265 protein-coding genes and 1 tRNA gene are annotated in these 325,419 nt (G+C 50.9%); 140 read left to right on the top strand and 126 right to left on the bottom strand.

Translation table 11 applies throughout. From position 1 onward, the window contains the following. Nucleotides 1-108 precede the first annotated feature (108 nt). The 6 genes from EFB08_RS19520 to rbfA all read right to left on the bottom strand — a co-directional run bounded on the left by EFB08_RS19520 (nucleotide 109) and on the right by rbfA (nucleotide 7,474). The gene (locus EFB08_RS19520) at nucleotides 109-840 is read right to left on the bottom strand and encodes a hypothetical protein (protein WP_123128638.1); all 732 of its coding nucleotides are present in this window, start codon (nucleotides 838-840) and stop codon (nucleotides 109-111) included. Nucleotides 841-963: 123 nt separating this feature from the next. Next, nucleotides 964-3,903, bottom strand: a complete 2,940-nt coding sequence (locus EFB08_RS19515) for a DEAD/DEAH box helicase (protein WP_123128669.1) — start codon at nucleotides 3,901-3,903, stop codon at nucleotides 964-966. Nucleotides 3,904-4,119: 216 nt separating this feature from the next. Next, nucleotides 4,120-5,343 (bottom strand): ABC transporter permease, encoded by a 1,224-nt coding sequence (locus EFB08_RS19510; protein ID WP_123128637.1) that lies wholly within the window; start codon nucleotides 5,341-5,343, stop codon nucleotides 4,120-4,122. A gap of 174 nt (nucleotides 5,344-5,517) precedes the next feature. Continuing rightward, the gene (locus EFB08_RS19505) at nucleotides 5,518-5,991 is read right to left on the bottom strand and encodes a GNAT family N-acetyltransferase (protein WP_123128636.1); all 474 of its coding nucleotides are present in this window, start codon (nucleotides 5,989-5,991) and stop codon (nucleotides 5,518-5,520) included. Between the two features lie 167 nt (nucleotides 5,992-6,158). Then, nucleotides 6,159-6,968 (bottom strand): class I SAM-dependent methyltransferase, encoded by an 810-nt coding sequence (locus EFB08_RS19500; RefSeq protein ID WP_123128635.1) that lies wholly within the window; start codon nucleotides 6,966-6,968, stop codon nucleotides 6,159-6,161. Between the two features lie 53 nt (nucleotides 6,969-7,021). After that, complete coding sequence (gene rbfA, locus EFB08_RS19495) at nucleotides 7,022-7,474, bottom strand: 30S ribosome-binding factor RbfA (RefSeq protein ID WP_123128634.1); 453 nt, start codon at nucleotides 7,472-7,474, stop codon at nucleotides 7,022-7,024. 95 nt (nucleotides 7,475-7,569) lie between these two features. Here rbfA and EFB08_RS19490 point away from each other — a divergent pair, with 95 nt between their 5' ends. Next, nucleotides 7,570-8,979: a hypothetical protein gene (locus EFB08_RS19490; protein WP_125077811.1), complete on the top strand. Its 1,410-nt coding sequence runs from the start codon at nucleotides 7,570-7,572 to the stop codon at nucleotides 8,977-8,979. Nucleotides 8,980-9,064: 85 nt separating this feature from the next. Here the strand turns inward: EFB08_RS19490 and EFB08_RS19485 are convergent, their stop codons facing one another. The 3 genes from EFB08_RS19485 to EFB08_RS19475 form a co-directional block, all read right to left on the bottom strand. Further along, a complete protein-coding gene (locus EFB08_RS19485) occupies nucleotides 9,065-9,853 on the bottom strand; it encodes a TPM domain-containing protein (RefSeq protein WP_123128632.1) in 789 nt (262 codons plus the stop codon). Further along, nucleotides 9,850-10,314, bottom strand: a complete 465-nt coding sequence (locus EFB08_RS19480) for a TPM domain-containing protein (RefSeq protein ID WP_123128631.1) — start codon at nucleotides 10,312-10,314, stop codon at nucleotides 9,850-9,852. Before EFB08_RS19480 ends, EFB08_RS19485 begins: the two co-directional genes overlap by 4 nt. Nucleotides 10,315-10,425: 111 nt before the next feature. Beyond that, complete coding sequence (locus EFB08_RS19475; protein ID WP_123128630.1) at nucleotides 10,426-11,004, bottom strand: LemA family protein; 579 nt, start codon at nucleotides 11,002-11,004, stop codon at nucleotides 10,426-10,428. A 319-nt stretch (nucleotides 11,005-11,323) separates the two neighbouring features. On the opposite strand from EFB08_RS19475, the gene EFB08_RS19470 reads away from it, so the two are divergent. From EFB08_RS19470 to trxA, 9 genes are all read left to right on the top strand, one after another. Beyond that, entirely contained in the window at nucleotides 11,324-12,322 is a 999-nt protein-coding gene (locus EFB08_RS19470; protein WP_123128629.1) for a sugar phosphate nucleotidyltransferase, read from the top strand. A gap of 95 nt (nucleotides 12,323-12,417) precedes the next feature. After that, a complete protein-coding gene (locus EFB08_RS19465; protein ID WP_123128628.1) occupies nucleotides 12,418-13,362 on the top strand; it encodes an NAD(P)H-dependent flavin oxidoreductase in 945 nt (314 codons plus the stop codon). Between the two features lie 206 nt (nucleotides 13,363-13,568). Next, a complete protein-coding gene (locus EFB08_RS19460; protein ID WP_123128627.1) occupies nucleotides 13,569-13,811 on the top strand; it encodes a DUF433 domain-containing protein in 243 nt (80 codons plus the stop codon). Next, on the top strand, nucleotides 13,795-14,118 hold the full coding sequence (locus tag EFB08_RS19455) for a hypothetical protein (RefSeq protein WP_123128626.1): 324 nt from the start codon (nucleotides 13,795-13,797) through the stop codon (nucleotides 14,116-14,118). Before EFB08_RS19460 ends, EFB08_RS19455 begins: the two co-directional genes overlap by 17 nt. A 2-nt stretch (nucleotides 14,119-14,120) precedes the next feature. Continuing rightward, nucleotides 14,121-14,711 (top strand): Crp/Fnr family transcriptional regulator, encoded by a 591-nt coding sequence (locus EFB08_RS19450; RefSeq protein WP_165864970.1) that lies wholly within the window; start codon nucleotides 14,121-14,123, stop codon nucleotides 14,709-14,711. Between the two features lie 177 nt (nucleotides 14,712-14,888). Beyond that, entirely contained in the window at nucleotides 14,889-15,719 is an 831-nt protein-coding gene (gene ygiD / locus EFB08_RS19440; protein WP_123128623.1) for a 4,5-DOPA-extradiol-dioxygenase, read from the top strand. 246 nt (nucleotides 15,720-15,965) lie between these two features. Further along, nucleotides 15,966-16,733, top strand: coding sequence for a DoxX family protein (locus EFB08_RS19435; RefSeq protein WP_123128622.1), 768 nt, complete (start codon nucleotides 15,966-15,968; stop codon nucleotides 16,731-16,733). 84 nt (nucleotides 16,734-16,817) lie between these two features. After that, nucleotides 16,818-17,630, top strand: coding sequence for an AraC family transcriptional regulator (locus EFB08_RS19430; RefSeq protein ID WP_123128621.1), 813 nt, complete (start codon nucleotides 16,818-16,820; stop codon nucleotides 17,628-17,630). Between the two features lie 78 nt (nucleotides 17,631-17,708). Then, nucleotides 17,709-18,029, top strand: coding sequence for a thioredoxin (gene trxA, locus EFB08_RS19425; RefSeq protein WP_123128620.1), 321 nt, complete (start codon nucleotides 17,709-17,711; stop codon nucleotides 18,027-18,029). A 438-nt stretch (nucleotides 18,030-18,467) separates the two neighbouring features. Here the strand turns inward: trxA and EFB08_RS19420 are convergent, their stop codons facing one another. Both EFB08_RS19420 and htpG read right to left on the bottom strand, forming a co-directional pair. Continuing rightward, nucleotides 18,468-19,733, bottom strand: a complete 1,266-nt coding sequence (locus EFB08_RS19420) for an exo-beta-N-acetylmuramidase NamZ family protein (RefSeq protein ID WP_123128619.1) — start codon at nucleotides 19,731-19,733, stop codon at nucleotides 18,468-18,470. A gap of 215 nt (nucleotides 19,734-19,948) precedes the next feature. Further along, the gene (htpG, locus tag EFB08_RS19415; RefSeq protein WP_123128618.1) at nucleotides 19,949-21,775 is read right to left on the bottom strand and encodes a molecular chaperone HtpG; all 1,827 of its coding nucleotides are present in this window, start codon (nucleotides 21,773-21,775) and stop codon (nucleotides 19,949-19,951) included. A gap of 446 nt (nucleotides 21,776-22,221) precedes the next feature. On the opposite strand from htpG, the gene EFB08_RS19410 reads away from it, so the two are divergent. From EFB08_RS19410 to EFB08_RS19400, 3 genes are all read left to right on the top strand, one after another. Beyond that, nucleotides 22,222-22,554 (top strand): hypothetical protein, encoded by a 333-nt coding sequence (locus tag EFB08_RS19410; protein WP_125077810.1) that lies wholly within the window; start codon nucleotides 22,222-22,224, stop codon nucleotides 22,552-22,554. 154 nt (nucleotides 22,555-22,708) lie between these two features. Further along, nucleotides 22,709-25,099 (top strand): TonB-dependent receptor, encoded by a 2,391-nt coding sequence (locus EFB08_RS19405; RefSeq protein ID WP_165864969.1) that lies wholly within the window; start codon nucleotides 22,709-22,711, stop codon nucleotides 25,097-25,099. Nucleotides 25,100-25,135: 36 nt separating this feature from the next. Then, entirely contained in the window at nucleotides 25,136-25,690 is a 555-nt protein-coding gene (locus EFB08_RS19400; protein ID WP_123128615.1) for a hypothetical protein, read from the top strand. Between the two features lie 158 nt (nucleotides 25,691-25,848). Here the strand turns inward: EFB08_RS19400 and EFB08_RS19395 are convergent, their stop codons facing one another. Next, nucleotides 25,849-26,730 (bottom strand): TraB/GumN family protein, encoded by an 882-nt coding sequence (locus EFB08_RS19395; protein ID WP_123128614.1) that lies wholly within the window; start codon nucleotides 26,728-26,730, stop codon nucleotides 25,849-25,851. Between the two features lie 205 nt (nucleotides 26,731-26,935). Between EFB08_RS19395 and EFB08_RS19390 the strand changes: the two genes are divergently transcribed. After that, nucleotides 26,936-28,171 carry an MFS transporter gene (locus EFB08_RS19390; protein ID WP_123128613.1) on the top strand — a complete coding sequence of 412 codons (1,236 nt, stop codon included), beginning with the start codon at nucleotides 26,936-26,938 and terminating at the stop codon, nucleotides 28,169-28,171. 97 nt (nucleotides 28,172-28,268) lie between these two features. Then, nucleotides 28,269-28,574 (top strand): DUF4286 family protein, encoded by a 306-nt coding sequence (locus EFB08_RS19385; RefSeq protein ID WP_123128612.1) that lies wholly within the window; start codon nucleotides 28,269-28,271, stop codon nucleotides 28,572-28,574. A 275-nt stretch (nucleotides 28,575-28,849) separates the two neighbouring features. On the opposite strand, the gene EFB08_RS19380 is transcribed toward EFB08_RS19385, so the two are convergent. The 4 genes from EFB08_RS19380 to EFB08_RS19365 all read right to left on the bottom strand — a co-directional run bounded on the left by EFB08_RS19380 (nucleotide 28,850) and on the right by EFB08_RS19365 (nucleotide 33,324). After that, on the bottom strand, nucleotides 28,850-29,326 hold the full coding sequence (locus EFB08_RS19380) for a GNAT family N-acetyltransferase (protein WP_123128611.1): 477 nt from the start codon (nucleotides 29,324-29,326) through the stop codon (nucleotides 28,850-28,852). A 132-nt stretch (nucleotides 29,327-29,458) separates the two neighbouring features. Further along, nucleotides 29,459-31,651, bottom strand: coding sequence for a prolyl oligopeptidase family serine peptidase (locus EFB08_RS19375; RefSeq protein ID WP_123128610.1), 2,193 nt, complete (start codon nucleotides 31,649-31,651; stop codon nucleotides 29,459-29,461). An 82-nt stretch (nucleotides 31,652-31,733) separates the two neighbouring features. Further along, nucleotides 31,734-32,861, bottom strand: a complete 1,128-nt coding sequence (locus EFB08_RS19370) for a hypothetical protein (RefSeq protein ID WP_123128609.1) — start codon at nucleotides 32,859-32,861, stop codon at nucleotides 31,734-31,736. Nucleotides 32,862-32,865: 4 nt separating this feature from the next. Further along, nucleotides 32,866-33,324, bottom strand: a complete 459-nt coding sequence (locus tag EFB08_RS19365; protein WP_125077809.1) for a hypothetical protein — start codon at nucleotides 33,322-33,324, stop codon at nucleotides 32,866-32,868. A 200-nt stretch (nucleotides 33,325-33,524) separates the two neighbouring features. Between EFB08_RS19365 and EFB08_RS19360 the strand changes: the two genes are divergently transcribed. The 3 genes from EFB08_RS19360 to EFB08_RS19350 all read left to right on the top strand — a co-directional run bounded on the left by EFB08_RS19360 (nucleotide 33,525) and on the right by EFB08_RS19350 (nucleotide 38,316). After that, nucleotides 33,525-33,995 (top strand): YciI family protein, encoded by a 471-nt coding sequence (locus EFB08_RS19360; RefSeq protein WP_123128607.1) that lies wholly within the window; start codon nucleotides 33,525-33,527, stop codon nucleotides 33,993-33,995. A 615-nt stretch (nucleotides 33,996-34,610) separates the two neighbouring features. Next, on the top strand, nucleotides 34,611-36,773 hold the full coding sequence (locus EFB08_RS19355; RefSeq protein WP_123128606.1) for an IPT/TIG domain-containing protein: 2,163 nt from the start codon (nucleotides 34,611-34,613) through the stop codon (nucleotides 36,771-36,773). Between the two features lie 175 nt (nucleotides 36,774-36,948). Further along, nucleotides 36,949-38,316: a deoxyguanosinetriphosphate triphosphohydrolase gene (locus tag EFB08_RS19350; RefSeq protein WP_123128605.1), complete on the top strand. Its 1,368-nt coding sequence runs from the start codon at nucleotides 36,949-36,951 to the stop codon at nucleotides 38,314-38,316. Nucleotides 38,317-38,376: 60 nt separating this feature from the next. Here the strand turns inward: EFB08_RS19350 and EFB08_RS19345 are convergent, their stop codons facing one another. The 11 genes from EFB08_RS19345 to EFB08_RS19295 all read right to left on the bottom strand — a co-directional run bounded on the left by EFB08_RS19345 (nucleotide 38,377) and on the right by EFB08_RS19295 (nucleotide 47,710). Continuing rightward, on the bottom strand, nucleotides 38,377-39,135 hold the full coding sequence (locus tag EFB08_RS19345) for a hypothetical protein (RefSeq protein WP_125077808.1): 759 nt from the start codon (nucleotides 39,133-39,135) through the stop codon (nucleotides 38,377-38,379). A gap of 45 nt (nucleotides 39,136-39,180) precedes the next feature. Next, entirely contained in the window at nucleotides 39,181-41,091 is a 1,911-nt protein-coding gene (locus EFB08_RS19340; RefSeq protein ID WP_123128603.1) for a redoxin domain-containing protein, read from the bottom strand. A gap of 393 nt (nucleotides 41,092-41,484) precedes the next feature. Then, complete coding sequence (gene purU / locus EFB08_RS19335; RefSeq protein ID WP_193553984.1) at nucleotides 41,485-42,315, bottom strand: formyltetrahydrofolate deformylase; 831 nt, start codon at nucleotides 42,313-42,315, stop codon at nucleotides 41,485-41,487. 100 nt (nucleotides 42,316-42,415) lie between these two features. Continuing rightward, nucleotides 42,416-43,090: a DUF2939 domain-containing protein gene (locus EFB08_RS19330; RefSeq protein WP_123128602.1), complete on the bottom strand. Its 675-nt coding sequence runs from the start codon at nucleotides 43,088-43,090 to the stop codon at nucleotides 42,416-42,418. Nucleotides 43,091-43,316: 226 nt separating this feature from the next. Beyond that, on the bottom strand, nucleotides 43,317-44,105 hold the full coding sequence (locus EFB08_RS19325) for a ZIP family metal transporter (RefSeq protein WP_123128601.1): 789 nt from the start codon (nucleotides 44,103-44,105) through the stop codon (nucleotides 43,317-43,319). A 4-nt stretch (nucleotides 44,106-44,109) separates the two neighbouring features. After that, a complete protein-coding gene (locus EFB08_RS19320) occupies nucleotides 44,110-44,844 on the bottom strand; it encodes an SAM-dependent methyltransferase (protein ID WP_123128600.1) in 735 nt (244 codons plus the stop codon). A 66-nt stretch (nucleotides 44,845-44,910) separates the two neighbouring features. Continuing rightward, nucleotides 44,911-45,192: a heavy metal-binding domain-containing protein gene (locus EFB08_RS19315; protein ID WP_123128599.1), complete on the bottom strand. Its 282-nt coding sequence runs from the start codon at nucleotides 45,190-45,192 to the stop codon at nucleotides 44,911-44,913. An 82-nt stretch (nucleotides 45,193-45,274) separates the two neighbouring features. Next, complete coding sequence (locus EFB08_RS19310) at nucleotides 45,275-45,589, bottom strand: hypothetical protein (RefSeq protein WP_123128598.1); 315 nt, start codon at nucleotides 45,587-45,589, stop codon at nucleotides 45,275-45,277. Nucleotides 45,590-45,634: 45 nt separating this feature from the next. Next, nucleotides 45,635-46,234 carry a hypothetical protein gene (locus EFB08_RS19305; RefSeq protein ID WP_123128597.1) on the bottom strand — a complete coding sequence of 200 codons (600 nt, stop codon included), beginning with the start codon at nucleotides 46,232-46,234 and terminating at the stop codon, nucleotides 45,635-45,637. Between the two features lie 136 nt (nucleotides 46,235-46,370). Continuing rightward, entirely contained in the window at nucleotides 46,371-47,231 is an 861-nt protein-coding gene (nadC, locus tag EFB08_RS19300) for a carboxylating nicotinate-nucleotide diphosphorylase (RefSeq protein WP_123128667.1), read from the bottom strand. A gap of 77 nt (nucleotides 47,232-47,308) precedes the next feature. After that, nucleotides 47,309-47,710 (bottom strand): DUF4783 domain-containing protein, encoded by a 402-nt coding sequence (locus EFB08_RS19295; protein WP_123128596.1) that lies wholly within the window; start codon nucleotides 47,708-47,710, stop codon nucleotides 47,309-47,311. A 141-nt stretch (nucleotides 47,711-47,851) separates the two neighbouring features. On the opposite strand from EFB08_RS19295, the gene gpmI reads away from it, so the two are divergent. Both gpmI and EFB08_RS19285 read left to right on the top strand, forming a co-directional pair. Further along, the gene (gene gpmI, locus EFB08_RS19290; protein ID WP_123128595.1) at nucleotides 47,852-49,387 is read left to right on the top strand and encodes a 2,3-bisphosphoglycerate-independent phosphoglycerate mutase; all 1,536 of its coding nucleotides are present in this window, start codon (nucleotides 47,852-47,854) and stop codon (nucleotides 49,385-49,387) included. 114 nt (nucleotides 49,388-49,501) lie between these two features. Further along, nucleotides 49,502-50,125 (top strand): hypothetical protein, encoded by a 624-nt coding sequence (locus EFB08_RS19285; RefSeq protein ID WP_123128594.1) that lies wholly within the window; start codon nucleotides 49,502-49,504, stop codon nucleotides 50,123-50,125. A gap of 8 nt (nucleotides 50,126-50,133) precedes the next feature. On the opposite strand, the gene EFB08_RS19280 is transcribed toward EFB08_RS19285, so the two are convergent. Continuing rightward, on the bottom strand, nucleotides 50,134-50,433 hold the full coding sequence (locus EFB08_RS19280; protein WP_123128593.1) for an antibiotic biosynthesis monooxygenase family protein: 300 nt from the start codon (nucleotides 50,431-50,433) through the stop codon (nucleotides 50,134-50,136). 591 nt (nucleotides 50,434-51,024) lie between these two features. Here EFB08_RS19280 and EFB08_RS19275 point away from each other — a divergent pair. Together EFB08_RS19275 and EFB08_RS19270 are read left to right on the top strand one after the other, a co-directional pair. Then, entirely contained in the window at nucleotides 51,025-51,753 is a 729-nt protein-coding gene (locus EFB08_RS19275) for a hypothetical protein (protein ID WP_123128592.1), read from the top strand. Next, the gene (locus tag EFB08_RS19270) at nucleotides 51,750-52,628 is read left to right on the top strand and encodes a hypothetical protein (protein WP_123128591.1); all 879 of its coding nucleotides are present in this window, start codon (nucleotides 51,750-51,752) and stop codon (nucleotides 52,626-52,628) included. Before EFB08_RS19275 ends, EFB08_RS19270 begins: the two co-directional genes overlap by 4 nt. A 100-nt stretch (nucleotides 52,629-52,728) precedes the next feature. On the opposite strand, the gene EFB08_RS19265 is transcribed toward EFB08_RS19270, so the two are convergent. The 5 genes from EFB08_RS19265 to EFB08_RS19245 all read right to left on the bottom strand — a co-directional run bounded on the left by EFB08_RS19265 (nucleotide 52,729) and on the right by EFB08_RS19245 (nucleotide 59,850). Continuing rightward, complete coding sequence (locus tag EFB08_RS19265; protein ID WP_123128590.1) at nucleotides 52,729-53,151, bottom strand: secondary thiamine-phosphate synthase enzyme YjbQ; 423 nt, start codon at nucleotides 53,149-53,151, stop codon at nucleotides 52,729-52,731. Between the two features lie 10 nt (nucleotides 53,152-53,161). After that, nucleotides 53,162-54,583: a hypothetical protein gene (locus tag EFB08_RS19260; protein ID WP_123128589.1), complete on the bottom strand. Its 1,422-nt coding sequence runs from the start codon at nucleotides 54,581-54,583 to the stop codon at nucleotides 53,162-53,164. A 150-nt stretch (nucleotides 54,584-54,733) separates the two neighbouring features. Continuing rightward, on the bottom strand, nucleotides 54,734-55,807 hold the full coding sequence (gene prfA, locus EFB08_RS19255) for a peptide chain release factor 1 (RefSeq protein ID WP_123128588.1): 1,074 nt from the start codon (nucleotides 55,805-55,807) through the stop codon (nucleotides 54,734-54,736). A gap of 105 nt (nucleotides 55,808-55,912) precedes the next feature. After that, entirely contained in the window at nucleotides 55,913-58,600 is a 2,688-nt protein-coding gene (locus EFB08_RS19250) for a TonB-dependent receptor plug domain-containing protein (RefSeq protein ID WP_165864968.1), read from the bottom strand. A 254-nt stretch (nucleotides 58,601-58,854) separates the two neighbouring features. Next, nucleotides 58,855-59,850 (bottom strand): dipeptidase, encoded by a 996-nt coding sequence (locus tag EFB08_RS19245; protein WP_123128586.1) that lies wholly within the window; start codon nucleotides 59,848-59,850, stop codon nucleotides 58,855-58,857. A 168-nt stretch (nucleotides 59,851-60,018) separates the two neighbouring features. Between EFB08_RS19245 and EFB08_RS19240 the strand changes: the two genes are divergently transcribed. After that, a complete protein-coding gene (locus EFB08_RS19240; protein ID WP_123128585.1) occupies nucleotides 60,019-61,206 on the top strand; it encodes a class I SAM-dependent rRNA methyltransferase in 1,188 nt (395 codons plus the stop codon). 111 nt (nucleotides 61,207-61,317) lie between these two features. On the opposite strand, the gene EFB08_RS19235 is transcribed toward EFB08_RS19240, so the two are convergent. The 3 genes from EFB08_RS19235 to EFB08_RS19225 all read right to left on the bottom strand — a co-directional run bounded on the left by EFB08_RS19235 (nucleotide 61,318) and on the right by EFB08_RS19225 (nucleotide 64,537). Beyond that, complete coding sequence (locus tag EFB08_RS19235; RefSeq protein ID WP_123128584.1) at nucleotides 61,318-62,733, bottom strand: methyltransferase RsmF C-terminal domain-like protein; 1,416 nt, start codon at nucleotides 62,731-62,733, stop codon at nucleotides 61,318-61,320. Nucleotides 62,734-62,822: 89 nt separating this feature from the next. Continuing rightward, entirely contained in the window at nucleotides 62,823-63,896 is a 1,074-nt protein-coding gene (locus EFB08_RS19230; protein WP_123128583.1) for a hypothetical protein, read from the bottom strand. A 188-nt stretch (nucleotides 63,897-64,084) separates the two neighbouring features. Further along, the gene (locus EFB08_RS19225) at nucleotides 64,085-64,537 is read right to left on the bottom strand and encodes a hypothetical protein (protein ID WP_123128582.1); all 453 of its coding nucleotides are present in this window, start codon (nucleotides 64,535-64,537) and stop codon (nucleotides 64,085-64,087) included. Between the two features lie 209 nt (nucleotides 64,538-64,746). On the opposite strand from EFB08_RS19225, the gene radA reads away from it, so the two are divergent. The 4 genes from radA to EFB08_RS19205 all read left to right on the top strand — a co-directional run bounded on the left by radA (nucleotide 64,747) and on the right by EFB08_RS19205 (nucleotide 69,881). Continuing rightward, nucleotides 64,747-66,126, top strand: coding sequence for a DNA repair protein RadA (gene radA, locus EFB08_RS19220; RefSeq protein WP_123128666.1), 1,380 nt, complete (start codon nucleotides 64,747-64,749; stop codon nucleotides 66,124-66,126). Between the two features lie 89 nt (nucleotides 66,127-66,215). Then, the gene (locus EFB08_RS19215) at nucleotides 66,216-67,658 is read left to right on the top strand and encodes a peroxiredoxin family protein (RefSeq protein ID WP_123128581.1); all 1,443 of its coding nucleotides are present in this window, start codon (nucleotides 66,216-66,218) and stop codon (nucleotides 67,656-67,658) included. 91 nt (nucleotides 67,659-67,749) lie between these two features. Continuing rightward, a complete protein-coding gene (locus EFB08_RS19210; RefSeq protein ID WP_123128580.1) occupies nucleotides 67,750-68,775 on the top strand; it encodes a radical SAM/SPASM domain-containing protein in 1,026 nt (341 codons plus the stop codon). Nucleotides 68,776-68,885: 110 nt separating this feature from the next. Beyond that, a complete protein-coding gene (locus EFB08_RS19205; protein ID WP_123128579.1) occupies nucleotides 68,886-69,881 on the top strand; it encodes a mechanosensitive ion channel family protein in 996 nt (331 codons plus the stop codon). 33 nt (nucleotides 69,882-69,914) lie between these two features. Here the strand turns inward: EFB08_RS19205 and EFB08_RS19200 are convergent, their stop codons facing one another. The 6 genes from EFB08_RS19200 to EFB08_RS19175 form a co-directional block, all read right to left on the bottom strand. Next, nucleotides 69,915-70,253: a hypothetical protein gene (locus EFB08_RS19200; protein WP_123128578.1), complete on the bottom strand. Its 339-nt coding sequence runs from the start codon at nucleotides 70,251-70,253 to the stop codon at nucleotides 69,915-69,917. Nucleotides 70,254-70,515: 262 nt separating this feature from the next. Beyond that, nucleotides 70,516-70,698 (bottom strand): FeoB-associated Cys-rich membrane protein, encoded by a 183-nt coding sequence (locus EFB08_RS19195; protein WP_123128577.1) that lies wholly within the window; start codon nucleotides 70,696-70,698, stop codon nucleotides 70,516-70,518. Between the two features lie 131 nt (nucleotides 70,699-70,829). After that, the gene (locus EFB08_RS19190) at nucleotides 70,830-71,630 is read right to left on the bottom strand and encodes an inositol monophosphatase family protein (RefSeq protein ID WP_123128576.1); all 801 of its coding nucleotides are present in this window, start codon (nucleotides 71,628-71,630) and stop codon (nucleotides 70,830-70,832) included. A gap of 263 nt (nucleotides 71,631-71,893) precedes the next feature. After that, complete coding sequence (lnt, locus tag EFB08_RS19185) at nucleotides 71,894-73,534, bottom strand: apolipoprotein N-acyltransferase (RefSeq protein WP_123128575.1); 1,641 nt, start codon at nucleotides 73,532-73,534, stop codon at nucleotides 71,894-71,896. Continuing rightward, nucleotides 73,515-74,204 carry a 16S rRNA (cytidine(1402)-2'-O)-methyltransferase gene (gene rsmI / locus EFB08_RS19180; RefSeq protein ID WP_123128574.1) on the bottom strand — a complete coding sequence of 230 codons (690 nt, stop codon included), beginning with the start codon at nucleotides 74,202-74,204 and terminating at the stop codon, nucleotides 73,515-73,517. Before rsmI ends, lnt begins: the two co-directional genes overlap by 20 nt. A gap of 105 nt (nucleotides 74,205-74,309) precedes the next feature. Next, entirely contained in the window at nucleotides 74,310-74,555 is a 246-nt protein-coding gene (locus tag EFB08_RS19175; protein WP_123128573.1) for a 4a-hydroxytetrahydrobiopterin dehydratase, read from the bottom strand. 197 nt (nucleotides 74,556-74,752) lie between these two features. Between EFB08_RS19175 and EFB08_RS19170 the strand changes: the two genes are divergently transcribed. The 9 genes from EFB08_RS19170 to rpiB all read left to right on the top strand — a co-directional run bounded on the left by EFB08_RS19170 (nucleotide 74,753) and on the right by rpiB (nucleotide 86,273). Further along, on the top strand, nucleotides 74,753-75,610 hold the full coding sequence (locus EFB08_RS19170) for an SDR family oxidoreductase (RefSeq protein ID WP_123128572.1): 858 nt from the start codon (nucleotides 74,753-74,755) through the stop codon (nucleotides 75,608-75,610). Nucleotides 75,611-75,676: 66 nt separating this feature from the next. Further along, nucleotides 75,677-75,964, top strand: a complete 288-nt coding sequence (locus tag EFB08_RS19165; protein WP_123128571.1) for a hypothetical protein — start codon at nucleotides 75,677-75,679, stop codon at nucleotides 75,962-75,964. Between the two features lie 55 nt (nucleotides 75,965-76,019). Then, a complete protein-coding gene (locus EFB08_RS19160; protein ID WP_123128570.1) occupies nucleotides 76,020-76,262 on the top strand; it encodes a hypothetical protein in 243 nt (80 codons plus the stop codon). A 203-nt stretch (nucleotides 76,263-76,465) separates the two neighbouring features. Continuing rightward, on the top strand, nucleotides 76,466-77,161 hold the full coding sequence (locus EFB08_RS19155; protein ID WP_123128569.1) for a metallophosphoesterase family protein: 696 nt from the start codon (nucleotides 76,466-76,468) through the stop codon (nucleotides 77,159-77,161). A gap of 400 nt (nucleotides 77,162-77,561) precedes the next feature. Continuing rightward, nucleotides 77,562-80,582, top strand: a complete 3,021-nt coding sequence (locus tag EFB08_RS19150) for an IPT/TIG domain-containing protein (RefSeq protein WP_123128568.1) — start codon at nucleotides 77,562-77,564, stop codon at nucleotides 80,580-80,582. A gap of 526 nt (nucleotides 80,583-81,108) precedes the next feature. Next, the gene (locus EFB08_RS19145) at nucleotides 81,109-83,511 is read left to right on the top strand and encodes a T9SS type A sorting domain-containing protein (RefSeq protein WP_123128567.1); all 2,403 of its coding nucleotides are present in this window, start codon (nucleotides 81,109-81,111) and stop codon (nucleotides 83,509-83,511) included. 175 nt (nucleotides 83,512-83,686) lie between these two features. Next, nucleotides 83,687-84,961: a serine hydroxymethyltransferase gene (locus tag EFB08_RS19140; protein ID WP_123128566.1), complete on the top strand. Its 1,275-nt coding sequence runs from the start codon at nucleotides 83,687-83,689 to the stop codon at nucleotides 84,959-84,961. A gap of 15 nt (nucleotides 84,962-84,976) precedes the next feature. After that, on the top strand, nucleotides 84,977-85,831 hold the full coding sequence (gene tatC / locus EFB08_RS19135) for a twin-arginine translocase subunit TatC (RefSeq protein ID WP_227006414.1): 855 nt from the start codon (nucleotides 84,977-84,979) through the stop codon (nucleotides 85,829-85,831). Nucleotides 85,832-85,841: 10 nt separating this feature from the next. Beyond that, nucleotides 85,842-86,273, top strand: coding sequence for a ribose 5-phosphate isomerase B (rpiB, locus tag EFB08_RS19130; RefSeq protein ID WP_123128565.1), 432 nt, complete (start codon nucleotides 85,842-85,844; stop codon nucleotides 86,271-86,273). Nucleotides 86,274-86,793: 520 nt separating this feature from the next. Here the strand turns inward: rpiB and fbaA are convergent. Continuing rightward, nucleotides 86,794-87,864 (bottom strand): class II fructose-bisphosphate aldolase, encoded by a 1,071-nt coding sequence (fbaA, locus tag EFB08_RS19120; RefSeq protein WP_123128563.1) that lies wholly within the window; start codon nucleotides 87,862-87,864, stop codon nucleotides 86,794-86,796. Nucleotides 87,865-88,223: 359 nt separating this feature from the next. Between fbaA and polA the strand changes: the two genes are divergently transcribed. Beyond that, nucleotides 88,224-91,094, top strand: coding sequence for a DNA polymerase I (gene polA, locus EFB08_RS19110; RefSeq protein ID WP_123128561.1), 2,871 nt, complete (start codon nucleotides 88,224-88,226; stop codon nucleotides 91,092-91,094). A 103-nt stretch (nucleotides 91,095-91,197) separates the two neighbouring features. Here the strand turns inward: polA and EFB08_RS19105 are convergent, their stop codons facing one another. From EFB08_RS19105 to EFB08_RS19085, 5 genes are all read right to left on the bottom strand, one after another. Beyond that, complete coding sequence (locus EFB08_RS19105) at nucleotides 91,198-91,668, bottom strand: DUF5640 domain-containing protein (RefSeq protein ID WP_123128560.1); 471 nt, start codon at nucleotides 91,666-91,668, stop codon at nucleotides 91,198-91,200. 100 nt (nucleotides 91,669-91,768) lie between these two features. Continuing rightward, nucleotides 91,769-92,239, bottom strand: coding sequence for a hypothetical protein (locus tag EFB08_RS19100; RefSeq protein WP_123128559.1), 471 nt, complete (start codon nucleotides 92,237-92,239; stop codon nucleotides 91,769-91,771). A 643-nt stretch (nucleotides 92,240-92,882) separates the two neighbouring features. Next, the gene (locus tag EFB08_RS19095; RefSeq protein WP_123128558.1) at nucleotides 92,883-93,347 is read right to left on the bottom strand and encodes a lipocalin-like domain-containing protein; all 465 of its coding nucleotides are present in this window, start codon (nucleotides 93,345-93,347) and stop codon (nucleotides 92,883-92,885) included. Nucleotides 93,348-93,506: 159 nt separating this feature from the next. Next, nucleotides 93,507-94,958, bottom strand: coding sequence for an SGNH/GDSL hydrolase family protein (locus EFB08_RS19090; RefSeq protein ID WP_123128557.1), 1,452 nt, complete (start codon nucleotides 94,956-94,958; stop codon nucleotides 93,507-93,509). Between the two features lie 12 nt (nucleotides 94,959-94,970). Next, a complete protein-coding gene (locus EFB08_RS19085; protein WP_123128556.1) occupies nucleotides 94,971-96,212 on the bottom strand; it encodes an OmpP1/FadL family transporter in 1,242 nt (413 codons plus the stop codon). 416 nt (nucleotides 96,213-96,628) lie between these two features. On the opposite strand from EFB08_RS19085, the gene EFB08_RS19080 reads away from it, so the two are divergent. The 3 genes from EFB08_RS19080 to EFB08_RS19070 all read left to right on the top strand — a co-directional run bounded on the left by EFB08_RS19080 (nucleotide 96,629) and on the right by EFB08_RS19070 (nucleotide 100,565). Further along, nucleotides 96,629-97,522: an NAD(P)/FAD-dependent oxidoreductase gene (locus EFB08_RS19080; RefSeq protein ID WP_227006413.1), complete on the top strand. Its 894-nt coding sequence runs from the start codon at nucleotides 96,629-96,631 to the stop codon at nucleotides 97,520-97,522. A gap of 717 nt (nucleotides 97,523-98,239) precedes the next feature. Next, a complete protein-coding gene (locus EFB08_RS23605) occupies nucleotides 98,240-98,995 on the top strand; it encodes a T9SS type A sorting domain-containing protein (RefSeq protein WP_165864967.1) in 756 nt (251 codons plus the stop codon). Nucleotides 98,996-99,374: 379 nt separating this feature from the next. Further along, nucleotides 99,375-100,565, top strand: a complete 1,191-nt coding sequence (locus EFB08_RS19070) for a T9SS type A sorting domain-containing protein (RefSeq protein WP_123128553.1) — start codon at nucleotides 99,375-99,377, stop codon at nucleotides 100,563-100,565. An 84-nt stretch (nucleotides 100,566-100,649) separates the two neighbouring features. Here the strand turns inward: EFB08_RS19070 and EFB08_RS19065 are convergent, their stop codons facing one another. Continuing rightward, nucleotides 100,650-101,477: a cyanophycinase gene (locus tag EFB08_RS19065; RefSeq protein ID WP_123128552.1), complete on the bottom strand. Its 828-nt coding sequence runs from the start codon at nucleotides 101,475-101,477 to the stop codon at nucleotides 100,650-100,652. A 206-nt stretch (nucleotides 101,478-101,683) separates the two neighbouring features. Here EFB08_RS19065 and EFB08_RS19060 point away from each other — a divergent pair, with 206 nt between their 5' ends. Next, nucleotides 101,684-103,027, top strand: coding sequence for an MBL fold metallo-hydrolase (locus EFB08_RS19060; protein WP_123128551.1), 1,344 nt, complete (start codon nucleotides 101,684-101,686; stop codon nucleotides 103,025-103,027). 342 nt (nucleotides 103,028-103,369) lie between these two features. After that, nucleotides 103,370-104,176, top strand: coding sequence for a DUF481 domain-containing protein (locus EFB08_RS19055; protein ID WP_123128550.1), 807 nt, complete (start codon nucleotides 103,370-103,372; stop codon nucleotides 104,174-104,176). 633 nt (nucleotides 104,177-104,809) lie between these two features. Here EFB08_RS19055 and arfB read toward each other — a convergent pair. Then, on the bottom strand, nucleotides 104,810-105,214 hold the full coding sequence (arfB, locus tag EFB08_RS19050; protein WP_123128549.1) for an alternative ribosome rescue aminoacyl-tRNA hydrolase ArfB: 405 nt from the start codon (nucleotides 105,212-105,214) through the stop codon (nucleotides 104,810-104,812). Between the two features lie 526 nt (nucleotides 105,215-105,740). Here arfB and EFB08_RS19045 point away from each other — a divergent pair. Further along, nucleotides 105,741-105,953, top strand: coding sequence for a hypothetical protein (locus EFB08_RS19045; protein WP_123128548.1), 213 nt, complete (start codon nucleotides 105,741-105,743; stop codon nucleotides 105,951-105,953). A gap of 76 nt (nucleotides 105,954-106,029) precedes the next feature. On the opposite strand, the gene EFB08_RS19040 is transcribed toward EFB08_RS19045, so the two are convergent. Continuing rightward, nucleotides 106,030-106,569: a hypothetical protein gene (locus EFB08_RS19040; RefSeq protein ID WP_125077807.1), complete on the bottom strand. Its 540-nt coding sequence runs from the start codon at nucleotides 106,567-106,569 to the stop codon at nucleotides 106,030-106,032. A gap of 281 nt (nucleotides 106,570-106,850) precedes the next feature. Between EFB08_RS19040 and EFB08_RS19035 the strand changes: the two genes are divergently transcribed. Beyond that, entirely contained in the window at nucleotides 106,851-107,249 is a 399-nt protein-coding gene (locus tag EFB08_RS19035) for a BlaI/MecI/CopY family transcriptional regulator (RefSeq protein ID WP_123128546.1), read from the top strand. Continuing rightward, entirely contained in the window at nucleotides 107,227-109,299 is a 2,073-nt protein-coding gene (locus tag EFB08_RS19030; protein ID WP_123128545.1) for a M56 family metallopeptidase, read from the top strand. Before EFB08_RS19035 ends, EFB08_RS19030 begins: the two co-directional genes overlap by 23 nt. 201 nt (nucleotides 109,300-109,500) lie before the next feature. Here EFB08_RS19030 and EFB08_RS19025 read toward each other — a convergent pair whose 3' ends face one another. From EFB08_RS19025 to EFB08_RS19005, 5 genes are all read right to left on the bottom strand, one after another. Further along, nucleotides 109,501-110,136, bottom strand: coding sequence for a class I SAM-dependent methyltransferase (locus EFB08_RS19025; protein ID WP_123128544.1), 636 nt, complete (start codon nucleotides 110,134-110,136; stop codon nucleotides 109,501-109,503). Nucleotides 110,137-110,182: 46 nt separating this feature from the next. Next, nucleotides 110,183-110,638 carry a GNAT family N-acetyltransferase gene (locus tag EFB08_RS19020; RefSeq protein ID WP_123128543.1) on the bottom strand — a complete coding sequence of 152 codons (456 nt, stop codon included), beginning with the start codon at nucleotides 110,636-110,638 and terminating at the stop codon, nucleotides 110,183-110,185. Nucleotides 110,639-110,735: 97 nt separating this feature from the next. Continuing rightward, a complete protein-coding gene (gene map, locus EFB08_RS19015; protein ID WP_123128542.1) occupies nucleotides 110,736-111,500 on the bottom strand; it encodes a type I methionyl aminopeptidase in 765 nt (254 codons plus the stop codon). A gap of 91 nt (nucleotides 111,501-111,591) precedes the next feature. Continuing rightward, a complete protein-coding gene (locus tag EFB08_RS19010) occupies nucleotides 111,592-112,185 on the bottom strand; it encodes a hypothetical protein (RefSeq protein ID WP_123128541.1) in 594 nt (197 codons plus the stop codon). Between the two features lie 100 nt (nucleotides 112,186-112,285). Continuing rightward, entirely contained in the window at nucleotides 112,286-112,843 is a 558-nt protein-coding gene (locus tag EFB08_RS19005; RefSeq protein ID WP_123128540.1) for an STM3941 family protein, read from the bottom strand. A gap of 200 nt (nucleotides 112,844-113,043) precedes the next feature. Here EFB08_RS19005 and EFB08_RS19000 point away from each other — a divergent pair, with 200 nt between their 5' ends. From EFB08_RS19000 to EFB08_RS18965, 8 genes are all read left to right on the top strand, one after another. Next, nucleotides 113,044-113,562, top strand: a complete 519-nt coding sequence (locus EFB08_RS19000; RefSeq protein WP_123128539.1) for a hypothetical protein — start codon at nucleotides 113,044-113,046, stop codon at nucleotides 113,560-113,562. 216 nt (nucleotides 113,563-113,778) lie between these two features. Beyond that, complete coding sequence (locus EFB08_RS18995) at nucleotides 113,779-114,816, top strand: DUF3667 domain-containing protein (RefSeq protein WP_123128538.1); 1,038 nt, start codon at nucleotides 113,779-113,781, stop codon at nucleotides 114,814-114,816. Nucleotides 114,817-114,905: 89 nt separating this feature from the next. Continuing rightward, the gene (locus EFB08_RS18990) at nucleotides 114,906-115,613 is read left to right on the top strand and encodes a head GIN domain-containing protein (protein WP_123128537.1); all 708 of its coding nucleotides are present in this window, start codon (nucleotides 114,906-114,908) and stop codon (nucleotides 115,611-115,613) included. Nucleotides 115,614-115,901: 288 nt separating this feature from the next. Beyond that, entirely contained in the window at nucleotides 115,902-117,545 is a 1,644-nt protein-coding gene (locus tag EFB08_RS18985; protein WP_123128536.1) for a TldD/PmbA family protein, read from the top strand. Between the two features lie 76 nt (nucleotides 117,546-117,621). Then, on the top strand, nucleotides 117,622-118,938 hold the full coding sequence (locus EFB08_RS18980; RefSeq protein WP_123128535.1) for a TldD/PmbA family protein: 1,317 nt from the start codon (nucleotides 117,622-117,624) through the stop codon (nucleotides 118,936-118,938). Nucleotides 118,939-119,182: 244 nt separating this feature from the next. Continuing rightward, on the top strand, nucleotides 119,183-119,803 hold the full coding sequence (locus EFB08_RS18975) for a DUF4159 domain-containing protein (protein WP_123128534.1): 621 nt from the start codon (nucleotides 119,183-119,185) through the stop codon (nucleotides 119,801-119,803). 274 nt (nucleotides 119,804-120,077) lie between these two features. After that, nucleotides 120,078-121,073 carry an AAA family ATPase gene (locus tag EFB08_RS18970; RefSeq protein WP_123128533.1) on the top strand — a complete coding sequence of 332 codons (996 nt, stop codon included), beginning with the start codon at nucleotides 120,078-120,080 and terminating at the stop codon, nucleotides 121,071-121,073. 159 nt (nucleotides 121,074-121,232) lie between these two features. After that, a complete protein-coding gene (locus EFB08_RS18965; protein ID WP_123128532.1) occupies nucleotides 121,233-122,117 on the top strand; it encodes a DUF58 domain-containing protein in 885 nt (294 codons plus the stop codon). Nucleotides 122,118-122,309: 192 nt separating this feature from the next. Here the strand turns inward: EFB08_RS18965 and EFB08_RS18960 are convergent, their stop codons facing one another. Next, nucleotides 122,310-124,382, bottom strand: coding sequence for an insulinase family protein (locus EFB08_RS18960; protein ID WP_123128531.1), 2,073 nt, complete (start codon nucleotides 124,380-124,382; stop codon nucleotides 122,310-122,312). 33 nt (nucleotides 124,383-124,415) lie between these two features. Next, nucleotides 124,416-125,741: a M16 family metallopeptidase gene (locus tag EFB08_RS18955; RefSeq protein WP_123128530.1), complete on the bottom strand. Its 1,326-nt coding sequence runs from the start codon at nucleotides 125,739-125,741 to the stop codon at nucleotides 124,416-124,418. Nucleotides 125,742-125,955: 214 nt separating this feature from the next. Between EFB08_RS18955 and EFB08_RS18950 the strand changes: the two genes are divergently transcribed. The 10 genes from EFB08_RS18950 (at nucleotide 125,956) to nagA (ending at nucleotide 138,080) form a co-directional block, all read left to right on the top strand. Then, nucleotides 125,956-126,393 carry a hypothetical protein gene (locus EFB08_RS18950; RefSeq protein ID WP_123128529.1) on the top strand — a complete coding sequence of 146 codons (438 nt, stop codon included), beginning with the start codon at nucleotides 125,956-125,958 and terminating at the stop codon, nucleotides 126,391-126,393. Nucleotides 126,394-126,799: 406 nt separating this feature from the next. Next, the gene (locus EFB08_RS18940) at nucleotides 126,800-129,208 is read left to right on the top strand and encodes a penicillin acylase family protein (protein ID WP_123128527.1); all 2,409 of its coding nucleotides are present in this window, start codon (nucleotides 126,800-126,802) and stop codon (nucleotides 129,206-129,208) included. Nucleotide 129,209: 1 nt separating this feature from the next. Continuing rightward, complete coding sequence (locus EFB08_RS18935; RefSeq protein ID WP_123128526.1) at nucleotides 129,210-129,551, top strand: hypothetical protein; 342 nt, start codon at nucleotides 129,210-129,212, stop codon at nucleotides 129,549-129,551. 193 nt (nucleotides 129,552-129,744) lie between these two features. Beyond that, nucleotides 129,745-130,611 carry a DMT family transporter gene (locus EFB08_RS18930; RefSeq protein WP_227006412.1) on the top strand — a complete coding sequence of 289 codons (867 nt, stop codon included), beginning with the start codon at nucleotides 129,745-129,747 and terminating at the stop codon, nucleotides 130,609-130,611. Between the two features lie 227 nt (nucleotides 130,612-130,838). Further along, the gene (locus EFB08_RS18925; protein WP_123128525.1) at nucleotides 130,839-131,348 is read left to right on the top strand and encodes an RNA polymerase sigma factor; all 510 of its coding nucleotides are present in this window, start codon (nucleotides 130,839-130,841) and stop codon (nucleotides 131,346-131,348) included. After that, entirely contained in the window at nucleotides 131,338-132,270 is a 933-nt protein-coding gene (locus EFB08_RS18920) for a HEAT repeat domain-containing protein (protein WP_123128524.1), read from the top strand. Before EFB08_RS18925 ends, EFB08_RS18920 begins: the two co-directional genes overlap by 11 nt. 22 nt (nucleotides 132,271-132,292) lie before the next feature. Next, nucleotides 132,293-133,150, top strand: a complete 858-nt coding sequence (locus EFB08_RS18915) for a DUF4097 family beta strand repeat-containing protein (RefSeq protein ID WP_227006411.1) — start codon at nucleotides 132,293-132,295, stop codon at nucleotides 133,148-133,150. A gap of 29 nt (nucleotides 133,151-133,179) precedes the next feature. Further along, nucleotides 133,180-133,890: a DUF4097 family beta strand repeat-containing protein gene (locus tag EFB08_RS18910; RefSeq protein ID WP_123128523.1), complete on the top strand. Its 711-nt coding sequence runs from the start codon at nucleotides 133,180-133,182 to the stop codon at nucleotides 133,888-133,890. 493 nt (nucleotides 133,891-134,383) lie between these two features. Beyond that, nucleotides 134,384-136,816, top strand: a complete 2,433-nt coding sequence (locus tag EFB08_RS18905; RefSeq protein WP_123128522.1) for an outer membrane beta-barrel family protein — start codon at nucleotides 134,384-134,386, stop codon at nucleotides 136,814-136,816. Nucleotides 136,817-136,928: 112 nt separating this feature from the next. Further along, nucleotides 136,929-138,080 carry an N-acetylglucosamine-6-phosphate deacetylase gene (gene nagA / locus EFB08_RS18900; RefSeq protein ID WP_165864966.1) on the top strand — a complete coding sequence of 384 codons (1,152 nt, stop codon included), beginning with the start codon at nucleotides 136,929-136,931 and terminating at the stop codon, nucleotides 138,078-138,080. A 71-nt stretch (nucleotides 138,081-138,151) separates the two neighbouring features. Here the strand turns inward: nagA and EFB08_RS18895 are convergent, their stop codons facing one another. Both EFB08_RS18895 and EFB08_RS18890 read right to left on the bottom strand, forming a co-directional pair. Further along, nucleotides 138,152-139,531 (bottom strand): T9SS type A sorting domain-containing protein, encoded by a 1,380-nt coding sequence (locus EFB08_RS18895; RefSeq protein ID WP_123128520.1) that lies wholly within the window; start codon nucleotides 139,529-139,531, stop codon nucleotides 138,152-138,154. Between the two features lie 11 nt (nucleotides 139,532-139,542). Further along, nucleotides 139,543-140,139: an RNA polymerase sigma factor gene (locus tag EFB08_RS18890; protein ID WP_123128519.1), complete on the bottom strand. Its 597-nt coding sequence runs from the start codon at nucleotides 140,137-140,139 to the stop codon at nucleotides 139,543-139,545. Nucleotides 140,140-140,369: 230 nt separating this feature from the next. Here EFB08_RS18890 and EFB08_RS18885 point away from each other — a divergent pair, with 230 nt between their 5' ends. Continuing rightward, nucleotides 140,370-141,302, top strand: a complete 933-nt coding sequence (locus tag EFB08_RS18885) for a 1-phosphofructokinase family hexose kinase (protein ID WP_123128518.1) — start codon at nucleotides 140,370-140,372, stop codon at nucleotides 141,300-141,302. Nucleotides 141,303-141,824: 522 nt separating this feature from the next. Here EFB08_RS18885 and EFB08_RS18880 read toward each other — a convergent pair. The 3 genes from EFB08_RS18880 to EFB08_RS18870 form a co-directional block, all read right to left on the bottom strand. After that, the gene (locus tag EFB08_RS18880; protein WP_123128517.1) at nucleotides 141,825-142,235 is read right to left on the bottom strand and encodes a septal ring lytic transglycosylase RlpA family protein; all 411 of its coding nucleotides are present in this window, start codon (nucleotides 142,233-142,235) and stop codon (nucleotides 141,825-141,827) included. Continuing rightward, a complete protein-coding gene (locus tag EFB08_RS18875; RefSeq protein WP_123128516.1) occupies nucleotides 142,228-142,920 on the bottom strand; it encodes an alpha/beta fold hydrolase in 693 nt (230 codons plus the stop codon). The genes EFB08_RS18880 and EFB08_RS18875 overlap by 8 nt, the downstream gene beginning before the upstream one ends. A gap of 146 nt (nucleotides 142,921-143,066) precedes the next feature. After that, on the bottom strand, nucleotides 143,067-143,456 hold the full coding sequence (locus EFB08_RS18870) for a GNAT family N-acetyltransferase (protein WP_165864965.1): 390 nt from the start codon (nucleotides 143,454-143,456) through the stop codon (nucleotides 143,067-143,069). A 796-nt stretch (nucleotides 143,457-144,252) separates the two neighbouring features. On the opposite strand from EFB08_RS18870, the gene EFB08_RS18865 reads away from it, so the two are divergent. Then, complete coding sequence (locus tag EFB08_RS18865) at nucleotides 144,253-144,567, top strand: SH3 domain-containing protein (protein WP_123128514.1); 315 nt, start codon at nucleotides 144,253-144,255, stop codon at nucleotides 144,565-144,567. Between the two features lie 104 nt (nucleotides 144,568-144,671). Here EFB08_RS18865 and EFB08_RS23695 read toward each other — a convergent pair whose 3' ends face one another. After that, nucleotides 144,672-145,445 carry a hypothetical protein gene (locus EFB08_RS23695; protein ID WP_193553982.1) on the bottom strand — a complete coding sequence of 258 codons (774 nt, stop codon included), beginning with the start codon at nucleotides 145,443-145,445 and terminating at the stop codon, nucleotides 144,672-144,674. 158 nt (nucleotides 145,446-145,603) lie between these two features. Here EFB08_RS23695 and EFB08_RS18855 point away from each other — a divergent pair, with 158 nt between their 5' ends. Further along, nucleotides 145,604-145,837 carry a hypothetical protein gene (locus EFB08_RS18855; RefSeq protein WP_125077806.1) on the top strand — a complete coding sequence of 78 codons (234 nt, stop codon included), beginning with the start codon at nucleotides 145,604-145,606 and terminating at the stop codon, nucleotides 145,835-145,837. 97 nt (nucleotides 145,838-145,934) lie between these two features. Here the strand turns inward: EFB08_RS18855 and EFB08_RS18850 are convergent, their stop codons facing one another. Together EFB08_RS18850 and EFB08_RS18845 are read right to left on the bottom strand one after the other, a co-directional pair. Beyond that, nucleotides 145,935-146,486, bottom strand: a complete 552-nt coding sequence (locus EFB08_RS18850; RefSeq protein ID WP_123128662.1) for an Hsp20/alpha crystallin family protein — start codon at nucleotides 146,484-146,486, stop codon at nucleotides 145,935-145,937. Nucleotides 146,487-146,646: 160 nt separating this feature from the next. Further along, nucleotides 146,647-147,027 carry an Hsp20/alpha crystallin family protein gene (locus tag EFB08_RS18845; RefSeq protein ID WP_123128512.1) on the bottom strand — a complete coding sequence of 127 codons (381 nt, stop codon included), beginning with the start codon at nucleotides 147,025-147,027 and terminating at the stop codon, nucleotides 146,647-146,649. A gap of 568 nt (nucleotides 147,028-147,595) precedes the next feature. Between EFB08_RS18845 and EFB08_RS18840 the strand changes: the two genes are divergently transcribed. The 3 genes from EFB08_RS18840 (at nucleotide 147,596) to EFB08_RS18830 (ending at nucleotide 149,486) form a co-directional block, all read left to right on the top strand. Then, nucleotides 147,596-148,036 carry a hypothetical protein gene (locus EFB08_RS18840; RefSeq protein ID WP_125077805.1) on the top strand — a complete coding sequence of 147 codons (441 nt, stop codon included), beginning with the start codon at nucleotides 147,596-147,598 and terminating at the stop codon, nucleotides 148,034-148,036. A gap of 297 nt (nucleotides 148,037-148,333) precedes the next feature. Next, nucleotides 148,334-148,750, top strand: a complete 417-nt coding sequence (locus EFB08_RS18835) for a hypothetical protein (RefSeq protein ID WP_123128510.1) — start codon at nucleotides 148,334-148,336, stop codon at nucleotides 148,748-148,750. Between the two features lie 229 nt (nucleotides 148,751-148,979). Continuing rightward, a complete protein-coding gene (locus EFB08_RS18830) occupies nucleotides 148,980-149,486 on the top strand; it encodes a DUF421 domain-containing protein (RefSeq protein ID WP_227006410.1) in 507 nt (168 codons plus the stop codon). Nucleotides 149,487-149,586: 100 nt separating this feature from the next. Here the strand turns inward: EFB08_RS18830 and EFB08_RS18825 are convergent, their stop codons facing one another. Beyond that, nucleotides 149,587-150,060 carry a hypothetical protein gene (locus tag EFB08_RS18825; protein ID WP_125077804.1) on the bottom strand — a complete coding sequence of 158 codons (474 nt, stop codon included), beginning with the start codon at nucleotides 150,058-150,060 and terminating at the stop codon, nucleotides 149,587-149,589. A 374-nt stretch (nucleotides 150,061-150,434) separates the two neighbouring features. On the opposite strand from EFB08_RS18825, the gene EFB08_RS18820 reads away from it, so the two are divergent. The 5 genes from EFB08_RS18820 (at nucleotide 150,435) to EFB08_RS18800 (ending at nucleotide 154,633) form a co-directional block, all read left to right on the top strand. Further along, complete coding sequence (locus EFB08_RS18820; RefSeq protein WP_123128508.1) at nucleotides 150,435-151,700, top strand: PAS domain-containing protein; 1,266 nt, start codon at nucleotides 150,435-150,437, stop codon at nucleotides 151,698-151,700. A gap of 36 nt (nucleotides 151,701-151,736) precedes the next feature. After that, complete coding sequence (locus EFB08_RS18815) at nucleotides 151,737-152,084, top strand: CZB domain-containing protein (protein WP_123128507.1); 348 nt, start codon at nucleotides 151,737-151,739, stop codon at nucleotides 152,082-152,084. A gap of 99 nt (nucleotides 152,085-152,183) precedes the next feature. Continuing rightward, nucleotides 152,184-152,594, top strand: a complete 411-nt coding sequence (locus EFB08_RS18810; RefSeq protein WP_123128506.1) for an STAS/SEC14 domain-containing protein — start codon at nucleotides 152,184-152,186, stop codon at nucleotides 152,592-152,594. Nucleotides 152,595-152,877: 283 nt separating this feature from the next. Further along, nucleotides 152,878-153,678, top strand: a complete 801-nt coding sequence (locus EFB08_RS18805) for a hypothetical protein (RefSeq protein WP_123128505.1) — start codon at nucleotides 152,878-152,880, stop codon at nucleotides 153,676-153,678. Nucleotides 153,679-153,943: 265 nt separating this feature from the next. Further along, a complete protein-coding gene (locus EFB08_RS18800; RefSeq protein WP_125077803.1) occupies nucleotides 153,944-154,633 on the top strand; it encodes a hypothetical protein in 690 nt (229 codons plus the stop codon). A 156-nt stretch (nucleotides 154,634-154,789) separates the two neighbouring features. Here the strand turns inward: EFB08_RS18800 and EFB08_RS23600 are convergent, their stop codons facing one another. The 4 genes from EFB08_RS23600 to EFB08_RS18785 all read right to left on the bottom strand — a co-directional run bounded on the left by EFB08_RS23600 (nucleotide 154,790) and on the right by EFB08_RS18785 (nucleotide 160,357). After that, nucleotides 154,790-154,933: a hypothetical protein gene (locus EFB08_RS23600; RefSeq protein ID WP_165864964.1), complete on the bottom strand. Its 144-nt coding sequence runs from the start codon at nucleotides 154,931-154,933 to the stop codon at nucleotides 154,790-154,792. 137 nt (nucleotides 154,934-155,070) lie between these two features. Then, nucleotides 155,071-156,732 (bottom strand): ATP-dependent nuclease, encoded by a 1,662-nt coding sequence (locus tag EFB08_RS18795; protein ID WP_123128503.1) that lies wholly within the window; start codon nucleotides 156,730-156,732, stop codon nucleotides 155,071-155,073. Between the two features lie 95 nt (nucleotides 156,733-156,827). Further along, nucleotides 156,828-159,209, bottom strand: coding sequence for a ribonucleoside-diphosphate reductase subunit alpha (locus EFB08_RS18790; RefSeq protein WP_123128502.1), 2,382 nt, complete (start codon nucleotides 159,207-159,209; stop codon nucleotides 156,828-156,830). A gap of 188 nt (nucleotides 159,210-159,397) precedes the next feature. Beyond that, nucleotides 159,398-160,357 (bottom strand): ribonucleoside-diphosphate reductase small subunit, encoded by a 960-nt coding sequence (locus tag EFB08_RS18785; protein WP_123128501.1) that lies wholly within the window; start codon nucleotides 160,355-160,357, stop codon nucleotides 159,398-159,400. A gap of 991 nt (nucleotides 160,358-161,348) precedes the next feature. Here EFB08_RS18785 and rplU point away from each other — a divergent pair. Together rplU and rpmA are read left to right on the top strand one after the other, a co-directional pair. Then, on the top strand, nucleotides 161,349-161,657 hold the full coding sequence (rplU, locus tag EFB08_RS18780) for a 50S ribosomal protein L21 (RefSeq protein WP_123128500.1): 309 nt from the start codon (nucleotides 161,349-161,351) through the stop codon (nucleotides 161,655-161,657). A 71-nt stretch (nucleotides 161,658-161,728) separates the two neighbouring features. After that, entirely contained in the window at nucleotides 161,729-162,025 is a 297-nt protein-coding gene (rpmA, locus tag EFB08_RS18775; RefSeq protein WP_123128499.1) for a 50S ribosomal protein L27, read from the top strand. Nucleotides 162,026-162,501: 476 nt separating this feature from the next. On the opposite strand, the gene EFB08_RS18770 is transcribed toward rpmA, so the two are convergent. The 10 genes from EFB08_RS18770 to hemW all read right to left on the bottom strand — a co-directional run bounded on the left by EFB08_RS18770 (nucleotide 162,502) and on the right by hemW (nucleotide 172,260). Continuing rightward, the gene (locus tag EFB08_RS18770) at nucleotides 162,502-163,314 is read right to left on the bottom strand and encodes a cyclase family protein (protein ID WP_123128498.1); all 813 of its coding nucleotides are present in this window, start codon (nucleotides 163,312-163,314) and stop codon (nucleotides 162,502-162,504) included. 52 nt (nucleotides 163,315-163,366) lie between these two features. Continuing rightward, nucleotides 163,367-164,050 (bottom strand): 2'-5' RNA ligase family protein, encoded by a 684-nt coding sequence (locus EFB08_RS18765; RefSeq protein ID WP_123128497.1) that lies wholly within the window; start codon nucleotides 164,048-164,050, stop codon nucleotides 163,367-163,369. Between the two features lie 122 nt (nucleotides 164,051-164,172). Further along, entirely contained in the window at nucleotides 164,173-165,501 is a 1,329-nt protein-coding gene (locus EFB08_RS18760) for a TraB/GumN family protein (RefSeq protein ID WP_123128496.1), read from the bottom strand. A 131-nt stretch (nucleotides 165,502-165,632) separates the two neighbouring features. Next, entirely contained in the window at nucleotides 165,633-166,493 is an 861-nt protein-coding gene (locus EFB08_RS18755) for a LytR/AlgR family response regulator transcription factor (RefSeq protein WP_123128495.1), read from the bottom strand. Between the two features lie 94 nt (nucleotides 166,494-166,587). Then, complete coding sequence (locus tag EFB08_RS18750; RefSeq protein WP_123128494.1) at nucleotides 166,588-167,160, bottom strand: pentapeptide repeat-containing protein; 573 nt, start codon at nucleotides 167,158-167,160, stop codon at nucleotides 166,588-166,590. A gap of 26 nt (nucleotides 167,161-167,186) precedes the next feature. Next, nucleotides 167,187-168,284, bottom strand: a complete 1,098-nt coding sequence (locus EFB08_RS18745; RefSeq protein WP_123128493.1) for an SGNH/GDSL hydrolase family protein — start codon at nucleotides 168,282-168,284, stop codon at nucleotides 167,187-167,189. Nucleotides 168,285-168,443: 159 nt separating this feature from the next. Next, nucleotides 168,444-168,761: a hypothetical protein gene (locus EFB08_RS18740; protein WP_123128492.1), complete on the bottom strand. Its 318-nt coding sequence runs from the start codon at nucleotides 168,759-168,761 to the stop codon at nucleotides 168,444-168,446. Between the two features lie 141 nt (nucleotides 168,762-168,902). Then, nucleotides 168,903-170,027, bottom strand: coding sequence for an MBL fold metallo-hydrolase (locus EFB08_RS18735; protein ID WP_227006409.1), 1,125 nt, complete (start codon nucleotides 170,025-170,027; stop codon nucleotides 168,903-168,905). A 190-nt stretch (nucleotides 170,028-170,217) separates the two neighbouring features. Continuing rightward, nucleotides 170,218-170,892 (bottom strand): hypothetical protein, encoded by a 675-nt coding sequence (locus EFB08_RS18730; protein WP_125077802.1) that lies wholly within the window; start codon nucleotides 170,890-170,892, stop codon nucleotides 170,218-170,220. A gap of 228 nt (nucleotides 170,893-171,120) precedes the next feature. After that, nucleotides 171,121-172,260, bottom strand: a complete 1,140-nt coding sequence (gene hemW, locus EFB08_RS18725) for a radical SAM family heme chaperone HemW (protein ID WP_123128489.1) — start codon at nucleotides 172,258-172,260, stop codon at nucleotides 171,121-171,123. A gap of 85 nt (nucleotides 172,261-172,345) precedes the next feature. Between hemW and EFB08_RS18720 the strand changes: the two genes are divergently transcribed. The 5 genes from EFB08_RS18720 to EFB08_RS18700 all read left to right on the top strand — a co-directional run bounded on the left by EFB08_RS18720 (nucleotide 172,346) and on the right by EFB08_RS18700 (nucleotide 176,750). Then, on the top strand, nucleotides 172,346-174,142 hold the full coding sequence (locus EFB08_RS18720) for a BamA/OMP85 family outer membrane protein (RefSeq protein ID WP_125077801.1): 1,797 nt from the start codon (nucleotides 172,346-172,348) through the stop codon (nucleotides 174,140-174,142). A gap of 62 nt (nucleotides 174,143-174,204) precedes the next feature. Further along, nucleotides 174,205-174,281 (top strand) — tRNA-Met (locus EFB08_RS18715). Between the two features lie 209 nt (nucleotides 174,282-174,490). Beyond that, nucleotides 174,491-175,459, top strand: a complete 969-nt coding sequence (locus EFB08_RS18710) for a hypothetical protein (protein WP_123128487.1) — start codon at nucleotides 174,491-174,493, stop codon at nucleotides 175,457-175,459. A gap of 107 nt (nucleotides 175,460-175,566) precedes the next feature. Then, a complete protein-coding gene (locus EFB08_RS18705; protein WP_123128486.1) occupies nucleotides 175,567-176,268 on the top strand; it encodes a recombinase family protein in 702 nt (233 codons plus the stop codon). A 14-nt stretch (nucleotides 176,269-176,282) separates the two neighbouring features. Further along, nucleotides 176,283-176,750 (top strand): hypothetical protein, encoded by a 468-nt coding sequence (locus tag EFB08_RS18700; RefSeq protein WP_125077800.1) that lies wholly within the window; start codon nucleotides 176,283-176,285, stop codon nucleotides 176,748-176,750. A gap of 350 nt (nucleotides 176,751-177,100) precedes the next feature. Here the strand turns inward: EFB08_RS18700 and EFB08_RS18695 are convergent, their stop codons facing one another. Beyond that, nucleotides 177,101-178,771: a hypothetical protein gene (locus EFB08_RS18695; protein WP_125077799.1), complete on the bottom strand. Its 1,671-nt coding sequence runs from the start codon at nucleotides 178,769-178,771 to the stop codon at nucleotides 177,101-177,103. 723 nt (nucleotides 178,772-179,494) lie between these two features. On the opposite strand from EFB08_RS18695, the gene EFB08_RS18690 reads away from it, so the two are divergent. After that, the gene (locus tag EFB08_RS18690) at nucleotides 179,495-180,097 is read left to right on the top strand and encodes a CHC2 zinc finger domain-containing protein (RefSeq protein WP_123128483.1); all 603 of its coding nucleotides are present in this window, start codon (nucleotides 179,495-179,497) and stop codon (nucleotides 180,095-180,097) included. Between the two features lie 156 nt (nucleotides 180,098-180,253). Here the strand turns inward: EFB08_RS18690 and EFB08_RS18685 are convergent, their stop codons facing one another. The 14 genes from EFB08_RS18685 to EFB08_RS18620 form a co-directional block, all read right to left on the bottom strand. Then, complete coding sequence (locus tag EFB08_RS18685) at nucleotides 180,254-180,544, bottom strand: helix-turn-helix domain-containing protein (RefSeq protein ID WP_123128482.1); 291 nt, start codon at nucleotides 180,542-180,544, stop codon at nucleotides 180,254-180,256. Nucleotides 180,545-180,722: 178 nt separating this feature from the next. After that, entirely contained in the window at nucleotides 180,723-181,985 is a 1,263-nt protein-coding gene (locus EFB08_RS18680) for a tyrosine-type recombinase/integrase (protein ID WP_123128481.1), read from the bottom strand. A gap of 522 nt (nucleotides 181,986-182,507) precedes the next feature. Continuing rightward, on the bottom strand, nucleotides 182,508-186,167 hold the full coding sequence (locus EFB08_RS18675) for an ABC transporter permease/M1 family aminopeptidase (RefSeq protein WP_123128480.1): 3,660 nt from the start codon (nucleotides 186,165-186,167) through the stop codon (nucleotides 182,508-182,510). Beyond that, nucleotides 186,164-189,769, bottom strand: a complete 3,606-nt coding sequence (locus EFB08_RS18670; protein ID WP_123128479.1) for an ABC transporter permease/M1 family aminopeptidase — start codon at nucleotides 189,767-189,769, stop codon at nucleotides 186,164-186,166. Before EFB08_RS18670 ends, EFB08_RS18675 begins: the two co-directional genes overlap by 4 nt. Further along, nucleotides 189,766-190,668: an ABC transporter ATP-binding protein gene (locus EFB08_RS18665; protein WP_123128478.1), complete on the bottom strand. Its 903-nt coding sequence runs from the start codon at nucleotides 190,666-190,668 to the stop codon at nucleotides 189,766-189,768. Before EFB08_RS18665 ends, EFB08_RS18670 begins: the two co-directional genes overlap by 4 nt. A 218-nt stretch (nucleotides 190,669-190,886) precedes the next feature. Beyond that, nucleotides 190,887-192,608, bottom strand: coding sequence for a serine hydrolase domain-containing protein (locus tag EFB08_RS18660; protein ID WP_123128477.1), 1,722 nt, complete (start codon nucleotides 192,606-192,608; stop codon nucleotides 190,887-190,889). A 237-nt stretch (nucleotides 192,609-192,845) separates the two neighbouring features. Continuing rightward, nucleotides 192,846-193,118: a hypothetical protein gene (locus tag EFB08_RS18655; RefSeq protein WP_123128476.1), complete on the bottom strand. Its 273-nt coding sequence runs from the start codon at nucleotides 193,116-193,118 to the stop codon at nucleotides 192,846-192,848. A gap of 272 nt (nucleotides 193,119-193,390) precedes the next feature. Further along, nucleotides 193,391-194,635 (bottom strand): DUF4153 domain-containing protein, encoded by a 1,245-nt coding sequence (locus tag EFB08_RS18650; protein ID WP_123128475.1) that lies wholly within the window; start codon nucleotides 194,633-194,635, stop codon nucleotides 193,391-193,393. Between the two features lie 167 nt (nucleotides 194,636-194,802). Then, nucleotides 194,803-195,138: a potassium transporter KefB gene (locus tag EFB08_RS18645; RefSeq protein ID WP_123128474.1), complete on the bottom strand. Its 336-nt coding sequence runs from the start codon at nucleotides 195,136-195,138 to the stop codon at nucleotides 194,803-194,805. 127 nt (nucleotides 195,139-195,265) lie between these two features. After that, on the bottom strand, nucleotides 195,266-195,568 hold the full coding sequence (locus tag EFB08_RS18640) for a winged helix-turn-helix domain-containing protein (RefSeq protein WP_123128473.1): 303 nt from the start codon (nucleotides 195,566-195,568) through the stop codon (nucleotides 195,266-195,268). Further along, a complete protein-coding gene (locus EFB08_RS18635) occupies nucleotides 195,565-196,191 on the bottom strand; it encodes a hypothetical protein (RefSeq protein WP_123128472.1) in 627 nt (208 codons plus the stop codon). The genes EFB08_RS18640 and EFB08_RS18635 overlap by 4 nt, the downstream gene beginning before the upstream one ends. Before the next feature lie 368 nt (nucleotides 196,192-196,559). Continuing rightward, nucleotides 196,560-199,352 (bottom strand): M14 family metallopeptidase, encoded by a 2,793-nt coding sequence (locus tag EFB08_RS18630; protein WP_123128471.1) that lies wholly within the window; start codon nucleotides 199,350-199,352, stop codon nucleotides 196,560-196,562. Nucleotides 199,353-199,608: 256 nt separating this feature from the next. Further along, on the bottom strand, nucleotides 199,609-200,952 hold the full coding sequence (locus EFB08_RS18625; RefSeq protein ID WP_123128470.1) for a M20/M25/M40 family metallo-hydrolase: 1,344 nt from the start codon (nucleotides 200,950-200,952) through the stop codon (nucleotides 199,609-199,611). Nucleotides 200,953-200,996: 44 nt separating this feature from the next. After that, on the bottom strand, nucleotides 200,997-203,207 hold the full coding sequence (locus EFB08_RS18620) for an acylase (protein WP_123128469.1): 2,211 nt from the start codon (nucleotides 203,205-203,207) through the stop codon (nucleotides 200,997-200,999). Nucleotides 203,208-203,500: 293 nt separating this feature from the next. On the opposite strand from EFB08_RS18620, the gene EFB08_RS18615 reads away from it, so the two are divergent. The 8 genes from EFB08_RS18615 (at nucleotide 203,501) to EFB08_RS18580 (ending at nucleotide 226,928) form a co-directional block, all read left to right on the top strand. Beyond that, the gene (locus EFB08_RS18615; RefSeq protein ID WP_123128468.1) at nucleotides 203,501-205,213 is read left to right on the top strand and encodes a potassium channel family protein; all 1,713 of its coding nucleotides are present in this window, start codon (nucleotides 203,501-203,503) and stop codon (nucleotides 205,211-205,213) included. Between the two features lie 298 nt (nucleotides 205,214-205,511). Further along, nucleotides 205,512-206,648: a threonine aldolase family protein gene (locus tag EFB08_RS18610; RefSeq protein WP_165864963.1), complete on the top strand. Its 1,137-nt coding sequence runs from the start codon at nucleotides 205,512-205,514 to the stop codon at nucleotides 206,646-206,648. Between the two features lie 130 nt (nucleotides 206,649-206,778). Continuing rightward, the gene (locus EFB08_RS18605) at nucleotides 206,779-208,665 is read left to right on the top strand and encodes a gamma-glutamyltransferase family protein (RefSeq protein ID WP_123128466.1); all 1,887 of its coding nucleotides are present in this window, start codon (nucleotides 206,779-206,781) and stop codon (nucleotides 208,663-208,665) included. A 727-nt stretch (nucleotides 208,666-209,392) separates the two neighbouring features. Further along, complete coding sequence (locus tag EFB08_RS18600) at nucleotides 209,393-216,034, top strand: gliding motility-associated C-terminal domain-containing protein (RefSeq protein WP_123128465.1); 6,642 nt, start codon at nucleotides 209,393-209,395, stop codon at nucleotides 216,032-216,034. Between the two features lie 9 nt (nucleotides 216,035-216,043). After that, nucleotides 216,044-217,075, top strand: coding sequence for a PorP/SprF family type IX secretion system membrane protein (locus EFB08_RS18595; protein ID WP_123128464.1), 1,032 nt, complete (start codon nucleotides 216,044-216,046; stop codon nucleotides 217,073-217,075). 851 nt (nucleotides 217,076-217,926) lie between these two features. Next, on the top strand, nucleotides 217,927-223,866 hold the full coding sequence (locus tag EFB08_RS18590; protein WP_165864962.1) for an ice-binding family protein: 5,940 nt from the start codon (nucleotides 217,927-217,929) through the stop codon (nucleotides 223,864-223,866). Between the two features lie 19 nt (nucleotides 223,867-223,885). After that, nucleotides 223,886-224,839, top strand: coding sequence for a PorP/SprF family type IX secretion system membrane protein (locus EFB08_RS18585; RefSeq protein ID WP_123128462.1), 954 nt, complete (start codon nucleotides 223,886-223,888; stop codon nucleotides 224,837-224,839). Between the two features lie 103 nt (nucleotides 224,840-224,942). Continuing rightward, on the top strand, nucleotides 224,943-226,928 hold the full coding sequence (locus EFB08_RS18580; protein ID WP_123128461.1) for an OmpA family protein: 1,986 nt from the start codon (nucleotides 224,943-224,945) through the stop codon (nucleotides 226,926-226,928). Between the two features lie 332 nt (nucleotides 226,929-227,260). Here the strand turns inward: EFB08_RS18580 and EFB08_RS18575 are convergent, their stop codons facing one another. From EFB08_RS18575 to EFB08_RS18555, 5 genes are all read right to left on the bottom strand, one after another. Continuing rightward, a complete protein-coding gene (locus EFB08_RS18575; protein ID WP_165864961.1) occupies nucleotides 227,261-229,426 on the bottom strand; it encodes a T9SS type A sorting domain-containing protein in 2,166 nt (721 codons plus the stop codon). A 558-nt stretch (nucleotides 229,427-229,984) separates the two neighbouring features. After that, nucleotides 229,985-231,772 (bottom strand): hypothetical protein, encoded by a 1,788-nt coding sequence (locus EFB08_RS18570; RefSeq protein ID WP_123128459.1) that lies wholly within the window; start codon nucleotides 231,770-231,772, stop codon nucleotides 229,985-229,987. Nucleotides 231,773-231,774: 2 nt separating this feature from the next. After that, on the bottom strand, nucleotides 231,775-233,994 hold the full coding sequence (locus EFB08_RS18565; protein ID WP_165864960.1) for a DUF4175 family protein: 2,220 nt from the start codon (nucleotides 233,992-233,994) through the stop codon (nucleotides 231,775-231,777). Nucleotides 233,995-234,026: 32 nt separating this feature from the next. Beyond that, on the bottom strand, nucleotides 234,027-235,574 hold the full coding sequence (locus EFB08_RS18560) for a BatA domain-containing protein (protein ID WP_123128457.1): 1,548 nt from the start codon (nucleotides 235,572-235,574) through the stop codon (nucleotides 234,027-234,029). 127 nt (nucleotides 235,575-235,701) lie between these two features. Continuing rightward, nucleotides 235,702-236,187 (bottom strand): RNA methyltransferase, encoded by a 486-nt coding sequence (locus EFB08_RS18555; RefSeq protein ID WP_123128660.1) that lies wholly within the window; start codon nucleotides 236,185-236,187, stop codon nucleotides 235,702-235,704. 270 nt (nucleotides 236,188-236,457) lie between these two features. On the opposite strand from EFB08_RS18555, the gene EFB08_RS18550 reads away from it, so the two are divergent. The 7 genes from EFB08_RS18550 (at nucleotide 236,458) to EFB08_RS18520 (ending at nucleotide 245,335) form a co-directional block, all read left to right on the top strand. After that, nucleotides 236,458-237,708 (top strand): efflux RND transporter periplasmic adaptor subunit, encoded by a 1,251-nt coding sequence (locus EFB08_RS18550; protein WP_123128456.1) that lies wholly within the window; start codon nucleotides 236,458-236,460, stop codon nucleotides 237,706-237,708. 12 nt (nucleotides 237,709-237,720) lie between these two features. After that, complete coding sequence (locus EFB08_RS18545; protein WP_227006408.1) at nucleotides 237,721-239,202, top strand: TolC family protein; 1,482 nt, start codon at nucleotides 237,721-237,723, stop codon at nucleotides 239,200-239,202. Nucleotides 239,203-239,314: 112 nt separating this feature from the next. Then, nucleotides 239,315-240,007 (top strand): ABC transporter ATP-binding protein, encoded by a 693-nt coding sequence (locus EFB08_RS18540; protein ID WP_123128455.1) that lies wholly within the window; start codon nucleotides 239,315-239,317, stop codon nucleotides 240,005-240,007. A 10-nt stretch (nucleotides 240,008-240,017) separates the two neighbouring features. Continuing rightward, the gene (locus tag EFB08_RS18535) at nucleotides 240,018-241,262 is read left to right on the top strand and encodes an ABC transporter permease (protein WP_123128454.1); all 1,245 of its coding nucleotides are present in this window, start codon (nucleotides 240,018-240,020) and stop codon (nucleotides 241,260-241,262) included. Further along, nucleotides 241,259-242,440: an ABC transporter permease gene (locus EFB08_RS18530; RefSeq protein WP_123128453.1), complete on the top strand. Its 1,182-nt coding sequence runs from the start codon at nucleotides 241,259-241,261 to the stop codon at nucleotides 242,438-242,440. Before EFB08_RS18535 ends, EFB08_RS18530 begins: the two co-directional genes overlap by 4 nt. A 197-nt stretch (nucleotides 242,441-242,637) precedes the next feature. Continuing rightward, entirely contained in the window at nucleotides 242,638-244,020 is a 1,383-nt protein-coding gene (locus tag EFB08_RS18525; protein ID WP_123128658.1) for a sigma-54-dependent transcriptional regulator, read from the top strand. Beyond that, the gene (locus tag EFB08_RS18520; protein ID WP_123128452.1) at nucleotides 244,004-245,335 is read left to right on the top strand and encodes a sensor histidine kinase; all 1,332 of its coding nucleotides are present in this window, start codon (nucleotides 244,004-244,006) and stop codon (nucleotides 245,333-245,335) included. The genes EFB08_RS18525 and EFB08_RS18520 overlap by 17 nt, the downstream gene beginning before the upstream one ends. A 321-nt stretch (nucleotides 245,336-245,656) precedes the next feature. Here EFB08_RS18520 and EFB08_RS18515 read toward each other — a convergent pair whose 3' ends face one another. Both EFB08_RS18515 and EFB08_RS18510 read right to left on the bottom strand, forming a co-directional pair. Then, the gene (locus EFB08_RS18515; RefSeq protein ID WP_123128451.1) at nucleotides 245,657-247,198 is read right to left on the bottom strand and encodes a gliding motility protein GldB-related protein; all 1,542 of its coding nucleotides are present in this window, start codon (nucleotides 247,196-247,198) and stop codon (nucleotides 245,657-245,659) included. A gap of 119 nt (nucleotides 247,199-247,317) precedes the next feature. Then, a complete protein-coding gene (locus EFB08_RS18510) occupies nucleotides 247,318-248,226 on the bottom strand; it encodes a DUF72 domain-containing protein (RefSeq protein ID WP_123128450.1) in 909 nt (302 codons plus the stop codon). A gap of 422 nt (nucleotides 248,227-248,648) precedes the next feature. Here EFB08_RS18510 and EFB08_RS18505 point away from each other — a divergent pair, with 422 nt between their 5' ends. Continuing rightward, nucleotides 248,649-249,545 carry a septal ring lytic transglycosylase RlpA family protein gene (locus EFB08_RS18505; RefSeq protein WP_123128449.1) on the top strand — a complete coding sequence of 299 codons (897 nt, stop codon included), beginning with the start codon at nucleotides 248,649-248,651 and terminating at the stop codon, nucleotides 249,543-249,545. 242 nt (nucleotides 249,546-249,787) lie between these two features. Continuing rightward, nucleotides 249,788-250,705: a toxin-antitoxin system YwqK family antitoxin gene (locus tag EFB08_RS18500; protein WP_123128448.1), complete on the top strand. Its 918-nt coding sequence runs from the start codon at nucleotides 249,788-249,790 to the stop codon at nucleotides 250,703-250,705. Between the two features lie 114 nt (nucleotides 250,706-250,819). On the opposite strand, the gene EFB08_RS18495 is transcribed toward EFB08_RS18500, so the two are convergent. Continuing rightward, entirely contained in the window at nucleotides 250,820-251,173 is a 354-nt protein-coding gene (locus EFB08_RS18495) for a YraN family protein (RefSeq protein ID WP_123128447.1), read from the bottom strand. A gap of 155 nt (nucleotides 251,174-251,328) precedes the next feature. Between EFB08_RS18495 and lipB the strand changes: the two genes are divergently transcribed. From lipB to porN, 10 genes are all read left to right on the top strand, one after another. Beyond that, on the top strand, nucleotides 251,329-252,063 hold the full coding sequence (lipB, locus tag EFB08_RS18490) for a lipoyl(octanoyl) transferase LipB (RefSeq protein ID WP_123128446.1): 735 nt from the start codon (nucleotides 251,329-251,331) through the stop codon (nucleotides 252,061-252,063). Then, nucleotides 252,047-252,451, top strand: a complete 405-nt coding sequence (locus EFB08_RS18485) for a hypothetical protein (RefSeq protein ID WP_123128445.1) — start codon at nucleotides 252,047-252,049, stop codon at nucleotides 252,449-252,451. Before lipB ends, EFB08_RS18485 begins: the two co-directional genes overlap by 17 nt. A 77-nt stretch (nucleotides 252,452-252,528) precedes the next feature. Continuing rightward, a complete protein-coding gene (locus EFB08_RS18480) occupies nucleotides 252,529-253,566 on the top strand; it encodes an MraY family glycosyltransferase (protein WP_227006407.1) in 1,038 nt (345 codons plus the stop codon). A 3-nt stretch (nucleotides 253,567-253,569) separates the two neighbouring features. Then, on the top strand, nucleotides 253,570-254,697 hold the full coding sequence (locus EFB08_RS18475; protein WP_123128444.1) for a DUF4271 domain-containing protein: 1,128 nt from the start codon (nucleotides 253,570-253,572) through the stop codon (nucleotides 254,695-254,697). A gap of 65 nt (nucleotides 254,698-254,762) precedes the next feature. Next, complete coding sequence (locus EFB08_RS18470) at nucleotides 254,763-255,554, top strand: uroporphyrinogen-III synthase (RefSeq protein ID WP_123128443.1); 792 nt, start codon at nucleotides 254,763-254,765, stop codon at nucleotides 255,552-255,554. Nucleotides 255,555-255,695: 141 nt separating this feature from the next. Beyond that, on the top strand, nucleotides 255,696-256,664 hold the full coding sequence (locus tag EFB08_RS18465; protein WP_123128442.1) for a PorP/SprF family type IX secretion system membrane protein: 969 nt from the start codon (nucleotides 255,696-255,698) through the stop codon (nucleotides 256,662-256,664). A 199-nt stretch (nucleotides 256,665-256,863) separates the two neighbouring features. Then, nucleotides 256,864-257,886, top strand: a complete 1,023-nt coding sequence (porK, locus tag EFB08_RS18460) for a T9SS ring complex lipoprotein PorK/GldK (protein WP_123128441.1) — start codon at nucleotides 256,864-256,866, stop codon at nucleotides 257,884-257,886. A gap of 75 nt (nucleotides 257,887-257,961) precedes the next feature. Beyond that, the gene (gene porL / locus EFB08_RS18455; protein WP_123128440.1) at nucleotides 257,962-258,759 is read left to right on the top strand and encodes a type IX secretion system motor protein PorL/GldL; all 798 of its coding nucleotides are present in this window, start codon (nucleotides 257,962-257,964) and stop codon (nucleotides 258,757-258,759) included. A gap of 59 nt (nucleotides 258,760-258,818) precedes the next feature. After that, nucleotides 258,819-260,408 carry a type IX secretion system motor protein PorM/GldM gene (gene porM, locus EFB08_RS18450; protein WP_123128439.1) on the top strand — a complete coding sequence of 530 codons (1,590 nt, stop codon included), beginning with the start codon at nucleotides 258,819-258,821 and terminating at the stop codon, nucleotides 260,406-260,408. Between the two features lie 17 nt (nucleotides 260,409-260,425). Further along, entirely contained in the window at nucleotides 260,426-261,466 is a 1,041-nt protein-coding gene (gene porN, locus EFB08_RS18445; protein WP_227006406.1) for a type IX secretion system ring subunit PorN/GldN, read from the top strand. Between the two features lie 313 nt (nucleotides 261,467-261,779). On the opposite strand, the gene uvrC is transcribed toward porN, so the two are convergent. From uvrC to porW, 3 genes are read right to left on the bottom strand one after another with little or no spacing between them, the layout of a single operon-like run. Beyond that, on the bottom strand, nucleotides 261,780-263,582 hold the full coding sequence (gene uvrC / locus EFB08_RS18440; protein WP_123128437.1) for an excinuclease ABC subunit UvrC: 1,803 nt from the start codon (nucleotides 263,580-263,582) through the stop codon (nucleotides 261,780-261,782). A gap of 20 nt (nucleotides 263,583-263,602) precedes the next feature. Beyond that, nucleotides 263,603-265,903 (bottom strand): penicillin-binding protein 1A, encoded by a 2,301-nt coding sequence (locus tag EFB08_RS18435; RefSeq protein WP_123128436.1) that lies wholly within the window; start codon nucleotides 265,901-265,903, stop codon nucleotides 263,603-263,605. A gap of 1 nt (nucleotide 265,904) precedes the next feature. Then, a complete protein-coding gene (gene porW, locus EFB08_RS18430) occupies nucleotides 265,905-268,493 on the bottom strand; it encodes a type IX secretion system periplasmic lipoprotein PorW/SprE (protein ID WP_449418355.1) in 2,589 nt (862 codons plus the stop codon). Between the two features lie 323 nt (nucleotides 268,494-268,816). Here porW and EFB08_RS18425 point away from each other — a divergent pair, with 323 nt between their 5' ends. From EFB08_RS18425 to EFB08_RS18375, 11 genes are all read left to right on the top strand, one after another. Then, entirely contained in the window at nucleotides 268,817-269,053 is a 237-nt protein-coding gene (locus EFB08_RS18425) for an AtpZ/AtpI family protein (RefSeq protein ID WP_123128434.1), read from the top strand. 24 nt (nucleotides 269,054-269,077) lie between these two features. Then, the gene (locus tag EFB08_RS18420; protein ID WP_227006405.1) at nucleotides 269,078-269,443 is read left to right on the top strand and encodes a hypothetical protein; all 366 of its coding nucleotides are present in this window, start codon (nucleotides 269,078-269,080) and stop codon (nucleotides 269,441-269,443) included. Between the two features lie 44 nt (nucleotides 269,444-269,487). After that, nucleotides 269,488-270,564, top strand: a complete 1,077-nt coding sequence (gene atpB / locus EFB08_RS18415; protein WP_123128432.1) for a F0F1 ATP synthase subunit A — start codon at nucleotides 269,488-269,490, stop codon at nucleotides 270,562-270,564. A gap of 38 nt (nucleotides 270,565-270,602) precedes the next feature. Continuing rightward, nucleotides 270,603-270,857 (top strand): ATP synthase F0 subunit C, encoded by a 255-nt coding sequence (gene atpE / locus EFB08_RS18410; RefSeq protein WP_123128431.1) that lies wholly within the window; start codon nucleotides 270,603-270,605, stop codon nucleotides 270,855-270,857. Nucleotides 270,858-270,971: 114 nt separating this feature from the next. Further along, entirely contained in the window at nucleotides 270,972-271,469 is a 498-nt protein-coding gene (locus EFB08_RS18405) for a F0F1 ATP synthase subunit B (protein ID WP_123128430.1), read from the top strand. A gap of 70 nt (nucleotides 271,470-271,539) precedes the next feature. Then, the gene (atpH, locus tag EFB08_RS18400) at nucleotides 271,540-272,097 is read left to right on the top strand and encodes an ATP synthase F1 subunit delta (RefSeq protein ID WP_123128429.1); all 558 of its coding nucleotides are present in this window, start codon (nucleotides 271,540-271,542) and stop codon (nucleotides 272,095-272,097) included. A gap of 2 nt (nucleotides 272,098-272,099) precedes the next feature. Continuing rightward, complete coding sequence (gene atpA / locus EFB08_RS18395; protein ID WP_123128428.1) at nucleotides 272,100-273,680, top strand: F0F1 ATP synthase subunit alpha; 1,581 nt, start codon at nucleotides 272,100-272,102, stop codon at nucleotides 273,678-273,680. Nucleotides 273,681-273,753: 73 nt separating this feature from the next. Continuing rightward, complete coding sequence (gene atpG / locus EFB08_RS18390) at nucleotides 273,754-274,644, top strand: ATP synthase F1 subunit gamma (RefSeq protein ID WP_123128427.1); 891 nt, start codon at nucleotides 273,754-273,756, stop codon at nucleotides 274,642-274,644. A gap of 192 nt (nucleotides 274,645-274,836) precedes the next feature. Next, nucleotides 274,837-276,504: an alkaline phosphatase PafA gene (gene pafA / locus EFB08_RS18385; RefSeq protein WP_227006404.1), complete on the top strand. Its 1,668-nt coding sequence runs from the start codon at nucleotides 274,837-274,839 to the stop codon at nucleotides 276,502-276,504. Nucleotides 276,505-276,544: 40 nt separating this feature from the next. Further along, a complete protein-coding gene (locus EFB08_RS18380) occupies nucleotides 276,545-277,105 on the top strand; it encodes an inorganic diphosphatase (protein WP_123128425.1) in 561 nt (186 codons plus the stop codon). Nucleotides 277,106-277,210: 105 nt separating this feature from the next. Further along, on the top strand, nucleotides 277,211-278,134 hold the full coding sequence (locus EFB08_RS18375) for a UbiA prenyltransferase family protein (RefSeq protein WP_125077798.1): 924 nt from the start codon (nucleotides 277,211-277,213) through the stop codon (nucleotides 278,132-278,134). Nucleotides 278,135-278,218: 84 nt separating this feature from the next. Here EFB08_RS18375 and EFB08_RS18370 read toward each other — a convergent pair whose 3' ends face one another. The 3 genes from EFB08_RS18370 to EFB08_RS18360 all read right to left on the bottom strand — a co-directional run bounded on the left by EFB08_RS18370 (nucleotide 278,219) and on the right by EFB08_RS18360 (nucleotide 281,305). Next, the gene (locus EFB08_RS18370; protein WP_123128423.1) at nucleotides 278,219-279,727 is read right to left on the bottom strand and encodes an NAD(P)H-hydrate dehydratase; all 1,509 of its coding nucleotides are present in this window, start codon (nucleotides 279,725-279,727) and stop codon (nucleotides 278,219-278,221) included. 125 nt (nucleotides 279,728-279,852) lie between these two features. Next, a complete protein-coding gene (locus EFB08_RS18365; protein WP_123128422.1) occupies nucleotides 279,853-280,641 on the bottom strand; it encodes a phosphatase PAP2 family protein in 789 nt (262 codons plus the stop codon). 199 nt (nucleotides 280,642-280,840) lie between these two features. Continuing rightward, a complete protein-coding gene (locus EFB08_RS18360; protein ID WP_123128421.1) occupies nucleotides 280,841-281,305 on the bottom strand; it encodes a hypothetical protein in 465 nt (154 codons plus the stop codon). 1,378 nt (nucleotides 281,306-282,683) lie between these two features. Here EFB08_RS18360 and EFB08_RS18355 point away from each other — a divergent pair. Then, nucleotides 282,684-284,114, top strand: a complete 1,431-nt coding sequence (locus tag EFB08_RS18355) for a thioredoxin-like domain-containing protein (RefSeq protein ID WP_123128420.1) — start codon at nucleotides 282,684-282,686, stop codon at nucleotides 284,112-284,114. Nucleotides 284,115-284,148: 34 nt separating this feature from the next. On the opposite strand, the gene EFB08_RS18350 is transcribed toward EFB08_RS18355, so the two are convergent. Further along, on the bottom strand, nucleotides 284,149-284,718 hold the full coding sequence (locus EFB08_RS18350; RefSeq protein WP_123128419.1) for a DinB family protein: 570 nt from the start codon (nucleotides 284,716-284,718) through the stop codon (nucleotides 284,149-284,151). Nucleotides 284,719-284,785: 67 nt separating this feature from the next. Further along, nucleotides 284,786-285,337 (bottom strand): Crp/Fnr family transcriptional regulator, encoded by a 552-nt coding sequence (locus EFB08_RS18345; RefSeq protein WP_123128418.1) that lies wholly within the window; start codon nucleotides 285,335-285,337, stop codon nucleotides 284,786-284,788. A 224-nt stretch (nucleotides 285,338-285,561) separates the two neighbouring features. Here EFB08_RS18345 and sdaAA point away from each other — a divergent pair, with 224 nt between their 5' ends. Beyond that, nucleotides 285,562-286,467: an L-serine ammonia-lyase, iron-sulfur-dependent, subunit alpha gene (gene sdaAA, locus EFB08_RS18340; protein WP_123128417.1), complete on the top strand. Its 906-nt coding sequence runs from the start codon at nucleotides 285,562-285,564 to the stop codon at nucleotides 286,465-286,467. Between the two features lie 194 nt (nucleotides 286,468-286,661). Here sdaAA and EFB08_RS18335 read toward each other — a convergent pair whose 3' ends face one another. Then, on the bottom strand, nucleotides 286,662-287,207 hold the full coding sequence (locus tag EFB08_RS18335) for a hypothetical protein (protein ID WP_125077797.1): 546 nt from the start codon (nucleotides 287,205-287,207) through the stop codon (nucleotides 286,662-286,664). Between the two features lie 280 nt (nucleotides 287,208-287,487). Between EFB08_RS18335 and EFB08_RS18330 the strand changes: the two genes are divergently transcribed. Both EFB08_RS18330 and EFB08_RS18325 read left to right on the top strand, forming a co-directional pair. Continuing rightward, complete coding sequence (locus EFB08_RS18330) at nucleotides 287,488-288,225, top strand: hypothetical protein (protein WP_123128415.1); 738 nt, start codon at nucleotides 287,488-287,490, stop codon at nucleotides 288,223-288,225. A 183-nt stretch (nucleotides 288,226-288,408) separates the two neighbouring features. After that, nucleotides 288,409-289,551: a DUF4407 domain-containing protein gene (locus EFB08_RS18325; RefSeq protein WP_123128414.1), complete on the top strand. Its 1,143-nt coding sequence runs from the start codon at nucleotides 288,409-288,411 to the stop codon at nucleotides 289,549-289,551. A gap of 152 nt (nucleotides 289,552-289,703) precedes the next feature. Here EFB08_RS18325 and EFB08_RS18320 read toward each other — a convergent pair whose 3' ends face one another. Together EFB08_RS18320 and EFB08_RS18315 are read right to left on the bottom strand one after the other, a co-directional pair. Continuing rightward, nucleotides 289,704-290,585: a glycerophosphodiester phosphodiesterase gene (locus tag EFB08_RS18320; protein WP_123128413.1), complete on the bottom strand. Its 882-nt coding sequence runs from the start codon at nucleotides 290,583-290,585 to the stop codon at nucleotides 289,704-289,706. Nucleotides 290,586-290,675: 90 nt separating this feature from the next. Further along, nucleotides 290,676-291,140, bottom strand: a complete 465-nt coding sequence (locus EFB08_RS18315) for an Lrp/AsnC ligand binding domain-containing protein (protein ID WP_123128412.1) — start codon at nucleotides 291,138-291,140, stop codon at nucleotides 290,676-290,678. Between the two features lie 162 nt (nucleotides 291,141-291,302). Between EFB08_RS18315 and EFB08_RS18310 the strand changes: the two genes are divergently transcribed. The 3 genes from EFB08_RS18310 to EFB08_RS18300 all read left to right on the top strand — a co-directional run bounded on the left by EFB08_RS18310 (nucleotide 291,303) and on the right by EFB08_RS18300 (nucleotide 295,545). Continuing rightward, a complete protein-coding gene (locus EFB08_RS18310; protein WP_123128411.1) occupies nucleotides 291,303-292,259 on the top strand; it encodes an asparagine synthetase A in 957 nt (318 codons plus the stop codon). A gap of 186 nt (nucleotides 292,260-292,445) precedes the next feature. Beyond that, nucleotides 292,446-294,338: a phosphoglycerate dehydrogenase gene (gene serA / locus EFB08_RS18305; protein WP_123128410.1), complete on the top strand. Its 1,893-nt coding sequence runs from the start codon at nucleotides 292,446-292,448 to the stop codon at nucleotides 294,336-294,338. Between the two features lie 130 nt (nucleotides 294,339-294,468). Then, nucleotides 294,469-295,545, top strand: a complete 1,077-nt coding sequence (locus tag EFB08_RS18300; RefSeq protein ID WP_123128409.1) for an aminotransferase class V-fold PLP-dependent enzyme — start codon at nucleotides 294,469-294,471, stop codon at nucleotides 295,543-295,545. Nucleotides 295,546-295,993: 448 nt separating this feature from the next. Here EFB08_RS18300 and EFB08_RS18290 read toward each other — a convergent pair whose 3' ends face one another. The 4 genes from EFB08_RS18290 to EFB08_RS18275 form a co-directional block, all read right to left on the bottom strand. Continuing rightward, a complete protein-coding gene (locus EFB08_RS18290; protein WP_227006403.1) occupies nucleotides 295,994-297,376 on the bottom strand; it encodes a LutB/LldF family L-lactate oxidation iron-sulfur protein in 1,383 nt (460 codons plus the stop codon). Between the two features lie 295 nt (nucleotides 297,377-297,671). Beyond that, nucleotides 297,672-299,327: a M28 family peptidase gene (locus EFB08_RS18285; RefSeq protein WP_123128407.1), complete on the bottom strand. Its 1,656-nt coding sequence runs from the start codon at nucleotides 299,325-299,327 to the stop codon at nucleotides 297,672-297,674. A gap of 131 nt (nucleotides 299,328-299,458) precedes the next feature. Continuing rightward, nucleotides 299,459-299,941 carry a 2-C-methyl-D-erythritol 2,4-cyclodiphosphate synthase gene (gene ispF, locus EFB08_RS18280; RefSeq protein WP_123128406.1) on the bottom strand — a complete coding sequence of 161 codons (483 nt, stop codon included), beginning with the start codon at nucleotides 299,939-299,941 and terminating at the stop codon, nucleotides 299,459-299,461. 275 nt (nucleotides 299,942-300,216) lie between these two features. Further along, on the bottom strand, nucleotides 300,217-301,500 hold the full coding sequence (locus EFB08_RS18275) for a M16 family metallopeptidase (protein ID WP_123128405.1): 1,284 nt from the start codon (nucleotides 301,498-301,500) through the stop codon (nucleotides 300,217-300,219). Between the two features lie 246 nt (nucleotides 301,501-301,746). On the opposite strand from EFB08_RS18275, the gene EFB08_RS18270 reads away from it, so the two are divergent. The 10 genes from EFB08_RS18270 to EFB08_RS18225 all read left to right on the top strand — a co-directional run bounded on the left by EFB08_RS18270 (nucleotide 301,747) and on the right by EFB08_RS18225 (nucleotide 313,481). Beyond that, nucleotides 301,747-302,211: a nuclear transport factor 2 family protein gene (locus EFB08_RS18270; RefSeq protein ID WP_123128404.1), complete on the top strand. Its 465-nt coding sequence runs from the start codon at nucleotides 301,747-301,749 to the stop codon at nucleotides 302,209-302,211. A gap of 394 nt (nucleotides 302,212-302,605) precedes the next feature. Continuing rightward, nucleotides 302,606-304,585 (top strand): alpha-ketoacid dehydrogenase subunit alpha/beta, encoded by a 1,980-nt coding sequence (locus EFB08_RS18265; RefSeq protein ID WP_123128403.1) that lies wholly within the window; start codon nucleotides 302,606-302,608, stop codon nucleotides 304,583-304,585. 100 nt (nucleotides 304,586-304,685) lie between these two features. After that, a complete protein-coding gene (locus EFB08_RS18260) occupies nucleotides 304,686-304,970 on the top strand; it encodes a hypothetical protein (RefSeq protein WP_125077796.1) in 285 nt (94 codons plus the stop codon). Beyond that, nucleotides 304,967-305,302: a hypothetical protein gene (locus EFB08_RS18255; RefSeq protein WP_123128401.1), complete on the top strand. Its 336-nt coding sequence runs from the start codon at nucleotides 304,967-304,969 to the stop codon at nucleotides 305,300-305,302. The genes EFB08_RS18260 and EFB08_RS18255 overlap by 4 nt, the downstream gene beginning before the upstream one ends. A gap of 36 nt (nucleotides 305,303-305,338) precedes the next feature. Next, entirely contained in the window at nucleotides 305,339-305,677 is a 339-nt protein-coding gene (gene ytxJ, locus EFB08_RS18250; RefSeq protein ID WP_123128400.1) for a bacillithiol system redox-active protein YtxJ, read from the top strand. 397 nt (nucleotides 305,678-306,074) lie between these two features. Continuing rightward, on the top strand, nucleotides 306,075-306,848 hold the full coding sequence (locus EFB08_RS18245) for a hypothetical protein (protein ID WP_227006402.1): 774 nt from the start codon (nucleotides 306,075-306,077) through the stop codon (nucleotides 306,846-306,848). 69 nt (nucleotides 306,849-306,917) lie between these two features. Continuing rightward, the gene (lipA, locus tag EFB08_RS18240) at nucleotides 306,918-307,802 is read left to right on the top strand and encodes a lipoyl synthase (RefSeq protein ID WP_123128654.1); all 885 of its coding nucleotides are present in this window, start codon (nucleotides 306,918-306,920) and stop codon (nucleotides 307,800-307,802) included. Nucleotides 307,803-308,266: 464 nt separating this feature from the next. After that, nucleotides 308,267-310,489 (top strand): ice-binding family protein, encoded by a 2,223-nt coding sequence (locus EFB08_RS18235; protein WP_123128399.1) that lies wholly within the window; start codon nucleotides 308,267-308,269, stop codon nucleotides 310,487-310,489. Nucleotides 310,490-310,524: 35 nt separating this feature from the next. Further along, complete coding sequence (locus EFB08_RS18230) at nucleotides 310,525-311,478, top strand: PorP/SprF family type IX secretion system membrane protein (protein WP_123128398.1); 954 nt, start codon at nucleotides 310,525-310,527, stop codon at nucleotides 311,476-311,478. A gap of 17 nt (nucleotides 311,479-311,495) precedes the next feature. Then, complete coding sequence (locus EFB08_RS18225; RefSeq protein WP_123128397.1) at nucleotides 311,496-313,481, top strand: OmpA family protein; 1,986 nt, start codon at nucleotides 311,496-311,498, stop codon at nucleotides 313,479-313,481. 98 nt (nucleotides 313,482-313,579) lie between these two features. Here EFB08_RS18225 and EFB08_RS18220 read toward each other — a convergent pair whose 3' ends face one another. Together EFB08_RS18220 and gcvP are read right to left on the bottom strand one after the other, a co-directional pair. Next, nucleotides 313,580-314,203 carry a DUF4136 domain-containing protein gene (locus tag EFB08_RS18220; RefSeq protein ID WP_165864959.1) on the bottom strand — a complete coding sequence of 208 codons (624 nt, stop codon included), beginning with the start codon at nucleotides 314,201-314,203 and terminating at the stop codon, nucleotides 313,580-313,582. 294 nt (nucleotides 314,204-314,497) lie between these two features. Further along, nucleotides 314,498-317,413, bottom strand: coding sequence for an aminomethyl-transferring glycine dehydrogenase (gcvP, locus tag EFB08_RS18215; protein ID WP_123128395.1), 2,916 nt, complete (start codon nucleotides 317,411-317,413; stop codon nucleotides 314,498-314,500). Nucleotides 317,414-317,618: 205 nt separating this feature from the next. Between gcvP and EFB08_RS18210 the strand changes: the two genes are divergently transcribed. Continuing rightward, nucleotides 317,619-318,851 (top strand): NAD(P)-dependent oxidoreductase, encoded by a 1,233-nt coding sequence (locus EFB08_RS18210; protein WP_123128394.1) that lies wholly within the window; start codon nucleotides 317,619-317,621, stop codon nucleotides 318,849-318,851. A gap of 25 nt (nucleotides 318,852-318,876) precedes the next feature. On the opposite strand, the gene EFB08_RS18205 is transcribed toward EFB08_RS18210, so the two are convergent. Then, nucleotides 318,877-319,212 carry a hypothetical protein gene (locus EFB08_RS18205; protein ID WP_125077795.1) on the bottom strand — a complete coding sequence of 112 codons (336 nt, stop codon included), beginning with the start codon at nucleotides 319,210-319,212 and terminating at the stop codon, nucleotides 318,877-318,879. A gap of 311 nt (nucleotides 319,213-319,523) precedes the next feature. Then, a complete protein-coding gene (locus tag EFB08_RS18200; protein WP_125077794.1) occupies nucleotides 319,524-319,745 on the bottom strand; it encodes a hypothetical protein in 222 nt (73 codons plus the stop codon). Nucleotides 319,746-320,251: 506 nt separating this feature from the next. Here EFB08_RS18200 and EFB08_RS18195 point away from each other — a divergent pair. Then, nucleotides 320,252-321,127, top strand: coding sequence for a manganese catalase family protein (locus EFB08_RS18195; RefSeq protein WP_123128391.1), 876 nt, complete (start codon nucleotides 320,252-320,254; stop codon nucleotides 321,125-321,127). Between the two features lie 53 nt (nucleotides 321,128-321,180). On the opposite strand, the gene EFB08_RS18190 is transcribed toward EFB08_RS18195, so the two are convergent. From EFB08_RS18190 to EFB08_RS18180, 3 genes are all read right to left on the bottom strand, one after another. Further along, nucleotides 321,181-321,567, bottom strand: coding sequence for a DUF6960 family protein (locus EFB08_RS18190; protein WP_123128390.1), 387 nt, complete (start codon nucleotides 321,565-321,567; stop codon nucleotides 321,181-321,183). Between the two features lie 38 nt (nucleotides 321,568-321,605). Continuing rightward, entirely contained in the window at nucleotides 321,606-322,754 is a 1,149-nt protein-coding gene (locus EFB08_RS18185; RefSeq protein ID WP_123128389.1) for a ribonuclease D, read from the bottom strand. A gap of 247 nt (nucleotides 322,755-323,001) precedes the next feature. Next, nucleotides 323,002-323,709 (bottom strand): SIMPL domain-containing protein, encoded by a 708-nt coding sequence (locus EFB08_RS18180; protein WP_123128388.1) that lies wholly within the window; start codon nucleotides 323,707-323,709, stop codon nucleotides 323,002-323,004. Between the two features lie 153 nt (nucleotides 323,710-323,862). On the opposite strand from EFB08_RS18180, the gene EFB08_RS18175 reads away from it, so the two are divergent. Next, complete coding sequence (locus tag EFB08_RS18175) at nucleotides 323,863-324,867, top strand: hypothetical protein (RefSeq protein WP_123128387.1); 1,005 nt, start codon at nucleotides 323,863-323,865, stop codon at nucleotides 324,865-324,867. The last annotated feature ends 552 nt before the right edge of the window (nucleotides 324,868-325,419 follow it).

Here is a 325,419-nt window from a genome sequence, read left to right as displayed (position 1 = left end):
CGCTATTATTCATTCGGGTGTTGCCTACCAACCGGATTTTAAAAGATTTTCCGCCTGATTTTATTGACTTTTAACAGAGTTCATGTTATGTGGCGTTATTTTTTTCATTTAACAACCACGGGCATAATACCATACATTTGGCTCCCCGTTGTCATTTACTATTTTAACCCAACCCTCCAGTTCATAATCAACTATTTCTTTCTTGCCCAAGTCGCTTGTACATGGGTGCTCCTTGTATTTCTTCACTTTGACCTTAACCCATAATCCCTTACTTTGTGTAGTAGGGGTAATCTCAAACAGGTCGCCTTTTAGTTTTTTCAGGACTTTCCCATTGACAGAAGGCGCGTCCCTCAGGTTAAGTCCAGGGTCATTGGCGTAAAAACCTAATACCTTCCCAGCATTGGCCGATATAAACTTCTGCCACTCTGTTACCCTGAATTTATTAGCGGCAATCTCCTTTTCACTAATCCAGTAATTGTCCGATTTATCTAAAACCCTTACGAATCCGTCTTTTCTCTCAAAATACTTAATTGCCCAAACCTCTGAATCAATTTGCTCAAATAAAGAAAGGTTTAGCTTTTTTGCGGCTTTATCAGAGTTGGGGAGAAGGTAAATCCTGTAAGGTGCCTGGTCTCCCGTGTTTTCCTTTACTTTCCTTGTCAGCTTTCCTGCTTTGTCGCCATTCGGTCTGCTATAAACCGTAATTCCGTTTTTTGGTGCATAGATGCAGCATATTTCTGGACTGGCTGATGACAGAGGTAATATCAGTCCGTTCTGTTTTGTTTGTCCAAAACAAAAAGTAGTTAGTAAGAAAAGAATTAAAATCGGATACAGTCTCAACTTTATTATTTTAATGCCACATAACTACTGCATATAAGGCACACTTCCGCTTATTGGCACTTTGTACGGAAATGCTTACGATCCTATTTACCGCCTCTTTTACTAAAACAAGCCCAGAAACGCTTAGCTCAGTAGGTTCTCAATGTCTTCTTTGGTGAGGCGCTTGATGACGGCTTCGTCGGTGGAAATGAGGTCTGAGACCATCTGGAGTTTTTTGTCCTGAAGGGCTAGTATCTTTTCTTCTACGCTGTTCTTGGTGATGAACTTGTAGGTAAAGACGGTGTTCTGCTGCCCGATGCGATGCGCACGGTCAATGGCTTGGGCCTCTACAGCGGGGTTCCACCAAGGGTCCAGAATGAACACGTAGTCGGCGGCGGTGAGGTTGAGACCTACACCCCCGGCTTTCAGGGAGATGAGGAAGACGGGTAATTTAGGGTCGTTCTGGAAATTGGAGACCTGGGCCTGACGGTCTTTGGTAGAACCGTCCAGGTACGCGTATTTGATTTTGCGTTCGTCTAGGGCTGCCCGCACAAGGTCCAGGTGCTTCACGAACTGACTGAAGATAAGTACTTTGTGGCCTTCGTTGACCACGGTTTTAGTGAGGCGCAGAACCTCGCCCAGTTTGCCCGACTCCGCCTCCGATGTCGGGTCAGCCATGCGGGGGTGATTCGCAATCTGGCGCAGCTTCATAAGGCCCTGTAAGAGCATGAACTGTGACTTGGCGGCCCCCTGCTCCTCAATGTTCTTCAGGATCTTGTTGCGGTAGTAGGACTTGGTTTCCTCGTAGGCGTGCTCCTGCTCCTCGGTCATCTTGCAGTACGTCACGTGCTCAATCTTCTCGGGCAGTTCTTTGGCTACCTGGCTTTTGTGCCGGCGCAAAATGAACGGCTTAATGAGCGCATGCAAACGGCGGGTTTTCTGCTCGTCTTTCAGCTTTTCAATGGGCCGCAGGAATTCCTTTTTAAAGAAGTTCTGGGTGCCCAACAAACCCGGGTTGATGAACGACATCTGGCTCCACAAATCAAGGGTGCTGTTCTCCACAGGCGTACCCGTCAAAATCAACCGGTGCTTGGACTTCAGCTCCCGCATGCTGATGGACGTGTTGGAGTTAGGGTTCTTGATAGCCTGACTTTCGTCCAGAATCACGTAGTCAAAGAGGTACTTCTTCAGGATCTCGTGGTCAAGGCGCACAATGCCGTAAGACGTGAGAATAAGGTCATAGTGTTTGAACTGCGCCACGCTCTTGTTCCGGTAGGTACCGGTATAGGTGAGAATGCGCAGTTGGGGCGTGAACTTCTGGGCCTCGGCGAGCCAGTTGTAGATGAGCGACGTGGGCATCACCAGCAAAGAGGCCGTTTGTGCGCCGTTTTCCTTCCGATGCTGCAAAAGCGCCAGTGTCTGCACGGTTTTCCCCAGACCCATGTCATCGGCCAGGCATCCCCCAAAATGGTATTGCTGCACAAAATGCAGCCAGTTATAGCCGGCTTTTTGGTAAGGGCGCAGTTCTCCTTTGAAACCAACCGGTAACGGCATGTCTTCTACGGCTTCGAACTCGCGGAGTTTCTCCAGTTTGCGGCTCATGGTTACGTGGGCCAGGTTGCCGTTCTGCAGATCGCTCACAAGCGAAAGGTGGTGCTTGCGCAGTTTCAGCTCGTCGTCGCCTTCAGAGAACGCGAACAGCTCTAAGTATTGGGTAAACCATTCCTCGGGGATGATCGCAATCTGGCCGTTGGGCAGCTTGTACTCGCGGCGTTTGGTAAGAATGTGGTTCCGGAGCTTGATGAACGGAATCTCGTAGGGCCCAAACCGCACGGTGCCGTAGATATCGAACCAATCATTGGTTTCGTTGATGCCCACGTTCACCGATGTCTCGCCAATGAAGTAGTTTTTGTCTGACTGACTCTGTTTAAGCGTGAAACCCAGTTCCTCCAAGGTCTTGGCATAGTTGTTCAACCACCCAAAGGCCTGGGGCTTGTCCATCACCGCTTTGCCGTTCCTGATCTCCAGGCCGCGGCTGGAAAGCTCACGCAGAAAGGAGGTCTCGCGCTCCACATCGCGGTGCAGCCGGTGGAAAATATACGAATCTGGGGTTTTCTCTACGCTTACACTGATGTTCCTGGACTCTTGGGTGCCTACGGTATAGGTGCCGTACTTGAAGCTGAGCTGGAAAACGATCTTATCTGCCTCAGACGGATTTCTGATTTCCTCTTCCTCCTCGTCTTCCCCAGTGGTGGCAAACAAAGCTGGCGAAGGCTCGGTCACGGCCAATTCAGAGAACTGCAACTGCGGCTGCGGCACGTATCGTTCAGACTTGATGTCAAAGCCTTTGGCGTAGACGTCAAACTGCTCTACCAGCGGAGCCACAAACTTGCGGTAATAGCTTTCCTCCACGTTGCGGGGCACCACAATGAATTTCTTGTTCAGAAAAGGCTGCAGCTTTTTGCCGTCTACCTGCTTCTCAAAACTGTAGAGCACATCGTTGAGCAGCAGCCAGGCCGGTTCTTTGCACACCAGCACCGCGTTCTGGTACTGGAACTCCAGCCGTTCGCCTTTGTACTTGATGGTGGGGAAGTAATGCGTGTTGTCATCGTTCCGCCGGAAATGGAACAGCACAGTGGCTTTTTCGGTGGCCATGTTCAGGCGCTTCCAAGTAGGTTCGCCGTCCTTGCCCATCACAAACACCATCTTGTCTTGCAGCAACTCCAGAATGCGGGCCATGCGGCTCTGGATGTAATGGTCTATGCTCTCCTGCAGCAGCTTGTCGCCTTTGGCAGGATCGTAGGTCTTGAAAAAGAAATCAGAAAGGGTGGTTTTCTTGATCGCGAATCTCTTGAATACCGCGTCCTGCTGAATCTGGTCAGTGAGTTCAATGAGCTCAAAATCAATCTCGTTCAGGCGGGCGGCAAATTCATCGGCGTTCTTGCTGGAGATGTTCTGGTGCTGCAGCGTGAGTTGCCGTTTAGAGTTGACCTGCACCACGAAAGACTCAAACAAGTAGCCCAGGTATTCATGCTCAAAGAGAGAATAAATAACTTGAAAAGGCTGTGTTGTGTATACTTTCATGGCAGAGTCTTGCTTTCCCAATATTGAAAGTACAACAAAATCTTTTTTTTACCGCAGGAAAACGTAGAAATTTTAGCTATTCTCTACTTTTTTGGCAGCACCAATCCTATTTTCCTGCTATTTTTCATAAAACAACCCTAAAGCAGGGGCTCTAAGAGGGCCCAAGCCTCAGGAAGCGTTTAAAGCCCCTTTTCCCGGAAAAGGCCAAAAAACAGGTTAAAGGTTCTCCCGGATGGAAAGCGCCGCCGCCCGACGAGCGGGCCGGATAGAAACCAGAAAGGTGATGAGAATGATGGCGGCGGCGGTGAGCAGGAAGTCTGTGGGGCGCATGAGTACCGGGTACGCCTCTACTACCGAGGTGCTCATACCCATAGAAACCCAGCCAAACGTCTGCTGCAGCCAGCAAATGGTGCCGCCCACTACCAAGCCTACAAAAGCTCCGGTAAACGCCACAATGGCTCCTTCCAGTAAAAACACCTTCCGGATGGTGCCCGGGTCAGCACCCAGTGAAGCCAGAATAGCAATGTCTTTCTGCTTGTCCAGCACCAGCATGGAAAGCGAGAAAAAGATGTTGATGGAGGCAATGAGCAAAACAAACGTGAAGGTGACAAACACAAACAGCTTCTCCACTTTCACGGCCCTGAGCAGACTCACATGCTGTTCTTCGCTGTCCTGTACGTTGAATTCTTTGCCCAACAACTCCTGCAAGGCTTCCTGCACGTTTTCAATGTCTTCTATGTTCTCGGTCTTGATCTCCAGAGAGGTGCGCTTGTTTCCATAGCTTAAAAGCTCTTCGGCGAAGGTCAAAGGCACAAACACGTATTGGTCGTCATACTGGCGCTCAATGGCGAACACGCCGCCCGCCTGGATGCCCAACTGCCGGAACGCATTCTCCGGGTTGATGATGGTTTTCTTTCCGGCTTTAGGGTACAGAAACTGCAAAGGTGAAAACGGGTTTTCCGGACGGATGGAAAGCTGATACTGCACGCCCCGGCCAATGAGAGCGAATTGCTTATCGTCACGCTTGAGGCGGTAATCTCCGTCTACAATGGCCGAGTCAATCTGGTTCTGCTGGAAAAAGTTGTCGCTCACGCCTTTGATCTTCACCACCATCTGGCGGTCGTTGTAGCGGAGCAATGCGTTGTCTTCAATCACCTCGGTGAGCAACGCCACACCGGGCGTTTTCCTGATTCTTTCCAGAAACTGCGCGTTGGTTTCAAAGGATTTCCCCTCTACGGTGGTGATCTTGATCTCAGGATCAAACTTGCCGTACAGCGACCGAATCAGGTCTTCCAGGCCGTTGAACACTGAGAGTACCACAATGAGCGCCATGGTGCCCACGCCCACGCCAATCATGGCTATGATGGAAATGATGTTGATGATGTTGCGCTTCTTCTTGGAGAAAAAGTACCGCCGGGCGATAAAAAGGGCAACGTTCATCTTTAGGTAAATGCGTGGATTAATGAATGAGTGATTGAGTGAAGGAGTGATGGAAAGAATGGTTAAAACTCATCTATCACTCAGGTCACCTTTACTGTTCTGGGGCGAAAGGGTTATGTTTTCTTCAGGCCAGATGCCCGTTTCAGGAGTGTTTTTGTAAAAGAAGGGCCTAAACTATAGCTCCTTTACGGTCTGCCTACCGATGGCTTTCTTCATGCAAACGCTGCTTTCAATGTTCTCGTATTGCCCGAAGTTGGGAATTACCTGAAAGCCGCTTTTGGTGTACAGTCTGATGGCCTCAGGCTGCGCTTTCCCCGTTTCCAGAATCAGGGACTGGAAGCCCAGTTCATCGGCCCATTGCTCTAGTTCCGTCAGGACTTTGCCGGCAATGCCCTGCCCCCTGAACTCGGGTAGCACAAACATCCTTTTTACTTCTACTGTGTCTCCTGCAAACGCTTTTATAGCCCCGCAACCCACCGGCAGCAGGTCGTAGTACGCTACCACTACGTGCTTTATGGCGCTAATCTTGTTGAATTGTGCAAAAAACGAGTGGTCGTCTCCGTCACGCACATGAAGATCGGCATCCAGAAGGGAAACAAGTTCTGCGAAGTCCTGATTACCTGAATCTGTCCTGACTAACTCTATCATCTTGGTGGTAAAAAGCGTGACGGGGGTCTTTGCCGGTGAAGTTAGCGGTTCTTGTCAGATTGTCAAAGTCCAAATACTGAGGAAGTTCTAGTGCCATTTTCAAGAAAATAGGGCAAAAACCAGAAGTCATCCTCCAGTGGATGTTCAGGATCAGGTGTTGAAATCTTCTATTTCCAGGCCTTCACGATTAAGCCAGTGCCCGTAGCGTGCTTTCCGTTGGTGTCTAGCCAGTTAAGGACCAGGCAGAACGGATACACCAGCAAATAGTAAAAAGGCAAGATAATGAAGAACAACTTGCTGGCCCCCAGCATCAAAATAGGGTACTTCATACTCAGGCGCCAGGAAATCTTGCCCGGATCCCCGTAGGAATAATGCGCTTCGGTGCGGCTGAAGCCCGCACTCTTTAGTTTCTGCTGTATTTCCTGAATGTTGTAGCCGTCGCGTACGTGTTCCTCAATAAAGGAGCTCTCGTCATCGCCGTGCACGTCTGATCCGCCCTGGTCAGATGGCGTGGAGATGAGCACCATGCCGCCGGGCCGCAGAGACGCATGGAAGTTCTTGAACACCTCCACGTCTTCCAGGATGTGCTCCATCACGTCTACGCTCAGCACCAGGTCAAACGCCTGAGGCTCTTGGTACGTCACCAGGTCTTCCTTGCGGAACATCACGTTGTGGCGGCCAATCTTCTGGAAGAAGTTAGCGCAGTCAGCGATCTGTTCGTCTTTCACGTCTACGGCCAGAATGCGCCACTTAGCGCCCATGCCTGAGAGGTAATAGCTGTACTGCCCGAAGCCCGAGCCGGCATCCAGAATCTGCACAGGCTGCTGGCGTTTAGTCTTGGCCCAGGCCCGCAATTCCTTGTGGATGTGCCACGTGCGCAGCAGCAGCAGGTCTAAGAGGTTGTAGAAAAGCTTGCGCAGGAAAGACGTTTTGTTGAACGCCTCGCCCAGAACGCGTTTAATTGGATCGTACTGCATGGGTGGGTTTAGTAGCTGGCTTAGTAACGGGAATAAAGGGAGCGCTTGGGAGACTACCGTCCGTCGGCGTCTTCTTCGTCATCTTCGCCGTCTTCGTCAGATAAGTAATAGTCTTCCTCGTTCCGGAACGGGTTGGTAGGGTCTTCCTTTGACTCAGAGGGGATGTCCAGTTCAGAGATGATTTTGTCCATTTTGGCAGCGTACTCGGCGGTGTCATCCAGGTAGAAGATCAGCTCTGGGATCACGCGTACCTGGTTTTTGATGCGCTTGGCCAGTTCGTGCCGAATGGTTTTGGTGTTGACTTTGATTTCGTTGAGCAAATCGCGCCCTTTGGGGTTGAGCAGTAGGCTCAAATGCACTTTGGCTACGCCCAGATCCGGAGACACGGCTACCCCGCTTACTGATATATAGGTGCTCTGAAACAAATGGGAAACATCGCGCTGGAAGATCTCAGCAAGCTCCTTTTGAATCAGTCTGGCGAATTTTTGTTGGCGTTTACTTTCCATGGTTCCGCAAATATCGTATTAATTTCACATTTTTACCCCACAAACCGCCGTCCTCTTTGCCGCAAGGCCAGAGCGATGGCTAAGCCGCGCATAGCTTGATACGATTCTTCCGCAGTTTGTTTCCGTCCAGGTGGGTGGTGTTGGTGCTGCTGTTTCTCCTCATCCGGCTTCCGTTGCTCATTTTCGGGCTTCCTACTACGCTTTCTGAGCTGCATTACGTGCTGCTAGGCGAGCGCCTGCACCAGGGTTTTACGCTCTACCAGGACCTATATGACACCACTGGTCCTCTTTCTGCCGCCGTGTACTGGCTGCTGGATGCCGTAGCGCCCCGCTCATACCTGGCACACCGTCTGCTGGCCACGTTCCTGCTGGGCTACCAGGCCTTTCTGCTGAACTTTGTCTTCAACAGAAACCAGGTTCACCCTTACAAGTCATACGTGCCGGCGCTGCTGTACATGCTGTTTGGCAGTATCTTCTTTGAGTTGGATGTGCTCTCACCGCTGCTGCTGGGGCATACGTTTGTGGTGCTGGCCGTGTACAGCCTTACCGCCATCTCCAAGGAAGCTTCTAACGCCGGGCGTCTGTTCAAGGCGGGATTCATGCTGGGGTTGGCCGCGCTGTGTTACCTGCCCATGGTGTGGTTTCTGGTGCTGGGTTTCTTCGCGATCATCTACTTCGCCTCGGGGGCGTTCAGAAGTACCCTCTTGATGCTGACGGGCTTTGTGTTCCCGTTTACTGTGGTCCTGACGTACTTCCTGTACCAGAATGCCTTGGTACCGTTCCTGGAGCAGGGATTGACGTGGTCCTGGCAGTTGACGTTTGCTTTTGGGCTGCCCATTCTCCAGGTACTCACCATTGCCGCGTTGCCACTGGGCTTTCTGGTTCTATCCTTCCTGAGTTTGCCTCTGGTCACTTTAGGGGCTAATTACCAGGCACGCTTTCTGCAGTTCATGCTTATCTGGACCATTGTGGCGGTGCTCGTGCTCATCAGCGGTCACGACGGCTCGGCCAAAGGACTGGTGTTGCTCCTCCCCTTGCTGGCGTATTTCGGGATATTCCTGTTCAGTTGGTGGGGGAACCGCCTCTGGATCGCGGAGCTCCTTTTCCTGGTGATTGTTGCCGGGGTGATTGCCATGCGCTATAATCCACTGGGATTGGTCTACCCAGCCCTACACCTTCAGCCGGAGTTGGTGCAAGTGCAGGACGCTCCCAAATACCGCCAAATAGAAGGACAAAGTTTGCTGGTGTTAGGCCCAGACCTGAATTACTACCAAAACAATAGCCTGGGCTCCCCCTATCTTCGCTGGGACTTGGCCAAACCTTACTTCGGGCGTTTACACTACTACGAATCCCTATTCACCATCCTGCAAGACCTCCGGAAAAATCCACCCGCTTACATCGTTGACCAGCAGAACCTCATGCCCGAACTCCAGTACAAACTGCCCCTGGTGTTCCAACGCTACGAGAAAGTAGAGAACGGCCCCTTCTACCGCCGGGTACGGTAATAAAAAGGCGCTTCGGGCCTGTTTTACCTAAAACAGGCCCGAAGCGCTTTAAGATAAAGTAAATTTAAGCTTATCTCTCCTTCTTTTACCAATCAGAACCGGCACCGCCGCCTCCAAAGCTACCACCTCCGAAGCCGCCGAAACCGCCGCCTCCACCTCCTCCGAAGCCACCGCCGCCTCCCCCGAAGATACCGCGTCCGCCGGAGAAGTCACCGAAGATCACAGGTGGGAAGAAAGGTCCGCCCAGGGTGCGCATGCCGCCACGACCACCTCGGCCACCGCCGCCGCGCCGACTGATGATGAAGATGAGAATCAGGATACCGATGATGATCCAGAGGAAAGGAAAGCCGCCTTCGTCTTGGCCCTGACGTTGCTTGGGATCGGCTTTGTATTCGCCGCTGGCTACGTCAATGATGAAACTAGTACCTTTGTCCAGACCGGCGTAATAGCGGCCTTGCTGGTACTCGGGTTTGATGGTGTACTCGGTAATGCGTTTAGCAATGGCGTCTGGCACCACGCCTTCCATGCCGTAGCCGGTGGCAATGAACACGCGGCGCTCATTGACAGCCGTTAGAATGAGAATACCGTTGTTTTTGCCCTGCTGGCCTATGCCCCATTGCTCGGCTAATTTGAAGGCGTAATCTGATATGTCATAGCCGCCGATGGAGGTGGTGTTGACTACGGCAATCTGCGTGGAGGTACTGTCACTGTAGTTGACCAGCTTTTGCTCCAGGGCTTGTTCTTCTTCCGGCGAAAGGATGTTGGCCAAGTCATTGACCAGGCGCGGCGGTGAAGGCCGAGGCGGAAAATCCTGCGCCAGCCCCAGTCCTGCCCAAAGCCACAATACCCCCAGAAGCCAGATTGATTTTCTCATTTAGTTGGGGTTTCGTCCAGGTTTTTGCCGAAGGAGATATCGTCAGACAGTTCGTTGATGTCTTTGTGGTCTCCGGCGTAAGGGAAATAATTTTTGAGTTGCTCCCCTGCCATGGTGATGCCTTTGCGGAGCCCCTCGGCGTATTTTTTCTCTTTGAAATCGGCGATCACGGTTTTGTTTATCTCCACCCAGAAATCTTTGGGCACCACGGCGTTGATACCGGCATCGCCCAGCACAGCGAACTTGTGGCTTTTCATGGCCACGTAGAACAACACGCCGTTACGGAGCTTGGTCTGGTGCATGTGCAGGTAGGCAAACACCTGGGTAGCGCGGTCCAGTACCTCGCCTTCGCAGGTGTCCTCAATGTGTACCCGCACCTCGCCGGAGGTGTTGCGTTCAGCTTCCTGAATGGCCTGCACAATGATGGCCTCATCTTCGTCGGTGATGGTATCGCGGGACATGGTTTGAAGTTCTGAGTCTTGAGTTCTGAGTCAATGGGAATTTCTGTTTAGGGGCTGATTTCTTTAAAACAGCCCCTAAACAGAAGATAAAGTCTTGCTACCTGATACAGTTTAGAACTGTACCGTTGGGGCTTTCTGGGCACCAGCCTCGGCCTCAAAGTAGCCTTTCTTCTCAAACCCGAACCAGCCGGCGAAGAAGTTCCGCGGGAACGCCCTAATGTATGTGTTGTAGTCCTGCACAGACCCGTTGAATTTCTGCCGCTCCACGGAGATGCGGTTCTCGGTGCCTTCTAACTGCGCCTGTAACTCCAGGAAGTTCTGGTTGGCTTTCAGGTCTGGGTAGGCCTCAGCAGTTGCCATCAGGCGCGAGAGCGAACCACTCAGCTGGCTTTGGGCCGCCTGAAATTTCTCCAGGTTCTCAGGGGTCAGGTCGTCGGCGTTGAGCTGGATGCTGGTGGCTTTGGCACGGGCCTCAATGACATCGGTCAGGGTGGTCTTCTCAAAGTTGGCGGCACCTTTTACGGTATTCACCAAGTTGGGCACTAAGTCGGCACGACGTTGGTAAGAATTCTGCACCTGCGCCCACTGGCTGGAAACAGCTTCGTCTTTCTGCACCATATCATTGTATCCGCAGGAACTCTGCGAGGCCAGAATTACGAAACCCACAAGGTAAAGCAATAGTTTTTTCATAGTTGAGGAAGTTTATTCAGAATGGTAGTATGTGACTTAGGTTATTTATGAGCCTTAGGCACCCTCTATACGTAGTTATGACGAAAATGTGCGTTTTAGCCGCAATTTCCTGAAAACGGGCGTTAAACGGGTATTCAGCACTTTTGCTCCGCAGTTGCCGGGTGCCTTCCGAAAGATAAGAAGGTTGCGGATAAATATTCAAAAAGAGCTATAAAGATTTCGTAGGCGGAACAACATCGGCGGCCTTCCTGCGGAGCGGCTTTGCACGAAAACCACCAGAATTGCGTAGCTTGTGGAGAAAAGCCTTCTTGAAAGTTGTATGAAAGCAGTAATTCCGGTGGCTGGAATGGGAGCCCGCTTACGGCCCCACACCCACACCCAACCCAAAGCCTTGGTTCCTATTGCCGGCAAAGCCATTCTGGGTCATATCATTGAACGGTTGCAGGCCGCGGGCATCACGCAGTTTGTGTTGGTAGTGGGGTATCTGGGCGAGAAGATCATGCACTACGTGCAGAAAAAGTACCCGCACATTCAAGCCGAGTTTGTGGTACAACAGCCCCGCGAAGGATTAGGGCATGCCTTATGGGCTGCCCGGGAGACGTTCCGGAACGAAGAATCGGTGCTTATTCAATTGGGCGATACCATCGTGGATGCCGACATGGCGCAGTTCTTCGCCTCTGAGCACACCATGCTGGCCGTGAAACCGGTGAAAACGCCTACCATGTTTGGCATTGCCGAGATGGACAGTGAAGGCTTTATTACCAAAGTGATTGAAAAACCTAAGATCCCAAAATCCAACTTCGCGTTGGTGGGGCTTTACAAAATAGCGCACCCCGCTAAACTAGCCGAGGCCCTGGAGCACATTGTCACCAACGACATCCGGACGCAGAGCGAACACCACCTCACCGATGCCCTCATGCACATGATTCAGCACGGCGAGAAAATGGTTTCCTTCACCGTAGACCATTGGTTTGACTGCGGCCGCAAAGACACCCTGCTCCAGGCCAATGCCACGCTCCTGAACCGCCCGGAGTTCAAACGCGCCGAGTACCCCGATTTCCCCAACACCATCATCATTCCGCCGGTAAGCATTGGCAAAGGCGTGCAGATTTCCAATTCCATTGTGGGTCCCAACGTGGCTATTGGCGAGAGCGCCATCCTCAACTACACCATCGTGCGCAACTCCATCATCGGCGGCTACGCCGAACTGGGCTACGCCGTACTGGAAGATTCTTTGGTAGGCTCAGATTCCGCACTGAAAGGCCTCAGCCAGCGCCTGAACATTGGGGACAGCACTGAGATTGATTTCAGCCATTGACATAGATCTTAGTAGTTAGATGTTAGGCGCTAGATTCCCTAAGGAGTACCGGAGAAAGTCTAACATTCAATGTCTGATATCTAGCATCTTAAAACATGAACAGAATCACCCAACTCTTTAACATACAATACCCCGTAATTCAGGCGGGCATGATTTGGTGCAGCGGCTGGAAACTGGCTTCGGCGGTGAGTAACGCCGGTGGTCTGGGCCTTATTGGCGCAGGCTCCATGTACCCAGATACCCTGCGGGAGCACATCCAGAAATGCAAAGCCGCTACAGACAAGCCTTTTGGGGTGAATGTGCCTTTGCTTTACCCAGACCTAGAAGAGCATTTTAAGATTATCATGGAAGAGAAAGTGCCTGTGGTCGTCACCTCTGCCGGGAACCCGAAGACCTGGACGAAGAAGCTACAGGATAATGGCTCCAAAGTAGTGCACGTGGTAAGCAACGTCAAGTTCGCCCGCAAGTGCGAGGAAGCCGGGGTAGACGCCATCGTGGCCGAAGGGTTTGAAGCGGGTGGGCATAACGGCCGCGAGGAAACCACCACGTTCTGCCTTATTCCGCTGGTTAGGCAGGCCGTGAGTTTGCCGCTGATTGCCGCCGGGGGCATTGCCAACGGAGCGGGTATCTTTGGCGCCTTGGCCTTGGGAGCCGAAGGAGTGCAGGTTGGTAGTCGGTTTGTGGCCAGCATAGAATCCAGCGCGCACCAGAGCTTCAAAGACCGCGTGGTAGCTGCGCAGGAAGGAGACACCGAGCTTTCTCTGAAACAACTCACGCCCGTACGCCTGCTCAAAAACAAATTCTACCAAGACGTGAAAGCCGCCGAATTACGCGGAGCTTCCAACTTAGAGTTAGTAGAATTGCTGGGTTCCCGCAGGGCCAAGCGCGGCATGTACGAAGGTGACATGGAGGAAGGCGAACTGGAAATAGGCCAGGCCGCTGCTATGGTGAAAGACATTAAACCCGCCGGCGATATTCTGTATGAGATGTGGCAGGAGTTTGAAGCTGCCAAGGCTAAGTTTTGTGGGGAGTGGCGGTAAGTGGCACTGAATTTCCAGAGATGAACCTCATAGTGAACCTGCTTTTCCCCACTTTGTCATCCTGAAAGGACCTTGTGAGCGCACTAGACAAGCGCTGTAGTAAACGTTATTATAGTTCGCCTGCAAGCTCCTTCTAAGATGACAGAAAGAGAAGAAAGAATTTAACAGGTGTTTTCAACCCTCCCTGTAATTCCGTATACTTCATAATGACAAACATTAAAGAGTACATAACCATTGATGAAGAGGTGCTAGGGGGCCAAGCCGTTTTCAAGGGGACGAGGGTGACCATTGAAACCTTATTTGCCCACCTAGAAAAAGGAATCTCTTTGGATGATTTCCTGGAAGATTTCCCCAGCGTAGCACGTGAGCAAGCGGTAGCAGTCCTGAGCATTGCAGAAAAGCTGGTAACCTCCAAGAACATTGAGCAGCTTTATGAAACTGCTGCTTGATGAGAATCTGCCTAAACGCCTGAAGCTGGACTTCCCTGATTATCAAATCTTCACCGTGAGTGATAAAGGCTGGAACGGAAAGAAAAACGGAGAACTGATGCAGTTGCTTCTGCAGGAAAGCTTTGACGCGCTTCTAACTTTTGACAAGAACCTGCAGCACCAGCAGAACTTTCAGAAATATGCTCTTCCGGTTTTAGTTTTGAATGCTCCAGATAACACGTACCTAACCTTGCAGACGCTGGTTCCTGCTATCAGGCAGGTCCTTGCCACTCCGCTCACTCCTGGCAGTACCACCATAACGCTTTGATTTTGCCTCTAAACCTCCTCATTGCTGCGCTCTCTCAACACGTCTCGCTCACGCCAGAGGAGGTTGAGGCATTCCTGGCTATCTGCATTCCGCAGGAGGCACAGAAGAAAGCGCATCTGCTACGCACCGGTGAACAGAACCATGCCCTATATTTCGTTTTGAGTGGGTGTCTGCGGTCGTTTATTGTGGACCAGGCAGGCAAAGAAGTGAACTTGGAGTTTGCCGTGGAAGGCTATTGGATTAGCGATGTAGCGTTCAACAAACCGGCGCTCCTCTCTATACAGGCGCTGGAGAAAACGCAGTACCTTCAAATCAGCATCAATGCTTTTGAGCAACTCACACAGGAACATCCTGTTTTCAACCTGTTTTTTCGGAAACTGCTCCAGAACGGGTACTTCGCGTTCAAGAAACGAATGCTAAGCGGTATGACGCAAACCGCGGCTGAGAACTACCGTGATTTCCTGATCAAATTCCCCAACCTGAGTCAACGCATTCCGCAGTACCACATTGCCTCGTACCTGGGCATCACGCCCGAGTTCTTCAGCACCATCAAATCCGAGGGGTTAGACTTGTACCAACAGGCCATTTCTTAAACTACCTTATTCTTTTTGGCTGCTTGCCTCCCGACCTTTGTAGAGTGAACCTGAGATGGCAGCCCTGTTGTTTTAGGCATGCCCTCCTTAATTTGGTTCACACCCTTTTTCACGCTAAAAAGCAAATCCGTGGAAAGAAGAACCTTTATCAAATTAGTTACAGGAGGAGCAATAACCATGACAACTTTAAGTGCTTTCAGAAAATTCACTGAGGAGTTAACCCCTCAGGACTATACCATGCCGGTGCTCTTCATTGGGCACGGCTCACCGATGAACGGCATCGAGGACAACGAGTTCAGCCAGCGCTGGAAGAAGATGGCGCAGGAAATTCCGGTGCCTAAGGCGGTGCTGGTGGTATCGGCGCACTGGTTTACCAAGGGCACCAAAATTACGGCTATGGACTTCCCGCAAACCATCCATGATTTTGGGGGTTTTCCGAAGGAGCTGTTTGCGGTGCAATATCCATCGCCCGGTGATGCGGCTTTGGCCAAAGAAACTGCTTCTTTGATTACTACTACGCAGGTAGAACTAGACCACGATTGGGGACTGGACCACGGCACCTGGACCATCATCCGGCACATGTACCCCGAGGCTAACATTCCGGTGCTACAGCTCAGCATTGACTACACCAAAGGTCCGCAGTATCATTATGACCTGGCCAAGGAACTGACCGCTTTGCGCAAGAAAGGCGTGCTCATTGTGGGCAGCGGTAACATGGTGCATAACCTGCGCATGATGAACTGGAGCATGATTAATGGAGGTGGCTACGACTGGACCCACACCATGAATGAGAAGTTCAAGGACCTCATCCTGAACCGCGACCACCAGCCGCTCATCCACTACCAGACGCTGGGCAAGGAAGCCTTGATGGCCATCCCGACGGTGGAACATTACCTGCCGCTTTTGTACACATTGGGCTTACAAGGCAAAGACGAAGAAACTTCGTTTTTCAATGATAAAATGGTAGGCGGATCTTTGACCATGACATCGGTGAAAATAGGCGCATAAGCGTTGACCCATAATTTTAGAAAAGAGGCCGAAGCGATTTCGGCCTCTTTTTGTTTAAACGCCTTCTAAACGTCAATAGACAAAAACATTTTGTGGATGTTCAGGCAGGAACCCGGAGTTTGTCTAGATGTTGAGGCGGTTGGTCTAAAAGATTTTAGGGTGAGAAAGAAGCTGCTTTACTTGTAGGCATCAAAGGAGCGGCTTTGGGTGAAGTGGCTCTGTTCAGGTTCTAATAGTTGAAAGGCCATGCTCAAAAACAAAGACTTTCTCGTGCTCCTCATCCGGCTATTTTTAGGCTACGTCTTTTTCTCGGCGGGTATCTGCAAACTCACGCATGGGAACTTCGGGCAGCTGATTGGTCCGCCTTGGCTGGAGGAAGTCCTCGCGAAGCACGGCTTGGGGTTGTTCGCGCAGGTGGTGGCGGTGTGCCAGGTAATCTGCGGGGCCTTGCTGTTCACGCAGCGGTTCAGTCTACTGGGCGCCGTGATGCTGGTGCCGATGAACGTTTCCATTCTGGCGGTAACCGTGTCGCAGAACTGGACCGGTACCCCGTATGTGAACGCGGTGTTCCTGCTGTTGAACCTGAGTCTGCTGCTGTATGAGTACAAACGGTTCCAGTTCTTGTTTTTCCCCGATGGGATGGTTGCGGCCGAGGCCACTCCGCTAGAACTGTTCCGGAGCGGGAAGTTGCCTTGGGCTATTCTTGCCGCAGCGCTGGGGACCATGGTTTCCGCCCGATTCAGCTATGACGTGACCAACGGTTTCGGGCTGCTTACCTTTGGGTTGGCCGGAGCGTGTGTGTTATTGCCTGCCGCCCTTAGCAAGTTGGAGAAAGTGATAGTGACCCAGGCCATTGCCAATATGTTTCTGATGACGTTGGGTAAGATCTCTGGAGCTTTACCGGTGCTGGCTGTAAACTCTGGTGTTCTGCTGGTGCTGCTGGTGGTGAATCTCTGGCTGAAATCCAGAAGCGCTTCGGCAATCTCTACAAAGGATTCTGTTTCGGTGGTATAATCGCAAAAACACCCAGAAAATGCTACCTTGCTGTGGCTTCACTTGTTGAGAGAATTCTCGTTGAACGGCTAACCGAGCAGCGCCATGGCAGTACCTACCACGTTTTACCAGCAGCTTCCGCCTCCGCCGCATCTGGCCGAGTTCGTGCGGTATTTCTGGATTGCTGAGGGGCAGGAGATTACGGCGCCGTACCACTTCAGTTCCGTGGCCAATGGCTGCGCCCAACTCACGTTCCACTACAAAGGTTCTTTTCTTTCGCCCGGCACAGACCAGGTAGTACCCGAGTTTTACCTGCACGGTCCTTCCAATAAACCCACCGAGATTACGACTCAGGAAAACTTTGGCATCATAGGCGTAGCCTTGTACCCGTACACGGCCAGCCTGCTCTTTCACACCTCGGGACAGGAAGTGAGCAACAAGGTGACGGTAGTGCAGGAGGTGTTTGGCACCGGCTTGAGGCTGCTGGAGGAACAGATTGCCACCTCGGCCTCGCACCAGGAGCGCATGGCCTTGCTCACCCAATTCCTGGCCGAGCACCTGCTGCAAAACAAACGTAGTTACACCCCCTTGATAAAACTGATAAAGGCCGAAATAGATGCCGGGCAACTCCCTGACGCTGACAAGCTCTACGAGCAGCTCTATCTTTCCCGCCGGCAATTTGAGCGACGGTTCAAAGACCTGTTGGGCTTCAACCCGAGGGAATACACCAAAATTCAGCGCTTCCGGTACTCCTTGCAGCGCTACCAACAAGACCCAGACCAGAGCTTCACGCAGTTGGCGCTTTCCAGCGGTTACTATGACCAGGCGCACTTCAACCGAGATTTCAAGGAGTACTCCGGCGTAACGCCTACCTCTTATTTCTCTGAAGACACCCAAGCACAAGGACTGCAGCTTTAGCCTGAAAAATGTCGTTCTGGTACAATCCTGAGCCTGTAAGCGGCGCTACTTTTGCCTTGTACTTTAAAATTTAAGGACATGGTAAAAGCAATTCATCTCACCGATGCTTCCTTTGAGGAGGCCATCCAATCTGACAAACCTGTGCTGGTAGACTTCTGGGCGGAGTGGTGTGGCCCCTGCCGCATGATTGGCCCTGTTGTAGAAGAACTGGCTAAAGAATACGAAGGCAAAGCCATCGTGGGCAAACTGGACGTAGATAACAACCCCATTGTTTCCTCTAAATACGGCATCAGGAGCATGCCTACGCTTTTGGTCTTCAAGAACGGACAGGTGGTGGACAAGCAAGTGGGCGCAGTGCCCAAGTATGTGCTGGAGAAGAAACTGGCAGCGTACGTGTAATCACTCCAGACTACCTGAAAGGGAAAAGAGGCTGGATTATTTTCGGCCTCTTTTCTGTAAAACAGGGCCAAAACAGGAGACGCTTGTTAGGCTCAATCCTTACCCTCCAAAGCCAAGGATTCCGCACCAAGTGGAAAATCCAAGAAGATGGAGAAGGGCAGAATAAAGGGTAGGTCGCTTTCCAACTATTCTTCGGAGTGAGTTGACAAAAAGCAAGATTAGGCTTACAGGACCTACTAAGAAGAAGGAAAGTAAATCAAGACCAGGGGTGCAAGGCCCGGACTTGAACTGTGAAGCAGTGTTGAGTATAATGACTAGGATGCCTGCAATGAAGTAGAACGTCAAGGTATAAGTAGCATTTTCCAGTTCGGGTTTTTCTAATGATTTCATTAGGCAGAGTTCTTACACGTATATTCCAGTTTAGGCTAAAATACCTTCTCACGGGTACAACAAATACTTCCTGCGCATCTCCTTATACGTTTTCAGGCCGGGTTCCCAGGTTTCCCTGATTTTAGCTTCAGACCAGCCTTCTTCTATCTGTTTCCGGAAATCGGCTACGCCGGCTAGTCGTTCAATCACGCCCATCTGCTTGCTGTATGATGAGTCAAAGAACCGTGCTTTCTCTGGGTAAGCTTTGTACAGTTCTATCATCCAACTCAGGTTGATCTGGCGCTTTTTCCGGAGTTGTTCTACATCATAGTTGCGTAAGTCCAACCCGTAGCAAGCCTCGTTCATGTGCAACGGGGTTTCGCTCATGCCTTTGATGCTGACCGGGGTGAAGGTAAATTCATATTTACCTTTCAGGGCTGGTGCACCCAGTACCGTAAACGGCATGTGCGTACCGCGTCCCTGGCTGATGATGGTTCCCTCAAAAAGGCACAGGCTGGGGTACAGCATCACACTTTGGGCCGTATTCAGATTAGGCGATGGGTTCACGGGCAGCACATACGGCATGTCATGGTTATAATTGGCCAGTTTGATGATGTTGAGCTTGTTCAGCTTCAGGCCCTTCTCCATCCAGCCTTCGCCGTTCACCATCTGGGCAAATTCCCCCACCGTTAGTCCGTGCGCAATAGGAATAGGAAACTGCCCGATGCCCGATTTATACTTCATGTCCAGGATGGGGCCATCAATCATGTAGGCGTGCGGGTTGGGCCGGTCCAGCACCATCAGTTCCACGTTGTGCTCGGCGCAGGATTCCATGACATCGCGCAGGGTATTGATGTTGGTGTAGAACCGAACGCCTACGTCCTGGATGTCATAGATGAGCACGTCCACGCCTGCCAGGTCTTCTTTGCTGGGCTTTCGCTTCTTGCCGTAGAGCGAGATAATAGGAATACCGGTTTTGGCGTCTACCTCATCGTCTACCTTCGCGCCGTTGCTGGCATTTCCCCTGAACCCATGCTCAGGCCCGAACACCTTTACAATCTGAATCCCCGAAGCCAACAAGCTATCCACGCTGGACTTCCCACCGATGGTAGAAGAAGGGTTCACCACCATGGCTACTTTCTTGCCTTTCAGGTAGGGTACATATTTCTCGGTCTGGTCGGCACCGGTCATCAAGGCTTTGCCGGGCTTGGCGGTGGTGGAGCTGTTTTGCGCGGAAGTAGGGGCGGTTGGCGAAGAAGATTTGGTACAGGAACCATTCGCTAGTATCACCGTGAGCAGGCCAAGTGAGAAGAAAGACAACAGGGATTTTGGCATAGGGGGTAAAGTTTTACGCAAGTTGGAGGTTTACCGGTAAAGTAGCAACCAAATCAATTTTCAGGCTTAAGAAAGTGAGGTCTTTGGAAGGAGATCTAGTCTATTTCACAAAAGTGGCGGCGAATTTTGCTTGTTTTTAAAGAAACAGGCCTAAAACAAAAAGAGGCCGGAGCATTTCCGGCCTCTTTTTGTAAAAACTGCTTTAAAACAGCAGACTATTCTTTGTCAATCAACTCCACGCTGCGCTTCACGAAGGCTGTCAAGGCAGCACCCGAAAGCATGTTCTGAGACAGCAACGCCAGGTCATAGGCCTGCTTGGCGATCTTCTCACCGCGCTCGTCGTTGTGCTTCAAGATGCGGTGGTTGATAGGATGGTTGGCGTTGATGGTCACGTTGTACATGTCTGGCAGGTTGCCCATCATCATCATGCCACCGCCGCCCATGCGGTTCATGTCTTTCATGCGGCGCATGAATTCTGGCAGGGTGATGATAACCGGTTGATCATCGGTGCTCAAGGCTTCCACGCCTACGGTCATGTTCTGATTCGCAATGGCTTTCTCAAACAGCTCCTTCAGACGCTTGGTCTCGTCTTCTGACAATACGCTAGCCGGTTTAGCATCGGTCTGGATGAGCTTATCAATGGTATCAGCGTCAACGCGTTTCAAGGTCGTTTTCTCTAACTTCTGCTCTAACTGACCGATGAAGTGCGGGTCAATCATGGAATCCAGCTTCACCACGTCATAGTTGCGGGTTTGGGCGGTCTCAATGAAGGCGTGCTGCTTCTCAGCATCAGTGGTGTACAAGATCACCAGGTTGCCGTCTTTATCGGTTTGGTTGGCCTGTACAAAGTTGCGGTACTCTTCCAGGGTATGGAATTTCTCGTCGGTGCTTTGCAGCAGGGTGAAGTCTTTGGCTTTCTCATAGAACTTGTCATCTGAGAGCATACCGTACTTCACGAACACCGCGATGTCGTTCCACTTCTCCTCGTAGGCGGTGCGGTCTTTCTTGTAGATCTCGTTCAGTTTATCGGCCACCTTACGGGTGATATAGGTGTTGATTTTCTTCACGTTGGCATCGGCCTGCAGGAAAGAGCGGCTTACGTTCAGCGGAATGTCCGGGGAGTCAATCACTCCGTGCAGCAGCATCAGGAACTCAGGAACCACGTCTTTCACCTCATCGGTGATGAATACCTGGCGGCTGTAAAGCTGGATTTTGTTTTTCTGGAAATCGAACTCATTCTTCACTTTAGGAAAGTAAAGAATACCGGTGAGGTTAAACGGATAGTCCACGTTCAGGTGAATCCAAAACAGCGGGTCTTCTGAGAACGGATATAGTTCTTTGTAGAAGTTCTTGTAGTCCTCATCGGTCAGGTCAGAAGGAGACTTGGTCCAGATGGGGTTCGGGTTGTTGATGGTTTCCCCGTTGAACTCCACCGGAATGGGTAAGAACTTGCAGTATTTGTTCAGGATGGTTTGCAGGCGGGCTTCCTCCAGGAACTCCTCAGAATCTTCGGCAATGTTCAAAATCACGTCGGTACCGCGCTCGGTGCGGGTTCCATTGGTGATGGAGAACTCCGTGGAACCGTCGCAGATCCAGTGAGCGGCCTCGGCGCCATCTTGGTGCGACAAAGTGTCAATTTCCACGGTGCCGGCCACCATAAACGCCGAGTAGAAGCCCAGACCGAACTGCCCGATGATCTGGCTCTTGTCAGCGTTGGAGTCTTTGTAGCGCTCCACAAACTCAGTGGCGCCGGAGAACGCAATCTGGTTGATGTATTTCTTGATCTCCTCGGCAGTCATCCCTATCCCGTTGTCCGAGATGATGATCTGCTTTTTCTCTTTGTCTACCTTCACGGTCACCTTCAGCTCGCCCAGGTCACCTTTCAGCTCGCCAATGCTGGAGAGACTTTTGGCTTTTTGGCTCGCATCCACGGCGTTGGACACCAACTCACGCAAGAAAATCTCGTGGTCTGAGTACAAGAACTTCTTGATGATGGGGAAAATGTTCTCGGTGTGAATCGAAATCGTGCCTTTTTCTTCCATTTCCTTATCTATGTAAATAATGATGTGTGTTGCTAATGGTGAATGAGCCTTGGCAAAAGCTGTTCCAGCAACCGCAAAAGTGACAGGATGGCAGAATTTATGGCGAAACTGGTTCTTGAAAGCCTTTTTGAGCGGAACACTTCTTTGAAAATGTAGGGATAATCCCTAGTGGTTGCCCTTTCTTGTTCTCCGGGCCTTGAATGGTAGATTTCCCGCTGGATTGTCCCATTTTATGGCTTGTTTCCAAAAAAACACCTGTATTACTCGGACTACCGTTTAGGGCAACCAAAGGGGATTGCCCCTACTTTCTAAAAATCAGGCGCAAAACGGAGAACCTCAAACAGAACTTTGCAGCAGAAGAAGCAGTAAGCGTTTGTACAAGAGCCACAAACGTTTTCTTACTGAAATATGAATGCTGGTGTTATATTTGCGGATAACCAAAAACTGTGCGGAATCTTCGGAGCCTAAGTGCCTACCTCTTGCTCCTGCTGTTTATGCGGGTGATGGTACCTGAAAAGGTACTGGTGGCATTGCACGCCCACGCCCACTCAGAAGACAAACCGCACGACGAGAACCGGCCGCACATTGACAACAAGCACACGCACTGTCCTACGGCCGAGTTATTCAACACTCCTTTTCAGCCTTCAGAGACGATAGTAGAGTTTACTGCCCCAATTCCGTTGATAGATAGTTACCAGGAGGGCTTCGCCTTCATCTGGAAATTCAGCTATCCGCATACCGCCTCTCCGCGCGGGCCACCTGTGGCTCTGCTCAGTTAATTCTATTTCCTTCAAGACAGCCCAGGCTCTCCCTTGCCGCGTAGTTTACAGCCTTTTCTGTAAAAACGGGCAAGAAACGTCCTGCCTTTGAAGGCGGTTTGGAGGACGCTCCTCCTTTTCCCATTTCTTTTTTCTTACTGAGTTGCGCAAATACTTGAAATATTTGGTGCTGCTTCTGCTGTGTATTGACCTGGCCTCTGCCCGTGTCTTTGCACAGAATGGTCCGATTCTTACCGGGAAAGATGCGCCTGCCGAGGCAGACTGCGGCATCACGCTTTCCGGCAAAGTCACCGACCATGAAGACCGCAGCCCTCTGATTGGTGCCACCGTGGTACTGGAAGGCACCCCCCACACCAGCATCACCGATACCGACGGTCACTACCATTTCCATGGCCTTTGCCCCGGCACGTACCGCATAGTGGTGTCTTATATTGGCTATAACCCAGAACGGCTGGAGAAGTCAGTACGGGCACCAGAGGTGATCAATTTCCGGTTGCACCCAGACGCGCTTCAGCTACACTCGGTGGAGGTCCGGATTGCCAAACAGCGCGAGCAGATTCCCCAAGCTACAAGTCATCTAAGCGGACAGGAATTGAGGCAGACGCATGGCCAGTCGCTGGCCCAGTCACTGGAGCGGATGACGGGCGTGACTAGCATCCAGACCGGACCCAGCATCGCTAAACCTGTCATCCATGGTATGCACAGCAACCGCGTGCTGGTCATGAACAACGGCGTGCGCCACGAGGCCCAGCAATGGGGTTCTGAGCACGCGCCCGAGATTGACCCGTTTGTAGCCTCTGAGCTGACCGTGGTGAAAGGAGCCGCTGGCGTACGCTACGGCGCCGATGCCATTGGCGGCGTGATTCTGGTAGAGCCTAAACCGTTGCGAGATTCGGCCGGAACAAGTGCCGAGTTGAACCTGGTAGGGGTGAGCCACAATCGCCAGGGCGTTCTGTCTGGTATGGTGGAAAGCAATCCGGCGGGCATCCCGTCGCTGAGCTTGCGCCTGCAGGGCACGCTCAAAAAGGCCGGAAACAGCAAGACTCCAGATTACTACCTGGCCAACACCGGCTACCAGGAGCAGAACTTCTCGGCCGCCGCCGGTTGGACCCGCCAGAAGTTTGGGGTAGATGCCTTTTTCAGCCGATTTGACACCAGGCTGGGCGTGTTCTCGGCCTCGCACGTGGGCAACCTCACCGATATCCGAACCGCGCTGCAACGGGAACGCCCGGAACCGGAGGCTGATTTCACCTATGACATCGGGGTGCCGTACCAGAACGTGACGCATGATATGATGCGCCTGCATGGGTTCTACCGTACCGGTCCGGCCAGCCGTTTGCTCTTCACCTATGCCCGGCAATACAACCAACGCGAGGAGTATGATGCCCACGGTGATTCCAGCAGGCCTGGCCTTCGGTTTGAGATTACTACGCACAGCAGCGAAGTCGTTTGGGAACACCCGCTCATCAAGAACCTAAAAGGCAGCATTGGGGCCACGTACCAGTACCAGTTCAACCGGTATGAGGGACGTTTCTTTGTGCCGTTTTTCCAGAGCCACACCGGCGGACTGTTCTGGATTGAGAACTGGGAGAAAGGTAAGTGGCACGTGGAGGCAGGGCTTCGGTACGATTACCGCTACCTGCAGGCCAAAATGTTCCGCAAAGACACCCCGGAGAAAACCGGCCAGTCTGAGTTGGACAATGAGCTACTCACGCCTACCCATCGGTTCCAGAACCTGTCTGGTACGCTGGGAGCCATCTACCACTTCGGGCCGCACTTAGATCTGAACCTGAATGCCTCCACGGCGTGGCGTTCGCCTACCACCAGTGAGTTGTACAGCAACGGCATTCACCACGGTACGGGCACCTACGAGTACGGCAACGCAAATCTGGGAGTGGAGCGGGCGTACAACTTTATGGCTACGCTGGCTTACGTGCAGAACAAGCGCCTGAACGGCGAGATCAGTGTGTACCACAACTTCATAGACAACTACATCTACCAGGAGCCAGATACGGTGCCTACGCTGACCATCAGGGGCGCTTTCCTGACGGCCCGTCAGAAACAAACCAATGCCACCTTCTCCGGGGTAGATGTAAGTGCGTCTTACCAGTTAACGGATCACCTGCTTTTCGCCACCAAGGCCTCACTGGTGCGGGCGTACAACCGCACCGCCGATGAGTACCTGATCTGGATTCCCTCTGACCGCTACGAGAACAGCCTGCGCTATTCCGTAGAACGATTAGGAGCCCAGGGAGTATTTGTGCAAAACTTTATTTCCATCAGCGGACTAGCGGTGCCCCGGCAGCGCCATATCCCAGGCAATTACCTGGCCCGTGATTACGCCATGCCACCAGCTGGTTATTTCCTGCTGAACGCCGAGGCGGGCACTACCCTGCAGCTAGGCAAGCAGCAGATTGAGGTTGGTTTGATCGGTCGTAATCTCCTGAACACCGCCTACCGCGATTACCTGAACCGTTTCCGGTACTACGCCGATGAAATAGGCAGATCCATTACCCTGCGGGTGAGCATCCCGCTTAATTTCTAAACCTGATTTTTCACCAGAATAAAAATTCAATTCCCCATGAAATCATTTTTGAAACCTTCCCTCGCCCTTTTGTTCACTGCTTCTGTGTTCATGACTTCTTGTAGCAATGACGAAGATCCGGTGCCAACCAACGAGGAAGAACTGATCACCACCTTGCAGCTTGACTTCATGCCAACAGCTGGAGGTACCACCGTAACAGCCACCTACCGTGATCTGGATGGCCCTGGCGGGCAGGCTCCTACCATCACTCCGGTACAATTGGCCGCAAACAAGAGTTACGCGCTGGCTGTAACTGTTCTGGATGAATCTAAGACTCCTGCGGAAGACATCACCGAAGAAGTACAGGAAGAAGGCCATGAGCACCAGTTTTTCTATGTTCCTTCTACAGGCTTAAACCTTACGATGACTTACAATGATGCTGACAAGAACAACTTGCCGATGGGCATCAACAACAGAGCTGCTACAGGAGCCGCATCAACTGGTACCTTGCAAGTAGTCCTGAAGCATCAGCCTGGTTCAAAAAGTGCTACCAGCACCATCAACACCGGTGAGACAGATGTGGAAGTAAGTTTCCCTGTTACCATCCAATAAGGAGAAACCCCGATAAACAGAAAGCCCCGGCACATGCCGGGGCTTTCTGTTTTAAGCCCGTTTTTCATGAAATGTGCCCGAAACGCATAAACAGCAAGGCCCGCCTCAAATGAATGAGGAGGGCCTTGCTGCGGGTTTAGATAGATCTGTTTTGGGTATTAATTCAGGACGGGCTCCACTTTGTAGCCTTGGGCACGGAGCAACTGGATTAGTCCTTCCTCGCCGGCCAGATGGGCGGCCCCCACGGCAACAAACGAGGTGTTTTTCTTCATCATGTCTACCATGGGAGCAAGCCATTTGTGGTTCCGCTCATCCAATAGTAAGTCATTTGATTTTGAATCTTCCTGTGAGGTAATCAGGTTATACAAGCCGCTGAGGTCTTCCTGCTGGTAAAGCGTGAGCATGTTCTTCATGAGCTTGCGCTGTTTGTCAAACTGCTTCACGTTGTTCAGCAATTGGGATGTCTGCGCTTCCAACGTGGACTGATCAAACAAAGCTACCTGCTCCTCTGGGGTTTCCAGCACGTAGATAGACTTGTGCCACTTTTTAGCCATGTCTAACAGCGCCAGGTCATAAGATTCAGGGCTGTAACCCAATAACTTAGGGTAAAGCAGCAACTGACCCAGGAAACCAGGTTTAATATAACGGAACTGCTGCATGTTGCGCTCCAGTGAATCTTGCACGAAGTTGGTCAAGAGATTGTAGTCCTGGGCGGTCATCAATGACTCTAGAGGTTGGTTCATGCGCATGGTTTTGGAAAGAAGCCGCGTCAGTTTCGGACTGTCCAAGTCAACTTCAAAGACCACGGTCTGTGATTTTAACAGTTTTTGTTTTACCTTACTAGGCAGAACAAACTGGTTTTTAGGCACCAGGTGGAACGTGCCATAGAGGTAAGAGGTCTTGATTCCTTTGCCGCTTACTTTCCAGAGAAGAGAGTTTGTAGGGGCCTCTGGAGAAGCACAAACGCCCGTCTTAGGGAAAGAGATGCCCAAGACCAAGCTAAAGAAGAACCAAAAAAAAGCGGCTTTATACGTGCCCATAAATAGAAGGTTGCAGAACTTTAACAAAAGTATCACTTTTTTTTAGAGATCAATGTGATCTTAGGCATTAATGCGACGAAACGGTAAAAATCCTCGATGAAACCTAAATAACTGTGATTAAATCGCTTACCCTTATCACCTGTTAAGTCTAGATTTATATCTAAAATCCTAAATATTTCTGTTGCCAGATCTATCCCATCTCTGCATGCAAACCACTACTTCACCGGCTTCTACAAGTAAACTCTTAAACACAGCGGTTATTGTGGCCGCTCTGGGCTACTTTGTAGACATCTATGACCTTGTTCTCTTCAGTATTGTAAGGATCAACAGCCTGCGCGACCTGGGAGTCAGTAGCCCTGCGGCCTTATTGGAGGAGGGGGTGCATCTGATAAATATGCAAATGACCGGCATGTTGCTGGGCGGAATCTTCTGGGGCATTCTAGGCGATAAACGGGGCCGTATCTCCGTGTTATTTGGATCTATTTTCTTGTACTCTGCCGCGAATATCGCCAATGGGTTTGTCACTGATCTGGGCTGGTATGCCTGGTTGCGGTTTATTGCCGGGGTAGGCTTGGCCGGAGAGCTGGGAGCCGGAATCACCCTGGTGAGTGAAGTGCTACCCAAGGAAAAGCGGGGTTACGGCACCACCATTGTGGCATCGGTGGGCATCTCGGGGGCTATTCTGGCCGGAGTGATTGGCGAGTATTACCACTGGCGCACTGCTTATTTTGTAGGGGGCGGACTTGGTTTACTCCTATTGTTGCTTCGGATTGGAGTATTTGAATCGGGGATGTTTGAGCGCACCCAACAGCAAGAGGTAGCACGGGGTAACTTCCTGAGTCTGTTCAACAACGGTGCCCGCTTCTTTAAGTACCTGAAATGCATCCTGATAGGCGTGCCCATCTGGTTTGTGATTGGGGTGCTCATTACCTTCTCCCCCGAGATCAGTCAGGCTCTGGGAATTACTGCAACTATTTCAGCAGCCAAAGGCATCGGCTTCTCTTACCTGGGCCTTACTCTGGGAGATTTGGCCAGTGGGCTCGTGAGCCAGAAATTGCGGAGCCGCAAAAAAGTGGTGGTACTCTTCCTGCTGCTGCTTTCAGCGATAGTGGCTTTGTTCCTGCTGGCGCAGGGAGCGAGCGAGACATACTTCTATGGCCTTTGCGTAGCCTTGGGCTTTGCCAGCGGCTACTGGGCCGTGTTTGTGACCATTGCGGCTGAGCAGTTCGGGACCAACATCAGAGCCACGGTGACCACTACGGTGCCTAACTTCGTGCGAGGAGCCGTGGTGATTCTCACACTTTCCTTTAAAGGGTTACAGGATGATCTAGGGCTATTGACCACGGCAGCACTCTTGGGGGCTGTCACTATTGTGATTGCCTTGATCTCCATCAGCACCCTGCCGGAGAGTTTCAGCAAGGATCTGGACTATACAGAGTAGTCATGTTTTAGGGCTGTTTTGGCCAGAACAGCCCTAAAATAGGTGGGCACTTTCTTTCGGTGCACTCTGTTTTGGCTTTATTAGTTTATTTTCGCACATGATTCTTTTCAACGAAACCGTTAGCATAGACAACGCCGTGGCCGCTGAATGGCTCCAGTGGATGCAGGAAACGCATATCCCCGAGGTGATGGCCACTACATTTTTCGTAAAGTTCCAGATTGCCAGGGTGGTGGAAGAGGAAGACACCGGAGGCACCACCTACGCCGTGCAGTATTTTGCCCGCCACATGGATGACCTGCTGGAATACCACCGTGACCACGACCAAAACATGCAAGCCAAAATGCAGGCCCGGTATGCCGGTCAGTATGCCGCCTTTAGAACCGTTTTGGAAGTGGTAGGTTAAGTAGTTGCCAGTTGTTGGTTTTAGTCATTAGAGAATCGAACGCTTACCGGTTCAAGCACTTTAACTAGCCAGCGCCTGTTTCCAGCCCATATTCATGAAAAGGCCCTGAAGACGACAATCGTTTTCAGGGCCTTTTGGTTTAGCCAACCTAATGGCCTGTAAATGCTTTCAGCATCCAGCTCTTTCATTCAAGCCAGTTTGGGGCCGATTTCGCAAAAAGGTCTTCAAAACGCTGTAAGGCAGTTTGAAGGCGTTTTCACTATTGAACCAAGAACTTAGAATCGCTGCAGTTCCTCCTGGCTTAGATTGCAGTTGATCCACTCGCCGTCCAGGTTGGCGCCTATGCTGCGGTAGAAACTGATGGCAGGCTCGTTCCAGTCCAACACCTGCCACTTCATGCGCTTGTAGTTTTCCTCCTTGGCGGTCTGCACCACGGCATTGAACAGCATCCGCCCTAGGCCTTGGCGCCGCAGTCGCTCCGTGACCACAATATCCTCCAAGAACAGCATTTTGCCTTTCCAGGTAGAATAGGCGGTATAATACAGCGCGATGCCCACAATGCCCTCCTCGGCAGACTCGGCTACGAAGAACTCAAAGATAGGCTGGTCTCCGAACCCGTCACGGCGCATGTCTTCAATGGTATTGGTGACTTCATCTGGGGCTTTCTCAAACACGGCCAGTTCTACAATCAGGGCGTGCACGCCGGGCAGATCGGCCTCGGTACCTTTCCTCACTTTTATGGTTTCACTCATGATTTCAGCTTTAAACCAACCTCCTGTTGGCTGGTAGGCCGCAAGATACAGGGTCTGCCGCGCATTAAAAAAGCCATTGCCTCCAAGGAGCTGATCCGGGAAGCAATGGCTTAAAAGGATGGCTGACAGAGGTTACTGCGCCGCGTACGGGTTTACGCCCATGTTGTAGTATACAAACGACCAGACATCGGCGGCTTCCGCGATTTGGGCCGTGGTGGATTTCCCGGCGCCGTGCCCGGCTTTCACGTCTACCCTGATCAAATATGGGTTTGAGCCGGCGCCTTTTTCCTGCAACGTGGCGATGTACTTGAACGAGTGCGCCGGCACCACGCGATCATCATGGTCGGCGGTGGTGACCAGCGTAGCCGGGTAGTTCACGCCTTCCTTGATGTTGTGGATGGGCGAGAACTTCATGAGGTTCTGGAACTGCGCGGCATCATCTGATGACCCATACTCGGGCACCCAGGCCCACCCAATGGTGAACTTATGGAACCGCAGCATGTCCATTACGCCCACGGCGGGTAAGGCTACTTTAAACAGATCGGGGCGTTGGTTTACAACGGCGCCAATCAGCAGACCTCCATTGGAGCCACCGGCAATGGCCAGTCTCTGCGAGGAGGTGTATTTCTGCTTGATCAGGTACTCGGCTGCGCCGATGAAATCATCGAAAACGTTCTGCTTGTTGGGCGTCATGCCCGCTTTGTGCCAGGCCTCGCCGTACTCACCGCCACCCCTGATGTTGGCCACGGCAAACACGCCGCCGTTCTCCAGCCACACCATGCGGGCAATGCTGAAACCCGGCGTCATAGAGGCGTTGAATCCGCCGTAGGCATAGAGGTACGTAGGGTTGTTTCCGTCCAGCACCAGGCCTTTCTTGTGGGTGATGAACATGGGAACCTTGGTGCCGTCCTTGCTGGTGTAGAAGACCTGCTTGGTTTCGTAGCCTTCCATGTTCACGTCTACCTCAGATTTGCGGAACAGGGTGGACTTGTTCGTGGCCACGTCATACTGGTAAATGGTGGTGGGGTACGTGTAGGAGGTGAAGGAGTAGAAAACGGTTTTGTCTTCCTTTTTCCCCGTGAAACCATCGGCGGTGCCCAGGGTTGGGAGGGCCACATCATGCAGAAACTTACCGCTGGTATCGTGCACTCGCACCAGGGTAGCGGCATCTTTCATGTAGTTGAGGATTAGTCGGCCGCCTATCAGCGAGGCGTAGTTCAGTACGTTATCGGTCTCGGGCACCAAAGTCTTCCAGTTGGCCTGTTGCGGTTTCTTGAGATCGATCTCAATGAGCTTGTACTTGGGCGCATTCTGGTTGGTGAGCACAATGAGCTTGTCGCCGATGTTCTCCACCACGCCAAATTCCTTGTCAAAGGTCTCCACCAGCGGCACGATGGGGCTGTTAGCTTTGGAGAGGTCTTTCACATACAAGGAGTTGTTGCTGGTTCCTTCTGAGGCAGTGAGCACCAGGTATTTCTCGTCTTCAGTGGTGCTGCCGAACAACAGACGAAGCGGATGTGCTTTGGCTTCCCAGATGAGTTTGTCCTGGCTTTGGGGCGTGCCTACTTTGTGGTAGTAGACTTTGTGGTATTCGTTCTTGTTGGCCATTTTGGAACCCTGGGTGGGCTCGGCGTAGCGGCTGTAGAAGAAGCCGTCTTTGTGCCAGCTGGTACCCGAAAACTTGATCCAGTGCAGTTCATCGGAGAGTTTCTTGCCGGTAGCCACGTCCAGCACATAGGCATCACGCCAGTCAGAGCCGCCAGTTGAGGTGGTGTAGACCGCGTATCTGGCGTCTTTGCTAAACTCCAGGCTGCCCAAAGACGTGGTGCCGTCTTCCGATAGTTTGTTCGGGTCCAGGAACAGTTCAGGCGTACCGTTCAGGCCTTTCTGGCGGTAAAGCACGCTTTGGTTCTGCAGGCCGTCGTTTTTGTAGAAGTAGTAATAGTCGCCCTCGCGGAGCGGGGCCCCGTATTTAGGGTAGTTCCAGAGCTGCGTCAGGCGTTTCTGGATTTGCTCGCGGAACGGTATTTTGGCCAGATAATCAAAGGTAAGGTCGTTCTGTTGCTTTACCCAGGAAGCCACGTTCTGGGCGGTATCGGCTTCCAGCCAACGGTAAGGGTCGGGCACCTGGGTGCCGTGGTAGGTATCGGTATGGTCTGTTTTCTCGGTTTTCGGGTACATAAACGTAGAAGGTTTGGCGGCCACGGCGGGCGTTTCGGTCGCAGGAGTAGCCGCAGCCGACGGTGAAGTAGAAGGCGTGCTGGTTTTACAGCCGGTCACCGCCGCAAGGGCAGCAACCCAGATAAACGTAAAGGATTTGTTCATGTTCTTTTGCGTTAGTTTCACCAATAGAGGTTAAAAGCAGGAAGCAACCCCAGCACGGGGCAGAGTCTCTCTTCCAAAGATACTAAATTGAAGCTTTTTCCCGGCCGCTCCTGTGCGTCAGTCTCCAGGTAAGCTCGGTCAAGATTTTGATTCCCGGAAAGTACAGAAATCCGGCCTGATAGTAGTTCCAATCCAGCAGCTTCTGCCGGTACGCCTCAAACCCGAAGAAAGCGTCTTCCTGCCCGTCTTCATACTGCCGGAAATAAGCAGCTTCCTGTTTTCGGCCCGAAAACAGGAAAACAGCCGGAAAGCGGTACTGGGTTCTAGATTGCCTGAATACGGCGCCGTACGGGAAAAACAGACACAGAAGGGTGAGGCAAGCCACCACAAAGAAAATCAGGAAGGCGAATTGGTTGATGAGGTGAAAGCAGATCAGTAAGCCGCCCACCCAGGGCCGAAGCGGCGGGTGCCAGGCAGCAGCTACCGCCGAAGTCAGGAAATAGACCGTCGCCACAAACCCAAGCTGCCACACCCCCGGAAAGTCTACGAACAGCTGCGCGAGCCGGAAAGGCTGATCATAGTCCCGGAAACTCACCAGCGCGTTGTACAACGCCGCCTCGGGCCGGAGCCAATGGACCGCCGCAGAGGAAGAGAGCAGTTTTTTGGCCAGCGCCGCAATTTTCCAGAGCCCCGAGAGCGTGTAAACAAACAGCAGCCCGAAGTAAAACCAGTTGATGGTGGCGTACTGAATCTGGTCTGGCCTGTTCTTGCCGGGGCGTTCCACCGCCACGAAGATCAGGAACAGATGGGCCAGCAGAAACAAGTGGTTCACGTGCGGAAGGTACCCGTAGCTCCACAGCACCAGGTTGATCCACAAGAGCGAAGCGGCCAAAAGCACCTGGGGGATTAGGGCCCGTTTTCTGAAAAGCTTGCTGAAATTGGCCAGGGCCGCAAGGGCAACCACCGTCCAGAAAATTTCTTTCGCGGGCAGAACCGGGGCAGCCAACCTTCCCAGCAAGGTAAGCGGCTCATATAACTCAGGAGGACGATCAAGGTACAGATGGAACTTAGTCAGCGCCCAATACAGCCACACGAAAGTGAGCAGCCGCAAAAACAGCTCGGCATAGTAGAAATCAACGACGGCGCGCAGGTGTTGGTTGAAGCGCCCGTGTTCGCTCGTTTTCTGTTGCCGCGACACCGTCTTCTCCATTAGGTCAGAAACGAACAACGGTATCGGCTTTAAATCTGGCTGGATGATGCAGCAAATCTTCTACATTTGCACGCTCCTTGACAATGCGGTATTCCTGGGCCTGCGGATGGAGGTATCTGACAAGCGCGTGCAACCGCTCGCGGCTTTTAGTGGTGCCAGCCGTGTCTTGCAGGGTGCGGTTTACCCAATAATCGAGCGTGTACACGTAATCATCCTGGTCAAAGCTACGGGTAGGCCGAACGGCTTGGCGCTGGAAAGTAGCCTCCCCGGGTTGCCGGGTGTAGATGCGGTAGGTGCTGTAAAGGCCATCGCTGCCGCGGGGTTGGGTAAACAGTTTCCAGTTGGCGAAGGGGTAGAGCTCTCCCCATCCTCTGATGAGGGTGAACGAAGAGCACAGAGAGCCCAGGATACTCACCGCCACGAGTACCCGCAGGCCAAGCAAGCGTCGGGAAGAGGAAAGCATACGCAGGAACTCTGGTTTACCCATCTATATTAGAGAAAACATTCTTATATTCATAATAAAGAATATAGGCGTGCGGCGGCTCTCAGGAGAAGTGAAAAAAGAGGCCTTGGGAGCAGAAACGGGTTTGCCATCCGCCCGAGATCCTAATCCCTGTATAAGGCAGCAGCATGATTTCACCAGCATCAAACGTACTTCTTACCATGAAACCCACCTACTTAGTACTGGCAGCCGGACTCCTCCTGGGGGCTACCAGCGTGAATGCCCAAACGAAACCCTTGACCAAGGGCCCTACAAAGCCAGCGAAAGAGCTAGCCAAACCCGCTGCCCAGGACCCCATGAAGCCCGAGGTGAAAGAACCCGCCGAGGGCGAGATGAAGCTCTACTACATGGCCCTTCTGAAGAAAGGCCCCAACCGCTCCCATGATTCCTTGACTTCCATGAAGATTCAGGATGCGCACATGGCCCACATAAACAAAATGGCCGCCGAAGGCAAACTCACCCTGGCCGGACCGTTCATGGATGACGGCGAACTGCGGGGTATTTTCATCTTCAACGTAAAGACCATGGAAGAAGCAAAGGCCCTTACCGAAGCAGACCCAGCCGTAAAAGCCGGTCGCCTGATCATGGAACTGCATCCCTGGTTTGCCCAAAAAGGCTCTAAACTGAAGTGATTCCCGTTTTTTGGCAGTTTTTGGAAAAATAAGCTCTAAACAGAAAATAAATTTTTGGGGCTACACAATAAACGTATTCCTTCATCCGTTTTTGAGGGGAAATAGTTGTTGTGTAACGTACAAAAGGATCTGGCTGACCTAGCTGGATTCTTTTGTGTTTATGGCGGGCCTGTTTTCTTCCGCTTCCTCCCGCTGGAGCAATGACCAACCTCCCTCCTTTTTCTTTCAAGATTGGCCTTTGCAGAGACCAAGTTTCTGCCTTACTTCTCTGCGATTCATGGTTCTCTGGCGTAAACTTTCATGGCTGCTTACTCCCTTGGCTTTTTTGGCCTGTTTTTCAGAAAAGTGCTCTGAATCACCCACATATCTGCTTGAAGGCACAATATCCAGAAAGGCATGCCGTTTTACTCCTGAAGTAGTTTCTGTTTAGCTTTTTGAGGCATTTATCTGTTACAGGTAAGTGCCTCAACTTTTTAGCGGTAAGCGCTGCGACCCAACCGTACACGGCATTTTTTTCGTACTTATATTGCACCAGTGCCGCCAGACCAGTATCTTCCTAGGCCCTCGGTGCTAGGAGTGTATTTACTTCTCAGCAGTTTCTTTTCACCGCCTTCTATGATGCAAAGCTTTACTCGCCTTTTCTCTTCTGCTTACAAGAACCTTCTTCCCATTTTCCTGCTGGCGGCTGGTTTCTTTCTGTCTAATCTGGTCCAGGCTCAGGACAACTGTCAGCTTATTCCCCTGTCTCTGGAAGAGCGCGTGCAGGCGGCCCAGGTAGTGGTAGAAGGGAAAGTTATTGGCCAGCGGTCATTCTGGGACGAAAAGCACGAGAACATCTACACCGCCAATCAGGTAGAGGTATTCAAGGTGTTTAAGGGCGTTCCCACGGCTGGTACCGTGGAAGTCATCACCGAGGGCGGAACCGTAGGCCTTGACATGCACGTGTATTCGGCTACCCTTCAGCTCAAAAAGCAGCAACAGGGCATTTTCTTTCTGCAGAAGCCTTCCTCTAAAGCCGTTAAAACAGGGTACACCGTTTTCGGGAGCATGCAGGGCTTCATCAGGTATCAGCTAACCGAGGGAACCGCCAAAGACCCGTTTGCGCGCTACACCTCTATTCCGCTGGAACTGTACGGTTCGCTCACCCGATTGTCTGGCAGCGCCCTGCGCACGGTGAAAGCCAACTCAGAACTGGAAATAGCCCTCAAGCCAAAAACCTCTACCCAGAATCAGCGCCGGGCCATTCCCCTGATCAACACTTTCAGCCCTACTACCCTGCGGGCTGGAACCGGCGATATCCTGACCATAAACGGAACCAACTTCGGGGCTACCCGCGGCGATGGGTACGTGGAATTCCCGAACGCTGACGACGGCGGAAAAACCTTTGTGCAGCCTTTGGCCACTGACTACGTAAGTTGGTCCAACACCCAGATTAGAGTCAAGGTGCCGTCTTACGGCATAGACGGCGGCACGGCCGGCACCGGTAATTTCAGGGTGGTGAACAATGACCCCAACACGTCTACCTCAGCTACTTCCCTCACTGTTATTTACGCGTACTCCAACGTAAGCTACGAAGACGCTGACCGCAACATAGAAGAGCAAAGCTTTCAGCCCCGGCTGATTGACCAAAACGGGCAAGGCGGCTACACCTTCCGGTTCGGGGCCAGTTTCGAGGCCAATACCCCGGCTTTGTACGCCTTCAAACGCTCCATGAACGAGTGGTCCTGCAACACCTTCATCAACTGGGTGGCCGCCTCCAACGCGCCTATTGCCTCTACCGCAGATGACAACATCAACGCCGTTAGGTTTGCCACTGACAGCGACGATCTGCCTTCCAACGTGCTGGGCCGTACCATCAGCCGGTATCGGGGCTGTATCTCGGGTACGGTGGTCAACTTCTGGGTAGATGAGATAGACATGGAGTTTTCCCCGCGCAGTGACTGGCAATACGGCCCCGATGCCTCTACAAACCAGCAGTTCGATTTTCAGTCAGTAGTGGTGCATGAACTGGGGCACGGGCACCAACTTAGCCACTTGATCTTGCCCCGGGCCGTGATGCACTATGCCGTAGCAAGAGGCCAGTCTTCCAGAACCCTGAACCCCCTCAGCGATATTGCCGGCGGAAACTTTGTGATGGCCCGCAGCGCCACCCCTGTTCCCTGTGATGTGGACCCCATAGTGCCGAAACCCGCCGAGGCCTGCGCCATCTCCGTGGAATTGATTGAACTGGAAGGCCAGCTCACCGCCGATAACAAGGTATTGCTTCAATGGACCACGCAGCAGGAAAACGGCATCAATACATTTGCGGTGGAAAGAAGCCGTGACGGGATCACCTACACCACCATTGGCACCGTTCCGGCGGGCGGTACTACTACTACCCCGCGTTCGTACGAATTCACAGATCCCGCTCCGTTTTCTAACCTCAATTTCTATCGGCTGCGCCTGATCAGGACAAGTAACTTAACCGAGTATTCTGATGTGGTGCAGGTGGCAGGCCCGGACTTTGTGCGCCAGCTTGCTCCTAATCCCGGCGGAAACGCAACCACTCTGTACTTCAACACCCCTCAGAAAGACATTCTGCACCTGGCGGTCTACAACGTGGCCGGGCAGCTCTTCCGGGAATGGACCTTAGAGGTAACCCCAGAATCGAATAAGTATGACCTCACCTTGTTCCCCGCTGATGAGGATGACATGGTAGCCACCCGACGCGGTCTGTTCCTGATCAAGTGGAGCACCTCGCGCGAAAGCGGCACCATCAAATACCTGAAGCTGGATTAGCACCAATCTTATATCAGCAACAACCAAAGAAGCCTGCCAGTGAATTGTCTCTGGCGGGCTTCTCTGTTTTAAGGCCCTTTTCCTTAAACCAGCCCAGAAACAAGGTTCCTTTTGCGGCCTGTTCCGCTTGCTTCAGACGTTGGGGCAGTGTAGTTTCGGACTTTAGAGTTTTGCCATGCCACAGATGAATTGGGAGCGCCTGATCTCCAAGAAACGCTTCGATGCCCAGACCAAAGAACACGCCACCGATGAGTCGGTGCGCGGGGAGTTTCAGCGCGATTATGACCGTTTGGTGTTTTCCATGCCTTTCCGCCGGTTGCAGAACAAAACCCAGGTGATGCCCATGCCCGAGAGCGATTTCGTGCACAACCGGCTAACCCATAGTCTGGAGACATCTTGCGTAGGTCGTTCCCTGGGCCGAATGGTGGGCAAGGTTCTGCTGGAGCGCCATCCGGCAATTCTGGAGGCGCACCCGGGTATGCTGGAGTCTGATTTCGGGGATATGGTAGCTGCCGCGTGTCTCACCCATGACATCGGGAACCCGCCCTTCGGGCACTCCGGCGAAGACGCCATTTCCTCTTTCTTCCGGAGCCCTGAGGCCGCCGGTTATCTGAAAGACTTAACTCCCGCCCAGATTTCCGATCTGCAGAACTTTGAGGGCAACGCCGCCGGTTTCAGGATTATCACGCACACCCATCCGGGCCAGAGCACGGGCACCTGCGGCATGCGTCTCACCTACAGCACCCTGGCTACGTTCACCAAATACCCGCGCCCCTCAGATGCGGTGATAAAAGGCACCAAGAAGGCCAGCGAGAAAAAGTACGGGTTCTTCCAGGCCGAGCAGGTACATTTCAGAAAGATTGCCGATGCCTTAGGTTTGCTGCCTTCGGGAGAAAACGCTTTTCACCGGCACCCCATGGCCTTTCTGGTGGAAGCCGCCGATGACATCTGCTACCGCATCATTGACTTCGAGGACGGCTGTCGCCTGGGGTTGATTCCGTTTGAGCAGGCCAGGGAACTGCTGCACCCGCTGCTGAACGAGCGCGCAGGAAAAGTTCACAGCACCACGTTCCACGATTGGCGCGAGCAGTTGGGCGTTTGGCGGGCCGTGATTATCAATAACCTCATCTATGAATGCGCCGGTATTTTTCTGAATCATGAAGAAGAGATCCTGAACGGAACCTTTGACCAATCGTTGATCAACCTGGTGCAGCAGAAAGCCGCCCTGGACGAGATCAAGAAAATCTCCATTGACCGCATCTATCGCCACCGCCCTGTGCTGGAGATTGAAGCCGCCGGTTTTGAAGTTTTAGGTGGATTACTGGAAGCGTTCCTGAAAGCCGTTTTCGAGCCATTTTCCGGAAAACACCGCAAATACCTGGACCTGGTCCCCGATCAGTTTTTAGGTCCGCAACGCCAACCTTCCGAAGATGCCTACGAGAAGATCCTCAACATCACCGACTTCATCTCAGGCCTCACCGATAGCAGCGCTATCAGCCTGTTCCGGAAAATCAAAGGGATTGAGCTGCCTAGGATGTATTAGGTGATTGTTGGTTGTTGATTCCTTTCTTCAGCATTCTAAAGGATACCTCTTCCTGGATTCCTAAAGCGGCCCTAGAGAGAATCTAACCTCAATCGCTACCTTATCTTGGCTCAGAGGCTCTACTTTTTCTAAGATGACTGCTTCATCCATGGAGTATTCTTCTTTGCTGCCGTAGCTTAGTTCTTTTTCAAGAGAAATAGCTTGGCGGGAAGAAATGTACCGCTTCATAGCAGTTACTCCTTCGGCTAAACCTATTGGAGGCTCAATGCCCTTCAGCACTTCTTCCATTAATTTTATGGTTGCCTGGTAACAGGATTTAGGGTCTGTTTTGTTTGGCCTATATTCACTGGTCTCGAACCTGAACGTAAGCGTAAAATACTCGCACCCGTGATTCCGGATGATGACTTTATCTCCATTGGGCAAGGCAATTGTCTCTATGCCAGTTAAGCTGTCTGGTAGCAATACAAAATGAGTGTTTGGGAATACCTTTTTGCGTACAATAGGCTCAGGAGTGCCCCGAACACAATCAAGAGGCGTTGATGCTAAAGAAGGGCCGGTTTGTGCAGTTGAGTCTTGGACAGCTCCTTCCGCTAAAAGAGAAGTGCTATCTTTTGGCACCACTTTCGAGGTTGAAGTGACAGCCGCAACACTTTCCTGTACGGCAGCAGGGGACTGCGATTCTTGCTGGTGTTCACAGGCAGAAAAAGCTGATCCTAGTATCAGGAACCAGATAAGAGCAAGGCGCACCTTCAAATGGAAAATCATCGAACCTGTTTTTGACTTGGTTTTCTGAAAATAAGGTAAAAAAAGAAAGGCCACAACTCTTCAGCAGTGGCCTCTCTGGTTTTGCGATTTCGGTACCTTTCAATTCATACTGGTCAACGCCTCGGGTCGGAGCAGTTCTATCATCGTGCTGATTTCCTGTACGGTTTTGTCGCTGCTGCCGGAGAAGCCCATGCTTTTGAAGCGGATATTGCCATTAGCGTCCAAAATGAACTTGGTGGGAATGCCGGTTACTTTGTAGGCATCAATCATCTGGTTTTCCTCGTCCATGAGCACCTGGAACGTGTAGTTCTTCTTGGTCAGGAAATCGGAGGCGTTTTTCTTTTTGTCCTGGCCGTTTTCCCAGGAGTTCACGAAGACGAAGGCTACTTTGCTGTTGTCTTTGAATTTGTTGACCGCCTCCTGCATGCCGGGGAAAGAAGCCACGCAGGGTCCACACCAAGTCGCCCAGAAGTCCACTATGACGGTTTTGCCTTTCAAAGATGCCAGCGACACTACGTTGCCGCTCAGGTCGCGCAGTTCAAAGGCGGGAGCTTTCTCCAGAATCATTTTCTTTTTCAGGTCACTCCGGAGCTTTTCCAGGGCAGGTGCCTCTACTTTGGCCAAATAAGCCTCAAAACCGGTTTCGCTGTTGTGGGTTTGGCGGTAAAGGTCTTTGAGATTCCCTTTGATCTTTGCTGTGCCATTCCCTTCGGCCACCATGGTTTCCAAGATTTTCCGGGCTTTGTCTTTGTCTGGTCCTGAGGTAAGGACCTCTGCGTAACGTTCGTTGATTTCAGGGCTTTTGCCGCGGGTGAAGGCATATCCCTCGGCCAGGTATTTTTCGGCAGCGGATTTGTCTCCGGCTTTCAGCAGGATGGCGCCGTAGGTGTCGGCTACCTGGCCAACAGTATATTCGCGGTTCTTCTTCCAATCGGTTTCTGAAAGCAAATCTGGTTTGGTTTCGGTGGGTTGGGCGAGTTCTTTTTGGGCCAGGTCATATCCTTTCTGCGCAAGAGTTCGGGCTTTGGAAAGGTCACCATCTTTTTCGTACAGACGCCAGGCTGCCGAGTTGTATACCTCGGAGGTGGCTGCTACGGGGTGTCTGGCTAGCAAAGCGTCAAACTCAGGCCAGTTATCCTCCGCGGCATAGTCCAGGGCCACACTGCTGATGAGGCTGCCAATGCGTTCGTGTGCCGGATAGTCTTTGGCGAAAGCCAGGGCTAGTTCCTTGCGTTTGTCAGGGTCCTGGGAAGAATAATACTCCAGCAAGCGCTGGTTCTGCACGAACTCCCCGTTAGGTTCCTTGGCACGGGCCTGCTGCCCGAAGGCTTCTCCTTTTTCCTTCTGTTCCAGGCGGCTGTAGTAGTTAGAAAGGAATCCCAGTTCTTTGGGTGTAAGGTTAGGCTGTTGAGCCAGGGCGTCCAGTTCAGCCAGGGTTTTCTGCTTGCCTTCTTCTCCTTTGTAAGCCACACTTATCGCAAAGGTTTTGGTTTGCGCCATTTCGCGCTTCAAGGCAGGATGCAGGGTGGCTTCCTGATCTAAGAGCTCCAGGGCTTTAGGGGCATCGCGGTCCAGGCCTACCATGCCGCCCCATTCTACATAAGCCGAGGCCAGTCCGTACAAAGCGCCCGGTACCGGTTGTTTCTTTCCATCGTGGAAATAAAAAGAATAGCCTTTGCCTCCATTGCGGTCATAGGTATCCTCTTCCCTGAAAAGCAACAGCGCTCCGTCAGTTTCCAGGGCTGGTTTGAACCGGCCTTGCCAGCCGGCTTTGGTCTTGGAAAGGGTTATTTCCTGTACTTTGGGTTTATTGAGGTCATAGGCGTATACCAAAGCGGTGACAGTGGCTGCCTTCTCCAACGGCGTTCCCGCCGGATTATAGGTCAATCGTACTTCCTGTCCTGCTTTGGGCTGCGTCGGTTTTAGGGAGAGGGGACCAGTGGAGGTTTGGGCCTGCGCCACCGTGAGGCACCACAGCCCCACGAGCAGCATTAGGAAGTTCTTTTTCATACCCTTGTAAGTTAAACCTGGAAATGCTTTCTCCCTGCCAAGAGAAACACCTAAGTAAATATGAAGATTTACTTGTACTAAATCAAGTCTATTCTCAGGTTTGACAAAGGTTTAACGTCTTGATTATCAAAATAGAACATATCCGGCTTCAGCCGAATTAGTTTTAAGGTAGAAATAGATTTTAAGGTAGAAATAGATTTTCAGGCAGAAAACACCTCCAAAGGGCAGAACCTGTAAATCTTTTCTTTCCGGAAGGTTTCACACCTACCATACGTTTTAAAGCCGTTTCCTAGCCTTTCAGAGAAAAGTAAAAAAGGTTCGTCTCAGACGGCCTGCAATCTTATCACTTTCGGTTTGAAGCTTCGTTTTCCCTAACTCTGAGCATCCGAAGGCTTAGAAGATGATGGTCTTGTTGTTGCTCACGAAGACCTTCTCGGCGAAGACCAGTTTTAGGGCCTGAGCCAGGACAATTTTTTCCACATCTCGGCCCGATTGCGCCATGTCACGGGCATCTTGGGAATGATTCACCTGGATGACGTTCTGCGCGATGATCGGCCCCTCGTCTAAATCACTATTCACAAAGTGAGCGGTAGCCCCGATGATCTTGACACCCCGCTCGTAGGCCTGTCGGTACGGATTGGCGCCAATGAACGCGGGTAGGAACGAATGGTGGATGTTGATGATCCGGTTGGGATATTGAGCCACAAACGCCGGGCTCAAAACCCGCATGTATTTGGCCAGCACCACATACTCAGGCGCATACCGCTCCAGAATCTGCTGGATGGCCTGGTCATGCTCCTCACGGGTTCTCTGGTCATGCGAGACATGGTGAAATGGAATCCCGAAGCGGGAAACCAATGACTCCAACTCGGCATAATTCCCAATCACGGCCACGATGTTTGCGTTCAGGTCGCCGTACTCGTGGCGCAGCAGCAGATCGCCCAGGCAATGGTGTTCCTTAGTGACCAGCAGCACAATATTTTTTTTCCGGGCGGGTACCAGCCGGATGTGGGCCTCGGGGGGCAGTTCTGCTTTGAGTTGCTGTACCAATTTCTGCGGATGTACCTCGCCGGCCAACTCGGCCCGCATGAAGAAATGGTTCTGCTGCCGATCTACAAATTCATCGTTGCTGGTAATGTTGAGGTTGTTCTGGAAGACAATCTGCGTGATGGTATAGATGAGGCCTTTCCGGTCTGGGCAGTCAATGAGCAGGTAATTCACCATAGGCTGATGCGTGGGCGGCACGCGGCTTTAAAGCAGTTTTAAGCAAAGTAGCCTTAAAACCGATAAGATGGAAGTAAAAACCGGCCGCCTTGGTTTCTGATTACATCCGAAGTTTTAATTGGGGCAAGTTCTTGAGGTTCTTGAAGGTCTCCAATAACCCGAGCTGTTTCATAACCGCACCCGCATTGGGTAAACCCACCACCTGCCAATAGTTCCCCCGATCCCGCATCTGCACCTCCACAATCACAGGGTTTTGTTGTGACGGGACCCGTAAATCCAAGCCCACCACGGCCAGGGAATCGGTGCGGTTGACGTAGGAGATACCTTCCAGGCGGCTGTTGGTCAAAGGGTTTTCCTGCAAGAGTTTTTGTAAAGGCAGTACGGCCTGCAGTTGCTCCCACTCCTCTTCACTTACCGCGGCGGGTCGGCCCCCCACCGATTTCCGGTTCGCCACGTAGTCTTCAATGCCTCCCCGAATGGACTGCAGCACCTCTTGTTTCTTTGAAGCCATGGCCATTCCCAGTGCCATAGCGGCTAGCGCCTGCTCTTTCTGGGGCAGCTCGGCCATGCCGGCCTGAACGGCCTGGTCCAGGAAACTGGCGGTAGTGCGGTCTACGTCTACGTACTTCTCTAAGGCTACCAGATCACGGTTGTCTACCGCCTGTTTTATTTGGTATAAGGAAAACTCAGGCCCTTGCGCGTACCGTTTGTAGAGCCAATATCCAACGGCTCCTACCAGTACCAGCACTGAGAGCAACACCATGATTCTTTTCATTGCACTTTCATCTTTTCAGAGTAGAAATTCTTTGTACGAAAAACCTGCCCGCGCGCTCACGCCATCCTTACTCCCGGTTAAACTTTCTTCCTTGGTATTGGGCTCGGTGAAGATAGGGGCTCCGCCAAATGCGTTAAACAGAACCGCCGCTTTGCTTTAGGCCTGTTTCCGGGAAAACAAACCTAAAGCAAAGCGGCGGTATTAGTGATGGCTGTTCTGGGGAATTCTACATCATGCCCGCCCCAATGGCGATCATGGCACCCGCCAGGGTAGCCAGGAGTTTGCCGCGGTTGAACCGGTGCTCAGGGCTGGTCTCAAACAAGATGGTGGTGGAGATGTGCAAAAAATTCCCTACTACCAGCCCAGACAAAACGGTGTAGGCCTCGCTGGAAAGCAGCTTCTCCAACGCCACGTAATTGCTGAACAAAAGCCCCAAAGGAGAGGCCACCGCAAACAGCAGAAGATAGCCAAAAGCCTTTTTGAAACTATGCAACTGCGTCACCAGCACCGACATCAGCGCAATGGCCGCCGGAATGTGGTGCAAGGCGATGCCGGCCAGAATGTGGTAGAAATTGTCGCCAACGTGGGCGTGGCTGTGTAGGTGCTCATGTGCCTGCTGGGCGGCCATGCGGCTCTGCACCATTACACTGCCTTCCAGAAACGAGTGGATGATGAGCGAAGTCAGCAGCAACACGGGTACTGATCCTCCGTGATGGTGATGGTGTCCGTTTCCCTGCGAATGTGCGTGGATGTGGCCGTGCTCTACCCCGTGCGAGAAGACCTCCAACACCAATTGCAGGAAGAAGCCCGCCAGGATATAAAAGCCAACGCGGTGTGGGTCCTGGGTGCTGAGTAGCACATCTGGCAAAATGTGCAGGATGGTGAGGGCAAATAAATAAGCCCCACTGAACGCCAGCAGCAGCTTAAGCCAGCGCTGGTTATCCTGGGGGAGAAAGCGCACGAGCCAGCCCGCGCCTAAAACGGTAAAGAACAGAACGGAAACCGCTACTATCATGTAGTTACTTCTTCAGGATGAAAATCATACGTTCGCTCTTCTCAGGGTCGTACGGGCCTAGTTGGTAATCCCCGAACACATCGGCTAGCCGAAGCTGAGCCATCTGGAAGTAGTCCAGGAATTCCTGGTACTGGAGCGCGCGTACTCTTTCTATAAATTCATAGGGTTGGCCTTTGTCCTCGAAGGTGATGGTCTTGATAATAAAGCCCATCTCCACCCTGCGGGTGATGTGGAAAACCAGCCCGTCTACCTCCTTGGTTTCTTTGGCCACCAACCGGTTGATCACGCGGGGCGTGTTCATGAAATCAATGATGAACTTGCCGCCGGGCTTCAAAGAGGCCGTGCTGGCCCGCAACGCCACCACATTCTCATAATCGGCTTTGAAATACCCGAAACTGGTGAACAGGTTAAAGATAAAGTCAAACGCCTGGGGCCGGAACACATCGCGCATGTCATGCACAAAGAAGCGGAGCCGCTCGTTCTCGAACTGCTTGGCGTAGGCGATGCTCTGCTCAGACAAATCAAGCCCGGTGACGTCATAGCCCTTCTGGTTCAGGTACACCGAATGCCTTCCCTTTCCGCAGGCCAAGTCCATGAGTTGGCAGGTGGGTTTCGGGTGCAGGTGATTCAGGAGGCCATCCAAAAACCGCTGCGCCTCTTGGGCATCGCGGTTTTTGTATAGAAGATGGTAATATGGTGAATCAAACCAGGTATGAAACCATTCTGCCGGTTGTATCATGCAAATGCGGGAAAAGGTAAGCAGCCAACTTGTATCCGGGGTTCTTACACCTCCGGTATTTAGGCCTTACTGAACGGCAGTAGAATCTGAGGTGGCGGCAAAGGCAGGGTTTTTCTGGAGATCCATGCCACACACCGGGCATTTGCCGGGATCCATGCTGGCGCTGCCTTCACATTCCATGGGGCAGATATACGCCATTTGCTTGGTCGCCGTGGCGGTGCTGTCTGTGGCGGCGCCTTGCTGCGCGGTGGTGCCAGCCGGTTGCTCCGTGGTAGAAGAGCTATTGCAGGAAGAAACAGAGGCCAGGGAACCCAACAGGATAGCCCAGGCAAGGAAAATCTTTCTCATGGAAATTAGAAGGTACGCCGAAGCCCGTTTTTGGGCTGTTTAAAAGAAAACAAGCCAAAAACGGGCTTCGGACAAGGGTTGATTATTCGTGAAGGTCTTTTGCCTCGTTGTTTTCTACCGCATTTTTGTCTACGCTTTTCTGGTCTGAGCGAGTCCCTTTCTCTGCGCCTGGCTTGGTTTGGTTCTCGTGCTCGTCATGGTTCACGTTCACATCTGGGCGGGTAACCGCAGTCTCACTGCGGGCGTTGTCAATGTTGGAGGTGTTGTTCCGCATTCCCGGAGGCACTGAGTCATCAGATACTTTTACTTCAGGGCGCAGGTCAGAGGGCTGGCTGCTGCAAGAGGCCAGCAAAAGTGCACCGGCCACAGCGAAAACGGAAAGGGTGTTTTTTATCATCTTTGGGAAAATTAGGTCTGAAACAGGTTCTAAGGTTTTAGACGCTTACGCGGGAATAAGGTTTTTACGGCGCAACAGCGATTCCATCAGTTTAAGGTCGTTGGGGCTGTTGAAAATCTTGAACGGCAGGTGCAAAAACACCGGAACGTTGAAGGTTTTGGCCAGCCAGCCTTTCCAGCCTTTGGGCAGTTGGTCGGCGGCGGGACCTTTGAGGTACATCTGGTAAGCGTCTTTGGTGGTGGCCACGCGATCAATCATGTCCCATTGCAGGGCCATACCTTCGCGGTCGTTGCGCTTCATGAGAATCTGACGCTGGTCAATCTCGAACATCACACGCTCAAACAGCACGTTGCTCTGTTCCATCTGGGTTACGCCCATCACCTGCGCCGAACGCACCAGTACGTACAGCACGGTTACCGTTACGGCACCGGCTACCCACCACCACGAGAAGGCATAAGCGGCCGGAAGAGAAAACAGTACCAGCGGAATCAACGCCCGCCACCATTCTTTTTTCCAGACCTGTACCAACGCCATCTTAGCGTAATCGTTCTTGTCTAACTGGTTTTTCTTCGTGCGGATGGCCAAAGGATTAAAGGGCTGCTGTTGCTGTACCCGTTGCCCGCCGCGTTGATTTGGTTGTTGCATAACTCTGTGGTATCACGTAGCAAGTATCATGTATCATGATGTTCCACCTGCCAACCTGCTGCTTTCTACGCTTTTACCTTTATTGGTTTAATTTATCTTCTTATACTCTTTTAAAAATCGTGCTGCGCTCCAGATGCTACTTGTAAGCCTTCAAACTCAGATCCAAACTGCGGTTAGAATGCGTCAAGGCCCCTACGGAGATGTAATTCACGCCGGTCTCAGCCACAGCTCTGATGGTTTCCTCGGTGATTCCGCCGGAGGCCTCGGTTTCAAAGCGGCCGCCAATCAGTTCTACTGCTTCGCGCAGCAAAGGTACTTCAAAGTTGTCTAGCATGATGCGGTCAATTCCGCCGGTTTCCAGCGCCTGCTTAACCTCGTCCAGGTTGCGGGTTTCTACCTCAATCTTCAACGGCTTGCCCAGTTTCTCCAGGTAGCGGTGCGTGGCGTCAATGGCTTGTTTGATGCCTCCTGCATAGTCTACGTGATTGTCTTTGAGCATGATCATGTCATACAACCCAAACCGGTGATTTGTGCCGCCGCCAATCAGAACCGCCCATTTTTCCATCATCCTGAAGTTAGGCGTAGTCTTGCGGGTATCCAGCAATTTGGCGCCTGTGCCTTCAATCAGTTTGGCCAGACTCTGCGTGTAGGTGGCAATACCGCTCATGCGCTGCATGCAGTTCAGTACCAGGCGCTCGGCAGTCAGGATAGATTGGGCCTTGCCGTGCACGGTGAAGGCAATGTCACCGTGGTTGATTTGGGCCCCATCTTGCAAAAACACCTCTAAACGGAGCGTAGGGTCTACTTCATGGAAGATTTTCCACGCCAACTCTACCCCGGCCAGCACGCCGCGGTCTTTCACCAGGAGCTTGGCCTGGTTGGTGGCACTCTCTGGAATAGAGGCCAATGACGAGTGGTCGCCATCGGCTACGTCTTCCTGCAGGGCCTGCCGGATAAATGCCCTAATGCCTTCTTGGGTAAGGTAGGATGCTTTCACGGTGCAAAAATAAAAAAAGGCACCGAACATTCGGTGCCTTTTCTATGGATTGTCCTGTAAGGGGCAATTATATTCTGTTATTTAAACTCAATGGTGTCAATCTTATAGGAATCGCCGTATTTCTTCACCTTCACCACCACGTTGTAGCGGCCGCCTTTGTGGGTGTATTTGCCAATGGCGTAGCGCTGTCCGTCTTCAGAACCTCCCTGGTGATCGAAACTGAAACCGGCCGGGGCGTTCTTGCTGAAGAAGTTACGCACTACCATCTCGGCCTGGCTTTGGCTGTAGCTGCCGTTGTCGCCGTCAATGTTCACGTCTACCTTTGTATTGAAATAGCGGGCCAGGTCGCGGGAAGAACCAGCTTTGATCGCCGACTGGATACCGCCCATCACGTCAGATTGAGCAGCTACCTGGTCAGTGCCTACCAGCATTCCCAACAGCACCAAGGTCATCGCCATCAATCTCTTTAAATTTTTCATGTCTGTTTTAAGCAAGTTTTCCTTATCCAATGCCAAAACTATGCCAAAGGCAGATAAGTTCACAGCCCTAAAGATACAGGAAATCTCTATATTCAAACGGGAGACGCTTCTTTTTCCCGGCGGGCTTGTATCTTTACGCGCATGAGCAAGAAGGTACTTTTGATGATTCTAGACGGTTGGGGCCTGGGAACAGACCCTTCCGTGTCGGCGATTGAGCACGCCAATACTCCATTCATGGATTCTTTATTTCACCGTTTTCCGCACGCGCGTCTACAGGCATCCGGCGAGGCAGTTGGTTTGCCCGAAGGCCAGATGGGTAACTCTGAGGTGGGCCATATGAACCTAGGCGCCGGCCGTGTGGTGTACCAGGACCTGGTGAAAGTGAACGTGGCTATCCGGGAGAAAACCCTGGGCCAGAACCCTGTGTTACGCGATGCTTTCCAATTTGCCCGCGAAAACGGCAAGCCGGTGCACTTCATCGGGTTGGTGTCAGACGGCGGGGTACACTCGCACATTGAACACCTGAAAGCGCTTTGCTCTTTGGCGCAGGAACAAGGCCTGAACAACGTCTTTGTCCACGCCTTCACCGATGGCCGCGATACAGATCCCAAAGGCGGTCTGGCGTATTTAACCGATCTGCAGAACCACTTAGATACCACTGGCGGAAAAATCGCCTCCATCATTGGCCGTTACTACGCCATGGACCGCGACAATCGCTGGGAGCGCGTGAAACTGGCCTATGACCTGCTGGTGCACGCCAACGGACGTGGATCGGTGAACTGGCGCGAAGCCATTCAGGAGTCCTACGACAACGGCACTACCGATGAGTTCATCCAACCCATTGTGTGCCTGGACGAGAATGGCGAGCCCACCGCCAAGATCCAGGAAGGAGACGTGGTCATCTGTTTCAACTTCCGGACCGACCGCGGCCGCGAGATCACCCAGGCGTTAACCCAGCGCGAGTTCCCGGAGCAGGACATGTACCCGCTGAGCCTCCGCTACTACACGCTCACCAACTACGACGATACCTTTGTGGGCGTGTATCCGATCTTCGACAAAGACAACCTGGCCAACACGTTGGGCGAGGTGCTGGCCAACGCCGGAAAAACCCAGATCAGGATTGCCGAGACCGAGAAATACCCGCACGTGACCTTCTTCTTCTCCGGCGGCCGCGAGCAACCGTTTGAGGGAGAGAAGCGCCTGTTGTGTCCATCGCCCAAGGTGGCCACCTATGACATGCAGCCCGAGATGAGCGCCTTTGACATCAGAGACGCCATTGTACCCGAGATTGAAGCCGAAACCGCCGATTTCATCTGCCTCAACTTCGCCAACCCAGACATGGTAGGCCACACCGGAGTATTTGAAGCTGCCGTGAAAGCCGTGGAAACCGTTGACCAGTGTACCGAGGCAGTAGTGACGGCGGCTCTAGCCCACGGCTACACATCCATCATCATCGCGGACCATGGCAACGCCGACATGATGCGCAACCCAGACGGTACGCCTAACACCGCCCACACTACTAACCTAGTGCCCATCATCCTCGCCGATGAAGAGTACAAAGGCGAACTGATGGACGGGAAACTGGGTGACATCGCACCTACTGTATTGACCTTGCTGGGCGTACAAGCTCCCGCTGATATGACCGGTACCTCTTTGCTGATTCCCAGCGTAGAATAACCCCGCAGAAACCTAAAACGGAGAGGAAGAAGCCCTTTTGCTTTCTTCCTCTCCGTTTTTTAACTGTTTTCCGTAAAACACACCTGAAACACCTTTCTCCTATTTTATCCCTTCATGTTGCAGCTACTACCTTTCCGTTTTTGGGTTAAAAAATCAACCTTCGTTCTGCTTTCTTCGGTGATATTGCTGGGAAGCAGTGCCTGTGAAGACGAGGGAACAACCGCCCCGGTAGTGCAGCGTACGCACCAGGCGTATGACCTGGTAAGCTTTCTGGACCAGGAAGCGCAAGCCCTGATGGAGAAGAAAGCAACCGTGCGCAAGACCGTTTCTGAGGCGGGCAAGATCAGAGAAACCAAAACTTTCCCATCCCTTAACTGGACTGAGGAACTGGCCCCCTTCGCGGATGCCGACATCAACAAACCCGCGCTGACCGGCCTTTTCAATAAGGAGACCTCTTCTAACGCCATGGGCCAACAGGTGATCCGCTACAAAGCCAAAGAAGATGCCTCAACCAATGTGCAGGAAGTTACCTACACCCTGGATGCCAAAGGCCAGCTGGTGCAGTTAGATGCCGTTATTCTGCAGGAAAACATGATGTTCAACACCAAAAAACTGCTGCACCTGGAGGCGCACTCCGGTCCGTCGCCACGCGTAGTTCGGTACCATCTGGACGAAACCCAGAAGCTGCTGTTCATGGGCGCTGAGCGCTACAGTGTCACCGGCGAAGTTATTCCGTAAGGGTCTAGCTACTCGCTTATTTTAGAGAAATACCGGATTTTGACGCTGCCCGGCACCAGTTTGGTGTCTTTGGGAATGCCTTTGTGCGAGTCTTGGTACTGATGGCTTTTATACCAGGTCTTGAAACTCTCTTCATCGTCCCAGTAGGTCATGAGCCAGATCTCGTTGGGATTGTCCTGCGGCGAAAGCACTTCCAGTTTCTGAAAACCGGGAGCATCGTCTACTAAATGGGGCCTGTTTTTGAACGCCTCTTTCACACTGGCTTCGGTGTCATTGGCGATGGTAAATGAACTTAGGGAAACAAACATAAAATAATGGAAACGGCTGGAAATCTCTCAGAATTCGGGGCTCCAGCAATAAGAATTAAGTGGTTGTAAGTTAAAAAGATATTTCAACGTATTTGCAGCCGAGGTGTTTACCCGAAATCCTTTCCTGGCTATAAAACATTTGAGGAAGATACGTCAAACGCCTGCAACATCCTCCTAACCAACAGATTTCCTTGCGAAGGATGTTCAGAATCCCTTCCCTTGATCACCTGCCTCCAACCACCGCTTTCCGGGTGAACCTAATTCATAAGGCCTGATAGAGGGAAAAAGTCAAGCAAGCTTTGCCGGCTTCTGGTCTTCGTTCAGAGGGCGATAATTGGCTCGTGAGAACCAAGTCCTGTTTTAGGCCCGATTTCTCCAAAGGAGGCTTAAAGCGGTGCCTGCTGTTTTCTGTTAAAGGCTGTAGAAGAGCATTTCTGACTTAAGCGGGAATCGATCTTAGGGGTTGAATTGGAGAAGGAAGTTCCTAAAGAAATATTCCTAAAAAAGGGTGTTGAGTCTCAGAATTGTACCGAGAATTGGTATCTTCGCTTCGTATTCCCTCCCCTTTCAGTCCTACACCTTTAACCCTTTATGAAAAACCTTAGTTTGGTGCTGCTCCTGCTGTGTCTGGTAGCGTGTGCCCCAAAAGTTTCTACCCAACTCGCCAAGAATTACACTCCCTTAGACTACCGCGAAGAAGTTCGGGTGTTTGGCCTGCAAGATCCGGTACCGCAGAATGCAGAGATCCTCGGGACGGTGAAGATCGGGGATACCGGCTTTTCCACCAATTGCGGATGGGACGCCGTGCTGGAGAAAACCAAAATTGAGGCCCGCAAAGCCGGCGGAAATGCCCTTAAGATTGTGGAGCACCTTACGCCCAGCCTCATGACCAGTTCCTGCCACAGAATTACCGCCACCATTCTTAAGGTAACCAACTTTGACGATGTCCTGGTTTCCTCCGTGGAGCAAGACACCCTCATGGCCGATGTTGATTACGCGCTGTTGCACGTGTACCGCACCAACGGCATGGGACCTTTGGTGAACTACGACCTATTTCTGGGAGACTCGCTTCTGTGCCGCGTCAAAAACAACTGGAAACAGACCATCAAAGTCAGAAAAGACGGCTTGAACACCCTTTGGGCCAGAACCGAGAAGAAAGTAGAGACACCCATCAAGATTGAGATTGGCCGGGAATACTACGTACGGTGCGGTGTTTCCATGGGTGCCTTTGTGGGGCATCCGCAGGTAGACGTGGTAGACAAGACTTCCGGCAGATTAGAGTTTCAGGCCATCAAAGAAAAAGAACCTAAAAAGAAATGAAAAAGCTCCTGTTTTTCCTGTTCTTGATGCTGGGCTTCCGCAGCCTGCAAGCCCAGGACCTGATTGTCACCCAAGACGGTGATTCCCTGAACTGCAAAATAAGCAAGGTGGCCAAAGACAAGATCTATTTCACCTTTGTCCACAAAGACGAGGTGAGAAAGACGCTGCTGATGCGTTCCCTGATAAAGCAGTACCAGTACAATTTCTATTCTACCAGCGCCCTGCCCGAGGAATATGAACTGACCAATGCCGAGGTGTTCCCGCGCCTGAGAGTAGGGATAAGCGGTGGTTACAGCTTCCGGACGGCCAGCGTGCAAGACGGTTTAGACCCCGCTTTTGAGGACTACATAGAAAAACTGAAGAAAGGCTACAACCTAAGCGCCGATGTGGCTTACTACTTCTCTGAACAGATGGGAGCAGGGCTAAGGTACAGTACGTACGGGGCTTCGAACAAAGCAGATAACGTTTCAGCTACCCTACCAGACGGCACCATGGTATACGGCTCCATGAGCGATGACATCACCATCAATTTCATAGGCCCGTATTTCAGCTCCCGCATGTTGAACACCAATAAACTGAACGCGCTCATCTTCAACGTAGGCCTGGGTTACCTGGGGTACCAAGACAAGGCCGTGCTGCTGACAGATAAATACACCATCAAAGGCAGCACGCTGGGCTTCTCCGCCGATGTGGGGTATGACATGAGAATTGCTAAGAAGCTGTCGCTGGGCCTGCAACTCTCGCTGGTTTCCGGGGTACTGAAGGAATACGAGCTAAGCAATGGGCTGAGCACCCAAACCGTGAAGCTGAACGAGGAAAGCTATGAGAACCTGGCCCGGATAGACCTTTCTGTGGGCCTTCGGTTCACGCATTAATCTCTTGTTGAAAGCTTCCCGAAGCAAAAGCCGTTTACCCCTTGTTTTTTGAAAACAGCGGGTAAACGGCTTTTGCTTTAACGGAGCTGAGAAACAGGATTTACTTGCCTTGCAAAGTCACTACTACCGTGCGCTTGCCGCCATGGTCACGGTGTTCGCAAAGGTAGATGCCTTGCCAGGTTCCCACGTTCAGCCGCCCATTGGTGATGGGTACGGTAACCGAAGCTCCCAGCAACGCGGCTTTGATGTGCGCGGGCATGTCATCGGGGCCTTCCAGGGTATGGCGGTAGTAAGGCGCATTCTCGGGTACCATGCGGTTGAAATGCTGCTCAAAGTCGTGGCGCACGGTGGGGTCTGCGTTCTCGTTAATGGAAAGGCTGGCCGAGGTATGCTGAATGAAGATGTGCGCCAATCCTACCTCTATTTCCTCCAGCTCGGGCAACTGGGCTTCCAGCAAATCGGTGATGAGGTGAAAGCCCCGTTTTACGGCCGGCAGCCGAAGCGTTTTCTGAAACCACTTCATAGGGTAAGGGTTATTGGTAATCTACCTCAAAAGCTCCCACATCGGGCTTCTGGGCATCGCGCAGTTTGTTTTCGTAATCTACCGTGATGCCGCCGTAGGGCGTGCCCACAGCATTGGCCGGCGATAATTTGATAAGCTGGAAGTCCAGTTTAGGCGCATCGCGGAACAGCGGGTCTACGTTGAGCTGGTTTCCGTTCTTATCGAACTCGGTTTTGTAAGCCTGGGTTTTCAGGAAGGAGTGCTGGATGTTTCGGCTAGAGCCGCCGGCCATGTTCCCAAACTGCAGTTCCTCTTCTTGCCTGCCCCACAAGATGCTGTTCACCACATTTACTACGTAGTTTCCTTCGCGCACCAGCTTGCCTTCTACTTCATGTTTTTCCTGAAACAAAAACGAAGGCCCGAACCGCACAAAGTCATTGGCGTAGTTGGCCAGGGTACTGAAAAGGATATCATAGCGGCCACCGCCTACCCCAGCCAGCGCGTACTCGGCGCAGTTGGTGATAATGCTGTTCTCCAGGCGCACGTTTCCGCCGTGGCTCAGGATTCCCGTTTGCAGCATGTTTTTCAGAAAAGCACTCCTAAGCGTCACCTCGGGCACGTTGTTTCTTTCGGCTTTCAGGTAGATACCGATCTCGGCGTTTTTGATTTCCACGTAGCGCAACTCGTTGTCTTGGCTGCCCGGCAGAAACTCCAAGCCCTGCCACTGACCCGGCGCGTTGCGGTACTGCTCTTCTTTGCGCACCTGCTGGAACACCACCCGCTTCTCGTGCTCGCCTTCCACCTTCAACGTGCCCAGCACCTTGATCTTGGCGTTCCGATGGAGGTGTACCTGGCTGCTTTTCTGGATGGTGAGCGTCTGTCCGGCCGGTACCGTCACCGAATCATAGATGACGTGCGCTTTGGCGGCGGTCCACATCTCATTAGGCGCAGTGGTGTAGTTGTGCCGGTAATAGGTCGCGTTCTGCCCATAGGCCACCAGTTTTACCTTCTGCTGGTTTCCGTTCGTCAGGAACAGGATAGAATCATTCACCAGAAACGGCTGCTCCTGCGAAGTAGGATTGATGGTAGCTTTTACCAGGATAAGCAGACTGTCTTTGCCTCTCAGCTCCACATTCTCTACCTGCGGCCCCGGTGCTCCGTTCACATACACCTGGAAGGGTGACGCGGCCATTCCGCCTACCTTAATCTCAGAAATCCGGACGGCGTTCTTGTTGGGGTTGTAGACTTTCAGGCGCCTGGTGACGCTGCCCACCTCGGTGAACACGGTGTCAAACAGCACGGTATCGGCTTCCAGCCGAAGCATGGCACTTGCATCTGGGGTGAATTCCTCGTCGCGCGGCGTGCAGGCACTCATCCACCAACCCGCTGTGCACACCAAAGCCAGGCTGTACCAGAGCGTTTTAAAGGAGTTGAATGACGTGAACCGATGCATAGTTAGCAGAAGGTGTAATCTTAAGGATGACAGAATCCAGGCGTTTCCCGCAAATTACGTTTAAAGCCTGTTTTCTGTAAAATGGCCCAAAAAAGGCTGAAAACAAAAAAGCGCAGCTCTGTTGAACTGCGCTTTCTATTATCAAGTGAATTAAGCCTGAACGCCTTCTTTCAAACGCTCGGCGTTCTCTGCGATACGAAGCTGCTCTACAAACTCGTCAATGTTACCGTCTACCACGCTGGGCAGGTTGTACACGGTCAGCCCGATGCGGTGATCGGTTACGCGGCCTTGTGGGTAGTTGTAGGTTCTGATTTTATCTGAGCGGTCGCCGCCGCCCACCATGCTCTTGCGCTGGGCGCCTTCGGCTTCGTTTTTCTTGGCTAGCTCAATCTCGTAGATACGGGAACGCAACACGGCCAGGGCTTTGTCAAAGTTCTTGAGCTGCGACTTTTGGTCCTGGCACTGGGCCACAATACCGGTTGGAATGTGCGTTAAGCGTACGGCAGAATACGTGGTGTTCACCGACTGACCACCTGGGCCTGAAGACATGAAAAGGTCCTTCCGGATGTCGTTCATGTTCAGTTCCACGTCCAGTTCTTCTACTTCCGGCAGAACTACGACAGAAGCAACAGAGGTGTGGATACGTCCGGCCGTTTCGGTGGCAGGTACGCGCTGTACGCGGTGCACGCCAGACTCAAACTTCAGCTTGCCGTATACGTCTTCGCCTTTGATGCCTACAATTACCTCTTTGTAACCACCGGCGGTGCCTTCCATCACGTCAATCACCTCCATTTTCCAGCCCTGCTTCTCCGCGAAACGGCTGTACATGCGGTACAGGTCACCGGCGAAAAGAGAGGCTTCATCGCCACCGGCACCCGCTCTGATCTCCATGATAATGTCTTTGCTGTCGTCTGGGTCTGTGGGGATCAGCATTTCTTTGATGCGTTCCTCCATCTCGTTGCGCTGCGGCAACAGCTCATCCAGTTCTTCTTTGGCCATCTCCCGGAAATCTTCGTCTTTCTCCGTAGCGATCACCTCTTTGGTATGCTCAATGTTGCTGAGCAGCAGCTTGTAACGCTCGTACTCGGCCACGATCTTCTCTAGGTCCTTGAACTCTTTGTTCAGGGACTTATATCTTTTCAGGTCACTGGCAACATCTGGTTGGATGAGTTGCTCATTAACCTCTTCAAACCGCTGTTTTATGGCTTCCAGTTTATCTAACATCTTCTGCTTTACTTAATTCAGGCCGCAAAGATATGAAATTTCCGGCGCATTTGTTTCTGTGGGTTTAAGGCTTGTTTTGGGGAAAAGAGTTCAAAACCAACTCCATTATTTCACCTGCATCTCTGCCCCGGTTCTGCCCAACTGCCCCCCTGAGGTAAGACCTTCTACCACGGCGCGGTACGTGGTTTTGGAATCAGAACTGAAAAATGAGAAGGAAGCGCGGCCATTCGCATCGGTTACTACGGTTGGGCTCCAGAAAAGGGTGGTGCGCAAATCGGGCAGTTCTACTTCAGAAGGTTTGTCATAGTGCGGCATGTAGAACTCGCGGGCAATCTGGGAATGAACCCCTGTGTAGGCTGCCACCCCTTGGTAACGAGTGTTGTCAGGGGGCGTGGTATTGTCTCCTTTTTTCAGGAGGACGGAGATTACCCCATTACTGCCTTGTGAACCGTAAATGGCCGAAGAAGCCCCGGGTTTGAGAATATCAATGGCCTCCACTTCAGAAAGGGAAATAGTCTTGATATAGTCAACGTCTATGGGCATACCGTTCAGCAGAAACAGCGGAGTGCCACCAGCCATTGAAGTTCCACCGCCCCGCATGGTAATATTGCCACCATTTACCAACATCCCGGCCACGCGCCCCTGTAAAGCTGAAATGATATCCATAGACGGAGGCAGCGCAGAAGCATTGATGGTTTGGTCCGGTTGATTGTAAAAACCACCTCGGCGCAATTCATCCAGCCTTTGGTCTTTTTTAGCCCTGATCTCTACCGCACTAAGCAAAATACTTTTACCGGCCAGTTGGTCTAATCTAAGCTGATCGCGGTTACTTCTGAGATACGCCAAGGTGGTTTGGGAAAGCAGAGCAGGGGGCAAATACGGTACTTGCGGGGAAATCGCCGTAATAGGCAGCCCTTTGTCCAGCCTTACTTCCAACGCACTTTTCCCCTTGGCTGTGCGGGCTTGCACCACTACTTTGGAACTGTCATCTAACCCCATTACCCCAAACGAGAATTTCCCTTCGGCATCAGTGGTGTCTATGAGAAAAGCGTGTGAGGTACGGTAGCCTAAAAAGGTCACAATGGCGCCGGGCTCAGGCTTACCAAAAAGCTTTAGAACGGTACCAGTGACTGCCAGACTTTGCTCCACCGGAAACGGCAGTGACATTTTCTTGTCTTGCAGCAGGTCTTTCCAGGCAAACCGGCGCCAGCCTTGGGTGAGCATCAGGTTATCCAAAGCCAATGTTGCCTCCGGCTCCTGTGATGAAAAGTAGTAGTCTGGTTGCTCTATATACCCCCGCAGGTCTGAGGTTAGCAGGAGGTTAGACAGAAGGTTGGCGGCGTTAAGTTCCGGGCTCACTTTTTGGACATCGGTGACGGAAACAGAGAAATGCCCTGACACCGGTGTGCCTTCGGCCGTTTTAGCCTGCAACTGCATGGTTACTTTCTCCCTTGGCTTGTAGTCAGGCTTGTCTGGGGTAAGCGTGAGTTGCAGTTGGTCATGGCGGTTAGAGAAAACCAGGCGCTCTGCCAAGGGCTCTCCGGCGTTGGAGAACAGCGTGAACTGCACTACCCCGGTAGGCAGCTTTTCTTTGGGAATATTGATAAGAAACACATCTTTGGCCGCCGCTGCGTGGGCACTGAAATAAACCGTTCCCCGGCTTTGGGCCACCACACTGATAGATTTGGGGCGGCTATCCGCACTTTTATAGCCAACTATGTACGCTTTTAACTGAACGTTGCTCGGCTTGCTGTTGTCAACGCTCACCACTATCCCTTTTTCACGCGCAGCCGGTAGAGGGTATATAACTTCCGTGTCTCCTGTGTTGTTCAGAACGGCCACGTAGGTCTTGCCGGGCTGTGGTATAAACCCAAAACGGCCCATCCCAAATTTGTGGCTTTGGAAATCGACTACCTTTTTGCCGGTTCCATCATATACACTGCCTTGCACCTCTTTGCCCCATCCGTTTACATCTACGGCTTTGAAGCCAACCGTACTCCACATGTTATAGACCAACTCACCGCCCTCGGGAAAGAACTGCAGATCTGTTTTCTCAGCTGCAGGAGGGATTTTGAAATTGCGCCGGACCTGCTCTGTTCCTTCTTTCAAACTTAGCCACAACTGAGCATTTTGTCGGGCCTCTCCACTTGGTAAGTAGAACCTGTAGTGTGCATTCCCCTGGCTATTGGTCTCGCCTTTGTGCCGGCCCGATACTTTTTTGCCAGCTTGGGCATAAAAGATGACGGCCCGTTGCGCCAAAGGTTCTTCCCGAAGGTTTTTAAGTGATACATCGGCGTACACAGAGTCTCCGGTGCCGTACCGTTTAAAGGCGAACTTCACTGACGGCACCAGGTCTGCTACCCTCGGGTTGAAAATCTGCAGGTTCTGATGGAAGAAATACGCCTCGTCAAAGTTCTGCATCCAGCTGGTGTAGGCCCGCAGCCGGTATTGCCCATCAGGAATGGTGTCTTCCAGCGCGAAGTCTCCGTGCCCCATTCCGTTTTTCATGTCCACCACCACGCGCTTGTAGATGGAATCTTCCGCCGACACCAGATCTACGTACAGGACTTTGCTCCACAGGCTGGGTTCATGCGAAGAGGCATTCACCAGATACGCCTTAAACCAGATATCCTCGCCGGCCGCATAATAAGGCTTGTCCAGGTGCAGGTACACTTTCTCCTGCGGATAGGCCTTCCCGAAACGCTGGAATTGGGCAATAATCTCTTTGATCCCGATATCAAATCGTCCCTTTTTGGAATTGAAAGCGAAAATACCGCCCAAAACTAAAAGCAAAAGACAGGGGATTAGTAATTTTCTTGGGGGCATGAGGAAGGTAAAGGATAGTAGATTGAATAGGAATACAGGATATACTCCTAAATATAATCAAATCACGGAATACCCACCAACTAGATATAGAGCTTTTTCTATGCTTTATCCACCCTACCCTGGTTAGCTCAATTGTTTCGTTTCCGTTTACCGGCCCTTTTCTGTAAAACGGTCCTGAAGCGCTGGATCCGTCCCCTGAAATTTGGTGGCTGTTACTTGCGTTAACCCCATAGCTTTTCCAGAAACTGCAAGGCATTTCCGTAGCTGAGAGCCGCCAGTTGCTCCTGCGAAAACTGCCCCGCTAGTTCTTGTAAGATAACCGGGTATTGCGCCGCGTTTCGGTGTTGCAAGTGGAAGTACGACTCGCCACCCGCCATCATCCCGGACTCTTGGAAGAAATCGGCCCCGAAGCAAAGGGCTTCCGGCGCGTGTTCAAAGCCGTAGGTTATGTGCTTTAACAGAGTTTCGGGCTTGTCTGGATCTACAAACTTCTTCAGGAAGTTCATCCCGATGAGTCCTTTGCGCCGCACTACTTCCTGCACCAGTTCTGTAGGCAGATTTCGGGCCTCTTGATGCACTTCCCTGAAATTAGAATGGCTGGCGATGACGGGGATATCTAAATTATGACGGTCAATAAATTGGAGCAAATCATAGGCTGCAGCGTCTGAGGTATGAGCCAAATCAACGGCGATGCGCTTGCCGCTCAGGTACCTCAGCAATTCCTCGCCATCCGGTTTCAGCCCGATGCCGGGAGTGAAGTTTCCGCCGGAGAATCGGTTCTCCTCTGCATGCGTCAACCCGATGTACAGCACCGGACCGGCCAAACGAATGATCTCCTCCAATCTAGAAAAGGCCAACTCAAGCGGTTCGTCTTCCTCGCAAAGCCCCGAGGCATTCTCAATAGCCGCCACTAGGGCCACGCGGTCTCCGTGCAGCACCTGGTTTTGGAGGTCTTTTAAGCAAAGCGGGGCAAAAACGTCTTGGTTCGGCAGTAGGCTTTCCCGGAACAGTTTGGCCTGTTGCAGGGTGAAATTCGCGCTGCCGGGTTCTGTTGGCGTGAAGAAAGCCATGGTCTGCAGCCGCACGTTCCCGGCCTGCAGATGCGGAATGGCGCACCCGATTATGTCTACATCCATGGCCGTAGCGCCCGGAATATAGGCCAGGTAACCGGTAAGGTCGCAGTGCAGGTCAATGATGGGCAGGCGGGTAGCTTCCAAATGGTGGTTGAATGAAGGAGTGATGGCGTGAATACGTGTTTAAAAACAAATCTGACAGCGAGTTTACGAAGAACCGATGGGGCACCCGCCGCAAAGCCGGATTTTTTTACCGATTTTTGCAAAAACATTCTTAAAACGTGCGCCGTCTCTGGGCGTACTTCTCAGTTTATGACTAATCTTCCTTCTATACTCTTACACGCAGGCAAAGAACACTCCCTGAAGCGTTTCCACCCGTGGGTTTTCTCGGGCGCGATCAAAAAGATTGAGGGCGATGTGCAGGAAGGCGACATCGTGGCGGTGTACACCAACCGGCGTGAGTTCCTGGGCATTGGGCACTACCAGCCGGGCTCTATTGCTGTGCGCATCTTCTCCTTCGAGGAAGTAGAACCCGATTACGCCTTCTGGAAAAGCCGGGTACAGCGCGCCGTGGACTACCGCCGCGAGCAGGGCTTCCTGGACACCCCTGATACCGATGTCTACCGCCTGGTTTTCGCCGAGGGCGATAGTTTGCCGGGTCTCATTATTGATGTCTATGGCAATACCGCCGTGTTGCAGGCCCACAACGTAGGAATGTTCCACGTGCGACAACACATCGCGCAGGCGTTGGTGGAAGTATATGAGGGGAAACTAACCGCTGTGTACGACAAAAGCGCCGAGACCTTGCCGGGTAAAGGCACCGCCCAGGGCCAGAACGGCTATCTCATAGGGGAAACGCCCACGCCGCACGTGGTCACCGAGAACGGAAACAAGTTTCTGGTAGACTGGGTGACCGGCCAGAAAACCGGCTTCTTCATTGACCAGCGCGAGAACCGCCAGCTCTTGGCGCATTACTCCAAAGGCAAAACCGTGCTCAACACCTTCTGCTACACCGGGGGCTTCTCCATCTACGCGCTAAACGCCGGGGCTACCGCTGTGCACTCGGTGGATGTCTCCAAGAAAGCCATCGACTTAACGGACCAGAACGCCGCCCTGAACAACCGCCAGGATCGCCACGAAGCCTACGCTATGGATACCTTTGATTTCATGAAGGGCCGCGAGAACCTGTATGATGTCATTGTGCTGGACCCACCTGCTTTCGCCAAGAGCCAGAAAGTTCGTCACAATGCACTCATGGGCTACAAACGCCTGAACGCCGAAGCCATCCAGAAGATAAAACCGGGCGGCATCATCTTCACGTTCTCGTGTTCGGGCGTGGTAGACAAATACCTTTTTGCCAGCACCGTCATGGCCGCCGCCATTGAAGCAGGCCGTAACGTGAAAGTCATGCACCACCTTTCCCAGCCCGCCGATCACCCGATCAGCATCTTTCACCCGGAAGGCGAGTACCTGAAAGGTTTGGTGCTGTACGTGGAATAGAAGATCAGAAATAAACAGCCTAAAGCAGAAATCCCCGGACATCTTGAATGCGCCGGGGATTTCTGCTTTAGAGCTGATTTTATGAAAAAGGCCAATAAACGGCTGGCAGTTCTACTGATTTCCCAGCGTAAAAAGGCCTTCCACATTCTCCGGTTTCAAGACCTCATCCAGGCTCATCCTGATGCGCCATTCTTTGGGGTAGTGGTTGTTGACGCGGTTCTGGAGTTTTTTGCCCCAGCCCAGGGCCACGCCGTTGAACTGGACCAGCACCCAGCCGTTAGCCGAGTCCTCCAGGACTACATCTTCGCGGTGCAGGAACTTGAGGGCTGTGGGGAAATCTACCTCGGCGCGGGGGAAAGCATCGGCTGAAATATGTTGGGAAAGCGCCAGCGCAGGCAGTGGCTTGGCGTTGTTTTTCATGACCTCGGCCACTTCAATGCCGCCGTAGACCACGCGCAGGTTCTCGTAGAGTTGCTCCAGTTCCAGCATCCAGGCTTTAGGCAAGGCGCGCAGGGTTTCTTTGTGCTTCACCAGTTCCCAGCTTTGCGGCTCTTTTAGCCAATCCTGCACCAAAGCTTTCTCCTGCTTAGAAGCCAGTACCAGGAAAGGTCGTTTGCTCTTCTTGAAAGGCCGCGCCTCATCGCCATCGGTTTTGCGCACGGCGGCCAGAAAGAAACCTTCGCCCTGGGTACGGTGCGGGTAGAAGCGGTAGCCGTGCATGCCTTCCAGTTCGGTCTCGGTGATGCCCCAGTCAGGTTGCAGTTGCAGGGTGACCGTTTCGGCATCTTGTTGCTTGGATAGCCAGGCGAGGTTTTCTTCGTTTTCTTCTAAGTTGTAGGTGCAGGTGCTGTAGATGAGCACGCCGCCGGGTTTCAGGGCGTTCCAGACATCCATCAGTATGCGGCGCTGGCGCTCTGAGCAGAGTTTCACGTTGGCCTCTGACCATTCGTTCATGGCGTCTGGGTCTTTGCGGAACATGCCCTCGCCGGAGCAGGGGGCGTCTACCACTAGCACATCGAAGAAGCCGGTCAGCTGCCCGATGTGGCTGGGGTCATTGTTTGTGACTACCACGTTGCCCGAGCCCCATTTCTGGATGTTCTCGGCCAGGATATTTGCTCTTGGTTTGATGACTTCGTTGGCGACCAGCAGACTTTCGAGGGAAAGCAAAGAGGCGATGTGCGTGGATTTTCCGCCGGGAGCTCCACACAAATCCAATACTGCCAGTGGTTCGCTTAGGTCAACGCTCTGCTTCAAAGCCTGCTCCAGGAACATGGAACTGGCTTCCTGTACGTAGTACGCGCCGCCGTGGAACATGGGGTCTAAGGTGAAGCTGGGCCGGGCCGATAGGTAGAACCCAGTCTCGGTCCAGGGCACCGGCGGCAAACTGGTAGGCAGCGCCATCTTGGCCTGGTTCACCCGGATGCTGGTGGGCGACGGCTGGGCCAGGGCCTCGGTAAAGGCAGGATAGGCATCGCCTAACTGCGTCTGCATGCGGGTCTGGAAGGAGGCGGGAAGGGCTAGGCTCATAACAACGGTGCCCGGGCTTAGGCCGAAGCTCCTGCAAAGATACTACTTCTGTTTTTGGCCTGTTTCGGAAAAATCAGCCTGAAAGGAGGCTATTCTCCTGCTAATATAGGCTCGCGGCGCGTGGTGATCTTAGCGGGTTTGCGCACCGTGCGGGTCTGGTACACGGGGTTGTCCACAAACGCCACTACTTTCAACGTCAGATCCAGGCCAGTGATGGTGCTGGGGTTCTCGAAGCCAAGGTACAGGTACCCGTCATCGGTTTTAGGCGTCTGGTTGATCAATACTTTGCCGTAATCAGAGAGCACGTCTTTGCCGCTGGCCACGCCATAGGGTTTCCAGCCGTCTTGGTCTTCCTTGAACAGGTAGGCGTTGTTCCTGTTGAACAGGTGATAGCTGATGTACCCGCTGGACTTCACCTGCGGCAGCTGCGGCAACAGTCCCAACCCAAAAGCCACTAACGGATTGCTGCCCGTGAGCAGAGCAGTTGCACCTTTGGCCAGTGTCTTTCCGGTTTCCTGCAACGCCTGCACCGATTCCTGGCCTACGCCCACCCAGTACACCCAGTGTTTGGTTTTGGCGGGTAATTTAAAGCGCTCGGTGCTGCGGTTGTTGCTGGTAATGTTGGTGAGCGAAGCCAGCCGGAAAGTCTTGTCTACCACTGTCTCGGCTTTGAGATCATTCTTCACCAGCACTTTCTCAGTGGTCGTGGTCCAGGTGGTGTCGTGTACGGTGCGCCAGGCTACTAGCGTGTTGAAGTTCTGGGTGGCCTCGCTTTTAGGGATGCGGGTGAGCGTGAAATGGCTCTTGGTGCTGGTTTCAGACAGACTCTGCAGCGTGATGGTGTACACCGATTTCTGCGGCACCGTGAGGCGAAGGTTGTGCAGCTTCTTGGTTTCCTCAATGTTGTACAGCGGCGAGGTAGAGAAATACTCCTGTACGGTAACTTTATAGCTGGTTTTAGTCTTATTGTCCAGATCCAGGACCAGCACATCTCCGGCCTGAAAAGCATACTGCAACTGGGTGGCCGGCTGCTTGGTGCCCGCTACCTGCAACTCCAGATCAGCGATTTTGAGGGGTTTTCCGGCCTGGGCCAAACCAACAGAAGAAAAAGAGAAAAGCAGCCCAACAAGAGCCAATGCAGCGCGAAGAAAATTGCCAGACATAGAGGAAGCAGAAGCCAAACCTGATTTGGGCGCAATTTACAAAAAACGCCTCATAATCAGGGTATAGCCTGTGGCAACTTCTTTCCTTTGCGCCTGAGACATCCGGCACAATTGCCTTCGTTCAGGCATGTTCAGGTAAAGAATCGTCCCAGCAGAAGAATCTTCACCTGAACAAACTATTCAAAGGGTTAATACCCGCCTAAAGGCTCTATCCACATTTTACGGGCGACGGCCTGCGCCGAGAAGCCTGTGACAGACTCCCGGTACCGTCCCCTGAACTGAACCGCTACCTGCTGCCCGTTCTGCAGCTCGCTTAAGCTAATGGTTTTTCCGTCCAGACCTACAATCTGGGTGACGGGCGTCACCAATACCACCGCCCGACTATACCTGGAGAACCGATCGGTGAAGCCTTCCACCAAAATGAGCATCTGTCCCTGGTTGTATTCCCGTTGGGTGATGGTGCCCCGCACGTCTACCCGTTGGGGCGAGAACCGGGGCCCGGTGTCAGGGGTGCTTTCCTGGGTTGTTTCCCCGGTGGCAGTATTGGCTGAGGTAGGAGCCGTTGCCTGGCAACTGATCAAAAAAAGGCTGGTGAGCAGGCTCAGCAGCAGTGGTCCCGTGAGGGTTTTTATCTTCTTCATGGTCTTGTACTTAACGTGAAATCTATGAACGGAAAAGAAGGGAAAACGGCTGACCGGGTAAAAACAAGCCGAGCCGTTTAGAGGCTTTTTTTAGAAAATCAGGGTAAAAACGGAGTATTTATACGATGGAAGTTGTTATCTCTGTATCCGCTTTGAAGCCGCTCATTCCTTACCTTTACCTGATTTCGCGGTGCGGAAAAATCAATCTTATGGCTAAAATCAAAACAGCATATTTCTGTCAGAGCTGCGGCGCGCAGTCGGCTAAATGGATAGGCCGGTGTCCGGCTTGTGGCGAGTGGAATACCTACGTAGAGGAAGTAGTGGCGCGCGAGGACGTGACGCCCACCACCGCCTGGAAAGTAGGCACCAGCAGCCAGCAGGTGGCCAGCAAACCCAAACCCATCGGGGAGATCACTTACTCAGAACAGGCCCGCGTGGTCACTGAAGACGCCGAACTGAACCGCGTGTTGGGCGGCGGCATCGTGCCCGGCTCCATGGTGCTGATCGGCGGTGAGCCGGGCATAGGCAAGTCCACGCTTATGCTGCAGATAGCCTTGAGTCTGCGCAGTCAGCGCGTGCTCTACATCTCTGGCGAGGAGAGCGAACAGCAGATCAAGATGCGGGCCGAGCGGCTGGGCGCCAAGCACCCCAACTGCTTTATCCTCACCGAGACCGGCACCCAGAACATCTTCAAGCAGATAGAGCAGCTCCAGCCCGATGTCCTGATCATTGACTCCATTCAGACGTTGCATTCTGCCTTTATTGAGAGCGGCGCGGGCAGCGTGGCCCAGGTGCGGGAGTGTACGGCAGAGCTGTTAAAGTTCGCTAAGGAAAGCGGCACGCCGGTGTTCCTTATCGGGCACATCACCAAGGAAGGCAACCTGGCCGGGCCCAAGATTCTGGAGCATATGGTAGACACCGTGCTGCAGTTTGAGGGTGACCGCCACATGACGTACCGCATCCTGCGCACCACCAAAAACCGATTCGGCTCTACTTCTGAGTTGGGTATCTATGAGATGCTGGGTACTGGCCTGCGCGAAGTGAGTAACCCGTCCGAAATCCTGATCTCGCAACGTGACGAGGCGTTCAGCGGCATCACCATTGGCGGCACCATGGAAGGCAATCGTCCGCTGCTCATTGAGGTGCAGAGTTTGGTGACGCCCGCCACATACGGTACACCGCAGCGCAGTACCACTGGCTATGATGCCAAACGTCTGAACATGTTGCTGGCGGTATTGGAGAAGCGTGGTGGCTTTAAACTGGGAATGCAGGACGTTTTCCTGAACATCGCCGGAGGTTTGAAAGTGGAAGATCCGGCTTTGGACCTGGCCATCTGCGCCGCGTTGCTTTCCTCTTTTGAGGATGTGGCCATTCCGCATACTACTTGTTTTGCCGCCGAGGTAGGCTTAGGGGGCGAGGTACGGGCCGTGCACCGTATTGAGCAACGAATTTCAGAAGCCGAGAAATTGGGTTTTCAGGATATTTTTATTTCTAAGTACAACAAAAAGGGAGTAGATTTCAGCAGGTTTAATATAAGGATTCATGCGGCAAGTAGGTTGGAAGAAGTCTTCAGCGGTTTGTTTGGATAATCTTTTTCTTTGAACTATTTTTATGAGAGCTGTCGTTAGGAAGCCATTGATGAATCCTGGATTTTATACTTTTTCAATTGCTATTCAAGATGTCTTTCCCTTTCAAAAAATTAGCACCTTCTTTAGTTCTGGGTCTGACGCTTTGCGTTAGTACTATTTCGGTTGGCTGGGCACAGGCCACGGTGACCATTACCGGCAAGATCAACAGCCCGGTAAGTGACAGCGTGCTGCTGGAGCTCTATACTGTGCCGGCCTCCTACTCCGGTGAATCGCACACGGTGGCGTTATCTAAAAACGGTGAGTTTACGCTCAAGGCTCCTTTAAATGAGCCTATGTTAGGTGAGTTGGTGCACGGCCCTGAGTCCATCATGTTGTACCTGCAGCCCGGCGACAACCTGGACGTGCGCGCCGATGCCGAAGATTTCATCTCCAGCTTGAAAATGAAAGGGGAAGGATTTGAAGAGAACAATTACCTGCTGCAGTTTGAACGCAAGTTTGAAGAAGAGGAAGACTACCAGGTCCTGCCAGACAACATCCACAAGCGCGAAAAGGACTTCCTGTTGTTCCTGGAAGAGCGGAAAGAAGACCAGCTTGATTTCCTGAAGAAGTTCCTGAAAAGCAACCAAGTGTCTGAGGCTTTCAAGGCCTATGCACAGGCTCAGATCGAGTTCGGCTATGCCAATGACCGGCTCACGTACGTAGATGTGCGCAAACGCGTGGGTGACTTGCCTCCCCAGCTTTCGGCGAACTACTATGATTTCCTGAAGCAGGTGAACCTCAACTTTCCCGGGGCCATCAGAAACCAGGCGTACTTAGATTTCCTGAACAACTATTTCCAGTTCAGGGCCCTTCAGCAGCAACCCAACAATCTGGAGCGTGATTATTACCCGGTGCTGTACGGCTTAGCCAAAAAAGAACTGCAGGGTACCGCCCGTGACATGATGCTGGCTCGTATCCTGTCGCAGGCTTTCCGGTTCGGGTACGTGCCCGACGCCGATGCCATGTACACCGATTACCAGAAAGAAGCCAAAGACGCCAACTTCCTCTCGTTTGTCCATGCGCAGTACAAGCAGTTCAGGAGAGTGGGATTGGGTACGCAAGCGCCGGCATTTACCCTATTATCTGCGAAGGGGGACAGCGTGTCTCTGAGCGATTTCAAAAATAAGATCGTGTACCTGGGTTTTTGGCGCACACACTGCGGAATCTGCACCGTTGACCAGCAAGCCTATAAGTATTTCGCTGAGCAGTTGGCGAGCAAGAATATTGTGTTGCTACAGGTAAGTGTGGGCGAAGACCTGAATACCTGGAAACAGAACATGGCACAGAAGAAACTGCCCGGCGTGCATCTGTACGCACCAGACTTGTCGGCCAAGATTCTGAAGGACTATGACGTGAAATCGTTTCCGGCGTATTTCATGATTTCCCCCGATGGTATCCTAATCAATACCAACGCCCGCAGGCCCGGACACGCAGAAGGAGCCCGCGAAACGGCTACGGCCATTGACCAATACCGGAACTCCTCCCGCAAGTAGCGTTTTTTGCGTACTTTTGCCTAAACAGGTTTAAAACACGAACAGGTGCTGTCTGCAGAGGATAGCACCTGTTTTATACTATACAAAGCACTTGACCCGAGGCACCTTTCAGGATGGATTAAACTTAGCGTCTAAGCTAACCCCGCGCCGCGCCTGGAACGCCCTGCAGGTGGTGAGCAGCTACGCCTTAGCCCGGCTCACCAAGAAACCCCGCCACTGGGGAAGTCCCGTGAGCATCTCCTTTGAGCCTACCACGTCCTGCAACCTGCGCTGCCCCGAGTGCCCCAGCGGCCTCCGGTCTTTCACCCGACCCACGGGCATGCTGTCAGACGATCTCTTCAAACAGACCATTGACCAACTGCAGGGCCGTTTGCTGTACCTGCTTTTTTACTTTCAGGGAGAGCCGTACCTGCACAAGTCTTTCCTGGACCTGGTCAAATACGCCTCCAAAAAAGGCCTCTACACCGCCACCTCTACCAACGCCCATTACCTTTCTGAGGAAAACGCCCGCAAAACGGTAGAATCTGGCCTTGACCGACTGATCATCTCGCTGGACGGCACCACCCAGGACGTATATCAGCAGTACCGCGTGGGCGGCAAACTAGATAAGGTCCTGGAAGGTACCAAACGGCTGGTGAAGTACAAGCGCGAGCTCAAGTCCAAGACACCTTACCTTATCTTCCAGTTTCTGGTGGTGCGTCCCAACGAGCATCAGATAGACGAGGCCAGGCAACTGGCCAAAGAATTGGGCGTGGACGATGTCTGGTTCAAGACCGCGCAGATCTATGACTATGCCCAAGGCTCGCCGCTCATTCCCACCATTGACTATTACTCAAGGTACCAGGCGCAACCCAACGGCACATACTCGCTAAAGAATAAGTTGATTGATGGCTGCTGGAAGATGTGGCATTCCTGCGTCATCACCTGGGATGGAAAGGTGGTGCCCTGCTGTTTTGACAAAGATGCCCATTACCGGTTGGGGGACCTGCAGCAGCAGAGCTTTCAACAGCTTTGGAAAAGCGATGCGTACCGCAAGTTCAGGGGTTCTTTGCTGCAAGGCCGAAGCCAGATAGAGATGTGCCGCAACTGCTCAGAAGGCACGAAGGTGTGGGGTTGATGGGGCTGGCATACTTTCTGTAGCTAGATTGCCTAAGATTGCGTATGATGGAAATTAGCGCCTGAGGCTTCGCAAGCCAAGGGTTCAGTGGTATATTTATTTCCTTTCCTGTGACCGAAATTAACGAAGCATTTCAACTCCTTTGGCGTAAGCTTGAGATTTGGCTGAAGCAGATAGTGCTCATGCTGCCCAACCTGTTCCTGGCCTTGTTGGTGCTGGTGCTCACGTTTGTGGCCGCCCGTATTCTCCGGCGTACCTCAGACAAACTGCTCATCAGGTTCACGCATAGCAGCGCTTTGAACAACCTGGTGGGTACCACCGTGTACGTGACCGTGCTTACCTTGGGCATTTTCTTCACCCTGAGCATCCTGAAGCTGGACAAGACGGTGACAACGTTGTTGGCGGGTGCTGGTATCATCGGGTTAGCACTGGGTTTTGCCTTTCAGGACATTGCCGCCAACTTCATCTCGGGGGTGATCATTGCCTTCAGGAAACCGTTTGTGGTAGGCGATGTGATAGAAACCAACGAACACTTCGGGACCATTGAGCGCATCAACCTGCGTACCGTGGACATCAGAAGGCAGACCGGCGAGCTGGTAAAAGTACCTAACCGCAAAGTCTTTGAATCAGCGTTGACCAACTTCTCGCATTACGGAATCCGGCGGATTGACCTGAAAGTAAGGGTTTCGTATGCCGAGGACCTGGAACGGGTGCAGCAGGTGGTGAAAGGGGCCATGGTAGACATCCCCAACATGATCTCAGGCAAAGAAGTAGAGGTGGTGTACGAGGAATTTGGGGAGAGCAGCATCAATTTCCTGGTGCGCTACTGGATCAGCTACAAGCGCCAAACCGATTTTGTCAACGCCAAGAGCTACGCCATCATGAAGATCAAGAAAGCGTTTGACGAGCAAAAAATAGAGATTCCGTTCCCTATCAGAACCCTCAATTTCGGGGTGAAGGGCGGCAAAGACCTGTCCATCGAACTCAAAGAAGCTTTTCCCAAACTTACCCTGTCAACAGATGATCAGGAACCGGAAAAAGAAAAGTTGGCCCTGCCCCATGACGGAACTAACGGAGAAGACAAAGAAAAAGCGGCCGAAGAGTGATTCGGCCGCTTTTTCTTTTTAGGGTAAAGGCTGTTATTTATGCTTCTTGTCTAGGTTCTTGCCCCGGTCTTCCACCAGTTTCATAAAGTCGTCAATGCCTTGGTCGGCGTAAGGTCCGTACGAATTGGAGATGGTGCCTTTGGTGCCGTCAGCGCATTCAAGAGCGTAGAGGATAGACATGTCATCTGGATCGGTTTCCCCTTCGAAGCGGTAAAAATCCACAATCTTCACTTCCTCCGGACCATAGATTTTATCCCCGGTCAACGCCTGGAGCCGGTTATCTTCGGTTACTCTGAAGTCCTGGGTGTATCCTTCTTTGTTAAGGCGAGCTTCTACGTTAATTAAGCTTCTTTCTTCTTCCTTGTCTTGCATAGCCAGAGGTATATTAAGGTGTTGTCAATAGCGTTGTTGTATCTTGGACTATACGTAAAAACACGGCTGGGTTGCCGGTTATATTCAAATAAAATAATATTCGGGCTTTCAGGTGGAGTTTCTCCTGGCTGTCAGGGATTCTAAGCATAGGCTTGTTTTCAAGCTGTTTTCCAGAGAACAGCCTGAAAACAGACCTCTTTAAAAAGCAGAAGCCGTCTCCCTTGAAGAAGACGGCTTCTGCTTTTCTACCTATGCGCTTGATTTACCTGGTAGCTTGTTTGGCTTCTATCTCCCGCTGGATTTTGGCCAGGTCAATGGTAGAACAAGCGCCGCCGCAACCTTTGGCGCAGCCCACTTCCTTGGAGAAAAAGCTCTTATAGCCCATCCGGAGCAGGTAGCCTGCCGCCAGAAGAAAGATGAAGACGATAATAATTTCCTGTACCATAACATGTGGGTAACGCCGGCAAAGGTAAAAATAGTTTAACGAACGAACGTAAATTGCCGGTATCGCTGTTGAAACCGCCCGAGCTGTTTAGAGGCCGATTAACAGAAAACAGCCTCTAAACAGGGCAGTCCCTACTCTTTCCAGAACGGTTCAATAAGTTTGAGCATCTCCTGCTGCACCGCCGGGTTGTTGCTCACGCAAATCTCGCGCCCGAAGACGTAGTTCTTGCCGCCCCTGAAATCGGTGACCTGACCGCCGGCTTCCTGCACCAGCAAAGCGCCTCCCGCTACATCATACGAATTGATATTGAATTCAAAATAGCCTTCAAACTTGCCACAGGCCACGTAAGCCAGATCCAAGGCAGCAGAACCCAATCGGCGCACACCGTGGCAGCCTTGCATGAACGAGCCCATCACCTGCAGGTACTTCTGCATCAGATCGAAGCTGTAGTATGGGAAACCGGTGGCAATCAAAGAATCACCTAGCGTAGGGGCCCCGGAAACGGAGATCTTCTTATCGTTACAGAACGCGCCGCCGCCTTTCACAGCGTGATAGCACTCGTCGCGGGTGATGTCATACACTACGCCAATGACCAGCTCGTCCTTCTGCATCAGCGCGATGCTCACCGAGTACACCGGCAAGCCGTGGATGAAGTTGGTGGTGCCGTCCAGCGGATCGATGATCCAGTTGAACTCCTCGCCCTTCTCAGACTTGGTTTCCTCCTCGGTGATGAAGCCAGCCTCAGGCAGGAACTTCTCCAGTCCGGCCACCAGGCGCTCTTCGGCCTCTTTGTCTACGTAGGAGACCAGGTTGTTCAGGCCTTTGTGCTCCAGGTTGGAGATGTCGAAGTTGGCGGCCTCGTGCAAAATGAACTTGCCTACCTCTTTGGTGAGCTGTACTACCTGATCGCGGAGTGCGGATATGTCTGTCATGTTTTTCTATTTATATGGTCCCTTTGCCAGAGGCAAGCAGGACGTATTGAGCTTATGGAGGTGTTTCAGGGCCGATTTCTGAAAAAGCACCCGAAAACAGAAACTAAGCAATCTGTTGAAAATAACTATAACTTCTTCTCTCTCTCTGTCATCCTGAAAGAATCTTGGTGGCGAAAGGTAATGGCGTTTATTTCCAGCTTTTCTAGTTCGCCCACAAAATCCTTTCAGGATAACAAAATAGATTTTTTGATTTGTCCTGCTACTTATACCACCGACACTTCCCTATTTGCCGCCCGGCGCGTAAACCGCAGTACGATCGCCAACACCACTAACGCCAATGCCAGCCACTGGGTCCCGTGCCCAATGAACTCGCCGTGGCGGGTGTAGAACGTCTGCTCCTGGTTGAACCTGATCTGGCCGCGCAGGGCCGCCGGCACCCACCACCCCGATTTCTGCAACAGCTCACCTTTCTGATTGATGAACCCCGAGATACCCGTATTGGCTGAACGCGCCACGGCCCGTCTGGTTTCAATGGCCCGCAGAGAGGCATACGCTAAATGCTGCTTGTAGCCCGGCGAGTCGCTCCACCAGGCATCGTTGGTGATGATGAAGATGGCACTGGCACCGTTGCGCACGTATTCGCTCACGTACTCGCCGTAGATGGATTCATAGCAGACCACCGGTGCACCCACCAACTTTGGGTCTAGGCTGTGCTGGAAGATGGCCCTTGTTTCCTGCGTGCCCATGTTTCCGGCGATGCCGCCCAAATCAATGGCGAACATCTTCAAGGCTTTGAACACGCCTGGGTAAGGGGTTTTCTCTACGCCCGGCACCAACTTGGACTTGTGGTAGAACTCATGCTGCCCCGAGGGTTTGAAGTGCAGCCCCGCATTGTAAACATCGTAATACCCGATCTGCTCATGATAACGGGCCGTGCTACTTCTCTTCGTAGAATCTGGGTACAGCCGTGCCGAGGTAATGCCAGACACCAGTTCAACGCCGGGATGGCGGTTCAGGAAATCGCGCAGGGCGTAACTTACCGGGCTCCGCTCGAAACCTTCTTCCCAGTTGATGCCGTTGCTGATGGAGGTCTCGGGCCAGAGCACGAATTTGGTGTTGGTCGTGATCTGCTGCTCTGACAAAGCAAGCATTCGAGCGAATTGCTGCTCAAACGGAACGTAGCCTTCGCCACCCTCAAATTTCTCTTTATATGGGTCGAAATTAGGCTGCACTACCACCACCTCGGCCAACTCTCCTTTCTCCTGATATTGGCTGCCTATAAAGAAGGAGAGTAGCAGCGGCAAGGAAAAGGTGAGAACCGGGGCAAGCCATTTGCTTTTTTTCTTCTCCGGTGAGGTCAGCGCGAGAAACACCAACAGGTTCACGGCCCATACCCAGACAGATCCGCCCAGGAAACCGGTGTATTCATACCACTGCACCCAACTGGGCAGCGAAGCAAAGCCGTTCCCCAGAGTGAGCCATGGCCAGCTCAGGTCCCAATTCAGGTGAAACTGCTCAAACGCGATCCAGTACACCGGCAAACTCAGGTACCCGATGGTCTTGCCGGCCGCGCGTTTGGTCCAGAAGAAGGCCATCATGGGCATCATCATGAACAGCGCGTTGAACACCACGGCCGCAATGCCGCCGCCCAGGGTTGAGTAACTCACCCAATAGGTGGTGAAGATGTTCCAGAGCAGCAGCGTGAGGTAGGCGTACTTGAAGAACGTGCGCGCGCGTTTAGGGGCCGTTTTCTCAGAAATAGCCTTTTCCAGCAGCAGAAACGGTACCCAGCCTATAAACAAGACAAAGGCCAGTGGTTTCACCGGCCAACCCAACCACAGCAGAAAGGCGCTCAGAAACGCCAGTACCGGGAGGTAAAATCGATTATTTGTTTCCTTGGACAACAATGACAAATTCTCCTTTGATTGCTTTGGTTGTAAACGTCTGCACCATCTCTTCTAAGGTGCCGTTGAGGGTTTCCTCAAACATTTTACTTATTTCGCGGCTCACCGAGACCATGCGTTCCGCCCCGAACACTTCTTTGAACTGCTCCAGCGTCTTCAAAACCCGGTGCGGCGACTCGTAGAAAATCATGGTGCGTTCTTCCTGGGCCAAACTCTGCAAGCGCGTCTGCCGTCCTTTCTTGATGGGCAAAAAACCCTCAAACGTAAACCTATCAGTACTGAAGCCCGATTTCACCAGGGCGGGTACAAACGCAGTAGGCCCAGGCAGGCACTCAATCTTGATGCCTTCCTGCACGCAGGCTCTTACCAACAGAAAACCAGGGTCAGAGATTCCGGGCGTGCCGGCATCGGAGACCATGGCCATCTTCTCGCCTTTCTTCAGGCGTTCCACCAGGTGCGCCACGGCTTTGTGCTCGTTGTGCAGGTGGTGGCTGTGCATGCGCTTGTCAATGCCCAGGTGATTCAACAATTTGCCGCTGGTGCGGGTATCCTCGGCGAGCACCACGTCCACCTCTTTCAGAATCCGGATCGCCCGAAGGGTGATGTCCTCCAGGTTCCCGATGGGCGTGGGCACTAAATACAGACTGGTCTCTTCTACGGGTTCGGCCATAGCTCAAAGATACTGATTATTTCAGTCCTGAGTTCTGAGTCTTGGGTTCTGAGTTGGGTGGTTTGTTTTGAAGCTGATTTAAGGAAAACGGGCTTAAATCAGGAATTAGACCCCGTACCGCTCTGCCAAGGCGCTGATCCGCTGTGCCAGCACGTGGTCGCGGTTGGTGACGGTGTTGCCGGCGTCATGGGTGGTGAGCCTGATCTCCACTTTGTTGTAGCTGTTGCTCCACCACGGGTGATGGTCAATTTCCTCGGCCACTATGGCTACCTCGGTCATGAAGGCGAAGGCTTCTTTGAAGTCCTTGAACTTGAAGCTTCGGGTAAGGTGGTTGTCTTTTTCGGTCCACATAGCTAGGGCGGTTGGTGTAAGAAAAGGAATTATGTGCTCTGATATTCCTGCCTCTCGGCTTCTCCGTGTTTTTACTCTGTTTTCTGTAAAACGATGCTAAAACGTATCTCTTCTCCCTGAGATAAGTAAAAAGGAAGCAGTATGCTAAAGAGCAGCCTCAGAAGAAGATATCCATACTTTAAACATCTACGCAAATTATGGCAACAGAATATCCGAAGGAAGTTCCAGACCAACACCAGGACCATCAGCCGGGCTTGGAACATGAAATGATCCAGGAACCCATTGTGATCCGGGAGAACTATAAGGGAAGTGACAAACTGAAAGGCAAAAAGGCCTTGATCACCGGCGGAGATAGCGGCATCGGGCGGGCCGTGGCGGTGCATTTCGCCCGCGAGGGTGCCGATGTGGCCATCGTGTACCTGGATGAGGAGCAGGATGCGCAGGATACTCGGAAGATGGTGGAGGCCGAAGGGCAGAAGTGCGTGCTCATCCCCGGCGATTTACGTGACGAGAAGTTCTGCAAGCAGTGCGTGGAGCAGGCGGTGAAAGAACTGGGTGGCCTGAACATCCTGGTGAACAACGCCGCCGAGCAGCACGAGAAAGAGGACCTGCGCGAGATCACTCCGGAACAACTGGAGAAAACCTTCAAGACCAACATCTTCGCCTATTTCTATGTGGCGCAGGCGGCCCTAAACCACCTGCAGAAAGACGATGCCATCATCAATACCACCTCCATTACTTCTTACCGCGGATCTGACCACCTCATGGATTACTCCGCTACCAAAGGCGCCATCACCTCATTTACCCGATCACTGGCTTCTAACCTCGCCGAAAAAGGGATCAGGGTGAATGCCGTGGCACCCGGCCCCATCTGGACCCCACTAATCCCGGCCACTTTGGAGAAAGTAGGCGATTTCGGGAAAGATCAGCCTCTGGGCCGTTTGGGGCAACCCTCCGAAGTAGCTCCCGCCTATGTTTTCCTGGCTTCTGAGGATGGTTCCTACATCACCGGGCAGACCATTCACGTGAACGGCGGCGAACAGATAGGTGGTTAAAGCTCCAACCTTTCCACGTGGAAAGGAGTAAAAAGGTAGACTAATCACCTCTAACAACATACGCCTATGGCAACTGACAATAACGGCCACCCCAACGGACACGACCGTCCGATACGGGTGATAGATGACACCGCCACCAACATGGAAGACATGATGGCGGGGCATATTATACCAGGTGCTGATCCGCCCAAAAACGAAGCGCAGCGTGGTGGTTTCGGTAACCGCGATGGCAAAGAAGGCTATGGCTCTGACAGCTCTGACGGACCAACCGGCGTGAGCGTGAACGAAGAGGCCGACAGCAACGAGCCGCCCAAAGACAACATGCGCACCGACGGCGAAGGCCGCGGCACCTGATGCCGTTTTCAACGCTTTTTTTGATTGTTTAACTAAATAGAAAAAGGAGGAACTCATGCCCTATAAAAGCAAGAACACCAGCCACGATTCTAAATCCCAGAAAGGTCAGCCAACTGACGAAGGCATCAGCAAAGCCGGCATGAAAACTACTGGTGGCCCGGAAGCAATTGATCGCAGCGAAGAAATAGCGGAAAGATTCCTGGATGAAAACGGCGATCCGGCACCGGAGGCCATCACCCATCCAAACCGCAATCTCCATAAGCCAGACATCAACAAACCTAGCTACGGCGGGTCTTGATTTGGTTCTTCATTAGAAGAGAAAAAGCACCTTCTTTCCGGAAGGTGCTTTTTTATGTCCTTTTGGCCTTCGTTTTCTAAAAACGTCTCTAAAACAGAACCGAGCTTTCAGAATTCGTTTATCAAACAAGCTTCTTTATAGTTCAATTTGAGTTGGTCTGTTGGTCTATAGAGAAGAGGCTCTAATTCCAACTCCTACCTTTTATGGCCCGATACGCGATCTCAGATATTCATGGTTGTCTGCTCACCTTCCGGAAAATGGTGGAAGAAGTCATTCAGTTAAAACCACACGATCACCTGTATCTGCTAGGCGACTACATCAACAAAGGTCCGGATAGCAAAGGAGTCCTGGACTATATCTTCTCTCTGCAAAGGCAAGGCTTCCAGCTTACCTGCCTTCGGGGAAATCATGACCAATTGCTGCTGGATGCCATTGACAAAGGAGAGCACACCGTCTGGCTCCTAGAAGAAGACAAGCAGAAAACCCTTGCCAATTTTGGCGTAACTTCCTTCAAAGACATTCCCTCCCAATATATCGCCTTTATCAGAGCCCTTCCCCTTTTAATTATGCTGGATGATTATTTACTAGTACATGCCGGCTTAGACTTCACCCTCTCCAATCCACTCCTTACCAACAACCATCTCCTGCTCAACACCAAGCACATGCAACCTTCCCTTGCCAAATTAGGCAAGCATAGATTACTGCACGGCCATTTGCCGGTTCCCAAAGCTACCATTGAAAACAGCATAAGCAGAAAAAGGCCTTCTATCAACTTAGATGCAGGTTGTGTTTACTACTTGAATGCCCAATTTGGAAGCCTCTGCGCCTTTGATTTAGATAAAGTAGCATTATTCTTCTTAGAGAATCAAGATCAGCCATATGCTATAAAGGTGAAGTGAATTATAATATTTCAAACACTATATTTTAGTTAAATAATATTTACTTGTTATAGTTATATTCAATATAATTTAAGTCTAGGATGATTTAAGGTCTGTATAGGTAAAATCCCTTGTTTTGGCTTAGAAACGCACTTTCATGAATTCTCTTTTATCAATTTACAGTAATTGCTTAGAATTCCATGTCTAAAAAATTATAGAAAATGTTTAGACAATCTTAAACATTCTAGTAATTTTACCCGTAGTTGACGCCTTGTAATATAAGCTATTCTTAATATTCGAAGGGTTATCAAGTAGAAATATTTGAATAATCTTTAAAAGAATGGCCACTGTGTGGCAGGATTTCATGGAACGAGCATCTAGGTTTAAATAAAAAAGGTTTATCAATTTCAAAGTAGCGTTTATGGAGAAAAATTTACTCAGAAGAAGTGCTTCCGGGGAAAACAATGCAAGCAGGGTCTGGCTATTTTTAGTCTTGATTCTGTTGGGATTAATGCCTATGCTGGAGGCCCAGGCACAGGTTGGAACAGTGACAACTTTGCCAACTAATCACAATGGACCTTGGAACACCTTAAATAAGACTGGATGGTCTCAGACAGGGTTGGCTGCAGATCCTGGTTATAACTTAACAAGCGGAGATAATACAGACCAAAATAATATTGAAACCACTGATGTTGCTCTATTTGAAACAGAAGGATCCTTTATTCAAATTAATTATTCTGACTCCCCAGAAAAATTAACCTTCCTCTACAACACCTTTGGAGGCCAGTTCACAGGGAGCTTTGTGGTTGAAGAACTAACAAAGGAAGGCACTTATAGCCTTCTATGGGAGGCAAAAAGCATTGCTTTCACCGATGATCTTGATGCTTCTTATTTCCAAACATTGACACCCAGCAAAGATTCCAAAGGTGTAAGGTTTCGCATGGCTTCAATTGACCCTAGTTCTGAGTCCGGTGTGCTTATAGATCAAATCTCGATAACTAAAAGAGGCACTACCCCAGAAATTGATGTTACAAATGGGGGTACTAATGTTAGCAACAACTCAACATTTACATTCCCAGGACAAAATACAAAGACAGAAAGCTTATCTGAAGTATTTAAAATTAAAAACTTAGGATTTTCTGATTTAGTTATTGGGAACTTAGCGCTTAATGATCCTCTAGGTCAATTCAAAATAGTAGAACTTCCAAGCAAATCAAGTTTGCTACCTGGTGAGGAGACTACATTGAAGATGGCATTTAAACCTTCAAGTACAGGACCAAAAACAGCATCAATCAGTTTTACAACAAATGATGCAGACGAAACTAACTATACAATAAACCTTTCAGGAACAGGTATCTTTCTTTCCCCTGTCATCAACTCGTTTAGCCCTTCTTCAGGTGGAGAAGGAACTACCGTTGAAATATTTGGTTCTAATTTAATTAACACATCACAAGTATTATTTCACGAAGGCGTACAAGGAGTAGGCTTGAACATTGTAAGCGACAACTTAATTAAGATTCAGGTGCCAAGTGGTGCTAAAACTGGAAAAATAACAGTTAAGAACCCTGCATCCACCGTATTAAGTGCTAACGATTTCACATTTATTCTTAAACCTACTATACAATCTGTCACTCCATCTTCAGCCTTGGTAGGTTCTTCAATAACTATAACCGGGCAGTATTTAGATAATTTGGTGAGTGTCACTGTAAATGGGCAGGCAGCAACTATAATTTCAGGTACCGATAAACAAATTAATACCCAAGTACCAAATGGGGCATCAAGTGGAAATGGCAAGATAGTAGTTACCACAAAAGGAGGAGCTGCGGAAACTCCGTTTACAGTATTAGTACCTTCTCCAACAATTACTTCACTATCCCCCTCCTTTGGTCCTGTAGGCACCCTAGTGACAATCCTTGGAACAAATCTGGCTGAAGTTACAAGTGTTTCATTTAATAGTGTTGATGCGCCCGAATTTGGATACACACCTGAAGACGGACTTCAGGTTTATGTGCCTGAGGGTGTACCAACAGGAGACGTAACCTTAAAAGTAACCTCATCCAATGGCACAACAGCAACATCTCCATTTAAGGTTACAGTTGGAATACTGTCTTGGGGTCCAACCTCTGGAAAAACAGGCACAGAGGTGTCTGTAACTGTTACTAATGGCCCCTCAGATACAAGAATTAGATTTAAAACTGCTACAGGAATTAGCGCTCCTCTTGTAATTAAAGTACCAGGTAGTTTTTCAACTACTACAACTTATAAAGTAAAAGTGCCAAATACTGCAGTTACTGGCCGCCTAGAAGTTTTTGACAACGTTAGCAAGGTAGTCGTTCTAGAAACTAGTGAAGACTTTGTCATGCTACCTCCATCACCCAGCATTTCTGGTCTCTCAAAGACCTCAGGACCTGTGGGAGAATTGGTGACTATTAATGGATCGAATTTAATCAATGTTCAAAATATTAAATTCAACAGTACATTGGCAACAGAGTTTTATAAAATAAATGATAACAGTTGGCAAGTTTTTGTACCTACAGGTGCAACTGATGGTTCGGTGTCTTTAACTACACCAAGCGGAACTGCAACATCAGCAGCTGTTTTCGTTGTAACAACTCCACCAACACCAACTCTAAAACCAATCTCCGGCTCAATAGGTGAGTTGATCACTATTTCAGGCGATAACCTGATTGGCATTCAAAGCATTACTTTTAATGGTGTCTCAGCTACTCCCTTCAATGATGACAATCCTACTGCACTAGAAGTTACCGTTCCTGAAGGCGCCACTACAGGACCATTAGTTGTAACTACTACAGGAGGATCTGGCACAACTAACTTCACATTAGTTGTACCAACAAATCCTTTACCAGTAGAGTTGATCGAATTTAACGGGAAATCATCACCAGATGGTGTAATCTTAGCGTGGAAAACTGCTTCTGAACAGGAAAACTCTCACTTTGAAGTTCAGGCAACTTACAACCCTAAGCAAAAAGAATTTACTACTGTTCAAAAAGTAGGAAGCAAAGCTACAAACAGCCAGGTTTTGCTCTCTTATGAGACAATAGACCGCACTCCAGTTCAAAACTCTGTCATATACTACCGCTTAAAACAAGTAGATTTAGATGGCAAATTTGAATACAGCAAAGTAATTGCTGTAAAAACACAAAATATTAACCAAGCTACAAATACCTTAAAAGCATACCCTAATCCATTTAGAGAAGGTGATAATGTAAAGGTTGAGGTTTTGGCTTCACAAGCTGGCTCTTTAACAATAACTTTATACTATGTTACTGGCAAGAAAGCTTACGAGCAAGTAGTAGCTGTTGATAGTGGAATAAGTGTTATTGAACTTCCAGTGAGCAATGTTCCTTTACCCACTGGCATTTATATTCTCAAAACAGAATTAAATGGAAGTGTAACTACAAGTAGAGTAGTAAAACAATAAAGGAAATATTAGGCAATAAAAAAGGGGGAGCTAAAGCTTCCCCTTTTTTATTGCCTAATAAGAAAAGTAATGAAGCTATAATTTAATTGTCTATTGAAATAAAGGTGTCATATTCTTAGGGTCAAAGTTTACCCATATACATCTACAAGGATCCTACCTTTTATAATTCAACAGCACATAAAGCTTCTGAAACTACAAAGCAGAAAGACCAATATATCTTGTTCATATTTTAACTAGTCAATGTTTTCTTATATTTCACAACTTCATACATTTTAATCTCTTATTATCTATTGGCTATATATTATTATAGTATATATTAGCATTAGTAAGAACCATATTGAGCACTTATTTAAGCCATATGCCATATAATGGCAACTATGTTATAATTTTTAAAAGATTAAAAGCGAGCTAACACATTTGGCACAACTACTGTCTTTACAAAACCAGGCACCACATTCAACTATTTACAAAACAGAGAAACAGAACTTTTAATCCTACTCTATACAACAACCCTTTATTAAGCTTTATGAAAAAAACAGTTACTCATCTAAAAGAGATATTATTTTTCACCCTCTACTTGGTCTTAGCTATTGGCTTGGCACCTAATAGTTATGGCGCCACACTATTTTTGAAAGCAGAAAATGCAAAGACATCTTCTACTATTTTTTCACTATCAAACCTGTCATCTCTGGGGAAGTCTTTAAATTCAACACCCCTCGAAGATGTAGAAGCGGTTGGTAAAACATTTTATTGGGTTCCTTTTGGTTCAAACAATCGCGGAACTGGAGTTTGGAGCGATTTAAGTCATTGGGCTACATCCAGTGGAGGAACGGAGAAACATACTTCTTTACCAACCTCATCGGATAATGTAATCTTTGATTCAAAATCCTTTACCTTCTCAGGGCAAAAGGTAACACTAGATGTAGATGCTAATGTTGGCAGTATTTCCTGGGAAGTTACACGCACGATTTCGTTTGATGCCAATGGCAAACTAATTAACGTTTCAGGCTCTTTTCAGGCCAGTACTTATCTGACTTTATTAGGAACTAATGGTTTTCATATAAAATTTGCGGCCCCATTAGAAAATACACCTATTAATATGGCAGGCAGATCTTTCCCATTAAATACTACAGTTACATTTGAAGGAACAGGAAGCTGGCTTCTACAATCAGCACTTAATACTGGCCCAAATGGAGTTATCAATCTTAATGAAGGAACTCTTGTCACAAACAATCAATCAATTTCAGCAATTACTTTTAATTCGATTGGCTCTAAAACAAGATCTCTATTGCTAAGCACTTCTTCGTTTTCAAACTTAAATACTTGGAATGTAGATTCTTCGTTGAACTTAGAGGCAAAAGAAGCAAGCATCACCTTAAATGGTTCTGATGCTCATACGTTTAATGGTGGGGGTAAGGAATATAGATTTGTAACTCTTTACGGACCAAACGCCATCATAAACAATAGTAACTCATTCAAAGATTTGTCCTTACGCACAAATGATCCTTTAGCTACGGATTATACATTAACGCTTGAAAGTGGGCAGACCCAAACCATTGAAAGCCTCTTTACACCTGGCACTGAATCTTCAACGACTCTTAAATCATCCACTATTGGTAGTGCAGCATTCATAGATTTCACCTCCTATGGCTTGTGCACAGATTACTTGATCATATCTGATATTCAGGCATCAGGGCCCGGGGACTATTATGTGGGTATTACTAGTGAAAGGCTTGGCAACACTACTGGCTGGCATTTTACTAGTTGCGGCTCCTCAGTTTATTCACCCAAAGCTAGTTCTGATTATGACACGACTTCAACTAGTACAACAGTCACTTCTGATGGCTCAAACAAATGGCAGGAAATTAAATACAATGGTGAGTTAATCGGTGCCATAAAAGATGGAGGTAATATACTTGGAGAGGTAACAATAGACTTTCAAGTTAGTTCAGATAGCAGCCGGGCAGTTAAGAACACGGAGGGAGCCAACATCAATTTAATGCCTAGAAACTGGAGAGTAAAAGCTACTAATCAGCCTAGCGGAGACAAACCTGTCAGCATCCGCCTTTATGGAGTACAAAATGAGTTTGATGCATATAAGTCTGCTACTAGCGCAGTTTTTCAATTAGGTGAATTAGCCTTTACTACTTATAGCAGCCTTGACATTACAGAAAACTGTGAATACATTGATAATTTAGCTAAAGGAAGCACTACCTCATTTAGTAACAATGTCACTTTTAGTACTGCTGGTAATTACTTCACCGCAGAAGTATCGGGCATCACAGACTTCACCGAATTCTACTTGCATAACGGCACATCAGCTATCAATTTTGTTGCTTCGCAGCCAGTAAAAGCAGAGCCTGAGATCGTAGTAGAAGAAATGGACTTCACTGCTCATTGGAACGCAAAAACTGTGAAGCTGAAATGGACTGCTCTTGGGAAGACAACAGTGTCTTACGATGTGGAGAAAGCTTACAGCCCAGAAAGCAAAGAGTTCAAAACTATCATCCAGAACGCCCCAAGACAGAACAGCGGCAACGCGGCTGTGGCGGTGTATCATGCAGAAGATTTCAACCCAGAGCCCGTACCAGCCAATTACTACCGCCTTAAGCGCACCAATGCAGACGGCACAATCACCTACAGCCAGACGCTGAAAGTAGACAACAAGGCGCACGCTGCCGCGGTACAAGCGGCACCAAACCCGTTCACCGATAAAGTGAAACTGACCGTGAATGCGGAGAAAGCCGGCGAGCTGAACATTAAGCTCCTGAACGAGCAAGGCAATGTAGCCTTGGAGAAAAAAGTAAAAGTTGCCAAAGGCACTTCTACCACAGAATTGGTGATGGGGTCTAAAGTAAAAGCGGGTATCTACCTGCTGGTGACCGAGCTGAACGGAGAGAGAGTTTCCCAACGGTTGATCAAACAATAAGGAATTCTATTTCAGTTTTCCAAACCCTCAGGCATTGCCTGAGGGTTTTTTGTTTGTTTTCCGGAAAACGGCCCTTAAACAGATGGGTAGCTTCCACTTCTGCGCCATGATTCCCTAAACCATTGGTTATTTGCTGCAATGGCCGTACTTTTGGGCACCCACTAACAGAACACCAATGCAACGCGATTCCCAAATCTTTGATCTTATCCAGAAAGAGCATCAGCGCCAGCTGCACGGCCTAGAACTCATCGCCTCTGAGAACTTCGTTTCAGACCAGGTAATGGAAGCCATGGGCAGTGTGCTCACCAATAAATACGCCGAGGGTCTACCAGCCAAGCGCTACTACGGTGGCTGCGAGATTGTGGACCAATCTGAGCAATTGGCCATTGACCGCGCCAAGCAGCTATTCGGGGCGGAGTGGGTGAACGTGCAGCCACACTCCGGCGCGCAGGCCAATGCGGCCGTGATGCTGGCGGTGCTGAACCCCGGCGATAAGATCCTGGGCTTCGATTTGTCACACGGCGGGCACCTGACCCACGGGTCCTTGGTGAACTTCTCAGGGAAACTGTACCAACCCTCGTTTTATGGCGTGGAGCCCGAAACCGGCGAGATTGACTGGACGAAAGTACGTGAAGTAGCTGAGCGTGAGAAACCGAAACTGATTATCTGCGGAGCCTCGGCCTATTCACGTGACTGGAACTACAAAGCCTTACGCGAAGCCGCCGATGCAGTAGGAGCCCTGGTTTTGGCCGATATTTCGCATCCGGCCGGTCTCATCGCCACCGGTTTGCTGAACGATCCGTTTGAGCACTGCCACATTGTGACCACCACTACCCACAAGACCTTGCGTGGGCCTCGCGGAGGGATGATCATGATGCGGAAAGACTTCGAAAACCCCTTTGGACTGAAAACCCCGAAAGGCGAGTTGCGCATGATGTCTTCTTTGCTGGACAGCGGCGTTTTCCCCGGTACGCAGGGCGGACCGTTGGAGCACGTAATCGCGGCCAAAGCAGTGGCATTCCACGAGGCACTTTCCCCTTCTTACAAAGAATACACCCTACAGGTACAAAGAAACGCGCAGGTGCTGGCCAAGTCGTTTGTAGACCGCGGCTATAAAATCATTTCCTCAGGTACCGACAACCACCTGATGCTGATTGACCTCCGTTCAAAGGACCTTACCGGAAAACTGGCCGAAAACACCCTGATCAAGGCAGACATCACCATCAACAAAAACATGGTGCCGTTCGATGACAAGTCACCTTTTGTGACCTCCGGAATCCGAATCGGCTCGGCTGCCGTAACTACCCGTGGTCTGAAGGAGCAGGACATGGATCGCATTGTGGGCTACATTGACCGCGTGCTCATGAACCATGACAATGAAACCATCCTTTCTGACACCAGAAAAGAAATCAACAATTGGATGCAACAATTCCCGTTGTTCAATTACTAAGCACTACTAAAGTACATGGCACAACGTTCCGGAGAGGTGGCAGCGCACGGCGGAGAAGAGCATGAGATGACCTTTTTGGACCACCTGGAAATTCTCAGGTGGCACTTGATCCGTTCGGCGGCGGCGGTGGTGGTGTTCACCATTGTTGCCATGGCCAACAAGGAGATTGTCTTCCATGACATCATCCTGGGGCCTTCCCGCACCGATTTCTTTACTTACAGAACGCTTTGCGAGATAGGAGCAGCCATCAACTCACCGGGCCTTTGCATCAATAAGCTGGATTTTACGCTGCAGAGCCGCGAGCTTTCCTCGCAGTTCACCATGCACCTGACCAGCTCGTTTGTGATAGGTTTGTTGCTGGGCTTCCCGTACCTGTTCTGGGAAATTTGGAGCTTTATCAAACCGGGTCTGTACCCCAATGAACGGGAAAACTCGCGTGGGGCGGTATTCTTTGTGTCGTTCCTGTTTATGCTGGGCTCGTTGTTCGGGTATTTTATTGTTTCGCCGCTCTCCATCAACTTTTTGGCTTCTTACCAGGTAGACCCTAGTATCGCCAACGAGTTCGACTTGTCATCTTACATTTCCACGCTGGTGACTCTGGTGTTGTCCTGTGGGATTATGTTTGAGTTACCGATGATTGTGTACTTCCTGTCACGGGCGGGTATTGTGTCGCCGGAGTTGATGCGCATCTACCGCAAGCATGCCATTGTGGTGATTGCCTTTGTGGCAGCGATTCTGTCTCCGCCAGATGTTCTGAGTATGACCTTAATGGGCGTTCCGTTGCTGTTGCTCTACGAAGTGAGTATCAATATCTCCTGGTGGGTACGTCGGCGCGATTTGGCTAAATTAAACGAACAAGCTACTTCTTAAATTTCCTGAGATGAAAATAGCACTAGGTGGCGACCATGCCGGATACCAATACAAAGGCTTGGTCAAACAACAACTAGAGGAACTGGGCCACGAGGTAAAGGACTTCGGTCCGTTCTCAGAGGCGTCCGTAGATTACCCCGATTACGTGCATCCGCTTTCCTCGGCGGTAGAGAACAAAGAATATGAACTGGGCATCTTGCTCTGCGGCAGCGGCAACGGAGTGGCCATTACTGCGAACAAGCACGCAGGTATCAGAGCCGCACTGTGCTGGCAAAGAGAACTAGCTGAACTTGCCCGTTCGCACAACAACGCCAACGTACTATGTGTGCCTGCCAGATTTGTGAGCGAAGAAGTGGCCCGCGAGATGGTAGAAGCTTTTCTAACTACTCCGTTTGAAGGAGGCCGTCACCAGACCAGGGTTGATAAGATTGCCTGCGCCTGACAGCGCGAGTCTAGAGTCCTGAGTTGGATAAATATTGTAGGGGCACCTCTTGTGGGTGCCCTTGCTGTTTTTAGAAGAGGTTAGTGGTGGTGGAATGCTTTTTACACTTGGGTGTATTTCACTGTTTGGTCAGGTTGATCCTTGATGCTCAACCTAACCAAAAGAATCAAGAAGAAAAGAAACTCGCTGACGCTCAGACAGTCTTTTCTTCACAAGTAAGTACCACCTCGCTTCTGCCCTCTGTTTCATCGCCCAAATAGGCCACTCCCACTTGTATCGTTCTTGCGTGCCGCAGGGCGCCTCGGCCTCATGGTAAGCCTTCGTCCCGACCTGTCGCAGGTGAAGTGTTTTCATATTTGAACCGTTTCACTGCTTTTGTTCTTCATTACTGGACTCAGGGAAGCTTTCCTTTGGGGAGCGGGTTTCTATTTGAGTTTACCTAAAACAAGAAAGCCGATCCTATAGGATCGGCTTTCTTGTTTTATTCAGTGCGAAATCAGCACATTAGAAAATTAGCACATTATTCCGCATTGCGGTTCATGCAGTTCAGGTCTTTGAAAGCTTCTTTCAGACGAGTAACAAAGGTCTCTTCGCCAGCGCGTAACCATACGCGGGGATCGTAGTACTTTTTGTTAGGGCTGTCCTCGCCGGTTGGATTCCCGATTTGTCCTTGCAGATAGTCTCTTTTGCCTTCGTAGTAGTTCTTGATACCATCCCAGAATGCCCACTGCATGTCAGTGTCAATGTTCATTTTGATGGCACCGTATTCAATGGCCTCGGTGATTTTCTCTTTCTCAGAACCGGAACCACCGTGGAATACAAAGTTTACCGGGTTTGCCTGCGTTCCGAATTTCTCCTGGATATAGTCTTGGGAGTTTTTCAGGATTTCAGGGCGAAGTTCTACGTTACCAGGTTTGTACACGCCGTGCACGTTCCCGAAAGCCGCTGCTACGGTAAAGCGAGGGCTGATTTTGCCAAGCTCTTCGTAAGCATACGCTACGTGTTCTGGCTGGGTGTATAAGTGGGTGCTGTCAATGTCTGAGTTGTCAACGCCGTCTTCCTCGCCACCGGTCACGCCTAGTTCAATTTCAATGGTCATGCCCATTTTGGCCATGCGCTCCAGGTATTTGGCAGAGATCTCAATGTTCTCTTCAATCGGCTCCTCAGAAAGGTCCAGCATGTGGGAACTGAACAAAGGCTTGCCGTGCTGAGCGTAGAATTTCTCACCAGCATCCAGAAGACCGTCAATCCAAGGCAACAGTTTTTTAGCGGCGTGGTCTGTGTGGAGAACAACGGTAACGCCGTAGGCTTCGGCTAATTGGTGAACGTGGTGCGCACCAGAGATAGCGCCGGCAATAGCGGCTTTCTGACCGTCGTTGTTCAGGCTTTTGCCCGCATAGAACTGCGCGCCGCCTTGGGAAAACTGAATGATTACAGGGGAATTTACCGCCTTGGCAGTTTCCAGCACCGCGTTAATGGAATTGGTACCGATGACGTTTACTGCAGGCAGGGCAAAGTTATTGTCGTTAGCGTACTTGAATAAGTCCTGCACTTCGTCTCCGTACAGAACCCCAGATCTAAATTTAGGCATGGATTAGCTAGGTTTGGTCTACTAGCAAAACTAACTAATAAATCGGTTAGTTCTAAAGATTCTTGCTCCGGCTGAAATTCTCGTATTCCCGTTCCCCGCATTGTCCTGGATGCCGTGGAAAGCACCATAGTGATTCGAAGCTAAGGCAACATCTCTCCTGAAGGCTATCCTTGCCTTTCTTTTACCATCTATTTGCGCAGTGTAGTCATTCCACTGAATACAAGTAGTCGTCACTTCCGTTTCGCTCTTCTTTTCGTCAAAACAACCCTTAAACAGCCACCCCAAACTTTCTTCGGCCGCGGCAGTTATATAAAAGACACCATTGCATAGCCGCGGCTTAGCCCGTACCTTCGTTTCCTATGAGTACACCAGACAAACGCCTGTTTCTGCTAGACGCCATGGCGCTCATTTACCGCGCCCACTTTGCCTTCAGCAAGAACCCCAGAATCAACTCCAAAGGCATGAATACCGGGGCCGCGCTGGGCTTCACGAACACCCTGGTAGACCTGCTTAACCGCGAGAAACCCACCCACATAGGGGTCTGCTATGACGCGCCCTCCAAGACATTCCGCCATGATTCCTTTGTGGAATACAAGGCCAACCGACAGGCCATGCCCGAGGACATCTCCATTGCCATTCCGTACGTGAAGAAGATTGTGGAGGCGTTCGGGATACCGGGTATGATGCTGGACGGTTTTGAGGCCGATGATATCATAGGCACGCTTTCCTGCAAAGCCGAGAAGGCCGGGTACGATGTCTTCATGATGACGCCCGATAAGGATTACTACCAGTTGGTCACCGACCACGTGTTTGTCTACAAACCGGCCTTTCTGGGCAACGCCATTGAGGTGATTGACAAACCCAAAGTGCTGGAGCGCTGGGAAATCAGCGACGTAAAGCAGGTGATTGACATCTTAGGTCTGCAGGGTGATGCCGTGGACAACATCCCGGGAATACCCGGAATCGGTGAAAAGACCGCTAAAACGCTGATTCAGCGCTTTGGCTCTGTGGAGAACCTGATCGCCAACGCGCACGAGCTCAAAGGCAAGCAGAAAGAGAACGTGGTGAACTTTGCGGAGCAGGGTCTCATGTCCAAAGAACTCGCCACCATTCACCTTGACGTGCCCATCGACTTCGATGAGGAAGGCCTGCGCTACGATGGTCCGGACATGGACAAACTGGCCGCGCTGTTTGACGAGTTGGAGTTCCGGCAACTGGCTACGCGGGTGCTGGGCACTGCTTCTCCGGCTGTTCCCAAGCCCGTGAGCAACAAACCCACCGTGGGTAAAGGCTTCAAATCAGACAAGCCGATGGGGCAGACGTCTCTGTTTGAGATGCCCGCAGGTGAAACGATGGCTACAGAAGAGGGCGCAGAAACTACTGCTCCCGGTGAAGAGTACGCGCCGCGCACCCGGAAAACCATAGATACCACACTGCACGAATACCATTTGCTCACCACCCCCGAGCAGCGGCAGCAATTGCTGAAATATCTGAAGCTTCAAAAGGAAGTTTCCTTTGACACCGAGACTACCAGCATTGACGCGATCACCGCGCGTTTGGTGGGTATCTCGTTCTGCTACATGCCCGGCGAGGCCTACTACATTCCCGTTCCGCCCAAGGATGAGGATGCCGCCCGTGAGATCGTGCAGGAGTTCAAGGAAGTACTGGAAAGCCCCGCCATCACCAAGATCGGCCAGAACATCAAGTACGACCTGGTGGTGCTGCAACGCTACGGCATTGACGTGCAGGGACCGCTTTACGACACCATGCTGGCCCACTACCTCCTGGAGCCGGACATGCGCCACAACATGGATTTGCTCGCCGAAACCTACCTGCACTACACGCCCATCGCCATAGAAACGCTGCTGGGCAAAGGCAAGAACCAGCTCACTATGGACAAATTGCCGGCGCTCCAGATCTACGAATACGCCTGCGAGGACGCCGATATCACGCTCCAACTCAAGAACTATTTTGATCCTCTTTTAGAGAAACAAGGCCTGAAACGCCTGTTCAACGATGTGGAGAACCCGCTGCTGCGCGTGCTGGGCCACATGGAGCGCGAAGGGGTGAGCATTGACGCTGAGGCGCTGGCCGAGTCCTCCATTGTGCTCCAGACTGATATCCAGGAAATTGAGCAAAAGATCTTCAACCTGGCTGGCATGGAATTCAACATAGGCTCACCGAAGCAGTTGGGCGAGGTGTTGTTTGACCGCATGGGATTAGGCGGAAACAAGATCAAGAAAACCAAAACGGGTCAATACGCCACTGGCGAAGAGATTCTTTCCAAGCTGGCCTTTGAGCACGAGATTGTGCAGTTGATCCTGGACCATCGTCAGTTGACCAAATTGAAAAGCACGTACGTAGACGCGCTGCCGCAATTGATTTGCAACGAGGATAACCGCCTGCACACGTCCTACAACCAGGCCGTGGCCGCTACCGGCCGGTTGAGCTCCACGAACCCGAACCTGCAGAACATTCCTATCAGGACGGAGAAGGGCCGCGAGATACGCAAGGCGTTTGTGCCGAGGGACGAGAACCACGTGCTGCTTTCCGCGGATTATTCGCAGATTGAACTCAGGATCATGGCGCACTTCAGCAACGATGCCACCATGAAAGAGGCTTTCCAGAAGGGGTTGGATATTCACGCGTCAACCGCCGCCAAAGTGTTCCATGTGCCCGTAGACCAGGTAGACTCAGACATGCGCCGCAAGGCCAAGACCATCAACTTCGGGATCATCTACGGTATCTCAGCCTTCGGATTAGCGGAGCGTTTGGCTATCCCGCGCAGAGAGGCCGCCGAAATCATCGAGGCGTATTTCCAGGAGTTCCCGGCAGTGAAAGAGTACATGGACAGCGCCATCAACCAGGCCCGCGACCAGGAATTTGTGGAAACTTTGCTGGGTCGCCGACGCTACCTCAGAGACATTAACTCACGTAACCAGAACATACGCGGCTACGCCGAGCGGAACGCCATCAACGCGCCAATTCAGGGTACCGCCGCCGACATCATCAAGATTGCCATGATCAACATTGACCAGTGGCTGCGGGACGAGAAACTGGCCAGCCGCATGATTCTGCAGGTACACGACGAATTGGTGTTTGATGTGCTGCAAGAAGAACTCTCGGTGGTGCAGCCTAAGATTGAGGAACTCATGAAAAACGCCTTCCCGCTGAGCGTACCCATGGAAGTTGGCTTGGGCACCGGCGAAAACTGGCTGCAGGCACACTAAGCATTTTGAGGGTGTTTTGCCTTAAACAGGCCAAAAACGGATATACCTAAAACAGAAAAGGGAGCTTACGGGCTCCCTTTTCTGTTTTTAACAAAGACTTGTATCACCGTACTTTGAACGTGATAGTTTCCTCAAATTCGTTGCCGTCCAAATTTGTACTCTTAGACGTAAGTGTCAAGGTGTTGCCGTTGAGTTCAAATTCGTAGTCGTGAATGTCATCGTCTGATTCAGCCCAGGTATAGGTGAGAGGGTAATTCCAGATGATCTTATCACCGTCTATTTCGTATTCGCCGTTTTCCTCTTCATCACCATCCAGAATCAGGGCAAATTCTCCTTTTCCATCCAACTTAAAGGCGATGTCATCTGTGCCAGCTTGTTCGTGAACGATATCCATAACGTCCTGTGGGGATTGTCCATCGAACTGAACTTCGTGCTCATCAAGTTCCCAGGTTTTTTGGGATAGTTGCGCCTCAATGGATGGCTTTGGTTCATCTTTGTCATCGTCTTTGCTGCAGGAAGTAAACACTAACGTGAAAGCGGTTAAAATGGTCAGGAGGTAAGATGTGTTTTTCATGATAAGGATAACAAGGGAAAAATGATTGAAAGACAGAATGAAGTACTTAATATTTTAGTCATCACCGGGTAGGATGAGCTACCCGGTGATGATGAAAAACTTATTGAGCGGAGAAGGTGATTTTCTCGGTTACTTTCACCCCTTGGAAGGTTTTTGTGCTGGTGATTTTAAGGGTGCTCCCGGTAAGCTGATCAATGGAGTAAGAAGCTTCCTCTTCTTGTGACAACTGCGCCATTAAAGAAAGCGGGAAATCCCAAGTGATGTTATTGTTGTCTACATCGTATGCACCGTCAAACTCAGAATCGCCGTTGCGTTCAGTAGACATTGAGTATTCTCCTTCGCCATCGAATTGGACGAAGATGTCTCCGCCGTAATCTTCTTCCATGACATCATAGTCTTCTTGGCCGGCAGCCTCTACTATATGGCTGGTAACTTTCCATTCCTCTTTAGCTAACTGGGCTTCCACATTTGGTTTCGGATCATTTTCTTCTTTGTCTTTGTCTTTGTCGCAAGAAGAGAACACGAAAGTGAAAGCTGCTAAGATGGTCAGGAGATAAGATTTGTTAAACATGATAGGGGTTAATTAAGTGAAACAAAAGTGTTAAAGGTTGTAATTGGTTTTCAAGGGTTTACAGCGGCAGTGTTATGCTTCTTCACGTTAGAGGAACATCCTGTAGGGTTTGTTCTATTTGGTGTGTGAAGTATAATCTGCGTTTGTAAATGTATAGATGGGCTTGACTCAGATTACCCCTACCATGAAAAATGAGGAATGAGCACGAACTGGCTGAAACCGTATTTACTGCGAGTGAAAGCGGCAAACCGAAGGCTGAATTGGGGTGCTATTTTTTAGGGATTAAGAAGGTTTGGGTGAGAAGAGGAGATTTTTGGAGGCAGAAAATTGCCAGAGATAATTGATTGTGAAGTAAGTAATTAGAGGAGCGGGTGACTTTGAAAGCTACAGAAGGCTTAAAAGGAGAAAATTAAACAGGAAAGGAAGCATTGGTGCGGAAGGGAAAGGGGCGAAGTGGGCTTCGAGCCTCTTTACACGAAAAGAGCCCTAAAACAGATGCGAGCGCTTATGCTCTTACGTCTGTTTTAGGGCTCTTTTTTTCAAAGTAGCACCCAAAATGAATGATCCTGATCGGGGCCCGTGAACTGGGCATTTATGCAACCCGCCCGAAGCCAGATAAGAGATCTCTGGAACTAAGAAGGTTTTACATAGTCTCCAGGGTAACGGTGCCATCAATGGAGAAACCGCTGACAGACTCAGTGAACTCTCCGTCCAGGCGGGAATTGGTTAAGGAGGTTACCGTAATTTCCAGGTCATCGTCCGGCAACCCGAATGCATCGCCAATGCCGCTGATGGTAAGCACGTTTCCGTTCAGAGACCAGGTGCCCGGAGTTTGCTGCGGATTTGAAGAATCACACTTAGTGGCTCCTTCATCTACCACCAGTACGCCGTTCGCCTTGAATTCCACAAAATTGTCTTTCTGGCAGTCTTCAAAGTCTTCATATAGGTCAAGGTTCCCAATCGGGGTGCTGGCATCCAGAGCAGTTATTTGCCAGCGTTTGTTCTGCAGCATCTCATCTTGAGATGGTGTACCATCATCATCGCTGCTGCAGGCACTGAAGAAAAGGGTACTGCAAAATAAGAGAAGAAGTAAGGGGTAGTTTTTCATAGGTTTTGTTTTTAGCTAGCTTGTATACGATTGTATTCTGTTATGGTCATGAAAACGCCCATTTCTTGGCGCTAGTATGCCGCCCAATTAGCTGGTAACGAGAAAGACCAGCTTGTAAGGCTGGTCTTTCTTGCTTGGTTTGAGGGCAACTATCTCCTGTTAAGGGAATAGCACTGCTCTAAACTGGGTTACGTCAATGGTTGGGATAGTAGCGCCATATTTTGAATTGATGGCTTCTATCATTCTATTGGCAATGATGGCATAGCCACGCTGCGTTGGGTGCACCCCGTCTAGTGAGAACAGGTTCCCAGTAATAAAGGCAGGAGAATAACCCACACCATTCAGCATAAAGCCATTCTGGATAGAATTAAAGAATGCATACGCATCAAATATTGCCAAGCCTTTGGCATTCGCTTGGGCAATGATCGCAGAGTTATAAGCAGTAGTAGCGGTGTTAATTTCGTTTTGCTCTTCTTCATCCAGCACAAAAGCGCTTGGCACTGGGTTTCTTGGGTCTAGACCGAAGGCCTTGGTGGTGTCAATCTGGAACGCGGCCAGGTAACCCTGCAATTGAGCCGTTGGGTTAATGGGGTTCTGAGAAACCGCCAGTTCACGCCAGTATCTGCCGGTAGGCTGCCCAACCAGAGGAAGGTAAGCGCTGGAAGTTAGAGTAAGCAGAATAGTTCCGCCGGACGCGTCTTTGATAGATGCTGGGGTGATGTTGATACGGGTAGCCGTATTTTTGGTAAGGGCTGTTACGCCGGTAATAGGCAACCCCGCTGCGTTTGCGGCTGCCACCGCAGAGGCCAACAATGGCTTTGCGGTTGGGCCAACAGTAGTGAAGAACGGCACTGAACGCACATCTGGAATAGTAGCGACAATTCCTTTGGCACCGTTCGCGGTCATGGCCGTGATCAACTCTGTGTAATATGTGGTAAAGGTAGCAACCGGGGTAATGGTTCCGGCAAAGCCACCGGCAGTAGCGTAACCTAACACGTCATTGTTGCCTAACCATGCACTAAAGAACGTATGCTGGTTTCCGCTTACCCGCTGCAAATACGTGGTAGGAGAATTTTCTGGCAGAATACGCTCAAAGTAAGGGTTGAACCCAATTGGGTTGTTCAAGCCGTAACCCGGAGTTTTGATGTCTGCTAACTTTATTCCAGGGACCCCAAAATTTTGAATTTTATCCAGTTCGGTGTATCTGGTCAAAAGGGCTGTTTTGCCATCAGCCCCCATACCTCTTACAGCAAGGCCTTGAGTCACAGGAACCAGAATAGGAGAACCTGTGGCCGTGAACCCACTTAATCGAAGGTAACCAGAGCCGTTTGCTTGCGCAGAAGTGAACAGAGGTTGCACGAAATCCCCGCCCCCTGCATAGCTGAACTGGTTGGCCAGGATGTTAGGGTAAGAGAATACCTGCCCTTCCAGGTAGAGTCCGTTGTCCTGGTACCCTGCGGTGAGCGAGTTTCCTACGGCTACGTATTTGGTCAGATCCAGGGAGCCTTTGCTAATGGTAACGTCATCCTCAAACTCAGGATCGCAACCGGTGAAAAGGAAAGCGCTGGAAAGAAGGGCTGCAGCCCCCCATTTATTGAAAATGTTCTTCATGTTGCCTTAAAATTAAAACTTGTAATTAATGCCTACGCCAGGGATGTAAGCCACTGATTTGAACGTGCCGGCTACCCCGCCAGATTTGCTGGCGTCATCGGTGCGCTCTTTCTTGTTGATGTACAGGAAGGAGGCATCCAAGTCAATTTTGTCGCTGAGGGCCAGGGTTAAGCCGCCAGATACTCCTCTGGAGTCTGCGTCTGGGGTTTCTGGGGTAAGGTACCCTTCCTGTACCGGAGAGTTGTCATAATAACCGCCCGCCCGAATGGTAAGGATCTCGGAAAGTTTGTATTGGGCACCAATGCGGTAAATGAACGCATCATCGTAGTTGCGCGGGCTTTCAGAGAAGGTTTCGCCCCTGATGCCGGCATTGTAGTCGAAACGCAGGGATTTGTAAGCGCTCCATTGCACGTGCTGCACATCTACCGCTAGGGTAAGCGCCTCGGTTGGCTTGAAGCCAATACCCATTGTAATGTTGGCGGGCATCGGAAGCTTGGCGTCAAACTGCGTGGCCTGAAACTGGCTTGCAATAACCGGTGAAGAAGGAAGCGCAAAGGTCACATCGCCTTCTTTCACTTCCATTTCTACCTTAGACCGATAGGTAAGACCCAGAGACAGCTTTTCAGTAGGTTGGAAGTAAACGCCCAGGTTGTAACCAATGCCGCTGGCGCCTCCGTCCAGTTCTACCCGGCCCTCGTTGTAGGCGGCATCCTGCAACGGAATGCTTCTCTGTAGGTTCACGCTTCCGGTCGCATAAACGAAACCGGCCCCAAAGCCCAATTTGTCTGAAACGCGATAGCTAACGGTGGGTTGGATGAAAATAGCCTGCAAGGTCAGTTCATTCAGGCCGAAGCGGCCCTGCCATGTATTTCCCCAGTTCACAGAAGAACCATAGGGCGTGTAGACCCCGATCCCGAAACGAAGCGGGCTTTCTTCTTTCCCGAAGGACGCATACACCTGGAACGGGGTGCTGATGGGATTATCTGTAGTAGACTCTGCAAAGCCAGGGGAGAGCTCGCGGTAAGCAATTTTCGCATTTAACGCACTTACCCCCAGTTGAATACCGTTCTGGCGTAAATGGGCCAGGGCACCGGGGTTAAAGAAAATACTACTCTGGTCTAACGCCAGACCTGTACCCACGTGCCCCATGCCAATCTGCTTTTGCCCCTGGAGGTTGGCCTGGAACCCCCCTGCGTTGGCGACGCCCGCCGAGAGCACAGCACTGCCCAATAAGGCTAAAAATTTACTTTTCATGCGTTTGCTAGTTAAATATAAGTGTTTTGGAATATTACAGATTTGTTAACCAAATATAGAAAAATTGGACAGATATTCAGATAGTGTTATGCATATCGCCCTATTTTTTATAATTATTTATTTTATTCTGGTGCTTACGCCTTATACTGAATAGTCCAATCGTACTTACGCGGGCTAACGCATTGGTTAGGAGCCACAAAGGTGACACGGAGGCACTCTGAGGAGCCTTCTGCCCGAAATTCAGTTCAAGTAAAAAATAGTGTTATATGTATCCTGCCGCTTTCTTCCTGAGATGAATCCTTTCTTACCCGCAAAGAGGAGGCGGCAGGTCTAGGTGCCCGAGAAAAAAATCACATAGAAGTCATCTCTTTTTTACCAGATGCGTTTAGCCATGACTGGTTAAGCGATTGAGAAGTATGTATGATGTATTGATTGTGGGCGGCGGTCCGGCCGGCCTGAGTGCCGCCATGTTACTAGGCCGATGCATGCGCAAGGTGGCGCTGTTTGATTCCGGGGTGTACCGGAACTCCTATTCCCATGCCATGAACGGTTTCATTTCCCGCGACGGAACCCCTCCGGCCGAGTTCCTGCGCCTGGGCCGCGAAGACCTGGCCAAGTATGAGGTAGACTTAAAGCAGAAACGTGTGGTGCGCGTCACTAAGGAGGGAGAATTGTTTAAAGTGGAGGACGAGGACAACCAGGTGTATCTTTCCAGAAAGATGCTGTTGGCTACGGGCCTGTGCGACAGATGGCCAAAAATACCCGGTGCCGAGCCCTTCTACGGCTCCAGCATCCACCACTGTCCTTACTGTGACGGGTATGAATCCAAGAACAAGCCGCTGGCCGCCTACGGCAAAAACCGCGATGCCATTGGCCTCTCGCTGTCGCTGAAAACATGGAGCAGTGACGTGATGCTGTTCACCGACGGAACCAGCCGCCTCACCCGTGAGGACCGCGAACTCCTGGCCCGAAACAAAGTGCAGATCAACACAGCCGCTATTGAGCGTTTAGAAGGCGAAGACGGACACCTGCAACGCATCGTGCTCAAGAACGGACAGGTTGAAAACCGCGAAGCCATGTTTTTCGCCACGGGCTCAGACCAGCACTCAGACCTTGCCCGCCAATTACAGTGCGATTTCACCAGCAAAGGGGTGGTAAGAACCTACAAGCACCAGCAAACCAACGTTCCGGGCCTCTACGTAGCCGGTGACGCCGCCCGTGACATGCAACTCGTGATTGTGGCCGCCGCAGAAGGCACCAAGGCCGCCGTAGCCATCAATATGGAATTGCAGAAAGAGTTTAGGCTGTAGCATCAGGCCTGTAGGTGCCAAAGGCACGCTTTGCGGCTGTTTTCCGGAAAACACCCGCAAAGCGTGCCTTTTTGTTTAGGTAGATTTTTAAGTGTCATGATATTAGATGCAAGGAACGATATGAATAGCCAAGCGCTTTTTGTAACTTAAGTATGTTCAAGGCAGAATCGGCAAAGGTGATTTTTCAGAAAGGCTGAGTAGGCAAGAGTTGCCTTTGGGAGCTAGACGTGTGGTGCCTCCCCGGCACTCTGTGATTCTTGGTGTAAGTAAATCTTGCTTGCCATGCGAACTCTTTACCTTTTCCTAATTTCATGCGCCCTCTCCTTCAGTTCATGGGCGCAAACGAACCTCACGCTACCTCGCTGGACAGATTACTACGAATGGCATGGAAGCCCACAAACAGGCTATTGGATACAAACTTTTAGTTATTCTCATGTGTACAACGCGCGCGGGCAGGAAACCGAACGCGTACTTTTTCAAGGTGATTTAAAATTACACAAGACTCTCCACACCTATGGTGATTTTGGGTTATTGGAAACGTTGGAGCAATTCCCTGGTTCTGGCGGCTGGGAGGATGGCTCCAAGTCTACGTATGCGTATGATGCGCAGGGAAGGCTGACCAGCATAACTCAACAGGGAAAGGGCCCTGACCGCTCCTCTTTTGTTAATACCTCCAGGACTAGTTATCAGCATAGCGAAAATGACCTAAACCCCTATATGGTTCTTCGGCAGGAGTGGGATGAATATACCAAGAACTGGCTGGATGTGGAAAGAGACATCAATCTGGTCTGGTCTACAGATCAAAACAATCCCTTCAAGTTGCTCAGCTATGAAATTCAAACAGCACCCGGACCTTGGGATTATGGCTGGGGAAATAAAGAAAAACACAGCAACTCCTATGACCCCGCCACCAAAACATTATTCTCTACCATTGAGCTGCCGTCTGGCGATAGTTGGGTGCCTAGTTCCCGGACCCTTACCATATTTGATGCTCAAATGAACCCCATCCGGATGCAGGCTCGGGAATGGGTTAGCAATGTTTGGGAATTCAGGGTAGAGATGCAGTATGCCCTCACGTTCAATGCTGAATATGCCCTAACGGAGAAAACCACCACAGTAAGAAGAACCAATAGCGGAGAACTGGAGAACGCTTACAAGGAGGTGTACTCAGACTTTCAGACGTTTAGTGTCACTGGAGCCGCGGAGCAACTGCCGGAGTCTTCGCTGTCAATCTTTCCAAATCCCACCTCAGGGGACCTGAAGATCACGTTAACAGATGCTGGCTTTCAGAAAGCCCAAGTGCTGGTCCTGGACCTGCAAGGGAGGAAAGTGTATGATGCCACCACCACTTCAGCCTCCATCAATAGTGGAAAACAGATGATTCCCTTACACCATCTGAGTGCAGGCATGTATATCCTGCGCATCATCACAGACAACCACAAAGAGATTTCCCGCAGGGTGGTTAAGAACTAAAGTAACTGAATCTTAGAAGGGGAAATTATCCAGGCAGTAGTACCAAGCGTCCTGATTCGGGGCCGTTTTTAAGAAAACGGCCCCGAATCAGGACGCTTTTCTATGGGAGGAACCTAAACAAACGAAGCCATGAAAGGAACCAGCAAAGAAGGGTTCTGCCGATGCCGTTAGCCAAGGAATGTAAAAAAAGTTTTCAGGCCATAGGGGTAAAGCGGAAAAGGGTTGTCAAATCATAACAGTTTGACCGATAGGGTCTTTGCAAAAGCAGGGGGAAGAAGGGCAAGGAAAGCAGGCTTAAGGGAAAGAACCAGTAGCAGGTCAGAGGCATCAAACCCGGGTTGTACCTTATTCATTGTGAAATAACTAAACCAAAAGCCCCATGAAAACTCTTTACCTTATAGTGTTGCTATGCGCCCTTTGCGCAAGTGCTTTTGCACAAACCACCCTCACCTTGCCCCGCAAAACCCAGGTTTACTACTGGGATGGAGAAGCATCGCCGCCGGCTTGGGTAGCGGCGTTTACGTACACCAACACCTACAACACCCGAGGCCAGGAAACGGAGAGCATACAAGCCACCGACGCGATTAACATGTCTCGGGCCTTGAACACCTATGAGAACTTCATCCTGAAGGAGAGCGAAAACCAAAGCTGGGACATGCTCACCAGCACTTGGAAAACCGATTCCAAGTCTACCTACACGTATGATGCCCAAGGGCGCCAGTCTACCATTACCATGCAGAGCAGCACCAGCACAACCCCGCTCGTCAACTCAGATAAATACATTTATACCTATACCGGAAATGAAACCAGGCCCACTACCATTGTGTACCAGGAGTGGGATGCAACCACCAATACCTGGAAAGACGATGAGCGGGACACCAACTTCATGTGGACCTCAGAGGCAACCAACCCTGCCGGGTACATCATGTACGAAACCCAAACCTACGATGCCGCCACCAATACCTGGACTAACAGTGAAAGAAACAACAGCTCCTATAATTCTACCACTCGTACCCTAACCCTTACCACCGAAGACGCTTCTGGGACAACCTGGGTGAACAGAGAGCGGGAAATCATCACCTATGATGACAAGATGAACCTGACGGGCCTTTTGACCCAGGAGTGGGAGAACAATGCCTGGGCCTTTGAAACCGAATCTCAGTACGTGCTCACCTACAACAGCAGCAATGTCTTGACTGAGCGGATCATCAAAATCAGGGAGACCGAGGACGAAGAGCTGGAAAATGCCATCAGAGAAGTAATGAGCGACTTCCAGACTTTTGTGATCACTGGGTCTGCTGAGCAGCTGCCTGAATCTTCTCTGGCGGTATTCCCTAACCCTACCACCAATAACCTGAAAGTGGCCCTGAACAGCGTAGAGTTTAAAGATGCGCAGGTAGAACTGTTTAACCTGCAAGGCAAGAAAGTGTATGGGGCCGCTATTCCGCAGCGGTCTTTGACCAGCGGCGCGCACGTGATTCCTACAGAGCATCTTTCCAGGGGCATGTATATCCTGCACATCAAAACCGACAACAACAAGGAGATCTCCCGCCGGGTAGTGAAGAACTAAGAAGCCCAGCTCTCAACCAAAGAGCCCGGAACCTCTGCACAGGTTCCGGGCTCTTTGGTTTTGGTTATAGCCTCCCAGCAGCTCCTATGTTTTGCTGGAGGTTTTGCGTTTTTGCTGCGAAAGCTTCCGGAAGTAGCGGTCAGTGAGGCAGTACTCATGGCCTTCCACCAACAGGTGCATGGTGAGGTTCTCAATGGCAATAGGGTCTCCTTCGTCCACCTCCTCCAGGTTAGAGTAGCGCACATGGGAGCCGTCCATGATGGTGACTACCCCGGCCCCGAACACTTCAATGTGGTTCCCGCCCCTGATGATGATGCCGGTTTCCTCGCCCAGGCCAACGCCAACAAACTCGGGTCGTTTGGTGACGGCATGCGCCAGACGCCCAAAACGGCCTCGTTCGGTGAAGTGGGTGTCAATGAAAACGTTCTGGATGAATGACAAACCGGTGGTGGTTTTTACCTCGCCTTTCTGCAGCGAGTGGTAGCCGTAGCCTTCGTAGATCATTCGGTCAGACATGGCGGCCGCCCCGGCACTGGTACCCGCAATGGTGATTTCCTCTTCCTTGTAGCGGCGCTGCATAAGCTGGTGCAGTTGCGTGCCGGCCAGAAATTCTTTCAGCCGCAACTGATTTCCGCCGGTAAAAAAGATGACTTCGGCCCTGCCGATGCGCGAAAGATACTCCGGCTTGTCTGCTTCGTTGTCTTCGTCTATGTGCATGAACTTAACGCTGCTGCAGCCCAGTTCTTCAAACGCCTCTTTGTAGGCCTGGCCAGACTCCATAGGCTCCAGGGTGGCCGTGGTGATCACCTCAATGTGCGAGTCAATGCTGCAAAGCTCAGAACGAACCAGGCTGATCAGGCCATCGTCATCGCCGCCGCCTAGGGCTATCAGGGTTCCTTTGGGTATCTGCATAAGTTGGAGTATGAAAAGTTAGAGAACTGGGCAAAACCAGTAGAATAATCAACGGATAGCCCTGCACAAGGATGTCAAAATAACGCAGAAATGGAAAGGAATCAAGCGTATCTGCCAAATTGGATTAATCTGGCGGCGGTTTTAGGGTTGTTTTCAGAAAATCGGCTTCCAACGATGTAGCCCCCGCATACGTACCTGCTAGGGATATGAAGATAGAGCAATTTGAAGACAAAGGCCTCGCCCATTTCTCATACATCGTGATGGATGATTTTGAGATTGCGGTGATTGACCCGGCACGCGATCCCCGGCCTTACGAAGAGTACGCCATGATCCATGATGCCAAAATCAAGGCCATCATTGAAACTCACCCCCACGCCGATTTTGTAAGTAGCCACCTGGAACTATCTGATACCCGCCAGGCCCATGTCTACACAAGTAAATACGCCAAGGCAAAATACCCGCATCATACTTTTGACGAAGGGCAAGACCTGAGAGTAGGCAACGTAACTCTGAAGGCCCTTAACACCCCAGGCCACTCCCCAGACAGTATCTCGGTTCTGCTGTTAGACGAGAACGGCAAAGACCACGCCGTCTTTACCGGCGACACCCTCTTCATCGGAGACGTGGGGCGGCCAGACCTGCGTGAGAACGTCGGAAACGAAACCGCCGCCCGCGAGGAACTGGCCCGCCAACTATACCGCTCCACCCGCGAGAAATTGATGCAACTCCCTGTTCATGTGCTGGTGTACCCGGCCCACGGCGCCGGAAGTCTCTGCGGCAAGTCCCTGAGCGATGCCAAGTCCAGCACCATTGGCGAGGAAAAACGCACGAACCCCGCTCTCCAGCCAATGACCGAAGACGAGTTTGTGGCGTACATCACCACTGACCAGCCGTTCATCCCGAGGTACTTCGGATACGATGTGCACCTGAATCTGAAAGGAGCTCCCAAGTTTCTGACCTCGGTGAAACAGGTGCCCATCCTGGAACCTACCCATAAACTGGACCAGGGCTGCCTGATTGTTGACACCCGCCCGCAAACCCAATTCAAGCAGGGGCATGTGCCTTACGCTATCAACCTGCAGGACGGACCCAAATTTGAGACGTGGCTGGGATCGGTGATAAACCCAGACGAGAGGTTCTACCTGATTGGGGAAGACGAGGAGAAACTGCGCGAGCTCATTGGCCGTGCCGCCAGCATCGGCTACGAATCGTTGATAGAGGGAGCGTTGCCCGTTGCCCCCATCGGAACCCAGCAAACCCCACAGCTAGACTTAGCCGCCTTTAAGGCTAACCCAGGTGCCTACACTATCGTGGATGTCCGGAACCAGAGCGAAACCCAGGAAAAACCAATCTTCCCCAGTGCCCTGCAAATTCCTTTACCTGACCTACGCGAGCGGCTGGACGAAATCCCCGCTGACAAGCCCATTGTGGTTCACTGCGCCAGCGGCTACCGGTCTGCCCTCGCGGCCAGCATCATCGCCCAGGTTGTGGAAGATGTTCCCATCTATGACTTAGGCGAATCTATCAAAGACTTCACCGAAGAAGAATAAAGCAGAAGCTTGCCTGTGATTGCTTGTCTGTAAGACGTGTTTTGGGGCAGGTTTTAAGAAAATGGTCTTCAAACGCGAGTTCTCTGTTTTTAGGTGAAAGCAATAGACGCCCTTGTATGCCCGTTGGCAGAATGGAAAACCTATGATAATAGGAGGTTGAATACCGTCCATTTTGGTGAAAAAGGCACTAAAACAGAAAAACGTTGGAGCTTCCCCCTAAAAACCTATAACTTCGGGTAAGGGACTGATAAAAAACGTTGGCCCTTCGCCCTCGGGTTTTCCCATGCTTCTTTTTACTTTGAAAGGACAAAGTGCCTTTGCCGGCCGTGTCATAGATTGCCTATGTTTTCTTTTTTCCGCTTTTCTTCCCTTTGCATTGTTATATTCTTAATTGGGTTCAATGCCCAGGCCCAGATCCTGAACGTAGAGAAAGCCCGGGTAGAAAAAGACTCCTCTAATTACTTTACCGGTAAGTTGGGCGTAAACCTGAATTTGTTCAACCGAGCCGTTGGCAAAGAAGGCGCCACTGACCATTTCCTGGGATTGACCGGAAACGGCAACATCGGGTACGTATCTGAACGCAATACTTACCTGGTGCTGGCGTCCTATAACTATGTGCGTCTGAAAGGCGAAACCCAGGTAGAAACCGGCTACGTGCATGGACGCGTGAACTTCAACCGGAAAGACCGTTTGTCTTATGAAACCTGGGCGCAGGCTCAGTATGACTACAACCGCGGTCTGGAACTAAGAACCCTGGCCGGGGCGGGCATTCGGTTCGCGGTAGTGCAGAAGGAAAACATCCGGTTTAACCTTGGCACCGGCGTCATGTATGAGTACGAGCGCTGGCATAATCTGGAGGAAGAACGCTATATCAACAAGTACATACCCAAGCTATCTAACTACGCCAGCATCCGGTTGCCCTTGAATCCCTTTCTGGAGCTGAGTACCATCCACTACTACCAAGTGGGCTACGACCGACCCGCCGGTATGGCCCGGCACCGTTTCAGCGGAGACGTGTCCATTGTCATGAAAATCAACAACCGTTTCCAGCTGACCACCAACTTCTCCCACACTTACGAGAACCGCCCCATCGTCCCCATCCCCAATTACCTCTACAGCCTCACCAACGGCATCCAGCTTAGTTTCTAAGACGGATTTAAGCACCTGTTCAACCATCTGAAAGGGGATTCATCTCCGCGCAGCGAATAAAGGCATTGCAACTCCTCTCTAAGAACCACTAAACCTGCGTCAGGTCGGAACGAAGGCCTACCAAGAGGCCGAGGCACGGCCTGAGACACGCAAGAATAGTTCAAGTGGCAGTGGCTCAAGTGAGCTATGAAACAGAGGACGGCAGCGTGGTGGTACCATTTATGAAGAAAAGACTGTCTGAGCTTCAGCGAGTTTCTTTTCTTCTTGATTCTTTTGGTTACTTTTCTCATCAAGGAGAAAAGTGACAAACGCGGGCAGAGCGCGACTGCAACTATGAAGCTTGGTAGGTAGGCAATGAAAGGTAAAGCCCTATAAAGTGATTTTGAGGCTGTCGCCTCACTGAAGTTGCAAACTTCAGTTCATGGTAGGTTCAAGTTGAAAACTTGAACCATGGTTTCCGGGACATGAATCATCCCCCTACCCCCTTCAAAGGGGGACATGCATTTAGGAAGCTACAAGCCGAAAAGAAGGCAATCACGGTTGTTGGTGAGAACACCAAGAACGGCGGGAAAAACCTATTGAAGCCCTCAGCCATTTTACCACTGTTTTTTAAAAAGAACTCCCTAAAACAAATCACTCCGCTGCCCCTCCAAACCGACGATTCGCCTTCTTCTGCCCTTGCTTTTGTTTGGACAACAAACGTTTTTGAACTGCCGCTTTGGAGGGACGGGTCTTCTTGCGGGGTTTGGGGCGGTGCAAGGCTTGTTCCAGCACCTCGTACAATTTCTGCACCACCAGTTCTTTGTTGGCCAGTTGGCTACGGTCTTCTTGGCTGGCCAGGTGCAGAAATCCTTCTTTGTTCAGGCGAGGGGCAAGTTTCTCCAGCAATAAGTCTTTCTGTTCCTGCGTGAGCAAAGCGGAGTTCTCAATGGAAAACCACACTTCTACTCTGCTGGCTACTTTGTTGACGTTCTGCCCGCCGGGGCCACTGCTGCGCGAGGTCTGAAACGTGAGTTCTGAGGTTAAATCCGGAAGCATAGGAACAGTACGTAAGAAGCGGAAGACCGATGTCTGTCCGGCTCGGTAAGGTACGGGAAAGTAGGTATGGTGCGGAGATGAGGTGCTAAATGAAGACTACGTATTTCCATGAGGGCTTATGCAAACACAAACTTTCCTCTTAAAAGCAGCTAGTTGATAGGGCCCAATCAGAAGCTAAGACAATCCCTACTCAAAAGAAGAAGAACCTGATTCCCCAGGTTGGCCAACGTCCCTTTTACAACCGAAGAAAGACTGTTCATTTCTGGACATAAATAGTTCGCGGGTGGACAGTGAGGAGAACGTGAATTTTATGTAAAGCATTGATAATCACTACAATTGCAACTTGGCATGGCTTTGGAAAAGAAAGTAATCAGAGCGGACAACCAAAGACGCAGCAAATGCATCTTTAAGTTGTAAGGGAACAGGAAGAACGACAGAAAAGAAGAGACACCGGTTCCAGCTTCGCACGGGAAGCAACTCCCACCAAAAATGATTGTCTATCTAATAACCTTAAAAAACTAAAGTCATGAAACTCATTATCTTATTATTCGCCATGTGTATCGGTTCTGGTTTGGCCTTGCAAGACGCGTTGAGCGGCCTTAACTACAAACAGGAAGTGATTTACATCAACCAAGCCGGTAAACCGATGCCAGGCCCAACCGCGGCCGATGCCAGCACTCCGGTAGATGCCTCCACCGTGGCTTATTGCCCCTCTGGCAAAGTAACCTTCGGGGCTTAAGAGAACCTGCTCTAGCAAAGCTGCTTTAGGCCTGTTTTTCCAATTGTAGGCTAAAAACAGCAGATTGTCTATCGGCCTAAAACCAGGAAGAAGATTCTTTCTTCTTTTTCTTCTTCTTGTCTGAAGGGCTGAAAATCCCCTTGATGATTTGCCCCGGGGTGGGTGGTTTTTCCTTGATCAGGACGTACCTGATGGAGAAAGCGCCCCCAAAGTTAAACCATTCCTCGTGCCGCAGGTGAATGGCCGGTTTTAGATCGGCGGACAGCAGGAACGGAAGGCCGTTTACTTTGTACTCCAGGCCCACAATGGCATCTACCCCGTAAATGGCCCCGTAGTCTTTGAGCCTTCCGCCGTGCACGCCACCGCCCATGTAATAGTTGAAGCGCTGCCCCAGCACCGGAAAGTGCTGCTCGGCCAGAATGGTGGCCGTGATCTCTCGGGGAGAAGCGGTGAGAAGTCCTTCCAGGGTGGTTTTTTCCAGAATCTTTTGCTGAACGGTTAACCCGAACTCATCGCTGCCAATTCTTAGGCCGGCGGCGGTTTTGTAACGTTGGGCCAGGGCAGGGAAACAGCTCAGGAAAATCAGGCAGAGCCCCAGCAGAATTACTTTTTTCATGCGGTAAAGTACGGAAGAGAAAACCAAACAGCTGCCCAAAAGTCAGCGAACACTCTCCAGCAGAACGGCCTTTAGGCGGGTTTTCTTTTACCAGGCAGGTGTTGCAAGTAGATTCATTCGTCTCCTTTGCAGCCATTCGCCTGTAAACCAGGTCCTTTCTAAGTAAAGGATATTTTTTTAACTCCTTCTACGAAAAATTTCGTGATTCTATTTTCTTTTTACGAAAAGGTTCGTATACTTGTCTACGAAACAAATCGTAGAGCCGATCTGATCAAAATCTTATGGAGAATACCGCCCCGATAAAACCCACCGAAACCGAACTGGAGATTCTGCAGATCCTGTGGCAGCACGGGCCCAGCACCGTCCGGTTTGTGAACGAGGAACAAAACAAAGCCAAGGAAACCGGCTATACCACCACCCTCAAACTGCTGCAGATCATGCACGAGAAGAACCTGGTGTCCCGTGATGAGGAAAGCCGCTCGCACGTGTACCAGGCCGCCGTCACCGAAGAAGAAACCCAGCAACACCTGCTTGGCCGCTTCCTGGACACCACGTTCCGGGGCTCGGCCATGAAACTGGTCATGCAGGCTTTGGGCAACCATCGCACCACCCCAGATGAATTAAACCAAATCCGCCACCTTTTGAAAAAACTGGAAGATGACTCCTCAAACGCTGATTAATGACGTAATCCCGCAGGCCGTTACGCACGCCTTGGGGTACACGCTCCTGCACTCTCTCTGGCAAGGAGCTTTGATGGCCCTTTTGGTGGGCATCTTACTCAGGTTGATGCACCGGCACTCCGCCGCTACCCGGTACTGGGTTGCCTGGGGGGCGCTTATAGCGCTGCTGCTGGTTTCAGGGGTTACCTTCTACAACCTCTATTCCCCAGATACGGTTTCCCTGGAAAATACAGCGCTGGCGGTTGATCCGGCAGGGTTCACTTCCTCGATTACAGAAGCACATATTACGGGTCCTTCTTTCTGGGAGAACGCCCTTGCGCAGGGGCAGGGATATTTCAACGAACACTTACCGGCAGTGGTCATGCTCTGGCTCATGGGCATGCTGCTGATGGGTTTGCGGGTACTGGGCGGATGGGTGTATGTGCAACGGCTTCGGTCTTACCGTACCCAGGCGGTCACGCAGGTATGGCAACAGAAAACCCTGGAACTGTCTCAGAAGCTAGGCATACACCGGTGGGTGCGCGTAGCCGAGTCGGCTTTGGTGCAGATGCCCATGGTCATCGGGCATTTCAAGCCTTTGATTTTGTTGCCGCTGGGCGCGTTCTCTGGCTTATCCACTGCGCAGGTAGAAGCCATCTTGGCCCATGAACTGGCCCACATCCACCGGCGCGATTACCTCCTGAATCTGTTGCAGAGCATGGTAGAAACCCTCTTTTTCTTTCATCCTGCGGTGTGGTGGATCTCAGACTGCGCCCGCACCGAACGTGAGCACGCCTGCGATGACCTGGCCCTGGCCCTCTGCGGCGATTCGCTTACCTACGCTTACGCCTTAACTAACCTGGAAGAAATCCTTATGAAAACGAACGTAACCTCTCCCCGCTTGGCGGTGGCTTTCTCGGGCCGTCGGCGTTCTTTGCTGGGCCGTATCACCCGATTGGTGCAGAAATCCAACCTGCGGCCTTCTTTCTCAGAAGGGTTCCTGGCCTGCTGTGCCGTTATTGCCGGAGTCATGGTTTTCTCGGCCAGTGCCTGGGCCAATTACACGGTGCCCGCTCCATCGGCGGAGCCTGAAAAGCAAGCCGAAAAACCAGTGCTTTCCAAGTCTACCATCATTGCGGCGGTACCCAAGCAAGCCTCTGAAAACCCGGACGAAGACCTGGTGCTACAGCAACTGGATGATGACCTGATCATTGTGAAAAACAAGAAAGGCAAGGTGGTGGAGGTGTACGTAAACGGGCGGCGCATACCCAAAAGCGAGCTCGGGAAATACCAGTCCCGCATAGACCAGCAACTGGCAGCCGCCAAAAAGGGCAAAACCATCCGGGACGATGACGAGGTAGAAAGCGCCATGGCCCAGGTAGAAGTGTCCCTTGACAGAATTGATGAAGAACGAGCTCACCGATTAGCGCCCAGAGCCCCCATGCCTCCTATGCCCCGCACCCCGCGGGGATTCAGGCGAGATGGCGTAGCGCCGGTGGCTCCTGTTCCTCCAGTGGCTCCCGTGGCACCGCTCTCAAATGATAAGGAAGGCAACAAACGTTACAAGCAGTCGCTGAAGGAGTATGATGCCCGCATGAAGGAATTTGAGGCAAGGATGGAAGAATATGGCGAGAGAGAAGCGGAGTATGTAGCCCGCCGGCAAGCCGACCAGGAGGGCCGTATGACCGAGCACAACCGCCGCTTAGAAGACCAGAACCGTCGCCTGGCCGAGCATTCCGTACGGATGAAGGATCATGAAAAACGAATGGCCGAACACGCCGTGCGTATGAAAGATCACGAGGAGCGTATGAAAAAACATGAGGCCATGATGAAGGAGCTCAAGGCGGCGCTGGTGTCTGATGGCCTGATCAAATCTGCCGAAGCTGACTATGACTTCCGGTTAGATAAAACCGGTCTGTACATTGATGACAAGAAACAGTCCGATGCCTTGTTTGAGAAATATAAGAAGATCATTCAGTCTACCACCGGGGAAGACGTGGACTTGATGCTGAAGAAAGAAGGCGCCAACTTCAGGATTCAGTCTAACAAGAGCAGCGAAAAGACCAAGTAGCGTTTTCCTGGTCTCAAGATAAAAAGCAAATATCCCCTTCTTACCTGTTTCTGGGCCGTTTTCCTTAAAAGACAGCCAAAACGTTAGGAAGGGGATTTCTGTGTGTTTTCAGGAAAGCAGAAGTGTTCTGCAGGAACCGCCTACGCCATGCCTTGAACACATGGCTTGTTTCATCCTTTTACCAAACCCGGCAGGAAGGCTTTATTTTTTCTTTGCGATGAACACCAGGTGCGTAGACGAAGCACCGGCAGCACTGGTGTAGGATTTGCGGACTAGTTCCACCACGGCAAACCCGTTTTCCTCCAGGCTGCTTTGTAAGTCCTGGGCCGAATGGTAATACACGTACATCCTGTGCTGGCCATCGCTGCTGGTTTCATAGCCCGAGTTCTGGTAATCGCCTTCTATGGTGCTCAGGTACAGGGTTCCGTCGGTAGTCAGCAGCGGGGAAGCGTCTTTGATCAGTTTCGCGCAGTCTTTTCTGGATAGATAAGGCAGGCAGAAACCGCACATGATGCCGTCGTAGGTTTGGGTGAGGGTGTGCAGGTCTCGGGCGTCAAGAAGGCGGAACGTAGCCGTGGGGTTGTTCTCTTTCGCCAGTTGCAGCATCCTGGGGGCAAGGTCGGTGGCTTCCAGGCGAAAGTCGGGCCGTTTAGACAGAAGATACCGGGTGATGTTTCCAGGGCCGCAGGCAATCTCTAAGATGGAGGCGTTGAGGGTGGGAATCAGGTCGCAGAACCGGTCATAGGTGTCATTGTACAGGTCCAGGTCCATGAACTTTTCTTGGTACGCCGCCGCCAGCTGGTCCCAGGTCTGAATGGTGGAGGCGTGCCTGTCCATGTTTTAGGGGCTTTTTGGGAGAATCGTAGTGGAAACACAGTAGGCATCAGGGCTGAACATACTCCATGCGGTACATGTCAAAACCTGGGGCCCAGTAGTCTTTTACCACCTCCTGTAGTTGGAAACCTTGTTTCTCGTAAAACCTGTAGACCAATTGAGAAGTCCTCACCGAGATGGTTTGAATGTGCGGTAACTCCTGCAGTTTTTTGATTCGGTAGTTCAGAAGCAGGCTTCCCAATCCTTTGCCTTGGTACTGAGGGTGCAAAATGTCCCAGCTGATTTTTCCGGTAGTGAGGTCTTCTGAGAAGTTAACTCCTCCGCAGCCTACCAGGCGTTGCTCGTCTAAGACTACGAAATACTGCTCTATCTCATGATCCAGGTAGTGGATCAGGTCTGGTTCTTCTTCGGGAGCGAAGTACGCGGGCGTATTCAGTTTCAGCAGCTCAACAATCGCCGGTTTATCCTCCGGAACATATTCCCTGATTTCTACTTTTGGGTTCATGCCTGATCACATAAAAGTAAACTATCTTCAAGGTGCAAGTTTCTGTTTTAGAGGCCTTTTGGGAAAAGGGCATCTAAAACAGAAGCCTGCGTTCCGCTCAGTTCCAGATGCCGTTCATTTCTGTCAGGATCAAAGGCTGCGCATCGGTCACCACAATGGTGTGTTCGTGTTGGGCAACAAATCCGCCTTTGTTCCCCACCAGCGTCCAGCCGTCTTTCAGGGTGTTGGCGATGGTGGAGCTGGTGGAGATAAAGGTTTCAATGGCCACCACCGAGTCTTTCTTGAACCGGGTATGATTATACGGATTATGGTAGTTGGCAATCTCGCTGGGCTCTTCGTGGAGCTTTCTCCCGATGCCGTGGCCCGTGAGGTTCTTGATCACCTTGTAGCCGGCTTTCTTTGATTCGGTTTCAATGAGCCGACCTATCTCCGCGATCTTAATTCCTCCCTTGATCTGGCCGATGGCTTTCTCCAGAATCCTTTTGGAGGCATCTACCAGTTGTTGGTGCTGGTGGAGGTCTTCGCCTAGTACAAAGGAGCCTCCGTTATCGGCCCAAAAGCCTTCCAACTCCGCAGACACGTCAATGTTCACCAAGTCGCCTTCCTTCAGGATCTTCTCTTTGCTGGGAATACCGTGGGCTACCTCATGGTTGAGGCTGATACAGGTCCAGCCCGGAAACCCGTAGGTCAGCTTGGGGGCTGATTTTGCACCAAACGCTTTCAGGACTTCCGCCCCGAAGGTATCCAACTCCTTGGTAGACATGCCTGGCCGGGCATGGTCCCGCATTTCCTTAAGCGTCAAGGCAACGGCCTCACTTGCTTTTTTCATGCCCAAGAGCTCTGCTTCTGTTGATATTGACATTGGTTTGTTGATTTAGTGGAAGCGTACCAGCCGCGTCTTACTTTCCTTAAAGATAACTTTTTTACGGGTGTTTCGGCAAAACAGAGACTCCTTAGCAAGGAAACCAGTCATCTATGAACTTCAATTTTCCTTTCTCAAATTGAAGTAGCCAATGCCCATCTACCGGTTCTTTGGCGGGCGGAATGGCTACAGCTTCTGTGCTATCCTTGGCAAAGTTTTTCATGGCGTTTGGAAAGTGCTTTTTCAGCACTGCGGGCGAGGTGGTATGGTCAATTCGCAGGTTTCCGCTCTGCAAGAAGACTCTTTTCTCATTGCTGAAGTCAACGCCCAAAAACTTCAGAGAGTCTCCAAACTGTTCAAAACTAACCCCGCCGTAATGCGCCACCTTGGAGTTCTCATTCCTGAAACTACCTGGGCATCCTTCCTCGAAATCAACTTTCACCACACTGTCTGGCTTCCCTAACAGCCCTTCCATGTCTTTCACCTTGGTGACAAGAGGATATTTGCCATTGATCCTGAGGGTGTGCCAGTCTAAATATTCACTGTTCTCTCTGGGGACCGGGTTTTGTGGGGCAGGGCTAGCCGATGTTTCTGCCGTGGCCGAAGATAAATTCTCTTGGGAAGCGGGTGACTGGCAACTAAACAGGATAACCGGGGCAAACAGAAGAAGTGGGTTGATTTTCATGCGGTTTTATTGAATAGCTCTTTAAATAGGTTTTAAAGTGTAGCGTGAGGTTTCTTGTTTTAATAACCAATCTTTGCGGCAGCAACAGCAACGGATTTTCTCATAAGCCCATAGGGGAGCCGTTCGCCAAAGTTTCCTGATGCTCTATCCATCTGCCTTTCAGCAGCCTTTCCAACTCATTGAAATCATAACTCACGGTATTGGACGTGATAGACAAGGGAGTACCGTACATTTTCATGTTCCCCTGCATGAGTTTGCGCTTAAAGCCGGTTACCCGGTTTAAATACTTATCAGGGTTTGTGGTGTAAAGGAGCAGGAACCTGGTGGACATCACCTGCTCTGATGCTATCTCGGTGATATCGGCCCATTCAATGAGGCCCGCGCTTGACGCATTGGTATGGTCCGTGATGCCAGTTTCATCCACTATAAGCCCAATCTTTTTGTCAAACAGTTTCCTGAAGCCATATACCCCTACCACTCCGAAAAACAAAATGGTGGCAATTCCTACCATTCGCACTACTTGGGGGCTTCTCAATATAGGCGAAACAAAGGTGTCTGGTCTTAGGGCGAAGAGTATCCCCAGCAACACAAAGACTACAGCTCCTGCCACTACCAGGAAGATCTTGCTTCTGCTCAGTGGAATCTCTATTCTATCCATTTTAGTGATGTCGTTTGATGGAGTCTGGGATGATGCCGGAAGATATAAAAATATGCGGTTTACTATATTAATGAACATCCGGCAATAAAGCTAAAGGGAGCAATCTGTTTTTAACCCGATTTCCGGAATTTGGCCTTGAAACAGATAACCTGCCGAAACCGCTAAATCCGTACCTTCGTGGGGAATTGAGACGCGAGAAAATGAGTGAGAACCTCTTCCCTGAACTGCAGCACGTACTGGGGCTGCCTTTAACCAAAACCACCCGGCTGGGCCATGTGCAATTCTTCCACTTCGGGAAAGCGCACGTCACCAACGCGAGCGGCCTTATTCTGGACGTAGGCGCCTGGACCCTGGAGGTAGCCTGTCACTGGCAACTGGAAGAAGCGGGCACCGTGGCCATCCGGTTCGAGGAGGTAGAGATCCCGCGCGATACCCAGACGCTGGCAGACCCCGCCTTTGACCCGCAGGTGCCCGGCAGCAACCTCAGAGACCGAAAACTGCAGGAACTGGTGCGGGGACAGAAAGACAAGCTTCGGGTGTGGCAGGTAACCGCTTCACCGGAGGGGGAACTAACCATTTCCCTGGAGGGCGATCGGGTGCTGCGCATTCAGCCCAGCCAAGGTGTTTTGGAGACCTCTGGTTATTTCTGGCGGCTTTTCAGCAACACCCAAAAGGAAGGCGCGGTAGCGTTTGGAGCCGATGGGGTAAAGCGTACCTAAAGGGAGGAAAACCTGGTCAACCGGTTTAAGAGCTGTTTCCAGAAAAAAGGTCCTAAACGACTAGTCTGTTTCCTGGCTTCTTTAGGTTTCCCACAGCCCGTTGGTAAACAAGTGTAGCGGTTTTCAATTCAGGGCAAGCTTTTCCATTTGTTTGCCACTTGCCACAGTTTGCAGTATATTGCTTCTGATATATATAGGAAGAAGAGAAGACGCTGTATGGCAAAGCACTTGCGCAAATATCCGGTCTGTACCAATTGTGAGTATGCCTTTACCAAAGAGCAGCCAGACAATTTCTGCCCTAAATGCGGGCAGGAGAACCATGACCTGAACGTTCCTTTCCAGCATGTGGCGCTGGAGCTGCTGGAAGGCACTATCCACTATGACAGCAAGTTCTGGGTTACGCTCAAATACCTGCTTTTTGCGCCCGGCAAACTCACCAACGAGTTCCACCGAGGACGCCGCATGGGATATGTGCCGCCTATCAGGTTGTACGTGTTCATCAGTTTTGTCTTCTTTTTCCTGCTCTCCCTGCGCGTGGGCCATGTTGAAGGCGGAGAACGAAGCTTGGGAAGCCAATTAAGAAAAGCTCCGCTTCAGGTAAACAGCCTCATCACCAAGGCCGCGCCCCAAGCCCCTGACTCCATCCGGAACATTATCAGGGAAAGGTTAGAGGAGAAAAACCTTAACATGGACAGCCTTCTGGTGGCAGATACGCCGGCCGAACAATATAATTTCTCCACGCTGGACAGCATTCCGGCGCATGCCTCCACCGCTCAGTTAGATTCTGCCCTTAACACATTCAATGTCAAAAGCCACAATTGGTTTACGCGCGGACTCTTGCAAAAAACCGCCGAATTCCAGCGCCTCTCAAAAAACGAACTCATTGCGAAAGGGCTTAAATACATCTCGTTGATGATGTTTGTGCTTATGCCGGTCTTCGCGCTGCTGCTCAAGTTGGTCTTTTTCCGGGCGCGGCGCTTTTACATGGAGCACCTTATCTTCAGCATCCACCTGCATTGCTTCTACTTTGTGCTGTACATTCTGTACATGCTCTCTTTGTACCTGTTTACCTCCATTGACCTGTTTGGCTGGGCGAATTTGCTGGGCTTCCTGTACCTTTTCTTCGGGCTGCGGCGGGTTTTCAAACGCGGGTACCTGCGTACGTTCTTCAACATGGCCACGCTGCTGTTCTTTTACCTCATTGCCGGCGTAACGACGCTGCTGCTGGGCATGGTGGTGAGTCTGGCGATTTAATTTCTCTTCTGGGCCAGGGGACGAGCAACCCTTGGAGGATTTTTGCATCTATAAAAGAAACACCAACGCATTCTATCTCTTCTAAACCCATGAAAAAGACATTCTATTCTCTTTTGTTGCTCCTCGCCCTAATAGGTTTCGTAGCGCAGGCGCAAGCCCAATCTGTAGAAGGAAACGGAAAATACAAAACCGAAACCCGCCAGGTAAGTTCTTTCAAGGCCCTGCGGGTGAGCGGCGGGTTTGAGGTAGTCCTCACCCAAGGAGCCACCCCAAGCCTGAAACTGGAGGCCGAGGAAAACATCCTGCCCTTCATTGAGTCAACTGTGGAAAACGGCATGCTCACCATCAAAACAAAAGACAACACCATCCGGAACGCCAAACGCCTGAAAGCCTACGTAACCGTGCGTGACCTGGAAGCTTTGGAACTGGCCGGAGGCATAAAACTTACCACCACCAATACCATCAACGGCTCTACCCTGAAGCTGGACTTTGCGGGAGGCATCAACGTGGAAATGGCTTTACAGGTGAAGAAACTGGACGCCGATATGGCCGGAGGCACCAAGGTATCCCTTAGCGGTCGCGCCGAAACCGTTCAACTGGATCTGGCCGGTGCCTCTAACCTCAAAGCCCTGAACCTGAAAACCGATTACCTGACCATTGACGCCGCCGGGGCCAGCCACGCCGAGGTAAACGTGTCCAAAGAACTGAACGTAGAGGCCGCCGGCATTGTGAGCGTAGACTACAAAGGTTCGCCTAAAATCAACCATAGCGGCATGGGCAAAGTAAGGCCTATCTAGTCTCTTTTTTTGACAGGATAAAAGCCCCGGCAGAACCATCTGCCGGGGCTTTCCTTTTTACCTATGTGCATCGTTATTTCTGCCTGAAACATTTCATCTGAAAAGCAGGCTGAATACCCTGGACATTGATGGCAACAGCTCCTTATCGGTCTTCTTACATAGGAGGCCCAAATCTGTTTTGAGGCTGTTTTTAGGAAAATGGCTTGTTTTCCTCCTGAACAACCGGTAAACTTAAGGGAGGCAAACTGGCTTGCTTCTGAAACTCTCGCTTACCTAACAAAACAAACCTTGAAAAGACGTGATTTTATTGGACTGACCGCCATGGGCGTTGGAGGGCTGATGCTTTCCGGCATTCCTACGTTCGGTCATGAGATTGACCCCGCCCGCGCGCTGGAAACCGTAGACGTGGCCCTGAAAAAGCGCCTCGCCGATGTGGCGCTCAACGCCGCCAAAAGCAAAGGCGCCACCTACACCGATGTACGCATTGGGCGTTACCTGGCCCAGAACATGTTCACCCGTGAAAAGCAAGTGCAGGGCATCAGCACCACCGAGTCGTATGGCGTGGGCGTACGCGTGATTGCCAACGGCACCTGGGGCTTCGCGGCCACCTCAGACGTGAGCGACAAAGGCATTGCCAAAGCCGCCGAGCAAGCCGTAGCCATTGCCAAGGCCAACTCCAAACTGCAGAAAGAACCTGTGGTTTTAGCCCCGCAGAAAGGGTATGGCGAGGTTTCCTGGAAAACGCCCATAAACCAGAACGCCTTCGCCGTTCCGGTTTCTGAGAAAGCCGATCTGCTGCTGGCTGCCAACGCCGCCGCGCTGGCTGGCGGCGCCAACTTCGTGAATTCGGCCTTGTTTCAGATAAACGAGCAGAAATACTTCGCCTCTACCGACGGCTCTTACATTGACCAGGACATCCACCGCATTTGGCCTAACTTTACCGTGACTGCGGTAGATAAAGCCTCCGGCAAATTCAAAACCCGCGATGCTTTGAGCGCCCCCATGGGCATGGGCTTTGAGTACCTTACCGTGAAAGCGCCTACCATGAAAGGCCCCGAGGGCACCGGCCTAATTGGCTATGACAAATACTATGACATTGTCGCCGATGCTGGCTTAGCCGCCAAACAGGCCCGCGAGAAACTTACCGCCAAATCGGTGATGGCTGGCAAATACGACCTGGTGCTGGACCCTAATCACCTCGGCTTAACTATCCACGAAAGTGTGGGTCACCCGCTGGAACTGGACCGCGTACTGGGTTACGAAGCCAATTACGCCGGTACCTCTTTCGCTACGCTGGAAAAGTGGAAAACCAAAAACTTCCCGTACGGCAGCAAACTAGTGAACATCTTCGCCGATAAGGTGCAGGAAGGTTCTCTGGGAGCTGTGGGCTACGACGATGAAGGCGTAAAGACCAAACGCTGGGATTTGATTAAGGACGGCACACTGGTGAATTACCAAGCCACCCGCGACCAGGCGCACATCATCGGCGAAAAAGAATCGCACGGCTGTTCATACGCCGATAACTGGAGTTCCGTGCAGTTCCAGCGTATGCCTAACGTGTCCCTGGCACCGGGTAAGCAGAAATTGAGCGTAGATGAGATGATCAAGGGCATAGACCGTGGTATCTACATCGCAGGCCGGGGTTCCTACTCCATTGACCAGCAGCGCTACAACTTCCAGTTCGGCGGACAGCTGTTCTACGAGATCAAAGGCGGCAAAATAGTAGGCATGCTGGAAGATGTGGCCTACCAAAGCAACACCCAGGAATTCTGGAACTCCTGCGCCGCCGTCTGCGACGAGAGCGATTACCGCATGTTCGGCTCTTTCTTCGACGGAAAAGGCCAACCCAGCCAGGTAAGCGCCGTTTCCCACGGCTCATCGCACACTCGGTTCAACGGAGTAAACGTGATAAATACTGGTCGTAAGATTTAATTAGAAATGAAGCTGGCGAGATAGGATCGACTTAAAACAGTTGTGTGTCTTGCTACCTGATACGTGATACCATACAATGGCAATATTAAATAAAGATCAAGCGCAGGCGCTCCTGAAAAAGGCCCTGAGCTATTCCAAAGCCGATGAGTGTGAGGTAAACCTCAGCGGTTATAAAGGCGGCAACATCCGCTACGCCCGCAGCACGGTGTCTACCAGCGGCGAGGAAGAAAACATGTCTCTGGCGGTGGAAGCCCGTTTCGGAAAGCGGTCCGGCGTGGCCACCATCAATGAGTTTGATGATGCCTCGCTGGAAAAAGTAGTGCGCCGCGCCGAAGAGGTGGCTCGCATTGCTCCGGAAAGTCCGGAATACGTGCCCATGCTCGGCCCTCAAACGTACTTGCCCAGCAATGCCTGGTTCAAGACCACCCATGACATTGACCCAGAGTATCGCGCCAGCGCCGCCGCTAAAAGCATGCAGCTCGCCGACAGCAAGAAACTGACGGCTGCGGGTTTCTGGGAAGACCGCAGCGGATTCAGCGCCAAGATGAACTCCAAAGGCCTATTCGCCTACAATCAAAGCTCAGACGTGGATTTCTCGGTGACCATGCGAACCGCCGACGGCACCGGCTCCGGCTATGTAACCCGCGATGTGAGCGATGTTTCTAAATTAGATACGGGGGCTGCCTCAGAGATCGCTGCGCAGAAAGCCCTGGGTTCTATGAACGCCAAAGCCGTGGAGCCCGGCAAGTACACCGTGATTCTGGAGCCTACCGCTGCCGTTGATTTGCTGGAAAATATGTTCCGCAGCATTGACGCGCGTAACGCCGAGGAAGGCCGCTCTTTCCTGAGCAAACCGGGTGGCAAGACCAAACTGGGCGAGAAGATGTTTGACGAGCGCGTGACCATCACCTCAGACCCCACCAACCCCGAGATTCCTACTTCCACCTGGGCCGGCGATGGTCGTCCGCAGGAGAAAGTGACCTGGATTGACAAAGGCGTGGTGAAAAACCTGACCTACTCTCGCTTTTGGGCCGAGAAAAAAGGCGTGAAAGGATTGCCTGCCCCAGGCGGCTTCATCATGGCCGGCGGTAACCAGAGCCTGGAAGACCTCATCAAAGGCACCCAGAAAGGTATCTTGGTAACGCGTCTCTGGTACATCCGGGCCGTTGACCCACAAACCCTGCTCTACACGGGCCTTACCCGCGACGGAACTTTCTACATTGAGAACGGCAAGATCAAGCACCCGGTGAAGAACTTCCGATTCAACGAGAGCCCAGTTATCATGCTCAACAATCTGGAGGCCTTGGGCAAACCGCAGCGCATCGGCGGCAACCTGGTACCCCCTATGAAAATCAGAGACTTCACCTTCACCAGCTTGTCTGACGCGGTGTAAGTTTGAACTTTAACCCCTCTCCTCATAGAGAGGGGATTTTTTGTTTTCGGGCTGTTTTCTGAAAATAAGGTCAAAAACTGGGTAGGCGAATTATATTCCCTTCCCTTTTGTGATTAACTTCCTATTTGTCATTCTGAAAGGACCTTGTAAGCGAACTAGAAATCCGCTTAAGCAAACGTCATTACAGCTTGTCCATAAGATCCTTTCAGGATGACAATTAAATATATGTAGGAACTTCGCCATAATGCCTACTCCCTTCACCTTCGTACGCCTGCAATACCGATCCGGCAACTGGGACACCGATCAGCGCATGCCCTCTAACCTGCTGCACTCGCTGGTGGAGTACACGACTGTGCCTATTGTGGAGCAGGAGAAAGTGATTCCGCTGGAAAGTGCCGAGCTGTTCCGTTATCCTTTTTGTTATATGAGCGGCCACAAACTGGTGCAGTTCAACGCCAAGGAGAAAGCCAATTTCGTAAAGTACGTGCAAAACGGCGGCTTCGTGTTCGTGGACGATTGCAACCATGACATAGACGGATTGTTTGCCCGTTCGTTTGAAGAGCAGATGCGCGTCTGTTTCGGGCCGAGAGCGTTGAAGAAGCTTCCTAATACGCATCCGTTGTACCGATCTTTTTTCAAGTTCGAGGAAGGTCCGCCTACCACGTCGTTTGAACTCAACGGCTGGGGCGATGACCTGGTGCATGATTACCTCAAAGCCTACGAAGTGAATGGACGCATTGCTGTGCTCTACAGCAACAAAGACTACGGCTGCGAGTGGGACTATGACTTTAGAAACAAGCGCTGGCTAGCCGAGGACAACACTAAATTCGGGGTGAATATCCTGATGTACGCGCTCACCAGTTAAAGATGCCTCCGTTTCCAGCCTGTTTTCTTGTAAACGAAGTGAAAACGGACAACTAGCTCCGCTGGCGTGAGCCTCCGGCTCGTGCTTTCGCATTGCTGATAAGACCATTGCATTGAACTGCGTGCGGACACGAGCCCGAGGCTCGCGGCAGCGCAAGAATAATGAAAAGTGTTTTTGCCCTGTTTTCCTGAAAACAAATCAGAATCGAAAAGGCAAATTCAAGAACAATCGCTTACTTACTAGTCCAAGTAGTACCGTTTAGTTTCTGCCCCACGTGACGCCACAAGAAGTAACCCAACTGTTAAGCAAACTGCCGGTGCTCCGGCAGGAAATCCATAAAATCATTGTAGGTCAGCAGGAAGTACTGGACGAGGTACTGATCACGCTGCTTGCTGGTGGCCACGGGCTGCTGGAAGGCGTGCCGGGCTTGGCCAAAACGCTGTTGGTGCGCACCTTGGCCAGTGCCGTGGATTTGCCCTTCCGCCGCATCCAATTCACGCCAGACTTAATGCCCACTGATATCCTGGGCACCGAGGTTCTGGAGGAAGACCACACTACCGGCAAGCGCTTCTTCCAGTTCAATGAAGGCCCCATTTTCGCGAGCATCGTCCTGGCGGACGAAATCAACCGGACGCCTCCTAAAACCCAGGCGGCCCTGCTGGAAGCCATGCAGGAATTTGAGGTAACCTACGCAGGCAAGACGTACCCGCTGCCGCGTCCCTTCTTTTTGCTCGCTACCCAGAACCCTATTGAACAAAGCGGCACCTATCCACTACCTGAGGCCCAACTAGACCGCTTCCTGCTTTACATCAAGATCAAGTACCCTACGGAACTGGAGGAAATCTCGGTGCTGAAAAATACTACCGGAAGACAGCGGGAGAAGGTACAGCCTATTTTATCCGGTGAGGAAATCCTGACCTTGCAGAGCTTGGTGCGCGAAGTCTCCATTTCAGATGACTTGATAGCCTATGTAGCCCGGTTGGTGCGCGCCACCCGCCCAGAAGACAGCCCGGTAGCCTTCGTGCAGGAATTCGTGCGCTGGGGAGCAGGTCCGCGCGCGGGACAAGCCCTAATCCTCACCGCCAAAGCCCGCGCCCTGCTTCAAGGCCGTTTTGCCGTCACCATGCCAGATTTGCAGACCATGGCCTATCCCGTGCTTCGGCACCGCGTACTGGTGAACTTTACCGCCGAAGCCGACAACATTACCACCGATAAAGTGGTGGAGGAACTGTTGAAAGGGGTGGAGTTGCCACAAGGGATTCTGAAATAGCTGAAACTATAGGTGATCCATCCTTTAATCTGTCATCCTGAAAGGAACTTGTGAGCAAACTGTAATAGCATAAGTAAAAGCCTCTCTAGTTCACCCACAAGATCTTTCCAAGATGACAAAAAAGAGTTTGTACTGCCTGTCTGACAACTAAAATAAATTATGCCCCACCGCCTCCTCAACCCCCAAACGTTTGCTGCCATCAAAGACCTGCGCCTAATTGCGAAGGCGGTGGTGGATGGCTTTCTGTTGGGGCAGAACCAGAGCGTCAGGAGGGGGGCGGGGATTGAGTTTGCGCAGTACAGGAGCTACCAGCCCGGCGATGATCTTCGGCAGTTGGATTGGAAGATGTTCGCGCGCTCAGACCGGTACTACATCCGGGAGTCAGAGGTAGACAGCAGCGTGGCGGTAAGGTTTGTGGTAGATGCCAGCGGCTCCATGGCCCATCAGGACGGCGATTTAACGAAGCTGGATTATGCCCGATATCTGGTAGCGGCGCTGGCGTATCTGGCCACGCAGCAAGGCGATGCCGTGGGATTATTTATCCTGCAGGAAAACCAATTGGTGCAACTGGCCCCGCAGCAATCAAACCAACACCTACAGCGGTTCTTTTACCAACTGGAGCAGATGAAGGCAAACGGCCCTTTTCCTGAGCCTGATCGTTTAGCGCCCGTTTTCGCCAAAAAGCGCCAAAAAGAGATCACCGTGCTGGTCACCGATATGTATGAACAGACTTCCGAAATCACGGAGGCTTTGCGCAAGATAGGAGCCCGGGAGAAAGACACCCTTCTCTTCCACCTCATGGGCAAAAACGAACTCGAATTCACCTATCAGGGGCAGGTTTCCTTCCAGGATCTGGAGACAGGCCAAACCCTGCAAGTCAGTTCCGAAGCCCAACGCGCCGAGTACCTGGCCCAGTTGCAGGAATGGCTCCGCACCCTGGAAACCGATACCCGCAAGAAACAAATCCATTACGAGCGATTCCACCTGCATGAACCTTTAGACAAAGCGTTACGCGCCTTTCTGATGAGCCGGGCAAGGCAGTAAAAAGGAGTTCTGAGTCTTGAGTCCAGAGTTCTGAGTTGGGGAAAACTGTGTTTCAGGTGCGTTTTCAGGAAACAAGGCTAAAAGCATCAGCATTCTTCCGGTCAACAAAAGCCTATAAAAGATCGGCCCCGCTTTGTGGCCCTTTCCTATAAAAGAGCCACAAAGCGGGGCCGATGCATGAGGAGGATAAACCTATTTCACCTGGAAAACCTCGTCTTTCAGGTTCTTGTTGATTTCCACGCTGTTCACGGTAGAGGAGATCACCTGGCTACCGATGTGCAGGTCAATCTTATGCGGGAACTTGATGCCGTTCACCTCGCGGTAATCTTTCAGGTCGATGGTCTGGTTGGCGGTGCCCACGGAGGTTTGCTCCGTGGCAACTTCGCGTACTTTCAGGCCGGTTTCCTTATCATAGTAGTGGTACGATTTCTTGCCACTTGGCAAGGTAAGTTCCAGTTTGTAAGCTTCGCGGCCTTCTACTTTCTCCATCTGGTTCAGGGCGAGTTTAATGCCTAGTTGGTCATAGTTCAGGAAGCTCGTCCAGATGTCCAGTTTCTGGTCCTGAAGCTCGGCCGGAGCCATCTGTTTCACCTGGCCCTGGGTAGTGATAGCGCCTTTCGTGCCGTTGATAGCTACCCGGTTGATCTCGTTCTCGCCGTATTTAACCACCATCAAAGATTTATCAGCCCCTTTCTGCTGCAACAATACGTTCAGCTGGGCACCGGGCACGTTCATGGTGCGTCGAATGGTGAGGTCTTTCACTTTCTCCACGTTGGCCTTTCCGCCGATGGCGTTGATGTAGGCTGCCAAAACGGTCTGCACGTTCACCCCCGATGGCAAGGACATCAAAGGTGCATCTGTTTTCTCCCCGAAGGCGGTGTAATAGGCGATGGGTTGGTTTCCGTTGAAGCGCTTCAGTTTGTCGGCGATCTCGCGGGCGTTTCCAACGGCTACCAGGTAGGCTTTCTCGGGTTGCAGGTACTGCTGGGCCACACGCTGAATGTCGGCGGGCGTAACGGCGGCTACGTTCCTGAGGTAGTTGGCGTAATAGTCTTTGGGTAGGTTGTAGCGGGCCGTGTTGATGGCGAACATGGCCACCGTCAACGGATTCTCCAGGGAGCGGGCAAACGACCCGATGATCATGTTCTTTACTTTCTGCAACTCCTCGGCAGACACAGGTTCTTTGCGCAGGCGGTCCATCTCAAACATGATCTGGGTGAAAGCGCTGTCGGTAACGGTGTTGCGCACGCTGGCGAAGGCGCTGAATCGGCCCGAAAGACGATCAGAAGATAAAGAAGAATTAGAACCGTAGGTGTAGGCGTGTTTCTCGCGCAGGTTGGCATCTAGGCGGGCGAAGGATCCTCCCAGGATGTTGTTCATGAGGCTGGCCGCAATCGCATCAGGGCTGCCGGGCTTCAGGTCAACCGCGTACGTCACCGAGATGTTGGACTGCACCGAGTTGGAACGGTCTACAATAGCAACCTGGTTTGCCATCAGCGCAGCCGGTGCCGGGTAAGTGTTCTGTTTTACATCGGCTTTCTTCCATTTCCCGAAGTACTGTTTCACCAGTTTTTTGGCCTCACTGGGTGTGATGTCGCCCACAATGGCCAGGTACCCGATGTTAGGTCTGAAGTACGTGGTGTAATAGTTCTGGACATCGGCCAGGGAGATATTTTCCACCGATTTCTCGGTGATGACCTCGCCATACGGATGGTTTTTGCCATACAGAAGTGACTGCTGTACGTTGCTCTCAATGGTAGCCGGGTCGTCTTTGGAGGAAGCCAGGTTAGAGGCCATCTGCTTTTTGAACTTGTCCAGCTCTTCCTGTCTGAACTGCGGGCGCAAGGCTATATCGGCAGTCAGTTCCAGCAGTTTGGGAAAATGTTTCTTCAGGCCAGAGGCCGAGAATCCGGTGGAGGAGGTGTTCAGAGAGGCGCCTATGAAGTCAATCTGCTCGTCTAGCTGGTCTTTGGTACGGGTGGTGGTACCGGTGCGCATAAGGTAACCGGCGGCTCCGGTTAAACCGGCTTTTTCGCCTTCCAGCAACGGGGCGCGGTCCAGCACCAAACTCATGGCTACGGTGGGCAGGTTGTGGTTTTCCACCACGTACACTTTCAGACCGTTGGACAGCGTGAAGAACTCGTATTTACCTAACTCAATGGTAGGGGCCGGACCCGCAGGTGGTGGCGTTTGCTTGGTGGTTTGGGCTGTGCTGCCAAAAGAGACCGCCAGCGCCAAAAAGAAAATGGAGATATATTTTTTCATGGAAATGCTTGAATAAGAAGAAAGACCCAACGCTTATCTGGCTTGCGATGCCTTAGGCAGGTAGTGCAGCACGGCGCGGTTCTCTTTGGTGAAGTATTTCTTGGCTACCCGTGTGAGGTCATCTTTGGTCACGGCCAGAATCTTGTCCAGTTCCGTGTTGATGAGGTTGGTGTTGCCGTACAGCGCGTGGTAAGAAGCCAGTTTCTCGGTACGTCCTTCCAGCGTGGAAATGCCGTTGATGTAGTCGGTCTCCATCTGGTTGCGCAGTTTCTGGAATTCCTGGTCAGAGATGGCCTCGTTTTTCACGCGCTCAATCTCGGCATCCATGGCACGCTCCAGGTCATGGACATCTACCCCCTGGTTCGCGATGCCCAGGTTGATGAACAGCCCCGGGTCTTCCATGGACAACGGAATAGAAGCCACCGTCACTGCTTTCTGTTGCTTGTCTACCAAGGCTTTGTTCAGGCGAGAACTCGGGCCCCCAGAAAGCAAGGTGGTAAGCATGTTGATGGCATAAGAATCCTCTGATCCCTGGGCCGGAATGTGGTAGGCTTGTACTACTGCCGGCAACTGGATGTTGTCAAACACTACTTTGCGGCCTTCTTCTACCTGCGGGGGCTCCACCACCGTAGGACGCGGAATAGTGCCCGTTCCCTTCGGAATGCTGCCGAAATACTGCTCCACCCACTGTTTGGTCTGGTCTATGTTCAGGTCACCGGCAATGGTCAATGTGGCGTTATTGGGCACGTAGAAGGTCTTGTAGAACTGCTGGAACTCCCGCATAGAAGCCCGGTCTATGTACTGCGCAGACCCAATAGGAACCCAACGGTACGGATGCACCGAGTACGCCGTGGCGAAGGTGTTTTCCAGCAGGGAGCCATATGGCTGGTTGTCAATCCGCTGCTTTTTTTCTTCTTTTACTACCTGGCGCTGCGTCTCAATGCCCTGTTGATCGATCTTGGCGGCCCGCAGGCGGTCGGCTTCCATCCAGAGGCCCAAGGCCAGTTGATTTGAAGGAAGAATCTGGTAGTAGTACGTGCGGTCAAAGGAGGTGTTGGCGTTCACGGCCCCACCCGCGCTCTGGATCATGTTGATGTACTTGCCGCGCTCTACGTTCTCTGAGCCTTCAAACATTAAATGTTCAAAGAAATGCGCGAAACCCGTACGGTCGGCGTTCTCGTTCTTGGAACCCACGTGGTACATCATGGTCACGGCCACAGTAGGCGTGGTTTTGTCCTGGTGCAGGATCACGTGCAGACCATTTGGCAGGTCGTACTCCGTGAACTGAATTTTGTTGCTTTGTGCGCTCGCCATCAGGCTGGCACCCAGCAACAGGATACTCAAAAGTTTACGTTTCATTCAAAAAGCGTTAAAAAGAAAAAAGGGTCGTTCGGTTAGTTTGGCGCGTTTTTGGCTTAGTTTCCGGAAAACGTCCTTAAAATTAAGGCAATTTTTTTACAAACTGTTCCATATGCCTGATTGCCTACCAGATAGTTTGTCTTTTTTAGGTATGATTAAACCAACAGCGTAATATCTACTCTAATCTGTAAACCAAATAAAGCAAATCCATAGTATGAAAACCCTGCAAAAATTAATTAAACTAGCTTTCCTGTTTGTAGCCCTGTTGGCAGGCACTTCAGCCTTCGCCCAGCAAACCCAAGGTGCCCAAGGCCACGGACGCGCCCGGCTTTCGCCAGAGGAGCGAGCCATGATGCAACTGCAGCGCTACGAGAAGCAACTGGAGCTCACGCCTGAGCAGAGCATCAAAATCAAAGCCATCGTTTTACAATCTGCGCAGGACATGGAGAAAATGCGGGCCGCCGGTGGTCGTCCAGACCGTGCCGCCATGCAAGCCGAAGCCCAAAAGCGTGCTTTAGAAATCAATGCGCTTCTAACCCCGGCACAGCAGGAGAAATTTGCCAAGATAGTAGCTGAGCAGCTGGAAAGAGGCCAAGGTGGCGGTGGTGGCCAAGGTGGTCCGCGCCGCGTCAAAAGCCCAGGAGACATTTAGTAAATTTCATTTTTTGAAAGCACGAAGGCCGGGGAAAACTCCGGCTTTTTTGTGCTTATTGGTGTAATGCATACTGGTAGGGGCAATCCCTGGTGGTTGCCGTTGCGTTTGCCCCGCAATACAGGTTGTTGGTGATAACACCAACAACGGCAGACGGCAGTAGGCTTCTTGATGCATTACAATACCTGATTGCACCCCTTTGAAGGAAGTGGGGATGACGAAGCCGTTTTCAGCGTGGTTACTGGAAAGGGCAACCACCAGGGATTGGCCCAACAAGGCTCTAATCATTCCATTTTGACCCTCTTTTCCAGAAAACAGCCTTAAAATAGAATGACCCTTCTCGGCTTGCCATTGCCTTGAGAAGAACCTATCTTACCGGCAGAATCCACCGCTGCCGTCTGCCACTATGAAATGGATAAAAGCCATTCTTGCCGTTTTATTAACCGTTTTAGTCATCTATGGCTTAAACCGTACCTATGGCGTGGTTCCGGCGCTGGGGCCGTTTCTGAGCCCCTATGAAGGCTTCTGGCGCAGCGGTTCTGATGACGATTTCGCCTCTGAGGAACTGACGCTGGACGGATTGAAAGCCCCGGTGCAGATCAGGTTCGATTCTCTGCGGATACCGCACATTTTCGCGCAGAACGACCATGACCTGTACTACGCCCAGGGCTATCTCACGGCCAAAGACCGGCTGTGGCAGATGGAGTTTATGACGCACGCGGCGGCCGGCCGGTTGTCTGAGATCATTGGCGACCGAACCCTTGAGATGGACCGTTACCAGCGCCGGATGGGCATGATGACCTCGGCAAGGAAATCTTTGGCGCGGATGATGGCAGACCCGCAGAGTCGGGCAGTGATAGAAGCCTATTGTGCCGGGGTGAATGCCTATATCGGGCAACTGGCGCCGCATGAGTATCCGTTTGAGTACAAGCTCCTGCACTATGCCCCCGAGGAATGGGCTCCATTGAAGATTGCGTTGCTTTTGAAGATGCTGGCCTATGACATGACCGGCTTCTCAGATGATCTGCGCATGACAAACAACCTGCGCAAATACGGCTCAGACATCATACAAGACCTGTTCCCCGATTATCCTTTCCATGAGGAGCCCATTGTGCCGGTGGGCACCCGGCAGAGGTTTAAACCACTTCCCATTCCGCCTGCACCCACCGAGTTCATGCCCAAGGTTGCTTTTCATACGCTGGAGCGCCAAAAACCCGAGAACCTGGGCAGCAACAACTGGGCGGTGGCGGGTGCCCGCACAGCCAGTGGTTATCCATTGCTGGCCTCAGACCCGCACCTGAACCTGACATTGCCTTCTATCTGGCACGCCGTGCAGTTGCATGCGCCGGGTATCAATACCTACGGAGTGGTGATTCCGGGGGCACCGGGCGTGGGCATCGGGTTTAATGAGCAGATTTCCTGGGGCATTACGAACGTGGGAGCCGATGTGCTGGACTGGTTCGAGATCAAATTCAAGGACGGGAAACGGCAACAGTATTGGCATGATAACCAATGGAAACCGGTGCGCCGTGTGGTAGAGGAAATCCACATCAAAGGTGGGCAGACCATCTTAGATACCGTGCTGTACACGCACCACGGGCCGGTGGCCTACCTGCCCAATGAAAAGGCCTTCAGAAGTGGCAACACCCCCGTGGGGCACGCACTCCGCTGGACGGCACATGACACCCAGAATGAGCTGAAAACCCTTATCCTGATCAATCGGGCCAAAACTTTTCCTGAGTTCAGGCAGGCGCTCACCACCTGGGCCGCCCCGGCCTTCAACTTCCTGTACGCCGACACCCAGAACATTGGGGTGGTCTCCAACGGATTGTACCCCTTGAAGTGGCAAGGGCAAGGCAAGTTCCTGCTGGATGGTTCCAACCCCGCACATGACTGGCAGGGCTGGATACCCATGGACCAGGTGCCGCAGGTGCTCAATCCCAACCGTGGGTTTGTGAGCTCTGCTAACCAGACGCCGGTGAGCCCCAAAGATTACCCGTATTACCTGGGTTCTAACTTTGCCGGATATGAGCGAGGAGCCCGCATCAACCAGCGCCTAGCTTCCATGACCCAGGCCGCGCCAGACAGTTTCAGGCTGCTCCAAACCGATACCTACAGTTTTGTGCCCCAGAACGTGCTGCCCACCATGCTCCGGCTGATCAACCAGGATTCCCTTTCGGGTACCCAGAAGAAGGTTTTCCAGACCTTGGCTGCCTGGGACTACCGCTTTGAGCCCGATAAGCTGGCCCCTTCGCTTTTCGAGGAATGGTGGCAAACCCTTGCCCGCGCTATCTGGTCCGATGACTTCCCGCCGGCCGAATTCAAGGCTCCCGCCCGCGACCGTTTGGTGCAGATGATCCAGCAAGTGCCTAGAAGCCGATGGTACGATGACGTGACTACCCCTCAGAAAGAAACCCTGGCCGATCTGGTCAACGCCTCTTTCAAAAAGGTAACCGACAGTTTGGGCGTGGGCGGTTCGCAATGGCAGTGGGGAAACGCCAGAGATTCGCACATCCGGCATTTGGCGCAGTTACCGGGCTTCGGGCACCAGTTATTCGCAGGCGGAAGCGCCAACTCCATCAATGCCCTCAACGGTAGCCACGGACCGTCATGGCGCATGGTGGTGCAGTTAGGGCCTCAGGTGCAGGCCTGGGGCGTGTATCCCGGCGGGCAAAGTGGAAATCCGGCCAGCCGTTTCTACGACAATTTGTTAAACGACTGGCAAAACGGGAAACTGCACCGGTTACTATTCCTGCGGTCGGCCAATGATCAGCCGGCAGCTACTTCCGTTCACTGGACTTTAAAGAAAAACTGACATGCTCTTCATTCTGATTCTTCTCCTCGGGTTATTGGTTCAGTTCTTTCTGCCGTGGTGGACTCTGGCCCTGGTTTGTTTCGGGTTGGCGTTCTGGAAGGCGCGCTACGGCGGGCAGGCGTTTCTGTCGGGTTTCCTGGCTATCGGGTTGACATGGCTGGGTGCGGCGCTGTTCTGGCACGTGGTCACCGATGGCGTTCTCAGCGGGCGAGTGGCCACCATGCTCACCGTGAATTCACCCTGGATTCTCCTGATAGTGACCGTGCTCATTGGCGGGGTAGTGGGTGGACTAAGCGCTTTGTCTGGATACTTGGTGCGGCAGCTGTGGGAAAAGTCTGTTTAGAGGTTGTTTTCAGGAAAAGAAGCGGAAAACAGAAAGAGGTGATGGCAGAAGGAATCTGCTCGTATAAAGGGAGAAAGTAATTGGTTGTAGAGGGTAGCCTTTCCGAGTTTGTTTTAGGGAAGCTCCTGCGTTTTAAGCCCATTCTTTCTAATTTGCCTCGAAACCAACAGGCGTTTTTCCTTTTTCTGCTGCTTTGATTTTTCTTGCTGTTTTCCTCCGCATCCTTTCCAACCCGTTGGCCAATGTTTTCCAGAAGCAGCTTACTGCTATGGGTAGCCTGCCGTTGCTGGTAAACTTCAATACCTATTTCCTGCTGAGCGTGCTTTGCGTTTTCCCAGCCCTTGATACAGATTGGCTTGCACTGCCGCTGGGGTTTTGGGGCTACTCGCTTTTAGTGGGCTTGTTTGGGGCGTTGGGGAACGGTTTTCTGGTGCGGGCCTTGCAAACGGGAGACCTGTCGGTGCTGGGGCCGGTGAACGCGTACAAATCGGTGGTGGGGTTGCTGGCGGCCATGGTGCTACTGGGCGAGTTCCCGAATATCTGGGGCGCGTTGGGAATCATGCTCATCATTGGTGGAAGCTATTTTGTGCTGGATACCACCGATGAAAAATTCTCCTGGAAACTTCTGAAGCAACCCAGTATCCAGTTCAGGTTGTGGGCCATGGTCTTTGCGGCCATAGAAGCCGTGTTCATCAAGAAAACCATTCTGTACTCCTCGCCCACGGTTTCCTTTATCAGCTGGTGCTGGTTTGGCGCGCTGTTCTCTGGCATCGTGACGTTCTGGGCAGCGGCGCATCGGCAGCAATGGAAGCAGGAGTGGGTAGCGGGCAAACTGAAGCGGTACGCCCTGCTGGTTTTCTGCATCGGGCTGATGCAACTGACCACCAACTACGCCTTTGAGCAAATGCCGGTAGGCTATGCGCTTTCTCTGTTCCAGCTTTCCACGCTGGTGAGCATTGGCCTGGGTTACCGGTTCTTCCAGGAAACCAACATCCTCAAGAAAACCTTCGGCGCCATCATCATGGTGGCCGGATCGGTGATGATCATTCTGCTGAAATAGTCCTGATGATAGTCCTGAGTTCTGAGTCTTGAGTCCTGAGTCATTTTTCCTAAATTGACTTACCCTTGTGTGTCTTGGCGTTTTTGCCCTGTTTCCTCTAAAACCTGCTTAAATCAACTGGTTTCTACCTAACTCAGAACTCAAGACTCAGAACTTTTCCAGGTTTTTTGAAAAAAAATCTGGAAACCGCTGTAATGACTTCCGCACTCCGTCGTCTCTGTTAATGAATGGACTTACAAGAGTTTAAAACCAAGGTACTCCCGGCCAAACAGAAGCTGTATAGAATGGCGCTGTTCCTGTTGCAGAACAAGGAAGAGGCCGAGGATATCTTGCAGGATGTTTTCCTGAAACTCTGGTCCAACAAACACAAGCTCCACGCTTACGCCAGCATTGAGGCGTTTGCCATGAGCATCACCAAGAACCTGTGCCTGGACAAACTCAAGAGCCGCAAGCACAAGCACATGGTAGATGTAGTGGACCTGGAGCTGAACTCCGGCGAAGCCAACCCGTACCAGCGCTCCGAGCTATCGGACCAGGTAAGCAAGGTGCAGGAGCTCCTGAAACTCCTGCCTGAGCAGCAGCGCCTGATTCTGCACCTGCGCGATGTGGAGGGCTACGCCTACGAAGAGATTGAGCAAGTGACGGGCATCAACGTCAACGCCATCAGGGTGGCGCTGAGCCGAGCCCGGAAAAGTGTGCGCGACGGACTTTTAAAGATGGAAAACTATGCAGTTTGAGCAGATAGAAACCTTGCTGGAGAAATACTACAACGGCGAAACCTCGCTGGAAGAAGAAAGCCAGCTGAAACGCTTTTTCCAGCAGACCAAACTTTTGCCAGATCACCTCAAACCCGAGGCTGCGCAGTTCCGGCACTACGCCCAGGAGCAAAGCGTGGAAATGGACAAGTTCTTAGCCGATGACTGGTTGTTTGAGAAGATAGAAAACCCGGTATTGGCCGTTCAGGGAAGCAGCCAGAAGACGGAGAGTACCAGTTTCTTCAAAACCTACGTGTGGCAGATAGCCGCCAGCATCAGTCTGTTGATCGTGGCGTTCTGGGCCGGAAATTACTTTCAGCAAACGGGGAGTGTATCCTCATCTGGCGAGGCTCAGGTAGTGGCCCTGGAACAGAAAACCCAGGAACGTAAACCGGAGGTAGAAACTGCTGCCTCGGTAGAGAACCCAATGAATACCGCTATCTCTACAGTAAACCAGGAGCGGGAAGAAGAAACGTATTCTTCCGCCCGGAGGCAACCAGCCAAACCAGTGTTGGTGGCAAGTTCTACTGTCAGAAGTTCATCGGCGAGTGACCGGTTGCAGTTGGTGAGCCAGGACCTCAAAACCGAGGGACTTACGCCCCAGGAAAGCAAAAAAATTATTAAGCTGCTGGTGAAAACCATGAACCAGGACGGGAACCTGAACGTGCGGCTGGCCGCCTGCGAAGCCCTCTACCAGTTCAAAGACCACAAAGAAGTACGCAAGGCGTTCATCCATGCCCTGGGTACCCAGACCGAGCCGCTCATGCAACTCACCCTCATTGAGATGGTGGTCAAACTTAAAGAGGCCACCGCGGTCCCACAGCTGGAGATGCTCATGCACAAAGAAGATTTATTACCTATTGTCAAATACAAAGCACAAGAGGGCCTCGGAACCCTTATCTAACCACGCATATACTTCTACTTCCATGAAAAAAACAATTGTACTGGCATGGGCCGTGCTCATGCTTGCCGGGAACTGCCTTGCCTCAGAAAACACAACTGCCGCCTATAGACAAACCATCCCGGCTGCTGGGGGTGGCAAACAGGAAAATGCCCCGCGCACTTACAAAGTGAAGCTGGGCAATGGCAAAGACGCGCGCGTGCAGCTTTCCATGTTCAGCAGTGACGTAAAGATTGTAGGGCACTCCGGTGATGAGGTGATCATTGAAACTCGCGATTACAGCGCCCCTCCTAAACGGGCCGAGGGCCTGAAACCGCTCTATAACCAGGTAGAGGACAACACCAATCTGGGCTTATCAGTTACCAAAAACAGCAACACCCTTTCTATCACCAAGGCTTCCAGGATAGACGCGGAGTATACCATCAGAGTCCCCAGGAATGCCGCTGTGGTGTACAAAGAAACCAACTGGCAAGGAGGCGATGTCTCCATCGCGGATATGAACGGGGAGATTGAACTGAAACTCAACAACTCAGAGGCGACCCTAACCAACGTTTCGGGCCCGGTGATCGCCAACAACACCAGCGGTACCATCAAAGTCATTTTCTCTTCCCTGGACCAGAGCAAGCCCAGCGCTATTTCTACCGTGAGCGGTGACATAGACATCACCTTGCCAGCCAAAGATAAGGCGAACTTCAAGCTCAAGTCTATGCAAGGCGAAATCTACACCGACTTTGACATTGAAATGAACCGCAAAAAGGGCAATGACGAAGAACTGGCCTTGCTTGGCGGCGGCGGCGACATTGCCGGCAAAGTCAACGGCGGAGGTGTGGAAATGAGCATCCAGACCATCACCAGCGACATCTTCATCCGGAAAAGAAAATAATCTCTCAGGTACCTAAAACCAACCTTCTTATGAAAAAGCTATTGCTGATAGCCCTGCTGCTGTGGGGTGCCGGGAATCTCTATGCCCAGAAAAAAACGATTGAGAAAACCCTGGACGTGCCCGCCTCCAAGAAAGTGCACCTGAATCTGAAATTCGGGAACGATGTAAAAGTGACCGCCTGGGACAAAAAAGACGCCTACGTGAAAGTGACTTACGAGATCAACGGCGGCCAGCTGAACCAGGCCCTGCTGGTAACCTTTGACCCCGGCAAAGACCAACTCAAAGTCATCGCCGACCTGGACGAAAAGCTCCTGAAGAACAGCACCTACGAAGGCGATTGCCCCGGCGGGGCTACCACCAGTTTCGGGAACTACTCTAACGGCAAGATGAAAAACGGAGTCTGCACCCGCATCGACTACGAGATCTTCCTTCCCCGCGAAACCAACCTCACCTTGGAAACCATCAACGGCGACATTGAACTGCGCGGCCTCACTGGCACTGTCAACGCAAAATCCATCAGCGGGTTTGTAGACATGGACTGGTCTACCCAGAAGGGAGCCAACGTGGCCCTGAAAACCATCACCGGCGAAGTTTACTCTGACCTTTCCCTTGACCTCCCCGAAAAGAAGCAGGAAACGCCCATGGTAGGTTATCAGCTCAAAGGAAAAGTCAACAACGGCGGCCCCGCCATCCAACTGGAAACCATCAGCAACAACATCTACTTCCGGAAAAAGAAATAACCGTTTCGGGGCTATTTTCCCAGAAGCAGCCCCGAAACACTATTCCCTCTTCCAAGCTCTAAAGTCTGGGATGATTCCCTTTGCTGATCAGTGTTGTAGGGCGCCTAATGAGATTGCCTAGTACACTCTCGGTTGTCGGTGTTTTTCCACATACTTCAGGCTAAGGAGCAATGCGTACGACGTTACCGTGTAACGTCGCTACAGAATAATTCGGAGATGCAGCCTCGTTACACTGTAACGAGGTGGTGCGGCAGAGGATTGCCCCTTTTCTGATGATTACAGCCGCAATAAAGACTCCGTTGTGGTGTGTTCTCAACAATAACCAAAATGATCTCCGCCACCAAATAGGGAAACCACAAGGAGTTGCCCCTACTCCAAATACCCTTCCGCTTTTAGGCTGATTTCCTGAAAACCACCTGAAAACGGCCTCTCGCTTTTCACGGCGCATCTGCTGTCACTCCTTCTCTATTCTCCTATCTTATTCCATATTTCTATGAAAAAAAGAGCTCTCTTTTTGCTGGTATCGCTATGCCTGTACTTTTCGGGCTGGGCACAAATTGCAGTTGCGCCGCTGGCAGATGCCTCGGTGAAGATCAGTGGAAAAATCACCGGCACCTTACTTGATTCTGCATCGGGCAAGCCGGTGGAATTTGCCACGGTGGCCTTGTTGCTGGGAGGTAATCGCCAATCAATAGACGGAACTTTGACCAATGGACAAGGTAAGTTCACGTTTGGCAGGGTTCCCGAGGGTGAGTATCTGCTTTCGTTCAGCTTTGTAGGGTACCGGGGCAAGACCATCGGGCCGGTGGCGGTGACAGGCAAAGCAGTGGAGGTGGAATTGGGGCAGATGCTGCTGAGCCCGGCGGAAAACAAGCTGCAGGAGGTGACGGTGGTGGGGCAAAAACCGCTTATTGAAGACAAAGCCGACCGCCTGGTATACAACGCTGACCAGGACATCACCAATACGGGCGGCAACGCCACCGATGTGCTCAAGAAGGTGCCCTCACTCACGGTAGATGTAGACGGCAATGTAGCTTTGCGGGGCTCTTCCAACGTGCGGGTACTCATCAACAACAAGGCTTCTTCTATCATGGCCACGAACCTGGCCGATGCCCTCAAACAGATTCCGGCAGACCAGATCAAAAGCGTGGAGGTGATCACCAGTCCATCGGCCAAATACGATGCCGAGGGTTCTGCTGGCATCATCAACATCATCACTAAAAGGAAGTCGCTGCAGGGCCTGACCGGGAGCGCAGGGCTGACGGCGGGTACCCAGAACAGCAGTATTTTCAGCAACCTGAGTGTGCGCCGTGGCAAAATGGGCGTGAACCTGGATCTGAGCAGTTTCCGGTATTCTGTGCCCAAAGGGTACGGAATGTACCGGCAGGAATATGTAGAGGGCGAGGACATCATCACCATTCAAGACGGCGATGGACGGGTGCATGGCGGCGGCGGATCGGCGCAATTGGGGCTGGACTATGACCTGGATTCTATGAATCTGTTCTCCATAGGCCTTAAGCTGAACACGGGGCGTTACCAGGGCAACAGCGCGCAGGAAACCACTACCAGCCAGTCCGGGCCTTTCCAGTACATCCGGAACACGAACAATTACCAGTTTATTCCTCTGGGCGCCGACCTGAACCTGGAGTACACGCGCGTGTTCAAACCGCAGCAGGAATTGACGTTTTTGGCGCAGTTCAGCCAATCTGACCATGAAAACTTCGTGAACCAGGACCGCTTCACCCAGGAAGAGCAGCTTTTTTACCTGCAGCGCAACACCAACGAGAACAGCAACCGCGAGATCACCTTTCAGGCAGATTACGGCCATCCGTTCAGTGATAAATCTACGCTGGAAGTGGGAGCCAAGGCCATCCTCCGTCGGGCTAATAGCGAGGCTAGGTATGACATCCGGTTTCCGCTGGAGAACCTTGAAACGCCCGAAGAAGACGTGTTCCATTACCAACAGGATGTGGTGGCGGGGTACCTTTCCTACGGCCTCACGCTGGGCAAGAACTTCTCCTTCAAAGCCGGTACGCGTTACGAGCAGACCCATCTGAAAGGCGATTTCACCAGCACCACCACCTTCCTGAACGAGACCTACCACACCCTTATCCCCAGTCTGACTTTATCCCGCACGCTGAAAGAAAACCATACCTTCAAGTTCAGCTATACTCAGCGCATCCAACGACCCCATATCTTCCTTCTGAATCCTTACCGTGACAACCGTGATCCTAAGAGTATTTTCTACGGCAATCCCAAACTAGACCCTGAGCTGACGCACCTGTATGAGGTGGGCTACAGCACGTTCTTCAAGACCAGTTCGGTGACCACAGCCCTGTACCTGCGGCAGATTGACAACGCGATTCAGCTAGTGACGGTGGGCATTGACCAGGGCGTGGCGCAGAATACCTTTGCGAACGCCGGCAAGCTGTTGAGTTACGGCCTTAACGTGTCTGGGGCAACCAAGCCGGTGCCGGCGCTCAGCCTCAACGGCAATGTGAACGTGTACTACAACCGCCTCAGCGGGCTGGGCACCCAGAATACCGGCTGGCAATACAATTTGAATCTGACCTCGGGTTACGAAGTAGGCAAAGGTGTCACAGCCCAATTCTCCGGAGGCTTTAACTCGCCGCGGGTGACGCTCCAGGGCAAGGCCTACTCCTGGCAGTACTACAGCTTGGCCGTGAAGAAGGAGCTGTTTGAGAAGAAAGGCAGCCTTACCCTGAGCGTGAATAATCCCTTTACTAAATCCATCAATTACGGAACCGAAACCAGTACCGAGACCTTCTTCCAAACAAACGAGAACCGCAACTTCAACCGGTCGGTGCGGCTCAGCTTTGACTACAAGTTTGGCCAGCAGAACGCAAGCAAGGCGCCCCGAAAAAAGAAAGCCATCCGGAACGATGATATGAAAGAGGGCGGATAAAAGTTGTTTTGGATATGATTTCTGGAAAACAGGCCTTAAACCGAAAATGCATCGGTTCTTTCTGGCCTGTTTTTCTCAAATTTGCCCTGAAACCCATCAATCCCCAACGCTCATGCGCTACGCTCTCACCAACGGCACCATCTACTCCGGCTACACCACCGCTCAAGGCTATGCGGTTTTGTTTGAAGACGGAAAGATACTGGACTTGGTTCAAACAAATGAAATCCCTGAAGGTGCTACCCTTATAGACGCGCAAGGCGGCATCATCTGCCCGGGGTTCGTGGATTTGCAGGTCAACGGCGGGGGCGGCGTGTATTTCACCCAGTATCCTACGCTGGAAAGTCTGAACACCATCCGGGACGCGCATCTGCAGTTTGGGACCACCAGCTTTCTGCCCACGGTGATCTCGGCGTTTCAGGACAAGATTCTGGAAACCATCATGGCCGTGCGCGAAGCCATGCAGCAGCAACCCAGCATTTTTCTGGGCATGCACCTGGAAGGGCCTTATTTCAACCCGGGGAAAGCCGGTGCCCATGACCCGGCCTGCATCCGGGAAGCGACGCACGAGGAACTAGATGTGCTGCTGGAGGCCGGCAAAGACGTGATCACCTATCTTACCCTGGCCCCGGAATGTGTGGAGGAAAGTTTGCTGCAGCGGTTGGTAGACAGCGGCATCGTACTCTCTGCAGGGCACAGTCTGGCTACGTATGACCAAGCCATGCACTTCTTCCAGAACGGTGTTACGGCCGTTACGCACCTCTACAACGCCATGAGCGGAATGGACACCAAACAACCCGGCCTGGCCGCGGCGGCGCTGGATTATGGACAGGCCTGGACCGGCATCATCGTGGACGGCGAGCACTGTCACCCCTACGCCGTACGATTGGCCAAAAAGATGCTGGGCGAAAAACTGCTGCTCATCTCTGACTGCGCCGCCTGTGTGGGCTCAAATATTCCGTTCACTGATTTCGGCAACTTCAAAGCGTATTACCGCAACGGCCGCTGCGAGACGGAAGATGGTCGGTTGGCCGGTTCAGCGTTGACCATGCTGCAAGCCGTGCAGAACACCGTGAACATGGTAGGCCTGGAGCTGGACGAGGCTATCAGAATGGCCACCCTGTATCCAGCGCAGGTTCTGAAACTAGAGCACAAAGTAGGGCAACTGGTACCCGGCGCAGCCGCCAATTTGCTGGTGTTGGACCAGGAACTGCAACTGCAAAACGTCTGGGTAGATGGCACAGAAATAACCCTGAATCAAGGATAAGCGAAAGCCTTTTCGGGCCTGTTTTCCAGAAAGCAGGCCCGATACGGTTTTCGCAAAACTAGCTTCTTCGGCTACTCAATGATGATTCGTTGGGTGTGCTGGTGGCCTGATTTGGTTTCGGCGAGGAGCAGGTAAAGTCCGCGGGCTTCGCCTTTGATGCTGAATTTTTCGGTGACCGCCCCGGCTGCGTAGCGCTTGTAGGGCGAAAGCGTTTTTACCAGTTTCCCGTTGATATCTACCAGACTCACGCGCATTTCCTCTTCCCGTTTCAAACTCATAGACAGGTTCAGCCATTCGGCGGTTGGGTTAGGGAACACCACTGCGTATTGAATAGAGGACAGGCTTCCAGGGTTAGACTCAAAATACTTCAGTTGGGTAGAAACTCCGTTTAATGGGGCGGTCAGCAGGCTGGAAGAATCACCTGATAGGTTTTTCTGTTGCGCCAATTGCCTGTACTCCCGCATAATATCTTGGCGCAAAGGCTGCGGCAGTTGGGCCAGAAAATCAGGAGTGGCGGCATACCAGAAAATGGCTTCGTCTTTGGCTTGGTTGTTGGCCCGCACGAGCACCGGAATCAAGGTGTTTACAATCTCGGTGAAGTACGCAGGCTCTAGCTTCCGTTCGTTTTCGCCTTCCATCATGTACTTCACTCTTTGTTCCCCGGCCCGGTTAGAGACGTACAGCGGGTGAAGGTTGGGGGCTATCACCGCTACCTTGCCACTGTCTGCCCCGGGTTTCCAGCCTTTGTACACGTTGACAGAATGCCCGCCGCCGTAGATGGTAAACTCCAGCCGTACGTTGCTGTCGTCCTTGTCCTGGAAAATCCGCAGGTACATAATGCCCCGGTCGTTCACCTCAATCCCCAGTTTCCGCTCCACGTTGCGCGGCAGTTCCAACAAAGCAATGTTCCCGAAGACCTTTTCGCCTTCTTTAGGCTCCAAAGGTTTTGTCTTTTCCAGGATTTTCACACTCCCAGGCGCCTGATCAACCGTGATGGACTGACCCTTCGCGGAAATAGTCTTTCCTTGAACAACGGATTCCTCCGCTGTTTTACCAGCTGGAGTGGCTGTGCTTTGTTGAGTTGCTGCTACTGCCTGAACCCCAGAGGCGGTACTTTTTGCCGATGCAGCGGTAGGCTTTGCGCCTCCGTTTTGAGGCCCGTTTTCCTGTTTGACCGCTGAAGTAGTCACTGGGGAAGTCTGTTGCGCTATTGGCTTTTGGGGTTCATCTGTGAGGGAAAGCCAGAGCAGGAAAGCTCCCACCAAAGCGCCCAAACTACCAACAACCCAAAACGCTGCTTTTTTCCCGGCTACCGCCGATGTTTGTTTTCCGGCATTTGCCCCGGCAGGAAGCTGGTGGAGGGCTTCTTTCAGTTCGCTCAGAGGCATCACCGGTTCCTGGGTTTTGGCCGCCTCAAAGTAATGGTTCAGGTTTTTATGTGGGTGTGACATGGTGGCTCTGGTTAAAAAGTGAGACTTACTTGCGCCCGGGAACTGATTTTCTCAAACTGCGCCTCCTCAGAGGGTTCGTTTTCCAGCACGTGCAGCGTTTCCTGGTCGTTGAGCAGGCGGGCCAGCCGTTTCTTGCCGCGCACCACCCGTGATTTCACCGCCGAGAGGCTGCACCCCTGAATGGCCTGCACTTCCTTGAGGGCGAAACCAGAGATCTCAAACAGGATGATGGCTTCGCGCTGTTCCTCGGGCAGTTTGGCCAGGGCCTCGTACAGCAACCGTACATCGGCGGTCAGCTCCGGGTTTTGGGAGTCCAGGTGTTTTTCCTCGGCCTCCGGAGCACTGAAAATGCCCCAGAACTTGCGCCGCCGGCTCTTGTTCCGCAGGATGCGGGTCGCGATCCCGAACAGGAAATGCAGGAACGCCTCTTTGTGCCGAAGCGAATCAAAGTGCTCATAGGCTTGCAGTACCGTCTCACTGATGAGGTCTTTGGCGTCTGCGCTATGAAACACCCGAGCCTGGCAGAACCGGGCAAAAGGCGCGTGCACCGGTTCGTAGAGCGCCAGAAACGCTTGCTGTTTGGCGGTATGTTCTTGCGGTTGGGACATAACGTATTCCTCTGGTTTTGACGGTAAGTGACATGAAGCACCAGAAAAGTCGCAGGCGGGGAATAACTTTTTAACTTTTTTTGAAGATAAGCCGAATAGTATCGTAAAAGATCATTTCAAGGCTGATTTACTAAAAGGAGCCTGAAAATAGACTTTCTGTTCTGGGGATTGCTTCCAAGGAAATTACTTTAGAAGCCACCCTGACTCCATTTGTCCATACTACCATCGCTATGAAAATCATCACCATCACCGTAAACCCCGCGCTGGATAAAAGCACCCGGGTAGAATCTGTAGCCCCAGAGAAAAAACTCCGCTGTGAGAAGCCAGTCTTTGAGCCGGGCGGCGGCGGTATCAACGTGTCCAGGGCTATCAAGAAATTGGGTGGTGAATCCTGCGCTTGGTATCTGGCCGGCGGACACACGGGAGATAAACTGGGAGACCTTCTTCAAAAGGAAGGGGTCCAGTTCCGAAAATTCACCTGCGCCGAATCTACCCGGGAAAACCTGGTGGTGTTTGAAACCTCGTCTCGCCAGGAATATCGGTTTGGCATGCCCGGCCCCCAGGTCACGGAACCCGAGTGGCGACAGTTTCTACAGGCCTTGGAGGAACTGGAAGAAGTCCCCGAGTTTGTGATTGCCAGCGGCAGCAACCCCCCCGGCGTACCAGATGATTTCTATGCCCAAATAGCAGAACTGGCCTGCAAGAAAGGCTTTAAACTGGTAGTAGACACCTCGGGCGAAGCCCTCATGAAAGCGGCCAGCAAAGGCATTTACCTGCTCAAACCCAACCTGAACGAACTAGCGGCGCTGGCCAACAAAGAAGTGATCTCGTCGCAGGAACAGGAAGATCTGGCCACGCAGGTGTTGGAGGAAGGCAAAAGCCAGGTTTTGGTGGTTTCCTTAGGACCCAGAGGTGCTATGTTGGCTTCCAAAGAAGGATTTGAATACGTAGTGCCGCCCACCGTCAAACAAGAAAGCGCCGTAGGCGCTGGTGATAGCATGGTGGGCGCCATGGTCCTGAAACTCCAGGAAGGCTGGCCTTTGTCAGACGTGATCCGCTACGGAGTTGCGGCAGGTACCGCCGCCACCATGACCCCCGGCTCCGAACTCTGCCGCAAACCCGATGTAGAAAGCATCTACGCCTGGCTCAAAGCACGACGGTAACATCTCGTTTTGCCGTTGTTTTGGGGAAACCAGGCTGAAAAGGGTACTTTTAGAAATGACGAGGTTTGGGTCTGATGTTTTGGTAAGCTGAAGGGATTTGGAAATACGTGTTAACATGGTCTGTTGGTTGGCACCAGCGGTTCCTTGCATTTTGAGGCTCGCGCCCCACTGAAGTTGCAAACTTCAGATCATAGTAGGTCCAAGTCGCAGACTTGAACCATGGAATATCGCAGCAGTTGAAAGAACCCTATTCCAGTCTTTCGGGTGAGCGCCTAGGCAGGTTCCGGTGCCGATAGGCATTGCGACTGAAAGGAGCAAAGGAAGCTGGCACAGCGCGAACCCGGAAGACGGGGCCTCGCGGCCGTGAGCGCACGAAGGGATACGATGAAACAACCAAGCTCTTAAAAACTGAACACCAGAAGCCACGGCAGCTTTACCAGACCAAGCAACAAAACCAACTTCAGACTACAAGCCTTGCCCTCAACAAGGGAAGCCTCAGGCAAAAAGAAACCAAGACAAACCTTATCTTCTCCCTTCCCTCAACACCTTCATCTGCACCGGTGCCACCCCGCTTTTCTCCAGATCCAGTTTCCGGGCCGCTGATTTAGAAAGATCTATGATGCGGCCGCGGGCGAAAGGTCCGCGGTCAGTGATGAGCACTTTCACGGAACGGCCGTTCTGCGGATTGATGACTTTTACTTTAGTGCCAAACGGCAGTTTCTTGTGGGCGGCCGTGCGCTTGCCGGGTCTGTAGGGTTCGCCGTTGGCCATTTTGTTCCCTTTTAGTTTATCGGAGTAAAAAGAGGCTTTTCCGTTCTCTGTGTAGCCGCGCTTCCCGAAGGCAGGTTCGCTGGAAGAGCAGCTGGAAAAGAAAAAGACCAGAAACAGAAGGCAAAGAAGATTCCAGCGGAACCAGGAGGGGGATTTATGCATAAGAGAAAAAATGTTGGAGCGCCTGGGCCAACTGCGGCCATTGGAGTTGCTCCAGCGGGTGTTTGGTATTGGGTAAAACATGAAACTGGCCTTGCGGCAATTGCCGGTATGCTTCCAGCGATTCTTCAATGGAAACCATCTGGTCTCGGTCTCCTACGGCTACGCACACCGGTATGTTGATCTGGGCGAAAGCCTGACTTGAAAGCGTAGGTACCTGACCCAATTGGTGCATCATGGCCGAAGTGCGATGCAATAGTTCAGTCCAGTCTTGCGGGGCATGCCGCTCCTGCAGTACCTGTGCAAACGTCGGTACTTTGGAGGAAATTATGTCTGGCTGGAGCTTCGCGGTTTCATGGAGGGCTGTTTCAGGAGTCCAGTGGAACTTGGTAGCAAGGGTAAAGATCCGGGAGAAGCGGTCAGGTTGCTGCCTAGCCGCTTCCAGGGCAATATAGCCGCCCATGCTGTAGCCAAAAACCTGAATGCGGGGCAGGTGATGATGATCCAGCCAGTCCAGCAGTTGGCGTACAAAGTATTCTATAGAGAAAGGCTCTTTGGGAAAGGGAGCTCCGCCATGGCCAGCCAGGTTGAAGGAGTACACCGGTACCGTAGAGGACAGCAGTGGCAGCAGCGGCTCAAACTGGTCTTTCGCGCCAAGAGCGCCGTGTAACAGTAGCAGTGGTTCCATGTGGTAAGATAAGTGTTCTTACGGGTTCAAACCAAACGTTTCTGTTTCAGGGCCTTTTTCTGGAAAAGGCCCGAAAACCGCCTTGTTCAGAAAACGGGCCTTCTCAAGCAAAGCAAAGACGTTATTGGTTCCGAGGTTTTGGGTATCTACGCCAGCCTTTTCAGGAAATGGAAACCCTTGATCACAAAGCCTTCGCGCAGGTAGAACTTATGGGCGGCATTGTTCACCACGTAGGCATCCAGCATCATGGTCTCGCAGTGATAGCGGTTGGCCTCGGCAGTAAGCCAGTCAAGCAGTAGTTTCCCGATGCCCTTTGAGCGGTACTGCTCATCCACCACAAAATTGTCTACCTCCAGGTACTTGCCGCTGTACAGCTTGGTGCCAATCCAGTACCCCGACAAACCCAGGCAAGTGGTGCCATCAAAAACGCCTACCATCCGGTAGTGCTGGGGTAGCATCAAGCGCAACAACTCCTCGTACCGCTCGGGCTCCATGTTGGGGTTCAGGAACTGAATCAAGGGGAATTGATGCAGCATCTCAGCTAACTCTGTTATTTCCCTTATTTGAAAAGCTGTAACCATGATAGAATTAAATCAGGTACAAAAATAGGAAGTGGCTGGCAGGGGTGAAATAAATGCTAAGGAAATGTTAAATAAAAAGTCGCTAATCCTTAGTATAGTTAATTATCTGTTAATTGCTGTTTTGGGCTTGGTTTTAAGAAAATAGCCCCTTTATATTTGTTCCGTTAGAGGACGGAAATAGCTTTTAATTAGATCCTGATAATTCGGGTGATGAATCTAGAGGAGCCTGGGTTGATATTGGTGTAGATACATCTGTTGGCGTAGTGAACGAAAAGATTTGCTGTAGTAGTATGGTGTTCGGGATCCCTTTTACAGACAATAAATATTCAAAGGTTAGGTGTGAACGAAAAGTGTCCGGTTTTAAATAGAAAAGTGTACGGCATCGCACATAAAGTTATTTGAGATTATGTATAAAGGATTGATTTTTAGATACTTAATTACTTGGCATGTAACTTGTGAAACCTAGAATAACGCAAGGAGTTGGAGCAGAACTAGTGTAGGAATAGATGGTTTTAAGATTAGTTTCTCATTATTAAGAAAAAATAAACATCCGCAAGCAACCTTCTTTTAGATTCTGCATCTATTAGAGTATAACACAAACATATTGAAATAATACATTCGCAAATAATAGGCAAAATACTGCCCTGGATATTCACGTCCTTTTCCTTTTGAAAAGGTGTTTAAATGAGCAATTAAACCATTAAAATAAGAGTCTTTCATTTTGTCATTCACTCATTAAAACAAAATAATTATGAAACGTCTATTCATCATCCTCGCCCTAGTTAGCATGCAAGTATTAACTGCGTTCGCGCAAGGCCCTACCAGCCGGGTGAACACAGAGAAAGTTAAAATGTACCGTCAGCCGGGTATTGGGGGCGAAGTGATGCGCCTGCTGGGTTCTGAAGATGAGATCATTGTCATGCGGAAACAAAACCATGAATGGTCTCTGGTACAGATTGACGGAGAAGCTGGCTATGTGCTGAATACTTACCTGAAAGCCAAGAAAGCCAAAAAAGCTACCGCTGCTAAAACTCCAGTAGCCCCAAATAAAAGCGCTAAGCTTTAATCTGGCAAAAAGCAAGAAGGCAGGCCTCTGACCGGCCATGTCCTTAAAGCAAAGGGCCCGCTCATCCAAGAGCGGGCCCTTTGCTTTAACAGATTACGCAGGCGCTATTCTTTAGGTGTATAGTTGTAGATCTCTATAGCCTCAGAAAGACGGTCTTTTCTCACCAATCGGAAGATCTGGGGAAGCAAGGAAACTCCCAAACCTACCAGCAGCAGCGGGGAAACCGAACTGCCAGAGCTGCTGCCCCTGAATTGCTGGGTAGCACCCGCGATCATCAGGCCAGCACCAGCCACATAAAAGCCCGTTTGAATGTTCTGTCCCCTTTTGTAATCCTGTAGACTCTCTAAACTACCAGGGTTGTCAGACAAGGCGGCCCGAAGGTTCCTGTAGGTAAGCGGCTGCAAAGGCTCCTTTTCCTTTTGGAAATAATACACGCGGCGCTGGGAAGGATAGCCGCCATACCCGCCGTATCCGCCCATTCCGTAACCACCCATGCCGTAGCCTCCCATGCCAATGCCAATGCCTGGGCCATAGGAGTTGTAGTCTGTGCGGTACACAAAGTAGGTAGACACGCGCCCGGCCTGTTCGCGCTGGGCAAAGTTACTGAAGCGGCGGCCGGCGTCTACGCGGGCAAAGAAGCCTTCGTTGCTCTGGAAATACTTTACCGTTTCAGGGGCGTATTTCAGAGAGTCATCCAAAAGGAAGAAGTTCTGTTTGAAGACCGGGCTTTTGAATTGAAGCTTCTGCGCATACACGCGCTGTCCGTTGTGCAGTTCTATAAAATATGGTTGCCCCGATGTAACTTCAGAGCTTTGGGCCCAGCTACATTCTGCCGCAGCCCAGCAAAAGAAAACCAGAAAATATAATTTTTTTATCATAGCATTAAATAAACGAAAAAGTAGCTTCTCTATGATAAAGCTGGGGAAAAAAAGATAAACCCAGCCCCGGGAGTGGAATAACCACCGGAAAAGCGCAACAGCAGGCAGAAAACAGAGTAAAAGAAAGAAGCCTTATGTTTCACTTAACCAGATTTGTCATGTTTATAGCATTGTGTATTTTATTGATCATCGCTTTGTTTGTCACCGTGTACTACGTGCGGGCAAACAAGGCAGGAGCAATCCCAGAAGGAACCACCACCCGCATCTCGGGCGACAGACCTAACCCGTCTTCTGTTCCGGGCCAAGGATCCAGAAACTCCTTCAACCCAGGCAGCATTCCAGACAGTGCCGGGAACGGTAACTCGGCCATGAGTTCGGGCAAGCAGGGCTAATACCATACGTAAGAAGAGTGGTACAGGATCACCTTATATAAAACGAAAGGCACTGCAAAAGCGGTGCCTTTCGTTTTAAGTGCTTTCTCCTCCTGGCTTAATGGGTGCCAGTTCCATTGGTGGTGGCAGACTGTTTTTTCTTGGTGCCACCAGAGGAGTTGCCTTTGTTTTCTGCAGAGACATTGTCTCTTTCTAGTTGGATAGGCTGCGCGGCACCTTCGCGTATCTCAATCCGGCGCTTGGCGGTTTTCTGTTCGTCTTTGGGAACCCGCACGTGCAGAATGCCATTTTCAAACGCTGCTTCAATGTTGTCAGCGTTCACCGTGTCAGGGAACTGGAAGGAGCGGCTGAAAGACCCATATTGGCTTTCAATTAAATGATAGCGCTTGTCTTGCTGCTCGTTCTTGAAATGACGCTCACCGGAGATGGTCAGAAGCCCTTGTTGGAAATCAAGGTGAATGTCTTCTTTCTTGAGGCCCGGAAGTGCCATTTCCAGTTCATACCCTTTCTCGGTTTCACAGGTGTCTACCTGAGGGCTGAATCTATTCAGCCGCTCGCGGCTGTTCACAGAATCATTAAAGAATCGGTCCAGCATACTGCTGAACGTCTGCGGCATCATGTCATCAAAGCCGCTTCCTAAACGTTGCATGGCCATAACTTTACCTTCTTTAAATGTGAAACATAGGGGCAGCCCTTTTGCTGCCTTTTTAAATCTGACTGTCTTTAGAACACGAGGGCCGTTTTAAGCCGGGTTTTAGTAAAACAACCCCTAAACGCCTGGTGTCAGACGCGTCTGGGGCTTTTATCGTTTAGCGTTGCTCAATCTCTAAGAACCGAGGGCCTTGTGGCAGATACGGAATGTGTACCCGCAACTCATGGCCTTTGTGCACCACTTTCAGTTCGCTGAAATCAACGTAGGGTGGCAACAGGAAATTCTGGTGGAACAGCGGCATCTGCGTTTCTGGATGTTGCTGAGGCTGGTGCAAGGCCATTACGGTGAGTTGGTTTTTGTCCAGCAGCACCTGGCACTGCTCCGGAGACACGCCCGGTAACACCACCTGCAAAACCGCTTCGGTTTTACGTTTCACCATGTTCACCTGCGGCTGGACCACCCCGCCGCCTATGGTGTTGGTTAAATCTATATAGTGTGCAATGTTCTTTAAGAACTTTTTATCTTTGATCAGTTTCATGACGCTTTCCCTCTTCCTTTCTAAGTGATTCAGGAGGCATATTGCAAAGGGTGTACCAGTCACTCTAGAGGCGCTTTCTAGCCACTGTTAAGACATATTGTCAACCGGAAAATACGTTCATGATGTAATTTTGGCAGGTTCTTTTGCCATGAAACTACCTCTGGAAACAGAGAGATTGGCTGTGAAAAGATGTCAGATTTCCTCACGGCCAAACCAATGGCCTTTACAGGCGAGAAAGGGCGTACTTTCCTGTTCCTACACCGTATATGAAGCCAAGGGTTTATACGAGGCGTAGGCAAATGCCTGCCCGTAAAAGCCGTAGGCCAGGAAGAGACGGTGCGCGGGGTTAAAACAATTTAGCTGGTACGTGGTTCTTCAGGGATGAGAAGGCTTCAGGCAGACGCTACCTGCAGAAAGGAATTTGAGTTGAGCGAGAGCGGGTAGTTCTTCGGAAGTGACGGCAGGTGCCAGGCCCTGAGGTTTAGAGTGGATGTTTCGAAATCTGACCAGAAACCAACCGCTACGACAGGTTTTTGACCTTCTAAGGCGTTGTTGTATTTTATTCTCCATGAGAAAAGTTTACTATCATACAGAAAGTGTAACCTTGAGTTTTGACGAAGACCGTTCAACGGCTTATGCTGTTTGGAATGGTTTTCTGAGCAGCCATGAATTTCAGGAAGCGGTTTTAGCCTGTATTGGGCTCATAGAAGAGAATGGCATTACTCGTTGGCTCGCCGATAACCCGAAAATGAAAGCCATTCGGCAGGCCGATCAAGCTTGGTTTGTAGAAGTCATTATGCCTCGTCTTCTGCAGAGTTCTCTGCGCCGAATGGCCACTTTGGTCTCAGAAGACTTGTTCAACAAGATGGCCGTAGAGCAGATGATTCAGCGTGCGGGCAACCTGCACCATTTGGCTATGTGCGATTTCAAGGATGAAGGAGAGGCCATGTTATGGTTGATGGCTCCGTTTTCTGTGGAGAACCCCGCCAAAAGCAGAGATGAAAGGTAGTCCTTTGCTGTTTTCTTTTAAATCAGGTTCCTTTCGGAAGGATACCACGTTCCCTCCCGGGTACCAGGAGGTCTGGCGTGCCGGATAACATCATTTTACTCCTATTTAGACAGCGCCAAAGCTCTATTGCTTAGTGGTTTGTATTGCCCTTAAAGCAACTGTGGCTCTCAAATGCGTTCATCAACATAGTTGTTCTTATTTTGATAAATTAATAGTACTTTTGCAGTACAGAAGGACAGGTATGTGAATAAGATGCTATCCCCCAAGTGTCTTTGGTCCTTTGTAAACTACTATTCCATGTTTTTAACATTGCCCTCGGTCTACTACGAAAGTGAGGCCTTCTCTGTGCGGTATGATCTGGAGCGTTCATTGGGGATGGCGGTCTGGAAAGGCAAACTGGCAGGCCCTGATCTGCAGGAAGCCTTTTTGATCTGTGTCCACGTCACAGATAAGTACCGGCTTACCCGTTGGCTGGCCGATGACCGTAAAATGAAGGGTTTTTCTGAGGAAGACAAAAACTGGCTGGAGGAGAACGTGGTGCCTTTGTGCCTCAATGGCCCCCTACGCCGGATGGCAGTGCTTCCTTCAGAAGACCAGAAGCAGGTAGAAGCCATTGAGTACTTCATCCAGCGGGCCGGGGACTTGAATGAACTTGCCCTTAAAAACTTTCAGGACGAGGAAGAAGCCCTCCACTGGCTGATGCAGGATTTCTAAGAATACCCCCAAGCGACAGCCTTACATCTTAGCCCAGTTTCCTGGTCTGCGCTAGTCCTTTCTTCTTCTTCCCGGCAGGGTGCTTTTAGCCTGATTTCTGATTTTAGGCCCTAAAACAGGGGAAAGTATTTTCTAGGAGAAGGCGCTCCCAGCGCGATGCGGCACAAAGTAACTCCTATGCAGAGAAGGTGCCGTAACCCTCGTTCTTCTGAGCCGTTTGGTTCTGAGGATGGAAACACTGGAATTTATCTTAGGGCTGGGACAAAAAGACCTGAACTGGTGGCAAATGTCTATCAGGGCGGTGCTGGTCTTCTTTATCTCGTTGGGGTACGTACGCCTCGCCAATAAACGAATTTTCGGGCAGCAGAGCGCTTTTGACATTGTGCTGGGCATTATGTACGGTTCCATCATGAGCCGCGCGATTACCGGCACCTCTCCTTTCTTCCCTACATTGGCCGCCGGGTTGGTATTGGTGATGCTTCACCGCATGTTAGCAGCGGTGGCTTACCGGTTTGGGCACGGCCACGGCATCAGTAACTTCATCAAGGGGAAAACCGCCGCGCTGGTCAAAGATGGCAAACTCCTGAAAGACGACATGCGTGCCCACAGCATCACTGAGAACGACATCGTAGAAACCATGCGCTCGCAGGGTGGCCCCATGGATATCGGCAAAATAGACACTGCCTGCCTGGAGCGTAGCGGGAAAATTAGTATTGTGTATAAAGAGGACAAGTAGTTAGGCCTCTTCAATGCTGGGGATGGGTTGCATATCCCTGGACAGAAGCGCAGAGTTTTTTTTGTTCCGTCAAAAACAAGGTGTTTTCCCGGCCAGCAGGTTACTTTATTCGGGTGAGTTTCAGGCCTACTTTCCCGTAACTGGTGGCAGGCCATCCGGTAGCCGCCAGGGGAACACAGACATCCAGGATAAGGGTGTCTCGGGTGAGGTGTACCACGGTGTGTTCCCGGCCACCTATAAAGAGTTTGTCTCCCTGGCGTTCATAGGCGATGGAGGTAGAAGCGGGTTCTGTGCTGCTGCATCTTTGGGTACCGTGCCTGATCACCAGTTCTGCCGGGTCCCGGAAATCATACACATCATCGTCCTGGCAGGTGGAAGCGGTTGGGGTGAAGTCCATATCTTTTAGGGTGGTTTTGTAGGCACAGGCTTCGTTGCCGCCCAGCACCAACACTTTGTTGGAATACATCTGCCACTGTGCCTGCAGGGTCGCCTCAGGTGTTGCATCCTCGTCTGAGTCACAGCTGCCCAGTAGGCAGGCACCTACAAAAAGAACCAAAAGCCAGGTCGTTTTCATGTCGTTTCCAGAAAGAATTACCCAACCCAATTTCATATAAAAACCAGATTTTTGCAAGGCAGGTGATGGGGCCGGACAACAGAAGGCACCTCCCTTACCGGTTGCCCTCAAGTAGCAGCATTTCCTGTTCTTAGCCTCCTTTCCTGAAAACGACACGAAAGGCCGAGGCGGTTGTTCCGATGGGTAAACTAGGGGCAGTCAGATTTTAGTTGCATCTTGCCGCGTATTAAAAGGATTGCCGTCAGAGCTGTAACATTGCTTTAGATAGAGAGGCTGGTTATTTTTAACGGAGCACGGTGCCCCAAAGAGGCAAAACCTTTCCCCTTCAATCTAGTTAGTGCTTTTATTAACTCCACGGTAATTCACCTTTTGAGATGGATTTTTCAAACCTATTCCAGCACGTACCAGACAACCTGGTGGTTATTACCCCCGATTTCACCATTGTGGCCGCCACCGATGCCTATCTGCAAACCACAATGCGTACGCGGGAGGAAATTATAGGCCTTCACTTTCTGCTGGAGGCGTTTCCAGACAAGAACTACTCGTTTGACGAAAACCCGGTGCGTAAATCCATTGATCGGGTATTTCAGACCAAGCAGGTAGATCACATGGATCTGGTGCGCTACACTCTTACCCGGCCAGCGGCCGAAGGCGGAGGAGATTATGAAAGTATCTGGGAAGCCTCGCACACCCCTCTCTTGGACCAGGAGGGAAACATTGAGTACATCATCCAGAAGACTTCTGACGTAACAGAGCGGGAAAAAGCCAAACTGGCCCATCGCGAAAGCGAGAACAAATTTAGGATCATGACTGACACTGTGCCGCAACTCATCTACACGGTGAGCCCAGAGGGGCAGGTAACGTTTGTGAACGAACGGTTTGTCAAGTACACCGGCGTCTCTGCCCAAGACACCATGGCCTCGCCTACCGGTTTCCTGGATGCCATCCATCCAGAGGACAAAGAGATTTTTTTAACCCGGGCCCAGGAAAGTTTCCAGAAGCAGGTGGAGTTTCAGGCCGAGCTACGCCTGCGTGACCGCGAAGGCAATTACCGGTGGTTTGTGAAGAAGTGCTCTCCCGTGACGCTTCCCTCAGGCCAGGTGTCTTTGTGGGTGGGCAGTGCCACCGATATCCACGCCACCAAACAGATGGTGCAGGAACTGCTGGAAAGCAATGAACAAATGGCGTTCCTCTCAGACCAGGTACATGCTGCCCTACAGAAAGCCGAGTCTGAGCGCAAGACGCTGGAGAACATGATTCTGACCGCTCCGGCTATTTTCTGCACCCTTACCGGGCCTGAGCACCGCTATGACCTCATCAATCCGTACTACCAGGCTTTGTTCCCCGAGCGCGAACTGAAAGGGAAAACCGTGAAAGACGCGGTGCCTGAGGCCGCCGAGCAGGGCTTTGTGGATTTGCTGGATAATGTGTACCGCACCGGCACGCCCTTCTCAGCAGACGAGATTTTGTTTCACCGGAAACACCAGGACACCGGAGAACAGGAAGATTTATACCTCACGCTCAACTACCAGCCCATCTTTGGCGAGAACATGACCATTATAGGCATCTTGGTTTTCGGGTATGAGATCACAGAGCATGTGAAGCTGCGCGAGCGCCTTCAGAAAGATGACAGAGGGTAACGACTGCATGGTTTCAACGCATGACAAAAGCTTTACATGAACGCTGCCCAAAGTGACCTTCAGCAACTCAGAATAAAGCTGATTCTATTTAAGTCTAAAGTACGCTCTGCGGTGTACGGGGGCACGCCTGATGAGGAGTTCTTCTCGTCCAGCGGACCTGTGTCCCAGTGGTTCAGGACCATTGGGGCGGTGCGCTATAGCCATCTGGCTGAGTACAGCGCCATGGCAAAGATCTTCAAAGAACTGCAGACCACTGCCGCCCACCTCATAGGTTTGTACCGGTCTGGCAAAATTGAGGAGGCCCACGAAGGCCTGCAGAACATAGATAAACTTTCTGAGCAGCTCACGCGCCTTATCTCTGCCCTGGAGGTCAGGTTAGTATAAGGAACTGGGTCCTTGAGGCAAGTTTGCGGTAGCGGGTAGGCTGCCTTTCTTCTAAAGTTTACGTATATCTTTTGCAGTTCTTGATCAAAATGACAGGCCATGGTGACCACTTATTTTAAGAACCACGTCTTCACCCTCACCTACGATGACCAGCATCGGTTAGGCATAGCCGTGTCCACGGGCTTTCTCAACAGCGAGGAATTCAGGGAAGCCATCACGGTTTGCATGCGCCTGATGCAGGAGCACAAACCCCTGCGCTGGCTCGCCGATAACCGTAAGATGAAAGCCATTCGGCAAGCCGATCAAGCCTGGTTCTATGAAACCGCTTTCCCGGCGCTCAGAGACAGCACCATCCGGCGGAACGCTACCGTGGTTTCTGAAGATATCTTCAATAAGATGGCCGTGCAACAGCTCATGAAACGGGCCGATGATCTGGGTGATATGGTGCTCATGGAGTTTGAAGACTTTGAAGAAGCCATGGACTGGATACTTCAGCCCTTGGATCAATAAGAATATAGAAATCGCTATATAAAAGAAAAGGAAGCCAGAACCGGCTTCCTTTTCTTTTTTGGCCTGAAATACGGAAAACAGGCCAAAAGCAGTTTATATGGTTCAGGCTCAGTTCTGATGTTTCCGGTGGAAAGCAGTTTATGCCCGGAAGCAGTCTGGGGAGGAGAGAATTTCAAGCCGAATCTCCTGTAAAATTGACCAATTGAAAAGCTGGTGCAACCTTCTTAGGGTTTGAGGGCTCTTCTAAGTAGTATATCTACCAGAACCCATCTATTGCTTTTTTATGAAAACCTATGTCAGTCAATTCACTTTTCTCTTCTTCGTCTCCCTTTTTCTCACCGGCTGCGACCTGGAAGACCCCGAACCTTCTACCAATGCCACGCCCATCTTCCTGAAGAAAATCTCCACCAGCCAAGGCGATAGCCGGGAATTTCAGTACTCGGCCACAGGATGGCTCACCCGCGTAGTAGGCGCTGGGCAACTGGCCCTGAACGAGAACCCTCAGTCTACCAGTGAGGTCGTTTATGACAACGTGGGCCGCATTTCCTACCTGCTCACCGATGGCCCCATTCTGGATACGGAGAACGCCTACTACTACACGGCCAATAACCAACTCTACAAGCTAGATGAACTCATCAATGACAAAGTAGAGAGTTACCACACGTTTGAGTATGATGTGGCTGGTCGGCTTGCCACGCGTTTCAGTTTCTACAAAGACGCAGGCTCTACCGTGCCCCGCGAAACCAACAAGGTCACCTACACCTATGACGCCACCGGCAACGTAAACGAAATGGCCATGTACCGCAAGGCTACGGCAACCTCGGCCTGGGAACTGGTGCAGACCAGCAAGTACGAGAACTATGACACCAAGAAAGGCGTGCAGCACCTCGGAGACTTCCTGTTCACTCCTACAATTGTGCTGTTCCGCAACAACCCCGGTAAAGTCACCACCACGCTGGCCAACGGAGAGCAGCGCGTGACCAACTTCACCTACGAGTACAACGCCCAGAACCTGCCCGTGAAAAAGACCACTTCCCCCGTCAGCGGCCCTCCTTTCCAGACCGAGTATACCTATGTGATGTAAACTTTTCCAAAGCATAGGCTTGTAGCCTGTGTCCAAAAGAACTCCCGCTTTCGGCCTGATTTCACAGAACCAAGCCGAAAGCAGGAGTTCTTTGTTTGATGGCAAGCGGAAGTTCTCTGGGTTAGCGCCAAGACTAGCAAGTGAGTCTTCTATTGTCTAGAGGTAGACGCAGCTTTGAAGGCTGGGAATACCATCGGCAATGTGGGAGCCAAAGAAGGATGGACGCCCTTATCTAAGTATCGTCCTTTTTCTATATCTTAAACAGATGATAAGAAAAGCGAATCCCTTTCGCGTTACCAGGTGCCTGTTGTTCCTGCTCTCTTTGCTTCTGTTCGTTTCAGGATGTGCTAAGAAAGAATTCTTCCGTTTTTCTGCACCGGTGGTCAGGAGCCATGCTCAAGTAGAGCCTGACAACCCGGCTTCTACCCAGATCATGAAACTGCCTTCCAGCCAGGTCCCCCAGGAAACCGATTTTTCAGAAGCCAATCACTCTCCCGTAGTTGCCTCTGCCGAAGAACCGGCACCTGTTTTGGTAAAACCCGTCTACGAACAAACGGGCTCTTCGCCTTCGGGAGAGTTGTCTAAAGAGCAAGGAAGTCAGGTTATCGCGCCTTTGCAAAAGCAGCGGAACGCGGTTGAGCTGTTTCCTGGAAAAGCCGAACCAAAAACCCCAGGGAAAGGAACAGCACGTGCCGGGCTTCTGCTAGGTATCTTGTCGTTCGTACTGGCTGTTGCCGGACTATCAAGTCTCACCCGCGGAGGTGCGGCCTTGCTACTTGTCTCCTTCCTGACCTCGTTGGCAGGAGCCGTATTCAGTGGCAAGGCTTTGTCCTGGAACAGGAAGCACCCCGAAGACCCGGTGAATGCTAAAGGAGCCACCACCGGACTTTGGCTTAGCCTTGCCGCTGCTGGCCTCTTGGCCTTCTTCGCGATCCTTGTTATTGTTCTTTTATGACAGGTCTATTGCCTGAGTGTCGAGGCTTGTTTTAAGTCTGTTTTCCAGATTCCAGGCTAGAAATGTAACTGTATGAAAATTGCAATGAGGCCGGTTATTATATTGAGCAATGTACCGCAATTGAGCATTCAATATTTCGCTGAAGTGCCTAGTGACTTAAGCTTCATACCTCTTAATGGTATTTTCAAGCTCTTGGTCTAACTGATCTATGCCTACAAAGGCTGCCTCGCTTTTCTCCAACTGGGTTAGGTCTTGCTTTAACTCTTTTTGTGCTGCGGTAAAGGTCTCATCCTCTTCCATAATCTTTCTTGTTTCAGGCCTGTTTCCGTGAAAGTAGGTAAAAATTGAAAATACCAATGCCTGATTCTGCTTCCTAGGCTGCAGAGGTAGGTGTTGATAGGAAAGATCTGCAGTTTAATAATGAAAGGGTTGAAAATTTAAACCGTTTGTTGTTCTCGAATTAAAACACTTGAGGCTTTAGTTCGCGTTAGAGAATCTAATTTACCAACAAAAACTGGTGCCCAACTAGGAATTTGTTCCATTGACTTTATCTTCTCCTTGGCAAGCCTGAACAGCTTTAGCCCTTTTGAGGAGGTGCCAAGACCTAAACTTACATCGAATGTATCTTTAAAGCCAAGGTAATTATCATGCACAATTCCATCAGGAAAGTCAGCATCAGTATCAAATAATTTAAGCAAAGCTTTATTCTTTTTAATAGTCGATTTTTCTTCTTTTGTTCCTAAGTGATTATCATCTCCATCAAACATCATGTAACAAGGAATACCAAATTCTGAATAAAGTCTATAAAACCTATCTAGTTCATTTTTACCACCACATCTTACAATCGTGATACCTTTTGCTAAATAATCAAACTTTAGAACTTCAAATAGATGTGGCAAGATCAAAGATTCTGACTCACCTTCAACTAGAATTATTGCTTTAGAGAAGAATGCTTCATTTGCTTTTTGAGTATCACCTGTATGTTCATAGGCATTCATGTATTGAAGCATCATAGATTCATAGTCAGAAACTATTTCATGCCTCAAGAATAGGTCAGTTATAAAGTCATAGCAATTTGCGCAGTTAATAAATGTTCCAGTAGAAGAATCTTTTCTTACAACAAATATTTCATCAAACTTAGCCATGCTTAGAAAGTTTGGAGAATGTGTTGTAAGAAATATTTGAGTCCCTTTGTCTGCTAATTCATTCAACAACTTATAGAAGCTTCTTTGTGCTTGTGGGTGTAAAAACAATTCTGGCTCATCTATAAATATGGGAGTGTTGTTTTTTAGCTTTAAAGAAGAGTAAGCTTTAAGAACGGCTATAGATATTGATGCCTGAACTCCCATGCCTAGTTTTGAAGCTTGGAACTCTAATGTAGAGTCACTGTCTTTTACTAGTAGTTGTAATGTTCTGTAAAAATTCCAAGGATCATACAAATTGAAATCTACTGAAAATTCATGCTCTGGTTTATTAAGTTGCTTAGCGCTTTCTCTTTGAAGCAACTCAATGAAGTTTTTCATTACCTCATTACCCTCGGCATCTTTAACTGAGAAAAGAGTGTTGTCACGGATTTCTCTTAGTTGAGACTTTAAGAGGTCGGACTTAAGAATTTCTTCACCTGTTTGTTCATTGACAACTTTTTCTTTACAAAATGTAGAATTTATCTCTTGCAAGATTCTTCCCATTAATGACCATCTGTTTGATGGTAAGTAGTCTAATATTTGTCTATCTATCCCAAGGTAAGCAGAGCAATATCGCTGTCGAACTATATCGGTTAAGTACTCTCCACTTAGGTTTAATCCTGATTTGGTGTTGCCATTTCTATCTTTCCACTCTTCAGCAAGTTCTAGGAATTTTCCATCGTCAAAGTATAGGCGTATTCGAATTTTATTTTCTAAATCTCCCTGGTAATGGTCATTTGGTAGAGTTGAGTTAAATGAAGGATACACTGGCCCAAGGAGCCAATTTATAGCATCAAAAATGTTGCTTTTGCCTACACTGTTTTCACCAATAAAGACATTGAGCCTGGGATTGATATTGAAGTCTAACGATGCTATACTTTTGTAATTCTTTATTCTAATTCTCTCTATCTTCATTAGCTAAATTAAATATTAGATCTATTATATATATTTACTGATAGGCACTAAAAAAAAGGAGAAGTCACCTTCTCCTTTTTTTTAGTCTTAGCTTCTTAGCTACCGCAAGCCTCGCAAGCGTCTGGGTTATCTAGGGAGCAAGCCATGTCGCTCATGTTCTGCTCAACGGCGGTGTACATGGGCGCCAAGGTTTCGGCGGCTTGTTTCTCTACCGTGAACTTGATGGCATCGGCGGCAGCTTTGGTACGTAGGTAGTACATACCGGTCTTCAAGCCTTTCTTCCAGCTGTGGAAGTGCATAGAGGTCAATTTCCCGAAGTTCACGTTAGACACGTGCAGGTTCAGGCTTTGGCTCTGGCAGATGTACGCGCCACGGTCGGCCGACATGTCAATGATGGTCCGCTGGCTGATTTCCCATACCGTCTTGTACAGGTCTTTGATGTTCTGCGGGATGTTGGTGATGCCCTGCACCGAGCCGTTGGCCGCAATGATGGCATTCTTCATCTGGTCGTTCCACAGGCCTAGGGCAATCAGGTCGTTCAGCAAGTGCTTGTTCACCACCATGAACTCCCCGCTCAACACGCGGCGAACGTAGATGTTAGAGGTGTAAGGCTCAAAGCCCTCGTTGTTCCCCAGGATCTGCGAGGTAGAAGCAGTTGGCATAGGCGCTACCAGCAAAGAGTTACGAACTCCGTGCTCTACTACTTCCTGACGAAGCGCTTCCCAGTCCCAACGGCCGCTTTCCGGGGTTACGCCCCACATATCGAACTGGAAGATACCGCGGCTAATAGGTGAGCCTTCAAACGTTTCGTATGGTCCGTCTTTCTTGGCCAGATCCTTAGAAGCCGTCATGGCCGCAAAGTAAATGGTCTCAAAAATTTCCTTGTTCAGACGGGCAGCGTCTTCACTTTCAAATGGCATGCGCAGTTGCAGGAACGCATCTGCCAAGCCCTGTACACCCAACCCGATAGGGCGGTGACGCATGTTGGATTTTTTGGCTTCCGGAACCGGGTAGTAGTTGATGTCAATAACCTTGTTCAGGTTCTTGGTAACGGTGTAAGTAACCTCGTAAAGTTTCTGGTGGTCAAAAGTCTTAACGCCTTTCTCTTCTTTGATGTAGCGTGGCAGAGCCAGAGACGCCAGGTTACACACCGCAATCTCATCAGCATCGGTGTACTCAATGATCTCGGTGCACAGGTTAGAGCTCTTGATGGTGCCCAGGTTCTGCTGGTTAGACTTACCGTTGGCGTGGTCCTTGAACAGCATGTACGGCGTACCAGTCTCAGTCTGTGCTTCTAAGATCGCGAACCATAGTTCCTGCGCTTTCACGGTCTTGCGGGCGCGGCCTTCTTTCTCGTATTTCTCATACAGACGCTCGAAGTCCTTGCCCCACGTGTCAGACAAGCCTGGGCACTCGTTGGGGCACATCAGGCTCCAGTCACCGTTGGCTTCTACGCGCTTCATGAACAAGTCTGGCGTCCAAAGGGCCAGGAACAAGTCGCGGGTACGCATCTCTTCCTTTCCGTGGTTCTTTCTCAAGTCCAGGAAGTCGAAGATATCGGCGTGCCATGGCTCCAGGTAAATCGCGAAGGCGCCTTTCCGTTTTCCGCCGCCCTGGTCCACGTAACGGGCCGTGTCGTTGAACACTTTCAACATCGGCACTAAGCCATTAGACGTGCCGTTGGTGCCTTTGATGTAAGAACCCGTAGCTCTGATGTTGTGCGCTGCCAGACCAATACCACCCGCACTTTGCGAGATCAAGGCGCAGTTTTTCAAAGTGTCATAGATACCCGGAATGCTGTCTTCTTTCATGGTGAGCAGGAAGCACGAAGACAACTGCGGCTTAGGCGTACCAGCGTTGAAAAGAGTTGGCGTAGCGTGCGTGAACCACTTCTCAGACATGAGGTTGTAGGTCTCAATAGCTGAGTCAATGTCTTCTTTGTGAATACCCACCGCCACGCGCATCAACATATGCTGCGGACGCTCCACTACTTTGCCGTGCAGGCGCAGCAGATACGAACGCTCCAGGGTTTTGTACCCGAAGTAATCATAGTTGTAGTCACGGTCATAGATAATGCTGGAGTCCAGCACAGCCGCGTGTTTCTTAATGATTTCAAAGACATCCTTCGCAATCAATGAAGCGTTTTCACCTGTTTTTGGATCTTCATAGGTGTACAGCTGCTTCATGGTGTTGAAGAACGACTTCTGCGTCACCTTGTGCAAGCTGGAGATAGCAATACGCGCCGCCAGAATGGCGTAGTCGGGGTGCTTTGTCGTTAAGGAAGCCGCGGTCTCAGCAGCCAGGTTATCCAGGATCACGGTGGTCACGCCATCGTAAATACCGTCAATCACCTTCTTGGCCACCTCAATAGGGCTTACAAACGACATGTTCAGGCCATAGCACAGTTTCTCTATGCGGGCCGTGATTTTATCAAACTTGACCGATTCCCTGCGGCCATCTCTTTTTACAACTAACATACGCTTACACTAATAAGTGACGGATGACGTACCATCCAGATATTTCTCTCCCATGCGCTTTTGCGCCGGAGCATATTATAGGCTTGATTTTACTTGAGGGCTCGCCTCCAACCGATTGCTGGATGTTTTAAGCCCGATTTTAGAGAAACAACCCCAAAGCGCTTTAGGGCTGTCCAAGGGGTAATAGATTAAAAGTCCTCGTCCAGAGAGAACACGTTGGAATCACGGTCGCTCATCACGCCTGATTTCTGGTACTCCGCCACACGTTTCTCAAAGAAGTTGGTTTTGCCTTGCAGGGAGATTAACTCCATGAAGTCAAATGGATTGGTTGAATTGTAGATTTTGCCGCAGCCTAGTGATACCAGCAGGCGGTCGGCCACAAACTCGATGTATTGGTTCATCAGTTTTGCATTCATCCCTATGAGGTCTACGGGCAGCGCATCGGTCACAAATTCCTGCTCAATGCTCACCGCGTCACGGATGATCATTTGTACGCGCTCCTCGGGTAACTTGTTCTCTAACATAGAGTACAGCAGGCAGGCAAAGTCGCAGTGCAGTCCCTCGTCACGGGAGATTAATTCATTGGAAAAGGTCAAACCTGGCATCAGGCCGCGCTTTTTCATCCAGAAGATAGAGCAGAAGGAGCCAGAGAAGAAAATGCCTTCCACGGCGGCAAACGCGATCAGGCGCTCGGTGAAGTTCTCAGAGTTGATCCATTTCAAAGCCCACTCGCCTTTTTTCTTCACGCAATCAACCGTCTCCAGGGCATTGAATAACCGGTCTTTCTCCTGCGGATCTTTGATATAAGTATCTATTAACAGGGAATAGGTCTCAGAGTGGATGTTCTCCATCATGATCTGGAAGCCGTAGAAGCAACGCGCCTCGGGCAACTGCACTTCCTGCATGAAGTTGATGGCTAGGTTCTCATTCACAATCCCGTCTGAGGCCGCGAAGAACGCCAGTACGTGCGAGATGAAGTGACGCTCGCCATCGTTCAGTTTCTCCCAGTCCTTTAAGTCAGGGGACAGGTCAATCTCTTCAGCCGTCCAAAAGCTAGCCTCTGCTTTCTTATACATCTGCCAAACGGCATCGTTTTGGATGGGGAACAGGACAAAGCGGTTCGGGTTTTCTTGCAATAAAGGCTCCATAGACTAAACGGTTTCTTGCTCTAACTTTATTTAGGATGGTAACACTAAACGAGCGTTACTTCTTAGGCCTTGGCAGGTTCTGAACTAATGGATTTAGAAGCAGTTGCTTTGGCTTGAGATTTCAAATATAGGGACAAATACGTGGTTTGCCCGATTAGAGAAGGCTAATTTACCAACTTCTTATACAGCGGTTATCCACAAACATTTGCACGGTTAAGTTGTTGAAGATCAACAATCTATAATTTTATAAAAATTAGAAACCTTAAATATAGTCTTTATTCTATTGCTTTAAAGATGGTATCTTTCAGGAAAGCAGATGGCTTCAGGCGGCCTGAGCAACCAAGCGTGAACTTGCGTGTGAAGGGCTATGAGGCGGGTCTGTTTTGGTTCTTCAACCTTCAGAAAACAGCTTAGATACGGCCCTAAGACCAGATGAAAGGATGTGCGTTTAAGGGCTGTTTTCCTGGTTTCGGGCCTAAAACGAACTAAGTAGAAGGGGTGATACTGGCCGGGAAAAAGCTAGCAAAGGGGCTTTGTCACTTCAAATAGATTCCATGAGGCAGGAGTTTTAGAATGCGGCTGCTGCAAATCTAATCCTTGCTTAAGAAAGGGAAATGCTTTCCTTTAGATGCTGGGAGCAATGTGGAAACAAATCGCTTATTTCTCTTGACTTTACCTGAGCCGTTGTCTACTTTCATCTACCTTTCTGCCGCCAGGTAATCTCCATTTTTCGGGCTGTAAGCGCCTGGTTTTAGCCGCCTTTTCCAGGTGGTTATCTCTGCTTGCTTCTTTATCCACTTGTAAGTGGTTGATAATCAGTATAGGTTTGGTTTATCTACCAAAGTTATCCACATGTTGGGGGATAACTCGCAACCTTCTAAAAATCAGTTTCATACCCGCTTGTTAAGGCATAAATTAGCAGGTGTGCGTTTGGATATTAGCTTGACTGGCCGTACCTTTGCGGTTCAATTTTTAAAAATATCGTAAGCTGATGTACGCAATTGTAGAAATCGCTGGTATCCAGACGAAAGTAGAGAGCGGTAAGTTCTTCTACACTAACAAGCTTTCCGGCAATGAAGGTGACGCCGTAGAGTTCGCCAATGTTCTTTTAACTGATGACAACGGTACTTTATCTGTAGGTGCTCCGTTCCTTGACAACATCAAGGTGACTGGTACCATCCAGGGACATGCCAAAGCTGACAAAGTGATCGTCTTCAAGAAGAAAAGAAGAAAAGGCTACAAGAAGAAAAACGGTCACCGCCAACAGTACACCAAAGTGTTGATCAACACCATTGGTTAATTTTTGAGGTAAAGGAAAATTATTGTAGAACCTATTCTGGGGATTTCTCCCCAGATTAAAATAGACTAGAAATGGCTCACAAAAAAGGTGTCGGTAGTTCTAACAACGGCCGCGAATCACATTCCAAGCGCTTAGGCGTGAAAATTTTCGGTGGTCAAACCATCAACGCTGGTAACATCATCGTGCGTCAGCGCGGTACAGCTCACCACCCAGGTGCAAACGTAGGTATCGGTAAAGACCATACTTTGTTCGCCCTTACTGATGGCATCGTGTCTTTCAAAAAAGGCGTGAAGAACCGTTCATACGTATCAGTTCTTCCAGTTGATGCTCCAGTTGCCGCTACTACTTCTGAAGAAGTAACTGCCTAAGCATATCCTCGGCTTCCGCCGATAAAAATTTCCGAAAGGCTGCCCCTCAAAGGCAGCCTTTCTTGTTTTCAGGCTGTTTCGTAGAATTTAGGCTGAAATCTGGCGTATAGAATTGAATAGGAACCAATGTGTTTTTGAGGCTCGCGCCTCACTGAAGTTGCAAACTTCAGATCATAGTAGGTCCAAGTCGCAGACTTGAACCATGGAATATCGCACCAGTTGAAATAACCCTATTCCAGCCTTTCGGTTGAGCGCCTAGGCAGGTTCCTGTGCCGACAGGCATTGCGACCCCAGGGAGCAAAGGAAGCTGGCACAGCGCGATGCCGGAAGGCGGGGCCTCGCGGCCGTGAGCGCTCGGAGCTCAGCTATGCAACAACACTGCTCATGCACCCACGGTAACGGCGGCCTATCGCCAGAACAAGCGGACAAAACATGCCGAAGTAGAACTTTCAAAAGCAGAAAGCAAAGAAATATCGTTAATGCGGCGCTTCCACAAAAGAAACCTTCCCTTCATTCCCTAAACCCATCAGCTCCAACGCATACAACACCGGCTTGCTCGGACTCGCATCCAGCACTAAACCAGTCACCTGCTGCTGCAACAAATACCAGCCATCTACTACCGCATCCGGCACATAAATAAGCTCTGTGATAGTAGCGTGAGTGCGCGTGTTTTCAGGATACTGCCAAAAAGCATGGTGTGCCAGCAAAGCCCCGCCGTCTTCCTCCCGGTCAACAGAGGGTAAGTCTAACAAGAGATGTTCTATGCCATGGCGCGCCAGGTACTCAGCCAAAGCCGGTTCAAGGTAAGGTGGATTGCTGCCGGAGTACTGGGCGGTGCGTTTACTTTCCAGGTTTGGCAGCGTGCGCAACACCAACGCTTCTGGTAAATTCCCCTCTTCCAATTGGGCTATCACATCATCCGCAGAAACTATCAAATCACCATTCTCCTGGGATCTTGGTGTGGCGGAGACCAGTTGCGCGACAAACAGAAATCGGGTGAGGCATTGGTCCAGAGTAGCAGCCGGGTCTGGCGAGATGTGGCCGTAGCACTCGGTGTGGGTGCCGTTGCCGTGTGGGGTGAGGTGAACCCGCTGGTAATTGGTAGAACCACCCTGCGCGACGCTGCCCACGAAATCGCCCACAGTGATGGTTTCTACCTGCACCGGTTCAGCCCAAAAGCAATTCACATTCTCCAGACCCGACCTTAGCGGAAGTGAGATGTCCAGCGGTTGCAGCGGATTGTACTGGTAGGTGCGGTCCCGGAAGGTAATGGTAGCGGAAGAAAGCATGAGCAGCGTTTTAGACCTGTTTCTCCAAAGTACGCGGAAAACCAGAAGAAATCTACTTCAGGGGAAAGGTGGCCAAAAGGTGGGTGGTCTCCTGGCGTTGGTACCAGTCATGGTAGACCAGTTCCAGCGTGTTTATAGGGGAAGTTCCGAAATTCCGGTGCCGGCATTCCCGAAGCTTCTGCAGAAACAAGCCAGGCTGTGACAAGGGTTTCCTGAACCGAACGATAGTGCTATGGGCCGTTTGAATGGTGTACCGCTGGTCAATGGATTCCTGTAAATCCGAGGACCGGAAAGCCTGCCGTACCCTATCCCGCAGCTCTTCTAATTCATTAGACCGGGGAAATCCTTGCACTAACACGCACGAGGGAGAAGCAGTCAGGCCAGAGTAGTGGATGTTGAACCGGGAGATGGGTTCCAGTGCTTTCTTCAGCAGGTCTATGTAAGGTGGCAACTGGACACTCTCCAAGGTGAAATCTGGGTAGCAGGAAATAAGGGAAAGCACCGTCAGGTGGATGTCTGACGCCGGATAATAGTATTGTTCTGGTTCTACTAGTGAAAGATGCTGCAATAGATACTGCATCTCCTTCTTTACCGCTGGGCTGGGGCGGGCCAACAAGGTGAGCCCTCGCCGGGTATCATTGGGTGAATCAATGAGTGGGTCTAAGGCAAAATCGCCGGCGGCAAATCTTGCCTCTGCACTCTTCCATAACTGGGTGTAGTGGTCTTGTAAGTTCATGAGCTGGGGGCCTCACTCCTTTGTTTTAACCTTGTTTGGCTAAAATAAGGCTAAAACCGCAAAAGGAAAGGGTTTTTTCCTTTTGCGGTTCATTTAGGGTAGTTACCCCATGCTTTCAGTAATTACAGCAACGGCAAGGGGGTAAGTGCCGGCGAGTTGCGCACAAGACACACGTACTGGAAAACCTGCGTTACCCGCGGGTTCTCTCCCGCAAACGCAATACTTTGGTTGGGGAACAAAACCTTGATGCTGGCCAGCCGGGAAGAGGTTTGGTAGGGCGAATCAGGGGCATCGGTTTTGAATAGGGTGAGGGAGTTCTCGCGGCTGGTGGCTCGCAGGTCTTTGATGCCGTTCACAAACACCATGGGCCCATCGTTGTTAGCCAGCGTGCTGTTCACGTAGCGTTCGCCTTTGCTCAGAAACCCAGGCAGAGAAGCGGCAGGCATCATGTTCTCGCTATCGATGGTGTACACGCCAATGGAAACTGTCTTGCCTCTGAAAGGCGAGTTTTCTTTTTGCAGGTAAAAGGCAAACGGCACGCCTCGCTCCAACTCTACCGGCAACGTATGAAACAAACCCCACATGCCGTACAGCTTAGCCTCCTCCAGATGCCGCGCTTTCACCACAGTATTCAGATTAAGGTGCATGACGCTGTCCCTACGCGATTGATCTTTATAGTAGGCGATGTTCTGCAAGGTGTGCTGCAAATCAAACCGGATGTCTTCAGGGATAGCCTTTGTAAAACCTTCATTGGAAAGCGTTGGGAGTAATTGGGCAGCCATAGACGAAAGCGTTTCCTCTTTCAGGGTATCAGTAGAAACGATCTCTTGCAAGACAGAGAAAGCAGCGTCTTGCAGAACCTTCTCGGGGAGTTTGCCCACGATTTCCTTGAGGAATAAATGGGTAGCCTCTAAATCCTGCAGGCGGTCAACGCCCAGGACGTTGATTTGCTGATCTGCTGGTAACGTTTGGTTCAGGGCTCTGATCTTTTTGATTTTGTCATAGAAATTCTGGTTTCCCCATTGGGCATTGTGTTTGACCCAGAACTGGAAAACGGTCTGTAGGTGACGTTCATCGCCAGAGCGTAGGTATTGGTTCAGGAAATAGGCTTGGCTGTAATCCACCTCGGCCAGGTAATGGCGCAGGCCCACGCGCTGATTCAGGTGTTGGAGTAAGGCGAAGTCCAGGGCTTGCGGTGCAGCGGTACCGTGTGCTTCGCCTAAAAAGAAAATCTGCTTTTGGTAGAAGGCGCTGTCAAAGATGGGGAAAGTAGGGCTGCTCTCTTGCAGGTTCACTTCTTGTTTGTGTTTCAGCAGATACGCTTGGTGCGGACTGCTCTCGCCGCCTACCGCCAGCAAGGCATAAATGCCATACACAACGAAAACTAAAACCAGCAACACCACCGGGGTGAGTAACACAAACAGGGCAATTCTTTTCAGGATTTTTTTCATGACGAAGGAAGTGTGGATCGTTTCGTCAAAAGTAGAAGCCTGAAAAATACGCCGCTGAATGTTGGGGCAGAATGCCGCCTCTTTGGGGCTGCAGGCAGATTTTGGGGCGAATGGTTGGGCCGTTGGGGCGATCAGGCGGCCACAAACGTCTCCCGCACCAACCCGGAATACGACCGGGCCACGGGCACCACCAAGTCCAGGCCTTCAAAGTGGAGCTTGTACCCCTGCGCATTGCCCGATACTGTCTGCACCCGTTCCAGATTAACCAGATATGACCGGTGGCACCGGGAAATGCCAGGACTGGTGATTTGGTTTTCCAGACGGCTCAGGCTGCTGCGGAGCAAGGTTTTGGTGGGTTTTCCTTCTTTCACCCAGAAAACGGTGCAGTAATTGTCGCTGGCCTCAATGAACAGCAATTCCCGGGCCGGGAGCCGCAACGTGTCTTTCTCGTTTTCGGCCACCAATACCAGCTCGTCTGGAACGCTGCTTGCAACCGGGGCAGGTGTGTCTTCCTTGTCGGCGGGCGTCAAAGGTCTGTATTTCCGGAGCAGGTACACGTAATTGATCAAGACCAGCAGCACCGCCGGTACCAGCCCCATTAGAAAAGCCACCATGGACATGTAGAGAATCTGGTTCAGGGTAAACGGCATTACTCCGGTCAAAGAGCCATACACGGTGCACAGAAATCCACCCGTCACAAAGTGAATCAAGTTCCAGGCAATCTCTTTGCCCACGTTCCAGGAGGGTTCCCTGAAAAGCCAGGGCAACATCCGCCGGAAGGCGTAGAAATTAAGGAAAACCGAGATCGCCGCGACCACTCCATAACCTGCCAAAATAGGGTTCTTGGACGGATGGTGCCAGTTATATGACCCAAACGGCTGGAAAACGATAAGCGAGAAAGCGATGATACTCCCAAACAGCAGCGAATGGAAAACAGATTTGGGTAGCGTAAGCTCGCTGAGCGGATAAGGCTGCCGAAAGAAGGAAAGCATAGTGGTTTGCGGACGAAGAACTTGTTCTGGAGAAGATGCCGGTACTAAATGTAAGCAAATTTTCCTTTTCCCCGTGGAACAGCCTGAGTAGCTTCTACTTCACGTCAATGTCATACTTAGCCAACAAGCCCAGCGCCCCTTGCACCGAGAACTTCGCCTTTTTGATGCGGTTAAGCTCGGGGTCCAGCGTGTAGTTGTAGGCTGTTCTAAAATCTGCTTTCTCCAGGTTGCTGCGCTGGAAAACGGTTCGGGCCAGATCGCAGTCCAGGAAGGCAGCCTGGGTTAAATCAGAGTCAGTGAAGTTGGCTTCCTTGATGCTGCAGCCCTCGAAAACGGTCTTTTTGAGGTTCTTTTTCCCAAAGTAGGTGTAATCCAGGGAGCAGCGGTTGAACCGCACCGCAAACAGGAAATCATGGCAGTGGCTGAAATCCACGCCCACCAGTTTGCAGTTGGTGAAGGTGACATCGTGCAGCTTGGAATGGCCCAACTGGACATTGCTCAGGTTGCAGTCTTCAAAGCGGCAATCGGTGAAACTGTTGTTGGAGAGGTTGGTACCGGAAAAATCGCAGTTGGTAAACGTGCATTCCTCAAACTCCCGCCCAGATACGCCTTTGCCGGTGTAGTTGAGCTGGTCAAACGTCTTGTTCTGGTGCAGCGTTTCTTGCATAAAATAAAAGGATTGACTGCTAAGACTTACCAGTTCAGCTTCTCTTGCATGAACTTGATGAGCTGGTTGGCAATGGCCTGCTGCTCCTCCACCCGCGGGTGGCCGGGCGTGTCTTTGTAAGGCGCAAACAAAGTGTAAATTTTCCCGTCCTGCAAACCGGACACGGCTTTCTCCACGTAGCCCGGCCACGGCGAGCCAGCCCGCGTGATGTCCATGTTACCTAGCATAGCGATGATGTGCGCGTTGGGGTATTTGCTTCTGATGTTCTTCACGAAGTTCTGGTACGCCGAGATCAGGAATTCCTCCGTGGGTTTGGTGCTCCCGAAGCGCCGCTTGAACTGGGCATTCTCCGGCAGGTTCACAATCCAGGAATCGTTCTGGAAGAGGTTGATCACCACCACATCGGGTTGATTCTGTGAGAAGTCCCATTTGCTGCCCGTGTCAGACGGGTTCAGGCGATCATAGATATCGGGCATGATGTTAGGCTCCCAGCTCACCGTAATGCCGATGCCGCTTTTGCAGATGCAGGTGTGCTCCGCGTCAAAGAAGCGCGCAGTGAGGGCGGCGTAGCTCACGTAATGGTTTGTGTTCATGCCCTCCGGATTGTCTTTGCCCGAGAAGTCTTCCACAGCGTAGCCAGCCGTGATGGAGTTGCCGTAGAACTCAATCCTGCGGGTTTTCGGCGCAGCCGGCGGCAGCGTTTTACCCCCGTTTTCCAGAAGGAAGCCGTAAAACGTGGTCGTGCCTTTATCCCACTCAGTGCGTTTGAAAAGCTCCACCGTATGCTTGCCGGGTTTCAGCCCAGATGCCAAGACGTATTCTTTAACGGCCGTGTCTGGGCGTATCACCGAGATGCTGTCGCCGTCAATGATCACGTTGAAGTAGCTTTTTCCGCTGCTGTCTTTCAGGCGCGCTTTCACCGAAGTACCCTCAAAATTCAGCTTCGCCGACGTGCCCGACCAGTACAGTTCCGTTGCCTCCGGCGATGGTTTCCCTACCCGCCCCACGTACGCCACTTGCGTATCCTGGGGTGAAACGGAGATGCTTTTCTGGGTGGCGCAACCAGTCACCCAAAGCAGTACAACCAGAAAAGCCGGCAAGCGGAAGAAGGCGTTAGAACGCATACAAGAGAGCAATTGAGGGGTAGAAACAGATGCCGGTAAAGATGCTGAGAACTAGTTGCGTTTCAAAGCACGCTTTAAAGAAATCCTGTTTCCTACCCTTCTGCTTTCATGCAAACCAAAACCATGGGTTTGTGTTATCGTCATCCATGCCGCTAAGCCTTACCTGAAGGAAACAGCAGTAGGCTGTTGCTTCAGAAGCGGCGCAAACACGGGATGGTTGACCAGGTTAGCGGTAGTTACAATAGAGGTGCCTGCCACCAAAGCCTCAACTCTTGTGTTTTGCAGGGTAGGCTGATTCTCCATCTTTCCAGCGGATGTCACTTCCGGGGAAGAAAAGTCTGTTATATGGGTGAAATACAGAACCCCGGCCACGAACAAGAAGAGCAAGATGGCAAAAATAGCACCGAAGAAGGGAAACTGCCCTCTATGCCTACCAGGCACAGGCGCAAAGCGATTGGGGTTAGTTAATAGTTCCATGGTTAGAAAAGTTAGTTTCCTGTAAACTCATTTCTGGCCTGTTTTTCACAAAAAAGCCCTGAAACAAACGTTTCTCTCACAATGAAATCCTTACTCCCTTTTTACGATCTGCTACCTCTGCGTGTTGTCTGTTCCAGCTTTCTACTCCACGCCTTTCCACCACTGCGTCTGCGGCCGTTCTGACTGCAAACTCCAGGGTTGCCCGATGAGCGGAGTGGCCAGTTGGATGTTATGCTGCTGCACGGCTTTTGACAAGCGTTCAATGGGTTCCTTCCAGTGATGCAGGGCCAGCGAGAAAGCGCCCCAGTGGGTAGCCATCAACACCTTGCCTTTCAAATCAAGGTGCGCCTGGGCGGTTTGTTCCGGCATCATGTGGATGTATTTCCAGGCTTCGTTGTACTGGCCGCACTCCAGCAAGGTCAAGTCAAACGGACCGTATTTTTCGCCAATCTGCTTGAAGTGCGTGTCATACCCCGAGTCTCCGCCGAAGTAAATGGACTGGTCGCCGCTTTTGAGCACCCAGGAACACCACAACGTCTTGTCGCGGTCGTTCAGGCCCCGGCCCGAGAAGTGGCGGGCAGGTGTGGAAGCCAGGAACAGGCCTTCAAAATCGGTGGTTTCCCACCAGTCCAGTTCGGTGATCTTGGTGCTGTCTACGCCCCAGCGCTGCAAATGCGCCGCCACTCCCAGCGGAACGATGAAGTGCCGGGTCTTGCCTTTCAGTTTCAGGATGGTGCCGCGGTCTAGGTGGTCATAATGGTCATGCGACAACAGCACAACGTCCAGCGGCGGCAGGTCTTCTATGGCAAGGGGCAGTTTCTCATTAAACCGCTTACTCCCGATGAAGGACACCGGCGAGGCGCGTTGGCCCAGCATGGGGTCTGCGAAGATGCGCTTGCCGTTCACCTCCAGCAGTACCGCCGAGTGTCCAAACCACGTGATCCTTACCCCGGCGCCCGGCGTGCCTGCAAAATCTTCTTTCTTTAAAGGAGCCATAGGCAGTTCCTCAGAAGGAGTGGCGCCCTGGGTGCCGCCAATGAACTTAGCGAAGATCTTCACCTTGTCCAGGAACGGCGACTCATCCATCATAGGCGTGTGAGATGTGTTCTGGAACTTGCCATCACGGTAGTTTTTGGACTTATGAATGCGCTCCAGGCTTTGGCCTTGGGCCGATGCCCCAAACTGCGGCGCAAAGGCCAGAAAGAGCGTGCCTCCAAGAGCAACCGTGGCTAGGAGCGAGAGCAGGATGTACATAAATTTTTTCATTGTCTGGTAAGCAACTAACGCAGATACCTTTAAAGGCCCAAAAGGTTTTCAGTGAACGGTTTCGTCCGGGAAAGTATCGGCCAGAAAAAATCCTCTGTTTTAAGGGTCTTTCCGCGAAAGTAGCCTTAAAACAGAGGATGTAAGAAGGAAAGCCCAAATAATTAAACAGCAGATCGGCTGTCAATTGGTGCTACTGGTTTATAAACGCAGGAGTCTTAAATTTGAACGGCATCGCTTTAGGAGCCTTTCTCATCTGGGCAGTGGCATCGTCGTCATCTGGATCTGTGGAAATAGGAACGATATCGCCGGAGTAATGCGCTTTCAGACCCTGGTTGTTTTCCAATTGTACATCGCATTCAATGGTGTAATTAGAGGGAGTCCCGGAGATGGTGACAGTTCCGCCGGTAATGCTGAAAGTCTCGGTATCCTCATCGAACTCTTGGTCATCGTTCGCATCCTTGTAAAAGAAAGATTCTATGAAGAAGTTTTTGCCTTGGTATTTGGCCTCGGCGGCTTCTTCACTTGTTTCATTGCTCAAATCAGCGAACTCAAAAGTGCCGGTCTTGAAGGCCGTGGCACCGGATGAAAACAGGTAAAGTTCCAAGTACATGTTAGGGTCCTGGGTTGCGGTGGCGGTGTCAGCTATGATGAAAGCCTGGGCGTAGTGGGTGTTACTGTTTTCTACAAAACCAATGGGGCCAAGATCAAACGAAAGACCAACCGTAAGGGCGTACCGGTTGTTTTCATACTCTATCTGATTGTCAAGAGGAGCTACTTCCTCTTCGTCATCATTGCCGCAGGAAGCAACCAGGAAACTGCACAGGAGCAGTGTCATTAATCTGAAAGAAAGGCTGAATTTTTTCATGAGGAAGGAAGGTTAATAGAAATCAAGGAAGGTTCATTAAATATAGGATTAAAGTCCCATACTATAACCTCCTTGGAAGTTTACTCCCTTCTGCAGCGAAGGTTTTCCTTTAGCAGGTAACAACCTTTCCGTTTTCAAGCCGATTTATGAAATACGGCTTAAAAACAGAACTTTACCGATCAGTTAATTTTTAAAACCAACCTTGCTTTCCACCGCCTGGAGCAGCTTCTACGCTTCTTCCTTAAGTAAAAAAAGATCCAGGGCAATTTCATCGGCGAGCAGTTTACCGGCCTCGGTGAGCACCAGTACGTGCTGGTCTTTCCGCAGCAATCCCTGTGTTTCAATTTTCTGCAGGTACGGTGCGTGCAGGGCTACCAGGTCAATGCCCCATTTCTCTTGAATATACGCCGTGTCACAGCCCCAACTGGTGCGCAGGGTGGTCATGACGTACTCGTTCACGCGGTCTTCTATCGAGAGTTCTTCTACGGTGCAAGGCAGTTGCCCGGCTTCCAGGGCCTGTACGTATTTAGGGTTGTGGGCGATGTTGAACTGGCGGCTCACCCCGTTAAAGGAATGGGCACTGGGCCCTAAGCCCAGGTACGGCACCTGTTTCCAGTAACTGCTGTTGTGCTTGCTTTCAAAACCCGGCTGGCAGAAGTTGGAGATCTCGTAGTGCAGGAAGCCATGGGCCTTGGCCTGAGTCATGAGTACCTCAAACTGGCGGGCCACGCGTTCTTCATCGGCGGGCGAGAAGGTACCTTTGCGCACCCGGTTCCCGAAGACGGTGTTGGGCTCAATGGTGAGCGCGTAGCAGGAAAGGTGCTGCACGTTCAAGGCGAAAGCCTTGGTCAGGTCTTCCTCCCACAAGGTGGCATCCTCGGCCGGGATGCCGTAGATTAGATCCAGAGAGATGTTGTCAAAGCCCAGTTCCTGCGCCATTCTGATGCAGTCAACAGCCTCGACGGCGGTATGGGGACGGTTCATCAACTGCAGATGCGGATCATGGAACGACTGCACGCCAATGCTCAACCGGTTGATGCGGGTCTGGCGCAGGGCCTGTAGTTTCTCAGGGGTGAGGTCGTCTGGGTTGGCTTCCAAGGTAATCTCGGCGGCTGGGTTTACCGTATGTTTTGCGTAAATGGCCTCTAAAAGGCCGTTCAGTTCGGTTACCGATAAAATGGAAGGCGTACCTCCGCCGAAGTAAATGGTGTTGATAACCTCGCCGTTCAGGTAAGACTTCTGCAGTTCTAGTTCGTGGTGCATGGCTTGTAGCACCTGCTCCTTGAGGCCCATAGACGTACTGAAATGGAAATCGCAGTAGTGGCAGGCTTGTTTGCAGAAAGGGATATGAAGATAAATTCCGGCCAAAATATAAAAGGGCTGTGGAAAGCGTTAGAGGTAAATGAAATAGGCGGTGGCGTTAATTGAAGCGCGTGCCGTACCTTTAGAAACAATGAAGAGGAGGTCTAGTTCCCGTCCGTGCCAAAACAATGTCCTGCAAAGATACGCAATTCTGGGGCTGTTCCTGGGTTTGCTGTTCTGGGCCAACCCGGGGCAGGCGCAGGACCGGAAACTAGTGGTCAACGTGTTGTCACCTGACCCCGAGGCCATCAAGATCTGGCAACGCCTACAGCCTAAATTCGCCGCCCGTGATTCTTTAGGTTTGCAACAAGACTTGCGCAATTGGCTGGCCCGTGTGCAGGAAGAAGGTTACCTCACCGCCTCCATTGACAGCCTGCGCCAGCGGCAGGATTCTCTGTGGCTGCACGTGTACGTGGGCCGGCCGTTTCATTGGGCGTCGCTTAAAAACGGAAACGTGGGCGAAGGGCTGCTGGAGAAAGTGGGCTTCCGGGAGAAACTCTACAGCGGGCAGCCTTTCCGGCCCGCCGAGTTCGCCCAACTGCAACAGGCCCTGCTGCGTGAGACCGAGAACAGCGGCTTCCCCTATGCTTCCGTGCACATTGACTCCCTGCGCCTGTACAATGATTCTATCAGCGGGGTGCTGCGGGTAGCGCGCGGTCCTTTAATGGTCATTGACTCGGTTCAGATCATCGGCAGCAGCCGCATGCAGTTACGAACCCTATATCGCTATACCCAACTAGCTCCGGGGCAGCCGTATTCCCTCCAGCGCATAGAAGAAGCCCTTCGTGCCCTCCGGCAGTTGCCGTTTGTGCGCATCACAGGAGAACCTCAGGTTCTGTTTGCCAAAAACCAGGCCCGCGTGTACTTCTTCCTTGATGAGAAAAAAGCAAACCAATTTGACGGCATCATCGGATTTCTGCCTGATCCCAATTCTTCGGACGCCAAACTGTTGATCACCGGCGAGGTGAACCTTCAGGTGCGCAACCTGCGGGGCAGCGGGAAGCAGATTGGCCTGCATTGGCGCAAAGTGGAACGCAACTCCCAGATTCTGGATGTGGAGTACCGTCACCCCCACTTCTTTAACTCCCCGTTTGAGGTGGCCGGGTTGTTTCATCTTTACAAGCAGGATACGTCTTTCCTAAACCTGCGCCCGCGTCTGGAAATCGCCTACCCTTTGTCTACCACCAGCCGCGTCACCTTCTTTGCCGAGGTGGTCAGGTCACAACTGCTTTCACCGGAGGCCCTTCGGCAGCGCCGCTCAGATTCCTCGGCCATTGATGCCAACTTCACGTCGTATGGGGTCGCGTATGCCTGGGGTAACTTAGATGATCTATATTTTCCTAGAAGGGGAACCCAGGCTTATTTCCAGGGAGCCGTGGGCAACAAACGGGTGCAGCGCAATGCGCGGGTAGAAGCCAGTTACTATGACACCCTGCAGATGAAAACCAGTCAGCTTTCCCTGGCCGGACGGGTAGAACGGTACTGGCCTGTCTCAAAAAATGCAGTAGTGCTTACCCGCCTTCGTGCTGAAGCCTTGGTGAACCAGCGCCTGTACTTAAATGAATTGTTCCGGCTAGGCGGCCTGGCTTCGCTGCGGGGCTTCGATGATTATGCCTTTTATGCCTCATCGTATGCCATCAGTACGCTGGAGTATCGGTTGTATACCGGGCAAGATTCGTACGTTTTCCTCCTGTATGACCAGGGATATCTGCGCCGCGACCTTCAACGTGAAAAAAATATTCAGTGGGCCAGCGGGGTGGGCGGGGGTATCAGCTTTTCAACGGGAGCCGGTGTGTTTCAGCTAGTTTACTCGGTGGGGAGAACGTCTCAGGAAGGTTTTAGCCTCTCCAGAGGTAAGATTCATTTCGGGATTACGGGCCGTTTTTAGAAAAACTTTCACAAAGTGTTTGGAGCGAATAGAAAAAGCCCCTACATTTGTATTACAAACAGTGCGGGATGGAGCAGTTGGTAGCTCGTTGGGCTCATAACCCAAAGGTCACAGGTTCGAGTCCTGTTCCCGCTACCCAATAGTAAGATAAACCCTTGTAAGCTAAAAACTTACAAGGGTTTTTTCGTTTTACAGGTGACCAAATAGGTGACATTTCGATTATGTGCTTGGTGGTTCTGGATAAAGATACAAAGTTTGCATCAAGAATTTGAAACCTTCTGCCTGCCAAGGCGACCTACCTAAGTTTTACAACAAGGCAAATTCCTTAACTAAATTTTAAACCCGCAAATGAGTAGAAACGACAACAAGAGAAAATTACTTTTTGATAGGTTTTCTAGTCACCTTAATTTTCTCAAATCAAATGGTTTTCTTCCAGATTTAGAATTACAGTTTCCTAAGACATACATCTGCCCTATTTGCTTGGAGCATTTTCCAGAACAAGCACTTGAAGAGAAATCTAGAAATAGGCTTACTTTGGAAGATGCCCCTCCCAAATCTTTGGGTGGTAGCCAAATAGCTTTGACTTGCAAAAGTTGCAACAATACTTGTGGGCATGAAGTTGATTTCCATTTATCCGATAGGTTGCGAGAACTAGATGCTAGTGAGTTTCTGCCATATACAACTCAAAAGGTGACTATGGAAAATGAAGGAAAAACGGTAACTGGTTATGTCAAGGTAGAGAGTAATGGTGAAATCAAGATAACTCATGATAAAAGGTATAACAACCCACAGGTCTTAGAAGATTATATTGCCTCCTTGAAGGATGAGAGTTTTGGCGGCATTGTTAATTTAATCCGCAAAAAATCTAGAGTTGAAAAAAGGGTATTTGGTATTGCCTTGTTGAAAACAGCCTATATTCTAACATTTGCAAAATTTGGTTATACCTTTATTCTTGACAGTGTTTACAATAAGGTGCGGGAACAGCTTTTAAACCCAAGCTTAAATGTGTATCCAGAAGAGTTCTGGACTGAACAATCAACCTTTCTGGAACAGCATGAAGGTGTTCATTTCTCTATCAAAAAAGGGCTTGAAAGTGTTTATCCCATCTTCCCCTTAAAGACCAATTCTAAGATTAGAAGATTTGGCGTTGCACTTCCCTTCCCCACCAAGCCATTTGAAGATATTGTTGATAACATAATGATGATTGGGGAAGGTGACTCAATGTCATTTGACCCAATGGACGGTGCAGATTATTTATTCAATTTAGAAGCAATCAACAAGGCCATAGCTTGGATTGAAAAATTAAAGAATAACTAAGTCTTAGTTTATCCTTCGTTTGCATGCTTTCACTCTTTTAATTGAACGTTTGTAAAAGTGAAAGGCATATCTTATCTTTACTATATAGTCAAAGTGTATAGGAAAAGATGAAAACATACGTGGCATATTATAGGGTAAGTACCCAAAAGCAAGGCCTAAGCGGATTAGGCTTAGATGCCCAGAAGATGGCGGTAAAGGCCTTTCTGAAATGTGATACCTGTGTAGTTTTAGAGTACACAGAGATTGAATCTGGTAAAAGGGATGCTAGGCCACAGCTTATGTTGGCTATTTCTCATGCCAAGACTACAGGCTCTGTTTTAGTGATTGCCAAACTTGACAGACTAAGCAGAAACGCTTCCTTCATCTTCGCCCTGAAAGATTCCGGAGTAGAATTCGTCTGCGCAGACATGCCCGACGCCAACACCTTGACAATAGGTATTTTTGCCGTGCTTGCCCAACATGAAAGGGAATTAATTAGTAGCCGCACAAAGGCTGCGCTGAACGCCAAGAAAGCCCAAGGCCATATATTGGGAACACCTGCAAATCTTACAGAAGAGGCAAGGCTGCAAGGTCTAAAAGTACGCCAATCCAACGCCGCCAACAGCAAGGAAAACAAACAAGCCGTACACCTAATCCTAAGCGCAAGGGCAGAGGGCAAATCCTTCCCCCAGATCGTTAGCAAGCTGAATGAACTAGGCTACCTTACAAGCAGGGGCAAGAAGTTTGGCCTAAGTTCAGTACACAAGCTTTACACTAGGACTTCCAGAATTGAAGCCGAGACGAAGCAGCTAATCCAATCCGTTAAATAATTTAAATTTAAAATATGGAAAGACGTTCTACACCGCCGCCCATGAAGAGGTTCAAGGAAATGATTGCAGAGGGGCAATCCCCGGAAATGCAGGGTGCAATCTACTGGTGTGACAGCCGGATTAGGTTTTACCCAGAAGAGCAGTGGCTACAATGGTGCCGCAACCGGTTCAGTAAAGAGTTCCTTCTGGACGTGGAAGGCCTTTACTTAGAGGGCTACTACAGAGGGCATGAGGAACTGTACACCTATGCGGAGTTCGTGGAAGAGGTGGTGGACATGTGCAGGGCATATTATTTCATGAACGGGGGTGAAATGACACAGGCAGAGAAGCGTCTTAGTGAAAAGATGAATTCTGAATCCCTGTTCATGCAGGCAACCCCAAAGAAGAATCCGGACACGTCGCCCGACAAGATCCAGCTTGAATTGGAAGACGGGGTAGCCTACATTTCCAAGAAAAGCGGTTGGGTGCTTTCGCAGTTCTAGGGCACCTGTCAATTACCATGTTTTACCCCTGTTTTAACCTTGCCAAGCCTTTCGTTTCCTTAGGATGGAGCTTGGGTGGGCATGGGAGAAAGAAAGGCTCAGAACGCCCAAAACGTGCTGTTTTAAATTTAAAATACAACACCCTTCTTTCCCCAGAACTGGTTTTGACTACATGCCAATCCATTACCTTTTATGGGTTCTGCACTGTTGGCATACACTTACAAAACATGCCAAAATTGATAGCGTTTTAGCTTGTTCTTGCCTACTTCGGCCTTTGGCAGTATCAATGGAAGGATATGTTAAACAAAGGCTTAAACAGGCTAATACCGCTTTATGCAACAGTGGAAATTTTAAGCCGCTTTGCTTGCCCACGGCTCCACCGCCACCAGAGGGGCAATGCCTATGCACCTTTCCATTTCCTCTTTGATTATGGCTTCTGCGAAGGCCTCGTACCCTTCCAGAACCACGAGGTTATCATGGATGAAGAACATAGGGCAGTTGGCGTTCAGTGACGCAATGCGCTTGCCAATCCTGTCAAGCATCATGTGCGCTTCCAGGCGCTGTAAAAGTATCACCGGAAGGGTATAGCTTTTCTCCCCTAGGAAGTTCTTGCCCTTCAACAAGTCCAGAAAGGCCACTACCGTTGGGTAATACTTGGCAAACACCTTCTTCCTCTCGTTAATGTAGGCACCGCCGTTTATCTTTGAATAAAACACGGCCAAAAGGTCTGCCTTGAAGTCTCTCACACTATCATAGCTTACCCCAAGTTCCTCTTCAAACCTCTGCTTTAAGTTTAGATAAAAGGTGCCACTTGTGACCCCCTGCCTGTACCTTAAAATATCCTCTGGTAAGCTTGAATCAATGTTTTCAATGTCATTACAGAACATATCTACTAACATTATGGAAGAAGATATGTTGGAAGACATGGATGAAGAACTTCTTAGAAAGATATGCTCTATAATGCTTAGGTAGTCATTATGAAGACATTTAAGGGAGAAAGGGTAATTAAAGGACATAGGCACAGGCTTAGAGAAAGTTCTTTTAGAAGAGTGAGTACTGTTATCCATAGAAATTCTGTTCAGAAGCCCTTGTGCAGAGGAATTGAATGATTTTAAATTTAACTTTTGGTCGGCAAGCGAAGGACTTTCCACCCTTGTGGTCCTTAAATTATTTAACGATTCGTTAAACTCCGCGTCCAGACCGTACAGGCTACCACTTAAAAGCCCCAGTAGAAGATAGGGTTGTGAGTTCTTTATGTCTAGGCTCACAAGCTTCCTCTTGTCTTTTCCCCACGTGATGAACTGCTTGGCCTCGCGCTTCATGAAGGTGAAGGGCGTGTGCAGTCTTCTGCCGGTTTCGTCTATGGTGAAGGTGAAATTGCCGGTTCCCTCTTTTAGCATCCTTAATGGGTGCATGTAGGAATTGAACTTCATCCATGCGTTTGGCTCTGGGTAGGAATTCCCCTCTATTCCCAGATATTCCCTAAAGAACCTTTCCGCGCCCTCTATGTCAATGTTTAGTCTAGGGTCTTTGAGCCACCGGTGAAGGAAGGGGTAAACGTCCTTCCCGTCCGTCTTGAAGTCTGCCTTTCGGGAAAGACGTTTGATGAACTTCTTATCTGTAAGTGGCACATACTTTACCCTTGTCTGGTACTTTGAAGTGAAGCGGTAGCCCATGCACTTGCCTTCCAGTGACACCATCTTGCCTTCCCTCATGGTCTGCATACCGGCCTTCTGGTACTGCTCTATGCGGTCTATCACGCCATGCTCCTTCATATAGTCTATGTACTGTAGGTAGTTGTGCGCAATACCCTGCAACAGGGTAGAGGAAAGACGTACGTGGCCACTTTCCATAATTAGGTCAAAGTCCTGGGATGGGACAGAGGTGATAAGACTAATAAAATAATATAGAATGTCTTCCTTAAAATGTTTTATGTCTTTTGTACTGTGCTTTGCTGTGAACTCTTTAATATTGAAATTCTCCGGTATAGCTACCAATGGTTCTGAAACGTTCTTTTTCAATGTCCCTTACTGTATGTAATGTGTGATTTTGTCTATACAGTAAAGATAACCCCACCACTTACAAGTGACGGAAGCTTTTGAAAGGTATTTTTCAGAGATTTAGCTAAATGGTAAGTGTCTCGCTTTCCCTTAGTGATTAGAAGCTTTAAGAAGGAGTAAGTGCTGTATGTTTCCATGCCATTTAGACAGTAGAAAGGCCGTTTTTAAAGCCTATTTTAGATAAGTTTAAAGCTATTCATCTTAGGTTTATTTTTGCATGTAAATGTGAGCCAGTTCGCTAGAAAGATCATAATCTAGTGCGTTTAAGTGTAGATATAGCGCGTAGGTCCCTGCCTAAAACATTTAGATTATTTTAGAAAAGCAATATCACAGCTTAAAAGGGCATATCCATGCCTTGTTGAAAATAGGGGTTTGACCAGTGATTTTAAATTTAAATTATTTAAGGTATATGGCTTTGGCGTAAATATTCATGTATACCCATTTATAAAATGGTGCCTAACGGTTAAAGGTCTTTATGGCTTTCAACTATTAGTCTAATTGGCTAAAGTAAGGCTAGTGGTTAAAGGGTGTTCACCCTAGAAGCAAGGTTTTTAGGCTTGAAAGTAGCTAGTTATGGTTTAGGGGCAAATAGCTACCTTTATTAATTTTAAGGTGAACATAGAAAAGAAAAATTAACAATAATTTATAGCGCATTAGTATACTAATCACTTATCTTCATTGTAAATGAATATTAAAGAAACTATAGATATAATTCAAAAAGAGTTCTCCATATTAGACCTTGTTTCTCCCTATACTAATTTAACAGAGAAGGGTAGAGATTTGATTGGTGTATGTCCAATTTGCAAGTCAAAAACTGGGTTTATGGTTTCTATAAGGAAAAACATATGCAAATGTTTTACATGCGGCAAAGGAGGGGGTCCTATAAATTTTATAATGGTTTTTGAAAATTTAAAATTTAAAATTGCCTTAGATTTCATTATAACCAAGTTTTCAAAAACTTTAGGGCCTAGTTTTATTTCCAGTGATTTATCAAAAGGGAGTGTTTATGTTCTAAAACTGGAAAATAATTGTTTTTATGTTGGGTTTACTCAAAATATGAGTAGAAGAATGGCAGAACACTTCTCAGGTAATGGGGCAATTTGGACAAAAATAAATAGGCCCATATCACTTGAATGTGAGTTTAAAGATAAAACCCTGAACTATGAAAACTATCTTACAGAAGCAGGTATTATAAAATATGGGTATGAATATATAAGAGGAGGTGATCACTTATACTTTGCACGAAAATATGGAAAAGCTAAACACAACGTTATTATTAAGAAATAGGAAAGTGAGCAAATTCTAGAAGGTCAAGATAGATTTTGAGTTTAATTGTGTATCTCTAAATATACTTTTGACATTTATTAAATAACTTAATAAAATGCCCTTTCACGCGCTCCTTTAAAGGGCAACATGGAAGGGCATTTTATTTTGCTAAATTATTTATTCTCTCTTTCTAAGTGCTTGAATTATTTCACTACGCTTATAGTAGATGCCTTTAGCATTCTTAAAATCGTAACTATTAAAATTTCCACTCTTTACTAAGTTATTTAAAGTGGGCATTGAAACTTTTAGAAAATCACAAACCTCTTCCGGTTTCATTATTTCCTCGTTAGCATTTAATTTGTCATTTATTTTAGAAAAGCAGGAATAAATCATTAGCTCAATATCGGCACTAGCACCTTGCGCTAAAATTTGGCCTAATTGATTTCCCAACTGCACATTTGTTGTCATGTTTAAAAGAATTTAAAAATTTAGAATTTAATTTGAACCACTGAATTTAATAATTGTTATAATCTTTATTTAAATTAACTATGCAAAGATAAGTTGCTTGCTTACAAGTGAAAGAAGGAATCAAAAGGTATTTTAAAAGTTTGGCAAAATAAAAACGGGGATATTAACCCCGTTTAGTTTACCTAGTCCATGCATTATGCATTTGGGAGTGTGTGCGTTCTTTATTGCTTCCCAAATACCTATGTAGTGTTCGTAAATCTTCATGTCCTGTGGTGTCCATTATTGCCTTTTCATCCATCCCTCTCTGGTGGGATATGGTTACATAAGTTCTTCTTGCCGTATGGCTAGTCATGAACTCGTATTTTGGGCCAGACTTTAAAACAGCTTCTTTGCCACAGTATCTTCTGTCTACAACGTGCTCATTTATTCCTGCAAGCTGACCCAACTCCTTTAAATACAGGTTGAACTTTTGATTGGTTATTCTATCAAACACGAAGTCCTTCTTGTTTGTAGAAGTATGTCTTGACAGAATATTAAGTGCATCTGGGGTAATAAGTATTTCCAGTTTCCTTGGCTTGTTTCCCTTCTGTTGGAATAGGTGCCACTCCAATTCACCTGTTTCATTTTTCAACAGTTCATGCCACCGTAAGGCCATCAAATCCGAGAACCGTTGTCCTGTAAGGCATTGGAAACAAAACGTGTCACGAACCTTGGCTAATCTTTCATTTCCCTCTAAATCCAAGTCTAATAACTTTATGAGTTCTTCATAAGTCAAGTAAACCACCTTGGGTTTGGTTTTAGGGGTTTTAAATCCTTTGAAAATTGTGGTATTGTGATACTCTTTTTTTAATGTCCAATCCAAATAGACTTTCAGGCACTCCATGTATTTGCTCACTGTGTCATTTAACTGCTTTTTGGCGCCTGTAAGAAAGTTCTTAAAGCGTTTCTCAAAGTTTGTGTCTATGGTTTCAAAACGAACAGTGACGTTGTGCTTTTTCTCAAATTCTTTAATCAACAAAATGAGAGTCTTGTATTTCTTTAGTGTGAGTTCCTTTACGTCAAGAGCCTTCTCTTCCAAGAACTCTTCATACCTTTCCTTGAAGTCCAAAATTTCTGCCTCATGTCTAAGGTTCTTTTTGCTTAGTATGTGTGCCTTCAAAGTCTGTGGTTCAGGAATAATGCCTTTGTCAATAAAGAAATTATAGGATTCAAGAATCTCACTTTCCCTATTTCCAAGCTTCACTTTATACTCCATGTAGTTCATGAAGCTCTTTTTTGGAAGTTTTGTCTTCTTATCCCAGTTGTTTGGGGCAATACTTAATTCAGAGGTTATCTTTAGCCTTCTCCGGTGGTAGGAAAAGCTAGCAAGTATTAACGTTTCTACTTTTGACTTGTCATTTGTGCTGTCTTTCAAAAAGAAGCTTACGGCTTTTTCTTTCATTTCTTATTTCTACTTCACTTAGCTTTAACAAAGGTAAATTGAGTGCTTACAAGTGGCAGAAGGTTTTCTTAACTATTTTAAGCCTTACAGCCAGTTAGTGTAAACAGGTGACCAAAAGGTGACCAAAATGCTTTAATCATCTTTGGTTAGATTTACCTTAATTATGTAAAATGATGGAAAAAAGCCGTTCTAGGGCGGTTTTGATTAAGATTGGTGTAAGATAGATAAAGAACCCGTAGTCCTGTTCCCGCTACCTCAGTAAAAAGGCAAATCAGGTTAACTGGTTTGCCTTTTTCGTTTTAGGGCCGTTATTCCTGAAGGGCCCTAAAAGCCCGAGGAGCGTTCACCCAAAGTTGGATGAATGCTTTTCCTTGATCAATTTTGGCCTCTCTTCGGATAGGGACCATCGTGATTTTGACATCCGGTGGTAATCAAAAGAGGTTTTTCCAAGAATTCTATCTTCCCTGTTAGCTTTCAGTAGCGAGCAAAGATGAAAGTGCTTTTTGCATTAGCTAGCCGCCCTTAGTACTGAATCTCCACCTTATTCGTGTTATCTTCCATATCCAAGTCTATCAGCAGATGGTTTGGGTCAATACCGGCCCGAGAAGGTTTACGGGGCACCATCACGGTGATAGTCTGCTGACCAGAGCGCAGGCGATGCTTCTGCAAATAAAGCAGCTTGTCTGGCTTCTTACCCTGCTCAAAGATTCCCACCTCAATCCAATCCTTCATCGGCACATTTGTTTCCACTCCCGTTTCGTCTACTACTACCTTCCGTGCGGTTACATTTAGTGTCACCTGCCAGCCTGTAGTTGTCTGTTTCGCAGCAACCCGTTCCGTTTCCAGTTCCCAAAACGTATTCGTCGCAAAGAGGTCATGCAGCAGATATTGGAGCGAGTCTGGTGTCACTGCCTTCAGCTCCCGGTAGAAGTCCTGGGTGGTAGGCAATGGAGGTTCTCCCGAAGCATGCTTTTCCAGCAACTGCCTCATGGCTTGGTTGACAGCATCTTTCCCGATGTAATGCCGCAGCGCAAAGAGCGCGAACGGTCCCTTCCGGTAGTTCATGAACGCGTTGTTTGAGCGGAGCAAAGGCGGAGCCGCACGGGAGCGGGGAACTTCATACTCCTGTCGCATCTGGGAAAGATACTTAAGCAGATGCGCGTAGCCCAAGGTTTCCTCCACCACTTGCATAGCCGAGTACGTCGCAAAGCTTTCCACGAGCAATCCCGCACCTTCCACCGACGCAGGAGCAAGCTGGAAGCCCCACCACTGGTGCGCCATTTCGTGGGCCATAATATGATAAGGAATGTCCAGGCCGTCCGGTTTCATCAGTGAATACCCTTCTTGGTAGTCAATCGTCATAGGCTCCGCGTGCATCCCCCGACCGGCTCCTGGTCGTTCCAAAACCCGGAAATGGCTGTAAGGATACGGCCCGAATACCTTTGAATAATACTCCAGCGATGCCTTGGCGCTTTTCACCATCCGCTCCACGTTGGCGTTATGCGCAGGATGATAAAAGATTTGGATGGTAACTGGTTTCGCAGCCAATTCTCGTTTTTGAGACGTTTTCTGCAAAGTATGCCCAAAAAGAGCAGAGTCAGGCTTCCATTGTGCTTCCCGTACGGCATATCTCGCAGAGAAGAAGGCGTATTCGTTGTGAATGGGAGCATTTGCCACATAGTGAAAATACCGGCGGTCTCCATTCGTCCAGGTACGTTGCAGAGCACCGGGCGCAACCGCCATTTGGTCTTTGCTGGTACCCACCACCGCTTCAAAGTCCATCAGCTGAGCATGACGGGCATCATAGCGCGCGGTTGAATCAGTCAGCGAGGGTCTTTCTGGAAGCGGAACAAGTCTATATTTCTCTCGGTCAAGCCCAGTGCGCAGGCGCCTATCTGCCTGGTACCCGATGACCGGCATCCAGTCATTGCTGTCTATATGGCTCCCATTCGCGACCACGGAAGCATCTACCCCCTCATTGCTGAAGCCCCGGTTTTCAATGCGTATTCTGAAATTCATCTGCACAGAATCATCAGGTTCAAGTTTGTTTTTCAGGGAATAAATCTGGTAGCCGTGTTTGGTGTCAAGTACCACCGCGGACGCTGCCCGATCAAACGTAACGGCCTTGACTCCCTCATGCGGAATGGTGGAAAGGTGAATAGAGTCAATGGCCACTTTGCTTCGGTTCACCAGAACGTACGTGCCCTTGATGTCAGCAGTGCCTTCTTCAGGATAAATTTCCACGTGCAGGCGAGTACGCGTTAAGGCAGGTTGCGCGGTATGTTCGTACTGCCCGTAACGCCGCTCGTACTCCGCGCGGAGTTCCTTTCTGTAGTCGGTGGTGGCATAGGTGTTCAGTACGTTCGTGTTGTAGAAAATGAAACCTCCGGAGCCTAGGACCAGAACTGCTGCTATCACTAATGCCACTTTGTGCTGAGCGAACCGGTACCTAGCCAGGTGAAGCCGCGCGGTGAATCCTCCTTCTTTGCTGCGGGCCCAGAACAGGGTGGCTATGACCGCAATGAGAAATGCCCAGGCTACCCAGTAGAACTTAAACCACAGCCATGGCTTCATAAACGGCCCGAAACCGCGCATGTCACTATAAGACCACCCCGTGTCTGAGGCATACACCAGCAGGTTATGTTCTACCCCAAGCATGGAGGAGTAAACAATGTACCCATAGGCGCAGAAGGCCACCATGTGCCCGATGTACTTCTGATTCACCACCACGTGTATGGCAAAAACGAGCAAGGCAAAGAGCAAGTAGTTTGTGAGCTGAATTCCGAAAAGAACCTTAAAATAGACTCCGAGCTCAAAGTTGTGGTAATCCATGACGAGTTGGTTGATGATGCCAGCTACCATCAGGAAAGTTAGCCACGTGACGATGATAAGCGCCAGCCCCAGGAATTTCCCGAGGAACATAACCCATCCCCGCACCGGCGTGGCGTCTGAAAGCTCATTCATGCCGGCTTCGCGTTCGCGCCAGACCAACTCACCGGCAAAGAAGATGGTGAGTAAGGGAATGATGAACCACTGGGTTTTGAAACTGCTCAGCGATGGGGTTAAAATCCGCAACACTTCCTCCGTCCGAGCGAAGAGCGGAACGCCGAAAAACTCCATGTATTCGGTCGCAAACAGCCCGGTGGCCAAGGCCAAAATTGCTACCAAGGTGAGTCCGCCTCGGCTTTTGGCTATGACGCGAAACGAGGTTCCCGCAATGGCAAGGGCCTGGCGTACATCGGAGGCGAAGTTAAATACACGTTTAGTATTTAATACTTTGATGTGGCTGATGTCCTTGGTGCGGGGAGCGAGTTCGCCCAGTAAAGCTAACTCAGTAGCGGGTTGCACTGCTTCATTTCTTCGCCGGAAAAAACTCCAACAGGAGGCGCTGGTTGTCACGTGGGCTAACCGGAACCGGAAGTACGTGTAGGCAAGCGCCACAGCGGCAAGGCTCAACCACGCCATACGATTCCAGAGCCAGGTGCCTTCCAGCAGAATCAGCCGGTTATTCTTGTCGATGGGTGTCCAGCCTTCCATTTCCGTGGCAATGCTGGTGCCCAAAAGGTCCATCAGGGTACCTACTACCTTCCAGTCCAAGGCAAACCTTACAGTAGTCCCGGCGAACTGGGAAAAAATGACGAGGATAATGCTGGCGATATATCCGGCAATGGCCCTGCGGCTTAACGTAGCCAGACTAAACTGAATGGCGGTAGTAGCAATGACCGTAGGCAAGGCCAGGAAGCAGAAGTTGGTGAGATAAGACGCAAGCCGGAACGGACCAATAAACTCAGACTTTGCGCCGGGCCCATAAAAGGAGAAGAGCATTCCAACGTAAAGCAGCAGCAGAATCAAGCCATTAAGGGTGAGGGCCGAGAGGAACCGCGCGCCCAGGTAACTCGCCTTGCTCACCGGGGTGGTGTAGGTAAGCGGATGCATGCGCGTCTGCACATCGCGGGTGGCGGCATCCCCGGCAATCACCCCGCCAATCACCAGCCAAATGACGCTCCCGAAGATGGTAAAGAAGGCGATGGTACCCGGGGCGTTTAGGTAGGTTCCGTCTTCCAGCGTGACCATCCTTAGGATGAGGAACCCGAACAGAAGCATCACGGAAAACAGCAGCCAAGTGGAAACATGGCGCAACTGATAGGCAAACTCAAAGCGAAAGATTCCTCTGAACTTCATAATGGTTGGATTTTCTCAATGTTGTCTCCTTCCTCCCAGTCCAGGAGGTTGTAGGGGTCAATTCCGCCTCGGGCGGGTTTGGAGGGCAAGGTGACGGTAATGGTTTGCAAGCCCTTCCGGATGAAGTGCTTCTGCACGTACAGCGGCTTGCCCAGAATTTCACCGGGCTCAGCCGCCGCGAACAACCCGATTTCCACCCACTGGTTCACCGGCACTTCCTTCTCATATCCGGCACTATCGGAGACTGTTTTGTGCGCGTCCACCTCTAAGGTCACCTGCCAGGCACCTTTGCCCGTTTGCTTCACCGATGCCTGTTTTGTATCAAAGGTCCAGAACGTGTTCGTTTCAAACAGGTCGTGCAGCATGGGCTTGAGCGAATCTGGCGTAACAACTTGCAGTTCACGGTACATGTCAAGGGTGGTAGCTAAGGAGGATGCCTTTTTTTGCACCAGCGAACGAAGCGCCACGTTCACCCGCTCCTCGCCGGCATACTCGCTCAGCGCGTGCATGGCGTAGGGACCCTTTCGGTAGTTGGCCCAGGGGTCCATGGCGCGGAGCAGCGGTAGGCCGGTGCGGATGGGTGGCCAAGGGTTCGGTTCGCGCATCCAGGCCATGAACCGCCTCAGCGCTTCTCGTCCTTTTTCTTTTTTCACGAGCTGCATCGCGGAGTACCAGGCCAGGCTTTCAGAGATGACACCTCCTCCTTCGGCAAAGGCAGGTTTGAGCTGCATGCCCCACCACTGATGCCCCATCTCATGAGCCACTATCTCGAACATCGCATCAAAGCCCTCGCCCTGCGGGTCCAGCAGGAAGAAGCCCTCGCCACCCGTAATCACGCCGCTGCCGTCTACGCCCATGCCCATAAAATTGCCCGGCTGCTCCACAATCTGCAGATAGCGGTAAGGGTACGGACCAAACTGCGCCGAGTAGTAGTCCAGCGCCGCCCGTGCACTGCGCAGCAGCCGTTCCGCGTGCTTCGTGTGTCCCGGGTGAAGGAAGAGCTGGAGGTCTACCTGGTTCCGTTTTTCGCGGTACACTTTGTAATCAGCGGAGAAGAAAACATCGGTGCCGTTGATGGGAACGTCGCTCACGTAATGGAAGTAGCTTCGGCCTTCTTTGCTCCACGTACGGCGCAGCTCGCCCGGTGCCACGGCTACCTGACCGGCATCGGTGCTGATGATTGCTTCAAAGGTTGCGGCGGGAACAGAGGCCATACCTTGGTCAATGTCACCCGGAGCCTCCAGTGTCACCTGCCGCGGCAAGCCTTGCTTTCGCCGGTCTTCGGCACTCCAAAGCTCGCGCATGGGTTGGTAACCGATGACTGGCAACGCACCATCCGGAAAGTAGCTGCCGTTCTCCAGAACCGCCGTGCCCGCTCCGCTCCTTCTTGGTCCTCCCAGAGGGGATGAACTGGAGGTCCGGAAACCACGTCTTTCGTATTTTACGTCAAAATTGAGCGTCAGCGAGTCGCCGGGCTGAAGCGGCTGGTCCAGGGCATAGATGAAGTGGCCGCGCTTTTCATCGGTCACCATGGCTCGGGCCGGATGGTCAAACGTGATGCGGGTTTCTACATAGAAAGCCGGCTCCACGTGAATGGCTTTAATCGGCTTCGCGTCACGGTTCACCAGGCGATAGCTGCCCCGGATGGTTGCCGCTTTCTTCTCTGGATAAATCTCAATCTGCAGTTTCGTAGCCGTGCGTTGCGGCTGCGCGATTCCTTCGTATTTTCCGTAAAGTCGCTCATAATCGGCACGACGCTGCACCATCTCTTCATCTGTGAGATGCTCATTGAGCACATTGGTGTTGTAGAAGATGAAGCTGCCCAACGTCAGAATCAGGACGCCCGCTGCCACCGCCACTCCGACGCTTGAACGGGTAAAGCGACGTTTAGCCAGTTGAAACCGAACGCGGGAACCAGATTCACGCCCTCTCATCCAGAACAGACGTGCCACTAGTGCAAGCAGCAGTGCCCAAGCAAACCAGTACAGCCTCAGCCAAAGCCAGGGACCCACCGTTCCGCCGAAGCCACGCATCTCGGTAAAGGACCACGCTGGGCCAGACGCATACACGAGCAGGTTGTGCTCTACGCCAATAAAAGACGAGAAGATAATGCAGAAGTACGCCACCAGTGCCAGCACGTAGCCTACATATTTTTGGTTCACTACCACCTGCACCGTGAAAGCGAGCGCCGCAAAAAGCAAATAATCAGTAAGCTGAAAGCCAAGTAGAACTTGTAGATAGCGGCCAATCTGGAAGTCATAGTAGCCGTTGACCACCTGAACCGTGATTCCCACAAGGGCAATGATGACCATTAAGAGTGCGAGCACCAGCCCCAACCCGATGAACTTACCCACGAAAAGAACCCACTCGGGTACAGGCGTTGCGTCAATGTTTTCGTTCAGCCCCGCGTCGCGTTCGCGCCAAATCAGTTCGCCCGCAAAGTAGACGGTAAAAAGAGGCACCATAACCCAGTAATTGCTGGGAGTTGTCAGGATACCCGTGAGGTGTTTCGTCAGGAGGTGCGGGGTACGGGGCAGCAACGGAATTCCCCAATGCTCCAGCTCAATCAGCACTATCAGCGTCAGCATTACCGGAAACACGACTAGCAGGAACAAACCGGCAGGGCTGGTCACAATCATCCAGAACGAGCTTCGGGCGGTCGCGAGCGTCTGCCACAGATGGGTAGAAAAGCTGTAGGAGTTGGTAGGAGTGGGCAATGGAAAGGGACGAATCGGTTCAGATTCCTTTTTCTCATTCGAGGTTTTATTCCCGAATTTCCATTTCCAGCTCCATCCTCCGGTATGGTGCACGAAGCGGAAGCGGAGATAAATGAATGCCCCCATCGCTACCGCGATGCCCAGCCACAGCAGCCGGTTCCACAGCATCGCTCCCTCCAGGGTAAACATGCGAACGTTCTTTTCCACGATGGTCCATTCGGTCATCATTTCGTTCATGATAGCCATAATCCCGATGGGGTCAGCCATCAGGGCACGTTTCCCCAACCCATTCATGTACAGCGTGAACGTCACCGGATAGGAGAGAAAGAAGAGCAGCAGACTACCGAAGTAGCCCACCATGGGCCGTCTGCTCAGGAGGGCTAGCGAGAACTGGACCACCGTGGCGATGAAAGCATTTGAAAGTCCAATGTACCCATAGGCAGCCAGGTACGCCTCTGGTCGGAACGGACCCACGATATCGGGGTTCATGCCGGGGGCGTAGACCGCGAGCAGGCTGCCCACTTGCGTACCCAGAAGGATGATGGCATGGATGGTAAAAGCGGCCAGGAAACGCCCTCCCAAGTACTCGGCCCTACTGATGGGACTGGTGTACAGCAGCGGATACATGCGCGTATGCACATCACGGGCCGATGCCTCGCCGGGTACCGCCGCAGCCAGCAGCAACCAAATCTGACAGCTGAAAACCGTCACGGCGGTGATGATGAACGGCGAGTTGAGGATGAAGTCTTTGGGCAACGTGACGGGCAAAATGCCTACCCTTGTATTGAAAAAGGCGAAGATGATGAGCACCACAAAGACAAGCCACGGCCAGGGACGCCGTATCTGGTAGGCGAACTCGAAGCTAAAAATCTTCCAGAACTTCATGGCCGTGCCTCCTCCCGTAGCTTGCCACTGAAGAAACCGGCCATGGTGCTGAAATACACGTCCTCCAAATCGGGCTCCACCAGCTCAAAGCCGATGCCGGGCGACTCAGGGCTGTAGACATGGACCAGGGTGCGCCCACTCAGCAGCTTGGTGGAGATGACTTGGTGGTCCTGCTCCAGCGTAGGGAGGGTGTTCTTCTCAATCAGTTTTCGCCAGATAGTGCCTTTCAATGCCTCCACAGCCTGCAGCGGCTGCGCCTCCAAAAGAATCTCGCCCTTGTTGATGATGGCCATGTTGGTGCACAGCTCCGAGACATCCTCTACAATATGGGTAGAAAGTAGCACCACGCTGTTTTCCCCTAGTTCACTTAAAAGGTTCAGGAAACGCACTCGCTCTGCTGGGTCCAGTCCTGCGGTGGGCTCGTCTACAATCAAAAGTTTTGGGTTGCCTAACAAAGCCACCGCCACCCCGAAGCGCTGCCGCATGCCGCCAGAGAAGCCTCCTAGTTTCTGACGGCGTACATCCCACAGGTTCGTTTGCCGCAGCAAACCTTCTACTACTTCTTTGCGCGATTTCCGTTCGGTGATGCCCTTGAGCACCGCGAAGTAGCCCAGCAACTCCTCGGCCCTGGCTTTGGGGTACACCCCGAACTCCTGCGGCAGGTAGCCCAGCGTCTTGCGCACCTCTTCCTTTTGGTTCACCACATCAATGTCGCCCAGGAAGATGCTACCCGTATCCGGCTCCTGCAGGGTAGCAAAAATGCGCATGAGCGTGGACTTTCCCGCCCCGTTCGGACCAAGCAGGCCGTACATGCCATTTGGAATGGTGAGCGTCACGTCTTTCAGGGCTTGAACGCCATTAGTGTAGGTTTTAGAGATATTGGTAATCTGAAGTTTCATAGGATTTGACTAACTAATTCTGAGGAAGTTAATAGAGGCGAAATGCAAAAAAATGAAAGGTAGCTAGCTTAAATAAGAGATGAGATTGGGGTAGAAGATGGCTTCTATGAACTGCAATTAAGAGTTCATTTCTTCAAGTTCAATGTACCCTTTTGGGTCTGTTTTTCAGAAAACAGACCTAAATCAGAACTGCCCTAGTCTCATCAATTTTCCGTTGGTTAGCGGCGGCTGGTAAGGTCATTCTGCCGTGTGAATCTGATGTTGCGGATTAGGGGATTGCTGTAGTCCAGGGCTGTTACCCTTCCGGCTTTATCCCGCACAAAACGCACGGTTACTCCGCCTAACTGGAAGGTGTCTTTCGTTACCGGCTTGAGGTCAAACCCTACGCCCGGTGCATCATTGGCGCGGCCCTTTAAGTTGTCTTTTTCGGAAAACAGGTCGAAAAACGCCCCAAGCTCGTTGCTGGTGTAACGACCGGTAAAAGCCTGCAAGTCGGCGGCGTTGGGGGTATAAGGCTGGACCCGCCGATAGCGGGATTTTTGACCTTCCATCGTAATCAGTTCAAACTGGTCTGGTGACTGGAAATGCAGTTCAAATTCGTCTTGTGACATGTACTGAACAGAGGCCCCAAAACGGCGGAAAGTACCTGGGGTCACCTGCGCAAGACCGGGACCTCCGGCGATGCGGAACCTGTCACGGTCCACGGCCAAGCGTAGCATCTCACCGGTCTTTTCGTTTACAAACAGACCGGTGTTGCTCTTCGCTTCTTCCAGGGCTGCGCCAGTGAGGGCGGGTGGCGTTTTAGCTACGGCCTTTTGAGAATCTGAGTACGTCACAAACTGGTCAGCTATGCGTTCTGCGACCGCCGTGGCGGACATTGCGTCTGAATTGCACAGAACAGCAATGGAGATGCCCTGCTCCGGAAAGCGGCCCAGCCAGGTATGATAGCCGGCCGCACCACCAGAATGCCACACTTCTTTGACACCCCGGTAAGTCTCTAGAAACAGACCACGGGCATAGCCCAGTTTTCTGCCGTTGTTCAGCTTAGCCGGTTCCTGAAGCATAGAACTCACAAACGTACCCAGGCGATTGCTCGTAAGGGCATCGTTCCAGAGTACAAGGTCACTTGCCGTGCTGAGAATGGCTCCGGCGCCCCGGTCATTGCCTAAATACATGTCCAGTTTCCAGCCGTCCTTCGTCTTCTCATAACCAAGAGCCCGGTTCTTGATCGTGGCTGTCATGTCGGAAACGTAGGCGGTGGACTTCATGCCGAGGGGCTCAAACAGGCGCTGGCGCGCAAACTCAGCAAAGGGCATTCCGGTGGTGCGGGTTACAATCTCAACCAACAGTACATAGCCGCTGTTGGAATACGAGAATTCCTCACCGGGTTTAAAATTGAGGCCGCGTTGACGCAAAATAAGGGTCAAGGCATCAGGGTTGCCGTTTGCCAATGGCATCAAGCCGGTCCAATCCCGTATGCCGCTGGTGTGGTTGAGTAAGTGGTCTAACGTAATCTTGTGACCGTAAGCAGGTAGTTCAGGGAGGTACTTGTGAATGTCCTCGGAAAGAGAAAGGCGTTTCTCTTCCACAAGCAGGAGGGTAGCCGCAGCAATAAACTGCTTCCGCACCGACCCGATATCAAAAACTGACTTCGGGTTTAGCGGGACTTCACGCTCCAGGTCGGCAGAGCCATACGCCCGGTTCACGACCACCTTTCCGTTCTGCGAGACAGCGCACGTACAGCCAGGGGTTTCCTTCGTGGCCCAGTTTAGAATCTTGTCTACCTCGGTGGTTTTGTCCTGTGCTTGAGTTGATGTGTTACCGAAAAAGATAACAACCCATACTACTGCCAGGAAGAAAAAGGTCTTGGTGAGTGGCGTAATTCTGAGTTGATTTAACCCATTAAGAGGTGTTTTGGAGGGGCTGAGTTCTTGTTTCATATGCTTGATATTTTAATATTTCAAGGGTTTTATTACTCTAATATTTAAGGAAAAAGTGCTTTGCTATTCAAAGTGATAAAGCAAAAAAAAAGATCCTAATTCCCTGATTCTATCATCGTTAAAGAATATGTAAGAGGAAGCAGGATTAGCGGTTGCTTTGAGCTGACCTGTGTTAGATTGTTGGTGTTTTCCAAGTGGTTTGTGGTTGATTTTAAGGGTAAGTTTATTGCTGGTATTTTACAGCTTGTCAATTATGTCACCAAGGTCGCTTACCCCTAATGTGAACAGGATAATGATGATGCCCAGAACGATTTTTACTGCAAGCGGCATAGAGAAAGCAAACCATTTCTGGAAGAGGTTATTTGCCGGAGGAAGGTAAAAGCAGGAAAGGAAGAAGTATGCTACTCCCGGAACGGGGTGTACTAAGAGCAGATTTAATACACCAATGGTAAAAACAAGGGTGCCGAACACCCAACCGGGTATGCTTGACTCAATAAATTTAGCTTCCATTTTAGTGAAGTATAGTTAAAGCGTGTTTTTATATAAACATCCAAAAAGCGACTGTGGTTAACTCTCTTATCGAGAATATACCCTGATAATTAAGAGTATCAATAGCGTGTGATAAAGGTGCTATTAAGTCGATTTTGTCAACATATTTACACAAGATTAACTTCGTGAATGACTGATGTTACTTGGTTAGAATTTGCAAATATCCGCAGCGCATCGTTCCGGTTTGTCTGAGAATAAAGCCTGAAAAGGGTGTACGAAATAGGCTCGGTTCTTTATTTAAACTCGAATATGAGCGGGAAAAGGAACGTCACAACGATGGTCCAGATGAAGTAAACGGGCAGGTAAGAGGCAATGGAATTCCCGACTCCGTTTAAGGTGCCTTTTTTGAAAAGTAGCCTGAAAAGCTGCACGGTCACGAAGAGAAGGTTGATCAGGATAAGCACATTGCCCCCCAGAACGGCGGCCCTGTTGGGAGTCATTCCCCATTCTGAGATCCTGAACAGGATGGCAGATAGCGCAATGCCATTCACAATGACGGTGACGGCAGAAAGGAGCAGAAGAACCCAGATTTCGGCGGTGCTTTTAATGGTTTTGGAGGTCTCGGCAACAGAAAAGAAGATGATTGCCATGACGCCAATCAACAAGGCGTTGAAGAGGATCAGGAACTCCCGGTCGGTGTATGGGTTCTTGGCCGAATAGACCATGGCAATAAGGTAAATGACCAGCATCACCAATACCAGCGGGCTGAAAATTCTGGCGATAACCGGCGAGACTTTGCCCACCAGCTGCGGATTGGTCTGGGTAAGGTACGTGCCGATAATGGGGGCAGCCGGTAGCCCGAAAACCACAACATTCCTGAAGTAAAACTCTTCAATGTTCAAGCCGATGATACTGAAAAGCCCGATGGTGATGCCTGTCATGATTCCGCCCGCTATCAGGATGAGCGTGGTCATGACGACCAGATCGCCGTTATACTTCAGATAGGCAAGGCGCTTCTCTGGGTTGTTCCGTGCTTCGCCCACAAACGCAAAGCCCAACCCACACCAAAGAAACAGGAGTAAATGGATGCACGACAAAATGAGGGTGTCACTGGTCTGGACATCGGGAAGGGAGTTGATGAAAATAAGCCCCGCCAGGCTAAGGCCAACGATAAAAGCTATTTTGCCTGCCGATAATCTGTTCTTCCAGGCAAAGTACGCTGACAATGCCGGGAAGACGATAAAACCGATATTCCTGGGGTAAAAGAACTCTTCATCGATGGCAAAGAAAGTTGGCAATTTTGCGATTAACCCGGCCACTACCGAGGCAATCAGCACAAATAGTAATTCCCGGCGGGTGCCCCAATTGATCTCATCGTTCTCGTAATTCAGGCGCTCATTCCAGAAATCAGCGAGGGTGTTGCCTTTCAGCTCCGGATACAATAAGCTGAACTCCCGTTTAAAAGGTGCCTTATTGGCCCGGTACAGCTTTTCCAGATGCTTGGGGTCATTCATGTGGGTGCGAATCTCTTCTTTCATTTGCGTAAGCTTTATGCCTGCTGTGAAGCGTTTTCGAATAAAAATGCGGGGTTATTTAACCTTTTTATGAGTTCTTGTTCTGAGGCCGTTTTCGGTAAATCGGGCCCAAAGCAAGGGTGGCAGTTCTGAGGGATATTTTGGAGAAATCAACAGGTAAGTCGGAAATGCTAATTCCACATGGTGCCCGCTAATCCCAGGACAATGCCTAACCACAGGCCAATGATGTAGACTACCATACCCAAGAGAATAGCCACTGTTTTGTTGAACCCGCGGGAACTCAGTTGGTTTAGGTGGGAGTAAAACGCACCACCCATGGCACCGGCTAAAGGCGTAATGATTAAGGGTCTGATCATCCAGAACTTTCCCCAGGCTGGGTTAGGATGATCTACTCCAAACACAAAAAGGGAGATCACGGCGAAAGCAATAACTGCCCCCACGACCATCGGTTTAACAAAGGATGAGAGGTCACTTTTCTGGATTGTTACAATGTTTTTAGTTGACATGGTACGTTTGTTTTTAGAGTTATAAATCCTTTTTTATTAAGCTTGTTAAAGTACTTTGATATTCAAAGTAAAGGTTCAAAAAAATAACAGTTGTCTTTCCTGTTACTAGATTTTAGGTTAAGATGAATTATTCAGAAACTCCCTTGATCAGTTTTTCCAGCGCATTTAAATGATCATTGAAAGCCTTTCGGCCAAGTTGGGTGACAGCATAGGTGGTGTTCGGTTTTCTACCCACAAAAGACTTCTCTACCTTCACAAACTCTTCCTTCTCCAAGGCTTTTAAGTGACTCGCCAAGTTGCCATCGGTCACATCCAGGTATTCCTTCAGTGCATTGAAGTCAAGCATATCATTTACAGCCAGCGCTGACATAATGCCCAGCCTGATTCTGCTCTCAAATGCTTTGTGTAAACCATTGATAGATATTTTCACCGCTCGTACTTGTAATGCATGTAAATACCATAGATAATATGGACTACCCCAAACCCTATGGCCCAGAATAACAATCCATATCCCACGAAGTAGGAACTAATCAGGCCTAATCCTATCTCTATAAGCCCTAAACTTCTCATCTCCCCATAAGTGAATTTGCTGGAAGTATACAGCGCCAACCCATAGAAAATAAGGGTAAAGGGAGCAATGAAGCCGATCAATCCTTTGGAGATCAAAATAAGGATCAGGAGTCCACCCACCGTGAGTGGAACTGCCATATTAATGAGCACCCGTTTTGTAGTCGCGTTCCAGAGTTTTTCCCCTTTTTTAGAAGCCTTTTTGTGGGAGAGAAAAATAGCAGTACCAACCGCCAGCACCAGGATCAAAAGAGCCAGGGTAATGACCTGGAGTAAACCCGAAGACAGTCCCCCAGTGGTTAGGGTGCCTGCTGCTATTTCAGCTGGATTAAAATCTAGTACCTGACTCGCGATATAGGCTCCTGACAACGCGTAGATACCTGCCATAATACCTGCCCAACCAGAGAGCGACAGAAATTTGGAAGAACGCTCCATCATGGAGCGAATCTCGGCTATGTCCCGGAGGTAATCCTGTTCTTCTTTCATTGTAAAGTACTTTGGATAACAAAGTAAACACAAAAAGCCTGATTTTCCAAGGATAGGTTAAAAATTTACTTTATCAATCATGAGGTGATCAGTACCAGCAAGCGGGAATGCTTTGGATCCATCTTGTAGAAACGATCAATTTGCCTTTTTGCTTCAAGGAATAGGCTGAGTTGGATATTATGAGATAGTGGCTAAAGAGATCCAGCTGGATAGTGCAGGTTGAGTTTCGAGCATTTGTAAAGCTGATGTTAAAGCAATATCAATCGTTCACCTTTCAGACCGAAGCATTGGAAAGGAACGAAGCCCTCTGCAAATGAACGCGGCGCCATGGGGTGGAGCCTCGTTCATTTGCAGAGCCTATTCAAGCTTTACTGCCGCATGCTTTGTGCCGCACCGTTACCTGTGGAATACAACTGGTTAAACAGCAGCTTGAAAGTGCCGTGTGCTTGTCCTCTGAAGGTAATCTCCGGCCCGAAGGCGTAAAAGGTGCCTGCTCCAACCGGGGCAGAAAAAGCCGCTACCCCATCTTTCAGGTAAGCCTGTCCCCACGCCCATCCGCTGCGGAGTGGCTTATCAGTAGCGAACCAGGCGAGTGGCTTCACTACGCCGTTAGCCACAGCATCAGGGGTGAGCTTGAATACGGGGCTGTTGTCAAAATACACATCGCCCTCGGTGGGCATGCCCCAGGTGGCGGGCTGGGAAGTGGCGTACTTCACACGCAGAATGCTGCCGGGGATGTAGTATTTGGTGGATGCAAGTGGTCTGGCCTGCCCGGAGGCGTTCAGCTCTACCAAGGCGTTACTCACAGGTAGTTTCAGGTGGTAAGCCAGGTTAGTGCTGGTGCCAATGGTAATTACGGAGCCACCCGCTTCCATGAACTTCCGGAGGGCAGGGATAGACTTTTCTGCCGTGATGGAGCCTAGCTGGGAACGGTATTCCGCGGGTATGTCTTCCGGTTTAGGACCTCTTCCTTCGCCGCCTCTTTCACTATTTCCCTGTGAACTAAGCGGTGGAATGGCCCGGGTCACGAACAGAATCACGTCATATTTCTTGTTCAGGTCACCGGCGTCAATGTCTTTGGCATACACCAACTGAATGGGGAAATGGTACTGCTCCATGATCCAACGCGTCCAGCCCGAGGGCATGGAACCGCCATAAGTGTCCCAAAGGGCGATACGCATGGGAGAGACTTTGGTGGTGGCCCCAGCTGGACGTTGCGCGACGCCTTTGATACTAAGGCCATAATCAGCAGCGGCTTTCTGTACGAGTGCTCTGGATTTATCAGAAGCCGGAACGAAGAAATTGCCTTGGTCAGCCCCGGCGGCAGGCATCCGGTACACCTCGGCGCCAGCTTGGAGCAAGTCATTGACCACAATGAACGAATGGTTGGCGCGGGCATCCAGCACGTATCCGGCATCTGAGGTTACTGCTTGCAGATTGCCTTTGGGAGCTTGTAACTCTCCGTAGGGAATGGGCTGAAATGGGCCTTTGAAGCTGTCTAAGATACGGTCAAACTGCACGCCCATCTGGAACGCCAGGGTCCAACCGGCAGCGTCATAGGGCCGGATGGGAGGTCCGCCGGGGTACTGGAAATCGTTGGGGTGTTCCTGCGGCTCAAACATGTCCATCACGTGGGGCCGGAACGCTTGGTCGGTCTTCACCACGTAAGAACCCGCTGGGTAGCTTTTGCCTGCTACCTTGAAATCCTCTGTAGCCTTGTGCACCAAAATGCCTGATTTGATCAGCGCGTTCACAAAGGTGACCGCTGTTGAAAAATCAGGCTGATCTGCCGAGATGATGTACCCTCTAGGATCGCGCAGGGCAGGATCTTTGAAAACAGTCTCATAATGTTTAACCGGAACGCCGCCTCCACTACCGGAAGTGGATTCACTGGCGGTAGTGGAGGCATCGGCAGATTTCTGCTCTTTCGCGTGCGCAGCCGTGACCGCCTCTACGCTTTTAGGAGAAAGGGCCCAATAGTCTTTGCTGCCGCGTTCAATAGAGTTCTTGCCCATGCGGTAGATGTTGTAGAGCAACTCATCACGGTGGCGGGCCGCATAATCAAGCACGGCGTAGTTGAGCGATACAGAATAATCAATAGATTGCTTGAAATGCCACTTCTGCGGCGTGACCGGGTTAGGCGTGGCCCCGTTAGGGAGTAGGCGCTGCGGTACCAACGGCACCTCTTCCGGGGTAGGATTCCCGATGATTTCAGTGAGCAGGCCCACCATGTTATGGAAGTAAGGCGTGGTGCGCAAGCCTCCGTTCCACCAGGTAGAGAACTGGGAACCCGCACGCTGGGTGTAGCCGGGCTTGTCCTCGGCGTTCAGCCGGTTGTTCATGGCGGCGCCTACGGCGTCAATACTGGTCACCAGCAGCGGGTCATACACGTAGTTGAACGGGTCACGGTATGGCGGACCCGCCAGCACTGAACCTGCCGGGCCCCGCTGGTGATGATTGTACATGATTTGCGGAATCCACTCTACAAACAGCTGACGGCTGATGTTCTGCGATTCCTTCATGTTGTTCATAAAGAAATCACGGTTATTGTCGTGGCCCACGTATTTCTGGTACAGGCGGGGCAGATGATTTAGGGAGCGGTTCTTTTCTTTGCGCTCGCGCATGTACCAGTTGCTTACCAGTTCCTGTCCGTCGGGGTTGGCGTGCGTCATGAGCACAATGGTCTGGTCCAGCAGGCGCTTGGTCTCGGCATCCTGACGGCTGACCAGGTTCCAGGCAGTTTCAATTAACTGGTGAATGCCCACGGTTTCGGTGGCGTGCAAGCCGCCGTCAATCCAGACCACGGCTTTGCCCTCGGCGGCTAAGTTGCGGGCTTGTTCCTCCGTCAGGTTTTCAGCGCGCGCCAGTTTTTGGGAGATTTCCTTAAAACGCCCCAGATTCTTGATGTTCTCCGGCGAAGAGACAATCAGCATGAATTGATGGCGGCCTTCCTCGGTGAGCCCGATGTTCACCAACTTGGTGCGGTCAGAGGCGGCCAGTTTCTTGAAATAAGCCTCGGTCTGCGTGAAGTTCGCTAGTTGGTAATCCTCCCCTATGTTGAAGCCGAAGTGCTCTTTAGGCGACGGGATTGTTTGGGCCTGGCAAACTGCCACCGTTAACAGCAGCAGAAGGGTGAGGGAACGGTAAAATCTGCTAATCATGGGTGGAGTTTAGGAGGTGGAGAAAGGTAATAGAGAGGGTAAGTTATTTTATATTTTTTGTCATCCTGAAAGGACCTTTTGAGCGAACTAGAAAAGCGATGTAGTAAACGCTACTATCGTTCGCCCACAAGTTCCTTTCAGGATGACAAAAGAAGGGAGGCGTTTATAAGCCGATTTCTTGAAAACGGGCTCAAAACGCAGTGTCTGCCACAGGACAGCTTATGGGTTGCCTTGTTTCGGAAGGCTATCTAATCATTTACTGCACGGCACCCTTTTTCCTTTTGGCAATACCTGTTTCTGACAAGAACAGGAGCAGGGCGCGTTGGGTGGCCAAGTAAGCTTTGTCGTTAATCCAATACTCGTCCAGGGCATGGGCTCCGCCGCCTTTGCCACCGCTACCGATGGTCACCGCAGGTACGTTTTTAGAGAACGGAATATTAGAATTGGTGGAGCCCACCCGTAACGCCGGTTCGGTGCCCAGGAACCGGGTAGCGGCCACACTACGCTGCACCAAGGCCACGCTGGGGTCAACCCCGCCGGCCGGACGCTCGCCAATCAGTTTCACGTCTACGGTAAGGTTGGCACCTATTCGCTTCATTTGGTTTTCCTCCTGCAACGCGCGCTGCACGGCAGCCTGAAGCAGTTTGTCAATACCTTCTACTCGCTCGGGGCTCTCCGAGCGCATGTCTACCTCCATCCAGGACTCAAAAGGAATAGAGTTCACCGAGGTGCCGCCGCCAATCACGCCCACGTTGTAGGTGGTTCTTATGCCTTCTTTGGTGAATTTATCTGCCTCTACGGCGAAGTAGTGGATGGCTCGGCCCAAAGCATTGTGCGGGTTGGCCAGTCCAAACGCGCCCGAGGAGTGCCCGCCAGGACCTTTGAAGGTGATACGATAGCGGTGCGAGCCCAGGCCCCGGTTGGTCACGGCACCCAGTCCTATTCCGTCCACGGCAATGTACGAGTCTATTTTAGGGCCTTTTTCTGAAAACAAGTGCTTAACACCCCGCAGGTCACCTAAGCCTTCCTCGCCCACGGTGCCAATGAACAGCACATCAGCCTCTGTTTCCAGGCCGGTTTTCTCTAACGTCTTCAAAACCGACAGCACCATGGCCAGTCCTCGGGTATCATCAGCGATGCCGGGCGCCAGAAGGGTGTCACCGCGTTGCTTCACCTTTACATCGGTGCCCTCGGGGAAAACCGTGTCCAGATGCGCTTCCATGACCACCGTTTTAGTGCCGGTTCTGCCTTTGCGCCGTGCAAGCACGTTGCCTACTTCATCGGTCCAAACGGAGTCAGCCCCGGCAGCCCGCAGCATTTCGGCGTACTTTCTCCCGCGTACCTCTTCTTTGAAAGGCGGGGCCGGGATTTCAGTCAGCGTAATCAGGTCTTGCTTCGTTTGTGGCTCCAAATCCAGGATGGTTTTAAATGCAGCTTTGACCGACGCGTTTTTGGCCAAGGCTTTTATCTCGTTTTCGTAGCGTTTGTCAACGGAGATGGGCTTTGGTCTTTCTGCGGATTGCGCCAAGGCGGATAAGGTGCCGAGGGCAAAAGTAGCTGGCAAAAGACCTTGAAGCAGGAGCTGGGATAGTTTGTTCATTAGTTGGTTGTTGGTGCGGTTAGGTCGTGTAAAGAGGAGAACTGTTATGGTCGTTTCTCTCCCGGATGGTAGGTGGCTTTGGCGCGTTTCTCCACGTCTTCGCGGTAGTAGGCGGCGTCTTTGAATTGCACATCGGCGTAACGCTGGGCCTGGTCACTGAAATGTGGGGAATTAGGGTCGCCGCTTTGTCCGCCAGCCAGCATGGTTTTCGCCTTCACTTTCGGCCCGAATTCTACCACGGCCACAAAGCTGTTGCCCGAGGTGCCGTACAGGCGCTTGGTGTTGTAGGAGTTCGCGCCAAACGAGGCCAGCGCACCCCAGTTCCCCGAGGCCATGCCGATAGGAAGACTAGGTTTGGCATCATTGAACGGCTGCTGAATATCGCCGGTGAGGCGCTGGAAGCGGTTGATTTCTCCCCAAGGCGTGTTCCACGTGCCGAAGTCTTTTTCCAGCTGCGCGATGGTCTGGCGGAAAAGGTCCAGACGCTCTTTCTCCGGTGATTGGTTCGCGTAATACTCGAAGCGCTCAATGAGGTTCAGGTTTTTGGGCGCGCTGCCGTTCCTCGTGGAAATAGTCGCGTAAAAATGCGCCAACGACATGGCCACTGATTCTTTGGACACCGCAAAATCCCAGCGGCGCAGCACGTCAATAGCTTCCTTCAGTTTGGGGTCATTTGGTTTCTGGTTGTCGTAGGCCTTCACCAAGCCCGGAATGAGCACTTCAAAGCCGGGCAGGTACGGGTCATAAGCCAAACCGATGAGCTTGTCCAAGGTCAGGCTGTTCGCGTTCTTGAGCAGGCGCACCGCATGGATGCCCCGGAAGTTCTCGGGCGACGGCGCCATGTACACAGGATAATCTTCTTTTTTGGGGCTGTATTCGCCTGCGCTGGTAAACGGCGTAGAGTTGCAGTTCTGAATCCAGCCGTTGGGCGGGTTGATGACCCGGATGGTTTCTTCCAGGGTGTGCAGGCCTTGCCAATCGGTTTTGGGGTTGCTGCCGTCTACGGGTTTGGAGTAGTCAAAGGAGGTGTCGCGTTTAGGGAAAAAGTTGCCGTGGTAGTATGCGATGTTGCCTTCTGCATCGGCGTAGACGGTGCCGTTAGAGGAGTTGGTCCGCATTTGCATCATTTCGTTGAACTCTTTCAAGTTGCTCTTCTTGGTGCGGGTGTAGGATTGCGTGAGCGCCTCTACCGGTTTCCACATGAGGGCGGTGGCTACCCATTTGTCGCCGTTCTGGTGCGTGATAGGGCCGTGGTGGGTTCTGTAGGTGGTGAAGGTCTTTTGCTTGACTTCGTTTTCTTCTTTGTAGGAAAGTGTGACTTCAGAAGTGGTGACCGGCCGCTGCTCGTTGCCATATTGGTAGACCAGTTTGCCGTTCTTCTTGCTGATGGTCTCCTCAAATTCGTCAATCACGTCTACGTACGCTGAGGTGTGCATCCAGCCGGTTTTCTCGTTGAAGCCCTGGTAAATGAAGAACTGGCCCCAGGTCACTGCGCCGTACGCATTCAAGCCTTCTTCGCTCACCGCATGCACCTCGCCCCTGAAGAAGAAAGACGTGTGCGGATTAATCAGCAGCATGGCATTGCCAGACGCAGTGTGTTTGCCCGAGATGGTGAAGCCGTTGGAGCCTTTAGGTTCCGCCAGAATGTTGGGCTGTGCCGATGGTTGGTGATGGTAGCCGGTCAATCCCTGCGCTTTGTTGTCCTCGTAGAACGCCTGAATTTTGTTGAGCGGAATGCTTTCTATGTCGCCGCCAATGGAGCCTTCGGTGAAGTACATGGGCATCCAGGGTTCAAAGCGGGTGAGTAGCTTTGGTTTTACCTCGGGGTGGGTGTGCAGGTAATAGTTGATGCCATCGGCGAAAGCTTGGCAGAGTTTTTTCAGCCACTCGGGGCTTTTCTCGTAGTTCTGGATGGCTTCTTCCTGGGTCATGTAAAGTTTCGCCCGGAGGTCGCTGTAGAGCATTTCCTTGCCCTCCACCTCGGCCAGCCGACCGGTTGCCCACAGGTAATTGCGCTCTACCCGGTTGAAATCATCTTCGCACTGCGCGTACAGTAGCCCAAAGACGGCATCGGCATCGGTTTTGCCATAGACGTGCGGCACGCCGAAATCATCCCGAATAATGGTGACGCGGGCGGCCTGTTCTTTCCAGTTGCCTACCTCTTTGGAGGAGGTAATCTTCTCGCTACCGGAGCAGGAGAAAAGAACGAGGATAAACAGGTAGAAAAAGGCGGTGTTTCTGAAAAGGTATTTCATGAAGGAAAAGACAAATAGACGGTTTCCCAATTTAAGGGTATTTTCTAGAAAATGCAGGTAAAACGGAAGAGCCGGGCGCAAATTAAGGAAGAGAATCCAGCGGTGCTGTACGATTAAATTTCTACAAGAAACGGGCAAAGGAGCCTGTTGCAAGACAGCGTGCTTTAGTCTTTGTTTTCAGGACGTTTTGTAAAAACAACCTTTAAACCGTGGTTCGGCTTTAGCGAGACCTTCAGGGCTTTTGTGGCTTGATGCCCTTTCTCTTTCCTGTTTTTGCGTAGTATGCATAGGCTATGAAATTCTTACCTACTCAACTTCTGCTTTTCCTGAAGAACAAGCCAGACCGGCGTAACCTTGTTCTGCTGGGGAAATTCTTGCTGGTTTTGCTGGCCTTGATCGTGGTCTTTACCATTATCTTCCACTTGCTCATGCTGCGGGAGGGCCGCACCTTTTCCTGGATCACGGGTCTGTACTGGACGCTCACGGTCATGTCAACCCTGGGTTTCGGGGATATTACGTTTCACAGCGATTCAGGGCGGTTTTTCTCTATTGTGGTGCTGTTGTCGGGCATGGTGTTTCTGCTCATCCTGTTTCCGTTTACGTTTATCAACTTCTTTTACGCCCCGTGGATGAAAGCCCAGGAAGATGCCCAGGTGCCCCGCGCCCTCCCGCCGGGTACCCACGGGCACGTGGTGCTCACCCAGTTCGGCCCCGTGACCGAATCCCTGATTTACAAGTTAAACCAGTTCGGGTATCCCTATGTGGTGCTGGTGCCCGATTTGGCCGAAGGACTGCGTCTGCACAGCCTAGGCATTAAGGTAATGCTGGGCGATCTGGATGACCCCGAGACGTACATCAGGGTGAATGTGCGGCAGGCGGCGCTGGTGGCGGCCACGGCCACCGATGTCATCAATACCAACATTGCCTTCACCGTGCGCGAAATCAGCAGTGACGTACCCATCATCTCCACCTGTAATTTTGCGGCGTCAGTAGACATTCTGGAACTGGCGGGCAGTAACCATGTGCTACAGTTGGGCGAGATGATGGGTATTTTCCTGGCCAGGCGGGCCAGCGGCGGAGATGCCTGCGCCCAGGTAATTGGCGGATTCAAGGAACTGCAGATTGCGGAGGCCTCGGTGGCGGGGTCGCCCCTGGTAGGCTTAACCATCAAAGAAACCAAACTGCGCGAACGGGTGGGCGTAAGTGTGGTGGGCGTTTGGGAGCGCGGTAGGTTTGGAGCAGCCCAACCCGAAACCATGATTACCCAAACCACGGTATTAGTGCTGGCCGGCTCTAAAAGCCAAATAGAAGAGTACAACAAGGTCTTCCAGACCGAAAAACACCTGAAAGGGCCTGTCCTGATCCTGGGCGGAGGCCGGGTGGGCCGCGCCACGGGACAGTCATTAGCCGCCCGCAACCTTGACTACAGGATCGTGGAAAAAGACCCTACCCGGGTGAAGGCTAATCCTAACTACGTGTTGGGCGACGCCGCCGAACTGGAAGTCCTGAAAGTCGCGGGAATTGACGAATCGCCGTGCGTCATCATCACTACGCATGACGACGACATGAACGTGTATCTCACTATCTACTGCCGCCGGCTACGCCCCGACATCCAGATCATCACCCGGTCTACCTTACAGCGCAACCTGCCCACCATGCACCGGGCCGGGGCCGATTTCGTGATGTCTTACGCATCTATGGGCGGTAACATCATCTTCAACCTGCTCAAGCGAAGCGACATCTTAATGGTGGCCGAAGGCTTGGATTTGCTCAAAGTACAGGTTCCCCGGCAGTTGGCAGGCCGCTCCATTGCCCAATCCTCCATTAGGCAGGAGACCGGCTGCACCATCATTGCCGTAAGGCAGGGCGAGGACCTCATGATTAACCCAGATCCGTTTATGGTGCTTCCCTCAGAGGCAGAAATCATCTTAATTGGCACGGTAGAGGCCGAAAACAAATTCTTTACCCGCTATGGCTTAAGCGATTTCATAAAGAAATCAAAATAGACTGGATAAATAGATGAGGAGAAGGTCAATGGATGCAAAGCGGCTGGTTACCAAAGGTCCTTCGCATCCGCAAAGGAGACGGAGGAAAGAGTTTCTCTCCGAAGATCACAGAAGTACTTTCTGTAGGAATTGTACCTTCTCCTAAAACCAGCCGGCGCAGGTTAATCTTCCCTTTTACCGCTCCTTGAATTAGAAATTGAGCAGTCTCTTATTATATTGGAGATGGTAAAATTTCTTTAATGATTAGCGAATGGCCTGGAAGATACCCGGAAGAAGGGAATTCATAAAGAACTCAGGGTTGGCGACGCTCCCCCTGCTGCTGCCTACGGGCTTGTCCGCCTCTGGCCTGACCGATTACGCGGCGAAAGAGGAAAACATCAACTTTGTGACCGATGGCGCCTTAACCTCTCCCTTGGAATATGCCCGGGAACTTCAGGTTATCGCAGAAAAGTACCCAGACACCCAGGACAGTTACGCCAAAGGAGGAGCCGTGTCCCGTTTAGAGGCCGATTTTGCCAAACTGACCGGAAAACAGAAAGCCATTTTCATGCCTTCGGGGACCATGGCCAACAACCTTGCGCTACGGGTGCTGAGCGAGGGTAAAAGCAAAGTCTTTGTGCAGGAACTAAGCCACCTGTACCGCGACGAAGCCGATGCTGCCCAGACCGTACACAGCAAACGGTTGATGCCGCTGGTGCCCGGCAAAGCCGAGTTCAGCTTGGAGGAGTTGAAAGAGGCCATTGCGTACCACCAGAAAGGAGAGGTTTTCCAGAGCGGCATTGGGGCCGTGTCCATCGAGAACCCAGTCAGAAGAGCCGATGGGCAGGTTTTCTCCCTGGAAGAGATAAAGAAAATAGCGGCCTATTGCCGGGAGCACCACATCAAGCTGCACCTGGATGGGGCTCGGTTGCACTTGGCCTCGGCGTATTCCGGGGTATCCATCAGGGAATATTCATCTTACTTTGACACCGTCTATGTGTCCCTATACAAATACCTGGGCAGCAAAGGCGGTGCCATTCTCGCCGGTGATGCCGCAGTGATTGACCAAATGCCGCACCTGATCAAGATTTATGGCGGCAACATCTACCAGAACTGGCCCTATGCAGCCATGGCCCTTGATAAACTATCTTCCATCGAGAGCCAACTGCAGAAAGCCCGCGCCAAAGGAGACCAACTGATGACCCTGATGAACCAATCGGGCCACATGAAAGTCGCTAAAATCCCTAACGGAAGTAACATCTTCAACCTCCAGATAACGGCACCCGTCAACTACGACAAACTCACCACCCATTTAAAGGAGAAAGATCGCATCCAGCTGAGAATGCCCGACAGCCAAGGCGTGATCAAGTTCTATGTGAATGAAACCATCCTGAAACGAAGTAACGACTCTATTCTGAATGCTTTGAAGAAGGCGATTGGGGTGTCTGCCGCTTAGATAGACTTGTCTCTATTTGAAGGGTAATCGGGTTGAGAGGACCTGCTGCGTGCGGGGAGATAATCTGGTTGGGCTTCCGTTTTTGGGCCGTTTTTGACTAACTTAAGCTTTTCTAAAGCATAGTATCGGTATGAAACATTTCTTTACCCTGCTCCTTTGCCTTTCCTTTGTCGTGACTGTCTGGGCGCAGCAAACGCAGAAACCCGTGCTGCATGGCAAAAACTGGATGGCGATTACCGGAAAACCGCTGGCCGCCACTGCCGGGTCCATGACGTTCCAGAAAGGCGGAAATGCGGTGGATGCGGCCTGCGCTATGTTGGCGGCTACCTGCACCATGTGGGATGTCTTGAGTTGGGGCGGCGAGACCCAGGCGCTCATCTACAACCCGAAGACCAAGAAAGTCATTGCCATCAATGCCATGGGCGTTGCCCCAACCGGAGCCACGGCGGCCTTTTTCAAGAGTAAAGGCTATAATTTCCCTCCGGAATATGGTCCGTTGGCGGCCACTACACCCGGCACGCCCGGAGGACTTTTGTATATGCTGGCCAATTACGGGACGCTTAGTTTAGAGCAGGTGCTGGCCCCGGCCATGGAAATGGCGGCCGGTTACCCCATCGAAGCCCAGACCGCCAATAGCTTTGAGCGCGAAAAAGAACGGCTCAAGCAGTGGCCCTACAGCAAAAAAGTTTTCCTGACGCACCCTGGTGAGAAGAGAGAGGCTCCCGAGGCCGGTGAGATCTTCGTGCAGAAAGACTTGCTGGCTACCCTCACCAAAATGGTAGAAACCGAGAAAGCCGCCCTTAAAAGCGGAAAGAGCCGGAAAGAGGCCATCATGGCAGCGTACGACCGGTTCTACACCGGAGACATTGCTCAGGAATTTGTGCGCGGCTGCCAGGAGCAGGGCGGTCTGATCACGATGCAGGATTTGGCCAAATGGAAGCCCATTGAGGAAGAACCCCTAACGGTGAATTACAAAGGCATTGATGTCTATAAACTGAAGCAGTGGACCCAGGGCCCCGTTCTGCTGCAGGCCCTGAACGTGCTGGAGAATTTCGACCTGAAAAGCATGGGGCACAACAGTGCCAAGTACATCCATACGGTCTATCAGACCATGAACCTCACCTTCGCTGACCGTGATTTCTATTACGGTGATTCGTACTTCGCCCCGCAGGAACCCATTAAAGGGCTGCTCAGTAAAGAATACGCGAAGCAGCGGGCCTCCCTCATTCAGTTCGATAAAAACAACCCCAACATCGGGCCGGGTGATCCTTACCCGTTTGAGGCAAAAAAGGCCAAAAACCCCTACCTGAAACTGCTCAAGCAAAGAGGCTACGAAATGGACACCACCAAACGGAACTTCGCCCCGACGCATGACATCCGGAACGGCTCTTCTAAGGTGGAGTATGAGCAGAGGCTTTGGTTAGGCACCACTACCGTTGAAGCTGCAGACAAAGAGGGTTGGGTAGTTTCCATCACACCTAGCGGCGGCTGGAATCCGGCCTGTATTGCAGGGAGCACCGGCGTGGGCATGAGCCAGCGCATGCAGAGCTTCGTGCTGGATGCGCAATTGAACCCTTTCAACGTAGTGGAGCCGGGCAAAAGACCACGGGTAACGTTAACGCCTTCCATGGCTCTGAAGGACGGCAAGCCCTTTCTGTCCTTCGCGGTACAGGGCGGCGACACCCAGGAACAAAACCTCTTGCAGTTTTTTCTGAATGTCGCTGATTTTGGCATGAACGTGCAACAGGCCGCGGAGGCCGCGAACTTCAACACCAACCAACTCTGGTTGTCTCTGGGAGGCACCAAGACCGAAGACCGGCAACCCAAACCCGGGCAGATTCTCCTGCATGACAGCACCCCCGAAGCCGTTCGGGAGCAGTTGAAGAAAATGGGCTACACCCTCAGTTTCGATGACCGTACCAGCGGCCCCATCAACGCCATCTACTTTGACTGGAAACACGGAAGTTTCTGGGGCGGATCTAGCAACCACGGCGAAGATTACGGAATAGGTTGGTGATTCTCCGGTAATAAACCTCTTTATAAGTAAGTGCCCTTGGCAGGAAGCTTCTCAGCTCTGTTGTACCTGCTTCCTCTTTAAGTATACAAAAGCCCTTCACCTCCTCTGTTCAAGAAGTGGGTGAAGGGCTCCTTTTTTCTACTTCTTATTTATCATCTGCTCCTGTTGATTTATTCCTTTTCCTTTTCATGGTTTAGTGAACTGTAGGCTTTAAATGCCCCTTTGAAGCCCAGTGGCTTGCCTTTAGGATGTAATATTCCTATTCCTCCTTTTGATGATGAAAGACCTGCTTCTGAGGTTAAATCATTCTGGCGTTACTTGCTTCCTGTTGTCAGAGAGAACAGCTCTGCCGAGAGCCTTGTTTTTGCGCTCGTTTCAAGAAAACTGCCCTAAAACGCTTCGCCCTTTTTCTATCTCTTCTAGTATCCATCTTCTCGTCTAATATATAAGTCTTTTAATTTAATGTTGAATAATTATATTTTTTTTGACTTTTTCATATGATTAAAATAAAGGATTGAATAAAACATAGAAAAGAGGATGTTGAGCCGCTTATTCTTTCTTACAGGAAAACAGCTCAAAAAAGCCAATATTCAGAAGTAACTATTTACATTTTAATTTTAAATATAATTTTAATTGGAAAATTAAGTATTGCGTTCCTATCTTTATAAAAGTTGAGAGTTTCCCTTTTCTCATAAAGTCTATTTCTTTTTCACCTTTGCTTCATTCTATGGCACAGTTTTACCGTCGCCTGTATTTAGTATTCTTTGTCCTATTGATCTGCCATGGGCAGCTTTTAGCGCAGGATTGTGAGGTCTCTGTCTCGGCCGAAGGGCCCAGTGCCTTGTGCCCAGGAGCCGGGCAGATAGTTTTGGTGGCTACGTCAGGGAGTGCAGGGGCTACTTTCCAGTGGCAGAAAGATGGGGTTGATCTGGCTGGGCAAACCGGCAATAAGCTGACCGTAACCGCAGTTGGTGATTATACTGTACTGGTAAAAGGAACCTCCTGTGAGGAGAAAATCTCTACTCCTTTTAAGGTAGTCACAAGCACCAACCCCACTGCCGATTTTACCTTTACTGATAATGTCTGTTCGGGCTCTAATGTAAGGTTCACTGCTACTACTTCAGGCCCTGGTTTCAAATATAAGTGGGACTTTGGGGACCCTGATTCTGGTAGTGGGAATACCGGTAATTTACAGGAAGTCAACCATACCTTTGTCTCCAACGGAACGGGCACCGTCAGGTACCAGATAAAGCTGACAGTCACCAATGCAGGCGGCTGTACAAGCGAAGTCACCAAAGAACTTGTCATAAACCAACGGGCAGATCCCTCTCTGGAAGATGTGCTGGCCACTCAGAATTTTTCGCTCCCTTTCACTAATTGCGCCTCCGTAGCGTCTAATTACCTGCTGAAAGTACGGAACACTTCTACTACCAAGGCCACCAATCGGGCTTATACCATTGACTGGGGGGATGGTCAAATTCAGAATTTCCCTGCTTCCTTTGAAGAGGCAGAGCATACCTATACTACCCAAGGGGAGTTCAACCTGAAACTGGTTATTGCGGGCCCTAACTGTACTTCCACCAAAAACATAAAAGTATTCAACGGAAGCAACCCAAGTCTCACCGTAGGTAGCCCGGGTAACACAGTGGGTTGCGCACCTGTAACTTATACTTTCCCAATCACAGGTATCGCTAATAATAGTCCCTCTACCATCTATACTTTCCAGTTTGATGACGGGTCTCCAGGATATACATTCACGCAGGACAATGTTCCCACAAGTCTTACCCACACTTTCTTAAAGAGTTCATGTAACAACGGAGGCACAGATGCCTTCAAGTTAAATGCTACTGCCAAAAACCCCTGCGGTATCACGAATGTCATTGTAAGTTCTATTTATATAGCGGCTAAGCCCAAAGCCAGTTTCGAACTAGAGCCCAAAACTCCAACGGTTTGTATCAACACTGCTTACACCCTGAAAAATACTTCTGATCCAGGGGCAAATATGCTTGGAGTTGGCCGTTGTAATAACAATGCCGGTTACCAGTGGGAAATAGCCCCTGCCACTGGATGGAGCCTTACCTCGGGTACGCTTACGTCTCAAAGCCCCGTGATTAATTTTTCTGCCAAAGGCGATTACAACATCAAACTGAAAGTAACTAACAACTGTAGTTCTCACGATACTACCTTTGTCTTTTCCGTACTGGAACCGCCCACTGCAGATTTTACGACAACCTTAAACCCTAATACAGGTTGTGCGAACCTGGAGGTAGCCACGAATAATCAGTCTGTGGGGGAGCAACTCACGTATCTTTGGTCTGTTTCCCCAGATGCGGGTTACACCATTACTTCTGGGTCGCTCACCAGCAAAGATCCTGTCTTTAACTTTACCACTGCCGGGATCTATACCCTGACTTTGGAAACCATTAACCCCTGCGGAACCAGTAAGGACAGTACCCAGGTCAAAGTCAATGCTCCGCCTACGGTAACCTTGCCTGGCGCCCAAGAGCTATGTGCGCCGGGGGTGATAGCGTTCACAGATGCCAATACTTCGCATAGGCCGGAGTACATGGCTAATTTCGGAACGATCTCCGCTTATAAGTGGACGGTGACCGGAGCGGGTGGCGCAACCTTTGTGTCGGGTTCTACAGATGCCTCGCAATATCCATCTATTGATTTCCCCGTAGCGGGAACCTACACAGTCACCGTAACGGCTACCAATGAGTGTGGGGTTTCGGCGGCAGCTTCGCAGGAGATTACCATCAGGGAGTTGCCTTTGCCCCCGACGGTGGCAGGGCTTACCATTTGCGACGGGGAACCGGCCGTTTTGACAGCGACTGGTGGGGCAGCGGGCACTACCTATCGGTGGTATGAAGCTGCCACCGGTGGAAGCCCGGTGTTTACCGGTGATACCTTTACCCCCTCTCCCGCTCTTACAACTACCACTACTTTTTATGTAGATGCAGTTAGTGGGTTCAATTGCGTGAGTGCCACCAGAACTGCTGTGACAGTTGTGGTGCTGAAAGGAGTCTCCAACAACAACATTGCCGCGCAAGGAGCCGTGACCATTTGCGAAGGAGTGGCGCCCAACCCTATTATAGGCTCTAACCCAGAAGGGGGAGACGGAGCGCCTTACCAATATAAATGGCAGATCAGTACTGATGGGGTAACCTTCACCGACGCCCCGGGCACCAACACCGAAAAAGATTACTCCCCAGCTCTCATCACCCGGAACACTTGGTTCAGAAGAACCATTGCCTCGCAGAAATGTGCGATAGATGTAAGTAATGTGGTGGCGTTCACCTTTAGTCCTACCCCGGCAGCTCCTCTTCTTACTTTGAATGACGTGGCCATTTGTGAGGGGCAGCAGGCCAGCCTATCAGTGAATCCTCAGCTCGGCTTTACTTATAAGTGGTACACTGCCAGTACAGGAGGCACTCTGGTGACTACCGGCGAATCTTACCAAACACCTGTCTTGGTTCGTGATACCGTGTTTTATGTTGAGGCATTAAATGAAAATAGCTGTGTGAGTACTTCCCGTTCTGAGGTTCGGGTAAGAGTAGCGGCCACCATTGCAGATAATACGGTTATGGGTGGGCAGGATATCTGTACCGGGCAGACGCCGGGAATATTGACGGGCTCTCAGCCTATGGGGGGGAATAACTCCTTTACCTATACGTGGGAAAGCAGTGTTACTTCCGGTACCTCGGGGTTTGTGCCTATCCCCAATTCTAATACCAAAGATTATTCGCCAGCGGCGCTTACGACCACTACCTGGTTCCGGCGGGTGGCCAGTTCTGCGGGATGCGTGACAACAAGCGGAGCGGTAGAGGTTACCGTCAAACCTGAAATCACCGACAATATTGTTTCCTCTGGGCAAACTGTCTGTGCAGGAAAGGTTCCGGCCGCCTTCACTGGTTCTCAACCTTTAGGCGGAAACAACACCTATACCTATCAATGGGAAGTGAGTACCATCTCTGGCACAGCCGGGTTCGCCGCAATCAATGGGGCAACAGCAAAAGATTTTACTCCAACCGAAGCCGTAACGCAGAACACCTGGTTCCGGCGGGTGGTAAACTCGGGTACCTGCCAAAAAAGCGAAAGTGAGGCCGTATTGGTGGAGGTGCAGCAACCCATCGCTTCGAACACTATTTCCGCAGACCAAGCTATCTGCTCAGGGGAATCCATTGGGGTGTTGATGGGGCAGGAGCCAACCGGGGGCAGCGGGGCGTACACTTACGTTTGGGAACAGAGCACTACCTCTGCTACCGCTGGCTTCAGTCCTATTCCTGATGCAAATGCCAAGGATTTAGCTTCCATGTCGTTGACCGTTACCACCTGGTTCCGGCGGGTAGTGACCGCAGGTGCCTGTGACCCTAGCATCAGTAATGCAGTACAGGTGACGGTAAGCCCCGCCCTGGAGAACAACCTGATCACCAATAGCCAAACCCAAATCATATGTATCGGTTCTACGCCAGCTATGTGGCAAGGTGCACAGCCAACCGGAGGGGATAATGTTTTTACCTTCCAGTGGGAGCAAAGCACTGATGGGGTTGCCTATACAGACATTCTTGGAGCTACAGACATTAACTATGCTCCCGCGGCGCCTACCCAGGATACCTGGTACCGGAGAAAGGTAATTTCTCGCACCTGTACTTCTACCAGTCCGGCGGTGAAAGTTGAGGTGCAGCAGCCTATTGCTGATAACAGCATTGCGGGGGAGCAGACCATCTGCGCAGGTTCATTTGCCCAAGCCTTGACCGGGTCACAGCCCACGGGAGGCTCTGGAAACTATGGTTACCAATGGGAAGCCAGTACGGACGGAAACACCTATACTCCGATCGCTAATGCCGCTCAGGGAGAATATACCCCTGTGAACCTAGCCCAGACCACCTGGTTCAGGAGAATTGTGACGGGTGGAGCTTGTGCCGCTAATGTGAGCAATGGCATTAAGGTAACCGTAACGGCGCCGGTGACAAACAACATCATCAGTGCTCCCCAATCCATCTGTAGCAACACCGCGCCACTTGCCTTGACGGGTTCTCAGCCCGCCAGCGATCCTGGTGCCTCGTTCACTTATCAGTGGGAAAGCAGCACCACTTCCGCCACCGCTCCCGACTTTACGGCTATTACCGGGGCAGAAGGGATGGATTATGCTCCAGGCGTGCTTACCCAAACCACCTGGTTCAGAAGGGTGGTAACAACGGGTGGGTGTACCAGTGCCTCGGAAGCCATAAAAATTACGGTGGAGCCTTTGCCCGCCTCGCCAACCGTAGCGAACCAGGTGATCTGTGAGAACAATTCGGCTACTTTGGCAATAACGGGTGCCAGCGCGGGTACCTACCAATGGTTTGACGTGGAGATAGGCGGCACTGCTCTGGGGCAAGGCGCTTCCTTTACAACGCCGGTGCTTACGACCTCCGCCACCTATTATGTGCAGGTGACAGACGCCAAAGGCTGTATCAGCCCGCGGGCAATGGTACAGGTAACGGTGAACCAGAACATCGGGAACAACATCGTCTCTTCCAATCAGGCCCTTTGCGTGGGTTCAAGCCCTAGTCTGCTGACGGGGACCTCACCGACTGGCGGGAACGGGGTGTATACCTATTTGTGGGAGAAAAGCACCCTTGGACCTGACACAGGTTTTAGCCCGGCGCCTGGAACCAACTCTGATAGTACCTACCTGCCTACCAATATCACTACGGTGACCTGGTTCAGGAGAAGAGTCACGGCGGGGCCCTGTCTGCCGAGCGTCAGCGAAGCGGTGAGAATCTCCATCAGCCCTGTGATCACCAATAACCGGATTTCGTTTCCGCAGTCTACTTGTTCAGGTACTCCGCCAGCCCCAATCACAGGTACCCAGCCGCAGGGAGGAGACGGAACCTATACCTATCTGTGGGAAAGCAGCACGACGGGAACAACGGGCGGCTTTGCTCCTGCCGCGGGTAACTACCAGGAAAGAGACTACCAGCCAGAAAGCCTCACCCAGACTACTTGGTTCCGGCGGACGGTTTTGTCAGGAGGTTGTACCATCACCTCGGCGGTGGTGCAGGTGACGGTGGTGCCTCTCATTGCCAATAACGAAATCACCGCTGACCAAACCATCTGTAGCGGCGATGCTGTGCAGCCATTGACAGGCTCTACTCCTACCGGCGGAAACGGAACCTATACTTACCTGTGGGAAAGCAGCACCGATGGCGTGGTGTTTACGCCCGCTGCCGGGGAAAACAGAAAGCTTACTTATACACCCGGCGTGGTACGGACCACTACCTGGTACAGACGCACCGTCACCTCTTTTCCGTGCTTCGAAAGTAAGAGTACCCCTGTGAAAATTACGGTGATTACCCCTATCGCCAACAACATCATCCGGACCGGGCAGGAGGTTTGCGCGAATACCGCACCTGGTTTGCTGGAAGGTTCTTTGCCTACCGGAGGCGGACCCAACATTACTTACAGGTGGGAGGTCAGCACGGATGGGGCAACCGGTACTTATACCCCTGCTCCGGGCGCTAACACCGAGCTTAACTACCAGCCAAGTCCACTTACTCAGACTTCCTGGTTTAGACGAGTGGTGGTATCGGTTTCTTGCCAGAACCAACCCAGCAACGTGGTGCAAATTAAGGTAAACCAATTACCGGCTGCCCCTGCGCTGGTGACGAGTAACCCAAGGGTGTGCCCGGGAGATAGAATCAATGTGACAGTAACCAACCCCGGTTTTGGGGTTGAATGGTATGACCAGCCGCAGGGAGGAACGCTCCTTTACACCGATGTGACTTTCCCGACCCCTGCCCTGACCGAGACTACTACCTTCTATGTGCAGTCTCTCTCCAGAGAAGGCTGCCCAAGTAGTAGCAGAACGGCCGTAACGGTAGAAGTGGTGCCTGCCAAACCTGATGCCGGCCCAGATGTCTCCATCATTATTGGACGGTCCGCGAACTTGCAAGCTTCAGGGGGAGTGAAGTATGAATGGTCCCCAGCCACTGGCTTGTCTTCCGTGAATACTGCTGCCACCATTGCCACCCCCAAGGAAACGACCACCTACACCGTCACGGTCACTACTGCCGAAGGCTGCATCGCCAAAGACGAGGTCACCGTCACGGTGCTGCCCGAGATCTTTATCCCCAACGTGCTGACCCTGAACAAAGACGGAATCAACGATGAATGGGAGATTCAGAACATTGAGAAGTACCCGAACTGCAAAGTGGAAGTGTTTAACCGATGGGGAACCCGGCTTTTCACTTCTGAAGGTTATCAGACGCGTTGGGACGGCACCTACCAGGGCAAGCCTTTGCCGGTAGCCGCCTACTATTACATCATCCAGCTGGACAAAGACGAAAAGCCGATTGCGGGAAGTATCACCATCATAAATTAAGGTTGTGTCATGATAGGGAGAAAGAGTTTAGTTGCAGCGAGCCTGGCATTTCTTTGCCTGGTTTCCTGGAGGGCGGTAGGGCAGCAGATGCCTCAGTTCAGCCAATACATGACCAATAGTTTAGTGATTAACCCGGCGGTGGCGGGCATAGAGAACTACATGGATGTCCGGTCTTCTTTCCGGAAGCAATGGGTAGGCGTAGAGGGTTCTCCTTCCACCTTATACACCAGTATGCACGCGTCCATCGGGAAAAGTGACCGAAACGCCACTGGACGGGGCAAGTTCAGGGTAAGAAGCAACGGCTCAGGACCCAAAGTGGATCGCAATAACCGATTCCGGCGCGTCAGCCCGCACCATGGGGTGGGAGCCATTGTGCAGATAGACCAGGCCGGTTTGCTCAGGACAAGCTCCGTGAACCTGGTGTATTCCTTCCATGTGCCCCTGACCAGTACCTTGAACCTTTCCTCGGGGATTTCAGCCGGTGTGGTGCGAAACAGCTTCAATACCAGCAAGGCCCGCGCCATTTCTCCATCAGATGTTGCCTTGTTGGGGGATCAGGTGAATATGACCAAGGCAGACCTGAGTGTGGGCACGTGGCTGTATACCCGTTACGCGTTTCTGGGAATATCGGGTGCGCACCTGATCAACAGTGGCAGCGACTTCCAGGCCCCGCAGGATTATTCTATTTCGGGCAGGCTGGTGCCGCACTATTTTATCACCGCAGGGTACCGTTTTCAGGTAGAAGACCTGATGATTACCCCATCAGTTTTATACAAGGTGGCCAAATCCAGCCCAGGGGCTTTTGATTTGAATTTGAAAGCGATGTACAATGAACGGGTGTGGGTTGGGGCTTCCTATCGAAATAAAGATGCGGTCGCTTTCCTTTTCGGGTTGAACGTGAGCCCAATATTAGACTTCGGCTATTCTTACGATCTTCCCATTTCTGGCCAGCATAAGACCAGTGCAGGTTCGCATGAAGTAATGGTGGGTTTAAAAGTGAATAACAAACTGAAAGTGCTCTGCCCTCAATGGGTGTGGTAAGGCTTAGCAAATGCGACTACGTCAAAAGGAAGAAGTGAGAAAAAATCAACTGTTCTTATCCTCTAGTTGATTGGGGTAGAGACTAAATTATGAGCTAAAAGGAATAAGTCACCAAATTCTGCTCTGTTTCTGAAGCTTCGCTTGACGGTCAAAGTCGAGAATGGTGAAAGCTTCGTTTTTGGCCTGTTTTTCTGAAAACAGGCCAAAAGGTGCTTGGAGAGAACAAAACTAACTTCTTTTCTACGGTTTCATCAAAACATAAGTAGCTCTACAGGTGAATGCTCTTCTCCAGGGCTACTTGCGTAATTAATTTTTTTGGGTTCCGGCTGTGCTCTTAGTTATTTCTAAGGAGTGTGGCCGGTTTTATGTTTTAAGTGCTTTTTGGGAAAAACAGACCGAAAATGCTTTCCTGGTCCTTGTGCTTTCCGCTATAGGACGCAGTTGAAATGAAGCTGTGGTATTGGGGTGTGCGTGCCGTTGCCTACTTTATGCTGCTTACCTAAAGTCAAACTTCCTCTTTTTGCCGCTAAGCTATTTGTTTCCAATTACCTGGAAAAAACAGGCGTGTGCTATATTGTAAAACACGAATATATATTAAATCTGGGATATTGCATTTTATTTAATAAATTTGTCCAATCGTAATATTTTGGATTATAGCCATTTAGCCAAGTGCCCTAATAGGGTGATTATTGGTTTATCCGGCCTGAAATTTTTTAATCCAAGATGCATTTATAATTGAATAGAAAGGAACATATAACAAGATATGTATACTATTTTAAATATTAAATATCAAGAGGTTACAGTTGGATTAATACTCCACTCTGTTGGCCTGTAGAGTTGGAGAAATGTGCATGAAAATACGATTACTACTATTCTTAATCTTCCTTTCTTTTACATCAATAACCTTCGGCCAGGTAGCCCCTGCCTTCAAGTCATTGCAGCGCGTGTCTGTTGCGGCAGGTGCAGGGTATAAGAACACGGGCAATAGCAAAATAGAGAAGCAGGGTTTGTCATCGGTTTCCTCGTCGCCAGAGAACTTAGCCGAGGTAAACAGGGTGTATGCAGAACTAATGCGCCAGAAGCCAACCGCTACTTTGTCTGGGGCCGCTTTGTCTGGTAGTAAATTGCTTCCCGGGGTGTATCGGGTAAATGGCAACGTACGGCTGCAAAAATCTTTGGAGCTGTTAGGAAGTAAATTCCCTAATGGGGTTTTTGTTTTTCAGATAGAGGGAGACCTCACGGTAGATCCATCGGTGGAGGTGGCGCTACGGCAGGGCATCCGGTCTAAGAACGTGTTCTGGCAGGTAAAGGGAAATACTAAATTAGGGCCCCAGAGCACTTTCAAAGGGAACCTGGTAGCCGCCGGAAACATTTCGTCAGAAAAAGGAGCAACAATTGAAGGCAAGGTTTTAAGCAAGAACGGCGGTGTGGCCCTTTCAGGTACCAGTGTGTCTGAGCTTGGAGGAGAGAACATTTCTGATCTGGAGGTAACCCATACGGTAAGTGACGGTCCATATGGAGCAGGGCTTATCGTGACTTATAACGTAACCCTTAAAAACCTGGGCCCTGATGATGAGACCAACGTCGTCCTGAACTTTGAAACTACCTCGGGGCTCTCGTTTCTAAGCGCCACCACGTCAATGGGGTCCCTGTTCAATGTGCTCAGAAAGGAATGGGTCATCAGCAAGTTTCCAAGTGGTGCTGAGGCCAAAATGGTAGTGAAAGCCAGCATTATCAAAACGGAGTTCTCTACCACCATTGTGACTGTTACCGGAGACGGCACTGATCCTAACATCAAAAACAACAGCTCTGAGCTATCCATCTGCGCAACTCCGTCTATGCCAGGGGCCATCAGCGGGAAGTCTTCGCTTTGTATCAACACTCCCGGAAACGTGTACCGGATTGAGCCTTTGCTTGGAACCCGGAAGTACACCTGGACGCTCCCGGCAGGTTGGGTGATCACCTCAGGACAGGAATCTAACATCATCACGGTCTCTACCGGAGGCGCTGAGGCCAACGGCACTATCTCGGTAAAAGCAGTGAATGCCTGCGGGGAGGGGCCTGAATCGGTTTTAGAAGTAAGCACCGTTTCTTCACCTCCGCCCATGCCTTCTTCCATTACGGGACCCCTGGAGGCCTGTTTGGGCCAGAGAGACATCACCTATTCTATTAACTCAGTGCCCGGTGCCGTTTCTTACGCCTGGGAACTACCCTTAGGCTGGACCGTAGTACGAGGACAAGGTACACCTTCCATCACCGTGAATGCCGGGACCTTAGGCGGAAAGGTAAAAGTAACCGCCGAAAATGGTTGTGGTAAAAGCGCCAGCAGTGAAGCACAGGTCGTGATCTCTCCCACTGCTCCCCTTGCTCCCGGATCTATTTCGGGACCCGCGCAGGTTTGCGCCAACACAGACAATATCACGTATCAGGTGCCGGCGGTGCTTAATGCCACGGGCTACACGTGGACAGTTCCTGCCGGCTGGAGTATTGTAAGCGGCCAGGGGACCAGCAAACTGGTGGTTCGGGCCGGTTCAGCGGGCGGGCAAGTGACTGTGAAGGCCCAGAATAGCTGCGGCGTTAGTCCGGTTACTTCTTTAGGGGTCTCCATTAATTCTGAAGTACCTGTGTTGGGTGCTATCTCCGGAGAAGTGGCCGTGTGTCTTTCCAACGCCGAACGCACGTACTCAGTGGAGGAAATTGACAACGGCACTAGCTACACCTGGAGTGTTCCGGCAAACTGGCGGATTTTATCTGGACAGGGCTCTCGCAGAATCAATGTAAAAGTAGGTTCCTCGGGAGAAGTTAAGCTGGTTGCCTCTAACGCTTGCGGAACAGGGGCTGAAGCCACCTTGAAAGTAGCGGTAAATACAGGTCCTCCGGTAATCCCGAGCATGATTTCAGGCATCACTGCTCCTTGTAAAGGACAGGAAGAGCTTACGTATTCGGTTGCCAGCACCGCAGACGTAACTGGCTACACTTGGTCTGTGCCCGAAGGCTGGACGATCGTAACTGGGCAGGGAACCGGAACTATCAAAGTAAAAGCAGGTGCCATTGCCGGTAGTATTTCGGTGTTTGGGACCAATGGTTGCGGAAACGGGCCGGTAAGAACCTTACAGGTAGCGCCTGTCCTGACCATCCCGGTGGCTCCGGCCTCCATCACAGGCGAGACAGCCCCCTGCTTGGACGGGCAACAAACGTATTCGGTTCCTAATCCTGTAGCAGGCCTCACTTATACCTGGTCGTTGCCGATTGGTTGGAATATCATTTCGGGCCAGGGTACCGCTTCTGTAGTGGTAAGAACCGGCACTACTGCCGGACAGGTGACCGTAACAGCAAGCAACAATTGCGGCCTTAGTGCTTCAACGTCTATCGCGGTAACTCCAACCACCGGAGTGCCAGCTTTATCGGCTTCCATTCAGGGCGAAGCGGCGGTTTGTGCCAATGCCACCCAACTCACCTATAGCATCTCCTCCACCAATGCGGCCTCTTCTTTCCAGTGGCAGGTTCCTGCGGGTTGGACCATTATCAGCGGACAAGGGACCTCTGAGATTCAAGTAAAAGCAGGTACAGGCAGCGGAAATATCCAGGTATCGGCTAGAAACGGATGCGGGCAGAGCACCACGCGTTCTTTAGCGGTTTCTGTCTCTTCGGCTATTCCGGTTACGCCCGGCAAGATTGCCGGAACGGTGAACCTTTGTGCCAACATGGGAGAGGTTACTTATTCTATCACCGGAGTATCTGGTGCTACTACCTATATCTGGGCAGTACCAGCTACCTGGACCATCGTACGGGGCCAAGGGACACCTTCACTGGTAGTGCGTGTGGGCTCAGCAGCCGGCCAAGTGCAGGTAGTAGCTGGAAATGCCTGTGGTAACAGTGCCGCCTCGGTTTTGCCGGTGAATCTGTCTTTGTCGGTTCCGGCCGCCATCGGGACCATCACCGGAGATAAGGCCTTCTGCTATGCTACTACTCCTCGCACGTACACCGTGTCAGAAAACGCAGGCGTAAACACCTTTACCTGGACCGTTCCCACTGGTTGGACCATTCTGTCTGGCCAAGGAACCCGATCTGTGAGTGTAAGACCGGGCACAGCCGGTGGTTATCTGAAAGTGGTTGCAGCTAACAACTGCGGAACCACCTCAGACTCTACCAACATCACCGTTTCGCAGCCACTAACCGCTTCGCCAACGGCCATTACTGGACCTAAAACCGCCTGTATTTCTAATGAGTTGTTGACGTACTCGGTAGAAGCGGTTCCGGGTGCTACCCAATATGCGTGGGAAGTTCCTACCGGATGGCAGATCATGAGCGGTCAGAACACTAGGTCTATCCAGGTTAAAGTGGTTGCCGGAGCAGGTACTGTTTCTCTGGTGGCTTCAAATGCGTGCGGGGCTAGTGCGACGGTACGCCTGGAGGTGACTTCCTTAGTAGCACCGATTCTTCCGGCAGGGATCATTGGTGAAACCATGCCTTGCGGCGGCGGCACCGAGCAAACCTACAGTGTCCGGAATGCGGTGGCCGGAATGACTTACACCTGGGAAGTACCCGCCGGTTGGCAGATCGTTTCAGGGCAGGGTACCGGCAGTTTGGTAGTGAAAGTAGGAAATACAGCCGGGGCGGTTTCGGTGAAAGCCATGAACGGTTGCGGAACCAGTTCCGCGCAGCTCTTAGTAGTAGCTCCTTCGGTAATTAATCCGGCTACCGATGCCATCCAGGGAAGTAAAGGGCTTTGCTTTAATACTACCCAAACCTATTCTGTGGCCGCAGTTACAGGCGCCACGGGCTTCCAGTGGCAAGTGCCCACCGGTTGGACCATCGTAAGTGGGCAGGGAACAAGAGAGATTCAGGTAAAAGCGGGCACCAATGCAGGAGAAGTTTCGGTGAGTACCCAATACGGTTGCGGATCAGCTATCAGAAGAGCTCTGGCAGTGACTTCCGGGACTGATAACCTTGCTGTACCTGCCCTTATCACCGGTAACAAAGGCGTTTGCGCCAATGAAAAGCAAATTACCTACAGCATTCAGGCAGTAACCGGAGCAACAGAATATGAGTGGCAGGTTCCATCCGGATGGGTAATCTCCTCAGGGCAGGGTACTACTTCCATTACTGTGCAAACCGGTTCTACTGGCGGACAGATCACCGTAAAAGCGAAGAATGTGTGTACTGCCAGTACCGCTGCCATGCTAGCGGTGAGTGTTTCCAGCAGTGCTCCATTTGCCTTAGGAACCATTACCGGTCAAACCATCACCTGTACTACCTCCCGGGTAACTTACCAGGTTGCCGCGAATGCTAACGTGAACGCTTATACCTGGACAGTACCTATCGGTTGGGTAATTGAAGCGGGTCAGGGCACCAACTCCATTACGGTGGTTCCCGGAGCTTCCGGCGGAGCCGTGAGTGTGTCAGGGGTCAACGGTTGTGGCATCAAATCAACCGCCAGTACCTTGCAGGTGCAGGTGCAAAAAGATCTTCCGCTTAAGCCAAACCCTATTCAGGTAGCTGCTTCCGCGCTTGCTCCTTGTGCCGGTCAAAATGGACTTGTTTTCAAAATAGACGCCGTAAACGGAGCTACTTCTTACGAGTGGAATATTCCTGCTGATTGGAAAATAGAGGCGGGCCAGGGGACCACTACCCTTACGGTAACAGCCGGAAGTACTTCAGGACAGATCAGTGTGGTAGCCAGGAATGCCTGCGGACAGAGCGAAAGCCGGGCCGTAGCCGTGGTGCCTTCCACCGGATCGCCGGTGATTAACGGAGAGATCTCAGGAGGTGCGAATATCTGCGCTACCGCTGGGGCGGTCACCTATAGCATTACCGGTTCTGGCGCTACCCAGTATCTCTGGACGGTGCCCGCTGGTTGGACGTTGGTATCTGGCCAGAACACTACCACCATCTCAGTTATTCCAACGACTACCGCAGGCACCATCAAAGTAAAAGCCCAGAACAACTGCGGGCTCTCTGTGGAGAAAAGCCTGACTGTGACGCCAAGCGTAGCCGGCACCCTGAAACCGGGTGTGATCAACGGCCCTATCGCGTTTTGCGCCTCTGCAGAGCAGCGGGTCTATACCGTTACCCAAGTACCAGGAGCAGCTTCGTATGAGTGGACCGTACCGGCAGGCTGGCAAATCATCAGCGGTCAGGGCTCGGGCAGCATTACGGTAACCACCAAAGCCGGGGCTGGCAATGTAAGTGTGAAAGCAGTGAACCCGTGCGGCGGCAGTGCCGAAGCGACTCTATCGGTGACGGTGGCCAATGCCTTGGGAGTAGCCCCCGTGATCATCGATGAAAGTTCCCCGTGCGTGGGCAACCAGTTCTCGGTTCCGGCCATGTCAGGGGTGTCATACAAATGGAGTATCCTGACGGAGATGCCCGGCTGGTCTATCACCTCTGGGCAGGGAACAAACAAGATAACGGTACAGGCCCCAGCCAATGCGCCATTAAGCTCCGCGAAGATTGTGGTGGAAGCCCACAACGGAACCTGCTCTACTACTTCGGCCAGCCTGGACATCGTGCCGAAATACCTGGCCCCTGAGCTGCACGTGCCTAACGTTTTCTCGCCCAACAATGACGGCAAGAACGATGTGTGGGTGGTGCAGAACCTGTTGGAGTACCCAGAAAACGAACTGGTGATTTTGAACCGGTGGGGCAGCGAGGTGTACCGCATCAAGAAGTACCGCAACAACTGGACCGGCGGCGGCTTAGCCGAAGGGACCTATTACTTTGTGCTACGGGTGCGCCTCTGCGAGGGCCAGGAAGTGACGCGCAAAGGCTATGTAACGATCATGCGCTAAAGGGGGAGAAAAGAAGAAAATGAAAAAAGCGATCGCATCGGTGCTGGTATTGGTGGTGTGCCTGAGTGTGCCCCGCCTTAGCCAGGCGCAGCAAGACCCGCAGTTCACGCAGTACATGTTCAACGGCTTGCTGCTGAACCCGGCCTACGCGGGCAGTAAAGGATTCACCAGTCTCAGCGGATCACACCGGAGCCAGTGGACGGGTCTGGAAGGAGCGCCCGTGAGCCAGACCTTGAGCGTTGACGGAAACCTGAACCGGAAATTGGCCGGAGGCTTTATTATCACCAATGACCGGTTAGGTGCCCAACGGTTCACCGAAGTGTCCTTCAATTCGGCTGTCCGGATTTCTTTGAGCCCTACCACCCGCGTGGCGGTGGGTATTTCGCTGGGGGCAACCCAACAGACCCTGGACGGTACCAAACTTGATCCCGCTGAGCGAGACGACATGGCCATCCCGATGAATATTGAAAGAGCCGTGAAGCCCAGTGCGCGGGTGGGAGCCTACCTGTACAGCAACCGGTTCTATACCGGCCTTTCTCTGGGCAACGTGGTGTTCTTCCAAGACGGTCTGCCTACTGATCCGAAGCCACACTTGTTCCTGACCTCGGGCGGGGTGTTTGATATCAGCCGGAAAATGAAGTTCAGGCCTAGTATTCTGCTGAAGGAGGATTTCAACGGACCGGCGGCGCTGGATCTGAACACCTTCCTGTTGTTCAACGAGCAAATCTGGCTGGGAACCTCTTTCCGGACCACGCTCAACATCTTCAACAACCGCTCCTTCGCCACCAATACCCGGTTGGGCAATGCCCTGGCTGTTCTACTGGAACTGCACCCATCACCGCTCATGCGCATTGGGTATTCCTATGACTTCTCGCTGAACAAACTTCGCAGCTACTCCAGCCACGAAATCTCACTGGGATATAATTTTTTGAAAAAGAAGTATGGTCGTATGTTAACTCCGAGGTACTTTTGATTTCTCCTATGTTGTAAACCCGTATTCTGCTTTCAGGCTGTTTTCTCTAAAACTGCCTGAAAGCAGAATCTTTATCCACCTACTTGGTGCAAGAACTGGAATTGTGAAGATTTTTTCCCTCGTATTACTGCTTTGCGTTACTTTTTGGGTAAGCCCTTCCAAAACCCAGGCCCAGGGAAACCAAAGCAAGGCAGACAAGCACTACAATAACTTTGATTATGCGCTGGCACTGGAAGAATACCAGAAAGTGCTGGACAAAGGCCAACCGTCGCTTCACATCACTGAACGAATCGCGCACTGTTATCGGCTCATCAATCAGCCTGGCGCGGCCGAGTTCTGGTACCGGCAAGCCCTGGGGTTCCCGAATTCTGCACCCATCAACCTGTTCTACTACGCCAACGCCTGTCGCCAGAATGGGCAGTACACCATTGCCAAGAAGAACTACCTGCTGTTTGCCGATCTTGACCAGAGCCGCCGCGAGGAAGCCCTGCAACTAGCCAAAGCCTGTGACATGGCCATGAGCTGGATGGACCGTCCGTTGGGTATTGACGTAATCCCAGACAGTACCCTCAACACTTCCTTCGCTGATTTTAGCCCTGTTTTCTACCGCGAGGGCCTGGTGTTTTCCTCAGACCGAGGCCGTAGCCAAAACGGCTCAGACCAGAAAGTATACGGCTGGACCGGCACCCCCTACCTGCAGTTGTACTACGCAGAACGCAAAGGGCCTAGCTCCTGGGGAGAGATCAAACCGATGGAGAAATCCATCAACACCCAGTTCCACAACGCCATTGCCACCTTCTCTCCAGATTTCAACGAGGTGCTCTTTACCCGCACCAAGCGCGTGAAAAACCGCGTACTGCCCGAGGAACTTCGCACCGAAAGCAACTGGCAACGCTATTCCAAAAGCGATGAGTTCATCAACCGCCTGGAGATCTACAGTGCCACGTTCTCCAAAGGAAAATGGCAAGACGTAAAAGCCTTTCCGTTCAACCAAGGCGAAAACTACTCGGTGGGGCACCCCGCTCTTTCCCCCGATGGCCAGATCCTGTACTTTGTCTCTGACATGCCCGGCGGCCACGGCCAAACCGATATCTACTTCAGCGAGCGCCAGAAGGACGGCAACTGGTCTACACCCGTGAACGCCGGCCCCACCATCAATACCAGCGGAAAAGAGGTTTTTCCAGTGGTGCACCCAGACGGAACCCTGTACTTCTCCTCAGATGGGCACATGGGCATGGGGGGCCTGGACCTCTTCTCGGCCGAGGGGAGTCGCGCCGCCTGGAATAACCTGGAAAACCTGTATTACCCGTTCAATTCGCCGCGCGATGATTTCGGGCTGATTTATGAAAAAGACGGCAAAAGTGGCTATCTGTCCTCTAACCGCGAAGGCGATGCCGGCTCAGACAACATCTACCGGTTCAAACCCACCGAGATTCCCTGTAAGCTGGCTGGGGTGACCTACGCCCGGGTGCCAAACAAGAACGGTAGGGCCCGGCAAGTGCCCGTGGGCGGCGTGAATCTGGAAGTGATTGTAAACGGAAATACCAGCAGCCCGCTTCAGTTTGAGACCGATGCCAGTGGCCGTTTCCTGTTCGCGGTGAACGCCAACCAGACCTACACCATCCGGGGCAGCAAGAAAGGCTATCTCACCCGTACGTTCCACGTGATGCCAGACTGCCGCAAGGTCACCGACACCGTGCAGATTGAGATGGTGCTGGACCGTGACACGCCCAACCAAGCCATTGTGTTGGAGAACATCTACTATGACCTGGACAAACACACCCTTCGGCCCGAGTCTATTGTGGAGCTGGACAAAGTAGTAGGCATGCTGCGGGACAACCCCACCATCCGGATTGAGCTGAGCTCCCACACAGATAGCCGCGAAAGCCACAAATACAACCTCATGCTCTCACAGTTACGCGCGGCCTCTGCCGTGAAATACATCATCTCGCAAGGCATTGACCCCAAACGGGTGGTAGACAAAGGCTACGGCGAAACCAAACTACTCAACCGCTGCAAAGACGGTGTGCCGTGCTCCGAAGATGACCACCAAATTAACCGCCGCACCGAATTCAAGATTCTAAAGTAAGAAACTGTCTGGTTTTTCAAGCAGGGGTTTCTCAATGAATAGGGAAAGTATGCCTGAGCCTTTTTGAGCTTGTTTTAAGATAAACGCCTGTAAAATAGAAAAGCTTTGCCTGACTCTATGTGCAGGCTGGATTAGTGAAAGAGAGCTTGGCCCTTAGGAGGTTGTGCCTAGCTTGAGAAGACTTCCGCAGATTTACTCAAGCTAAAGGCAACTATGTTTGGGGCCTTATTTTCTGAAATTGGCAAAAGAACAGAATCCCTCATTAACTAAAAGGACAAACAAAAAGGCCCGACTTCTGCCGGGCCTTTTTGTTTGTCCTTTTAGGGATGCTGTTAATGAGCGATCACCACCTTTTTGCTGCTGCTGGCACCAGCAGTGCGGTATTGCAACAAGTACATGCCGTCAGGAAGGTCTTTCACTGAGATGTTTTTCTTGAACTCTCCAGGGAGGACAGTACTGGATGAGCGGTAAATTATTTGACCTTTCAAATCGGTTAAAAACAAGGTAACTTCTTCTTTCTTCACCAAGGTCACTGTTACGGTCAGCTCATCATGAACCGGTGAAGGATACGCCTTCAAGGAAGCTGCCTGTAAGTCATCTGTTACGCTTAAACAGTTCCCAACCATAATGGTTTGGGTAGCCGAAGCCATACAGCCTTGCGCATTAGTATAAGTGTAAGTGATGGTGTGGGTTCCTTGTCCGGCTTCTGCGGTATTGAATTGGTTGTTGCTAACGCCTGGGCCACTGTAAGTTCCGCCAGCCGGAGAGCCGCCTGTCAAGGCAAACATACTTCTGTCTTTACAGATATTGGCAAAAGGCGTTAAACTAACGGTGGTAACAGGTAGTACGGTTACTGAAGTTGGATTGGAAATAGCGGAACAATTGTTTTCGTTAGTAACAGTCACAGTATAAGAACCAGCGGTGTTAACGGTGATAGAAGGCGTGGTTTCACCAGTGCTCCAGAGGTAAGTAGACGCTGGTGAGGAAGTTAGTGTGACACTGCCCCCCGGACAAAGGTCTGTAGATCCGCTAGCCTGAATGACAGGGCTGGGAAGTGGGTTCACCGTAACAGTCACTTGGGCAGTTTGGGTGCAGCCCTTGGCGTTAGTAGCAGTAACAGTGTAGGTAGTGGTAGCGGTAGGGCTTGCAACTGGCGTAGCACTGTTAGGATTGTCCAGGCCTAAGGCTGGTGTCCACTGGTAACTGGTACCTCCCGTGGCCGTTAGCCTGGACGATCCTCCTGCGCAGATAGAAGCAATAGAGGCAGTAGCGGTAACTACCGGCAAAGGATTGACAGTTACTTTTACTTGGTCTGTCTTAGCGCAGGTACCGTTAGGATTAGTGATCGTCACAGTGTAATTGGTAGTAACCGCAGGATTTGCTATTGGATTGGCTATAGAAGGATTACTTAGGCCAGTTGCTGGGCTCCAGCTATAGGTTAGTCCACCGGAAGCTTGCAACTGGGCAGCTCCCCCAGCGCAGATGGTCATATCAGGTCCAGCGTAGGCAGCAGGGTTCACAGTTACTTTCACTACATCGGTAGAAGTACAGCCATTAGAGGTTACCGTTAAGGTATATTCTACCGTAATCGGCTCTGTGTTATCTCCCGGATAATTCAGGGTTGGATTAGCTATGTTTGTTCTGGACAGACCAATAGCAGGCGACCAGGAATAGGTATTGCCTGAAACGGCAGGAGTTCCTAATACCGTTGCTTGGCGGGAGCAAACCACTTTATCTAATCCTGCATTTGCTACCGGAATAGGGTTTACTTTCACGGTCACAGTCTTAGAAGTCACACAACCGGCTGCGGAAGTACCAGTAACGGTATAGATAGTAGTAGCCGTAGGTGATGCAATTGGGTTAGCAATAGTTGGGTCACTAAGTCCCGTAGCCGGGCTCCAGGAGTATGTGACCGCTCCGGTAGCCTGTAACTGTACAGAAGATCCTAAGCAAATAGCAGGGATTGCAGGAGTTACCGTAAGTACTGGTAGTGGGCTAACTGTTACCAAGATCTGGTCTGTGCGTCTACATCCATTCTCACCCGTTACTGTTACTGTGTAAGTGGTGGTAGCAGTAGGTGTAGCAATAGGGTTAGCAATAGAAGCGTCATTCAAGGTGGCGCTTGGAGACCAGCTATACTTTACTCCGCCTGTCGCTTCTAATCGCACAGATTGCCCATAGCAGATAATTCTGTCAGGTCCGGCATTAGCCAACGCAGGACGCACTACTATCTCGGCACTAGCCGTGGAGATGCAGCCATTAACGTTTGCTGTAACTGTATAAGTCCCAGATGCATCTACTTCCGCCCCTTTTCTGGTGATTGTCCGGCCAGTTGCGGTAAAGCCATTTGGGCCTGTCCAGGTGTAAGTAGCATTGGAAATACTACTAGCGCTAATGGTTAAAGTACCACCAGCACAAACCCCAGTGTTGGATGTAATAGTGGGAGTTGGAGGTAAAGGATAGATAGTCAGATTCTGCCCATTGTTCTCTATAATCATGCCTGTGGTAGGTTTTGAGGCAACAACCCGAATGCGATAAGCAGTTCCGGCAACCTGATTTGTGGGAATGGTTACCTGAATAGTGCCTGACCCAGTACCAGGCGCGGAGCCAAGAACTCTTGGGCTGCTGAAGCTACCTGTGTTGCTGGAGAGCTGAACGGTGAAAATGTTATCCGCTGGGAATACCACCTTAGTGGAAAATGGGACCTGAAGCGTACTTCCTCCGCAGAAGGGAGAGCCGGAAATAGGCAGGGTTCTAAGAGTGTCTGAATTCGCAAGAAAAGAAGCCTTGGTGATGGAAGCCTCGGAATTGAAGGATATAAAGCCAAGGAGTAGAAAAAAAGAGAGTAAAAGTGTTGAACGCATAAGTTGAATATAAAATTCTTTATATTTTCATAATATTCCCAAAGATATGGAAAGAATCCTCTGCAAAACTACAAACTAATAAAAGTTAACTAAGATAACTAGACCAATGCGCCTAAATAGGCGATTAGTTGGCCAAAACTCTGGGTTAGTGTTTATTTGATTTAAAAATAAGTAGGTGTAAATAGTGCTATTCTAGATTTTCTCTTTTAGCCATAGATAGGTAAGTAGAAATAATAAGAGAAATGCGGGCAGCCATAAAGGCAGGGGCTCCTGTCTTTCCAAAGAGGTTTGCATTTGAGCAGAGAATCTCTTTTGCATCCTCAGAGCTAATATTTTCTGGTTCTTGGCTAGTTGATTAAGCTTCCAAGCATTTTTTGGATATACATACAGAAACCTTGTGCCTTCTGGTGACTGGACATGGTACCAGCCTGTTTTCTGCGGCCAATTTTGGCCAAGCTGTAAATCTGGAACAAGCGTAGAAGTCTGTGTGTAAAAAGCACTGGAAGAAGAAAGAGAATCTTGGAGGCTTCGTAACTTCAAAGAAGCAGAAGAGAATGAAAAAGTAATGGGGTGATGTACCTGAGACGTTAACCATTCAGAGGTAACATGGAAGGTGTTTTCCTCCTCTGGTTTAGCTAAGGACGTCAGCACGGTGGCCCAGTACTGTTGGTAGAGCGTTTCTTTTCCTTCCAGCGCCAGCGGAAACGTCTCGGGCAGCAGGCTGATGCCTACCTGGCCCAAGCCTTTGCGGGAACGCACGACCACCGCCTGCGAAGGATTCTGTTCCCAAGCCAGCGGCTGTTGTCCTTCTTTGGGTTGCAGCACGGTGTTGCTCAACGGCAGCACGGCTTGGGCACCAGTTTGCTTTTGCCACCGCACGACACCGCTTCGGGCTGGTTTTTCAGAAATAAGCCGGAAAACGCCTTCGGTGAAAAAGGCAGTTGGTTTGGGTGATTTCTGGGAAACAGAGGTAAGTACTCCCAAGCCTTGCTGGCGTACGGCCTGTTGCAGCGCCTGTTTCTCTTGGACGCCTAATTGTTGCAGGGTCCCGTCATCCAGCAGCACCACATCAAATTTCTGGAGTAGGGCGGGCGTGAGAAGGTTCAGGTTTTGCGCCGGCAAGTTCACCCATTCTGTGCTGTATATGCCTTGGCTCACCTGATTCCGGACGGCTACGCTGTGCCCCCGCTGTGCCAGGGCGTTCTTCAGGAATTTGCCTTCAAAAGACGGGGCCGAAGAAAGCAAAAGTATGTTCAGCTGCCTCGGGGCCCTCACAATTACGGGTAGGTTTTCTTGGTGAAGAGAGTCATCAGTGTCTTTCCACTGCAGCGCGTACACAAACCGCCCGGCAGTTTTGGGCGTGAACCGAAGAAAGAAAGTTTGGTCAACCCCTTTTCTGATTTCTGCTGAATCTAGTGACTTGCCTGCCGCCTGCAAATACAAAGTCAGTTTTTCCTCTGATAAGCCGTGAAATCTGCCCTGTATGGACACTGCATCGCCCAAGGTAATTTCCTGGGGCCAGAAGGCAGTCAGGACCCCAGCCGGTAAGTCAGATAGATGGCTTTTCAGCCGCAGGGAGTCCAGCGTAGCCAACTCTTCGGCAGAAAGGCCATAGCCAAGGATATGCAGGGTTTTTATCGAGGGATGCTGCCGCTGGAAAGAAGCCAAATCGGTTACTTGCCCGGCTTTCTCACCTGGCACGCCAAAAGCATACACCTGTGGCTTAGGGCGCAGGCGTTTCAAGAGGGCGTTTAGGGTATCTGCATGATAGCCTTCTGTCAGGAGAATTGCTTCTGAGGCATTGTAGGTGCGGGTTATTTTAGGCGGCGTGAGAAACAAAACCAGGCAGGCCACCACCCCCCAGCTAGCCAGCAGTCGCCAGATAAGGTGCCGACGGTCTGGGCGGCGCACGTCCAACCAGGTGAACCAGGCACCTAGTAGAGCCGTTAGTAGCAAAAGAAGAGGCAATGGAAGATGCATGGTTAGTTCAGCCGGTTAAAGTAATCCTGGGCAAGTTTCCTAGGCACGCCCGAGGAAATCGGTTTTTGCGCCGATTTTGCGGAAACAGGCAGAAAACGATGCAGTGCGGCTTCCACGCGGCTAAGGCAGTCCTGGCAAAGTGGTTTGCCGGCCCTGATGTCCTGGGTAAGTTGCCGCGCATCCTGCAGCGCCCTGAGGTATTGGCCGGGCTCGCGCACAGCGGCCTGCCCCAGTTCCTGACCGGCCCGCTCCAGCAAAGCAGCATCAGTAGAAGCCGGCTTCGTGCCTTGTCTGAGTTGGGCCACACGCTGCAACGCCTTCCTAGAAGCCAGCAAAGTTTCCGCGGGTTTTTCTTTACGCTGTGCTTGGTAGGCCTGTACTTTGCTCAAATCTCCGGTGAGGCGTTTTTCGGGTTCTTTGAGCGGAGGCGGCTCAAACCCACTTTTCTTCACGTACACCCGTGATTTTTGCTGTACTTCCTTGAGCATGCGCAGGGCTTTGTACTCAAAAGGCAGCGCTTCTTTGGGACGGGCGGTCCGAAGCCTCAGTTCTGCTTCCCACATCTGGGCCAAAGCACCTTTCAACTGGGATTTGATGGCAGGCTCAAAAAACGTGGCGGCTTCCTCCTGGTCGTGTTTGTGCAGGTACGGATCCAGCAGTTCGCCCATTTTGTTCTCGTGTTCGCTACCCTCTTTTTGGGTGCCGTGGTCATGGCCGTCATCGGCGGTGTGGCCCTCACCTAATCCTTCAGGCAAAGCGGCCGCCCCAATGTTCGATTCAAACTCCTCGCCCAGGAACTTGCCGTAGCGCAGGCGCAGCAGTTTCTGGTCTACCCCAATGTTGTTGGATCGCTCCTGGAACACGGTTTGAGTTAGGCCTCTCTGCTCCTGAATCAGTTTCTCGGTATCGATGATGATCTGGCGCTGGCTCCGGAAGTACTCGGGGTTAGGGTTCACGCCTAAGGAAAGGTCATCCATGGTTTCTACCACCGTGGTATCTTCAATCTCCACCAGAAACGCCTCAGTGCGGGTGTAGCCGCGGTGATTGTCCCGGGCTTGCAGGTAAAAGTACAGCTCATCGCCGTAGGTCATGCCCAGGGCTTTCAGGTTCAACGTCTGGTTCAGTTGCAGTTGCCGCGGCTGGCCGTTGAACGAAAGCTTCAAAGGAATGCGCTGCTCCCGGAACTTCACCGCCTCGCCCTCACCTTTTGCCACCGTGGCGATTAGCTCCGCCGACTGTAGCCCGTAATCATCCCGTAAGGTAGCCTGTACCGTCACGCGCTGCGGTTCCCCGAAAAGGATCTCGGTGTACTGCTTCGGTTTTTGGATAGTCACCGAAGGCGCCTCATCTGGGATGACTTCGATGGAATAGAAATCTGAGGCCTGACCGTTCAGGCGCAAATGGTACAGCGTGGATTGGGTAACGGTAAAAGCGGCCGTATATGTGTTTCGCTGGCTAGCAACGGCGCGGAGTGGAATAGGCTTCTGATTGCTCAGCACCAGCTGCAAAAAAGATAGGGCTTGGTTTGTCTGCACGGTCCAGGTCACCTTCGACCCGATTTCCACTTTGAAGGAGGGAGTAGTGACGGCGTAAGGAGCCTTGCGCGTGTAAGCCGGTGCCGAAACGCGGATGTTCATCTGCTCAATGGCTGGCAGAATGGCTTTGGGTTTGGCTACGGGTTCATTCACGTCAGTGGAAGTACCTGAGGATGGATGAATGGTTTTTCCGCTTGTTTTGGTGAAATCGGGTAAAAAACAAAGCCCAACAGCTATAAGCAAACCCAGGCCCAGCAGTATCCATCCGTTCCGGAAGGGTACGTTTGAGGCCTCTTTTGGTGAAATCTGGTCTAAAATAGTGGCTATCCTATGGCGCTGTAATTTCGCCAAGAGCGGAAGTTCTTCCTCGGGTTGCAGGAGCAACTCTGTGCTTTCTTCTAAGGGTGGGTACTTGCGGTTCAGGTGGCGGGCCACTTTGGGCAGGTCTGTTCTCTTCTGAAATTCCCGCCACCGCATGGCTTGTAACCCAAGGATCAGGAAGGCCAGAATAGCCGCGGCAGTTCCCCCACCCACTCCACCCCAGTCACGATACGCCCACACCGCCACCGGCAAAAGAACCCCCAAAGCTTGCAGCGCAAACAACCACGCCTTCTTCTGAAGGTATTGCGCCCGCACCTGCCTTAGGACTGGTGAGGATGAGGTGATATGGGAGGTGAGCTGGGCCAAAGGATATTGAGTATACTTAAATTTAAAAGATATCAGGCACTAATCCTTGCCTTTCTCCCCGCCAGCCACCGTTCCAGCGCCAGCAGCAAAGCCAGGAAAGCCACTAGCCACGGTTTGAGATCCTCCAGCTTTTCGGTTTTAAGCTTGTTTTCGGCAAAAGTGCCGGAAAACGTGCAGGGACGTTCCAGGTCTTGCTGCAGGGTACGGGTATCAAAATGGGTGCGCCAGGAAGTTTCCTGGGGAAAGAGCAGACGAAGGAGCAATTCGGGAAAGTGTCCAGTATTGGGCAAGTCATTCCAAGTAGGGTGAAAGCGGCTGTAGAACCGGAAGTGCGTGTGTTGGCCCTTTTGCTCTTTGGTGAGCAGCGGGTTCCCGAAGCCGTCTTTCCAGAGGATGTCGGCAGATAGGTTTTTAGGCGCGGGAGTTCTTTGATGCAGCGGCACCGGTACCGATAGCTCTGGGATTTGTAGCCAGCTTTCTGTTTTCTGAACGCGGGCTGAGCCAGGGGCGTCTTGCAGCGTTTTCAGCTTCTTTTCGGGGAAACGGGCCAAAAAGGGAGCTATGGGTTCATCGGTGAGCCAGAAAACCCAATCAGGCGCGGCCGAGGGCAAAGGTTGATTTCCGGAAGAAACCGTTAGGTCATACGCCCCGCCCCGGTAGCCAAGTGCCGATTGAAGGGCTGCCCTAAGGTACCGGAAATCGGATTGCCGGGAGGGGGCGTGGCGCACCAGTACTTGCAGCGGCTGACTTTTCACCGCAATGGTGTTCCGGGCCCCGCCCAGCAACGCCAGCGAATCTGAGGTGGCATGAGATGTGAACTTCACGGCAGGTAAACCGGGCAGCGAAATAGTTTGTCCGGGCACGGGTTTGGGAATCTTTCGTTCTTCAAGGGTTACGTGCTGAGCATCGCTTTTCATGAAACGGAGAAGCAGTTGCCCCGAGGGAATGGCATAGGCTTCCTGCAGCCAGATATTGGTTTGGGGGGCACTTACCGGAATCCAGGTGATGCCGGCGCGCATTGCGGGGTATTCGCCTCGGTGGTGACGGAGCAGATCGGTGGTGAAGATCCAGGCTTGAGCGTTTTGGGGAAGGCTTCGGTTGAGCACCCGCAGCATAGCCCAGGCGTTTGTGGTATCCGGAGGAAGGCTATCGGTCTGAAAGGTTTTCAGGGTAGTTTCCTCGTTCAGGGCCAGTTTTGGGAAACCGGGTTGTAAACGGTGAATCTGCCAGCCTTTGAGGGCCAGGGAATCTACGGTGGCGGAGATCTGCGGCAGGTAATGGGCCTGGAAAAGCTCAGGATGCAGGTAGGCGTGTTTCTCAGCGACGGTGGGTACCTGGTGTTTCCAGCGCGGCCCTGCCAAAACCAAGGCCAACAGCACCAAAAGCACGCACCTGAGCAACAACAGCCAGAAATCTGAAAGGTACAGGCTGCTGAGCTTTTTGCTCTCAGAAGGCTTCAGCCACCTGATGCTGCCCACCTGTACGGTTCTGGCGGGCTTTTTATTCCATAAATGAATGGCAATGGGCACTGCTACACTGGCGGCGGCCCACAACCACGTCGGGTTCAGAAACTGGAACAAAACAGGGGCGGCAAATTCAGATCGTCAGACATAAAACGCGGGACAGAACTGGTCTGCCTCGTCCAAGATATAGACTGAAGAGGGAATATCCTATTTTATCCCAAGGGCGAAAGTCGATAAAGAAAAGTCAGGGCTGGGCCGGAAAGATGGAAGGTAGTTGGGTTTTGAGGTGCCGGTCATACAGCATGATAGATCCCGCCGAGGCTACGTTCATAGAGCTTGCGCCGGGCAACTGCACCAGGTAATGGCACCTCGCCCGAACCACATTGGGCAACCCATGGTCTTCTGAACCCAGCAGGTAAATGCAGCGCTCGGGGTGTTGGAACTGCTCTACGGGTACTGCAGTGTCATCCAATTCAATGCCCACCAGTTGACAGCTGTAAGGCAGGTGTTGGTAGAAATCATCGAAATCAGCGTAGTTGAAAAGCGGGATGTCTTTCCAGGCCTTGTTGGTGTCTGATGATTGTTTCTTATAACGGCGCCCGATTGTAAACAGGAAACTGGCCCCCAGGATAGACGCCGACCGCCACAGCGTACCCACATTGGCCTCGGTTTTGGGTTCCATGATGCCTATCCCGAAGTAGCCTTCAAAGGGTGCCTTGTTTCGTGCCATGCTGGGGTGGCCCGGTAAAAGTATAGGGTTCCGGACCCGGGGCAAAGATAGAAGGATCGCCTTCTCTTTTGGGGCCATTTTTCCAAAACAAGGCCGAAAAGATATTTTTCAAAGGCCTTTCCGGGCCAGTAAGAAACTGACCACATCTGGAAAAGGTGTCCAGAACTGGACAGTTTTAGTTGAGGGATTGTTGTGTAAAACACTGTGAATCAGTAATATATCATTTGGCATGTGGATTGGATACCAGAAGGTGTCAAACCTGTGTCAATCATGGATAGAGAAATACCCCAAGCCCTCGTACAAAAAACCAAGCGCCGCCGCCTGTGGCAGGTGGGTGCCGCGGTGGTGGCGGTGCTGTTAGGAGTGCTGGCGTTCCGGTCAGTGCTTCAAACCAGAGTAGCTAAATCTGAACTTCGTTTCGCTACGGTAGAAGTTGGTGCCGTGGAGGCTTCCTTGACTGCCTCGGGGGTGGTGGTGCCTGAGATTGAGGAGGTTATCGCCAGTCCTATCCAGGCCAAGATTGAGCGGGTGTTGCATACCCCCGGCGATCACGTAGCCGCCGGCGAGCCGCTCCTGCTCCTGGACAAACAGACTTCCCAGACAGCCTTTGAAAAGCTCCGCGATGAGCAGCAACTCAAGCAAAACAAGACCGCCGAGTTAGAGAACACCCTGCAGAAAAACGTAAACCAGCTCCGCTCCCGCTATGCCGTGCAGGAAGTTCGCGTGAAAAGCCTTCAGGCGGCTCTCGCCGATGAACAATACCTGCTCTCCATTGGCGGCGGCACCCAGGAAAACGTGAAGAAAGCCGAGCTTGACCTCAAAGTAGCTTCTCTGGAACTTACTCAACTGCAACGCCAGATCCAGGATGAACAAGCCTCGGCCCGCATCGGCATGAAAGGCGTGGGCTACGAACTGGAAATGCAGCGCCGCGACATAGGGCAACTGCAACGCCAATTGGAACAAGCCGATGTCAAAGCCGTGCGCAAAGGCGTAGTGACCTGGGTGAACGAAGAAGTGGGCGCCAATGTGAGCGCCGGAGAACCTCTGGCCCGCGTAGCCGACTTAAGCAGCTTCAAAATCAAAGCCACCATTTCTGACAACTACGCTGAACAGCTGAAGGTGGGCGGTCCGGTCACGGTAAGAATCAACGAAACCGATCTGCGGGGCGAGGTGGCCAACGTGCAGCCCAAGGTAGAGAACGGCATCATTACCTTCTATGTGCGGCTGCAGGAGAAAAATCACCAAACGCTGCGCTCTAACCTGCGGGTAGAGGTCTTTGTCCTAACTGATTTCCGGCCCAATGTGCTGCGGGTGAAAAACGGTCCTTTCTACACCGGATCTCCCCAGCAGGAAGTGTTTGTGGTGCAGGGCGACAAAGCCATCCGCCGAACCTTGAGAACCGGCGCCAGCAACCTGGACTTCGTGGAACTTCAGGGCGATATAGCCGCCGGCGAGCAGATCATCCTCTCCAGCACTAAGGAGTACGTGAACCTGAAGGAACTTCAACTCTCAGACTACTAAGGCCCGCCTGTCATGAAAAACACTCTATTATATATAGTGCTGGTGAGTTTCTTCGCCCTGCCGTTGGCGCAGGCGCAGCAAAGCAGCCAAACCACAGATATGGGTCGGCGGCTCACCTTGCAGGAGACCATAGACCTGGCGCTTTCTTCTTCCATCGCGAGCAAGCAGGCGACCACCAACAAGACCAGCAACTATTGGCAGTACCGCACCTTCAAAGCAGATTATCGGCCGCATTTGTCGCTCACCGGAACGCTGCCAGATTTCTCCCGGAGCATCGTGCCCGTGATTCAGCCCGACGGTACCACCGATTTCAAGGCCGTTTCCATCAGTAATTCAGAAGTGGGTTTGGCGGTACGGCAGGCGGTAGGATTTACCGGAGGCGAGATCTTCATTTCTTCCCAGAGCCAGCGCTTTGATGACTTCAACCAGAGCATTCGCCGCTACAACTCTTTTCCGGCGGTCATTGGGTTCAAACAGCCAATTTTTGGGTTCAATGCACTGGCCTGGGCCAAGAAAGTAGAACCCCTGCGGTTCCGGGAATCGGAGCAACAGTACCTGGAAGACCGCGAGACGGTGGCCACTACCGCCACCCAGCGCTTTTTTGAGGTTCTGCTTCAGCAGGTGAATTTCGAAATCGCCTCCAAAAACGTGGAAAACAACAAAGCCCTGTTTAAGATAGCTGAAGAAAAGCACCGCTTGGGTAAGCTGTCCAGAAACGAACTGTTGCAACTGCAGCTCAGCCTCATGAACGCCCAATTGGCCCAGGCCCAGGCCGCCACCGAGCTAAAGACCATGGCCATGCAGTTTGCCGCTTACGTGGGGATTCCCCAGGGCGAGAAAATAGCCGTGCAAGCCCCTGCCGAGGTTCCAGCTCTGAACGTGCCCGAACAGGCTGCCCTAGATCAGGCCCGCCTGAACCGCAAAGAACGCTATCAATACGAACGCAAGGTGTTGCAAGCCCAACAGCAGGTAGCCGAAGCCCGTGGCAAAGGTGGTTTTAACGCCGATCTGTACGCCACCTTCGGGCTAACCAAAAGCGCCAACAAGTTCGCTGAAAGCTACGCCAGCCCCGAGAACCAGCAGCAGGTGATTTTAGGTTTCAATATGCCCATTGTGGATTGGGGACGGCAGAAAGCCCGCGTGAAAACCGCCGAGGCGAACCTGCAACTCACCCAATATACCGTGGAGCAGGAGAAGACCGCCTTTGAACAGAGCGTGTACACGCAAGTCAACCAGATTGAGCTCCTGAAAGAACGCCTCCGCATCACCGCCGCCGCAGACTCCATTGGCCAGGAACGCTATGACATCACCAAAGCCACGTTCCTGGTGGGCCGCATCAGCATCACGGATCTGAACATCGCGCTCCAGGAAAAAGACCAGGCCCGTCGCGCCTACATTGTGGCGCTGCAGGATTTCTGGGTAGCCTATTACCGTCTTCGGGCCCTCACTTTGTATGACTTTGAACGCGGAGTACCTTTAGAAGCAGAAAAATAGCCTGGTGCCGCTTCTAGTCTGTTTTCCGGAAAACAGGCGCTAAACAGAAAAGACAGACCATTGCTTACAGAAATAACACATCAGCACATTAAAATATTAACTCATTATAACTATGATACAGTTAATCGACATCGAAAAAGTCTACCGCACCAAGACCATTGAAACGGTAGCCCTCAATCGCGTGAACCTGCAGGTGGAGCGCGGCGAATTCGTCTCCATCATGGGGCCATCTGGTTGCGGGAAATCCACGCTTCTCAACATCATGGGCCTGCTGGATGAGCCTACCGGCGGGTACGTGGCCATTGACGGCCAGCCGGTGAAAACGCATTCAGACAGCAAGCTGGCCAGGCTGCGCAACGAGAAAATCGGGTTCGTGTTCCAGAGCTATCATTTGATCCATGACCTGAGTGTGGTGGACAATGTGGAGCTGCCGTTGCTGTACCGCAATGTATCGGCGAGTGAGCGGCGCAAGCGGGCATTGGAGGCGCTGGAGAAGGTAGGTCTGAGCGCCCGTACGAAGCACTTCCCTAACCAGTTATCGGGTGGGCAGCGCCAGCGGGTGGCTATTGCCAGGGCTTTGGCCGGGAACCCGGAGATTATCTTGGCGGATGAGCCTACCGGAAACCTAGACAGCATGATGGGTGAGGAGATCATGGACATTCTGCTACGGCTGAACCAGGAAGAAGGCACCACCATTGTGATGGTAACCCACGATGAGAACATGGCTCTCAAAACTAACCGCCTCATCAGGTTCTTTGACGGGCAGCAAGTGGCAGATTCCATGGTAATAGAAGCCCAGATTTAACCGTACGGCCATGTTAAAGAATTATATAAAAACTGCCTGGGCGGTGTTGCAACGCCGCAAATTCTTCACCTTCATCAGCCTCTTCGGGATCAGTTTCACCTTGATGGTGTTGATGGTGGTGACTTCCCTCTTTGACCACGCCTTCGGGCCGCAGATGCCGGAGCGGGAATCTGACCGGTTGCTTTTTGTGAATAACATGCGCGAGCAGTTCAAAGAAGGTTATACCAACAGCAGTCCGCCTAGTTATTATTTCCTGAACCGCTTCGTGCGGCCGCTGAAAACCCCGGAGAACGTCTCCATCAACTCCATCTTTATGCCGGTGAACAGCTACGTGAACAACAAAAAGCTGACGCTGGATCAGAAACACACCGATGCCGCCTTCTGGGACATCCTGGATTTCAATTTCGTGGAAGGCCGGCCGTTCAGTGCGCAGGAAGTGGACAATGCCACCCGCGTGGCGGTCATCAACCAAAACACCCGCAAAAACTACTTCGGGGATAAAGAGGCAATAGGCCAGATCATTGAGGTAGACCAGGTGAAATACAAAGTGGTGGGCGTGGTGGAAGATGTGCCGGTGCTGCGCCTGCATTCCTACGCCGATGTCTGGGTGCCAATCACGCTCAAAAGCCAGGATTTCAAACGCACCGGTCTCAAAGGAACCTACTTCGCTACCATCAAGGCCAAAAAAGCAGGAGACGTACCCAAAATCAAGGAAGAGTTCGCTTCCATGATGCTGCAGGTGAACAAGGACAGCAAGCCGGAGGGAGTGCAGGAAGTATTTTCTTTCGCCGATGACATCTTCGGGACCTTTGCCCGCAGCCTCATGGGAGGCGGAAAAACCGATAAATCAGCTATGCTGTACGCCATTCTTGCTTTCGCGGCTTTCCTGTTCATGCTGCTGCCTACCATCAATTTGGTGAACATCAACATCAGCCGCATCATGGAACGGTCTTCGGAGATTGGCGTGCGCAAAGCGTTTGGGGCTTCATCTAAGACCATCATCGGGCAGTTCATTGTGGAGAACATCTTCTTGACGCTGTTGGGCGGTATGCTGGGGTTCCTGATCTCGGCGGGGGTGCTGGAGATGATCAATGACAGCGGCATTCTGGCTTATGTGAATTTGGGCTTGAACCTGCGGGTGTTTGCCTGGGGATTGCTGCTCTGCCTTATTTTCGGGTTGGTTTCCGGGGTTTATCCCGCTTTTAAAATGTCACGCTTAAACGCCGTTGAGGCACTGAAAGGAGGTTCCAAATGATACGCCATCTGTTTAAATTGATCTGGAATCAGAAGAAGAGTAATTTCCTTCTGATCACCGAAATCTTCTTCTCCTTCCTGGTGCTCTTTGCGGTGCTCAGTTTCATCATCTACAACTACCACAACTATACCCAGCCGCTGGGCTTCAAATACGACAAGGTGTGGCAACTATGGCTGAACCCAAACACAGACTCCGCGGCGCATAACATTGCCGTTCAGCAGCAGTTGATTCAGCGGGTGCGCAGCTTCCCCGAGGTGGAGCACGCTTCCCTGGCTAATTCCAATACGCCTTTTGCCTTCAGCCAGATGAACAATGTCTTGTCTTACAAAAGCAAAAAGGATGTAGAGACCGAGATATTTGACGTGCAGGACGAGTATAAAGATGTACTGGACATGGAGGTGAGCCGGGGCCGCTGGTTCGGGCCGCAGGACAATGGCAGTCTGCACGACCCCATCGTGATCAACAAAAAGCTGCAGGAAGAATTGTTCGGCGAGGAAGACCCCATCGGTAAACTTATTCCCATTAACGACTCTACCCGGTATGCAGTGATTGGCGTGGTAGACCATTACCGGTCTTACAGTGAGTTTGACCCGGAGAAAGCGGCGTATTTCCACCGCATCAACCTGGAGAAAGACAAGAATTCCATCTGGAACGGCCTCCTGATCAAAGTGAAACCCGGCGCAGGCGTTGCCTTTGAAGAGAAGATGGTGCGTGAGCTGTCACGCATCGCCAAAGACTGGACCATTGAGGTGACCACCCAGGAGAAAATGCGCCAGAGCAAAGCCAAGGTGACTACGGTGCCCATGATCGCCATGAGCCTGGTGTGCGGCTTCCTGATCATCAACGTGGCCCTGGGCTTGTTTGGGGTGCTATGGTACAACATCAACCGCCGTTATTCTGAAATCGGGTTGCGCCGGGCCATCGGGGCCTCTTCCAAACAGATCAGGAACCAGTTTGTGGGCGAAGTGCTGGTGATTGCCACCTTCGGGTTGTTGCTGGGCTTGTTGCTGGCGGCGCAGTTCCCGCTCCTGAACGTGTTCCAGTTGTCTTCCTTCATCTACTGGCAAAGCATTGGCGTGGCCGCCCTCCTGATCTTTTTGCTGGCCATTGTCTGCGCCATTTACCCCAGCCGGCAGGCTTCCAAGATTTTCCCGGCCGTGGCGCTGCATGAAGAATAGAGAGAATTGAGTTGGCAATTGCGGTTGCGTTTAGGGCCTGTTTTAAAGAAAGCAGGCTCTAAACGCAACCGCATTCCAGGACACCGAAACTGTCACACCTTATGGAGAAATCAGCACGCAAAAATCAGCCATCAAGTGCGGCTTCTTTTTCAAAACAGCCTAAAAACGTTACCTTCACTTACCCGTTTCCAGAACCCATGATCCTGATAGTTGATGACGATGTAGCCGTACGGGCCTCTTTAAGTTTGTTGCTGAAACAAGCTGGTTTTGCCACGGCCCAAGCCGATGGTCCGGAGGAGGCGCTGCACGCGGTGGCCCGCCAGGTACCGCAGTTGGTGCTCATGGACATGAACTTCTCCATGGAAACCACCGGCGAAGACGGCTTGCAGTTACTGGGCCAAATAAAGCAGCGGTGCCCGGCGGTTCCGGTGATCCTCATCACTGGTTGGGGTTCCATTAACCTGGCTGTGGAAGGTCTCAAAGGCGGCGCCGCCGATTTCATCACCAAGCCCTGGAACAACGAGCACCTGCTGCAATCGGTGAAGACGGCCCTTGAACTGGCTAAGCCTTCTGTAGAGACTTCCTCTGAAAAACTGACCCGCAAGCAACTGGATGACCAATACGACTTCTCCATGATTGTGGGCGAAGACCCGGGCCTGCTGCAGGTGTTGCGCAACATTGGGCAGATCAGCGCCACCGATGCCTCGGTGCTAATTGAAGGCGACAGCGGCACAGGCAAAGAACTTATTGCCGAGGCCATTCACAAGAACAGTCACCGCAAGAAAGCGCCGTTTGTGAAAGTGAACCTGGGCGGTATCTCGGGGAGTTTGTTTGAGAGTGAGATGTTCGGGCACCGGCGCGGCGCCTTCACCGATGCCAAAGCCGACCGTGTGGGCCGTTTTGAGATGGCCAACAAAGGCACCATTTTCCTGGACGAGATTGGCGAATTGGATATGGGCAGCCAAGTGAAACTGCTGCGCGTGCTCCAGGACCGCACCTATGAAGTCCTCGGCGACAGCCGCTCCAAGAACCTGGACATACGCGTGATCTGCGCCACTAACCGCAACCTGCAGGAAATGGTGGCTGAAGGCAAGTTCCGCGAGGATCTGTATTACCGCATCAACCTGATTACCGTGAAATTACCAGCCTTGCGCGAGCGTCCGCAGGACATCCCGCTGTTGGTGCAACATTTTGTGAATAACCTCAAGAACACGTACCACAAACAGGCGCTTCAGGTGAGCAACAAGGCCCTGAAATGGCTGCGCGAACAGCCGCTGCCGGGCAACATCCGGGAGTTGAAGAATTTGGTGGAGCGTACGGTACTGGTTTCCGGCAAAAGCCTGCTGGACGTGGAGGATTTTCAGAACCAACTGCAGGGCGCCTCTCGCAAACTGGACGAAAAGCTGCTGCCCTCGGTAGGTGCCATGACCCTGGACGAGCTGGAAGCCAATATGATCAAGAAATCCATGGCCTATTACAGCAACAACGTGAGCAAAGTGGCTAAAGCGCTGGGCGTGAGCCGGGGTTCTCTGTACCGCCGTCTGGAGAAGTTCAACATTCCGTATGACGCTGCGGAGTAAATTCATTGTCACCACCGTTTTGCTGTACGCCGCCATGGGCGTATTGGCCTGGCAACTGCTTACCTACAACAAGTGGCTTTTTGTGGCCTCTGAGGTCTTGATTCTGGTGAGCCTGATCTTTACGGCCAACCTGTACACCTCGTTCGTGCGGCCGCTCAACCTCATCGCCGCCGGCGTGGAGTCTATCCGCGACCGCGATTTCTCCATCAAATTCATGGAAACGGGCCAGAAAGAGGTAGATCAGCTTATAAGTGTGTACAACCAGATGATGGACGAGTTGCGGCAGGAACGAGTGGTGCAGACCGAGAAACATTTCCTGCTGGAACGCCTCATTGAAGCCTCGCCCTCCGGCATCATTCTCCTGGACACGCATGACCGCGTGGCCGGACTTAATCCTGCGGCCGCCCTGCTGCTCCAGACCTCGGGGAAAGACGTGGTAGGCAAACCGCTGGATGAACTTCCCAGCCACTGGGGCAACTCGCTGGGCAAACTACCAAGAAACGAGCAGCGCGTGATCCGGCCCAACGGCATCCAGACCTACCGATGCCGCAAAATCAGGTTCCTGGACCGGGGCTACCACCGCTATTTTATTCTGGTGGAGGAACTCACCCAGGAACTGCTGGAGAAAGAGCGGAATGCCTACGAGAAGCTCATCAGGATGATGTCGCACGAGATCAACAACTCCATTGGCGCGGTCAACTCCATCCTCCACTCCTTCTCGTATTTCGCGCCGCAACTGAACGAAGACACCCGCCCCGACTTTGACGACGCGCTGCAGGTTTGCATCACGCGCAACCAGAACCTGGCGGGTTTTATGGCTAATTTCGCGAATGTGGTCCGGATCCCGCCGCCTGTGAAACACTCCACCGATCTGCATCAACTGCTGCAAAGCATTCACCGGCTCATGCTGCCCTCCTTTGAGCGGAAAAACGTGCGCTGGCAATGGTGCTTGGCCCAGGACATGGTTCCCATTGAGATGGATGTGCAGCAGATGGAACAGGTCCTGATCAACGTGGTGAAAAATGCACTGGAAGCCTGTGAACCCGAGGGTTGGGTCAAAGTACAGACCACTGCCTCGCCGCCGCAACTCTGCATTCAGGACAACGGCAAGCCGATTTCTCCCGAGGTGCAGGAAAAACTCTTCTCTCCTTTCTTCAGCACCAAAACCAACGGCCAGGGCATCGGGCTCACCATGGTGCGCGAGATCCTGTTGCACCACCATTTCCCGTTCTCGCTCCAATCTGACTCAGACGGAATCACCACGTTCCAGATCACCTTTGCGGAAGCGTTGCCTGTGGCTTCGGTCCGGAGTTGAGACGAAATCTGCTTGCCTGTTTTTAGCCTGTTTTTTGGGAAGCAGCCCGAAAGCGTCCGTTCAAAAGACCCCGTAGCGTCCGGCGGACTTGCGAGTGTCTGTGCCATTGCCGCTGCTTCTGAATCCTGAAACTGATTCATCTGGAAATCCTGCTTCTGGCAGAGTGAACAACTGATACATCGCTTGCTCAACTCCCAAAAAATAAAAGGCCTCACAGGTTTTCAAAACCTGTGAGGCCTCTATGGGCTTCCGTTTTAGGGGTATCTTCTGAAAACTGACCTAAAACAGAAGGCTGTACATTCTGCTTAGCAGGAACCAAATTTACAGTTTCGCGATTTTTTCAACGTATCCGCTTTGCTCGAAGAAGGCGCGGGCGTCTTTCATCTCTAGAATGTCTTTGACGGCTTGTTTCTTATCGGTGGCTTTGTTGTAGTAGGCCTCGCAGATCTTATAGCCCATGTAGTAGCCTAAATCAGCGGGGCGATCTGGACGTTCTTGGCTTCCGTTGGCTATCCAGTTGTAGGCGCGGTTGAGGTACATCTCTTTCTGGAACTCGGCCCAAATCTGCTTTTCCCGTGGGTTCGCAAAGTCATGGATGCGTTTGTTGGTGTTCACACCCGAGATAAGTTCGCCAATGAAATCGGCCATGCCTTCGGCCAGGGCGTTGGAAAGGAGCGTGGTGTCAGTGCTTCTGTCGGTTTGGATGAAGTGGATGAGCTCATGGGCGATGAGGGGCGGCACGTTTTTCACGTAGTCATAGTTGTTGCGCTCCCAAAGGTTCATCTCATGCATGGGAATGTCTTCTGAGCGGGAATACTGGTCGATGCCAATCAAGAGGCCGTTTTCTGAGGCAGTGCCCGCCGAATTGTAGCGCCCGATCACAAAGTACACGTTGGGGAACGTGGCCGCTGGGTACAGGTCCTTCATCTTCTGAAAGCTTTTGTAGATATCGGCTTTCATGTTGTCTATTTGCAGCGTGTTTTTGCGAATAGCCTTGAAAAACGCGGGTTTGTTGTTCAGGTTGTTCAGGAACTGCTCCATGGAGAGAATCTTGTTCGCATAGTAATCCTGGAGCCCCACAGAGGCCTTCCCGAAGTACTCTTTCTCAAAGATTTCCTGCTGCCGCGCCGGGTCTTTGGCGGCCAGGTCATAGGCGCGCCAGAAATTATGGACATCGGAGGTGACCAGCTGGGCTTTGGTGGGATCAGCTAACTGCGCGTTTAGTTTCTCCAGTTTCTGCACCAACTGTAAGTAAGACTTTTCTTTGCGGAGAAGGTCTAAATCGGTATCGCTTTTCAGGTGCTTCACGTTTTTGTAGCCCGCATCAACGGCTTGCTGCAAGGCTTTGAGAGCCGGAGCTTTCTGGCCCAAAAGGGCGTAGCAGCAGGCAATGTTGTAGTAGGCGGAGCGTACGTGCGGGCCTTTGGGCGTAGCGGCAATGGCTTTCTGGTACAGGTTGATGGCTTCCTGGTAGTTTTTCTTGCCGTACTCCTCCGTGCCTTTCTTGTTTAGGTCTTCGTGGGCCGGCGGGGTGAAGTAAGAGAATACCAGTTGCGCCGTGTCTTTGCCGTTTGTGAGCCTGAACTTTTCCCGGGGGTTGTTCTGGTACCGTACGGCCAGGCTGTCTTTACCCGTGAGTACCCACATGGTATTGGGCCGGTTTTTGGGGCTGATGCGGACCAGCTTTTCCTTCCCAGCCTCGCTCACCCTGAAGGTATAGTTGAGTTTAGTCTCTTTCATGACCAGTGTAACACTGTCTTGAGGGGCGTATAGCAGAGGAGCGGTGTTTTGGGCCCGTAGGCCGCAGGGCGCCAGAAGGCCAATGGCCAGGCAGCTTTTCTGGAAAAGGGTTTTGAGAGACATCTTGCGTTGGTCTTGGGTATAACAAGTGAGGTTTGTCTGGAGATGCAAGGCGTAGGGGGATGGTTGCCTGGTAAACCTATCCTATGTTAAGAAATTCAGATTGAAAGTGCAAGCCTCTATTAGAAGAGTTGCCCCTGGACAAACTGCTGTACCTTTTGGGGCCGGGGCAGTTGGAAGCCGGTGCGTTTCTCCAGTTGCTCCATAAGGTACACCAGCGCCGGAGGGGCATCCAGCACCTCTTTCTGATGCATGAAGAAATATACTGTTTGCAGCCCCTGTTCCAGCCATTGGTGCAGCCGGTCGGCCCAGGCTTCCAGGCGGGTGTAGTCTGAAGAAACCAGCCCGTGGCCGTTGAACCGGATCATGGCGGTTGGGCTGGTGAGGCGCATGTGCAGCACATCCCTTCGGCCGGCTACATCGGTAAGGACGGTGGTAATCTGCCGCTCCTCCAGGGTCTGAAAAGCCTGTTCGGTTATTTTCGATTCTTTAAACCAGTTCTCGTGCCTGAGTTCCACCGCCAGCGGCACTTCTTTGGGGAAATGCACCAAGAACTGCTCCAGCACCGGCCATTCATCCGGCCCGAAAAACGGAGGCAACTGCAGAAAAGCCATTCCTAAACTTGGACCTAAGCCAAGAATAGCTTCGCAGAAAAGCCGGGTGGGCTCTCCCACATTCTGTAGCAACTGGTTATGGCTGATAATCTGCGGCAATTTAGGGCAGAAGACAAACCCTGGTGGCACCGCTTGGCGCCAACGGTGAATGGCGCTCGCGTCTGGGATGCGGTAATGGGTGGTATTCATCTCCAGCGTGTTGAACTGGCGGGCATACCAATACAGCAATTGGGAATCTTGGGCTCCGGCCGGGTAATAGGTTCCTACCCAGGGTTTGTTAGACCAGGTGGGGCAGCCAAGGTACAGATTGGGGCGGGTAGGTCGGGCTGTCCGGGCCAACACCTGCGGGGTAGCCGCATGGTCTGGAGGGAGGCGAAAATCTACGTTTCGTATGTCTGGTAAGCGGCCGAAATCCATGAGTCCTTAATATCAAGTTTTATCTATATTTATGCTAATTTGGTTTGTATTTACCCTGATTTTTGGGGTTGCCGCTAAAAATTTAAGAAAAAAAATAAACAAACTTCTGACTTTCTATTTTTCGAAGGATTTTGCCCGTGAGCAGGCGTGTCATTATAATCCTATTCAAGCAGGAAAAATGGAGTGTATAGCCTCTACACGCAGAAAATGAGTTTTCAGAAATAGTAAAATCTGGCATACCACAGTTTATGAATTTTGTTATATAGTTAAAATATTATTTTGGATATTTAATTAAAAACATATAAACTTAGTAAGTTTAAGAAGGTTGCGAAGTACGCAATTGACCTCCGGAGACTTGTTAGGAAAAAAATTAGCCCTAATTTTGTCGTCTCGAAATTGATGTTCCACCAACAAAACCTAAAATGGGGATACAGAAAATTTACTATGCGCTTACCGTTCTTTTCATCTTTTGCATCAGTTTTGCACCTTCTGCCTCAGGGCAGGAAATAGGCGATAAGCAAAACGGATTAGCCTCCTGGTATGGAGCCAAATACCACGGCCGACCAACCAGCAGCGGTGAGGTTTACAACCGCCACAAACTTACGGCCGCTCACAATGAACTTCCTTTAGGCAGTAAAGTCAAAGTCACCAACGTGGCCACTGGCGAAAGCGTTGTGGTACGAATCAATGACCGAGGCCCTTTCAGAGGCGCCCGCATCATTGACCTTTCGGAGGCCGCCGCCCGCAAGATCAACTACCGTCAGGACGGCCTGGCAGAGGTTATCGTGGAAGTGATTGATCTGCCAGAATCTTTCCTGGCCAGCAGAGCCAAGTCCATCAAGCCAGAACCAGAGGCAGTCTTAGCTTCTGCGTCGGTTACCCCAGATGACGCAGCCAAAACTTCAGTTACCGGTACAAAGCCAGTGATTGCTGAGGAGTCAAGCTTAGCCGTTGGGCCAGTGATCCCTTCAACTTCGGTTTCTGCCGTTTCAATCTCAGACCCTGTTGTTCCCACTCTAAGCAAGTCACAGGTGTTTGTGATACAGGCCGGCTCCTACGGGAACCTGAACTACGCCGAGGCCCAGGTAGAGAAGATGCGCCGGATGTACCAGAAGATGCCTATTGCCTTGGTAGAGGAAACTGTGAACGGGCAAAAGGTGCACCGAATCTTGGCAGGCCGCTTTGTGTCAAAAGCCACAGCTGAACAGGCCCGTAGGGATTTGGTTAAGAAAGGAATCCAGGGATTGGTAAAGTCCATGCCGGAGCCTACTACTTTGGCTAGTACTCCTGCCGCGGCTACATCTGCTTCTACCCTCTAACGACTTCATTGTTTCGCGTACGCTTACCGCCAGGCCTGTGGCAACGGGTCTGGTTTCCGGGTTTTTGCCATGGTTTCAGAAAAACAGGTTGAAAACAGGAAGTGCTAATTTTGAATTTTATTTTCCGTGATTTGTTCTTCTCCAAAGGTGCCACCCGCAACGAGATTCCACGTAAGGGGTGCTGTATACCATTTAAGGGGCTAAGAACGTTATCATCAAAATTCAGAAGGTAGAAGTCTGCTATGGGTGACATGAGAATTTGGGCAAAGATGCTGCTATGCAGCCTGGGGATTGTCTGGGGAGTACACCAGCAGACGCAGGCCCAGATCATTGCCAAGGAGAAAAAGAAGATCTTCTTTTGGAAGAAAGACAAGGTCTCTCTGGTGGCCAATCCGATTGACTCGGCTATCCTGAACGACTCACTGGCGAAGCCTTCTCTGGCCACCGCCAAAGCTGACAGTCTGGACGACACCAAAGTCAAGAAAGACAAGAAGAAGGATTCCAAAAAGAAGAAGACCTACTTCGGGTACCGGGTGAAGAGAGGGTTCGCCCGGCAGGGGAAAGGCAAAAACGAGATTGTGGAGACCTTCTACTACCTGCGCGAGTTCAAAGAGCCCAACCCTTACGTGCGCGACAAGCACTACTTTGATGTGAAGAAGCGCAAGATCTTCAGGTCGCCTACATTGGACCCCTCTAAAACCCAGATGCTGATTCTGCATGGTCCTTACACCAAAAAGCGGGGCGATGTGCTCATAGAGCAGGGCTACTTCTTCGTGGGAACCAAGCACCTGCGCTGGGAGACGTTCAAAACAGACAGTACGCTAACCCAGCGGCAGCATTATGAAAAGGGCTTCCTGCGCGATGCCGTTATCACGTACTATGATGCCGCCAAAACCAAAATCAAGGAGGTAATCCCCTATCAGTTCGGGCAGGTGCAGGGCGAGTACTACAAGTACTATGAAAACGGGCAGCTAGAATGGCAAGGAACCTACGACAAAGGCCGAAAGGTGGGCACCTGGATCAACTTCTACGATTTCAGGGGCCGCCGCCAGTTTGAGTTCCAGTACGCCGAGTCAGCTTTCGACAAACCTGTTGAGCCGGTTCTGGTGAAACAGTATGACCGGCATGGCTCCCTGGTGTTCGAGAAAAAAGATCAATAGCATAGAATAGCAACTCTATATATAAGATGTAAGAACCCGTTTGGGGCCGGTTTTCAGAAAACTAGCCCCAAACGGGTTTTTGCTTTCAGCGGCAGATGGTTTTGTTGGGAACTCCTAGTGAAAGGCGTCTTCTATGTGCAGGATCTCGGGTTGGCCCTGCCGCCAGAGAACAGAGATCACATCGAACCGTACGTCGTGGGGCCATTGCTGTTTCTCTATATAATAGGCTGCGGCTGAGTGCAACATTTCCTCTTTCCTTTGGGAGACCGCTTCCTCTGGATAGCCATACTGGTGGGAGCTCCTGGTCTTTACCTCTACCAGCACCAAAGTCTTCTCTTTTATCGCAATCAGGTCTACTTCGGCACGTTTATAGCGGTAATTTCTTTCCTTGACCAGGTAGCCATGGGCGATTAAATACGCTTCGGCGGCTTGTTCTCCCAACTTGCCTAAAGTAGTATTATGCGCCATTTTTGGTAGGTGCTGGTTTAATGAGTAATTTGCACAGTTTTCCAGGTGCAACGCCTTCTATACGTGCAGAGTAGGATTCTGTATAGGACAAGACGGAGGCTGTGCGGCAAGGCAAAGTATTATTATTGATAGCGAACAGAAGGCCCGCAAAACCAATGGAGCAGAACAAAGACATCGTTTTTGAGAAAATGGGCCTGGTAGATTACCAGCAGGCCTGGGACTATCAGGAGCAGCTTCTGAAAGGAATTGTGGATATAAAGACGCAGAACAGGGGTTTGCCCGAGGGCGAGAAACTGGCTACCACCAATTATCTGCTGTTTTGCCAGCATCCGCATGTGTATACCTTGGGGAAAAGCGGCCATGAGGCGCACTTGCTTTTAGACGAGCAAGGATTGGTTGAAAAACAGGCTTCATTTTACAAGATAAACCGGGGCGGCGATATTACGTACCATGGGCCCGGGCAATTGGTGGCCTATCCTATTCTGGATCTGGAGAATTTCTTTACCGACATTCACCAGTACCTGCGCCTGTTAGAGGAAGCAGTTATTCAGACGTTGGCCGAGTATGGTATCAAAGCCGGAAGAATCGCTGGACTGACCGGTGTCTGGCTTGATTATGAAGAGCAACGGAACCCCAGAAAAATCTGTGCCATGGGGGTGAAATGCAGCCGTTGGGTGACCATGCACGGCTTGGCTCTCAATGTGAACACAGACCTGTCGTATTTCGGGAACATTGTGCCCTGCGGCATCTCAGACAAAGCCGTGACGTCGCTGGAGAAAGAAGTAGGGCAGGCAGTGCCTGTAGAGGAAGTGGAAGAAAAGCTGTTGCGGCAGCTGGAAAGATTATTTGAAGCCAGAATGCTGGCGCATCAGTATGAAGAAAGACATTGAATTTCATCAGGTAGAGGGTGTGGCGGTAGCTATTGCCCGGGAGTTGAATGATTTTGGGCAGGAAGAATGGAATGTGTATTTCATCAACCAGAACGACTTCTATCTGGAGAATGTGCTCATCTCCTCTAAAGGTTACGGGGAGCACGAGGGGCAGGAAGTGAAGACTTCGGTGCTTCGGCACATGTTTGACCAAATGGGCCCTAAAACGGCATTGCAGGTAGAGCCTATTGATCCGGCCCTGTTCCATATCACTAATGAGTTCTGGGTGAGTTATTACGTAGGGCGCAACATGCATGACAAACGGTTCGTCTTTGTGCCGGGCAGCATCACCGAAGAAAATCTTACATCTATTCCTCTCCTGGAGAAAGAAGGGGTTCTCCATTCCTGACTTAATCCGCAGGAAATCACTGCTGGGGCGTTGCGCTTGAAGATTCCTCAGAACGAAGTCTTTACCTTACTTATGGCATGAAATTTTTTACCTACCTTCTTTCTTTTAGCTGGTCTTTCTTTATCACGTTGTTCGCCATCCCTTCCATTGTGTATGTGGCGCACTTAAAGAACATTCTGGATCAACCCAACAAGCGCACGGTGCACGTTTCCCTTACCCCGCGCTTAGGAGGATTAGGGGTATTTGCGGGTTTCATGTCTGCCCTAACCATCTTCGGGGACTTGTCTAATGGAGTGCAGCAGGTGCTTGCCGGATGTATCATCCTCTTCTTCGGGGGCTTGAAAGACGATCTGGTTTCTATCTCAGCCTTCAAGAAGTTCTTCATGCAGGTACTGGCCACCGGGGTGGTTATGTTCATCGCTGATATCAGGATAACGAGCTTTCAGGGCATTTTCAATATCCATGAGTTACCCGATGGCCTGAGTTATGGTTTTACCTTCTTTACCATTGTGGGCATCACCAACGCCATTAACCTCATTGATGGCTTAGATGGCTTGGCCGGAACCATTGTGACCATTGTGGTTTCTACCTTTGGGTTCTTCTTCTGGTACGCGCATATTGAGTCATATTCTAACTATGCAGGAGTAGCGGTTTGCCTCATCGGGGGGTTGCTGGGCTTTCTGCGGTATAACTTCTACAAGGCAAGGATTTTCATGGGTGATACAGGTTCCCTGCTCTGCGGTTTCGTGGTTTCAGTGATGGCTATCCAGTTCATTGAGATGCGGGCGGTTCCTTCCTCGCCAATGGTGGCCTTTGGTATTCTCTTTGTGCCCTTGTTTGATACCATCAGGGTTTCCTTGATTCGGGTATTGAAAGGGGTGTCTCCCTTTGCCCCCGATAAAAACCACATTCACCACCGCGTGCTAGCCATGGGCTTCAGCCAGGTGGCTACAGTGCTGATCCTGGCGCTTTTGAACATCCTGGTGATTCTATTTGTCTTCAACTTCTCGCATTGGGGGAACCTTGTTCTGTTGCTTTGCATGATTGGTTTCTCTTTGGTTCTAAGTTTGGTGCTGGGGCAATACTCTACAAAAACTGCATCCAGCAGTACCTAATCTATGCGTTTCTGGGGGGCTTTCATTGGGCTTTGGTTTTGGTGCGGGATTGCCCTTGGGCAACCGGAGAACCTGAAACCTTTACTGTCTTCTGACTGGCTCATTTACCAGGCGCCGCAGAACAAACTGGTCCCTTATCTGCCCGAGTTCCACGATGAACATCAGGCCTTATACCAATGGGTGAGCGTAGACAAGTTCACGAATCTCCGCATTGAGTTTGCCGCCCGCCAAGAGCTTTGCCTCTTTCTGGATAACCGTCTGGTGTTTGTAGCAGATTCTACAGCCCGCTACACGGTAGATTTATCGCCCTACCTGAAGCCGGGCAGGAAGTACCTGCTCACAGTATGGCACCCTGACCAACAGCCTGATTACCCTTCTTTCAAGGTTCCGCAGGAGCAACTTCCTTCTTTGAGTTCCCGGCCTTCGGCTGTTTACCGGCCTCTTCCTAAGCAGCCCGATACCCACCGCAGTGCCCTGATTTTTTTCATGGTAGTGGTAGGTTTGATATACGGAGCCCTCCGGATGACCTTCTATACAGACTTCGTGAGTATCTTCAGGTGGAGCAGTTTTACCAAGCTTTCTACCTTAGAAGAAGGGTTGCTGGCCAAGCCGGTGGGTAATTGGTCCAGTATTCTGTTTGTGCTGGCTTTTGCGCTCTCCTTTGCCTTACTCATAGTGGCTATCCACACCAACCTGGAAGATCTGGCCTTATTGAACCAGTTATTCACCGCCACGCAGGCCGATCTTATCTCCAAAATCCTCCTCTATGCGCTTATGATCTTCCTGTTTGTGCTGTTTAAGTACCTGTTCCTCCGGCTGATGGGGTTTATCTTCGGGGTGGGAGAAATGGTGCTTTCGCAGTACCGGGAATTCCTGCGCACTCTGCTGGGAATGGGGTTGTTCCTGCCCTTTGTTTTGCTTCTGTATTTAGGGTTCTGGTCTTCTACTCCCCAACTGGTCTACTGGATTGCCAATGTGAGTATTACGGCCCTCCTAGTCTTTACCGTAATCAGGACTTTCTATACGGTTAGTAAAAAATATTCCCTCAAAAATCTACATTTATTTTCCTACCTTTGCGCCACAGAAGTGATTCCACTGATGATTTTGCTCAAATTAATTGTGTTTGTGTAGAGTCTGGGTAAAAACTGGAATTATTAAGGACTTTAGATTATAAGTTGTTAAACTACCTTCTAAATATGGCTGACGGTAAAGAAGAGCTGGGTGCTGATAGACATTCAAAGAAAATTTCTAGTATTCTGGTCACACAGCCAAAGCCGGCAAATGATAACTCTCCGTATTTAAGCATTGCTGATAAATACGGCATCAAAGTGGACTTTAGAGCCTTTATTGAGATTGAGCCTGTTTCTTACAAAGATTTCAGGAAAGATAAAGTCTCTATATTGGATCATACTGCTGTAATTTTTACCAGCCGTAATGCGGTAGACCACTTCTTTAGGATCTGTTCAGAAGGCAAGATTGAAGTACCTGCTGAGATGAAGTATTTCTGTATTTCTGATCAAACGGCATACTACCTGCAGAAATACATCGTTCTCCGGAAACGGAAGTTATTTATTGGGGGTAAAACTGCTTCTGACCTTTTTGATGTGCTCAAGAAACATAAGACCGAGAAGTTCTTATACCCTTGCTCTAACATCAGAAAGGAAGATATCCCTGAGTTCATGCGGGCAAATGGCTTTACCTTTACTGAGGCAACCATGTACAAGACCGTAGCTTCAGATTTATCTGATTTGGCCGAAGTAAAGTATGATTGTATCGCTTTCTTCAGTCCTTCAGGTGTACACTCCCTGTTCGTGAATTTCCCCGATTTCATACAGGATGGTACCCGCATTGCAGCCTTCGGGCCAACTACTGCGCAGGCAGTACGTGATGCCGGATTGGAACTGGATATTGAGGCTCCCATGCCCAACGCGCCTTCCATGACGGGGGCTATTGAGGTTTATATACAACAACATTCTAAGAAAAAGTAAAAAGCACGTTTACTTTTGCTTGATTTGTGCGTAGCATGGCTAAGGCTTGAAAATTAACGTTAACTTTTGGTAGTTAATACATAATTTGCTAGCTTTTGCCAACCGACTCTTTTAGAACACAAGGGTATTTTACTGCTGTACATGAAGCACAAATCTGGTTTTCTGATTTTTATCCTGGGGCTCCTCTTTCCTTTCTTGGGTCAGGCGCAGCAATTACCACAGTTCAGCCATTATGGGTTTAACGGCCAATTTATAAGCCCAGGATATGCAGGGGTAAAAGGGCAGACGGAGTTGAATGTGCTTTACAGGTACCAGTGGCTGGGTTATGATGGCACGTTTGATGCAGGAGGGTCGCCCAAAACGGCATTATTTACTGTTTCAGCCCCTATCACCTCTTTAAAAAGCGGCATTGGTTTGGTGGTGATGAAAGATGAAATTGGGGCCGTAGATATTTTCAATGCCCAATTAGCCTATTCTTATCACCTGTCTGTGGGCGGTGGTACCCTGGGGATAGGTGTTCAGGGTGGATTAACCAACATGAGCAAAGGCGGATACCGCGCAAACGAACAAGGCGATGTGCGGGTGCCCTTTAACAGTTCTGACCGAAAGTTTGACATGGGGGCCGGTTTGTGGTTTCAGCACACGAACTGGTACGCCGGAGCAGGTATCACCAATCTTTTAGGAGCAAGCTATCAGTTTGAAAACCAGGAGCGGGACGGAAATTTTGGGACAGTGACAGGTGAGAAGCACCTCATGGTGACAGGAGGGTATGAATTGGAACTTTCCTCAGATATAGACGTTACACCTACAGCCTTGCTCAAACGGGACATGCATGCTGGCGTCACCTCTTTAGAGGCGGGGGCAAGAGCAACTTTCAATGATAAATTCTGGGGCGGCGCCGGATATCGGTTCGGGGAAGCAATCACAGGATTATTGGGTGTTTATCTTTTAAAAGACAATGCACTGAGCTTTGGATACGCTTTTGACTATACCGCCGTAGGTACAGATGCAAAGAGTGCCACTTCCCATGAGGTGATGGTAGGGTACAGATTTCCCAAGCCTAAGAATAATACAAAGCCTCCTATTAGAACCCCCCGGTACTTCTTTTAAATACTTACTTTTAAGTAATAGGCATATCGCTAACGATGAGGGAATTGTTGACGGAATAAAATATTATTTTCTTTGCCTCGTTAGCATATTGATCTTCAAGAAAAAACACTAGTTTTGTTTTTTAAATAAGGACATATAGTTGCTATCTTAAAAATTATAACTGCTTAGCGGAAACGCTACTTTTTTCAAGTCCAAGAATATGATTAAGTTTTTACAGTTTTCTGCCATTGCTCTGAGCGTAGTCTTGATGGCAGGTTGTGGTATGGGTAGAGATTCACAGGGTGATGTGATAGGGGCTGAAGATCGCCCGGAATTCAATCCGCAAGAGATTCCATACGGAATGGTTGCGTGCCCAGGTGGTACTTTTCATATGGGGCAGACAGATCAGGACATAGCGGCCAGCATGTCTAACATGAACAAGCAGGTTACCATTGGTGGTTTCTACATGGATGAAACCGAGATCACCAACAATGAGTACCGCCAGTTCGTGGATGCCATCCGCCAGGATTCCTTGGACATTCTTGGCGAGGAGTTTGTAATGACTCAGTTGTATCCAGATACCACGGTATGGGTGAAAGACTTTACCTACCATATGGGTGACCCATTGATGGAGTATTACTTCTCTCACCCGGCATTTGATGACTTCCCGGTAGTAGGGGTAGATTGGTTTGCTGCCAAGTACTTCAACAACTGGAGAACAAAGCACAAAAACAATTATAACGTGGAAAGCGGAATGGCTCCAATGCCAAGCTTCCGTTTGCCATCAGAAGCTGAGTGGGAATATGCTGCCCGTGGTGGACGTGACCTGGCAACCTATCCTTGGGGTGGCCCTTACTTGCGTAACGCCAAAGGCTGTATGCTAGCCAACTTCAAACCAGGTCGTGGCGATTACTACAGCGATGGTTTTACATATACTGCCCCAGTTGGACAATATTATCCTAACGATTTCGGTTTATATGATATGTCTGGTAACGTGGCAGAGTGGTGCGAAGATGCTTACTCTGAGGCTACTGTACCAGTAGTATGGGACTTGAACCCAACTTACTACGATGACAATGAACCCCGTAAGATTGTACGTGGTGGTTCATGGAAAGACATCGCACACTTCCTGGAGACCGGTGTTCGTAACTTTGAATACCAAGACTCTGCCCGTTCTTTCATTGGCTTCCGTAGTGCCATGATCTACATTGGCCGTTCATCTGACTTTGACTTAGGAAGATAATCCTGAGACGGTACTTAAAAAGCCTTTATTAATTAATTCCTAAACCAAAATACTTACATCTTAATTCTGTCAAAAATGAGCAAAGCAAGAGGCAACTTCTTCTACGATAAGGTGATGCCAAAAATTTATGGTATTGGTGCTGCAGTAGTTATTGTTGGAGCGTTATTCAAGATTCTCCACTTAGATGGAGCCAATGAAATGCTAATTGTTGGATTGGGTACCGAAGCCATTATTTTCTTCTTGAGTGCATTTCAGCCAAACCCACCACACGAGCCAGAGTGGGAGCGCGTTTATCCACAGTTGCGCGATGACTATGATGGTCCGCTTCCAACTGTACAAACTGCTGCTGCTGGTCCGTCTATCACCGGTGACTTAGACAAAATGTTACGTGACGCAAACGTAACGCCTGCTACTATCAGCTCTTTAGGCCAAGGTTTGAATCGTTTGAGCGAAACCACTTCTCAGATCTCTGATCTTACTGATGCAACCGTAGCTACAAAAGAATACGCAGCCCGCGTAAGAACTGCTACCGGTTCATTAGACAAAATCAATGAGGCTTACGGTACAACCCTGCAGGTTGTGTCACAGATGGCTACTGCTACTGCCGATACTCAGGCTTACCATGCTCAGGTACAACAAGTGACCAAAAACCTGGGTGCATTGAACGCGGTGTACGAAATGGAGCTTCAGGATGCTAATAACCACCTGAAATCTATCAACAAGTTCTACGGTAGCATCACTAACGCTATGGAGAACCTTACTCAGGCTAGCCGTGAAACTGAGCAATTCAAAGATGAGGTTACTAACCTAACCAAGAACCTGCATTCTTTGAACAACGTGTATGGCAACATGCTAAATGCCATGAGAGGATAATCTCTGCCATTCCTCTATAAATTATAAGATTAAATAAAAGGTAAACACTACAGGATACTATGGCTGGAGGAAAAGAGACGCCACGGCAAAAGATGATCGGGATGATGTATCTCGTTTTGACTGCGCTACTGGCATTGAACGTAAGCTCTGCGATACTTTTAAAATTCCAATTTATTGATGCTAGCCTGATGGAAGTGAACCGTAAAACGGTGAACGACAACAAGGGAGCAGTAAAAGGCATTCAGGCGGCAGTAGAAGAAGGTGCTAGCACTGAAAAGGACAAACGGGTGGTAGAACAAGCCCAACAGGTAAGCGCAAAAACCGCTGAGATGGTGGCTTACATCCGTGGCCTGCGTGACCAATTGGAGAAAGAAACCGGCGGTAAAGATGCCGAGGGAAACTACATTAACCCAGAAGCCAACGAAGTGGTAAACGAGGTAATGTTAGGTGGTTTGAAAAAAGGAAAAGGATATGAATTAGAGCAACAGCTGAACACCTATGCAGCTTTCTTGCGCCAATACAATCCAGGAGTTCCTGCCAAGCTTGCCATGAACGGTACCGAAGACCCACGCGTTTCGCAAAACAAAGACCAGCGTAAAAAGAACTTTGCGCAGTTGAACTTTGAAGAAACCCCAATGGTAGCTGCTTTGGCTACATTAGCACAAAAAGAATCTGAGATTCTGAAATACGAAGCAGAAACCCTATCTAAACTTGCCCAGCAAGTAGGAGCAGACATCATCAAATTTGAGAACATCTTTGCCATGGCCAGTGCAGAGTCTAAAACCGTAGCAGCTGGTACTAAATACAAAGCAGAAATGTTCCTGGCTGCTTCCTCTGATGCGGTAACGCCAACCATGTCTGTTGACGGAAGATCTATTCCAGTACAAGGTGGGAAAGGTAAAATTGAATTCACTGCTACTGCCGGTAACTATGATGCCGAAGGTAACGCGAAGAAACAATGGAGAGGTCAAGTACGTTTTCGCCAGGCTAGCGGCCGCGATACTACGTTCACTGTAACCCAGGACTATGTAGTTGCTAAACCCGTAATGCAGATTCAGTCGGCTTCAATTAACTCACTGTACTTTAACTGCGGAAATGAACTGAGTGTACAGGTGCCAGCTTTAGGCGCAGTATATGATCCTTCATTCTCTGCTTCAGGGGCAACTGTGGTGAAAGGGGCTAAAAAAGGCTTCCTAACCATCATCCCTACTTCAAGACAAGTGAAACTGAACGTGAGCAGCGGCGGAAACGCCATCGGGTCACAAGACTTCACTGTGAAATTGGTACCAAGACCACGTGTAGTTGCTTCTGCTAACGGCCGCCCAGTAGACGTAGTAAAAGGGATGCCAGCTCCAGGACCTCGTACCTTAACCGTACAAGCTATTCCTGATGAAAGCTTCAAGAATCAATTACCAAAAGATGCCCGCTATAGAGTAACCGAATACACCGTTTACCTGGTGCGCGGAAGCCGTCCGGTAGGTTCAGTTCAAGGAAATGGACCATCTGTAAGTTTGGGTAACTTGGCTGCGCAAGCCCGTCCGGGTGATAGAATTGCCATCGACGTAAAAGAGATCCGCAGAATGAACTATCGTGATCAGCAGGAAGTTGTTCCTTCTGATAACTCAAGTATCACGTTTCAGCTTAACTAGTAGTTAATTATAGTACCATGAAGAAGTTAATTGTGTTGGGTTTAGCGGGTTTGCTTAGCATGCCGGTTGTTAGTATGGCGCAAAAGCGTACTACTAAGAAGTCAACTACTTCTGCGCAGAAAGCACAGCAAAACGCTGCCGCCGCTGCTGCCGCTGAGAAAGCACGTCAGGAAGAATTGGCTCGCCAGCAGGAAACGCAAAAGCAAGCAGAGATGATGCAGGCAAGAATGGATAGTTCTTTGGCTGCTCCAGCTTCTGCCAGACCAATTCCAGCATCTGATGTGATGTTCAAGAAAACGGTTTGGAGAGCGGTTGATTTACGCGAAAAGCAAAACCAACCAATGTTTTCTAATGGAAAGCAAATCACCAAGCTGATCACTGAAGCGGTAAAAAGAGGTGAGCTGCAAGCTTACCGTTCCGATACTTTGAACACGCCTATCGCGGCCCAGGAGTTCTTTGGTAATATGACTCCCGCTGAAACAGGTGGAGGTTTAACTGAAGCTGAGAAGGCAGCGGGCTTTGATGCTCCATCTGCAGCCACTGAAGACGATGGATGGGGAACACCTGCTCCAAAGAAACCAGCTGCAAAAGCGAAAACTACTACCAAAACCGCTGCTCCGGCGGTAGCTGTAACCACCGGTAACGAGCTTCTTCCTAACGAACTTTACAAGTTAGAGATCAAGGAAGATGTGGTATTCGATAAAAAGCGTTCAAGACTGTACCATGATATTCAGGCGATCACGTTGGTGATGCCAGCCAAATACAACAGCCTCGGCTTTGAGAAGCCTATCGCTTCTTTCAAATACAGTGACTTGGTGAAGGTATTCAAGGCGCATCCAGATGAAGCACTCTGGTTCAACGAACAGAATGATGCACAGCACAAGAACCTGGCAGATGCCTTTGACCTGTGGCTGTTCAGCTCCTACATTACCAAAGTATCTAACGTAAACGATGCTCGGTTAGAGGAAAGATTCGGAGCTGGGAAAAAAGGCTTATTAGCTGCCCAGCAGGCCATGGAAGAACTCATTGAGTTTGAGTACAGCCTTTGGAGCTACTAGTTTCAAGCATAAATTAAAAAAGGAGGCCCGAAACGGTCTCCTTTTTTTATGCCTTCTGTTTAACAGATAATATCAGAAAATGTAGGGGCAATCCCTTGTAGTTACCCTAACAGGGAAACGTCAAATGGCTCCTACAAGGGATTGCCCTTAGGATTTAATAAACATCAAAGGAGGGCAATAGCCATTTAAAGCACATTTTGGTGAATGTAGCCTAAAACGGTTCTTAGAATTTTAAAGGTAAAATTGCCACTAAAGCGGAAGGTAAAACCCACGTCTTTCGGGGCTGTTTTCCTGAAAACAGCCCCGAAACAGCTTACTTCTTCTGGGTTTGTTCGAAGTACTCTACTAACAGGCGGGCTTTGCTTTTGCCAACCTCACTCTCCAGTTCCTGTTGTGACAGCTCGGCGATTTTCTTTACCGACTTGAACTTACTCAGCAATTTTTCGGCAGTGGCCGGGCCTAACCCTTTGACCTTGGTTAGCTCGGTTTGCAAGGTACCGGCATCGCGGAGGGAGCGGTGAAAGGTGATCCCGAACCGGTGCGCCTCGTTGCGCAGGCGTTGGATCAGTTTCAGGGTTTCAGATTTCTTGTCTATGTAAAGCGGGAGCGAGTCTCCTGGGTAGAAAATTTCCTCTAAGCGTTTGGCGATACTCACAATGGCCACTTGCCCGTAAATTCCCAAGTCTTTTAATGCCTTCACGGCCATGCCTAGTTGGCCTTTGCCCCCATCAATGATAATTAGTTGGGGTAAAGAAGTTCCTTCATCAATCAGCCTACGGTACCGGCGGGTCACTACTTCGTACATAGAGGCAAAATCGTCTGGACCCACCACCGTTTTGATGTGAAAGTGCCGGTAATCCTTTTTAGACGGTTTCGCATTCCGGAAACACACCATGGACGCCACAGGGTTATCGCCCTGAAAGTTGGAGTTATCGAAGCACTCAATATGTTTGGGAAGCTCTGTGAGGCGCAGGTCACGTTTCATGGTTTCCATGATACGAACCTCGTTGCTGTCTTTTGATTTGTCCTGCATGCTTTCCTTTTCCTTCCGCAGGTACAAAGCATTCTTCATGGAAAGGTTCAGGAGTTTCCGTTTGTCACCAATCTGTGGGACGTTCACCGTGACACCTTCCAAGGGAAGGACCAAATCATCTATGTTCACCAGGATCTCTTTGGAAGTGCTTTCAAAATCTGACCGCAACTGCATGATCATAGAAGCCAGAATGTCCTGGTCGGTTTCTTCCAGTTTCTTCTGCAGTTCCAGGGATTGGGTGCCAATGATGGAGCCGTTCATGACCTTGAGATAGTTAATGAAGGCACACTTCTCATTAGAAGTGATGGTGAAGACATCGATGTTGGTGAGGGTATGGCTCACCACGGTAGACTTGGCCTGGAAATCATCCAGCAGATCTAGTTTCTGTTTGTACTGATGCGCTAACTCGTACTGGTAATCAGCGGCAGCGGCGGACATGGCCTCCTTGAAGTAGTTTTTGGCTACCGTCAGGTTTCCGGAGAGAATATTCCGGATCTGCTGGATATGTTCGTTGTACTGCGTTTCATCATATAGGCCTTCGCAGGGCCCTTTGCAGTTACCGATGTGGTACTCCAGGCAGACCTTGAACTTGCCGGCTTCAATGTTAGCGGGGCTAAGGTTATAGCTACAGGTACGCAGCGGGTACAACGTCCTGATCAGTTCCAGTATCACGTACATGCTGGTCCCGCTGGGATAAGGCCCAAAGTACCTAGAACCATCGTTCAGTTTGTTACGGGTACTCAGAACCCGCGGAAACCGTTCATTGGTGATGCAAAGGAAAGGATATGACTTTCCGTCTTTGAGCAGAATATTGTATTTAGGCTGATGCTGCTTGATAAGGTTGTTCTCCAGCAAAAAAGCATCGGCCTCACTGTCTACAATGGTAAATTCAATCCGCTTGATCTGTGAGATCAGCTTGAGGGTTTTCTTATTGTGCTGCGTGGATCGGTTAAAATAAGAACTAACCCGCTTGCGGATATCAATAGCCTTGCCCACATAGATGATGCCTTTGTCATCATAGTATTTGTAGATGCCTGGCCGATGGGGCAAATGCTTCAGTTGCTCTTTTAATGATTCCTCCACAGTCTTCTTAATCTTCTTCCTTAGAACGTTTCCTCTTCTTCTACTTTTTGGGGCAGGGTAAGGGTTTGCTCTTGTTTTACGGAATCAGTCACGGTAGGTACAAAGTCGGTGCGTCCACAATTGATATTCGTGGATAATGGCTGCGAAGGTTTCGGGAAAGCGGCTTTGGAGACACTCAGTGATTTGTCTGCGTACACCTTCTGCATGAACAGCGCATAAATAGGCATGGCGAGTTTATTTCCCTGGCCATAGGCAGCGCTCCGGAAGTGAATACTGCGGTCTTCGCCTCCTACCCACACACCGGCTGCCAGATCTGGGGTAATCCCCATAAACCAGGCATCTGAGTAGTTAGAGGTAGTCCCGGTTTTTGCCCCGATTTCGTTTTTCAGGCCATAACGGTGACGTAAGCCGTAGTACGCCGTGCCACCGCGAGTATCGGCGGAGCCTTGCAGCATATGCACCATCAGGTAAGCAGTTTCTTCACTGAGGGCCTCTACGGTTTTAGGGACATATTCATGCAATACGTTCCCGTTCTTGTCCTCAATCCGGACGAGGTATTGGGGCTGAGTCCAGGTTCCTTTGTTCACGAAGGTTCCGTAGGCTCCTACCATGTCATACAACGTTACATCGCTTGACCCCAGAGCCAAGGAAGGCACAGGATCCAGTGGGGTGGTAATACCCAATCGTTTGGCCGTGGCTACCACGCTTTCAGGGCCCAGTTTCTTCATCAGGTAGGTGGTGATGGTATTCACCGAAAGCGCTAAAGCTTCGCGCAGGGTATATCTGCGGCCTGTGTATTTGCCATCGCTGTTTTTAGGTGTCCAGGGCTTTCCGTCTGGGTTGATAATGGTCACCGGAGCATCTGTAACGGTGTAGCAGGGCGAGTAGCCAGACTCAATGGCGGTGGTGTACACAAACGGCTTGAAGGTAGAACCCGGCTGACGTGCCCCCTGCTTTACGTGGTCATATTTAAAATATTTGAAGTTGGTACCTCCTACCCAAGCTTTCACTTTCCCGTTGAGCGGGTCCATGGCCATAAATCCGGCCTGCAGGTAATGCTTGTAGTGGCGTAAAGAGTCCATCGGGCTCATGACTACATCTTTCTCCCCTTGCCAGGTGAAAATACGCATTGGTATTTTGTGGTTGAGGTGGTAGTTGATGGAATCTTCGTTGCTGCCGTATTGCTCCACCAGGCTCTTGTACCGGGCAGTGCGCTTCATCTGAGTAGCCAAAAAGCCTTTTATTTCGCGGCCGTTTTCGTCAATCCAGGGGTTACGGCCTTTCCATTGCTGGAAGAACTCTTTCTGCATCACCTTCATGTGCTGCTCCAAAGCCGCTTCGGCGTGCTTCTGCATGCGCGAGTCAATGGTAGTATAGATCTTCAATCCATCGGAGTACAGGTCATAGCCATTGTCACGGCACCACTGCGCCAGTGATTTACCAATTTCCGTGCGGAAGTAAGGGGCCAGGCCTTTGTTCTGGTTCTCTACGTTGAAGTCCAGTTTGATAGGCTTGGCACTGGCTGTTTGGTAGGTAGGTTCATCAATGTATTGGTACTTGCGCATCTGGTCCAGCACAGTGTTGCGCCGACTCAAGGAACGTTCTGGGCGTAAAACCGGGCTATAGAAAGACGGGCCTTTCAAAACGCCCACTAAGGTGGCGCCTTCTTCCAGGGTGAGTTGCTGCGGATCTTTGTTGAAAAACGTCTTGGCCGCAACCTTAATGCCGTAGGCGTTGCTCCCGAAATCCACCGTGTTCAGGTACATGAGCATGATCTCTTTCTTAGTATAAGAGCGCTCCAGTTTAACGGACATGATCCATTCCTTAGTCTTGATGATGAGCATGCGCAAGCCAGGCACATCGCTGAGCAAACCGTTGTTAAGGTCATCACGGGTCCGGAAAAGGTTACGAGCCAGCTGCTGGGTGAGCGTACTGGAGCCACGGTCCTGTTTGCCGGTCAGTTTATAATAAGGTACGGCCAGGGTGCCTTTGAAGTCAATGCCCGAGTGCTCCTCAAACCGGATATCCTCAGTGGCTACCAGTGCGTCTACCAAGGTCTTTGGCAATTGCTCAAAGGTGACAGGAGAGCGGTTCTCCCGGAAGTACTTGCCTAGAAGCTTGCCGTCTTCAGAATAGACTTCCGAGGCTAGTTCGCTTTTGGGGTTCTCCAGGGTTTTCAGGTCGGGCAGGTCGCCGAACAGATTCAGGAAGTTGATGCTAACGGCAAAAACGTATAGCAGGAAGAACACGAATCCTCCGGCAAAAAGCAGCCATAGTGCCGAAATAACTTTCCGGTACTTCTTAACAGGCGTTGACGACATGCTATTGGTAATTTTTTTCAAAGAATGCTACATACTGCTCAATGTTTCCCAGCATTTCAAGAACAGCCAGGTTTGATTCAGTAATGACAAAGGTAGCAAATTTCGAGCCTTTTAAATTGGCTAATGGTGAATTGCGTGCCGTCTGAAGTTTGGTGTACTGTTGGGCGGCTTTAAAATCGGGTAGAGCCCCAATGACGAGCAGATTGGTGGTGTCGTTGAAGGCGATGGTTTCCAGTTTCAACTGCTTTTTGGGGTGAAAGCGGGCATTATAGGTGCCGTATGCCGCCACGAGCTGTTTCAAGGCCAAGCTGTCGCCGGTATGCACGATCACGAAATTATGTGGCAGGCTTCTTTCTGCTTTGTACCTGGGTGTTTCCTCTTTGCGGGGCACAGGAGTGCTGCCTACATCAGGGGCTTTGGCCAACTCTCCGGTCTCATAGCGCAGGTACAGGTTCATAAAATCACGGGCCTTAGGTAAAAGCGGACTCTCAGGATACTGGATAATGAATTTCTCCATGGCATTTCTGAAGGTGGCTGCCGGCTGGGTACGGCCGGTCACCAAGGCCTGCAGGAAAGCACTTTGGTCCTGGACATCGTTTTGAGGGTACTTTTGCGAAAGGGAGGCTAAAACGGCCAAAGCCTCTGGGTACTTTTCTTGTTCATACAGCACATAGGCAGAATCATACAGGGCATGCGCCGCCATGTTCTCAGCCGAATAGGTGCGCAGGAAATCTGGTTGGTCAATGAGTTTGCTGTACTTAGAGTTTGGGAACTTGTCTTTGAGCACTTTGGCGTACTCAGCGGCTTTGTCTTGCTGCTGAAGGCCCTGGGCCATCACGTACAAACTGTAGTAGGCCTCAGAAGCGTGAGAAGTGTTAGGGAAACGCTCCAATAGTTTCTGGAAGGTCTGGGTTGCTCTCTCGGGCTCCCGTAACCGCTGCTGGTAAATATTAGCCAGGGTGAACAACGCTTCCTCCGCCTTTTTGGCAGAAGCCTGTCGTTTCTCTGGGGTAACCGGAATAGCGGCTAGGTAGGCTTCCTGTTTCTGTTGGGCGGCGGCGGCAAGGGCGGTGCTGTCTACGGTAGTACTCGTCACCGGGCCAGCGGTAAGGCCGGTAGAACCAGCAATGGCCGTAGTCCGGCGCCAGTTATCCTGCAACGGACGGTCGCCCCAGGAGCGCAAAAAGTCGTTTCGGGCGCTGGCTATAGCGGCGGGGTTGTCAAAATACCAAGTGCTGCCCGCGGTTCCGGTCCCGCCAATGGGCAGGGTTGCTGTTTGCTGGGTAGGTCTGGCGCCATTGGCATTGTTCGCAGCAACTTGGTTCGCAGAGTTTTCTGCCTCCCGCTCCCGGGCTATTTGCTCGGCCACCCGTTGAGCCCGTTCGGTAGCACTTAGCTGTCCTAAGGCCTGTAGGCTATCCTCGGTCCGGATGATCTCCAATTGTTGCGTAAAAGCGGTGAGCACAGTGCGTCTGTCTGCGAGTTCTTCGTACCCCAGGGTAGTGGGCGGTAAGAGTTGCAGGGTGCTGTCATAGTACGCCTGGGCCAGGCGGTATTGCTGCATGTTCTCGTAATAGATTTGCCCGGCTAAGAGGTAGGAGTACGCTTTCTGCACTTTGTTGGTGGTAGAGGTCGCCGTGGACTGACTCAGCAACTTCAAGGCCTCAGGGTATTTTTTCTCCCGAAGTTCCAGCTTGGCCAGGTCATAGTAGATCTTATCGGTGTATTCCTTGTTTTTGTCGTCATCGGCTAACTTGTGCAGAAAGGTTTTCACCTTTTCCTTATCGGTGACGTCTTTCAATTCGGTTACTTGGGCCAAGCCAAGGTTAGCGTAGAAGCCCAGTTCATAGGGTGGTCGTTTCTTGATCACCTTTGTGAACTGCTCGTAGGCTTTGGTGTCCTGATCGGTGGCTTGGTACAGCTGACCCAGGATAAACCGAAGCCGGGATTCCTGGTCTCTTTTATGGGCGAAAGGAATGGCTTGCTCCAGGTTCTCTATCACTAGAGGCAGGTTATTCTGAATGCTGGCCAGTTGGGCCCGGGTCAAGAGCAACTCACGGCCATTGTCTTCGTTCATGCGCTCCTTCCGGAACTGCTCTGAGATAGAGATCACGTTATCGTAGTCTTTCTGCCGAAGCGAAAGGCGCATCATCCAAATCAGGGCTTCATGGCGGGCATTACGGTCTGGGCTGGTGGTCTGGACAAACCGAAACGTCTTAAGGGCTTCGGCGTCTTCGCCCTGGTAATAGCGGGCCTTGCCAATGAGCACGTAGCAATCATCTATCCACCGTGATTTTGGATGACGGGCAATTGGAAAGGAAGCCCGCTTGATGACCTCGTCCAGGTCGGGGGCCAGGGTTCTCAGCAGGGCGGTGTCTGGAGCCGGTAGAATATCCAGCACGCGGTTATAATCATTCACCGTGGCCGCTGCAATGCGGGCCTCTACCGCCTCTAACTTTTGGCGCGCCAGGAAATACCCGTTGAAGCGGGCATTGATGTTTCGGTAAAGTTTGCCCAAAGGCTTATCAGAAGAACAACCGGAGAGGGTTGCCAGCAGAAGAAAGAATAGAAGAAAACGAGTCAGCTTCAACGTTGCGTCAAATGTTGGAATACTAGTAGAACTGCGCAGAGTCTTTTTTATTTTATATCTGTTTAAGCCAAAACGAGCCAGAAACGTACCTATACGTAGGCCCTTAGGTTTTCCTTGCCCGGCTAAAAGCAAATTTACATTTTTTTAGCTCTGTTCCGATAGTACGGGAAAGGCAAGCTGGGTGATGAATTAAGAAGGGCGATTTTGTGCGAACCAGGTCTTTTTAGGCTTGTTTTTCCTAAACGAGGCCCAAAACAGGAAAAATCTTTTCTGCCCCGGAGAACCAGGGATGATTACCTTTGTAGAAACAGGAGCAAACACGTATGGAACCAAACCAGCCTTCTTCTGAGCCCAAGGAAAAACCGGCCCTGAAGCCGTACCTGAAGTATTCAGGCCTGGCCTTTCAGATGATTGTGGTCATGGGGCTGGCTGCGGTGGGCGGACGAAAACTAGATGCCCATTTCCAGAACGATACCCCCTGGTGGACGTTAGGACTTTTGGTGGTGGCTGTCTTTGCCTGCATGTATTCTGTTATTGTGTCACTTACCCGTAAGAACTAAGATCTTTTGAGTTTTTTCAGAGGCATGCTTTTGCTCACCGGATTGCTCGTGCTTCTGGTGACCGTACTTCAGCTGTTTACCGGCGCCCGATTGATTCATTTCTATATCTGGTACATGCTGGGCTTCTTTGTGTTTCTGACGGGTTTTGCCCATTACATAGCATACCTGGGGTTGAAGCATGACTCAGAGAACCTGCATGCTTACTATTTCGCCTCTATGGGAGTGCGGATGGTCTTCTCTATAATAGCAGTTTTTGTATATAGATATTTCCATGCAGAGCAGCTGGTGCAATTTGTCTTAAACTTTTTCGCCCTTTATTTTATTTATGCCGGATTTGAAATCTACGCTTTGTTGAGTAACTTGCGCCAAAATTCAAAAAAGCATGCATAGGGCAATGCGCTTACATAAAAACCATTGCTTTTAATTAGCTCTTAATGAAGAAGATATTCGTTTTCCTGCTCACTGTACTTACTTTTTCAGCCCAGGCGGCAGAATCCCCCGAGGAAGGTAAATTCAGACCCGGAGATATGATCATGCACCACATCGGTGATGACTATGTTTGGGAGTTTGCTCATGGGGTGTCGTTGCCTTTGCCGGTTATACTTTATGGGGAAAAAGGTCTTGATATCTTCTCTTCCTCTAATTTCTACAATGAGCATCATGAACTTCAGCCCTACAACGGCTATGTGAATGAGCACGGGCATATTTACTATGCTAACGAGGAAGGGCATCCGCGCACCCAGGTGAATGCCGAAGGCGAGGAAGAGCATGTTGGTCCTTTAGATTTCTCTATCACCAAGAACGTGGCTTCCATGTTTGTGAGCGTGGCTTTGTTGTTTTTGGTGTTCTTCTCCATTGCTGCGGCATACAAGAAGAACCGTGGTCGTGCGCCAAGAGGTCTTCAATCCTTCTTTGAGCCGATCATTATCTTTATCCGGGATGATATCGCCAAAACGAACATCGGTCCTAAATACCAGCGCTTCATGCCGTATTTGCTGACCGTGTTCTTCTTTATCTGGTTTAACAACCTGCTAGGCCTGATGCCAGGTGGTGCTAACTTAACCGGTAATATTGCCGTTACTTTGGTTCTGGCGGTAATCACGCTTCTTTTGACGGTGTTCAACGGAAATAAATCATACTGGGGGCACATTTTTGCCACGCCTGGTGTTCCTAAGTGGTTGGCGCCAATCATGATTCCTGTAGAGTTGATTGGTATCTTCACCAAGCCTTTCTCCTTGATGATCCGACTTTTTGCTAACATCACTGCGGGTCACATCATCATCCTTAGCTTGTTTAGCTTGATCTTTATTTTCCAAAGTATCGCCATCGGGCCGTTGAGTGTGGCATTTGCTACCTTCATGAACTTCCTGGAGTTGTTTGTGGCCCTTTTGCAAGCGTACATCTTCACGCTGCTTTCTGCCATGTACTTTGGCGGCGCGGTAGAAGAGCACGATCATCATGATGACATGGGCTTTGGCGATGCCCCACACGCTGTGAAAGCATCCCACTAATCTGAATTCCTTTTTTTTAACTATATATATATACTACTATGTTAGGATTATTGCTTGCATTGTCTCTTGGCTCAGGCTACGCGATCATGGGTGCCGGTATCGGCGCTGGTTTAGTGGCTCTTGGTGCCGGTTTGGGTATCGGTAGAATCGGTGGCTCTGCCATGGAATCTATTGCCAGACAACCAGAGGCTGGTGGACAGATCCAGACTGCGATGATTATCGCTTCTGCTCTTATTGAAGGTGTTGCCCTCTTCGGTGTGGTAGTTTGCCTTCTGATTTCTTTCATCGAGTAGATGAAATATCTTCTCGCCCGTCCTGACGATTGGTCTGGACGGGCCGAGGAGATAAAGAGCCGGTAGAATATAGACGTTGAAAAAACAGTACCATTCGTTAATTAATCCTACAAGATGAATCCATTAGTAACCCCTAGTCTCGGATTACTTTTCTGGCAAGTGGTCACCTTTTTGGTGGTCCTTTTCCTGTTATCTAAGTTTGCCTGGAAGCCTATCATGAAGGCCCTTCGCGAGCGCGAAGACAATATTGATGCTGCTCTGAGCATGGCCGAGAAAGCCAAACTGGAGATGCAGTCCCTGAAAGCAGACAACGAGCGTCTTTTAACCGAAGCCCGTGCTGAGCGTGACCGTATTTTGAAAGATGCCACTGATGCAGCTACCAGCCTGGTGGAAGGTGCCCGCGCCAAAGCCAATGAAGAAGGCCAGCGCATGATTGAGCAAGCCCGTGTGTCTATCCAGAACGAAAAGAAAGCAGCTTTGACTGAGGTGAAAAACCTGGCCGCTACCTTGTCTATTGAGATTGCGGAGAAACTGATCAGACGTGAGTTGCAAGACGAGCAGGCGCAACGCGCTTTGGTACAGAGCTACCTGCAAGATACGCACCTTAGCTAAGAACGCACGGCGAGCGGCTTCCCGCCCCGGAAAAGGAAGCGAATCGTTTTAAACCACGCAAGAGAAAAAAATGTCAGACGAAAGAGTTGCCTCGCGGTACGCCAAGTCTCTTCTAGAGCTGTCCCAAGAGCAGGGTTCCCTGGAGAAAGTATATGCAGATATGCTTTCCTTCACCAAGACCCTGAACGGAAGCCGTGACCTGAGCCTGGTGCTGCGCAACCCGATTATAAAGCATGATAAGAAACTCGCCATCATTAACTCTGTATTTGGAGGAAGCATGACCGAGTTGACTATGGCCTTTTTCCGGATTATCACCCAAAAGAACCGTGAGGCCATTTTGGAGTCAGTGGCTACTGAGTTTGTAAAACAATACAACCTAATCAGCGGAATCCAGAAAGCAACGGTGACCACAGCCGTGCCGCTTACCCCAGAGCTTCGGGCTACTTTCCAGCAAATGGTAGTGGAACGTACCGGCATGAAGGTAGAGCTGCAAGAAGTGGTAAACCCAGCCGTTATAGGCGGGTACGTGCTGCGCATTGGTGATCAGCAGATTGATAACACGGTGAGAACCAACGTGCAGAAATTGAAAAACAATTTTAAAGAAAATCCATACATTACTAAACTATAATCATGGCAGAAGTTAGACCTGATGAAGTATCAGCGATTTTAAGAGAACAGCTGTCAAACTTCAGAACAGAAGCTGAACTAGAAGAAGTTGGTACGGTTCTGCAAGTGGGTGACGGTGTTGCTCGTATCTACGGCTTATCCAAGGCACAGTCTGGTGAGTTGTTAGAGTTCGAAAATGGTCTGCAAGCCCTTGTTCTTAACCTAGAGGAAGACAATGTGGGTGCGGTATTGTTGGGTGACTGGAGCGACGTTAAAGAAGGCGACACAGTAAAGAAAACAAATAAAATTGCCTCCGTTCGCGTAGGCGATGGCATGGTAGGCCGTGTGGTGAACACCCTTGGTCAGCCAATAGACGGTAAAGGCCCATTAGTGGGTGAACTGTACGAAATGCCAATTGAAAGAAAAGCACCAGGCGTAATCTACCGTCAGCCGGTAAATGAGCCGATGCAAACTGGTATCAAAGCAATTGACTCTATGATTCCGATTGGCCGTGGCCAGCGGGAGTTGATCATCGGTGACCGTCAGACAGGTAAGTCTGCTGTGGCCATTGATACTATCATCAACCAGGGTGAGTTCTTTGACCGTGGTGCCCCAGTATTCTGTATCTACGTAGCCATTGGGCAGAAAGCCTCTACCGTAGCCCAGATCGTGAACGCGTTGGAAGCTAGTGGTGCCATGCGTTACACTGTGGTAGTGGCTGCTCCGGCTGCTGACCCAGCTCCTTTGCAATTCTACGCGCCGTTTACCGGTGCCGCTATTGGGGAGTTCTTCCGGGATACCGGTCGTCCTGCACTGGTAGTTTATGATGACTTGTCTAAGCAAGCAGTGGCTTACCGTGAAGTGTCTTTGTTGCTTCGTCGTCCTCCAGGACGTGAGGCGTACCCAGGTGACGTATTCTATCTGCACTCCCGTTTGTTGGAGCGTGCGGCTAAGATCAACGCTTCTGATAGCATCGCGCAAGACATGAACGACTTACCAGAGTCTATCCGTCACTTAGTGAAAGGTGGTGGTTCTTTGACCGCTCTTCCAATCATTGAGACGCAGGCTGGTGACGTTTCTGCCTATATCCCAACCAACGTGATCTCTATCACCGACGGTCAGATATTCCTAGAGACTAACTTGTTCAACTCTGGTATCCGTCCGGCGATCAACGTAGGTATCTCGGTATCACGTGTGGGTGGTAACGCACAGATCAAGTCCATGAAGAAAGTGGCTGGTACCCTGAAACTGGACCAGGCGCAGTTCCGTGAATTGGAAGCCTTCGCTAAATTCGGTTCTGACCTGGATGCCTCTACTAAATTGACCATTGAGCGTGGCCGCAGAAACCTGGAAGTGTTGAAGCAAGCCCAGTTCTCTCCGGTAGCGGTGGAAGACCAGGTAGCCATGATCTACTGCTGTACCAATGGTCTGATCGATGATGTTCCGGTAAACCAGGTGCGTCAGTTCGAAAAAGACTTTACTATGACCTTGAATGCTCAGCACCGTCCGGTTCTGGATGCTTTGAGAGCTGGTAAAATTGATGATAACGTGACTGACACGCTCAAGCAAGTGGCGCGTGAGATCACAGCCAGATATCGTAAATAATTAAACCAACAGAAGAAGAGCATAGCGGTCACACGTGTGCTCTTTTTTCTCTGTTTATACTTGACGCAAGTTAATGGCAAGTTTAAAAGAAGTACGTAACCGCATTGTCTCTGTAGGGTCTACCCAACAGATCACCAAAGCCATGAAAATGGTGGCGGCTGCTAAATTGCGCCGGGCCCAGGATAATATCCTGCGCATGCGTCCTTATGCGCAGCGTCTGAACAGCATTTTGTCTAACCTTTCCAGCGTAAGCGGCGAGGCCGGAGAGAATGTGTATGCACAAAAGCGTGATATACAGCGGGTGTTGATTATTGCCGTCACCTCAGACCGTGGTTTGTGTGGAGCTTTCAACGCGAACGTGATGAAAGCGATAAACAGCCTCATCAACGAGCGGTATAGTGCCCAGGCGGCAGCAGGAAATATTGAGATCATGGCCATCGGGAAAAAAGGACATGAGTACTTCAATAAGCGCAACATGCCTATGGCCGGTGACTTTACCACGGTATTCGGGAATCTGTCGTTTGAGACCGTGCGCGTAGCCGCCGAGCAAGCGATGGAAGGTTTCCGGACAGGGCTTTACGACCAGGTGGATATTGTGTACAACGAATTCAAAAACGTGGCTACGCAGATCATCCGGACGGAGCAATTCCTGCCTATCCAGGAGAACACCAATGAGCAGGCCAACGTCAACACCAACCTGGACTACATCTTTGAGCCTTCTAAAGAAGAGATCATTGAGCAGTTGATCCCTAAGTCTCTGAAGATTCAGGTGTACAAAGCCGTTTTGGAGTCTAACGCCTCTGAGCACGGTGCCCGGATGACCGCCATGGACAAAGCCACTGAAAACGCCGGCGAACTCCTGAAGCAATTGAAACTGACCTATAACCGAACCCGCCAAGCGGCTATCACCACTGAGATCCTGGAGATTGTAGGTGGTGCCGAAGCGCTGGCAGCCGGAAGATAGATTTTCCATTACCTCTTACCCAAAGCGCCCATTGAAAAATGGGCGCTTTGCTTTTGTAGGGGTATGTTACCCATAAATTATATTTTGGGGCTCTTTCTGGAAAAGGGGAAGGAAAGCGTTTATCAACTATATTTACGTTTTTGGGGCATTTTTACAAAGAAAGCCTTAAAACGTAATCAGAAGTTTAACAGAATGAGAAAAGGAGCGATTTGTGGTTGGATGCTGGCCTTGGTGTTGCTGATGGGGAGTTTCCCGGGAGCAGCCCAACGCAAGAAATCCAAGGCAAAAGGACCGGAGAAACCGAAACTGGTGATTGGCATAGTGGTAGACCAGATGCGTTATGATTACCTGTACCGTTTTTGGGACAAATATTCAAAAGACGGCTTTAAACGCCTGATAGGCGAAGGGTTCAATTTCCGGAACAACCACTACAACTACGTTCCCACCTATACTGGTCCGGGCCACGCCTCTATCTATACCGGTACCACCCCAGCCATGCACGGCATTGTGGGAAATGACTGGTACAACCGCACCACGGGAAGAAACATCTATTGCGCCGAGGATAAAACCGTGCAGACCGTAGGCAGTACTTCCGCCGCAGGGCAGATGTCACCAGTGAACATGCTTTCCTCCACCATCACCGATGAACTGAAACTAGCCACAAACCAGAAAAGCAAAGTAATCGGGCTTAGCCTGAAAGACCGGGGTTCTATTCTTCCGGCCGGGCACGCCGCCGATGCCGCCTATTGGTTTGACGGCAGCAATGGCAACATGATCTCCAGCACGTATTACATGAAGGAGTTGCCGGCTTGGGTACAGGCGTTCAACAACCGCAAACTTCCGGATCAATACCTGAGCCAACCCTGGAATACCTTGCTTCCTATAGCCCAGTACACCGAGAGTGCCGCCGATGACCAGGCCTTTGAAGGCACATTCACCGGAGAAGCCAAACCGGTGTTCCCCCACAACATCCCGGCGTACCGCGGCAAGACTTTTGATCTGTTGCGCTCCATCCCGGCCGGGAACACGTACACCAAAGAATTCGCAAAAGAGGCAATTCTCGCGGAAAACCTGGGCAAGAACACCGTCACCGATTTCCTGGCGATGAGCTTCTCTACCCCAGATTACATCGGGCACCAGTTCGGACCCAACTCCATTGAGGTGGAAGACAACTACCTGCGCTTGGACCAGGATCTTGCCGATTTCCTCAAGTTCCTGGACAAGCAGTTGGGCAAAGAAAACGTACTTATTTTTCTGACCGCTGACCATGGTGCAGCCCATAACCCAACTTATCTGCAGCAATTGCGTATTCCGGCGGGTAACACCAACAACGGCATCATGACCGATTCCCTCAAAAAGCACCTGAACCAGAAGTTCGGGGCGGCTGAGTGGGTAAGCTCGTTCATGAACCAACAGATCTATTTCAACCACGCGGTCATTGAAAGCAAAAAAGCCAACCTGGCAGAACTGCAGGAAGAAACAGCCCGTTTCATGCAGCGTTTCCCGGGCATATTACGCTCTTTCACCGCCGATGCTCTCATGAAATCGCACTGGAGCAAGGGAGTGGGTATGTTGGTGGAGAACGGGTACATGCCATATCGTTCCGGCGATGTGATGGTTACGTATCAGCCGGGTTGGTATGAGAACTATGGCCGCGGCATGGCCAAAGGAACTACGCATGGCAGTCCGTGGGCCTATGACACCCACATTCCGTTGTTATGGTACGGGTGGCAGATTCCGGCCGGAGAGTCTACCGTTCACACAGAAATTATAGATATTGCGCCTAGTCTTGCGGCGTGGCTGCGCATTCAGGAGCCAAACGGCACCACCGGGCGGGCTTTATTGGAACACGTGCGGTAAGCAATCCGCCAGAAGATAAAAAGAGATACAGAAAGCTAAGATGTTAGAAACTACGAAAAACGCCAGCAATCCCTGGCACGATGTGAACTACGGCGAAGACGCCCCTAAGATTGTAACCGGCATCATTGAGATCCCGAAGGGTTCCAAAGCGAAATACGAACTAGACAAAGACAGCGGCCTCCTGAAACTAGACCGCGTATTGTTCTCGGCGGTACACTACCCAGCCAACTACGGGTTCATTCCGCAGACGTACTGTGACGACAAAGATCCCCTGGACATTCTGGTGCTCTGCTCTATTGACGTAGCTCCCATGTGCCTCATTGATGCCAAGGTGATTGGCGTAATGCAGATGATTGACAACAACGAGGAAGATGACAAGATCATCGCGGTAGCTGCCAATGACATGTCTGTGAAGCACATCAACGATATCTCTGAGTTGCCGCCGCACACGTTGTTGGAAATCCAGCGTTTCTTTGAAGACTATAAGAAACTGGAAAACAAAGAAGTGATTGTAGAGAACTTCCTGGGCCGCGAAGATGCTTACAAAATCATCGAGCAAAGCATTGAGCTGTACAATACCACTTTCAGAGCTGATAGCTAAGAAATAGAAAAGAACACTAGTAAGAAGCGCCGCTTTCCCGTATAGGAAAACGGCGCTTCCCGTTTAAAGCCTCCTTTGTGAAAGAGGAGCAGAAACCAGAGAATAGTGTTGCACCTATATTTCTGGCTGGCGTACTTTGCCGGGCAACCAGTTCCGAAAGCCGATGATCAAAATGCAGCAATGAGGGTCTCCCAGAAAATCCTTGATTTTATTCTGTACAGCAACATGTTCATCTCTCTGTGCGCGGCCGGACTGGTCTGGGAGACGTATCTGCTGAGCGGGATTCCTATCTCCCTTCGGCTGGGCGGCATAGTTTTTTTCGCCACCCTGTTCGTGTACAACGCAGACAGCCTGCTGCCCTACAAATTCAACCAGGAAGTACCCCAAACCCTCCGCACCAAGTGGATCAAAGCCAATCGGCTGGAACTGATTGTAATTTCGGTAGCTAGTGTCCTGTGTGCCCTGTACCTGTACTGGACGGCCATCTTCGAGCTGAACTTCTGGTTTCTGCTGCACTTGCTGGTAGTAGCGGGGCTTTATTCCGTGCCCGTGGTGCCCGAGGGAGAACGCTATATTCCGCTGCGCGATATTCCGTTTCTCAAGGTGTTTCTCATTGCCTATGTCTGGTCTGCCATTACGGTGCAACTGCCGCTCATGGAGGTGGACCGCGACCTTTTCTCAGGAGACAGCCTCATCCTCTTCGTGCGGCGCTTCCTGTTTCTTTTCTCCCTCACCCTGGTGTTTGATATCCGGGATGTGCACAAAGACAAACTCACCGAAACCGTTACTTTCCCCACCAAATGGGGGGTTCCCAATACTCGGAAACTGGCTCTGTTCATGTTGTTGCTCTATGCGTTGCTGGTGCCAGCCGGAACAGACCCTCTCATGCGCGTTGCGTTAGGTTTAGCAGGGGTAGGCGCGGGCTTAGTAGTCTGGAATGCCCATGAGTACCGGTCACAGTATTATTTCCTGCTCCTCGCCGATGGCATGATGCTGGTTCAGTTTCTGCTGGTCTGGTTCATGGTATAAACGCCGGAGCCATTCAGGAACAAAGCTTCTTTCAGGCTCATTTCCCCAAAACAGGCCTAAAACAGAAGATATTTAGCTCTCTGATCACTTTGCTGCCTTCTGAAAAGCGGCTCCCAGGTATTTATACAAATCAGAAGCGATGAGCGAGGTTTCTCCTTCCACTTCGGCGGCCAGGTCGCCCGCTAGTCCGTGGAGGTAAACGCCCAGTTGACAGGCTTCCAAGGGAGAATAGCCTTGGGCCCGTAAACCCGTCAGGATACCGGTAAGCACATCGCCAGAGCCGCCCGTGGCCATGCCCGAATTGCCTGTGGTATTGAAAAAAAATTCCCCAGAAGGTGTCCCAATGCAGGAATGGGCTCCTTTCAAAATCACATAGCACGAATGCTCGGCACAGAAACTTTGGAGTAACTGAAGACGATGAAAATCATCTATAGCAGGGCCGGTAAGCCGTTCAAACTCTTTGGGGTGCGGAGTCAGGATGCTATTTGGGGGCAGTTGCTGACGCAGGAAACGGTCAGCGGCAAGCAGGTTCAGGGCATCGGCATCCAGGACCAACGGGGGTAACTTGTGCCGGAATAGCTGCTCCAAAGCCATTCGGGAATCTTCGGCCTGCCCCAACCCCGGGCCTATTCCCACACACTGGTATTTGGTGAGGTCCTCGGGGAAGCGGGTAAGGTGTTGTTCCTGCTCATCGGTGACCACCATGGCCTCAGGCACCGAGGTCTGGAGAATGCCGTACCCAATTTCGGGAACCAGCACCGTCAACAACCCCACTCCGGCCCGAAGCGCCGCCTGGGCACTCATGGTAATAGCGCCCATCTTTCCGTAACTGCCGCCCGCCAGCAAAGCGTGCCCGTAGGTTCCCTTGTGCGAGAACTTGGAACGGGGACGCAGCAGGCTTTTGATGGCCTGCGGCAAAAGCACCTGGTACGGAGATTCTACCTGGCTCAGATACCCTTCATGCAACCCGATGGGAAGTACGTGCCAGTCTCCTACGTAAGCCCCTGAGGCAGGCAGAAGAAACGCCAGTTTGGGCCGTTCAAAGGTCAGCGTAATATCGGCTTGGAAAATAGCGCTACCGGGGGGAGTGGGTGCATCGGCGAACAGCCCGGATGGAAGGTCAATGGCGATGCGGGTGGCTTGTTGCTGATTCAGGAATTCTATTAGTTGCGCATAGAGTCCGGTCAGAGGTCGGGAGAGCCCAGAGCCAAAAAAGCCGTCCAATACAACTCCGGAGGCGGGTATCTCCAGCGCAAGATCTTCCATGTCCTGTATCCTGGTCACGGAAATGGCCTGGGGCAGCCGTTCCAAATTCTGGCTGAAGTCTGGAGAGAGGTTTTGTCCGGTTTCAGGGAGAAATACCTGTACGTCGTAGCCGTTGTTGTGGAGCAACCGGGCGACCGCCAAGCCATCGCCCCCGTTGTTGCCGGTGCCGCAGAAGATAAAGAAAGGAACTGCCGGGTCATACTTCTGCTCCAGCCACTGCACCAGCGCCGAGGAGGCCCGCTCCATCAGATCCAGCGAAGAGATAGGTTCGTGGGCAATGGTGAAAGCATCTGCTTCCCGGGTTTGGGCGGCGGTCAGTATCTTCATGGTTGGTGGTTGTTGATGGTTCCCGAACAGAGTTTTTTCAGAATGAAAATCGACCTCTTTTCAGATTCCCTATCATACGCTGTTTTCGGGTTATTTTATTCAAAACGATCAACAAACATCAATCATCAAAACTGAAGCCCCATGCCCAGGCCAAGTTGGCCGTTAGGTAACACGGTAGGCGAAACCGAGGCATTCAGCCCTTTGTTGCGCACGAGCCGGTCGTGGAGAAAGTACACGGTGTTCACAGAAAGGATACCAATGCCAGCTCCGGCCAATACATCGGCCATCCAGTGTTCATTGTTCAGGACCCGCATCACGCCCGTTGCCGAGGCGATGGTGTAGCTGCCAATGCTGATCCATTTGCTTTTATGCCGGAACTCTTTGTCTACGATGGTGGCAATGGTAAACGCATAGGCCGTGTGCCCTGAAGGGAAAGCCCTTGGCAGGCCGTTGGGGCGTTCCTGGCCTGTCCAGATCTTGGTGGGGTAGATTACCAGCGTGGTCAATGCCCCGGAGGTGAGCAGAAGCCCCGTCTGCCGCCGGATGTCGTGTTTGTTTTCCGGGGAGAAGGCGGTGAATCCGTAAAGCCCCACAATGGGCACGAAAAACAGGTAATCATCTACCTTGGTGCTGAAATTGGGGAATGCCTTACGGGCGTCTCGGCTGGCGTCGTAGCTGCTGTAAAAACCATTGTCTTTGATGGTGGCAATGCCCGCTGCAATCAAGATGGCCGAGGGAAGCACCGCCCGTTTCAGGTAATGCTTGGTCTTGGGTTTTTCATCCGTTGAAAATTTTTGCGCTGGCGATAGTACCGATTGGGTAGCGATGGTATCGGCTACAGGCGTCTGGGCTACGACTCCGGCAGACAGGGAAATCCACAGGAGTGAGGTCGTCAGAAAATGTTTGAGGCTCAAGTTGGGTAGAGTTACGTGATAGAAAACAAGTTAAGGTGATACATGCGGTAAAAGCATCCTGCAAGGAAACCCAGCCAGAAACGATGTCCTGTTTCAAGGCTGTTTTCAGGAAACTAGGATAAAAACGGAAGATTAGGGTATAAGTTTTGCCTATAACTCCACTAAATTGCCTTGCCTAAGTACAAAGCAACATGACCGTTTACTCACCTGAACTTTCTATCTGTACCATCTGTGCCAAATCGTCTTTGGTGTGAAGCTGACGGTCTTTGCCCCCGGAGAGGAGCAGAAAAGTTTTTTTACCTGGGTTATGCTTGTAAAGAATAGGCTGGCCCCAGCTGTCAAGGGTGAGATCCCGGTGCAAGGGGCTGTTGGCCACTGCCTCGGGCAGACTGGAGGGTAACTGGCGTTGCCTTTGTTCATGCTTCACGATGACCGCCGCCAATTGGCTTAGTTTCTTCCTGGTATTCTTTTCCTTGAAATAGGAATCGGTAAGCAAGCTGATCAGAAGGAGCAAGACTGTTCCGGCTACGAGTAAAAGAACCGCCCACCGGAAAGGCATCAGCAAGGTTTTCATCCATCCGAAGCGGCCCCGCTGATATCCTTCGGTGTTGTTCGCCGTCCTGATGTTGAAGAGCAGGGCCATAAAATCTACTACTTTATTCATGTGTTCCGATGGTTTTACTCATGTGCAGTTTCTAAGTCAAACAGTACTGACCTGAGCGAATAAGCCTACGTTGAATAATGCAGGTTCTGGTCAGTCTTTGAGCTAATGAACAGTTAAAGGTACTATAATTAGATTTGTCCCTTAGAAAGAAGAGTGCAGATGTAAGGCTTTGGGCAATTTTGCCCGTAAAGCGTTTTCTGTAATGTTATTTTCAACCTATTTCTATCTCCCAACAGCATTAAGAACTATGTAGTTGATAAATAGGAATGTTACCTGTTTTGCAAAAAAAAACGCAATAGTAAATTGATAATGATGTAGTTAGGTTAATTTTGGCTTGCTTTCTTCAATTTGTTTACCTAAACTCAATTTGTAAACAACGCAGCAGAGGCCCATGACCTAAGTAGGGGCTTTGAAACGGCGGAAGGTGCATCTCGGCAAAGATCATTCAGTCGGCCCTCCGGGCTTTACAACAGTTCTCCTGGTACGTTGCTCTGAAGGTTCCTCCAGAGAAGAGACGTTTTCCCCTTGGTTTCTGAAAAACAAGCCCAAATCGGGTTTTCGCACCCTTAGAATTCTATGATAATGGGTCAGTCACTTCTCTTACACAGCAGACAGAATTTTACTTCTCGCTTTTGGCGAGACCGAAGCGGTTGGTTCTCTACCCCTGTTATCTTCCACCGGCAATCAATCGCGACTACTACCAGTTTAAACTGTTTCTCTCCGTATTCACGCTTCTATGGCTTGTTTCTGCCTTTCACGTACAGACCGAGGCCAAACCCCGGCCGTCCCGTGTGGAGAAATACAGGAAAGCCAAAGTCTTCCAGAGAAGAAATTGAAATGCCTTCCTCCTAAGCCACTGAATGCGCAAACCAACTCCGTCGATGAGGGATTGCGTGCACAGATATACCTGAACAGACCTCTAGCCGTTGAAGGTACTATACTCCCTGATAAACGGCTTGTTAGTGTTGCAGAAACAAATTCGTATTTAGAATCTTTAATACTTTTAGTGAGTCCTGGAGCTTAAGCTTCAGGACTTTTATTTTGGGCTTCTTTTACCGAAAGGAGACCGAAAGCGGCTGGAGTTGACTCATGCCATTCTGAAGTTCTTTCAAACCTGAGTGAATTCCCTACACCGTTTACTTCTGAAGTGGGTTATCAGCCTGTTCAGTAAAAGAGAAAACAGGAGCTTCATTCTTCAGGCTAGAGAAAGCTTCCATTAGAAAAGCCTCTGAAGACTTCCCTTCTCAAAGAGTTTTTACGTAAAGCCGGCAAATAACTTCCAAAGCCTGAGTTAAAGGAAATGGATTGTAATAATTTTTGGATTTGTTTGTAAAAACCCTATATATTAACTCCGTAATTTATAATTATCTACTTGCCTATGCTTACCGGACGTGTCAACGCCCCTGAGATAAATACTCGCCACGGTTGGCTAAATGTGAACCGATCCTACACCATCAAGGACTTCAGGGGCAAGATTGTCTTGCTCGATTTCTGGACCTTTGGGTGCATCAACTGTCAGCATATTTTACCAGACCTGAAGCGCCTGGAAAAGGAATACCCCAACGAATTGGTGGTGATTGGAGTGCACTCCGCGAAATTCGATGCCGAGAAAAGGAACACCGCCATCCGGCAGGCTATTCTCAAATTTGGGATCAATCACCCGGTGGTGAACGATGCAGACTTTGAGGTGTGGAAACATTATGCGGTGAACGCATGGCCTACCGTGGCCCTCATTGACCCCGATGGAAAAGTAGTGGGCCAGAGATCAGGCGAAGGCATCTATGACATCATCAAGCCGCATATAGATGATCTGATCGAGACCTTTGCGAGTCGGTTAAACCTGGAGCCCTACCGCTTCAAACCCGAAACTGCCGCAGAATCGCCTTTAAGGTTCCCTTCCAAGCTGATTGCAGACGCCGAAGGCAATCTCTACCTGTCTGACAGCGGCCATAACCGGATCTTGAAACTGGATACTTCGGGAAAAATCCTGGAAGTCATAGGCAGCGGGCAGCAGGGCTTTACCGACGGGTCCACCGAAGACGCTACTTTCCATGAGCCGCACGGTTTGGCGCTGCATGGGCAGTTTCTCTACGTCGCCGATGCAAAGAACAACGCCATCCGGAAGGTAGACCTGGTTCAGAAGCAGGTGAAAACGGTGGCGGGGACGGGAGAACTGAGTTATTACTTCTTCCATGAGGAAATAGGCGTGCCCGTGAACCCTAACAGCCCTTGGGATGTGATTATTGACGGAAACCAGCTCTACATTGCCAGCGCCGGAAATCACCAGATCCTGCGCATGGACCTTCAGACCGAGAAGGTGTACCGTTTCGCGGGAACCGGTCGGGAGGCTCTCGCCGATGGAACGCTGCATGAGGCGGCGTTCAACCAGCCCAGCGGCTTGACGTTGATAGATCATACCCTTTACGTAGCAGACCCCGAGGCCAGTGCCGTGCGCGCCCTGCATCTAAACAAAGGCAAGGTGACCACCCTTATCGGCCGCGGCCTCTTTGAGTTCGGGGATGAAGACGGTGACTTTGACGAGGCCTATCTGCAGCACTGCATGGGCATCACCGCCCACAACGGCAACTTATATCTGGCCGATACCTACAACGGCAAAGTCAAAGAAATCAACCTGGCCAAGGAACGCATCCGGACGGTAGTTGGCGGCTTGGAAGAACCCAATGATGTGCTCTTCTTTCAGGATCACCTCTGGATCACCAACACCAATGCCCACGAACTCTGGAAAGTAAACCTGCAAACCGGCGAGCGCAACATCGTGACCATCAAAGAAGAGGTTCCGGTAGGATAACTTGGTTTATCTAGACCAGCAGTAGGCAATTTGCTCATACTACCAAACTTATTGGCTGGCGGAGCTGCTCTTTCACCCGAAGGGCTTGCTGCAGGTGGCGTTGCTGGTGCAGTAACAAAAACTCCAGGGCTTCACCCAAGCGCATCTTGAGCAACCGGAAGAACTCCACCGGAATGGCTTTTTGGTTGAGATCGGCTTTGGCGGCGTTTTCCAGAAACTGCATCAGTTTGCTTTGGTGCTGCAGGAATTCCTCCAACACTGCCGCCGTGAGTTGGCTGTTGTGCGGGTTCATGTGCTTGAGCGTTTTGTGTTTCTTCGCGTTGGCGGGGTTCACCAGGTCAATTGATTTTTTCCCCATCCAGGAGTAACGTACGGGTTGCGGCGCAAGCGGCGTGGCAGTAGCGGCGAGGGCCCGTTCAACGTGCGGCAGGTAGAAGCGGCTGTAGCGGTTCAAGTGTTCCAGGCATTCCAGGATGCTCCAACCGGTGGCGTGCGGCTTGACATTGAGCATGGCCGGGTCCTGGGCGAGAAACTCAGAACGAACAAGGATCTCTTGAGCTTGGGCCTGCTGCTGTAGCTGGGAAAGGAAAGTGGCTGTGTTCATGGCGTTTATCTTTTTTTTACCAAAGGTAGAAGCCTCCTTTCTCCTAAACCTTGATTCAAATCAAGAATTACATGATGCGGCTCAGGGTCTCTGGGGTCATGCGCAGATAGGAGGCAATGTACTTCTTGGGCACCAACTGGAAAATATGCGGACTCCGGCGCAGCAGCCGCTCCAGGCGCTGGGCCGGGTCTGGTAACTGCAGGTCTACTTCGCGCTCAATCTTCCCCACCAAGGCCTTCTCCAACTCCATCCGCCAGAACTTCCCGAATACGGGCCGTTTTTCCTGAATCAGGTCAAAATCAGTTTTGGTGATGGCCAGTAACTCGCTTTTGCGCAGAGCCTGAATGCAGTACAGGGAGGGCGTTTGCGTTACCAGCGACGGGAACGAGGTGATCAAGGTGTTGGGATAAGCGAAACCCACGCAGATATCCTCTTGCGGCGTGGGTAGGTACAGCCGCAACGCCCCGGTCTCTACAAAGTACAGATGCTGCTCCACCTGCCCTTCCCTGATCAGGAAATCGCCGCGGTTCACGGTAATCCGTTTCTTCCAGAGCGGTAAAAAAGCCTCTACGTCATCTGTGTTAAAAAGAGGAACCTGTTGAAGCAGTGAGGCCAGCATACGCAGCAGATTTAGGGCTGTTTACTTAAAAATACGCCAAAAACAGAATTAGAACTAATGTTAGGTTTTTTTCTGTTGCCGTATAAAAGACATACCGATATTCTCTTTTCTTTCCCGTAATTTTAATGGCTTAACCTTTTGGGAAAATCGCCTTGGGCGCAGACAATCGGGAACTTGGCATAAGGTAAGAAGAAGGTTTCAGAACCATAAGATAAAGACGAAAGATGGCGCTACTTTTTAATGATTTCGCGAGTTGGGAACAGCATTGCCAGGCATCGGGAGAACCGTTGTACAAGGCAGTACTGGCCTATGAGATAGAACAGAAAGGCCGCACTGAGGAACAGATATGGGATGGTCTGCAGCGGGCGTACGAAGTCATGAAGGATGCCGTGAAAACCGGGCTCACCCAAGACATGACCTCCCGCTCGGGCATGGTGAACAACGGGGCCAAGAAAGTAGCGGCGGCTCCGGTTACCGTTTTGTCACCTGAGTTCCAACAGCTCATCAGCAGGGCGCTGGGTGCCAAGGAAGTGAACTCGTGCATGGGCCGGGTAGTGGCCGCGCCTACGGCTGGGGCATCGGGCATTTTGCCGGGTATCTTAACCACCATTCAGGACCTGCACCAACTGGATGACCATAAGATTCATGAAGGATTACTGGTAGCTGCCGGTATTGCGCTCATCATTGAAACCAACGCCTCTTTGGCGGGAGCAGTAGGCGGTTGCCAAGCCGAAACCGGAAGTGCCGCGGCCATGGGTGCCGGAGCCATTGTGTACTGCCTGGGCGGAAGCGTGGAGCAGACCTTTGCCGCCGTGGCTATTACCATTCAATGTATGCTGGGCTTGATCTGTGACCCGGTGGCAGGGCTGGTGGAGGTTCCATGCATTGTGCGCAACGCCAGTGCGGCAGCCATTGCCTTTTCCAGTGCCCAGATTGCCATTGCCGGCGTAAATCCGGTGATACCGGTAGATCAGTGCGTGATGGCTTTAGGAGAAGTTGGCCAAAGCATGGAAACCAAATACAAAGAAACCGCCTTAGGAGGGCTCGCCAACACCCCTAGAGGCCGCGAGATAGAGAACCTTGTTCTGGTACAGGATGTAGAGATTCTGCCCGATGAAGATAACGTGTGAGTGAGTGAGTGAGTGAGTGAGTGAGTGACGAATCCCCGTTTAAAGTCCGTTTTCCTAAACGAAGCCTTAAACGGGGATTGTTGTTTCTGCCCCTTGGGACAGGTTGGAATGCCAAGGTAGAGGCAATCCCTTGTGGTTGCCCTTTGGTGCAGATTACTGTTTAGGACAACCACAAAGGATTGCGCCCTATAGTCTTACAGCTGCGCCTGCTGTATCGTCACGATGTTCAGGAACTGTTCATTTTCGTCCCAGCTGATCCGAGACGGGCTGATCTTGTCTAAGGTAATCACTTCTACCTTGGTGATCCGTTTGATATCGGCTAAGAAATGCTCCGGGTTCACGGGTTGTTTGTTCACCAGGACGCGCAGCTGCCGTTGGGTTGGTGGCACCTCGAAGTAATCCAGGACATCTTCCAGTTTCAAGAGTGTTTTCTGGTTTTTAAGCCTGATTAACAAAACCCCGTTTCTAGCTTTGTGCCCCATTTCGGCCAGCATCGCGGAGTCTTTGTAGGTTTGCACGACAATGATTTCCTTAGGGTCTACCACCAGAGAAGTATAATCGGTTTCCTGAGAGCCCAGGAGCAGCAAAGGTTCGTTGGAGTAAGAAACAGAAGCAAAGAGAGGCGGCGGCAGGATAGGTTTCAGTCCGCCTGTGTTCAAGGGTTGCCCAGCCCGAATCTGGCCCCAGCCTGCTGTGGAGCAGAGAACCCCTAACATGAAAACTGCCAATGCTTTTCTCATCTAGCTAATTTATAGCATTTAAAGAAAGAACGCTATAAATACTCTATTTCGTCTAATGCACCTATGGGACCCAAAAGCCTTTGGAAAATAAAGTAAATCAAACGGAGCGGCATAGGGGGGACAGGCCTGTTCCTGGTCTTCTTTTCACTACGAAAGCCAGGTACTTTACCCGGGAGACAGAGGTGCGCTCATGAAGGTTTGCCATCCGATAAAAGAACCGGAGTTGTCTTGCTGGTTAGTCTTGGTCTGAAATACTTGTATGAATCAATCGCCCACCTTTATGACCGTTTATAAAACGTTTTTCTTCTCTTCCGTTGCCATTGTCCTGTTAAGTGTTGCCAGTTGTTCAGTACCCGATATGAAAGTGAGCGAAGGCATGCAGCAAAATACTACGACCATGCCAGTAGTGGGCCGTTCTGCGTTTAGGTTGTCGTTGGGCAAGGAGAAAGGCTTTGGGTTTGGGTCATACCGGTTAGAGGAAATTCAGCGAGCCTGGACCCAACGCACCGATCTCGGGAACCTGATTCAGGTGTCTGAGGCGTTCCAGAAATACAGTTTCGGGGTGAAGGACACGGTACAGCAGAAAACCTGGTTTGTGCAGGCAGCGGCCATGCTCAACGCAACTACTGCCGAGGCCGGCGGTTGGTCGGTGAACCTTAACAAGCAGCGGGAGTTTCTGCAGGCAGCCTTTGCTTCGCCGGAGAGCGGCGAGTGGAGACTGTCCCTGGCAGATCCGGGTACGTACATGGAGCGGGTCAATTTCAATGGGAAACTCAGCAACGGCCGCTATGACATAGAGGTGTCTCCCTTGTTTAAATGGGAAGGGAAATCGCTTCCGTCTGGTACGCCGCTGGGCTATGAATTCTCCCGCGAAGGGCAGGTACTGGCCAGTGTGCAGACCATCAACAACGGAAAAGTATGGCTGAAAAGCACCCTAAGTCCAGACCTGCAGATGGTGCTGGCCAGCGCCTGTAGCACGCTGCTGCTGTACAACAAACTAGACGAAGAGAATCAATAGCAAGTTTCCGGAACCATTCTAAGAGACAGGTAGTTACCGCCACAGAGGTTCTTTAAGGCCGTTTGTGGCGGTTTCTATTTCCTTTCGTTTCAACTTCACAAACCGGTTCAGTAAATCCCTTTCAATCTTCGTTTAACTAGTATCCTTTCAAACCTGGGAGGCACGTGTGTGCTTCTGTATTATATGAGAAATTTCTTTTGGTGGTGTGCCGGGGCCGATGACCACATCCTTGCCCAATGCCCTAAATCTGAGCACATCAAATTCGGGAGCATAGGTGCCACCGTTTTGTTTACCGGTATCCTGGCTGCCTTGTCGGGAGGCTATGCGCTCTACACTGTGTTTGACTCGGTTGCGGCAGCCGCAGCCTTCGGGTTACTCTGGGGCGCTGTGATCTTTAACCTGGACCGCTTTATTGTCTCCACTATCCGCAAGGAGGGAAACTTTAGGAAGGAGTTCCTGCAGATTCTGCCGCGCCTGGTGCTGGCGTTGGTTCTGGCTATTGTGATTTCCAAACCCCTGGAACTGCGTATCTTCCAGAAGGAAATTGACAGCGTGCTGGAGGAGAAAAAAGCCCAACTAGCCCTAGAGCACCAGAAACTGGTGAACCAGCAATTCACTGAGTCTGACTCGGTGCGAAAAGACATTGACCGCATCAAAGCCGAGATCGCGACCAAATCTGCCCAACGCGACACGCTCTACACCCAGATGAGCGCCGAGAGCGATGGCACAGGCGGTACCAAGAAAATCGGCCGTGGCCCAATCTTCCAGGAAAAAAAAGCCCAATACGATAAAATTGATGCTGAACTGAAACAACTCCAGGAACAGACCACCCTGCTCATTGCCGAGCGCCAGAAACGCATTGACACCCTCACTGCCCAACGCGACAAAGCCATTAATCAGGGAAAAGCCCGCTTTGAACAGTACGGCGGCATCATGGCCCGCATGGAAGCCTTGGAGAAACTGCCCTGGTTGCCTAGCTTCTTCATCATGCTCCTGTTCATCTGCCTGGAGACTGCGCCTATTTTCACCAAACTGATCTCAAAACGCGGACCCTACGATGACCTGCTGCGCGATGTAGAGTCTACCACCGAGCTGGACAGCATGGAGAAACTGGAACACCGCCGCCGTGAGTACGACACCCGAAAAGTCATAGACGAAGCCGGCAAGGAATCGCGCATGGAGCACTACAGCTACAACCGCCGCGAGACCGTGAAAGTAGATTCTGATACCGATCTGGAGCTGGCCCGCACCAATGCCCACGCCCGCCTCAAAACCGGCAAAGAGAAAATCCGCCGCGAAACCGATAGCTACATGGAGTCCTTTTAGGGATGAACAATATAGAAAACACCAGAGCCGCTTCTTTAGCAAAAGAAGCGGCTCTGGTGTTTTAAGGGTGTTTATGGAAAATCAGGCGTAAAGAAGAAGAGGTTCTTCTCAGTGGTTTCGCTTTGTTTTTGGGAAAACGGATTAGAAACAGACTAAAGCTTCTTGATCAGCTCCGGGTGGTTGGTCATGACGCCATCGGCCCCAATCTCAAAGAGCTTCTGGATGTTTTTTGGTTCGTCTTCGGTCCAGATGAAGGTCTTGAAGCCCTGGCTGTGCAATGATTTAATGAAAGCCTTTGAAGCGAAGTAGCGGTGCACGTTGATGGTAGTGGCTTCTGAGTACCGGTCAAAGCCCCCGAACTTAAGCTCATGGTCAATATAGATGGGCAGGAAGGGAATCTTACCCACCATCAGCTTCTGTGTCTGAATCACGAAATCGGCTTTCCAGATGCGGTCCAAGATGGGGTCATAGAACGACTGAAGCACGCACCATTCCTCGGCCCGGTTCTCCCGAATGAGCCTGATCGTGTTTTCCTCCAAGCCCGGGTAATAGTCTTCCTCGCCTTTCTTGAGTTCGATGAGCAGTTTCTTTTTGCCTTTCACGGCGCGTAGGACCTGCGCCAGGGTAGGAATGCGCTCACCGGCAAAGGCTGAGTCCAGCTTAATGCCGGCGTCCAGTTTCTTGAGTTCGGCTAAGGTAAAGTCTTCTACGCGGCCGGTTCCGGTGGTGGTGCGGTCCAGGGTTGGGTCATGGATCACTACTACCTCTTGGTCTTTGCTTTGGTGAACGTCTACCTCAATGAAATCGGCATCGGTCTCCAAGGCTTTCTTCACCGAGGCCAGGGTGTTTTCCGGGGCCAATCCAGAGGCTCCTCTGTGCGCGATCACGCTTACCTTGCGGGCGTTCCTTTTGAGGGTGATTCCTTTCTCGGGCGTGCCGGAATCGCCACAGGCGAAGGTGAAAAGTAACAGGAAAGGCAGGGTAGCCTGCCTTAACCATTCTTGAATCTTACCTGTGCCAGATCTCTCGCTCATAGACGCGCCAGCCTATCTATAGGCTTCAGCGTTGAAAGATAATACAGTTTTTGTATTCAGCCAACGGGCCGCGGAAAGCATTTATAGGAATTATAGAATATCTACCTGACGGGTAATGCTCTCCTCCAGAGAAATGAACGTCTCGGTGCGTTCCACGCCTTCAATCGCTTGTATTTTCTCGTTCAATACCTCGCGAAGGTGCAGGGTGTCACGGCAAATAATTTTAGCGAACATGCTCCACTGACCGGTGGTGTAGTGCATCTCCACAATCTCGGGCACTTGCCGCATGGAAGTGACCGCTGTCTGGTATGCTGAGCCTTTCTCCAGGTAAATACCAATAAAGGCGCAGATGTCATAACCTACCGCGTTGGGATTGATGAACAGGTGCGATCCTTTGATCACCCCCAGATCTTCCAACTTCTTCATGCGCACGTGTACGGTACCCCCAGAAACTTGTAATTCCTTCGCAATGTCAGTGTAGGCCCGGGTGGCGTCTAACATGAGCATGGAAAGAATTCTTCTGTCAAGATTATCAATTTCTGAAACTTGGGCCATTTTATAGATCAATTTTTAGCAATTCTACAACGAATAATATCCTCTGTTAAAGATGTGCTAAGATACAAAAAATATGTTTATCAAATTGTCAATTTATCCAACAAAGAGTTATATTTGTTATAACAATAATTAGATAATATTAACATATTTATAAATTCTGCCATGCAAGCTGATTTGATAGGAGTTGTAGAAGTTAATTTAGAGCAAACATTGGCCCAAATACAGGGTGCAGCCACCGTAGATGTACTAAAAGTGCAGCAAGCCATTGTGCGGGCTACCCACCAGTTCATGTTTGAGCGTGGATTGGTCCAGGTCATGCCCCTCATGCTCTCTCCCATAACAGATCCTTTAAACCACGGCGTGGTAGATGCCGCCATCTCCTACGCCGGGAGCCGCTGGAGCCTAACCAAATCCATGATCTTCCATAAGCAGTTGGCGCTGTTGAACCCAGAACTGGAGGCTTTGTACATTGTGTCACCTAATGTTCGGTTAGAGTTTGCAGACCGTGCATTTACGGGCCGACACCTGTTTGAGTTTACCCAGATAGACTTTGAGTTCCGCGACAAAGACGGGGCTTTTGTGCGCTCTTTCATGGAAGACCTTGTTAAATACGTGTTCGCCGCCGTGAAAAGGGATTTGCCCGATGTGTTGGCGAAATACCGTTCTGAGCCTCTGCAAGAGTTCGGGCCCTTTAAGATTTTCCGTACCGAGGAACTGGAGGCGCAGTACGGCCCCGATTATGAGCACGTCAAATCTAAGGAATCTACTGAGCCGTTCTGGCTCTTGAACCACCGCCGGGAGTTCTATGACAAGGAAGACCAGGAAAAGCCGGGTACCTACCTGAACTATGATCTCATCTGGCCCGATGGTTACGGCGAGGGCTTGTCTGGGGCCGAGCGCGAGAACGAGTACCACCAGATTCTGAAACGCATGGACGAGACCGGCGCTGATAAAGAGGCGTTCAAGCATTACTTAGAGGTGGCCAAACAACAAGGCCTGCCTTCTAGCGCCGGAGCCGGATTTGGGGTAGAGCGCATGGCCCGCTACCTCTGCCGCGTCAAAGACATCAATGACGTCACGCTGTTCTCCCGCCGGCCAGGAATGCCCGCCCTTTTCTAAGAGAAACAGACCTTTGCCTTCGAAAAGAAGCGTTTTCAAGTTGTTTTTCAGAAAACGACTTGAAAACGCTTTTCATTTAACCAGATACTCCCCGATATTGGGGCGCCAACCCTAACTGGAGCGGCAAACCGGAAACCTGAGGCGGCGGCTTTCCTTTGGAGCCAATCCCTCGTTAACTCCTTCACCATGAGTACGCACAAGCACTTCATCATTGACTTTGACAGTACCTTCACCAAGGTAGAGGCTTTAGACGAGCTTTGCGCCATCTGTATCCCAGACCCGGCCCGCAGGCAGAAAGTATTAACCGAGATCCAGCGCATCACCGATCTGGGCATGGAGGGCGAGATTCCCCTGGTAGATTCCTTGGATCAGCGTCTGGCCCTTCTCAGCGCCAACCGGGAGCACCTGGACACGCTCATTCAGCACCTGAAGGGCCAGATCTCAGAATCGTTCAAGCATAACAAAGCTTTCTTTGAGGCGTTCAAAGACGATATTTACATCATCTCCAACGGCTTCAAAGAGTTCATTGTGCCCATCGTACGGGAATTGGGCGTGAAACCCGAGAACGTTTTCGCCAACAGTTTCACCTATGACGAGGCGGGCAACATCACCGGCTTTGACCGCGACAACGTGCTTACCCAGAACCAAGGCAAAGCCAAGCAAATCAAAGCGCTTGATCTAAACGGCGAAGTCTATGTCATCGGGGACGGTTACACCGATTACGAGATTAAGGAAGCCGGCATCGCCGATAAATTCTACGCCTTCACCGAGAACGTGAGCCGCGACAGTGTGGTAGGCAAGGCAGACCACGTCACCCCCAGCCTGGACGAGTTCCTGTATGTGAACAAACTGCCCAGTGCCCTTTCCTATCCTAAGAACCGCATCAAGGTGTTGGTGCTGGAAGGCATCCACGAGCGCGCCATCAACATGTTCCGCCAGGAAGGCTATCAGGTGGAGGTAATCGCTGGTGCCCTGGAAGAGGAAGAGCTTTGCGAGCAACTGCATGATGTGTCCATCCTCTGTATCAGGTCTAAGACGCAGGTAACGGCCAAAGCCCTGGCGCACGCCCCGCGTCTAATGGCTGTGGGCGCTTTCTGCATCGGGACAAACCAGATAGATTTACAGACTTGCACCGAGCGGGGTATTGTGGTGTTCAACGCGCCGTACAGCAATACCCGAAGCGTAGTAGAAATGGCCATCGGCGAGATCATCATGCTTTCCCGCGGACTGGTGGAGAAAAGTAACCGCCTGCACGAGGGCGAGTGGGATAAATCAGCGAAGGGCTCCAACGAGATCAGGGGCAAAAAACTGGGCATCGTCGGGTACGGGAACATCGGGTCGCAATTGTCTGTGCTGGCAGAGAGCCTGGGCATAGAAGTGTACTTCTATGACGTGGTGGACAAGCTGGCTCTGGGTAACGCGAAGGTTTGTCATTCGCTGGCTGAGTTGTTGGCGCTGGCAGATATCGTAACCTTGCACGTAGACGGCCGCGCCGCAAACAAAAACATCATCGGGCCGAAAGAGTTTGAGTTGATGAAGCCGGGTGTATTGTTCCTGAACCTAGCCCGTGGTCATGTGGTGGACATTGAAGCGCTGGCTGAGAACATCAAAAGCGGCAAGATCAGGGGTTGCGCGGTAGACGTGTTCCCGTATGAGCCCAAGAACAACCAGGAGCGCTTTGAGTCCGCCCTCCGCGGCTTGCCCAACACCCTGCTTTCGCCGCACGTGGGCGGCAGCACCGAGGAAGCTCAGGAAAACATTGCGCAATACGTGCCCTCCAAGATGATTGACTACATCAACACCGGTGGTTCCTATAACAGCGTAAACTTCCCGAATTTACAGTTGCCGGCCCTGCGAAATGCGCACCGGCTTATCCACATTCACCGCAACGTACCGGGCATCCTGGCCAAGATCAACAACACCTTGGCCGAAAACCAGATCAACATCCTGGGTCAGTACCTGAAAACAAACGAGACCATCGGGTACGTGATCACCGATGTAGATACCAAGTATGACCGTTCCGTGATCAAGCAGCTGAAGCAAATCCCGGACACTATTAAGTCGCGGACGCTCTATTAATAGGTAGCACACGCATTTCGTGGCAAATAAAGTAAAAGCTGTTTTTGACCTTGTTTTTCGTAAACAGGTTGAAAACAGCTTCTTTCATTCACCTAATCTCTCATTCGCTTAATCACTCATTCAATAAGATATGGCTTCTGTTTATTTCACTCCTGGCCCGGCGCAACTGTACCCCACAGTGGCAGGGCATCTGCAAAACGCGTTAGACCAACAGGTGTTCTCCCAGTCGCACCGGAGTCAGGCCTTCAAAGATCTGTACAAGCGGGCCGATGCCGGACTTCGGGCGCTGTTCCAATTACCCGCAGATTATTCCATTTACTTTACCGGCTCGGCCACCGAGATCTGGGAACGCAGCCTGCAAAGCCTCACGGCGCAGAATACCTACCACTTGGTGAACGGCTCGTTCTCCAAAAAGTACCTGGACCACGCCAAATGGCTGGATCGGAACGCGCAGGTGCTGCAGGTACCCTTCGGGCAGGGGTTTTCTTTAGAGGATGTGCAGGTGCCCGACGGGACGGAGTTATTGGCCATTACCCAGAACGAAACCAGTTCCGGAGTGTGCATGCCGGTGGAAGACATCCATGCCTTGCGCCAGCGGTACCCAGAGCCGTTGATTTCAGTGGATATCGTGTCAGGCGCACCGTATGCTGCCCTGGATTTCTCCCAAATAGACATGGCGTTCTTCTCAGTGCAGAAAGGGTTTGGCTTGCCGGCCGGTTTGGGCGTTTGGCTGGTGAATGAGCGTTCCCGCCAGAAAGCCGCAAGCCTGGAAGGAAAACAGTATACCGGCGGGCACCACAGCCTTGCCTCCTTGCAGGACCAATACCAGCAGTTCCAAACGCCAAGCACACCCAATGTGCTGGATATTTACCTGCTGGCTCATGTAGTGGAAGACATGCTGGCGAAAGGCGTAGACGTGATCCGGCAGGAAACCGAGGCCAAAGCCCAGCAACTCTATGCTTTTCTGGAGGAGAGTTCTCTGTTCGCGCCTTTCGTGCAGGAAAAAAGACACCAGTCACCTACCGTTGTGGTTGCTGATGTGTTGGACAGGCCAGCGGCTGAAATTATTTCGATATTAAAAAAGCAAGGATTTGTAGTAGGTAGCGGATATGGAGCATTCAAAGACAAACAGATCAGAATAGCTAATTTTCCAGCTATTTTAGGACGGCAAGTAGACGATTTAGTGCAAGCGCTAAAACGTCTATAATTGCATGTTAGAAGGAATGTGAGGTTTTGATTAAATTTATACTTGGTATATTGAAACTTTACCTCTAGTTTTGTGTATATATAGTATTAAATATAACTAAAACAACACACTCCTGATGAAGAAGTTTTTACTCTCTCTTTTGTTTTTTGCTTTTGCGCTTTCTTTCGCTCCTTTTGCATCCGCTGCCTCAGAAACAGCCCTTGTTAAAGAAGAACTTCCCTTCTTTAAAAAGAAGAAAGGTTCTATGGCCAGATACAAGCAGATTAAACGGAACAATGGGAGCTATGTGAAAAAACGTACCGCCGGGAACCGCAAGAAGAAATCTTTCTTCCAGCAAATTGCCTCCCGCTAGTAGCAGGGCGTTTTCTTTATACTTCAGGAGAACAGGCAACCTCCTGGTTTTCCTAGAAACACAAAAGCCTTCTGTTTTCAGAAGGCTTTTGTGTTTCTAGGAGTTCTTGCGCTGCTTTCGCCACATCTCATTAAAAGACAAGGGAGCAGCCACCAACGGTTCACGGCGTTTACTCCAGGTCTCTTTCTGTACGTGCCCCAAAACAAAGTTCTTCACCGATGCCGGGGCCAGATTCAGCAGCCGTCGGTTCTGCATGCCCTTCGCCCAGAATCTAAAGGCTAGCTTCTCGTTTTTGTCCACCAAGCCTTCGTCCACGCTTTGCTTGCGGTTAAGCAAAAGAAGGTTGTGCAGGTTGATCTTAACCGGACACACGCTGGTGCAGGCCCCGCACAAAGAACTGGCGTAACTCAGGTGCTTGTGTTCTTCCATGCCCGCCAAGTGCGGCGTAATCACTGACCCAATAGGGCCACTGTATGTTGTCTCATAAGTATGGCCCCCAATGTTCTTATACACGGGGCACACGTTGAGGCAGGCCCCGCAACGGATGCAGTTCAGGGCCTCACGTTGGTCTGGCTGGGCCAATAAGTTAGTGCGGCCATTGTCTAGCAGTACCACATACATTTCCTCGGGGCCATCTTTCTCAGTGGGCTGGCGCGGGCCGGTCAAGATGGTATTGTATATGGTGATGTTCTGCCCGGTACCGCTGGTGCTGAGCAAAGGCCAGAACAAATCCAGATCCAGCATGGACGGGATCAACTTCTCAATGCCCACAATTGCGATGTGCGTCTTCGGGAAGGTGGTGGATAAACGGGCATTACCCTCGTTCTCGGTTACGGCAATTCCGCCTATATCCGCGATCAAAAAGTTAGCGCCGCTAATGCCCACTTCGGCCTGTGTGTATTTCTCGCGAAGCAGCTTGCGGGCGGTGAGCACCAGTTGTTGCGCGTCATCGGTGGGCGGAATGCCCAGTTTTTTAGAAAACAGCTCCGAAATGTCTTTCTTGGACATGTGCATGGCGGGCGTCACAATGTGGTACGGGCGCTGCCCAGCCAACTGTACAATGTATTCGCCCAGGTCGGTCTCCACAGTCTCCACGCCGTTCTTCTCCAAGAAATCGTTCAGGTGGATCTCCTCGGTGCTCATGGACTTGGACTTCACCACCGATTTAGCGCGTTTGCGCTTCATGATGGTGCCAATCTCGCGCAGGGCTTCCTCGGCGTTCTGCGCCCAAATGACTTTTCCGCCCCGTTTGGTGAAATTGTTCTCAAACTCCACCAGGTACTTGTCCAGGTTGTTGATGGTCTGGGTTTTGAGGAAGGATGCCCGTTCCCGCGCCAGTTCATGGTGCTCGTAGGCCATCATGCCATTCTGCACGGCGGCGTTGTATTTGCCTATGTTGAAGCGGATTTTCTGCCGATGCTCCAGGTCAAACGCCTTGTTCTCTGAGTCCTGCAGAAACTGCTTTAATTTTATGCTCAAGTTATTTTTCCGGTTAGTCTTTCTGCCCCAGCCCATGCCAAGGCCATGATTCATGTTCATCTCTCCGCTTTAAGGCTTGTTTCCAGAAAAAAGGCCCAAAGCAAGTTGTCCATTTCTGCAACGCCCTGTAGAAGAAGCGGTCAAGCTACAAAAATAACGGGGAACAGGCCAATAAAATATATTTAAACAGAAAAAGGAGAGGCATTAGCCTCTCCTTTTTCTGTTTAAATATGAGTCCTAAGTCTTGAGTTCTTTCAACTCAAGACTTAGGACTCAGGACTGAAATAAGCTCCGCTTATTTTTTGTTACTGTCTACCTTGATGCGCTCCGTGCGGTTGGCTAAATCCCAGGCGGTGTAGAACACCAGGCGGGCTACTTTCTCGGCAGATTGGAAGTTGATCTTTTCCACATCATCGGTTGGTTGGTGGTAGTCTTCGTGCACGCCGTTGAAGTAGAAGGCAATCGGAATGTTGTGCTTCGCGAAGTTGTAGTGGTCTGAACGGTAGTAGAACCGGTTGGGGTCGTTGGGGTCGTTGAAGGTGTAATCCAGGTCGATGTTGGTGTACGTTTTGTTTGCGTTTTCTGAAATCGCGTGCAATTCTGACGAAAGTTTATCAGACCCGATTACGTAGATGTACTCTCCTTTGCCTTCGTGCTCTTTGTCGGTACGGCCAATCATGTCGATGTTCAGATCGGCTACGGTGTTCTCCAGCGGGAAAACGGGATGATCGGTGTAGTACTCAGAACCCAGCAGGCCTTTTTCCTCGGCAGTAACCGCCAGGAACAAAATGCTGCGGCGCGGGCCGTGGCCGTTTTTCTTCGCCTCTGAGAAAGCCTGAGCCAATTCCATCACCGCCATAGTTCCGGAACCGTCGTCGTTGGCGCCGTTATACACCACACCGTTCTTGATGCCTTCGTGGTCATAGTGCGAGCTGATCACGATCAGTTGGTCTTTCAAATCAGATCCCTCAATATACCCCAACACGTTCTCGGTGGGCAACGGCTGCTTGTTACGGGCGGTTTTGATTTTTACGTTGGTAGCGGCTTTGAAAGGCGAAGCCACGGTTTTGCCGGCTTTGGCTACAGATGCGCCGTAAGAAGCAAGTTGGGTAGTTTTAGTGTTCAGCAACGCAGCAGCCATGGAAGGCGACACGTAGATGTTAGCGGCGCGGGGCGCTGCGGTTGAGGTCCCGAACCCAATAGACGGACGAGTCAACATACCGGCATAGCGGGCGGTCAACTGCTGGAACTCGGCATCAGTAGTGCCCATCACCACGAATACGCTTTTGGCGCCTTTCTTGGTGGCAGCGGCGGCTTTGGTACGGGCATCCTGAGACCAGGTACTCATTTTATCGGTACCGCTGAGGAGGTAAGTGCCATCGGCTTTCTTCGGCTCGCCGGCTAATACTACTACCGCTTTACCGGTTACGTCCAGGTTGCTATAGTCTGAGTAAGCCGGTTCATCAATGCCGTAGCCGGCAAACACCACCTGCGCGGTTTCCTCGTTCTGGTACGGCGAGGCGCCCAGCACGAAGAAATCTTTGCCCATGGTGAATTTCTTGGCGCCTACGGTCACGTAGCCCTCGCCCCAGCTGCTTTTCTCCAGGTCAAAGGTTTGGTAATACGGGTTGGAACCCGTTTTCACCGGGCCAGTGACGCCGTTCGCTTTGAAGTGATTGGCAATGTACTCAGCAGCCATTTTCTGCCCACGCTCGCCGGTTTCACGGCCTTCCAGGGAGTCGGAGGCCAAAACACGCAGGTATTTCTCCATGTCTGCGGCGGTAATGGTGTTGGCGTACTGCGTAGGGTTGGCGGCAATGGCCCCCGATGCAGCCGCGGCACTGCTACCAGCGGTAGCACCCCCGGTGGTAGACGCCGAAGGAGTTTGGGACGAAGAACAAGCCGACAGGAACGCGGCGGCCATGCCCAACGTGTACAAATGCTTTTTCATTGAGATTGTTTGTTGTTCTGGTATAATGACCTTAATGCTACTGAATTTTCGGGTAACGAACAAACGATAGCTGTTTTAGGCCGGTTTTTAGGAAATCAGGGCAAAAATGATGCCTTACCTGTAAGTAGGTTCTATTTATGTATCAACACGGTGGCATACGCAGCCACTCCTTCCTTCTTGCCCACAAACCCCAGCTGCTCGGTTGTAGTGGCTTTGATGGAAACATCGTCTTCCGGAATGCCCATGACCTCGGCCAGGCAGGTTTTCATGGCCGGGATGTGCGGGTTCACCTTCGGTTCCTGCAGGCAAATAGTAGAATCAATGTTGCCCACCTCATAGCCTTTTTCCCGAATCAGTTTCATAACCTCGCGCAGCAGAATCTTGCTGTCGATGCCTTTGTACTGCGGGTCTTTGTCTGAGAAATGGAACCCGATGTCGCGCAGGTTGGCGGCGCCCAGCAGGGCATCACAGATCACGTGGATGAGGACATCGGCGTCTGAGTGGCCCAAGGCGCCGTGGGTATGCGGAATTTTGATGCCGCCCAGCCAGAAATCCAATCCTTCCTGCAGCTGGTGCACGTCATAGCCGAAGCCGGTTCTAATGTTAAAGCTCATGTATGAGGTATTGATTACTCGTTTTTAGTATTGGGTTTTCGGAGAAGTAAAGCCATGTCCTCAGGCCCTTGTTGGTGTTATCGCCAGCAAGCAGTTAAACGGTAGCCTTACCAATAGCTGCCCCTGAGGTTTGTTGGCGATAACACCAACAAAGGCGAAAAAGACGTTGCATTTGCGCTACTACCGCTCTCCCGCAAGATCCCTGCAGGATGACAAAAGAAGCAAAACCCTGAGGTGTTTCGGGGCTGATTTCCGGAAATCAGCCCCGAAACACCTTATTCCTCTTCCAGAACTTCCTCCAGTTCTTCCTGGGTTTCGCTGCCGGAGGCGGCTTTGTAGAGCAGGGTGGAGCAGTTCTCGGGGCGCAGAATTTCCTGGGCTTGTTGGTAGATGGCTTCTGAGGTGACGGCCTGCACCAGGTAGCCTTCTTCGTTGATGTGGTTAGGGTTGCCCATCAGTTTGCCCACGGCCAGGTTCAACGCGCGATTCAGGAGTTCAATCTCAGAGAAGACAATGGAGGTCTCGGCCTTGTTTTTCACCTTCTGTAGTTCTTCCTCGCTCACGTGCTCAGCCCTGATCTTGGCCACAATGGCTTCTACCGCGGCATTGGCGACCTGCGGGTCTACGCCCACGTTCAGTTTGCCCTGGATAACCAACAGGCCTGAGTCCAAAGAACCGGTGGCGAAAGAAGAGATGGAGTTGAACAACTTCTGCTCTTTCACCAACTCATTATATAAGCGGGATGAATCCCCGTGGCCCAAAACATCGCTCAGTAAATCGGCGGCGTAGTAGTCTGGACTGGTGCGGGAAGGCATGTGGTAGGCTTTGTAGAGCGCGGTCAAGGGCACATCGGCCTCTACTTCCAGGTAGCGGGCTTCGGTTTGGCGGGGCTCCTGGGGCAGGTTGCGCTCGTACTTCACGCCGCCGGGAATCGGGCCGAACCATTTCTCGGTAAGTTCCTTGGCGCGCTCAAAGGTGATGTTGCCGGCCAGTACCAGAATGGCATTAGCGGGCGAGTAGTGTTTCTTGAAAAAAGCCCGGACATCGTCCATGACGGCGTTCTCAATGTGGCTTACTTCCTTTCCGATGGTCGCCCATTTGTACGGATGGTGCTGATAGGCCAAGGGCCGAAGCTTCAGCCAGACGTCGCCATAGGGCTGGTTCAGGTAATTCTGCTTGAATTCTTCTACCACTACTTTGCGCTGCACTTCCAGGCCGTTCTCGCTGAAGGCCAGGTCCAGCATGCGGTCAGATTCCAGCCAGAAACCGGTTTCAATGTTCTGGGCAGGCACGGTGAGGTAGTAATTGGTGATATCCGGCGAGGTGAAGGCGTTGTTCTCTCCGCCGGCCTGCTGCAAGGGCTCGTCGTAGTTGGGCACGTTCACAGATCCGCTGAACATGAGGTGCTCAAACAGGTGGGCGAACCCGGTGTGGGTTTCCTCTTCGTCGCGGGAGCCCACGTTGTACAACACGTTCAGGACCGCTAGTGGCGTGGTGAAGTCTTCGTGCACAATGCAGTGAAGGCCATTATCTAAGGTGAATTCTTTATACTGAATCATAATCAAAGGTGTCCTCTCTTGATGATAGGGGGAGACAATGTACGAAAGTACGTAAACCCAGTCTGAAAATTAAAGTTGCCTCTAAGAAAGAGGGTAGTTAACGGTAGTAGAGGTAAAACACACGGAAAGAGCTCCGTGTTTTAAGAGTAGATTGTCAAAAACTGGTTTAGAACATATTCATTGTTTTACATAATTTAATAAGGTTATATTTAATAGATCTATATCTAAAATCTATAACTGCATTTTATGGAAAACATCTCATCAACAACAGACCAGAAACCCCGGTTTGACCTTACTGCCTCCCAAACCAATGTCTCTGAAGTAATGGACAGATTCCATTCTTCACTGGCAAATAAGAAGGTCACGGAAATGGTTGGTCTTCTTGCGGAGGACGGACACTTCAGTGCTACAGACCCAACAGAGTTATTTGACAAGGAGCAATTTTCAGATTACATGACGCAGGTGCTTGGGGATTCTACGTTGAACTTCGCTAACCATAAGGTAGACGTCAGGGAAATAAAGATGGACGAGAGCGCCACCTCTGCCACGGTAATTGAGCAGTTTAAGATGGATGTATTTACGCCCAACATTCCTTGGCGCTTGGTAAGCCATTTGACCAAAGACGGGGACTCCTGGAAAATCAATGTCCTCAGCTTTAACTTGACACCCACGAATGCTCAGTTAGAAGCTATTGTAAATGCCGTGAATTAAGGGTGTCAGGCCTTAAGTAAGTTATTTACCCTCGCAGCCTTTCATTTGAGAGGTGCGAGGTTTTTTTATGTTGCCTGGGTTTGTTTGTGAAGTAGTTATCGCAAGGATAAGGCTTTGCGAATGTTTATTTGCTCGTCTTCTGGTTAACTTCCTTCCTGCTCCCTTCCAATCGCGCTAGTATTAGCTGTTAATAGGATGGATAGCTTTTCGTGCTCATTCCGCTAAATAAATCAGGCGTCTGGTTTCATGGCGCAGACCAAACCCTGATTGAAGGTCGTTTTTAGCATAATTTCCTCAAACTAGCCCAAATACGATAAGTAAAAATAACTGGGGCAATTGTTTCCAGGCACGGGCTATTGCACTAAATTTACGCCTCGCAGATAACGCGAAAACCATGAAATTCAACAGAAAAGACTATACAGACGACGAGTTGCTGCATTTGTACCGCGGCATTCTCAAGCCTCGCATGATAGAGGAGAAAATGCTGATTCTGCTGCGTCAGGGCAAAGTAAGCAAGTGGTTCTCGGGCATCGGGCAGGAAGCTATTTCCGTGGGTTCAACCCTGGCTTTAGAGCCAGACGAATATATTTTACCGCTTCACCGCAACCTGGGCGTGTTCACCTGCCGCGACATTCCGTTGGACCGACTGTTCGCCCAATTCCAGGGCAAGAGAACCGGTTTTACCAAAGGCCGCGACCGTTCCTTCCACTTCGGAACGAACGAGCACCACATTGTGGGCATGATCTCGCACCTGGGCCCGCAACTGGCGGTAGCTGATGGTATTGCCTTAGCCGAGATGCTGGACAAACGCGAGAAAGTGACCTTGGTGTACAGCGGAGACGGAGGCGCGAGCGAAGGCGATTTCCACGAGGCGCTCAATGTGGCTGCCGTGTGGGGGCTGCCCGTAATCTTCATGATTGAGAACAACGGTTACGGCTTGTCCACGCCAAGTAACGAGCAGTTCAAATGCCAGTACTTTATTGACAAAGGCCCTGCTTACGGCATAGATGCGCTGCAGATAGACGGCAACAACGTGTTGGAAGTGTATGACACCGTGCGCCAAGCCGCCTACAGCATTAGAAAGAACCCGCGCCCCATGTTAATTGAGGCGATGACGTTCAGGATGCGCGGGCACGAAGAGGCTTCGGGAACCAAGTACGTACCGCAGGAACTGTTTGAGCGCTGGAGCAAGAAAGATCCGGTAGAGAACTTTGAGAAGTACCTGCTGGACGAGAAAGTGCTGACGCCGAAAACCCTGGCGGCCATCCGGGAGGAGTTCCGCGAGGAGATTGAGCGCGGACTGGAAGTGGCGCACAACACGCCCATGCCAACGCCCGATGTGAAGGAAGAGATTGCGGATATGTATCAACCGTTCATTCAGAACGTGATTGCACCAAGAGACAGCGCCCGCTCTGAGCGCCGCTTCGTGGACGCTATCTCTGATTCCCTTCGCCAAAGCTTGGAACGGTATCCAGAGTTGGTGATCATGGGCCAGGACATCGCGGAGTACGGCGGCGTCTTCAAAGTGACCGAGGGCTTTGTGGATAAGTTCGGGAAAGAGCGCATCCGCAACACGCCGCTGTGCGAATCGGCTATTCTGGGAATTGGGTTAGGAATGTCTATCCGGAAGAAAAAGTCGGTGGTAGAGATGCAGTTCGCTGATTTTGTGAGCGCTGGTTTCAGCCAGATTGTGAATAACCTGGCCAAAAGCCACTACCGCTGGGGCCAGAACGCCGATGTGGTAGTGCGCATGCCCACAGGGGCGGGCGCGGCGGCCGGTCCGTTCCACTCACAGAGCAACGAAGCCTGGTTTTTCCACACGCCGGGTCTCAAGATTGTATACCCGTCCACGCCATACGATGCCAAAGGCCTGCTGAACGCCGCCATTGAAGATCCTAACCCGGTCATGTTCTTTGAGCACAAATTGCTGTACCGTGCCCTGTCAGAAAACATTCCGGATGATTATTACACCGTGGAAATTGGGCGGGCCCGGTTGGCGCAGGAAGGAACCGATTTTTCCATCATCACCTACGGCATGGGCGTGCACTGGGCCAAGCAGCTCCTGAACACCATGCCAGACGTATCGGCTGATATCCTTGATCTGCGCTCGCTGTTGCCCTGGGACAAAGAAGCAGTTAAGCAAACCGTGGCAAAAACCGGCCGTGTGATTGTGTTGCACGAAGACACCCTCACTGGCGGCATAGGCGCCGAGATTGCCGCCTGGATCTCTGAAAACTGCTTCACTCAGTTAGATGGTCCGGTCGTGCGGGTAGGTGGTTTGGATACTGCTATTCCGTTTGCCCCGCCGCTGGAGCAGGAGTTCCTGCCTGTGAAACGATTGAGGGAGAGAGTGGAGGCGCTGCTCAGTTTCTAAAAACAGCTAGTCTGTTTCGGGGCAGTTTTCTGGAAAACTGCCCCGAAACAGACATAGCCACCATCGCTTAGTACACGTATACCATAAGTTGAATATAGGTATGAGAAAGATTCGCTTGACAGTAGGTCTGGTGGCAGTGGCCATGGGCCTGGGTTTGGGGGCTTGTAACTCCAATAAAATCGCTTGCCCAGATGTCTCCGGGAAAAAGAAGTTCTCCTTCTTCAAGAAGAAAGAGATCACCCAGGAAGACCAGGCCAACGAAGGCAGGGACCTTGGGGGCCGGAACATGGAGTACGATAAGCAGGGGTTGCTGAAGAAAAAGAAAACCAAAATCCCCACCCCTAAGCGGAAACAGAGTTTAATGGAAAAAGTAGGACTAGGATGAAACAACCGTTACTCATTATTTTCTTAGGAGTTTTAGGGGTGTTGGTCTTCGGGCTGGCCCAACCGGCAACGGCGCAGACTTCGTTTACCACCCAAAGCCAACAGAAACGGGAGGTGCGCAACAGCCTCAAAGAAGCCAAGAAAGTGGAATCGGCGTACAGTGAATCACATCTTGATGTGAGTGCGTACAACTTCCGGAAAGGGGAGAGCGGCCGAAAGCTGAAGAAGAAAAAGAAGCGGGACCAGATGCCGATCAGCGAAGACGGATCTGCGGTCATCAAACCTAAAGTGTTTTCCAAAAAGAACGCCCTGGCCAGGGTAAAGAAAAGCTAAGGCGTTTGGTTTAAGAATTTTTTACGGATCAGAATTATGCAGTGGAATCAGATAAACAGTATTGATCAGATAGAGCAGATCAAAGAAGAGTCAAAAGAGCAACCTGTGGTCATTTTCAAACACAGCACCACCTGCTCCATCAGTGCCACCGCCAAAAGCCGGCTGGAGCGCCAGTGGGCCGATGCAGGCCTGGGAAATGTAAAGCCTTATTATCTTGATTTGCTGAACTACCGGCCGGTTTCTGCCGAAATTGCCCAATCTTTTGCCGTGAAGCATGAGTCTCCGCAGTTGCTGTTCATCAAAGACGGACAATGCAAGTACCATGGCTCCCATCTTGGAATCAGCTTGCAGGAGGTTAAAAAGCTGGCCTCCTAAGGGAAATGAAGCCTGCGGAAAGCTACCTTTTTCAAATACCTCCCGCAGGCTTCATTTTATACCAAAAACGTAAGATAATTCGTTCTATTTCAGCGTAAAACATACTGGAAGCAAACACATTGCGTACGATCTTGTTCTAAAGATTAGAACATCCAGCCAGGAGAAGGCCGCCGTCTTAGGCAAAGCTTCTTCCTGCGCAAAACCTGTTAGGCAGTGACTTCTTATTCTGACTAGTTTTAAAAGGATCTGTCAGGAGTGCTGCCCAAGAGAAGGTGAGGACATCGGTACGGAGTTGACCAGGGAATGGAAGCGTTTTTGAACCCTTTGTCTTACTATTTAAGATTTGCAGGTGCCTGTAAAGTTATTTACATTTAATCAAAACTTAGCCTTTTGCTCTGTGCGCAGATTTCTACTCGTGCTTGTGATCACATGCTTTCTTCCGGCTGGTTGGGCAATGGCCCAGACCGTAGAAGAAGAGGAAGGCTATTCCAGGGAGTTCACCTACGGACTCAATTTTAACTCTAACGGTGGGCTCCTGGGCGGAGCCATGATCAAGCAGGTGTACCATCTGGGCGATAAATGGTATCATTTCTGGGCTCTGGAAGGAGTAGAAGTAAAGCACCCCAAGGAAGTGCGCCTACAAAACCTGCAGAACGGAGCTTCTTTTGTGAAAGGCAAAAGCAATTACCTGTTCGTGCTTAGGCCGCAATACGGGCGGGAGTACACCTTCTTCCGGAAAGCCGCTGAGTCAGGCGTGCAGGTGAACGGGGTTGTGGCTGCTGGTCCGTCGTTGGGCATCATGGCACCTTACTTTATTGAGTATGACCGCAGCAATTACGTGTTAGATCCCAGATCCCAGACTTATATCTTGGTTGGGCCAGTTATCATCAATACCGAGCAGTATGACCCTAATATCCATACCAACGAAGGTCTGATTGTTGGAGCCCCCGGCGTGTTCAAAGGCTTGAGCGAGCCTAGTTTCAGGGTGGGGGCCAACGCCAAAGCGGGTGTGTCCTTTGAATACGGTCGCTATATGGAGAGCGTAACAGGTATTGAAGTGGGTATGTTGTTGGAGGCTTTCGCCGGAGACATGACCATGATCCCGGATGCGCCCAGCCGCAATGTCTTCATGTCTGTTTACCTCACGTTATATTACGGGCGTCGCCGTTGAACGATCCTTTCCCTTTGGCTGTTTTTTGCCTATCCGCTCCTCACTTAGTACCTTTGCCACATGGATCAATTGATTGCGTTGCCGGTTATCCAACCAGCAGAAGCTCAAACTAAACCCCGTAAGCCAGACTGGCTGCGCGTGAAGCTGCCCGTGGGCAAGGAATACGCTAAAGTCAGACAACTGGTAGATACCTATAAACTACATACCATCTGCGAAAGCGGGAACTGCCCGAACATGGGTGAGTGCTGGGGAGCCGGCACTGCCACCTTCATGATCCTGGGCAACGTATGTACCCGCTCCTGTTCTTTCTGCGCCGTGGCCACTGGCCGACCAAACGAGTATGACCTGGATGAGCCTCGCCGCGTAGCGGAAGCCATTCAACTCATGGGCGTGAAGCATGCCGTGATCACCTCGGTGAACCGCGACGAACTGAAAGACCGTGGCGCCAGTGTATGGCACGAAACCGTTGTGCAGATCAAGAACCTCTCGCCAGAAACCACCATAGAAACACTCATCCCAGACGTGAAAGCCAACTGGGAAGCGCTGGAAGTGATGATCTCCGCCGGACAGGAAGTAGTTTCCCACAACATGGAAACCGTTAGAAACTTGTACCGCCAGGTTCGTCCTCAGGCCAAATATGATCGCAGCCTGGAGCAGATCAAGCGTACCAAGGCTTACGGCAAGCGCACCAAGAGCGGCATCATGCTGGGCCTGGGCGAAACCAAAGACCAGGTGTACGAAGCCATGGATGATCTGGCCGCCAATGGTCTGGATATCCTTACCTTAGGGCAGTACCTGCAACCTACCAAGATGCACATTGAAGTAGCCGAGTTCATTCACCCGGACCTGTTTGCGCACTACCGCGAGGAAGGTTTGAACCGTGGCTTGAAGTATGTTGAGTCTGGCCCATTGGTAAGATCCTCTTACCATGCAGAACGCCACGTCAACGTTTAGTTTTAAGCGCGTTTTTAAAGAATAGTCCACAAAAAAGGCCTCGCTAATCAGCGAGGCCTTTTTTGTGGACTATTTGTGGTGGCTTGTCTCTATTTGTGAAGAAACCAAGAAGCAGGGATTTTATCTTAGAATTGAATAAAAATAATAAACTCGTATTTAAACACTTGGGTGCGGTTTTCCGCAAAAGGAGTAAAATAAAAGCTTTTTCCTATTTATTTAAAACTACCTTGCGTCCATATCTACTCATCTGCGCTGTAAAAAAGCATTTTCCTGTTCCGGGATTTTTAAAAAGCACCAAGTAGCCAAGCCTGCTGTCAGAAAGCTTATTTCTGTCCTCCTCGCGTATTTTGCATCTTTCCTATAAGCTAAAACCTTTGCCTGCAAGCTAAGTACATGCAGGGGCTCTATTCCTATATAGGAATATCTGAGATAAAACATTATTACAATATCCTTTACCACTTCATATGAAGAAACTCTTACTCTTGTTGACAGCATTTTATGCTGTTTTTTCCTCTTCAAGTGCTCAAACCCTAACGGCTCCTTCTTTGGGTGCGGCCCGCGAGTATGCGGTTCTTGGGAGTAGTACGGTTACCAGTGCCGGAAGCAGCATTATTTATGGCGACCTTGGCACCTCGCCTGGTGCTGCGGTGGTAGGTTTTCCAACAGGCAAAGTGTTGGGAGATACCCAGCGCGGAAATGCTGCAGCAGCCACTGCCAAAGCCGATGTGGTGCGGGTGTACAACGAACTGGGGCAATCTACCCCCACCCGTAATCTGACAGGGCAAACGTTAGGCGAAGGCTTTACTCCCGGTGAGGCAGCGGTGCGTGGTACGCTGCTCACCCGAGGCGTTTACAGATTTGACGGCAATGCCCGCATCAGCGGCCGCCTGAAAATTGACGGACAGGGGAATCCGAACTCAGTGTTCATCATTCAGGTGAACGGGGATTTGGTCATTGACCCAGGTTCTACCATTAATGTTTTTAACGCCAATCCAAACAACATCTTCTTCCGGGTGACCGGAAATATCACCATAGGCACAGGAGGGATGTTGACTACTGCTTCTACCCTGAGCGGAAACTTTGTGGTTCAGAATAACGCCTTCCTAAGCCTGAGCTCCACGCTGGTAGGACGGGTGCTTTCTACTAACGGAGCAATCACCCTCAACAACAATAACATTTCATTGCCTGAGCCGCTCACCACCAACAATGGCGGTGATGACGGGGACGACGGTGATGGAGGGGACGACGGTGATGGTGGACCTGGCGGCGGAGGTACTGGAAGCGCTAATCTAAGCATCACCAAGTCAGTAAACGCCACTACCGTAACTCTCGGCGATAACGTTGTCTATACCATCAGAGTGACAAACTCCGGAGCGGTAGATGCTACCAATGTCACCGTGGAAGACAGACTGCCTGAGGGCTTGGCCCTCGTACCACCGGCTGTCGCCGATAAAGGAACCTACAACGCCACTACGGGCATCTGGACCATCGGCACCTTGCCAGCGAACCAGATTGCTACCTTGACCATCACTGCCAAGACATTGACACTGGGTGAAATCACCAACGTTGCGGTTATTGAGAACAACGGCGGAACCGATGAAGCTACAACCTGTGTGCGTCCAGCCAGGCCGAATGTAGTAGGCCTGCAGGAAATCTGCGTTGGCGGAACCACGACCTTCACGGTGAGTAACGTCTCACAAGGCGTGACAAGCCTAGCCATTGTGGCACCAGCCAACAGCGGTATCACTATTGAAGCACAGTCATTGACTTCTTTCACGGTTAAAGCGAGCGCTACTACTGCGCCGGGTACTTATCCGATCACGGTGGTAGCCGTGACTACGGGCAACTGTCAGAACAGCCAGGCTTTTCCAATTGAGCTGGTAGTGAGAACTGCTCCAACTACACCGGTCATTACTGGTCCAGGAACTGCTTTGTGTGCGGGTTCTACGTATCAATACAGCATCAGCCAACCAGTAACAGGAGTGACCTATACCTGGAGCGTGACTGGTACAGGCTGGGAAAGAATTGGTGCTGCTACTGGAACCCAGATACAAGTGAAAGCCGGCACCGGCCCAGGAAAAGTAACCGTTGTGGCTTCTAACCCTTGCGGTACTGCTACTGCCTCTACGGCAGACGTAACCCCAAGCATGCCTCCTGCCACTCCAATTATTCTGGACAACAGCGGACCATGTACAGGCTTAACTTACGTCATCTCTAATCCGGTAGCGGGTGTCACCTACACCTGGACAGCGCCGGCCGGCTTCACGTTCGCTGATAACAGCACGACTGCTACCGGAACCACTGTGACGCTGAAAACCACTACTGCCAACGCAGTAGGCACCCTGAAGGTAACTGCCAGCACCACCGGTTCTACCTGCGCCAGCAACGAGGCTTCTGTAGAGATTAGGGCCGCCGATGCCGGGACCGAGATCGTGATTCCAACGGTATTTAGCCCGAACGGCGACGGCATCAACGACACCTTCGTGATCCGGAACGTGCTGAACTTCCCTGACAATGACCTCACCATCTACAACCGTTGGGGCAACGAGATCTACAAAACCAAAAGCTACAAGAATGACTGGCGGGCCACCGGCCTGGAAGAAGCCACTTACTTCTATGTACTGCGCGTGCGCGGGTGTGACGGCAAAGACCAGGTATTCAGAGGACCGGTACAGGTAGTGCGCTAAGCGCAGGTAGTTCAAAACATTAATTTCCCTTAGAAATGAAAAGAATCTTTATCATACTGATCACTGTGCTGGCTGCGAGTAGCAGCTGGGCACAGCACCGGTCACAGTTTTCGCAGTACATCTTCAACCAACTGGTGATCAACCCTGCCTATGCGGGCAGCAAGGAAACGCTTACCCTCAACGCCTTCCACCGCACCCAGTGGGTAGGCTTACGGGGAGCGCCCAATACGCAGACCTTCAGCATTGACGGGCTTACCAAAAACAAACACCTGGGCCTGGGTTTCCACGCCACCCGTGATGAAATCTTCGCGCAGAACCGCAAGAACATAGAGGTAGACGCGGCGGTGAAATTGCCGGTAAGCGAAACCGGTGTCCTTTCCTTCGGGTTGGCGGCCGGGGTTTCCCACTTCGCGGTGGATGGCTCCAAGCTGATCACCGGGAACGACCAGGAAGATCCGGCGGTGATAAACGCCCAAAAGGAAACCACCTGGAGCCCCAGCCTGAAAGCGGGTATCTTCTTCCATACCGAGCGTTTCTACGCAGGTGTTTCCGTAACCGATTTACTGGGCATCGACAAAGACATCAACTATGACCCGGAGCGCCATTACTTCTTCAACATCGGGTACGTGGCCGATATCAGCCATAACATCAAAGTGAAGCCCAGCATCATGCTGAAGGAGAATTTTGATGGGCCTACGAATGTGGATTTCAACGCCTTCTTCCTGTTCGGTGAGCGCATCTGGCTGGGTGCCAGCTATCGCACGGCCATGAATATCTTCAAGAATGACTTCGAGGCGAAAGGGCTTTCCTCTAAAGACGCGGTGGTGGCCATGGCCGATCTGTACGTAACCAAGCGGCTGCGACTGGGCTATGCCCATGACTTTACGCTGCACGGCAACCTGAATGATTTGAGCACCCATGAAATATCCGTTGGCTACAGTTTCCTGAAGAAGGAAGCGACCAAAATGGTAACTCCCCGGTATTTCTAATTTTAACAGACGCTTCTATGCATAACATATACAAATCACTTTTACTTTCCTTTTTTGCCGGTAGCCTTGCCTTGAGCAGCTGCCAGACCACGCGCAAAGCCGACAGGCTGTTCGAGAACTTTGACTATTCTCTGGCTATTGAAGAGTACCAGGAGACTTTCGCCAAAAAGGAGCCTACCTTGCAGGGTGCCCAACGCCTTGCGGATTCTTACCGCCTGACGGGCCGCACGAAAGAGGCCGAGGAATGGTACGCCAAAGTAGTGGCCATGCCTGAGGCTGGTCCCATCTACACGTTTTACTATGCCGAGGCTTTACGGAGCAACGGAAAGTATTTCGAGGCGAAAACCCAGTACCAGGATTATGCTCGGAAAGTGCCCGCCGAGGCCGCCAAAGCCAACGCGAAGGCCCAGGCCTCAGACGCTGCCTTGAAGTTGCTGGAAGAGCCGGCTTCTGCCATCGTGGTGAACGAAGCCCAGATCAACTCCGGCAACGCTGACTTCAGCCCGACGGTGTATGACCAGGGCATTCTGTTCACCTCAGACCGAGGCGGCAACGTGAGCGGCAACAAAGACGTGGATGCCGGCACCTACGGCTGGACCGGACGCCCGTACCTGCAGATGTTCTATGCCCAGCGCAATGCGGATAGCACCTGGCAAATGCCGGCCATAGCAGGTAACGCCCTTAACTCGGTTTATCATGATGGACCTGCGGTGATGGACTCTGCCAATACCACGCTCTATTTCACCCGCACCCACATGGTGGAGAAAAAGCAGAAAGACGTGAACGTGGATCCTACCAGTTGGGTGAAGAAGTCGCTTTCCAGTGACTACGTGAACCGCCTGGAAATCTTCTCGGCGCGCCGGGATGGAACTAACTGGGGTGAAGCCAAGCCTTTCGCCTATAACAAAGTAGACGAATACAGCGTGGGCCACCCCGCTATCTCACCTAATGGCCAGGTGCTGTACTTTGTCTCTGACAAACCCGGAGGCTACGGCGAAACCGATATCTACTACTCAGAACTGCAAGCAGACGGCACCTGGGGCCAGCCCATGAACGCGGGCAACATGGTGAATACCGTGGGCAAAGAGATGTTCCCAGGCTTTGACCAGAACGGTACCCTGTACTTCTCCTCAGACACGCACCCCGGTTTCGGTGGGTTAGATGTCTTCAAAACCAAAGGCAGTCGGGCTACCTGGAGCAAACCAGAGAACCTGCGCGCACCGGTGAACTCGCCAAAAGATGATTTCGGGATGGTGTTTATGCGCGGCGCGAACAATACCCAGGTGGGTTACCTGTCCTCTAACCGGGACAGCGGAAACGGCACTGATGACATCTACTCTTTTAAACTGTTGAGCAACGCCGTCCTGTTTGTAACCACGTTGGAGAGAGTGCAGGTGAAAGGCAAGCGCGCCATCACCCAAGCCCTGGCCGATGTCCGTCTGAAACTGACTCCCAAAGCGACCCAGGATTCTGTTGTAGCCTTCTCTGACCGCAACGGCGAATACAAGTTTGGAGTGCAGAAAGGCACCACCTATGACTTGGTAGGCGACAAATTCGGGTACCTGACCCAATCAGCTTTAGTAGCTATTGACACGGTGAAACTCGCCGATACCACCCGCGTGACGCTCATCTTTGACAAGAGCCAGAAGAACCAGGTCATCGCCATGGAGAACATCTACTATGACCTGGACAAATGGAACATCCGCCCCGATGCCGCCAAAGAACTGGATAAGCTGGTGCGCATGCTCAGAGACAACCCCAGCATCAAGATTGAGCTAGGCTCCCACACCGATAGCCGCGAAGGCCACGGCTACAACCAGGTGCTTTCTGAGCGCCGGGCTCAATCAGCGGTGGAATACCTAGTGAGCCAAGGCATCGCCCGGAACCGCCTCACCTGGAAAGGCTATGGCGAGACCGTCCTGATCAATGGCTGCGCCGATGGCGTGGAATGTACCGAAGACCAGCACCAACTCAACCGCCGGACGGAGTTCAAGATCAAGTAACGTTTTGCAGGTATTTTCCTGAAAACAGCCCTAAAACAGAGGAGCCACCCAATTGGGTGGCTCCTCTGTTTTAGGGCTGTTTTGATTAAAGTAACCAATTACCGGCGGGCAGTGGCTCTCTCCTGCTCTTGTGGCGGGAACTTGGCCAGAATGCTGGAGACAATCTGCTGTACTTTCTCATCGGTCAGGGATCTTTCAGAGGCAGCAGTTTCGCTGCTTCCGCGCCAGATCAGTTCATTGGATTTAGCGTCTACTACGTCCAAAATCAACGTTCCTTGCTGGTAGTCCTGCAAAGTGGTGGTGTTGTACAGGCGGTTGTAGGTGTACGCATAGCGGTAACCGTACCAGTACCCGTAACCGATAGACGGCACACTCACAAAATTAGGATTCAGGCGCTGCTGGTTCTCGATGGTGAAATCATAGGCCAGCAACATGTCTGGTTTGTCAGAGGCACTTGCTTTCTGAAAACCACGGCGCTGCATCTCGGCTTCCACCGCGTTTTTCACGCGTTTATCTAAAAACGTAGTGTAACGGCGGTTGGTAGAATCCTTGGCAACTGGTTGGTCTTGGTACCAGCGCCAGGTTTTGTACGCCTGGAAATTGGTGCCTTTGTCAAAGTCAGTGGTTACGTTGTAAGTGGTGGCACATCCGGTGAAACCCAGTACCAACAGTCCCATCATTACCCCTGTTATCAACTTCGCTATCTTATTAAATGGTTTCATTGATTTGTACAGTTTTAGTGTAGTGAAAGAATAGGAGAAAAACATCTCTTAAATGGCCTCCCCGCTTCAGATTGATAACATGAAAGCGTAAAAGTTGGTTCTGGAGAATGTTTCTTTCGTACAATACTACGCAAAAACTATGCCTATATTATACCAATCGGTTTATTTTAAACCTATATTTTTGAAGATTGTTAAAGGAGGCATTTGGGGCCTGTTTTCTGCAAAATACGCTTAAAACAAAAAGGCCTGCAGAACGTCTCCACAGGCCTTTTTTATAACCAAAATTAGATCAGCTTATACAGCTTTCATCTCTTGGCCTTGCTCGTTGTAGGCTTCAATAGGAGCGCAGCTGCACACCAAGTTACGGTCACCGTAAGCACTGTCAATACGGCTTACAGTTGGCCAGAACTTAGCAGTACGAGTGTAAGGCACTGGGTAAACGGCTCTCTCGCGGGTGTACGGGAAAGTCCAGTTCTCGGCCAAGGCCACGTGCGCCGGGTGCGGAGCGTTTTTGAGTAGGTTGTTTTTCTGATCTGCCTGACCTTCCTCAATCTCGCGGATTTCTTCGCGGATGGAGATCATGGCTTCACAGAAACGGTCTAGCTCTTCTTTACTCTCGCTTTCGGTAGGCTCCACCATTAAAGTACCCGCTACTGGGAACGATACGGTGGGTGCGTGGAAACCATAGTCCATCAAGCGCTTCGCGATGTCTTCTACCTCTACGCCAGCCTTTTTGAACGAGCGGCAGTCTAAGATCATCTCGTGGGCGCAACGACCGTTGGAGCCAACGTACAATACTGGATAATGCTCTTCCAGACGCGCTTTGATGTAGTTCGCGTTCAGGATAGCCATTTTGGTAGCCTCGGTCAAACCTTCGCCGCCCATCATGTTGATGTAGGCGTAAGAGATTGGCAGAATGCTGGCGCTACCCCATGGTGCCGCAGACACTGCGTTGATCGCTTCTGGGCGCTCTAAGTCTACCACTGCGTGGCCTGGCAGGAAAGGAGCCAGATCAGCTACTACACCAATCGGGCCTACACCTGGTCCACCACCACCGTGAGGGATACAGAAAGTCTTGTGCAGGTTTAGGTGACACACGTCCGCGCCGATGTTGGCCGGGGAAGTCAGGCCTACCTGGGCGTTCATGTTGGCACCGTCCATGTACACGCGGCCGCCGTTTTGGTGAATGATCTCGCAGATCTCAATGATGCTTTCCTCGTACACGCCGTGGGTAGACGGATAGGTCACCATTAAGCAGGACAGGTTATCTTTGTGCTCTTCGGCTTTCGCTCTGAGGTCGGCTACGTCAATGTTTCCGCGCTCATCGCACTTCACAATCACCACTTTCATGCCAGCCATTACCGCTGAGGCAGGGTTCGTGCCGTGCGCCGATGACGGGATCAAAGAAATGTTGCGGTGATGATCGCCGCGGGCTTCGTGGTAGGCTCTGATCACCATCAGACCGGCGTATTCGCCCTGGGCGCCGGAGTTTGGTTGTAAGCTCATGGCGGCAAAACCAGTCACTTCACATAACCACGCTTCCAGGTCCTGGAAGATCTGAGCGTATCCTTTGGCTTGGTCTGCCGGGGCAAACGGGTGCATCTGCCCGATCTCTGGCCAGGTCACCGGAATCATCTCGGCGGTGGCGTTCAGTTTCATGGTGCAGGAACCCAACGGAATCATGCCATGCGCCAGGGAGAAGTCTTTGTTCTCCAGGTACTTCATGTAGCGCAGGATCTCGCTTTCAGAGTGATACTTGTTGAACACCTCAGCTTGCAGGTAAGGGGAAGTCCGGATCAAGGCTTCTGGCCAGGTAATCTCGGTTTCCTCCGGAAGGGCATCCAATTCCAGCGTGGCATCCGGTTTTCCGGCTACTTTCGCGAAAACAGCCAGAATATCCTTCACTTCGTCCAGATCAGTGTTCTGGTTGATGGAAATCCCGATGTTGTTGTCCCCGAAATAACGGAAGTTGATCTGCGCCGCTTCGGCTTCCTGACGGATGGCTTGCTGCAGTTCAGCGCTCTCTACGAGTAGTTGCAGGGTATCAAAGTAGTTCTCGTTCAGTTGCTCAAAGCCCAGACGCTCCAAACCTTTCTCCAGAATCTGGGTCAGGCTGTGGATGTTCAGACCGATGTATTTCAGGCGGCGCGGGCCGTGGTACACGGCGTACATCCCGGCCATAACAGCCAGCAATACCTGCGCGGTACAGATGTTGGACGTGGCTTTCTCTCTCCGGATGTGCTGCTCACGAGTCTGCAACGCCATACGATAGGCTTTCTGCCCGAACGCATCCTGAGAGATACCGATAATACGACCTGGGATATTGCGCTTGTACTCGTCTTTGGTAGCAAAGAAACCAGCGTGCGGTCCGCCGTAGCCCATCGGAACCCCGAAGCGCTGCGAAGAACCTACTACTACGTCAGCTCCCATCTCGCCTGGAGATTTCAGCAGGGTCAAGCTCAGAAGGTCGGCGGCAACGGCTACTGGTAAGTTAACCTCGTGGCCTTGGGAGATGAAGTCGGTGTAATCAAATACTTCGCCGTCAGCGGCTGGGTACTGTACCAGGGCTCCGAACAAAGTATCGTCTTGCAGATTGGCTTCGCGGTGGTCACCAATGACCAGTTCAATGCCCAGCGGCGTGGCGCGGGAAAGCAGCACGTCAATGGTCTGCGGCAATACCTGGTTTGACACAAAGTAGCGGTTCGCGTTTTTGCGGGCGCCTTTGCGCAGCGAGTACTGCAGGTTCATGGCCTCGGCAGCGGCAGTGGCCTCATCCAGCAAAGATGCGTTGGCAATGGCCATGCCGGTCAGGTCGATAATCAGGGTTTGGTAGTTGATCAACGCTTCCAGACGGCCTTGGGCGATCTCGGCCTGGTAAGGCGTGTAAGCGGTGTACCAGCCTGGGTTCTCCAGAATATTACGCTGGATTACCGGCGGCAGGATGGTGTCATGGTACCCAAGCCCGATGTAGGATTTGTAAAGCTTGTTCTGCTTGGCAATCTTGGCGAATTTCCGGAGGAAGTCACGCTCAGTCAAGGCGGCAGGTAAGTTCAGCGGGTTTTTCAGGCGGATAGCCGGCGGAACGGTCTCGTCAATGAGTTGGTCTAGAGATGCTGCCCCAATGGTCTGCAGCATTTCCTGCATCTGCTCTTTCACGGGGCCGTTGTGGCGCTCTTTGAAGATATCGGCAGGCTTGGTTTTAAAGATCATTTATCGCTGGAATTTAGGTAGATAAGTTTCTTTCGTTCTGTAACAAACGTTTGGTGCAAATGATTTAACAAAAGTACAGGTTATAATTCACTAATTACAAAGGCAGCCCTTAAATTGCGCTGCAGGCTGTGAAGGAGTTATGGTTTTTGCTTTGTTTTCGGGAAAACAGCCTCTAAACGTTCATCATGCTCTTGGGTCATCGTCTATGAAAAAGCTTAAGATTGGAGTCCTGCGCGAAGGAAAAGTACCGGTAGATAAACGGGTGCCTCTCACGCCTAAAAAGTGCCAGGAAGTGCTGCAAACTTTCCCGCAGGTGCAGTTGGTGGTGCAGCCTAGCCCCATCCGGTGCTTCTCAGACAATGAGTACGCAGATCTGGGCATTCCGCTGAAAGAAGATCTGAGCAACTGTGATGTGCTCTTCGGAGTGAAAGAGGTGCCGGTGGGCCAGCTCATCCCCAACAAGACTTATTTCTTTTTCTCGCACACTATTAAGAAACAGGCCCATAACCAGAAACTGCTGCAGGCCATCCTGGAGAAGAAGATCACCATGATTGACTACGAGACCATTACCAACGCCCAGGGCGAGCGGGAAGTGGCCTTCGGGAGATGGGCCGGGATTGTGGGGGCATACAACGGCCTGCTCACTTACGGTCGTAAATGGGGACTGTACCACCTCAAGCCCGCTCACCAGTGCACAGACATGGAAGACATGTTGGAGGAGTTCTTCAAGGTGAAGACCTTGCCCAACATTAAGATTGCGGTCACCGGCGGTGGAAGGGTGGCCAATGGGGCTATTGAAGTGTTGAACCGGATGGGCATCAAGAAAGTTAGTGTCTTTGATTACCTGTACAAAGAGTTCTCTGAGCCGGTGTTTGTGCAGTTGCGCTCTTCTGACTACCACGTGCGCCCTGATGTGGAGGTTTGGGATTCCAAGGATTTCTACCAGAACCCGCACCTGTACCAGTCTACGTTCCATAAGTTCTCCCGCGTAACGGATCTGCTTATGCCCTGCGCCTATTGGAACCCCGCCGCGCCCGTGCTCTTCACCCAGGAAGACATGCAGCGCGATGATTTCAAAATCAACACCATTGCCGATATCACCTGCGATGTCTGCGGGGCCATCCCGTGCACGAAGCGCGTGTCTACCATTGCCGATCCGGCCTTTGACTATAACCCTTTGACGGGTGAACTGGAAGAAGCGTATTCCTCAGAGAAGAACATCACCATCATGGCCGTGGATAACCTACCCTGTGAGTTGCCCCGCAACGCCTCTCGGGATTTCGGGCGCCAGATTATTGACAAGGTGCTGCCGCATCTGTTTAACGGGGACCAAGAAGGGGTGCTAAGGAATGCCACCATCGCTAAGGATGGCAAGTTGTGCGAGAAGTACAGCTACCTGCAGGATTACGCCTATCCTGTCAAAAGCAGCAGTTACTAGTGCTTTTAGGTAATTTACCCTGGGTTTAGAATAGGGGAGATACGTTCTGGTGGGTGGCCATTGCAGACTGGTGCCTGGCCTCTAACGGCCGGGAAATCCATTCCAAAGCAGTGGCTACGTCTTCGAAGTACTGCAACTCAAACGGGATAGAATAGTGGCGGGTGTACACCAGTTGATTTAAGTCAAGCAAGCCATTGCTGGTGAGAGATTCTAGCACCGCTACCTTGCGGATGGAGGTTCTGCTAAGCTGGGGTAACACCACATCTATAAACCAATCTTGGTCTAGGGGAGGAAGGCTCTTCAATTTTCTGATGTCATAGATGCAGGAAACCAAGTAGTTGGTTTCAATAAGTTCTATCACTCCCAGTAGGGTTTTTCTGAAGATATCGCTTGGAACAAATCCTTCACACTCTATATGTATGGCCTTAAGGCTGGGGTCCATATATATATTGGTATAAGGCAACTTCTGACAAATAGAATTCACAATTCAGGGCTCTTAATCTTGTAAACAGGGAACGGGGATACAAATATAAAGCCTAATTGATATGTTATATCATTTTGCCAAAAAAAAATTGAATAATTTTATATGTTGCTGATTGTAAAAGAAATCCGCTGACAAGAATTGGTTTTCCCTCATCAGCGGATTTATTACAAGAATATATAGAAGTATTTCTATTGATTCTCTACCTTATCGGCCACTCCATCATCTACCGGTTCATCTTTCACGGTAAGCGTATCGGTTGGAGCGAGCGCTGTATCCACTTCGGCCGCTACTTCATCTGCTGCCGTTTCTGCGCTGTTTTCTACATTTTGGGCGGTTTTTGATTCACAAGACGCAAATCCGAAGGCCAATGCCATCATGGCGGCGGCCATTACCTTTGTTACTTTTTTCATAGTCGTGGTCATTTGGTTCGTTGGGATGGTTATACGGTAAATACAGATATTAGATTAAAAGTCCTCTAAGTAGATAACCGCATTTAGTAATCTGAGAAGTAGCCAGATTTGATTTAAATAGATTTAGAAATTATCACTATTCGTATCTGAATCTGATTTATATAATGCTGTTATTTATATTTATTGTGAGTTGTTTTATAGAAGGTTTAGGTGTGTAGAGACAAAGCGCTTTTGCATATATTTCCAATAAACGGGCCTAAAAAGAAAAGCTATTTTCGTAAGTATTAATACGGGTTTTTAAATGGTACTTTATCTCCTTCATAAGAATAGTCTACCTGTAATTAGGTTTTAAATAGTTGAATTACAGGAATGTATATAGAGGTATATATTTTAATATATTTGCATTTAAGTAAGTTATTTTTGAAAAATAGTCGTCCAGAAAGTAATAAAGCTCGTTTAGGAAGTGGGTATGCTTTTGTTTAATTAACTTAAATCAAAACAAGCCCATGTTCTATCATGATCGAAAACTTCAGTACAAAGTAAGAGTTGACAAACCAAACCCACAATTCGCCAGAATGCTTCAGCAGGCTATTGGCGGTATTGAGGGGGAAATGCGTGTGTGTTTACAATACTTGTTCCAGGCCTGGAACTCCCGCGGACCAGTGAAATACAAGCACATGCTGTTGGAAACCGGGACCGAAGAAATTGGCCATATTGAGATGTTAGCGACCGCAGTGGCTTTGAACCTGGAAGGGGCCTCTGCCTCCCTCAAAGATGAGATTGTGGGGAATAACCCCGTGGTGGAACAGGTGATGGGCGGCATGGACCCGCGTCATTTCTTATCTGCCGGACTGGGAGCCATGGCTACCGATGCGAATGGCGTTCCCTTCAACGGTTCCTGGATTGTGAGCAACAACAACCTGGCCGCCGATATGTACGCCAACGTAATGGCAGAGTCCACCGGCCGGGTGCTGGCCACCCGTTTGTGGGAAGCCACCGATGACCTAGGCATGAAAGACATGCTTTCCTTCTTGATCGCCCGTGACACCATGCACCAGAACCAGTGGCTGGCGGTGATTGAAGAACTGGGCGGATTAACCAATGCGCTTCCTATCCCTAACAGCTTCCCGCAAAGCGAGGAGGTGCAAGGTTTCAACTACGCCTTTGTGACCACCAACATTTACAAAGACGATGCCGCGGCCGGCAGATGGTCCAACGGTCCGTCTTTAGACGGCAAAGGGCAGTTCACGATGGTTCCTGGCGAGCCGATGGGCGGTGAGCCTACTTTGGCGCCACCAGTGCCTATCGCGCACGCACAGATAGAGCAAATGACCGGCTCTGCAGGCGGTGGAATCATAAATAAAATCAAGGATGCGCTTTAGAATCTAAAGGGTAACTGCCTAAAAAGGCTTCCTCTTAGTAAGAGGAAGCCTTTTTAGGCAGGCCTTAATTGCTCTAACCTGTAAAGGCCATCTAACCTCTGCTTGCCTTGCTTGATCGCGAAAAAGGCAGCATCGTCAGGCACACTCCAGTAGATGTCTGTTATCTCAGCCACGGGCCCAGCCGGTTGGTTAGCGGGCCTTACCCATTCGCCAAACGTGAAAGGCAACCAGGAAATGGAGGTGAACAGATCTGGCCGAACTTTGAACTCTTCATCTGAGTACCGCAAAAGCAGCCAGCCGTTTACCTCGCCAATCTTTTCAAATACTTTGTTGTGGGGTTCCAGTAATTCAAACTCCCTGCGGTTGGCCGGATGGATATGGGCATAGCCATACCCCGGAAACCAGTTATATAAACCAAATTCAAGACTCTTCTTAGGCATTATTCCTTTCTCTTTTCTATACAGGCCGGTGCCACAGGCTACAATGTGATCTGCAGTTCCTGGGCCGTGGCCTGTACTATCTCCCGCGCATATTTTTTAGGAATGACCAACTCCTTTGTCTGACTGTAATGGGTGATGATGCTCTGGTCCAGGAGCATGGGGGTGGCATAGGCGCCGTATCGTTCCACCAACGCCCGCTGTACGGTGCACAACAGCTCGCGGCGAGCTTCCGTTTCGGGAGTCTTAAACCGGGGCGGGAACGGGTTTGGCGGTAGCCTGTTGGGAATGCGGCGTTTTTCGGCTTCTTTCAGAGAACCGTTCAGAATACGTTGTAATTGCTCTTCGTATCTATCATGCTGCAATCGGCCATTGATTCCTTTGGTATGATAAAGCCAATCGTTGATGCTTTGCTCCGGGTTACTCAGGAGTTGCATGAGCGCATTGGTGTTGATGACCTGCCCCGCCGGAATGTTCCATTTCTGCGCCAACTGATCACGGAAGTCATAGATAGGCTTCAGGACGAATTGCTGCAACAGCGTCAGACGCTGCGGAAACTTAATCTTCAGGTGCGGGTCTTCCTGCTCCATAAAAGTAATGGATTCCAGGAGTTGGTCTTCTTCCTCCAGCCAGGCCATACGACCTAATTCCTCAACCTTGGCCACCATGGTGTTTTTCAGCGCGTGCAGGTATAGAACATCCTGGGCGGCGTACTCCAGTTGGCGTTTAGACAAAGGACGCTGGTTCCAGTTGCTCATCTGCTGTGACTTGTCCAGCCGAAGGCCCAGTTCCTCTTCCAGCAGCGTGCCCAGGGCGGCTTTGGCGTAGTTCAGGATTTTGGCCGCTACGGCGGTATCTACCAGCGTGCGTACCTGGCAGCCCAGCATGCTGAGCAGCATAAGATCATTGTTGGCGTGGTGGAATATCTTAGTAATAGCCGGATTCTCCAGCACATCCCAAAGGGGCTGCAGGTCCGTCAACGGGAATGGGTCAATCACAAAGCACGTATGCCCGTCTGATATCTGGATCAGGCATAACGTGAATCCGTAGGTGTAATGGTGCTGGTCAAATTCCAGGTCTAAAGCGAGTTCTGGCCTCTGGCGTAAATGGGCAACCGCTTGTTGCAGTGCGTCATCGGTTTGTACCACATGAACAGGCTTCCCCTCCAGAGTAAATGCAGGTTCCTTCATAATCTTCCAAATGTACCCAAAAAGCGGGTTAGTTCCTTGACGCGGAACGTTAGTGTTGTGTTGCCGCTTTTAAGCTGATTTTGCGAAAACAGCCCAAAATTGAGAACATCTGATGAAATAACTCTCAAGGGAGCAAAAAAAGTGCAGTGCCAGAAGAAAGAACCACCTGTTGGCCCTGTTTTCTCCTGGCACTGCACCGGTCAACGGGCCAAGCCGCTACAGCTTAACACCCGGCTATTTCTTATCGCTACTCCAACAGGAAACTTACCTGCACCGCAGAAGTAATGATAATTTCGCCTAAGGCCAGCGTTGGTCCGCCGGCATCCATGGCCATTGATTCGCGCATGGCGGCTTTGTACATGACAGGGCCCGGCGTGTTTCCGCCGCCTTCGGTTATCTGGTAAGGGCGGCCAACTTTGGCCCCTAGTTCAGAGGCGAGCGCCACTGCTTTCTGCTTGGCATCCTGCACGGCTTTCTTGCGGGCTTCCTCCTGGTGTTTCTTAATTTGGGAGCTTTGGTAACTGATGCCGTCTACCCGGTTGGCCCCGGCTTTGTACAGCCCAGCCATGACCTCGTCAAACTTGTCTGGTTTGGTGAGCGTGACTGAGATAGATCGGGTAGCCAGGTAGAACTGCGGGGTGGTTTGGCCAAATTCACCGGTATACACGGGCTGCAACGAAAGGTAGGCTGTCTGGACGTGCTTGTCTTCCACGCCGTTTTTCTTCAGGAACGCCAGCAAGGCGGCTGTGCGCTGGTCGGCTACGCGGCGGGCATCTTCCAGGGTTTTTTCCCTGATCTCCACACCGGTCATAAACGTGACGTGATCTGGCTGTACCTTCACTTCACCCAGCCCCGAGGTGCTCACCAAAGGCGGCAATTGGTTTTGCTGGGCGTTAGCGGATAAAGCGCTGCAAACTAAAAGGAATCCAAAAACGGAGGCGAGTACTGTTTTCATAGGGTTAAAGATATATATAGAATCGGGTTTGCAAGTACCATGCCGGGTTTTTGCCTGCCTTGGTTTAACGCGCGTTACCAGCGTGGTAGTGCACGCCAAGCCGCTTTGATGTGTATCTTTGCCGTTTCGTTATGATTTATTTCCCTGAGTTTTATGCAGCAGCACCTGTCCATCTTTGATCCGTTTGAGGGAATGCGCTTTGGCAACCACATCTGTTTTCTGTGCGGCACCAAAGTGACTTCAGAAGAGAAAACCCCGGTTTTCCCCGCCTGGCTCATGGAAGAGTACGGGTTTGCCAAGGAGCCGCTCCGGCTGCTGGACCAAAGCGTGGTCACCTACCAGGAACTGAACATCCCGTGCTGCACTCAGTGCCAAAGCCAGCACCTGCAGCCGCTGGAAGAAAAGGTACAGGCGGCCGCGGCTCAAGGCTTAGCCGGACTTCGAGCCCTGGACGAAAAAAGTCTTTTCCAGTGGATGGGGAAAATGTTCTACGGTACCCTCATCACTGAGCTTATCAAAGAGCAGAACCCTTTGGTACGCCCTGAGTACGCAGTGAGCGAGCAACCCAAGATGCTCATGAAGTTCCAGGCGTTTTTCAGGGTGCTGCAATCATTGCGGGTGCCCATGGAGTTCGCAGATTTTATTCCGGGGTCATTGTTTGTGATAGACGTAGACGCCTCGGCAGAGCCTTCACGGTTTGAGTTCCGTGACGAATTGTCTACCATGATGTTCAGCCTGCGCCTGGACAACGTGCTCATCGTCTCCTGCCTGCTAGACAACGCCATGATCAAAGACGCCCTTCGGCGCGTGTGGGAGGTTCTGGAGCCCAAGCAATTGCAGCCCATCCAAGCCGCTGAGTTCAGCGCGCGCGTCTTCTACGCAGGCTATTTGCTCAACGTCATTCCAGATTACCTGGTGCGGGCTCCCAAACCCCAGGACGATCACCTGGTCATGGACACGCTTATTGATGACGTCACCAACGTGATCTTCAACCCGTGGCAAAACAGCGCTTACGCTAAATTGCTTTCCACCATGTGGGCGAAGTGGGGCATCACCCAGGAAGAAATCCTCCGCGATCCGCGAGAACCGATGAGCATGCTTTTCAGCCCCGAGGGCGAATTCATCTCCTTCCCGCAGATTCCGGGTCAGGAAAAATAAGAATTAGATTTCAGGCGGTGTATTCCGCCGCTTTCTGTCAGGTGTTTCAGGGCCGTTTTCATGAAATCGGACCTGAAACACCTTTTTCTTTCTATAGTCTTTCCTTCGGATGAATTAAGTTATGCCGGAGGATTATTATCGAGTGTACACCCGCATAAATCAAACCTTTCTCCCTTTAGAAATTCAGAAGCCATTAACGGGTCAGGTGACTCGCGATTTTCCATTCTGGTTCAAGGTAAATCACCCTTTCAACAAGACGCTCAATGCCTTTCCGCAAGAAAATGGGAAGGTTCTGGTTTAAGGCCTGTTTCCTGAAAATGGCCTCTAAACCTTGATTTTGGGTTGAAATACCTCTGGCTAATTGGGTGGAAGGCGGGCAGTGAAGATGGCGTTGATTTCAGCCTGGAGCGGCGCGGTTCTAACCCCTTGAGTATAAACCTCTCTTGAAAAGCTTCGTACGCAATGATACGGTAATTACGTACGGACCTTAACAAACTAAAACTATGGCTGAAATAAACATTGAACCGAAAAAGCGTTCCAGTTGGGCGTGGA

Source organism: Rufibacter latericius, assembly GCF_003721515.1.
GTDB lineage: Bacteria > Bacteroidota > Bacteroidia > Cytophagales > Hymenobacteraceae > Nibribacter > Nibribacter latericius.
The sequence above is the reverse complement of the archived record's forward strand: the minus strand, read 5'-3'. Positions and strand labels throughout refer to the sequence as shown.

Excerpts from the sequence above, each read along its gene's own strand:
- EFB08_RS18810 (WP_123128506.1), top strand. The coding sequence starts at position 152,184 with ATGGTGACCACTTATTTTAAGAACCACGTCTTCACCCTCACCTACGAT.
- EFB08_RS19010 (WP_123128541.1), bottom strand. The coding sequence starts at position 112,185 with ATGAAAATCAACCCACTTCTTCTGTTTGCCCCGGTTATCCTGTTTAGT.
- tatC (WP_227006414.1), top strand. The coding sequence starts at position 84,977 with ATGGCACAACGTTCCGGAGAGGTGGCAGCGCACGGCGGAGAAGAGCAT.
- EFB08_RS18270 (WP_123128404.1), top strand. The coding sequence starts at position 301,747 with ATGGAAAACATCTCATCAACAACAGACCAGAAACCCCGGTTTGACCTT.
- EFB08_RS18795 (WP_123128503.1), bottom strand. The coding sequence starts at position 156,732 with ATGAAGATAGAGAGAATTAGAATAAAGAATTACAAAAGTATAGCATCG.
- EFB08_RS18645 (WP_123128474.1), bottom strand. The coding sequence starts at position 195,138 with ATGTCAACTAAAAACATTGTAACAATCCAGAAAAGTGACCTCTCATCC.
- EFB08_RS18585 (WP_123128462.1), top strand. The coding sequence starts at position 223,886 with ATGAAAAAAGCGATCGCATCGGTGCTGGTATTGGTGGTGTGCCTGAGT.
- EFB08_RS18555 (WP_123128660.1), bottom strand. The coding sequence starts at position 236,187 with ATGGCACGAAACAAGGCACCCTTTGAAGGCTACTTCGGGATAGGCATC.
- EFB08_RS18230 (WP_123128398.1), top strand. The coding sequence starts at position 310,525 with ATGAAAAGAATCTTTATCATACTGATCACTGTGCTGGCTGCGAGTAGC.
- EFB08_RS18675 (WP_123128480.1), bottom strand. The coding sequence starts at position 186,167 with ATGAAGTTCAGAGGAATCTTTCGCTTTGAGTTTGCCTATCAGTTGCGC.
- EFB08_RS19395 (WP_123128614.1), bottom strand. The coding sequence starts at position 26,730 with ATGGGCACGTATAAAGCCGCTTTTTTTTGGTTCTTCTTTAGCTTGGTC.
- EFB08_RS18195 (WP_123128391.1), top strand. The coding sequence starts at position 320,252 with ATGTTCTATCATGATCGAAAACTTCAGTACAAAGTAAGAGTTGACAAA.
- EFB08_RS23695 (WP_193553982.1), bottom strand. The coding sequence starts at position 145,445 with ATGATAAAAAAATTATATTTTCTGGTTTTCTTTTGCTGGGCTGCGGCA.
- EFB08_RS18210 (WP_123128394.1), top strand. The coding sequence starts at position 317,619 with ATGAAAAAGCTTAAGATTGGAGTCCTGCGCGAAGGAAAAGTACCGGTA.
- EFB08_RS19080 (WP_227006413.1), top strand. The coding sequence starts at position 96,629 with ATGTATGATGTATTGATTGTGGGCGGCGGTCCGGCCGGCCTGAGTGCC.
- rpmA (WP_123128499.1), top strand. The coding sequence starts at position 161,729 with ATGGCTCACAAAAAAGGTGTCGGTAGTTCTAACAACGGCCGCGAATCA.
- EFB08_RS18320 (WP_123128413.1), bottom strand. The coding sequence starts at position 290,585 with ATGAGCGAGAGATCTGGCACAGGTAAGATTCAAGAATGGTTAAGGCAG.
- EFB08_RS18665 (WP_123128478.1), bottom strand. The coding sequence starts at position 190,668 with ATGAAACTTCAGATTACCAATATCTCTAAAACCTACACTAATGGCGTT.
- EFB08_RS18705 (WP_123128486.1), top strand. The coding sequence starts at position 175,567 with ATGAAAACATACGTGGCATATTATAGGGTAAGTACCCAAAAGCAAGGC.
- EFB08_RS18570 (WP_123128459.1), bottom strand. The coding sequence starts at position 231,772 with ATGCATCTTCCATTGCCTCTTCTTTTGCTACTAACGGCTCTACTAGGT.
- EFB08_RS18470 (WP_123128443.1), top strand. The coding sequence starts at position 254,763 with ATGGCTGACGGTAAAGAAGAGCTGGGTGCTGATAGACATTCAAAGAAA.
- EFB08_RS18575 (WP_165864961.1), bottom strand. The coding sequence starts at position 229,426 with ATGATTATAGAGAACAATGGGCAGAATCTGACTATCTATCCTTTACCT.
- EFB08_RS18850 (WP_123128662.1), bottom strand. The coding sequence starts at position 146,486 with ATGCAACGTTTAGGAAGCGGCTTTGATGACATGATGCCGCAGACGTTC.
- EFB08_RS18200 (WP_125077794.1), bottom strand. The coding sequence starts at position 319,745 with ATGAAAAAAGTAACAAAGGTAATGGCCGCCGCCATGATGGCATTGGCC.
- EFB08_RS18590 (WP_165864962.1), top strand. The coding sequence starts at position 217,927 with ATGAAAATACGATTACTACTATTCTTAATCTTCCTTTCTTTTACATCA.
- EFB08_RS19465 (WP_123128628.1), top strand. The coding sequence starts at position 12,418 with ATGAACAGAATCACCCAACTCTTTAACATACAATACCCCGTAATTCAG.
- EFB08_RS19195 (WP_123128577.1), bottom strand. The coding sequence starts at position 70,698 with ATGGTACAGGAAATTATTATCGTCTTCATCTTTCTTCTGGCGGCAGGC.
- EFB08_RS19505 (WP_123128636.1), bottom strand. The coding sequence starts at position 5,991 with ATGATAGAGTTAGTCAGGACAGATTCAGGTAATCAGGACTTCGCAGAA.
- EFB08_RS19155 (WP_123128569.1), top strand. The coding sequence starts at position 76,466 with ATGGCCCGATACGCGATCTCAGATATTCATGGTTGTCTGCTCACCTTC.
- EFB08_RS18355 (WP_123128420.1), top strand. The coding sequence starts at position 282,684 with ATGCTTACCGGACGTGTCAACGCCCCTGAGATAAATACTCGCCACGGT.
- EFB08_RS19275 (WP_123128592.1), top strand. The coding sequence starts at position 51,025 with ATGAAAAACCTTAGTTTGGTGCTGCTCCTGCTGTGTCTGGTAGCGTGT.
- EFB08_RS19305 (WP_123128597.1), bottom strand. The coding sequence starts at position 46,234 with ATGCAACAACCAAATCAACGCGGCGGGCAACGGGTACAGCAACAGCAG.
- map (WP_123128542.1), bottom strand. The coding sequence starts at position 111,500 with ATGTCAATATCAACAGAAGCAGAGCTCTTGGGCATGAAAAAAGCAAGT.
- EFB08_RS19400 (WP_123128615.1), top strand. The coding sequence starts at position 25,136 with ATGAAATCATTTTTGAAACCTTCCCTCGCCCTTTTGTTCACTGCTTCT.
- EFB08_RS19140 (WP_123128566.1), top strand. The coding sequence starts at position 83,687 with ATGCAACGCGATTCCCAAATCTTTGATCTTATCCAGAAAGAGCATCAG.
- EFB08_RS18330 (WP_123128415.1), top strand. The coding sequence starts at position 287,488 with ATGACCGTTTATAAAACGTTTTTCTTCTCTTCCGTTGCCATTGTCCTG.
- EFB08_RS18220 (WP_165864959.1), bottom strand. The coding sequence starts at position 314,203 with ATGAAACCATTTAATAAGATAGCGAAGTTGATAACAGGGGTAATGATG.
- EFB08_RS19260 (WP_123128589.1), bottom strand. The coding sequence starts at position 54,583 with ATGCATCGGTTCACGTCATTCAACTCCTTTAAAACGCTCTGGTACAGC.
- EFB08_RS18605 (WP_123128466.1), top strand. The coding sequence starts at position 206,779 with ATGAAACATTTCTTTACCCTGCTCCTTTGCCTTTCCTTTGTCGTGACT.
- EFB08_RS18815 (WP_123128507.1), top strand. The coding sequence starts at position 151,737 with ATGAACGCTGCCCAAAGTGACCTTCAGCAACTCAGAATAAAGCTGATT.
- EFB08_RS18625 (WP_123128470.1), bottom strand. The coding sequence starts at position 200,952 with ATGAACAAACTATCCCAGCTCCTGCTTCAAGGTCTTTTGCCAGCTACT.
- EFB08_RS19145 (WP_123128567.1), top strand. The coding sequence starts at position 81,109 with ATGAAAAAAACAGTTACTCATCTAAAAGAGATATTATTTTTCACCCTC.
- prfA (WP_123128588.1), bottom strand. The coding sequence starts at position 55,807 with ATGTTAGATAAACTGGAAGCCATAAAACAGCGGTTTGAAGAGGTTAAT.
- EFB08_RS19360 (WP_123128607.1), top strand. The coding sequence starts at position 33,525 with ATGAAACCCACCTACTTAGTACTGGCAGCCGGACTCCTCCTGGGGGCT.
- EFB08_RS23600 (WP_165864964.1), bottom strand. The coding sequence starts at position 154,933 with ATGGAAGAGGATGAGACCTTTACCGCAGCACAAAAAGAGTTAAAGCAA.
- EFB08_RS18870 (WP_165864965.1), bottom strand. The coding sequence starts at position 143,456 with ATGCTGCATCAATTCCCCTTGATTCAGTTCCTGAACCCCAACATGGAG.
- EFB08_RS18260 (WP_125077796.1), top strand. The coding sequence starts at position 304,686 with ATGAGAAAGATTCGCTTGACAGTAGGTCTGGTGGCAGTGGCCATGGGC.
- EFB08_RS19095 (WP_123128558.1), bottom strand. The coding sequence starts at position 93,347 with ATGAAAAACTACCCCTTACTTCTTCTCTTATTTTGCAGTACCCTTTTC.
- htpG (WP_123128618.1), bottom strand. The coding sequence starts at position 21,775 with ATGGAAGAAAAAGGCACGATTTCGATTCACACCGAGAACATTTTCCCC.
- gpmI (WP_123128595.1), top strand. The coding sequence starts at position 47,852 with ATGAGCAAGAAGGTACTTTTGATGATTCTAGACGGTTGGGGCCTGGGA.
- EFB08_RS18950 (WP_123128529.1), top strand. The coding sequence starts at position 125,956 with ATGAAAACCCTGCAAAAATTAATTAAACTAGCTTTCCTGTTTGTAGCC.
- EFB08_RS19385 (WP_123128612.1), top strand. The coding sequence starts at position 28,269 with ATGATTCTTTTCAACGAAACCGTTAGCATAGACAACGCCGTGGCCGCT.
- EFB08_RS18315 (WP_123128412.1), bottom strand. The coding sequence starts at position 291,140 with ATGGCCCAAGTTTCAGAAATTGATAATCTTGACAGAAGAATTCTTTCC.
- EFB08_RS18350 (WP_123128419.1), bottom strand. The coding sequence starts at position 284,718 with ATGAACACAGCCACTTTCCTTTCCCAGCTACAGCAGCAGGCCCAAGCT.
- EFB08_RS18750 (WP_123128494.1), bottom strand. The coding sequence starts at position 167,160 with ATGCAAGAAACGCTGCACCAGAACAAGACGTTTGACCAGCTCAACTAC.
- EFB08_RS19460 (WP_123128627.1), top strand. The coding sequence starts at position 13,569 with ATGACAAACATTAAAGAGTACATAACCATTGATGAAGAGGTGCTAGGG.
- porL (WP_123128440.1), top strand. The coding sequence starts at position 257,962 with ATGAGCAAAGCAAGAGGCAACTTCTTCTACGATAAGGTGATGCCAAAA.
- ygiD (WP_123128623.1), top strand. The coding sequence starts at position 14,889 with ATGACAACTTTAAGTGCTTTCAGAAAATTCACTGAGGAGTTAACCCCT.
- EFB08_RS19500 (WP_123128635.1), bottom strand. The coding sequence starts at position 6,968 with ATGCAGTACGATCCAATTAAACGCGTTCTGGGCGAGGCGTTCAACAAA.
- EFB08_RS19035 (WP_123128546.1), top strand. The coding sequence starts at position 106,851 with ATGGAGAATACCGCCCCGATAAAACCCACCGAAACCGAACTGGAGATT.
- EFB08_RS19045 (WP_123128548.1), top strand. The coding sequence starts at position 105,741 with ATGAAACTCATTATCTTATTATTCGCCATGTGTATCGGTTCTGGTTTG.
- EFB08_RS18690 (WP_123128483.1), top strand. The coding sequence starts at position 179,495 with ATGAATATTAAAGAAACTATAGATATAATTCAAAAAGAGTTCTCCATA.
- EFB08_RS18505 (WP_123128449.1), top strand. The coding sequence starts at position 248,649 with ATGGGGATACAGAAAATTTACTATGCGCTTACCGTTCTTTTCATCTTT.
- EFB08_RS19370 (WP_123128609.1), bottom strand. The coding sequence starts at position 32,861 with ATGGAGAAGACGGTGTCGCGGCAACAGAAAACGAGCGAACACGGGCGC.
- EFB08_RS18805 (WP_123128505.1), top strand. The coding sequence starts at position 152,878 with ATGAAAACCTATGTCAGTCAATTCACTTTTCTCTTCTTCGTCTCCCTT.
- EFB08_RS19320 (WP_123128600.1), bottom strand. The coding sequence starts at position 44,844 with ATGATACAACCGGCAGAATGGTTTCATACCTGGTTTGATTCACCATAT.
- EFB08_RS18825 (WP_125077804.1), bottom strand. The coding sequence starts at position 150,060 with ATGAAAACGACCTGGCTTTTGGTTCTTTTTGTAGGTGCCTGCCTACTG.
- EFB08_RS19390 (WP_123128613.1), top strand. The coding sequence starts at position 26,936 with ATGCAAACCACTACTTCACCGGCTTCTACAAGTAAACTCTTAAACACA.
- EFB08_RS19105 (WP_123128560.1), bottom strand. The coding sequence starts at position 91,668 with ATGAAAAACACATCTTACCTCCTGACCATTTTAACCGCTTTCACGTTA.
- EFB08_RS19435 (WP_123128622.1), top strand. The coding sequence starts at position 15,966 with ATGCTCAAAAACAAAGACTTTCTCGTGCTCCTCATCCGGCTATTTTTA.
- EFB08_RS18175 (WP_123128387.1), top strand. The coding sequence starts at position 323,863 with ATGCAGCAGCACCTGTCCATCTTTGATCCGTTTGAGGGAATGCGCTTT.
- EFB08_RS18855 (WP_125077806.1), top strand. The coding sequence starts at position 145,604 with ATGTTTATAGCATTGTGTATTTTATTGATCATCGCTTTGTTTGTCACC.
- EFB08_RS19090 (WP_123128557.1), bottom strand. The coding sequence starts at position 94,958 with ATGAAGAACATTTTCAATAAATGGGGGGCTGCAGCCCTTCTTTCCAGC.
- pafA (WP_227006404.1), top strand. The coding sequence starts at position 274,837 with ATGAGAAAAGGAGCGATTTGTGGTTGGATGCTGGCCTTGGTGTTGCTG.
- EFB08_RS19025 (WP_123128544.1), bottom strand. The coding sequence starts at position 110,136 with ATGGACAGGCACGCCTCCACCATTCAGACCTGGGACCAGCTGGCGGCG.
- EFB08_RS18685 (WP_123128482.1), bottom strand. The coding sequence starts at position 180,544 with ATGACAACAAATGTGCAGTTGGGAAATCAATTAGGCCAAATTTTAGCG.
- EFB08_RS18960 (WP_123128531.1), bottom strand. The coding sequence starts at position 124,382 with ATGAAAAAATATATCTCCATTTTCTTTTTGGCGCTGGCGGTCTCTTTT.
- EFB08_RS19350 (WP_123128605.1), top strand. The coding sequence starts at position 36,949 with ATGCCACAGATGAATTGGGAGCGCCTGATCTCCAAGAAACGCTTCGAT.
- EFB08_RS19420 (WP_123128619.1), bottom strand. The coding sequence starts at position 19,733 with ATGCCAAAATCCCTGTTGTCTTTCTTCTCACTTGGCCTGCTCACGGTG.
- ispF (WP_123128406.1), bottom strand. The coding sequence starts at position 299,941 with ATGAGCTTTAACATTAGAACCGGCTTCGGCTATGACGTGCACCAGCTG.
- EFB08_RS19330 (WP_123128602.1), bottom strand. The coding sequence starts at position 43,090 with ATGAAAAGAATCATGGTGTTGCTCTCAGTGCTGGTACTGGTAGGAGCC.
- atpA (WP_123128428.1), top strand. The coding sequence starts at position 272,100 with ATGGCAGAAGTTAGACCTGATGAAGTATCAGCGATTTTAAGAGAACAG.
- fbaA (WP_123128563.1), bottom strand. The coding sequence starts at position 87,864 with ATGCCTAAATTTAGATCTGGGGTTCTGTACGGAGACGAAGTGCAGGAC.
- nagA (WP_165864966.1), top strand. The coding sequence starts at position 136,929 with ATGCGCTACGCTCTCACCAACGGCACCATCTACTCCGGCTACACCACC.
- EFB08_RS18540 (WP_123128455.1), top strand. The coding sequence starts at position 239,315 with ATGATACAGTTAATCGACATCGAAAAAGTCTACCGCACCAAGACCATT.
- EFB08_RS18325 (WP_123128414.1), top strand. The coding sequence starts at position 288,409 with ATGAGAAATTTCTTTTGGTGGTGTGCCGGGGCCGATGACCACATCCTT.
- EFB08_RS19365 (WP_125077809.1), bottom strand. The coding sequence starts at position 33,324 with ATGCTTTCCTCTTCCCGACGCTTGCTTGGCCTGCGGGTACTCGTGGCG.
- EFB08_RS18550 (WP_123128456.1), top strand. The coding sequence starts at position 236,458 with ATGGATAGAGAAATACCCCAAGCCCTCGTACAAAAAACCAAGCGCCGC.
- trxA (WP_123128620.1), top strand. The coding sequence starts at position 17,709 with ATGGTAAAAGCAATTCATCTCACCGATGCTTCCTTTGAGGAGGCCATC.
- EFB08_RS18465 (WP_123128442.1), top strand. The coding sequence starts at position 255,696 with ATGAAGCACAAATCTGGTTTTCTGATTTTTATCCTGGGGCTCCTCTTT.
- EFB08_RS18485 (WP_123128445.1), top strand. The coding sequence starts at position 252,047 with ATGAAGAAAGACATTGAATTTCATCAGGTAGAGGGTGTGGCGGTAGCT.
- EFB08_RS18500 (WP_123128448.1), top strand. The coding sequence starts at position 249,788 with ATGGGTGACATGAGAATTTGGGCAAAGATGCTGCTATGCAGCCTGGGG.
- EFB08_RS18745 (WP_123128493.1), bottom strand. The coding sequence starts at position 168,284 with ATGCGTTCTAACGCCTTCTTCCGCTTGCCGGCTTTTCTGGTTGTACTG.
- EFB08_RS18620 (WP_123128469.1), bottom strand. The coding sequence starts at position 203,207 with ATGAAATACCTTTTCAGAAACACCGCCTTTTTCTACCTGTTTATCCTC.
- EFB08_RS18180 (WP_123128388.1), bottom strand. The coding sequence starts at position 323,709 with ATGAAAACAGTACTCGCCTCCGTTTTTGGATTCCTTTTAGTTTGCAGC.
- EFB08_RS18615 (WP_123128468.1), top strand. The coding sequence starts at position 203,501 with ATGAAATTCTTACCTACTCAACTTCTGCTTTTCCTGAAGAACAAGCCA.
- EFB08_RS18680 (WP_123128481.1), bottom strand. The coding sequence starts at position 181,985 with ATGAAAGAAAAAGCCGTAAGCTTCTTTTTGAAAGACAGCACAAATGAC.
- EFB08_RS18235 (WP_123128399.1), top strand. The coding sequence starts at position 308,267 with ATGAAGAAACTCTTACTCTTGTTGACAGCATTTTATGCTGTTTTTTCC.
- EFB08_RS18405 (WP_123128430.1), top strand. The coding sequence starts at position 270,972 with ATGAATCCATTAGTAACCCCTAGTCTCGGATTACTTTTCTGGCAAGTG.
- EFB08_RS19340 (WP_123128603.1), bottom strand. The coding sequence starts at position 41,091 with ATGAAAAAGAACTTCCTAATGCTGCTCGTGGGGCTGTGGTGCCTCACG.
- EFB08_RS19240 (WP_123128585.1), top strand. The coding sequence starts at position 60,019 with ATGACTAATCTTCCTTCTATACTCTTACACGCAGGCAAAGAACACTCC.
- arfB (WP_123128549.1), bottom strand. The coding sequence starts at position 105,214 with ATGCTTCCGGATTTAACCTCAGAACTCACGTTTCAGACCTCGCGCAGC.
- EFB08_RS19310 (WP_123128598.1), bottom strand. The coding sequence starts at position 45,589 with ATGATAAAAAACACCCTTTCCGTTTTCGCTGTGGCCGGTGCACTTTTG.
- EFB08_RS18955 (WP_123128530.1), bottom strand. The coding sequence starts at position 125,741 with ATGAAACGTAAACTTTTGAGTATCCTGTTGCTGGGTGCCAGCCTGATG.
- EFB08_RS18700 (WP_125077800.1), top strand. The coding sequence starts at position 176,283 with ATGGAAAGACGTTCTACACCGCCGCCCATGAAGAGGTTCAAGGAAATG.
- atpG (WP_123128427.1), top strand. The coding sequence starts at position 273,754 with ATGGCAAGTTTAAAAGAAGTACGTAACCGCATTGTCTCTGTAGGGTCT.
- EFB08_RS19230 (WP_123128583.1), bottom strand. The coding sequence starts at position 63,896 with ATGTCTGGCAATTTTCTTCGCGCTGCATTGGCTCTTGTTGGGCTGCTT.
- EFB08_RS18345 (WP_123128418.1), bottom strand. The coding sequence starts at position 285,337 with ATGCTGGCCTCACTGCTTCAACAGGTTCCTCTTTTTAACACAGATGAC.
- EFB08_RS19480 (WP_123128631.1), bottom strand. The coding sequence starts at position 10,314 with ATGTCCCGCGATACCATCACCGACGAAGATGAGGCCATCATTGTGCAG.
- EFB08_RS18225 (WP_123128397.1), top strand. The coding sequence starts at position 311,496 with ATGCATAACATATACAAATCACTTTTACTTTCCTTTTTTGCCGGTAGC.
- EFB08_RS18835 (WP_123128510.1), top strand. The coding sequence starts at position 148,334 with ATGTTTTTAACATTGCCCTCGGTCTACTACGAAAGTGAGGCCTTCTCT.
- EFB08_RS19085 (WP_123128556.1), bottom strand. The coding sequence starts at position 96,212 with ATGAAAAGTAAATTTTTAGCCTTATTGGGCAGTGCTGTGCTCTCGGCG.
- sdaAA (WP_123128417.1), top strand. The coding sequence starts at position 285,562 with ATGGCGCTACTTTTTAATGATTTCGCGAGTTGGGAACAGCATTGCCAG.
- EFB08_RS18335 (WP_125077797.1), bottom strand. The coding sequence starts at position 287,207 with ATGAGAAAAGCATTGGCAGTTTTCATGTTAGGGGTTCTCTGCTCCACA.
- EFB08_RS19325 (WP_123128601.1), bottom strand. The coding sequence starts at position 44,105 with ATGATAGTAGCGGTTTCCGTTCTGTTCTTTACCGTTTTAGGCGCGGGC.
- EFB08_RS19485 (WP_123128632.1), bottom strand. The coding sequence starts at position 9,853 with ATGAGAAAATCAATCTGGCTTCTGGGGGTATTGTGGCTTTGGGCAGGA.
- EFB08_RS18660 (WP_123128477.1), bottom strand. The coding sequence starts at position 192,608 with ATGAAACAAGAACTCAGCCCCTCCAAAACACCTCTTAATGGGTTAAAT.
- EFB08_RS18510 (WP_123128450.1), bottom strand. The coding sequence starts at position 248,226 with ATGGATTTCGGCCGCTTACCAGACATACGAAACGTAGATTTTCGCCTC.
- EFB08_RS19235 (WP_123128584.1), bottom strand. The coding sequence starts at position 62,733 with ATGAGCCTAGCCCTTCCCGCCTCCTTCCAGACCCGCATGCAGACGCAG.
- EFB08_RS19170 (WP_123128572.1), top strand. The coding sequence starts at position 74,753 with ATGGCAACAGAATATCCGAAGGAAGTTCCAGACCAACACCAGGACCAT.
- EFB08_RS19000 (WP_123128539.1), top strand. The coding sequence starts at position 113,044 with ATGAGTGAGAACCTCTTCCCTGAACTGCAGCACGTACTGGGGCTGCCT.
- EFB08_RS19060 (WP_123128551.1), top strand. The coding sequence starts at position 101,684 with ATGAAGATAGAGCAATTTGAAGACAAAGGCCTCGCCCATTTCTCATAC.
- EFB08_RS18650 (WP_123128475.1), bottom strand. The coding sequence starts at position 194,635 with ATGAAAGAAGAGATTCGCACCCACATGAATGACCCCAAGCATCTGGAA.
- EFB08_RS19265 (WP_123128590.1), bottom strand. The coding sequence starts at position 53,151 with ATGAAGTGGTTTCAGAAAACGCTTCGGCTGCCGGCCGTAAAACGGGGC.
- ytxJ (WP_123128400.1), top strand. The coding sequence starts at position 305,339 with ATGCAGTGGAATCAGATAAACAGTATTGATCAGATAGAGCAGATCAAA.
- EFB08_RS18990 (WP_123128537.1), top strand. The coding sequence starts at position 114,906 with ATGAAAAAGACATTCTATTCTCTTTTGTTGCTCCTCGCCCTAATAGGT.
- EFB08_RS18655 (WP_123128476.1), bottom strand. The coding sequence starts at position 193,118 with ATGGAAGCTAAATTTATTGAGTCAAGCATACCCGGTTGGGTGTTCGGC.
- EFB08_RS19355 (WP_123128606.1), top strand. The coding sequence starts at position 34,611 with ATGATGCAAAGCTTTACTCGCCTTTTCTCTTCTGCTTACAAGAACCTT.
- EFB08_RS18830 (WP_227006410.1), top strand. The coding sequence starts at position 148,980 with ATGGAAACACTGGAATTTATCTTAGGGCTGGGACAAAAAGACCTGAAC.
- EFB08_RS18915 (WP_227006411.1), top strand. The coding sequence starts at position 132,293 with ATGAAAAAAACAATTGTACTGGCATGGGCCGTGCTCATGCTTGCCGGG.
- EFB08_RS19315 (WP_123128599.1), bottom strand. The coding sequence starts at position 45,192 with ATGAGAAAGATTTTCCTTGCCTGGGCTATCCTGTTGGGTTCCCTGGCC.
- EFB08_RS18790 (WP_123128502.1), bottom strand. The coding sequence starts at position 159,209 with ATGTTAGTTGTAAAAAGAGATGGCCGCAGGGAATCGGTCAAGTTTGAT.
- EFB08_RS19510 (WP_123128637.1), bottom strand. The coding sequence starts at position 5,343 with ATGAACGTTGCCCTTTTTATCGCCCGGCGGTACTTTTTCTCCAAGAAG.
- EFB08_RS19150 (WP_123128568.1), top strand. The coding sequence starts at position 77,562 with ATGGAGAAAAATTTACTCAGAAGAAGTGCTTCCGGGGAAAACAATGCA.
- EFB08_RS18495 (WP_123128447.1), bottom strand. The coding sequence starts at position 251,173 with ATGGCGCATAATACTACTTTAGGCAAGTTGGGAGAACAAGCCGCCGAA.
- EFB08_RS18865 (WP_123128514.1), top strand. The coding sequence starts at position 144,253 with ATGAAACGTCTATTCATCATCCTCGCCCTAGTTAGCATGCAAGTATTA.
- EFB08_RS18920 (WP_123128524.1), top strand. The coding sequence starts at position 131,338 with ATGCAGTTTGAGCAGATAGAAACCTTGCTGGAGAAATACTACAACGGC.
- atpE (WP_123128431.1), top strand. The coding sequence starts at position 270,603 with ATGTTAGGATTATTGCTTGCATTGTCTCTTGGCTCAGGCTACGCGATC.
- EFB08_RS18185 (WP_123128389.1), bottom strand. The coding sequence starts at position 322,754 with ATGAAGGAACCTGCATTTACTCTGGAGGGGAAGCCTGTTCATGTGGTA.
- EFB08_RS18630 (WP_123128471.1), bottom strand. The coding sequence starts at position 199,352 with ATGATTAGCAGATTTTACCGTTCCCTCACCCTTCTGCTGCTGTTAACG.
- EFB08_RS18525 (WP_123128658.1), top strand. The coding sequence starts at position 242,638 with ATGATCCTGATAGTTGATGACGATGTAGCCGTACGGGCCTCTTTAAGT.
- EFB08_RS18480 (WP_227006407.1), top strand. The coding sequence starts at position 252,529 with ATGAAATTTTTTACCTACCTTCTTTCTTTTAGCTGGTCTTTCTTTATC.
- EFB08_RS18845 (WP_123128512.1), bottom strand. The coding sequence starts at position 147,027 with ATGAAACTGATCAAAGATAAAAAGTTCTTAAAGAACATTGCACACTAT.
- EFB08_RS18635 (WP_123128472.1), bottom strand. The coding sequence starts at position 196,191 with ATGAAAGAAGAACAGGATTACCTCCGGGACATAGCCGAGATTCGCTCC.
- EFB08_RS19295 (WP_123128596.1), bottom strand. The coding sequence starts at position 47,710 with ATGAAAAATTTAAAGAGATTGATGGCGATGACCTTGGTGCTGTTGGGA.
- porN (WP_227006406.1), top strand. The coding sequence starts at position 260,426 with ATGAAGAAGTTAATTGTGTTGGGTTTAGCGGGTTTGCTTAGCATGCCG.
- EFB08_RS18965 (WP_123128532.1), top strand. The coding sequence starts at position 121,233 with ATGCCCCACCGCCTCCTCAACCCCCAAACGTTTGCTGCCATCAAAGAC.
- EFB08_RS18840 (WP_125077805.1), top strand. The coding sequence starts at position 147,596 with ATGAGAAAAGTTTACTATCATACAGAAAGTGTAACCTTGAGTTTTGAC.
- EFB08_RS19470 (WP_123128629.1), top strand. The coding sequence starts at position 11,324 with ATGAAAGCAGTAATTCCGGTGGCTGGAATGGGAGCCCGCTTACGGCCC.
- rplU (WP_123128500.1), top strand. The coding sequence starts at position 161,349 with ATGTACGCAATTGTAGAAATCGCTGGTATCCAGACGAAAGTAGAGAGC.
- atpH (WP_123128429.1), top strand. The coding sequence starts at position 271,540 with ATGTCAGACGAAAGAGTTGCCTCGCGGTACGCCAAGTCTCTTCTAGAG.
- EFB08_RS19020 (WP_123128543.1), bottom strand. The coding sequence starts at position 110,638 with ATGAACCCAAAAGTAGAAATCAGGGAATATGTTCCGGAGGATAAACCG.
- EFB08_RS18940 (WP_123128527.1), top strand. The coding sequence starts at position 126,800 with ATGAAATGGATAAAAGCCATTCTTGCCGTTTTATTAACCGTTTTAGTC.
- EFB08_RS18535 (WP_123128454.1), top strand. The coding sequence starts at position 240,018 with ATGTTAAAGAATTATATAAAAACTGCCTGGGCGGTGTTGCAACGCCGC.
- EFB08_RS18730 (WP_125077802.1), bottom strand. The coding sequence starts at position 170,892 with ATGAAAAAATTCAGCCTTTCTTTCAGATTAATGACACTGCTCCTGTGC.
- EFB08_RS19515 (WP_123128669.1), bottom strand. The coding sequence starts at position 3,903 with ATGAAAGTATACACAACACAGCCTTTTCAAGTTATTTATTCTCTCTTT.
- EFB08_RS23605 (WP_165864967.1), top strand. The coding sequence starts at position 98,240 with ATGGTTCTTCGGCAGGAGTGGGATGAATATACCAAGAACTGGCTGGAT.
- EFB08_RS18425 (WP_123128434.1), top strand. The coding sequence starts at position 268,817 with ATGGAACCAAACCAGCCTTCTTCTGAGCCCAAGGAAAAACCGGCCCTG.
- EFB08_RS18520 (WP_123128452.1), top strand. The coding sequence starts at position 244,004 with ATGACGCTGCGGAGTAAATTCATTGTCACCACCGTTTTGCTGTACGCC.
- rpiB (WP_123128565.1), top strand. The coding sequence starts at position 85,842 with ATGAAAATAGCACTAGGTGGCGACCATGCCGGATACCAATACAAAGGC.
- EFB08_RS18740 (WP_123128492.1), bottom strand. The coding sequence starts at position 168,761 with ATGGAACTATTAACTAACCCCAATCGCTTTGCGCCTGTGCCTGGTAGG.
- EFB08_RS19375 (WP_123128610.1), bottom strand. The coding sequence starts at position 31,651 with ATGAACAAATCCTTTACGTTTATCTGGGTTGCTGCCCTTGCGGCGGTG.
- rsmI (WP_123128574.1), bottom strand. The coding sequence starts at position 74,204 with ATGGCCGAACCCGTAGAAGAGACCAGTCTGTATTTAGTGCCCACGCCC.
- EFB08_RS19455 (WP_123128626.1), top strand. The coding sequence starts at position 13,795 with ATGAAACTGCTGCTTGATGAGAATCTGCCTAAACGCCTGAAGCTGGAC.
- EFB08_RS19040 (WP_125077807.1), bottom strand. The coding sequence starts at position 106,569 with ATGAAAAAAGTAATTCTGCTGGGGCTCTGCCTGATTTTCCTGAGCTGT.
- EFB08_RS19190 (WP_123128576.1), bottom strand. The coding sequence starts at position 71,630 with ATGACAGACATATCCGCACTCCGCGATCAGGTAGTACAGCTCACCAAA.
- EFB08_RS18735 (WP_227006409.1), bottom strand. The coding sequence starts at position 170,027 with ATGAAAAAATTTATGTACATCCTGCTCTCGCTCCTAGCCACGGTTGCT.
- EFB08_RS19160 (WP_123128570.1), top strand. The coding sequence starts at position 76,020 with ATGCCCTATAAAAGCAAGAACACCAGCCACGATTCTAAATCCCAGAAA.
- EFB08_RS18300 (WP_123128409.1), top strand. The coding sequence starts at position 294,469 with ATGGCTTCTGTTTATTTCACTCCTGGCCCGGCGCAACTGTACCCCACA.
- atpB (WP_123128432.1), top strand. The coding sequence starts at position 269,488 with ATGAAGAAGATATTCGTTTTCCTGCTCACTGTACTTACTTTTTCAGCC.
- EFB08_RS18310 (WP_123128411.1), top strand. The coding sequence starts at position 291,303 with ATGCAAGCTGATTTGATAGGAGTTGTAGAAGTTAATTTAGAGCAAACA.
- EFB08_RS19285 (WP_123128594.1), top strand. The coding sequence starts at position 49,502 with ATGTTGCAGCTACTACCTTTCCGTTTTTGGGTTAAAAAATCAACCTTC.
- EFB08_RS18670 (WP_123128479.1), bottom strand. The coding sequence starts at position 189,769 with ATGAAGTTCTGGAAGATTTTTAGCTTCGAGTTCGCCTACCAGATACGG.
- EFB08_RS18255 (WP_123128401.1), top strand. The coding sequence starts at position 304,967 with ATGAAACAACCGTTACTCATTATTTTCTTAGGAGTTTTAGGGGTGTTG.
- EFB08_RS18595 (WP_123128464.1), top strand. The coding sequence starts at position 216,044 with ATGATAGGGAGAAAGAGTTTAGTTGCAGCGAGCCTGGCATTTCTTTGC.
- porM (WP_123128439.1), top strand. The coding sequence starts at position 258,819 with ATGGCTGGAGGAAAAGAGACGCCACGGCAAAAGATGATCGGGATGATG.
- EFB08_RS19165 (WP_123128571.1), top strand. The coding sequence starts at position 75,677 with ATGGCAACTGACAATAACGGCCACCCCAACGGACACGACCGTCCGATA.
- radA (WP_123128666.1), top strand. The coding sequence starts at position 64,747 with ATGGCTAAAATCAAAACAGCATATTTCTGTCAGAGCTGCGGCGCGCAG.
- EFB08_RS18760 (WP_123128496.1), bottom strand. The coding sequence starts at position 165,501 with ATGAAAAAAATCCTGAAAAGAATTGCCCTGTTTGTGTTACTCACCCCG.
- EFB08_RS19005 (WP_123128540.1), bottom strand. The coding sequence starts at position 112,843 with ATGGATAGAATAGAGATTCCACTGAGCAGAAGCAAGATCTTCCTGGTA.
- EFB08_RS19270 (WP_123128591.1), top strand. The coding sequence starts at position 51,750 with ATGAAAAAGCTCCTGTTTTTCCTGTTCTTGATGCTGGGCTTCCGCAGC.
- EFB08_RS18800 (WP_125077803.1), top strand. The coding sequence starts at position 153,944 with ATGATAAGAAAAGCGAATCCCTTTCGCGTTACCAGGTGCCTGTTGTTC.
- EFB08_RS19430 (WP_123128621.1), top strand. The coding sequence starts at position 16,818 with ATGGCAGTACCTACCACGTTTTACCAGCAGCTTCCGCCTCCGCCGCAT.
- EFB08_RS19065 (WP_123128552.1), bottom strand. The coding sequence starts at position 101,477 with ATGCAGATACCCAAAGGAACCCTGATAGCCCTAGGCGGCGGCGATGAC.
- EFB08_RS18275 (WP_123128405.1), bottom strand. The coding sequence starts at position 301,500 with ATGATTCAGTATAAAGAATTCACCTTAGATAATGGCCTTCACTGCATT.
- EFB08_RS18975 (WP_123128534.1), top strand. The coding sequence starts at position 119,183 with ATGCCTACTCCCTTCACCTTCGTACGCCTGCAATACCGATCCGGCAAC.
- EFB08_RS18905 (WP_123128522.1), top strand. The coding sequence starts at position 134,384 with ATGAAAAAAAGAGCTCTCTTTTTGCTGGTATCGCTATGCCTGTACTTT.
- EFB08_RS18925 (WP_123128525.1), top strand. The coding sequence starts at position 130,839 with ATGGACTTACAAGAGTTTAAAACCAAGGTACTCCCGGCCAAACAGAAG.
- EFB08_RS18720 (WP_125077801.1), top strand. The coding sequence starts at position 172,346 with ATGAAGAGGAGGTCTAGTTCCCGTCCGTGCCAAAACAATGTCCTGCAA.
- lipB (WP_123128446.1), top strand. The coding sequence starts at position 251,329 with ATGGAGCAGAACAAAGACATCGTTTTTGAGAAAATGGGCCTGGTAGAT.
- EFB08_RS18285 (WP_123128407.1), bottom strand. The coding sequence starts at position 299,327 with ATGAAAAAGCATTTGTACACGTTGGGCATGGCCGCCGCGTTCCTGTCG.
- EFB08_RS19030 (WP_123128545.1), top strand. The coding sequence starts at position 107,227 with ATGACTCCTCAAACGCTGATTAATGACGTAATCCCGCAGGCCGTTACG.
- EFB08_RS18530 (WP_123128453.1), top strand. The coding sequence starts at position 241,259 with ATGATACGCCATCTGTTTAAATTGATCTGGAATCAGAAGAAGAGTAAT.
- EFB08_RS18475 (WP_123128444.1), top strand. The coding sequence starts at position 253,570 with ATGCGTTTCTGGGGGGCTTTCATTGGGCTTTGGTTTTGGTGCGGGATT.
- EFB08_RS18435 (WP_123128436.1), bottom strand. The coding sequence starts at position 265,903 with ATGTCGTCAACGCCTGTTAAGAAGTACCGGAAAGTTATTTCGGCACTA.
- EFB08_RS18885 (WP_123128518.1), top strand. The coding sequence starts at position 140,370 with ATGAAAATCATCACCATCACCGTAAACCCCGCGCTGGATAAAAGCACC.
- EFB08_RS19070 (WP_123128553.1), top strand. The coding sequence starts at position 99,375 with ATGAAAACTCTTTACCTTATAGTGTTGCTATGCGCCCTTTGCGCAAGT.
- EFB08_RS18515 (WP_123128451.1), bottom strand. The coding sequence starts at position 247,198 with ATGTCTCTCAAAACCCTTTTCCAGAAAAGCTGCCTGGCCATTGGCCTT.
- EFB08_RS18265 (WP_123128403.1), top strand. The coding sequence starts at position 302,606 with ATGAAATTCAACAGAAAAGACTATACAGACGACGAGTTGCTGCATTTG.
- EFB08_RS18765 (WP_123128497.1), bottom strand. The coding sequence starts at position 164,050 with ATGAACTTACAAGACCACTACACCCAGTTATGGAAGAGTGCAGAGGCA.
- EFB08_RS18895 (WP_123128520.1), bottom strand. The coding sequence starts at position 139,531 with ATGTCACACCCACATAAAAACCTGAACCATTACTTTGAGGCGGCCAAA.
- EFB08_RS18360 (WP_123128421.1), bottom strand. The coding sequence starts at position 281,305 with ATGAATAAAGTAGTAGATTTTATGGCCCTGCTCTTCAACATCAGGACG.
- EFB08_RS18380 (WP_123128425.1), top strand. The coding sequence starts at position 276,545 with ATGTTAGAAACTACGAAAAACGCCAGCAATCCCTGGCACGATGTGAAC.
- EFB08_RS19280 (WP_123128593.1), bottom strand. The coding sequence starts at position 50,433 with ATGTTTGTTTCCCTAAGTTCATTTACCATCGCCAATGACACCGAAGCC.
- EFB08_RS18875 (WP_123128516.1), bottom strand. The coding sequence starts at position 142,920 with ATGGAACCACTGCTACTGTTACACGGCGCTCTTGGCGCGAAAGACCAG.
- EFB08_RS19225 (WP_123128582.1), bottom strand. The coding sequence starts at position 64,537 with ATGAAGAAGATAAAAACCCTCACGGGACCACTGCTGCTGAGCCTGCTC.
- EFB08_RS19200 (WP_123128578.1), bottom strand. The coding sequence starts at position 70,253 with ATGCAAGACAAGGAAGAAGAAAGAAGCTTAATTAACGTAGAAGCTCGC.
- EFB08_RS19055 (WP_123128550.1), top strand. The coding sequence starts at position 103,370 with ATGTTTTCTTTTTTCCGCTTTTCTTCCCTTTGCATTGTTATATTCTTA.
- EFB08_RS18910 (WP_123128523.1), top strand. The coding sequence starts at position 133,180 with ATGAAAAAGCTATTGCTGATAGCCCTGCTGCTGTGGGGTGCCGGGAAT.
- EFB08_RS19215 (WP_123128581.1), top strand. The coding sequence starts at position 66,216 with ATGTCTTTCCCTTTCAAAAAATTAGCACCTTCTTTAGTTCTGGGTCTG.
- EFB08_RS18710 (WP_123128487.1), top strand. The coding sequence starts at position 174,491 with ATGAGTAGAAACGACAACAAGAGAAAATTACTTTTTGATAGGTTTTCT.
- EFB08_RS18370 (WP_123128423.1), bottom strand. The coding sequence starts at position 279,727 with ATGAAGATACTGACCGCCGCCCAAACCCGGGAAGCAGATGCTTTCACC.
- EFB08_RS18600 (WP_123128465.1), top strand. The coding sequence starts at position 209,393 with ATGGCACAGTTTTACCGTCGCCTGTATTTAGTATTCTTTGTCCTATTG.
- EFB08_RS19100 (WP_123128559.1), bottom strand. The coding sequence starts at position 92,239 with ATGTTTAACAAATCTTATCTCCTGACCATCTTAGCAGCTTTCACTTTC.
- polA (WP_123128561.1), top strand. The coding sequence starts at position 88,224 with ATGAGTACACCAGACAAACGCCTGTTTCTGCTAGACGCCATGGCGCTC.
- EFB08_RS19475 (WP_123128630.1), bottom strand. The coding sequence starts at position 11,004 with ATGAAAAAACTATTGCTTTACCTTGTGGGTTTCGTAATTCTGGCCTCG.
- EFB08_RS18935 (WP_123128526.1), top strand. The coding sequence starts at position 129,210 with ATGCTCTTCATTCTGATTCTTCTCCTCGGGTTATTGGTTCAGTTCTTT.
- EFB08_RS18880 (WP_123128517.1), bottom strand. The coding sequence starts at position 142,235 with ATGCATAAATCCCCCTCCTGGTTCCGCTGGAATCTTCTTTGCCTTCTG.
- EFB08_RS18785 (WP_123128501.1), bottom strand. The coding sequence starts at position 160,357 with ATGGAGCCTTTATTGCAAGAAAACCCGAACCGCTTTGTCCTGTTCCCC.
- EFB08_RS18890 (WP_123128519.1), bottom strand. The coding sequence starts at position 140,139 with ATGTCCCAACCGCAAGAACATACCGCCAAACAGCAAGCGTTTCTGGCG.
- EFB08_RS18820 (WP_123128508.1), top strand. The coding sequence starts at position 150,435 with ATGGATTTTTCAAACCTATTCCAGCACGTACCAGACAACCTGGTGGTT.
- EFB08_RS18755 (WP_123128495.1), bottom strand. The coding sequence starts at position 166,493 with ATGCTTTCCTTCTTTCGGCAGCCTTATCCGCTCAGCGAGCTTACGCTA.
- EFB08_RS19175 (WP_123128573.1), bottom strand. The coding sequence starts at position 74,555 with ATGTGGACCGAAAAAGACAACCACCTTACCCGAAGCTTCAAGTTCAAG.
- gcvP (WP_123128395.1), bottom strand. The coding sequence starts at position 317,413 with ATGATCTTTAAAACCAAGCCTGCCGATATCTTCAAAGAGCGCCACAAC.
- rbfA (WP_123128634.1), bottom strand. The coding sequence starts at position 7,474 with ATGGAAAGTAAACGCCAACAAAAATTCGCCAGACTGATTCAAAAGGAG.
- serA (WP_123128410.1), top strand. The coding sequence starts at position 292,446 with ATGAGTACGCACAAGCACTTCATCATTGACTTTGACAGTACCTTCACC.
- EFB08_RS18190 (WP_123128390.1), bottom strand. The coding sequence starts at position 321,567 with ATGCCTAAGAAGAGTCTTGAATTTGGTTTATATAACTGGTTTCCGGGG.
- EFB08_RS18545 (WP_227006408.1), top strand. The coding sequence starts at position 237,721 with ATGAAAAACACTCTATTATATATAGTGCTGGTGAGTTTCTTCGCCCTG.
- EFB08_RS18995 (WP_123128538.1), top strand. The coding sequence starts at position 113,779 with ATGGCAAAGCACTTGCGCAAATATCCGGTCTGTACCAATTGTGAGTAT.
- EFB08_RS19380 (WP_123128611.1), bottom strand. The coding sequence starts at position 29,326 with ATGAGTGAAACCATAAAAGTGAGGAAAGGTACCGAGGCCGATCTGCCC.
- purU (WP_193553984.1), bottom strand. The coding sequence starts at position 42,315 with ATGGTGAATTACCTGCTCATTGACTGCCCAGACCGGAAAGGCCTCATC.
- EFB08_RS18420 (WP_227006405.1), top strand. The coding sequence starts at position 269,078 with ATGCTTTTGCTCACCGGATTGCTCGTGCTTCTGGTGACCGTACTTCAG.
- EFB08_RS18770 (WP_123128498.1), bottom strand. The coding sequence starts at position 163,314 with ATGCTTTCTTCCGCTACCATTACCTTCCGGGACCGCACCTACCAGTAC.
- porK (WP_123128441.1), top strand. The coding sequence starts at position 256,864 with ATGATTAAGTTTTTACAGTTTTCTGCCATTGCTCTGAGCGTAGTCTTG.
- EFB08_RS18980 (WP_123128535.1), top strand. The coding sequence starts at position 117,622 with ATGGCAATATTAAATAAAGATCAAGCGCAGGCGCTCCTGAAAAAGGCC.